Origin of the sequence: Microbacterium sp. NPDC006705, from assembly GCF_044903545.1 — a bacterium.
In the GTDB taxonomy this organism is placed as follows: domain Bacteria; phylum Actinomycetota; class Actinomycetes; order Actinomycetales; family Microbacteriaceae; genus Microbacterium; species Microbacterium plantarum.
Window position 1 is genome coordinate 284,136 of sequence record NZ_JBJDQQ010000001.1, and the last position, 449,321, is coordinate 733,456.

437 protein-coding genes, 18 tRNA genes and 2 other RNA genes (2 of these 457 cut by a window edge) are annotated in these 449,321 nt (G+C 69.2%); 161 read left to right on the plus strand and 296 right to left on the minus strand.

What is annotated here, in order from left to right:
• A protein-coding gene (locus ACI2K6_RS01255; protein ID WP_112614794.1) for an RNA polymerase-binding protein RbpA crosses the window boundary here: on the plus strand, nt 1-236 show its 3' portion. 127 nt of this gene lie to the left of the window's left edge; only the last 236 of its 363 coding nucleotides appear in the window; its start codon lies off the left edge, out of view; its stop codon occupies nt 234-236.
• Between the two features lie 50 nt (nt 237-286).
• Here the strand turns inward: ACI2K6_RS01255 and lnt are convergent, their stop codons facing one another.
• From lnt to ACI2K6_RS01300, 9 genes are all read right to left on the minus strand, one after another.
• Nucleotides 287-1,897, minus strand: a complete 1,611-nt coding sequence (lnt, locus tag ACI2K6_RS01260) for an apolipoprotein N-acyltransferase (protein WP_404568562.1) — start codon at nt 1,895-1,897, stop codon at nt 287-289.
• Nucleotides 1,857-4,331, minus strand: coding sequence for a DEAD/DEAH box helicase (locus ACI2K6_RS01265; protein ID WP_404567806.1), 2,475 nt, complete (start codon nt 4,329-4,331; stop codon nt 1,857-1,859). The genes lnt and ACI2K6_RS01265 overlap by 41 nt, the downstream gene beginning before the upstream one ends.
• Nucleotides 4,328-5,107, minus strand: a complete 780-nt coding sequence (tatC, locus tag ACI2K6_RS01270) for a twin-arginine translocase subunit TatC (protein ID WP_112615165.1) — start codon at nt 5,105-5,107, stop codon at nt 4,328-4,330. Before tatC ends, ACI2K6_RS01265 begins: the two co-directional genes overlap by 4 nt.
• A 66-nt stretch (nt 5,108-5,173) precedes the next feature.
• Nucleotides 5,174-5,422: a twin-arginine translocase TatA/TatE family subunit gene (locus tag ACI2K6_RS01275; RefSeq protein ID WP_181574133.1), complete on the minus strand. Its 249-nt coding sequence runs from the start codon at nt 5,420-5,422 to the stop codon at nt 5,174-5,176.
• Between the two features lie 60 nt (nt 5,423-5,482).
• A complete protein-coding gene (locus ACI2K6_RS01280; RefSeq protein WP_112614792.1) occupies nt 5,483-6,442 on the minus strand; it encodes a YafY family protein in 960 nt (319 codons plus the stop codon).
• Nucleotides 6,439-7,377 carry a helix-turn-helix transcriptional regulator gene (locus tag ACI2K6_RS01285; protein WP_404568563.1) on the minus strand — a complete coding sequence of 313 codons (939 nt, stop codon included), beginning with the start codon at nt 7,375-7,377 and terminating at the stop codon, nt 6,439-6,441. The genes ACI2K6_RS01280 and ACI2K6_RS01285 overlap by 4 nt, the downstream gene beginning before the upstream one ends.
• Nucleotides 7,378-7,475: 98 nt before the next feature.
• Nucleotides 7,476-8,438, minus strand: coding sequence for an FKBP-type peptidyl-prolyl cis-trans isomerase (locus tag ACI2K6_RS01290; protein ID WP_112614790.1), 963 nt, complete (start codon nt 8,436-8,438; stop codon nt 7,476-7,478).
• A 9-nt stretch (nt 8,439-8,447) separates the two neighbouring features.
• Nucleotides 8,448-9,458, minus strand: coding sequence for a tRNA (adenine-N1)-methyltransferase (locus tag ACI2K6_RS01295; protein ID WP_112614788.1), 1,011 nt, complete (start codon nt 9,456-9,458; stop codon nt 8,448-8,450).
• Nucleotides 9,455-10,135, minus strand: coding sequence for an HAD family phosphatase (locus ACI2K6_RS01300; RefSeq protein ID WP_274177894.1), 681 nt, complete (start codon nt 10,133-10,135; stop codon nt 9,455-9,457). The genes ACI2K6_RS01295 and ACI2K6_RS01300 overlap by 4 nt, the downstream gene beginning before the upstream one ends.
• A 122-nt stretch (nt 10,136-10,257) precedes the next feature.
• On the opposite strand from ACI2K6_RS01300, the gene ACI2K6_RS01305 reads away from it, so the two are divergent.
• Complete coding sequence (locus ACI2K6_RS01305) at nt 10,258-11,124, plus strand: PAC2 family protein (RefSeq protein ID WP_274177893.1); 867 nt, start codon at nt 10,258-10,260, stop codon at nt 11,122-11,124.
• A gap of 27 nt (nt 11,125-11,151) precedes the next feature.
• Here the strand turns inward: ACI2K6_RS01305 and ACI2K6_RS01310 are convergent, their stop codons facing one another.
• The 4 genes from ACI2K6_RS01310 to ACI2K6_RS01325 all read right to left on the minus strand — a co-directional run bounded on the left by ACI2K6_RS01310 (nt 11,152) and on the right by ACI2K6_RS01325 (nt 15,392).
• The gene (locus ACI2K6_RS01310) at nt 11,152-11,985 is read right to left on the minus strand and encodes an undecaprenyl-diphosphate phosphatase (RefSeq protein ID WP_112614784.1); all 834 of its coding nucleotides are present in this window, start codon (nt 11,983-11,985) and stop codon (nt 11,152-11,154) included.
• Nucleotides 11,986-11,995: 10 nt separating this feature from the next.
• Complete coding sequence (locus ACI2K6_RS01315) at nt 11,996-13,294, minus strand: M20/M25/M40 family metallo-hydrolase (RefSeq protein WP_282500974.1); 1,299 nt, start codon at nt 13,292-13,294, stop codon at nt 11,996-11,998.
• A 72-nt stretch (nt 13,295-13,366) separates the two neighbouring features.
• Nucleotides 13,367-13,451: transfer RNA gene (locus ACI2K6_RS01320), tRNA-Leu, on the minus strand.
• Nucleotides 13,452-13,547: 96 nt separating this feature from the next.
• Nucleotides 13,548-15,392 (minus strand): DEAD/DEAH box helicase, encoded by a 1,845-nt coding sequence (locus ACI2K6_RS01325; protein ID WP_404568564.1) that lies wholly within the window; start codon nt 15,390-15,392, stop codon nt 13,548-13,550.
• 78 nt (nt 15,393-15,470) lie between these two features.
• On the opposite strand from ACI2K6_RS01325, the gene ACI2K6_RS01330 reads away from it, so the two are divergent.
• Nucleotides 15,471-16,316 (plus strand): SGNH/GDSL hydrolase family protein, encoded by an 846-nt coding sequence (locus ACI2K6_RS01330; protein WP_404567808.1) that lies wholly within the window; start codon nt 15,471-15,473, stop codon nt 16,314-16,316.
• Here ACI2K6_RS01330 and ACI2K6_RS01335 read toward each other — a convergent pair whose 3' ends face one another.
• Nucleotides 16,317-17,108: a TrmH family RNA methyltransferase gene (locus ACI2K6_RS01335; protein WP_404567809.1), complete on the minus strand. Its 792-nt coding sequence runs from the start codon at nt 17,106-17,108 to the stop codon at nt 16,317-16,319.
• A 55-nt stretch (nt 17,109-17,163) separates the two neighbouring features.
• Between ACI2K6_RS01335 and ACI2K6_RS01340 the strand changes: the two genes are divergently transcribed.
• From ACI2K6_RS01340 to ACI2K6_RS01350, 3 genes are all read left to right on the plus strand, one after another.
• The gene (locus ACI2K6_RS01340) at nt 17,164-18,012 is read left to right on the plus strand and encodes a Sir2 family NAD-dependent protein deacetylase (protein WP_404567810.1); all 849 of its coding nucleotides are present in this window, start codon (nt 17,164-17,166) and stop codon (nt 18,010-18,012) included.
• Nucleotides 18,013-18,049: 37 nt separating this feature from the next.
• On the plus strand, nt 18,050-18,652 hold the full coding sequence (locus tag ACI2K6_RS01345; RefSeq protein WP_114589498.1) for a histidine phosphatase family protein: 603 nt from the start codon (nt 18,050-18,052) through the stop codon (nt 18,650-18,652).
• A 77-nt stretch (nt 18,653-18,729) separates the two neighbouring features.
• On the plus strand, nt 18,730-19,200 hold the full coding sequence (locus ACI2K6_RS01350) for an Lrp/AsnC family transcriptional regulator (RefSeq protein WP_274177888.1): 471 nt from the start codon (nt 18,730-18,732) through the stop codon (nt 19,198-19,200).
• On the opposite strand, the gene ACI2K6_RS01355 is transcribed toward ACI2K6_RS01350, so the two are convergent.
• Complete coding sequence (locus ACI2K6_RS01355; protein WP_274177887.1) at nt 19,166-20,173, minus strand: DMT family transporter; 1,008 nt, start codon at nt 20,171-20,173, stop codon at nt 19,166-19,168. The genes ACI2K6_RS01350 and ACI2K6_RS01355 overlap by 35 nt on opposite strands.
• 74 nt (nt 20,174-20,247) lie before the next feature.
• Between ACI2K6_RS01355 and ACI2K6_RS01360 the strand changes: the two genes are divergently transcribed.
• The gene (locus tag ACI2K6_RS01360) at nt 20,248-20,808 is read left to right on the plus strand and encodes a CGNR zinc finger domain-containing protein (protein ID WP_274177886.1); all 561 of its coding nucleotides are present in this window, start codon (nt 20,248-20,250) and stop codon (nt 20,806-20,808) included.
• Here the strand turns inward: ACI2K6_RS01360 and ACI2K6_RS01365 are convergent.
• The gene (locus ACI2K6_RS01365; RefSeq protein ID WP_404567813.1) at nt 20,768-21,667 is read right to left on the minus strand and encodes an alpha/beta fold hydrolase; all 900 of its coding nucleotides are present in this window, start codon (nt 21,665-21,667) and stop codon (nt 20,768-20,770) included. The genes ACI2K6_RS01360 and ACI2K6_RS01365 overlap by 41 nt on opposite strands.
• A gap of 111 nt (nt 21,668-21,778) precedes the next feature.
• Between ACI2K6_RS01365 and ACI2K6_RS01370 the strand changes: the two genes are divergently transcribed.
• Nucleotides 21,779-22,480 carry an exonuclease domain-containing protein gene (locus tag ACI2K6_RS01370; RefSeq protein ID WP_404568565.1) on the plus strand — a complete coding sequence of 234 codons (702 nt, stop codon included), beginning with the start codon at nt 21,779-21,781 and terminating at the stop codon, nt 22,478-22,480.
• Nucleotides 22,481-22,580: 100 nt separating this feature from the next.
• Here ACI2K6_RS01370 and leuA read toward each other — a convergent pair whose 3' ends face one another.
• Nucleotides 22,581-24,341 carry a 2-isopropylmalate synthase gene (gene leuA / locus ACI2K6_RS01375; RefSeq protein ID WP_269266218.1) on the minus strand — a complete coding sequence of 587 codons (1,761 nt, stop codon included), beginning with the start codon at nt 24,339-24,341 and terminating at the stop codon, nt 22,581-22,583.
• A 206-nt stretch (nt 24,342-24,547) separates the two neighbouring features.
• Between leuA and ACI2K6_RS01380 the strand changes: the two genes are divergently transcribed.
• Complete coding sequence (locus ACI2K6_RS01380) at nt 24,548-25,150, plus strand: hypothetical protein (protein WP_404567815.1); 603 nt, start codon at nt 24,548-24,550, stop codon at nt 25,148-25,150.
• Here ACI2K6_RS01380 and era read toward each other — a convergent pair.
• From era to lepA, 11 genes are all read right to left on the minus strand, one after another.
• The gene (gene era, locus ACI2K6_RS01385) at nt 25,147-26,046 is read right to left on the minus strand and encodes a GTPase Era (protein WP_404567816.1); all 900 of its coding nucleotides are present in this window, start codon (nt 26,044-26,046) and stop codon (nt 25,147-25,149) included. The genes ACI2K6_RS01380 and era overlap by 4 nt on opposite strands.
• Nucleotides 26,043-27,371, minus strand: a complete 1,329-nt coding sequence (locus ACI2K6_RS01390) for a hemolysin family protein (RefSeq protein WP_274177883.1) — start codon at nt 27,369-27,371, stop codon at nt 26,043-26,045. The genes era and ACI2K6_RS01390 overlap by 4 nt, the downstream gene beginning before the upstream one ends.
• Entirely contained in the window at nt 27,368-27,832 is a 465-nt protein-coding gene (gene ybeY, locus ACI2K6_RS01395; protein ID WP_404567818.1) for an rRNA maturation RNase YbeY, read from the minus strand. Before ybeY ends, ACI2K6_RS01390 begins: the two co-directional genes overlap by 4 nt.
• Nucleotides 27,829-28,866, minus strand: coding sequence for a PhoH family protein (locus ACI2K6_RS01400; RefSeq protein ID WP_112615153.1), 1,038 nt, complete (start codon nt 28,864-28,866; stop codon nt 27,829-27,831). The genes ybeY and ACI2K6_RS01400 overlap by 4 nt, the downstream gene beginning before the upstream one ends.
• Before the next feature lie 46 nt (nt 28,867-28,912).
• Complete coding sequence (locus tag ACI2K6_RS01405; protein ID WP_274177882.1) at nt 28,913-29,260, minus strand: HIT domain-containing protein; 348 nt, start codon at nt 29,258-29,260, stop codon at nt 28,913-28,915.
• Nucleotides 29,261-29,303: 43 nt separating this feature from the next.
• Nucleotides 29,304-30,032, minus strand: coding sequence for a 16S rRNA (uracil(1498)-N(3))-methyltransferase (locus ACI2K6_RS01410; protein ID WP_282500970.1), 729 nt, complete (start codon nt 30,030-30,032; stop codon nt 29,304-29,306).
• Between the two features lie 4 nt (nt 30,033-30,036).
• Nucleotides 30,037-31,158, minus strand: coding sequence for a molecular chaperone DnaJ (gene dnaJ / locus ACI2K6_RS01415; RefSeq protein ID WP_112614750.1), 1,122 nt, complete (start codon nt 31,156-31,158; stop codon nt 30,037-30,039).
• Nucleotides 31,159-31,197: 39 nt separating this feature from the next.
• Nucleotides 31,198-32,235, minus strand: coding sequence for a heat-inducible transcriptional repressor HrcA (gene hrcA / locus ACI2K6_RS01420; RefSeq protein ID WP_112614748.1), 1,038 nt, complete (start codon nt 32,233-32,235; stop codon nt 31,198-31,200).
• 79 nt (nt 32,236-32,314) lie between these two features.
• Nucleotides 32,315-33,532, minus strand: coding sequence for a radical SAM family heme chaperone HemW (hemW, locus tag ACI2K6_RS01425; RefSeq protein ID WP_323987682.1), 1,218 nt, complete (start codon nt 33,530-33,532; stop codon nt 32,315-32,317).
• Nucleotides 33,532-34,191 (minus strand): DUF1990 family protein, encoded by a 660-nt coding sequence (locus ACI2K6_RS01430; protein WP_112614744.1) that lies wholly within the window; start codon nt 34,189-34,191, stop codon nt 33,532-33,534. Before ACI2K6_RS01430 ends, hemW begins: the two co-directional genes overlap by 1 nt.
• Nucleotides 34,192-34,217: 26 nt before the next feature.
• The gene (gene lepA / locus ACI2K6_RS01435) at nt 34,218-36,068 is read right to left on the minus strand and encodes a translation elongation factor 4 (protein ID WP_023950748.1); all 1,851 of its coding nucleotides are present in this window, start codon (nt 36,066-36,068) and stop codon (nt 34,218-34,220) included.
• A 272-nt stretch (nt 36,069-36,340) separates the two neighbouring features.
• On the opposite strand from lepA, the gene ACI2K6_RS01440 reads away from it, so the two are divergent.
• The 3 genes from ACI2K6_RS01440 to rpsT all read left to right on the plus strand — a co-directional run bounded on the left by ACI2K6_RS01440 (nt 36,341) and on the right by rpsT (nt 42,458).
• Nucleotides 36,341-41,227: an ExeM/NucH family extracellular endonuclease gene (locus tag ACI2K6_RS01440; RefSeq protein ID WP_404567821.1), complete on the plus strand. Its 4,887-nt coding sequence runs from the start codon at nt 36,341-36,343 to the stop codon at nt 41,225-41,227.
• 116 nt (nt 41,228-41,343) lie between these two features.
• Nucleotides 41,344-42,081, plus strand: a complete 738-nt coding sequence (locus tag ACI2K6_RS01445) for an alpha/beta fold hydrolase (protein ID WP_404567823.1) — start codon at nt 41,344-41,346, stop codon at nt 42,079-42,081.
• Nucleotides 42,082-42,197: 116 nt separating this feature from the next.
• Entirely contained in the window at nt 42,198-42,458 is a 261-nt protein-coding gene (gene rpsT / locus ACI2K6_RS01450; protein WP_112614742.1) for a 30S ribosomal protein S20, read from the plus strand.
• A 61-nt stretch (nt 42,459-42,519) separates the two neighbouring features.
• On the opposite strand, the gene holA is transcribed toward rpsT, so the two are convergent.
• Together holA and ACI2K6_RS01460 are read right to left on the minus strand one after the other, a co-directional pair.
• Nucleotides 42,520-43,560 carry a DNA polymerase III subunit delta gene (gene holA / locus ACI2K6_RS01455; protein WP_378718627.1) on the minus strand — a complete coding sequence of 347 codons (1,041 nt, stop codon included), beginning with the start codon at nt 43,558-43,560 and terminating at the stop codon, nt 42,520-42,522.
• A 41-nt stretch (nt 43,561-43,601) separates the two neighbouring features.
• A complete protein-coding gene (locus tag ACI2K6_RS01460; protein WP_404567825.1) occupies nt 43,602-44,717 on the minus strand; it encodes a zinc-binding alcohol dehydrogenase family protein in 1,116 nt (371 codons plus the stop codon).
• A gap of 92 nt (nt 44,718-44,809) precedes the next feature.
• Here ACI2K6_RS01460 and ACI2K6_RS01465 point away from each other — a divergent pair, with 92 nt between their 5' ends.
• Nucleotides 44,810-45,409: a TetR/AcrR family transcriptional regulator gene (locus tag ACI2K6_RS01465; protein WP_404567827.1), complete on the plus strand. Its 600-nt coding sequence runs from the start codon at nt 44,810-44,812 to the stop codon at nt 45,407-45,409.
• A 9-nt stretch (nt 45,410-45,418) separates the two neighbouring features.
• Here the strand turns inward: ACI2K6_RS01465 and ACI2K6_RS01470 are convergent, their stop codons facing one another.
• The 6 genes from ACI2K6_RS01470 to ACI2K6_RS01495 form a co-directional block, all read right to left on the minus strand.
• Entirely contained in the window at nt 45,419-47,749 is a 2,331-nt protein-coding gene (locus ACI2K6_RS01470) for a ComEC/Rec2 family competence protein (RefSeq protein ID WP_404567829.1), read from the minus strand.
• Nucleotides 47,746-48,360, minus strand: coding sequence for a ComEA family DNA-binding protein (locus tag ACI2K6_RS01475; protein ID WP_404567831.1), 615 nt, complete (start codon nt 48,358-48,360; stop codon nt 47,746-47,748). Before ACI2K6_RS01475 ends, ACI2K6_RS01470 begins: the two co-directional genes overlap by 4 nt.
• 68 nt (nt 48,361-48,428) lie before the next feature.
• Nucleotides 48,429-48,743: a hypothetical protein gene (locus tag ACI2K6_RS01480; RefSeq protein WP_404567833.1), complete on the minus strand. Its 315-nt coding sequence runs from the start codon at nt 48,741-48,743 to the stop codon at nt 48,429-48,431.
• A 51-nt stretch (nt 48,744-48,794) separates the two neighbouring features.
• Nucleotides 48,795-49,223, minus strand: coding sequence for a thioredoxin family protein (locus ACI2K6_RS01485; RefSeq protein WP_269266230.1), 429 nt, complete (start codon nt 49,221-49,223; stop codon nt 48,795-48,797).
• 71 nt (nt 49,224-49,294) lie between these two features.
• Nucleotides 49,295-51,877, minus strand: a complete 2,583-nt coding sequence (gene leuS, locus ACI2K6_RS01490) for a leucine--tRNA ligase (RefSeq protein ID WP_404567835.1) — start codon at nt 51,875-51,877, stop codon at nt 49,295-49,297.
• 51 nt (nt 51,878-51,928) lie between these two features.
• Nucleotides 51,929-53,257, minus strand: coding sequence for an anthranilate synthase component I family protein (locus ACI2K6_RS01495; protein ID WP_404567837.1), 1,329 nt, complete (start codon nt 53,255-53,257; stop codon nt 51,929-51,931).
• Between the two features lie 42 nt (nt 53,258-53,299).
• Between ACI2K6_RS01495 and ACI2K6_RS01500 the strand changes: the two genes are divergently transcribed.
• The 4 genes from ACI2K6_RS01500 to ACI2K6_RS01515 are packed head-to-tail and all read left to right on the plus strand — an operon-like array spanning nt 53,300 to nt 56,697.
• Nucleotides 53,300-53,980, plus strand: coding sequence for a DedA family protein (locus ACI2K6_RS01500; RefSeq protein WP_274177872.1), 681 nt, complete (start codon nt 53,300-53,302; stop codon nt 53,978-53,980).
• A 4-nt stretch (nt 53,981-53,984) separates the two neighbouring features.
• Nucleotides 53,985-55,019, plus strand: a complete 1,035-nt coding sequence (locus ACI2K6_RS01505; RefSeq protein ID WP_112614726.1) for an App1 family protein — start codon at nt 53,985-53,987, stop codon at nt 55,017-55,019.
• Between the two features lie 45 nt (nt 55,020-55,064).
• Nucleotides 55,065-55,772 (plus strand): SOS response-associated peptidase, encoded by a 708-nt coding sequence (locus ACI2K6_RS01510; protein WP_404567840.1) that lies wholly within the window; start codon nt 55,065-55,067, stop codon nt 55,770-55,772.
• 37 nt (nt 55,773-55,809) lie between these two features.
• On the plus strand, nt 55,810-56,697 hold the full coding sequence (locus ACI2K6_RS01515; protein WP_404567841.1) for a 3-methyladenine DNA glycosylase: 888 nt from the start codon (nt 55,810-55,812) through the stop codon (nt 56,695-56,697).
• A 101-nt stretch (nt 56,698-56,798) separates the two neighbouring features.
• Here ACI2K6_RS01515 and ACI2K6_RS01520 read toward each other — a convergent pair.
• The 10 genes from ACI2K6_RS01520 to rplU form a co-directional block, all read right to left on the minus strand.
• Nucleotides 56,799-56,874 (minus strand) — tRNA-Ala (locus ACI2K6_RS01520).
• A gap of 27 nt (nt 56,875-56,901) precedes the next feature.
• On the minus strand, nt 56,902-57,291 hold the full coding sequence (gene rsfS / locus ACI2K6_RS01525; RefSeq protein ID WP_112614722.1) for a ribosome silencing factor: 390 nt from the start codon (nt 57,289-57,291) through the stop codon (nt 56,902-56,904).
• Complete coding sequence (locus ACI2K6_RS01530) at nt 57,288-58,493, minus strand: hypothetical protein (protein ID WP_404567843.1); 1,206 nt, start codon at nt 58,491-58,493, stop codon at nt 57,288-57,290. The genes rsfS and ACI2K6_RS01530 overlap by 4 nt, the downstream gene beginning before the upstream one ends.
• Nucleotides 58,490-59,086, minus strand: a complete 597-nt coding sequence (gene nadD / locus ACI2K6_RS01535) for a nicotinate-nucleotide adenylyltransferase (RefSeq protein WP_094261568.1) — start codon at nt 59,084-59,086, stop codon at nt 58,490-58,492. The genes ACI2K6_RS01530 and nadD overlap by 4 nt, the downstream gene beginning before the upstream one ends.
• A gap of 10 nt (nt 59,087-59,096) precedes the next feature.
• Nucleotides 59,097-59,324 carry a hypothetical protein gene (locus ACI2K6_RS01540; RefSeq protein WP_112614718.1) on the minus strand — a complete coding sequence of 76 codons (228 nt, stop codon included), beginning with the start codon at nt 59,322-59,324 and terminating at the stop codon, nt 59,097-59,099.
• A gap of 47 nt (nt 59,325-59,371) precedes the next feature.
• Nucleotides 59,372-60,634, minus strand: a complete 1,263-nt coding sequence (locus ACI2K6_RS01545; RefSeq protein ID WP_404567845.1) for a glutamate-5-semialdehyde dehydrogenase — start codon at nt 60,632-60,634, stop codon at nt 59,372-59,374.
• A 24-nt stretch (nt 60,635-60,658) separates the two neighbouring features.
• Complete coding sequence (gene proB / locus ACI2K6_RS01550; RefSeq protein WP_404567847.1) at nt 60,659-61,489, minus strand: glutamate 5-kinase; 831 nt, start codon at nt 61,487-61,489, stop codon at nt 60,659-60,661.
• A complete protein-coding gene (gene obgE / locus ACI2K6_RS01555) occupies nt 61,486-62,997 on the minus strand; it encodes a GTPase ObgE (protein WP_404567849.1) in 1,512 nt (503 codons plus the stop codon). The genes proB and obgE overlap by 4 nt, the downstream gene beginning before the upstream one ends.
• A 73-nt stretch (nt 62,998-63,070) precedes the next feature.
• Nucleotides 63,071-63,328, minus strand: coding sequence for a 50S ribosomal protein L27 (gene rpmA / locus ACI2K6_RS01560; RefSeq protein ID WP_023950785.1), 258 nt, complete (start codon nt 63,326-63,328; stop codon nt 63,071-63,073).
• Nucleotides 63,329-63,345: 17 nt separating this feature from the next.
• Nucleotides 63,346-63,654, minus strand: a complete 309-nt coding sequence (gene rplU, locus ACI2K6_RS01565) for a 50S ribosomal protein L21 (protein WP_023950787.1) — start codon at nt 63,652-63,654, stop codon at nt 63,346-63,348.
• Between the two features lie 231 nt (nt 63,655-63,885).
• Between rplU and ACI2K6_RS01570 the strand changes: the two genes are divergently transcribed.
• Nucleotides 63,886-64,158: a DUF4031 domain-containing protein gene (locus ACI2K6_RS01570; RefSeq protein ID WP_323987667.1), complete on the plus strand. Its 273-nt coding sequence runs from the start codon at nt 63,886-63,888 to the stop codon at nt 64,156-64,158.
• A gap of 34 nt (nt 64,159-64,192) precedes the next feature.
• Here ACI2K6_RS01570 and ACI2K6_RS01575 read toward each other — a convergent pair whose 3' ends face one another.
• On the minus strand, nt 64,193-66,607 hold the full coding sequence (locus tag ACI2K6_RS01575) for an Rne/Rng family ribonuclease (protein WP_404567852.1): 2,415 nt from the start codon (nt 66,605-66,607) through the stop codon (nt 64,193-64,195).
• A 277-nt stretch (nt 66,608-66,884) separates the two neighbouring features.
• Here ACI2K6_RS01575 and ACI2K6_RS01580 point away from each other — a divergent pair, with 277 nt between their 5' ends.
• Nucleotides 66,885-67,484, plus strand: coding sequence for a vitamin K epoxide reductase family protein (locus ACI2K6_RS01580; RefSeq protein WP_114589475.1), 600 nt, complete (start codon nt 66,885-66,887; stop codon nt 67,482-67,484).
• A 63-nt stretch (nt 67,485-67,547) separates the two neighbouring features.
• Here the strand turns inward: ACI2K6_RS01580 and ndk are convergent, their stop codons facing one another.
• The 4 genes from ndk to ileS are packed head-to-tail and all read right to left on the minus strand — an operon-like array spanning nt 67,548 to nt 73,081.
• The gene (gene ndk, locus ACI2K6_RS01585) at nt 67,548-67,964 is read right to left on the minus strand and encodes a nucleoside-diphosphate kinase (RefSeq protein WP_114589474.1); all 417 of its coding nucleotides are present in this window, start codon (nt 67,962-67,964) and stop codon (nt 67,548-67,550) included.
• Nucleotide 67,965: 1 nt separating this feature from the next.
• The gene (locus ACI2K6_RS01590) at nt 67,966-68,367 is read right to left on the minus strand and encodes a DUF4233 domain-containing protein (protein WP_404567853.1); all 402 of its coding nucleotides are present in this window, start codon (nt 68,365-68,367) and stop codon (nt 67,966-67,968) included.
• Nucleotides 68,355-69,707 carry a bifunctional folylpolyglutamate synthase/dihydrofolate synthase gene (locus tag ACI2K6_RS01595; RefSeq protein WP_404567855.1) on the minus strand — a complete coding sequence of 451 codons (1,353 nt, stop codon included), beginning with the start codon at nt 69,705-69,707 and terminating at the stop codon, nt 68,355-68,357. Before ACI2K6_RS01595 ends, ACI2K6_RS01590 begins: the two co-directional genes overlap by 13 nt.
• Nucleotides 69,704-73,081 carry an isoleucine--tRNA ligase gene (gene ileS, locus ACI2K6_RS01600; protein WP_404567857.1) on the minus strand — a complete coding sequence of 1,126 codons (3,378 nt, stop codon included), beginning with the start codon at nt 73,079-73,081 and terminating at the stop codon, nt 69,704-69,706. The genes ACI2K6_RS01595 and ileS overlap by 4 nt, the downstream gene beginning before the upstream one ends.
• Nucleotides 73,082-73,329: 248 nt before the next feature.
• Between ileS and ACI2K6_RS01605 the strand changes: the two genes are divergently transcribed.
• The gene (locus ACI2K6_RS01605) at nt 73,330-73,977 is read left to right on the plus strand and encodes a hypothetical protein (protein WP_404567858.1); all 648 of its coding nucleotides are present in this window, start codon (nt 73,330-73,332) and stop codon (nt 73,975-73,977) included.
• On the plus strand, nt 73,974-74,480 hold the full coding sequence (locus ACI2K6_RS01610) for a GNAT family N-acetyltransferase (RefSeq protein WP_404567860.1): 507 nt from the start codon (nt 73,974-73,976) through the stop codon (nt 74,478-74,480). Before ACI2K6_RS01605 ends, ACI2K6_RS01610 begins: the two co-directional genes overlap by 4 nt.
• A gap of 10 nt (nt 74,481-74,490) precedes the next feature.
• On the opposite strand, the gene ACI2K6_RS01615 is transcribed toward ACI2K6_RS01610, so the two are convergent.
• Nucleotides 74,491-74,907, minus strand: coding sequence for an OsmC family protein (locus ACI2K6_RS01615; protein WP_404567861.1), 417 nt, complete (start codon nt 74,905-74,907; stop codon nt 74,491-74,493).
• Nucleotides 74,908-74,952: 45 nt separating this feature from the next.
• Here ACI2K6_RS01615 and ACI2K6_RS01620 point away from each other — a divergent pair, with 45 nt between their 5' ends.
• The 5 genes from ACI2K6_RS01620 to ACI2K6_RS01640 all read left to right on the plus strand — a co-directional run bounded on the left by ACI2K6_RS01620 (nt 74,953) and on the right by ACI2K6_RS01640 (nt 80,123).
• Nucleotides 74,953-75,714 (plus strand): ATP-binding cassette domain-containing protein, encoded by a 762-nt coding sequence (locus tag ACI2K6_RS01620; RefSeq protein WP_404567863.1) that lies wholly within the window; start codon nt 74,953-74,955, stop codon nt 75,712-75,714.
• Nucleotides 75,711-76,382 (plus strand): ABC transporter permease subunit, encoded by a 672-nt coding sequence (locus tag ACI2K6_RS01625; RefSeq protein ID WP_323987662.1) that lies wholly within the window; start codon nt 75,711-75,713, stop codon nt 76,380-76,382. Before ACI2K6_RS01620 ends, ACI2K6_RS01625 begins: the two co-directional genes overlap by 4 nt.
• A gap of 32 nt (nt 76,383-76,414) precedes the next feature.
• Nucleotides 76,415-77,236: a MetQ/NlpA family ABC transporter substrate-binding protein gene (locus ACI2K6_RS01630; RefSeq protein WP_404567865.1), complete on the plus strand. Its 822-nt coding sequence runs from the start codon at nt 76,415-76,417 to the stop codon at nt 77,234-77,236.
• Between the two features lie 72 nt (nt 77,237-77,308).
• Complete coding sequence (valS, locus tag ACI2K6_RS01635; protein WP_404567867.1) at nt 77,309-79,888, plus strand: valine--tRNA ligase; 2,580 nt, start codon at nt 77,309-77,311, stop codon at nt 79,886-79,888.
• A 1-nt stretch (nt 79,889) separates the two neighbouring features.
• A complete protein-coding gene (locus ACI2K6_RS01640; RefSeq protein WP_112614684.1) occupies nt 79,890-80,123 on the plus strand; it encodes a hypothetical protein in 234 nt (77 codons plus the stop codon).
• A gap of 19 nt (nt 80,124-80,142) precedes the next feature.
• Here ACI2K6_RS01640 and ACI2K6_RS01645 read toward each other — a convergent pair whose 3' ends face one another.
• Both ACI2K6_RS01645 and ACI2K6_RS01650 read right to left on the minus strand, forming a co-directional pair.
• Entirely contained in the window at nt 80,143-81,462 is a 1,320-nt protein-coding gene (locus ACI2K6_RS01645; protein ID WP_404567869.1) for an MFS transporter, read from the minus strand.
• 2 nt (nt 81,463-81,464) lie between these two features.
• On the minus strand, nt 81,465-82,088 hold the full coding sequence (locus ACI2K6_RS01650; protein WP_378718582.1) for a helix-turn-helix domain-containing protein: 624 nt from the start codon (nt 82,086-82,088) through the stop codon (nt 81,465-81,467).
• A gap of 69 nt (nt 82,089-82,157) precedes the next feature.
• Between ACI2K6_RS01650 and ACI2K6_RS01655 the strand changes: the two genes are divergently transcribed.
• Nucleotides 82,158-84,200: a M3 family metallopeptidase gene (locus ACI2K6_RS01655; RefSeq protein ID WP_404567872.1), complete on the plus strand. Its 2,043-nt coding sequence runs from the start codon at nt 82,158-82,160 to the stop codon at nt 84,198-84,200.
• On the opposite strand, the gene ACI2K6_RS01660 is transcribed toward ACI2K6_RS01655, so the two are convergent.
• The 6 genes from ACI2K6_RS01660 to ACI2K6_RS01685 form a co-directional block, all read right to left on the minus strand.
• Nucleotides 84,197-84,811 carry a dihydrofolate reductase family protein gene (locus ACI2K6_RS01660; protein WP_404567874.1) on the minus strand — a complete coding sequence of 205 codons (615 nt, stop codon included), beginning with the start codon at nt 84,809-84,811 and terminating at the stop codon, nt 84,197-84,199. The two genes, ACI2K6_RS01655 and ACI2K6_RS01660, sit on opposite strands and share 4 nt — an antisense overlap.
• A gap of 54 nt (nt 84,812-84,865) precedes the next feature.
• Nucleotides 84,866-86,134 carry an ATP-dependent Clp protease ATP-binding subunit ClpX gene (clpX, locus tag ACI2K6_RS01665; protein WP_269266251.1) on the minus strand — a complete coding sequence of 423 codons (1,269 nt, stop codon included), beginning with the start codon at nt 86,132-86,134 and terminating at the stop codon, nt 84,866-84,868.
• A gap of 171 nt (nt 86,135-86,305) precedes the next feature.
• The gene (locus tag ACI2K6_RS01670; RefSeq protein ID WP_023950830.1) at nt 86,306-86,971 is read right to left on the minus strand and encodes an ATP-dependent Clp protease proteolytic subunit; all 666 of its coding nucleotides are present in this window, start codon (nt 86,969-86,971) and stop codon (nt 86,306-86,308) included.
• Between the two features lie 23 nt (nt 86,972-86,994).
• Nucleotides 86,995-87,579, minus strand: a complete 585-nt coding sequence (locus ACI2K6_RS01675; RefSeq protein ID WP_023950833.1) for an ATP-dependent Clp protease proteolytic subunit — start codon at nt 87,577-87,579, stop codon at nt 86,995-86,997.
• Nucleotides 87,580-87,773: 194 nt separating this feature from the next.
• Nucleotides 87,774-89,297, minus strand: coding sequence for a trigger factor (gene tig, locus ACI2K6_RS01680; RefSeq protein WP_404567876.1), 1,524 nt, complete (start codon nt 89,295-89,297; stop codon nt 87,774-87,776).
• A gap of 71 nt (nt 89,298-89,368) precedes the next feature.
• Nucleotides 89,369-89,442 (minus strand) — tRNA-Pro (locus ACI2K6_RS01685).
• 134 nt (nt 89,443-89,576) lie between these two features.
• Here ACI2K6_RS01685 and ACI2K6_RS01690 point away from each other — a divergent pair.
• Nucleotides 89,577-89,647 (plus strand) — tRNA-Gly (locus tag ACI2K6_RS01690).
• 38 nt (nt 89,648-89,685) lie between these two features.
• Here the strand turns inward: ACI2K6_RS01690 and ACI2K6_RS01695 are convergent.
• Nucleotides 89,686-90,222, minus strand: a complete 537-nt coding sequence (locus tag ACI2K6_RS01695; protein ID WP_404567878.1) for a gamma carbonic anhydrase family protein — start codon at nt 90,220-90,222, stop codon at nt 89,686-89,688.
• Between the two features lie 109 nt (nt 90,223-90,331).
• Here ACI2K6_RS01695 and ACI2K6_RS01700 point away from each other — a divergent pair, with 109 nt between their 5' ends.
• The gene (locus ACI2K6_RS01700; protein WP_112614668.1) at nt 90,332-90,817 is read left to right on the plus strand and encodes a Dps family protein; all 486 of its coding nucleotides are present in this window, start codon (nt 90,332-90,334) and stop codon (nt 90,815-90,817) included.
• Nucleotides 90,818-90,924: 107 nt separating this feature from the next.
• On the opposite strand, the gene ACI2K6_RS01705 is transcribed toward ACI2K6_RS01700, so the two are convergent.
• From ACI2K6_RS01705 to ACI2K6_RS01720, 4 genes are read right to left on the minus strand one after another with little or no spacing between them, the layout of a single operon-like run.
• A complete protein-coding gene (locus ACI2K6_RS01705) occupies nt 90,925-92,427 on the minus strand; it encodes an amidohydrolase (protein ID WP_404567880.1) in 1,503 nt (500 codons plus the stop codon).
• Nucleotides 92,424-93,077: an FMN-binding negative transcriptional regulator gene (locus ACI2K6_RS01710; protein ID WP_404567882.1), complete on the minus strand. Its 654-nt coding sequence runs from the start codon at nt 93,075-93,077 to the stop codon at nt 92,424-92,426. The genes ACI2K6_RS01705 and ACI2K6_RS01710 overlap by 4 nt, the downstream gene beginning before the upstream one ends.
• Nucleotides 93,078-93,081: 4 nt before the next feature.
• Complete coding sequence (locus ACI2K6_RS01715; RefSeq protein WP_404567884.1) at nt 93,082-94,089, minus strand: Fpg/Nei family DNA glycosylase; 1,008 nt, start codon at nt 94,087-94,089, stop codon at nt 93,082-93,084.
• Nucleotides 94,089-94,634 carry a ribose-5-phosphate isomerase gene (locus tag ACI2K6_RS01720; protein ID WP_112614660.1) on the minus strand — a complete coding sequence of 182 codons (546 nt, stop codon included), beginning with the start codon at nt 94,632-94,634 and terminating at the stop codon, nt 94,089-94,091. Before ACI2K6_RS01720 ends, ACI2K6_RS01715 begins: the two co-directional genes overlap by 1 nt.
• A gap of 112 nt (nt 94,635-94,746) precedes the next feature.
• On the opposite strand from ACI2K6_RS01720, the gene pepN (ACI2K6_RS01725) reads away from it, so the two are divergent.
• The 7 genes from pepN (ACI2K6_RS01725) (at nt 94,747) to ACI2K6_RS01755 (ending at nt 102,700) form a co-directional block, all read left to right on the plus strand.
• Nucleotides 94,747-97,293: an aminopeptidase N gene (gene pepN / locus ACI2K6_RS01725; RefSeq protein WP_404567886.1), complete on the plus strand. Its 2,547-nt coding sequence runs from the start codon at nt 94,747-94,749 to the stop codon at nt 97,291-97,293.
• Between the two features lie 108 nt (nt 97,294-97,401).
• Nucleotides 97,402-98,316 (plus strand): ABC transporter ATP-binding protein, encoded by a 915-nt coding sequence (locus ACI2K6_RS01730; protein WP_274177847.1) that lies wholly within the window; start codon nt 97,402-97,404, stop codon nt 98,314-98,316.
• Nucleotides 98,313-99,125 (plus strand): ABC transporter permease, encoded by an 813-nt coding sequence (locus ACI2K6_RS01735; protein WP_274177846.1) that lies wholly within the window; start codon nt 98,313-98,315, stop codon nt 99,123-99,125. The genes ACI2K6_RS01730 and ACI2K6_RS01735 overlap by 4 nt, the downstream gene beginning before the upstream one ends.
• 10 nt (nt 99,126-99,135) lie before the next feature.
• On the plus strand, nt 99,136-100,398 hold the full coding sequence (locus tag ACI2K6_RS01740) for a sensor histidine kinase (protein ID WP_274177845.1): 1,263 nt from the start codon (nt 99,136-99,138) through the stop codon (nt 100,396-100,398).
• Nucleotides 100,388-101,062, plus strand: a complete 675-nt coding sequence (locus tag ACI2K6_RS01745) for a response regulator transcription factor (protein WP_205289308.1) — start codon at nt 100,388-100,390, stop codon at nt 101,060-101,062. Before ACI2K6_RS01740 ends, ACI2K6_RS01745 begins: the two co-directional genes overlap by 11 nt.
• Nucleotides 101,063-101,108: 46 nt before the next feature.
• A complete protein-coding gene (locus ACI2K6_RS01750; protein WP_269266261.1) occupies nt 101,109-102,233 on the plus strand; it encodes a mechanosensitive ion channel family protein in 1,125 nt (374 codons plus the stop codon).
• Nucleotides 102,230-102,700 (plus strand): globin, encoded by a 471-nt coding sequence (locus tag ACI2K6_RS01755; RefSeq protein WP_114589451.1) that lies wholly within the window; start codon nt 102,230-102,232, stop codon nt 102,698-102,700. Before ACI2K6_RS01750 ends, ACI2K6_RS01755 begins: the two co-directional genes overlap by 4 nt.
• Before the next feature lies 1 nt (nt 102,701).
• Here the strand turns inward: ACI2K6_RS01755 and ACI2K6_RS01760 are convergent, their stop codons facing one another.
• Nucleotides 102,702-103,376: a hypothetical protein gene (locus ACI2K6_RS01760; RefSeq protein ID WP_404567891.1), complete on the minus strand. Its 675-nt coding sequence runs from the start codon at nt 103,374-103,376 to the stop codon at nt 102,702-102,704.
• A 44-nt stretch (nt 103,377-103,420) separates the two neighbouring features.
• On the opposite strand from ACI2K6_RS01760, the gene ACI2K6_RS01765 reads away from it, so the two are divergent.
• Entirely contained in the window at nt 103,421-104,344 is a 924-nt protein-coding gene (locus tag ACI2K6_RS01765; RefSeq protein WP_274178031.1) for an acyl-CoA thioesterase II, read from the plus strand.
• Here ACI2K6_RS01765 and ACI2K6_RS01770 read toward each other — a convergent pair.
• The 5 genes from ACI2K6_RS01770 to msrA form a co-directional block, all read right to left on the minus strand.
• The gene (locus ACI2K6_RS01770; RefSeq protein WP_323987648.1) at nt 104,322-104,849 is read right to left on the minus strand and encodes a thioesterase family protein; all 528 of its coding nucleotides are present in this window, start codon (nt 104,847-104,849) and stop codon (nt 104,322-104,324) included. The two genes, ACI2K6_RS01765 and ACI2K6_RS01770, sit on opposite strands and share 23 nt — an antisense overlap.
• On the minus strand, nt 104,842-106,521 hold the full coding sequence (gene ettA, locus ACI2K6_RS01775) for an energy-dependent translational throttle protein EttA (protein ID WP_114589449.1): 1,680 nt from the start codon (nt 106,519-106,521) through the stop codon (nt 104,842-104,844). The genes ACI2K6_RS01770 and ettA overlap by 8 nt, the downstream gene beginning before the upstream one ends.
• Before the next feature lie 56 nt (nt 106,522-106,577).
• On the minus strand, nt 106,578-107,069 hold the full coding sequence (locus ACI2K6_RS01780; protein WP_282502535.1) for a DUF6993 domain-containing protein: 492 nt from the start codon (nt 107,067-107,069) through the stop codon (nt 106,578-106,580).
• A 39-nt stretch (nt 107,070-107,108) separates the two neighbouring features.
• Nucleotides 107,109-107,615: a single-stranded DNA-binding protein gene (gene ssb, locus ACI2K6_RS01785; RefSeq protein WP_354450667.1), complete on the minus strand. Its 507-nt coding sequence runs from the start codon at nt 107,613-107,615 to the stop codon at nt 107,109-107,111.
• A gap of 155 nt (nt 107,616-107,770) precedes the next feature.
• Nucleotides 107,771-108,298, minus strand: a complete 528-nt coding sequence (gene msrA / locus ACI2K6_RS01790) for a peptide-methionine (S)-S-oxide reductase MsrA (protein WP_112614640.1) — start codon at nt 108,296-108,298, stop codon at nt 107,771-107,773.
• Nucleotides 108,299-108,414: 116 nt separating this feature from the next.
• On the opposite strand from msrA, the gene ACI2K6_RS01795 reads away from it, so the two are divergent.
• Nucleotides 108,415-108,669, plus strand: coding sequence for a hypothetical protein (locus ACI2K6_RS01795; RefSeq protein ID WP_282502533.1), 255 nt, complete (start codon nt 108,415-108,417; stop codon nt 108,667-108,669).
• 30 nt (nt 108,670-108,699) lie between these two features.
• Here ACI2K6_RS01795 and ACI2K6_RS01800 read toward each other — a convergent pair whose 3' ends face one another.
• A complete protein-coding gene (locus ACI2K6_RS01800; protein WP_404567893.1) occupies nt 108,700-110,109 on the minus strand; it encodes a PLP-dependent aminotransferase family protein in 1,410 nt (469 codons plus the stop codon).
• 61 nt (nt 110,110-110,170) lie between these two features.
• On the opposite strand from ACI2K6_RS01800, the gene ACI2K6_RS01805 reads away from it, so the two are divergent.
• Nucleotides 110,171-110,806, plus strand: a complete 636-nt coding sequence (locus tag ACI2K6_RS01805; protein WP_112614634.1) for a YitT family protein — start codon at nt 110,171-110,173, stop codon at nt 110,804-110,806.
• On the opposite strand, the gene ACI2K6_RS01810 is transcribed toward ACI2K6_RS01805, so the two are convergent.
• Nucleotides 110,787-110,999 carry a methyltransferase gene (locus ACI2K6_RS01810; protein WP_146752001.1) on the minus strand — a complete coding sequence of 71 codons (213 nt, stop codon included), beginning with the start codon at nt 110,997-110,999 and terminating at the stop codon, nt 110,787-110,789. The genes ACI2K6_RS01805 and ACI2K6_RS01810 overlap by 20 nt on opposite strands.
• A 111-nt stretch (nt 111,000-111,110) precedes the next feature.
• Between ACI2K6_RS01810 and ACI2K6_RS01815 the strand changes: the two genes are divergently transcribed.
• Nucleotides 111,111-111,183, plus strand: a tRNA-Arg gene (locus tag ACI2K6_RS01815).
• A 13-nt stretch (nt 111,184-111,196) separates the two neighbouring features.
• Here ACI2K6_RS01815 and ACI2K6_RS01820 read toward each other — a convergent pair.
• The 7 genes from ACI2K6_RS01820 to ACI2K6_RS01850 form a co-directional block, all read right to left on the minus strand.
• A complete protein-coding gene (locus ACI2K6_RS01820) occupies nt 111,197-111,901 on the minus strand; it encodes a hypothetical protein (protein ID WP_404567895.1) in 705 nt (234 codons plus the stop codon).
• 66 nt (nt 111,902-111,967) lie between these two features.
• On the minus strand, nt 111,968-113,635 hold the full coding sequence (locus tag ACI2K6_RS01825; protein WP_282502528.1) for an extracellular solute-binding protein: 1,668 nt from the start codon (nt 113,633-113,635) through the stop codon (nt 111,968-111,970).
• A 44-nt stretch (nt 113,636-113,679) separates the two neighbouring features.
• Nucleotides 113,680-114,567, minus strand: a complete 888-nt coding sequence (locus tag ACI2K6_RS01830) for a carbohydrate ABC transporter permease (RefSeq protein ID WP_269266274.1) — start codon at nt 114,565-114,567, stop codon at nt 113,680-113,682.
• Between the two features lie 35 nt (nt 114,568-114,602).
• The gene (locus ACI2K6_RS01835) at nt 114,603-115,631 is read right to left on the minus strand and encodes a sugar ABC transporter permease (protein ID WP_114589445.1); all 1,029 of its coding nucleotides are present in this window, start codon (nt 115,629-115,631) and stop codon (nt 114,603-114,605) included.
• 42 nt (nt 115,632-115,673) lie between these two features.
• Complete coding sequence (locus tag ACI2K6_RS01840; protein ID WP_323987646.1) at nt 115,674-116,762, minus strand: Gfo/Idh/MocA family oxidoreductase; 1,089 nt, start codon at nt 116,760-116,762, stop codon at nt 115,674-115,676.
• Nucleotides 116,759-117,487, minus strand: a complete 729-nt coding sequence (locus ACI2K6_RS01845) for a cupin domain-containing protein (RefSeq protein WP_274177835.1) — start codon at nt 117,485-117,487, stop codon at nt 116,759-116,761. The genes ACI2K6_RS01840 and ACI2K6_RS01845 overlap by 4 nt, the downstream gene beginning before the upstream one ends.
• Nucleotides 117,484-118,614, minus strand: coding sequence for a Gfo/Idh/MocA family protein (locus ACI2K6_RS01850; protein ID WP_274177834.1), 1,131 nt, complete (start codon nt 118,612-118,614; stop codon nt 117,484-117,486). Before ACI2K6_RS01850 ends, ACI2K6_RS01845 begins: the two co-directional genes overlap by 4 nt.
• A gap of 121 nt (nt 118,615-118,735) precedes the next feature.
• Between ACI2K6_RS01850 and orn the strand changes: the two genes are divergently transcribed.
• The 5 genes from orn (at nt 118,736) to ACI2K6_RS01875 (ending at nt 120,608) form a co-directional block, all read left to right on the plus strand.
• Complete coding sequence (gene orn / locus ACI2K6_RS01855) at nt 118,736-119,359, plus strand: oligoribonuclease (RefSeq protein ID WP_112614618.1); 624 nt, start codon at nt 118,736-118,738, stop codon at nt 119,357-119,359.
• Nucleotides 119,360-119,397: 38 nt separating this feature from the next.
• Nucleotides 119,398-119,473, plus strand: a tRNA-His gene (locus tag ACI2K6_RS01860).
• Between the two features lie 27 nt (nt 119,474-119,500).
• The gene (locus ACI2K6_RS01865) at nt 119,501-119,851 is read left to right on the plus strand and encodes a metallopeptidase family protein (RefSeq protein ID WP_274177833.1); all 351 of its coding nucleotides are present in this window, start codon (nt 119,501-119,503) and stop codon (nt 119,849-119,851) included.
• On the plus strand, nt 119,842-120,141 hold the full coding sequence (clpS, locus tag ACI2K6_RS01870) for an ATP-dependent Clp protease adapter ClpS (RefSeq protein ID WP_112614614.1): 300 nt from the start codon (nt 119,842-119,844) through the stop codon (nt 120,139-120,141). The genes ACI2K6_RS01865 and clpS overlap by 10 nt, the downstream gene beginning before the upstream one ends.
• Complete coding sequence (locus ACI2K6_RS01875) at nt 120,138-120,608, plus strand: DUF2017 family protein (protein WP_274177832.1); 471 nt, start codon at nt 120,138-120,140, stop codon at nt 120,606-120,608. The genes clpS and ACI2K6_RS01875 overlap by 4 nt, the downstream gene beginning before the upstream one ends.
• Here the strand turns inward: ACI2K6_RS01875 and ACI2K6_RS01880 are convergent, their stop codons facing one another.
• From ACI2K6_RS01880 to gatC, 6 genes are all read right to left on the minus strand, one after another.
• Complete coding sequence (locus ACI2K6_RS01880; RefSeq protein WP_274177831.1) at nt 120,609-121,187, minus strand: hypothetical protein; 579 nt, start codon at nt 121,185-121,187, stop codon at nt 120,609-120,611.
• Nucleotides 121,162-121,482: a hypothetical protein gene (locus ACI2K6_RS01885; RefSeq protein WP_112614608.1), complete on the minus strand. Its 321-nt coding sequence runs from the start codon at nt 121,480-121,482 to the stop codon at nt 121,162-121,164. The genes ACI2K6_RS01880 and ACI2K6_RS01885 overlap by 26 nt, the downstream gene beginning before the upstream one ends.
• A gap of 40 nt (nt 121,483-121,522) precedes the next feature.
• Complete coding sequence (dinB, locus tag ACI2K6_RS01890) at nt 121,523-122,782, minus strand: DNA polymerase IV (RefSeq protein ID WP_404567900.1); 1,260 nt, start codon at nt 122,780-122,782, stop codon at nt 121,523-121,525.
• A gap of 72 nt (nt 122,783-122,854) precedes the next feature.
• Entirely contained in the window at nt 122,855-124,372 is a 1,518-nt protein-coding gene (gene gatB / locus ACI2K6_RS01895) for an Asp-tRNA(Asn)/Glu-tRNA(Gln) amidotransferase subunit GatB (RefSeq protein WP_269266387.1), read from the minus strand.
• Nucleotides 124,372-125,883 (minus strand): Asp-tRNA(Asn)/Glu-tRNA(Gln) amidotransferase subunit GatA, encoded by a 1,512-nt coding sequence (gene gatA, locus ACI2K6_RS01900; RefSeq protein ID WP_112614602.1) that lies wholly within the window; start codon nt 125,881-125,883, stop codon nt 124,372-124,374. The genes gatB and gatA overlap by 1 nt, the downstream gene beginning before the upstream one ends.
• The gene (gene gatC, locus ACI2K6_RS01905; RefSeq protein ID WP_112614600.1) at nt 125,880-126,179 is read right to left on the minus strand and encodes an Asp-tRNA(Asn)/Glu-tRNA(Gln) amidotransferase subunit GatC; all 300 of its coding nucleotides are present in this window, start codon (nt 126,177-126,179) and stop codon (nt 125,880-125,882) included. Before gatC ends, gatA begins: the two co-directional genes overlap by 4 nt.
• Before the next feature lie 52 nt (nt 126,180-126,231).
• On the opposite strand from gatC, the gene ACI2K6_RS01910 reads away from it, so the two are divergent.
• Complete coding sequence (locus tag ACI2K6_RS01910; protein WP_404567903.1) at nt 126,232-127,929, plus strand: long-chain-fatty-acid--CoA ligase; 1,698 nt, start codon at nt 126,232-126,234, stop codon at nt 127,927-127,929.
• Nucleotides 127,930-127,943: 14 nt separating this feature from the next.
• Here the strand turns inward: ACI2K6_RS01910 and ACI2K6_RS01915 are convergent, their stop codons facing one another.
• The 3 genes from ACI2K6_RS01915 to ACI2K6_RS01925 all read right to left on the minus strand — a co-directional run bounded on the left by ACI2K6_RS01915 (nt 127,944) and on the right by ACI2K6_RS01925 (nt 131,421).
• Complete coding sequence (locus ACI2K6_RS01915; RefSeq protein WP_269266391.1) at nt 127,944-128,435, minus strand: DUF4262 domain-containing protein; 492 nt, start codon at nt 128,433-128,435, stop codon at nt 127,944-127,946.
• 67 nt (nt 128,436-128,502) lie between these two features.
• Entirely contained in the window at nt 128,503-130,815 is a 2,313-nt protein-coding gene (gene ligA, locus ACI2K6_RS01920) for an NAD-dependent DNA ligase LigA (protein WP_354450690.1), read from the minus strand.
• A gap of 9 nt (nt 130,816-130,824) precedes the next feature.
• Nucleotides 130,825-131,421 carry a DUF4166 domain-containing protein gene (locus tag ACI2K6_RS01925; protein WP_274177825.1) on the minus strand — a complete coding sequence of 199 codons (597 nt, stop codon included), beginning with the start codon at nt 131,419-131,421 and terminating at the stop codon, nt 130,825-130,827.
• 100 nt (nt 131,422-131,521) lie between these two features.
• On the opposite strand from ACI2K6_RS01925, the gene ACI2K6_RS01930 reads away from it, so the two are divergent.
• Entirely contained in the window at nt 131,522-132,538 is a 1,017-nt protein-coding gene (locus ACI2K6_RS01930) for a DUF1731 domain-containing protein (RefSeq protein ID WP_354450692.1), read from the plus strand.
• On the opposite strand, the gene mnmA is transcribed toward ACI2K6_RS01930, so the two are convergent.
• Together mnmA and ACI2K6_RS01940 are read right to left on the minus strand one after the other, a co-directional pair.
• Nucleotides 132,495-133,592: a tRNA 2-thiouridine(34) synthase MnmA gene (mnmA, locus tag ACI2K6_RS01935; protein ID WP_323987634.1), complete on the minus strand. Its 1,098-nt coding sequence runs from the start codon at nt 133,590-133,592 to the stop codon at nt 132,495-132,497. The two genes, ACI2K6_RS01930 and mnmA, sit on opposite strands and share 44 nt — an antisense overlap.
• A gap of 9 nt (nt 133,593-133,601) precedes the next feature.
• Nucleotides 133,602-134,801, minus strand: coding sequence for a cysteine desulfurase family protein (locus tag ACI2K6_RS01940; protein ID WP_323987737.1), 1,200 nt, complete (start codon nt 134,799-134,801; stop codon nt 133,602-133,604).
• Between the two features lie 44 nt (nt 134,802-134,845).
• Between ACI2K6_RS01940 and glgX the strand changes: the two genes are divergently transcribed.
• From glgX to glgB, 3 genes are read left to right on the plus strand one after another with little or no spacing between them, the layout of a single operon-like run.
• Nucleotides 134,846-136,915, plus strand: a complete 2,070-nt coding sequence (gene glgX, locus ACI2K6_RS01945) for a glycogen debranching protein GlgX (RefSeq protein WP_404567907.1) — start codon at nt 134,846-134,848, stop codon at nt 136,913-136,915.
• A gap of 47 nt (nt 136,916-136,962) precedes the next feature.
• Nucleotides 136,963-139,047 (plus strand): alpha-1,4-glucan--maltose-1-phosphate maltosyltransferase, encoded by a 2,085-nt coding sequence (locus ACI2K6_RS01950; protein WP_404567909.1) that lies wholly within the window; start codon nt 136,963-136,965, stop codon nt 139,045-139,047.
• Nucleotides 139,044-141,203, plus strand: coding sequence for a 1,4-alpha-glucan branching protein GlgB (gene glgB / locus ACI2K6_RS01955; RefSeq protein WP_404567910.1), 2,160 nt, complete (start codon nt 139,044-139,046; stop codon nt 141,201-141,203). The genes ACI2K6_RS01950 and glgB overlap by 4 nt, the downstream gene beginning before the upstream one ends.
• A 62-nt stretch (nt 141,204-141,265) precedes the next feature.
• Here the strand turns inward: glgB and ACI2K6_RS01960 are convergent, their stop codons facing one another.
• Together ACI2K6_RS01960 and ACI2K6_RS01965 are read right to left on the minus strand one after the other, a co-directional pair.
• Nucleotides 141,266-142,207, minus strand: coding sequence for a tetratricopeptide repeat protein (locus ACI2K6_RS01960; RefSeq protein WP_404567911.1), 942 nt, complete (start codon nt 142,205-142,207; stop codon nt 141,266-141,268).
• The gene (locus tag ACI2K6_RS01965; protein ID WP_404567913.1) at nt 142,208-143,992 is read right to left on the minus strand and encodes a glycosyl transferase; all 1,785 of its coding nucleotides are present in this window, start codon (nt 143,990-143,992) and stop codon (nt 142,208-142,210) included.
• Nucleotides 143,993-144,147: 155 nt separating this feature from the next.
• Between ACI2K6_RS01965 and ACI2K6_RS01970 the strand changes: the two genes are divergently transcribed.
• Complete coding sequence (locus ACI2K6_RS01970; RefSeq protein WP_114589351.1) at nt 144,148-145,218, plus strand: AI-2E family transporter; 1,071 nt, start codon at nt 144,148-144,150, stop codon at nt 145,216-145,218.
• A gap of 3 nt (nt 145,219-145,221) precedes the next feature.
• Here ACI2K6_RS01970 and ACI2K6_RS01975 read toward each other — a convergent pair whose 3' ends face one another.
• The 9 genes from ACI2K6_RS01975 to rpsB all read right to left on the minus strand — a co-directional run bounded on the left by ACI2K6_RS01975 (nt 145,222) and on the right by rpsB (nt 151,805).
• Nucleotides 145,222-145,962, minus strand: a complete 741-nt coding sequence (locus tag ACI2K6_RS01975; RefSeq protein WP_274177818.1) for an alpha/beta hydrolase — start codon at nt 145,960-145,962, stop codon at nt 145,222-145,224.
• Nucleotides 145,959-146,240 (minus strand): hypothetical protein, encoded by a 282-nt coding sequence (locus tag ACI2K6_RS01980; protein ID WP_114589594.1) that lies wholly within the window; start codon nt 146,238-146,240, stop codon nt 145,959-145,961. The genes ACI2K6_RS01975 and ACI2K6_RS01980 overlap by 4 nt, the downstream gene beginning before the upstream one ends.
• An 11-nt stretch (nt 146,241-146,251) precedes the next feature.
• A complete protein-coding gene (locus ACI2K6_RS01985) occupies nt 146,252-146,836 on the minus strand; it encodes a transglycosylase SLT domain-containing protein (protein ID WP_323987626.1) in 585 nt (194 codons plus the stop codon).
• Nucleotides 146,837-146,977: 141 nt separating this feature from the next.
• Complete coding sequence (locus ACI2K6_RS01990; protein WP_112614572.1) at nt 146,978-147,547, minus strand: DivIVA domain-containing protein; 570 nt, start codon at nt 147,545-147,547, stop codon at nt 146,978-146,980.
• Nucleotides 147,544-148,464, minus strand: a complete 921-nt coding sequence (locus tag ACI2K6_RS01995; protein WP_240309839.1) for a phosphatidate cytidylyltransferase — start codon at nt 148,462-148,464, stop codon at nt 147,544-147,546. Before ACI2K6_RS01995 ends, ACI2K6_RS01990 begins: the two co-directional genes overlap by 4 nt.
• Nucleotides 148,465-148,559: 95 nt before the next feature.
• Nucleotides 148,560-149,114, minus strand: a complete 555-nt coding sequence (gene frr, locus ACI2K6_RS02000) for a ribosome recycling factor (protein WP_112614568.1) — start codon at nt 149,112-149,114, stop codon at nt 148,560-148,562.
• Nucleotides 149,115-149,168: 54 nt separating this feature from the next.
• Nucleotides 149,169-149,888: a UMP kinase gene (pyrH, locus tag ACI2K6_RS02005; RefSeq protein ID WP_114589348.1), complete on the minus strand. Its 720-nt coding sequence runs from the start codon at nt 149,886-149,888 to the stop codon at nt 149,169-149,171.
• 87 nt (nt 149,889-149,975) lie between these two features.
• Entirely contained in the window at nt 149,976-150,803 is an 828-nt protein-coding gene (tsf, locus tag ACI2K6_RS02010; protein ID WP_023950948.1) for a translation elongation factor Ts, read from the minus strand.
• 105 nt (nt 150,804-150,908) lie between these two features.
• Nucleotides 150,909-151,805, minus strand: coding sequence for a 30S ribosomal protein S2 (gene rpsB / locus ACI2K6_RS02015; protein WP_274177814.1), 897 nt, complete (start codon nt 151,803-151,805; stop codon nt 150,909-150,911).
• A gap of 277 nt (nt 151,806-152,082) precedes the next feature.
• Between rpsB and ACI2K6_RS02020 the strand changes: the two genes are divergently transcribed.
• Nucleotides 152,083-152,586, plus strand: coding sequence for a murein hydrolase activator EnvC family protein (locus tag ACI2K6_RS02020; RefSeq protein WP_404567918.1), 504 nt, complete (start codon nt 152,083-152,085; stop codon nt 152,584-152,586).
• 3 nt (nt 152,587-152,589) lie between these two features.
• Here ACI2K6_RS02020 and ACI2K6_RS02025 read toward each other — a convergent pair whose 3' ends face one another.
• The 10 genes from ACI2K6_RS02025 to ACI2K6_RS02070 all read right to left on the minus strand — a co-directional run bounded on the left by ACI2K6_RS02025 (nt 152,590) and on the right by ACI2K6_RS02070 (nt 160,307).
• A complete protein-coding gene (locus tag ACI2K6_RS02025) occupies nt 152,590-153,168 on the minus strand; it encodes a DUF3060 domain-containing protein (protein WP_404567920.1) in 579 nt (192 codons plus the stop codon).
• Nucleotides 153,169-153,236: 68 nt separating this feature from the next.
• Nucleotides 153,237-154,148 carry a tyrosine recombinase XerC gene (locus tag ACI2K6_RS02030; RefSeq protein WP_274177811.1) on the minus strand — a complete coding sequence of 304 codons (912 nt, stop codon included), beginning with the start codon at nt 154,146-154,148 and terminating at the stop codon, nt 153,237-153,239.
• A 58-nt stretch (nt 154,149-154,206) separates the two neighbouring features.
• Entirely contained in the window at nt 154,207-155,388 is a 1,182-nt protein-coding gene (gene dprA / locus ACI2K6_RS02035; RefSeq protein WP_274177810.1) for a DNA-processing protein DprA, read from the minus strand.
• Complete coding sequence (locus ACI2K6_RS02040; protein WP_274177809.1) at nt 155,385-156,932, minus strand: YifB family Mg chelatase-like AAA ATPase; 1,548 nt, start codon at nt 156,930-156,932, stop codon at nt 155,385-155,387. The genes dprA and ACI2K6_RS02040 overlap by 4 nt, the downstream gene beginning before the upstream one ends.
• Nucleotides 156,929-157,291, minus strand: coding sequence for a YraN family protein (locus ACI2K6_RS02045; RefSeq protein ID WP_269266407.1), 363 nt, complete (start codon nt 157,289-157,291; stop codon nt 156,929-156,931). The genes ACI2K6_RS02040 and ACI2K6_RS02045 overlap by 4 nt, the downstream gene beginning before the upstream one ends.
• Nucleotides 157,292-157,381: 90 nt before the next feature.
• A complete protein-coding gene (locus ACI2K6_RS02050) occupies nt 157,382-157,705 on the minus strand; it encodes a DUF2469 family protein (RefSeq protein ID WP_023950963.1) in 324 nt (107 codons plus the stop codon).
• Nucleotides 157,706-157,768: 63 nt separating this feature from the next.
• Nucleotides 157,769-158,428 carry a ribonuclease HII gene (locus ACI2K6_RS02055; protein WP_112614496.1) on the minus strand — a complete coding sequence of 220 codons (660 nt, stop codon included), beginning with the start codon at nt 158,426-158,428 and terminating at the stop codon, nt 157,769-157,771.
• Complete coding sequence (gene lepB, locus ACI2K6_RS02060) at nt 158,425-159,168, minus strand: signal peptidase I (RefSeq protein ID WP_114589341.1); 744 nt, start codon at nt 159,166-159,168, stop codon at nt 158,425-158,427. The genes ACI2K6_RS02055 and lepB overlap by 4 nt, the downstream gene beginning before the upstream one ends.
• Nucleotides 159,169-159,309: 141 nt before the next feature.
• Nucleotides 159,310-159,657: a 50S ribosomal protein L19 gene (gene rplS / locus ACI2K6_RS02065; protein ID WP_023950969.1), complete on the minus strand. Its 348-nt coding sequence runs from the start codon at nt 159,655-159,657 to the stop codon at nt 159,310-159,312.
• A 155-nt stretch (nt 159,658-159,812) separates the two neighbouring features.
• Nucleotides 159,813-160,307 carry an MFS transporter permease gene (locus tag ACI2K6_RS02070; protein WP_114589340.1) on the minus strand — a complete coding sequence of 165 codons (495 nt, stop codon included), beginning with the start codon at nt 160,305-160,307 and terminating at the stop codon, nt 159,813-159,815.
• Nucleotides 160,308-160,359: 52 nt separating this feature from the next.
• Between ACI2K6_RS02070 and map the strand changes: the two genes are divergently transcribed.
• Nucleotides 160,360-161,142: a type I methionyl aminopeptidase gene (gene map / locus ACI2K6_RS02075; RefSeq protein ID WP_112614490.1), complete on the plus strand. Its 783-nt coding sequence runs from the start codon at nt 160,360-160,362 to the stop codon at nt 161,140-161,142.
• Between the two features lie 38 nt (nt 161,143-161,180).
• Here map and trmD read toward each other — a convergent pair whose 3' ends face one another.
• The 4 genes from trmD to rpsP are packed head-to-tail and all read right to left on the minus strand — an operon-like array spanning nt 161,181 to nt 163,163.
• Nucleotides 161,181-161,882 carry a tRNA (guanosine(37)-N1)-methyltransferase TrmD gene (gene trmD, locus ACI2K6_RS02080; RefSeq protein ID WP_274177808.1) on the minus strand — a complete coding sequence of 234 codons (702 nt, stop codon included), beginning with the start codon at nt 161,880-161,882 and terminating at the stop codon, nt 161,181-161,183.
• A 1-nt stretch (nt 161,883) separates the two neighbouring features.
• Nucleotides 161,884-162,501, minus strand: coding sequence for a ribosome maturation factor RimM (rimM, locus tag ACI2K6_RS02085; protein ID WP_274177807.1), 618 nt, complete (start codon nt 162,499-162,501; stop codon nt 161,884-161,886).
• 1 nt (nt 162,502) lies between these two features.
• Nucleotides 162,503-162,733 (minus strand): RNA-binding protein, encoded by a 231-nt coding sequence (locus ACI2K6_RS02090; protein WP_023950977.1) that lies wholly within the window; start codon nt 162,731-162,733, stop codon nt 162,503-162,505.
• A gap of 4 nt (nt 162,734-162,737) precedes the next feature.
• Nucleotides 162,738-163,163 (minus strand): 30S ribosomal protein S16, encoded by a 426-nt coding sequence (gene rpsP / locus ACI2K6_RS02095; protein WP_269266413.1) that lies wholly within the window; start codon nt 163,161-163,163, stop codon nt 162,738-162,740.
• 183 nt (nt 163,164-163,346) lie between these two features.
• Here rpsP and ACI2K6_RS02100 point away from each other — a divergent pair, with 183 nt between their 5' ends.
• A complete protein-coding gene (locus ACI2K6_RS02100; protein WP_404567926.1) occupies nt 163,347-164,516 on the plus strand; it encodes a glutamate--cysteine ligase in 1,170 nt (389 codons plus the stop codon).
• A 29-nt stretch (nt 164,517-164,545) separates the two neighbouring features.
• Here the strand turns inward: ACI2K6_RS02100 and ffh are convergent, their stop codons facing one another.
• Together ffh and ACI2K6_RS02110 are read right to left on the minus strand one after the other, a co-directional pair.
• The gene (ffh, locus tag ACI2K6_RS02105) at nt 164,546-166,099 is read right to left on the minus strand and encodes a signal recognition particle protein (RefSeq protein ID WP_094261654.1); all 1,554 of its coding nucleotides are present in this window, start codon (nt 166,097-166,099) and stop codon (nt 164,546-164,548) included.
• A gap of 33 nt (nt 166,100-166,132) precedes the next feature.
• Nucleotides 166,133-166,699 carry a TetR/AcrR family transcriptional regulator gene (locus tag ACI2K6_RS02110; protein WP_404567927.1) on the minus strand — a complete coding sequence of 189 codons (567 nt, stop codon included), beginning with the start codon at nt 166,697-166,699 and terminating at the stop codon, nt 166,133-166,135.
• Between the two features lie 57 nt (nt 166,700-166,756).
• On the opposite strand from ACI2K6_RS02110, the gene lipB reads away from it, so the two are divergent.
• Together lipB and lipA are read left to right on the plus strand one after the other, a co-directional pair.
• Nucleotides 166,757-167,395: a lipoyl(octanoyl) transferase LipB gene (lipB, locus tag ACI2K6_RS02115; RefSeq protein ID WP_114589334.1), complete on the plus strand. Its 639-nt coding sequence runs from the start codon at nt 166,757-166,759 to the stop codon at nt 167,393-167,395.
• Entirely contained in the window at nt 167,392-168,414 is a 1,023-nt protein-coding gene (gene lipA / locus ACI2K6_RS02120; RefSeq protein WP_404567930.1) for a lipoyl synthase, read from the plus strand. Before lipB ends, lipA begins: the two co-directional genes overlap by 4 nt.
• A 26-nt stretch (nt 168,415-168,440) precedes the next feature.
• On the opposite strand, the gene ACI2K6_RS02125 is transcribed toward lipA, so the two are convergent.
• From ACI2K6_RS02125 to smc, 4 genes are read right to left on the minus strand one after another with little or no spacing between them, the layout of a single operon-like run.
• The gene (locus ACI2K6_RS02125) at nt 168,441-168,884 is read right to left on the minus strand and encodes an MSMEG_6728 family protein (RefSeq protein ID WP_112614476.1); all 444 of its coding nucleotides are present in this window, start codon (nt 168,882-168,884) and stop codon (nt 168,441-168,443) included.
• A 1-nt stretch (nt 168,885) separates the two neighbouring features.
• Nucleotides 168,886-169,386, minus strand: coding sequence for a DUF2004 domain-containing protein (locus ACI2K6_RS02130; RefSeq protein WP_023950989.1), 501 nt, complete (start codon nt 169,384-169,386; stop codon nt 168,886-168,888).
• 60 nt (nt 169,387-169,446) lie between these two features.
• Entirely contained in the window at nt 169,447-170,319 is an 873-nt protein-coding gene (ftsY, locus tag ACI2K6_RS02135; protein WP_404567932.1) for a signal recognition particle-docking protein FtsY, read from the minus strand.
• 4 nt (nt 170,320-170,323) lie between these two features.
• Nucleotides 170,324-173,830 carry a chromosome segregation protein SMC gene (gene smc, locus ACI2K6_RS02140; protein WP_404567934.1) on the minus strand — a complete coding sequence of 1,169 codons (3,507 nt, stop codon included), beginning with the start codon at nt 173,828-173,830 and terminating at the stop codon, nt 170,324-170,326.
• Between the two features lie 368 nt (nt 173,831-174,198).
• Here smc and ACI2K6_RS02145 point away from each other — a divergent pair, with 368 nt between their 5' ends.
• Together ACI2K6_RS02145 and ACI2K6_RS02150 are read left to right on the plus strand one after the other, a co-directional pair.
• Nucleotides 174,199-174,450, plus strand: coding sequence for a hypothetical protein (locus ACI2K6_RS02145; protein WP_112614470.1), 252 nt, complete (start codon nt 174,199-174,201; stop codon nt 174,448-174,450).
• A 48-nt stretch (nt 174,451-174,498) separates the two neighbouring features.
• On the plus strand, nt 174,499-175,626 hold the full coding sequence (locus ACI2K6_RS02150) for a GNAT family N-acetyltransferase (protein ID WP_274177801.1): 1,128 nt from the start codon (nt 174,499-174,501) through the stop codon (nt 175,624-175,626).
• On the opposite strand, the gene mutM is transcribed toward ACI2K6_RS02150, so the two are convergent.
• From mutM to ACI2K6_RS02180, 6 genes are all read right to left on the minus strand, one after another.
• Nucleotides 175,574-176,470, minus strand: a complete 897-nt coding sequence (mutM, locus tag ACI2K6_RS02155; protein ID WP_274177800.1) for a bifunctional DNA-formamidopyrimidine glycosylase/DNA-(apurinic or apyrimidinic site) lyase — start codon at nt 176,468-176,470, stop codon at nt 175,574-175,576. The two genes, ACI2K6_RS02150 and mutM, sit on opposite strands and share 53 nt — an antisense overlap.
• Entirely contained in the window at nt 176,463-177,155 is a 693-nt protein-coding gene (gene rnc / locus ACI2K6_RS02160; protein WP_404567937.1) for a ribonuclease III, read from the minus strand. The genes mutM and rnc overlap by 8 nt, the downstream gene beginning before the upstream one ends.
• An 11-nt stretch (nt 177,156-177,166) precedes the next feature.
• Complete coding sequence (gene rpmF, locus ACI2K6_RS02165; RefSeq protein ID WP_019179169.1) at nt 177,167-177,376, minus strand: 50S ribosomal protein L32; 210 nt, start codon at nt 177,374-177,376, stop codon at nt 177,167-177,169.
• Nucleotides 177,377-177,378: 2 nt separating this feature from the next.
• Complete coding sequence (locus tag ACI2K6_RS02170) at nt 177,379-177,876, minus strand: DUF177 domain-containing protein (RefSeq protein WP_112615121.1); 498 nt, start codon at nt 177,874-177,876, stop codon at nt 177,379-177,381.
• 105 nt (nt 177,877-177,981) lie between these two features.
• Nucleotides 177,982-178,479 carry a pantetheine-phosphate adenylyltransferase gene (coaD, locus tag ACI2K6_RS02175; RefSeq protein ID WP_112614462.1) on the minus strand — a complete coding sequence of 166 codons (498 nt, stop codon included), beginning with the start codon at nt 178,477-178,479 and terminating at the stop codon, nt 177,982-177,984.
• Nucleotides 178,480-178,488: 9 nt separating this feature from the next.
• Nucleotides 178,489-180,648 carry an ATP-dependent DNA helicase RecG gene (locus ACI2K6_RS02180; protein WP_378718435.1) on the minus strand — a complete coding sequence of 720 codons (2,160 nt, stop codon included), beginning with the start codon at nt 180,646-180,648 and terminating at the stop codon, nt 178,489-178,491.
• Nucleotides 180,649-180,705: 57 nt separating this feature from the next.
• Between ACI2K6_RS02180 and ACI2K6_RS02185 the strand changes: the two genes are divergently transcribed.
• Complete coding sequence (locus ACI2K6_RS02185; protein WP_404567940.1) at nt 180,706-181,320, plus strand: 1-acyl-sn-glycerol-3-phosphate acyltransferase; 615 nt, start codon at nt 180,706-180,708, stop codon at nt 181,318-181,320.
• Nucleotides 181,317-181,913 (plus strand): 16S rRNA (guanine(966)-N(2))-methyltransferase RsmD, encoded by a 597-nt coding sequence (gene rsmD / locus ACI2K6_RS02190; protein ID WP_404567942.1) that lies wholly within the window; start codon nt 181,317-181,319, stop codon nt 181,911-181,913. Before ACI2K6_RS02185 ends, rsmD begins: the two co-directional genes overlap by 4 nt.
• Here rsmD and thiL read toward each other — a convergent pair.
• Nucleotides 181,883-182,881, minus strand: a complete 999-nt coding sequence (gene thiL, locus ACI2K6_RS02195) for a thiamine-phosphate kinase (RefSeq protein WP_404567944.1) — start codon at nt 182,879-182,881, stop codon at nt 181,883-181,885. The genes rsmD and thiL overlap by 31 nt on opposite strands.
• 54 nt (nt 182,882-182,935) lie before the next feature.
• Here thiL and ACI2K6_RS02200 point away from each other — a divergent pair, with 54 nt between their 5' ends.
• Nucleotides 182,936-183,448, plus strand: coding sequence for a DUF3515 family protein (locus tag ACI2K6_RS02200; protein WP_112614452.1), 513 nt, complete (start codon nt 182,936-182,938; stop codon nt 183,446-183,448).
• On the opposite strand, the gene ACI2K6_RS02205 is transcribed toward ACI2K6_RS02200, so the two are convergent.
• From ACI2K6_RS02205 to ACI2K6_RS02235, 7 genes are all read right to left on the minus strand, one after another.
• Complete coding sequence (locus ACI2K6_RS02205; RefSeq protein WP_269266427.1) at nt 183,438-184,547, minus strand: D-alanine--D-alanine ligase family protein; 1,110 nt, start codon at nt 184,545-184,547, stop codon at nt 183,438-183,440. The genes ACI2K6_RS02200 and ACI2K6_RS02205 overlap by 11 nt on opposite strands.
• Nucleotides 184,447-185,583 carry an NAD(P)H-dependent glycerol-3-phosphate dehydrogenase gene (locus ACI2K6_RS02210; RefSeq protein WP_404567947.1) on the minus strand — a complete coding sequence of 379 codons (1,137 nt, stop codon included), beginning with the start codon at nt 185,581-185,583 and terminating at the stop codon, nt 184,447-184,449. Before ACI2K6_RS02210 ends, ACI2K6_RS02205 begins: the two co-directional genes overlap by 101 nt.
• Nucleotides 185,573-186,337: a 1-acyl-sn-glycerol-3-phosphate acyltransferase gene (locus ACI2K6_RS02215; protein ID WP_112614448.1), complete on the minus strand. Its 765-nt coding sequence runs from the start codon at nt 186,335-186,337 to the stop codon at nt 185,573-185,575. Before ACI2K6_RS02215 ends, ACI2K6_RS02210 begins: the two co-directional genes overlap by 11 nt.
• A 3-nt stretch (nt 186,338-186,340) precedes the next feature.
• Nucleotides 186,341-187,708 (minus strand): UDP-N-acetylglucosamine 1-carboxyvinyltransferase, encoded by a 1,368-nt coding sequence (murA, locus tag ACI2K6_RS02220; protein ID WP_282502508.1) that lies wholly within the window; start codon nt 187,706-187,708, stop codon nt 186,341-186,343.
• A gap of 71 nt (nt 187,709-187,779) precedes the next feature.
• On the minus strand, nt 187,780-188,376 hold the full coding sequence (gene leuD, locus ACI2K6_RS02225; RefSeq protein ID WP_404567949.1) for a 3-isopropylmalate dehydratase small subunit: 597 nt from the start codon (nt 188,374-188,376) through the stop codon (nt 187,780-187,782).
• A 2-nt stretch (nt 188,377-188,378) separates the two neighbouring features.
• Nucleotides 188,379-189,827, minus strand: a complete 1,449-nt coding sequence (leuC, locus tag ACI2K6_RS02230) for a 3-isopropylmalate dehydratase large subunit (protein ID WP_404567950.1) — start codon at nt 189,825-189,827, stop codon at nt 188,379-188,381.
• Nucleotides 189,828-189,978: 151 nt separating this feature from the next.
• Nucleotides 189,979-191,052 (minus strand): TerC family protein, encoded by a 1,074-nt coding sequence (locus tag ACI2K6_RS02235; protein ID WP_112614442.1) that lies wholly within the window; start codon nt 191,050-191,052, stop codon nt 189,979-189,981.
• Nucleotides 191,053-191,168: 116 nt separating this feature from the next.
• On the opposite strand from ACI2K6_RS02235, the gene ACI2K6_RS02240 reads away from it, so the two are divergent.
• Both ACI2K6_RS02240 and ACI2K6_RS02245 read left to right on the plus strand, forming a co-directional pair.
• Complete coding sequence (locus ACI2K6_RS02240; protein ID WP_404567952.1) at nt 191,169-191,729, plus strand: RNA polymerase sigma factor; 561 nt, start codon at nt 191,169-191,171, stop codon at nt 191,727-191,729.
• A complete protein-coding gene (locus tag ACI2K6_RS02245; RefSeq protein ID WP_404567954.1) occupies nt 191,726-192,844 on the plus strand; it encodes a DUF4349 domain-containing protein in 1,119 nt (372 codons plus the stop codon). The genes ACI2K6_RS02240 and ACI2K6_RS02245 overlap by 4 nt, the downstream gene beginning before the upstream one ends.
• A gap of 69 nt (nt 192,845-192,913) precedes the next feature.
• Here the strand turns inward: ACI2K6_RS02245 and ACI2K6_RS02250 are convergent.
• Nucleotides 192,914-192,989: transfer RNA gene (locus tag ACI2K6_RS02250), tRNA-Glu, on the minus strand.
• Between the two features lie 121 nt (nt 192,990-193,110).
• Here ACI2K6_RS02250 and ACI2K6_RS02255 point away from each other — a divergent pair.
• Entirely contained in the window at nt 193,111-193,749 is a 639-nt protein-coding gene (locus tag ACI2K6_RS02255) for an MBL fold metallo-hydrolase (RefSeq protein ID WP_404567956.1), read from the plus strand.
• Between the two features lie 64 nt (nt 193,750-193,813).
• Here the strand turns inward: ACI2K6_RS02255 and ACI2K6_RS02260 are convergent, their stop codons facing one another.
• From ACI2K6_RS02260 to ACI2K6_RS02280, 5 genes are all read right to left on the minus strand, one after another.
• The gene (locus ACI2K6_RS02260) at nt 193,814-194,083 is read right to left on the minus strand and encodes an HPr family phosphocarrier protein (protein WP_023951028.1); all 270 of its coding nucleotides are present in this window, start codon (nt 194,081-194,083) and stop codon (nt 193,814-193,816) included.
• A 12-nt stretch (nt 194,084-194,095) separates the two neighbouring features.
• Nucleotides 194,096-196,168, minus strand: a complete 2,073-nt coding sequence (locus ACI2K6_RS02265) for a fructose-specific PTS transporter subunit EIIC (protein ID WP_404567958.1) — start codon at nt 196,166-196,168, stop codon at nt 194,096-194,098.
• Nucleotides 196,169-196,205: 37 nt separating this feature from the next.
• Nucleotides 196,206-197,156, minus strand: a complete 951-nt coding sequence (locus tag ACI2K6_RS02270; protein WP_282502498.1) for a 1-phosphofructokinase family hexose kinase — start codon at nt 197,154-197,156, stop codon at nt 196,206-196,208.
• Nucleotides 197,153-197,929, minus strand: a complete 777-nt coding sequence (locus tag ACI2K6_RS02275; protein WP_404567960.1) for a DeoR/GlpR family DNA-binding transcription regulator — start codon at nt 197,927-197,929, stop codon at nt 197,153-197,155. Before ACI2K6_RS02275 ends, ACI2K6_RS02270 begins: the two co-directional genes overlap by 4 nt.
• A 145-nt stretch (nt 197,930-198,074) precedes the next feature.
• Entirely contained in the window at nt 198,075-198,848 is a 774-nt protein-coding gene (locus ACI2K6_RS02280) for a hypothetical protein (protein WP_023951035.1), read from the minus strand.
• Between the two features lie 126 nt (nt 198,849-198,974).
• Here ACI2K6_RS02280 and ACI2K6_RS02285 point away from each other — a divergent pair, with 126 nt between their 5' ends.
• The 3 genes from ACI2K6_RS02285 (at nt 198,975) to ACI2K6_RS02295 (ending at nt 202,886) form a co-directional block, all read left to right on the plus strand.
• Nucleotides 198,975-200,987 (plus strand): DUF262 domain-containing protein, encoded by a 2,013-nt coding sequence (locus tag ACI2K6_RS02285; protein WP_323987610.1) that lies wholly within the window; start codon nt 198,975-198,977, stop codon nt 200,985-200,987.
• A gap of 211 nt (nt 200,988-201,198) precedes the next feature.
• Nucleotides 201,199-202,680 carry an SDR family NAD(P)-dependent oxidoreductase gene (locus tag ACI2K6_RS02290; protein ID WP_094261688.1) on the plus strand — a complete coding sequence of 494 codons (1,482 nt, stop codon included), beginning with the start codon at nt 201,199-201,201 and terminating at the stop codon, nt 202,678-202,680.
• The gene (locus tag ACI2K6_RS02295) at nt 202,674-202,886 is read left to right on the plus strand and encodes a hypothetical protein (protein WP_274177788.1); all 213 of its coding nucleotides are present in this window, start codon (nt 202,674-202,676) and stop codon (nt 202,884-202,886) included. The genes ACI2K6_RS02290 and ACI2K6_RS02295 overlap by 7 nt, the downstream gene beginning before the upstream one ends.
• A gap of 83 nt (nt 202,887-202,969) precedes the next feature.
• Here the strand turns inward: ACI2K6_RS02295 and ACI2K6_RS02300 are convergent, their stop codons facing one another.
• Genes ACI2K6_RS02300 through ACI2K6_RS02310 form a run of 3 tightly spaced genes read right to left on the minus strand, consistent with a single transcriptional unit; the run spans nt 202,970 to nt 204,883 of the window.
• The gene (locus ACI2K6_RS02300; RefSeq protein ID WP_269266439.1) at nt 202,970-204,022 is read right to left on the minus strand and encodes a 2,3-butanediol dehydrogenase; all 1,053 of its coding nucleotides are present in this window, start codon (nt 204,020-204,022) and stop codon (nt 202,970-202,972) included.
• A gap of 25 nt (nt 204,023-204,047) precedes the next feature.
• A complete protein-coding gene (locus tag ACI2K6_RS02305) occupies nt 204,048-204,596 on the minus strand; it encodes a TetR/AcrR family transcriptional regulator (RefSeq protein WP_114589313.1) in 549 nt (182 codons plus the stop codon).
• 23 nt (nt 204,597-204,619) lie between these two features.
• On the minus strand, nt 204,620-204,883 hold the full coding sequence (locus ACI2K6_RS02310) for a hypothetical protein (RefSeq protein WP_404567964.1): 264 nt from the start codon (nt 204,881-204,883) through the stop codon (nt 204,620-204,622).
• Between the two features lie 146 nt (nt 204,884-205,029).
• Here ACI2K6_RS02310 and ACI2K6_RS02315 point away from each other — a divergent pair, with 146 nt between their 5' ends.
• Complete coding sequence (locus tag ACI2K6_RS02315) at nt 205,030-206,277, plus strand: MFS transporter (RefSeq protein WP_404567966.1); 1,248 nt, start codon at nt 205,030-205,032, stop codon at nt 206,275-206,277.
• Between the two features lie 59 nt (nt 206,278-206,336).
• Here ACI2K6_RS02315 and ACI2K6_RS02320 read toward each other — a convergent pair.
• The 3 genes from ACI2K6_RS02320 to ACI2K6_RS02330 all read right to left on the minus strand — a co-directional run bounded on the left by ACI2K6_RS02320 (nt 206,337) and on the right by ACI2K6_RS02330 (nt 208,973).
• A tRNA-Gln gene (locus ACI2K6_RS02320) sits at nt 206,337-206,408 on the minus strand.
• Nucleotides 206,409-206,491: 83 nt separating this feature from the next.
• Entirely contained in the window at nt 206,492-208,006 is a 1,515-nt protein-coding gene (gene gltX, locus ACI2K6_RS02325; RefSeq protein ID WP_282502491.1) for a glutamate--tRNA ligase, read from the minus strand.
• Nucleotides 208,007-208,016: 10 nt separating this feature from the next.
• The gene (locus ACI2K6_RS02330) at nt 208,017-208,973 is read right to left on the minus strand and encodes a LysR family transcriptional regulator (RefSeq protein ID WP_404567967.1); all 957 of its coding nucleotides are present in this window, start codon (nt 208,971-208,973) and stop codon (nt 208,017-208,019) included.
• A gap of 80 nt (nt 208,974-209,053) precedes the next feature.
• Between ACI2K6_RS02330 and ACI2K6_RS02335 the strand changes: the two genes are divergently transcribed.
• The gene (locus tag ACI2K6_RS02335; RefSeq protein ID WP_323987604.1) at nt 209,054-210,103 is read left to right on the plus strand and encodes an aminotransferase class V-fold PLP-dependent enzyme; all 1,050 of its coding nucleotides are present in this window, start codon (nt 209,054-209,056) and stop codon (nt 210,101-210,103) included.
• Between the two features lie 26 nt (nt 210,104-210,129).
• Here ACI2K6_RS02335 and ACI2K6_RS02340 read toward each other — a convergent pair whose 3' ends face one another.
• The 6 genes from ACI2K6_RS02340 to ACI2K6_RS02365 form a co-directional block, all read right to left on the minus strand.
• Nucleotides 210,130-210,306, minus strand: coding sequence for a hypothetical protein (locus ACI2K6_RS02340; protein WP_269266446.1), 177 nt, complete (start codon nt 210,304-210,306; stop codon nt 210,130-210,132).
• 61 nt (nt 210,307-210,367) lie between these two features.
• Nucleotides 210,368-211,657 (minus strand): MFS transporter, encoded by a 1,290-nt coding sequence (locus tag ACI2K6_RS02345; RefSeq protein ID WP_282502486.1) that lies wholly within the window; start codon nt 211,655-211,657, stop codon nt 210,368-210,370.
• On the minus strand, nt 211,650-212,414 hold the full coding sequence (locus ACI2K6_RS02350; protein ID WP_404567968.1) for a fumarylacetoacetate hydrolase family protein: 765 nt from the start codon (nt 212,412-212,414) through the stop codon (nt 211,650-211,652). Before ACI2K6_RS02350 ends, ACI2K6_RS02345 begins: the two co-directional genes overlap by 8 nt.
• 1 nt (nt 212,415) lies before the next feature.
• Complete coding sequence (locus ACI2K6_RS02355; RefSeq protein WP_112614406.1) at nt 212,416-213,522, minus strand: branched-chain amino acid aminotransferase; 1,107 nt, start codon at nt 213,520-213,522, stop codon at nt 212,416-212,418.
• 41 nt (nt 213,523-213,563) lie between these two features.
• On the minus strand, nt 213,564-214,616 hold the full coding sequence (locus tag ACI2K6_RS02360) for a 3-isopropylmalate dehydrogenase (RefSeq protein ID WP_274177778.1): 1,053 nt from the start codon (nt 214,614-214,616) through the stop codon (nt 213,564-213,566).
• A 38-nt stretch (nt 214,617-214,654) separates the two neighbouring features.
• Complete coding sequence (locus tag ACI2K6_RS02365; protein WP_404567969.1) at nt 214,655-216,202, minus strand: MFS transporter; 1,548 nt, start codon at nt 216,200-216,202, stop codon at nt 214,655-214,657.
• Between the two features lie 63 nt (nt 216,203-216,265).
• Here ACI2K6_RS02365 and ACI2K6_RS02370 point away from each other — a divergent pair, with 63 nt between their 5' ends.
• Nucleotides 216,266-216,811, plus strand: coding sequence for a TetR/AcrR family transcriptional regulator (locus ACI2K6_RS02370; RefSeq protein WP_181574124.1), 546 nt, complete (start codon nt 216,266-216,268; stop codon nt 216,809-216,811).
• 43 nt (nt 216,812-216,854) lie between these two features.
• Here the strand turns inward: ACI2K6_RS02370 and serA are convergent, their stop codons facing one another.
• The 10 genes from serA to ACI2K6_RS02420 all read right to left on the minus strand — a co-directional run bounded on the left by serA (nt 216,855) and on the right by ACI2K6_RS02420 (nt 227,734).
• The gene (serA, locus tag ACI2K6_RS02375; RefSeq protein ID WP_269266450.1) at nt 216,855-218,459 is read right to left on the minus strand and encodes a phosphoglycerate dehydrogenase; all 1,605 of its coding nucleotides are present in this window, start codon (nt 218,457-218,459) and stop codon (nt 216,855-216,857) included.
• Between the two features lie 130 nt (nt 218,460-218,589).
• Nucleotides 218,590-218,919 (minus strand): hypothetical protein, encoded by a 330-nt coding sequence (locus ACI2K6_RS02380; RefSeq protein WP_378718388.1) that lies wholly within the window; start codon nt 218,917-218,919, stop codon nt 218,590-218,592.
• Complete coding sequence (locus ACI2K6_RS02385; protein WP_404567971.1) at nt 218,919-219,386, minus strand: hypothetical protein; 468 nt, start codon at nt 219,384-219,386, stop codon at nt 218,919-218,921. Before ACI2K6_RS02385 ends, ACI2K6_RS02380 begins: the two co-directional genes overlap by 1 nt.
• Before the next feature lie 57 nt (nt 219,387-219,443).
• On the minus strand, nt 219,444-220,166 hold the full coding sequence (locus ACI2K6_RS02390; protein ID WP_404567973.1) for a hypothetical protein: 723 nt from the start codon (nt 220,164-220,166) through the stop codon (nt 219,444-219,446).
• Between the two features lie 140 nt (nt 220,167-220,306).
• Complete coding sequence (ilvC, locus tag ACI2K6_RS02395) at nt 220,307-221,332, minus strand: ketol-acid reductoisomerase (protein ID WP_023951072.1); 1,026 nt, start codon at nt 221,330-221,332, stop codon at nt 220,307-220,309.
• A gap of 36 nt (nt 221,333-221,368) precedes the next feature.
• Nucleotides 221,369-221,878, minus strand: a complete 510-nt coding sequence (gene ilvN / locus ACI2K6_RS02400) for an acetolactate synthase small subunit (protein WP_071918201.1) — start codon at nt 221,876-221,878, stop codon at nt 221,369-221,371.
• Between the two features lies 1 nt (nt 221,879).
• Nucleotides 221,880-223,682, minus strand: a complete 1,803-nt coding sequence (locus ACI2K6_RS02405) for an acetolactate synthase large subunit (RefSeq protein WP_404567975.1) — start codon at nt 223,680-223,682, stop codon at nt 221,880-221,882.
• 46 nt (nt 223,683-223,728) lie between these two features.
• Nucleotides 223,729-225,435 (minus strand): dihydroxy-acid dehydratase, encoded by a 1,707-nt coding sequence (ilvD, locus tag ACI2K6_RS02410; RefSeq protein WP_112614394.1) that lies wholly within the window; start codon nt 225,433-225,435, stop codon nt 223,729-223,731.
• A gap of 29 nt (nt 225,436-225,464) precedes the next feature.
• Nucleotides 225,465-226,256, minus strand: coding sequence for a trehalose-phosphatase (gene otsB / locus ACI2K6_RS02415; protein WP_404567977.1), 792 nt, complete (start codon nt 226,254-226,256; stop codon nt 225,465-225,467).
• Complete coding sequence (locus ACI2K6_RS02420; RefSeq protein WP_274177769.1) at nt 226,253-227,734, minus strand: trehalose-6-phosphate synthase; 1,482 nt, start codon at nt 227,732-227,734, stop codon at nt 226,253-226,255. The genes otsB and ACI2K6_RS02420 overlap by 4 nt, the downstream gene beginning before the upstream one ends.
• 81 nt (nt 227,735-227,815) lie before the next feature.
• Between ACI2K6_RS02420 and ACI2K6_RS02425 the strand changes: the two genes are divergently transcribed.
• A complete protein-coding gene (locus ACI2K6_RS02425; RefSeq protein WP_112614388.1) occupies nt 227,816-228,073 on the plus strand; it encodes a hypothetical protein in 258 nt (85 codons plus the stop codon).
• A gap of 18 nt (nt 228,074-228,091) precedes the next feature.
• On the opposite strand, the gene ACI2K6_RS02430 is transcribed toward ACI2K6_RS02425, so the two are convergent.
• On the minus strand, nt 228,092-229,276 hold the full coding sequence (locus tag ACI2K6_RS02430; protein ID WP_404567979.1) for an acetyl-CoA C-acyltransferase: 1,185 nt from the start codon (nt 229,274-229,276) through the stop codon (nt 228,092-228,094).
• A 123-nt stretch (nt 229,277-229,399) separates the two neighbouring features.
• Here ACI2K6_RS02430 and ACI2K6_RS02435 point away from each other — a divergent pair, with 123 nt between their 5' ends.
• Nucleotides 229,400-230,914 carry a DUF222 domain-containing protein gene (locus ACI2K6_RS02435; RefSeq protein ID WP_404567981.1) on the plus strand — a complete coding sequence of 505 codons (1,515 nt, stop codon included), beginning with the start codon at nt 229,400-229,402 and terminating at the stop codon, nt 230,912-230,914.
• 71 nt (nt 230,915-230,985) lie between these two features.
• Here the strand turns inward: ACI2K6_RS02435 and ACI2K6_RS02440 are convergent.
• Nucleotides 230,986-231,061: transfer RNA gene (locus tag ACI2K6_RS02440), tRNA-Lys, on the minus strand.
• Between the two features lie 94 nt (nt 231,062-231,155).
• Between ACI2K6_RS02440 and ACI2K6_RS02445 the strand changes: the two genes are divergently transcribed.
• The 4 genes from ACI2K6_RS02445 to ACI2K6_RS02460 all read left to right on the plus strand — a co-directional run bounded on the left by ACI2K6_RS02445 (nt 231,156) and on the right by ACI2K6_RS02460 (nt 233,174).
• On the plus strand, nt 231,156-231,992 hold the full coding sequence (locus tag ACI2K6_RS02445) for an inositol monophosphatase family protein (RefSeq protein WP_282502472.1): 837 nt from the start codon (nt 231,156-231,158) through the stop codon (nt 231,990-231,992).
• Nucleotides 231,989-232,549 carry a hypothetical protein gene (locus tag ACI2K6_RS02450; RefSeq protein ID WP_112614380.1) on the plus strand — a complete coding sequence of 187 codons (561 nt, stop codon included), beginning with the start codon at nt 231,989-231,991 and terminating at the stop codon, nt 232,547-232,549. The genes ACI2K6_RS02445 and ACI2K6_RS02450 overlap by 4 nt, the downstream gene beginning before the upstream one ends.
• Nucleotides 232,549-232,941, plus strand: coding sequence for a DUF4440 domain-containing protein (locus ACI2K6_RS02455; RefSeq protein ID WP_282502471.1), 393 nt, complete (start codon nt 232,549-232,551; stop codon nt 232,939-232,941). The genes ACI2K6_RS02450 and ACI2K6_RS02455 overlap by 1 nt, the downstream gene beginning before the upstream one ends.
• Nucleotides 232,942-233,015: 74 nt before the next feature.
• A complete protein-coding gene (locus ACI2K6_RS02460; RefSeq protein ID WP_269266462.1) occupies nt 233,016-233,174 on the plus strand; it encodes a hypothetical protein in 159 nt (52 codons plus the stop codon).
• A gap of 69 nt (nt 233,175-233,243) precedes the next feature.
• Here ACI2K6_RS02460 and ACI2K6_RS02465 read toward each other — a convergent pair whose 3' ends face one another.
• Together ACI2K6_RS02465 and ssrA are read right to left on the minus strand one after the other, a co-directional pair.
• On the minus strand, nt 233,244-233,495 hold the full coding sequence (locus tag ACI2K6_RS02465; protein WP_282502470.1) for a hypothetical protein: 252 nt from the start codon (nt 233,493-233,495) through the stop codon (nt 233,244-233,246).
• Nucleotides 233,496-233,595: 100 nt separating this feature from the next.
• Nucleotides 233,596-233,965, minus strand: a transfer-messenger RNA (tmRNA) gene (ssrA, locus tag ACI2K6_RS02470).
• A 132-nt stretch (nt 233,966-234,097) separates the two neighbouring features.
• Between ssrA and ACI2K6_RS02475 the strand changes: the two genes are divergently transcribed.
• Nucleotides 234,098-234,760: an SIMPL domain-containing protein gene (locus tag ACI2K6_RS02475; RefSeq protein WP_404567985.1), complete on the plus strand. Its 663-nt coding sequence runs from the start codon at nt 234,098-234,100 to the stop codon at nt 234,758-234,760.
• A 26-nt stretch (nt 234,761-234,786) separates the two neighbouring features.
• Here ACI2K6_RS02475 and smpB read toward each other — a convergent pair whose 3' ends face one another.
• From smpB to prfB, 4 genes are all read right to left on the minus strand, one after another.
• Complete coding sequence (gene smpB, locus ACI2K6_RS02480; RefSeq protein WP_112614374.1) at nt 234,787-235,263, minus strand: SsrA-binding protein SmpB; 477 nt, start codon at nt 235,261-235,263, stop codon at nt 234,787-234,789.
• 83 nt (nt 235,264-235,346) lie between these two features.
• Entirely contained in the window at nt 235,347-236,261 is a 915-nt protein-coding gene (gene ftsX, locus ACI2K6_RS02485; RefSeq protein ID WP_112614372.1) for a permease-like cell division protein FtsX, read from the minus strand.
• Nucleotides 236,258-237,238: a cell division ATP-binding protein FtsE gene (gene ftsE / locus ACI2K6_RS02490; protein ID WP_404567988.1), complete on the minus strand. Its 981-nt coding sequence runs from the start codon at nt 237,236-237,238 to the stop codon at nt 236,258-236,260. Before ftsE ends, ftsX begins: the two co-directional genes overlap by 4 nt.
• Nucleotides 237,239-237,319: 81 nt before the next feature.
• Nucleotides 237,320-238,432, minus strand: coding sequence for a peptide chain release factor 2 (prfB, locus tag ACI2K6_RS02495; RefSeq protein WP_023951108.1), 1,113 nt, complete (start codon nt 238,430-238,432; stop codon nt 237,320-237,322).
• 25 nt (nt 238,433-238,457) lie between these two features.
• On the opposite strand from prfB, the gene ACI2K6_RS02500 reads away from it, so the two are divergent.
• The 6 genes from ACI2K6_RS02500 to opgC all read left to right on the plus strand — a co-directional run bounded on the left by ACI2K6_RS02500 (nt 238,458) and on the right by opgC (nt 245,980).
• The gene (locus ACI2K6_RS02500; RefSeq protein ID WP_404568566.1) at nt 238,458-239,789 is read left to right on the plus strand and encodes an MFS transporter; all 1,332 of its coding nucleotides are present in this window, start codon (nt 238,458-238,460) and stop codon (nt 239,787-239,789) included.
• Nucleotide 239,790: 1 nt separating this feature from the next.
• The gene (locus ACI2K6_RS02505) at nt 239,791-240,645 is read left to right on the plus strand and encodes an endo alpha-1,4 polygalactosaminidase (protein WP_404568567.1); all 855 of its coding nucleotides are present in this window, start codon (nt 239,791-239,793) and stop codon (nt 240,643-240,645) included.
• A 91-nt stretch (nt 240,646-240,736) separates the two neighbouring features.
• Nucleotides 240,737-242,743, plus strand: coding sequence for a glycosyltransferase family 2 protein (locus ACI2K6_RS02510; RefSeq protein ID WP_274177759.1), 2,007 nt, complete (start codon nt 240,737-240,739; stop codon nt 242,741-242,743).
• 3 nt (nt 242,744-242,746) lie between these two features.
• Nucleotides 242,747-243,082 carry an STAS domain-containing protein gene (locus ACI2K6_RS02515; RefSeq protein WP_064956687.1) on the plus strand — a complete coding sequence of 112 codons (336 nt, stop codon included), beginning with the start codon at nt 242,747-242,749 and terminating at the stop codon, nt 243,080-243,082.
• The gene (locus ACI2K6_RS02520; protein ID WP_323987585.1) at nt 243,075-243,494 is read left to right on the plus strand and encodes an ATP-binding protein; all 420 of its coding nucleotides are present in this window, start codon (nt 243,075-243,077) and stop codon (nt 243,492-243,494) included. The genes ACI2K6_RS02515 and ACI2K6_RS02520 overlap by 8 nt, the downstream gene beginning before the upstream one ends.
• Nucleotides 243,491-245,980 (plus strand): OpgC domain-containing protein, encoded by a 2,490-nt coding sequence (gene opgC / locus ACI2K6_RS02525; protein ID WP_404567991.1) that lies wholly within the window; start codon nt 243,491-243,493, stop codon nt 245,978-245,980. The genes ACI2K6_RS02520 and opgC overlap by 4 nt, the downstream gene beginning before the upstream one ends.
• Nucleotides 245,981-246,010: 30 nt before the next feature.
• Here the strand turns inward: opgC and ACI2K6_RS02530 are convergent, their stop codons facing one another.
• The 9 genes from ACI2K6_RS02530 to ACI2K6_RS02570 form a co-directional block, all read right to left on the minus strand.
• A complete protein-coding gene (locus tag ACI2K6_RS02530; RefSeq protein WP_404567993.1) occupies nt 246,011-247,183 on the minus strand; it encodes a SpoIIE family protein phosphatase in 1,173 nt (390 codons plus the stop codon).
• A 95-nt stretch (nt 247,184-247,278) separates the two neighbouring features.
• Nucleotides 247,279-247,695, minus strand: coding sequence for a pilus assembly protein TadG-related protein (locus tag ACI2K6_RS02535; protein WP_282502463.1), 417 nt, complete (start codon nt 247,693-247,695; stop codon nt 247,279-247,281).
• Nucleotides 247,692-248,153 (minus strand): TadE family protein, encoded by a 462-nt coding sequence (locus tag ACI2K6_RS02540; protein WP_404567996.1) that lies wholly within the window; start codon nt 248,151-248,153, stop codon nt 247,692-247,694. Before ACI2K6_RS02540 ends, ACI2K6_RS02535 begins: the two co-directional genes overlap by 4 nt.
• Entirely contained in the window at nt 248,128-248,514 is a 387-nt protein-coding gene (locus tag ACI2K6_RS02545) for a TadE/TadG family type IV pilus assembly protein (RefSeq protein WP_282502461.1), read from the minus strand. Before ACI2K6_RS02545 ends, ACI2K6_RS02540 begins: the two co-directional genes overlap by 26 nt.
• A 1-nt stretch (nt 248,515) precedes the next feature.
• A complete protein-coding gene (locus tag ACI2K6_RS02550) occupies nt 248,516-248,704 on the minus strand; it encodes a hypothetical protein (RefSeq protein WP_404567998.1) in 189 nt (62 codons plus the stop codon).
• A gap of 30 nt (nt 248,705-248,734) precedes the next feature.
• Nucleotides 248,735-249,652, minus strand: coding sequence for a type II secretion system F family protein (locus ACI2K6_RS02555; RefSeq protein ID WP_404568000.1), 918 nt, complete (start codon nt 249,650-249,652; stop codon nt 248,735-248,737).
• Complete coding sequence (locus tag ACI2K6_RS02560) at nt 249,649-250,512, minus strand: type II secretion system F family protein (protein ID WP_274177750.1); 864 nt, start codon at nt 250,510-250,512, stop codon at nt 249,649-249,651. The genes ACI2K6_RS02555 and ACI2K6_RS02560 overlap by 4 nt, the downstream gene beginning before the upstream one ends.
• A complete protein-coding gene (locus tag ACI2K6_RS02565; protein ID WP_404568002.1) occupies nt 250,509-251,684 on the minus strand; it encodes a CpaF family protein in 1,176 nt (391 codons plus the stop codon). Before ACI2K6_RS02565 ends, ACI2K6_RS02560 begins: the two co-directional genes overlap by 4 nt.
• Nucleotides 251,685-251,774: 90 nt before the next feature.
• Complete coding sequence (locus ACI2K6_RS02570) at nt 251,775-252,401, minus strand: TetR family transcriptional regulator (protein WP_323987574.1); 627 nt, start codon at nt 252,399-252,401, stop codon at nt 251,775-251,777.
• 86 nt (nt 252,402-252,487) lie between these two features.
• Here ACI2K6_RS02570 and ACI2K6_RS02575 point away from each other — a divergent pair, with 86 nt between their 5' ends.
• Together ACI2K6_RS02575 and ACI2K6_RS02580 are read left to right on the plus strand one after the other, a co-directional pair.
• A complete protein-coding gene (locus ACI2K6_RS02575; protein WP_404568005.1) occupies nt 252,488-253,426 on the plus strand; it encodes an ABC transporter ATP-binding protein in 939 nt (312 codons plus the stop codon).
• Nucleotides 253,416-254,195 (plus strand): ABC transporter permease, encoded by a 780-nt coding sequence (locus ACI2K6_RS02580; RefSeq protein WP_404568006.1) that lies wholly within the window; start codon nt 253,416-253,418, stop codon nt 254,193-254,195. Before ACI2K6_RS02575 ends, ACI2K6_RS02580 begins: the two co-directional genes overlap by 11 nt.
• A 470-nt stretch (nt 254,196-254,665) precedes the next feature.
• Here the strand turns inward: ACI2K6_RS02580 and ACI2K6_RS02585 are convergent, their stop codons facing one another.
• Nucleotides 254,666-255,607 (minus strand): LysR family transcriptional regulator, encoded by a 942-nt coding sequence (locus ACI2K6_RS02585; RefSeq protein WP_354450771.1) that lies wholly within the window; start codon nt 255,605-255,607, stop codon nt 254,666-254,668.
• Nucleotides 255,608-255,725: 118 nt separating this feature from the next.
• On the opposite strand from ACI2K6_RS02585, the gene ACI2K6_RS02590 reads away from it, so the two are divergent.
• The 5 genes from ACI2K6_RS02590 (at nt 255,726) to ACI2K6_RS02610 (ending at nt 259,810) form a co-directional block, all read left to right on the plus strand.
• Nucleotides 255,726-256,769, plus strand: coding sequence for a putative oxygenase MesX (locus tag ACI2K6_RS02590; protein ID WP_404568008.1), 1,044 nt, complete (start codon nt 255,726-255,728; stop codon nt 256,767-256,769).
• Between the two features lie 15 nt (nt 256,770-256,784).
• The gene (locus tag ACI2K6_RS02595; protein ID WP_404568010.1) at nt 256,785-257,837 is read left to right on the plus strand and encodes a methionine synthase; all 1,053 of its coding nucleotides are present in this window, start codon (nt 256,785-256,787) and stop codon (nt 257,835-257,837) included.
• A gap of 78 nt (nt 257,838-257,915) precedes the next feature.
• Nucleotides 257,916-258,749: a formate/nitrite transporter family protein gene (locus ACI2K6_RS02600; RefSeq protein WP_404568012.1), complete on the plus strand. Its 834-nt coding sequence runs from the start codon at nt 257,916-257,918 to the stop codon at nt 258,747-258,749.
• A 106-nt stretch (nt 258,750-258,855) separates the two neighbouring features.
• Nucleotides 258,856-258,937, plus strand: a tRNA-Leu gene (locus ACI2K6_RS02605).
• A gap of 51 nt (nt 258,938-258,988) precedes the next feature.
• Nucleotides 258,989-259,810, plus strand: a complete 822-nt coding sequence (locus ACI2K6_RS02610) for a VTT domain-containing protein (protein ID WP_323987569.1) — start codon at nt 258,989-258,991, stop codon at nt 259,808-259,810.
• On the opposite strand, the gene ACI2K6_RS02615 is transcribed toward ACI2K6_RS02610, so the two are convergent.
• Nucleotides 259,811-260,788, minus strand: a complete 978-nt coding sequence (locus tag ACI2K6_RS02615) for a Ku protein (RefSeq protein WP_323987567.1) — start codon at nt 260,786-260,788, stop codon at nt 259,811-259,813.
• A 61-nt stretch (nt 260,789-260,849) separates the two neighbouring features.
• On the opposite strand from ACI2K6_RS02615, the gene ACI2K6_RS02620 reads away from it, so the two are divergent.
• Nucleotides 260,850-263,276: an ATP-dependent DNA ligase gene (locus ACI2K6_RS02620; RefSeq protein WP_404568015.1), complete on the plus strand. Its 2,427-nt coding sequence runs from the start codon at nt 260,850-260,852 to the stop codon at nt 263,274-263,276.
• On the opposite strand, the gene rdgB is transcribed toward ACI2K6_RS02620, so the two are convergent.
• Genes rdgB through murI form a run of 3 tightly spaced genes read right to left on the minus strand, consistent with a single transcriptional unit; the run spans nt 263,273 to nt 265,462 of the window.
• Nucleotides 263,273-263,866, minus strand: coding sequence for an RdgB/HAM1 family non-canonical purine NTP pyrophosphatase (gene rdgB / locus ACI2K6_RS02625; RefSeq protein WP_323987564.1), 594 nt, complete (start codon nt 263,864-263,866; stop codon nt 263,273-263,275). The genes ACI2K6_RS02620 and rdgB overlap by 4 nt on opposite strands.
• The gene (gene rph, locus ACI2K6_RS02630; RefSeq protein WP_112614334.1) at nt 263,863-264,594 is read right to left on the minus strand and encodes a ribonuclease PH; all 732 of its coding nucleotides are present in this window, start codon (nt 264,592-264,594) and stop codon (nt 263,863-263,865) included. The genes rdgB and rph overlap by 4 nt, the downstream gene beginning before the upstream one ends.
• A 31-nt stretch (nt 264,595-264,625) precedes the next feature.
• The gene (murI, locus tag ACI2K6_RS02635) at nt 264,626-265,462 is read right to left on the minus strand and encodes a glutamate racemase (protein WP_114587995.1); all 837 of its coding nucleotides are present in this window, start codon (nt 265,460-265,462) and stop codon (nt 264,626-264,628) included.
• A gap of 79 nt (nt 265,463-265,541) precedes the next feature.
• Here murI and ACI2K6_RS02640 point away from each other — a divergent pair, with 79 nt between their 5' ends.
• The gene (locus ACI2K6_RS02640) at nt 265,542-266,864 is read left to right on the plus strand and encodes a nicotinate phosphoribosyltransferase (RefSeq protein ID WP_274177733.1); all 1,323 of its coding nucleotides are present in this window, start codon (nt 265,542-265,544) and stop codon (nt 266,862-266,864) included.
• Nucleotides 266,865-266,921: 57 nt separating this feature from the next.
• On the opposite strand, the gene ACI2K6_RS02645 is transcribed toward ACI2K6_RS02640, so the two are convergent.
• From ACI2K6_RS02645 to ACI2K6_RS02655, 3 genes are read right to left on the minus strand one after another with little or no spacing between them, the layout of a single operon-like run.
• Nucleotides 266,922-267,188, minus strand: coding sequence for a DUF3039 domain-containing protein (locus ACI2K6_RS02645; protein WP_023951164.1), 267 nt, complete (start codon nt 267,186-267,188; stop codon nt 266,922-266,924).
• A 23-nt stretch (nt 267,189-267,211) separates the two neighbouring features.
• Entirely contained in the window at nt 267,212-268,747 is a 1,536-nt protein-coding gene (locus ACI2K6_RS02650; protein ID WP_274177732.1) for a hypothetical protein, read from the minus strand.
• Nucleotides 268,723-270,273: an ATP-binding cassette domain-containing protein gene (locus tag ACI2K6_RS02655; protein WP_404568017.1), complete on the minus strand. Its 1,551-nt coding sequence runs from the start codon at nt 270,271-270,273 to the stop codon at nt 268,723-268,725. The genes ACI2K6_RS02650 and ACI2K6_RS02655 overlap by 25 nt, the downstream gene beginning before the upstream one ends.
• Before the next feature lie 204 nt (nt 270,274-270,477).
• Between ACI2K6_RS02655 and ACI2K6_RS02660 the strand changes: the two genes are divergently transcribed.
• From ACI2K6_RS02660 to ACI2K6_RS02670, 3 genes are read left to right on the plus strand one after another with little or no spacing between them, the layout of a single operon-like run.
• Entirely contained in the window at nt 270,478-271,170 is a 693-nt protein-coding gene (locus ACI2K6_RS02660) for an NTP transferase domain-containing protein (RefSeq protein ID WP_114587798.1), read from the plus strand.
• A gap of 35 nt (nt 271,171-271,205) precedes the next feature.
• Nucleotides 271,206-272,141 (plus strand): hypothetical protein, encoded by a 936-nt coding sequence (locus ACI2K6_RS02665; RefSeq protein ID WP_404568019.1) that lies wholly within the window; start codon nt 271,206-271,208, stop codon nt 272,139-272,141.
• The gene (locus ACI2K6_RS02670; RefSeq protein ID WP_114587800.1) at nt 272,138-272,359 is read left to right on the plus strand and encodes an SCO4848 family membrane protein; all 222 of its coding nucleotides are present in this window, start codon (nt 272,138-272,140) and stop codon (nt 272,357-272,359) included. Before ACI2K6_RS02665 ends, ACI2K6_RS02670 begins: the two co-directional genes overlap by 4 nt.
• A gap of 18 nt (nt 272,360-272,377) precedes the next feature.
• On the opposite strand, the gene ACI2K6_RS02675 is transcribed toward ACI2K6_RS02670, so the two are convergent.
• Entirely contained in the window at nt 272,378-273,646 is a 1,269-nt protein-coding gene (locus ACI2K6_RS02675) for a CDP-glycerol glycerophosphotransferase family protein (protein WP_274177730.1), read from the minus strand.
• A gap of 70 nt (nt 273,647-273,716) precedes the next feature.
• Between ACI2K6_RS02675 and ACI2K6_RS02680 the strand changes: the two genes are divergently transcribed.
• On the plus strand, nt 273,717-274,808 hold the full coding sequence (locus tag ACI2K6_RS02680; protein ID WP_282502446.1) for a glycosyltransferase family 2 protein: 1,092 nt from the start codon (nt 273,717-273,719) through the stop codon (nt 274,806-274,808).
• Nucleotide 274,809: 1 nt separating this feature from the next.
• Here ACI2K6_RS02680 and ACI2K6_RS02685 read toward each other — a convergent pair whose 3' ends face one another.
• The 3 genes from ACI2K6_RS02685 to ACI2K6_RS02695 are packed head-to-tail and all read right to left on the minus strand — an operon-like array spanning nt 274,810 to nt 279,036.
• Complete coding sequence (locus ACI2K6_RS02685) at nt 274,810-276,261, minus strand: CDP-glycerol glycerophosphotransferase family protein (RefSeq protein WP_404568568.1); 1,452 nt, start codon at nt 276,259-276,261, stop codon at nt 274,810-274,812.
• Complete coding sequence (locus ACI2K6_RS02690) at nt 276,261-277,508, minus strand: CDP-glycerol glycerophosphotransferase family protein (RefSeq protein WP_282502445.1); 1,248 nt, start codon at nt 277,506-277,508, stop codon at nt 276,261-276,263. The genes ACI2K6_RS02685 and ACI2K6_RS02690 overlap by 1 nt, the downstream gene beginning before the upstream one ends.
• Nucleotides 277,509-277,551: 43 nt before the next feature.
• On the minus strand, nt 277,552-279,036 hold the full coding sequence (locus ACI2K6_RS02695; RefSeq protein WP_282502444.1) for a S1C family serine protease: 1,485 nt from the start codon (nt 279,034-279,036) through the stop codon (nt 277,552-277,554).
• A 100-nt stretch (nt 279,037-279,136) separates the two neighbouring features.
• Between ACI2K6_RS02695 and ACI2K6_RS02700 the strand changes: the two genes are divergently transcribed.
• Nucleotides 279,137-280,336, plus strand: a complete 1,200-nt coding sequence (locus tag ACI2K6_RS02700; RefSeq protein ID WP_269266493.1) for an aminotransferase class I/II-fold pyridoxal phosphate-dependent enzyme — start codon at nt 279,137-279,139, stop codon at nt 280,334-280,336.
• Here the strand turns inward: ACI2K6_RS02700 and ACI2K6_RS02705 are convergent.
• Entirely contained in the window at nt 280,310-281,128 is an 819-nt protein-coding gene (locus ACI2K6_RS02705) for a carbon-nitrogen hydrolase family protein (RefSeq protein WP_323987562.1), read from the minus strand. The genes ACI2K6_RS02700 and ACI2K6_RS02705 overlap by 27 nt on opposite strands.
• On the minus strand, nt 281,125-281,640 hold the full coding sequence (locus tag ACI2K6_RS02710; RefSeq protein ID WP_112614310.1) for a DUF6328 family protein: 516 nt from the start codon (nt 281,638-281,640) through the stop codon (nt 281,125-281,127). The genes ACI2K6_RS02705 and ACI2K6_RS02710 overlap by 4 nt, the downstream gene beginning before the upstream one ends.
• 134 nt (nt 281,641-281,774) lie before the next feature.
• Here ACI2K6_RS02710 and ACI2K6_RS02715 point away from each other — a divergent pair.
• Nucleotides 281,775-281,848, plus strand: a tRNA-Met gene (locus tag ACI2K6_RS02715).
• Nucleotides 281,849-281,941: 93 nt separating this feature from the next.
• Here the strand turns inward: ACI2K6_RS02715 and ACI2K6_RS02720 are convergent.
• Nucleotides 281,942-282,409 (minus strand): MarR family transcriptional regulator, encoded by a 468-nt coding sequence (locus tag ACI2K6_RS02720; protein ID WP_274177724.1) that lies wholly within the window; start codon nt 282,407-282,409, stop codon nt 281,942-281,944.
• A 94-nt stretch (nt 282,410-282,503) separates the two neighbouring features.
• Between ACI2K6_RS02720 and ACI2K6_RS02725 the strand changes: the two genes are divergently transcribed.
• Genes ACI2K6_RS02725 through ACI2K6_RS02750 form a run of 6 tightly spaced genes read left to right on the plus strand, consistent with a single transcriptional unit; the run spans nt 282,504 to nt 287,545 of the window.
• The gene (locus ACI2K6_RS02725; RefSeq protein WP_112615099.1) at nt 282,504-283,559 is read left to right on the plus strand and encodes a polyprenyl synthetase family protein; all 1,056 of its coding nucleotides are present in this window, start codon (nt 282,504-282,506) and stop codon (nt 283,557-283,559) included.
• Nucleotides 283,556-284,431: a squalene/phytoene synthase family protein gene (locus ACI2K6_RS02730; RefSeq protein WP_282502442.1), complete on the plus strand. Its 876-nt coding sequence runs from the start codon at nt 283,556-283,558 to the stop codon at nt 284,429-284,431. The genes ACI2K6_RS02725 and ACI2K6_RS02730 overlap by 4 nt, the downstream gene beginning before the upstream one ends.
• Complete coding sequence (gene crtI, locus ACI2K6_RS02735; RefSeq protein WP_404568025.1) at nt 284,428-286,023, plus strand: phytoene desaturase family protein; 1,596 nt, start codon at nt 284,428-284,430, stop codon at nt 286,021-286,023. Before ACI2K6_RS02730 ends, crtI begins: the two co-directional genes overlap by 4 nt.
• A 3-nt stretch (nt 286,024-286,026) precedes the next feature.
• The gene (locus ACI2K6_RS02740; RefSeq protein ID WP_114587808.1) at nt 286,027-286,374 is read left to right on the plus strand and encodes a lycopene cyclase domain-containing protein; all 348 of its coding nucleotides are present in this window, start codon (nt 286,027-286,029) and stop codon (nt 286,372-286,374) included.
• On the plus strand, nt 286,371-286,673 hold the full coding sequence (locus ACI2K6_RS02745) for a lycopene cyclase domain-containing protein (RefSeq protein ID WP_112614300.1): 303 nt from the start codon (nt 286,371-286,373) through the stop codon (nt 286,671-286,673). The genes ACI2K6_RS02740 and ACI2K6_RS02745 overlap by 4 nt, the downstream gene beginning before the upstream one ends.
• Entirely contained in the window at nt 286,670-287,545 is an 876-nt protein-coding gene (locus ACI2K6_RS02750) for a prenyltransferase (RefSeq protein ID WP_282502440.1), read from the plus strand. Before ACI2K6_RS02745 ends, ACI2K6_RS02750 begins: the two co-directional genes overlap by 4 nt.
• Nucleotides 287,546-287,575: 30 nt before the next feature.
• On the opposite strand, the gene ACI2K6_RS02755 is transcribed toward ACI2K6_RS02750, so the two are convergent.
• The 16 genes from ACI2K6_RS02755 to ACI2K6_RS02830 form a co-directional block, all read right to left on the minus strand.
• Nucleotides 287,576-289,144: a Rieske 2Fe-2S domain-containing protein gene (locus ACI2K6_RS02755; protein WP_404568027.1), complete on the minus strand. Its 1,569-nt coding sequence runs from the start codon at nt 289,142-289,144 to the stop codon at nt 287,576-287,578.
• Between the two features lie 104 nt (nt 289,145-289,248).
• Nucleotides 289,249-292,176, minus strand: coding sequence for a DEAD/DEAH box helicase (locus ACI2K6_RS02760; RefSeq protein WP_404568569.1), 2,928 nt, complete (start codon nt 292,174-292,176; stop codon nt 289,249-289,251).
• A gap of 49 nt (nt 292,177-292,225) precedes the next feature.
• Entirely contained in the window at nt 292,226-292,636 is a 411-nt protein-coding gene (gene nusB, locus ACI2K6_RS02765) for a transcription antitermination factor NusB (RefSeq protein ID WP_023951206.1), read from the minus strand.
• Nucleotides 292,637-292,652: 16 nt separating this feature from the next.
• A complete protein-coding gene (gene efp, locus ACI2K6_RS02770) occupies nt 292,653-293,213 on the minus strand; it encodes an elongation factor P (RefSeq protein WP_112614292.1) in 561 nt (186 codons plus the stop codon).
• Between the two features lie 53 nt (nt 293,214-293,266).
• Entirely contained in the window at nt 293,267-293,710 is a 444-nt protein-coding gene (gene aroQ / locus ACI2K6_RS02775) for a type II 3-dehydroquinate dehydratase (protein ID WP_404568029.1), read from the minus strand.
• 31 nt (nt 293,711-293,741) lie between these two features.
• Nucleotides 293,742-294,818: a 3-dehydroquinate synthase gene (gene aroB / locus ACI2K6_RS02780; RefSeq protein WP_274177719.1), complete on the minus strand. Its 1,077-nt coding sequence runs from the start codon at nt 294,816-294,818 to the stop codon at nt 293,742-293,744.
• Nucleotides 294,815-295,324, minus strand: a complete 510-nt coding sequence (locus ACI2K6_RS02785; protein WP_282502438.1) for a shikimate kinase — start codon at nt 295,322-295,324, stop codon at nt 294,815-294,817. Before ACI2K6_RS02785 ends, aroB begins: the two co-directional genes overlap by 4 nt.
• Nucleotides 295,321-296,532, minus strand: a complete 1,212-nt coding sequence (gene aroC, locus ACI2K6_RS02790) for a chorismate synthase (RefSeq protein WP_404568031.1) — start codon at nt 296,530-296,532, stop codon at nt 295,321-295,323. The genes ACI2K6_RS02785 and aroC overlap by 4 nt, the downstream gene beginning before the upstream one ends.
• Before the next feature lie 4 nt (nt 296,533-296,536).
• Nucleotides 296,537-297,397, minus strand: a complete 861-nt coding sequence (locus ACI2K6_RS02795; protein ID WP_404568033.1) for a shikimate dehydrogenase family protein — start codon at nt 297,395-297,397, stop codon at nt 296,537-296,539.
• Nucleotides 297,378-298,790, minus strand: a complete 1,413-nt coding sequence (mltG, locus tag ACI2K6_RS02800) for an endolytic transglycosylase MltG (protein WP_404568035.1) — start codon at nt 298,788-298,790, stop codon at nt 297,378-297,380. The genes ACI2K6_RS02795 and mltG overlap by 20 nt, the downstream gene beginning before the upstream one ends.
• A 1-nt stretch (nt 298,791) precedes the next feature.
• The gene (ruvX, locus tag ACI2K6_RS02805) at nt 298,792-299,262 is read right to left on the minus strand and encodes a Holliday junction resolvase RuvX (protein ID WP_404568037.1); all 471 of its coding nucleotides are present in this window, start codon (nt 299,260-299,262) and stop codon (nt 298,792-298,794) included.
• Nucleotides 299,259-301,922, minus strand: a complete 2,664-nt coding sequence (gene alaS / locus ACI2K6_RS02810; RefSeq protein WP_282502435.1) for an alanine--tRNA ligase — start codon at nt 301,920-301,922, stop codon at nt 299,259-299,261. Before alaS ends, ruvX begins: the two co-directional genes overlap by 4 nt.
• A 67-nt stretch (nt 301,923-301,989) precedes the next feature.
• Nucleotides 301,990-302,292, minus strand: a complete 303-nt coding sequence (locus ACI2K6_RS02815; RefSeq protein ID WP_114587817.1) for an ATPase — start codon at nt 302,290-302,292, stop codon at nt 301,990-301,992.
• An 88-nt stretch (nt 302,293-302,380) separates the two neighbouring features.
• A complete protein-coding gene (rpsD, locus tag ACI2K6_RS02820; RefSeq protein ID WP_023951228.1) occupies nt 302,381-303,010 on the minus strand; it encodes a 30S ribosomal protein S4 in 630 nt (209 codons plus the stop codon).
• 156 nt (nt 303,011-303,166) lie between these two features.
• Entirely contained in the window at nt 303,167-304,684 is a 1,518-nt protein-coding gene (locus tag ACI2K6_RS02825; RefSeq protein ID WP_404568039.1) for a tetratricopeptide repeat protein, read from the minus strand.
• Nucleotides 304,685-304,687: 3 nt separating this feature from the next.
• Complete coding sequence (locus ACI2K6_RS02830) at nt 304,688-306,013, minus strand: replication-associated recombination protein A (RefSeq protein ID WP_274177714.1); 1,326 nt, start codon at nt 306,011-306,013, stop codon at nt 304,688-304,690.
• A gap of 99 nt (nt 306,014-306,112) precedes the next feature.
• Here ACI2K6_RS02830 and ACI2K6_RS02835 point away from each other — a divergent pair, with 99 nt between their 5' ends.
• The 3 genes from ACI2K6_RS02835 (at nt 306,113) to ACI2K6_RS02845 (ending at nt 308,406) form a co-directional block, all read left to right on the plus strand.
• Nucleotides 306,113-306,427, plus strand: a complete 315-nt coding sequence (locus ACI2K6_RS02835; RefSeq protein ID WP_404568042.1) for a dioxygenase — start codon at nt 306,113-306,115, stop codon at nt 306,425-306,427.
• Nucleotides 306,428-306,495: 68 nt separating this feature from the next.
• Nucleotides 306,496-307,758: a DUF349 domain-containing protein gene (locus ACI2K6_RS02840; protein ID WP_282502432.1), complete on the plus strand. Its 1,263-nt coding sequence runs from the start codon at nt 306,496-306,498 to the stop codon at nt 307,756-307,758.
• Nucleotides 307,759-307,851: 93 nt separating this feature from the next.
• Nucleotides 307,852-308,406: an SAM-dependent methyltransferase gene (locus ACI2K6_RS02845; protein ID WP_282502431.1), complete on the plus strand. Its 555-nt coding sequence runs from the start codon at nt 307,852-307,854 to the stop codon at nt 308,404-308,406.
• Here the strand turns inward: ACI2K6_RS02845 and ACI2K6_RS02850 are convergent.
• The 10 genes from ACI2K6_RS02850 to pdxS form a co-directional block, all read right to left on the minus strand.
• Nucleotides 308,393-310,645: a bifunctional (p)ppGpp synthetase/guanosine-3',5'-bis(diphosphate) 3'-pyrophosphohydrolase gene (locus ACI2K6_RS02850; protein WP_112614264.1), complete on the minus strand. Its 2,253-nt coding sequence runs from the start codon at nt 310,643-310,645 to the stop codon at nt 308,393-308,395. The two genes, ACI2K6_RS02845 and ACI2K6_RS02850, sit on opposite strands and share 14 nt — an antisense overlap.
• A gap of 49 nt (nt 310,646-310,694) precedes the next feature.
• Nucleotides 310,695-311,684 carry a protein translocase subunit SecF gene (gene secF, locus ACI2K6_RS02855; protein WP_112614262.1) on the minus strand — a complete coding sequence of 330 codons (990 nt, stop codon included), beginning with the start codon at nt 311,682-311,684 and terminating at the stop codon, nt 310,695-310,697.
• On the minus strand, nt 311,684-313,399 hold the full coding sequence (secD, locus tag ACI2K6_RS02860) for a protein translocase subunit SecD (protein WP_404568044.1): 1,716 nt from the start codon (nt 313,397-313,399) through the stop codon (nt 311,684-311,686). Before secD ends, secF begins: the two co-directional genes overlap by 1 nt.
• 44 nt (nt 313,400-313,443) lie before the next feature.
• Nucleotides 313,444-313,947, minus strand: a complete 504-nt coding sequence (gene yajC / locus ACI2K6_RS02865; RefSeq protein ID WP_404568045.1) for a preprotein translocase subunit YajC — start codon at nt 313,945-313,947, stop codon at nt 313,444-313,446.
• A 79-nt stretch (nt 313,948-314,026) separates the two neighbouring features.
• Entirely contained in the window at nt 314,027-315,052 is a 1,026-nt protein-coding gene (gene ruvB, locus ACI2K6_RS02870) for a Holliday junction branch migration DNA helicase RuvB (RefSeq protein ID WP_404568046.1), read from the minus strand.
• The gene (gene ruvA, locus ACI2K6_RS02875; RefSeq protein ID WP_404568048.1) at nt 315,045-315,662 is read right to left on the minus strand and encodes a Holliday junction branch migration protein RuvA; all 618 of its coding nucleotides are present in this window, start codon (nt 315,660-315,662) and stop codon (nt 315,045-315,047) included. The genes ruvB and ruvA overlap by 8 nt, the downstream gene beginning before the upstream one ends.
• A gap of 70 nt (nt 315,663-315,732) precedes the next feature.
• Entirely contained in the window at nt 315,733-316,302 is a 570-nt protein-coding gene (gene ruvC / locus ACI2K6_RS02880; RefSeq protein ID WP_404568050.1) for a crossover junction endodeoxyribonuclease RuvC, read from the minus strand.
• Between the two features lie 124 nt (nt 316,303-316,426).
• Nucleotides 316,427-317,188, minus strand: a complete 762-nt coding sequence (locus ACI2K6_RS02885; protein ID WP_112614218.1) for a YebC/PmpR family DNA-binding transcriptional regulator — start codon at nt 317,186-317,188, stop codon at nt 316,427-316,429.
• A gap of 10 nt (nt 317,189-317,198) precedes the next feature.
• Nucleotides 317,199-317,798 (minus strand): pyridoxal 5'-phosphate synthase glutaminase subunit PdxT, encoded by a 600-nt coding sequence (gene pdxT, locus ACI2K6_RS02890; RefSeq protein ID WP_274177708.1) that lies wholly within the window; start codon nt 317,796-317,798, stop codon nt 317,199-317,201.
• 16 nt (nt 317,799-317,814) lie between these two features.
• Nucleotides 317,815-318,711 carry a pyridoxal 5'-phosphate synthase lyase subunit PdxS gene (gene pdxS, locus ACI2K6_RS02895; RefSeq protein WP_404568052.1) on the minus strand — a complete coding sequence of 299 codons (897 nt, stop codon included), beginning with the start codon at nt 318,709-318,711 and terminating at the stop codon, nt 317,815-317,817.
• Between the two features lie 86 nt (nt 318,712-318,797).
• Here pdxS and ACI2K6_RS02900 point away from each other — a divergent pair, with 86 nt between their 5' ends.
• Together ACI2K6_RS02900 and pdxY are read left to right on the plus strand one after the other, a co-directional pair.
• Nucleotides 318,798-320,126 carry an aminotransferase class I/II-fold pyridoxal phosphate-dependent enzyme gene (locus ACI2K6_RS02900; RefSeq protein ID WP_404568054.1) on the plus strand — a complete coding sequence of 443 codons (1,329 nt, stop codon included), beginning with the start codon at nt 318,798-318,800 and terminating at the stop codon, nt 320,124-320,126.
• 4 nt (nt 320,127-320,130) lie between these two features.
• Nucleotides 320,131-320,982: a pyridoxal kinase PdxY gene (gene pdxY, locus ACI2K6_RS02905; protein ID WP_269266518.1), complete on the plus strand. Its 852-nt coding sequence runs from the start codon at nt 320,131-320,133 to the stop codon at nt 320,980-320,982.
• 9 nt (nt 320,983-320,991) lie between these two features.
• On the opposite strand, the gene ACI2K6_RS02910 is transcribed toward pdxY, so the two are convergent.
• The 3 genes from ACI2K6_RS02910 to thrS form a co-directional block, all read right to left on the minus strand.
• The gene (locus ACI2K6_RS02910) at nt 320,992-321,561 is read right to left on the minus strand and encodes a hypothetical protein (RefSeq protein ID WP_274177706.1); all 570 of its coding nucleotides are present in this window, start codon (nt 321,559-321,561) and stop codon (nt 320,992-320,994) included.
• An 89-nt stretch (nt 321,562-321,650) separates the two neighbouring features.
• Nucleotides 321,651-322,208 (minus strand): HIT domain-containing protein, encoded by a 558-nt coding sequence (locus tag ACI2K6_RS02915; RefSeq protein WP_274177705.1) that lies wholly within the window; start codon nt 322,206-322,208, stop codon nt 321,651-321,653.
• The gene (thrS, locus tag ACI2K6_RS02920) at nt 322,205-324,241 is read right to left on the minus strand and encodes a threonine--tRNA ligase (RefSeq protein WP_274177704.1); all 2,037 of its coding nucleotides are present in this window, start codon (nt 324,239-324,241) and stop codon (nt 322,205-322,207) included. Before thrS ends, ACI2K6_RS02915 begins: the two co-directional genes overlap by 4 nt.
• A gap of 198 nt (nt 324,242-324,439) precedes the next feature.
• Between thrS and ACI2K6_RS02925 the strand changes: the two genes are divergently transcribed.
• Entirely contained in the window at nt 324,440-325,600 is a 1,161-nt protein-coding gene (locus ACI2K6_RS02925; RefSeq protein WP_404568570.1) for an SLC13 family permease, read from the plus strand.
• A gap of 39 nt (nt 325,601-325,639) precedes the next feature.
• Here the strand turns inward: ACI2K6_RS02925 and ACI2K6_RS02930 are convergent, their stop codons facing one another.
• The 4 genes from ACI2K6_RS02930 to ACI2K6_RS02945 form a co-directional block, all read right to left on the minus strand.
• Nucleotides 325,640-326,146, minus strand: coding sequence for a glycine cleavage system protein R (locus tag ACI2K6_RS02930; RefSeq protein ID WP_274177702.1), 507 nt, complete (start codon nt 326,144-326,146; stop codon nt 325,640-325,642).
• 98 nt (nt 326,147-326,244) lie between these two features.
• A tRNA-Val gene (locus ACI2K6_RS02935) sits at nt 326,245-326,316 on the minus strand.
• 27 nt (nt 326,317-326,343) lie between these two features.
• Nucleotides 326,344-326,414, minus strand: a tRNA-Cys gene (locus ACI2K6_RS02940).
• A gap of 55 nt (nt 326,415-326,469) precedes the next feature.
• Nucleotides 326,470-326,541: transfer RNA gene (locus ACI2K6_RS02945), tRNA-Gly, on the minus strand.
• A 151-nt stretch (nt 326,542-326,692) separates the two neighbouring features.
• Here ACI2K6_RS02945 and ACI2K6_RS02950 point away from each other — a divergent pair.
• A tRNA-Val gene (locus ACI2K6_RS02950) sits at nt 326,693-326,769 on the plus strand.
• A gap of 156 nt (nt 326,770-326,925) precedes the next feature.
• On the opposite strand, the gene ACI2K6_RS02955 is transcribed toward ACI2K6_RS02950, so the two are convergent.
• The 4 genes from ACI2K6_RS02955 to zapE form a co-directional block, all read right to left on the minus strand.
• Nucleotides 326,926-327,660 (minus strand): VIT family protein, encoded by a 735-nt coding sequence (locus ACI2K6_RS02955; protein WP_274177701.1) that lies wholly within the window; start codon nt 327,658-327,660, stop codon nt 326,926-326,928.
• A 136-nt stretch (nt 327,661-327,796) separates the two neighbouring features.
• Entirely contained in the window at nt 327,797-328,360 is a 564-nt protein-coding gene (locus tag ACI2K6_RS02960; RefSeq protein WP_404568055.1) for a type II toxin-antitoxin system PemK/MazF family toxin, read from the minus strand.
• A 184-nt stretch (nt 328,361-328,544) separates the two neighbouring features.
• Entirely contained in the window at nt 328,545-329,813 is a 1,269-nt protein-coding gene (locus ACI2K6_RS02965; RefSeq protein WP_112614198.1) for an ammonium transporter, read from the minus strand.
• A gap of 165 nt (nt 329,814-329,978) precedes the next feature.
• Entirely contained in the window at nt 329,979-331,007 is a 1,029-nt protein-coding gene (zapE, locus tag ACI2K6_RS02970) for a cell division protein ZapE (protein WP_404568056.1), read from the minus strand.
• A gap of 33 nt (nt 331,008-331,040) precedes the next feature.
• Between zapE and ACI2K6_RS02975 the strand changes: the two genes are divergently transcribed.
• On the plus strand, nt 331,041-331,748 hold the full coding sequence (locus ACI2K6_RS02975) for a dihydrofolate reductase family protein (RefSeq protein ID WP_404568057.1): 708 nt from the start codon (nt 331,041-331,043) through the stop codon (nt 331,746-331,748).
• On the opposite strand, the gene ACI2K6_RS02980 is transcribed toward ACI2K6_RS02975, so the two are convergent.
• Entirely contained in the window at nt 331,702-332,922 is a 1,221-nt protein-coding gene (locus ACI2K6_RS02980) for a S9 family peptidase (protein ID WP_274177697.1), read from the minus strand. The genes ACI2K6_RS02975 and ACI2K6_RS02980 overlap by 47 nt on opposite strands.
• 25 nt (nt 332,923-332,947) lie before the next feature.
• On the opposite strand from ACI2K6_RS02980, the gene ACI2K6_RS02985 reads away from it, so the two are divergent.
• From ACI2K6_RS02985 to ACI2K6_RS03000, 4 genes are all read left to right on the plus strand, one after another.
• Complete coding sequence (locus tag ACI2K6_RS02985) at nt 332,948-333,538, plus strand: DUF3000 domain-containing protein (RefSeq protein WP_404568058.1); 591 nt, start codon at nt 332,948-332,950, stop codon at nt 333,536-333,538.
• Nucleotides 333,531-334,727 (plus strand): ribonuclease D, encoded by a 1,197-nt coding sequence (locus ACI2K6_RS02990; RefSeq protein WP_404568059.1) that lies wholly within the window; start codon nt 333,531-333,533, stop codon nt 334,725-334,727. Before ACI2K6_RS02985 ends, ACI2K6_RS02990 begins: the two co-directional genes overlap by 8 nt.
• Before the next feature lie 72 nt (nt 334,728-334,799).
• Nucleotides 334,800-336,017: a thiolase family protein gene (locus tag ACI2K6_RS02995; RefSeq protein ID WP_112614188.1), complete on the plus strand. Its 1,218-nt coding sequence runs from the start codon at nt 334,800-334,802 to the stop codon at nt 336,015-336,017.
• 11 nt (nt 336,018-336,028) lie between these two features.
• Nucleotides 336,029-338,173: a 3-hydroxyacyl-CoA dehydrogenase NAD-binding domain-containing protein gene (locus ACI2K6_RS03000; protein ID WP_404568060.1), complete on the plus strand. Its 2,145-nt coding sequence runs from the start codon at nt 336,029-336,031 to the stop codon at nt 338,171-338,173.
• 61 nt (nt 338,174-338,234) lie between these two features.
• On the opposite strand, the gene pepN (ACI2K6_RS03005) is transcribed toward ACI2K6_RS03000, so the two are convergent.
• Entirely contained in the window at nt 338,235-340,736 is a 2,502-nt protein-coding gene (gene pepN, locus ACI2K6_RS03005; RefSeq protein ID WP_404568061.1) for an aminopeptidase N, read from the minus strand.
• A gap of 65 nt (nt 340,737-340,801) precedes the next feature.
• Between pepN (ACI2K6_RS03005) and ACI2K6_RS03010 the strand changes: the two genes are divergently transcribed.
• Together ACI2K6_RS03010 and ACI2K6_RS03015 are read left to right on the plus strand one after the other, a co-directional pair.
• Entirely contained in the window at nt 340,802-341,479 is a 678-nt protein-coding gene (locus ACI2K6_RS03010; protein ID WP_112614182.1) for a TetR/AcrR family transcriptional regulator, read from the plus strand.
• Nucleotides 341,476-342,078 (plus strand): hypothetical protein, encoded by a 603-nt coding sequence (locus ACI2K6_RS03015; protein WP_274177693.1) that lies wholly within the window; start codon nt 341,476-341,478, stop codon nt 342,076-342,078. The genes ACI2K6_RS03010 and ACI2K6_RS03015 overlap by 4 nt, the downstream gene beginning before the upstream one ends.
• Here the strand turns inward: ACI2K6_RS03015 and dxs are convergent.
• The 5 genes from dxs to dut all read right to left on the minus strand — a co-directional run bounded on the left by dxs (nt 342,060) and on the right by dut (nt 348,939).
• Nucleotides 342,060-344,048, minus strand: coding sequence for a 1-deoxy-D-xylulose-5-phosphate synthase (dxs, locus tag ACI2K6_RS03020; RefSeq protein WP_323987548.1), 1,989 nt, complete (start codon nt 344,046-344,048; stop codon nt 342,060-342,062). The genes ACI2K6_RS03015 and dxs overlap by 19 nt on opposite strands.
• Nucleotides 344,049-344,152: 104 nt before the next feature.
• A complete protein-coding gene (acnA, locus tag ACI2K6_RS03025; RefSeq protein ID WP_274177691.1) occupies nt 344,153-347,011 on the minus strand; it encodes an aconitate hydratase AcnA in 2,859 nt (952 codons plus the stop codon).
• Nucleotides 347,012-347,144: 133 nt separating this feature from the next.
• A complete protein-coding gene (locus ACI2K6_RS03030) occupies nt 347,145-347,912 on the minus strand; it encodes a DUF3159 domain-containing protein (protein WP_274177690.1) in 768 nt (255 codons plus the stop codon).
• On the minus strand, nt 347,909-348,487 hold the full coding sequence (locus ACI2K6_RS03035) for a DUF3710 domain-containing protein (protein ID WP_112614172.1): 579 nt from the start codon (nt 348,485-348,487) through the stop codon (nt 347,909-347,911). The genes ACI2K6_RS03030 and ACI2K6_RS03035 overlap by 4 nt, the downstream gene beginning before the upstream one ends.
• On the minus strand, nt 348,484-348,939 hold the full coding sequence (dut, locus tag ACI2K6_RS03040) for a dUTP diphosphatase (protein ID WP_181574120.1): 456 nt from the start codon (nt 348,937-348,939) through the stop codon (nt 348,484-348,486). Before dut ends, ACI2K6_RS03035 begins: the two co-directional genes overlap by 4 nt.
• 63 nt (nt 348,940-349,002) lie before the next feature.
• Here dut and ACI2K6_RS03045 point away from each other — a divergent pair, with 63 nt between their 5' ends.
• A complete protein-coding gene (locus ACI2K6_RS03045) occupies nt 349,003-349,449 on the plus strand; it encodes a DUF3093 domain-containing protein (RefSeq protein ID WP_404568062.1) in 447 nt (148 codons plus the stop codon).
• A 64-nt stretch (nt 349,450-349,513) separates the two neighbouring features.
• Here ACI2K6_RS03045 and ACI2K6_RS03050 read toward each other — a convergent pair whose 3' ends face one another.
• A complete protein-coding gene (locus tag ACI2K6_RS03050) occupies nt 349,514-349,807 on the minus strand; it encodes a DUF4193 domain-containing protein (protein WP_023951316.1) in 294 nt (97 codons plus the stop codon).
• A gap of 228 nt (nt 349,808-350,035) precedes the next feature.
• On the opposite strand from ACI2K6_RS03050, the gene sepH reads away from it, so the two are divergent.
• Nucleotides 350,036-351,079 carry a septation protein SepH gene (gene sepH, locus ACI2K6_RS03055; RefSeq protein ID WP_274177688.1) on the plus strand — a complete coding sequence of 348 codons (1,044 nt, stop codon included), beginning with the start codon at nt 350,036-350,038 and terminating at the stop codon, nt 351,077-351,079.
• 4 nt (nt 351,080-351,083) lie between these two features.
• On the opposite strand, the gene ACI2K6_RS03060 is transcribed toward sepH, so the two are convergent.
• Complete coding sequence (locus tag ACI2K6_RS03060) at nt 351,084-352,211, minus strand: alkaline phosphatase family protein (protein ID WP_282502416.1); 1,128 nt, start codon at nt 352,209-352,211, stop codon at nt 351,084-351,086.
• Between the two features lie 63 nt (nt 352,212-352,274).
• Here ACI2K6_RS03060 and ACI2K6_RS03065 point away from each other — a divergent pair, with 63 nt between their 5' ends.
• Nucleotides 352,275-354,734, plus strand: coding sequence for a DNA topoisomerase (ATP-hydrolyzing) subunit A (locus ACI2K6_RS03065; protein ID WP_404568063.1), 2,460 nt, complete (start codon nt 352,275-352,277; stop codon nt 354,732-354,734).
• A gap of 110 nt (nt 354,735-354,844) precedes the next feature.
• On the opposite strand, the gene ACI2K6_RS03070 is transcribed toward ACI2K6_RS03065, so the two are convergent.
• A complete protein-coding gene (locus ACI2K6_RS03070; RefSeq protein ID WP_404568064.1) occupies nt 354,845-356,914 on the minus strand; it encodes a type IIA DNA topoisomerase subunit B in 2,070 nt (689 codons plus the stop codon).
• 194 nt (nt 356,915-357,108) lie between these two features.
• Here ACI2K6_RS03070 and ACI2K6_RS03075 point away from each other — a divergent pair, with 194 nt between their 5' ends.
• Nucleotides 357,109-357,327 (plus strand): hypothetical protein, encoded by a 219-nt coding sequence (locus ACI2K6_RS03075; RefSeq protein ID WP_112614164.1) that lies wholly within the window; start codon nt 357,109-357,111, stop codon nt 357,325-357,327.
• An 84-nt stretch (nt 357,328-357,411) separates the two neighbouring features.
• Here the strand turns inward: ACI2K6_RS03075 and ACI2K6_RS03080 are convergent, their stop codons facing one another.
• The 5 genes from ACI2K6_RS03080 to ACI2K6_RS03100 all read right to left on the minus strand — a co-directional run bounded on the left by ACI2K6_RS03080 (nt 357,412) and on the right by ACI2K6_RS03100 (nt 362,668).
• Nucleotides 357,412-358,419, minus strand: a complete 1,008-nt coding sequence (locus ACI2K6_RS03080; protein WP_404568065.1) for a sugar-transfer associated ATP-grasp domain-containing protein — start codon at nt 358,417-358,419, stop codon at nt 357,412-357,414.
• 51 nt (nt 358,420-358,470) lie between these two features.
• A complete protein-coding gene (locus ACI2K6_RS03085; protein ID WP_240309657.1) occupies nt 358,471-359,484 on the minus strand; it encodes a sugar-transfer associated ATP-grasp domain-containing protein in 1,014 nt (337 codons plus the stop codon).
• A 10-nt stretch (nt 359,485-359,494) separates the two neighbouring features.
• Nucleotides 359,495-360,193, minus strand: a complete 699-nt coding sequence (locus ACI2K6_RS03090; protein WP_114587847.1) for a coenzyme F420-0:L-glutamate ligase — start codon at nt 360,191-360,193, stop codon at nt 359,495-359,497.
• Nucleotides 360,190-361,512, minus strand: a complete 1,323-nt coding sequence (locus ACI2K6_RS03095; protein WP_112614156.1) for an RNA polymerase sigma factor — start codon at nt 361,510-361,512, stop codon at nt 360,190-360,192. The genes ACI2K6_RS03090 and ACI2K6_RS03095 overlap by 4 nt, the downstream gene beginning before the upstream one ends.
• Nucleotides 361,513-361,741: 229 nt before the next feature.
• A complete protein-coding gene (locus ACI2K6_RS03100) occupies nt 361,742-362,668 on the minus strand; it encodes a proteasome assembly chaperone family protein (RefSeq protein WP_112614154.1) in 927 nt (308 codons plus the stop codon).
• 92 nt (nt 362,669-362,760) lie between these two features.
• On the opposite strand from ACI2K6_RS03100, the gene ACI2K6_RS03105 reads away from it, so the two are divergent.
• The 3 genes from ACI2K6_RS03105 (at nt 362,761) to sucB (ending at nt 367,404) form a co-directional block, all read left to right on the plus strand.
• Nucleotides 362,761-364,227 (plus strand): leucyl aminopeptidase, encoded by a 1,467-nt coding sequence (locus tag ACI2K6_RS03105; RefSeq protein WP_274177684.1) that lies wholly within the window; start codon nt 362,761-362,763, stop codon nt 364,225-364,227.
• Nucleotides 364,224-365,594 (plus strand): dihydrolipoyl dehydrogenase, encoded by a 1,371-nt coding sequence (gene lpdA / locus ACI2K6_RS03110; protein ID WP_404568066.1) that lies wholly within the window; start codon nt 364,224-364,226, stop codon nt 365,592-365,594. Before ACI2K6_RS03105 ends, lpdA begins: the two co-directional genes overlap by 4 nt.
• Before the next feature lie 64 nt (nt 365,595-365,658).
• Nucleotides 365,659-367,404 carry a 2-oxoglutarate dehydrogenase, E2 component, dihydrolipoamide succinyltransferase gene (sucB, locus tag ACI2K6_RS03115; protein ID WP_404568067.1) on the plus strand — a complete coding sequence of 582 codons (1,746 nt, stop codon included), beginning with the start codon at nt 365,659-365,661 and terminating at the stop codon, nt 367,402-367,404.
• Nucleotides 367,405-367,421: 17 nt separating this feature from the next.
• Here sucB and ACI2K6_RS03120 read toward each other — a convergent pair whose 3' ends face one another.
• Complete coding sequence (locus ACI2K6_RS03120) at nt 367,422-368,780, minus strand: hypothetical protein (RefSeq protein WP_282502409.1); 1,359 nt, start codon at nt 368,778-368,780, stop codon at nt 367,422-367,424.
• Between the two features lie 120 nt (nt 368,781-368,900).
• Here ACI2K6_RS03120 and ACI2K6_RS03125 point away from each other — a divergent pair, with 120 nt between their 5' ends.
• Entirely contained in the window at nt 368,901-369,611 is a 711-nt protein-coding gene (locus ACI2K6_RS03125; RefSeq protein ID WP_112614144.1) for a DUF4191 domain-containing protein, read from the plus strand.
• Nucleotides 369,612-369,638: 27 nt separating this feature from the next.
• On the opposite strand, the gene ACI2K6_RS03130 is transcribed toward ACI2K6_RS03125, so the two are convergent.
• On the minus strand, nt 369,639-370,073 hold the full coding sequence (locus ACI2K6_RS03130) for an RDD family protein (protein ID WP_240309658.1): 435 nt from the start codon (nt 370,071-370,073) through the stop codon (nt 369,639-369,641).
• A gap of 134 nt (nt 370,074-370,207) precedes the next feature.
• Between ACI2K6_RS03130 and glnA (ACI2K6_RS03135) the strand changes: the two genes are divergently transcribed.
• Nucleotides 370,208-371,632, plus strand: coding sequence for a type I glutamate--ammonia ligase (glnA, locus tag ACI2K6_RS03135; protein WP_023951345.1), 1,425 nt, complete (start codon nt 370,208-370,210; stop codon nt 371,630-371,632).
• A 200-nt stretch (nt 371,633-371,832) separates the two neighbouring features.
• On the opposite strand, the gene ACI2K6_RS03140 is transcribed toward glnA (ACI2K6_RS03135), so the two are convergent.
• Nucleotides 371,833-372,489, minus strand: a complete 657-nt coding sequence (locus ACI2K6_RS03140) for an esterase/lipase family protein (protein WP_404568068.1) — start codon at nt 372,487-372,489, stop codon at nt 371,833-371,835.
• 11 nt (nt 372,490-372,500) lie between these two features.
• Nucleotides 372,501-373,298, minus strand: a complete 798-nt coding sequence (locus tag ACI2K6_RS03145) for an alpha/beta fold hydrolase (protein WP_404568069.1) — start codon at nt 373,296-373,298, stop codon at nt 372,501-372,503.
• Between the two features lie 98 nt (nt 373,299-373,396).
• Between ACI2K6_RS03145 and ACI2K6_RS03150 the strand changes: the two genes are divergently transcribed.
• Nucleotides 373,397-373,549 carry a hypothetical protein gene (locus ACI2K6_RS03150; RefSeq protein ID WP_269266545.1) on the plus strand — a complete coding sequence of 51 codons (153 nt, stop codon included), beginning with the start codon at nt 373,397-373,399 and terminating at the stop codon, nt 373,547-373,549.
• Between the two features lie 3 nt (nt 373,550-373,552).
• On the opposite strand, the gene ACI2K6_RS03155 is transcribed toward ACI2K6_RS03150, so the two are convergent.
• Genes ACI2K6_RS03155 through ACI2K6_RS03170 form a run of 4 tightly spaced genes read right to left on the minus strand, consistent with a single transcriptional unit; the run spans nt 373,553 to nt 379,051 of the window.
• Nucleotides 373,553-374,455, minus strand: coding sequence for a DUF808 domain-containing protein (locus ACI2K6_RS03155; protein WP_269266546.1), 903 nt, complete (start codon nt 374,453-374,455; stop codon nt 373,553-373,555).
• An 8-nt stretch (nt 374,456-374,463) separates the two neighbouring features.
• A complete protein-coding gene (locus ACI2K6_RS03160; protein ID WP_404568070.1) occupies nt 374,464-377,454 on the minus strand; it encodes a bifunctional [glutamine synthetase] adenylyltransferase/[glutamine synthetase]-adenylyl-L-tyrosine phosphorylase in 2,991 nt (996 codons plus the stop codon).
• Between the two features lie 4 nt (nt 377,455-377,458).
• The gene (gene glnA, locus ACI2K6_RS03165) at nt 377,459-378,796 is read right to left on the minus strand and encodes a type I glutamate--ammonia ligase (RefSeq protein ID WP_064956796.1); all 1,338 of its coding nucleotides are present in this window, start codon (nt 378,794-378,796) and stop codon (nt 377,459-377,461) included.
• A gap of 33 nt (nt 378,797-378,829) precedes the next feature.
• Nucleotides 378,830-379,051 (minus strand): SPOR domain-containing protein, encoded by a 222-nt coding sequence (locus ACI2K6_RS03170; protein WP_404568071.1) that lies wholly within the window; start codon nt 379,049-379,051, stop codon nt 378,830-378,832.
• A gap of 78 nt (nt 379,052-379,129) precedes the next feature.
• On the opposite strand from ACI2K6_RS03170, the gene ppgK reads away from it, so the two are divergent.
• Nucleotides 379,130-379,954 carry a polyphosphate--glucose phosphotransferase gene (gene ppgK, locus ACI2K6_RS03175; RefSeq protein ID WP_114587857.1) on the plus strand — a complete coding sequence of 275 codons (825 nt, stop codon included), beginning with the start codon at nt 379,130-379,132 and terminating at the stop codon, nt 379,952-379,954.
• Nucleotides 379,955-380,258: 304 nt separating this feature from the next.
• On the opposite strand, the gene ACI2K6_RS03180 is transcribed toward ppgK, so the two are convergent.
• The 5 genes from ACI2K6_RS03180 to ACI2K6_RS03200 all read right to left on the minus strand — a co-directional run bounded on the left by ACI2K6_RS03180 (nt 380,259) and on the right by ACI2K6_RS03200 (nt 384,395).
• Nucleotides 380,259-381,299, minus strand: a complete 1,041-nt coding sequence (locus ACI2K6_RS03180; RefSeq protein ID WP_274177677.1) for an HNH endonuclease — start codon at nt 381,297-381,299, stop codon at nt 380,259-380,261.
• Nucleotides 381,300-381,491: 192 nt separating this feature from the next.
• Nucleotides 381,492-381,850: RNase P RNA component class A (gene rnpB / locus ACI2K6_RS03185), an RNA gene on the minus strand.
• 42 nt (nt 381,851-381,892) lie between these two features.
• Nucleotides 381,893-383,581: a bifunctional 3'-5' exonuclease/DNA polymerase gene (locus ACI2K6_RS03190; RefSeq protein ID WP_404568072.1), complete on the minus strand. Its 1,689-nt coding sequence runs from the start codon at nt 383,579-383,581 to the stop codon at nt 381,893-381,895.
• 7 nt (nt 383,582-383,588) lie between these two features.
• Entirely contained in the window at nt 383,589-384,320 is a 732-nt protein-coding gene (locus ACI2K6_RS03195) for a zinc ribbon domain-containing protein (RefSeq protein WP_112614118.1), read from the minus strand.
• Nucleotide 384,321: 1 nt separating this feature from the next.
• Nucleotides 384,322-384,395 (minus strand) — tRNA-Val (locus ACI2K6_RS03200).
• Between the two features lie 137 nt (nt 384,396-384,532).
• Between ACI2K6_RS03200 and aceE the strand changes: the two genes are divergently transcribed.
• The 6 genes from aceE (at nt 384,533) to ACI2K6_RS03230 (ending at nt 392,126) form a co-directional block, all read left to right on the plus strand.
• Entirely contained in the window at nt 384,533-387,262 is a 2,730-nt protein-coding gene (gene aceE / locus ACI2K6_RS03205) for a pyruvate dehydrogenase (acetyl-transferring), homodimeric type (RefSeq protein WP_114587859.1), read from the plus strand.
• Between the two features lie 7 nt (nt 387,263-387,269).
• Nucleotides 387,270-388,472, plus strand: coding sequence for a CdaR family transcriptional regulator (locus tag ACI2K6_RS03210; RefSeq protein ID WP_112614114.1), 1,203 nt, complete (start codon nt 387,270-387,272; stop codon nt 388,470-388,472).
• Nucleotides 388,473-388,596: 124 nt separating this feature from the next.
• Nucleotides 388,597-389,514, plus strand: a complete 918-nt coding sequence (locus tag ACI2K6_RS03215; protein ID WP_404568073.1) for an ACP S-malonyltransferase — start codon at nt 388,597-388,599, stop codon at nt 389,512-389,514.
• A complete protein-coding gene (locus ACI2K6_RS03220; RefSeq protein ID WP_404568074.1) occupies nt 389,511-390,512 on the plus strand; it encodes a beta-ketoacyl-ACP synthase III in 1,002 nt (333 codons plus the stop codon). Before ACI2K6_RS03215 ends, ACI2K6_RS03220 begins: the two co-directional genes overlap by 4 nt.
• Before the next feature lie 75 nt (nt 390,513-390,587).
• The gene (locus ACI2K6_RS03225) at nt 390,588-390,836 is read left to right on the plus strand and encodes an acyl carrier protein (protein WP_023951379.1); all 249 of its coding nucleotides are present in this window, start codon (nt 390,588-390,590) and stop codon (nt 390,834-390,836) included.
• A 51-nt stretch (nt 390,837-390,887) separates the two neighbouring features.
• A complete protein-coding gene (locus ACI2K6_RS03230; protein ID WP_114587862.1) occupies nt 390,888-392,126 on the plus strand; it encodes a beta-ketoacyl synthase in 1,239 nt (412 codons plus the stop codon).
• A gap of 158 nt (nt 392,127-392,284) precedes the next feature.
• On the opposite strand, the gene ACI2K6_RS03235 is transcribed toward ACI2K6_RS03230, so the two are convergent.
• Nucleotides 392,285-392,788, minus strand: a complete 504-nt coding sequence (locus ACI2K6_RS03235) for a DUF3145 domain-containing protein (RefSeq protein WP_112614106.1) — start codon at nt 392,786-392,788, stop codon at nt 392,285-392,287.
• Between the two features lie 206 nt (nt 392,789-392,994).
• Here ACI2K6_RS03235 and ACI2K6_RS03240 point away from each other — a divergent pair, with 206 nt between their 5' ends.
• Nucleotides 392,995-393,186 carry a hypothetical protein gene (locus ACI2K6_RS03240; RefSeq protein WP_269266554.1) on the plus strand — a complete coding sequence of 64 codons (192 nt, stop codon included), beginning with the start codon at nt 392,995-392,997 and terminating at the stop codon, nt 393,184-393,186.
• A gap of 53 nt (nt 393,187-393,239) precedes the next feature.
• On the opposite strand, the gene ACI2K6_RS03245 is transcribed toward ACI2K6_RS03240, so the two are convergent.
• Nucleotides 393,240-393,313, minus strand: a tRNA-Ile gene (locus ACI2K6_RS03245).
• A gap of 47 nt (nt 393,314-393,360) precedes the next feature.
• Complete coding sequence (locus ACI2K6_RS03250) at nt 393,361-394,350, minus strand: DMT family transporter (protein ID WP_112614102.1); 990 nt, start codon at nt 394,348-394,350, stop codon at nt 393,361-393,363.
• A 43-nt stretch (nt 394,351-394,393) separates the two neighbouring features.
• Here ACI2K6_RS03250 and def point away from each other — a divergent pair, with 43 nt between their 5' ends.
• Together def and glsA are read left to right on the plus strand one after the other, a co-directional pair.
• Nucleotides 394,394-394,960 (plus strand): peptide deformylase, encoded by a 567-nt coding sequence (gene def, locus ACI2K6_RS03255; RefSeq protein ID WP_404568075.1) that lies wholly within the window; start codon nt 394,394-394,396, stop codon nt 394,958-394,960.
• Between the two features lie 4 nt (nt 394,961-394,964).
• Nucleotides 394,965-395,891, plus strand: coding sequence for a glutaminase A (gene glsA / locus ACI2K6_RS03260; RefSeq protein WP_404568076.1), 927 nt, complete (start codon nt 394,965-394,967; stop codon nt 395,889-395,891).
• A 159-nt stretch (nt 395,892-396,050) separates the two neighbouring features.
• On the opposite strand, the gene ACI2K6_RS03265 is transcribed toward glsA, so the two are convergent.
• From ACI2K6_RS03265 to dusB, 5 genes are all read right to left on the minus strand, one after another.
• Nucleotides 396,051-396,123, minus strand: a tRNA-Asn gene (locus ACI2K6_RS03265).
• 94 nt (nt 396,124-396,217) lie between these two features.
• Entirely contained in the window at nt 396,218-396,985 is a 768-nt protein-coding gene (locus ACI2K6_RS03270) for an ATP-binding cassette domain-containing protein (RefSeq protein WP_112615079.1), read from the minus strand.
• Nucleotides 396,986-397,038: 53 nt separating this feature from the next.
• Entirely contained in the window at nt 397,039-398,934 is a 1,896-nt protein-coding gene (dnaG, locus tag ACI2K6_RS03275; RefSeq protein ID WP_274177671.1) for a DNA primase, read from the minus strand.
• Nucleotides 398,934-400,307: a deoxyguanosinetriphosphate triphosphohydrolase gene (locus ACI2K6_RS03280; RefSeq protein ID WP_404568077.1), complete on the minus strand. Its 1,374-nt coding sequence runs from the start codon at nt 400,305-400,307 to the stop codon at nt 398,934-398,936. The genes dnaG and ACI2K6_RS03280 overlap by 1 nt, the downstream gene beginning before the upstream one ends.
• Nucleotides 400,297-401,460 (minus strand): tRNA dihydrouridine synthase DusB, encoded by a 1,164-nt coding sequence (dusB, locus tag ACI2K6_RS03285; RefSeq protein WP_274177670.1) that lies wholly within the window; start codon nt 401,458-401,460, stop codon nt 400,297-400,299. The genes ACI2K6_RS03280 and dusB overlap by 11 nt, the downstream gene beginning before the upstream one ends.
• 57 nt (nt 401,461-401,517) lie before the next feature.
• On the opposite strand from dusB, the gene ACI2K6_RS03290 reads away from it, so the two are divergent.
• Nucleotides 401,518-402,018: a glutathione peroxidase gene (locus ACI2K6_RS03290; protein ID WP_114587865.1), complete on the plus strand. Its 501-nt coding sequence runs from the start codon at nt 401,518-401,520 to the stop codon at nt 402,016-402,018.
• Nucleotides 402,019-402,043: 25 nt separating this feature from the next.
• Here ACI2K6_RS03290 and ACI2K6_RS03295 read toward each other — a convergent pair whose 3' ends face one another.
• Genes ACI2K6_RS03295 through recO form a run of 3 tightly spaced genes read right to left on the minus strand, consistent with a single transcriptional unit; the run spans nt 402,044 to nt 404,342 of the window.
• Entirely contained in the window at nt 402,044-402,721 is a 678-nt protein-coding gene (locus ACI2K6_RS03295; RefSeq protein WP_112614088.1) for a DsbA family protein, read from the minus strand.
• A 46-nt stretch (nt 402,722-402,767) separates the two neighbouring features.
• The gene (locus tag ACI2K6_RS03300) at nt 402,768-403,571 is read right to left on the minus strand and encodes an isoprenyl transferase (protein ID WP_112614086.1); all 804 of its coding nucleotides are present in this window, start codon (nt 403,569-403,571) and stop codon (nt 402,768-402,770) included.
• 42 nt (nt 403,572-403,613) lie between these two features.
• Nucleotides 403,614-404,342: a DNA repair protein RecO gene (gene recO / locus ACI2K6_RS03305; RefSeq protein WP_112614084.1), complete on the minus strand. Its 729-nt coding sequence runs from the start codon at nt 404,340-404,342 to the stop codon at nt 403,614-403,616.
• Nucleotides 404,343-404,378: 36 nt separating this feature from the next.
• Here recO and ACI2K6_RS03310 point away from each other — a divergent pair, with 36 nt between their 5' ends.
• A complete protein-coding gene (locus ACI2K6_RS03310) occupies nt 404,379-405,065 on the plus strand; it encodes a trimeric intracellular cation channel family protein (protein WP_112614082.1) in 687 nt (228 codons plus the stop codon).
• A gap of 75 nt (nt 405,066-405,140) precedes the next feature.
• Here the strand turns inward: ACI2K6_RS03310 and ACI2K6_RS03315 are convergent, their stop codons facing one another.
• The 3 genes from ACI2K6_RS03315 to glgA all read right to left on the minus strand — a co-directional run bounded on the left by ACI2K6_RS03315 (nt 405,141) and on the right by glgA (nt 407,465).
• Nucleotides 405,141-405,392 carry a type B 50S ribosomal protein L31 gene (locus ACI2K6_RS03315; protein ID WP_018186539.1) on the minus strand — a complete coding sequence of 84 codons (252 nt, stop codon included), beginning with the start codon at nt 405,390-405,392 and terminating at the stop codon, nt 405,141-405,143.
• An 84-nt stretch (nt 405,393-405,476) separates the two neighbouring features.
• Nucleotides 405,477-406,262 carry an ABC transporter ATP-binding protein gene (locus ACI2K6_RS03320; RefSeq protein WP_404568078.1) on the minus strand — a complete coding sequence of 262 codons (786 nt, stop codon included), beginning with the start codon at nt 406,260-406,262 and terminating at the stop codon, nt 405,477-405,479.
• 9 nt (nt 406,263-406,271) lie between these two features.
• Entirely contained in the window at nt 406,272-407,465 is a 1,194-nt protein-coding gene (gene glgA, locus ACI2K6_RS03325) for a glycogen synthase (RefSeq protein WP_404568079.1), read from the minus strand.
• Nucleotides 407,466-407,512: 47 nt separating this feature from the next.
• Here glgA and glgC point away from each other — a divergent pair, with 47 nt between their 5' ends.
• The 3 genes from glgC to ACI2K6_RS03340 are packed head-to-tail and all read left to right on the plus strand — an operon-like array spanning nt 407,513 to nt 410,152.
• Nucleotides 407,513-408,757 (plus strand): glucose-1-phosphate adenylyltransferase, encoded by a 1,245-nt coding sequence (gene glgC, locus ACI2K6_RS03330; protein ID WP_112614076.1) that lies wholly within the window; start codon nt 407,513-407,515, stop codon nt 408,755-408,757.
• 26 nt (nt 408,758-408,783) lie between these two features.
• Nucleotides 408,784-409,419: a phosphoserine phosphatase SerB gene (gene serB, locus ACI2K6_RS03335; RefSeq protein WP_404568080.1), complete on the plus strand. Its 636-nt coding sequence runs from the start codon at nt 408,784-408,786 to the stop codon at nt 409,417-409,419.
• Nucleotides 409,420-409,462: 43 nt separating this feature from the next.
• Nucleotides 409,463-410,152 (plus strand): alpha/beta fold hydrolase, encoded by a 690-nt coding sequence (locus tag ACI2K6_RS03340; RefSeq protein WP_274177666.1) that lies wholly within the window; start codon nt 409,463-409,465, stop codon nt 410,150-410,152.
• A 14-nt stretch (nt 410,153-410,166) separates the two neighbouring features.
• Here the strand turns inward: ACI2K6_RS03340 and fabG are convergent, their stop codons facing one another.
• Complete coding sequence (gene fabG, locus ACI2K6_RS03345) at nt 410,167-410,877, minus strand: 3-oxoacyl-ACP reductase FabG (protein ID WP_404568081.1); 711 nt, start codon at nt 410,875-410,877, stop codon at nt 410,167-410,169.
• 103 nt (nt 410,878-410,980) lie between these two features.
• Between fabG and ACI2K6_RS03350 the strand changes: the two genes are divergently transcribed.
• Genes ACI2K6_RS03350 through ACI2K6_RS03365 form a run of 4 tightly spaced genes read left to right on the plus strand, consistent with a single transcriptional unit; the run spans nt 410,981 to nt 412,958 of the window.
• On the plus strand, nt 410,981-411,430 hold the full coding sequence (locus ACI2K6_RS03350; protein ID WP_240309659.1) for a DUF4190 domain-containing protein: 450 nt from the start codon (nt 410,981-410,983) through the stop codon (nt 411,428-411,430).
• Nucleotides 411,431-411,472: 42 nt separating this feature from the next.
• On the plus strand, nt 411,473-411,823 hold the full coding sequence (locus ACI2K6_RS03355; protein ID WP_114587870.1) for a DUF3099 domain-containing protein: 351 nt from the start codon (nt 411,473-411,475) through the stop codon (nt 411,821-411,823).
• Entirely contained in the window at nt 411,820-412,035 is a 216-nt protein-coding gene (locus ACI2K6_RS03360; protein WP_112614068.1) for a hypothetical protein, read from the plus strand. The genes ACI2K6_RS03355 and ACI2K6_RS03360 overlap by 4 nt, the downstream gene beginning before the upstream one ends.
• Nucleotides 412,032-412,958: an SURF1 family protein gene (locus tag ACI2K6_RS03365; protein ID WP_274177665.1), complete on the plus strand. Its 927-nt coding sequence runs from the start codon at nt 412,032-412,034 to the stop codon at nt 412,956-412,958. The genes ACI2K6_RS03360 and ACI2K6_RS03365 overlap by 4 nt, the downstream gene beginning before the upstream one ends.
• A 53-nt stretch (nt 412,959-413,011) precedes the next feature.
• On the opposite strand, the gene abc-f is transcribed toward ACI2K6_RS03365, so the two are convergent.
• Nucleotides 413,012-414,610: a ribosomal protection-like ABC-F family protein gene (gene abc-f, locus ACI2K6_RS03370; protein WP_112614064.1), complete on the minus strand. Its 1,599-nt coding sequence runs from the start codon at nt 414,608-414,610 to the stop codon at nt 413,012-413,014.
• 184 nt (nt 414,611-414,794) lie between these two features.
• On the opposite strand from abc-f, the gene ACI2K6_RS03375 reads away from it, so the two are divergent.
• Genes ACI2K6_RS03375 through ACI2K6_RS03395 form a run of 5 tightly spaced genes read left to right on the plus strand, consistent with a single transcriptional unit; the run spans nt 414,795 to nt 419,676 of the window.
• The gene (locus ACI2K6_RS03375; protein ID WP_404568082.1) at nt 414,795-415,835 is read left to right on the plus strand and encodes an iron-siderophore ABC transporter substrate-binding protein; all 1,041 of its coding nucleotides are present in this window, start codon (nt 414,795-414,797) and stop codon (nt 415,833-415,835) included.
• A 25-nt stretch (nt 415,836-415,860) separates the two neighbouring features.
• Complete coding sequence (locus ACI2K6_RS03380) at nt 415,861-416,913, plus strand: iron ABC transporter permease (protein ID WP_274177664.1); 1,053 nt, start codon at nt 415,861-415,863, stop codon at nt 416,911-416,913.
• Nucleotides 416,910-417,956, plus strand: a complete 1,047-nt coding sequence (locus ACI2K6_RS03385; RefSeq protein WP_269266565.1) for an iron chelate uptake ABC transporter family permease subunit — start codon at nt 416,910-416,912, stop codon at nt 417,954-417,956. The genes ACI2K6_RS03380 and ACI2K6_RS03385 overlap by 4 nt, the downstream gene beginning before the upstream one ends.
• Nucleotides 417,953-418,774: an ABC transporter ATP-binding protein gene (locus ACI2K6_RS03390; RefSeq protein WP_274177663.1), complete on the plus strand. Its 822-nt coding sequence runs from the start codon at nt 417,953-417,955 to the stop codon at nt 418,772-418,774. Before ACI2K6_RS03385 ends, ACI2K6_RS03390 begins: the two co-directional genes overlap by 4 nt.
• Nucleotides 418,771-419,676, plus strand: coding sequence for a siderophore-interacting protein (locus ACI2K6_RS03395; RefSeq protein WP_274177662.1), 906 nt, complete (start codon nt 418,771-418,773; stop codon nt 419,674-419,676). The genes ACI2K6_RS03390 and ACI2K6_RS03395 overlap by 4 nt, the downstream gene beginning before the upstream one ends.
• 24 nt (nt 419,677-419,700) lie before the next feature.
• Here the strand turns inward: ACI2K6_RS03395 and ACI2K6_RS03400 are convergent, their stop codons facing one another.
• The 6 genes from ACI2K6_RS03400 to sufB form a co-directional block, all read right to left on the minus strand.
• Entirely contained in the window at nt 419,701-420,879 is a 1,179-nt protein-coding gene (locus tag ACI2K6_RS03400) for a MalY/PatB family protein (RefSeq protein ID WP_274177661.1), read from the minus strand.
• 109 nt (nt 420,880-420,988) lie between these two features.
• Complete coding sequence (locus tag ACI2K6_RS03405; RefSeq protein ID WP_023951434.1) at nt 420,989-421,318, minus strand: metal-sulfur cluster assembly factor; 330 nt, start codon at nt 421,316-421,318, stop codon at nt 420,989-420,991.
• Between the two features lie 9 nt (nt 421,319-421,327).
• Nucleotides 421,328-422,098, minus strand: coding sequence for a Fe-S cluster assembly ATPase SufC (gene sufC, locus ACI2K6_RS03410; protein ID WP_112614050.1), 771 nt, complete (start codon nt 422,096-422,098; stop codon nt 421,328-421,330).
• A 15-nt stretch (nt 422,099-422,113) separates the two neighbouring features.
• Entirely contained in the window at nt 422,114-422,443 is a 330-nt protein-coding gene (locus ACI2K6_RS03415; protein WP_112614048.1) for a non-heme iron oxygenase ferredoxin subunit, read from the minus strand.
• Entirely contained in the window at nt 422,440-423,624 is a 1,185-nt protein-coding gene (gene sufD / locus ACI2K6_RS03420; RefSeq protein WP_274177660.1) for a Fe-S cluster assembly protein SufD, read from the minus strand. Before sufD ends, ACI2K6_RS03415 begins: the two co-directional genes overlap by 4 nt.
• A gap of 1 nt (nt 423,625) precedes the next feature.
• A complete protein-coding gene (sufB, locus tag ACI2K6_RS03425) occupies nt 423,626-425,044 on the minus strand; it encodes a Fe-S cluster assembly protein SufB (RefSeq protein WP_023951442.1) in 1,419 nt (472 codons plus the stop codon).
• A 245-nt stretch (nt 425,045-425,289) separates the two neighbouring features.
• Between sufB and ACI2K6_RS03430 the strand changes: the two genes are divergently transcribed.
• Together ACI2K6_RS03430 and ACI2K6_RS03435 are read left to right on the plus strand one after the other, a co-directional pair.
• The gene (locus tag ACI2K6_RS03430; RefSeq protein ID WP_404568083.1) at nt 425,290-426,258 is read left to right on the plus strand and encodes a heme A synthase; all 969 of its coding nucleotides are present in this window, start codon (nt 425,290-425,292) and stop codon (nt 426,256-426,258) included.
• 79 nt (nt 426,259-426,337) lie between these two features.
• Nucleotides 426,338-426,814: a dinucleotide-utilizing enzyme gene (locus ACI2K6_RS03435; RefSeq protein WP_112614042.1), complete on the plus strand. Its 477-nt coding sequence runs from the start codon at nt 426,338-426,340 to the stop codon at nt 426,812-426,814.
• 280 nt (nt 426,815-427,094) lie between these two features.
• On the opposite strand, the gene ACI2K6_RS03440 is transcribed toward ACI2K6_RS03435, so the two are convergent.
• Nucleotides 427,095-428,027 carry a heme o synthase gene (locus ACI2K6_RS03440; RefSeq protein ID WP_112615075.1) on the minus strand — a complete coding sequence of 311 codons (933 nt, stop codon included), beginning with the start codon at nt 428,025-428,027 and terminating at the stop codon, nt 427,095-427,097.
• 222 nt (nt 428,028-428,249) lie between these two features.
• Here ACI2K6_RS03440 and tkt point away from each other — a divergent pair, with 222 nt between their 5' ends.
• The 6 genes from tkt to pgl are packed head-to-tail and all read left to right on the plus strand — an operon-like array spanning nt 428,250 to nt 436,321.
• Complete coding sequence (gene tkt, locus ACI2K6_RS03445) at nt 428,250-430,328, plus strand: transketolase (protein ID WP_112614040.1); 2,079 nt, start codon at nt 428,250-428,252, stop codon at nt 430,326-430,328.
• Nucleotides 430,325-431,431 carry a transaldolase gene (gene tal, locus ACI2K6_RS03450; protein ID WP_282502394.1) on the plus strand — a complete coding sequence of 369 codons (1,107 nt, stop codon included), beginning with the start codon at nt 430,325-430,327 and terminating at the stop codon, nt 431,429-431,431. Before tkt ends, tal begins: the two co-directional genes overlap by 4 nt.
• Nucleotides 431,428-433,047 (plus strand): glucose-6-phosphate isomerase, encoded by a 1,620-nt coding sequence (locus ACI2K6_RS03455; protein ID WP_404568571.1) that lies wholly within the window; start codon nt 431,428-431,430, stop codon nt 433,045-433,047. Before tal ends, ACI2K6_RS03455 begins: the two co-directional genes overlap by 4 nt.
• Nucleotides 433,048-433,060: 13 nt before the next feature.
• The gene (gene zwf / locus ACI2K6_RS03460) at nt 433,061-434,608 is read left to right on the plus strand and encodes a glucose-6-phosphate dehydrogenase (RefSeq protein ID WP_269266572.1); all 1,548 of its coding nucleotides are present in this window, start codon (nt 433,061-433,063) and stop codon (nt 434,606-434,608) included.
• Entirely contained in the window at nt 434,605-435,546 is a 942-nt protein-coding gene (locus ACI2K6_RS03465; protein WP_112614032.1) for a glucose-6-phosphate dehydrogenase assembly protein OpcA, read from the plus strand. Before zwf ends, ACI2K6_RS03465 begins: the two co-directional genes overlap by 4 nt.
• Nucleotide 435,547: 1 nt before the next feature.
• Nucleotides 435,548-436,321 carry a 6-phosphogluconolactonase gene (gene pgl / locus ACI2K6_RS03470; protein WP_112614030.1) on the plus strand — a complete coding sequence of 258 codons (774 nt, stop codon included), beginning with the start codon at nt 435,548-435,550 and terminating at the stop codon, nt 436,319-436,321.
• A gap of 71 nt (nt 436,322-436,392) precedes the next feature.
• Here the strand turns inward: pgl and ACI2K6_RS03475 are convergent, their stop codons facing one another.
• The 11 genes from ACI2K6_RS03475 to ACI2K6_RS03525 form a co-directional block, all read right to left on the minus strand.
• Nucleotides 436,393-436,749, minus strand: a complete 357-nt coding sequence (locus ACI2K6_RS03475) for an RNA polymerase-binding protein RbpA (RefSeq protein ID WP_112614028.1) — start codon at nt 436,747-436,749, stop codon at nt 436,393-436,395.
• Entirely contained in the window at nt 436,749-436,997 is a 249-nt protein-coding gene (secG, locus tag ACI2K6_RS03480; RefSeq protein WP_036304945.1) for a preprotein translocase subunit SecG, read from the minus strand. The genes ACI2K6_RS03475 and secG overlap by 1 nt, the downstream gene beginning before the upstream one ends.
• Nucleotides 436,998-437,111: 114 nt before the next feature.
• Nucleotides 437,112-437,900: a triose-phosphate isomerase gene (gene tpiA, locus ACI2K6_RS03485; RefSeq protein WP_404568084.1), complete on the minus strand. Its 789-nt coding sequence runs from the start codon at nt 437,898-437,900 to the stop codon at nt 437,112-437,114.
• Nucleotides 437,891-439,105, minus strand: coding sequence for a phosphoglycerate kinase (locus ACI2K6_RS03490; RefSeq protein WP_404568085.1), 1,215 nt, complete (start codon nt 439,103-439,105; stop codon nt 437,891-437,893). Before ACI2K6_RS03490 ends, tpiA begins: the two co-directional genes overlap by 10 nt.
• 5 nt (nt 439,106-439,110) lie before the next feature.
• Complete coding sequence (gene gap / locus ACI2K6_RS03495) at nt 439,111-440,115, minus strand: type I glyceraldehyde-3-phosphate dehydrogenase (RefSeq protein ID WP_094261864.1); 1,005 nt, start codon at nt 440,113-440,115, stop codon at nt 439,111-439,113.
• 137 nt (nt 440,116-440,252) lie between these two features.
• Nucleotides 440,253-440,873, minus strand: coding sequence for a superoxide dismutase (locus tag ACI2K6_RS03500; protein ID WP_023951473.1), 621 nt, complete (start codon nt 440,871-440,873; stop codon nt 440,253-440,255).
• 156 nt (nt 440,874-441,029) lie between these two features.
• On the minus strand, nt 441,030-442,007 hold the full coding sequence (gene whiA, locus ACI2K6_RS03505; RefSeq protein WP_023951475.1) for a DNA-binding protein WhiA: 978 nt from the start codon (nt 442,005-442,007) through the stop codon (nt 441,030-441,032).
• Nucleotides 442,008-442,048: 41 nt separating this feature from the next.
• On the minus strand, nt 442,049-442,924 hold the full coding sequence (gene rapZ / locus ACI2K6_RS03510; RefSeq protein ID WP_274178020.1) for an RNase adapter RapZ: 876 nt from the start codon (nt 442,922-442,924) through the stop codon (nt 442,049-442,051).
• Nucleotides 442,925-442,957: 33 nt separating this feature from the next.
• Nucleotides 442,958-444,856, minus strand: a complete 1,899-nt coding sequence (uvrC, locus tag ACI2K6_RS03515; RefSeq protein WP_404568086.1) for an excinuclease ABC subunit UvrC — start codon at nt 444,854-444,856, stop codon at nt 442,958-442,960.
• A gap of 1 nt (nt 444,857) precedes the next feature.
• Nucleotides 444,858-447,743, minus strand: a complete 2,886-nt coding sequence (gene uvrA, locus ACI2K6_RS03520) for an excinuclease ABC subunit UvrA (RefSeq protein WP_112614020.1) — start codon at nt 447,741-447,743, stop codon at nt 444,858-444,860.
• Nucleotides 447,744-447,806: 63 nt separating this feature from the next.
• Complete coding sequence (locus ACI2K6_RS03525; RefSeq protein ID WP_404568572.1) at nt 447,807-448,241, minus strand: MarR family winged helix-turn-helix transcriptional regulator; 435 nt, start codon at nt 448,239-448,241, stop codon at nt 447,807-447,809.
• 54 nt (nt 448,242-448,295) lie between these two features.
• On the opposite strand from ACI2K6_RS03525, the gene ACI2K6_RS03530 reads away from it, so the two are divergent.
• Entirely contained in the window at nt 448,296-448,538 is a 243-nt protein-coding gene (locus ACI2K6_RS03530; RefSeq protein WP_404568087.1) for a hypothetical protein, read from the plus strand.
• A gap of 29 nt (nt 448,539-448,567) precedes the next feature.
• On the opposite strand, the gene uvrB is transcribed toward ACI2K6_RS03530, so the two are convergent.
• Nucleotides 448,568-449,321 carry the end of an excinuclease ABC subunit UvrB gene (uvrB, locus tag ACI2K6_RS03535; RefSeq protein ID WP_112614014.1) on the minus strand. It continues 1,328 nt past the right edge of the window, so only the last 754 of its 2,082 coding nucleotides appear in the window; its start codon lies beyond the right edge, outside the window — the gene reads right to left on this strand; it ends in the stop codon at nt 448,568-448,570.

A 449,321-nucleotide genomic window follows, 5' to 3' on the forward strand; every position in this document is an offset into this window, starting at 1 on the left:
TGACGTTCGCCGCCGACGCGGAGGCGCCCGAGACCTGGGAGTGCCGCGCGTGCGGCGCCGAGGCTCTCCTGCGCGTAGGCGAGGGCGTCGTCGAGGTCGATCACTCGGGCGACAAGGCCGCCCGAACCCACTGGGACATGCTGCTCGAACGCCGCACGATCCCCGAGCTCGAGGAACTGCTCGAGGAGCGTCTGGCCATGCTCCGCGAGCGCCGCGGCTCCCGCTTGAGCGCCTGAGCCTCCAGCTCCGCGCGAATGCCGTCGGTCCTTCGGGACCGACGGCATTCTCATGTCGCGGACGTGCTGCGTGAGCGTCGTCGCGCGACCGCGACGGCGACGCCGCAAGCGAGGAGAGCCAGGAGGCTTCCCCAGCCGAGGATGACCTGCACAGCGCCGCCGACGATGACGGCGGGCGTGAGTCCGGTGCGCAGCGGCACCTCGGTGATCATCGCACCGGCCTCCGCCGCCGGCAGGCCGTCGATCTCCGTGCCGTCGGGCGCGATGACCTGGCTCGTGCCGACCGTCGAGATGTTCACGACCGCTCGGCCGGTCTCGATGGCGCGCATGCGCGCGAACGCGAGCTGCTGGAGATTCTCGTCCGTGTCGCGGAAATCGGCGTTGTTGGTCTGGAAGACATAGAGCTGCGCACCGTCACGTGCACCCGTCCAGATCACGTCGTCGTAGAGCACGTCGAAGCAGATCGCGAGCCCGACGCCGATGCCGGAGACGTCCATGAAGGGCGGGTTCGTTCCCGGTGTGTACTCGCGCTGGATGAGACCGATGAGGTCTGGGACGATCAGCTCGAAGAACCACCGGTCGGGGACGTACTCGCCCATGGGAACCGGGCGTGACTTGTCGTGGATCGCGACGGGATTGTCGGCGCCAGCCCGCCAGAGCATCGACGTGTTGTAGATGTCGTCACCGCGCTGCGTGGCTGCGTTGACCAGCAACGGCGCCTCGATGCGCGCCGACAGCCGATCGAGCGTGTCGACGACGGACGCATTCGACAGCGGGTCCGCATCGATGCCGCCCTCCGGCCAGACGAGAAGGTCCATGGGCTCGTCGATGATCGGCTGTGTGGCCGCGAGCTGCGAGCGCAGGACGTCGTAGGGCTCGCGAGAATCGAAGTATCCCGTGGGGCCGTCGCCCTGGACGGAACCGACGCGGTACGTCCCGGCATCCGTCGTCGGGAAAGCGGGCAGCGCCACGAGCGCGACGGCGACGACGGCCGCCGGGAGCGCCGTGCGGAGGTCGCGCAGCCTGCCCAGGCGCAGCCACTCGATGACCGCCGCTGGGACGAACACCATGAGGAATGTCAGGCCCGCCACCCCGGTCCAGGACGCGACGTGCGCGAGCGGGCTCTCGGACTGACTCATGCCGACGCGGCCCCAGGGGAAGCCGGTGTAGGGCCATGACCCCATGAAGAGCTCGCGCGCAGTCCACAGTCCCGCGACCAGGGCGGGGAGGGCGATCAGTCGTGCTCCCTGGCTTGGCAGCAGACGCGGGACCCAGCGGTACGCAAGAGCGATGGGGATCGAGCCGACCGCGAAGAAGAGCGTCTCGATGCCGGCGAGTCCGAACCACGGGATGGGCCCGAGATAACGGGTGATCCACGAGATGTGGATGAAGTAGAAGGACGCTCCGAAGACGGCCCCGACCGCGAGCGCACCCCACGCCGAGCGCCCGATCAGACCGGCGAGAGCGAACGCGACACCGGCGAACGCCAGCGGCCACCACCCGATGTCGGGGAATGCGGCGTCCAGAACCGCACCGCCGACGACGGCGCCGACCAGTGCCAGCCACAGCGGTATCAGAGGCCGCACCGCGGCCGGAGACGAGTCGGGCACGTGTTCGAGCCTAGACGCCGGAGTATGCGACGATGCCGCGCCGGACGGCATCCAGCGCGGCACGCGCTGTCCGCGCCAGATCGGCGTCGGCGACGAGCGAGAGCTGATCGAGGAGATCGATCGTCTGCTTCGCCCAGCGCACGAAGTCGCCGGCGGCCATGTCGGCCTCGAGCAGGACGCGATCGAGCATCATGCCGCGTGCCCACGAATGCATGGCCTTCGCGAGGCCCGTGGCCACCGGCTCGGTGCCGGGCAGGCGGTGGTCCTGTTCGAGGTCGTCGAGGACCGCCCACAGCTCTTGCGTCTCGGCCAGTGCCGTTCGGAAGACGCCTCGCGGAAGCCCGTACTCGCCCGGACCGTCGCTCTCGCGGCGCGGCTCGTAGACAAGACTGCACGCGAGGGCCGCCAGACCGGCGGGATCGAGCTCGCGCCACAGGCCCCGGCGGAGCGCCTCGGCCACGAGGAGGTCGCGTTCACCGTAGATCCGACGCATCGTGGCGCCCGCCTCGGTCAGCGCGGTGGTGCCGTCGCTGTCGACCGAGACGTAGTCGAGGGCGGTCAGGACGTCGACGACTCGATCGAACACCCGCGCCACGGTGCCGGTGCGCGTGTCGATCTGCTGCCGCAGCTTCTGCACGTCGCGGCGCAGCCGCCAGTAGCGCTCGGCCCACCGGGCATGGTGCTCCCGGTCCGGGCAGTCGTGGCAGGGGTGCCGCTGCATCCGCTTGCGAAGGCCGGCCAGCTCGTCCTGACGGCGCTGACGGATGCGTGCCGGTGCGGTGCGGTCGTTGCGATTGAGTTTCTCGAGGTCGCTCAGCTCGCGACGGATGCCGGAGTACTCCGCGAAATCCCCCCGCTCGCACGTCATGGAGCGGGCGTAGCCGTCGAGCGTCTGCTCCTTCTCCTTGACCTGGCGCGCGAGGCCGACGACGGACCGGTCGGCCTGGAACTGGGCGAACGACGACTCGAGGATCTCACGTGCGCGGTCGCGACCGAAGCGGTCGATGAGGTTCACGGCCATGTTGTACGTGGGGCGGAAGCTGGAGTTCAGCGGGTACGTGCGCCGCGACGCCAGCGCGGCGACCGACTGCGGGTCGAGACCGTCGCTCCATTGGATGACCGCGTGCCCTTCGACATCGATGCCCCGGCGACCGGCGCGCCCGGTCAGCTGGGTGTACTCCCCCGAAGTGATCGCCACGCGTGCTTCGCCGTTGAACTTCTCGAGCTTCTCGAGGACGACGGTGCGTGCGGGCATGTTGATGCCCAGCGCCAGCGTCTCCGTCGCGAAGACCGCCTTGACGAGCTTGCGCTGGAAGAGCTCCTCGACGACCTCCTTGAACGCCGGCAGCAGTCCGGCGTGGTGGGCCGCGACGCCGCGCTCGAGGTTGTCGCGCCACTCCCAGAACCCCAGCACTGCCAGGTCTTCCTGCGCGAGCGCGCGGGTGCGGCGATCCACGATGGCGCGGATCTCATCCCGTTCCTCGGGTGTCGTGAGCCGGATACCCGACCTGCGCACCTGTTGGACCGCTCCGTCGCACCCTGCGCGGCTGAAGATGAAGAAGATCGCGGGCAGCAGATTGGCCCGGCCCAGGAGTTCGACGACAGCCGGTCGGTCGAGGCGTTCGAGGCGCTGCGCGGCCGCGGGGCGTCCCGACCCCTGTCCGCCACGGTGCTTGCGATGAGCCTCGCGGCCCCCCGCACCCCGGTAGCCGTGCGACCGCCGGTTGCTGTCGTATCGCTGGCCCTGGGGCGAGCGCAGGCGGGTCAGCTCCTGGTTGACCTGCGCAGTCGCCACACCCGCCCGGTCGTCGAACAGCGGCAGCAGATCGCCGCGGACCAGAACGTGCTGTTCGAGAGGAACGGGACGGATCTCGGAGACCACGACGGCGGTATCGCCTCGCACGGTGTCGAGCCAGTCGCCGAACTCCTCCGCGTTCGAGACCGTCGCCGAGAGCGCCACCATCCGCACCGAGCGGTGGAGATGGATGATGACCTCCTCCCACACGGCGCCTCGGAACCGATCGGCCAGGTAGTGGACCTCGTCCATCACGACGTAGCGGAGGCCACGCAAGGCCGGCGAGTCGGCGTAGAGCATGTTCCGCAGCACCTCGGTGGTCATGACCACGATGCGTGCGTTGCCGTTGATGTTCGTGTCGCCGGTGAGCAGGCCGACCTCATCCTCGCCGTACACGTCGACCAGCTCGCGGAACTTCTGGTTCGACAGGGCCTTCATGGGCGTCGTGTAGAACGCCTTCGTGTCGGGCTCGAGCATGGCCAGGTGCATCGCGAACTCGCCCACGATCGTCTTGCCGGCTCCCGTGGGCGCGGCGACGAGGACGCTCCGCCCGTCCTCGAGGGCGTGACATCCGGCGATTTGGAACGGGTCGAGATCGAATCGCTGCATGTCGGCGAACGCCGCGGTCAGCGGGTGGGCCCGGGCCGACTGCGCGGCGAGGAACCGCTCCGCGGGGCTGGACGCGCTCACGGGAGCGGATCAGTCATCGGGGGCGGGCCGGGGACAGTGAGCTCGGGCGCGCGACGCGACCGGCGCAGGTCGAGGAGGAGTGAGAGCGCCGCGGCCGCGAAATAGAGCACCGTCAGGATCGCCGCCAGCATCAGCATGCTCACGATGTCGGCGGCGGGGGTTGCCAGGCCCGAGAAGACGACGGCGATGAGGATGGCGACGCGCCATCCCTTGAGGATCGCCTTCCCGCTCATGATGCCGGCGAAGTTCAGCGCGACGAGGAACACGGGAATGATGAACGCGACCCCGACGACGAGCAGGAGCTTGAAGACGAAGTCGTAGTAGTACTTGCCCTCGTAGAAGTTCGCCGACGCCTCCGGCGAGAACGTCGCCATGATCTCGACGATGTGCGGCATGACGAGCCAGCCGGTGTAGACACCGGCGAAGAAGAGGGGAACCGCGGCCGAGACGAATCCGACCGTGTACCGGATCTCTTTCCGGGTCAGTCCGGGCATGAGGAATGCCCAGATCTGCCAGAGCCAGATGGGAGCAGAGAGGATGATGCCGACCGAGAACGAGATGCGCAGGCGCATGTCGAACGGTCCGGTGATCGTCGAGTACATGAGCTTCACCGCTTCGGTGTCGCCTCGCTGCTCCGCGACGACGCGGATCGGCTCGGTCATCGCCCAGATGATCCAGTCGGTGAGGAAGAACGACACCACCATCGAGACCACCAGGGCGAGCGCCGAGATGATGAGGCGTCGCCGCAGCTCGACGAGGTGCTGCCCGAGGGACATGCGCTTGTCGCGCCGGGGCGCACCGTCCGCCCCTGAGCGCGTGCGCTCAGCCGTCACCACGCGGCGCTACGGTGTGGGAGCTGCGGGACCGCTCTTCGGGTCCGCAGGCTTCTCGACGGGCGCGACGTCAGCGGTCGTCGAGGCGGCGGTGCCGGCCGTGGCATCGTCTTCCTTCATGGCCTTCATCTCGCCCTTGAAGATGCGGGCGGACTGTCCCATGCTCTTCGCCAGCGCCGGCAGCTTCGCAGCGCCGAAAAGCAGCAGAATGACGATGAGTAGGATCCACAGGTGCGGGCCTGCGAACAGATTGCTCATTGAGTCTCCCCATCGATCGTTTCGCACAGTCTAACCCGCGCACCCGGCGGGAAGCCCGTCTCAGGCGTACTGATCGAGACCGGCTCGGGCCCAATCGCGGGCGGCACGCCGGGCCTCGGCCGGTGCGAGGACCTCGATGCTCCCCCCGCTGCGGGCGACCAGTCGTTTGAGCGAACGGGGGTCGGCGACGCGGATCATCGCCGTCTGCGATCCGCCCTCGTCGCGCACCTCTGCGTTCGTCAGGAATTCGCCCACGATCGTCGCCGCATGATGCGGGTAGCGGATCTCGGCGAGGATCTCGTCGTCGCCCGGCTCGAACAGCTCGGGCACCGGCTCCGTCGAGTGAAGGGCCGGGATCTCGGTGAGCGCCGGGTCGGTCACGCGATCGAGGTGGAAAGTGCGCATCGCGCGACGTGTGTGGCACCATCCCTGCAGGTACCAGCGGCCGGCGGAGATCGTCACCTTCACCGGGTCGACGGTGCGCGTCGTCGGCGCGCCGTCCGGTGCTGTGTAGGTGAACGCCAGGGCGACGCGCTCGCGCAGCGCTCGCGCCACCGTCTCGCGAACGTCATCGACCGGCGCCGGGGCGACGATGACGTCGGCGGGAGTCTGGCCCGCCCCGCGCGCGAGCTTGGCGAGGAGCCCCTGGACGATACCGCTGTCGCCGACACCCGGGACGGATGCCGCCAGCTGCAGACCGGCGAGCAGCGCTGCGGCCTCGCGCGCGGTGAGCCGCGGCGATCGCTGCAACCCCACGGTGTTGGTGATGACGATGCGGTCCTCGCGGTCGAGGAGGTCCCAGTCGATGTCGAAGAGGTCGTTGGCCATCTGCCAGAAGCCGCCCTCGCCGGGAAGCCCGATCACGGTGAGCTTCTCGACCATCGAGCGCATCTGCTGCGGCTCGACGTCGAAATCGCGCGCTGCGTCGGCCACCGTCACCTCTCCTTGGGCGATGAGGTACGGAACGAGCTGCATGATCAGGGCCGCGCGGTCGGTTGCGACGATGGGCTGGGCACTCACGACGTCACCGCCGATCGGTCAAGGGCACCGCGGAGGCGCTGCACGACCGCGTCGCGCAGATCGGCCGGCGCGTGCACCATCGCCTCCGGTCCGTAGGAGGCGAGCTCGTCGGCGAACACCTCGAGATCCACAAAGGGGATGCGCAGCCGTCGTCCGCTCGAGGCCTCGGCGAGAGAGCGTCGGCGCAGCCGCAGCTCAGCCTCCGTGCCGGGGACGACGGTGACGTCGGCGCTCTGACGGTGGGCGACGTCGCGCAGTCCCGACAAGGCGCGTTCTCCGGCGCCGGCACGAAGCGCGGCGTCGAAATTCTGCCGAGTCACGACGACGTCCGCGACGATGCGCGACAGCAGGAACGTCCGCTCGGCATCGACACCGGCATCCCACCCGAACAGGTGCCAGCGTGCCTCGAACTCGACGAGCGCGAGAGGCCGCACACGTCGTCGTCGCGGCCGATCGGACCCCGGGCGCAGATAGTCGAACTCCACCTCGCGAGCCTGCTCGATGGCGCGCTGCAACGGCAGGAAAGACGAGTCGTGAAGATCGAGTCGCGGGGCGAAGCCGATGATCGGCTCATCGACCTCGATCCCGAGGGAGCGGATCTTCCGCAGTCCCGACCGAGCGCCCGCCGAGAGCGTCTGCTCGCCCCACACTCCCCCGGCCAGCGTCAGCACAGCGAGCTCGGCTGGGGTGAAGCCGATGTCTGCGGGCAGCTCGTACTCCGTCGGCGGGATCCGGTAGCGCGCTTCGCGTAGGTCGTCGGGGTCGGCATAGTCGCCGATCGTCTCGATCGGGACGCCCAAACCGCGCAGGTTCTCCTTGTCGCGTTCGAACATCTTCTCGAGCGCTTCGCGTCGGGCGCCCGCTTCTGCCTGCTCTCGATAACCGGAGACCGAACCCAGGATGGTGTCTTTCGTCACGCCCTGCTCGGTCGCCATGAGGGCGACGACGAGATTGACCAGGCGTTCCTCGGGCGGAACGCGAGTGGGCGAGACGGACACGCCTTCGATTCTAGGCGTGGCCGTCGTCCCCCGACTCAGGACGCGGCGTCGAGGCCGAGGATGTCGACGACGAACACGAGCGTCGAATCGGCGGGGATGCCGCCCTGGGCCGTGTCGCCGTAACCCTGGTCGGGCGGGATCACCACGAGGATCTGCGAGCCGACGGTCTGGCCTCGGAGCGCTTCGGCGAACCCGGGGATCGTCTTGTCGAGCTCCATCGGCTGCGCGCCCTGACCCCACGTGCTGTCGAAGACCTTCTTGTCGGCCCACGTCACGCCGGTGTAGTGCACGCGCACCGGCACATCGCCGGTGACCTCTTCACCGTCGCCCTTCTTCAGCACCTCGATCGCGAGGTCGCTGGGCGGGTCGTTGTCGGGGATGACGATGCCGGGGCGTCCGTCAGGAGCGACCACGACCGAGGGCATGCCGGCCCGATCGTTGAACTGCTCGGCACCGTCAGCGGCGGCGAGATACACCTTCTGCAGATCGAGGACGACGACCGTCGTGGCGTCTTCCGCCATGCCGAACCGTGCACGAGTGTCGGCCGTCACCTCGTCCGGGCCGAGCGCCATCACGACGCGCGAGCCTTCGGTCGCGCAGTGCAGGGCGTCGACGAGGCCCGGGAATGTGGCATCCCAGCTGTCGAGCGGGTAAACCTCCGACAGCTCGCCGGTGTATCCCGATGCCGCGATCGGCGCACCCGATGACCCGTCGAGGACCGTGAGGTCGAAGACGACGTCTTGTGCGTCGCTCGTCACCGCACGACCGTCTCCCGTCACGGTGTCGCGTGCTGCGAGACCGTCGACGTGGACCGGCGCCGAGAGGGCGACGGTGGGCTTCGTGCCGACGGGGCTGTCGCTGACGTCGACGAGATCGAGGGCCGAGGACTCGGACACGTCCCGCGTGCACGACGCTGAGCCCGAGGACGGCGTGGCACAGGCCGTCAGGGCGAGCACGGTCAGAGAGAGAGCGCCGGCGGCGGCGATGATCCTACGCACCGCAGCAGTCTACGCGGAGTCGTCGTCGTGCCCGTCCGGAACGGAGAGCGAGCTCCGCGCGGCCCGCTGCGCTTCGCGGACGCGCTTGCGGAGGTTCTTGTCCGTGATCTCGCGGTCGCCGACGGCTCCCGGCGTCCAGATCTCGACGTCCGCATCGTCGTACGACGGCTTCTTCAGCGCGCGCTTCCGGACATCGGGCGGGATGGCCCCCGGAGCGAGGCGGCGGGCGGTGATGAGGAATCCGGTGTGAGCCACCATCCGGTGGTCCGGGCGCACGGCCAGACCCTCGACGTGCCAGCCGCGGATCATCGTCTCGGACGCGTCGGGATCGGTGAACAGGCCCGTGCCGCGGAGATACTCGGCGACACGGCTGAGCTGGGTAGCAGTGGCGACGTAGCAGAGCACGACGCCCCCGGGGGCGAGCGCGTCGGCGACGGCGTCGATGCACTCCCACGGCGCGAGCATGTCGAGGACCACCCGGTCGACCGTCCCCGGCTCGACGGCGTCGGGCAGGCTCTCGACGAGATCGCCGACGATGACCGACCAGTTCGCGGGGGTACCGCCTGTGAACGTGGCGACGTTCGCCTCGGCGACCTCTGCGAACTCGGCGCGTCGCTCGAATGACACGAGCCGTCCGTGGTCGCCGATCGCCCGAAGCAGCCAGAGCGACAGCGCGCCCGAGCCGACACCGGCCTCGACGACGGTGGCGCCGGGAAAGATGTCGGCCGCGGCCAGAATCTGAGCCGCATCCTTCGGGTACACGATCGCGGCACCACGGGGCATCGACATCACGAAGTCGCGCAGCAGGGGGCGGAGTGCCAGGTACTCGTGCCCACCGCTGTTGGTCGCCACCGACCCGTCGGGCTGGCCGACGAGGACCTCGTGGCGCAGCACGCCGTGGTGGGTGTGCAACTCGCCGCCCTCTCGGAGGGTGATCGTGTGCATCCGTCCCTTGGGGCCGGTCAGCTGGACGCGGTCGCCGTAACGGAAGGGGCCGCGGGGCTGGAGGTCGTCGGTCATGCGGAAGCTCCGAGTCGGTGGCGGGTGAAGAGATCGGCCAGGTCTGCCACCGAGCGCCCCGCGAGGGAGTCCCAGAGAGCGTGAGCACCGAGGCCGTGCAGTGGGACCATCAGCGGTACTCCGAGTGCGACGGCGCCGGAGGCGACCGCCGAACGCAGGCCGTTGGGTGAGTCCTCGATGGCGACGGTGTCGGCGACATCGACCCCGAGCGCTGCGCACGCCTGGAGGTAGGGGTCGGGGAACGGCTTGGGGCGTGCCGCCTCGTCGCCGGCGATGACGACGTCGAACGCCTCGAACGGGATAGACGACACGACTGTGTCGGCCATGCTGCGCATCGACATGGTCACGAGCGCCGTCTTGATCCCGGCTTCGCGGAGCCCGGAGAGCATCTCGCGCGCACCCGGGCGGAACGGAGTGCCGCCGCGGCGCAACTGACCCGAGACCGTCTCGGTGAGGTGGTCGATGATCTCGCGCGTCTGCATCCGGACACCGGCATTCTGCAGGATGCGCGCGGAGTCCTCGAGCCCGAGTCCGACGAGGCTGAGCGCCTGCTCGGGCGTCCACACTCCCCCGAAGCTCTCGACGAGCGGACCCTCGGCCGCCATCCAGTACGGTTCGGTGTCGACGAGCGTGCCGTCCATGTCCCAGAGGACCGCGGCAGGGGAACGAGAAGTCATCCGCACCATGTTACCGATGCAGGGGTGAGACGCCGCGTGGCCCGACCCGCATGCGCTGGCCTCGGCGTATCGTGGAGCAGACCCGCTCGCGCAGAGCGAGCCGGCTCGGAACGGAGGACGGGTTGAACAGTCTGGGACGCCGCGTCCTCGTGGTCGCGTTCGACGGGTGGAACGATGCCGGCGAAGCCGCGACCGCCGCCGCGACACAGCTTCGCGAATCCCGTCCCTATGACGCCGTCTACTCGGTCGATCCCGAACTGTACTTCGACTACATGTACACGCGGCCGCACGTCCAGGCCGACGCTGACGGCCGCCGCTCGCTGAAATGGCCGGATGCGACGATCTGGCGACCGCGCGCGACGGCACGCGGCACGCGTCTATGGGTCCTCAGCGGCGCCGAACCAGCGCGTGCCTGGAAGTCGTTCGCGGCCGAGCTGGTGGATGCGGCGCTGAGCGAGGACATCACCGGTGTGGTCGCGCTCGGCTCGATGATGAGCGACGTTCCCCACACTCGTCCCATCACCGTCTTCAGCGGAAGCGACAACGAAGAGCTGCGCACGGCGCTCGGTCTCGAGCGCTCGACCTACGAAGGCCCCGTCGGCATCCTGTCGGTCATCGCCGCTGCGGCGGAGGAGGCCGGGATCCCTACGGCGGCACTGTGGGCGAGCGTGCCGCACTACGTCGCGGGCCACTCGCCGTCGCCGAAAGCGACCCTGGCGCTTCTCGACAAGCTCGAGGGCATCACGGGCGCCAAGGTCGCCCGCGGCTCGCTGCCGGGTGATGCGCTCGCCTGGGAGGCGACCATCGACGCCGCGGCGGCTGACGACGAGGAGATGACGGAGTACATCCGTCAGCTGGAGCAGACCCGCGACACGTGGGACTCCCCCGAAGCTTCGGGGGACGCCATCGCGCAGGAGTTCGAGAGGTACCTCCGGCACCGGGGCGACGGCGGCGACGGCCGTGGCCTCGGTCGCGGCCCGCATCGCTGAGACGCGCGCCGCGACCGTCCGGCCGGCTCAGTACGCCTGCAGGACTCCGAGCGAGAGCAGAACGATCAGCACCGCTCCGAGCCCGACACGATAGAGCACGAACGGCAGGAAGCTGCCGCGCTTGAGGTACTGCATCAGGAAGGCGATCACGGCGAGTCCCACGCCGAAGGCGACGACGGTGGCCACGGCGGTGTCGACGAGCGAGAACACCGACGCTCCCGGCTCACGGATCGCCTGCAGCAGCTCGTAGAGACCGCTGCCGAACACGGCCGGCACGGCGAGGAGGAACGCGACCTCTGCGGCCGCGGGCCGGGTGTACCCCAGCGCGAGCCCCATCGTCGTGGTGGCGCCCGAGCGCGATACGCCCGGGATGAGCGCGAGCGCCTGCGCGAACCCGAGGGCCAGACCGTGACCGTACGTCAGGTCCTTCTCGGTCCGGACGCGTCGCCCGAGCGCGTCGGCCGCCCCGAGGATGAGGCCGAAGACGATGAGCACGATCGCGACGAGCCAGAGATTGCGGAAGGTGTCGCGGATGACGTCCTGGAACAGGAACCCGAGAACGCCGATCGGCAGGGTACCGATGATGACGATCCAGCCGAGACGAACGTCGGCATCGTCACGCGGGACCGAACCGTTGAACGAGCGGAACCAGCGACCGATGATGCGGGTGATCTTCTTCCAGAAGTACACCAGCACGGCCAGTTCGGTCCCGATCTGAGTGATCGCGGTGAAGGTGGCGCCGGGGTCCTGCGCGGACGGCAGGAACTCCCCCACGATGCGCAGGTGGGCGCTCGAGGAGATCGGCAGGAACTCGGTCAGACCCTGGACGATGCCCAGGATGATGGCCTCGAGGAGCTGCATGGGCGGCCTTTCAGTACGTGCGGATGAGATCGATGAGCACGCGCTGCCCGAAGACGAGCGCGTCGATCGGGACGCGTTCGTCGACACCGTGGAACATACCCGTGAAGTCCATGTCGGCCGGGAGGCGCAACGGCGCGAAGCCGAATCCTGCGATGCCGAGCTCGGACAGCGCCTTGTTGTCGGTGCCGCCGCCCATGAGGTACGGCAGCACGGGCACGCCGGGATCGTGTCGGCCGAGCGCGCCGACCATGGTGTCGACGAGCGACCCCGCGAAGGGGACCTCGAGGCCGATGTCGCGATGCACGATCTCGATACGGATGTCGTCGCCGACGATTCGCTGGATCTCCGCCAGCACCGCATCCTCCTGTCCCGGGAGCGTGCGCACGTCGATCGCAGCGGACGCGGCATCGGGGATGACGTTGTGCTTGTACCCCGCGGTCAGACCCGTCGGATTCGTCGTGGTCCGGAAGGTCGACGCGAGGAACGCGGACGTCGGCCCGGTCGCGTCGGCGACGGCATCCGGATCCGACGCGTCCCGGCCACTGAGCGCCGCGAGGTCGTCGACGAGTCGTCGGGTCGTGCGCGTGAGCTCGATCGGCCAGTGCGCGCGACCGAGCTTCGCGACGGCCTCGGACAGACGCGTGATGGCGTTCTCCGGATGCAGCCGGCTGCCGTGGCCCGCTCGTCCGGTGGCGTGGAGCCGCAGCCAGACGAGGGCCTTCTCGCCGACCTGCAGCAGGTATGCCCGGTGCCCGTCGACGCCGATCGAGTATCCGCCGACCTCGCTGATGGCCTCGGTCGCACCGGCGAACCACTCGGGCCGATCGCGCACGACGAGCTGCGATCCCTCGACCCCGCCGTTCTCCTCGTCGGCGAAGAACGTGACGACGAGATCGCGCTCGGGCTGCTCCCCCGCGCGCAGGAGCTCGGCCACGGACGTGAGGATCATCGCGTCCATGTCCTTCATGTCCACGGCGCCGCGACCCCACAGCATCCCGTCGCGGACGACGCCCGCGAACGGGTCGACGCTCCAGTCTTCCGCCACGGCCGGCACGACGTCGAGGTGGCCGTGCAGGACGAGAGCCGGCTTCGCGCTGTCGCGACCCGGTATGCGCACAGAGACGTTCGTGCGCCGCGGGATCGGCTCGTAGTACTCGGGTCGAAGTCCGAGCGCCTCGAGATAGGCCCCCACGTACTCGGCCGCTTCGCGTTCGCCGCGCGAGCGCCCCTCGCCGAAGTTGGTCGTGTCGAAGCGGATCAGATCCCGCGCGACGCGGGCGACCTCGGGCAGATCGTCGTACTCGGACATGCTCTCCACGGTAGTCGTGAACCGTTCCGGGAAATGACGAAGGGCTCCGTTTCCGGAGCCCTTCTCTCACTGTGCGCGAGGGGGGACTTGAACCCCCACGCCCTATACGGGCACTAGCACCTCAAGCTAGCGCGTCTACCTATTCCGCCACCCGCGCAGTGTTTTTCAGTTGTTCCCAACCGAGGAACAACACTAACACGTCACCGGCGGGGCGGAGAATCGTCGGCACGCCGGGCGTGGCGCGCCGACGACGTCACGATCTCACGCGTGATCGCAGGACCGCGATGCGCGCCTGGAGCTGGGCCACGGTCGCATGCGACACAGCCGGTCCGCCGCACACGCGACGAAGCTCGGCGTGGATCTGGCCGTGCGGCTCACCGCTCTGGCGGGCGTACAGGCCGACGAGGCTGTTCAGGAGCTGTCGCTGCTCCTTCAGCGACCGGTGCAACGGCTCGGGCAGTGTCGACTCGGCGCTGGGAGCATCCCCGCCGGATGCGGCACCCGCTGCGCTCTCGCGTGCCTCGCGGCTGTGCCGGTGCTTGGTCTGCCGCGACTGGCGCTGCATGAGCAGCTCGTGCACGTGCTCGGGCTCGAGAAGTCCGGGGATGCCCAGGAACTCCTCCTCCTCGGGCGTGCCGGGCACCGCGAGCTGGCCGAACTCGGCGCCGTCGAAGAGGACGCGGTCGAAGTGGGCGACGGAGCCGAGCGCCTGGTAGCTGAACTCCTGGGTGAGCTCGTCGGAGGCCTTGTCCTCGCTCTCCGCCTCGGCGAGGAGGGTGTCTTCGAGGCCGTCGTCGTCGCCTGCCTCTCGGTCGAGCGCGTGGTCGCGCTGACGCTCCATCTCAGCGGCGAGGTTGAGCAGGACGGGCACGTTTGGGAGGAAGACGCTCGCCGTCTCGCCGCGACGACGAGCCCGGACGAAACGCCCGATCGCCTGCGCGAAGAACAGCGGGGTCGAGGAGGACGTGGCGTAGACGCCCACCGCGAGCCGCGGAACGTCGACGCCCTCGGACACCATGCGCACCGCGACCATCCACCGGGTGGTCGACTGCGCGAAGATCTCGATGTTGCCCGACGCGGACTTGTCGTCCGACAGCACGACGGTCGGCGCCTCGCCGGTGATCTGATGCAGGATCTCCGCATACGCCCGCGCCGCCGTCTGGTCCGTCGCGATGACGAGGCCGCCGGCGTCGGGCACGTCCTGGCGCACCTCGCTCAGGCGACGGTCTGCAGACCTCAGCACGGCGGGGATCCAGTCGCCCTCGGGGTTCAGCGCGGTGCGCCACGCCTGCGAGGTGATGTCCTTCGTGTTGTCCTGGCCGAGGTGGGCCTCGAATTCGTCGCCGGTCTTCGTCCGCCACTTCATGTGGCCGGCGTAGACGAGGAACAGCACAGGGCGCACGACACCGTCGGCGAGGGCGCGTCCGTAGCCGTAGTTGAAGTCCGTCTTGGAGAGGCGGATGCCCTTCTCGTTCGGGTGATACTCCACGAACGGAATCGGAGCGGTGTCGCTTCGGAACGGTGTTCCCGAGAGAAGCAGACGTCGCGTCGCCCTGCCGTAGGCCTCGCGCAGCGCATCGCCCCAGCTCAGCGCGTCGCCGCCGTGATGGACCTCGTCGAGGATGACCAGCGTGCGGGCATCCATCGTCAGCCGCTGGTGGACGGATGCCTTCACCGCGACCTGCGCGTAGGTCACCGCGACGCCGTGGTACTGCCGCGACGGCATCCCGTGGCGGTTGCTGAAACGCGGATCGAGACGGATGCCGACTCGGCCCGCGGCATCCGCCCACTGCGTCTTGAGGTGCTCGGTGGGGGCGACCACGATGATGCGATCGACAACGTCACGGCGCAGCAGCTCCGACGCCAGGCGGAGAGCGAACGTCGTCTTACCGGCGCCGGGGGTCGCAGCGGCGAGGAAGTCGCGCGGTCCGCGTCCGACACCCTCCGGGCCGTCGGCGCCGAAGTACTGGTCCAGCGCCTCTGCCTGCCACGCACGCAGGCGCTGAGCGGTACCCCACGGCGCACGCTGCGGGAACGAGGGTGACAGGTGTTCTGCGGCGAAGCTTCCGAAATGCTCCTGGGGGTCCTCTGTCACGATGGACCACCTTAAACGACCCCACCCACACGATCGCCCGGCACGAGATAGCGTGGCAGGTACGGAGCTTCGAGGAGGGTCATGAGAAACAACGAGCCATCCGAGGACACGCGGCGCACACCCTATGTGCCGAACGAGACCGCTCACCCGTGGCGTCGCATGGTCGCGATCGGCGACTCGTTCACCGAGGGAATCGGCGACCCCGAGCCCGGCAGCCCCGGCGGGCACCGCGGCTGGGCCGACCGCGTGGCCGAGGTGCTCAGCTCACAGGTGCCCGACTTCGCGTACGCGAATCTCGCCGTCCGGGGCAAGCTCATCGGCCAGATCGTGGCGGATCAGATCGAGCCCGCACTCGCGCTCAAGCCCGACCTGGTCACCTTCTCGGCGGGCGGCAACGACGTCATCCGACCGGGGTCCGACCCCGACGCCGTTGCGCAGCAGTTCGAAGATGCCGTCGTACGCCTGTCGTCGACGGGCGCGACGCTCGTGCTCTTCACCGGCATCGACACCAACTTCACCCCGGTCTTCCGCGGCATCCGCGGCCGGGTGGCGATCTACAACGAGAACATCCGGGCGATCGCCGACCGTTACGACGCGATCGTCGCCGATCAGTGGGCGCTGAAAGAGGTGCAGGACATGCGCTTCTTCGACGACGACCGGCTGCACTACAACTCGCTTGGCCACCACGAGGTTGCGCGCATGGTGCTGCGGGCGCTCAACGTGCCCAACGACCTGCAACCGATGCAGCCCGACACGACACCGGTGCTGACCTGGCGGGCGGCCCGCGCGAACGACCTCGTCTGGGCTCGCGAGTACCTCATGCCGTGGGTGCTGCGCCGGCTCCGGCATCAGTCCTCGGGCGACCACATCACCGCCAAGCGGCCCGAGCCGCTGCCCGTCCTGCGGCGCGCCGACGACCCCGACTGATCAGCGCAGGGCCCAGAGCGACACCGCGGCGGCCGCGGCGACGTTGAGGGAGTCCACTCCGCCGGCCATCGGGATGGTGACGACGGTGTCGGCGACCGCGAGGGCGCGCCGGCTGAGCCCGTCGCCCTCGGTCCCCATGAGCAGTGCCACCCGATCGGGCCGCGCTGCGGCGAACTCATCGAGCGGGACGCCGCCGTCCGCGAGGGCGAGGGCGGCGAGGTGGAGACCGGCCTCGTGGAGCAGCGGCGCCGCCTCCGGCCAGGCCGGCAGACGCGTCCACGGCACCTGGAAGACCGTGCCCATGCTGACGCGGACGCTGCGGCGGTAGAGGGGGTCGGCGCAGCGCTCGCTCACGAGCACCGCATCGGCCCCCAGACCGGCGGCAGCTCGGAAGGCGGCGCCGACGTTCGTGTGGTCGACAATGTCCTCGAGCACCAGCACGAGCCGGGCGTCCGCGACGATCTCACTGACCGGTGCCGTGACGGGCCGGTGCATGGCGGCGAGGGCTCCGCGGTGCACGGCGTAACCGGTCACCTGCTCGGCGACCTCGTCCGAGACGACGAAGACCGTCGCGTCGCCTGCGAGGTCGGCCACATCCGGAAGCCATTTCTCCTGCACGAGGAACGAGCGCGCGCGGTGCCCTGCTGCGTGAGCGCGAGAGATGACCTTCGCCGACTCGGCGATGTAGAGGCCGCCTGCGGGCTCGAGCACCCGGCGCAGCGCGACATCGGTCAGGTCGCGGTAGTCCGAGAGGCGGGGGTCGGTGGCGTCGTCGATGCGGATCACGGGCACTGTCTCAGCCTGTCACGTCGCCCGGGCGATGCGCTGACGCTCGTAGAGTGGGACTGTGACGAACCCCGACCTCGAGACGCCCGCGGGCGACGAGATCGACAACGCCCTGCAGGTACTCGCGGGCCGTCGCATCGCGGTGCTCACTGGAGCCGGCGTGTCGACCGACTCGGGCATCCCGGACTACCGCGGCGCCGGAGCGCCGGTGCGCACGCCCATGACGGCGCAGCAGTTCCTCGCGAGCGCTGACGCGCGTCGGCGGTACTGGGTCGGCAGCCATCTCGGCTGGCAGGCTTTCGCGGCGGCGCGACCGAACGACGGGCATGCGGCGCTGGCGGATCTCGAGCGCTCCGGCGTCGTCACGGGCGTCATCACGCAGAACGTCGACGGTCTGCATCTGCGGGCCGGAAGCAGCCGGGTGGTCGAGCTGCACGGAACGATGCGACGCGTGTTCTGCCTGCACTGCGGTCAGGTCTTCGACCGGCGCGATCTCGCCGAGCGCGTGGAACGGGACAATCCGTGGATCACGGTCCCCGAGAACGTCGAGCTGGGCCCCGACGGCGACGTCCTGCCCGCGACGAGCGACGGCTTCATCGTGCCCACGTGCACGGTCTGCGGTGGCATGCTGAAACCGGATGTCGTCTTCTTCGGCGAGTTCGTGCCGCGTGAGAAGTTCGCGGAGGCCGAGCAGCTGGTGCGCACGAGCGGCGCGCTCATCGTCGCCGGGTCGTCGCTGGTGGTCAACTCGGGCGTCCGGCTCGTCGAGCGCGCACGCCGCCGCAAGCTCCCGGTGGTCATCATCAACCGAGGCGCGACGCGCTCCGACCCGAAGGCAACCGTCAAGATCGATGACGGCACGAGTCATGTCCTGCGTGTGTTGGCCGACGCGCTGCCGTCCCGGCGGTGAGGTCGAGGTCGGACGACCGTCAGCGTAGGGTCGAGAGGTGACCATCCTGACCCTCGTGCGCCATGGTGAGACCGACTGGAATCGTGAACGGCGGATCCAGGGCTCCACCGACATCCCCCTCAACGACACCGGACGTGAGCAGGCTCGCGCTGTCGCCGCCGCCCTGCGGGAGTCGCTCGACGGGGATGCGGTCGTTGCCTCCAGCGACCTCTCGCGCGCAGCCGAGACGGCTCGGATCATCGCAGACGGGCTGGGGGCCGCTGCGCCGCGCACCTATCCGGAGCTGCGGGAGCGCGGCTACGGGGATGCCGAGGGCGTCGGGGTCGAGGAGTTCCACGCTCGCTGGGGCGAATGGGCCGTGGCCGACGTGCCGAACGCGGAGCCGTGGCCGGTGGTCCGCGAGCGGGCGCTGCGCGGGCTCGAGCGGGCCGTCCGCGATGCGCGTGCCACCACGGCACCGATCGCGGTGCCGCTGATCGTCGTCGCGCACGGCGCCCTCATCCGTGAGGTCATCCGGCATGCGACCGCAGAGGAGTTCCCGTTGCAGGGAGTCCGCCTCGCCAACGGATCGGCCCACACCTTCGTCATGGAGCGCGAGCGTCTGCGCCTCATCGACTCCCCCGCGCTCGCGACGATCTGACCCTGCCGCCGCCCCGTCGCTCGCCGCGAGAGGCGATGCTCCGAGGTGGGGCTCCGAGCGGTGTATCGTCCAGCATCATGACCATGCACGACCGCGTCGACCTCGCGTTGCTCGAAGCTCTCGCCGATGACCCCCGCGCGACGGTGGTCGCGCTCGCCGAGCGCCTGCGCATGTCACGCAACACGGTCCAGGGGAGGATGGCACGGCTGGAGCAGTCGGGTGTCTTCCTCTCGTACGAGCGGTCGATCTCGATGCGTGCTCTCGGCTTCCCGATCGAGGCGCTCATCAGCGTCGTGCTCCGTCAGCCCGACCTGCCCCGTATCGCGCAGGAGCTCGCAACCATCCCCGAGGTGCTGCAGGCTCAGGGGCTGAGCGGTCAGGTCGACCTGATGGTCCGCGTGGTCGCGCGCGACACGCAGCACCTTTTCGCCGTTGACGCGCGCATCCTCGCCATCGATGGGGTCGAACGCACGGAGACCTCGCTCATCATGGACGACGTGATCCCGCACCGGGTCAAGCCGCTGCTCGCTGAGGGGCGCGCGGGCTGACGGCTGCCGGTGCGCGTTCGGCGTCGAGCCGCACGAGGACCACACCGACGAGGATGAGCGCCCCGCCGACGAACTGGACCGGCGCGGGCGCCTCGGCCAGGAGCAGCCACGCGAAGCCGAGTGCGAACAGAACCTCCGAGAGACCGATGAACGATGCCAGACGCGACCCCGTGCGCGGAACCGCGGAGACTCCCAGGGCGTAGGCGGTCCCGGTCGCGGCGCCCACCCAGAGCAGGACGACGATGGGCGGCAGCTGCATCCCGACGACGTCTGCGAGCACGGTGCTCGTCGCGAAGGGCAGGAAGCCCGTGAGAAGGAGGGTGCCGATGATCGCGCTCGCGATGACCATGCCTCCGGCGGCCAGGACGAGGGGCGGCAGCGTGTCGCCGGTGCGCTCGGCCATGACGAAGTACACGCACGTGCAGAGGGCGGCACCGAGGGCGAGGAGAGTGCCCCAGAAGTCGAAACGGGCTCCGGCGATGTCGACGACCAGCACCAGACCCGCCATGGCGACGACGGAACCGGCGATCACCGTCGGTGACGGTCGGCGGCGGGTGGTGAGCCATACCCAGATCACCAGGAGGACGGGCGCCAGATACTGGATGAGGAGGGCGACGGCGACCGGCATCCGCTGCATCGCTGAGAAGTAGAACAACTGGCAACCGACGACGGGCATCGCACCGAAAGCGATCAACGCGAGTCCGTGCCGGCGCAGGAAGTGCCGTTCCCGAGCGATCGCGCGAATCAGGAACGGCGACAGCACGAGGGCTGCGACGCCGATCCGGATGAACAGCGCGGCGCCGAGCGACCAGCCGTTCTCGAGGAGCGGCTTCACGAGCGGACCACTCGACGAGAACGCCAGCGCGGAGGCGATGGCCATGGCCATGCCCGCGGTTCGCCTGCCCGGGACGCCAGTGGGCGGTGTCTCCGGTGCGCCTGCGATGATGGGCAGGGGCGCGGTCGGGTTCGTCATCGGCAGCCTCGGTGGTCAGGGGTGAAAGTTATCTACACTCGTGACAGTAACGCTCGCGATCGTCAGGAGTCAACGTGGTCTTCATCCATGACACGGAATTGTCGCTGCGCGCGACGGCTGCGCTGGTCAACACGCTCCCGCTCACGAGCGCGGACGCCGCCGACACGCTCGTCGACGGGGACGACCTGGATGCCTTTCTCACCGAGTTCGCCTTCACCGGCGCGATCGTGCGCGACGAGGCGGAGCTGCAGGCGATGCGCGGCATCCGGCCGCGCCTCCATGAGCTCTGGGAGCTCGACCGGGACTCCGCCGTGCCCCACGTGAACGCGATGCTGCGCGACGGTCGCGCGCAGCCTCAGCTGGTGATCCACGACGGATACGACTGGCATATCCACGCGACTCCCGACGACGCGCCCCTGGCGACGCGCGTGCTCGTGGAGGCCGGTATGGCGTTCGTCGACGTCATCCGCGCCGACGCGTACGACCGCGTGCGGATCTGCGCCGCCGACGACTGCGCGGCGGTCTACGTCGATTTCTCCAAGAACGGTTCGAAGCGCTACTGCGACACCGGCAACTGCGGCAACCGCATGAACGTCAACGCGTACCGTCGTCGGAAAGCGCGAGAAACCGCCTGATCGCGGCGGCGGCCTCGCGGGGCTTCTCGTAATGGATGAGGTGCCCCACGCCGTCGATCTCAACCAGCTCGGCCACGGGGAACAGCTCGCGCAGCCGGCGTTCGGCCTCGATCGGGGTGATGTCGTCCTGAACGGCGGCGACGAGCAGGGTCGGCTGAGAGATGCGCGGAGCGAACGCGCGGACGTCGTTCGAGACGGACGTCACGAACGCGTCGCGGAGCACGTCGCGATCGGCGAAGCTCGAGAAGTACGTGTCGTGCTGCTCATGGACGAACCGGCGCAGGGTCCGATCTCGCGTCTTGACCATCGCGAGGCTCATCACCCGGACGATGAGGCGATTGCGCAGCAACGCTTCGCCCACTCGCCGCGGGAGGCGCGCCCCGACGTGGTAATACCAGACAGCGAGGCGCGTGAAGACCCCACGGGGTCCCTCGAGGGCGGGCGCGCCGATGGGGTTGATGAGGATCATTCGGGGGGCAGGAAGCCCGCCCGCCACCGCAGCGGCGGAGACGATGGAGCCGAACGAGTGGCCGACCACCACTGCCCCGGGAGCGACGGCGGCCGCGAAGGCGGTGAGCCAGTCGGCGTATGTCTGCAGGTCGTGTTCGCGGCCCGGTATCGCTGGGGTCTCGCCGAAACCCGGCAGGTCGGGCATGATGACGCGCACGTCGCCGAGGTGCGCGACGACGGGCTCGAGACCGTGATGCTCTCCCCGGAACCCGTGGACCGCCAGGAGCGTCAGAGGTGCCTCGTCGCGCCCGTAGACCCAGTACGCGGTCGTTCCGCCGAGGACCTCGGTCTCGAGGCGGCGCACCGGGATGCGCGCGAGCAGGGAGTCGTACGGAGAGACGGTCGGCACCCGTCGAGTCTACGGAGGCGGCGCGTCGGATCCGGCGTGTCCGACCCGAGCCGTAGCCTCGATTGCGTGGAGCCGGATCGCCCTCTCGTCGTCGCCACGCCCGAACTCGACCTGTGGCCCTGCTCGGCACCCGAATGGTGCCAGGTGGTCGGGGTCTTCGATCTGGAGACAACGGGCGTCGACGTCACCGTGGATCGCATCGTGACGGCGCACGTCGGCGTCCTCGACGCCGACGGAACACCGGTGCGGGCCGACAGCTGGCTGGCCGACCCGGGAATCGATATCCCCGATGGCGCGGCGGCGATCCACGGCATCACGACCGAGCATGCCCGTCGGCACGGACGGCCCGCGGCCGACGTGGTCGCGGAAGTCGTCGCCGCCCTGCGGGGCCTGTTCGACGCCGGCATCCCGGTCGTGGCGTACAACGCGCCGTTCGATTTCTCGATGCTCAAGTACGAAGCGCTCCGGCACAGGATCGATGCGATCCACTCGCCCTCCCCCGTCATCGATCCGCTCGTCATCGACAAACGGTACGACCGCTACCGCCGCGGGAAGCGCACGCTGTCGGTCGTCGCCGAGCACTACGCCGTCACGCTCACCGGGGCGCACGAGGCATCCGCAGATGCGATCGCAGCGGGGCGCGTCGCGCAGATTCTCGCCGAGCGGTTTGCCGATGGGCTGCCGTCGACCGCCGCCGAGCTTCACACCCGCCAGGTCGGCTGGGCGCGGGCCCAGGCGGAGAGTCTCACCGAATACTTCGTGAGCATCGGACGGATCGACGCCGACGTCGACGGGTCGTGGCCCATCCGCTGATCGGTCGGCGTCCGGAGGCCCGCCGGGCGGAAGGCTGACGACGGAGCGGGGGCGGCCCCGACCGACCAGCGAGGCCGCCCTCGCGGCGGTGCGACGATCCTCAGACCGCGGTCAGCTCCGACGAGCGCTCGCGGGTGCGGATCGCGCGGTTGACGCACGATACGACGGCTTTGAGGCTCGCCGTCGAGATGTCGCCGTCGATGCCGACACCCCAGAGTCGCTGGTCATCGACCTGCAGCTCGACGTAGGCCGCCGCCTGAGCGTCGCCACCCGAGCTCAGCGTGTGCTCGACGTAGTCGTAGAGCGAGATGTCGAAGCCGCGGTCGCGCAGCACCGCGAGGAACGCCGCGATCGGGCCGTTGCCGACACCGGACACATCGTCGTGCTCGTCACCGTCGCGCAGTGTGACGTCGAGCCGGACATCACCCGACATGTCGCTCTGCGTGCGGGTGCCGAGCAGCTCGAACCGGCCCCACTTGTCGTCGTCGGCCGGTGCGGGCAGGTACTCGTCGGTGAAGATCGACCAGATCTGCTCGCTCGTGACCTCGCCGCCCTCGGCATCCGTCTTCTCCTGCACGACTCCCGAGAACTCGATCTGCAGCTTGCGCGGCAGATCCAGGGCGTGGTCGGTCTTCAGCAGGTAGGCGACGCCGCCCTTGCCCGACTGCGAGTTGACCCGGATCACGGCTTCGTACGAACGACCGAGGTCCTTAGGGTCGACGGGCAGGTAGGGCACCGCCCACTCGATCTCGTCGATCGAGACGCCGTCGGCAGCCGCACGTGCGGACATCGCCTCGAAGCCCTTCTTGATGGCGTCCTGGTGCGAGCCGCTGAACGCGGTGAACACGAGGTCTCCGGCCCACGGGCTCCGCTCGGGCACGGGCAGCTGGTTGCAGTACTCGACCGTGCGCTTGATGCCGTCGACGTCGCTGAAGTCGATCTGCGGGTCGATGCCCTGCGTGAACAGGTTGATGCCGAGCGCGACGAGGTCGACGTTGCCGGTGCGCTCCCCGTTTCCGAACAGGCAGCCCTCGATGCGGTCGGCGCCGGCCATGTAGCCGAGCTCCGCGGCAGCGATCGCGGTGCCACGGTCGTTGTGGGGATGCAGCGACAGCACGACGTTCTCGCGATGCGCGAGGTGACGGCTCATCCACTCGATCGAGTCGGCGTACACGTTCGGCGTGGCCATCTCGACGGTTGCCGGCAGGTTGATGATGACCTTGCGGTCGGGCGTCGGCTCGAAGATCTCGATGACCTGGTTGCAGACGTCGACGGCGAACTCGAGCTCGGTGCCGGTGTAGCTTTCGGGCGAGTACTCGTAGTAGACGGCCGTCTCGGGGATGGTCTGCTCGTACTGGCGGCACAGGCGCGCGCCCTCGAGTGCGATGTCGATGATGCCCTGGCGGTCGGTGCGGAAGACCACCTCACGCTGCAGGATGCTCGTCGAGTTGTACAGGTGGACGATCGCCTGCTTCGCGCCAGCGATCGCTTCGTACGTGCGCTTGATGAGGTGCTCGCGAGCCTGCGTCAGCACCTGGATCGTCACGTCGTCGGGGATCAAGCCGTCCTCGATCAGCTGGCGCACGAAGTCGAAGTCGGTCTGGCTCGCGCTCGGGAACCCGACCTCGATCTCCTTGTACCCCATCTTCACGAGCAGCTCGAACATCACGCGCTTGCGCTCGGGACTCATCGGATCGATGAGCGCCTGGTTGCCGTCCCGCAGATCGACAGCGCACCAGCGGGGCGCCGTCTCGATGCGCTTCGCCGGCCAGGTGCGGTCGGGCAGATCGACACGGATCTGCTCGTGGAACGGCCGATACTTGTGGATCGGCATGCCCGAAGGCTTCTGGTTGTTCTCCATGGTCGTCTCGCTCTTCCTCATCGGGTGTGACGGGCCAACGCGAAGCTCCGCGACGAGAGAGGCCCTAGAACGAGGACTCGTCGCGGCGACTAAGGAGAAGCAGTCGGCCGAAGCGCATGCGCCCAGGCTACACCCCGCTCACCGCCGAGGCGCACACGGGCGTGCCTCACCTGAGACGAAGGCGTCGTGCGCGACACTGTGGGGATATGAGAACTGCGCGCGCGGGCTCGTCCGCCCTCCTGATGTGTGCGATCGCCCTGACGGCGGGCTGCGCCTCGACGCCCGCGGCCGGCCCGACTTCCCTCGACCCGGCGCCCCCGAGCGGCGATGTCGTGGCGCAGGGGACGGTCCTCGACGACGGCTCCGGTGCCGAGCTCTGTCTCGGCGCTGTTGCGGAGTCGGCGCCGCCCCAGTGCGACGGCATCCCGTTGAAGGAGTGGGACTGGTCCTCGCTTTCCGATGCGTCCACGATGTCGGGCTCGACGTGGGGTACCTATGCCGTCCAGGGACGGTACGACGGCTCTGCCCTGACGGTCACCGCGCCCGCCGTCCCGCTGGCGCTTTACGACCCGATGCCGATTCCCGACCCGACGGGCGGCGTGCCCGGCACAGCGGACGACGCGACGCTGCGAGACGTCGAACAACGGGTGCATGACACCCTCGGCGACACCGTGCTCGCCTCCGGTGCGTACGACGGCCGCCTCTGGGTCACGGTCGTCTGGGACGACGGGACGCTTCAGGATGCCGCCGACGCCGAGTTCGGCGCGGATGTCGTCGTCGTCCAGTCGGCGATGCGCGAGGTCGGCTAGAACCCGAGGCGTCCCAGCTGCTTGGGGTCGCGCTGCCATTCCTTCGCGACCCGGACCCGCAGCGAGAGGAACACCCGGGTCCCGACAAGCGGCTCGATCTGAGCGCGGGCACGAGCACCGACATCGGCGAGCCGTGAGCCTTTGCGGCCGATGATGATGGCCTTCTGGCTGTCGCGTTCGACGACGATGTTGGCGTACACGTCCGTGAGATCGGAGTCCTCGCGCGGCGCGACGTCCTCCACCGTGACGGCGATCGAGTGGGGCAGTTCGTCGCGCACGCCCTCGAGGGCCGCTTCTCGGATGATCTCGGCGATCCGGTCCTCGGTCGACTCGTCCGTCACCACGTCGTCCGGGTACAGCGCCGGCCCTTCGGGTATCAGCGCGAGCAGCTCGTCGGCCAGCACGTCGAGCTGGTCCTCGGTGACGGCGGACAACGGGATCACAGCCGCCCAATCCTCGCGAAGGCTGTCGACCTCCATGAGGCGCTCCATGATCTCGTCGCGGGTCGCCAGGTCGGTCTTGGTCACGATGGCGACCTTCTTCGCGCGGGTGTAGCCGTCGAGCGACGCGGCGATGCGGCGGTCACCGGGCCCGACCTTGTCCACGGCGGGCACGAGGAAGCCAATGACGTCGACGTCACCCAGCACCTGTTCGACGAGGTCGTTCAGGCGCTGGCCGAGCAGGGTGCGCGGCTTATGGATGCCGGGCGTGTCGACGATGACCAGCTGTCCGCCGGGCCGATTCAGGATGCCGCGGATCGCGCGCCGCGTCGTCTGCGGCTTGTCGCTCGTGATCGCGACCTTCTCCCCCACCAGGGCGTTCGTCAGCGTGGATTTCCCGACGTTGGGACGTCCGACGAAGGTCACGAACCCCGATCGGCTCTCTGCTGCGGTCATCTGCTGTCTTCTCCTCTTCGTGCCACGCGGACCTCTCCGGTCCGCGGGTGCGTCGTGTCGTCCGTCTCGTCGGTGGGGGCGCGTTCGACGAAGACGGTCGCGAGTCCCCGCCCGCGGCCACGAGAGACGCCGCCGGTGATCGTGATCCCGTCGACGGTCACGGTCGCCCCCGGCATCGGGACCCGGCCGAGCGTCTTGCCGAGCAGCCCGCCGATGGAGTCGACGTCGTCATCGTCCAGCTCGATGCCGAACAGCTCGCCGACCTCATCGAGGCCGAGCCGGGCACTCACGCGGTAACGGCCGGGTTCGAGCTCGACGACCTCCGCCGCGCCGCGGTCGTACTCGTCGGCGATCTCACCGACGAGCTCCTCGATGAGGTCCTCGAGGGTGATCAGGCCGGCGACCCCGCCGTACTCGTCGACGACGAGGCACACGTGGACGGCATCCCGTTTCATCTGCTGCAGCAGCGATTCGGCGCGCATCGACTCCGGGACGAACACGGCCGGGCGCGCCACGCGGCCCACGGGTACGTCTCGCCACCCCTTCGCCTCGCCGTACGAGAACTGCACGAGGTCCTTGAGGTATACGACGCCGACGATGTCGTCGCGCTCGTCGTCCGTGACCGGCACCCGCGACACACCGCGCTCGAGGAACAGCGCGAGCGCTTCGTGCGTCGTGGCCGTCTGCGGCACCGTGACCATGTCGGTCCGGGGCACCATCACCGCACGGACGAGCGTGTCGGTGAAATCGAAGACCGAATGGATGAGGTCGCGATCGTCGGCTTCGATGAGGTCCTGCGAAACCGCCTCGTCGACCATGCTCAGGAGTTGCTCTTCGGAGGCGAAGGAGGTGCCGCGCGAGACGCCCGGCGTGACGCGATTGCCCACGATCACCAGGAGGTGGGCGAGAGGTCCCAGCACGATGCGGGCACCGCGCACGATCGGAGCACACGCGATGAGCAGGCCACGGGCGTGCTGGCGCCCGACCGATCGCGGGCTCGCGCCGACCAGAACGAAGGACACCGCCGTCATGAGCAGGGCGGCGACGAGGATCGCCCACCACAGATTCTCGAGCGCGAGGGTCAGCGCCGCCGTGACGAACACCGCAGCCGTCGACTCCGCGAGGATGCGGATGAAGACGACGGCGTTCGCGTGGGCCGTCGTGTCATCGGCGATGCGGCGGAGCGCCTGCTGGCGCCGACTGGACTCCGCCCAGTCGGCGAGGTCAGCGCGCGATGTGACACCGAGAGCGGCATCGAGAGCGGCCATCAGACCCCCGAGCGCGACGAGGAACACCGCGCCGAGGACGAGGAGGAAGACGGTCACGCGCGGCGGCGCTCGCTTGCGTGGAAAGCCGAGATCAACTCGCGCTGGAGGCCGAACATCTCGCGCTCCTCCTCCGGCTCGGCGTGATCGAACCCGAGCAGGTGCAGCAGCCCGTGCGTCGTGAGGAGGATGAGCTCGTCGAGCGTCGTGTGGCGCGCGGCCTGCGTCTGTGCCTCGGCCACCTGCGGGCACAGCACGATATCGCCGAGAAGTCCCGGCGGGGTCGGGGCGTCCTCGGTGCCCGGGCGGAGCTCGTCCATCGGGAAGCTGAGCACGTCGGTGGGGCCGGGCTCGTCCATCCACTGCACGTGGAGAGACTCCATGGCGCCCTCGTCGACGAGGAGGATGGCGAGGTCGGCGTCCGGGCTCACGTTCAGCTGCGCGAGGTTGTGCTCGGTCAGGCGCAACAGCACGGTCTCGTCGACGGACACGCCGGATTCGTTGGTGATCTCGATGGTCATGAACGTCCTCGTTTCGGGAGTCGGTCGCGCGGACCGACGGGCCGTGTCGCGGTGCGCCGCTCGGCCCGGTTGGCGAACTCGCTGGCCTCGTCGCGCTCACGACGCGCGGCCAGCCGCTGCTCGTCGTACTCGCTGTACGCGTCGACGATCCGGCCGACGAGAGTGTGCCGCACGACGTCCTCGCTGGTGAGGGTGGCGAAATGAATGTCGTCGATGCTCTTCAGAACGCGTGTCACGGTGCGCAGGCCGGACGTCCCCTGGGGAAGGTCGACCTGTGTGATGTCGCCGGTGACGACCATGCGCGTACCGAATCCGAGACGCGTGAGGAACATCTTCATCTGCTCGGGCGTGGTGTTCTGCGCCTCGTCGAGCACGACGAACGAATCGTTCAGGGTGCGTCCGCGCATGTACGCCAGCGGCGCGACCTCGATCGTGCCGGTGGCCATGAGCTTGGGGACGAGCTCGGGGTCGAGCATCTCGTTGAGAGCGTCGTACAGCGGCCGGAGGTACGGGTCGATCTTGTCGGTGAGGGTGCCGGGCAGGAAGCCGAGGCGCTCTCCCGCTTCCACGGCGGGGCGCGTCAGGATGATGCGATTGACTTCCTTGCGCTGCAAGGCCTGCACCGCCTTCGCCATCGCGAGGTAGGTCTTGCCGGTTCCCGCGGGGCCGATGCCGAAGACGATCGTGTTCTCGTCGATCGCGTCGACGTAGGCCTTCTGCCCCAGCGTCTTCGGCCGGATCACCTTGCCGCGCGAGGAGAGGATCGCCTCCCCCAGCACCTCGGACGGGCGCGGGCCTTCATCGCCCTTTCGCCGCTGCAGGATGCGACTGGACGTCGACACGTCGCTCGGATCGAGGCCTTGCCCGGCCCGTGCCATGGCGATCAGCTCGTCGACGAGCGACTTCGCGGCGGCGACGTCATCGTTCGAGCCCGTCAGGGTGATTTCGTTGCCGCGGACGAGGACGTCGACGTCGGGGTGCTCCCGCTCGACGACGCGCAGGAGGCGGTCTTGGGGCCCGAGCAGCTGGACCATGGCGACGCCGTCGGCGAGGATCGTCGCGACGGCGGGTTCGGAAGCATCAGCCACCGAGGCTCCCTTCGGAGAGGCCACCGGCGAGGACGTGCGCGTGAACGTGGAACACGGTCTGTCCTGCGCCGGGGCCGGTGTTGAAGATCAAACGGAAGTCGCCGTCCGAATGCTCGGCAGCGACGGAGTTCGCGAGCCCGACGAGCTCGCTGAGGAGAGCGGGGTCGCCCGCGGCGAGCTCAACCACGGTGCGGTAGCGCTCGGTCTTGGGGATCACGAGGACATGCACCGGAGCCTGCGGAGCGATGTCGCGGATCGCGAACGCATTCTCGGTCTCCGCGATGATCTCGGAGGGGATCTCGCCGCGGAGGATGCGCGTGAAGACAGACGGTTCGCTCATACGTTCAGTCTATCGACGGGGTGCGGTGGCGGGACGGGCGGCGTTACCAGCGACCGAGGGCGACGTTGACAACGCCGAGCGCAGCGGGGCCGGCCGTCGACGTCCGCAGGACCGTGTCCCCCAGACGCACGGCGACCGCGCCGGCCGCGACGAGCGCGTCCAGCTCCTCGGCTGCGATCCCGCCCTCGGGACCGACCACGAGCGACACGTCGCCCTCGCCCAGTTCGACCTCGCTCAGTCGCCGCGTCGCCGTCGGCTCGAGCACCAGCACTCGCTCGGAGCCGCATCGCGCCGCGAGCTCCGTCGTCGACACGGGCGCGTCGACGGCGGGCAGCCACGCGCGATGCGCCTGCTTCGCCGCTTCGCGCGCGATGGTCGCCCACCGCTGCACACCGCGCTCGACCTTCGGTCCGCTCCACCGCGAGACGCTTCGCGCAGCCTGCCAGGGCACGATCGCATCGACGCCGAGCTCGGTGCAGGCCTGCACCGCGAGCTCGTCGCGATCGCCCTTCGCGAGCGCTTGGATCAGCGTCACGCGCCGTGCGGGCGCGGAATGCTCGACTCGCGAGAGCGCCTCGATGCGGACGAGCTTCGGATCGGCTGCGGTGACGGTGCCCTCGAGCCACGCCCCCGCGCCGTCGCCCACCGTCACCGTCTCACCGACACGCACGCGACGGACGCCGGCCGCGTGATGAGCCTCGGCGCCGGTGAGGTCGACGAACTCGCCCGGCCGAGTGATGAGCGGCGGGTCGACGAGGAAGTGCAGGGCCATGCGCTCAGCTGTTCCGGAACCGATCGCGGAGCTTGGCGAAAAGGCCCTGGTGGAACTCCGCGAGCTGTGGTGCGGGCGACTTCGTGCGCTTCTTCAGCTCCTCGATGAGGGCCCGCTCCTTGGCATCCAGACGCGTCGGGGTGACGACGTGAACGCCGACACGCAGGTCGCCGCGCGTCGAGCCGCGAAGCGGCGTGATGCCGCGACCCTTGACGGTGAGGACGTCGCCGGACTGGACGCCGGGGCGCAGCTCGAGCTCGACCGGACCGTCGAGCGACTCGATCGTGGTGCTGGTGCCGAGGACGGCGTCGGGCATCGACACCTCGAGCGTGGCGAGCAGATCGTCGCCCTCGCGGCTGAACACGTCGTGCGGAGCGACCGTGACCTCGAGGTACAGATCGCCGTTGGGGCCGCCGGCGGGACCGACCTCGCCGGATCCGGGGAGCTGCAGGCGCAACCCGGTCTCGACACCTGCGGGGATGTCGAGCGAGACGGTGCGGCGAGCCCGGACGCGTCCCTGCCCCTGGCAGGTCGTGCACGGGTACGGGATCGTCGTGCCGTAACCCTGGCAGACGTTGCAGGGCTGCGACGTCACGACGTTGCCCAGCAGGCTGCGGACGGTGCGCTGCACGTTGCCCGCGCCGTGGCAGACGTCGCAGGTGACCGGCTGCGTTCCCGGCTGGCAGCACGAGCCCTGGCAGGTGTCGCAGAGCACCGCGGTGTCGACCTCGATGTCGCGATGCACGCCGAAGACGACGTCGCCGAGCTCGAGGGTGACCCGGACGAGCGCATCCTGTCCGCGTTCGCGCCGGGAGCGCGGACGCCCGGCGCGACCGCCGCCTCCGGCGCCGCCGCCGAAGAAGGTCTCGAAGATGTCGCTGAATCCGCCGAAGCCCGCGGCGCCGCCGAAGCCGCCGGCGGAGTCACCGCCCATGTCGTAGCGCTGACGCTGCTCCGGATCGCTGAGGACGTCGTAAGCATGCGTGACGAGCTTGAATCGCTCGGACGCATCCTCTCCCGGGTTGACGTCGGGGTGCAGTTCTCGTGCCAGGCGTCGGTACGCCTTCTTGATCTCGTCGGGCGACGCGTCGCGCGCAACGCCCAGGACCTCGTAGTGGTCAGCCACGGATCGCCTTTCCGCCCGTTCGGGCGTGGGTGGGGTGGGTCAGCGGGACTTCTCGTCTTCGTCGAGAAGCCGGCTGAGGTAGTGCGCGACGGCGCGGACCGTCGCGAGGTTCGTCGGGTAGTCCATGCGCGTCGGTCCCATGAGGCCGACGCGTGCATGCGAGCCCGGGACGTCGTAGTCGCTCGTGACGACCGAAGCTTCGGAGAGCCCGTACGCCTCGTTCTCGCGGCCGATTCGCGCTGCGACGCCGCGGTCGTCGGCGACCATCTCGCCCATGAGCCGAAGCAGCGTCACCTGCTCCTCGATGGCTTCGAGCAGCGGATAGATACTGCCGCGGAAATCCGCCTCTCGCCGCGCGAGCGTGGCGGTGCCGGCCATGACTAGGCGGTCCTGCCGGAACGTCTCGAGCTCTTCGACCAGGATGCGGGCGATCTCGCGCACCGCATCGCCGATCGGGTCGCCGACCGACTCGCTCTCCGCGAGCGCCGACACCGCGGTGACGGCGTCTCGCACGGCGACGCCGGTGACAGCGGCGCGCAGCGTCGCCTTGGCTACGGCGAATTGCGCTTCGTCGAGGAGGGTGCGTACCACGCCCACCCGCTGGGAGACACGGCCGGTGTCGGTGACGACGATGACGACGAGTCGTCCGCCGCCGAGGTCGACCAATTCGAGGTGCGAGACCTGCGCGCGCGCGAAGGAGGGGTACTGCACCATTGCGACCTGGCCCGTCAGCTGGGTGAGCGCACGAACCGTCCGCACGAGCAGGTCGTCGAGGTCGGTAGGGCCGTCGAGGAAGGTCGTGATGGCCGAGCGCTGGGCGGCGCTCAGGGGGCGAAGGCCTGCCAGATGGTCGACGAAGACGCGGTAGCCCTTATCGGTCGGCACGCGTCCGGATGACGTGTGGGGCGCGGCGATGAGCTCCTCGTCCTCGAGGAGCGCCATGTCGTTGCGGATCGTGGCAGCCGAGACGCCGAAGGCGTGGCGCTCGACGATCGACTTGCTTCCCACGGGCTCGCGGGTGTCGACATAGTCCTGCACGATCGCCCGCAGCACCTGCAGTCCGCGCTCTGAGACCATGTCCGTCACCTCCTGTTTGGCACTCGATGTCTGCGAGTGCCAATTCTACCGCGTGGGCGAGGCGGGTCGCCGCCCGGGATCACTCGGTGAGCGCCCGTACGACCGCATCGGCCATGAGGCGTCCGCGGCGAGTCAGGACGACCCGACCGCGGACGGCGTCGGCGCCTTCGATGAGCCCGTCGGCGATGAGCGATGCGACGGCACGGCGCGAGTCGTTCGCGAGCTCATCGACGGCGAGCCCATCCACGATGCGTGATCGCAGCAGGACGGACTCGAGCCGTCGGGCCTCGGCATCCGGGCGCTCGCGGCCTGCGGCGGGAGACTCGCCCGCGGAGAGCCGCTGAGCATATGCCGCCGGGTGTTTCACGTTCCACCAGCGGAGGCCCGCGATGTGACTGTGCGCGCCCGGCCCGTAACCCCACCAGTCGGTTCCGCGCCAGTAGGCGAGATTGTGGCGCGAGCGCTGGTCGGTCGACCGGGCCCAGTTCGAGACCTCGTACCAGGAGAAGCCGGCGGCGGCGAGACGGTCATCGGCCAGTTCGTACATGTCGGCCTGGAGATCGTCGTCGGGCGCGGCCACCTCACCGCGGCGGATCTGACGCTCGAGACGGGTGCCCTCCTCGATGATCAGCGCATAGGCGGACACATGGTCGGGTTCGAGCGCCACCGCGGTGTCGACCGAGCGCCGCCAGTCGTCGAGGCTCTCCCCCGGCGCTCCGTAGATCAGGTCGACCGAGACGTCGAGTCCAGCCCCGCGCGCGGCAGCCACGGCGGTGGCGACGTTGGCGGGATCGTGCGTTCGGTCGAGCGCTGCGAGCACGTGCGGAACCGCGGACTGCATGCCGATCGACAGGCGCGTCACGCCCGCCGCCGCCAGCTCGTCGGCGACCCGAGGGTTCATCGTGTCGGGGTTCGCCTCGACGGTGACCTCCGCGCCGGCGGCGATGCCGAACGTGTCCCGCACTCCGCTCAGCATCCGAGCGAGGTCCCCGGCCGGAAGCAACGTGGGAGTGCCGCCGCCGAAGAACACCGTCTGCGCCGGACGCCGGGGGCCGCGCTCGTCCATCACATCGGCCGAGAGGGCGATCTCGCGCAGCACCTCGTCGGCGTAGGCATCTTGCCGCGCGCCACGCAGCTCTGTGGCGGTGTAGGTGTTGAAGTCGCAGTAGCCGCACCGCACCCGGCAGAACGGAACGTGCAGGTACACCCCGAACGGGACGTCGGGGTCGATGACGAGGTCGTCCGGCAGCGTCCCGCCGACCGGCACCGGATCACCGATCGGCAGTGCCGCGCCCATCAGGCCTCAGGCGTCGCGTACAGCGGCGAGATCGCGCGGAGGTAGCCCTGGAACAGCATCCGGCGGCGGCGGCGGACGAGACTCTTGAGCATGCGGTAAGCCAATGCCGTCGGCCGATCGAACGCCCGCACGACGAACCAGACCTCATCGTTATCGCGCCATTCGAGGAGGAAGGACTCCTCGCCGCTCACGACGGAACCGCCGACGGTCCCGAGAGCGAACGCGACCCGGCGGGGCTCCTCGTCGACGAAGATCACGCGGAGCTCCGCATCCGCATTCAGCCCCGACACACGCCCGTGCACCTGAAGCGTGGTGCCGGCTCCGACGTAGGGGGTGCCGTCCGCCGCGAAGCGCTGCTCGTGTTCCATGCTGCTGGGCGCGACGGCGTTTCCCTGGTCGTCGAACGCGACGCCGGTGTACATCGGTCCCGATGCGGGCCGAACATCCGCGACGCGCAAACCCGCCCCACGGAGCGCTGCCCACGACATGAGGAGGTCGGCGGCGGTGTCGAAGCGAGCCTGCCCGCTGCCGATCCGCCATGCGTCCTCCGCGGGGATGCTGTGTTCGGGCGGATACGCCATGAGGTCGTGCGCGCGTGTCGCGCCGACCGCCGCGTAGTCGACGGTCTCGTCCCGGAAGGTCCCGCGTCGCTGATGCATGGGTCTCCTCGTTGCTCCCCGTGGGGCTACTTCTTGTCCTTGCCTTCGACGTCGCCCGACAGCGCGGCGATGAACGCCTCCTGCGGCACCTCGACGCGACCCACCATCTTCATGCGCTTCTTGCCCTCCTTCTGCTTCTCGAGGAGCTTGCGCTTACGCGTGATGTCACCGCCGTAGCACTTGGCGAGGACGTCCTTGCGAATCGCGCGGATGTTCTCGCGGGCGATGATACGTGCGCCGATGGCGGCCTGGATCGGCACTTCGAACTGCTGGCGCGGGATGAGCTTGCGCAGGCGCTCGGTCATCATCGTGCCGTAGGCGTAGGCCTTCTCGCGGTGGACGATCGAGCTGAACGCGTCGACCTTCTCACCCTGCAGGAGGATGTCGACCTTCACCAGGTCGGCGGTCTGCGACCCGGCGGGCTCGTAGTCAAGGCTCGCGTATCCCTGCGTGCGCGACTTGAGGTGGTCGAAGAAGTCGAAGACGATCTCGCCGAGCGGCATGTTGTAGCGCAGCTCGACGCGGTCCTCGCTCAGGTAGTCCATGCCGAGGAGAGTGCCGCGGCGCGACTGGCAGAGCTCCATGACCGTGCCCACGTAGTCCTTCGGGGCGAGGATGCCGACCTTCACGACCGGCTCGGACACCTCGGCGACGCGGCCGTCGGGGTACTCGCTGGGGTTGGTCACCACGACGGTCTCGCCCGTGTCGGTCGCGACCTCGTAGGTCACCGACGGTGCCGTCGTGATGAGGTCGAGGCCGAACTCGCGCGACAGGCGCTCGGTGATGATCTCGAGGTGGAGCAGCCCGAGGAAGCCGCAGCGGAATCCGAATCCGAGCGCGACCGAGGTCTCCGGCTCGTACTGGAGCGACGCGTCCGACAGCTTGAGCTTGTCGAGAGCCTCGCGCAGGTCGCCGTAGTCGCTGCCGTCGATCGGGTAGATGCCGGAGAACACCATCGGCTTGGGGTCGGTGTATCCGGGCAGCGCCTCGGACGCCGGCTTGCGGTGGTTGGTGATCGTGTCGCCCACCTTGGACTGGCGGACGTCCTTCACACCCGTGATCAGGTAGCCGACCTCGCCGACGCCGAGTCCCTTCGTGGGGATCGGCTCGGGGCTCGACACGCCGATCTCGAGCAGCTCGTGCGTCGCGCGCGTCGACATCATCTGGATGCGCTCGCGCGGTTCGAGCTTGCCGTCGACCATACGGACGTAGGTGACGACGCCGCGGTAGGCATCGTAGACGGAGTCGAAGATCATCGCGCGCGCCGGTGCCTCGGGGTCGCCGACGGGGGCAGGGATGCGGTCGACGATGCGATCCAGCAGATCTTCGACCCCCATACCGGTCTTGCCGCTGACGCGCAGGACGTCTTCGGGGTCACCGCCGATGAGGTTCGCGAGCTCGGCCGCGTACTTCTCGGGGTCTGCCGCCGGCAGGTCGATCTTGTTGAGCACCGGGATGATCTGCAGGTCGTTCTCGAGCGCGAGGTAGAGGTTCGCGAGCGTCTGCGCCTCGATGCCCTGCGCGGCGTCGACGAGCAGGATGGCTCCTTCGCACGCGGCGAGAGAGCGGCTGACCTCGTACGTGAAGTCGACGTGACCGGGCGTGTCGATCATGTTCAGCGCGAACGTGCCGGAGTCTTTCGACCACGGCATCCGGACCGCCTGGCTCTTGATCGTGATGCCGCGCTCGCGCTCGATGTCCATGCGGTCCAGGTACTGGGCGCGCATGTCGCGGTCGGCGACGACGCCGGTGATCTGCAGCATCCGGTCGGCCAGCGTCGACTTGCCGTGGTCGATGTGGGCGATGATGCAGAAGTTGCGGATGAGCTCGGGCGGCGTTGCGGCAGGCGCGAGCGGCTGGAGTGCGCGCGGAGACATGTCCCGGAGAGTCTACCCGGGGCCGCGCAACGGCACTGCCGCGAACCCTCGCGCGCGGGATGGTACGAGGCCGAAGGCCGGACACGCCAGCACTCAGCTGGGTGATAAACAATTAACCATTCCGCTACTTGCCGAACACGTCGATGACGTCGAATGCTCAGTGCGGCGGCCGGTGGTTGCGCGATATCCCCCGCGCCCGGTCCGCCCCCCGGGAGAGCACCGTGATCACAGCAGACCCTGTCGCGCCCGCGCGACGCCCCTGGTACAGATGGGTGGCCTCCAGCGCCGCCGTCGCGATCGTGGCGGGAGGTGTGGGGTGGGCCGCGATGCCCGCGCGTGCCGCGGTCGGCGCTGACGCGCCCGTCGTGATCAACGAGATCTACGGCGGCGGTGGAAACAACGGCGCGCCCCTGAACCGCGACTTCATCGAGCTTCGCAACACCTCGGATGCCGCCGTCTCGCTCGACGGCTGGAGCGTCCAGTACGCGTCGAGCACGGGAGCCGACTGGCAGGTGACTGCTCTCGCGGGTGCCACCATCGAACCCGGCGGGCACCTGCTGATCGGTCAGGCCATCGGCGGTAACGCCGCGCTGCCCGGCTTCACGGCCGACATCGAGGGCTCCATCCCGATGAGCGGCACGCAGGGCAAGGTCGCGCTCGTGAACTCGACGGCCGCGCTCAGCGGTGGATCGGGCCTCGCGCAGAACGACGCTGTCGTCGACTACGTCGGGTGGGGCAACGCGACCGACTTCGCAGGCTCCGGCGCGGCACCGGCGACGTCCAACGCGACGAGCATCGCCCGCGACGACGTCGCCGGAAACACCGCCGACAACCGGGCCGACTTCGCTGCCGGAGCGCCGACGCCCCAGGGCAAGGCCGGCACGACCCCGGAGCAGCCTGGTGAGCCAGAGCAGCCTGGTGAGCCGGAGCAGCCCGGTGAGCCGGAGCAGCCCGGTGAGCCCGTGACGGCGACGATCGCCGAGATCCAGGGCACGGGCGGCCGTTCGCCCCTGGCAGGTCAGACCGTCACGACGGAAGGCGTCGTCACGGCGCACTATCCCACGGGCGGGTACAACGGCTACGTCATCCAGACAGGCGGCACCGGCGGTGCGATCGATTTCGCGACGCATCGGGCCTCCGACGCGATCTTCGTCTACTCCCCCGCTGCGGTCGGAGAGGTCACGCCCGGTAGCACGGTGCGCGTTACCGGTGTCGTGGGCGACTACTTCGGGCTGACGCAGCTCACCGTCGGCCCGGGAGGTGCGACGGCGATCGCCGACGCGGCCCCGGTGGTGCCGGCGACGGTGGCGTGGCCGACCGACGACGCGCACCGCCAAGCGCTCGAGTCGATGCTGGTTCAGCCGCAGGGCGACTTCGTCGTCGCCGACAACTACAACCTCAACCGATTCGGCGAGCTCGTGCTCGCCACGGGTGCCGAGCCGCTGCGCCAGCCCACGGATGTCGCTCGTCCCGGTTCCGCGGAAGCGGCGGCCGTCGCGGCGGACAACGCCGCACGCCGCGTGGTGCTCGACGACGGCTCGTCGACTAACCTCGCGGCAGCCGGTGCGACACCGCCCTACATCTCGACCAGCGAGCCCGTTCGCGTCGGCGCTCGGGTGACGTTCGACGCGCCGGTCGTCTTCGATTACCGCAACGACGCTTGGAAGCTGAGCCCCGTGCGGCACATCGTCGCCAGTGAGAACCGTGACGACGACATCACCGTCGAGAACACGCGCACCGCCGTTCCGGCGGAGGTCGGCGGGGACGTCTCGGTGGCGTCGTTCAATGTCCTGAACTACTTCACGACCCTCGGTGTCGAAGACAGCGCCTGCCAGGCCTACACCGATCGTGAGGGCAAGGGGACCAACGTCCGCGGGGGCTGCGATCAGCGCGGGGCGTGGGACGCGGCATCCTTCGAACGCCAGCAGGAGAAGATCCTCGCCGCGATCAACGCGCTCGATGCCTCCGTCGTCGGACTCATGGAGATCGAGGACTCGGCGCGGCTCGGTGAGCAGCCTGACGAGGCGACCGCTTCGCTCGTCGCCGCCCTGAACGCGGCGGCCGGCTCGGAGCGCTGGGCGTTCGTGCCGTCGTCGGACGAGCTGCCGGATGCCGCGGGGCGCGACGTCATCACGAACGCGATCATCTACCAGCCGAGCGCCGTCGAACGCGTCGGCGACGCTCGGGCTCTCGGAACCGAGTCCGACGCGGGCGAGGCCTTCCAGAACGCACGGGCTCCGATCGCGCAGGCCTTCGCCCCGGTCGACGGCGGCGAGCCGTTCCTCTTCGTCGTCAACCACTTCAAGTCGAAGGGCTCGGCGGGTCCCTGGGCGGGTGACGCCGACACGGGAGACGGCCAGGGAGCCTCGAACGAGTCGCGCGTGCGACAGGCGCGCTCGCTCGACGCGTGGGTCGATCGGATCCAGGGCGACGTGGACTCCGTCCTGCTGGCGGGAGACTTCAACTCCTACTCGCAGGAGGACCCGATGCAGGTGTTCTACGAGTCGGGATATGTCGACGCGGGGATCACGTTCGATCCGACGGACACCAGCTACGTGTTCCAGGAGCTTTCCGGCTCGCTCGACCACATCCTCATGAACGAGGCCGCGTACGAGCGCGCCACGGGCGCCGACGTGTGGAACATCAATGCGGGCGAGTCCATCTTCCTGGAGTACAGCCGGTACAACTACTTCCCGGTGAACTTCCACGACGACGGCCCCTACCGTTCCTCCGACCACGACCCGGTCAAGGTCGGCCTCTCGGCGGAGGCCACGGCCCCGGTCGAGCCCATCGATCTGACGCTGCTCGGGATCAACGACTTCCACGGCCGCATCACCGGGGTCACGCCCGCCAAGCCCGCCGAGGGCAAGGTGGAGGCCCAGCCCGAGGTTCCGGGGACCGTCGGGTTCGCCGGAACCATCGAGGAGCTGCGCGCCGCTGCACCCGACGCTGTGCTGCTGTCGGCCGGTGACAACATCGGGGCTTCGCTCCCGGCGTCGTCACTCGCTCAGGACGAGCCGACGATCGACGTGCTGAACGCCCTTGATCTGCGGGCGAGCGCGGTGGGCAACCACGAGTTCGACCGCGGCTTCGCCGACCTGCGCGACCGCGTCATCCCGCGTGCGGACTTCTCGCACCTCGGGGCGAACGTCTACGCCGCCGGCACGACCGATCCCCAGTTCGACGAGTACGAGCTCATCGAGTCTCAGGGCCTCACGATCGGCGTCATCGGCGTCGTGACGGAGGAGACCGCGTCGCTGGTGAGCGGCGCGGGCATCGCCGGTCTCGAGTTCGGCGACCCCGTCGAAGCGGTCAACCGCGTCGCAGCCGACCTCACCGACGGCTCCGGCGACCAGGCCGATGTCATCGTCGCGCTCTACCACGAGGGTGCGGCCGACAGCGCCTCGGACGCGAGCCTCGACGAGGCCGTCGCCGACAGTGCGGTCTTCGCCCGCATCGTCAAGGAGACCTCCCCCGAGGTCGACGCCATCTACACCGGTCACACGCACAAGCTGTACGCGTGGTCGGCGCCGATCCCGGGAACGGACCGGACGCGACCGATCGTCCAGACCGGCTCGTACGGCGAGTTCGTCGGCAAGGTCGTGCTCTCGGTCGATCCCACGAGCGGTGAGGTCGTCTCGCACTCACAGGAGAACGTCGGCCAGACCACGACGCCCGCCGCCGACCTGATCGCGACCTACCCGCGCGTCGCCGAGGTCGACGAGATCGTCCGGCAGGCGCTCGCGGACTTCGCTGAGATCGGCAACACGCCGGTCGCGACGATCTCCGCCGATATCACCAGCGCGTACTCGGGCGGCTCGTATGTCGACGGCGCCTATGCCGGCGGCAAGCGCGACGACCGGGCGTCGGAGTCCTCGCTCGGAAACCTCGTCGCGGAGTCGATCCGCTCCAACCTCGCGAACTTGCCGAACGGCGCGCAGATCGGCGTGACGAACTCCGGCGGCCTTCGGGCCGACCTGTTCGACACGCAGGCCGAGTTCGGGGCCAACGCGGTCGCGGGCGTGCCGGACGGCACGGTCACCTGGGGTCAGGCGTACGCCGTGCTGCCGTTCAACAACACGATGGCCCTCGTGACCCTCACGGGCGCCGACTTCGTGCGCGTCCTCGAGCAGCAGTGGCAGCGCGATAAGGACGGCAACGTGCCGTCGCGTCCGTACCTGCAGCTGGGCCTGTCCGACAATGTGACCTACACGTTCGACGACACCCGCCCGGAGGGCAGCCGGATCACCTCGGTCACGGTCGACGGGCAGCCGCTCGACCTCGACGCCGAGTACCGCATCGGCACGCTCTCGTTCCTCGCATCCGGTTCGGGAGACAACTTCCGCGCCTTCGCCGCGGGCACCGACTACGTCGACACCGGCTTCCTCGACCACGAGGCCTGGATCGAGTACCTCGGCGCGCAGCAGCCCGTCGCGCCCTCGTTCACGAAGCACGCTGTCCGCGTCCAGGGCGTGCCCGAGACCGCGGCCGCGGGCTCGACGCTCGAGCTGACCGTGTCGAACCTCGACATGACGAGCCTCGGAGCACCCCAGAACGGTGCTGTGGATGTCTCGTTCGGCGGCGAGGTCATCGCGTCCGCACCGGTCGCGGGCGGAAGCACGGTCGTGTCGGTGCCGCTTCCGGCCGACCTCCCGGACGGCGCCGCCGAGCTCGTCCTGACGACGGATGCCACGGAGACGACGGTCACGATCCCGGTCCGGATCGGCGAGCCGAGCACCGAGGCGGGAACCGACCCGGGCACGTCGGCGTGGGCGCAGGTCGAGCTCTCCACCACCCGGGTCGAGCAGGGCGGGTTCATCGATGTGCGTGTGTCGGGCCTCGAGCCCGGCCAGCGGATCGGCGCGACTCTGTTCAGCGAGCCGATCGAGGTGCGCGGCATCCCGGCCGCCGACGGCTCCGGCGTCACCACGTTCCGGGTGGCGATTCCCGCGGACTTCGCGGTGGGAGCGCACACGCTGCGGATCTCGACGGCCGGCGAGGAGCCGCTGGAGTTCGCGATCACCGTCGTGCGCTCGGGGCAGCTCGCGGTGACCGGCGCGGAGACGCCGCTGGGCGTTCTGCTCGCGGGAGCGATGCTCCTCGTCGCGGGCGGCGTCATCGCGGTGACGCGGCGACGAGGTGCCGTCTCGGAGCGATGATTTCGCGGGCACGCTGATGCGACGTGAGGGCGGCCGGGATCACCGGTCGCCCTCACGCGTTCATGTGCTCGCCGAGCTGCTCCCCCGCCCAGGGTTCGGGTCCGTAGGGTGGAAGCATGACCGCGCAGGTGGTGCTCGTGCACGGGATCCGGACCTCGGCCACGATGTGGCGCGCTCAGGTGGCCCACCTCCAGGATCGCGGCATCCCCGTCACGGCGCTCGACCTGCCCGGCCACGGCACTCGCATGGCCGAGACCTTCACTCTCGACGGTGCGTTCGCGACGATCGACGATGCGGTTCGGGATGCCGCTGAGCGCGGCCCCGTATTGCTGGTGGGCCACTCGATGGGCGGACTGCTGAGCACCGCTTACGTCGGCCGCGAGGAACGCCCGCCGGTGTCGGCGTTCATCGCCGCGTCCTGCACCGCGATCCCCCGTGGCTTCGGCCTCGCGGTGTACCGAGCGCTCGCCCTCGGGTTCGACCGCTTGCCCGGCCGTGGCCAGCGGATCACCGACTGGGTCCTCGACCGCACGCTTCCCGTCGAGACCCGGCCGGACTTCGGCGCCGGCGGATACGCCTACGACGCGCAGGACGTTGCGCTCGCGAGCCTGTCGGTGCTCGACCTGCTCGCGGCGATCCGACGGATCGATGTGCCGACCTGGTTCGTGAACGGTCAGTACGACCAGCTGCGCGTCAATGAACGGCTGTTCGCGAAGCTCGCGCCCGAGGCGGAGTTGATCGTCGTCCCCCGCACCAGCCACCTCGTCACGGCCATGCGTCCGCGCGTGTTCAACGCGGTCATGGATCTCGCCCTCGCGACCCTCGCGAATACCGGCTCTCGCGACGCGACCTGATAGACTCTGAAGTCGGCTTGCCGTGTGGGTTCCTCCCTCACACGACCGCCGTGCGGCATCCCTCTACTGTCGCCCGGCACATCCACCGAAAACTCCGAACGAAAGATACGTCGAACGTGGCGAACATCAAGTCGCAGATCAAGCGCAACAAGACCAACGAGAAGGCGCGCGAGCGCAACAAGGCCGTCAAGAGCGCGCTGAAGACCGAGGTGCGTCGCACCCGCGAGGCCATCGCCGCCGGCGACAAGGCCGCTGCCGAGAAGGCGCTGGCCAAGGCCACGAAGAAGCTCGACAAGGCCGTGAGCAAGGGCGTCATCCACGAGAACCAGGCTGCGAACCGCAAGTCGGCTATCGCGAAGCAGGTCGCCGCTCTCTGAGCCGCCGCTGTCGAAGGCCCGTCCCCGCGTGGGGCGGGCCTTTCGCTTTGCCGCTGAGCGATCAGGACCCGTAGGGTGACCGCGTCGCGATGACGGTGACAAGCCGCTCGACCGCGAAGACGGGGTCGCGCGAGGCGCCCTTCACCTCGGCATCCGCGCGGGCGGCCGCCTGGATCGCGGTCGCGAGGGCGGATTCCGTCCAGCCGACGAGATCGCGCTTGGCTCGGTCGACCTGCCAGTCCTTCATGCCGAGCCGGGCAGCGAGCGCGGCGGACGGCTCGCGCGTACCGACGACGCGGGCCATGGTGCGCAGCTTCGAGGCGATCGCAGCGACGAGCGGCACGGGATCGGCCCCACTGGCCAGAGCGTGCCGCAGCGTGATGAGGGCCTCGCCGTAGCGGCCGGCGATCGCGGTGTCGGCGACGGCGAAGGCGGTCGTCTCGACCCGACCCCCGTAGTATCGCTCGACGACCTGGTCGCCGATGTCACCGGGCACGTCCGAGATGAGCTGCTGACAGGCGGCCGCGAGCTCGGTCAGGTCGTCGGCGAAAGCGGAGACGAGGCTGCGCAGCGCCGACGGAGCGATCCGCTTGCCCGCAGCCTTGAACTCCCCCGCCGCGAAGTCGAAACGGTCGGAGTCGCGCTTGATCGCGGGAACTGAGATCTCGACCCCGCCCCCGATGCCCGAACGGATGGCCTCGAGCAGCTTCTTGCCCCGGACACTCGCACCCGTGTGCCGCAGGACGATCGTGGCGCCCTCCTGCGGATTCTCGAGATACGCGAGGGCCTCTGCGAGGAAGGCGTCGGAGCACTTCTCGACGCCCGCTACTCGCACGAGCCGAGGTTCGCCGAAGAGTGAGGGCGACGCCATCCCGAGAAGGGTGCCCGCGGCGTAGTCGTCGGCGCGGATGTCGGAGACCTCGAGGCTCGGGTCCTCGGCCTTCAGATAGTCGCGGAGTCCGGCGATGGCGCGCTCGGCGCACACCTCTTCGGGGCCTGCGACGAGCACGATGGGCGCCGGTTCCGGCGTACGCCACGACAGCTGCCGGATAGCCGACTTCGCGGCACCGCGGGCGGCAGGACGTCGGGGACTCGGCGGCATGCTCCCAGCCTAATCGCGACCACCGACCCCGATCGGTGGCGCTACAGGCGGACGACGAGCTTTCGGGCGGAGACGCCTGTGTGAAGCAGGTTCAGCGCGTGTTGAATGCTCTCCAGACCTTCCCCGACGATTTCGGGCTCGGGGGCACAGACATGCCGACCCTCGGCGAGAGCCCCGGGCAAGTACTGCTCCCACAGCATGGGTCCGACGCTGTTGGTCATGAGAGAGCTCCCCCAGACGAACCGGGCCGCGATGCCGTGGCGGCGAGCCCGAGCCTGCGTCGCGAGCTGAGCCAGCCCGATCGTCGTCATCGTGCGCAGGAACGCGATGCTCGGGCCACTGCGGCGCGGAAGCGTCGTGAAGGCGACCGGCGGGCTCAGCAGAGCGACGCGACGCGCGCCGGCCGCGGCGGCGATCCTCACCGCGGCATCGCCCGAGCCCGCCCCGATCGCGACCACACCGGCGAGGGGGCTGCCTTCGACGCCCGAGACGATGGCGGCGACGGCTGCGGGGTCGCGGTAGTTGACGACGAGCTCCGCGCCGAGCTCGCGCATTCGCGCCTCGTTGTGCGGTGACGCGGTGGTGATGACGCGATAGCCCGCCGCCACCGCCAGCTGGATCGCGTTGCGCCCCACACTCGTCGAGCCGCCCCACACGACCACGGTCTCCCCCGTCGGTGGTTCGTCGGCGCTCGGGCTGCGGAGTGCGAGCTGATCATCCTGGAAGAGAGCCGTGGCCGCCGTCGAGACGGCGAGCAGCAGCACCGCGGCCTGCTCGTACGGAAGACCGTCGGGCAACGGGGTCGCGAGGTCTTCTCGTACGACGACGTAGAGCTGGAACGCGCCTTCCGCCTCATGGCGTCGGCCGCGCTCCATCCCGACGGCGTACGCGGCAACGCGGTCGCCCACCGCGAAGCGCGTCACCCCCGGTCCGACGGCGGCGACCTCGCCGGCGACATCCTCCCCGAGCACCGCGGGATAGCCCAGCCAGCGGTACATCAGGTCGCCTGTCCATTGCTTGACGTCATCGAGCGGGTTCACCGCGACCGCCCGGCTGCGGACGAGGATCTCCCCCGGGCCAGGCTCATGCATCGCAGCGGGCCCGACGACGAGATCGGCGCGCGCGGACGGGAGCCAAGCGGCGGCGTTCGATGACATGGGTGGGCTCCGTTTCGAAGGGCGATGACACGATCTGTCATCACTGCGTCGTGCCCATGATGTCACATGATGTCATCAGGTAGGCTCGCCCCATGCCACGTTGGGCTCCCGATGCCGCACTGCGCCTGGAACAAGCAGCCGTCGAGCTGTTCCGGTCGCAGGGGTATGCGGCTACCACGGTGCCGCAGATCGCCGAGCGGGCGGGTCTGACGACGCGGACGTTCTTCCGTCACTTCCCCGACAAGCGCGACGTGCTCTTCCTGCGAGAGCGCGAGTTTCCGGATGTCGTCGCCAACCTGCTCGCCGCCGCGCCCGATGGGCTCGACCCGATGGCACTGGCCATGCACGGCTTGCTCGCCGTCACGCCCGAGCTGGAGGCCTGGCGCGACGCGATCCGCGAGCGCCGATCGATCATCGCCATCGACCCACATCTCATCGAGCGCGAGCGATCGAAGTCAGCGGTGCTGGCGCAAGCGATCCGCGACGGGCTCCGGCGACGCGGCGCCGATCACATCGACGCTCTGCTCGTCTCCCAGACAGTCGTGGGGCTCTTCGACACCGCGCTCGAGCTGTGGACCGCTGAGGACTCCGACGCGACACTGGCCTCGATCATCACCGACTCCTATGCGCGGCTGGCCGAACACGTCTCCCACCCGGAGCAACCGGCTCACGGCCCGGAGAACGCGGACTGAACCTCGGGTTCATCCCGACGCCGTGAGGCGCTCGCGCCACACCCGGATGCCGTCATCCGTCATGGTGAGCGCTGCCGCCCCGGTCTCGTCGGTGCGGACGATCTCGCGACCGAGCGACCGCAGGAGGGCGAGGGTTTCTTCGCGGGGATGGCCGTAGGAGTTCTCCCCCACCCCGATCAGCGCAACGCGCGCGCCGAGTCGGCGGTACAGCGACGCGGCTTGGTCGGCGCTGCCGTGGTGCGACACCTTCACGACGTCGTATGTCGACCGCAGCGCGGCGCCGAGGGCCAGCTGGGGCGTCTCCGAGAGATCGCCGAGGAGCAGCACGGCGGGAATCCCGCCTCCGCGGACATCGATCACCACGCTCGAATCGTTTCCGGGCGCGAACCCGCTCGCGCGACTGCGCGGCCACAGGACCTCCCACTCGGCGGCGCCCAGCACCCCCGCCAGCCCGGCGGAAGCTGCGCGAACCTCTGCCCCGGCAGCGGCGAGCCGCGCGAGCAGCTGCTCCTCCTGCGGCTCCGCGACCGGACCGTGAAGAACCGCACCGACGCGCCCCATGACCGCATCGCTGCCGCCGACATGGTCGAGGTCGAAGTGGGTGAGTACGAGGAGATCGATACGGCTGACCTCGAACCGGTCCAGGCACGCCGCGAGGGCCTCGGGATCGGGACCGGTGTCGACGAGAGCGACGGCGTCATTCGAGCGCACGAGGACCGCGTCGCCCTGGCCCACGTCACACAGCGCGATCGCCCAGTCCTCGGGTGTTCGCGCCCGGTCGAGCGGCCCCGTTACGAGGCCCGCGCCGACCGCCCCGCCCACTGCGAGGGCGACGAGCCCCGTCGAAATGCGACGAACCCGGCGAGGGGTGCCGGGCAGCACAGCCAGCAGCAGCGCGGTGCAGAGGACCGTCGCCAGCATGACGCCCGGCGCACCCGGGATCCATGCGATCGAGTTACCCGGGACGGCGTCGACCGCTTCCGCCGTGGCGGCGATCCAGGCACAGGGCACCCAGGCGATCGCGGCGAGACCGCTCGCCAACAGCGGCACCCCGGCGCTCAGGCATGCCGCGAGGCCGGCGATGGTCGCCAGCGGTGCCGCGGGCGCGGTCAGCGCGTTGGCGAGCACGGCGTACACGGGCAGTCGCGGATCGATCATCACCAGGATCGGGGTGCACGCGAGCTGGGCAGCGGCCGGTACGGCGATAGCGAGCGCCAGCGGGCGCGGCATGAAGCGCCGAAGCGAGTCGCTCACAGGTCCGGCGAACAGGATCAGGGCTCCGGTCGCCGCCGACGACAGAGCGAACCCGATGCTGCCGGCGAGCCAGGGGTCGGCGATCAGACACGCGACGATCGCCAGGCACAGAACGGATGTTCCCGCACCCGCGCGCCCGAGCAGCGCTGCGAGCATCGCGATCCCGGCCATGGCAGCCGCGCGCACGACGCTCGGCTCGGGTGAGACGAGGATCACGAAGCCCGAGAGCGCCGCGAGCCCGATCGTGACGCGCCACGGGCGGCGCAGCCCCAGCATCCCGGCGCCGACGAACGCGATGCCGACGACGAGCGCGCAGTTCGCCCCGGAGACCGCGGTGAGATGCGAGAGCGAAGCGGTCTTCATCTGCGCATCGAGCTCGACAGTGACCGCGGATGTGTCGCCGACTGCGAGCCCTGCGACCAGGCCTGCGCCCGGCTGCGGCAGCGAAGCGGCCTGCGCGAGCAGCGCTGTGCGGAGGCTTGAAGCCAGGGCGAGGGGACCCCGCGGCCGGGACACCACCTCCGGCGGGCCGGCCGCCGTGATGACGAGGACCGGCCGCTCCCCCGGCCGGGCGGGCGCGGCGGAGCCGGTGAGCGAGACGGTGGCACCGAGGTCGAGCCCGACGGGACGCTCGGCCGTACGGACGACGACAGGCACCCGGGTCGCGGTGACGTCGCCGCCGATCCGCACACGGGTGGCGACAGCGTCGAAACGCCAGCCCGTCGCAGAGCTCAGGATCTTTCCCGTGACATCGGCTTCGATCGCCACCACCCGCCCGCCGGATAGGGGCAATGCGAGGACCCGATCGCGGTCCGGCGCGCTCATCGCGATGTGTGAGACGGCCGCGGCGGCGAAAGCGAGAGTGACGGCGAAGATCGTGATCGGCGAACGTCGCGGGCGTGCGGCGCCGCGGGACCTGCGAAGGGAGATCGCCACGGCCACCAGCAATGCCGTCGCGACCGTCCACAGGACCGCCGCCACGATGACCGCGACCTCGGGATGGTGCGTCGCCACGAGTGCGACGACCCAGACACCGATCGCGACGGGGAGCAAGCGGAGGTCGCGAGGGCGCATGCGGGCGCTCACACGCGGACCCGTTCCCGCAGTGCCTCCAGCATCTTCTCGCCGATCCCGGACACCGCCAGGAGGTCTTCGACGCTCGTGAAACGCCCGTTCTCCTCGCGCCAGGCGATGATCCGCTCGGCCAGCGCAGGACCGACGCGCGGAAGAGTGTCGAGCGCAGCGGCATCCGCGGTGTTCAGATCGACGAGGCCGTCCGTACCCGCCCCGCCGGACGCTCCACCGCCTGCCGATTCGGGCGGCGCTTGACCGGGCTCGGGGACGAAAAGCTGCTCGCCGTCGGTGACGGTGCGCGCGAGGTTCACTCCCGCCGGATCGGCCGTGTCGCTGAACCCGCCGGCCGCGGCCACGGCGTCGACCACGCGCGCGTCGGCGTCCAGGCGATACAGGCCGGGACTCACGACGGCGCCATGGACGTGGACGTACACGGCGGCGGCGCCGGTGTCGCTGTCAGGCCCCGCCGTCGGCGTCACGACGGGGGTCACCACCGACACCGGCGCCGCGAGCGATCGGATCATGCCGATCGCGACGGTGACCGCCGCTGCGGCGAGAACGAGGACGACTAGTGCCCCGACACCCAGGCGGCGCCGGGCCGGAGCGGGGTCGGGAGCAGTCACGCCGTCAGGCTAGGCGGGACGCTCCCGACCGCTCGGCCGTGGGTCGTCGCTTCGGGAGATCGAGGGCATCACCCTGTCTGGGGAGGGCCCGACGCGGCATCCGGCCGTCGTCGAGTAGCCGGCGCTGATCCCGGATCCGCACCTGCGGGTGGATCCGCCTCATGGGTGACCGGGACGCTCTTGTCCTCTGCGGTGCGCATGTCCCACGACGGCTTGCGCACGGCGTAGAAGATCAGCGGCGGTGCACCGAGGACGATGATCACCAGCCCGACGATCCAGGGATACAAGGCGGGTGAGAACGCGGTGAACCCCGACGGCGGGATGAACGAGAACACGAACGCGGCAAGGCTCGCGAGGAACCCGACACCCGCGACCAGCCCCATGGCCGGGACGCGGTAGGTCCGGAAGAGCACACCCCAGGGCGCGCTCCGCGGTCAGACCTCCCGCAGCAGACGGCTGATCTCGGTCGCGAGCGCGGACCGATCCGGAAGACCACCGGTGCGCTGACGAACCCTCCCGGTACCGTCGAGCACGAGAACCGTGGGTGTCTGCATCACTTCGAACCGACGAGTCAGGTCCGGGCGATGCGTGAGGTCCACCTCGACGTGGCGGACGCCGTCATGCTCCGCGGCGAGCGACGAGAGAACGCGTCGCGCCGCGGGGCACCGAGAGCACAGCTCGGTGCTGAACTGCAGCAGCGTAGCGGAGCCACCGAAGGCGCTCGCGCCAATCATCGCGGGCGTCACGAGCTCGCCGTCTGCGACATCGCGGGAGCGACCCCGCGAACGCCGGGAGACCAGACCGACCGCCGCGACGAACGCGACGAGCACGACGGTGAGGATGACGGCGGGAAGCGGCTGCACGATCGCCACCGTAGACCGCCGGCGACAGCGGCGGGGAAGTGTGTCATCGCGTGACGACTCCCCCGCCGTCATCAGCGAGCGGTGGTGAAGCTGACCACCTTCGGCGCCCGCACCACGGCGCGGGCGATCTCACGACCGTTGAGCGCGCGGACGATCTTGTCGTCGCTGCGGGCGAGCGATTCGAGCTCGTCGGAGGAGATCTTCGCCGACACGCTGAGCGTGCCGCGGACCTTCCCGTCGATCTGGACGACCGCGGTGACGGACTCCTCGACGAGAAGGGTCGGGTCGGGCTGACGCCAGACGGTAAGGCCCACGAACGGCCGGTGGCCCAGCGTCTCCCACATCTCCTCGGCGGTGTGCGGGGCGAACAGGTCGAGGATGACGGCGATCGCTTCCGCTGCCTCGCGAACCGCCGGGTCGGCGGCGCCGGCGCCGCTGTCGATGACCTTGCGGGTGGCGTTCACGAGCTCCATGAGTCGAGCGACGACGACGTTGAACTTCGTCTGCTCGACGAGCCCCGGAGCGTCGGCCCAGAGGCGGTGGGTGACGCGACGGAGCGCGGCATCCCCCTCGGCCCAGACGACGTCGATCTCGCTGTCGACGTCCGCAGCCACGCGCAGCGCACGGGCGAGGAACTTCGCCGCTCCCGTCGTCGAGACGTCTGCCCAGTCCTTGTCGTCCTCGACGGGTCCGGCGAAGGCCAGTGCCACACGCAGGACGTCGGCGCCGTGCTGCTCGAGCTCCTCCTGGAAGAGCACGAGGTTGCCCTTGCTCTTCGACATCTTCGCGCCGTCGAGGATGACCATGCCCTGGTTGATGAGGCTCGAGAACGGCTCGGTGAACTCCACCTGCCCCATGTCGAAGAGAGCCTTGGTGATGAACCGTGCGTAGAGCAGGTGCAGGATCGCGTGCTCGACCCCGCCGATGTAGAAGTCGACCGGGCCCCACTTGTCGGCCTCGCGAGGCGCGAAGGGCTGGCCTGCGTCGTTCGGCGACAGGAAGCGCAGGAAGTACCACGAGCTGTCGACGAAGGTGTCCATCGTGTCGGGGTCGCGAAGGGCCGGCTCCCCCGTCTCGGGATCGGTCGTGGTGACCCAATCGGTCGCCGCCCCGAGCGGCGAGGAGCCCTTCGGCGTGAGGTCGAGCCCCTCCACGGACGGGAGGCGGACCGGAAGCTCCTCGGAGGGCACCGGGACGATACGGCCGTCGTCGGTGTGGATCATCGGGATCGGCGTTCCCCAGAAGCGCTGACGCGAGATCAGCCAGTCCCGCAAGCGGTAGGTCTTGGCTGCGCGCCCGTTTCCGCTCGCGGTCAGCTGCTCGATGGCACGGGCGATGGCGTTGCGCTTGCTGAGCCCGTCCAGCGCACCCGAGTTGATCATCCGGCCGTCGCCCGTGAGGGCAACACCCGTGCGGGCGGGGTCGATGTCGTCGATCGCGGGCGTCGGGTCGATCGGCACGCCCTCGTCGTCGAGCTCGATGACCGGCATCGCCCCGGTCACCGGCGCGGTGGTGTCGACGACGACGCGCACCGGCAGGTCGAATGCGCGTGCGAAGTCGAGGTCGCGCTGGTCATGCGCCGGAACAGCCATCACCGCACCGTGGCCGTAGTCGGCCAGGACGTAGTCCGCCGCCCAGATCGGCAGTCGCTCGCCATTGATGGGGTTGATCGCGAAACGGTCGAGGAAGACGCCGGTCTTCGGTCGATCGGCGGTCTGACGGTCGATCTCGCTCGTCTTCTGGACCGTCTGCAGGTACTCACGGAAACGCTGCTGCACCTCCTCGGACGACCCCGCCGCCAGCTCGGCGGCAAGGTCGGAGTCGGGCGCGACGACCATGAAAGTCGCACCGTGCAGCGTGTCCGGTCGGGTCGAGAAGACCCTGATCTTCTCGTCACGGCCCTCGATCTCGAAGTCGATGTCGGCGCCGACCGACCGGCCGATCCAGTTGCGCTGCATCTGGATGACCTTCTGCGGCCAGAAGCCCTCGAGCTGATTCAGATCGTCGAGCAGGCGGTCGGCGTACTCGGTGATCTTGAAGTACCACTGCGTGAGCTTCTTCTTGACCACCTCGGCGCCGCAGCGCTCGCAATGCCCGTCGACGACCTGCTCGTTGGCGAGCACCGTCTGGTCGTTCGGGCACCAGTTGACCGGACTCTCCTTGCGGTAAGCCAGCCCCTTCTCGTACAGCTTCTGGAACAGCCACTGGTTCCAGGTGTAGTACTCGGGGTCGCTCGTATGGAGCACGCGGCTCCAGTCGAACGAGACGCCGTACTCGTGCAGGCTCTGCTTCTGCTGGGCGATGTTGTCGTACGTCCATGCGCGGGGGTCGGCACCGCGCTTGATGGCGGCGTTCTCAGCGGGCAGGCCGAAGCTGTCCCAGCCGATCGGGTGCAGCACGTTGTAACCGCGGTGCCGCCAGAAGCGGGCCACGATGTCGGAGTAGAGGTAGTTCTCGGCGTGCCCCATGTGAAGGTCGCCCGAGGGGTACGGGAACATCGCGAGGACGTACTTGCGGGGACGCTTGTCGTCATCGCCGCCGGCCCGGAAGGGATCGGCGTCTGCCCAGGCGCGCTGCCACTTCGCCTGCACGGCGTGGGCGTCGTAAGCGGCGGAATCGGGCGTGTTGGCGCGATCAGTGGAGCTGTCGGTCACGGGTGAACCAATCTGGGAATGCGAAAAGGGCGCGAGAGCACCGCTCCCAGGCTACCGGACCCGTTCCCGCCACCGGGGCGGCAGGTCCGCTCCGAGCGCGGCCAGCGGCGCCCGCGCCTTCAACGCGACCTCGTCGACCTCGGCTTCCGGCTCGGATCCCCACGTGATGCCCCCGCCCGCGCCGACGTAGGCCTGCTCGCCGTTCACGACGATCGATCGGATGATCATCGCGAGATCGGCGTCGCCGTCGCGGCCGACCCAGCCGAAACAGCCCGCGTACGTCCCCCGCGGAGCGCCCTCGAGGTCGTGCAGGATCGTCATCGCCGAGAGCTTCGGTGCACCCGTCATGCTGCCGGCCGGAAACGCGGCGGCGAGCACTTCCGACAGCCGCGTACCGGGCCGGATCGATCCCGACACGCTGCTGACGAGCTGGTGCACCGCGGGGTAGGTCTCGACCTCCAGCAGACGCTCGACCACGACGGAACCCGGCGCACTGACGCGCTGGAGGTCGTTGCGCATGAGATCGACGATCATGACGTTCTCCGCGCGTTCCTTCGGGCTCGTCACGAGGTCCCGCACCAACTGATCGTCGGATGCCGCGTCATCGCCGCGCCGCCGCGTGCCCTTGATCGGACTGGTCAGCACGGTTCCGCCGGTGAGCCCGAGGAAGCGCTCGGGGCTCGCGCTGATCAGCGCCCGCTCCCCCGATCGGATCAGCCCGCCGTGATGCGACGACGACGCGGCACGCAGCCTCCGGAACACCGCGAGCGCGTCGAACGGGTGATCATCGCGAACGGTGAAACGCGTCGTGAGGCACAGCTGGTACGCGTCACCCCGGCGGATCGCGCTCCGGCAGTCCCCGACGAGCGCGGCGTACTGGTCAGGGTCGACGCGGGCCTGAGCGACGAGATCACCCGTCGCCGCGTCCCCCCGCGCGCGCGCGGAAGCCCCTGTGCGCCAGGTGTCGACCTGCGCCGCGAAGTCGTCGACGGCGTCGGCCGGCGCCGCCACCCATACGCGCCGCGCGGCATGGTCGAACGCGACGAACCTCTCCACTCGGAGCCAAAGAGCCTCGGGGTCCGGCACATCCCGCTTCGACGGCGCGCCTGCTCGGGATGCCGCCGCGTCGTACCCCGCCCAACCGACCCAGCCGCCGACGAAGGGGCCCGTGCGTGCCTCGCGGCCCATCCTCTGCCGGGAGGATCCGTCGACGACCGGGTCCGGCGGATCGCCGGGCTCGCCCGAGCCGATCCAGCTCCAGCCCGAGGCGGCGTCGACGCCGGCGTCGAGCCAGAAGACATGCTCGCCGGGCACCTCGCCGATGAGGTTCGCGGGATCGGTCCAGCCGTCGAGGCAGCGGAAGCTCGTCGTCTCGGGCACGATCACAGGTTATGTCTTAGGTCACGCCCCTAGGCTCGGAGCGTGAACGAGATCCTCGACTGGATTCTGAACACCGTGCAGAGCATCGACCCGGTGTTGCGCACGGTCGTGGCGGGTATCGCGATCATGCTCGAGACCAGTGTGCTCATCGGGCTCGTGGTGCCGGGGGACACCGTGGTGATCGTGGCCGCGACCGCGGTCGGGAGCGTCGGCGAAGGCTTCATCCTGGGTGCTGCGGTCGTCGCCGGCTCGCTCGCGGGAGAGTCGATCGGGTTCGCGCTCGGGCGCTGGCTCGGCCCTCGCATCCGCTTCTCTCGTCTCGGGCGCCGCATCGGCGAGGACAACTGGGTGCGTTCGGAGCTCTATCTGAGACGCCGCGGCGGCCCCGCGATCTTCCTCTCGCGATTCCTGCCCGTCCTGCATTCGCTCGTGCCTTTGACGGTCGGCATGAGCGGCTTCTCGTATCGGCGCTTCATCGCGTGGACGGCGCCGGCCTGCGTCATCTGGACCTCTCTCTACGTCGGAGTGGTCGCGGCCGCGGCGAAGACCTATCGCGAGGTCTCCGACAACATCCAGTACGCGGGATACCTCTTCGTCGGCGTCATCGTGGTCTTCCTGCTCCTCGCCTACCTCGTGAAGCGACTGATCAGCCGCCGCGAGGCACGTCATCTCCGGCTCGAAGAGGAGAAGATCCGACGCGCGGACGGGGACGTGAAAGACTGAGGTGATGGCTTCCTCACCCGCACCACGGAAGAAGATCCTGTGGTTGGCGCGCCTCGAGCGCCGCTTCCACTCGTGGCGCGAACGACGCGCCCGCGCGCGCGGTCAACGACCGACCGTCGCCGCATACCCCGGCTATGGCGGCGACGGCTGGGTCCGTGTCCTCGGACGCGTGCTGATCGCACCGAAGAAGCGGCCCGCGAAGGGTGGCGAGTACGCCTCGGTCCGTGGGTGGCGCAGCTTCGCGTCGGTCCCGGTGGCGTTCGCGCAGGTGAGGGTCACCGTCGCGGGCACGACGCATGAGATCGTGGCCGATCGCGGCGGCGTCATCGACGTCGAGCTGCCCGGAGCCCTCGAGCCGGGCTGGCAGACGATTTCGATGACCGTCGAAGGCAGCGAGGTCATCGAGACCCGCGTCTTCGTGATCTCCGGCGACACCGACTTCGGAATCATCTCCGACATCGACGACACGGTCATGGTGACCGCTCTGCCGCGTCCCTTCGTGGCGGCATGGAACTCGTTCGTCCTCGACGAGCACGCGCGCCAACCGGTGCCCGGGATGGCCGTCATGCTCGAGCGGCTGACGCGCGACCGTCCGGGCAGCCCGGTGATCTATCTGTCGACCGGCGCGTGGAACGTCGCGCCGACCCTCATCCGATTCCTGCGACGCCATGTCTTCCCCTCGGGACCGATGCTTCTCACCGACTGGGGGCCGACCCACGACCGCTGGTTCCGCAGCGGACGCGATCACAAGGCCGAGAACCTGCGCCGCCTCGCGAAGGAGTTCCCGCATGTCCGCTGGCTCCTGGTCGGCGACGACGGCCAGCACGACGACGCCCTCTACACGGCGTTCGCCAGTGAGTACCCAGATCGGGTGCGTGCTGTTGCGATCCGTCGACTGTCACCGGCGGAGGCGGTTCTCGCCGGTGGCCGCACCGCGGTGAACGATCACTCCGCGGCGCAGGTGCCGTGGGTCTCCGGCTCGGATGGAGCGGCGCTGCTCGACCGGCTCGCCGATGTCGGCGTGATCGCGCGCGACTGAGGTCGGCATCGCCCGGATGTCGCACGGGCGCCCTACGCTGAAGACATGTGCGGTCGTTTCGTCGTAGCCCGCGTCGGTTCCGAGCTCGCGAGCGTTCTGCACGCCGAAGTCGTCCCCGACGATCTGCCCCGTCCGTCGTTCAACATCGCGCCGACAGCGCAGGCGACGATCGTGCTCGACTCGGTCAAGACCGAGCCTCCGACGCGTCGCCTCGCCTCTGCCCGCTGGGGCCTCGTGCCCGGCTGGGCCAAAGATCCGTCGGTCGGATCGCGGGCGTTCAACGCCCGGTCCGAAGAAGCGGCGGAGAAGCCGACGTTCCGCGATGCGCTGGTCTCGCGCCGGGCCGTCATCCCGGCATCGGGCTATTACGAGTGGCGAGATCACGGCGGTGCGAAGACGCCTCACTTCGTCCGGCCCGAGAACGGTGAGCCGCTCTTCTTCGCTGGGCTCTACGAATGGTGGAAAGACCCATCGCGCCCCGTCGACGACCCGGGCCGGTGGCTGCTGAGCTTCACCATCCTGACGCGCTCAGCGGTCGGCGGTCTGGCGGAGATCCACGACCGCATGCCGCTGATGATCGACGCCGAGTATGCCGATGTCTGGCTCGATCCCACCACCGAGTACCCGGCCGACCTGCTCGACGCGGTGTCCGAGGCGGCTCCGGCCGTCGTCGACACGCTCACCTGGTTCGCCGTCGGCGCCACTGTGGGAAACGTGCGCAACGACGATCCGTCGCTCATCGAGCCGGCGTGACGCGGTTTCCCGGCGCACGGGTGTCTATCCTCGAGAGGTGACGCTCCGCCTCTCCGCCCCCGTGCAGTTGGCGCCTGAGACATGGCATCAGCTCGCCGACGCGCACGCGGAGCGGGCTGATGCGCTCACTGAGGCGCACCGACGGCGCGCTTCGCGCGCTGAGAAGCACCCGGTCGAGGACTTCCTGTTCACGTATTACTCCTACAAGCCGGCCATTCTCCGGCGCTGGCATCCAGGCCCTGGTGTCGTCCTGAACGGCGGCGCGGACCAGCGCGGCGGGTGGCGTTGGTATGAGATCGTCGGCGGCCGCAACGTGCGTGTCGCAGACGAGCAGTTCCGCCAGGAGCGCGCGTCGCTGTACCGCGGCGTGACCGGACTCCTCCGCGCCACGCGCGACCGCGCGGGGGTCTTCGGCTGCTTCGGCCTCCATGAGTGGGCGATGGTCTACCGGACCGATGCCACGCGCCACGAGATCCCGCTCCGGCTGGGCGCGGCGGGAACGGATGCCGTCGTCGAGGCCCACGACCTGCGCTGCACGCACTTCGACGCGTTCCGGTTCTTCACGCCCGAGGCCGTGCCGCTCAATCGCGAACCGCTCGACCGAGAAGGGGCCGTCGCACGCGAGCAGCCGGGTTGCCTGCACGCCGGCATGGACGTCTACAAATGGATGCTGAAGCTCGGGCCCCTCGTTCCCGGACATCTGCTCCTGGACGCCTTCGTTCTGGCTCGCGACATCCGCGAACTCGATATGCGCGCCTCGCCCTACGATCTGCGTGACTGGGGCTACTCCCCCGTTGCGATCGAGACCGCCGAGGGCAAGGCCGAATATGTGCGCCAGCAGCGGCTGCTGAGCGCCCGCGGTCAAGCGTTGCGCGCCGCGGTGCTCGACGTGGTCGACGTGGTCGACGCCGCAGCGGCCGTCTGAGCATTCGAGTCACGCCGGGCGTGTCACCCGAGCCGCAGCACTCCGCGACTCGGGCGACACCACCGCCGTAAAAACACGAAATCCCCGCCGAAGCGGGGACTTGGTGGACCTGAGGGGACTCGAACCCCTGACCCCCTGCATGCCATGCAGGTGCGCTACCAGCTGCGCCACAGGCCCGTGGTTTCCGCTCTCGCGGCAACTCATTTAGCTTACAACATCTCCAGGGGTGCTCGTGACCACGGCGGCCTCGATCGGGATGACCGGGCAGTCCTTCCACAGGCGCTCGAGCCCGTAGTAGACGCGCTCCTGCTCGTGGAACACGTGAACGACGAGGTCGCCGAAGTCGAGCAGCACCCAGCGCGACTCGGTGCGGCCCTCCCGGCGCAGACGCTTGTGGCCGGCCTCGAGCATGCTCTCCTCGACCGCATCGGCGATCGCGGCGACATTGCGCTCACTGTTCCCACTGACGAGCAGGAACGCATCCACGAGCGGGAGGGGCTGCGACACGTCGAGGGCGACGAGGTCTTCGCCGCCCTTCGACTCTGCGGCCGTCGCGGCGACGGCGACCATGTCGATGACTGCTTGTGAACTCATCCGAAGACTCCTGTGAAAAGCGAGACGAGCAGAACGCCCGCCAGGGCGAGGGCGAGGGCCCCCGCGGTGATGGCGAGGGCGACCGTCCAGCGGCTGCCCTTCTCCGGCGCCGGCGGACGAATGACGTCCTCGGCGCTCTTGATGGTCGAGATGGCCGCGCTCGCGGCGATGGGAGTGGGCGAGGACGACGCCGGCAGCTCGCCGTCCACGAGAACCGCATCGACCTCCTTGCCGTCCGCAACGCCCGGGACGACACCGGTCGAACCGAAGTTCTCGGGCAGCGTGAACGTCCCGGTGATCAGAACCTCGCCGGTCGCGGTCACGGGTGCGACCAGCGGGCCGCCGTCGGGGTTCTCGGCGAGGATCAGTGCGTTCGGCGTCGTGAACGCGCCCGTCGCCGCGGCACTGCGCGACAGCAGCTGATCGAACGATGCGGGCACGTCGCTGGCGGCGGACTCCCCCGCGAGCAGATCGGCGCCGAGGTCGTTCGAGACGACGTGGCGCTCGGGCTCCGCTTCGCCCGCGGTCTCGTCGATCGCGCGCTCGTCGTCAGCGACAACATCGTCCTCGGCGATTTCGTGCGCGGCGATGTCGTGCTCGGCGCCGGTCTCTTCGGGGACGGCCTCCTCCGCCTCGACAGCCTCGGAACCCGCTGCCTCAGACTCAGACTCGGTCTCGACCACAGCGTCAGTGACGTCCGGGGAGGCGGCTTCCGTTTCGGCATCCGCACCATCGGCCGCCTCGGCCTCACCGTCAGCGCGGGGGGCGTCGAGCTCGGCGCCGTCCTGGGCATCCTCGTCGGCGGCATCCGATTCGACTGTCCGAGCCGCGTCATCGGCCGCGCGTGGACCGGACACGTCGGAGTCGTCGGATTCGGCCGCCACGGTCGGGTGCTCGCCGGTCGCTGTCACGACAGGGATGGATGCCGTGCGGATCTTCTCCTGCAGGCGAGCCTGGCGACGGGTCAGCGCGGGCGAGCCGAGATCGACAGACGTCTGCGGGACGGGCGCCGGGGGAACCTCGACCGGCTCCGCAGCACGCGGCAGCGGCGCTGGGGCGGGCGTCGGCTCCGCTCCGGTCGCCGACGCGTCGTCGGTGGCGTCAGGGTCGACGATGATCGGATTGGAAGCCGTGTTGCGCAGCTCACGCAGTTGTCGGCGCGTCAGCTGCGGAGTCGGTGGCTGTTGCTCGTTGTCGCTCATGCCTTGCTCCGATAGAGATGATGCTTCGCAATGTATTGGACGACCCCGTCTGGAACGAGGTACCACACCGGATGTCCGCGTCCGACTCGTGCCCGGCAGTCGGTCGACGAGATGGCCAGCGCGGGGATCTCGAGCAGGCTCACGTCATCGCTGGGCAGTCCGGCACTGGAAAGCGTGTGGCCGGGACGCGAGACGGCGACGAAATGCGCGAGCTCCCACAGTTCATCATGGTTCCTCCAGCTGAGAATCTGCGCGATGGCGTCAGCTCCGGTGATGAAGAAGAAGTCGGCGTCGGGACGTTGTGCCTTCAGATCGCGCAGTGTGTCGATCGTGTACGTCGGACCGTCGCGGTCGATGTCGACGCGACTCACCGTGAACATCGGGTTCGAGGCCGTCGCGATGACCGTCATGAGGTACCGATGCTCCCCCGGCGACACGAACGACTTCTGCCACGGCGTTCCCGTCGGCACGAAGATGACTTCGTCCAGATCGAACGACTGCGCGACCTCGCTCGCGGCCACCAGGTGCCCATGATGAATCGGGTCGAACGTGCCGCCCATCACGCCGATACGCGGCGCACGCGTTCCCGTCATCGGTGCGGCCTCAGTGGTGGCCGTTCTCCGACTGCGTCAGTTGCTTGCCGTGAGCGGCGGCGTAGGCCTCGGCCTTGCCGTCGTGGCGGTTGGCGACGTTGCGGTACGACAGCGTCACGAGACCGAGAGCGAGGAAGATGACCAGGGCGATGACGCCGAAGATCATCGTCTCCGCCTGCACATTGCCGTGGTGCTCGGTCTGCTCGGCGGCGAATGCGGTGATCGTGGCGAGGGTCATCGTGGCTCCGTTCGTTTCGCGCGGCGGCGCGTATCAAGTTTAGGTGGTCAGGCGCGCGTCTGCCCGGCGCCGCGCGCGAGCCACTTCGTGCTGGTCAGCTCAGGAAGTCCCATCGGGCCGCGGGCATGCAGCTTCTGAGTCGAGATGCCGACCTCGGCACCGAAGCCGAACTCGCCCCCGTCGGTGAACCGCGTCGACGCGTTCGCCATGACGACAGCGGCGTCCACTTCAGCGAGGAAGCGCTCGGCATTCGCATCGTCGGCGGTCACGATGGCCTCGGTGTGCATCGTCGAGTAGCGACGGATATGGTCGAGAGCCTCGTCGAGATCGTCGACCACGCGCATGGCGAGGTCGAGGCTCATGTGCTCGGTCGCCCAGTCGTCGTCCGTTGCGGGAACGGCGGCGGGCACGAGGCGGCGCACGTCATCGTCGCCGTGGATCGTGACTCCTGCGCCGATGAGCGCCGCGGACACGGGCGGAACCAGACGGTCGGCCGCCGACCGCACGACGAGCACGGTCTCGACCGCATTGCAGACGCTCGGCCGCTGCGCTTTCGCGTTCACGACGATCTCGCGCGCCCACTCGAGCGGAGCGGACTCGTCGAGGACGATGTGGACGACCCCGGCTCCGGTCTCGATGACCGGCACCGTCGACTCGGTAACGACGGTCTCGATGAGCTGGGCACTGCCGCGAGGAACCAGGACGTCGACGAGGCCCCGGGCCCGCATGAGCGCCCGCGCGCCGTCGCGGCCGAAGTCATCGACGGTCTGGATGCCGTCGGGGTCGACCCCGGCTCGCTGCAGCGCACCCCGCATCGCCTCGATCAGCGCGGCGTTGGTCGACTGCGCTGCGGAGCCGCCGCGCAGGACGACGGCGTTTCCTGAGCGCAGCGCGAGCGCCGTGATGTCCACCGTGACGTTCGGCCGGGCTTCGTAGATGGAGGCGACGACGCCGAAGGGCACGGACACCTTCTGGAGTCGCACGCCGCCCGGCAGCTCGCGCTCATCGAGCACACGCCCGACAGGATCCGGGAGGCGTGCCACATCGCGCACAGCACGCGCGAGGGACGCGACGCGTGCCTCGTCGAGCATGAGGCGGTCGCGCAGACCGGCAGAGATCCCGTCCGCCTCGCCGCGCTCCAGGTCATCGCGGTTCGCCGTGACGATGCGGGCGGTGTCGGCGATCAACGCGTCGGCGATGCCGTCGAGGAGCAGGGTCTTGGCGGCATCGTCCAGAAGGCCGATCGAGCGGCTCGCCCGTTTCGCGGCGCCCAGGCGCTCGGCGACGTCGGATGCGACGGCTGTGGTCATCACGCCAGTCTAGCGACGGCGGCCTCAGCCCTGACCGACGCCGATCGCCCCGGTACCGGTGATCAGCGCGGGCGCGGGATTCGCCTCGAACCACGTGCCGACATCCGCACCCGCGAGGGCTTCGCTGGCGAGGTCGATGCTCGTCACGAGCGCCGCGACCCCGCCCTCGGCGGCCAGCCGCGCGGCCGAAGCCTTCGTTGCGGCACCGCCGGTGCCGACGCTGTTGACCACCGTCGCGCCGAATTCGTACCCGCTGAGGTCGTCATCGAAGGAGACGGTCTCGATGGAGCGCGCGCCCGGCTCGCTCGGCGGCCGGGTGTAGAGGCAGGCGATATCGCTGAGCAGCACGAGGGCGTCCGCCCCGACGAGGCGCGAGACGAGAGCCGCGAGCCGGTCGTTGTCACCGAAACGGATCTCGTGTGTCGCGACGGTGTCGTTCTCGTTGACGATGGGAAGGATGCGGAGCCCCAGCAACCGCTCCATCGCGCGGCGTGCGTTCGATCGGTGCGTCGGGTCGTCGAAGTCCCCCGCGGTCAGCAGCACCTGGCCCGCGACGATGCCGTACTGTCGCAGGGCGTCCAGGTAGCGATAGACCAGGACGTTCTGCCCGACGGCCGCTGCTGCCTGCTGGGTGGCGAGGTCGGTGGGGCGCTCGTCGAGACGAAGGTACGGCATGCCGGTCGCGATCGCGCCCGACGAGACGAGCACGACCTCGGTGCCGCGGGCGTGTGCCTCTGCCAGCGCGTCGACGAGGGAGTCGATCTTGCCCGCGTTGTCCCCGCTGATCGAGGAGGAGCCGACCTTCACGACCACGCGTCGGGCACCGTTGAGCTCCCGGCGCGCGAGCAGGCTCACGCGTCGTCCTCTGCGACACCTCGCGACTTCTCAGCGCGGCGCTCTGCCTCGAGTTCCGCCCGAGCCTCGGCCTTGGCATCCATCCGCTCGCGGTACCGCTCGCGACGCTCATTCGACGTCCGGCGCGGATTGAGGTCGAGACGCGGATCGGTGCCGCGCGGAGCGGTCATGAGCTCAGCGGCCGACGACAGCGACGGATGCCAGTCGAAGACGATGCCGTCGCCCTCGCCTATCACGACCGTCGAGCCCGGGGTCGCACCGAGCCGGAACAGCTCGTCCTCGATGCCGAGCTTGTCGAGACGATCGGCGAGGAAGCCCACCGCTTCCTCGTTCTGGAAGTCGGTCTGCTGCACCCAGCGCACCGGCTTGGCTCCGAGGATGCGGTAGACGTTGCCGTAGGTGCCGCCTTCGACACGGATCGTGAAGTCGCGTTCGGCGCCCTTGGGGCGGATGACGATCCGTTCTGCGGGAACCTCGGCAGCGGCGGCGACACGGTGTTCGGCGACGAGGTCGGCCATGGCGAACGAGAGCTCGCGCAGACCCTGACGGCTCACGGTCGAGATCTCGAACACGCGGTAGCCGCGGGCTTCGAGGTCGGGACGCACGAGGTCAGCGAGATCGCGAGCCTCGGGGACGTCGGTCTTGTTGAGAGCGATGAGCTGCGGGCGCTCCAGCAGCGGCACCTGACCCTCGGGAACCGGATACGCGCCGAGCTCGGCGAGGATGACGTCGAGGTCGGTGAGGGGATCGCGTCCCGGCTCCAGCGTCGCGCAATCGAGCACGTGCACCAGGGCCGAGCAGCGCTCCACATGGCGCAGGAACTCGAGACCGAGTCCGCGTCCCTCGCTCGCGCCCTCGATGAGGCCCGGCACGTCTGCGATCGTGTAGCGGATGTCGCCGGCCTGGACGACGCCGAGGTTGGGATGCAGCGTCGTGAACGGGTAATCTGCGATTTTCGGGCGGGCGGCGGACATCGCCGCAATGAGGCTCGACTTGCCCGCGGAGGGGAACCCGACCAGTGCGATGTCGGCGACCGTCTTCAGCTCGAGCTGGACATCGCCTTCCCAGCCCGGGGTTCCCAGCAGCGCGAAGCCGGGAGCCTTTCGCTTGGGAGACGCCAGTGCCGCGTTGCCGAGGCCGCCCTGTCCACCCGGAGCCACGACGAAACGCATGCCCGGGGTCACCATGTCGACGAGTGTCTCGCCCTCGGGAGACTTGACGACCGTGCCGACAGGGACGGGGAGCTCGAGGTGCTCCCCCGCCGCGCCCGAGCGGTTGTCGCCCATGCCGAAGCCGCCGTTGCCGCCCGACCGGTGGGGCGAGTGGTGATACGACAGAAGCGTCGTCACCTGGGGATCAGCGACGAGGACGACGTCGCCGCCGTCACCGCCGTTGCCTCCGTCGGGGCCGGCGAGCGGCTTGAACTTCTCGCGGCGCACCGACACGCAGCCGTTGCCGCCCTTGCCGGCACGCAGATGCAGCGTGACCCGGTCGACGAACGTCACCATGCGGTGCCTCCTGGAAAACAGGGCGAGGGGCGAGCCGAAGCCCGCCCCTCGCCGCGAAGTGGTCTGGTCCGAATTACTCGGCAGCCGCCACGATGTTGACGACCTTGCGGCCACCCTTCGTGCCGAACTCGACGGCACCGGCCGCGAGTGCGAACAGGGTGTCGTCGCCGCCACGGCCGACGTTGGCGCCGGGGTGGAAGTGGGTACCGCGCTGGCGAACGAGGATCTCGCCGGCGTTGACGGCCTGGCCGCCGAAGCGCTTCACGCCGAGGCGCTGTGCGTTGGAGTCACGACCGTTACGGGTGGAGCTTGCGCCCTTTTTGTGTGCCATCTCTGCGTCTCCCTGGCTTACTTGATGCCGGTGATCTTGACGCGCGTGAGGTCCTGACGGTGGCCCTGGCGCTTCTTGTAGCCGGTCTTGTTCTTGAACTTCTGGATCACGATCTTCGGGCCGCGCTCCTCACCGAGAACCTCGGCGGTGACCGTGACCTTCGCGAGCTTGTCAGCGTCGGTGGTCACGGCGTCGCCGTCGACGAGGAGAACGGCGGGAAGCTCGAGCTTGTCACCGATCTGAGCCGCCTGACGATCGAGGACGACGATCGTGCCGACCTCGACCTTCTCCTGACGGCCGCCGGCGCGCACAACTGCGTAAACCACTTCACACCTGTTTCTTCTGTGGAGCGCACGGCTCCGATTGTCTTTGCGAGACTGGAAAGTCTTGGTGCGCGTGCCCCAGAGGATCCTGTGGCTGAGCCGCAATCGTGACGGGACGTCGACGGACTCGCTGCACCAAGGGTCCACTTTACCGGATGCCGGGAGATCCGGCAAAAGGACGGCCGGGTGTGTCGCTTCGGAGCCGCCGAGCGAGGCGCTCCCTAGGATCGGAGGATGGTGATCCTCATCGACGATCCGCGCTGGCCGGCCCACGGCCGCCTGTGGTCGCACCTGGTCAGCGACACGGACCTCGATGAGCTCCATGCCTTCGCGCGACGCCATGATCTGCCCGCGCGGGCATTCGACCTCGACCACTACGACGTCCCCGATTCGGCATTCGAGCGCCTCATCGCCGGCGGCGCCCAGCACGTCTCTGGCCACGAGCTCGTACGCCGGCTCATCGCCTCCGGGCTGAGGGTCACAGCGCGCGAACGCCGCGGGATCTGAAGCGATCCCGCGGCGTTCGTCTCGACGATGGGCGTCAGTCGTCCGAAGCCGGCGCAGCCGACACCGGGGTGCCGCTGAGAGCGGCCGTGGTCACGCGACGACGTCCTCGTCCCTGACCGGGCGCCTTGGGCTCGGGAAGCGCGTTGAGGACCGAGTCGAGGAGAAGATCCTTCTCGGTCCGCGGCGCCTTGGGCTCGGCCTTCTTGCGACGGGGCTTCTTCGGGCGCTCGACGGGCGCAGGCTCGGCCTCGACGGGAGCCGCGATGATCTCGGCATCCTCATCGGCCGCGGTCGCCTGGATCGTCGAGGCAGCGATCTGCGCCAGGGCCGACTTCGCGCCCTCGGTGATGACGTGGGTGCCACCGTTCGCGGGAGCCGGTGCCGCGTTGCCGGAGCCGCGACCGCGCCGCGCCGAGCCGTTGCCGTTGCCGTTGCCGCCCTGAGCTCCGCCACCGCGGTGCTTGACGACCGGGTCGTGGTGAACGATGACCCCGCGGCCAGCACATACGTCGCACGCCTCGCTGAATGTCTCCAGCAACCCGAGGCCCAGCTTCTTGCGCGTCATCTGGACGAGACCGAGAGAGGTGACCTCCGCGACCTGATGCTTGGTGCGGTCGCGGCTCAGGCATTCGATGAGGCGCCGCAGGACGAGATCGCGGTTCGATTCGAGCACCATGTCGATGAAGTCGACGACGATGATGCCGCCGATGTCGCGCAGACGAAGCTGGCGGACGATCTCTTCCGCAGCCTCGAGGTTGTTCTTGGTGACGGTCTCTTCGAGGTTGCCCCCGGAACCGACGAACTTGCCGGTGTTGACATCGACCACGGTCATCGCTTCGGTGCGGTCGATCACGAGCGAACCTCCGGAAGGCAGCCACACCTTGCGGTCGAGGGCCTTCTCGATCTGTTCGGTCACGCGGAACGCGTCGAACGGGTCCTGCTCGTCCTCGTACTTCTCGACGCGCTCGAGGAGATCGGGAGCGACGCCGGTGAGGTAGGAGGTGATCGTCGAGTACGCCTCGTCGCCCTGGATGAGCATTCGCGAGAAGTCCTCGTTGAAGACGTCGCGCACGATCTTGACCAGCAGATCGGGCTCGGAGTGCAGGAGCGCCGGCGCCTGGATCTTCTCGAGCTGCGAGCTGATGTGCTCCCACTGCGAGGTGAGGCGCTGAACGTCGCGCGTCAGCTGATCCTCGGTCGCGCCCTCGGCGGCGGTCCGCACGATCACACCCGAGGACTCCGGGAGCACCTCTTTGAGGATGCGCTTGAGACGCGCCCGCTCGGTGTCGGGCAGCTTGCGAGAGATGCCGTTCATCGCACCGCCGGGGACATACACCAGGTAGCGGCCGGGCAACGAGATCTGGCTGGTGAGGCGCGCACCCTTGTGGCCGACGGGGTCCTTCGTGACCTGCACGAGGACGCGGTCGCCCGACTTCAGGGCGAGCTCGATGCGACGGGGCTGGTTGCCCGTCTCGACGGCATCCCAGTCGACCTCGCCCGAGTAGAGCACGGCGTTGCGGCCACGCCCGATGTCGACGAACGCGGCTTCCATGCTCGGCAGGACGTTCTGCACGCGGCCGAGGTAGACGTTGCCGATGAGGGAAGCGTCCTGGTTGCGCGCGACGTAGTGCTCGACGAGCACGTTGTCCTCGAGCACGGCGATCTGGATGCGGCCGCTCTTCGAGCGCACGACCATGACGCGGTCGACCGCTTCGCGCCGCGCGAGGAACTCCGCCTCGGTGACGACGGTGCGTCGACGACCGGCTTCCCGTCCGTCGCGGCGACGCTGCTTCTTCGCCTCCAGGCGAGTGGAGCCCTTGATGCGCTGGGGCTCGGTGATCAGCTCGACGGCGCGCTGGCGCGGAGCGGGCTCATTGCCCTCGTCGCCGTTCGACCCGCCGCGGCGACGGCCACGGCGGCGCGAGCTGCTCGAGCTCGACGAGGATCCGTTGTCGTCGTCATCGGTGTCGTCCGGCAGCGCGGGAAGAGGCGCGATATCGGGCGCGTAGAAGTGCAGCGCGGTGGACACCGCCGACACGAACTCCGCCGGCAACAGGCCGAGCGAGACCGCGGTGGGCGGGCCGGAATCGGCCGGCTCCTCCGAGGGCGCCTGCTCGTCCGTCGGCGCCGGCTCCTCAGCGGGGGCCGTCTCCTCAGCTTCTTCGGCCGGCGCCGGCTCGCCAGTGGGGACGACGGGTTCCTCCGAGGGGGCGGCCTCCTCGACGGGCGCGGACTCGGGCGCGGGTGCGGCAGGCGTCCCCCCGGTGCCGGTCTCCGCGGTCATTCCGGAACCGGGTTCCGGCGCGCCATCCTCGGCGGCGCGCCCGCTGTCGATGTGCTCCTCGGTGGCGTCGATCGACGTCACCGCGTCAGCGAGCTCCGCTGCGGCGGGGTCTACCGCGTTCGCGGGCTCATCGGGGGTCGGGCTGTCGTTGCGATCATCGGCCATCACTGGCGTACTCCTCTTCGGGCGGCACCGCGCGCCACCCGGTACATCTCTGGCGGCGTCGCTCCCGGAAGGACGAGCCGCGAACTCACTCGGTGTGCAGCCGGCTCTCGGCGCGGCCTGCGTGGGCAGCCATTGCCCGAAGTCTCTCGTGATGTCCTGTCGCAGCGCGGCTGCAGACGAGCATCGGCATCCATTATCGCACTACGCGCGTCGCTTCGTGGGACACGGGGCCGATGCTCACGGCGGGGTCATCGATGCCGATGGGATAATCGCGGTCATGTCCGCACCCCGTAGCCACGCCCGCCCTGTCGCACTTGCCGTCTGGCTGATGATCGCGGGCGTCATCGGATGGATCGCCGCGTTCGCGCTGACGACCGAGCGGCTCCACCTGCTCGAAGACGCCACGGCCACGGCATCCTGTGACTTCAACCTCGTCGTGCAGTGCGGGGCGAACCTGACCTCTGCCCAGGGTTCGGTCTTCGGTTTCCCCAACCCGCTCCTCGGGCTCACCGGCTGGGTCGCGCCCATCGTCGTGGGCGCGGCGATCCTCGCCGGCGCACGCTTCGCCCGGTGGTTCTGGCTGCTCTTCTGGGCCGGCATGGCGTTCGCGTTCGGCTTCGTGGTGTGGCTGATCTCGCAGAGCATCTTCGTGCTCGGAACGCTCTGCCCCTGGTGCATGGTCACCTGGTTCGTGACCATCCCGAGCTTCTACGCCGTCACCCTGCACCTGCTCAGGTCGGGCGTCGTGCCGCTGCCGCGTCGAGGCCGAGCGATCGCCGCCACTCTGACCGGCTGGGTGCCGCTTCTCGCCGTGCTCAGCTACGTCGCCATCGCCGTGATCGCGCAGATCCGGCTCGACTGGATCGGCTTCCTCTGAGACGACGACGCCCGCCGCTCGACGTCGTGACGTCGGGCGGCGGGCGTGGTGTCGCGGATGCGGTCAGCCGAACCAGATCTCGAGCTCGCGCGCGGCGGACTCGGGGCTGTCGGAGCCGTGGACGAGGTTCTGCTGAACGGCCAGGCCCCAGTCGCGTCCGAAGTCGCCCCGGATCGTACCGGGTGCGGCCGTCGTGGGGTCGGTGGTTCCGGCGAGCGAGCGGAAGCCCTCGATGACGCGATTGCCGGCCAAGCGGATGGCGACCGAGGGGCCGCTCTGCATGAACTCGAGCAGCGGTTCGTAGAACGGCTTGCCGGCGTGCTCCTCGTAATGCTTCTCGAGCACCTCCCGGTCGGGTTCGACGAGCCGGATGTCGACGAGCGCGTAGCCCTTCGCCTCGATGCGGGCGAGGATCGCGCCAGTGAGGCCGCGGGCCACACCGTCGGGCTTGACGAGGACGAGGGTCTCTTCGGTGGGCATGTCAGTCTCCGTTCGATTCGTCGGCTGCGAGGGCGGCGTTCCGCCGGTCGAGAGCAGCCCCCTTGATGGTCGCATACGCGTACATGCCGCCGAAAACCAGCGCGACGATCCCGAGCGCCGGCACGAGGAACACCCCGAGCGCCAGAACCACCTGCAACAGCCAGCCCAGGAGGATGCCCCACCGGTGCCGCAGCAGCCCCGAGATGACGATCATCGCAACGGCGAGGACCGCCCCGGCGACCACTCCCCACCAGTCGGCGACGCCCTCCGGCAGCGCACCGAGTCCGTAGACGGTCAGTCCGCCGAGGAAGACCACGATGGATTCGAAACCGAGGACGACCGATCCGAGCGACTCCGCGGCACCGCGACGTCGGCGCTCGCGAGGCCGGCTCACGCCTGCCATCCCGACTTCCAGTCCTCCGCAGCGGCGAGGGCGATCGCTTCGGCCGCGAGCACGACCGAACCGGCGATGATCACCGCGCGCCGTTCCGCAGCCGCGGCCCACTCGCGCGCGGCCTCGGCCGCTTCGACGAGGTCGCGGTGCTCGGTGACCCCGAGTCCGCGCTCCTCGGCAAGATCGGCGACGAGGGTCGGCTCCGATGCGCGCTCCGAGTCCGGGGAGGTCGCGAAGACGTGGGCGGCGACCGGTGCGAGGGCCTCGACGATCCCCGCGGCGTCCTTGTCTCCCAGAACACCGAGCACGACGCCCCATTCATCGAAGTCGAACGACTCGCGAAGCGCCGCCCCGAGTGCCGCTGCCCCATGGGGGTTGTGCGCGCTGTCGACGAGCACGGTCGGGCTGACCCCGAGCAGCTGCAGGCGGCCGGGAGAGGTGACCGCGCCCAGTCCGTCCGCGACGACCTCCGCGTGGAGCGCCTGGTCCTCGGCGCCGATGAGAGCTTCGACCGCGGCGACCGCGAGGGCGGCGTTCTCGGCTTGGTGAGAGCCGTAAAGCGGCAGGTAGAGCTCGGGGTACTCCCCCGCGCGCCCCCGAACACTGATCTGCTGTCCGCCGACGGCGAGGCTGTGCGCGGTCAGACCGAACTCCTCACCGGCGAACCCGACGGTAGCGGCCGCCTCCGCGGCGCGCGCTCGGATCTGCTCGGCCGCCTCGGGTGCCTGCACGGCCGAGACGACCGCCGCGCCGGGCTTGATGATGCCTGCCTTGACCGCGGCGATCTCGGCCATGGTCTCGCCAAGGCGGTCGGCGTGGTCGAGCGCGACGGGGCCGATGACGGCGACGTCCCCGTCGGCGGTGTTGGTCGAGTCCCACGATCCGCCCATGCCCACCTCGATGACCGCGACATCGACGGGCGCGTCGGAGAACGCGACGAAAGCGAGGACGGTGAGCAGCTCGAAGAACGTCAGAGGAGCGTCACCCGCCGCATCCAGCTCAGCGTCCACGAGGTCGACGAAGGGAGCGATCTCGTCCCACGCGTCGGCGACAGCGGCATCGGCGATCGGCTCGCCGTCGATCAGGATGCGCTCGGTGAAGCGCTCGAGGTGCGGGCTCGTGAAGAGCCCGGTGCGCAGCCCGTGCGCGCGGACGAGGCTCTCGATCATCCGGCTCGTCGACGTCTTGCCGTTCGTTCCCGTCACGTGCACGACGCGGTAGGTGCGCTGCGGGTCATCCAGCAGTTCGAGTACGCGTCGAGTCCGCTCGATGCGGGGCTGCACCCACTGCTCCCCCTGACGTTGCAGCAGCGCCGTGTACACGGCGTCGGCGCGGGCCTGATCGGTCATGCGGTCTCTCCTGTCAGCCGGGTGACGCTCACAGCGAGGTCTCCCCTGTTGGCGTAGGTCTTGGCGGCGACCACGGCCTCGAAGTCGGGCTCGGTCGCCGCGACGGACTCCGCAGACTCGGCAACGGTCGAGGTGCGTGAGCGCACCGCCCATTCGCGGGCCAGTGTCTCGCCCGCCACATCGGCGGCGTCGAACGCCGATGCGACAGCAGCGGCATCCTCATCGGAATCGAACGTCAGCATCAGCCGGATGCGGTCGCTGACCTCGAAGCCGGCGGCCTTCCGGGTGTCCTGCACCGCGCGGATCACGTCGCGCGCCAGGCCCTCGGCCTCGAGTTCCGCGGTCGTTGTGGTGTCGAGCAGCACGAATCCACCGCCCGACAGCAGTGCGATCGCGGTGCCTTCCGCCACCCCTCCCGCTTCGAGGGTCAGGTCGTACTCGCCGGGCTCGAGTGCCACGCCGTCCACGGTCACGGCACCGTCCTGCTCGCTCCACAGGCCTGCCCGGGCACCCGCGATGACGTGCTGCACCTGCTTGCCCAGTCGCGGACCGGCCGCGCGCGCATTGACCGAGAGGCGCTGGCTGATGCCGTACGAGGCCGCGAGGTCGTCCGAGAGCTCCGCCACAGCGACATCCTTCACGTTGAGCTCGTCGCGGAGGATGTCGGCGAACTGCTCCAGCGACGCCGCGTCGCTCGTCGCAACCGTGAGCTGAGGCAGGGGCAGGCGCACGCGCTTGCCCTCCTTCTTGCGCAGAGCGTTGGCCACCGATGAGACCTCGCGGACGGCGTCCATAGCCGAACGGATGTCGGCTGCCGGCGCGAACTCGTCTGCGTCCGGCCAGTCCTCCAGGTGGACGCTCCGGCCGCCGGTGAGGCCCTGCCAGACGCGCTCGCTCACGAGGGGCAGAAGCGGTGCCGCGACCCGGGTCAGCGTCTCGAGCACCGTGTAGAGGGTGTCGAACGCCTCGGTCGACGCATCGTCGCCCGGCACGACGCCCACCCAGAAGCGATCGCGGGAGCGGCGGATGTACCAGTTCGTGAGCGCTTCGGCGAAGTCGCGCAGCTTGGCCGCGGCCATCGTGGAGTCGAGGGCCTCCAGGTCGGCGGCGACATCGCGCACCAGGTCGCCGGTCAGCGCCAGGATGTAGCGGTCGAGCACGTTCGTGGAGTCGGTCCGCCGCCGCGCCTCGTACCCGGCCCCGCCCTCACCGCCGGCCGCGTTGGCATAGGTGGCGAAGAAGTACCAGGTGTTCCACAGCGGAAGCAGGAACTCCCGCACGCCCGCCCGGATGCCCTCTTCGGTGACGACGAGGTTGCCGCCGCGGAGCACCGACGAGCCCATCAGGAACCACCGCATCGCGTCGGAACCGTCGCGATCGAAGACCTCGGACACGTCCGGGTAGTTCCGCAGCGACTTCGACATCTTCTGACCGTCGCTGCCCAGCACGATGCCGTGGCAGGCGACGCCCGAGAACGCCGGCCGGTCGAACAGCGCACCCGAGAGCACGTGCATGACGTAGAACCAGCCGCGGGTCTGTCCGATGTACTCCACGATGAAGTCGGCCGGCGCGTGCTCGTCGAACCACTCCCGGTTCTCGAAGGGGTAGTGCACCTGCGCGTACGGCATCGACCCGGAGTCGAACCATACGTCGAAGACGTCCTCGATGCGGCGCATCGTCGAGCGGCCCGTGGGGTCGTCGGGGTTCGGACGCGTGAGGTCGTCGATGAACGGCCGGTGCAGGTCGACCTCGCCCGCCTCGTTGCGCGGTAGGCGACCGAAGTCGCGTTCGATGTCGGCGAGCGAGCCGTACACGTCGGTTCGCGGGTACTCGGGATCGTCGCTCTTCCAGACCGGGATCGGCGAGCCCCAGAAGCGGTTGCGGCTGATGGACCAGTCGCGCGCGCCCTCGAGCCACTTGCCGAACTGCCCGTGCTTGACGTTCTCGGGTGCCCACGTGATCTGCTCGTTGAGTTCGAGCAGGCGGTCCTTGATCGCCGTGACGCGCACGAACCAGCTCGACACCGCCTTGTAGATGAGCGGATTGCGGCAGCGCCAGCAGTGCGGGTAGGAGTGCTCGTAGCTCGCCTCGCGAAGGAGACGGCCCTCGGCCTTGAGGAGGCGGATGAGCGGGCGGTTGGCGTCCATCCACAACTCCCCCGCGACGTCGGTGACCTGCGGGAGGAAGCGCCCGCCGTCGTCGAGGCTCATGATGAGCGGGATGCCGGCTGCGCCGGTCACGCGCTGGTCGTCCTCACCGTAGGCCGGGGCCTGGTGGACGATGCCGGTGCCGTCGGTGGTGGTGACGTAGTCGTCGACGAGCACCCGCCACGCGGAACCCGTTCCCCAGGTGTCGGTGTCCGCGTAGTAGTCGAAGAGCCGGTCGTACTGCACGTCCGAGAGCTCGCTGCCGAGAACGGTCCGCTCGATCGCGGCGCGCGCCTCGTCGACGTCGCCGTACCCGAGGTCCTTCGCGTAGCCCGCGAGGAGGTCTTCGGCGAGGAGGTAGCGGTGGGCGTCGGCCTCGACACGGTCCTCATGAACGTCGGCGGCGCCGGCCGGCCCGCCGGGCAGCACGACATAGCGGATGTCGGGGCCGACGGCGAGAGCGAGGTTCGTGGGCAGCGTCCACGGGGTCGTCGTCCACGCGAGAGCGCGCACACCGGTGAGGCCGAGGGACTCGGCCTTCGCCCCGACGAACGGGAAGGTGACGGTCACCGACGGATCCTGGCGCATCTTGTAGACGTCGTCGTCCATGCGCAGCTCGTGGTTCGACAGGGGCGTCTCGTCGCGCCAGCAGTAGGGCAGCACGCGATGCCCCTCGTAGGCGAGGTCCTTGTCCCACAGTTCCTTGAACGCCCAGAGCACCGACTCCATGAAGCCCGTGTCGAGCGTCTTGTAGCCGCGTTCGAAGTCGACCCACCGCGCCTGCCGGGTGACGTAGTCCTCCCACTCGCGCGTGTACTCGAGGACGGATGAGCGCGCCTTGTCGTTGAAGGCGGCGATGCCCATCGCCTCGATCTCGCTCTTCTCGGTGATCCCGAGCTGCTTCATCGCTTCGAGTTCAGCGGGCAGCCCGTGGGTGTCCCAGCCGAAGACGCGGTCGACCTTCTTGCCGCGCATGGTCTGGAAGCGAGGGAAGACATCCTTCGCGTACCCGGTGAGCAGATGGCCGTAATGCGGGAGCCCGTTCGCGAACGGAGGGCCGTCGTAGAAGACCCACTCGGGCGCCCCCTCGCGCCGCGCGATGGAGCTGCGGAAGGTGTCGTCGCGCTCCCAGAACGCGAGCACGTCGCGCTCGACGTCGGGGAAGCGGGGGCTCGGCACGACGCTGTCGGCGGCGGGGCCGAAAGCGGAGGACTTCGGATAGGTCATGGCTTCTCTCGCAGGGTCGGACTTCCTGCGAGGACGATCGTGCGACCGCGGTACCACCCCGCTTGCCCCGGAGGGCCACTCTCCCAGCGGCTGTGACGGGCCTGCCCCGCTCGGTTCTACTGGGCGGATGACCGCCGTTCTTCCGAGAGCTCCCCGGTGATGGCCGGATCGGTGCTGATGAGCCCATCATACCGTCGGCATACGCTGAACGTATGGCCCGCCCTCGTACCCGTCCCACGCCCCCTCGCGTGAGCGAACCCGACCTGCCGCGTCACTTCGAGCCCGGCGTCCTCACCCGACACGGCGATCTCGTCGAGACGTCGATCGCACTCGGCGGCGGGGCGGTCGACGGCGCCCACGCACGGCTGAGCGAGAGCGTCGTCGAAGCCGGGTCCCCCGACCGGCTCGACCTCACCGGCGCGGTGCTCGCCGACGTGGCCATCCGCGACCTCGCGACGGCCGAGTTCCGCTCGGGCGACGGCAGCTGGCGCACCGTGGCCCTCAGCGGCGGGCGGATCGGCACCCTCGACGCCCAGCGTGCTCGCTGGGACGGCGTCATCCTCCGCGGCATCCGGATCGACTACCTCTCGGTGCCCGCCGCGACGTTGCGCGACGTGCTCATCCTCGACTGCCGCATCGGAACGCTCGACGCCCCGGGCGCGATGCTCGAGCGGGTCCGTTTCGTCGACACGACGGTCGACGAGTTCGACTCCCGTGCGCTCTCGAGCACGGATCTCGACCTCCGCGGCCTGGAAGCACTCGCCTTCACGGACATCCGGGCGCTGACCGGCGCCACTGCATCGCGTCGGCAGATCGAAGCGCATGCCCCCGCGTTCGCCGCTGCGCTCGGATGGGACGTGCGCGATGACGCATCCGCCGAGGAGCCGAGCCGATGATCGCCCGCACCGAACGTCTGGTCCTCCGGCTGATGACCGAGGACGATCTGGGCCCGCTCCGCAAGATACTGACCGACCCCATCGCGATGACCGCCTACGAGGGGGCCTTCGACGACGACGAGAGCGCGCAGTGGCTCGCGCGCAATCTCCGTCGCTACGAGGAGGACGGGTTCGGCCTCTGGGCCGTCGACCTCCCTGGGGCCGGCATGATCGGGCAGTGCGGCATCACGCGGCAGTTCGTCGGCGACGAAGAGGTGCTCGAGGTCGGCTACCTCTTCCAGCGGGCGCACTGGCACCGCGGTTACGCGACCGAGGCCGCCGCCGCCGCGCGAGACTGGGGATTCCGCGAGCTCGGTGCTCCGGCCATCTGGGCCAAGGTCCGCGACACCAACATCGCATCCATGAACGTCGCCATCCGCCTCGGCATGACCGTTCGCCGCCGGTTCATGGTGCACTACCGAGGCGTGGACATGCCCCACCTCGGATTCGCCGTCGATCGCTGACGGCCCTTCGTCAGGACGCCGACCAGGCCTCGCCGCGTACCTCGGCGAGCGGCGATTCCCGCAACAGGCGCGAGATCGGGCAGCGATCGTGCGCTGCGGCGGCGAGTTCCGCCGCCTCGGAGGCATCCAGCCCCTCGCCGGAGATGAAGGCCGTCACGAGGAACTCGTACCCCGTGCGCCCCTCGGCGTCGCGCAGCTCGACCTCGACCCGCGCCATCGTGCGGTGGCGGCCCGCCACGATCGCCTGCGCCGTCGCGTTCAGGCACGTCGACCAGGCCAGCGCGAGGAGCTGCTCGGGATTGCTCGCGGCGGTGTCATGGCCCGGCTGCAGTGGATTCGACACGGCGACCTTCAGGCCGTCCGGAACGCGGCTGACCCCCGTGCCGCCGTCGTCGTTGAAAGCAGAGGTGCGGTACCGGGTGACCATGCTTCGACTATAGTTGAACGTCGTCCAACTATTAGGGGATGCCCTGTGCCACCGACCGACGCGCCGATCGCCCTCAGCGGCGTGAGCGTCACCTACCCCGGCGGAACCCGCGCTCTCACCGACGTCGATCTCGCTGTATCTCCGCGCGAGATCTTCGGAGTCATCGGCGAGAGCGGCGCCGGCAAGAGCACTCTCCTGGCTCTGCTCACCGGCGAGATCAGCGCGACCGCAGGAACCGTGAAGGTACTCGACCAGGACCCGACCGGTCTCAGCCGCACAGCGCTCCGGGATCTGCGCCGGCGGATCGGCGTCGTCTTCCAGGGCGTGCACCTGCTGGCGAATCGCACCGTCCGCCAGAACGTCCTGCTCGCCCTGGATCTGCGCGACCGCCGGGACCGCCTCAGTGTGAACGAGCGACGCGCCGCGGCGGACGAGACGCTGCGTTTCGTCGGTCTCGGTGGTCGCGAGGATGCGTACCCGTCTGAGCTCAGCGGCGGTCAGCGTCAGCGCGTGGGGATCGCCCGCGCGCTCGTGGGCCGGCCCGAGGTCCTGCTCTGCGACGAGCCGACCTCCTCGCTCGACGCCACCACGACCGACGGCGTCCTCGCGCTCCTCCGCGAGGCCCGAGACCGGTTCGGAACGACAGTGGTCGTCGTGACGCACGATCTCGCCGTCGTGCGGCGCATCTGCGACCGCGTCGCGCTGTTCGAGGACGGGCGTCTGCGCGACATCCTGCACGTCGAGCCCGCATCGGATCTGGGCCGGGAGAGCTACCTCGACCGCGCCCGGCGGGAGCTGGGCGCATGACCGGCCTGGTCGAATCACTCGAGCGCCGCGGCGGAGACCTGCTCGAGGCGCTCGGCGAGACCGGATACATGCTCCTCGTCTCACTGGCCGCAGCGGTGGTCCTCGGACTCCCCCTCGGGATGCTCGTGTACCTGACGCGGCGGGGCGGCGCCGCGCCGAACCGGTTCGTGTGGTGGATCGGAAACCTCTTCATCAACGTCGTGCGCTCCTTCCCGTTTCTCCTCCTGGTCGTGTTCCTCGTGCCGGTGACACGTCTCGTCTACGGGACGACATTCGGCACTCCTGCGGCGACGTTCTCGCTCTGCTTCGTCGCGGTCGCGATCTACGCACGACTCGTCGAGCAGATTCTGCGCGAGATCAGCCCGGGCATCCCCCGGGTCGCGCGCACGATGGGAGCGACCCTGCCTCAGACGATCCGGCGCTTCCTGCTTCCCGAGGCCGTTCCCGGCCTCGCCTATGCGCTGACCTCGGCGACGATCAGTCTGCTGTCGTATTCCACCGTGCTCGGTGTGGTCGGCGGTGGCGGCATCGGCGACTTCGCGCTGCGCTACGGCTACCAGGAGTACGACTATCCGCTGATGTACTTCACGATCGCCGTCATCCTCGTCGTGGTGCTGGTCATCCAGTCGGCCGGTCACCGCCTGTCGATCCGACTCGACCACCGTTGACCCTCGTCCACCCGCTCTCACAAGGAGAACCCATGCCCGTTCGCACCCTTCGCACCCGCATCGCCTCGGCGGCCATCGCCACCTTCGCGGTCGCCGGACTCCTCGCCGGCTGCGCCGGCTCGCCCGGAGACACGGATTCCGGGGCCACGACGCTCCGCGTGGGCGCGGTGACCGCCCCCGCGACGGACATCGTCGAGGCTGCCGGAGCCGCGATCGCCGACGGGTACGAGATCGAGCTCGTTCCGGTGTCGGACTACGTCACGATCAACAACATGCTCGCTGCCGGCGACATCGACGCGAACTTCTCGCAGCACGAGCCGTATATGACGGAGTTCAACGAGAAGAACGGGGCATCGCTCGAGGCGGTCCAACCCGTCTACAACTTCGTCATCGCCTTCTACTCGAAGACGCTGACCGACATCGGCCAGCTCCCCGACGGTGCCACGGTCGCCATCCCGAACGACTCGTCGAACACCGCGCGTGCGCTCAAGCTGCTGGCCGACGCCGACATCATCGACCTCGCCCCCGGCATCGACCCGTACACAGCGACCCTCGACGACGTCGCGGAGAACCCGAAGAACCTCCAGTTCCTGTCGCTGGAGATCAACCAGTTGAACACGGCGTACGACGAGGCCGACCTGGTCTTCCAGTGGCCGTCGCACATCGCCGCGCTCGGCCTCACGCCGCAGGACGACGGCCTGCTCACCGAACTCGACGACCGCTTCGCGCTGCAGCTCGTGGTCCCCTCGGCTGAGGCGGATTCCCCTGCCACGAAAGCACTCATCGACGCGTTCACGAGCGACGAGGTGCGAAAGGTCATCGACGGCAACGAGACCATCGAAGCCGCCTTCTGACCCCCGGTAGACTCGGACGACGCACACTCAGGCACGCTCACACAGTGCCGCACATATCGTCGAGGAGTTCCCATGACAGCGCACATTCCCGAGAAGCCCGCTCTGGAAGGCCTCGAGCAGAAGTGGGGCGCCGCGTGGGCCGAGCAGGGCACCTACCTGTTCGACCGCGCGCGTGCCGCGAAGACCGGCCGCGGCGGCGTCTTCTCCGTCGACACGCCTCCCCCGACGGCATCCGGGTCGCTGCACATCGGCCACGTCTTCTCGTTCACCCACACCGACCTCAAGGTGCGATTCGAGCGCATGCGCGGGAAGAGCGTCTTCTACCCGATGGGCTGGGACGACAACGGCCTGCCCACCGAGCGCCGCGTCCAGAACTACTACGGCGTGCGCTGCGACCCGACTCTCCCCTACGACGAGTCGTTCGTCCCGCCGTTCGAGGGCGGCGACAACAAGTCGAGCCGTGCCGCCGACCAGGTGCCCATCAGCCGTCGCAATTTCATCGAGCTGTGCGAGAAGCTGACGATCGAGGACGAGAAGCAGTTCGAGTCGCTCTTCCGTCAGCTCGGGCTCTCCGTCGACTGGACCCAGACGTACCGGACGATCTCGGACGAGACCATCCGCACCAGCCAGCTCGCGTTCCTGCGCAACCTCGAGCGCGGCGAGGCCTACCAGGCGCTGGCCCCCACGCTGTGGGACATCGACTTCCGCTCCGCTATCGCGCAGGCCGAGCTCGAGGATCGCGAGCAGCAGGCGTCGTATCACCGCATCGCGTTCCACAAGACCGACGGCAGCGGCGACATCCACATCGAGACGACGCGGCCCGAACTGCTTCCGGCGTGTGTCGCCCTCGTGGCGAACCCCGATGACGAGCGCTACCAGCCCTACTTCGGCAAGACCGTCCGCACGCCGCTCTTCGACGTCGAGGTGCCCGTCCTCGCCCATCACCTCGCTCAGCCCGACAAGGGCTCGGGAATCGCGATGATCTGCACGTTCGGCGACGTCACCGACATCATCTGGTGGCGCGAGCTCGACCTGCCCAACCGCACGATCCTCGGCCACGACGGTCGCATCGTGGCCGAGGCGCCTGACGTCATCGTCACGGATGGCGCACGCGCGGCCTACGCCGAGCTGGCGGGCAAGACCGTCTTCAGCGCCAAGAAGCGCGTGGTGGAGTTGCTGCAGGAATCGGGCGAGCTGCTCGAGGTGTCGAAGCCCTTCAGCCACCCGGTGAAGTTCTTCGAGAAGGGCGATCGCCCGCTCGAGATCGTCTCGACCCGTCAGTGGTACCTGCGCAACGGTGCCCGCGACGAAGAGCTCCGGGCGCGCCTCATCTCGCTCGGTCAGGAGATGTCGTGGCACCCCGACTTCATGCGGGTGCGCTACGAGAACTGGACCAACGGTCTCACCGGTGACTGGCTCGTCTCCCGTCAGCGCTTCTTCGGCGTACCGATCCCGATCTGGTACGGCCTCGATGAGAACGGCGAACGCGATTACGAGCGCGTCATCACCCCCGATGCCGCCCAGCTCCCGATCGACCCGACCACCGATGTCCCTCCGGGATACACCGCCGAGCAGCGCGGCGTGCCCGGCGGATTCGACGCCGAGCGCGACATCTTCGACACCTGGGCGACGTCGTCGCTGACCCCGCAGCTCGCGGGCGGATGGCAGCGCGACGAGGAGCTGTGGCAGATCGTCGCGCCGTTTGATCTGCGGCCGCAGGGGCAGGACATCATCCGCACCTGGCTGTTCTCCACGATGCTCCGCAGCGCTCTCGAAGACGGCCGCGCACCGTGGTCGGATGCCGCGATCTCCGGCTTCATCGTCGACCCCGACCGCAAGAAGATGTCGAAGTCGAAGGGAAACGTCGTCACCCCCGCCGACATCCTCGCCCAGCACGGCACGGATGCGGTCCGCTACTGGGCCGCGTCGAGTCGCCTCGGTTCCGACGCCGCGTTCGATCCGCAGAACCCCACGCAGGTGAAGATCGGCCGCCGTCTCGCCATCAAGGTGCTGAACGCCGCGAAGTTCGTGCTGTCCTTCCCCGTGCCCGAGGGCGCGGCGGTGACCCACGACCTCGACGCCGCCATGCTCGCAACGCTCGACGGTGTGATCGTCGATGCCACGCGGGCGTTCGAGGCCTACGACCACGCTCGCGCGCTCGAGATCACGGAATCGTTCTTCTGGACCTTCTGCGACGACTACCTCGAGCTCGTCAAGGAGCGCGCGTACGACCGCTCCGACGCCGGTCAGGCGTCGGCGGCGCTGGCACTGCGACTCGCGCTGTCGTCGCTGCTGCGTCTGCTCGCCCCGGTGCTCGCCTTCGCCGCAGAGGAGGCATGGTCGTGGTTTGAGGAGGGCTCCGTGCACACCGCGCCGTGGCCGGAAGCGAGCGGCATCGACGGCGACCCGGCCGTTCTCACCGCGGCCAGCGCCGCGCTCATCGGCATCCGCCGGGCGAAGACGGAAGCCAAGGCCTCGCAGAAGACCCCCGTCTCGGTACTGACGCTGCGCGCGGATGCCGCGATGATCGAGCGGCTGCGCCGCGCGGAGGGCGACCTGAAGGCGGTCGGACGCATCGCCGAGCTCGAGCTCCTCGACAGTGACGGCGACCTGGTCGTGGAGCGCGTCGAGCTCGCGCCTCAGGAGGCGTGAGATGCGTTTGGGAACGCGGTGGACCAGCGGCGATGAGCCGCCCGTCTCGCTGCCGGCCGCCTTCCGCGACCGGGTTCGCGCGGTCGACGGCGGGCTCGACGCAGATCCGCGTCCGAAGTGGACTCTGACCTGGCTCGAGGGACGCCCTGTGGCCGAGCTCGAGACCGGTGTCGTGGTCTCTCTCGACGCCGCCGGTGAACCGGTCGTCGGTCAGATCGACGACGACGAGTTCTGACGCCCCGGTCTCCCGCCGCTCACTCCGACGCGGCGGGAGAGCTTTGCGCGGACGCGGAGCGGATGAGGCGCGTGCACAGGGCCGTCGCGGTGAGGCAGACAGCACCCGCAGCGATGAACGGCAGCCGCAGGTCGATCGACGCGACCAGGCCGCCCAGGATCGTCGCCCCGGGGAAGAGTCCCCAGGTGAGCGTCCGGATGATGCCCAGAGTGCGCCCGAACAGCGCCGGCGGGATGATCTGCTGCCGCAGCGCACCCCACGGGACATTCCACACCGACACCGCGAACGCCATGCCCGCGTAGGCGATGACCGCAACGACGATTCCGGGGGCGAACCCGACGGCGACCATGCACGCTGCGGCGGCGAGGTTCGCGCCCCACATGACGTTGCCTCGGCCCCAGCGGGCGACCATGCGCGCAGCGAGGAGTGAGCCCGCGAGCGCACCGACCCCGACGCCCGCCGTGACGAACCCTATGGCGAACTCGGGTACCCCGTGGACATCGAGGAAGTAGAGCAGCGTCGGAGCCTGCGCGAAAGCGAAGGCGCAGCCGACGACCGACGTGAACACGACCAGGGCACGCAGGAACCGATGGCGCCAGAGGTAACGCATCGCTTCCCCGGCGGGAACGGCGACGTCCGGTGCTGCCGGCAGGGGCTCGGGGACGGCGCCGGCGACGACGTCGCCCTGATCCGCGCCGATGACGTCCGAAGCCCGTGAACGCGCCGCGGCCAGCGGGAGAAGGAGCGCCAGCGCGATCGGCACCAGGTAACCCGCGGCGCCGAGCCACAGCGGTAGTGCGAGCGAGACGGCGAAGAGAACGCCGGCGACGGGCTGCGCCACGAAGCTGTCGATGGTGATCTGCGCGGCCTGGATGCGCCCGTTGGCCCGATCGAGCTGATCCCGCTCGACGACGCTCGGAATGATCGCGTTGGTCGCGTTGTCGAACAGGGTCTCGCCGAAGCCGAAGACGAGCGTGCCCACGAGCAGCCACACGATGTCGAGACTGCCCGTGACCGTGAGCACGGCCAGACCGACCGCGGCCGCGCCGCGCACGCTGTTCGCCAACGCCATGACACGGCGCCGGTCGAACCGATCGACGATGACGCCGGCAGGCACCCCGAAAACGAGCCACGGGAGGAAGGCGGCCGCACCGAGCAACGAGATCAGCAGCGGGTCGCGCGTGAGTGTCGTGGCGATCAGGGGCACCGCCGTGCGGCCCAGGCCGTCCGCGAGGTTGCTGAACGCGGCGGCGGTCCACAGTCGCGAGAAATTGCGCCCGAGCGGACGGGGGCGCCCGGACTCGGGTGGGCGGGTCCGGGAGACGGTCACGCTGGTCATCGTCAGTCGCTCTCTGTCGTGATCGGAAACGCCTCGGCGCGCAGCGAGACGATCCGGCGTTCGGAGGACGAACCCGGGCCGGGGTCCGGGTCGTCGCGGTACTCGTCGACGACGTCGTCGATGACTCTTTGGATACGCGCGTTGACCTCGCGGAGCTGCTCGACCGTCAGCGAGACGGTGGCCGAGGTGATGAGCGCGTTCTCGGCCCATGGGTCGAGTTCGTCGCGCAACGTGCTCTCCACGAAGCGCATGAGTTGCTCGTGTCGACGATCGAGGAACTCGCCCATGACGACCTGGGTCGCGGCGCGGCCCGCCGGCGTCCGCATCGTGTCCGCACCCGGGAACGACACGCCGCCGGTGGGCCGTTCCCACCATCGCTCGCGCGCCGTGCCCCGATCGGGGATCTCGCGAATGAGGTCGTGCTTCGCGAGAGCTCGCAGGTGGTAGCTCGTCGAACCGGACGACTCCCCCGTCATCGCCGCGAGCGAGCTGGCCGTCTGAGGGCCTTGCTGACTCAGGATGTCGTAGAGACGCACGCGCACGGGGTGAGCGAGGGCACGGAGCGCGCCCGAGTCGAGCGTGCGGATGTCGCGAGGCGTCCGCTTCTCGGCGTTGTCTTCGGTCATGGGTCCAAAGATATCTTTGCAAGCACCTCTTTGCAACATGATCTTTGGAACACATCGTAGGCTTGTGCCATGCCGGCATCCTCGAATTCCCTTCTCACCGCCTCGTCACTCGCGTGGGGCCTCCCCGACTACCGAGAGATCGACGTCGATGACTACCTGCCCGCCTTCCGCGAGGCCTTCGCTCAGCAGCGGCGCGAGATCGACGCGATCGCCGGCAGCACCGAGCCTCCGACGTTCGAGAACACGGTCGTGGCATGGGAAGAGAGCGGCCGGCTTCTGGGCGACGTAGCGCGCGTCTTTTACACGGTCAGCTCTGCGGACGCCACTCCCGCGGTGCAGGCCGTCGACGAGGAGCTCGCCCCGCTGATGTCTGCGCACTCCGACGCGATCCTCCTCGATCCCCGCCTGTACGACCGGATCGAGCGCCTACACGCGAGCCGCGATGATCTCGGACTCACGGCCGAGCAGCGCTACCTGCTGGAGCGGCGGTTCGTCCAGATGACCCACGCCGGCGCCGGGCTCGACAGCAGCGCTAAGCAGCGACTGACCGAGCTCAACGGCCGGCTGTCCGTTCTCACGACGACCTTCGAGAAGAACCTCCTCGCCGATACGAACGATCTGGCCGTGGTGTTCGAGTCGCGGGAGGAGCTCGACGGGCTGAGCGAGGGTGAGATCTCCGCCGCCGCGCGCGCGGCTGCCGATCGCGGGCGACCGGAGGCCTACGTCATAACCCTGACACTGTTCACGGGCCACCCGGCGCTCGCCTCGCTCACGAACCCGCGGTCCCGCCACCGCATCCTCGAGGCCTCGCGCGCTCGCGGCTCCCGGCCCGGCCGCCACGACAACCGCCCCGTGCTGCTTGAAATCGTCCGCCTCCGTGCCGAGCGCGCGGAACTGCTCGGCTTCCCCTCGCACGCGGCCTACGTCACCTCCGACCAGACGGCGGGCTCCCCGGAAGCGGTGTCCGCGCTGCTGCGCCGGCTCGCCGCTCCTGCTGCACGCAACGCACAGCGCGAGAAGCTGGCCCTGCAGGAGGTCCTGGACGGCGCCGAGGTCGGGCCGGAGGATTGGGCATTCGCAACGGAGCGCGTGCGCGCGAGCACGCTCGACATCGACACGGCCGCGCTGCGCCCATGGTTCGAGGCCGAACGAGTGCTGCGCGACGGCGTCTTCTTCGCCGCGACACGTCTCTACGGGATCACGTTCCGTGAGCGCGATGACCTGCCTGCCTACCACGAGGAGGCGCGTGTCTTCGAGGTCTCGAACGAGGACGGCTCCCACCTCGGACTGTTCGTGCTCGACCTCTACACGCGCGACACCAAGCGCGGTGGTGCATGGATGAACTCCATCGCCTCTCAGTCGGCGCTACGAGGGACGACTCCGATCGTCGTCAACAACCTGAATGTCCCGAAGCCCTCCCCCGGCACCCCGACGTTGCTGACGCTCGACGAGGTGACGACGCTCTTCCACGAGTTCGGGCACGCGCTGCACGGCTTGTTCGCCACGGTCACCTACCCGACCTTCGCCGGAACCAGCGTTTTCCGCGACTTCGTCGAGTTTCCCAGCCAGGTCAACGAGATGTGGATCTACCGACCCGAGGTGCTGGCGAACTACGCCCGACACGTCGACACCGGTGAGCCGCTCGCCTCGGACGTCGTCGAGCGCCTCGAAGCCTCGGGGACCTTCAACCAGGGATTCGCCACGAGCGAGTATCTCGCCGCCGCATGGCTGGACCTCGCATGGCACTCGCTCAGCGCGGAGGATGCAGCAGCTGTCACCGACGTGGCAGCCTTCGAAGCCGCGGCCCTCGCCGACATCGGACTCGATGACTCCGCTGTGCCGACACGCTACTCGTCCGCTTACTTCGCGCACATCTTCTCAGGTGGCTACAGCGCCGGGTACTACTCCTACATCTGGAGCGAGGTTCTCGACGCTGACACCGTTGAATGGTTCGAGGAGAACGCTGGGCTGACCCGCTCGAACGGGGATCGCTTCCGTCAGCGCCTCCTCGGCGTCGGCGGTTCGAAGGATCCGCTCGAGGCATACCGTGACTTCCGGGGCCGTGACGCCCGCATCGAGCCGTTGCTCGCACGCCGCGGGCTGAGCGCCTAGGCCGCGTCTGCGGCGACGAGCCCGTCGGTGGGAGCGCTTCGAGCGTCGCGCCCACCGACGGGGATCACGTCGTAGACCAGGCGCGCGAACGCTCCCACCCGCTCTGCTGAGCGCAACAAGAGCCGGTCCGACTCGATGCGGCGCGGAAGCAGGGGCGCTCCCCCACCCAACGTCACGGGCGCAATGGAGACCGCGATCTGGTCGAGCGCACCGGCGTCGAGGAACTGACCGGCCAGGTCGCCACCGCCGACGACCCACACATCGTGCCCCGCAGCGGCCTCTCGGATACGCGCGAGCATGTCGGACACAGGCCCGGACACGAACCTGACGTCCGCGCCCGCCGGACGCGGAAGCTCGCGGGTCGTGAACACGAAGGTCGGCCGATCGCCGTGGAACTCCTGCCATCGCTCGGGGTGCGCGAGGATGTCCGACTCGGCGAGTACCCACTCGTAGGTCGTGGACCCCTCGACGATCACGCCCGCGTTCTCCGGGAGCAGACTCGCGTCGGGCTCGTCGCCGCCGTCGACCGCGAACAGCCAGGAGAGCGAGTTCGCGCCGTCGGCGATGAAGCCATCGAGTGAGCTCGCCGTGTCGAAGATGATGCGTCCCATATCGGCAGATTAACCGGGACCTCCGACACCGAAGCAGGCGATGCGACTCCGTCGTCAGGCGCTCTTGCGCTTCTGGCGCAGGACGAGCGTGGGCGGAGCACCGTCATCGACGGCAGCCCGCGTCACGATCACCTTGTCGACATCGTCGGCCGACGGGATCTCGAACATGATCGGGCCGAGAACGTCTTCGAGGATGGCGCGCAGGCCGCGGGCACCGGTCTTGCGCGCCACGGCGAGATCGGCGATCGCGCGCAGCGCCTCGTCTTCGAACTCGAGCTCGACGCCGTCGAGTTCGAACATGCGCTGGTACTGCTTGACGAAGGCGTTCTTCGGACCGGTGAGGATCTCGATGAGCGCCTTCTGGTCGAGCGGCGCGACAGACGTGACGACGGGGAGACGGCCGATGAACTCGGGGATGAGACCGAACTTGTGCAGGTCTTCCGGCTCGACCTCGCGGAAGAGGTCGAGTTCCTTGTCCTTCTCCTGCAACGGGGCGCCGAAGCCCACGCCGTGCTTGCCGACACGGGACGAGATGATCTCCTCGAGGCCGGCGAACGCGCCCGCGACGATGAACAGCACGTTGGTCGTGTCGATCTGGATGAACTCCTGGTGCGGGTGCTTGCGTCCGCCCTGCGGCGGAACCGACGCCACCGTCCCCTCCAGGATCTTCAGCAGAGCCTGCTGCACACCCTCGCCCGACACGTCGCGCGTGATCGAGGGGTTCTCCGCCTTGCGTGCGATCTTGTCGACCTCGTCGATGTAAATGATGCCGGTCTCCGCACGCTTGACGTCGAAGTCCGCCGCCTGCAGAAGCTTGAGCAGGATGTTCTCGACATCCTCACCGACATAGCCCGCCTCGGTGAGCGCGGTCGCATCGGCGACGGCGAAAGGCACGTTGAGGCGTTTCGCGAGCGTCTGCGCCAGATACGTCTTGCCACAGCCGGTGGGACCGAGCAGCAGGATGTTGCTCTTGGCGATCTCGACGTCGTCGGCGCGCTGTTCGGCGGGCTGGAGGGTCGAGTGCGCCCGCACGCGCTTGTAGTGGTTGTAGACCGCGACCGAGAGCGCACGCTTCGCCGGGTCCTGCCCGACGACGTACTCCTCGAGGAAGGAGAAGATCTCGCGCGGCTTGGGGAGGTCGAACTCGGCGACCGACTCGTCGCCCGACTCGGCCATGCGCTCTTCGATGATCTCGTTGCACAGCTCGACGCACTCGTCGCAGATGTAGACGCCGGGTCCTGCGATCAGCTGCTGGACCTGCTTCTGACTCTTTCCGCAGAACGAGCACTTGAACAGGTCGGCACTCTCACCGATGCGAGCCATGTACCCCTCCTGGATGCCGGAAACCATCGCTCACCTGAGAACGTGGTGCTCCGAGCCTAACCTCTCCCGCAGACATCCCCGCGGATTTGCGAGCCCTTCGAGTCGAACCGCCCCCGCGACGCGTATGGCCCCGGCTCGTCGCCGGGGCCATACGCTGTGAACTCGCCTCGCTCAGGAGGTGATCGCTGCGGGGGTCCGTTTACGCGACGTCAGCACCTGGTCGACGATGCCGTACTCCATCGCCTCGTGTGCCGAGAGGATCTTGTCGCGGTCGATGTCCTTGTTGACCTGCTCCTGCGTGCGGTTGGTGTGGCGCGCCATGGTCTCCTCGAGCCACGTGCGCATGCGCAGGATCTCGGCCGCCTGGATCTCGATGTCCGACGCCTGACCGTGACCGGCCTCGCCGACGGCGGGCTGGTGGATCAGGATGCGGGCGTTCGGAAGCGCGAGACGCTTGCCCGGGGCGCCGGCGGCGAGCAGGACGGATGCCGCCGAGGCCGCCTGACCGAGCACGACCGTCTGGATCTGGGGCGACACGTACTGCATGGTGTCGTAGATCGCGGTCATGGCGGTGAACGATCCACCGGGCGAGTTGATGTACATGATGATGTCGCGGTCGGGATCCTGCGACTCGAGCACGAGCAGCTGGGCCATCACGTCATCAGCCGATGCGTCGTCGACCTGGACGCCGAGGAAGATCACGCGGTCCTCGAACAGCTTGTTGTACGGGTCCTGGCGCTTGTAGCCGTAGGCGGTGCGCTCCTCGAACTGCGGCAGGATGTACCGGCTCGAGGGCATCGCCGCACCGTGGGGAAGGCCGAAGGCGGGTGTGTTCATCGTTGTCTTTCTCCTTCGGTCGATCAGTTCTCGGTGCCGCCGCCGCCGACGACGTCTGTGGCCGACTCGCGGATGTGGTCCACGAAGCCGTACTCGAGCGCCTCCTGAGCGGTGAACCACCGGTCACGGTCGCCATCGGCGTTGATCTGCTCGACGGACTTGCCGGTCTGAGCCGCGGTGATCTCGGCGAGACGACGCTTCATGTCGAGGATCAGCTGCGCCTGCGTCTGGATGTCGCTGGCCGTTCCGCCGAACCCGCCGTGCGGCTGGTGCAGCAGAACCCGGGCGTTGGGCGTGATGTAGCGCTTGCCCTTCGTGCCGGCGGTCAGGAGCAGCTGCCCCATCGACGCGGCCATGCCGATGCCGACGGTGACGATGTCGTTCGGAACGAACTGCATCGTGTCGTAGATCGCCATACCGGCGGTGATCGAGCCGCCCGGCGAGTTGATGTAGAGGTAGATGTCCTTCTCGGAGTCCTCGGCCGCGAGGAGGAGGATCTTCGCGCAGATCTCGTTCGCGTTCTCGTCGCGCACCTCCGACCCGAGCCAGATGATGCGGTCCTTGAGCAGTCTGTCGAAGACGCTTGTTGCGATGAGGGGGTCAGCCATGTGTGCTCCTGATCCGAAGTTTCGTGACGTGTCGAATCTACCGACGCCGCCGCACGCCCCTGACCGTGTTCGCCGTGGGCATAGCCCGTGTCACCGCCGTCCCTGATGCGGAGCATCTGTCGGGCAGAGCAGAAGGGGCGGATGCCGCAGCATCCGCCCCTTCTGCCGGTCGGGCGACCGTCGCGATCAGGAGATCACTCGGCGGCAGCCTCGTCGGCGGCCTTCTTCTTCGCGGGGGCCTTCTTGGCCGGCGCCTTCTTGGCGGGAGCCTTCTCGTCGGCGGCGGGAGCGTCGTCGGCGGCATCCGCCTTCTTCTTAGCGGGCGCCTTCTTGGCCGGCGTCTTCTTGGCCGGCTTCTCCTCCGCCTCGGCGGCGTCGCCATCGGCGTCGGCGGCCTCGTCGGCGATCTCCTGCGCCTCGTCGGCGGCGGACTCCTCGCCCTCGACGGTGATGAAGCCGGTCAGGTCGACCGACTTCCCGTCGGTGTCGACGACCGTGACCTTGCCCAGGGCGATCGCGAGGGCCTTGTTACGGGCGACCTCGCCGACCATCACCGGAAGCTGGCCGTTCTGCTGGAGCGCGTTGACGAAGTCCTGCGGGGCCATGCCGTACTGCGCAGAGGCCTGGATCAGGTACTGGGTCAGCTCGTCCTGCGAGACCTGGACCTCGTGCGTCTCGGCGATCTTGTCGAGCACCATCTGCGTGCGGAACTGCTTCTCGCTCGCCTCGGTGACCTCGGCACGGTGCGCGTCGTCCTCCAGACGACCCTCGCCCTCGAGGTGCGCGTGAACCTCGTCCTCGACCAGTCCGGCCGGAACCGGGATCTCGACCTTCTCGAGGAGCGCGTCGACGAGCTTCTCGCGCGCGGCAGCGCCCTGCGTGAACAGGCTCTGCTGCGAGACGCGCTCGACAAGGCTCTCGCGCAGCTCGGCGATGGTGTCGAACTCGCTCGCCATCTGCGCGAAGTCGTCGTCGGCCTCGGGGAGCTCGCGCTCCTTGACAGCCTTGACCGTGACGGCGACCTCGGCCTCTTCGCCGGCGTGGTCGCCGCCGACGAGCTTGGAACGGAACGTGGTGTCCTCACCAGCGGTGAGCGACTCGATGGCCTCGTCGATGCCCTCGAGGAGCTCGCCCGAGCCCACCTCGTACGACACGCCCTCGGCGCGGTCGATCTCGTTGCCGTCGATCGTCGCGACGAGGTCCAGCTCGACGAAGTCGCCCTTCGCGGCAGGACGGTCGACGGTGACGAGCGTGCCGAAACGGCCGCGCAGGCGGTCGAGCTCCTCGTCGATGGCGGCGTCGTCGGTGGCGACTGGCTCGACCTCGATGGTGATGTCCTCGTAGGCGGGAAGCTCGAACTCGGGACGCACGTCGACCTCGACCTCGACCTTCAGGTCGCCCGAGAAGTCCTTGTCGCTGGGCCAATCGACGACCTCGGCCGACGGACGCCCGAGGACGCGCAGCTCGTTCGCGGTGACGGCTTCGCGGTAGAAGCCGTCGAGGCCCTCGCTGACCGCGTGCTCGATGACCGCACCGCGGCCGACACGCTGGTCGATGATGGGAGCGGGCACCTTGCCCTTGCGGAAGCCGGGAATCTGCACGTCCTGAGCGATGTGCTCGTACGCGTGGGTGATGCTCGGCTTCAGCTCGTCCGGGCTGACCGTGATGTGGAGCTTCACCCGCGTGGGGCTGAGCGTCTCGACGGTGCTGGTGACCATGCCTGTCGTTCTCCTTTATCCGGCCGCGCACATGCGCGTCCGTTCGGTGGTCTGGGTTCGTGGGGCCGTTGTCGGGGCGACAGGATTTGAACCTGCGGCCTCCCGCTCCCAAAGCGGGCGCTCTACCAAGCTGAGCTACGCCCCGGGCGCGCAGCACACGTGCGTCGGAAAACGGCCGTGGTCAGTCTAGCCGACGGAGTCCGCTAGACTGTTCGAGTTGCCAGCGCTGGACATGGTTCTCAGCGTGACGGCGATCCACATCCGATCCAGGTCGGATGCGGGGCTGTAGCTTAGTGGTAAAGCCTCTGTCTTCCAAACAGATGATGCGAGTTCGATTCTCGTCAGCCCCTCCGATGCTCCTCCTCGTCTTCGTACGCGGAGGAGCTTTTCATTCAGCGCAACGGGCACCGTGATCGGTGGCCAGCTGCAGGTATGTCGCGGCGTTCCCGTGAAGCCCGCCCCGTTCGTCCTCCGTGAGCGCCCGGCGGACCTTCGCCGGCACCCCGGCGACGAGGGAACCGGTGGGGATCACGGTTCCCTCGAGCACGACCGCTCCCCCGGCGACGAGAGATCCGGCCCCGATCACCGCACCGCTGAGGATCGTGCTGTTCATCCCGATGAGGCAGCCGTCCTCCACCGTGCACCCGTGGACGACGGCGTTGTGGCCGATCGAGACGTCGTCGCCGATCTTCGCGGGCGACCCCGCGTCGACGTGGATCACGACGCCGTCCTGGACGTTGCTGCGATCTCCGATCACGATGCGCGACCGATCACCGCGGATCACCGCGTTGTACCAGACGCTCGACATCTCGCCGATGACCACGTCACCGACCAGACGCGCCCCGTCCGCGACGAACACCGTCGGATGCAGGCGGGGCCGAGACTCTCCGAGAGACACGAGGGAAGCGGACGAGGCGACGGGCATGGCCTCACGTTACCCCTGGTGAGCCCAGCCTTCTCTTGCTTGCGGAATGTTCCGGCGTGAGTAGCGTTTGGACAGATGCAGGCCACGACCTGCCAGAAGGAGCGCAGACATGACCGACACCAACATCACCACTCCCGCCCTCACCGCCGACCCCGAGGTCGCCGCCGCTGCCGCGCAGTTCCTCACCCCGGTCGTGCACAAGATGCAGGCGCTCGTCGTCAACGGCAAGCAGGCGCACTGGAACGTCCGCGGCTCGAATTTCATCGCGATCCACGAGTTGCTCGACACGGTGGTCGCCCACGCCCAGGACTACGCCGACACCGCCGCTGAGCGCATCGTCGCCCTCGGCCTGCCCGTCGACTCGCGCGTCTCGACGATGGCCGAGAAGACCAGCACCGCCGTGCCCGCCGGGTTCGCGCAGTGGCAGGACGAGATCAAGGCCATCGTCTCCGACATCGACGGGGCGCTCGTCGACCTTCAGAACGCCATCGACGGTCTCGACGAGGTCGACCTCACCAGCCAGGACGTCGCGATCGAGATCAAGCGCGGCGTCGACAAGGATCGCTGGTTCCTCCTCGCACACCTCGCCGAGTAACCCTCGGCGCCGAACGGGGCGGTGATCGGGACGAGGGCAGCAGGACGCTTCCCACCGATCATCGTCCCGTTTCGCCTTCCCGGGACGTGTGCCCCGGAAGACGCGATTCAACCGATGTGCGTGATCCGGCCGCCGAGGAGGGTCGCCGTCACGCCGGTTCCGCGCAGAGCGCCGGGTGTGTCGGCGGCGAGAGGGTCACGGTCGACGATGGCCAGATCCGCGATGTCCCCCGGCGCGATCGCCGAGCCGGTCTGCGACCCACCCGCCGTTGAGGCTGCGAGGGCGACTGCAGCCGCGATTCGCTGATGCGGACGCCAGGGATCGCGCTCGTCACGCGTACGGAACACCGCGTCCGACATCGTGGTCCAGGGATCGAGACGGGCCACCGGCGCGTCCGAACCGAGCAGCAGGTTGGCTCCGGCATCGACGAGCTCCCGCATCGGGTAGCCGACGGCCGTCTGCCCCGCCCAGAACTCCTCCGCCATGTCGCGATCATCGACGGCATGCGAGGGCTGCACACTCGCGCCGATGCCGAGGCGGGCGAACCGCGGGATGTCGGCGTGAGCGACGAGCTGAGCGTGCTCGATGGTCCCGGTGGCTCCCGTCATCGCGAAGGCGTCGAGGGCGTGCGAGTTCGCGACGTCGCCGATCGCGTGCACCGCGCAGGAGATGCCGGCCCCCGTCGCGCGCCGCATCAGCTCGACGAGCTCGGCAGGCGGCACGGTCATGACTCCGAAGTCGTCCTCGGCGTTCGGATAGTGGTGCGAGCACGCCGCCGTCCGGGTGCCGAGTGAGCCGTCGGTGATGACCTTGAATGGCCCCATCCGCACGAGCCCCGCCGGATCTATCGCGTCGCCGGTCTGCAGTCCCGCTGAGATCGCTCGATCCAGCATGCTGGCGTAGACACCGAACGACACGCGCACCGCGTCGTATCCGCGAGCCAGCCTGCGATCCCAGGCCTCCGCGTTCCATGCCATGTCCAGGTCGACGATGCCGACCACGCCGCGGGCGGATGCCGCAGACATCGCCTCGATCACCGCGGCATCCGCGACCGCCGTGTCGAGGGCGTTCAGGCGGCGGGAGATCTCGAACGCGGGCTCCTCGCGCAGCACCCCGTCGGCCGCCGACATCCCCTCACGCCGGAGCGCGGCGCTGTTGAGCCAGACGCTGTGGACATCGGAGTTGATCAGATAGGTGGGCGCGTCGCCCGTGGTCGCGTCGAGCAGTGCGAGCGAGGGCCGATCAGGCCAGAGCGCGTCGCGGAAACCCGAGCCGACGCGGCGACCGTCGAGATCCAGTCCCGCTCGACCCATGACCGCCGCCGCCTCGGCAGCGCTCACGATGCCCTCGAGGTCGACGCGGCGCGCCGCCAGGGCCCACTGCACGGTGTGAACGTGGTGGTCCCAGAGTCCGGGGATCAGCGAGCCCCCACCACCGTCGAGAACGACCCCGCGTCGCGGGAGGGCGCCCGCAGGCGCGATGTCGACCACGACATCACCCGCGACGTGCACGTCGACCAGATCGGCACCGAACGGATCCGTGCGCCCCGGGCCGGTCAGTCGGACGTCCGCGATGATGTCCACTGCCTCGCCCGGCGCTGCAGGATTCACGACCGGTCCTCGCGGGCGGCGCGCATCGCCTCGTGAGCCCGGCGCATCTCCGTCGCCAGCCGGGGGTCGGCATACGGTGTGGCGGTCTGCTCGAGCTCGGCGATGATGGTGTCGACCACGGCATCCGGCCGATTCTGGCTGAGCTTGCGTTTAGCCTCGACTCGGGCCGGTGAGAGACGGAATCCGACGGTCCCCCGCTCGAGACGCCGGACGAAGTCCTCATCGTTCGGCGCGGCCCACATGCCCCGTGGCGCACCCAGGCCCGACTCGAACCGGTCGACGAGGCGCTCGAGCACACGCAGGTTCTCTTCCGGCGCGAGGATCTCGGGCACGCCGGAGAGATGAACCGAGACGTAGTTCCAGGTGGGGACGGCAGGCACGTCGCCGTACCACTGAGGCGACACGTACCCGTGCGGCCCCTGGACCACGACGAGCATCTCGCCGCCACCGAGGCCGTGGATCACGTCGTCCGGGCGCCCGACGTGCCCCACGATCGTGAGGTCGTCGCGTTCGTCGTCGAGGAGCACGGCGTAGTGCGACGCGACGAGTCCGTCGGCGACCGCACTGACGATCGTGACCCACGGGTTCTCGTCGATCACACGGCGCAGCTCGACGACATCCGTCATCGCGAAGCTGGGATTCTGTCTCATGCGCTCACCTCTGGCAGTTCGGGCACCAGTACAACTTGCGTGACGCCATCTCCTCGAGGACGATCGACGTTCCGCACACGCGGCAGGGCAGGCCCGCCCGGTGATACACCCAGTGCCGGTCGTCACGATGGGCCATCGCCCGGCGCCATGCCTCGGGATCGAGATCGTCCATCGTCATCATCTGCCCCGTCTCGACGCCGATCGCGAGCAGCCGTACCCAGTCGCGCCAGAGCTCTCGGACGGTCTCCTCCGGCACGTCGAGGCCCGGCGTGTGCGGGTTCAGGCGTGCGCGGAACAGCATCTCCGCGCGATAGACGTTGCCGATTCCGCTGACCACGCTCTGGTCCATGAGAAGCAGACCGATCGCCGTCGGCTTGCGGCGGACGGTCGCGGCGAATCGCTCCTCGCCCTCCGTCACGTCATCCACGAGCGGATCGGGCCCGAGCTTCGCGATCGTCGCCTGAACCTCTTCCGGTGTCTGCAGCTGACAGGCCGTCGGTCCGCGAAGGTCGGCACAGGTCACGTCGGTGAGCAGGCGCAGGCGCACCTGACCGACGACGGGCGGCGGCCATCCCCCGTCCTCGGCAGCACCGTCGTCACCGAGCCCCGTGGTCTGTTCGCTCATGCGGACTCGTCCGCGGGCTCGTCGCGGCGCACCGATCGAGCTGAGGGAGTTCTCTCCGGCCGCGTCGTAGATCGGCGCGATCTCTGTGCCGCGCTGATTCGTATGTCCCATCCGTCCGTTCGCGGACGCGATCGTGGGGTCGACGACGATCTCGCCGGCGAAATCCCACGCGCCATACATCCCCAGGTGGACGCGCAACCAGACGTCGTCCTCGAACGCGAGGAACATCTGCTTGCCGACCGCCCGCGCCTCGATCGCCTCGCGACCGTCGAGCACCGCCGCGCCCTCGACGAACCGCCCTTGCGGGCTCGACGCGGCGACGACGCGGCCGACGACGTTGCGCTCGAACTGGCGGGCGATCCGGTGGACGGAATGGCCCTCGGGCATCAGCCCGCTTCCGGATCGAACGAGTCGGTGGCGGGCAGCGGCGACGTGGTGCCGCCGTCGACCGCGCGCGGGTCGGGCAGCAGGCTGCCGTCGGCTTCGTAGGCGGCGAGCTGGGCGATACGTCGCGCGTGGCGCTCCTCCCCGCTGAAGGGCGTCGCGATGAAGCGGTCGATGAAGGTGACCGCCTCGTCGAACGTGTGCTGGCGCGCGCCGATGGCGATGACATTGGCGTCGTTGTGCTCCCGCGCGAGCTCGGCCGTCGGGATGTTCCAGACGAGTGCTGCGCGTGCACCATGCACCTTGTTCGCCGCCATCTGCTCGCCGTTGCCGGACCCGCCGAAGACGACGCCGAGCGCCTCGACGCCCGCCTGCTGATCCCGGACGACGGCCTCCGCCGCACGGATGCAGAAGGCGGGGTAGTCGTCTACCGGGTCGTACTCGATCGGGCCGTGGTCGACGACATCGTGACCCGCTTCGGCGAGGTGGTGCTGGAGCTGAGTGGAGAACTCGAGACCGGCGTGGTCGGTCGCGATATGGATGCGCATGGCACCATCCTATGAACGTGCGAGCCCCGAAAGCGTAGGCTGGCACGGTTGCCGTCGGCGCCAGCAGCGCGCGGCCCCGAATCCTCACCCCGACCCTGGGAGCAGAACGCACGTGCCTGGAGAGAACCTCACCCGCATCGAGGCGCAGGAGCGCCGCGCGATCGTCGACACGCAGAGCTACGACATCGCCCTCGATCTGACCGTCGGCGCGGAGATCTTCCGCTCGCGCACGGTCATCCGTTTCGCCGCCGCCGAGGGCGCCTCGACCTTCGTCGATCTGATCGCCCGCGATGTCCGGGAGATCACCCTCAACGGCCGGGCGATCGACCCCTCGGCATTCAGCGATTCCCGCATCGCACTCGACGGTCTCGCGGCGCAGAACGAGCTCATCGTCGATGCGGACTGCCTCTACACGAACACCGGCGAAGGCCTGCACCGCTTCGTCGACCCCGTCGACGGCGAGGTCTACCTGTACTCGCAGTTCGAGGTTCCCGATTCGCGTCGTGTCTTCGCGGTGTTCGAGCAGCCCGACCTCAAGGCAGAGTTCCGCTTCACGATCACGGCCCCCGTCGAGTGGAAGGTCGTCTCCAACTCCCCCACACCCGAGCCCGTGCCCGGCGACGGCGGGACGGCCACGTGGGCCTTCGAGCCGACTCCCCGGATCTCCTCGTACATCACCGCTCTCGTCGCGGGCCCGTATGAGCAGGTCTTCTCCGAGCTCACGAGCGCCGACGGGCGCGTGATCCCCCTCGGCGTCTACGCGCGCAAGAGCCTGTGGCAGTACCTCGACGCCGACTACGTCTTCGAGAAGACACGTCAGGGCTTCGCCTACTTCGAGGAGAAGTTCGGCGTCCCCTACCCCTTCGCGAAGTACGACCAGCTCTTCGTGCCGGAGTTCAACGCCGGCGCCATGGAGAACGCGGGCGCCGTGACCTTCACCGAGACCTACGTCTTCCGTTCCAAGGTCACCGATGCGGTGAAGGAACGCCGTGTCGTGACCATTCTTCACGAGCTCGCCCACATGTGGTTCGGCGACCTCGTCACGATGAAGTGGTGGAACGACCTCTGGCTCAACGAGTCGTTCGCCGAATGGGCGTCGACGATCGCGACGGCCGAGGCGACCGAGTGGACCGAGGCCTGGACGACCTTCAACGCAATGGAGAAGACCTGGGCCTACCGCCAGGATCAGCTTCCGTCGACGCACCCGGTCGTCGCCCGCATCAACGACCTCGAGGATGTCCAGGTCAACTTCGACGGCATCACGTACGCCAAGGGCGGCTCGGTTCTCAAGCAGCTCGCCGCGTGGGTCGGCGTCGAAGCCTTCTTCGCCGGTGTCTCGGCGTACTTCCAGAAGCACGCGTGGGGCAACACGGAGCTCTCCGATCTTCTCGTCGAACTCGAGGCCACGAGCGGTCGCGAGCTCGAGACCTGGTCGAAGAAGTGGCTCGAGACGGCCGGCGTGAACACGCTCGAACCGGAGATCGTCACGGATGCCGACGGGATCATCACCCGTTTCGCCATCGTGCAGACGGCACCCGCCGACTACCCGACGATCCGTCCGCACCGCCTCGGCGTCGGCTTCTACTCCCTCCAGGGCGGCACGCTCGTGCGCACGCACCACGTCGAGCTCGACGTGGACGGCGATCTGACCGAGGTGCCGGAGCTGAAGGGTCGCGCGCAGCCCGACCTGGTCCTCCTGAACGACGAGGACCTCGCGTACGCCAAGATTCGCCTCGACGAGCGCTCGCTCCGTACGGCGGTCGAGCACCTCGCGAAGATCAGCGACCCGCTCGCGCGCTCCCTCGTCTGGGGCGCTGCGTGGGACCAGACCCGAGACGCGGAGGCATCCGCGACCGAGTACATCGACCTGGTTCTCCGCAACATCGGCACCGAGACGGAGTCGACCACGGTCCGTACCACGCTCGGTCAGCTGCAGCTCGCCGCGAACTCCTACGTCGATCCCCAGAGCCGGGATGCCGCGCGCGCCCGCGTCGCCGATGGACTGTGGGCGCTCGCGCAGCAGGCCGAGGCCGGGAGCGACAGCCAGCTTCAATTCGTGACCGCGTTCGCGTCTGCGGCGTCGACGGCTGCGCACGCGGACGTCGTCCGTGCGCTGCGCTCGGGTGAGACGGTGCTGCCGGGGCTGGAGATCGACGCCGACCTCTCGTGGGCGCTCCTGGTATCGCTCGCCGCGTCCGGTGCCGTCGCGGCGTCCGACATCGACGCTGCACTCGCAGCCGACAACACCGCGAAGGGCGGGGAGTTCGCGGCGCAGGCGCGGGCGGCACTGCCGACGGCCGAGGCGAAGCGCGCCGCATGGGCGTCCCTCATCGAGAGCGACGACCTGCCTAACACCGTCGTGCGATCGGCGGCCGCCGGCTTCACCCACCCGGCGGGCGTGACGCACCTCACGCCGTACGTGGTGGAGTACTTCCGGATGCTGCTGCCCATTTGGGAATCCCGCAGCTACCAGATCGCGCAGTACCTCATCGTCGGCCTGTACCCGGCGGCCCTCGCCAACGCCGAGCTGCGCGACGCGACCCGCTCGTGGCTCTCGGAGAACGCAGAGGCCCCGGCTGCGCTCCGCCGACTTGTCGCCGAGAACCTCGCGGGCGTCGAGCGGGCGCTCGCTGTGCAGGAGCGCGACGCGCAGGACTGACGTCATCCGCAATGCTGATGGGCGTCGTACTCCGGTACGACGCCCATCAGCATTCTCGGCACTCCCGGCGGACGACAGCGGGATGCGCCCGTCGATAGCGTGGGGCGCATGATCGTTGCAGAAGGCCTCACGAAGAGGTACGGAGACAAGACGGCCGTCGACGGGGTGAGCTTCACCGTGCAGTCGGGCAAGGTGACCGGCTTCCTGGGGCCCAACGGCGCCGGCAAATCCACCACGATGCGGATGATCGTCGGCCTCGACCGGCCGTCGTCCGGGCGCGTCACCATCGACGGCCGCGACTACCGCTCGCTGCGGTCACCGCTCACCGAGGTCGGCATCCTCCTCGACGCGAAGGCCGTCCACACCGGCCGCAGCGCGCGCAACCACCTGCGCGCGATGGCGGCGACCCACGGCATCCCCCGCTCCCGCGTCGATGAGGTGATCGAGATCACCGGCCTCGGCTCGGTAGCGGGCAAGCGCGCCGGCAAGTTCTCGCTCGGCATGGGGCAGCGCCTGGGCATCGCAGCCGCGCTCCTCGGCGATCCGCAGACCCTGATCCTCGATGAGCCGGTGAACGGTCTCGACCCCGAGGGCGTTCGCTGGGTCCGGCAGTTCGTCCGCGGTCAGGCGGCGCAAGGGCGGACGGTACTGCTCTCGAGCCACCTCATGAGCGAGATGGCCCTCACCGCCGACCACGTGATCGTGCTCGGCCGAGGCCGCGTGCTGGCTGATGCCGGCATCGACGATCTGGTCCGCTCGTGGACGAGCAACACTGTCGTCGTCCGCACCCCGCGGGCCGACGAACTCACCCGCCTCATCGCCGGCCCCGACGTCGCGGTGACCACGGGCGAGCCGGGACTCCTGCAGGTCGCCGGCCTGAGCGCGGCCGCGATCGGCGACACCGCAGCCGCGCACGGCATCCCGCTTCACGAGCTCACACCGCGCGTGGGATCGCTCGAAGACGCCTACCTCGCCCTCACCGAGGGGTCGGTCGAATACCAGACGAAGGGAGCGGCGCGATGACCGCCACCACCACCGTGCAGACCCCCGCGCCGGCGCGCGCCACGCCGCCGAACGCGCGACTGTCGTTCGGTCGCCTTGTCCGCAGCGAGACCATCAAGCTGCTCTCGTTGCGCTCCACCTGGTGGTCGCTGGGAGTCACGGCCGTCCTCGCGATCGGCATCTCGCTGCTCATGGCGTGGGCTTCGCAGGATTTCGGTGGCGACTTCAACCCGGTCAGCGCGATCGTCGCTCCGATGCAGTTCACGATGCTGGTGGCGGGCATCCTCGGTGCCATGGCGATCACCGGCGAATACTCGACCGGCATGATCCGATCGACCCTGACCGCCGAGCCACGACGCGGTGCCGTGCTCGTCGCGAAGGCGGTCGTGGTCGCACTGCTGCTCGCCGCCACGACGGTCGTCACCACGATCGTGTCGGTCGTCGCCTCCGCGCCGATCTTCGGCGACCGTGCCATCGACTGGGCGGACGCGGAATCGTCGGTGCTCCCCCTCGTACTCGGTGTTCTGGCGATGGCCACGTTCGCCCTGCTCGGACTCGGATGGGGCTTCATCATTCGCAACGGCGCCGGCGCGATCGCCGCCACGGTCGGCATCCTGTTCGTCATGCCGATCGTCCTGAGCCTGTTCGCCTTCGGCGGGGAATCGTGGGCGTGGATCGTCGACCTGGGCAAGTACCTGCCCGCGAGCGCAGCGCAGACGGTGACCTCGCCCGGTTCCGACGACTTCGTCACGGGCCTCATCACACTGCTCGCGTGGCCGACCGCGACGCTGCTCGGCGGCTGGGCTATCCTCCGCTCGACCGACGCGTAGGGTACGAGGAGTGTCTCCCGGAAGCCGTGGCTCATCGTCGCCCGACGATGAGCTGCGGCTTCCGCGTCCGCCCGGATTCCTCCGGCGGTTCTGGGGGCGGCACCCGGTCTTCGCCGACATCCTCACCGCGCTCATCTGCCTGGCCTTCTCGCTCGTCCCGGCGACGAGCTTCACGGATCGCATCGACGACGCGATCGGTGTCGGCCGGCTCTGGGCCACCACGGCTCCTATCGTCATGGTCGTGGTCGTGCTCGGGTGCGCCTCGCTCCTCGTGCGCAGGCGCTACCCGACGCTCGTGTTCGTCGGAGCCGTGGCGGTCGCGCTGGCTTACCTTCTTGCCCCTGCGCCGACCGGTGGGCCGATGCTCGGCATCGCGGCGTACACCCTCGCCGTCCATCGGAGTGCTCGGGCCTGCCTGATCGGTGTGGCCGTCGCGTTCGGCACCATCGCCGCGTTGGTGGCCGGCCTCGCGTTCACGGGAATGATCGGCCCGATGATCGCCTGGAACGCGCTGGTCGGCGAGGGCCTGAGCGCGCTCATCGGGGCCCTCATCGGCACGAATGTCGGCAACCGGCACCGTTACGTCGCCGCTCTCATCGACCGGTCGCGCCAGCTCGTCGTCGAACGCGATCAGCAGGCGCGCCTCGCCGCGGCATCGGAACGCGACCGGATCGCCCGGGAGCTGCACGACATCGTCGCTCACTCGCTGACGGTGATGGTGGCCCTGGCCGAGGGCGTCGCCGCATCGAGCGACATCGACCGCGCCCGTCCCGGCGCCACCGCCATCGCATCGACGGGGCGCGAAGCCCTCAGCGACATGCGCGCGACCCTCGGCATCCTCCGCGAGGACGACGCCGCTCCGCTCGCCCCGCTGGCACGCGACACGACCGCGGACACGGTCGATTCCGCGCGCGCCGCCGGGTTCGACGCGACTCTGACCATCTCGGGCGACAGACCGGAGCTCAGCAGCGCGGTGCAACTCGCGATCTCGCGCATCGTGCAGGAAGGCGTCACGAACGCGATGCGCCACGCACGCGGTGCCGAACGGATCGACGTGCGGGTGGGTTACCGTCCTCACGCAGTCGAGGTCGATATCGTCGACGACGGCGAGCCGGTCGCTTCCTCGACGACGTCGTCATCGGGGTACGGCCTGCGTGGCCTCCGAGAGCGCGTGGTCCTGGCGGGCGGAGCGGTGACCGCGGGACCGGGATCGGGCCGTGGGTGGCGCGTGCACGCCGTCATCCCCCTCGAACAGGAGAATCATGACCGCTGATCCCGCTTCGCCGATCCGCGTGCTGATCGTCGACGACCAGCAGCTCATCCGCCTCGGCTTCCGGATGGTGCTGGACGCCGCTGACGGCATCGAGGTGGTCGGTGAGGCAGCCGATGGCGCGGCCGCCCTCCGCGCCGTCTCCGAGTCGTCGCCCGACGTCGTATTGATGGATGTGCGCATGCCGGTGGTCGACGGCATCGAAGCCACCGCTCGCATTCGGGGCGAGCATCCGACCGTCGCCGTGCTGGTGCTCACGACGTTCGACCTCGACGAGTATGCGTTCGGGGCGCTCCGCGCCGGCGCCGGCGGCTTTCTCCTGAAAGATGCGCGACGCGATGAGCTCGTCGCTGCCGTCCGCGCTGTCGCCGCAGGCGAGGCGACGCTCGCTCCGCGGATCACCCGTCGCATGATCGAGCTCGTGACCGCGACCGGGCTGCCCGCTCCGCAGCCCGTCACCCCGGCCGTTCTGACGGCGCGGGAGGCGGATGTGCTGGCTGCCATGGCGCGAGGACTGACGAATCTGGAGATCGCCGGTGAGCTCTTCCTCAGCGAGTCCACGGTCAAGACGCACGTCGGCCGCATCCTGACGAAGCTGCCCGCGCGAGATCGCGTGCACGCCGTGCTGATCGCGCACGGGCTCGCCGAACCCGGCCTCGATGCCTGATGGCTCTCTCGGAAATGTCGCGGTGCCGCTCGGTAAAATCGGATCGATGACCACCGTGACCACTGCCGTCCCGCTCGCCTGGGAGTTCCCCGCCGAGGAGTTCTGGAAGTTCCTCACCGACGCGGGATGGAACATCGTCGCGGTCGCGGGCATCATCCTCGGCGCCTTCGCGCTCTCCTGGTTGATGCGCCGCCTGATCGCCCGCATCGTCGACCGCATCGTGCGCGGTGCGAAGACGCGGGCCGAGGCCGAAGACACGCGAGCGATCGACATGTCGCCGCTCGCGCAGGTGCGTATCGTCCAGCGGACCCGCACACTCGGGTCGATCCTGACCAACATCGTCAACGTGACGATCGTCATCGTTGCCCTGCTGATGATCGTGGGCGTTCTCAGCCCCGACATCCTCGGGTCGTTCACCCTGCTGTCGGCCGCGATCGGCGCCGGTCTCGGTTTCGGTGCTCAGAACATCGTCAAAGACGTCCTGAACGGGATGTTCATCGTGGCCGAGGACCAGATCGGCATCGGCGACGTCGTCGACCTCGGACTCGCCACGGGCATCGTCGAGTACGTCAGCGTCCGTGTCACGCATGTCCGAGACGTCAACGGGACGCTGTGGTTCGTTCGCAACGGTGAGATCACTCGCATCGGGAACATGTCGCAGGGCTGGTCGCGCGTGATCATCGATCTCGGCGTGCCGACCGACGCCGACGTCGATGTCGTCGAGAAGACCGTGATCGACGCCGCGAAGGATCTCGCGCGCGAACCGAAGTGGCGCAGCCGCATCATCGAGAAGCCCGAACTGTGGGGGCTCGAATCGATCAGCGGCGACGCGTTGGTGATCCGTCTCGTCGTCAAGACGCGGCCCAACGCCAAGGACGATGTCGCGCGAGCCCTCCGCGCGCGACTCAAGGACGCCGTGGACGAGCTCGGCGTCGCGCTCCCCCAGCTCAACTCCACCGTCCTCACCGGTTTCGAGGGTGCCCAGAGCATCCGAGGCGCGAACCCGCCGCGGACCAAGCCCCAGCCGGTGGCACCGCCGCAGGTGAAGGCGCGCCCCCAGTGGCGGCCGAAGCGCAGCAAGGGGGCCTCGGCGTCGACGCAATCGCCCGACGCCCAGGAGGCGCCCGCCGGTGACGGCGACGCAACGGATCAGCAGAAAGACACCCCGTGAGCGACCAGGTCAGCTTCTACGACGAGGTCGGCGGTCACGAGACCTTCGTCCGCCTCGTCGATGTCTTCTACCGAGAGGTCGCCGCCGACGAGGTGCTGCGGCCGATGTATCCCGAGGCCGACCTGGGGCCGGCGGCGCACCGGCTCACGATGTTCCTCGAGCAGTACTGGGGTGGCCCGACCACCTACGGTGAGGAGCGCGGTCATCCTCGGCTGCGAATGCGCCACCGCCCGTTCCACGTAGATCCCGACGCTCGCGACCGGTGGCTGCGCCACATGCGCACGGCACTCGACGAGCTCGCGCTGCCCCCGCTCCATGACGCGACCCTGTGGGACTACCTCGAGCGCGCTGCGTACGCCATGGTCAACACGTTCGAGCCGGCCGGCATCGGTCCACAGGGCTCGGCACGGCGGCCGATGCTGGGCGTGCACCCCGCATCCGCCGCCGACGCCCCGGCGTCGGACTGAATCAGCGCGGCGTTCCCGTGGCGCGAACGGGAGTGAGACCCATCGCGACCGGCCCCCGTGTCAGGACGTGGCCCCGTGCGAACGACACCCGCGTCCAGACGTCGGTACGGCGGATGGTCGGGTGCTCGGCGCCCGCGATGAACCCCAGGCCGACCGCGGCGAACGCGACTCCCAGAGGAAGGCCGCCCAGATCCTCGTCGGGTGCTCCCCAGATCGACGAGCGGACGAGATGGACGACGTCATCGCCGGCGCCGGCGGGGAGTTGACGAGCGACCGCCGCGATCCCCCACTGCGCCCGGAGCGACACCTGAGCGGAGTCGAGGCTGCCGGCCTCGCGCCATCCCGAGCGCGGAGGCGACACGCCGGCCCAGGAAGCAGCGACCCCGCTGTCGGGAAGTCGCACGGCACGGTCGTCATCGCCATCGGGTGCGAGCGCAGCCGCGTCGACCGTCAGGTCGCATTCCAGCTCGGGGTCGACGCGAGCCGTCCGGAGCGCAAGCACGAACGGAGTCGCGTCGGTCAGTGAACGCGGTGCCAGGGGCGCGCACGAGAGCGCTAGGACGCCGGCACGAGCGCGGAGCCGAAGGATGCCGTCGCCGTGGCGGGCTGCACGGCCCGCGAATGTCAGGACGTCACGGGCCACCTCGGGCTGCGGGAACAGGAGGCGCTCGGACATCCGTCCTAGACTACCGACCGATGCCCGCACACAGCTCAGAGCCCATGCCCGACAGCCTCACGGAAGAGACGGATCCCGTCGCCGCGATGCTCAGCGTGCTCGATCTCTCCTCCAGCGAGGCGCGGACCATGGAGGACATCTTCACCGGCAGGTCGCAGGTGATGCCCCAGGGTCGGGTCTTCGGCGGCCAGGTGCTCGCACAGGCGACGATGGCGGCGATGCGGACGGTGCCGCGCGAACGCGTGCCGCACTCGATGCACGGCTACTTCCTGCGCCCCGGCGACTCGTCGAGGAACATCACTTTCTCCGTCGATCGCATCCACGACGGGCGGTCGTTCTCGACACGGCGGACCCAGGCTTTCCAGAACGGGCTGCCGATCTTCTCGATGATCGCTTCGTTCGAGGATGAGGATCCCGGCGTCGAGCACGCGGAGCCCATGCCCGACGGTCTGCCGCAGCCCGAAGACCTCCCCGCTCTGGAGGAACAGCTGAGCGGTATGCACCCGCTCAGCCGGCGGATCTTCTCCGCCAGCCCCATCGAGCTGCGCCACGTCACGGCGCCGATCTACCTGCAGCCCGACGACGACGCGACGCCTCGGCAGGCGGTGTGGGCTCGCACCCGCTCAGCCCTGCCCGACGACCCCGCGGTGCACCGGGCAGCCCTCGCGTTCCTCAGCGACCTCACGATCCAGGAGCCTGTGCTGCGAGCGCATGGGCTGGCGTGGGCGACGCCCGGCCTCAAGGTGGCGAGCCTCGACCACGCCATGTGGTGGCACCGCTTCGCGCGGGTCGATGACTGGCTGCTTTACGTGCAGGAATCGCCCAGCGCACGCGGCGGGCGCGGGCTGTCGACCGGGCGGATCTACGATCGGGCGGGCACACTCGTCGCCAGCGTCGCCCAGGAGATCATGGTCCGCGTTCCCGCGACCACGGATGCTGGTGACCCTAACGCCGATGAGCGTAGGTGATCGGCTCCCCGAGGATGGGCGCCCATGCGCGGTGCATCTCATCCGTCAGGCGGACGGGCCGACCGGTCTCGGTCGACACCATCACCACGACGGCAGTCGAGCGGGCGTAACAGGTCTGCGGGTCGTCCTCATGGGGACTGTAGACCTCGTAGCAGACGTCGATGCTCGAACCGCCGATACGGCCGATCCAGAGCTGGACGTCGAGCGGGCGCTGGCCGTACGGCACCGGAGCGAGGTACTCGATCTCCTGCCGCGCGATCAGCGTCATCGTCTCCGCCGACAGGCTCAGCGCGTCGAGGATGGCCGTGGTCGGGCCCGACATCCCTGCCTCGGGCTTCCAGAAGGCGCGCAGGCGCGCTTCTTCCAGCAGCTTGAGCATCGAGGTGTTGTTGACGTGCCCCAGAGCGTCGAGGTCGCCCCAGCGGAGATGGATGGGGATACGGACACGGGTGGCCCCGGCAGTTGTCACCACCGAGGCCACCGTGTGCGGCGTGTGCTCAGTCACGCGTCAGCTTGCGGTAGGTCGACTTGGCGGGGTTCGCGGCATCCGCGCCCAACCGCTCGATCTTGTTCGCCTCGTACGCCTCGAAGTTGCCCTCGAACCAGTACCACTGCGACGGGTTCTCCTCGGTGCCCTCGTACGCGAGGATGTGCGTCGCGATGCGGTCGAGGAACCACCGGTCGTGGGTGATGACGACCGCGCAGCCGGGGAACTCCAGCAGCGCGTTCTCGAGCGAACTGAGGGTCTCGACGTCGAGGTCGTTGGTCGGCTCGTCGAGGAGGAGGAGGTTGCCGCCCTCCTTCAGGGTGAGGGCGAGGTTCAGACGGTTCCGCTCACCACCGGAGAGCACGCCCGCCTTCTTCTGCTGGTCGGGTCCCTTGAATCCGAACTTCGACACGTAGGCCCGCGAGGGGATCTCGGTCTTGCCCACCGTGATGATGTCCAGTCCGTCGGAGACGACCTCCCAGAGGGTCTTCTCCGGATCGATGTTGCCGCGTGACTGGTCGACGTAGCTGATCTTGACGGTCTCGCCGATCTTCAGCTCTCCGCCGTCGAGCGGCTCGAGACCCACGATGGTCTTGAACAGCGTGGTCTTTCCGACGCCGTTGGGGCCGATGACACCGACGATGCCGTTGGGCGGGAGGTTGAAGCTCAGGCCGTCGATCAGCACGCGATCGCCGAACGCCTTGTGAAGCTTCTTCGCGTCGATGACGACGCTGCCCAGACGCGGGCCCGCGGGGATCTGGATCTCTTCGAAGTCGAGCTTGCGCGTGCGCTCGGCCTCTGCCGCCATCTCCTCGTAGCGGGCCAGACGGGCCTTCGACTTGGTCTGACGCCCCTTGGCAGAGCTCCGCACCCACTCGAGCTCGTCCTTCAGACGCTTCGCGAGCTTCGCGTCCTTCTTGCCCTGGATGTCGAGGCGCTCGGCCTTCTTCTGGAGGTACGTCGAATAGTTGCCCTCATAGCCGATGAGGCGACCGCGGTCGACCTCAGCGATCCACTCGGCGACGTTGTCGAGGAAGTATCGATCGTGGGTGATGGCGATGACAGCACCCTTGTAAGCCTGAAGGTGCTGCTCGAGCCAGAGCACGCTCTCGGCGTCCAGGTGGTTCGTGGGCTCGTCGAGGAGGAGCAGGTCGGGCTTCTGCAGGAGCAGACGCGCGAGGGCCACGCGGCGGCGCTCCCCACCCGACAGCGGCGCCACCGAGGCGTCGGCCGGCGGCGTGCGAAGTGCTTCCATCGCCTGGTGGAGCTGAGAGTCGAGGTCCCACCCGTCGGCCGCGTCGATCTCTTCCTGCAGCGTGCCCATCTCGGCCAGGAGCGAGTCGAAGTCGGCGTCGGGGTCGGCCATGAGCGCGGAGATCTCATTGAAGCGGTCGAGCTTCGGCTTGATCGCGACCCCGGCCTCGATGTTCTCGAGCACGGTCTTCGTGTCGTCGAGCTCCGGTTCCTGCATCAGGATGCCCACCGAGAAGCCCGGCGCGAGCCTCGCCTCACCGTTGGATGGCTGATCGAGCCCCGCCATGATCTTCAGGATCGTCGACTTACCGGCACCGTTGGGGCCGACCATTCCGATCTTGGCACCGGGAAGGAATGCCATCGTGACGTCGTCGAGGATGAGCTTCTCGCCGACGGCCTTGCGGGCGCGGACCATGGAGTAGATGTATTCGGCCATAACGTCTCGAGTCTAGTCCGGGAGGGCGCCGCGTTCGCCCGCCCGGACCCCGCGATTCACCAGTCGATGGGGCGCGTCTGGCCGATCAGGCAGCCACCGCTCGGCAGTTCGGGCAACACCGTCGCCGTGGGGGCGGGAGTCGATGGACCCACCTGTCCGACCAGGCACTCCCCCGCCCACAGGACCGAGAACTGCAAGCTGTCGACCGGGTCGTCGACGGAGGTGCGGTCGGCCGTCACCTGCATCGTCGACTTGTCGAAACCGGCTGCCACGAGCGCATCGATGTACGCCCGCCCCGCGACGCTGTCGGGCGACGCCGCCACCTGGTTCATCACCTCGGAGAACAGCGGCAGGTTGTCAGTCGCGGTGCTCTCGGGCGACAGGGGCGCCGGACCTTCCGTGGTGGTCGGTGCCGGCGTGGGCGCTGTGGATGTCGCCGGGGGCTCCTCGGGGAAGAGCATCGAGCACCCGGCGAGGGATGCGGCGAGGACGAGAGCGCCGGCCGTTCCCACGAGCGAGCGAGTGAACCGGGGACGAGGCGAGCGCATGTCTGAATTCTAGGCGGCCCCGGTCCCCGACTCGCGGCGTCAGAACGGCGTCGGCTCGACGGGGTCCCTCTCGGGCACCGGAGCGACGGCCCACTCGCCGTCGGTGGTCACGGGGTGGGCCGCGTTCTCGCCGGCGGCCTCGGTGCCATCGGCCGCCCCGCCGGGACGTGCGGGACCGGCCGCATCCGTGCGGGGGGTCCGTTGGAACGACGCGGTCCCCCACTTGAGGTCGGGACCGATCGCGTCGGCGTCGATCTCGATCTCGATGCCGCGCTTCTCGCCGGCTTCCCACTCCTTCAGCCGCAGCCGCCCGTCGACGATGACCCGCTGCCCCTTCCGCAGGGACGCGAACGCATTCTCTCCGAGCCCACGGAACACGCTGATCCGGTACCAGTTGGTGGTGCCGTCGATCCACTCGCCGGACTGGGCGTCCCGGTAGCGCTGGCTGCTCGCGAGACGGAAGCTCGTGACCGGGATGCCGGTACCCGTCCGTCGCTGCTCGGGCTCGGTGGCGATGTTGCCGATGACGGTGATGCGATCTGACATGTCTGCTCCTCAGCAGGGCACGGAAGGTGGGACGCTCCGACACCCGAGTGCCCGTCGGGTGCCGGAGCGCTTCCAGCCTCGGCCCCGGCGCCGGAACACCGAGGGCGGTTCCGCACATCGGTGCAGAACCGCCCTCGAATCGCGCTGGGGAGGAGTCAGCTGCGGGCGTACTCCGCGAAGCGCGCGCGCACCTTGTTCACCTTGGGAACGGCCACCGCGAGGCAGTATCCCTGCCCCGGGTTCTTCGCGAAGAAGTCCTGGTGGTAGTCCTCGGCCGGGTAGAACGTGTCGGCGGGTTCCATCGTCGTCACGACCCCGCCACCCCACATCTCGTCGGCGCGGTCGCGGGCCGCCGCGAAGAGCTCGCGCTGGTCTTCGTCGAGCGGGAACATGGCCGAGCGGTACTGAGTGCCGACATCGGCACCCTGGCGATTGAGCTGACGCGGGTCGTGCATCGTGAAGAACGCATCGAGGATGACGTCGGCCGGGATGACATCGGGGTCGAACGTCACCGACACCGCCTCGGCATGACCGGTCGTGCCGGTGCACACCGCCTCGTAGCTCGGGTGCGGAACGTGCCCGCCGATGTAGCCCGACACGACCTCGGACACACCGTCGAGCGCACGATAAGCGGCATCGAGGCACCAGAAGCAGCCGCCGGCGAGGATGAAGGTGGTGGTCATGGAAAGCTCCGTTCTCCCGCTTGCGCGAGGTCTCACCCTAGCCAACCACGGGCGCCGTCCGCGTGTTCCCGCGGATGTCCGAGGCCCGTTCTAGCCTCGTTCGCGAGGAGGAGATCATGACGTTGGTGCAGGCCCACACCCCACAGGCCCGGGAACAGCGGCCGGGCGGCGAGCTCATCGCTATCGGGACCGACCGCTGGCGAGTCGTCGAGGGCGATGGACACGTCAGGGGCCTCGTCGCGCGCGTCCAGACGCCCACCGGAGACCGCTTCCGCGCGCTCCGGTTCCACCCGCCGTCACGTTCCTTCCGGGCGATCGGCGAATTCTGGCGCATCAATGAGGCGTCCGACACCCTCCGACTCTCTCGCTGACCTTCGCCCCCTCTGCCCGGCTCGCACAGCTCAGACCAGGGCGTCGAGAGGCGTGGGGCCGGCCGTCCGAGCTCCGCTCGCCAGGCGCGGCCACACCGAGGCCAGCACTTCGACGGCGCGCTCCAGTTCTGCAGGCGACGCGGTGAACGGGATCCGCAGACGGTTCTCGTGCCCGCCGTCGACCGCGAAGCGCTGTCCGCCGCTGAGATACACGTGCTCGGCACGGGCACCCAGAACGAGCGGTCCGCTGAGCGGCGCCGGAAGACCGACCCAGAGCGCCACGCCACCGCAGACCTCGGGGACGTCCCAGTCCGGCAGCCTGTCGCGCAGCGCGGCTCGGACCGCGCGGTATCCCGTGGCGAGCAACTCGGCGCGTTGCGGCAGGATCTCCGGCATCCGCGGAATCACCCTCGCCGCCACCTCCTGCTCGAACTCGGGCGTGCCGAGGTCGCGCGCCGGCCGCGCCGCATGCAGCCGCCGGATGACCTCCGGCTGGGCGCGAACCCATCCGACGCGCAGGCCGCCCCACACCGTCTTGCCGAGCGAACCGATCCGCACGACGTCGTCGTCCGGAAGGGCTGCGGGTGCCGGTGCGCCGAACGACAGTTCGGCCGTCGTCTCGTCGACGACGAGGGTGCACCCCCGCTGAGCCACCTCGCGCAGTGCATTCTGCTCCGTCGCCGTCATGGAGCGGCCGGTCGGGTTCTGCAGCGTGGGCATCAGGTAGGCGAGCGTCGGTCGCGTCCGTCGCGCGGCTTCGTCCAGGCGGTCGAGGTCCCAGCCGTGCGCGGTCGTCACGGGTACGGCTACGAGCCGCGCTCCCGCGGCCCTGAGCGCCTCCGCCGCATGCGGATAGGTCGGCGTCTCGACGAGCACGCGATCGCCCCGCGCCACGAGCACCTCGGCGATGAGGTGGATGGCGCTCTGCGCGCCCGCGGTCACGAGAATCTGATCGCGCGCCGTGGGAATGCCACGCGCGGTGTAGCGTTCGGCGATGGCGTCTCGCAGGCCGGTCGACCCGAGGGTGTCGTATCCGGTCCGCGAGACGAGTCGGGCCGCATCCGACGCCATCTCCGCCATCACGCCGGCCAAGCCCGGCCAGGCGCTCGGGCTCGCCTGCTGCAGGTCGATCGACCCCGGTTCGGCGAACACCGTCCCACCCCCGCGCAACGGCTGAGCAGTGGTGACGCTGCCCGAGCCCCGCACGCTCTTGATGTGCCCGCTCGCGCGCAGGCTCGCATAGGCGCTCGCCACCGTCGTGCGGCTCAGCCCCAGCGTCTGCGCCAGGGCGCGCTCGGCGGGGAGCAGGGTGCGCGCCGCGATGCGGTTGTCCAGACACAGCAGTCGGACGCCGTCCGCGAGCGCTTCATAGGCCGGCTCGCGGGTACGCCATCCTCCGAGCGACGCTTCGAGCGACCTGGCGGAGATCCGGGAGTGCATACGGCCACGATACGGGAATTGGCATCTTTCGCTACGGCCAATCCTGCAGTGCAATAGACGAGTGATACTCCGCTTCTCGCAGCTCATCGTCGGCCTCATCCTGTTCGGAGCGGGGTGCGCGGTGATGGTCGACGCGGGAATCGGTCTCGACCCCTGGACCGTCCTGGCCGAAGGAATCAGCAAGAACACCGGCATCGGGATCGGCTGGGTCGTCAGCATCACCGGGTTCCTGGTCCTGCTCCTGTGGATCCCACTCCGTCAGAAGCCCGGTGTCGGCACCGTCGCGAACATCCTCGTGGTCGGCGCCGCGATGCAGTTCACCCTCCCGCTCGTGAGCACGCCCGATCACTGGATCGCGCGGGTGGCGATGTTCATCGCGGGCACGGCGCTCGTCGGTGTCGCCTCGGGCATCTACATCGGGGCGCGATTGGGTCCCGGCCCCCGCGACGGCTTGATGACCGGAATCCATCAGCGGTGGGGCTGGCCCATCTGGGCGGGGCGGCTCGGGGTCGAGGCGACCGTGCTCGTCACGGGCTGGCTCCTGGGCGGCACGGTTGGCCTGGGCACAGTGCTCTTCGCTGTGCTCATCGGGCCCATGGTGCACGTGAGCCTGCCGGTCTTCGACGGCCGGGCACGCCGCCGACGTCACACAACACCAGCCGCGGCGGTGGGCGGCCTCAGTGCTCCCGGAACGTAGGCCAGTCCGCTCCCGGCGCCATGTGCGCATGCAGCGCGTTCTTGGCGATCTCCATCGTGGGGTACGCGCCGAGTTCGGCGTCCGCACCCGCCATCGTCACGATGTACTCGTCGCCGCGGTGGCGGATCATTCCCGCGACTCCCCCGGCGCCGTAGGCCACCCACAGTGCGGTCGATCGTGTCTGCGCGTTCATCATCGAACCCCTTCCGACACCCGCAGGGTACGCCCCCGACCGCCCCGGAACCAGTGTTCCGCGGCATCCGGCCCGAAACCGGCGTCTCCGCGCGATAGCGTAGAAGCATCCGCCTCCGTAGCTCAGTGGATAGAGCAGCGGCCTTCTAATCCGTTGGTCACAGGTTCGAATCCTGTCGGGGGCACTCCAGGCGCCGCTCAGGCCTGCGGCGTGAATCTCCGCGCGGTGTCCGCCAGCAGCGGTCGAGCCATGAGCGCGAGCAGACCCGCGAACGCCCACAGGAGGAGCAGCACGACGGTCTCGCTCACCACGATCACGGTAAACACCGTCACGATCAGCAGGGACAGCACCCCCAGCGAGAACCGCCACTGGGAAGCGAGCTGCGCCGCCGCGACACGCGCTGCATCGCGCGCGCGACAGTGGAACCCGGCCGTCAGGACGACCATGTGCCCGGCCCAGACGAGGATCAGCAGCCCGAGGACGCTGTAGAGCGGGCGCAGCGTCGCCCCGCCGTCGACGCCGTCCAGGTGGATGAGGTTGAAGGCGAGCAGAGCGAGAGCCACCGCCGCCGGGGCCGCCCAGCGGAGGGTCGGCACGAGCTCGCGGCCATACGCACGGAAGAAGTGCCGACCCGGCGACAGGTCGGTGCGCGGAACCATCGCCGCCGCCACCCCCGCCACGAGGGCGGGGGCGACGGGCAGCAGCGCGAGGACGAAGAGGGGGACGTTCGACGGGTCCCGGTCCAGCAGCAGCACCGCTACGACGGAGGGCAGCGACGCGAGCAGCAGCTGCGCCTCCAGGACCATCTGCCGGTAGATGAAGGCGGCACCGCGTGAGAGGGGGCCGCGGCCGACCTCATCTGCCGGGTCGCCGCGACGAATCGTGGTGGTTTCCGCATCCATTTCCTCGGCTCCTTCACTCGACGAGACGAGGCGGCCCGCCCCGGTCAGAAAGCCGGCCGCTCTCGGTCATCCCTGATTCTGCGTGCGCTCGAGCGCCGTGTTGAACGTGTCGATGAGCTGGCGCGACCCCAAGCCCTCGAGCTCGGCCACGTAAGCGTCCCAGTCGTCCTCGATGGAGCGCTGGCCCGTGATGAACGACGCGGTCGCCGCGTGGACGGCATCCGTCAGCTGCGTCTGCAGCAGAGAGGTCTGCTCGAGCTCGATCTCGTTGAGCAACGGAGCCGGGGCGGTGGGCAGCTGTTCCTTCTTCTCGAGCTGCTCAGCGGTCCACTCGGCGATCTCGTCGGTCATCATCGAGAGCACCAGCTCCTGGGACGAGCCGTTCGCGAGAAGGAAGACCCCGTTGCTGTAGCCGTAGTCGGCGTTGAGAAGCTGTGGGGCGCCGGCGTTGATCGAACTCCACGCGATATCGTCCATCAGCTTGCGAGTACCGTCGGCCTCGCGGGTGAACGTCTCGCCCTCGACACCCCACTGAGCGAACTCGAGGCCCTCGTCTGAGTAGTACAGCCAGTCGACGAATTGCAGCAGTGCCTTGAAGTACGGCTTCTCGGCCGCATCGCTCGAGATGAGGATGCCCGAGGTGAAGCGGCCACTCGGAAGCTTGTCGCCCGCCGGCCCGCCCGGGAGCGAGATCAGGCGGATCGGGACGTCGCCCTGCCCCGAGTCGGCGAACTTCTGCCGGTATTCCGCGATCGTCTGGGTGTTCCCGGAGATCGCGGCCGACTTGCCCGAGATGAACTTCTGCACAGCCTGGTCATCGCTCTGGGTGATCTCCGGGTCCAGGACGCCTGCCTCGACGAGAGCAGCAGCATCGGACACGACCTGCTTGTATCCGTCCGATGCTCCCGTGAACACGTACTCGCCGGCATCCTGGTCGTACCACGTGTTCGCGTAGCCCCAGCCCGCGGCCGTGGGGTAGTTCGGCGCCATGATGCTGAGCAGGGAGCCGAGCGGTGTCGCATCCGTCCAGCGATCCGACATCGCGTAGTCCAGCTCGGGATTCGCCTGCTTCACCCTCTCGAGCTGCTCGAGGTACTCGTCCCAGGTCGCCGGGTCCTCGGTGATGCCGGCCTTCTTCCACAGATCCTCGCGGATGGCCACCGAGTACTGGACATCGGGCACCTCGCGCAAGCCGGGAAGGTGGTAGATCTTCCCGTCCTCCTGGCGACGATTCCGGAGATCGTCCTCGAGGTCCCAATCAGCGATCTTCTGCTGGAAGTTCGGCATGTAGTCGAAGTAGTCCGAGACCGGCAGAATCGCACCGCCCGAGACGAACTGCGTCTCAGATCCCGCGTACGTCGACGAGATGATGTCGGTGGCCTCGCCGCTGCCGATGAGAAGAGACTTCTTCTGATCGAAATCGGCCATCGGGATGTCCGTACGGGAGAACGTGACGTTGTGGTCCTTCTCGAGATGCTCGAAGAACGACCAGTCGTCCTTCACCGGATAGTTGGGGTGGTCCCGATACATGATCGAGAACTGGACCGGCTCGGTCGCGGCGAAGGAGACCCCGGCCTCGAAGTCCTCCATTGCGCCGACGGACTGGGCCTCTCCGATCGTGGCACCGCCGTCGCGGGCGGCATCCTCGGTCGCGGGCCCGGAGCAGGCGGACAGCGCGACCGCGACCGCAGCCAGGCCCGCGGCACCGGCGAGGGTGTGGCGAGTGATTCTCATGGTGTTTCTCCTCTGTGTGAACGTCGTCGTTCGACGTAGGGGATTCAGCCCTTCACCGACCCGAGCATCACGCCCGAGACGAAGTAGCGCTGGATGAAGGGGTACAGGCAGATGATGGGGAGCACGGTGAGCAGCATCGTGACGGCCTGGATGTTCGAAGCGACCTGAGCGGACTCGCCGCCGATCGCTTCCTGGACCCCCGTCGCCGCCGCGATGAGGTTCCGTAGGTAGACGGTCACCGGGAACAGTGACTTGTCGTCCAGGAACAGGAAGGCGTTGAACCACGAGTTCCAGATGCTCACGGCGTAGAACAGCGTCATCGTCGCGAGCACGGCCTTCGACAGCGGCAGCACGATCCGGAAGAAGATGCCGTAGGTCGTGAGCCCGTCGATCGCTGCGGCTTCTTCGAGTTCCTCCGGGAAGTTCTCGAAGAAGGACTTCATGACGAGCAGGTTGAAGACGCTCAGCGCTCCGGGTACCACGACGGCCCAGATGCTGTTGCGCCAGCCGAGGTAGTTGGCGATGAGGATGTAGTTGGGGATGAGCCCGCCGCCGAAGAACATCGTGAACACCGCGATGCCGACGAAGAAGGTCCGTCCCTTCAGATACGGCTTGCTGAGCGCGTAGGCGTACGTCGTGGTGATCGCCATCGCGATGACGGTTCCGACGATCGTGTACAGGAACGTGTTCCCGTAGTTCGTCCAGAACGTGCCGTCGTTCATGACAACGCGGAACGTGTCGATGTTGAAGCCGCGCGGGATCAGGTTCACTTCGCCGGCGGCGATGTACCCCTCCGACGAGAACGCCTTGGCGACGAGGTTGATGAACGGATAGAGCGTCACGACGCAGACGAGCACGAGCGCGACGGCGTTCACCACACGGAAGGTGCGGTAACCCGCTGACTCCTTGATGATGCCGGTCTCCCGGCGCACGCGGGCACTGTCTGGCTTCGGGGGAAGGGCTTCAGTCACCACAGCGAGGTACCAACCAATCGACGGGAGAGGGCGTTCGCGCCGAGGACGAGCACGAGGCCGATGACGGCCTCGAACAGACCGATGGCCGTTCCGTACGAGAACTGGGCCGACTGGATGCCGACGCGGTAGAGATACGTAGAGATGACGTCCGCCGTCGAGTAGATGAGTGGATTCTGCAACAGCAGGACCTTCTCGAACCCGACGGCCATGAAGGAGCCGATGTTCAGGATGAGGAGGACCATCATCGTCGGGCGGATCCCCGGCAGTGTGATGTGCCAGGTCTGCTGCCAGCGATTGGCCCCGTCGATGCGGGCGGCCTCGTAGAGCTGATCGTCGATGGTGGTGAGCGCGGCGAGGTACAGAATCGTTCCCCAGCCGACCGTCTGCCACACCTCGGACGACACGTAGATGGAGCGGAACCACTCGGGGCGCTGCATGAACGGCACGGGGTCGCCCCCCATCGCCTCGACGACCTGGTTGACCGTCCCGTTCAGAGCGGTCAGCTGCAGCACCAGGCCGGCGACGATGACGACCGACATGAAGTGCGGAAGATACGAGATCGTCTGCACGATGCGCTTGAAGCGACGCGAGCGCAGCTCGTTGAGCATGAGCGCCAGGATGATCGGCAGCGGGAACGTGATCAGCAGGGTGAGGCCTCCGAGCACCACCGTGTTCCAGAACACCGTCCAGAACTGCTGGTTCGAGATGAACGCCTCGAAGTAGTAGAAGCCCACCCACTCGTCGCCGAAGATCGATCCCCCGGGGCGAAACCGCCGGAAGGCGATGACGTTTCCGAGCATCGGGATGTACCGGAACACGAGCAGGAAGACGACCGGCACGAGAAGGAAGGTGTACAGCCGCCAGTCGCGGACGAGGGCACGACGCCAGGTCTGCTTGGCTCGCGGGGTGCGATCACGGCGGAACAGTCGCCGCTTCGCGGGCGCCGTGGTGATCGCGCGCGTGGCGGTGCCCGGCCTCGGGCCCTCCCCGAGCCGAACCGGCGCGTGAACGGATTGCGTCATTCGGAACTCCACATCCTCGTGGTCTTCGTGACCGGGTCCCCGTCAGGGTGTCAGGACGGGCGCCGGCGACGGAGAGCCGATCACCGTCGCGCCCATCTGCGCGTGCAGGCTGAGCTCCGCCGCCATCAAGGCGTGGTCCTGGCTCATCGCGGTTTCGGTGCCATCGATGCAGTCGCGGATGAGCTGCCCGAAATACGGGAACCCCGTCATGCCGTTCGCGTTGAACCGGTGCTGCGCCTCCTGATTCACGAGGAGCACCTGGCCACCACCGTTGTCGGTCGTGATGTCGATGTACTTGCGCAGCTCGATGTACCCGTCGGTGCCCAGCAGAAGCGTGCGCCCGTCACCGAAAACTCCCAAGCCGTCGGGGGTGAACCAGTCGACGCGGACGTATCCCGTCGCACCGTTGTCGAGGACCACGTGCGCGTCGCCGAAGTCCTGCAGGCCGGGAGTCTCCGGATGCGCGTAGTTCGCGATGGTCGAGGTCGACACCCGACCGGTCGTCGCACCCGTGTAATGGAGGATCTGGTCGAAGTTGTGGCTGCCGATGTCACAGAGGATGCCGCCGTACTGCGCCGGGTCGTAGAACCAATCGGGGCGTCCCCCGCCGATGCGATGCGGACCGAAGCACACGACCTGCACGACCCTGCCGATCGCGCCCCGCTGGACGAGCTGATCTGCGAGGATCGCCGCCTCCGAGTGCACGCGCTCGCCGTAGTACACCGCATAGAGCAGACCCGTCCGTGCGGTCGCCTCCCGGACGGCATCCAGTTGCGCGAAGGTCGTCAGGGGCGCCTTGTCGACGAAAGCGTGCTTCCCTGCGTCGATCGCCCGCAGTCCGATGGGCGCACGCTGCGACGGAATCGCGGCGGTCGCGACCAGCCGAACCGCGGGGTCGTTCAGGACCTCCTGCTCGCTCGAGGCGATGCGTGCCGTCGGATACTGCTTCGCGAACGCGGCGGCGCGTGCGTGATCCTCGTCGAACACCCAGGTCACCGTCGCCCCGGCGCCGATCAGTCCATCGGTCATGCCGAAGATGTGGCCGTGGTCGAGACCGACCGCCGCGAAAGCGAACTCGCCCGGAGCGACGACGGGGCGCGGGAGGGGGTCGAAAGTGTATGAATCGGTCATCGGGTGTTCTCCTGGTCTGTCAGGTCGTAGGCACGGATCCGTCCGCACATGCCGAAGGCGCGTTCCCCGGGGGGCGCGGGAGCGACACGGGCTCGGGCATCGCGCAGATGGGCGACGTCGCCGCGCGCGGTGGCCTCGGTGAGCGTCAGCGAGGTCTGCGCCTGAGCGAGCGCACCGGCGCGGACGAGCTCGCTCCAGGCGGCCGCCCGGTCGCGGACGAGCGCGCCGGCGCTTGCGTAGAAGTCGTCGAGCGGAGCCCGATCGCCGGCGGCGACCGCATCGCGCAAGGCCTGGAACCCCGTCACGGCCAGGTCCCGACGGCGAGCGGCGCGCGCGGCCCGCTCCTCCCCCTCGCCCAGTGCTGCCGCCTCGGCGTACGCCGCCGGGTCGCCGACGATATGCGGGGGGAAGGTCATGACGGCATCGCCGGCCTCCGGCAGTCCCGCGTTGCTCATCAGCACCAGCACCTTCAGCCCGCCGCGGTTGACCGCACGGTGGATCGTGCCCGGCGTGAACCAGACGACCGATCCGGCATTCAGCTCGGTCTCCCGGACCCCCTCGCCGTCGATCGTCTGAAGGGCGCCACGACCCTCGACGACGAGGTAAGCCTCCGTCGAGACGAGGTGGATGTGCGGACTGCCGCCGCAGATGCCATCGGGGGCGGCGTCGTGGTAGATGTCGAGGTGCGACAGCGAGGTGCCGCCGGGGAACGAGAGGCCGGTCACGATGCCGCCTCGATGAGTGAGTGCTGCTTCTCGTAGAAGCGGGGTGCGCGCTCGACGAGCTGGCCGGCGCGGTAGTAGGGGTCGTCGGCGGGGATCGGGAGGTCGACGAAGGTGCGCTCGATGCCCGCCTTGTAGATGGCCGAGACGACCTCGATCGCGTTGCGGCCGTCCCGCCCGTCCGCGACCGGAGCGCGCCCCTCCCGGATGGCGGCGAGCAGGTCTCCGATCTGCCCCGCGTGCCCGGTGTGCGCGAGAGGTTCCCGGGCAGTGACGACAGCCTCGATCGCTGCCACCAGCTCGGGATCACCGCCCTGCGCGGGGAATCCGCCACCATCGGCGCGCTCGGCGATCACCCGCCACGGCTGCGACACCCGGGCGTTCGCCCCCTGGATGACGATCTCCTGCTCTTCCCCGTGATGGACCACGGAGCTGGTGAGCTGGGCGAGCCCGCGTTCGTAGCGGAGGACCGCGACGGAGAGATCCTCGACCTCGCTGTTGTCGTGCTGCGCGTTGGCGAGCATCGCGGTCACCTCCATCGGGCGGCCGAGGAGCCACAGCAGCAGGTCGATGTGGTGAATCGCGTGGTTGAGGGTGCAACCGCCGCCCTCCTTCTCCCAGGTGCCACGCCACCAGAGGTCGTAGTAGGGCAGCCCGCGCCACCACGCCGAATCCACCCGCACGGAGGAGATCGGACCGAGAAGCCCCGAGTCGACGACGGTTTTGAGCGTCGCCAGGTCGTCGCGGAACCGGTTCTGTGCGACGACCGAGAGCACCTTGCCTGAGCGCTCCTGGGCGGCCAGCATCGCGTCGCACTCTTCGAGGGACGGCGCCATCGGCTTCTCGACCAGCACATTCACACCGCCGTCCAACGCCGCGATCGAGAGGGCCGCGTGCGTCGACGGCGGAGTCGCGATGCTGACGAGGTCCAGATCGGCCTCCGCGATCATCCGGAGCGGGTCGTCGTAGCCGGCGGCATCCCTCAGGCCGAACTCCTCGGCCTTCTGCGCCGCCTTTCCCGGCATGACGTCGGCAAGGGCGACGATCTCGCACTCCCCAGGGAACGCGAGGTACCCGCCGATGTGGGCACTCGCTATGCCGCCCGTGCCGATGATGCCGATTCTGAACATGCTTCCTCGCACTTCTACTACGTATTACTACGACGTAGTAGTCATGATGGTCGCATATGCCGCGCGCGGTCAACAGTTTTCTAAAACGACCGTGTCGCGACCGGTCACTAGGATGGGCGACATGGTGGGAACAGCCGAGAACGACCGTCTCGTATGGATCGATTGCGAGATGACGGGGCTGGATCTCAGCGTCGACGAGCTCGTCGAGGTGGCGGTCATCGTCACCGACTACGAGCTGCGGCAGCTCGACCCGGGCTTCCAGCTCGTCATCCGTCCGAGCGAGGCGGCGCGAGCGAACATGGGCGACTTCGTGACCGCGATGCACGAGACGTCGGGCCTGCTTTCCGAGCTCGACTCGGGCGTCCCCCTCGTCGACGCTGAAGCGGCGGTGCTCGAGTACATCCAGCGCTTCGTGCCCGAAGGCAAGGCAGCCCTGGCCGGCAACACGATCGGCACCGACCGGATGTTCCTCGCGAAGTACATGCCCCGGGTCGACTCCTGGCTGCATTACCGCAACGTCGACGTCTCGAGCATCAAGGAGCTCTCGCGGCGCTGGTTCCCCCGCGCCTACTTCCAGGCACCGGCCAAGGACGGCGGACACAGGGCGCTGGCCGACATCCGAGAGTCGATCCGCGAGCTCGCCTACTACCGTTCCGCCGTGTTCGTGCCGGCGCCCGGACCCACGAGCGACGAGGCTCGGGCAGCCGCTGAGGCCGCCGTGTCGTCGTATGCCCCATCCGTGTAATACAATCGTCTGGTTGCCCGGTTTCACCGGGAGACATGGTGGCTATAGCTCAGTTGGTAGAGCACCGCGTTGTGGTCGCGGGGGTCGCGGGTTCAAGTCCCGTTAGCCACCCCACGTAAACACCCCGGTCCGGGAGTGCAGATGATCGAGATGGATGTCGAGGAGTTCGAGCTCCTCGTCACCGACGAGCTGGATCGCCTCCCCGACGACATGGTCGACGGACTCGACAACGTCATCTTCGTCGTCGAAGACCGCCCGGAAGACGGCAGCCTCGACCTGCTCGGCCTCTACGACGGCTACGCCCTCACAGAGCGCGAGCGCTACGGGCAGGGTGAGCTCCCCGACCGCATCATCGTCTACCGCGAACCGCATCTTCACGCGTGCGCCGACGTCGCCGGCCTTCGCGACGAGGTCCACACCACGCTGGTCCACGAGATCGCCCACTTCTACGGCATCGACGACGACCGCTTGCACGAGCTCGGATGGGCCTGATGAGCACCGCTCTCCCCGACCTCGACATCGAGACCGACCTCCGTGCTGCGCCCGACGAACCATGGCAGACCGTCGTGTGGAACGACCCGGTGAACCTCATGTCGTATGTGGTCCACGTCTTCCGGACCTACTTCGGGTACTCGCGCGACCGCGCGACGCAGCTCATGCTCTCCGTCCATCACGAGGGGCACGCGATCGTCGCCGAGGGTCCGCGCGAAGCGATGGAGGCGCACACGCGCGCGATGCACGAATTCGGCCTCTGGGCGACGGTCAGACGGGCGAACGAATGACCACGACCATCGTTTTCGCGCTGCCCGCGGCCGAGGCGGACTATCTCCGCGAACTCGTCGATCAGTACCTCGAGCTCGTCGAAACCCCCGACGATCCTCGGGATCCGGCAGCCCGCCGGCTCTCCCCCGACGCATACCCGGACGACCCGGCTGCCGCGACGGAGTTCCGCGCCCTCACACGAGACGATGTCGCTGCGACACGCGCCGCGGATGCGCGCCTGGTGCTGGCCACCCTCGCGAGAGGCTCCCGCGATCGCTCCACCCATACGGCGTCCGGCGAGGGACTCACGCTCGATCCGCAAGAGCAGACCGCGTGGCTGAGGACGCTCGCTGGGCTCCGTCTGGTGCTTGCGGAGCGCATCGGCATCACCGACGAGAGCATCATGCCGATGGGGGATCCCCGCTTCGACGTCTACGAGTGGCTCGGGTACCGGCAGGAGATGCTGCTGCAAGCACTCGACGGGTGATCAGACCAGTTCGACGACGTGCGTCGCGAGGCGGCGGGGATCGTTCCGAGCGATGTGGTCCTGCTCCTGCGCCGCCCAGCGCTCCCAGTGCGGCCGATAGGTGTCACCGTCGCGGTCCAGGGCACGCCGCTTGCGCACATCGCTCGGCGCGTCCAACCAGATCCGTACGGTCGCGAAGGCTGCGGCCGCAGCAGTCAGCGCACCGCTGCCCTCCAGGATGATCGACTCGTCGCCCTTCAGCGCGCGATCCTGGCCATAGCGGTCCGCCGCCCAATCCCACTGCTGCCAGCGCGCGGGCGCGCCTGTGCGACGCGGGGCGAGCACGCGCGCGACGGCGTACTCGGCACCCGCAGCGAGGCCATCCCATCCGGGATACAGCTCATCGAGCGCGACCAACTGCGGCGGCTGCGCGCCGTCCCACTGTCGCTGGAGCTCGCGCGCCAGCGTGGACTTTCCCGCGCCGCTGCGCCCATCGATGATCACGACGTCGCCCGGCGAGACCTCGTCGAGGACGGTGCGGACGAGCGCCGCCGAGGTCAGGCGCGCGACGGCCCTACTTCTTGAGGGCGCGGATGACACGGCTGAGAGCGCGGCCCACGACCCAGACGAAGGGAATGCCGACGGCGACCAGCGACACGAGGTTCGGCTCGAAACGCAGATCATCGCCCTTGCGCACGTACGCCCCGACGGGGATGGCGTAGCCGCCGCCCCCACCGCCGCTGTTTCCCTCATTGTCCTCGCCGGCCCCGAAGCCGCTCCACGTCAGCGCGACCGGAATGAGCGTGATGCCGTCGACATCCTGCTGTTCGCCGTAGACGCTGGTGACGCCGAGATTCGCGGTCTGCTTGCCGAGTTCGAGTGCGAGGTTGGGCATGGACCCACCGTACCCTCCCCCGGGTGCCGCGGTACAGGTGTCAATGTTCGTGGTCGGGGCGCGGGTTGGTCGGCATGGCGCCGACGTCGCGACGAGGTCCGAGCACGCTCGCCCGCGTGACCGCACCCCGGCCGAAGCGGGCGCGGGCCCCGTCGAGGGCGTCGTCGACGCGGCGCCATTCCTCATCGTCGTCCCAGAGCGTGAGGCCGCCCGTGCCGTCCGGACGCAGCTTCTCGGCTCGGACGCCGATGAGTCGCACCGGTTGCGAGAGCTCCACCGACGAAAGCAACTCGATCGCCGCTGACCCGATGCGCTGCCCGACGTTCGTCGCCAGGGGCAGAGTCTGCGAGCGGGAGTACGTCGAGAAGTCGCTCAGTCGCACCTTGATCGACACCGTGCCAGCCTCCCAGCCGCCAGCGCGCAGTCGCGCGCCCACCCGGTCGGCCAGACGCCTGAGCTCGGAACGGAGCACCGTGAGGTCGGTGACGTCGTGGGAGAACGTCTCCTCGTGCGAGATGCTCTTCTCGGCCCGCTCGGTCTGCACCTGACGAGCGTCGTGACCGCGCGAGAGATGCCACACGCGCTCGCCCATCGCCGGACCGAGCGCACGGTCGAGGACGGAGCGCGGGGTGTCCCACACGTCGGCCACCGTCCGGATGCCGCGCGCGAGGAGGGCCTCGGCGGCTTTGGGCCCTACGCCCCACAGGGCACCGACCGGGCGACCTGTGAGGAAGCGGAGCGTCTGATGCTCGGCGACGACGAGGAGCCCGTCAGGCTTGGAGATCGTCGACGCCATCTTGGCGACGTGCTTCGTCGCCGCGACCCCCACGCTGCAGGTGAGGCCGGTCTCGCTCAGCACGCGCCGTCGAATGAGCTGCGCGATCTCGCGCGGGCTCCCCCAGAGCCGACGGGCGCCGCTCACGTCGAGGAACGCCTCGTCGATCGAGAGCGGCTCAACTAGTGGCGTGATCGACCGGAAGATCTCCATCACGCGTCGAGAGAGCTCCGTGTAGCGCTCGAACGTCGTCGGGACCACGATGGCCTGCGGGCACAGCTGCAGGGCGCGCGCGACCGGCATCGCCGACCGGACGCCGAAGCGCCGCGCTTCGTACGAGGCGCTCGAGACGACGCCGCGGCGCTCCACGCCGCCGACGATGATGGGCTTGCCCGCGAGGGACGGGTCGTCCAGCACCGCGACGGCCGCGTAGAAGGCGTCCATGTCGACGTGGAGGATGCGGGTGCCGGTGTCGTCCGCATCCGGCGGCGACACGATGCGTCCCGTGCCGTCGCCGCGTCCCATGCTTCTATTGTCGCGGGTACCGCCGACAACGGCCGCGCCGTCGGACGACGCGGCCGTGCGACGAAGCTGCGCCTACTGGGCCGCGCGCTCGAGGATCAGCTCGCGCACGCGCGCGGCGTCGGCCTGACCCTTCATAGCCTTCATGACCGCGCCGATCACCGCTCCCGCAGCCTGCACCTTGCCGTCCTTGATCTTCGCCAGGACGTCCGGCTGAGCGGCGAGGGCGTCGTCGATCGCGGCGATCAGAGCGCCGTCGTCCGACACCACAGCCAAGCCGCGCGAATCCACGACCTCCTGGGGCGAGCCTTCGCCGTCGATCACGCCCTCGAGCACCTGGCGCGCCAGCTTGTCGGTCAGGGTTCCGGCATCCACCAGCTTCTGCAGCGCCGCCACGTCAGCCGGCGAGACGAGCGCCTGCGGCTCGGCCCCACGCGCGTTCGCGACGCGCGTGATCTCGCCGGTCCACCACTTGCGGGCCGAAGCGGGCGACGCCCCCGCCGCGACCGTCGCGTCGACCTCGGCGAGCAGGCCGCCGTTGACGACGTCCTGGAACTCGAGGTCGGTGAAGCCCCATTCGCCCTGCAGCCGGCGGCGTCGGGCAGCCGGCGGCTCGGGAAGGGCCGCGCGGAGCTCGTCGATCAGCTGCGGCGACGGTGCGACCGGCAGCAGATCGGGCTCCGGGAAGTACCGGTAGTCGTCGGCATCCGACTTCGGGCGCCCCGGCGAGGTCGTGCCGGTGTCCTCATGCCAGTGCCGAGTCTCCTGCGTGATGGTGCCGCCCTCGGCGAGGATGGCGGCCTGACGCTGGATCTCGTAGCGCACCGCACGCTCGACGGAGCGCATCGAGTTGACGTTCTTCGTCTCGGTACGCGTGCCGAGCTTCTCCTGGCCCCGGGGACGCAGCGACACGTTCGCGTCGCACCGCAGGTTCCCCCGCTCGAGGCGCGCCTCCGAGATACCCAGGCCGATGACGATGTCGCGGATCGTGCGGACATAGGCCTTCGCGATCTCCGGCGCGCGGTGCTCGGCACCGAAGATCGGCTTGGTCACGATCTCGACGAGCGGCACTCCGGCTCGGTTGTAGTCGACGAGCGAGAACTCGGCGCCCTGGATACGACCCGCGGCGCCGCCCATGTGCGTGAGCTTGCCCGCATCCTCCTCCATGTGGGCCCGCTCGATGTCGACGGTGACGGTGGTGCCGTCGGACAGCTCCACCTCGACCGCGCCCTCGAACGCGATCGGCTCGTCGTACTGCGAGATCTGGTAGTTCTTGCCGAGGTCCGGGTAGAAGTAGTTCTTCCGCGCGAAGCGGCTCGAGGGTGCGATCGAGCAGCCGAGCGCGAGACCCAGGCTGATCGACGACCGGATCGCCGTCTCGTTCACGACAGGGAGCGCCCCGGGCAGACCCATGTCGACGGGCGCGACGAGGGTGTTCGGAGCTGCGCCGTGGTTGTCGGGGTGAGCCGGGTTCGCAGCCGGCGAGAACATCTTCGTGCGCGTGTTCAGCTCGACGTGCACCTCGAAGCCGAGCACGGGCTCGAACAGCTCCAGCGCCTTGTCGAAGTCCATCAGTGCGACCTTGGCAGCCATCAGCGTGCCCCTCCCAGGATCGGTGCGCGGTCGAGCAGCGGGCCGCCCCAGCTGTCGACGAGCAGAGACTCGAGCGCGGCGCCCACCCGATACAGCTGTGCGTCCTGGCGCGCCGGAGCGATGAACTGGATACCGACCGGCAGACCATCGTCATCCGACAGCCCCGACGGAATGGAGATCCCCGGAACGCCGGCGAGATTGACCGGGATGGTCGTCACGTCGTTCAGGTACATCTGCAGCGGATCGTCGATCTGCTCGCCGAGACGGAACGCGGTCGTGGGTGCGGACGGAGTCGCGATGACATCGACCTGCGCGAAAGCTTCGTCGAAATCGCGCTGGATGAGCGTCCGCACCTTCTGAGCGCTGCCGTAGTAGGCGTCGTAGTAGCCGGCCGACAGGGCGTAGGTGCCCAGGATGATGCGGCGCTTGACCTCGTCGCCGAAGCCGGCTTCGCGGGTCGCCGACATGACGTCCTCGACGGTGCCGCCGGGCACGTCGACGCGAAGTCCGAACCGCACCGAGTCGAACTTCGCGAGGTTGCTCGACGCCTCGGCCGGGAGGATCAGGTAGTACGCGGCGACCCCGTACTCGAAGTGGGGTGCACTGATTTCGACGATCTCCGCGCCTTGCGCCTCCATCGCCGCCAAAGATGCGCGGAACGACGCGCTGACGCCGGGCTGGAAGCCGACATCGGCGAGCTCGCGGATGACGCCGACCTTGAGTCCGCGCAGCACATCGCCCCGGGCACCCTCGCGCGCTGCCGCGGCGAAGGACGGCCACTGGTCCGCCAGCGACGTCGAGTCGTGCGGGTCGTGGCCGCCGATGACGTCGTGCAGCAGAGCCGAGTCGAGAACGGTGCGCGAGACGGGACCGACCTGGTCGAGACTCGAGGCGAGCGCGATGGAGCCGTAGCGGCTGACGCCACCGTACGTCGGCTTCACTCCGACCGTGCCCGTGACGTGCGCGGGCTGACGGATCGAGCCGCCGGTGTCGGATCCGAGGGCGAGCGGCGCCTCGAACGCGGCGACGGCGGCGGCGGAACCGCCCCCGGAGCCGCCGGGGATGCGGTCGAGGTCCCACGGATTGCGGGTCGGCCCGTACGCGGAGTGCTCCGTCGAGGAGCCCATCGCGAACTCGTCCATGTTCGTCTTGCCGAGCGGGACGAGTCCCGCAGCACGAGCGCGCGCCACGACCGTCGCGTCGTACGGCGACATGAAGCCCTCGAGGATCTTCGACCCACTCGTCGACGGCATGTCCGTGGTGACGAGCACGTCCTTGATCGCGAGGGGCACACCCGCCAGCTCGCCGAGCTCCTCACCCGCGGCGCGGCGCGCGTCGATCTCGCCCGCCACCTCGAGGGCGTGCTCGGAGACGTGCAGGAACGCGTGCACGTCACCATCGACGGCGGCGATGCGGTCGAGGTGAGCCTGAGTCACCTCGACGCTGCTGATGCTGCGGTCGGCCAGACGGGCGGCGAGCTCGGCGGCGCTCGACCGGATGATGTCGCTCACTGCTCCTCCCCCAGGATCGCGGTCACGCGGAAACGGTCGTCCGCTCGTTCGGGTGCGTTCTGGAGAACCTGGTCGAGCGTGAGCATGTCGCCGGGGACGTCCTCGCGGAAGACGTTCTCGAGGGCGATCGGGTGGCTCGTCGCCGGAACATCCGGCGTCGCCACCTCCGACACCTTCGCGATGTTGTCGACGATCGCGTCGAGCTGTCCCGTGAGACGCTCGACCTCCTCGTCGTTCAGCTGGATCCGGGCGAGCACGCCGAGGTGGCGCACGAGATCGGGGGTGATTTCAGACACCCGACGATTCTAGTTGGGGCCCGATCGCCCGCGAGACCCGTAGGGTGTCAGCGTGACGACCTACGACCCGCCACGTCCCTGGATCGCCAGCTACGCCGACGGGGTGCCGGAGGACCTCCCGCCCATCACAGGCTCACTCGTCGACATCGTCGCGACCTCCGCGCGCGAGCATCCGGACGCCCCGGCGCTGGAGTTCTTCGGCCGCACGGTCTCGTACCAGCAGCTGCAGGACCGGATCGAACGAGCCGCCGCGTACCTGCGGGATGCCGGTGTGCGCCGCGGCGACCGGGTGGCTATCGTGCTGCCCAACTGCCCGCAGCACATCGTGGCCTTCTACGCCGTTCTGCGCCTGGGGGCCGTCGTCATCGAGCACAACCCGCTCTATACCCCGCGCGAGATGCGCAAGCAGTTCGAAGATCACGGCGCGAAGGTCGCCATCGTCTGGAGCAAGCTCGTCTCGGTGCTGCTCGACTTCCCCGACGATCTGGCCCTCAACGCCGTGATCGCCGTCGACATCACCACGGCCATGCCGTTCCACATGCGGGCGGCGCTCCGCCTGCCCATCGCCAAGGCGCGCGAGTCGCGTGAAGCACTCACCTCTCCCGTGGCCCGCAATCGCGTGCACGGGTTCTGGTCGGATGCCGAACGCCACGATCCCCTGCCGGCGAGCCACGTGGGTCCGACCACGGGCGATCTCGCTCTGATTCAGTACACCAGCGGCACGACGGGCAACCCCAAGGGCGCGGCGCTCACGCATCGCAACCTCCTGGCGAACGCGGCCCAGGCGCAGGCGTGGACCCCGACGATCGAGCGCGGCGCGGGCTGCGTCGTCTACGCGGTGCTGCCGATGTTCCACGCGTACGGCCTGACCCTCTGCCTCACCTTCGCGATGTCGATGGGTGCGCGGCTCGTCCTCTTCCCGAAGTTCGATCCGGCCCTGGTGCTCGCGGTCCACAAGCGTCACCCGGCCACTCTCCTGCCCCTGGTTCCGCCGATCGCCGAGCGCCTGCTGGCGGCAGCCGATGCCGGGGGGGTGTCGCTCGCGGGCACGCAGGTCGCGATCTCCGGCGCGATGGCGCTCCCCCACGAGCTCGTCGTGCCGTTCGAGGCATCGACGGGCGGATACCTCGTCGAGGGATACGGGCTGTCGGAATGCTCCCCCGTCCTGATGGCCAATCCCGTGGCCGGGAACCGTGTCCCCGGCACCGTCGGTCTACCGCTTCCCGGCACCGAGTGCCGCGTCGTGGACCCGGACGAACCGACACGGGACGTCGAGCCCGGCGGGCGGGGCGAGCTACTGGTCCGCGGCCCCCAGGTGTTCACCGGCTACTACGGCAAGCCCGAGGAGACCGAGAAGGTCTTCGTCGACGGCTGGTTCCGCACGGGCGACATCGTGACGATCGACGAGGCGGGATTCGTGCGGATCGTCGACCGGATCAAGGAACTCATCATCACCGGCGGCTTCAACGTCGCACCGACCGAGGTCGAGATCGCGCTGCGTCAGCACCCGCAGATCGCCGACGCCGCCGTCGTCGGGCTGCCCAGCGAGCATTCCGGCGAGGATGTCGTGGCCGCCGTGGTCGCCGCCCCCGGGGCGACAATCGACGAGGCCGACGTGCGGGACTTCTGCCGCGGCATCCTGACGCCCTACAAGGTGCCGCGTCGGGTGGTCGTCGTCGACGAGCTGCCGAAGTCGATGATCGGCAAGGTCTTGCGTCGCCAAGTCCGCGATCGGCTCCTCGCGGGCTGATCCCCGCCCTTCGCTCACGCGCGGAAGGCGCCCGGCTCCGGCTGCAGCCAGCGCGGCCTGCTGTACCCCTCATCCCAGGGGAAGCGACCCTCGATATCGTCGTAGATCAGCTGGAGGGCCGGGACCGAGGCGAACGGCGGCCGGTCGTAGTACGAGTTGGCCGAGAACAGCACCTCGCCGGGGTTCGGGACCTCCGCCACGCTCACGCGATGCGCCCAGCCGGGGAATGACAGCACCTCGCCGACCGTGAGATCCGACCCGGCCCGCACACGCGCCGCAACGTCGTTGATGAGAGCACCCGCGTTCGCGTCATTCAATCCGAAGACGAGGACCTCGGGATGACCGAGGCCGAACAAGCCGATCGAGTATGCGAAGCTCGGCTGGCGGCGCGGCGGGTCGCCGATGACATACTCGGCCGCCACACCGTAACGCCGTATGGTCTCGGTGACGCGGCGGTGCTCCTGATCGAGCCAGGCGATCTCCTGCGGAGTGAGCGGATCTGACATGCGGCCTCCTTGTGATCGTCGTCACTCTAGGTCGAGCCGCAGACACCGGTCTCGCGTCATCCCCTGTTCAGGAATCGAGGGCCGCTGGCCCCTGCTCGACGAGGAGGCGGAACTGCGCGGCATCGATGATCCGCACACCGAGCTGTTCTGCCTTGGCCAGCTTGGATCCTGCGCCCGGCCCCGCCGCGACGAAGTCGGTCTTCTTCGAGACGGACGAGCCGGCCTTTCCACCGGCGGCGAGGATCGCCTCCTGGGCGCCTTCGCGGGTGTAGCCCTCGAGCGATCCCGTCGCCACGACGGTGATGCCCTCGAGAACTCCGCCCTCGACCACGGCTGCGCCCGGTCCGGGGTGACCCGGTACCTCGAGCCGCGCCCCGGCGGCTTCCCATCGCTCGACGATCTCGCTGTGCCAGTCGACCTCGAACCAGTCGATCAGAGAATCCGCGATGATGCCGCCCACGCCCTCGACGGCCGCCAGTTCGTCCCGCGTCGCCGCACGGATCGCGGCGATCGAGCCGAACCACTGCGCGAGGGCACGCGCCGCGACCGGACCGACGTGGCGGATGCTGAGCGCGACGAGGAACCGCCACAGCTCCTTCGTCTTCGCCTTCTCGAGCTCGTCGAGCAGCTTCAGTGCCTGCGCCGACGGTTGCGGTCCGGTCAGCCCATCCTTCTTCTCCGCAGCCGAGGGGTTGCGCCGGAAGGGAGCACGCCGCACGGGTTCGCCCGTCTTCTCGTCCACACGGGGCTCGCCCGTCTCGGAGTCGCGGACGATGACCTCGATCGGCACGAGCTGATCGAGGGTGAGCTCGAAGAGAGCGGCCTCGGTCACCAGCGGCGGGGTGGCGTCGCCCAGCGGCTGCGTGAGGGCGGCTGCCGTGACCTCTCCGAGCGCCTCGATGTCGAGGGCGCCGCGGGACCCGACGTGCTCGACGCGACCACGCACCTGCGCCGGGCAGGAGCGCGCATTGGGGCAGCGGAGGTCGATGTCGCCCTCCTTGGCGGGGCGCAACGGCGACCCGCACTCGGGGCAGTTCGTGGGCATGACGAACGCGCGTTCCGTGCCGTCGCGCAACTCGACCACGGGTCCCAGTACTTCGGGGATGACGTCCCCCGCCTTCCGCAGCACCACGGTGTCGCCGATGAGGACGCCCTTGGCGCGGACGACGTCCTGGTTGTGCAGCGTCGCCTGCCGCACGACGCTGCCCGCGACGCGGGCGGGCGCCATCACGGCGAAGGGCGTGGCCCGGCCGGTGCGACCGACCGACACGACGATGTCGAGCAGCTTGGTATTGACCTGTTCCGGCGGGTACTTGTAGGCGATCGCCCAGCGAGGTGCGCGACTGGTCGCGCCCAGCTCGTCGTGCAGCGCCAGCTCGTCGATCTTCACGACCACACCGTCGAGCTCGTGCTCGACGCTGTGACGGTTCTCGCCGAAGTGCGCGACGTAGCCGAGCACGCCGTCGATGCTCTCGTGGGTCTGCGAGTGCGGGCTGATGGGCAGACCCCATTCAGCCAAGAGCGCATAGATCTCGCTCTGCGACGACACCGGCGGATTCTGCCAGGCTCCGATCCCGTGCACGTAGAGCCGGAGTGAGCGGACGCGGGCCTCGGAGGCTTCGAGCTCGAGACCCGACTTCTTGTCGAGCTGCTGGCGCAGCCCCCCGCTCGCGGCGTTGCGAGGGTTCGCGAAGGCCGGGAATCGGCGCTCGGCGCTGATGCGCGCGCGTTCCTCGTCGAACGCGCGGGAACGGGACCGCGCATCTTCGACCACACGATCGCGCATCTCGGCCTGGAGCGCGTTGAGCTGAGCGAACTCAGCGACGGGGATGAAGATCTCGCCGCGCACCTCGACGACCGCCGGGTGCCCGTCTCCCGCGAGGCGCTCGGGGATGCCGCTGACGCGCAGGGCGTTCACGGTGACGTCCTCACCGACGCGGCCGTCGCCGCGTGTCGCGGCAGATGTCAGGACGCCGTTCTCGTAGCGCAGGCTGATCGCGAGTCCGTCGATCTTGAGTTCGGAGAGCCAACGGACAGGACGGCCGGCGGACGCCGCTGCCTTGACGCACCAATCGGTCAGCTCTTCGGGCGAGAAGACGTTGTCGAGGCTCAGCATCCGTTCGGCGTGCGTGACCGGCGCGAACAGCGTCGACTCGGCGGCGCCGACCGTCTGCGTGGGCGAGTCCTGCGACTGCAGCTCGGGATGCACTCGCTCGAGCTCGTCGAGGCGACGCATCCACCCGTCGTACGTCGCATCGTCGACGACCTCGGCATCGCGACCGTAGTACGCGTCGCGCGCCGCGGTGATCCGGTCGATCAGGTCACGGGATTCTGCGCGCGCCTCGTCGAGGGTGATCTCGGGGAGTTCTCCGTCTGCCACCTCGTCAGTCTAGGCAGGGGGTACGACGCCGCGGACGGGGTTCCCGTCGGCCGGCTGGATGCGGTACGTGAACGAACCGTGATAGCGGAAGAGCTCCCCGATCAGCCACGCCCGCACGCTCACCTCGACGCGCTGCGCCACGGCATCCGCGTGGTCCGCAGTCTCGGTCACGGCCACTCCCGCCACCGGAGGAAGCGGCAGCCGCGCCGCACCCAATCGGACGGCGAGTCCCACGGACCGCATCCGCATCCCGCGGAGGTCGGCTTCGGCGCGAAGGCGCACTTCCAGCCCGCCCCGACGACCGAGACGGTCGACGATCTCGCCGGTTCGAGCGCAGCTCATCGCGTCGACCATGCGCCGCGGGGCACCGGCGAAGAGGAAGTCGCGCTCCGCGTGGAGAGAATCGTCCCGCCGGGGCGTGTTCACGACCACGAACGGTACGTCGGTACCCCGTTCGGGGAACATCACCCCGCGCCCCGCGAACAAGCGGACGATGGGCCGCAGCCAGCGGGGGCCGCAGTAGCCCGCCTCGTCGTAGATGCCCTCTCCGACCCCGACGCACCCCGCGGGTATCGAGCCGAAGTAGACGCGGAGCACGGGCGGCATGCGCGAGAGGTCCCCCCCGAGCGCGCGTTCGTATATCGACCGATCGTGCGGACCGTTTCCTCCGGTACTGAACATGTTCAGAAACTACTACGATGACCGTATGAGCAACACCCGCCCCCGCGCCGTCGTGGCCGGCGCCTCCGGATTCATCGGCACCGCAATCGTCGACGCGCTCACGACCGACGGTTATACCGTCGACACGATCGGGCGCGCGTCCGGCAGGACGTGGGACGATGCGGCCGCCGTGGCCCGCCTCATCGACGGCGCGGATCTCCTCGTCAACCTGGCAGGCAAATCGGTGGACTGCCGCTACACCGATCGCAACCGCGACGAGATCCTGCGCTCGCGGGTGGCGACGACGCGCGACCTCTCTGCTGCCGTCCGCCGGGCCGCACAACCGCCGCGACTCTGGGTCAACGCGTCGACCGCCACGATCTACCGTCACGCGACCGACCGGCCGAACTCCGAATCAGACGGCGAGCTCGGGAGCGGCTTCTCCGTCGACGTGGCACGCGCATGGGAGGCGGCGTTCTTCAACGGCGAGCTTCCGCGGACGCGCCGCGTCGCCCTGCGGATGGCCATCGTCCTGGGCCCGGGGCCCGCCACCGCCATGCTGCTGACGCTGGCCCGCGTCGGCCTCGGCGGCCCGCAGATCGATGGTCCGATCATGCCGCACCGCCGCTATCGCGGCATCGGCGATCACCCGACCGGGAGCACCGCACCCTGGTATCGCACGCGCGGGCGGCAGCGGTTCAGCTGGGTGCACATCGACGACGTCGTGGGCACGCTGCGCTGGGTCGATGCGCACGAGGACATGGCGGGAATCGTCAACGTCGTGAGTCCGCACGCATCGGATAACCGCACCCTCATGCGAGAGCTGCGCTCCACCGTCGGGATGCCGTTCGGCGTTCCCTCCTGGCGGTGGATGCTCGAACCCGCGATGTGGCTCCTGCGCACCGAACCGGAACTCGTGCTGAAGAGCCGTTGGGTCGTCCCCGAGCGCCTCCTCGAAGCGGGGTACCGGTTCCGCTACACGGAGCTGGCCGACGCGCTGCGCGCCGCCGCCGGCTCGATCAGGCGTCGACCGGGACGGCCGAGACGGTCCGGTCGATCGTGAACTGTCCGAGAACGCGCGAGCCGTCGTAGATCACGGCCGTCTGACCCGGAGCCACGCCGTCGAAGGCAGTGTCAGGGGTCACGACGATCTCGTTCTCGGTGATCTCGGCTCGGGCCGGGACAGGATCGGCGTGCGCCCGGATCTGCGCTTCGCAGGCGAAGACGCGCTCGGACGGCGCCCGCCCGGCCCACGTGAAGCGGCCCCCCGCGATCTCAGCGGTCGCCAGCGCCTCCTTCGGACCCACCACGACACGGTTGTCCACCGGGCGCACCTCGAGCACGAAGCGAGGCTTGCCGTCCGGCGCTGGAACGCCCAGCTGGAGGCCTCGGCGCTGACCCACGGTGAACGCGTGCGCCCCCTCGTGACGTCCGACCACCGCTCCCGTGCGGTCGACGATCTCGCCCGCCTCGGCGCCGACCTTCTCGGCGAGCCACCCTCGGGTGTCGCCGTCGGGGATGAAGCAGATGTCGTGACTGTCGGGCTTCTGCGCGACCGTCAGACCACGCTCGGCCGCCTCCGCGCGCACCTCGCCCTTCGAGGGCGTCGACCCGAGCGGGAAGTAGGTGTGGGCGAGCTGCTCCGCCGTGAGCACGCCGAGGACGTACGACTGGTCCTTCGCGGCATCCGACGCGCGGTGCAGCTCGCGTCCCTCGGGGCCGTCGACCAGGAGGGCGTAGTGACCGGTGCACACAGCATCGAATCCGAGTTCGATGGCGCGCTCGAGGAGCGCCGCGAACTTGATCTTCTCGTTGCACCGCATGCACGGGTTCGGTGTCCGGCCGGCGCGGTACTCCGCGACGAAGTCGTCGATGACGTCATCGCGGAAGCGCTCGGAGAAGTCCCAGACGTAGAAGGGGATGCCGAGGAGGTCGGCGGCGCGGCGCGCGTCCATCGCATCCTCGATCGTGCAGCAGCCGCGGCTGCCGGCCCGCAGCGTGCCGCCCGCGCGGGAGAGCGCGAGGTGTACGCCGACGACGTCGTGCCCGGCGTCGACGGCTCGGGCCGCGGCGACCGCCGAGTCGACGCCGCCGCTCATCGCAGCCAGTACTCGCATCGCCCCAGTCTACGTGCGGGCTGCACGCCCGGCGCGGGCGGCGACCGCACGCCGGTGCACCTCGGGAAGGGCCGCGAGGAACGCGTCGACGTCGGCGTCGGTGCTCGTGCGCCCGAGGGTCAGACGCAGCACCGCACGGGCGTCGTCGGCGTCACGTCCCAGGGCGAGCACGACGTGCGAGGGCTCCGTGACCCCGGCCTGGCAAGCCGAACCGGTCGACACCGCGATCCCGACCGTGTCGAAGAGGAACAGGAGAGTCTCGCCGATCGTGCCCGGGAAGAGCACATGGACGTTGCCGGGCAGCCGGTCGCGAAGATCGCCCAGGATGACCGCCGACGGCACGAGCGATCGGATGCCCTCGATCAGGCGACCGCGAAGGCGCTCGACCCGGACCGCCTCGTGGGCGCGCTCGGCCTCGGCGATGTCGAGCGCCGCCGCGAACGCCGCCGCCCCGGCGACATCCTGGGTACCCGCGCGAAGCCCCCGCTGCTGGCCACCGCCGTGCGCGAGGGGTGTCAGCTGCGCGTGGCGCGACACGACGAGCGCGCCCGTGCCCACTGGGGCGCCGACCTTGTGGCCGGAGACGGACATGGCCACGAGGCCGTCGGGCGTCGCGCCCCCGTCCCGCCACGCCGCGAAGTCGAGGGCGACGGTGCCGAGCGCCGCGACCGCGTCGAGGTGCAGCGGCACCCCCGCGTCGCGCGCCGCCCGGGCGAGCGCCGCCGCATCGTTGCGCGTTCCGACCTCGTTGTTGGCGACGAGCGCGGTCGCGAGAGCAGCGCCGGGCAGCGCGTCGGCGAACAGAGCGGGATCGATCCGGCCGACGGAGTCGAGACCGACGGGGCGCACGGCGGCACCCCAGCGCGACGCGAGCCACGCGACCGCATCGATCGTGGCGTGGTGTTCGCCGTCAGGCAGCACGATCGGCCCGATCGCGGAGGACTCGGCGCCGGCGTCGGCGGCGAGCCAGAGCCCCTTGACGGCCAGGTTGATCGCCTCGGTCCCCCCGGACGTGAAGATCACCTCGATGGGCTCGCAGCCGAGCGCCGACGCGACCGCATCGCGCGCATCCTCGAGGAGCCGGCGCGCCGCCTGTCCCGCGCCGTGCACCGACGAGGCGTTGCCGAGCGTCTCGTGGGCCGACAGCCACGCATCGCGCGCTTCCGGGCGGAGCGCGGTCGTCGCAGCATGATCGAGATAGACGACCATCCGACCTCCCCGGGCGTTCACCGACGCTCATTACTGTAGATCGCATGCCCGACAGCACCAGCCCAGCCGGACTGCACGATCCCCGGTTCACCGACCTCGGCGTCACGCTCCGCGAGAACGGCGGCACCCTTCGGGTCTGGTCCGAGCGGGCGACATCGATCGACGTGGTGCTGTTCGATGACGACGACCTCGACTGGGCCGTCGACGAGCGACCGCTCGAGCCCGTCGGCGACGGGATCTGGGCAGCCGACATCGAGACGCTGCGGCCGGGAGTCCGGTACGCGCTGCGCGTGGATGGACCGCACGGGGCGGGCAACGTCTTCAACCCCCAGACCCTTCTGCTCGACCCGTACGCTCGCGGCGTCGTCTCGGGCGCCCCGGGCGATCACCGCTCGGTCGTGATCGACTCGGGCTTCGACTGGGGCGGCATCCGTAAACCGCGGGTCCCCCGGGACCGCACGGTCATCTACGAAGCGCACGTCAAAGGCCTCACCAAGCGGCATCCCGACATCCCCCCGGCGTTGCACGGCACATACGCCGGACTCGGTCACCCGGCGATGATCGACCATCTCCGCTCGCTCGGCGTCACGAGCGTCGAGCTTCTGCCGATCCACGCCTTCGAGAGCGAGCCGCGGCTGCTCGCTCTGGGGCTGGCCAACTACTGGGGCTACAACACGCTCGGGTTCTTCGCGCCCCACGCGGCCTACGCCACGCAGGACGCGCGCCGCAGCGGCCCCACCGCCGTCCTGAAAGAGCTCAAACGCACAGTGCGCGCTCTTCACGCCGCCGGCATCGAGGTCATCCTGGACGTCGTCTACAACCACACCGCCGAACTCGAGCTGGGCGGACCGCGGTCGAGCTTCCGAGGCATCGACAACCGCGGCTACTACCGCCAGCAGGACGACGGCGCCTACATCGACGTGACCGGCTGCGGCAACTCCGTCGACACGTCGACCCACGCCGCCGCACGACTGATCCTCGACTCTCTGCGCTATTGGAGCGAGGAGGTGCAGATCGACGGGTTCCGCTTCGACCTGGCTGTGACCCTCGGTCGTGACGCCGAGCACGTGTTCGATCCGGACCACCCGTTGCTGCGGGCGATCGCCGACGACCCCATCCTGCGCGACGACAAGATCATCGCGGAGCCGTGGGACGTCGGGCTGGGCGGCTGGCACACCGGCGGGTTCGGCGACGGATGGCAGGAGTGGAACGATCGCTACCGCGACGGGGTCCGCAACTTCTGGCTCAGCGACATCGACTACCTGCGCCGAGCCGGAACCTCACCGGCCGGCGTCGGCGGACTCGCCACGCACCTCGCGGGCTCTGCGCCGCTGTTCGGCGCGAAGCGCGGTCCGCTGGCGGGGGTGAACTTCATCACCGCGCACGACGGCTTCACCCTGCGCGACCTGGTCTCTTACGACGTCAAGCACAACGACGCCAACGGCGAGCAGGGCCGCGACGGCGCAGACACGAACCGGTCCTTCAACCACGGCGCCGAGGGCGACACTGCGCTCGAGCACATCCTGTCCGCGCGGCATCGCGCGATCCGAAACCTGGTCGGGACCCTCCTGCTGTCTGCCGGAGTGCCGATGCTGACCGCCGGAGACGAGATGGGCCGCACACAATTCGGTAACAACAACGCCTACTGTCACGACAGCGCCCTGACCTGGGTCGATTGGCAGCTCGCGGACTGGCAGGTCGACCTGCTCGCGCACGTGCGGGAACTCACGCGGCTGCGCGCCGAGAACCCGGCCCTGCGCCCCGTGCGGTACGCCGCCCCGGACGACGAGGTGCCCGAGGCATCCGTCATCCAGTGGTTCGACGCGCAGGGCCAGCCCATGACGCAGGCGACATGGACCGATCCGGAGCAGCGCACCCTCCAATACGTCGCGACGTCGACGCCGGCGCACGAACCCGCCAACTGCGTGCTCCTCATCATCCACGGCCGCGAGGACGACGCAGAGGTCGTGCTGCCACCCGTCGGCGCGGCGTCATCTCTGGTGTCCCTCTGGTCGAGCGCCGACGAGCGTCCCCGAGAGAACGGCGCGCGATTCGCCCCGGGCGACCGCCTCCCCCTCTCGGGGCCGACGTTGCATTTGCTCAGAGCGGAGTGAGGCGCAAGCCCGTTTTTCGAACTCGTCCACCGCGATAGGTTCGAGCCGTGGCATCAACGACGCGCACGACCTCACCCGCCCCGTTCCGCAGCACCGCCGAGATCCCCGGCCGCCCCGCCGTGCCGCTTCCGTCGGCCGGCGACGCGGTCACGGGACGCATCCCGCTCCAGCGCCCCGCCCCCTCGGTTCCGGGTGGCCCGTTCCGTCCCTCCGCCTTCGCCGGCGAAGCCGTGCCGTTCCGAGTCACGGCGTTCCGCGAAGGGCACGACGCGATCGGTGTGCATCTGCGGCTGTTCTCGCCCGATGGACGTGAGTCGTTGCACCGGCTGACGCCCCTCAACGACGGATTCGACCGATGGTCCGTCCTCGTCGCCCCGCTCGCCGAGGGCGTGTGGCGCTTCCGCTACGAGGCTTTCGGTGACGACTTCGCCACCTGGCAGCACGCCGCCGCGATCAAGATCGCCGCCGGAGTCGACGTTCCTCTGATGCGCGAGGCTGGCGCCCTCCTGCTCGTGCGCGCTGCCGCAGAGAAGTCCCGCCCCGCTGCCGAGCGCAAGATCCTCGAGAAGGCCGCCGCGAGACTTCGGGATGCCGCGGTCGACGCGGTCGATGCGCTCGCGGTCGTCCGCGACGCCGATCTCGCGCGCGTCTTCGCCGATCGCCCGCTCCAGTCGCTCGTGACGGTCGGCGACGAGCACGAGCTGCTCGTCGAACGCGAGCGCGCGGGCGTCGGCGCCTGGTACGAGTTCTTCCCCCGCTCCGAGGGCGCCGAACGTCTCTCCGACGGCTCCGTCCGCAGCGGCACGTTCGTCACCGCGCGAGACCGCCTGCCCGCCGTCGCCGCCATGGGGTTCGACGTCCTCTACCTGCCACCCATCCACCCGATCGGGCGCACTCACCGCAAGGGGCCGAACAACACCCTGACCGCCGGCCCGGATGATCCGGGCTCGCCCTGGGCGATCGGCGGCCCCGAGGGCGGTCACGACGCGGTGCACCCCGACCTCGGGACGCTCGAGGACTTCCGCGGCTTTCTCGCCGCGGCCTCCGGCGCGGGCCTCGAGGTCGCGCTCGACCTCGCGCTGCAGGCATCCCCCGACCACCCCTGGGTCACGGAGCATCCCGAGTGGTTCACCACGCTGCCCGACGGCTCGATCGCGTACGCCGAGAACCCGCCGAAGAAGTACCAGGACATCTACCCGGTCAATTTCGACAACGACCCCGCGGGCATCCGCGCCGAGGTGCTGCGGGTCGTGCGCCACTGGATCGCGCAGGGCGTGCGGATCTTCCGCGTCGACAACCCGCACACCAAGCCTCTGCAGTTCTGGGAGTGGCTGATCGCGACCGTTGCCGACGAGACGCCCGGCGTCGTCTTCCTGGCGGAGGCGTTCACCCGCCCCGCCCCGATGCAGGGCCTCGCGATGGCCGGGTTCCAGCAGAGCTACTCGTACTTCACGTGGCGGAACACCAAGGAGGAGCTCGAGGAGTTCCTGACCTCGGTCGCCCACGACACGGCCGACTTCATGCGTCCGAACCTCTTCGTGAACACCCCCGACATCCTCACCGAGTACCTGCAATACGGCGGCCGCCCCGCCTACAAGATCCGCGCCGGGATCGCCGCCACCGCCGGGGCGTCCTACGGCGTGTACGCGGGGTACGAGCTCATCGAGAACGTCGCGCGCCCGGGGTCGGAAGAGAACATCGACAACGAGAAGTACGAGTACAAGTTCCGCGATTGGGCGGGCGCCGAGGCACGCGGCGAGTCGCTCGCTCCCTACCTCACGCGCCTCAACGAGATCCGGCGCACCCACCCCGCGCTCCGTCAGCTCCGGAACCTCTCGTTCCACTGGTCCGACGACGAGGCGATCGTGGTCTTCTCCAAGCATCTCCCCGGCGCACTGACGGCCGACGGCAGGGACGACACGATCCTCGTCGTCGTCAACGTCGACCCGCATTCGGCACGCGAGACGACGGTCCACCTCGACACGTCGGTCTGGGGCGTCGCCCCCGGCGACGAGTACGAGGTCGAGGATCTGCTCACCGGCGCCGTCTGGACCTGGAACGACCACAACTATGTGCGGCTCGACGCTTTCGCCGAGCCCATGCACATCCTGCACGTGAAGGAACGCCGATGAACGCCCCCGCAGACCACGTCCTCGACTCGGTCGCCACCGGCTCGTACCACGCCCCGCACGACGTGCTCGGCTCGCACCAGACCGAGGACGGCTGGGTGATCCGCGTGCGCCGCCCGCTGGCTCGCACGGTCACCGCCGTTTTCGCGAACCAGCCCGAGGCTTCGTTCCGCCACCTCCGCGCCGGCGTGTGGGAAGCGGCTCTCGACGAACGCCCTGAGGCCTACCGAGTCGTGGCCACATACGATGAAGCGCCAGCCTGGGTGTCCGATGACCCGTACCGTCACCTTCCGACGATCGGCGAGCTCGACCTGCACCTCATCCGCGAAGGTCGCCATGAAGAGCTCTGGCGCGTCCTCGGCGCTCATGTCCGCCTGCACAACGGCGTCCCGGGGGTGTCGTTCACCGTCTGGGCGCCCAACGCGCGCGCGGTCCGGGTGATCGGTGATTTCAACGGCTGGGACGGCCAGGGCCACGCGCTGCGTTCGATGGGCGACTCCGGGGTCTGGGAGCTCTTCGTTCCGGGGCTGAACGCCGGCGCTGTCTACAAGTTCCAGATCCTCACGGGCGACGGTGCATGGATCGATAAGGCCGACCCGATGGCCCGCCAGTCGGAGGTGCCGCCCGCGACCGCGTCGATCGTCGCCGCGAGCTCCTACGAGTGGGAGGATGCCGCGTGGCTCGATCGGCGCAGCACGTCGACGCCCGTCTCCCAGCCGATGTCGGTCTATGAGGTGCACCTCGGGTCGTGGCGTTCCGGACTCGGTTACCGAGACGCCGCCGACCAGCTCATCGACTACGTTCGCGAACAGGGCTTCACCCATGTCGAGTTCCTGCCGCTGGCCGAGCACCCGTTCGGCGGCTCGTGGGGTTACCAGGTGTCGGGGTACTACTCCCCGACCAGCCGCTTCGGCTCACCCGATGATCTGCGCTACCTCATCGACCGGCTTCACCAGGCGGACATCGGCGTCATCATGGACTGGGTCCCCGGGCATTTCCCGAAGGACTCGTTCGCGCTGGCGCGATTCGACGGGCAGCCGCTGTACGAGCACCCGGACCCCCGCCGCGGCGAGCACCGCGACTGGGGAACGCTGATCTTCGACTACGGACGCAACGAGGTGCGCAACTTCCTCGTCGCGAACGCCCTGTACTGGTTCGAGGAGTTCCACGTCGACGGCCTCCGGGTCGATGCTGTCGCCTCCATGCTCTACCTCGACTACTCCCGCGAGGAGGGGCAGTGGGAGCCCAACGTGCACGGCGGGCGTGAGAACCTCGAGGCCGTCTCGTTCCTCCAGGAGGTCAACGCGACCTCGTACAAGCGCTACCCCGGCATCGCCATGATCGCGGAGGAATCCACGAGCTTCCCGGGCGTGACCGCACCGACGGAGTGGGGCGGCCTCGGCTTCGGGTTCAAGTGGAACATGGGGTGGATGAACGACTCGCTGCAGTACATCAAGCGAGACCCGATGTACCGGGGCCACCACGAGGGTGAGCTGTCGTTCTCATTCGTCTACGCGTTCAGCGAGAACTTCGTCCTGCCCATCAGCCACGACGAGGTCGTGCACGGCAAGGGAAGCCTGTTCACCCGGATGCCCGGCGACCACTGGCAGAAGCTCGCCAACATGCGCGCCTACCTCGCGTACATGTGGGGACATCCGGGCAAGCAGCTGCTGTTCATGGGGCAGGAGTTCGGGCAGATGTCGGAATGGTCCGAATCACGCGAGCTCGACTGGTGGATGCTCGACCAGCCGGCGCACCGTGGGCTGCACGCGTTCGTTGCGGACATGAATCGCACGTACCGAGACCAGTCCGCCCTCTGGTCCCGCGATTCGGACGGCGAGGCCTTCAGCCGTCTCGGCGCCCCCAACTGGAACCCGAACGTCATGGCGTTCGCGCGCCGCGACAACCACGGGAACACCGTCGCGGTGATCTGCAACTTCTCGGGAGTACCGCTGCACGACTACACGCTCGAACTGCCGGCGGACGGCGCGTGGCGCGAGGTCCTCAACAGCGACGCCGAGGCATACGGGGGTTCCGGTGTGGGAAACTTCGGCACCGTGCACGCGACGGACGGACGAGCGACCATGGTGATCCCTCCGCTCGGCGTGTTGTGGCTGCACCACGCTCCCGACGCCAAACCTGGGGTCTCGGAAGACTGAACGAACGCCGCGGGCCCGGGGTATGTCACCAACGGTGACACCCCGGGCCCGCGGCGTTCGCCTCAGAACATCAGAGAGGTGAGCCGCCGGCGCGCGCTGACGACTCGCGGGTCGGCGTCTCCCACGAGGCCGAACAGCTCGAGGAGCCTGTCGCGCACCGTCGATCGAGCATCTCCGTCGACCTCGGCGAACAGATCCAGGAGTCGGCCGAACGCGTCGTCGACGTGACCACCGGCGACATCGAGGTCGGCGACGCGCAGCTGCGCATCGACATCGTGCGGCGCGGCTGCGGCTGCGGCGCGGGCCTCACCGAGGTCGACGCCCTGCACGCGGTCGAGGAGCTTGACCTGTCCGAGACCCGCCTGAGCGTCGGCGTCGCGCGGGTTCTCCGCGAGCGCCCGCTCGTAAGCGCTGATCGCACGCGGGTAGTCGCCCGCTTCGATCGCAGCGAAGGCTTCCGCATGCAACGGGGGCAGCGGCGGCTCGGCGGCCTCTTCCGGTGCGTCCGTCTCCCCTTCCAGGGGAACGGTGCCGGTGACACCGTGCTGAGACGCGAGTTGAAGCAGCTGCGCGAAGACCTCGCGCACCTGCTGCTCGGGCACCGCTCCGGTGAACAGCGGCACGGGCTGCCCTGCCACCAGCGCGACCACCATCGGGATCGACTGCGCGCGGAACCCTTGCGCGAGCTGCGGGTTGGCGTCGACATCGACCTTCGCGAGGACGACGCGACCGGCCAGCTCGATGACGACCTTCTCGAGCACGGGGCTCAGCTGCTTGCACGGGCCGCACCATTCCGCCCAGAGATCCACGACGACCGGTACCGTTCGCGAGAGCTCGAGGACCTCGCCGAAAGTCTGATCGGTTACGTCGAAGATCAGGCGCGATGCGCTCTCGGACGGCTGCCCGGCGGGTGACGACGCGGGCGCCGAAGCCGTGGGGCGGTTACGCAGCGACGACAGATCGAGCGCGCCACGGAGCACGGCGTTGGAGGAAGGATCACTCATTCATACGACCTTTGCTGAGAGGACATTGGAACGGTAGCCGAGGAACTGGATCGGCTCGGATGAACCGGCCCCGGGCACGAAGAAGAACAGCTGGTCCGCGTACGTGGTGGTGAAGCCGGTGGACGACTGCGACACTCCTGTCAGCGCGCTCGCGACCGGGTTGGTGTCGGGCACGTTGATCACGGCATCCGGATTGCTCGGTTTGAACGTGTGGTCCTCTGTGATGGTCACCGCCACGACGGCGCCGCTCTCGAGCGTCTGGAGGGCGATCGGCGGCTGCGTCCCGGCCTGGGTCGTGAACGAGACCGTGCCCGTCTCCGCACCCGTCTGGTTGAAGTCGTTGACGATCTGCTCGCGGTTGGAGGTGACGCCGGCACGGAAGGCGTCGCCGTCCGCTTCGAACAAGCCCGCATAAGGACTCGCGTCGCCGTTGGTCAGCAGGTCGGCGTATGCAGCCGCGAGGTCCTTCGGCGGCAGGACGAGGAACGGCGAGTCCGGCGCCACCTGCGCGGCACCCAGGTATGCCGGTGCGAGTTCCGGGAACGAATCGGTCGCCAGCTCGGCGATGTAGCCGAGCTTGTAGTTGGACCAGGGATCCTGCTGACTGACCGTCATGATCGTGTCAGCTGCGCCCTCGCCACCTTCGACGACCGCGAGGAAGGTACGCGGCCACTTCTCGAACGTCTCCGGCAGGAGGATCTCGAGGGGTTCCGCCGGGATGGGCGGCAGCGGGGCACGATCGGTGATCTTGGACCGGAGGGTGTAGTTGGTCTCGCGCTCCGCGAGCGCCGGTCCCGCGAGCCGCGTGCCGGCGAGGGCGGCGTCAGCGCTCGCGTCGGCGGTCGAGACGTCTTCCGCGATACGCGTGAGGATGCGCTCGGCCTGCTGCTGGGTCACCGCCGGCGGCGCCTGATCGGGGTCGGCGACGACCGTCGTCGTCGGCGAGGGAGTCGGGCTCGGGGCCAACTGGGGCCAGGCGTCCGCCGAGCACCCCGTCAGCGCCACGAGGGAGACCAGCGGGAGCGCGAGGAGAGCCTGACGCCCGCGTGTCAGGCGGCGGCGCGGCGGCGTGGACGAGATGACGCCCTTCGCTTCCGCGTCCGTCGCGAGATCGATGGGCTGAGTGGCGCTCATCGGAAGCCCCTTCCGTCGCGGACCGCGCGAGCGACGCAGATGACGCCATCCGAGCGCGTACATGACGATTCCGAACGCGAGGAGGATCCCACCGGCCACGATCAGCGGGCCGGCCCAGGGCGTGTTCGACTCGATCGGCCACGTCACCTGGATGTCGGCTGGCGCGGGCGCGGTGCCGTCCGATGCGATCAGGACGCTCATGTCCTGCGGCAGCTGCAGGGATGTGGTCAGCGCGTCATCGCGCTGGAACTCTTCGAGCCAGAGATCCGACCCGACCGGTGACGGCATCGCCGGGATGTTGCCGTCGGCATCCGGCGTCGGCGCGGACGCGGCCGCGACCTCGGAAGTCGTGATCGCCCCCTCGGCGTCGACGCCGAGGCGGGTGTAGTCGGTGCGCGCGAGCCACGCGGTCACGTCGGACGTGCGGCCGTATGCGGCGAAGACGGTCCCGGTCCCCTGGACGCTCAATGCCTGCGCGCCGGGGCGCGAGGTGAGCACGGCGCCGTCGATGAGGGTGAAGGGGGCGTCTCCCGTCACCGTCACCGACTCGGTGACGGTCTCGGGCCCACGCAGGATCGTGCGCTGCGCGATACCCGCCCCGATCATGACGGTGGCCAGGACGAAGGCGACGACAGCCCACACGAAACGCACGAAGAAACACCTCTCCACATTCGGAACGGGACCACCGAACGCTTGATCGACGTTCCAGAGTATCCAAAACGACCTGAAAGGGTCGTGAAAGGGGCGCCTCCCAACGAAAGTTCGCGCGGCTCGTAAAGTGAAGTGATTCGACCCCGGAGGCGTTCGTGAAGATCCAGAACCCGTTTCGCACTGCGCTGATCGCCACGCTCGGCGTCGGCGTCGGCATCGTGATCATCGGGGGCATCCAGACCCTCTCGACCATCCTTCTCTATGTCGGCACCGCGCTCTTCCTCGCTCTCGGGCTCGACCCGGTGGTCTCGTGGCTCGAGCGGCGACGCCTACCACGATGGGCAGCTCTCCTGATCACCTTCGCAGCGCTGCTCGCGGCCTTCGCCGGCATCATCCTCATGGTCGTGCCGATCATCGTCTCGCAGATCTCGCAGCTCGTGGCCGCCATCCAGGACCTCGTCACCAACGGCGACTGGGACCCGGTCAACGCCGTCAAGGACTGGCTGACCGTCACCTTCCCGCAGCTGAACGTCGACGAGCTGTTCCAGTACCTCTCCGACTGGTACAACTCGCTCGACATCGGGGCGATCGGCGGGTCGATCACGGGCTCGATCATCCTGATCGGCGGTGGCATCATCAGCGGGTTCACCGGCGCGGTCATCGTGCTCATCCTGACGATCTACTTCACGGCGTCGACCCCGAACCTGAAGGCTGCGGTCTATCAGCTCGTGCCGGCTTCGCGACGGCCGCGCTTCATCGACCTGGCCGAGCAGATCACGGCATCCGTCGGCTTCTACGTCATGGGCCAGGTGTCCCTGGGCGTCATCAACGGTGTGCTCAGTGCCATCTTCCTGAGCGTGATCGGAGCCCCCTTCCCCGCGGTGCTCGCGGTCATCGCCTTCTTCTTCTCGCTCATCCCCCTGGTGGGAACCCTCACCGGGTCGGCGATCATCGTGCTCACCTGCCTGATACCCGGACTCGCAGAACCCCAGACGGCACTGTGGGCGGCGATCTGGTACCTCGTGTACATGCAGGTCGAGGCCTACCTCATCTCGCCGCGCATCATGAACCGTGCCGTATCGATCCCCGGCGCGGTGGTGGTCATCGCAGCCCTCGCCGGAGCCGCGCTGGGGCAGCTCCTCGGAGCGCTCGTGGCGATCCCGGTGGCAGCCAGCATCCTGATCATCTACCGCCAGGTCGTGATCCCGCGGCAGAACGAGCGCTGACGCTCAGGACGCGTCGTCCGCCGCGTGATCGTCGTCCCACTCTTCGGCGAGCGGCAGCGCGTCGGGGTTGACGGCCGCGACGATCTCGGTGAGCACCCGACGGGTCTGGTTCTCCCCCACCCACAGGTGTTTGCCGCCCTCGACGGCGATGAGCGTCGCATGCGGGATCGAGGCGAAGCGCTGACGCGCCTCGTCCGGGCGGAGGTAGTCGTCGAACTCGGGCACCACGATGACGACTCGTCGATCGTCGCCTGCCCAGGCAGCGACCTCGTCGGCTGTGGCCCGGTGCAACGGCGGCGAGAGGAGAACGACGCCCTCGATGTCGTGGTCGCGCCCGTATTTGAGGGCGAGCTCGGTTCCGAAGGACCAACCGACCAGCCAAGGACGCGGCAGGCCCCGATCGCGCACGAACGCCATCGCCGCCGCGACGTCGAACACCTCGCCGACACCGCCCTCGAACGTCCCCTCGCTGGTCCCCCGAGGCGATGTCGTTCCTCGGGTGTTGAAACGCAGCACGGCGAGGTCGGCGAGGGCGGGGAGGCGCCCGGCCGCCTTGCGCAGGATGTGCGAGTCCATGAATCCGCCCGCCGTCGGAAGCGGATGCAGGGTGACGAGCGTCGCGACCGGTTCGCGATCCTGTGGCAGCGCGAGCTCGCCGACCAGGGTCAGCTCGTCGAGCGTGCGGAGCTCGATGTCCTCACGACGTGCGGGGAGCTGAACGGGTCCGCGGATTTCGAAGCTCATGCGATCCTCCAACAAGCCGAATGCCAATGCCGACGCGCGGCGAGGTCCGCGGCGTCGCCCAGGACACCGTCCGCCCGCCACGCGACCACATGCGCCGTGGCGGGCGCGATGTCACGCCCGCAGCCCGGGCAGGTATAGGTCTTCTGCGCTTGCGCGGCCGACACCGGCTGCACGGTCCATTCGACGCCACGTCGCGTCTCGGAGCGCTTCCAGCCGCTCAGCAGCCGCTCGAGCGAGTCGTCGCGCGGTTCCGGCCGTCGCCTGTTGGAACGGGGCATGACGCGCGCAGTCACCACCAGTGGTTGCTGGACCAGAAGGCATACGCCTCGCTCCAGCTGCCGTAACGTCCGACGGCGTAGCCGTTCGCCCACGTGAGGTTGTCGACGGGGTCGTACCCACTGCCCGGCACCTTGCTGCAGGGATAGGCCTGAACGAGACCGCAGGCCCCCGACGAAGCGTTCGTCGCGTTCGGGTTCCAGCTGCTCTCGCGCGACACGATGTAGTCGACGTAGCCCCAGTCGCTCTCCGGGATGCCGGCGGCGCTCAGCCAGTCGGCGGAAGATCCCCCGCCGGAGTACAGGACCGGCGCTGCGCGCGACGTCCCGGTGCTCTCGCCTTCCACCGGGGTGGGGGTCGGGGTGGGGGTCGGCGTCGGCTTGGGAGCGACGTACACGGTGAAGCCGCTGCGATCGAGCTGAGCGGGCGTCGTCGCCGTTCCGTCACCGGACAGCGCCTGCGCGTCGCCGCGCGACTCGGCCCACAGCGAGACGACTTCGACGGGCTTCTCCTGGGCGACCGCGAGTGCGGCGCCGAGCGGTGCCAGAGCGCCGCCCGCCATACCGAGCGCAGCGACCGCGGCGAAGACGGAGGACACACCGCGACGTCGCGACCAGCGCGCGGAGACCGGCGTGCTCCGGCGACGAGCCGGGACGCGCGTCGTGCGCCGGGAGACAGTCGAGCGGGAAGTCACAATGCCCTCGAGTTTAGCGAGGCGTGCAGCTTCTCTCCATCAGACTCACCCGATGGCGAGAATCACCGACACCACGCCGTCGAGAACCGCATCGACCTGCGCTTCGCGGTAGCCTCCGCGCTGCATGCGGAACGCGACCGATCGCACCTGCTCGACGGTGAGCGGTTCACCTGACTCGAGGTAGCGGGCGATGCGGTCCGCCACGAGGTCGACCTCGTCCATGCGGTAGCCGTACGACAGCACACCCACACGATCGAACCTCCGCCGCTCGGGACGCGACAGCCGGTCGAGGATCTCCTGGGCGAGATTGCGTGAGCGGCCGACCCAGGCGCGGGCGCCCGCACGTGACAGGGCACGTTCCCGCTCGCGCGCCGCGAATGCGTCCTCGATCCGTCCGATCGCGGCGTCGACGGGGGCGACGGCATACCCGCCGCGCACGAGCGGGAAGGCGGTCGCGCGAATCGCGGCGGAGTCGAGGTCGTCCTCCTCGGACGCCTCGAACGCCTCGCGAGCGCGCCGCAGGAAGGCATCCACAGCGGCTCGGTCGTATCCCTTGGCTCGTCCCTGCACCTCGGGGAACGGGCTCGTGGAAAGGGAGGTATCGGTCGAGGTCATGACATCACCAGAGGGGACAGAGCGTGGAAGAGGACGAGCGCCACGACGGTGGACGGCAGGATCGAGTCGAGTCGGTCGAGCACTCCCCCGTGGCCCGGCAGCCACGAGCTCATGTCTTTGATGCCGAGATCACGCTTGATCATCGACTCAGCCAGATCGCCGACCGTGGCGGAACCGAGGATGACGATACCGATGATGACGCCGGTCCACGCCGGGAGTCCGAGAAGCAGCCAGGCGAACCCGACAGCGACGAGCATCGCCACCACGCCCGCGCCTGCGAAACCCTCCCAGGTCTTCTTCGGGCTGATTCGCGGGGCCATCGGATGCTTGCCGAAGGCGAGCCCAGCGGCATAGGCGCCGGTGTCCGCGCCCACCACGACGGCGATCATCGCGAGGACCCAGAACTCTCCGCCGTCCTCGCGCAGGAGGATGAGCAGCAGGCTTCCGAGGAACGGGACGTAGAGCTGAACGAACCCGCTGATGAGCACGTCGCTGAGCACCTGGCCGTAGCGACGGCTCTCGCCGCTCACCATCTGCGCCATCAACCGCCAGACGATCACCGTGACCACGGCGGCGAAGACAACGACCCAGTGCGTGCCGGCATCGAGGAGGAAGCCCGCCGCCAGCACCGCGGCGCCGGCGACCAGCTGTGGTGCGACGTCCACGCGTCGTCCCGCGGCCTGCAGGGCTCGGACGAACTCGAAGACGCCGAGCAGCGCGACGGGGATCGCGAAGAGGACGAACACCCACTTCACGAAGATGAGCGACCCGATCACGACGACGCCGATGGCGACCCCGATCAGGATCGCGACGAAGAGATTGCGTCCGGTCCGCGCGTTGATGCGCTCGTTCGCCTGCTCGAAGTCGGCCCGAGCTCGGCCGATGTGCTGTTCGAACTCCGTTCGCGCGGCACGCACCTGATTCTGAAACGCCGAATCACCGTGCTCGCGCGAACGGGACCGCTCCCGCTCGGATCGAGACGGGGCGTCGTCGCCGGGTGCGCTCATCGGTCTCAGACCTCGAGAAGCTCGGCCTCTTTGCGCTTGAGCGCGTCGTCGATGAGGTCGACGTGTGCACGCGTGAGACCGTCGAGTTCCTTCTCCGCACGCACCAGCTCGTCCTCGCCGACCTCGCTCTTGAGACCATCGAGCTCGTCCTTGGACTTCCGCCGGATGCCGCGCAGGTGGACCTTGTGGTCCTCGCCCTTCGAACGGACGAGCTTGACGTACTCCTTGCGGCGCTCCTCCGTGAGCTCGGGCATGGTGACGCGCACGATGTTGCCGTCGTTCGTCGGGTTCACGCCGAGGTTGGGGGTGTCGCGGATCGCCTGCTCGATCGCCTTGAGCGCCGACTTGTCGTACGGCGTGACGATGATCGTGCGGGCCTCGGGGTTGTTGAGCGACGCGAGCTGCGCGAGCGGAGTCGGCGACCCGTAGTAGTCGACGAGGATCTTCTGGAACAGCGCCGTGTTGGCGCGCCCCGTGCGCACGGTGGAGAAGTCCTCCTTGGCCGCCTCGACGGCGCGTTCCATGCGGGCTTTCGTGTCAGCGAGGATCTCGGGGATCACGTCACTCCATTCGTCGGTACGTCCGGTCAAGTCTAGTCTGCAGGCGGGCGGGGCTCAGACGGTGACGAGCGTGCCGATGCGCTCGCCCAGCAGTGCGCGCGTGACGTTCCCCGCCGGCTCCATGCCGAAGACGCGCATGTCGATGCCATTGTCCATGCACAGGCTGAATGCGGTGGAGTCCACGACCTTGAGCCCCTGTTGCAGCGCCTCGCCGTAGGTGATCTGCTCGATCCTCTCCGCCGTGGGGTCCTTCTTCGGGTCGGCCGTGTAGACCGCGTCGACACCGTTCTTGGCCACCAGGACCTCATCGGCCTTGATCTCGAGGGCGCGCTGCGCCGCCACCGTGTCGGTGGAGAAGTAGGGCAGACCGGCGCCGGCGCCGAAGATGACGACGCGACCCTTCTCCATGTGGCGCTCCGCGCGACGGGGAATGTACGGCTCAGCGACCTGCGTCATCGAGATGGCCGACTGCACGCGCGTTGCGGCGCCGGCCTGCTCAAGGAAGTCCTGCAATGCGAGGGCGTTCATCACGGTGCCGAGCATGCCCATGTAGTCGGCGCGACCGCGGTCCATCCCGCGCTGGCTCAGCTCTGCGCCTCGGAAGAAGTTCCCGCCGCCGACGACGATGGCGACCTCCACCCGGTCGGCGGCCTCAGCGATCTCGCGGGCGATCTGCCCGACGACATCCGGGTTCACGCCCAGCTGGCCGCCACCGAATGCCTCGCCCGACAGCTTCAGCAGGACGCGACGGCGCCCGGTCTTCTCATCGTTCATCGTGTCCCTCTCATCGCTGTGTTGCAGAGTATCGCCCGGATGGGCATGGAAAAGGCCCGCATCCGAAGATGCGGGCCTTTAGGGCTGTTACGCGCCGACCTTGAACCGAGCGAAGTCGGTGATGGTGATGCCGGCGTCCTTCGCGACCTGCGCGACGGACAGCTTGTTGTCCTTCGCGTAGTCCTGGTCGAGGAGGGCGACCTGCTTGAAGAACGCACCCACGCGGCCCTCGACGATCTTGGGAAGGGCGGCCTCGGGCTTGCCCTCGTTGCGGGAGATCTCGGTGACGATCTCGCGCTCCTTCTCGACGTCGGCCTCGGGAACGTCCTCGCGCGACAGGTAGCTGGGGTTCGCGAACGAGATGTGCTGCGCGATCGAGCGGGCGGTCTCCGCGTCCGAGCCCGAGTACGCCACGACGACGCCGATCTGCGGGGGCAGGTCCTTGCTCGTCTTGTGCAGGTAGATCTCGAACGCGTCGCCGGTCAGCGTGCGCACGCGACGCAGCTCGACCTTCTCGCCGATGATGGCGGCCTCATCGTTGATGAGCTGCTCGATCGTCTGGCCCGACGCGTCTGCGGCGAGGGCGGCCTCGACCGAGTCGGCGGATGCCGCGGCGGCCGCGTCTGCGACCTTGTCGGCCAGAGCGATGAAACGGTCGTTCTTCGCGACGAAGTCGGTCTCGCATGCGAGCTCGACGAGGGTGACCTTCCCGTCCTGCTCACGCGCGACGACGAGGCCCTCGCTCGTGGAGCGGTCGGCACGCTTCGCGTTGCCCTTCGCCCCCTTGAGACGGAGGATCTCGACGGCCTTCTCGACGTCGCCGTCGGCCTCTTCGAGGGCCTTCTTGGTGTCGACCATTCCGGTGCCGAGCTGCTCGCGCAGAGCCTTGATGTCGGCGATGGTGAAGTTTGCCATGAGTGGCGGCTCCTTCTGTCTGTGTGAAATCTCGTGGATGCCGATCGGCGCGGCCGGGCTCAGCCGCGGCCGCGCCGATCGTAGCGGGTCAGGAAGACGCGCTGATTACTTCTCGGTGGCCTCGGTGGCGACGGCCTCGGCCTGCGCCTCGGCACCGGCCTCGTCGGCGGGCGTCTCCGTCGCGGCGACCTCAGCGTCAGCGCCCTCGACCGGGGCGTTCTCGGCGGCAGCGGTCTCTGCAGGAGCGCTCTCGAGCAGCTCGCGCTCCCAGTCGGCGAGGGGCTCGGCCTCGGCCGACTCGTCGGACGGCTGGTGGCGCTGGATGAGGCCCTCGGCAGCAGCGTCGGCGACGATGCGCGTGAGCAGGCTCACCGAACGGATCGCGTCGTCGTTACCGGGGATCGGGTACTGGAACTCGTCGGGGTCGGCGTTCGTGTCGAGGATGCCGATCACGGGGATGCCGAGCTTCTTGGCCTCATCGATCGCGAGGTGCTCGCGCTTGGCGTCGACGACCCAGATGGCCGACGGGGTCTTCTGCAGGTTGCGGATACCGCCGAGCGACTTGTGCAGCTTGTCGAGCTCGCGTTTCTTGAGCAGCAGCTCCTTCTTCGTGAAGCCGCTGGCCGCGGGGTTCTCGAAGTCGAGCTCCTCGAGCTCCTTCATGCGGGCGAGGCGCTTCGAGACCGTCTGGAAGTTGGTCAGCAGACCACCGAGCCAGCGCTGGTTCACGTAGGGCTGACCCACGCGGGTCGCCTGCTCGGCGATGACCTCCTGCGCCTGCTTCTTGGTGCCGACGAAGAGGATGGTGCCGCCGTGCGCAACCGTCTCCTTGACGTACTCGTAGGCACGGTCGATGTACGACAGCGACTGCTGCAGGTCGATGATGTGGATGCCCGAGCGCTCGGTGAGGATGAAGCGCTTGACTTTCGGGTTCCAGCGGCGGGTCTGGTGCCCGAAGTGGACGCCGCTGTCGAGCAGCTGGCGAATGGTGACGACGGCCATGGCCGTTCTCCTTCTGTTTCGGTTGATTCGCCGGGCCGACGGCCCGGTACTCCTGGCGCCCGACACACTTCCGCTCGCCGCCGGAGCGGGAGACCTGGGGAAGATGCGCCACGATCGGGAACCGATCGCTCAGGGCACGCGTAGTCACCTCGACGAGCGAGGTGCGGTGATCAGTGTAGCAGTGAGCCGCTCCTCCCCGACGCTGCGTGCGAACGGGTTGCTCACGTGTCGCGGCCGACGTCGCTGCGGCGAACGAACAGGTCTCGAGACTCGACTCGTGACCCGTTCCCCGGCCGCCCTGCTCGCAGCAGCGCTCCTCATAGTGAGCACGTTTCTTCCCGACGCCGTCGCGCCAGGTGATGAGCCGCGTCCTTCACCCGGCTGGACCATGCCGCTGCGCGGAGCCGCCGTCGCGCGAGCCTTCGAAGCTCCGGCACATGAGTACGCTCCCGGGCATCGAGGGGTTGACCTCGCCAACGGGGGCGAGGGCGAGGTCGTCGCGCCGGCGAACGGTGTCATCGCGTTCGCGGGGCCCGTCGCCGGCCGCCCCGTCGTGACGATCGACCACGGCGACGGGGTGGTGACCAGTCTCGAGCCGGTCGACACGGGCCTGCAGACGGGGACGGCGGTCGGCCGAGGGGAGCCGGTGGGAACCGTGGCGCCCGGCGGCCATACCGGCGACGGCACGATCCACTTCGGAGTGCGGCGCAACGGTGAGTACATCAACCCGCTCCTGATGATGGGTGGCCTCACCAGGCCGATCCTGTTGCCGTGCTGCTGAGCGTCAGTCGTTCCCGATCGTGTTGCGGTCACCGCTCTGGGTGACCGCTCCCAGGCGATCCGCGTCGACGTGGTTGTCGTTGCCCGATACCGATACGGTGCCGACCTCGTCGGCGTCGACGGAGTTGCGGTCTCCTGCGATGGTGAGGGCGCCGACCCTGACGGCATCCACATCGGCGGATTGCCCCGTGATCTCGAGCGAGTCGACCGAGCCGAGGTCGATCTCGATGCGATCACCACTCGCGAGGACGTTTCCGACGCGCGCTCGCTCGAGGTCGACGTCGAGCGAAGCACCCTCGATGCGGACCACGTCGCACTCGCCGGCGAAAACGAGGTCGAGGTCGGTCCCGCGGATCGCGACGACGCCGTCGATGCACGCGGGGTCGTTCGGCCCCGGCACCGCCGGAACCGTCGCGTCGGATGATGCTTCCGGCGTCGCGGCGGGCGAGACCGAGGGAGCCGCCGAGGTCTGCGGCGCCGTAGGCCGGACGATCCGGTCGGGCTCGTTCGACGCCACCGGCGCGCATGAAGCGAGCATCCCGACGAGCACGGTCGCGCCGATCGCTGCAGCAACTCTTCTCATGCGTGCCCCCTCTTCGTGCTCCTCCGTGCGCTCTCCCAACGCTACGACGGCGGAGGGCCAGCGCACCATCATGCGCGCGGATGCGCTTGTCGATAGGCGGCGGCGAGCCGTTCCCCCGAGACGTGCGTGTAGATCTGCGTCGTGCCGAGGCTCGCGTGCCCGAGGATCTCCTGAACGGCCCGCAGGTCGGCACCGCCATCCAGCAGATGGGTCGCGGCGGAATGCCGCAGAGTGTGCGGCCCGACGGCATCCACCCCGAGTGCGGGGCCGAGCTTCTCCGAGACCGTCGCGTATACGGCGCGCGCCGTCAGCCGACCACCGCGCGACCCGAGGAACACTGCACGCGCGGCTTCTGCTCGGCCTGCGGCGCGCGCCGCGAGCACCGGACGCCCGCGGACCAGGTAAGCCTGCACGGCGTCGAATGCCGGACCGCCTACGGGAACGACCCGGTCCTTATCGCCCTTGCCCATGACACGTGCCGTGCGGCGTTCGCTGTCGATGTCGTCGAGGTCCAGTCCGCATAGTTCGGACACGCGGATGCCGGTCGCGTACAGCGCTTCGAGGATCGCGTGGTCGCGGAGGAGAACCGGATCTCCGTCGGCCGCCCGCGCCCGCAGATCGTCGAGGACGGATGCCACCGTCTGAGCGGTCGCGACTTTGGGCAGGGTCCGCGCCCGCTTCGGTGACGCCAGGCGGAGGGCGGGGTCGCTGGCGATCGCGCCGCGCTCGGTCGCCCACGCGAAGAAGCCCCGGGCGGTCGCGGTACGGCGAGCGAGGGTGGACCGCGCCTCGCCCCGCTCACTCGCGCGCCAGACCCAATCGCGGAGCACCTCGATGTCCACCTCTTCGAGCTCGATGTCGCCCGACGCCGCAGCCAGATCGGCGAGGTCATTGCGGTAGGCGCGGACGGTGTTCTCAGAGAGCCTGCGGACGCGCAGCAGGTGGTCTGCGTACGCGTCCGCCGCCTCCGAGATGAGCATGCAGCCAGCATGACCGATCCGCAGGCACCGCCGGGCCAGGCTCGCGGGACGCCAGCCGTCAACTGCCCGCTCGACGCCACCCGCGTTCGTCGGACACGACTCGACCATCGAGCTCCAGGAGTCCCAGCCAGGCGCTCACTTCCTCGCCGGCCACGCCGGAGCGCCGAGCGATCTCTGCGACATCCCGGGGCGCTCGTGTGCTCAGCGCGTCGAGCACCCTCGTCGCATCGTCCGTACGGCCGTCGCTGTCGAGAGCCGCGGGAGGCCCGGGCTCCTTCGACCACCCGAGCAACTCCCGGACGTCGTCCGCGCTCGTGATGCACCGACCGTCGTACTCGCGGAGGATCCGGTGGCATCCTGCCGACGCCGCAGAGGTGACCGGCCCCGGTACCGCACCGAGGGCCCGCCCGAGCGCCGCTGCGTGGCCCGCGGTGTTCAACGAACCCGACCGCCACCCCGCCTCGACCACCACGGTGGCATCGGAGAGCGCGGCGATGACCCGATTGCGCTGCAGAAAACGCCACTTTGTCGGCGCCGTGCCGCACGGCACCTCGCTCACGACCACACCACGGCGCGACACCTCCGTCAGCAGGCCGGCATGGCCCGACGGGTACGCCTTATCGACGCCCCCCGCGAGCACGGCGATCGTGCTGCCGCCGACCGCGAGGCAGGCTCGATGCGCCGCAGCGTCGATCCCGACGGCGGCCCCGGACACGATCGTCACCCCCGCGACGCCCAGTTCTCCCGCGATCTCCCCCGCGACCTGCACACCGTACGCGGTCGCCGCGCGCGCTCCGACGAGCGCAACCGCCGCAGCTGGCGCCGCGAGAGCGTCTGCCCGTCCTCTGGCCCACAGCGCGACCGGGGCATGGATGCCGAGTTCCTCGACCCTCTCCGGCCAGGCGGGATCACCCGGCACGATGAGCCGTACCCCGACCCGCTTCGCCCGCTCGATCGCGTAGGAGTGGTCGTCCTGCCGCGGACGCCACCGGGCACAGGCGCGGCGCCAGTCCCGCACCTCGAGGCCGAGCTCCGCCGGGGGTGTGTCGTCTCGCAGCGCGCACTCGAGGGCGCGGAACGCCCCCAGCCGCTGTATTGCGAGCCCGGCGATGCCGTCTCCGGGCTCGGCCAGCACCGACCATCGGGCTCGCCCCCAGCGCTCGCGACCGCTCTCGGGATCCACGAGGCCGTCCGCGGGCACGAGCCCCGCCAACGCACTGCGCACCTCGTCGTCGCTCACTGCTGGAGCCCCTTCTTCAGGAACAGCGCGCGCCCGACGTCACCCGCGGTCAGCCGCTCGCGACCCGCGAGGTCGGCCACCGACCATGCCACCCGCAACACCCGGTCGTAGCCACGCAGGGTGAGCGCTCCGCGCTGGAGAGCCGCGTCGAGCGGAGCACGAACGCGCGGTTCGGGAGCGAGCGGTCCATCCCGCAGCCACGCGCCCGAGACAGCGGCGTTCGATCGCCACGGGGTCTCCGCCAATCGCAGAGCGGCACGCGACCGCGCGGCCGCGACCTGCTCGCGCGCGGTCGCCGTCGTCGTCTGCGCAGGACCGCGCGCCGTCAGGTCGGCGAGCGACACCCGCGAAAGCGAGAGCTCGATGTCGATGCGGTCCAGCAGCGGGCCCGAGAGCCGGCCGAGATAGCGGCGGATCGCGAGGGATGGGCACGAGCAATTGCCGCCACGGACGCCGTATTGTCCGCACGGGCAGGGGTTCGTGGCCAGCACCAGCTGGAACCTCGCCGGCAGAGTTGCCCGGAATCCCGCCCGGTGGATGTCGATCGACCCCGCCTCGAGTGGCTGACGAAGAGAGTCCAGCGCGTGGGCGCTGTACTCACCGGCCTCGTCGAGAAACAGGACGCCCCCGCTCGCCCGAGCGATCGCCCCCGGTCGCAGCGACCTGCTGCCACCGCCCACCAGCGCCGCGACGCTCACGCTGTGATGCGGCGCCTCGAACGGAGGAACTCTGCTCAGGCTGTCGACGACGGTGCCCGACAGCGAGCGAATCGATGCGACTTGCAGCGCGGTCTCGTCGTCGAGCGGGGGCAGGATCCCCGGCAGGCGACGTGCAAGCATGGTCTTCCCGGCACCGGGCGGACCGCTCATGAGCAGATGGTGGCCGCCGGCCGCCGCGACGACGAGCGCATCGATCGCCTCCTCCTGCCCTCGGATGTCCGAGAGATCGTCGACAGGCAGCCCGTCGCCGTCATGCTCTCCATCATCGGCGGGAACCGGCACCTCGGGTACCGCCTCGTCATCACTGTCGATCTCGAGCCCGTGCCAGCGCGCGACGCCCGCGAGGGTGCGGCATCCGACGACGCGGACCCCGTCGACGAGAGCGGCTTCTGCTCGGCAGGCCTCGGGGACGATGACCGTCCGCTTCCCCGCGCGCGCTGCGGCGATGACTGCGGGGAGAACTCCCGGTACCGGCCGCAGCCGCCCGTCGAGGCCCAGCTCGCCGATGTGGACGGTGTCGGCGAGCGACGTCGGGTCCATCGGGAGCTCCGTCGCGAGCGCCGCGACGGCGATGGCGACATCGAAGCCAGCTCCCTGCTTCGGAAGGCTCGCCGGTGAGAGATTGACCGTCACACGACGTCGTGACAGCGGCAGCCCGCTGTTCTGACAGGCGTTGTGCACCCGCTGCTGTGCCTCGGCGAGGGCTCGGTCGGCGAGTCCGACGATGCGGAACGCGGGCGTCTGGTTCGACAGGTCGGCCTCGACTTCCACGAGGTCACCGGCGAGCCCGGTGAGTGAGACCGCCCAGGTACGCCCGAGGCTCACCGCAGGTCCTCGACGTGCTCGAGCACCGCCGTATCGACGTCGTCGCCCGTGATACCGATGACGTCGAGACGGATCCGGCGACCGCGCACCTCCCCCGGGTGCGCGGCGATCCAGGCGCAGGCGAGCCGCCACAACCGGTCCTTCTTGCGTTCGTCCACCGCCTCGAACGGATGCCCGTACGCCGCGGTCCGCCGGGTCTTGACCTCGACGATGACGAGTTCGTCGCGCGATACGGCGACGATGTCGATCTCGCCCTGCCGATCGCGCCAGTTTCGATCCAGGATGTCGTACCCGAGGCGGGTCAGGTGCCGCGCGGCCCGCTCTTCACCGGCGCGGCCCCGGTCGTCTTTCGCTGCCATATGAGCACTCTCGCGCGGCGGCCGACGGCCCCGGGGTCACGGCTGCGCGGCCGTGCAGAACCGGCTCGACGACGGTCCTGGGGAGGAGCGTCAGCTGTCGAGCGAGAGCTCGTCGGGGAGCTCGAAGTCGCGGCGCTGGAGCTCCTCGACGTTGACGTCCTTGAACGTCAGTACACGCACGGACTTCACGAAACGGTCGGCGCGATAGATGTCCCAGACCCACACGTCGTTCATCGTCAGCTCGAAGTAGAAGTCGTGCTCGGTGTCGCGCCGAACGACGTTGACGTCGTTCGCGAGGTAGAAGCGACGCTCGGTCTCGATCACGTACTGGAACTGCGACACGACGTCGCGGTACTCCTTGTAGAGCGCCAACTCCAGCTCGCGGTCATAGTCTTCGAAGACTTCGTCATCCATGGTGCTTCCATCCTAGGCGGCGGCAGCACGGCGTTCTCGTCCCCGCGACCCCGCCCACCGAAGTCAGAACAGCGTCGGCGCGTCGGCGATCGCCCAGGACGCCCGGTGATGCCGTGACAGCCCGTGCTCCCGGATCGCGGCCCGGTGGAGCGCGCTGGCGTAACCCTTGTTCCGTGCCCACTCGTACATCGGCGTCTCGTCGTGCAGCTCGGTCATGTGGGCATCGCGCGCCACCTTCGCGATGACCGACGCCGCCGCGGCACTGGCGCAGTCACGGTCCGCCTTGATGATCGTCCGCACCGTCATGCCCGGTCCGGCCATCGGACTGACATAGTCGTGATTGCCGTCCAGGATGACGACGGTCTCAGCAGCGAAGGGATCCGCGACGCCGAGACCCTGGATCGCGCGAACAGCGGCCAGGCCGAGCGCCCGCATGATCCCCATCTCGTCGATCTCACCCGGCGTGGCCGACCCCACCGCCGAGGCCACGACCCAGTCGGCTGCTCGCAGCGCCAGCTCTGGTCGGCGAAGCTCGGTCACGAGCTTCGAGTCACGAAGCCCCTCGGGAACGCGACGACGCGCGCAGCGTGCGTCGAGCACGGCGGCACCGACCGACACCGGGCCCGCCAACGCGCCCCGCCCGACCTCGTCGAGAGCGATGACGAACTCGTACTCGCGCAGCAGCCGCCGTTCGACGGTCAGCCGGGGCGCGACGACGGTCATCGTCCTTCGGGCGCGGGGACCCCCGCGAAGACGTCGTGGTGGAAGTCGATGAGGCCGAAGCGGTCGAGGGGCCAGGTGATGAGGAAAGCTCGTCCCACGACGTTGTCGAGCGGGACGAAGCCCTGCGAGGGCTGGTCGCGGTTGTAGCGCGAGTCCCGCGAGTGATCACGGTTGTCGCCGAGCACCCAGAGCGAGTTCTCGGGCACCGTCACGTCGAACGGAACCTCTTGCGGGGCCGACTGGCCGTCCGCGAGCGAGACGTACGAGGATTCGTCGATGGGAACGTCGTTCACCGTGATCTGGCCGACGGCGTTGCAGCACACGACATGGTCACCCGGCATCCCGATGATCCGCTTGATGAGGTGGTCCTTGCTGTCGGGAGCCGACAGTCCGACGACGGAGAGCACCCAGTCCATGCCCTCGACGAGCGGCGGACGGGCCTGCTCGACGGTGGGAGGCAGCCACCCTCCGGGATCGCGGAAGACGACGACGTCACCCCGCGCGTAGCCGCCGAACCGGGGCGTGAGCTGGTCGACGAGGATCCGGTCGTCCTTCAGCAGCGTCCGTTCCATGGATCCGGATGGGATGTAGAACGAACGGACGAGGAAAGTCTTGACCAGAAACGACACCGCGAGAGCGATGGCGACGATCACGAGGATGTCGCGAAGAAGCAGGCCGAGGCGACGTGATCGTGAACGCGCGGGCTTCGGCGCCTGCGCGGCAAGGTCATCGGTGGTCATTCATCGCCTCTCATCCGACTCGCCCGCCGGGGAGCCCTACCCAGGGTCGCACATTCCGCGACCATCGCCGGTCACCGCGCAGCGGAGACGACGGATGCCCCGAGCCTGAGCCCGGGGCATCCAGAGAATGCGTCGCTGCGATCAGCGGTCGCGCTTCTCCTTGATCTTCGCCTTCTTGCCGCGCAGGTTGCGCAGGTAGTACAGCTTCGCGCGACGGACGTCACCGCGCGTGACGACCTCGATGTGGTCGATCACGGGGCTGTGGACGGGGAACGTACGCTCGACGCCGACCTGGAAGCTGATCTTCCGGACGGTGAAGGTCTCGCGCACGCCGTCGCCCGAGCGGCCGATGACGACGCCCTGGAAGACCTGGATACGCGAGCGGTTGCCCTCGGTGATGTTGACGTGCACCTTGACGGTGTCGCCGGGGGCGAATGCGGGGATGTCGCTGCGCAGCGATGCTGCGTCGACGGAGTCGAGGATCTGCATGATCTGTTCTTCCTGCGACCGCCTCAGGTCGACCACGAGAGAGTTGAATAAGGATGCGGTGCCCCGGGCGCCCGCCGGGCGCCGCTCCCCTGAGGCAGAGATCTATCAGGGCACAAGCGTTCATTCTGCCATGCCGGGCCCTGCTGACCAAAACGTCAGCCGTCGCTGCGCCGGACCTCTTCGATGATCACGACCTTCTCGTCGGCACGTCGTTCGGACGTCGGTCGCATCGCTTCACGCAGGTACGCCGGATCCGTGGCGACGGAGAACAGCGAGACGGGCCGCGCTTCCCGGAAGAGCTGCCAGAGCGACACCCAGAAGACGGCGAGGAACGCCGCGACCGCGGCGAAGAGCAGCGGCCAGAAGGCGCCCTCGGGGTAGAACCCGATGACGATGATGAGCGCGTGCCACACCGTGAACACGAGGACGTCCCACCACGACAGCATCCGCGAGTGCCGAACGGTGCCGCGTGCCCGCACCAGCAGTGTCGTCACGAGCTGACCGATCAGCACCGCCGGGACCGCGATGAACAGGACCCAAAGGAACACCCAGCCGCTCGCACCCGAGATCGCCCAGCCCACGACGAGCCACAGCGGCAGCGCCAGGGCCGCGGGAAGGAGCCAATGGAAGAGCGCGCGTCGCAGCCACATGCTCCCGATGCTACGCCGGTCCGGCAGGATAGAAGCTGAAGAGAGGATCACGATGATCGAGCTGCGCACCCCTGCCGAGATCGAAGCGATGCGTCCCGCGGGACGCTTCGTGGCCGAGACGCTGGCGACCCTTCGAGACGAGACGAAGGTCGGCACGAACCTCCTCGCGATCGATCGGCGCGCGCACGAGCTCATCCGCCGCGCCGGCGCTGAATCCTGCTACATCGACTACCACCCGTCGTTCGGAGCCAGCCCGTTCGGCAAAGTGATCTGCACGTCGATCAACGACGCGGTCCTGCACGGGCTCCCCCACGACTACGCCTTGCGCGACGGCGATCTCGTCACGCTCGACTTCGCGGTCTCGGTCGACGGCTGGGTGGCCGACTCGGCCGTGTCGTTCGTCGTGGGAACGCCGCGAGACGAAGATCTCGCCCTCATCGACACCACCGAGCGCGCTCTCGATGCAGCAATCGGAGCCGCCGTGGTCGGCAACAAGATCGGCGACATCTCGCACGCCGTCGCGACGGTCGCCCGGGCCGACGGGCTGTCGATCAACACCGACTTCGGCGGCCACGGCGTCGGCCGGGAGATGCACGGCGACCCGCACGTCCCCAACGACGGCAAGCCCGGCCGCGGCTACCCGCTGCGCGCCGGCCTCGTGGTCGCGCTCGAGCCCTGGTTCCTGCAGAGCACCGACAAGCTGGTCACGGATGCCGACGGATGGACCCTCCGCAGCGCCGACGGGTCCCGCGGTGCGCACTCCGAGCACACCGTGGCCATCACTGCGGACGGTCCGGTCATCCTCACCGACCGGTCGTTCCTCGGCGTCGACTGACGTGTGCCCTGGGCCGGTCCGTCGTCGCGGCGGCCGGCTCAGGCCTCGAGGTCTCGGGGCAACAGGTCCGGACGGCGCTCGCGCGTCCGCTCGACCCGCTGAGCGTGCCGCCACTCCGCGACGCGGCCGTGGTGCCCGCTGAGCAGGACGGCCGGCACCTCGTGGCCACGCCAGGATGCGGGCTTGGTGTAGGAGGGGTACTCGAGCAGCCCGTCTTCGTGCGACTCCTCGACGAGGCTCTCGGGGTTGCCGACCACACCGGGAATGAGGCGGCCGATCGCTTCGATCATCGCCATCGAGGCGACCTCTCCCCCGTTGAGGACGTAGTCGCCGAGGCTCATGAGCCGGACGTCGCCGAGCGTCGCCGCGTATGCGAAGACGCGCTCGTCGATCCCCTCGTAGCGGCCACAGCCGAAGACGAGGTGCGACGCTTCGCTCAGCTCGCGAGCGGTGCCCTGCGAGAACCGCTCGCCGGCAGGCGAAGGAAAGATGAACGTCGGCCGGTCGCCCGCGTCCGCGACGATCGCATCCAGCGCGAGCCCCCACGGCTCGGGCTTCATCACCATGCCGGCACCGCCGCCGTACGGGGTGTCGTCGACGGTGCGGTGCCGATCGGTGGTGTAGTCCCGCAGATCGTGGACGCGGACATCGAGGAGGCCGGCGCCTCGCGCCTTGCCGAGAAGCGAGACCTCGAGGACGTCGAAGAACGCGGGGAAGATCGTGACGACGTCGACGCGCACGTCAGTCCTCGGAGGAGGCGCTGTCGCCGTCTTCCACGGAACCAGCTTCCGCGGGGTCGTCGGACTCATCAGCGGGCAGGTCTTCGAACAGTCCCGCCGGCGGAGTCACGATGACACGACCCCCTGCGACATCCACCTCGGGCACGATCGCCTTGACGAACGGCACGAGGATCTCGGTGTCGTCGCCGTCGCGCTGGACGATGAGGAGGTCCTGCGCGGGGAGATGATCGACTCGTGCGATGCGTCCGACCCGCTCGCCGTCACGCACGACGTCGAGGCCGACGAGCTGGTGATCGAACCAGGCGTCGTCCTCGGCCGTGGCGTCGCCGTCCTGGTCGACCCAGAGGATGGCCTTGACGAGGCTCTCGGCGGCATCGCGGTCGTTGACGTCCTCGAGGAAGAGGACGGGGTGCGAGTTCATCCACCGGAACTCGCGGACGGTCACGGACTTGCCGTGCCAGGGAGACGCCTCGGGGACCTGCAACGTGAACGTCGCGCCCGGCACGAAGCGGCCGTCGGGATCATCGGTGTAGAGCTCGAGCTTGAGTGCGCCCTTGAGGCCGTGCGCCTTGACGAGGCGCCCGACGCGCAGCTGAGTGCGAGCGGGGTCGGCGGCCATGTCAGTCGTCCGCGACGTCGACGCGAACGCGCGTGCCGTCGGCAAGCGCGGAGATCAGCGCGCGCAGCGCCTTGGCGGTGCGTCCGCCGCGCCCGATCACCCGTCCCCGGTCGTCGGGGTGCACGCGCACCTCGAGGACCTCGCCGCGGGGCGACGAGGAGGAACGGATGACGACGTCGTCGGGGTGATCGACGATCCCCTTGACGACGTGCTCGAGCGCGGCGGACAGCAACGGATTACTCCGCGTCGGTCGCGTCGGCGGCGGGAGCCTCGTCGGCGGGAGCCTCAGCGGCGGGCTCCTCGGCCTTCTTGGCGGCCTGCGGCTTGATGACCGACTTCTTCGACGCGTCTGCGACGAACTCGCCCTTGGCCTCGGCCGTGCGAACGGTCGAGACGGCGTTCTTGTCGCCCTTGAACTTGCCCCAGTCGCCCGTGAGCTTCAGCAGCGCGGTGACCTGCTCGGTCGGCTGAGCGCCGACCGACAGCCAGTACTGGGCGCGCTCGGAGTCGACCTTGATGATCGAGGGCTCCTCGGTCGGGTGGTACTGACCGATCTCCTCGATCACGCGGCCGTCCCGCTTGGTGCGCGAGTCGGCGACGACGATGCGGTAGTAGGGCGCGCGGATCTTACCGAGGCGCTTGAGACGGATCTTGACAGCCACAATTCTCCTGAGTGGTGTGATGTGAAGTGAACGTCGCCTGGAGCGTGGGGTGCACACCCGGCGGGAGCTCTGAGGGTGGACCTTCCCGCCGGATAGAGGGTCGAGCGAGCGGTCCAACCGTCTATTTTGCCAGATGATGACGGTCGTCGCGAACCGCACCGCACCGCGTGTCAGACTGAGCCCATGACGGTCCCCTTCGCCACGTCTGCCCGCTCCTCCGTGGGGCTCGAGTGGGAGTTGATGCTCGCCGACCGCGACACCGGGGATCTCGCGCCCCGAGCGCCGGAGGTACTCGCCGAAGTCGAGGAATCCTCCGCGCTCGAGCGCTACACGATCACGGGCGAGCTGCTGACGAACACCATCGAGGTCACCAGCGGTGTCGGCGACACCGTCGCCGCGGCGGTCGACGACATCGACGACGCGATCCAGCGGGTGCGCGAGTTCGCCGCACCGCGCGGTCTCGAGATGCTCTGCGCCGGCAGCCACCCCTTCGCCCGGTGGTACGAGCAGCAGATCACCGACAAGACCCGCTATCACAAGCTCATCGAACGCACCCAGTGGTGGGGCAGGAACATGATGATCTGGGGCATCCACATCCATGTGGGTGTCGAGGACGTGAACAAGGTGTTCCCGCTCATCAACGCGCTGTCGCTCTACCTCCCCCACCTGCAAGCCCTGTCGGCGTCGAGCCCGTTCTGGGCCGGCGACCGCACCGGGTACGCATCCAATCGCGCCCTCGTCTTCCAGCAGCTGCCCACCGCCGGCCTGCCCTGGAGTTTCACGCAGTGGAGCGACTTCGAGCACTACCTCGACGGCATGGTCCGCACGGGCGTCATGGAGGACGCGTCGGAGGTGCGCTGGGACATCCGCCCCGCGCCGAAGTGGGGAACGATCGAGATCCGCGCCTGCGACGGGATGTCGACGCTTCCCGAGCTCGCGGCCGTGGCATCCCTCGTCCAGGTGCTCACCGAGCACCTCTCGCGACAGCTCGACGAGGGGCGCGAGCTCCCGACGATCCCCCCGTGGTTCGTGCGGGAGAACAAGTGGCGCGCCGCCCGGTACGGGCTGGACGCGCGTCTGATCGTCGACGCCGATGGCACGCAGCGACACGTCGCCGATCACCTCCGCGACACGATGGCCGAGCTCGAGCCGATCGCCGAGGAGCTGCACTGCGCACGCGAGTTCCGCGGGCTGAACACGATCCTCGATCAAGGGGCGAGCTACCTCCGGCAGACACGCGTCGCGGATGCGGCCGACGGCGACCTGCGCGAGGTCGTCCAGCACCTGATCCGCGAGTTCCGCGACGGCCCCACGCTGCGCCAGCACCTGGCGCAGCCGGACGTCGGCCGCTGATTCAGGGCGGCTGACCCAGGGCGGCTGACTCAGCCCTTGCCGAAGAGCTTCTGGATCTCGGCGAGGTCGGCCTCGCTCGGCTGAGCCTGACCGCCGGCTCCGAGACCGAAGCCCGAACCGGTCGGCGCCGTCGCGGTCGCGAGGCCGGCGTTCTCTGCGGCCCGCTTCGCCGGGTTGCCCGAACGCGAACCGCCCTTGTTCTTGGCCTGCTTGCCGCGCTTGCTCGAGGCGCCGGGCTTGCCGCCCATCGGCCCCATGCCGGGGATGTTGGGAACGCCACCGCGAGCGACCGTCTTCATCATCTTCGCCGCCTGCTCGAAGCGCTGCACGAGCTGGTTGACATCGGTCACCGTCATCCCCGAACCGCGGGCGATGCGCAGGCGGCGCGAGCCGTTGAGGACCTTCGGGTTGCGACGCTCGGCCGGCGTCATCGACCGGATGATCGCCTCGGTGCGGTCGATCTCGCGCTCGTCGAACTGCTCGAGCTGCTGCTTCATCTGCCCCATGCCCGGCAGCATGCCGAGCATCTTCTTCATCGAGCCCATCTTCTTCATCTGCTGAAGCTGGTCGAGGAAGTCCTCGAGCGTGAACTGCTCCTTCGCGAGCTTCTCGGCGACCGCGAGGGCCTCCTGCTCGTCGAACGCCTGCTGTGCCTGCTCGATCAGAGTGAGGATGTCGCCGAGGTCGAGGATGCGGCTGGCCATGCGGTCCGGGTGGAAGGGCTCGAGGTCGTCGAGGCCCTCACCCGTGGACGCGAAGATGATCGGCCGCTGGGTGACCGAGGCGACCGAGAGCGCAGCACCACCGCGTGCGTCGCCGTCGAGCTTGGAGAGGACGACACCGGTGAAGTCGACGCCTTCCTGGAACGCCTTCGCGGTGTTGACCGCGTCCTGACCGATCATCGCATCGATGACGAAGAGCACCTCGTCGGGATCGGTGGCCTTGCGGATCGAGGCGGCCTGCTTCATGAGCTCCGCATCGACGCCGAGGCGTCCCGCGGTGTCGATGATGACGACATCGTGCTGCTGGCGGCGTGCGTGCTCGACACCGTCACGCGCGACTCGCACGGGGTCGCCGACTCCGTTGCCGGGCTCGGGCGCGTAGATGGCGGCGCCGGCACGCTCGGCCACGACCTGGAGCTGGTTCACGGCGTTCGGCCGCTGGAGGTCGCACGCGACGAGAAGGGGGGTGTGGCCGTCCTTCTCGAGCTGCTTCGCAAGCTTGCCGGCGAACGTGGTCTTACCCGAGCCCTGGAGGCCCGCGAGCATGATGACGGTGGGCGGGTTCTTCGCGAACTGCAGTCGCCGCTGCTCGCCGCCGAGGATGCCCACGAGCTCCTCGTTGACGATCTGAACCACCTGCTGCGCAGGGTTCAGCGCACGGTTCACCTCATCGCCGAGCGCGCGCTCACGCACCTTGGCGGTGAACTCCTTGACCACCGCGAGGGCGACGTCGGCGTCGAGAAGCGCGCGGCGGATCTCACGGACGGTCTGGTCGACGTCAGCCGCCGAGAGCTTTCCCTTGGTGCGGAGATTCCGGAAGGTCTCGGTAAGACGGTCGGAGAGCGTGCCGAAAGTTGCCATGATCCCTCGATTCTATGCGAGCAGCTGACCCGGTCAGCGCCCCCGGACGATCGCGATCGCTCGGACCATCTCGTGCGCCAGATCCGTCCGACCCGCTCCCCCGCGCGCCCAGGAGCGGACGGCTCCGAGCACAGCACCGCCCCAGGCGGCACCGAGGATGTCGGCTTCGAGCCGTTCCGTCCCCGACCCGTGCAGGGCCGCGGCGACGGCTCTAGCGATGCGAGCGGCCCGCAGTGCGGCATCTCGCGCGAGCTCGTCGGACAGCCCCATCGCGACATCGTTCACGATCGCGAGCGCCAACGCATCGGGGGCGAAGCCGCGGGCGAGCTCCGCCACCGCGGACGCGACGTCGTCGACGCCGCCGGCGCGCCGCAGACCGAGCTCGAGCACGCTGATCCGCTCGTCGAGTCCGGCCCACAGGACGGCCGACTTCGACGAGAAGTAGTTGAAGAAGCTCGAACGGCTGACACCGGCGCGTCGGGTGATGTCGGCGACCGTCGTCGCCTCATAACCGCGCTCGAGGAAGAGCTCGCAGGCGGCCTCCGCGAGGGTCTCGCGGGACGATACGCGAGGCCGGCCGGCGCGGGTGGAGGACGTCACCAGGACAGCCTAGGCGTGTCGTATTGTTGGACGCGGTCCAGTAATCGAGGAGGAACCGTGCTCGATGTCCGCGTCGTGGGGCTCGCCCCCGCCGTCGTCCCCTACGCAGAAGGCTGGGAGCTGCAGCGCCGTGTCCACGACGCGGTCGTCGCCGGTGGCCCCGACACGCTGCTCCTGCTCGAGCACGAGCCGGTGTTCACCGCGGGAGCGCGAACCGAGCCCGGCGAGCGACCGACAGACGGCACCGCCGTCGTCGACGTCGACCGCGGTGGGAAGATCACCTGGCACGGGCCGGGCCAGCTGGTGGGGTATCCGATTCTGGCTCTGCCGGAGCCGGTGGACGTGGTCTCGCACGTGCGGCGGCTCGAGCGGATGCTCATCGACGTCGTCGCCGACCTAGGCGTCGCGGCCCGTCAGGTGACGGGCCGAAGCGGCGTCTGGGTGAGTCAGGACGGCCGAGACGCGAAGATCGCGGCCATCGGTGTGCGGGTTCAGCGCGGCGTGACGATGCACGGCTTCGCCCTCAACTGCGACAACGACCTCGCCCCGTTCGAGCAGATCATCCCGTGCGGCATCGCCGATGCCGGCGTCGCTTCCCTCTCGACGGTGCTGGGCAGAAGCGTCTCCCCCGCGGATGTGGTGGACACCGTCGCGTGTCGGTTCCGCGCCGAGTTCGAGACGGCGGCCGCAGCATGAGCGGCGGCTGCGCCGTGCCCGCCGCTCCCGCCGCGGGTGGTCCGGAAGGGCGCAAGCTCCTGCGCTTGGAAGTGCGCAACGCGCAGACACCGATCGAGCGCAAGCCGGAGTGGATCAAGACGAAGGCGCGGATGGGCGAGGAGTATCGCGCTCTGCATGATCTGGTCAAAGGAGAGGGACTCCACACGGTCTGCCAGGAAGCGGGATGCCCGAACATCTACGAATGCTGGGAGGACCGGGAGGCGACCTTCCTCATCGGCGGCTCGCAGTGCACACGTCGGTGCGACTTCTGCCAGATCGACACGGGCAAGCCGGCCGAATACGACACCGACGAGCCGCGCCGCGTCGCCGAGAGCGTCAGCCGGATGCAGCTGCGCTACGCGACGGTCACCGGGGTGGCGCGCGACGACCTCGCCGATGGCGGAGCCTGGCTCCACGCGGAGACGGTGCGACGGATCCACGCGGAGAACCCGGGCACGGGCGTGGAGATTCTCGCGACGGACTTCAACGGCGACGCGGCGCAGCTCGACGAGGTGTTCGCGTCACGACCCGAGGTCTTCGCACACAACGTGGAGACGGTCCCCCGCATCTTCAAGCGGATCCGGCCAGCCTTCCGTTACGAGCGCTCCTTGGGCGTGATCACGCGCGCCCGTGACGCGGGACTCATCACCAAGTCGAACCTCATCCTCGGGATGGGCGAGACGCCCGAGGAGGTCGCCCAGGCCCTCCAGGACCTCCATGACGCGGGCACCGACATCATCACGATCACGCAGTACCTGCGTCCCACGCCTCGTCACCTGCCGGTCGACCGCTGGGTCAAGCCGGAGGAGTTCGTCGGCTTCCGTGAGGAAGCGGAACGCATCGGCTTCCTCGGCGTGCTCGCCGGACCGCTCGTGCGGTCGTCCTATCGGGCCGGGCGCCTGTGGGCGCAGTCCATGACTGCCAAGGGCCGGGAGATCCCGCCCCATCTCGCGCACCTCGCCGACTCGGCCCAGTCCGGATTCGCGCAGGCCGTCTGACGGCGTGCCGGCCCGGCCGCGAGGTCTCAGGACGCGGTCGGGTCCGGCGGCCAGACATACGGCAGGTCGTCGGGAACGTCACCGAAGCGCGGCCGGTAGAACGCGGCATCCTTGCGCACGAGGTTCGAGCGGTGAGACAGGTGGAACGCCTCATCGCCCAGCCACGGCGGCATCTCGAGTTCGCTCTCGGGCATCCCGTCGACATCGGGCGCGAACTGCAACAGCTGCGGCCGGACCGTGTCCGGGCGACCGGCGGCGATCCACGCGTCCGTCATCGCGAGGCCGTACGCCGTGAGAGCGGGCAGATAGCCGCGCCACATCTTGGCGGCCGGATGGTTCCGCCATCCGTATCCCGGGACCGTGTTGGCCCGGAGCAGCTGCAGCGTCTCCACGCGCTGCTTGCCGAGCCGCGCCGTGTCGAGGGCCGCCGCCGACTGGGCGAACGAGGGATACGGCAGAAAGGTCTGCACGTCAGTCGGCGCTGGTGACCGACTGGATGCTGCCGTCGCTCGTGAGATTCACCAGGAGCACCTCTTCGGTGGAATCGGGGTCGAGCGCGTACTCGAGCACCGCGAATGGGTCCGATCCCCCGTGCTCATCGGCCAGGATCGTCATGCTGATCAGCTGCAGCGACCGGATGACGTCCATGTGGACGTCGCCCGAGATGTCCACGAGGTACGACTCGATGTCCTCTCCGAGCTCCTCCTGCTGCTGGAGGATGAACTCCGTCACCTCGCTGGTGCGGTCGTTCAGCTCGGAGACCATCGCGTTGCGAGCGGAGAGATCGATCGATTCGATCGCCGAGATCATGGCGGCGGCGACATCCAGCGCGGCAGCCGAGACGTCGTCCTGATCCGGAGCCGTCAGATCGACGGTGACCGTCTGATCGCCGATCTCGACGTGATCCGACCAGAAGATCGATCCGTCCGGCCCCGACTCGAGGAGTCCGAAGTAGTCGTGCTCGATCGCCATGTGTTTATGAAACCAGCCGTGAGGGTGCGGGGGAAGTGGTGATGCGGCGCGGCGCGCGACTCAGTCGACGAGCGCCGACGCGAAGACGTGCGGGGTGAAGCCCGTGAGGTCGTTGATTCCCTCGCCCTGGCCGAGAAGTTTCACGGGGATGCCGGTGCGCTCCTGCACGGCGAGGACGAATCCGCCACGTGCGGAGCCGTCGAGCTTCGTCAGGACCAGGCCGGTCACTCCCGCGTGCTCGAGGAACGCCTCGGCCTGCATCACGCCGTTCTGCCCGGTCGTCGCGTCGAGAACGAGCAGCACCTCGCTGATCGGCGCCTGCTTCTCTATGACGCGCCGGATCTTGGTGAGCTCGTCCATCAGCCCACCCTTGGTGTGCAGGCGGCCGGCCGTGTCGACGAGCACGATCTCCGTGCCGGTCCGCTTGGCGTAGTCGATCGTCTGGAACGCAACCGAGGCCGGGTCCTGGCCTTCCTGTTGCGGACGGACGATCTGCGCGCCTCCGCGCTCGGCCCACGTCGCGAGCTGGTCGACCGCGGCCGCACGGAAGGTGTCGGCGGCTCCGACGACGACCGACCGGCCGTAACGGTGAAGGAACTTCGCGAACTTGCCGATCGTCGTGGTCTTCCCCACGCCGTTCACCCCGACGACCAGGACGACGGCGGGACGCTCCGTCAGACGCAGGGTCGAGTCGAACGCGGCGAACCGCTCCTCCAGGGTCTCCTTGAGCATGCGCTGGAGGTCGCGGGGGTCGGTCGTGCGGTACCGCTCCACCTTGTCGCGCAGGTCATCGACGAGACGCTCCGTGATGTCGGGCCCGAAGTCGGCGGTCAGCAGCGCCGTCTCGAGATCGTCCCACGTGTTCTCGTCGATGGTCGGCTTGACGAAGAGCCCGCGCAGCGCGCGCGAGAGCGACCAGGGATTGTCGGCCATACCCTCAGCCTACGGCGCCCGCGCGCTCCCGAACGCGCTGACCGACGACCGCCGACACTCCGTCCTGGCGCATCGAGACGCCGTAGAGCGCGTCCGCGATCTCCATCGTGCGCTTCTGGTGCGTGATGACGATGAGCTGGCTCGATTCGCGGAGCTGTTCGAACACGCCGAGCAGGCGTCCGAGATTCGCGTCGTCGAGCGCTGCCTCCACCTCGTCGAGGATGTAGAACGGGCTCGGCCGCGCCTTGAAGATGGCCGTCAGAAGAGCGACAGCGGCGAGAGAACGCTCGCCGCCCGAGAGGAGCGACAACCTCTCGATCTTCTTGCCCACAGGGCGCACCGCGACCTCGATGCCGGTCGTGAGCGGGTTGTCGGGATCGGTCAGCGAGATGCTCCCGGTGCCCCCGGGGAACAGGATCGGGAATACCTCGCCGAATGCGACCTTCGTGTCCTCGAAGGCGGCCAGGAAGATCGTCTGCATCCGCTCGTCCAGCTCGCCGATGATCGTCAGCAGGTCCGAGCGGGTCTGCGTCAAGTCCGCGAGCTGTTCCGTGAGGAACGCGTGCCGCTGCTCGAGCGCGGCGTACTCTTCCAGCGCCAGAGGGTTCACGCGCCCGAGCTGCGCGAGCTTCCGCTCCGCCTCCGCGAGGCGACGGCGCTGAGCGGCGCGATCGAAGGGCACCGGCTCGCCGGAATCGTCGAGGGCGGGGTGGTCCGGCCCATATTCCGAAACGAGAATGTCCTCGCCGAAGCCCAGTTCCGACCCGACGCGTTCGAGCAGACTCGTCACGTGCAGCTTCTTCTCGTGCATCTGCATCTCGAGTCCGTGCACCGACTCGGTGAGGGCCGAGAGCCGGCTGCGCGCCGACTGATCCTGGCGGCGCAGCTCGGTGAGCTCGCTCGTGATCTCGCTCCGCGCCTGCTCAGCCCTCCCCAGTTCCACGCGGGCGGCGGCGACGGACCTGTCGATCGATTCGAGCAGCGGCGGCAGTTGTGCGGCGACGGCATCCGCGATCGCACGCTGCTGCCGCCGGATGACGGCGCGTCGGGCGGCCTCGGCGGCGGCGGCGCGCTCTCGCTCGCGCTGGCGTTCGAGCTGAACCACGCGGGCCTCGCCGGCTCGCACGCGCTCTCGCAGGGTCTCGACGTCGAGGCGTGCGCGCATCTCGCGTTCGCGAGCCTGTTCGAGGGCTTCGAGAAGACCGTCACGCGCCGATGCGTCGAGGATCGGGCGCGGCGCCGCAGCCGCCGCCGCGAGCGCTTCCTCGGCATCGCGGGCCGCGGACTCGGCCTCGGTCGCGGCGGAGACGGCCGGCGCGATGCCTGCCTCGAGCCGGTCGCATTCTGCGATGGCCGCCTCGTACCGCACGGTGGCTCGGTTGAGCTTCTCCGCGTCGGCCGCGAGCGCCGCATCGTGAGCACGCAGCGTCTCGAGCGCTGTCCTCGTCCGGGCGCGAGCCTCGGTCCAGGCTGCCTGCGCATCGGTCAGCGACTCCCGGAGCGCGTCGGCGACGACGGTCATCTCGCTCAGCCGGTCAGCCGCCGCGTCTCGCTCCGCGGCGAGTTCGAGACGTGACCGGCCCTCGCCGGATCCGGCTCGGACCGTGCGCCACGAGACCAGCTCGCCCTGCTTGGTCACGACGACGGCGCGTCCGCGTTCGCTCGCCGACCATGCATCGCGGATACGGACTGCTGTCTCGAGGTCATCAGCGACGAGCACGTGCTCGAGCTGGCCGACGACGCCGTCGGGCCCGCTGACGACGTCGATCGCACGCACAGCGCCCGGCACGGCGTTGACAGCCTCTCCCCGGTCGGCATGCGCGAGGACGATGTCGACGACACCGAGGTCGTCCTCGGCAGCGGTGGCTGCCGCCCGCAGCGCTGCGGGCACATCGGCGGCGAGCACGCCCTCGGCCAGCGCCCCCAGCGCCGCAGCGACAGGCGCTTCGTATCCCGGTTCCACCTTCAGGGCGTCGGCGACGAGTGACCGCAGCCCATCGTCGCCGCGCGACAGCAGATCGGCGGCCGCGTTGCGGACCTCGAGCGCCCGCCCGAGCGCAGCCGTCTGCGCCGTCAGCGACTCGACCTCGCGCTCGGCCGCGTGCAGCCGCTCACGGATGCCCGCGAGCGTCGTCTCCGCCTCCGTCGCCTCGCGCTGAGCGCGCTCGTACGCAGCCGTGTGCTCGGCGGAGCTCGCCTCGGGAGCCGCTTCGGACTCAACCTGCTCGAGGGCCGCCTCAGCCTCCGCGCGCCGCGTCCGTGCGGCGTCCAGCCCCCGCTGCTGCCGTTCGACCGTCGCGCGCAGAGCTTCCAGGCGCGACGCGGCGGCGTCTGCTCGGCCGCGGAGCTTGGTCAGCCGCATGTCGTGCTCGGAGACGAGAGCGCTCTGCGCGGCGATGTCGGAGTCGAGAGCATCCAACTCGGCACGCGCTCGAATCACATCCCGGGATGCCGCGGCGGCGGCATCCTGCGCGTCGCCGACGCCCGAAGCGATCTCGTCGACCTCCTGGCGGGCCTCGTCGATCGCCCCCTGTCCGACCGTGGCGACCTCGATCGAGAGCTGGCCGTCGTCCTCGAGAAGAGCGCGGCGCTGCGCCGCGAGCGTGTGCAGTCCGCGCACCCGCTCCTGGACCTGCTCGAGCGCGAACGCGGTGGCGCGTGCCCTGTCGACGGCCTCGGATCGCTGCTCGGCCTCGAGCTCGTCGATGCGTCGTTTGACGCCGTCGAGCCGGTCCTGCAGCACGAGGCGTTCGGCGTGCCGCTCGTGCTCGTCGCGTGCATGGTCGGCGAGCTGGGAGCGCAGCGCGACGAGGTCGTCGGCGTACAGCCTCGCCTTCGCGTCGCGGACGACGGCGGCGATCGTCGCGGCTTCACGTGCGATCTCGGCCTGCTTGCCGAGGGGCTTCAGCTGCCGCCGCAGTTCGCCCGCCAGGTCGCTCAACCGCGTGAGATTGGCCTCCATCGCCTCGAGCTTGCGAACCGTCTTCTCTTTGCGGCGGCGGTGCTTCAGAATGCCCGCCGCTTCCTCGATGAAACCGCGCCGGTCCTCCGCGCTCGCCTGCAGCACGGTGTCGAGCCGGCCCTGCCCGACGATCACGTGCATTTCGCGACCGAGACCGGAGTCGCTCAGGAGCTCCTGCACGTCGAGCAGTCGGCACGTCTCGCCGTTGATCGCGTACTCGCTCGATCCGTTGCGGAACAGCGTGCGGCTGATCGTCACCTCGGCGTACTCGATCGGAAGCACGCCGTCGTGGTTGTCGATCGTCAGCTGGACCTCGGCGCGACCGAGCGGACCGCGCGTGGCAGTGCCGGCGAAGATGACGTCTTCCATCTTCCCGCCGCGGAGGGTCTTGGCTCCCTGCTCGCCCATGACCCAGGCGAGCGCGTCGACGACGTTCGACTTGCCCGAGCCGTTGGGCCCGACGATGCAGGTGACGCCCGGCTCGAGCACGAAAGTGGTCGGTTGGGCGAACGACTTGAAGCCCTTGAGCGTGACGCTCTTCAGGTGCATGTCGGGCCCTCCCGGCGCTCGGTGGATGCCCACACGCTACCGGAGGATGACGAGCCGGACTTGACGCCGCACCGGGCGGACCGCTAGCGTCACTTCCCGCATCCCTGACGAAAGGAGGTTCCCCGATGTTGATTTCTGTCACCGCGTTTAACGCAGTTGCTGTTCGTTCCGAGCACCGCGACCGTTTCTCCTGCGTGATCGGTGGAGCCGCCGTCATGGGTGCTCCGCTGAACGTCTGAGTCCGCGAGTCCCTCGCCCCGTTCCGCCTCTCCGCCCGCGCGACACCTCGCGCCGGGCCGCAGCCGACGGCTGCACCTGCGACGCACATCGTCGCCATCGCACGTCCGCCCTCTTCGAACGAGGACACCATGAACACCGTCGTACAACGACGTCCCGAGGTCGCGCCTGCGCGGCCCGCCATTTCCGAGCAGACGGCTCTCGGCCGTCCGACCCTCGCCCAGCGCCTTGCGCTGCGCATCGCACTGCGCCTCATCGTGTGGAGCGCGAACCGCGGCGCCAGCTCTGCGCCCGAGGTCGCGTACCGCCGCGAACAGCTCGCCGCCCGCGAGGCGCGCGAGCGGCACTGGGAACGCGCGTACCTGCTCACTCCCTACCGTTGATCCGCGTGGGGTCTCGGTGACGAGACCCCACGCCGCCGAAAGAGAATCATGAACGACATCACTGCGCGGCTCGAGCTGCGCCCCCTCCGCATCCCCGAGAGGATCGATGCACCGGACGCCGCGGATTTCTGCGAGATGGTGCGCGTGCGCAATCTCGTGTATCGCGAGATCACCGGCGGCGATGACGATACCGCCCGCCCCGACGAGCTGCTCCCCCACTATCGCCCGAGCCCGGACGAGACGAGATTCAGCTGGCTCGCGGTATGGGACGGCAGAGTCGTCGGGCGCGTGGGGCTCGACATCCCCCACGAAGCCGGATCCGACAGCGCGTACTGGCTCATCGAACTCCTGCGCGAGGTGCGCGGACTCGGCATCGGTTCGCAGGCCCACGCGCTCGTCGAGCGGACCGCCCGCGACCATGGCCGCCACGTTCTGCAGACGTACGCCGAGCATCCCGATGAGCCGGGCGACAGGCTGGCCGCACCGACGGGGTACGGCGACATTCCGCGCGACCATGCCGCGCGCTTCCTGCTGCGTCACGGCTACACGCTCGAGCAGATCAATCGGAAGAGCGTGCTCGATCTGACCGACTCCGCCACCGTCGTCGATGATCACCTGGCGAAAGCCACGGTGGCGGCCGCCGGCTACCGCGTGGTGCGATGGACCGCGCCGACGCCGCCGGAGTTCGTCGAAGGGTACGCCTGGCTCAAGTCGCGCATGTCGACCGACGCCCCCGCCGCCGGCCTCGAGGTGGACGAGGAAGAGTGGGATGCCGCGCGCCTGGCCCGCCACGATGCGCGCTACGTCGAAGCGGACCAGACACTGCTCGTGACCGCGGCGCAGCACATCGAGACCGGCGAGCTCGCGGCCTTCAACGAACTCATGATCGGCTCCGACCGCACCGGCGCGACCCATCAGCACGACACGCTCGTGTCGGCGAGCCACCGGGGCCACCGGCTGGGAATGCTCGTGAAGTGCGCGGGCCTCGTCGCGTGGCGCGACATCGCCCCCGAATCACCCCGCGTCATCACCTACAACGCCGAAGAGAATCGCCCGATGCTCGACATCAACGAGGCCCTCGGGTTCCGCCCGCTGTCATACGAGGGCGCTTGGAAGAAGCGGCTCAGTGGCGACGACGCTGGCAGCGCGGGCAGTAGTGCGATGAGCGATTCGTGAACGCGACCCGGACGATGGCCGAGCCGCACCGCGAGCACTCCGCTCCGGTGCGGCCATAGGCCTCGAGCGAGTGCGCGAAGTAGCCGGCCTGGCCGTTGACGTTGACGTACTGGGCGTCGAAGCTCGTGCCGCCTTCGGCGAGAGCCTTCGTCATCACCGCGACGACGGCCTCGAGGAGGCGCTCACGCGCGGGCCGCGAGAGGAGGGATGCAACGGTCTCCGGATGGACGCGGGCAGCCCACAGCGCCTCATCGGCGTAAATGTTGCCAATGCCGCTGACCACGCCCTGGTCGAGGAGGACGCGCTTGATGCCGGACGACCGCCGGGCGAGTTCCCGATGGAACCGCGGAGCGTCGAACGCGGGGTCGAGGGGGTCGCGGGCGATGTGCCGCACCTGCCCCGGGATCAGTGCCGCATCCGTTCCGCGCCCGGCTGGTGCGCCGTCCACCGTGGGTTCGAGGTCGTCCACCGCGAGAGAGCCGAAGGTCCGCTGGTCGACGAACAGAACGGAGAGCTCGCCGTGCTCCGGGTGCACGATGTCCCAGCGGATGCGTTCGTGGCGCTCGGTCGGCGCACCGGGCTCGCGCAGCAGCATCTGCCCGCTCATTCCGAGGTGGGCGATGACCGCACGCTGAGTGCCCTCTACGGGAAACCAGAGGAATTTGCCGCGTCGCGCGGCGGCGGTGAGGGAGCGGCCGGTCAACTCCTGCTCGAACGACGCCGGCGTTCCGACGTGGCGCGTTAGCGCGCGAGCGTCGAGCACCGTGCACGCCTCGATCCGTGCGCCGACGACGGCCGGCTCGAGACCGGCGCGCACGACCTCGACTTCGGGCAGCTCAGGCACGGGCAGACAGCACATGCCACACAGCGAGGGCGGCCGCCATCTCGGCCTGCTTCTTGCTGCTTCCCACGCCCTCGCGTGACACGTCCCCGACGGTGACGGTCGCGGTGAAGACCCGGTGGTGGTCGGGTCCCGAGGCCTCGATGCCGTAGACCGGCGGCGCAACGCCCAGGTGAGCGGCGAGCTCTTGCAGGGAGGTCTTCGGGTCCATCGCCGCGCCGTAACGCGCGGGGTCCGCCAGAAGTGGCGCGACGAGACGGAGGACGAGTTCCTGCGCCCGCTCGGGACCGGCCGAGAGGAAGGCCGCTCCGATCACGGCCTCCATGGCGTCGGCGAGGATCGAGTCTTTATCGCGCCCGCCGGTCTGCGTCTCGCCGCGGCCCAGCTTGATGTGGTCGCCGAGCCCGATCGTCCGAGCGACCTCGGCCAGGGCGATCGTCGACACGACGCTCGCGCGACGCTTGGCCAGCGCACCCTCGTCGAGATTGGGATGCGTGCGGAAAAGATGCACGGTCACGGCTTGGCCCAGGATCGAGTCGCCGAGGAACTCGAGACGCTCGTTGTGAGGCGTCCCGCCGTTCTCGTACGCGTACGAACGGTGGGTGAGGGCAAGCGACAGAAGCTCGGGGTCGATGTCGACCCCGAGCTTGTCGGTGAGCGCGGAGCGCTCGGTGGTGTTCTCAGTCACGCCGCGCGTCGTCAGACGTCAGCGACCTTGCGACCCTTGTACTCGAGGAACAGCTCGGTGCCCTGCGAGTCGGTGACGACCTTCGCCTGGTGGGGGCGGCTGTAGACGACCTTGCCGTTCTCGATGGTCTTGACGAGCGTCGGAGCCTCGGCCTTCCACTGCGCGCGACGCGAACGCGTGTTGGAGCGGGAGACCTTCCGCTTCGGGGGGTTACCTGCCATGGCTAGCTCTTCTCTGTGTCGGGCGCGACGCGGTGGTCTGCGTCGTCGTGGTCTGGGGTGTAGGCCGTCAGCGCGGCCCAGCGCGGGTCGATCTGCACCTGCTCCGCAGGTTCCGCTCCCGGCGTCAGCTTCTCACCCGTGACCGGGTCGAGCCCGGGGCAATCCGGCTGACACACCGGTTGGAACGGAAGCGCCAGGACGATCGAATCCCTGACCGGAGTTTCAAGATCCACGTGGTCGTCTTGAACCTCGAAGTCGGACGCTTCGTCCCCAGAATACCCGAAGAGCTCCTGAAACTCGATTCGGAGGGGGCGTGTCAGTTCCGTCAGGCACCGACCGCAGACGCCGTCATACACGGTGTCGGCCTCAGCGGTGGCCAGGATGCCCTCGTGCACCGACTCGAGGCGCACCTCGAGATCGATCGGCCGGCCCGCGGCGACCGAGACGAGACCCTCGCCCCACTTGTCGGGCGCGGGCACGCTGAACGCGAACTCCCGCATCTCCCCCGGCTGGCGCACGATGTCGCGCACGGGGATGACGAATGGTCCGGTGACGTGCTTTCTACCCACGATCGACCATGCTAGTCGCCGTGGCGTCGAGCGGACTCAGATGCCGCGGGATCCCGTGTCGAGGAACCGCGCGACGGGGCCCGGCACGAAGGGCGACACGTCGCCGCCGAGCGAGGCGACCTGCCGCACGAGCGAGCTCGACACCAGCGCGTGCGCGGGGTCGGGAAGCAGGAACACGGTCTCGATCTGAGCGAGGTGCCGGTTGACGATCGCCATCGGCGTCTCGTAGGCGACGTCGACCTGCGACCGGATCCCCTTGACGAGGATCCCGGCACCGACGTCGGTCGCGTAGTCGACGAGCAGTCCCATGCTCCACGCCGCAACGACGATCTCACCCTCGATCCCGGCCTCGTCGATCGACTGCTCGAGAAGCGCCTGACGCTGCGCGATGGGGAGCATCGCTTCTTTGCCGGGGTTGTGGACGACCAGGACGTGGAGCTGGTCGTACAAGGCAGCGGCCCGACGGATGACGTCGAGATGGCCGAGGGTCGGCGGATCGAAGGAGCCGGGCACGACCGCGATCCGGTTGCTCATGGTCTGAGCCTAGTTCCTGTGGAGCGCGCCGCGCTCGTCCTCGCCCAGGCGCCGCGCAATGGCTGCGGCGAGCCCGGGATGCTCCGACAGATCGGGGTCGTTCTGCAGCACGGATGCGGCTTCGTCGCGCGCCTGCGCGATCAGGTCGGCATCCGCGACGACTCGCAGCAGACGAAGCGATGACCGCGCACCTGACTGAGCATCGCCGAGGACGTCTCCCTCGCCCCGCAGCTCGAGGTCGACCTCTGCGAGGGAGAAGCCGTCGGTCGTGGCCGCGACGGCCTCGACCCGTGACCGCGCCGCCGTATCGGGGTCTGCCTCGGTGACCAGCAGACACAGCCCGGGCACGCTGCCCCGGCCGACGCGGCCGCGCAGCTGATGAAGCTGCGACACTCCGAATCGTTCAGCCTCGAGGATCACCATGGTCGAGGCGTTCGGCACGTCGACGCCGACCTCGACGACTGTCGTGGCCACGAGCACGTCGATCTCACCGCGGGCGAACGCCTGCATGACGGCATCCTTCTCGTCTGCGGGCATCTTGCCGTGCAGCGTCGCGACGGTGAGGTCGGCGAACGACGGATGCTGTGCGAGCATCGCGGTGGCCTGAACGACTCCCCAGCGAGTCCGCGTCCGCGTGCCGTCTTCGAGCATGCCAGCGTCGTCGGTGTCGTCGACCACGGCCTTCTCGGCGTCGATCGCCGCACACACGACGAAGGCCTGTCGTCCCTGAGCGACCTCTTCGGCCACGCGCTCCCACACCCGGCCGAACCAGCCCGGCTTCTCGGCCAGAGGCGCGACGAAGGTGGAGATGCCCGCGCGCCCGGTCGGCATCGTGCGGATCGTCGACACGTCGAGGTCTCCGAAAACGGTCATCGCCACGGTGCGCGGGATCGGCGTCGCCGTCAGCACGAGCACGTGGGGCGAGGTGCCCTTCGCGCGGAGCGCCTCGCGCTGCTCGACGCCGAATCGGTGCTGCTCGTCGACGACGACCAGGCCGAGGTCGGCGAACGTCGTCGACGCACTCAGCAGCGCGTGGGTGCCCACCACGATCCGTGCCTGGCCGGATGCTGCCCGCAGGGCAGCCTTGCGCCGCTCAGCGGCCGGCTGCGCCCCCGTGAGCAGAGTGGGCATCAGCTCGGGGGCGAGCCGCGGCCCCAGCATCTTCGCGATGGATCGCACGTGCTGCGCCGCGAGGACCTCCGTCGGAGCGATGAGTGCCGCCTGCCCGCCGGACTGCGCAACCTGCAGCATGGCGCGAAGAGCCACGAGCGTTTTACCCGAACCCACCTCGCCCTGCACCAGCCGGTTCATCGGCCACTCGTTCACGAGATCGTCGGCGATCACGTCGCCGACGGCGATCTGATCGGGGGTGCGCTCGAAGGGCAGAGCGGCGTCGAACTGCTCGAGAAGGTCTCCCGCCGGTCGGGCAGTGGCGGCGAGTCGCCGCACCTGGATGCGGTGCTGCAGGAGCGCTGCCTGAAGGACGAAGGCCTCGTGCATGCGGAGGGTCTCGAACCCCGGCCGCACGTGCTCGGGGACGGTCGGGGTGTGCACCTGAACGAGCGCCGTCCGGGCATCGAGGAGCTGACGCCGTTCACGCAGCTCGTCGGGCAGCGGATCGGCCACGTCACCGAGCCGCGCGATGACGTCGGCGATGATCTTGCGCAGCTGCCAGCTCGTGATGGTGCTGGTGGCGGAGTAGATGGGGATCGGTTCGAGGCTTCGCGCGACCGCCGTCACGCGCGCCTCGACCTCGTCGTCGAAGAGCTCGTAGTCGGGGTGGGCGAACTGCTGCTTTCCCTTGAACACCCCGACCTTGCCCGAGAAGATGCCCTGTCGCCCGACTCGGAGCTCTTGGAGACGCCACTTCTGTCCGAAGAACGTCAGCGTCGCTTCGCCGACGCCATCGCTGATCACGACCTCGATGAGCGACCCTCGGCGCTGACGCATCGGACGCTCCGAAACCGATTTCACCTCGGCGACGATCGTCGCCATCTCCCCCACGGGCAGCGACGAGATCGGGGTCAGCTCGCCGCGGCGGGCGTAGCGACGCGGGTAGTGCGCGAGGAGGTCACCGACCGTCGACATCGCGAACGCACGCGAGAGCGTCGCGGCGACCTTCTCGCCCACGGCCTGCGGCAGCGGGGTATCCAGGTCGACCTGCGGCATGGAGTCGAGTCTAGGCAGGAGGTCGGACACGCTGCCGCCAGGCTTTACGGTAAGAGCATGCTCCGACGCGCGATCGCCCGCATCTTCTGGACGTTCAGCCGCTGGCGCCTCGTCAGCACGCCCGCACCCACACGACCCACCATCCTCATCGGTGCGCCGCACACCTCCAACTGGGATTTCGTGCTCATGCTCGCGATCGCGTGGCGTCTGCAGATCCCGGTCCGGTGGCTGGGCAAGAAGAGTCTGTTCCGCGGCTGGCGGAGCGGTCCGATGCGTCGCCTCGGCGGCATCCCCGTCGACCGGGACGACCCCTCGCGCGTCGTCGGAGATGTCCTCGCGCAGATCGCGGCGGGCGAGGTGTTCGGTCTGGTCATCACCCCGGACGGGACCCGCACCTCCCGTACCGGCTGGAAGTCGGGGTTCTACCGCATCGCCCGCGCCTCGGGCCTGCCGGTGACGCTCGGGTACGTCGACCGCACCACCATGACCACCGGCCTCGGGCCGACCATCGAGCTCACGGGCGACGTCGCCGCCGACATGGCCGTCATCCGCGAGTTCTACGCCGACAAGTCGGGGTTCCGCCCCGAGCTGCGTAGCGAGCCGCGCCTCCGCGACGAGAACGGCGGCAGCGCCGGCGACGAGGCCGCGGAACATACGGCGGGCCCGTCATGACACGCATCATCGCCGGCGCCGCCGGATCGCTCGTGCTGCGGGTTCCCGACCGCGGCACCCGACCGACGAGCGACCGGGTCCGCGAGTCGCTCTTCGGGGGGCTCGATGCCTCGGGCGTCCTCGACGGCGCGCGCGTGCTCGACCTTTACGCCGGTTCGGGTGCCCTCGGTCTCGAGGCCGTCAGTCGGGGCGCGGCGTCCGTCGACCTCGTCGAGAAGTCGGCGTCGGCGGCCGCGGTGACCGACCGCAACGCGCGAACCGTCGCTCGGGCCGTCGGCTCGTCGGCGGTCCGGGTCCATCGCAGCAGCGCCGACGCGTTCCTGCAGTCGGCATCCGGGCCCTTCGACCTCGTGTTCATCGACCCGCCTTACGACCTCGATGACGAGGCCCTCGCGATCACTCTCGCACTGCTGGCCGACGTCACCGCGCCAGGGGCGGTCGTCATCGTGGAACGCGCGAGCCGCTCCCCCGAGCCGCGCGTTCCGGCGCAGCTCGAACCGCTGCGCAGCAAGCGTTACGGCGATACCGCACTGTGGTGGTACGAACGCGCGGACAACGGTGGTCAGCCGCCCGCGCCGTCCCAGTCGCGGTAAGGGTCCCATCCGCCGGCCGAACGTTCCGGCCTACCGTCCACGGTGAGCGGGTCGAGGCCGGCCTGCTTCACCGAGCCGATGCGACGGAAGCCCGCGGGAAGCACCGTCCCGTCGGCGAAGGTCGCGAGGAGCGCATGATCCTCGCCGCCGCGAAGCGCGCGATCGCCGTCCGGGCCGAGCGTGCTCCGCTCGAGATCGATCGTCACGCTCGAGGCCTGGCCGAGACGACGAGCATCACGCACCAGGCCGTCGGACACGTCCATCATCGCGGTCGCGCCTGCTCGCGCCGCAGCTGTGCCGGACCCGATCGGTGGACGCGGGCGGAGCTGCCCCCGCACCGCGACGCGCTCGGACGGGCTCAGCGCAGCGTCATCGACGGCGATCGCCGCACCCCGCTCATCCCGGAACCGATCGAACAGGATGTCGAGACCCGCGGCAGCGAGACCGACATCGCCGCAGATCGCCACGATGTCACCGGGGCGTGCCCCGGAGCGCAGCACCGGAGCCCGGCCCGGGTCGAGCTCGCCGACCGCGGTGACGGCGATCGTGAGCGTATCGGAGCTCGTGAGATCGCCTCCCTCGACCCGGCATCCCGGGGCGAGCTCGTCGCACGCCTCTCGAAGCCCGGAGGCGAGTTCGCCGACGAACCCGATGCTCGTCTCGGGCGGCATGGCGAGAGCGACGAACAGGGCGACGGGTCGGGCACCCATCGCGGCGACGTCCGCGAGGTTGACGGCCGCAGCCTTCGCGCCGAGGTCTCGCCCGGACGACCAGGCCAGCCGGAAGTCCGGACCGTGGATCAACGTGTCGGTGGTCACCACGACGCGTGCATCGGCGAGCCGCAGCACCGCGGCATCGTCGCCCGGCCCGACGAGCGCCTGGCCCGGGCCTAAGCGCTGGAGGATGTGCGCGAGCACAGCCTCTTCCGACAGGGAGCCGACGGGGGTGGCGGGATCGACGTCGGGCATGGTCCCACGCTACCCCGGCGGTCGTGGCCCCTCACGGCCCAGTACCCTGGAGGGATGCCGCTCCGCCGTACGATTCCCGCACTCGTCCTGGCCTCGGTGACTCTCGCCCTCGCCGGCTGCGCCGGGACCGTCAACGTCCCCGCGGCCCCGGAGGCGAATGCTCCCGAATGCGCAGACCTGATGGTTCGGCTTCCGCAGCAGGTCGCCGGCGCAGAGCGCCGCTGGACGGACAGCCAGGCAACGGCCGCGTGGGGCGATCCGGCGACCATCATCTTCTCGTGCGGTGTCGCCTCTCCCGGGCCCACGACGCTTCGCTGCGAATCGGTCGCCGGCGTCGACTGGGTCATCGACGAATCGGAAGCGCCGCGCTTCCGTGTCGTCACGTACGGGCGAAAGCCTGCGGTCGAGCTCTACTTCAACACCGAGACCTCGGCCGAGGTGCAGGGCGTATCGAGTCGAGAGGTCCTCGACGAACTGTCACGGGTCGTGTCGCGGCTGCCCAGCGACGGGGGTGCATGCGTCGACCGTGCGGAGGCGACCCCCGTCCCCTCGCCCGTCAGTCCCTGACGGCGCGCCCGACGGGCCGGGAGAGCGCGACCTCGATCAGCTCGGCGATGAGGTCGCTGTAGCTGAGGCCGGAGGCGATCCAGCACTTCGGGAACATCGAGATCGGCGTGAAGCCCGGCATCGTGTTGAGCTCGTTGACATACAGGCCATCGGCCGTCTGGAAGAAGTCGACGCGCGCGAGCCCGCGGCCGTCGACGGCGGTGAATGCGGCGACCGCCATGTTCTGGAGCGCCTCGATCTCGTCAGCCGTCACATCGGCCGGACAGACGACCTCCGCGCCGTCACCGCCGAGGTACTTGCCCTCGAAGTCGTAGAACTCGCGCGTTGTGAGCACGATCTCCCCCGGCAGTGACGCTCGGGCGGAGTCTTCGCCGCGCCCCTCCAGAACCGCGACCTCGACCTCGCGGCCGACGATCGCCGGCTCGATCAGCACCTTGCCGTCTTCCGCGAACGCCAGCTCGAGGGCCGCGTCGAGCTCGGCCGCCTCGTGGACCTTCGACACCCCGACGCTCGATCCGGCGCGCGCCGGCTTGACGAAGCTCGGAAAGCCGAGGCCTGCGGCATCCACACGAACACCGTCGGGGTCTCGACGCCACCGGGTCTCTTCGACGGTGACCCAGGGAGCGACGGGGATGCCGGCAGCCTGCAGCACGATCTTCATGAAGTGCTTGTCCATGCACAGGGCGGAGTCGAAGACCCCGCCGCCGGCGTAGGGCAGCTGCAGCGTGTCGAAGAACCCCTGGATCGTGCCGTCCTCGCCGTGCGGACCATGCAGGATCGGCAGCACGACGTCGATCTCGCCGAGCGCCTCGACGGAGCCGTCGTCGCGGCGCACCCGGAGCTCTCGCCGGCCGCCGGGCTCGGGCCACAGGATGCGCGTGCCGTTGTCGACGACCTCCGGCATACGTTCCGGGTTCAGCGCGAACTTATCGGCGTCGTCGTCCTCCAGGACGAACGCACCCTCGCGCGTGATCCCGACGGGGATCACGCGGTAGCGCTCACGATCGATCGCGCGCAGGACCCCGGCCGCCGTTGCGGAACTGATCGAGTGCTCGCTGGAACGCCCGCCGAAGAGCACCGCTACTGTTGTCGTCGCCATGGGGGGTCCTCTCGCCGGTCGGCTTGTCGTCGTCGGTGGTCAGGTGGGGCGCGATGTCGCGCGGGTTCATGGTGCCGTCGAGGACCATCTTGACCTGCTCGACGATCGGCATCTGCACTCCCGCCGCGCGCGCCAGTGTCAGGACGGGCGCGACCGAGGCCAGGCCTTCGGCGGTCTGGTCCATCTGCTTCACGACGTCCTGGAATGAGTAGCCCTGCCCCAGCAGACGCCCGGCCGTGTTGTTGCGGCTCAGGGGCGACTGGCACGTCGCGATGAGGTCGCCGAGGCCCGCGAGTCCCTGAAGGGTTTCGGGGTGAGCCCCCTGCGCCACGGCGAAGTCCGTCATCTCGACGAGACCGCGCGTGATGATGGACGCCTTCGTGTTCTCGCCGTACCCGACGCCGTCGACGATGCCGATCGCGACGGCGATCAGGTTCTTCAGCACACCGCCGAACTCGGTGCCGATCACGTCGGTGTTCACGAACGTGCGGAAGTAGGAATTGCGTGCGCGCAGCGCGACCGCCTCAGCCGTCTCCTGGCTCGCAGACGCGATGACGGCGGCCGTCGGCTGTTCGCGTGCGATCTCGAGGGCGAGATTCGGTCCGGATGCGACCGCGATGCGGTTCGGGTCGCAGTCAAGCCCCTGCTCGATCACCTGGCTCATTCGCAGGCCTGTGCGCTTCTCGACGCCCTTCATGAGGGAGACGACGGGCATCGTTCCGCCGGCGATGAGGGGCCGGATGGCCGTGAGGTTCTCACGCAGCGCCTGACTCGATACGGCGAGGTACACCTGCTCGGCGCCCTGCAGCGCCTCCGAGAGATGGTGGGTGGCCGTCATGGAACGCGGGAGGTTGATGCCCGGCAGATACCGGCTGTTGCGCTTGCCTTCGCGGATCTCATGCGCGAGCTCGGCACGGCGCGCCCACATCGTGACCTGGGCGCCGCCGTCGGCGAGCACCTTGCCGAACGTGGTTCCCCAGCTACCCGAACCGATGACGGTGACCCGGGGTCCGGAGGTCTCGGGCTTACGGCTCAAGGCGACCCGTCTCCTTCTGGCCGTGCTGTCCCGGGTTCCAGCGCTCGGCGGGCGGGGTCTCGCCGCGAAGCTCGCCGAGCAGCCCCGAGATGCGGGCCATCACGGCGTCCGTTCCCGCCACCAGCTGCGTCGGCGACGGAGTCACGCCCGGTTCGAAAGGAAGCTCGACGCGCGGACCGAAGCGCACGCGGATGCGCTTGCGCAGCGGCCAGGCGCTGAACTTCCCGTAACGCGGGAGGATCGACTGAACGCCCCACGTGGCGACCGGGATGATCGGGATGTCGCCGGCCGCCGCGACCCGGACGGCACCCGACTTCCCTCGCATCGGCCACAGATCGGGCTCGCGCGTCAGCGAACCCTCGGGATACACGATCACGCCGCGACCGTCGGCCACGAGCTCGGCGGCCTGCGAGATCGCCTGGCCCGCCGCCGAGGCCGACGTCGTCCGCGAGACGGGGATCATGCCGAGGCCCTTCAGCACCGCACCCACGACGGGCACGCGGAAGAGGCTCTCCTTCGCCATGAATCGCGGTGCCCGGCCCAGGCGCCAGGTCGCCACTGCGATGACGATCGGGTCGAACTCGCTGTAGTGATTGGGCGCGAGGACGTACGGGCCCTCCTCCGGAAGATGCTCCCCGCCCTCGATCTCGATCCGGGCCAGCAGACCGACCGCGGGCACGACGAGGGCCGCGGCCAACCAGAACGGGGTCGGCTTCGTCTTCTCCGCGGACGCGCGACGGCGGTTGTGCGACACGCGTCAGCCGATGATGTCGAAGTCGGCGCCGAGCGCCTCGAGCTTGTCGAAGAACTTCTCGTAGCCCCGGCGGATGATCCCGACGTTGCGGACGACCGACGTTCCCTCGGCCGCGAGAGCCGCGATGACGTAGCTGTATCCGCCGCGCAGGTCGGGCACGACGACATCCGCACCGTGCAGCGGCGTCGGGCCCGTGATGACCGCGGCCTGCTCGAGGGCGCGACGCGGGACGCGACGGTCCGGGCTCGCGATGCCCTCGGGGTGCACCACGATCTGCGCGCCCATCTTGTTCAGCGCCTGAGTGAAGCCGAGACGGTTCTCGTAGACCGTCTCATGCACGGTCGAGACGCCTTCGGCCTGAGTCAGGGCGACGATGAGCGGCTGCTGCCAGTCGGTCATGAATCCGGGGTGGACATCCGTCTCGACCGAGACGGGACGCAGCGCGCCGTCGCGACGGAAGCGGATGCCGTCCTCCTGGATGTCGAAGTCGCCTCCGGCCTTGCGGAAGACGTTGAGGAAGGTGAGCATCTCCTGCTGCTTCGCACCGCCGACGAAGATGTCGCCGTCGGTCGCCAGGGCGGCGCACGCCCATGAGGCTGCTTCGTTGCGATCGAAGATCGACCGGTGGTCGTACCCGCGGAGCTTGTCGACGCCCTCGATGAAGATCACGCGATTCGGCTCGTAGGAGATGATCGCGCCCATCTTCTGCAGCACGGCGATCAGGTCCATGATCTCGGGTTCGATGGCGGCGTTGCGCAGCTCCGTCGTGCCCTTGGCTCGCACCGCAGTCAGCAGCACCTGCTCGGTGGCGCCGACGCTCGGGTAGGGCAGGTCGATGTCCGCACCGTGAAGTCCCTCGGGCGCCGAAAGACGGATGCCGTTGGGCTGCTTGTCGACGATCGCGCCGAACTTGCGGAGCGCGTCGAGATGGAAGTCGATGGGGCGGTCCCCGATTCGGCATCCGCCGAGGTCGGGGATGAACGCCTGGCCGAGCAGGTGCAGGAGCGGCCCGCAGAAGAGGATCGGGATGCGCGAGGCGCCGGCGTGCGCGTCGATCTCCTCGAAGCCGGCCGATTCGGCCCCGCTCGGGTCGAGCCGGTACGTGCCCTCGCCGTCGTCGGCGACCGTCACGCCGTGCACCTCGAGAAGGGACCGGACCACGGCCACATCGCTGATGTCAGGAACGTCGCGCAGGACGCTCTCGGTCTCGCCGAGCAGCGAGGCAACCATGGCCTTCGTCGCGAAGTTCTTCGCTCCCTTGACGTCGACACGTCCGACGAGGGGCCGCCCGCCCCGGATCTCGAGGATCTCGCCGTCTTCGCGACGGTTGCCGTTCTCCGATGCGGACGGCTCACTCGGCGGAGTGCTCATGCAGGACTTCCTCACTTGGTGATCGAGGGCGGGGCGGATCTTCGCCCCACGGTTCAGGGCGTGATCCGGGGCTACGCGACGGGGAGTGTCCGGGGTCGCCACGCCTCGCGGCGCGCCTCGAACTGCGCGATCGCCTCTTCATTGCGCAGCGTGAGCCCGATGTCGTCGAGTCCTTCGAGGAGCCTCCAACGAGTGTAATCGTCGATCTCGAACGGGACTCGGAGGTCGCCGAGAGCAGCGACGCGTGCCTCGAGATCGACCGTCATCCGCACCCCCGGCTGCGCATCCACGGCAGCCCAGATCGCCTCGCGATCCGACTCCGAGACGACACCGGCGAGGAGGCCCTGCTTGCCCGCGTTGCCGCGGAAGATGTCGGCGAACTTGGGTGCCAGCACGACGCGGAATCCGAAGTCGCGCAGCGCCCACACCGCATGCTCACGGCTCGATCCGGTACCGAAGTCGGGCCCGGCGACGAGGATCGACGCCCCCGCGAAAGCGGGCTGGTTCAGCACGAACTCGGGGTCCTGACGCCAGTTGGCGAAGAGCGCGTCCTCGAAGCCGGTCTTGGTGACGCGCTTCAGGTAGACGGCCGGGATGATCTGGTCGGTGTCGACGGCGGAGCGCTTGAGCGGTGCGACGACACCGGTGTGGGTCTCGAACTTCTCCATGGTCAGGCCTCGACCTTCTCGCGTGCGGGCAGATCGCTCGGCGATGCGAGGCGCCCGAGCACAGCGGTGGCGGCGGCCACGAGCGGCGACACCAGGTGCGTACGGCCGCCCTTGCCCTGGCGTCCCTCGAAGTTGCGGTTGCTGGTCGACGCGCAGCGCTCGCCCGGAGCGAGCTGGTCGGGATTCATGCCCAGGCACATCGAGCAGCCGGCGAAGCGCCACTCGGCGCCGAATTCCGTGAAGACCCGGTCGAGCCCCTCGGCCTCCGCCTCGAGCCGAACGCGGGCGGAGCCCGGAACGACCATCACGCGAATTCCGTCAGCCTTCGTGCGCCCCTCGATGATCGACGCGAACGCGCGCAGGTCTTCGATGCGGCTGTTGGTGCACGAACCCATGAAGACGGCGTCGACCGGGATCTCCTTGAGCGGAGTACCCGGCTGCAGGTCCATGTACTCGAGCGCGCGTTCAGCCGCCGCCTTCTCGTTCGGGTCGCTGAAGTCGTCGGGCGAGGGAACCGTCGCACTGAGCGAGACGCCCTGGCCGGGGTTGGTTCCCCACGTGACGAACGGCTCGAGCTCGGCCGCATCGATGAAGATCTCGGCGTCGTAGACGGCGCCCTCGTCGCTGGGGAGCGTGCGCCAGTAAGCGACGGCGTCATCCCAGTCCTGCCCGGTCGGCGCGTGCGGGCGACCCTTCACGTATTCGAAGGTGATCTCGTCTGGGGCCACCATGCCCGCGCGGGCACCCGCCTCGATCGACATGTTGCACATGGTCATGCGCCCCTCCATGGAGAGGGCGCGGATGGCGCTGCCGCGGTACTCGAGCACGTAGCCCTGGCCGCCGTTGGTGCCGATCTTCGCGATCACGGCGAGGATGATGTCCTTCGCCGTCACGCCTTCCTTCAGCTCGCCCTCGACGGTGATCGCCATCGTCTTGAACGGCTTCAGCGGCAGGGTCTGCGTCGCCATGACGTGCTCGACCTCGCTCGTGCCGATGCCGAACGCCATCGCGCCGAACGCACCGTGCGTCGAGGTGTGGCTGTCGCCGCACACGACCGTGATGCCCGGCATCGTGAGGCCGAGCTGGGGTCCGACGACATGGACGATGCCCTGCTCCGCGTCGCCGAGCGAGTGGAGGCGGACGCCGAACTCCTCGGCGTTGCGCCGAAGGGTCTCGATCTGCGTTCGGCTCGTGAGGTCCGCGATCGGCTTGTCGATGTCGAGCGTCGGGGTGTTGTGGTCCTCGGTCGCGATCGTCAGGTCGAGGCGCCGCAGCGGACGCCCCTCGGCACGCAGACCGTCGAAGGCCTGCGGGCTCGTGACCTCGTGCACGAGGTGCAAGTCGATGTAGATCAGGTCGGGCTGACCGTCTTCACCCTTGACGACGAGGTGGTCGTCCCAGACCTTTTCGGCGAGGGTGCGCGGGCGCTCGGGAGGGGTGGGAATGCTCATGGGTTTCGTTCTCCTTGCGAACCGGGATCAAGCCCACGACGGACTCCGCGGCGAGGAGGGGCTCAGAACGAGACCTCGCCGCGGCCGCTAAGGAGAAGGCGAGCGATCCGCATGCGGTCAGAATACCACCGGGCGCCGCGGCGGCGTCCGGTCACGAGCGCTCGTCGTCGCGCGGGTGCGGCTGCTCGACCGTGGGGGGCGTGCCCTGCTCGTCGGCGACGGCGGCCGCAGCCTGGGTCGGGCCGGCCGCGTCGCGGTCGTGCCGCGCGGCGATCAGACTGGCGACGGTCGCGACGAGCATGGCGCCGATGATGACGCCGAGCGACACCCACGTCGAGATCTCCGGCGCCCAGGCGATCCCGTCGCCGCCGTTGATGAACGCGAGCTCGTTCTCGTGCATCGCGTGGAGAATCAGCTTCACGCCGATGAACGCGAGGATGAACGCGATGCCGTAGTGCAGGTACTTGAGCCGGTCGAGCAGATCGCCCAGCAGGAAGTAGAGCTGGCGCAGCCCCATCAGCGCGAAGATGTTCGCGGTGAACACCAGGAACGGGTCCTGCGTGATGCCGAAGATCGCTGGGATCGAGTCGAGGGCGAACAGCAGATCGGTGACGCCGATCGCCACGAAGACGATGATCATCGGGGTGAACATCCGCTTGCCGTTCACGACGGTCCGGACCTTGGGGCCGTCGTACTCGTCGGAGATGTCCACCGTGCGACGGATGATGCGGACGAGGAAGTTCTCCTTCTTCACGTCGTCGTCGTGGTCGCCCTCGGGCAGCGCCTGCTTGATCGCCGTGTAGATGAGGAAGGCACCGAAGATGTAGAACACCCAGCTGAACTGCTCGATGATCGCCGCCCCCGCGAGGATGAAGAGACCTCGAAGCACCAGCGCGATGATGATGCCCACCATCAGCACCTTCTGCTGATACCGGCGCGGAACCGAGAACTGGCTCATGATCAGGACGAACACGAAGAGGTTGTCGATGGAGAGGCTGTATTCGGTCAGCCATCCGGCGACGAACTGTCCGGCGTGCTCGACGTCTGCGACGGCCCAGAGGATGCCGGCGAACACCAGCGCCAGGGAGACGTAGAACAGCACCCACAGCGTCGATTCCTTCGGCGACGGGATGTGGGGCCGCTTGACGATGATGAGCAGATCGGCGACGAGCACGAGCACCAGAACGACGAGCGCGACGATCTGGAACGGCACGGGGAGGTCCATGCGAGCCTTTCGGGGAGGAAGCCTCCCGAGACTACACCCCGGCTCCCCCGCGGCCCGGGTGTGAGACGGTTCGCGACGACGCGACACTGATGGGATGAGGGAAGGAACTCAGACGCATGGTCGACACGATCACACGCGGTGATGCCGAGCTCGTCGAAGCTGCGGCGTCCGGAAGTGAGCACGCCTTCCGTACGCTCTATCGCGCCTACGTGCGACCGGTGTACTGGCTCGCGCATGGCCTGCTGGGCGATCGCGTCGAGGCCGAGGACGTCACGCAGGAGACGTTCCTGGTGGCGTGGCGCAAACTGCCCGAGCTCGAGCTGGCGGGCGAGTCGCTGCTGCCGTGGCTCGTAACCATCTGCCGGTTCCAGTGCGCGAACCGCATCCGCCGACGGCAACGGGAACGACGCCACACGACGGATGAGGACGCCGCCGAGGTCGCCGACACGGTGGACGTCGAGCGGCAGGTCGTGCGGAGCGATCTCGTCGAACGCATCCTCGCGGCCGTCGGCTCGCTGAGCCCCCTCGACCAGGACATCTTCCGGCTCTGCGCCGCGGAGGGGTTCGCGTATCAAGCAGCAGCCGACCAGCTCGGCGTCAGCCACGGGACGGTCCGGAACCGGCTCTCCCGCATCCGCACATTCGTCCGCTCGAGCGTTGAACCGGAGCAGTCATGAACGATCTACCCGCCCTGGATGACAGCCGTATCGATGCGATCGAAGAGGCTCTGTTCGCGGACATCTCGCGCGAGCGGGCCGAACGCCGCGCCTCGGCTGAGCGGACCGCGGCGCAGCGGACACGACGGCGGCGGGCCTGGTGGGGCGTGTCCGGCGCCGCAGCAGCCGTGATCGTCGTGGCCGCGGCCATCGCGCCGCAGCTGACGAGCAGCAGCGGCGGGGTATCCTCCGTCGCGCCCGCCACAGCCCCGGAGGGGTTCTTCGGCACGATGGAGAACGGCGAAGTGTCGCGAGACGCCGGCGACTCGGCGGCGCAGCCCGAGCCGTTCGCGTTGGACGGCTCGACCGATGAGGGGTCGGCCTCCGGCGCCGTGTCCGACTCCCCCGCCGGGCGCGACGTCATCGCCACAGCGTCCGCCACAGTGATCGCCGACGATCCCCGTGACGCGGCGGAATCGATCGCCGAGGCCGCCGTCGCCGCGGGCGGCTATGTCGAGTCGATGAGTCTCGGGGGCACGGCGGCGGGCGCGCTGCCGTACGCGGATGACCGCGCGGTCTGGCCTGCCTCCGCCGGCTCGGCCTGGGTGTCCGTCCGGGTTCCCGCAGCGAGCCTCGAGGAGGCCATCGCTGCGCTCGCGGACGTCGGCGAAGTCGAGAGCTCGCAGGTCTCACGCGACGACGTGACAACGCAGACGACCGACCTCCGCGCCCGGGTGGCCGCCGGGCAGGCATCGGTCGAACGGCTGACGGAGCTCATGGGCGAAGCCGGGTCGGTCGCCGACCTCATCGCGGCGGAGTCTGCTCTCGCGGACCGGCAGGCCGAGCTCGACTCGCTGCGGCAGCAGCTCACCGCGCTCGAGTCGCAGGTCACCCTGTCGTCGCTCACGGTGCAGCTGCAGACCCCGGCCGAGAAGGTGGACGCCGATCCCGCGGGCTTCGGCGACGGACTCGCGACGGGGTGGAACGGGCTCATCGCCACCTTCAACGGGATCGTCGTGGCGCTCGGGTTCCTGCTGCCCTGGCTCGTCGTGATCGGTCTCACCGCCGCGCTGATCTGGCTCGTCGTCTCGACGACGCGCCGGCGCCGAGCGCGACGGAGCTCCACCGGCGACTGACCTCGCGGGGCCGGAGGCCGGTTCCCGAGAAACGCGAAACGCCCATCCGATCGGATGGGCGTTTCGCAGTGGTGACCCCAGCGGGATTCGAACCCGCGTTACCGCCGTGAGAGGGCGGCGTACTAGGCCGCTATACGATGGGGCCGTACTTTTTTGTCTTCCCCGGGGCTCCGGAGGCAACCGTTAAAGTATGCCACGGGCTCGCGCATCCGGCAAAATCGAGGCCCCCATTGCCCTCTCGGGCGTGTCGGGCGTTGACTGAGGGCATGCATGTCACCAAGCACGAACACGCCTGCCTGCGCCTCGAGCGCGACGGCAAGACCCTGATCATCGACCCCGGCACGTTCACCTCGCCGCTCGAGGATCTGCATGACGTCGTGGCTGTCGTCGTCACGCACGAGCACCCCGACCACTGGACGTCGCAGCACCTGTCGACGATCCTCGAGCAGTTCCCGAACATTCCCGTCTACGGCCCGGAGGGTGTCGTGCGTGCGGCCGCGGGGTTCGACATCCGCGAGGTCTCCCCCGGCGACAAGCTCGAAGCGGGTCCGTTCAGCCTCGAGTTCTTCGGCGGACGCCACGCGGTCATCCACGAGTCGATCCCGGTGATCGACAACGTCGGCGTCCTCGTCGACGACGCGTTCTACTACCCCGGTGACTCGTACGCCGTGCCCAAGGGAGCGAAAGTGGAGCTTCTGGCGGCGCCCGTCGGCGCCCCCTGGCTGAAGATCGGCGACGCGATGGACTTCGTGCTCGAGGTCAAGCCGCAGCGGGTCTTCGCGACCCACGACATGACTCTCTCACCGGCGGGCCTCGCGATGGGGCGCGAGCGGCTGACGTGGGCGGCCCAGCAGAACGGCGGCGGCTTCGTCGCCCTGGACCCGGGCGACTCCACCGACATCTGAGCCGCGCGGAAACGACGGATGCCGTGGACCCGAAGGTCCACGGCATCCGTGTGTTCCGAGCGGATCAGGCCGCGTCGTGGTCGATCTCGAGGAAGGCGACGAGTTCGTCGAGAGCCTTCTCGGCACCCTCACCCTCGGCCTTGAGCGTCACGACCGACCCCTGCGAGGCGCCCAGGCCCATGATGCTCAGGATACTGCCGGCGTTCAGGTCGGGGCCGCCCTCGACGGCGATCGTGACGGGAACGCCCTTCGACTGCACCTCCTGCACGAAGAGCTTCGCGGGGCGGGCGTGCAGTCCGGAGCTGCTCGCGATGGTGGCGGTGCGTTCTGCCATGGTGGTGTCTCCTCAGACGGTCGCGGTCGCCGCGGCCGGGGCCGGGGCGGTGGAGCTCTTGCGGACGTACTTCTTGAGTACGACGAGCAACAGCGCAGAAACGACGGTACCCGCCAGAAGCGCGACGAAGAAACCCCACACCGGGGAGATGGCGAACAGCACGAACACGCCGCCGTGCGGAGCGAAGCTCTGGACGCCGAACCACATGCTCAGCGCACCGGTAATCGCCCCGCCGACGAGGGAGGCCGGGATGACGCGCAGCGGGTCGGCCGCCGCGAACGGGATCGCACCCTCACTGATGAACGAGGCGCCCAGCAGCCATGCCGCCTTGCCGTTCTCGCGCTCGACCGGCGTGAAGAGCGGACGCGCGAGTACGGTCGATGCGAGTGCCAGGGCCAGCGGCGGCACCATGCCGGCAGTCATGACGGCAGCCATGATGAGGTACGGCGCGGTGTTCTCGGTGGAGGCGGCCGCGAGTCCGGTCGTCGCGAAGACGTAGGCGACCTTGTTGATCGGACCGCCGAGGTCGAAGCACATCATCAGGCCCAGGATCACGCCGACGACGATGAGGCCCGCACCGCTCTGGGTGAGGTTCGTGAGCCCGTCGGTCAGGAGCGCCATGAGCGCGGCGATCGGCCGGCCGAGGAACAGGATCATGAGACCCGAGGCGACGATCGAACCGAGCAGCGGGATGATGACCACGGGCATCAGACCGCGCAGCCAGCGCGGGGCGGCGAGGCGCCCGAGCCACCAGGCCACGAAGCCGGCGAGGAAACCGCCGATGATGCCGCCGATGAAGCCGGCGCTCATCGTGACGGCGATCGCACCGGCGACGAATCCGGGCGCGATGCCCGGACGGTCGGCGATCGCGTAGGCGATGTAGCCCGCGAGGGCGGCCACCAGGAAGCCCATGGACGTCGAGCCGATCATGAACGCCACCGACCCGAGGTACTGGCCGAGCGGCCCGAACGGTGAAGTGATGTCGGTCGTGGGCAGGTTCCACAGCGCGTTGTCGATGATGACGTTCTTCGCGTTCTCGGTGACCTCGTAGCCGCCGAGGGCGAAACCGAGGGCGATCAGCAGACCGCCGCCGGCGACGAAGGGGATCATGTAGCTGACGCCCGTGAGCAGGATGCGCTGGATCTTCGCGCCCCACGACAGATTCTGCGACGCGGTGCCCGCACCGGAACCCGCATCCGCTGCCGCACCGCTGACGCGGGCGGCGTTCGGGTTGGACGCGGCGGCGACGGCCTCACGGATCATCTGCGCGGGCTGCTCGATGCCGCGCTTGACGCCCGAACGGATCACCGGCTTGCCGGCGAACCGTGAGATCTCACGGACGTCGACGTCGGTGGCGAAGATGACCGCGTCGGCGTTGTCGATGACGGATGCCGGCAGCGCCTGGTAGCCGCTGGAGCCCTGGGGTTCGACCACGAGGTCGATCCCGGCTTCCTTACCTGCGGCAGCCAGCGCGTCGGCAGCCATGAAGGTGTGGGCGATGCCCGTCGCGCAGGAGGTCACGGCGACGATGCGGGCGGGACGGCCGTCGATCGTCAGGTCGCCGGCGGTGGCCTCAGCCGGCGCGGCCGAGGTGGCCGTCGGCGCGGCGGCAGCGGGTGCTGGGGCGGCATCGCCCTCGCCGATCGCCGCGCGAACCGTACGCACGACGTCGTCGGCGGATGCCGCGGCGCGGAGGTCGCTCGTGAACGAGTCCTGCATCAGGCTGCGGGCGAGACGCGACAGCACCGCGAGGTGCTCTTCAGCGGCGTTCTCGGGCGCGGCGATGAGGAAGACGAGGTCGGCCGGGCCGTCGGGGGCTCCGAATGCCACGCCCGGCTTCAGTCGAGCGAACGCGAGCGAGGCCTGGGTCACCGCAGCGCTCTTCGCGTGCGGGATCGCGATGCCGCCGGGAAGCCCGGTCTCGTCCTTCTCTTCGCGCGCGATGGCGTCTTTCGCGAGGGCGTCGGCGTCCGTGGCGCGGCCCTGCGCTGCGACGAGGCGAGCGAGGGCGCGGATGACGTCTTTCTTGTCGGTCCCGAGGGGCGCGTCGAGGCTGACGAGCTCCGGGGTGATGGTGTCGGACACGGTGTCCTCCTGGTTCGAGTGTTGCGGGTCGTTCGGATCAGTGATGGAGCGCGCGGACGGGGATGTCCGCGGTGGGGAGATCGGTCGGCGTCGGGGCTTGCGTTCCCTCGAGCGCCGCGGCCGCCGAGCCGTACCGGATGGCGGAGACGAGCGCGGCTGCGGGGTCCGCGCCGCGCGAGTCGGCGAGGAGGAAGCCCGCGAGCGAGCTGTCACCGGCACCGACCGTGCTGCGGACGCGGGTGGGGGGCGGAGTCGCTGCCCACGCGCCGCGGTCGGAGACGAAGACCGCACCGTCGCCACCGAGGGTGACCAGCGCCGCGCCGACCGCCGCGGGGACCAGCTCGCGAGACGCGAGGTGGACGGCGTCGGCGAGGGTGTCGGCCGCCGGCAGCGGCGCGCCCAAGAGATCGGCGAGCTCCTCGTCGTTGGGCTTGATGAGGTCGGGACGTCCGTCCGCGACGACGGCGCGCAGCGCGGCTCCCGACGTGTCGACAGCGATCCGTGGGGCTTCCTCCCCCAACCGGTCGCGAACCGCGCGGATGACGCGGACGTAGGCGTCATCCGGCAGGCCGGGCGCGAGCGAGCCGGCGAGCACGAGCCACTGGGCACCGCGCGCGCACTGCGCGACGACGTCGATCACGTCGTCGAGGTCGGCCGCGCTCAGAGCCACACCGGGGAGATTGATCTTCGTCGTCTCGCCGGTCGGGTCTGTGACCGCGATGTTCGCGCGAGTGCGGCCGTGCACCGCGACCGTGCGCACGTCGACATCCCCGTCCGCCAGCACCGCAGCGAACGGGTCGGCGGGGTCCAGGGGAAGCACGGCGAGACTGTCGACCCCCGACGCGTGCAGCACGCGCGCGACGTTGATGCCCTTGCCGCCGGCATCCTCGCGGACGGCGGACGCCGTCTGCACCTCGCCGACGCGCAACGACGCATCGATCGAGATGGTCCGGTCGAGCGACGGGTGCACCGTCAGGGTCACGATCATGCGATCCATACCTCCACGTCGGCCTCGCGCAGGGCGCGGGCGAGCTCCGAATCCGGCTCCCGGTCGGTCACGACGACGTCGAGGTCCGAGAGGTCGGCGAACGACACGAGCAGTTCGGCGTCGAACTTGTCGGCATCGACGAGGAGGATCACGCGTCGGGCTCCGGCGACGATGGCGCGCTTCACGGCGGCCTCGTCGGGGTCGGGCGTCGTGAGTCCGGCATCTTGGGCGATGCCGTTCGTGCCGAGGAAGGCGACGTCGGGCCGCAGCCGCGTGATGGCGCCGACGGTATCCGATCCGACGGCCGCCGCGGTGAGGCCCCGAACGCGTCCGCCGATCGCCGTCAGGCCGATACCGGCCGCTCCGGCGAGCGAATGGGCGATCGTCATCGAATGGGTGACGACCTCGAGCCCGGTCGGCGCACTGCGCTCGATGAGTGCGTCCGCGAAGGCGCCGGTGGTCGTGCCGGCATCCACGTAGATCGATCCGGTGCCGGACGGGAGCGCTGCCAGAGCACGCCGGGCGATCCGTTCCTTGGCCGCCGAGTGGCGCTGGGAGCGTTCCGCGACGGATGGCTCGGCGGTGCTGACGCGCTCCGCCGACACCGCGCCGCCGTGAACCCGGCGGAGAACGCCGGTCTCCTCCAGGGCCGCGAGGTCGCGCCGGACCGTCTCGGTCGTGACATCGAAACGCGAAGCGAGGTCGACGACGGCCACGCGACCGTGGGCGGCGAGCATTCGTTCGATGAGCTGCTGGCGCTCCATTGCGTACACGACATCCTCCTTCGGATGCCCACACGTTACAACGCATTCACACGCAAAGCAACAGAAAGCAACACGGTATTTGGTCCCACCGCGAAGGACGAAGAAGGGAGGTGCCGGCCGCAGCCGACACCTCCCCTTCAGGCGAGTCCGAGGCTCAGGCCTCGCTCATCGCGATGACCTCCTGCTGACCGCGTGCTGCGAGCGCGGCGGCACGAGCGGCGATGCGGCGCTCCTGCTCGATCTGGCCGGCGTCGAGGGTCTCCTGGTCGACCGGGTAGCTCTCCACCTTGTTCACGCCGTTGTACTTGGCGATGTACGCATCGAGCTCGGGACCCGACTCCCACGAGGTGATGAGGCAGTAGCGCGGCTCGTCACCGTAGTGAGCTGCCGCGTGCCACAGGCGCTGGGTGTCGACGATGAGCTGCGCACCGGCGGGCAGCGCGATGCGGGTCTCCTCGCTGGGGTCGGTGCGGTTCTCACGGAGCACGAAGTAGCTCGTCTTGTCATCCGTCAGGTTGAAGAAGCCGCGAACGACCCAGCCCGTGCCGTCGGGGTTGAGGCGGTTGTTGTCGTCCTGGTGCAGGTTGTAGAGGCAGTCGGCGTACGTGTTCGGCTGCAGCTCGATGATGCGGCAGCGGCCGACGTTGGCGCCGGGCTCCTGCGCACGCGCGGTCAGCGTCGGAGCGATCGCGGTCTGCGAGTCGATCCACACGCCGTCCTTGTCGGTGCGCGGCGGCTTGTGGTTCCAGAAACCGTTGCACTCGATCTCACCCTTGGCCGAGGCCAGCGGAGCGAAACGGGTGTCGCCGGAGGACTTCCAGTCGACGTACTCGACGTCGAGCCACTCCTTCGGATCGATCTCCTTGTTGTAGCGGTCGAGGACGACGTAGCCGGTCTCCTCGAGGGCAGCGGACTTGATGTAACCCATGACGGATCATGACCTTTCTGTCGGACAAGCGAAGTTTTTACAGGCCCGACTTAGGTCAGCCTACCTAGGGGTTCCGGGCACGCCGGTAGACTCGTCCGGGGTTTTCGAGGAGCGATTTCGGAGAACATGAGCACTGCCACGAATGTCGAAGCGACCGCCGTCAACACGATCGGCTGGCTCTCGGCATCCGAGACCACCATCGTCGTCCCGGTCTATCAGCGGCAGTACCGCTGGGACATCGGCGGGTGCGAGCAGCTGCTCGGCGACATCCGGTCGGTGTCGGCCTCCGACGACACTCATACCCACTTCATCGGATCGATCCTCTCCACCGCGAGCACCTCGTCCGACGACGACGCGCAGCTCGTGCTCATCGATGGTCAGCAGCGGATCACGACCCTGATGCTGCTCGTCGCGGCACTCCACCACACGCTGCGCGACGACGATCCCGACCTCGCGCGGGAGCTCGAGGCGGTGCTCGTCCGCGCCGACGACCCGACGCGCACCAAGCTCCGTCCCCACCGAGCCTGGGCCGACGTCTTCGAGAGCGTCGTCCTCGACCGGCGCTCCCCCGAAGACGAGCAGCGCGCCTCGCGCTTCGACGACAACTACGCGTTCTTCCGCAGCCAGATCCGGCCCGGCGAGGCCGCCGCGCTGTGGCGCGGCCTGCAGAAGCTCGAGCACGTCGCCATCACTCTGGGGGCGCAGGCCAACGCTCAGCAGATCTTCGAGAGCCTGAACTCCACGGGCGAGCCGCTGCGCGACCACGAGCTCATTCACAACTACGTGCTGATGGGGCTCACGCACGGCGAGCAGAACGAGATCGAGCAGGAGTACTGGCTCCCGATCGAGCAGAACACCGGCGACGCGATCGGGTCATTCTGGAACCACTACCTCGTCATGCTCACGGGGCGCGAGGTGCTCATCACCGGAGGACGCGGCGTCTACGACGTCTTCCGGCAGCAGTTCCCCCGGCTCGACATCGGCAGCCTGCGGGAGCACGCGACGAGCTGGCGGACGTTCTCGGAGATCTACCGCGAGCTCCTCGACCCGGCCACGAGCGACGACCCCGAGGTCGGCCGGCAGCTCGGCTACCTCGCGGTGCTGGGACGTCAGATGTTCCCGCTCGCGATGCGGCTCGTTCACGACCAGCGCGCCGGCATCCTGCCCCGCGACGAGCTGATCGCCCGTCTCGAAGACATCCAGTCGCTCCTGCTGCGCCGTGTCGTCGTCGGCATCGCGACGGAGCGGCTCGTCGCACGGCTGTGCCGTGCGTACGCCGAGGGGCCGGACGCGCTGACCCGCGCCATCGCGCGAATAACGCCCTCGGACGAGCGCGTGCGCGTCGGACTCAAGTACAGCGACCTCCCCCACCCGCGCTACGTTCTCGGCCGCCTCGCCGACGTGGATCCCGCAGACCTCCTCGACGTTTCGCCGGTCTTCCCTGCCGGTGCCGGCGACGACTGGTCGGGAGACGGCACGCGACGCTTCGCCGATTACAGCGAAGACGAGCAGAACAGCCACCGCGCCCTGGCGCACACGATCGGCAACCTCACGCTGCTCGAACAGGATCGCGCGGAGCGCGCGCTAGACGCGACCTTCCCGCAGCTGCGTCCTCTCCTCGCGGGCAGCTCGGTGCAGATGTCGCGCGACGTGGCCGAGCGCCCGAGCTGGGACACCGCAGCCATCGGGGCGCGTACCGAGGAGCTCGCGGCGCGCTTCGTCGAGGTCTGGCGCCGTCCCGCGCTGACAGGGATCGACGACGACAACCTCACGCCGATCCTGGATGCCAAGCTGCGACGGGGCTGGCCGCGCGGCTGGCAGCGCGAGTTCGACTACGTCGAGTTCCGCGGTGAGCACTGGGAGGTGCCTGACGTCCGGTACCTGTTCAACCGCGTCTTCAAGCGCCTCTGGGTGGACTCCCGTCAGAGCGTCGTCGACTTCAGTGCTCGTCGCGGCGGCCCGGTGTACCCGGCGATGGCATGGAACGGCCAGTGGGACGAGCTCGGTGAGGGCAGCTACCTCTACATGGGTTGGGACTCCCGTTACATGCTCACGGCGGTCCAGGGCGTTCTCGAAGAGGCCGGCTGGGCGTCGGAGGTCTTCCTGAAGTACTCGTACATCGGCGAGGCGATGCGCTGATCGCCTAGCAGAGTCGGAAGCGCGGCGTCAACGACCCCGACGCCCCGCCTGCGACCGCGTAGTTTCACTGTTGTACGTGAGCGGCTCGGTAGAGACGGTGTTCGGGTCACTTTCTCCCAGGGCTCACTGACGGCCCCGCCGTGAGATCTCATCTCCGGCGGGGTCGTCCCCTTCTCCGGAGTCGTTCAGACCGGGTGTCGTAGAATTCCGTGTGCTTCCCGACACGATCTCCCCCGCTTCCGTAGCGCCCAGCGGCATCGATCCGGCCGACCTCGCCGCGACGCTCCGCGTTCTGGAGCAGCTCGCCGATATCGACCACGCCCACCCGGACTACGTCACGGTGCGTCGCGCGACAGCGGCGATGTTCAAGGCGGCGAAGAAGGTGCGGCGCCGTGAGATCCGGGATGCCGTTGCCTCCGCCGACCGCGCCGTGGTGCACGCCACCGCGACCGGCGCCCCCGACCGCATCGACGACGAGACCCGCGGCATCCCGATCTCGTCGTCGACGACCGCTCCGATCGCCGGCACCCTCATCAAGGCGCGCGCCTGCTACATCTGCAAGCAGCCGTACACGATCGTGGACGCCTTCTACCACCAGCTGTGCCCGGACTGCGCCGCTCTCAGCCACGCGAAGCGCGACGCCCGCACCGATCTCACGGGACGCCGGGCGCTGCTCACCGGCGGGCGCGCCAAGATCGGGATGTACATCGCACTGCGGCTGCTGCGCGACGGCGCGCACACCACCATCACGACGCGCTTCCCCCGCGACGCGGTCCGCCGGTTCACGAGCCTTCCCGACTCGGCGGAATGGATCGACCGGCTCAAGGTCGTGGGCATCGATCTGCGCGACCCCGCTCAGGTCGTCGGGCTCGCGGATGACGTCGCCGCGGCCGGTCCGCTCGACATCCTGATCAATAACGCCACCCAAACGGTGCGACGCTCCCCCGGCGCCTACCAGCCCCTCGTCGACGCCGAGCTCTCGCCGCTGCCGGACGGGCCGCTGCCCGAGCTCGTCACCTTCGGCCACACCAACGACATGCACCCCCAAGCTCTCGAGCGCTCGGTGAACGCTCACCCGATCCTCGCCGCCGCAGCCTCGCGCGCAGACGAGCTAACCGAGCAGGCGATGGCCGCGGGCTCGAGCTCGCTCGAACGGCTCGCCGCCGGTACGGCGATCGACGCGGGCGGACTCATCCCCGACCTCGACAGCGTCAACTCGTGGACGCAGCGCGTCGGCGACGTCGACCCGCTCGAGATGCTCGAGGTCCAGCTCGCCAACACCACGGCCCCCTTCCTCCTGGTCTCGAAGCTGCGCGCCTCGCTCGCCGCGAGCCCGGCCCGCCGCACCTACGTCGTCAACGTCAGCGCGATGGAGGGCGTCTTCAACCGCGGCTACAAGGGCCCCGGTCACCCGCACACGAACATGGCCAAGGCCGCCGTCAACATGCTCACGCGCACGAGCGCGCGGGAGATGTTCGAGACCGACGGCATCCTGATGACGAGCGTCGACACCGGATGGATCACCGACGAGCGTCCTCACCCGACTAAGGTCCGTCTGGCCGAGGAAGGCTTCCACGCCCCGCTCGACCTCGTCGACGGCGCCGCGCGCGTCTACGACCCGATCGTTCGCGGCGAGGCCGGCGAAGATCTGTTCGGGGTCTTCCTCAAGGACTACTCCCCCGGCGCATGGTGAGGCTGCCCGCTCCCGGCGCCCGCGTCGTCGTGCGCTACCTGCTGCCGACGGGACAGGCGACGGATGCCCTCGGCGAGCTGCTGAGCGCGGACGACGAGCTGGTCGTGGTGGACGGCAAGCGCGGGGTCGAACGTATCCGTCGCTCGGACATCGTCGCGGCCAAACCCGTCCCGCCGCGGCCGGCGCCGCGGCCGCGCCGCACCTGACCTCCGCTCCTGCTCAGCAAGAACACGAAAGCCCGCGAACCGATGACTCGGACTCGCGGGCTTTCGCTTCGAGGCGTCAGGCGTCAGGCGTCGGAACGCACGAGGATCTTCGCCCCGGCCCCACCACGGAGCTTCTCGATGGCGCCGACGACACCGTCGATCGGGACCTCCTCGACCCATCCCGTCGTGTCGTAGACGCCGCGCGACATCGCGTCGATGACGGCGTCGAAGTCGGCCGGCAGGTACGCCAGCGCCCCGGCGATCTCGGTCTCCGCCATCACGAGCTGCGTGGGCGAGAACTCCATCGCGCGCTCGTGGATCGCCACGACGACGAGGCGGCCGCCGGGCACCAGGCTCGCGAGTCCCGACGTGATGGCGGGGCCGGCGCCTGCGGCGTCGAACGCGACGTCGGCACCGCGTCCGTCGGTCAGCTCGGCCACCGCGGCGGCGAGGTCGCCCGAGACGGGGTCGACGACCGTGGCACCGAGCGCGGCGATCGTCTCACGCCGCGAGGCGCTCGGCTCTGAGACGAGGACCTTCTCGACACCGCGAGCCTTGAGAGCGAACCAGACGCCGATGCCGATGGGACCGGCACCCGCGACGATCGCGGTCTGCCCCGCCTTCACGAAGGAGCGCTCGACCGCGTGCCACGCGACGGCCATGGGCTCGACGAGGGCGCCCATCCGCAGATCGACGTTCTCGGGGAGCTTGTGGAGCATCGACGCCGGAACCGTCGTGTATTCCGCCATGCCGCCGCCGTGAGAGCTGAGGCCGTGGAACCCGATCTTCTGGCAGGCGTTGAACATGCCCTTCTGGCACGCGGGGCACTCGCCGCAGTAGTAGACGGGCCAGACGGCGGCACGGTCGCCGACCGCGACCCCCTCGACCCCGTCGCCGACCTCGACGACGGTTCCCGCGAACTCGTGACCGAGGATCTGCGGAAGCTGCGCGCCCGTCACGGGGTGCGGCTCGTCGAGCGTGAGGCCCGCGGCTTCCGGGGCGTAGTAGACGTGCAGATCCGACCCGCAGATACCCGCGAAAGCGTTCTTCAGCTTCACCTGGCCCGCGTTCACCGTCGGTTCGTCGACGTTCTCCACACGGAGGTCTTCCTTCGCGTGGAACACTGCTGCCTTCATCGTGATCTCCTCTCGTTCGGCCGCGTTACCGCAGCCACCATTCCGGTGATGCGGCGAGGATCGCCCTCGTCGCCCACGCCACGTCGTCCGCGCCGGAGCGCAGCCAGACCTCGATCGCCGCGACCGTCCCGCCCGCCGCGTACGCGACGGCGATCTCTCGCGTCGGCTGGTCGTCCATCGCGGGCGGCTCGATCTCGGGATGCCGCGCGAGCCATTCCTCGAGGCCGCCGGCGACGACCCGCTCGAGCACGCCACGAATAGGTGCGGCGAGCGAAGGATGCAGCGCCCCGCGGTACACGTCGGCTCGCTTCTTGACGTGCGAGAGCAGCAGGGCCTCGGCTGTCGAGAGCGAGTCGAGCTCGCCGACGTCGGAGAGAGCCTCCGCCAACTCGACGCTCAGCGCGTCGGCGACGAGCGCGACGGGCGAATCCGCGTGACGGTAGAACGTATCGCGTGTCACGCCGGCCGTGCGGCAGATCTCGGAGACCGACAGATCCGCAAGCGGACGAACAGCGGCCAGATCGAGCGCGGCCCGGCGCAGTGCCTCTCGGCTGCGCATCGACCGCGGGTCCATGTGATCAGCCTATCCGACACCTGTCAGACAGTGGGCGGCTCGCTGCGCGATTCCGGCTCGCCGTCGGCGTCGGCGTCGGCGTCGGCGTTTTCAGCCTCCCTCGCGGTCGGAACCGCCAGCGGAATCGAGATCGACGCGATACCGCCCCCGCCGAGCAGGTCGCCCGCAGGGTCGGCGGCCGGCGGCTCGTCGGGCAGCAGCTCGGCGTTCGACTTCCGACGAACGGGCTCGGAGGGCAGACCCGCCCATTCGCTCGGTTCCTCGGGTCGCTGCGTGAAGAGTCCCATACGCCCATTGTCACTCGGCGGCACGCCGTTCGCGGCCGCATGGCCGTCGTCTTGCGATGATCGTCTGGGTGCTTTGCACGACCCGCCCCTCCGCTGCACCCGACGGCGCCCCCGGACGGCATATTCGAAGCTCAAAAGAAACCAACGTGCAGATTCCCTCTCCCGCTGCCGCAGCACCGCGTTCCGCACCCACCCCGGCGCTGCTCACGACGCAGTTCCTGTTCAACACGGGCTTCTACGCCGTCGTGCCCTTCCTCGCGCTCGTCCTCACCGAGGACTTCGGCGTCGCGGCCACCAGGGTCGGACTGATACTCGGGGTCCGCACGTTCGCCCAGCAGGGCATGTTCCTCGTCGGCGGGGTGCTCGCCGACAGAATCGGCGCGCGCCGCGTCATTCTCCTCGGCTGCGCCGTTCGCGTGGCCGGGTTCACGACGCTCGCGGCATCCCTACTGCTGGCACCGCCCCAGCTCGCTCTCTTCGTCGCCGGGACCGTCCTCACGGGCCTCGGCGGAGCGTTGTTCTCACCGGGGCTCAACGTGCTCCTCGCGGACGCCGAGGGCCGGCGACCGGCCGCGGGAACCGGACCACGTGCCTCGCTTTTCGCCTGGCTCAGCATCACCGGCGAGCTGGGAGCTGTGACCGGCCCCGTCATCGGTGCCGCTCTCCTCGGCTGGGGCTTCGAAACGGTCGCCCTCTGCGGGGCCGGCTTCTTCGTTCTGATCGGACTGTTCCTCGCATTCTCGCTGCCCGCCGCGAGCCGCGAACACACGTCGAAGGTCGCGGCGGGCCCGACAAGACGCTGGTGGTCGTTGCGTGACCGGCGCTTCGTCGGCTTCTCGGCCGCGCACGCCGCCGATCTGCTGGCGTACAACCAGCTCTACCTCGCGTTGCCGTTGCAGCTCGCCACCACGGACCACCCGGCCACCGCGACCGCCGGGATGTTCGCGTGGGTGTCGGTCCTGACGCTGACGCTGCAGATCCCCGTCGCCCGCTGGTCGGCGCGCGTCGGCGCGCCGGTCGCCCTTCGCACCGGCTACCTGCTGTCCGCCGCCGGCTTCGCCGTCGTCGCGGTCGGCGCGCTGACGCCGGTGGCGGATGCCGCACGCGTCACGATCGTCGTCGTCGCGGCATCCCTCGTCGTGGCGGGCCACATGACGACCAACCCGACAGCCCTGTCGCTGGCGCCCCGCTTCGCGGAGGATCGTCCGACAGGGTCGTTCTTCGGCCTGCTCGCCACCTGCGGGGGCATCGCGGTGCTCATCGGCAACCTCATCGTCGGCGTCCTGCTCGCGATGCCCGGGGCATCGGCTGCCGCCTGGCTCTTCTTGGCCGCACCGCTGATCGTGGCGGCGGTCGTGGCACCGCGGATGGCACCGTCTTCCCGGCCTCACTGACCGCCGCCGCATCGAACACGAAACGGAAAAGCCCCGCCGAAGCGGGGCCTTTCTCGAAGCTGGGGTACCTGGACTCGAACCAAGAACAACTGAACCAGAATCAGCCGTGTTGCCAATTACACCATACCCCATGGTCGGTTTGACCTCAGTCGCACCGAGGATCAACTATACCCGACGGATGCGGTGGGGCCTAACCGAGCGCCGCCCGGGCGCGTCAGCCGACGCGCTGGACGAGTGCGTCGAGCCGCCTGATCGTCTCGGCCTTGCCGAGCAGCTCCATCGACTCGAACAGCGGCGGCGACACGCGACGTCCGCTGAGGGCGACGCGCAGCGGGCCGTAGGCGACACGCGGCTTGAGCCCGAGCCCCTCGATGACGGCGGGCGCGAGGGCATCCTGCACCGCGGCTGCGGTGAAGCCCTGCTCGGGAACGAGCTCGAGGGCGCCGACCGACGCGACGAGCACCTCCCCCGCGTTCGCCGGAAGACCCGAGAGCGCATCGTCGTCGTACGCGACCTCGGAGCGGAACAGGAAACCGAGCAGACCCGGTGCATCTCCGAGCAGCTGCATCCGCTCCTGGACGAGGGGCGCCGCGGCCTCGAGGATCTCGCGCTGCGCCGCGGTGGGAGGGTTCTCGATCAGCCCGGCGCCGGCGAGGTAGGGCACGAGGCGCTCGGCGAAGTCGTCGGGGGCGAGCATGCGCACGTGGTCGCCGTTGATCGACTCGGCCTTCTTCTGGTCGAAGCGGGCCGGGTTCGGGTTCACGTCCGCGATGTCGAACGCGGCGATCAGCTCATCGCGCGTGAACACGTCGCGGTCGGGAGCGATAGACCAGCCGAGGAGCGACAGGTAGTTCAAGAGCCCCTCGTGGATGAAGCCCTTCTCGCGCTGCAGGAAGAGATCGGCCTTCGGGTCGCGCTTCGACAGCTTCTTGTTGCCGGTCTCGCCGAGGACGAGGGGCATGTGGCCGAAGCGGGGGACGAAATCCGTGACGCCCGCCTCGATGAGAGCCGCGTACAGCGCGAGCTGACGTGCGGTCGACGGCATGAGGTCCTCGCCGCGCAGGACGTGCGTGATGCCCATCAGCGCGTCGTCGACGGGGTTCACGAACGTGTAGAGCGGAACGCCGCCGGCGCGAACGATGACGAAGTCGGGGAACGACCCGGCGGGGAAGGTCACCTCGCCGCGGATGAGATCGACGAAGGTGAGGTCGTGGTCGGGCACGCGCAGGCGCCATGCGGGCTCGCGACCCTCGGCACGGAAGGCGGCCTTCTGCTCGTCGGTGAGGTCACGGTCGAAGTTGTCGTAGCCGAGCTGCTTCGCGCGGCCGTTCGCCTCGTTGCGGGCGTCGATCTCCTCGGCGGTCGAGTACGACTCGTAGACGACCCCGGCGGCGATGAGCTTGTCGAGCACCTGGCGGTAGATCTCGTGGCGCTGCGACTGGCGGTACGGCGCGTGAGGGCCGCCCTTCTCGACGCCCTCATCCCAGTCGATCTCGAGCCACCGCAGCGCTTCGAGCAGCTGCTGGTAGCTCTCCTCGCTGTCGCGCGCGGCGTCGGTGTCTTCGATGCGGAAGACCATCTTGCCGCCGTTGTGGCGCGCGTAGGCCCAGTTGAACAGGGCCGTGCGGATGAGGCCGACGTGCGGCAGACCGGTCGGCGACGGGCAGAACCGCACGCGGACATCGGTTCCGGCGGCGGTCGTGGTGGCGGGGTGCGGTGCGGTGGACATCCCCTCCAGCTTAGTTCTCGTGAGCGTCGCCGCCGGTGAGCTCCGCGACGACGGCCCGCAGGTGGCCGAGGACCGATGCCACCGCGGGAACCCGGCCCGCTCCGCCCGCGGAGACCGCGTGGATGGCGCGGCGTTCGCTCGCGGGAAGCGGTCGCGTCACCACACCGGGGAGGAGAGGGAATGACGCGACCGCGAGCCCGGGAAGAGTGGCGACACCGATCCCCTGGGCCACGAGCTGCTCGACCGCGACGAAATTGTCGGTCTCGAAGCGGATCGCGGGCTCGAACCCGGCTCGGCCGCACACCTCGAGCAGATGACCACGGCAGCGGGGGCATCCGGCGATCCAGGCCTCGTGCGCAAGTGGCGCGATCTCGATGGCCCCCGACCCGCGGGCGGCAGGGTGGTCGGCCGGCAGCACCGCCAGCAGGTCGTCGTACCCGATGGCCTCGGTGTCGAGTCCTCGGACGTTCTCACCGTGCGGGTCGCTCCGATCACCCGGGTAACCGAACGTCAGAGCGATGTCGGCCCGGTCTGCGCGCACATCGGCGATCGCCTCGGGCGGCTCCGCCTCGACGTATGTCAGGGTCAGCCCCGGCTCCGCCGGGGCGAGCCGGTCCATCAGCCGCGGCAGCACCGTCGGCGAAGCGGAGGGGAAGCCGACCATGCGCACGGTCCCCGACCGCAATCCGGCGAGCTCGGCCAGTTCACCGGAGGCCGCCTCGATGACCGTCGCGACCGCCGCCGCGTGCCGGGCGATCACGCGGCCTGCTTCGGTGAGCCGCATCCGTCGCCCGACCCGCTCGACGACCGGCACGCCGAGGCGCTGTTCCAGCCGCTTGATCTGCTGGCTCACGGCCGGCTGACTGTAGCCCAGGGCCGTCGCTGCCGCCGTGATGGAGCCACCGTCGGCGACGGCGCGCACGACGCGCAACTCGGTGACGTCGAGACGATAGTCCGGGGTATCCATCCGGATAGATAACTAGGCGTGATGCTTTGTATGCAAATCCTGCCGTAGACCAATAGGTCACGATCGCGCAGCATGGATGCATGCAGACGACGACTCTCACACCGGAGGAGCTTCACGCCGCGTTCCCGGGGGCTCGGGGCTATCTCGCCGCCTGCAGCACGGGCCTGCCGACGGTCGCGACGCGGGCGGCGGTCGTCGCCGACCTCGATGCCCGGCCCGATCTCGTTCATTACGCGGACGTGGCCGAGCGTTGCCGCGCCCACTTCGCCCGATTGGTGTCGACCGACCCCGAGCACGTGGCCATCGGGTCGCAGACGTCGGTCCTGGTCGGCATGATCGCGGCTTCGCTCCCCGATGGCGCAACCGTGCTGTGCCCCGAGGGCGAGTTCTCCTCGCTCGTTCTCCCGTTCGCGCACGCCGGGCGCGGCATCCGAGTCCGCGCCGTCCCGCTCGCCGACCTCGCCGACGCGATCACTCCGGATGTCGACCTGGTCGCATTCTCGATCGTGCAGTCGGCCACGGGAGAGGTCGCCGACGCGGCCGCGATCGCCGAGGCCGCGCAGCGTGCCCGAGCACGCACCCTCTGCGACGCGACGCAGGCGGCGGGCTGGCTCCCCCTCGACGCCGGGCAGTTCGACGCCCTCGTCTGCCACACGTACAAGTGGCTGTGCGCGCCTCGCGGCGTGGCGTTCCTCGTGCTCGCCGACGACTTCGCAGCGACGCTCACACCCCTCCACGCCGGATGGTACGCCGGCGAGGACCCGTGGGCCGCGTGCTACGGCGTCGACGCGTCACTCGCGCGCTCGGCGCGGCGCTTCGATGTGTCGCCAGCGTGGCAGGCGATGGTGGGCGCCGAACCAGCACTGGCGATGTTCGCGGATGCCGACCCTGCGGCCCTGCACGCGCGGGTGACCGGTCTCGCCTCAGCCTTTCGCGAGCGGCTCGGACTTCCCGAGCCTCTGCGGGCGACCCCGATCGTCACGTGGCCCGACCCCGCCGGTACGGATCTCGCACGGCTGACGTCCGCCGGGGTGGCGGCATCCGGCCGTCGCGGCAATGCGCGCATCGCGTTCCACGTCTTCAACGACGAGGCCGACGTCGAGCTGGCCGCGACCGCCCTCCTCGGCTGATCAGCGGAGCACGGCGGTGGGCGGCGTCACGCTGTCAGTGCCCACCCGGTCGACGCGAGCGCATCGGCGATGTGGGAATCACCCGCGAAGTCGATGCCATCGGTGAAGAAGCTGATGATCACCAGCGCGAACATCAGCGCGATCGAGAGGAAGAGGATCGCGCTCGAGACGAGGGCGATGATCAACTGTGCGCGGTGGCTCATGACTCCACGGTGCCAGCCTTCCGCCCCGGAGCAAAATGCTTGCCGCTGAGCGGCCCAGGGTCTAGGTGCCGACGGGGTGGTTCGAACGGTCGGGCGAACGCATAGACCGGCCAGCCAGAAGTCCGCCGATCACGACGACAGCGACGACAGCGAGAGCGCACACCGCTAGACCCGCGTAGCCGAGGACGCCCAACACTCCCCCGGCCGCGGCGGCGCCCGCGGCCCCGACGACGTTCATGATGGCGTCGCTGCGTCCCTGACGCGCGGTCCGGCGCTCCGGCGACGACGCCTCGGTGAGCAGCGCCGATCCCGCCACGGTGGCTCCGCTCCAGCCGAGCCCGAGCAGAATCAGTGAGGCAGTGACAGCGAGGGCCGAGTCGGCTCCCATCGCGGCGACGACGAGCGAGGCGGCGAGCAGAGCCTGACCGAGCAGGACCGTCGCCACGCGCCCGAGACGGTCGGCGAGGATGCCGAAGAGAGGTGACAGCGCATACATGCCGGCGATGTGCAGGCTGATGGTGAGCCCGACGACCGAGAGTTCCGCACCGTGGTGGACGAGATGCAGAGGCGTCATCGCCATGACCGACACCATGACCCCGTGCGATCCGGCGATCGCGAGCACGGCGTATCGGGCGGCACCGGGTCGGTCGGCCTGCGCCCGGCGCGTCGCCGGCGCCTGGGGTGCCTCGGCGCTCGCCGTGCGCGCGAGCAACAGCGGGTCGGGCCGCAGAGCGACGAGGTATAAGGCGATGGCCAGCAGCTGCGCGACCGCCGTGAAGAGGTACGGCCCGGTCAGGGGAGGCATCCCCACCACGTCGCCGAGCGCCTCACCGGCGCCGATCAGGTTCGGACCGAGCACAGCGCCGATGGTGGTCGCCCACACGACGATCGAGAGGTCGCGCCCGCGCGTGCGATCGGTCGCGAGATCGGTCGCGGCGAACCGGGACTGCAGATTCGCGGCCTGGCCGGCGCCGATCAACGCGAAGGCGACGAGCAGAACCGGGAACAGCGCTGCCGCCGTCCCCACGACCACGAGCGCGACGCCGACGAGCGCCAGCAGCATCCCGAGGGCGAGCGCCGGGCGTCGCCCCGACCGCGACGCGAACGAGGCCAACGGCACCGCCAGCAGAGCAGCCCCCAGCGTCACCGCAGCAGTCGGGAGACCCGCCAGAGCCTCGTCGCCCGTGAGCCGCTCGGTGATGACCGCTCCGAGCGAGATGGTCGACCCGAAACCGATGCCGCCGAGCACCTGGCCGAGCGAGAGCACGACCAGCGCGCGGCGCCGCACGACCTCCCGTGGGACGCCGGCGGACGCCGCGCTCGGAGCAGGAGTTCCGATCGTGTCAGGCATCCCGGACGATGTTGCGCAGGATGCCGAGACCATCGATCTCGACCTCCACGACATCGCCCGCGACGAGCGGACCGACGCCGGCAGGCGTTCCCGTCAGGATGACGTCGCCCGGCAGCAGCGTGAACGCCGCAGAGGCGTAGGCGATGAGGTCGGCGACACCGTGGACCATGTCCGTCAGCGGTGCACGCTGCTTCTCGTCCCCGTTGACGCGCGCCACGAGCTCGGCCTGCGACGGGTCGAACTCGGTCTCGATCGCCGGCCCGAGCGGGCAGAACGTGTCGAAGCCCTTCGCCCGCGTCCACTGGCCGTCGCTGCGCTGCAGGTCGCGTGCCGTGACATCGTTCGCGATCGAGTAGCCGAACACATGGCTTAGCGCGTCGTCGGCGGAGACGTTGCGGGTGACCTTGCCGATGACGACGGCGAGCTCGCCCTCGAAGTCCACCTGCTGCGACTGGGTCGGGCGGATGATGGCGTCGCCGGGACCGATCACCGAGGTGTTCGGCTTGAAGAACAGCAAGGGTTCCGCGGGCACCTCATTGCCGAACTCCGCGGCGTGCTCGCGGTAGTTCCGGCCGACGGCGATGATCTTGGATCGCGGGATGACGGGAGCCAGCAGCACGGCGTCGCTGAGCGCAACGCGCTCGCCCGTCGTGTCGTAGCCCGCGTACATCGGGTCGCCTGCCAGGGTCACCAGGTCGGTGCCGTCGAGGATGCCGTAGCGGATGGCCTCGTTGTGGGAGAACCGTACGATCTTCATCTCAGCCGTCCAATCGCACGAGCCAGCCGTGCTTGTCTTCGCGTCGTCCGTACTGGATGTCGGTGAGCTCTTCGCGCAGCGACAGGGCGAGCTCGCCGACCGGCTGCTCGTCGAAGAAGTCGTGGCCCTTGAGAATCCCGATCGGCGTCACGACGGCAGCGGTACCGCAGGCGAAGACCTCGACGATGTCACCGGATGCCACGCCCTGGCGCCACTCGTCGAGCGAGACGGCGCGTCCCTCGACCTTGTGCCCACGGTCGCGCGCGAGCTGCAGGATCGAGTCGCGGGTGATCCCTTCGAGGATCGAGTCGGACTGCGGCGTGACGATCGTGCCGTCCTTGTAGACGAACACGACGTTCATGCCGCCGAGCTCCTCCACGTTGCGGTCCTGATCGAGGAAGACGACCTGGTCGCATTCGTTCTCGTACGCCTCGGCCTGCGGGAGCAGGCTCGACGCGTAGTTGCCGCCGGTCTTGGCGGCGCCCGTGCCGCCCTTGCCTGCGCGGGCGTAGTCCTCGCTGAGCCAGATCGAGACGGGCTTCACTCCCCCGGTGAAGTAAGCACCCGCCGGGCTCGCGATCAGGTAGTACGCGACCTTGTTCGCGGGGCGCACGCCGAGGAACGCCTCCTTCGCGAACATGAACGGCCGCAGATAGAGCGACTGATCAGCGCCGGAGGGCACCCAATCCCCATCGACGGCGATGAGCTCGCGGAGCGACTGGATGAACCATTCGACCGGCAGCTCGGGCAGCGCGAGGCGGCGCGCGGAGCGCTGGAGCCGCCGACCGTTCTGGTCGGGTCGGAAGGTATGGACCGAGCCGTCGGCGTGACGATAGGCCTTGATGCCCTCGAAGATCTCCTGGCCGTAGTGCAGCACCGCCGCAGCCGGATCGAGGGTGATCGGACCGTACGGCTGGACGCGCGGGCGGTGCCAGCCGCCCCGGACCGACCAGCAGATGTCCACCATGTGGTCGGTGAAGTGGGTGCCGAACCCGGGATTCGCGAGGATCTCCTCGCGACGGGCAGCCGAGGCTGCGGTGAGGTTTCGCGTGACGGCGAACTCGAGGGCTTCGAGTCCGGCGTCGGGGTCGTTTTCGAGGAGCGTCATCTGTCTTCCCAGAGAATGTCGGGCGGCGGGCGGCTTCCAGGCTACGCCTGGAGTCGAGCCGTGATCGCGTCGCCGATCTGTGTCGTGGTGCGCGGGTCCGAGCTGCGGTCCGCGATGTCAGCCTCGACCGCGCGTGTCACGCGTCGAGCGGCCTCCGTGAGCCCGAGGTGATCGAGCAGCAACGAGACGGAGAGGATCGCGGCCGTGGGGTCGGCCTTCTGCTGGCCCGCGATGTCGGGCGCCGATCCGTGAACGGGCTCGAACATCGAGGGGAACGCGCCGTCGGGGTTGATGTTCCCCGAAGCGGCGAGGCCGATGCCTCCGGTGACGGCGCCGGCCAAGTCGGTCAGGATGTCACCGAAGAGGTTGTCGGTGACGATCACATCGAAGCGGCCCGGGTTCGTGACCAGGAAGATCGTCGCCGCGTCGACGTGGAGATAGTCTACGGCGACGTCGGGGTGCTCAGCCGCCACCTCGTCCACGATGCGCTTCCAGATCCCGCCCGCGTGCACGAGGACGTTCGTCTTGTGCACCAGCGTCAGCTTCTGCCGCCGGCGCTCGGCCAGATCGAACGCGTAGCGCACGACACGCTCGACACCGAAAGCGGTGTTCACCGAGGTCTCGTTCGCGACCTCGTGCGGGGTGCCGCGGCGGATGCTGCCGCCGTTGCCGACGTACGGCCCCTCGGTGCCCTCGCGGACCACGACGAAGTCGATCTCCCCGGGGTCGGCGAGCGGACCCGGAACGCTCGGATACAGCTTCGACGGCCGGAGGTTGACGTAGTGGTCGAGCTCGAAGCGAAGCTTGAGCAGGAGTCCCCGCTCGATGTTCGCGTCGCGCAGCCGCGGGTCGCCGGGCACTCCCCCGACCGCGCCGAGGAGGATCGCGTCGTGCCCCGCGATGGCCGCGAGGTCGTCGTCCGTGAGCGTGTCACCGGTCTCGAGGTAGCGCGCCGCACCGAGCGCGAACCGCGTCCTGTCGATGACCACATCCGTCCCCGCCACGGCCGCGTCGAGCACCTTCTCGGCCTCGGCGACGACCTCGGGACCGATTCCGTCGCCCGGAATCACGGCCAGCTTCACGACGCGCGACATCGCTCTCCTCGTTCTCGGTGAAGCGGCGCGCCGAGCGCTCAGTGCTCGGCGGGCCGCGAGTGGGATCCCTTCAGCGTAGTGGCCGCGATGATGCCTGCGCAGACGACGAGCACAGCGCCGATGGCGGCGGTCACGCCGACGCCGGAGTCGAACGCGTGCGCGGCTGCATCCATCAGCTGACGTCCGATCGGCTCGGGCAGACCCTGCGCGACGTTGACGGCTCCCGCGAGAGTCTCGCGCGCTGCATCAGCGGCCTCGGCTGGCACCCCTTCGGGGACCGCCATGCCGACGCGATACATCGCGGTGAGGATGCCGCCGAGCACCGCTGTTCCCAGCACGGCGCCCACCTCGTACGCAGTCTCGGACACTGCACTGGCCGCTCCGGCCTTCGCCGGCGGGGCGCTCGCGAGCACGAGTTCGTTCGACACCGTCTCCGCCGCGCCGATGCCCATACCCAGCAGGGCGAACGCGAGCACGAGCTCGATCATGCTCTCGGCGTCGGTCAGGAGTGCGATCATGACGTACCCGGCGGCTGACAGCGTCAGTGCCGCGGGCACGACGATGCGAGGCGACACCCGGCGCGAGATGGGCACGACTCCCAGGCCCGCGACGATCATCATGGCCAGACCGGGCACGAGCGCGAGCCCGGCCTGCAGCGGCGAGAGACCGACGATCAGCTGCAGATGCTGCGTCACGAAGTACAGAAACCCGACGAGGGCCACGACGCTCAGGAGGTTGACCAGCAGCGCACCACTGAAGGTGCCCCGTGAGAACAGTCGCATGTCGAGCATCGGTTCGTTCACGCGAAGCTGGCGCCGCACGAAGAGCCAGCCGAACACCAGTCCGAGCGCGAACAGCAGCGGCGGGGTGATGCCCCACCCCTTCACCGCGAAGTCCTTGATGGCGTAGACGATCGGCACCATCGTCAGCATCGACAGGGCGATGCCGATCGGATCGATGCGCCCCGGCCGCGGATCGCGGCTCTCGGGAACGAGGAAGGGCGCGAGCACGAGCAGCGGCACGAGTACCGGCACCGCCATGAGGAACACCGACCCCCAGCTGAAATGCTCGAGCAGCACGCCGCCGACGATCGGACCGAGCGCGGCGCCCGCCGAGAACATCGAGGCCCAGACCGCGATGGCGAGCCGGCGCTGGTCCCGGTCGGTGAAGATGCTTCGCAGCAGCGACAGCGTCGACGGCATCAGCATGGCGCCGAACACGCCCATCGCCGCCCTCGCCGCGATGAGCATCTCGGCGTTGGGCGCGAAAGCCGCCAGGGCGGAGACCGTTGCGAACCCGGTCGCGCCGACCAGCAGCATCCGGCGCCGACCGAAGCGATCGCCGAGCGACCCCATCGTCACGAGGAGTCCCGCGAGGATGAGCGGATACACGTCGATGATCCAGAGCTGTTGCGCGCTGGTGGGACTCAGGGCTCGTGCGATCTCGGGCAGCGCAAAGCTCAGCACCGTGTTGTCCACCGATACGAGCAGCACCGGCAGCATCAGCACGCCGAGCGCGGCCCACCCCCGCCAGCCGACCCGCCGGCCCTGGCCGTCTGCGATTGCGATCTCTTCTGTCAACGTCATTAGTTCACCGTCCAGCCGGTATAGTAACAGGACCGAACGCCGAGACGCGAGAGGATTGAGGACATGAGTCGTCCCCCACGCGCACGCGAGAGCGTGCTCGACGCATACGAGAATCTCCTGATCTCCGACGGAGCCCGCGGCGCCACGATGGACGCTGTCGCCGCCGCAGCCGGGGTCTCGAAGGGAGGGCTGCTGTACCACTACGCCTCGAAGGAGGCGCTCGAGACGGCCCTCCTGGAGCGGATGATGGAGCTCGCGCGTCTCGACGTCGACGACATGGCGCAGCATCCCGAGGGGATCGTCGCGGCCTATCTCCGCACGTCGGTGATGGAGGACAGCGCGCTCGATCGCGCGCTCTTGGCCGGTTCCCGTCTGGCTCAGAGCGGTCACCCCGCCGCGAGCGCCGCGCTGCGCGACGTCCGCACCCTGTGGGAAGAGGCGCTCCGCGAGCACACGCGCGACGAGACGGCGCTGCAGCTCGTGCTTCTGGTCGGCGACGGCCTCTACTTCAACAACGCGCTGGGGGCGGGCGCTGTCGTGGGTCCACTCCCCCAGGGCGAAGACTTCGACGCACTCATCCGGCTGGTGCTCAGCGTCGCCCGACCATGACCGATGCCCGGGACGAATCCGCCCCGGGCATCGAATAGAGCACTCAGACCTCGGTCAGCTCGATCTGGCGGAACAGGTCTGCGGCCACGGCCTCGCGCATCTCGTCGAGAAGGTGGTCGGGCACCGGCGAATCGACCGTGAGCACCGAGAGCGCGCGGCCCGAGGCGTCCGGCCGCGCGACCTGCAGACCGGCGATGTTGATGCCCGCCTCCCCCAGCTTCTGGCCGTAGATCGCGACGATGCCGGGCCGGTCGGCGTAGCGCATGACGACGTGGTGACGCTCGATCGGCACCTCGACCTCGTAACCGTTGATACCGACCACCTTCGGAACCATCCGCGTTCCGGCGAGAGTGCCCTCGACCGTCAGGACCGACCCGTCGGAGAGGGTGCCCCGGAGAATGGTGATGTTGCGGTAGAGCGGGCTGTCGGCCTCGACGATGAGACGAGTCTCGATGCCGCGCTGCTCGGCGAAGAGCGGTGCGTTCACGTACGAGACGTTCTCGCTGACGATATTGGTGAAGATGCCCTTCAGCGCGGCGAGACGGTACACGCTCACGTCGTAGGCGGCCAGCTCGCCGCGGACCTCGATGTCGAGGCTCGTCAGTGCGCTGGGCGCAAGACCCGTGAAGATCTGGCCGAGCTGCTCGACGAGCGCGATGCCGGGGCGGACGAAGGGGTCGATGACACCCCCGGCGACGTTGACGGCATCGGGCACGAGGTCGCCCTCGAGAGCGAGCTTGACCGACTTCGCGACCGAGACGCCCGCCTTCTCCTGAGCCTCATCGGTCGACGCGCCGAGGTGCGGCGTGACGACGACGTTCGGCAGAGAGAGCAGCGGGTACGCCGTGCCGTCCTCCTTCGGCGGCTCGCTCGTGAACACGTCGAGCCCCGCCCCGGCGATCTCGCCGGTCGTGAGAGCGGCGTAGAGGGCCTCCTCGTCGATCAGGCCGCCGCGAGCGACGTTGACGACGTAGGCGGACTTCTTCATGCGCGCGAACTGCTCGGCGCCGATCATGCCGGTCGTCTCAGGCGTCTTGGGCATGTGGATCGTGACGAAATCGCTCTGCGCGAGCAGGTCGTCGAGGCTCAACAGCGTCACGCCGAGCTGCTGTGCACGGGTGGGAGTGACGTAGGGGTCGTATGCCACGACGTTGACGCCGAATGCCTGCAGTCGCGCAGCGATCAGCGCACCGATACGGCCGAGGCCGATGATGCCCACGGTCTTCTCGAACAGCTCGGTTCCGGTGAAGGACGAGCGCTTCCACGCACCGGTCGCGAGCGACGCGTGAGCCGCGGGAATGTGGCGCGCAAGGCTGAGGATGTGGCCGACGGTGAGCTCGGCCGCGGAGATGATGTTGGATGTCGGAGCGTTGACCACCATCACACCGGCAGCAGTTGCGGCCTTGATGTCGACGTTGTCGAGTCCGACGCCCGCGCGAGCGATGACCTTCAGCGAGGGCGCGGCAGCGATCGCCTCGGCATCCATCTTGGTCGCCGATCGGATCAGCACAGCATGCGCGTCGGCGAGAGCCGGCAGCAGCGCGGCACGGTCGGCGCCGTCGACGGATCGGATCTCGAAATCAGGACCGAGGGCATCGATCGTGGCGGGCGAGAGTTCTTCGGCGATGAGCACGACGGGCTGGGGCACGGACGATCCTCTGGAGCATGCGCAGAAGCGCGGAACGGGTGGTCGCCACGACAGCCGACGGCGGTGCGGCGGGTCGTCTCAGCCTAGCGCGGCGTCGGCGACACCCATGACCGTGTGACGTTCCGCCGCGTCAGACCGCACCGGAGGTGAGCGCGAACGAGATGACGTTGAGGAAGAACACGGATGCAAGCCCGAGGCCGCCCAGCAGAATGAGCGCGAACGCCCAGGACGGCCGGCGCCAACCGAGCGCGAAGCCCCCGGCGAAGATCACGATCGGCATCACGACCGCGGCGACCACGGCCACCCACCCGACAGCGGTGCGTGCCGGAGAGGGCGCGAAGAGGAGCGGGACCGCCGCCCAGACCGCATACGCGTAGAACAGACCGAACGCGCCCGCGACAGTCGCCACCCGCCATACCGGGGGCGCCTTCCGTGACGGCTGCGCTTCGTTCGACACCATCAGCTCACCGCCCCGAGCGTCGCGAAGGGCCACGGAACGAGAAGCAGCGCTCCCGCGACGAGCCAGGCGAATCGTATCCACACGCGCGAGCTCCGGGTGAGGATGTAGGCGGCCGTGAACCAGATCGCCGGCGCGGCGACGGCGAGCACGAGCACCGGGATGGTGACGGCCGTCTCGATCCCGAGCAGTCCGCTCAGGTTGTGGACGCGCATGCCGCCGACGAACCAGCCGATCGAGTACAGCAGATAGATCCCGCCGAGGACACCGAGCGAGATGAGAGCAGCACTGCTCAGGCCCTCGGACGAGGGGTGCTCCGCCGACTCGGCAGGCAGGTCGGACGCCGTCTCCGTGGAATCGTTCTCCCTAGGGCCGGATACCGCCGGCGTGGGCTGACCCGTGGCCGCGGACACGAGTGTCGGATCGTCGTCCCCCGCCCAGCTCAGGGCGTCGTCATCGCGGCTCGTCACCTGCTCAGAGTACCGCGCGACCACGGCCGGCACGGGCGCGGCGCCGTGCCGCGCCGATCAGCGACCGATCTGACGACCGCCGCGCAGCACCAGAATCGCGACACCGGCGCCGGCCAGAGCGAGCGCTCCGGCCCACGGCGCCCAGACGACGGGTCGCGTGAGTTCCTCGCCCGACCCGTCGTACAACGATCCGACTCGGACCGCGTCGGTCCGCCCCGTCGGGTCTTCAGCGGGGACGGAAGCGCCGAGCTGCGCCGACCCGCCCACGTCAGGACCGCCGTCGATGTGGACCGCGTCGCTCGGTTCGGGGGTGGGCGTTGCCATGTCGGTACCACGCGGCGCGAGCCGCAGCAAGGCGCCGAGTCGGATAGCAGTGGAAGCGCGCAGCTCGACCTGGGCGTCGGTCTCGATGCGCGGCGGCGTCGGCGCGGGCGGCTGCTCGACGGGTACCGTCGGCGAGGGGTCCACCGGAGAGGACGGGCTCGGTGCCGGACTCGTGGTCGGCGCCGGAGTCGGCTCGCCATCCGTCGGCGACGGTTCGCTGGTCGGCGCGGGCGACGGCGTCTCGGTCTCACCCGGCGCGGGCGTCGGGACGCCCTCGTCCGATTCCTCATCCGGGATCACGGGCGCAACCGGGGCGTCCGATCGCGGGACGACCTCGATCTCATCGGCGGTGACCGACCAGGCGGACGGTGCGGTGATCGCCCCCGCGATCACAGAAGCTGCGACGCACACCGCCCCCAGGCGCGCGCGAGCGAACTGCTTCTTACGGACGGGCATGCATCCATCGTAAAAGGTCACGACTGTGGGGGCACGCCGAAAGCCCGGCCCCTGATGGGGACCGGGCTTCCGTGGCACGAGGCCGGGCTCGACGGGGTGCCGCCGAGGGTCGCGGAGCGGACGGTGCCGCTCGTGACGGGTCAGCGCGCGGCGCTGCCCTCGATGTAGTCGCTGTCCTGCTGCTTCCAGGCGAAGAGGCCGCGCAGCTCCTTGCCGGTCGCCTCGATGGGGTGACCCTGCTCCTTCTCGCGGAGGCCGAGGAACTCGGTGGCGCCGTTGTCCTGGTCGGCGATGAAGCGCTGCGCGAACGCGCCCGACTGGATATCGGCGAGCACGGCCTTCATGTTCTCCTTGACCTCCGGCGAGATCACGCGCGGGCCGGAGACGTAGTCGCCGTACTCGGCGGTGTCGGAGATCGACCAGCGCTGCTTGGCGATGCCGCCCTCCCACATGAGGTCGACGATCAGCTTGAGCTCGTGCAGCACCTCGAAGTACGCGATCTGGGGCTGGTAGCCGGCCTCGATCAGCGTCTCGAAGCCGTACTGGACGAGGTGGCTCATGCCACCGCAGAGCACGGCCTGCTCGCCGAAGAGATCGGTCTCGGTCTCCTCCGTGAAGGTGGTCTTGATGACACCCGCGCGGGTGCCGCCGATGGCCTTCGCGTACGAAAGCGCGGTGTCCCAGGCCGAGCCGGACGCGTCGCGCTCGACGGCGATGATGTCGGGGATGCCGCGACCCGCGACGAACTCGCGGCGCACCGTGTGGCCCGGGGCCTTCGGGGCGACGAGGATGACGTCGACGCCCTCGGGAGCGTCGATGTAGCCGAAGCGGATGTTGAAGCCGTGCGCGAACGCGAGGGTCTTGCCCGCCGTGAGCTTGTCCTTGATGGAGTCGGCGTAGATCGAGCGCTGGTGCTGATCGGGAGCCAGGATCATGATGAGGTCGGCCCACTCTGCGGCATCCGCGACGTTCTTGACCTCGAAGCCCTCGTCCTGCGCCTTCGCGGCTGACTTCGAGCCGTCCTTGAGCGCGATGACGACCTCGACACCGGAGTCGCGGAGGTTCTGGGCGTGGGCGTGTCCCTGCGAGCCGTAGCCGACGATCGCGACCTTCTTGCCCTGGATGATGGACAGGTCGGCGTGGTCGTCGTAGAAGATCTCGGCCATGTTCGTGTGTTTCTCCTTGATTCGTGGTTCGGAAGGTCAGCCGCGCAGAACGCGCTCGGTGATGCTCTTGCCGCCGCGCCCGATGGCGAGCAGGCCGGACTGGGCCAGCTCCTTGATGCCGAAGGGCTCGAAGGCGCGGAGGATCGCGTCGATCTTGCCGCGGTCTCCGGTCACCTCGACCACCAGCGCGTCGGGGGCGTAGTCGACGATCGCGGCGCGGAACAGGTTCGCGACCTCGATCACGTTCGAGCGGGTCTGGTTGTCGGCCCGCACCTTGATGAGGATGTGCTCGCGCTGCACCGACGACGAGAAGTCGAGCTCGACGATCTTGATGACGTTCACGAGCTTGTTCAGCTGCTTGGTCACCTGCTCGAGCGGCAACTCCTCGACATCGACGACGACCGTGATGCGCGAGAGCCCCGGCACCTCGGTGACGCCGACGGCGAGCGACTCGATGTTGAAGCCGCGTCGGGCGAACAGCCCGGCGACACGGGTCAGCAGACCCGGCTTGTCCTCCACCAGGAGGCTCAGCACGTGGCGCGACATCTCAGGCCTCCTCGTCGAATGCGGGCGCGTGCTCGCGGGCGTACTGGATGTAGCTGTTGCTCACACCCTGCGGGACCATCGGCCACACCATCGCGTCGGCGCTCACGACGAAATCGATCACGACGGGGCGATCGTTCGTCTCGAGGGCGAGCTTGATGGCGTCGTCGATCTGGTCCTCGGTCTCGACCCGGATGGCGAGGCAGCCGTACGCTTCGCCGAGCTTGACGAAATCGGGGACGCGCGCCGTTCCGTGGCCGGTGTTCAGGTCGGTGTTCGAGTGACGGCCATCGAAGAACAGCGTCTGCCACTGCCGCACCATGCCCAGCGACGAGTTGTTGATGATCGCGACCTTGATCGGGATCTGGTTGATGACGCAGGTCGCGAGCTCCTGGTTCGTCATCTGGAAGCAGCCGTCGCCGTCGATCGCCCAGACGACGCGCTCCGGCTGAGCGACCTTCGCACCCATGGCAGCGGGCACCGCGTAGCCCATCGTGCCGGCGCCGCCGGAGTTGAGCCATGAGTTGGGGCGCTCGTACTTGATGAACTGTGCGGCCCACATCTGGTGCTGGCCGACGCCCGAGGCGTAGACGCCCTCGGGGCCCGTGAGCTCGCCGATCCGCTGGATCACGTGCTGCGGCGACAGCAGCCCGTCGGTCGTCGGGGCGTAACCGAGCGGGAACTCCTCGCGCAGCCCGTCGAGGTAGGCCCACCACTCGGTCGTGTCGGGCTTGCCGTCGCCGATGACGCCGCGGAAGGCCGACTCGAGGTCGACCAGCACGTCGCGCACATCGCCCACGATCGGGACGTCGGCGAAGCGGATCTTCGAGATCTCGGCCGGATCGATGTCGACGTGCACGACCTTGGCGTGCGGCGCGAACAACGACGCTTTGCCGGTCACACGGTCGTCGAAGCGCGCACCGAGGGCGACGATCAGATCGGACTCCTGCAGCGCGAGCACCGCGGGCACCGTGCCGTGCATGCCCGGCATGCCGAGGTGCTGCGGGTGCGAGTCGGGGAAGGCGCCGCGCGCCATGAGCGTCGTGACCACGGGTGCGCCGGTCGCCTCCGCGAGCGTCAGCAGCTCGTCGGATGCGCCGCCGCGGATGACACCGCCGCCCACGTACAGCACGGGCTTGTGCGACTCGGCGAGAAGCTGCGCAGCCGCCTGGATCTGCTTGCCGTGCGCCTTGGTCACCGGACGATATCCCGGCAGGTCGATCTTCGGCGGCCACACGAACGGCGCGCTGTTCTGCTGAGCGTCCTTCGTGATGTCCACGAGAACCGGGCCGGGGCGGCCGGTGCCGGCGATCTCGAACGCCGCGGCGATCGCGCCGGGGATCTCCTCGGCGGTCTTCACGAGGAACGAGTGCTTCGTGATCGGCATCGTGATGCCGACGATGTCGGCTTCCTGGAAGGCATCCGTGCCCATGAGGGTCGAGAACACCTGCCCGGTGATGCAGACGAGCGGGACGGAGTCCATGTACGCGTCGGCGATCGCCGTCACGAGGTTGGTCGCGCCCGGGCCCGAGGTGGCGATCGTGACGCCGACCCGGCCGGATGCCGCGGCGTAGCCCTCGGCCGCGTGCCCTGCACCCTGCTCGTGACGGACGAGGATGTGACGCACCGCCTCGTCGTCCATGAGCGGGTCGTAGACGGGCATGATCGCGCCGCCCGGGAGCCCGAAGACCTCGGTGACGCCGAGGTTGTCGAGCGATCGGACAACGGCTTCTGCTCCCGTGATCACGGGTGCCGAGGGTGTGCGGGACGGCGGCCGGGGAATGGCCGCGGAGATGTCGGTGGACATGGTGATGAACCTCGCTGGAGAAGAGGAGACGATGTCGGAGCCGAAGTCAGCCGGTGGTCGCGCCCTCCGCGGCGGAGCGCACGAGCTTGGAGTACTTGGCCAGAACGCCACGGGTATAGCGCGGGGGAAGAGGGGCCCAGCCGTCGCGGCGGGCGTTCAGCTCAGCCTCGTCGACGAGTAGGTCGAGGGAGCGAGCCGCGATATCGACCCGTATCAGATCACCATCGCGCACGAATGCGATGGGACCTGCGTCCACCGCTTCGGGTGCTATGTGGCCGATGCACAGGCCGGTTGTGCCGCCTGAGAATCGTCCGTCCGTCAAGAGTAGTACATCTTTTCCGAGCCCGGCGCCCTTGATGGCGGCGGTGATGGCGAGCATCTCGCGCATGCCCGGTCCACCCTTCGGGCCTTCGTAGCGGATGACGATGACCGAGCCCGGCTCGATCTCACCGTTCGCCACGGCATCCATCGCCGCGCGCTCGCGCTCGAACACACGCGCGGGCCCCTCGAACACCGCGGCGTCGAAGCCTGCGGTCTTGACGACGGCGCCCTCGGGGGCGAGCGACCCGTGCAGGATCGTGATGCCGCCGCTGGCGTGGATCGGGTTGTCGAACGTGTGGATGACCTTGCCGTCGATCGGCTCCGGGTCGAGGTCGCGGAGGTTCTCGGCGAGAGTCTTTCCGGTCACGGTCAGAGCGTCGCCGTGCAGCAGCCCCTCGTCGAGCATGGCCTTCATGACGACGGGGATGCCGCCGTGCCGGTCGACGTCGTTCATGACGTACTGGCCGAAGGGCTTCATGTCCGCGACGTGCGGCGTCTTGTCGCCGATGCGGTTGAAGTCGTGCAGGCTCAGGTCGACCTCCGCCTCGCGGGCGATCGCGAGGAGGTGGAGGACGGCGTTCGTCGAGCCACCGAGGGCCATGACGAGGGCGATCGCGTTCTCGAACGCCTCCTTCGTCAGGATGTCCTTCGTCGTGATGCCCTGACGCAGGAGGTTGACGACGGCCTCGCCCGAGCGATGGGCGTAGTAGTCGCGACGGCGGTCGGCCGACGGCGGCGCGGCGGAGCCCGGCAGGCTGAGGCCGAGGGCCTCGCCGACGGAGGCCATCGTGTTGGCGGTGTACATCCCGCCGCAGGCACCCTCCCCCGGGACGATCGCGCACTCGATGCGCTTGAGGTCCGCCTCGCTCATCTTTCCGGCACGGCACGCGCCGACACCCTCGAACGAGTCGATGATCGTGACGTCCTTCTCGGTGCCGTCGCTCAGCTTGACCCAGCCCGGCATCGTCGAGCCGGCGTACAGGAAGACGCTCGACAGGCCGAGGCGCGCGCTCGCCATCATCATGCCGGGGATCGACTTGTCGCAGCCGGCGAGCAGGACCGTGCCGTCGAGGCGTTCGGCCATGATGACGGCCTCGACCGAGTCGGCGATGACCTCGCGCGACACGAGGGAGAAGTGCATGCCCTCGTGGCCCATCGAGATGCCGTCCGAGACGGAGATGGTGCCGAACTGCAGCGGGTAGCCGCCGCCCGAGTGGACGCCCTCCTTGGCACCCTGCGCGAGCCGGTCGAGGCTCAGGTTGCAGGGGGTGATCTCGTTCCAGCTCGAGGCGATGCCGATCTGGGGCTTGTCCCAGTCCTCGTCGCCCATTCCGACGGCACGGAGCATGCCTCGGGAGGTCGTGGCTTCGATGCCGTCGGTGACGGCACGACTGCGGGGCTTGATGTCGATGGTCTCGGAGCTGTCGGACATTCTCGAATTCTATGCCCGTGCGGCAGGGCTCATTCTCCCGCCCGGGCCTCGGCGAGCCGTCCCAGCAGGACCGCGAGGGCGGCGGCATCCGCCACCCGGTATTGAGCGACCGTCTCTCCCCCACCCACGCGGATCCCCACGTCGCCCGGGTCGAGCGAGGCGAGCGCGTCCTCGTCGGTCACGTCGTCGCCGGCGAAGAGGACGACGTCGGCCCCGACCCGATCACGGAGGCTGCGGACGGCCGAGTCCTTGCCCTCGTGCCGCGAGGCGAACTCGAGGATGTCCTGGCCGGTGCGGCGGCGCCACGCGGGCGCCTCGGTCCGGACGAGATCATCGATCCGGGTGGCTGCCTCGGCGGCCTGCTCCCGATCGGCCAACCGCGTGTGGAGGGCGAACCCGAACCGCTTGTGCTCGATCCATGCGCCGTCGAGGCCTCCGATCATCTGCTCCGCGCGCGCCGTGAGCTCGTCGCGGAGTGAGACGTCGCTGTCGCTGTCATGGGCGGAGTCCGCGCCCGGATGCCAGAACTCGGCGCCGTGCGAGCCGGCGAGATGTATCCGCGAATCCGGCTCGCGCTCGGAGATCTCGGCCAGGTGTTCGAGCGTACGACCCGACACGAGCGCGACCGTCGTCGCGGGTGCGTGAGCGAGCCGCGCGAGCGCGTCGCGCGCGGCGGGCAGCATTCTGGCCGACATCGGCTCATCGACGAGCGGGGCGAGCGTGCCGTCGAAGTCGAGCGCGATGAGGAGGTGCCGTGCGCTCGCTGCGCGCGCGACGGCTTCTGCGAGACCGTCGGGCGATGTGTACGCGACGGCGCTCATGCGCTGTGCTCCGCTTCGGTGGCGGCGGTCGAGACGGCGCGCGCGGTGGCAGCCGACTCAGCCGGGCTATTGGACTGAGCGGCGGTCGCGAGCGCGTCCAGGAACGATCGCGACCAGTCGTCGACGTCGTGTTCGCGGACGCGCTTGCGGAGAGCCCGCATGCGCCTCCCCTGCTCGGCTGCGGGCATCTCGATCGCCCGCACGATGGCATCCTTCATTCCGTCGATGTCGTGCGGGTTGATGCGCACGGCGCTCGCGAGTTCGTCGGCAGCACCGGCGAACTCGCTCAGGACGAGTACCCCGCGGTTGTCGATGCGACTGGCGACGTACTCCTTCGCGACGAGGTTCATGCCGTCACGGAGCGCGGTGACGAGCATGATGTCGGCGGCGAGGAAGAGGGCCACCATCTCTTCGCGCGGGAACGCCTGGTGCATGTAGCGGATCGCGCTGTGACCCCAGGTGTCGTGGTCGCCGTTGATGCGCGCGACGGTCAGCTCGATCTCGTCGCGCAGCTGCACGTACGACTCGACGCGCTCCCGGCTGGGGCTGGCGACCTGCACGAGAGTGGCGTCCTCGACGGAGACCCGTCCATCCTCGATGAGCTCGCCGAAGGCCTTGAGGCGGTGCCGGATGCCCTTCGTGTAGTCCAGCCGGTCGACGCCGAGCAGGACCGTCTTGGGGTTGCCGAGATCCTCGCGGATCTCCGCGGCCCGCGCCTGGATGTCAGGACGCTGTGCGAGCTCGATGTAGTCGTCGGTCGAGATCGAGATCGGGAACGCCTTGGCGAGTGCCGTGCGGTGCCCTCCGCCCGGGGCGGGGACGCGGATGCCGCTGGCCTTGGTTTCGTACCGCAGTTGACGCCGCACAGCGCGCGCGAAATTGCCGGCGTCGGCCACGCGCTGGAAACCGATCACGTCAGCGCCCAGGAGGCCCTCCAGCACCTGCTTCCGCCACGGGAGCTGCGAGTACAGCCCGTAAGCGGGGAACGGGATGTGGTGGAAGTACCCGATCGTGAGGTCGGGACGCATGTCGCGCAGCATCTTCGGCACGAGCTGCAGCTGGTAGTCCTGCACCCACACGGTTCCGCCGTCCGCTGCCACCGCAGCCGCAGCCTCGGCGAAGCGCCGGTTCACGCGCTGGTATGCCTCCCACCAGTTGCGCCGGTATCGCGGGGCGGCGATGACGTCGTGGTAGAGAGGCCAGATCGTGTCGTTGGAGAAGCCCTCGTAGTAGTCCTCGACGTCGGCGGCGCTGAGGGCGACGGGTACGAGGTGCATGCCGTCGAAGTCGAACGGATCGAACTCGAGGTCGGGCTTTCCGGGCCAGCCGACCCACGCGCCCTCGGTGCGGCGCATGACGGGCTCGAGGGCGGTGACGAGCCCTCCCGGCGAACGGCGCCATTCTCCGTCCCCACCACCGTCCGTGTTCCGGTCAACCGGAAGCCGGTTGGCGACGACGACGAAATCAGCGGTGCTCATGCATGCCTCCAGGCTGCGATCGGCGGTGATCCCAGCCTACCCGCGCGCCCAGCGCCCCCTGCGGGCGGCTACGTTTGTGGTATGCGCAAGTACCTTTTCGGCACCGGCCTCCTCTCCGCGATCACCGGTGGCGTGACGCTCCTCCGCTCGGCCCGCAGCGACGAGCCGTTCACGTGGCGCACCGCCCTGGCATGGCTCAGCTGGGGCATCACGATGGCGCTGGCGATCGGCGCCGTCGTCGACAGCTACCGCGGTGCTCGTGGGCGGCTCGTGGCGGACGACTCGAACGTCGACCGCGACAAGCTCTTCGCGGAGCGGGTCAAGCGCGGCCGGCGCTGACCCCGGGTCGAGGCGGGCTCAGCGCGTCAGGATGAGCGCTTCGCCCTGACCGCCGCCGCCGCACAGACCCGCGGCCGCTGCTCCGGCTCCGCGGCGCGCGAGCTCATGGGCGAGGTGGACGACGAGCCGTGCTCCGGAAGCGCCGATGGGGTGCCCGAGCGCGATGCCGCCGCCGTCGATGTTGACGATGTCAGCAGAGACACCGAGCCGGCGCACCGAGGCTGCCACGACGGCGCCGAACGCCTCGTTGATCTCGACGAGATGGAGCTCCGAGACCGTCATACCCTGCTTCGCCAGGGCCCGCTCGATCGCGGCGGCCGGCTGCTCGTGGAGCGAGTTGTCGGGACCGGCGACCTGGCCATTGGCACCGACGACGACCATCACCGACCATCCCTCCCGCTCGGCGCGCTCGCGCGTCGTCAACACGACCGCCGCTGCGCCATCTGAGATCTGAGAGGCATTGCCGGCGGTGATCGAGCCGTCCTTCGCGAAGGCGGGACGCAGCCCACCGAGGGTGTCGACGGTCGTATCGGCACGGATGCCCTCGTCGGTATCGACGATGAGTGGCTCGCCCCGACGCTGCGGCACCGCCACCGGAGCGATCTCAGCCGCGAAGCGGCCTGCGTCGCGGGCTGCCGCAGCACGCTGATGAGAGCGCGCGGCAGCGGCATCCTGGTCCTGCCTGGACACAGCGAACCGAGGGTTGAGGCGCTCGGTCGAGGCGCCCATGCTCTCGCGGTCGTACGCATCGGTGAGCCCGTCGAAGGCGGTGTGGTCGAGCACCTCGATCGATCCATAGGACCAGCCCGAACGCGAGCCCGGGAGGAGGTGGGGCGCCCGGCTCATCGATTCCATGCCGCCGGCTACCACGACCTCGGCGTCGCCGAGCGCGATCATGCGCGCGGCGTCGATGATCGCCGTGAGGCCGGAGAGGCAGACCTTGTTGACGCTCGAGGCCGGGACGTCCCAGCCGATGCCGCCCGCGAGCGCGGCCTGCCGAGCCGGATTCTGTCCATTGCCCGCGGGGAGGACCTGCCCCATGATGACGGCGTCGACCGCAGTGGCGGCGACGCCTGATGCTGCGAGAGCACCGGCGATGGCGGCGCCACCGAGCTCGGGGGCCGAAACGGACGACAGACTCCCCTGCAAGCGCCCCTGCGGCGTACGGGCGGCGGCGACGATGACGATCTCGGGCGTGGTCATGTTCTCAAGCCTACGAGCGTCCCCGACGTCGATGGCCCATGCAGGTCCCCGCCGCGGGGACGAGATTCCGGCCCCTGTGGAGAGTGTTGGGCCGATGTCGGGGGTCCGTGACAGTATTCGAACATGCATTCGAATGACGAACTCGGCGGCCGGCCCGGCAGCGGGATAGGCAGCGACGGTGACGTCGATGCCGTGGCGGTGCTGGTCGCGGATGCCGAGGGCGCGGCGGATGCTGCGCGGTTGGCGCAGATTCGTGAGGTTCGGGTGCTCGCTGCGGCGGGGGTTCTCGCGGAGAAGCAGGCCGTGGGCGCGTCGGAGAAGGTCAAGGCGCGCGAGATGGCGTTGCGCGGGATCGCCGCGGAGCTGGCCGGGGTGTTCATCGCGACCGACCGGACACTGCAGCGTCGGATCGACGAGGCGCGCGATCTGGTCGACAACTTCCCGCTGACGATGGCCGCGTGGGAGGACGGGCGCATCGTGCGTGGGCATGTGCGGGTGATTCAGGAGGTCGGATGCCTCGTGCCCGTGGAGGGCCGGGCGGAGTTCGAACGCGTCGCGATCGAGCGGTGCGAGGGCGAGACACCCAACCGGGTGCGGGACGCGTTGCGGACGATCGCGGAGCGGATTCACCCGCGGACGTTCACCGAACGGCACGAAGAAGCCGCCGCAGGACGGGGCGTGCGGGTGCAGACCGGGCCGGACGGAATGTCCGACCTGATCGCGACCCTGCCGACCGTGATCGCCGACGGAATCGTGGACCGGCTGACGCGTCAGGCCCGGGAGATCATCAACGCGCGGGCCCAGGCTGACGCGGCGGGTGGCGGCGCTGACGCCGACGCTGACGCTGACGCGCGAGCCGAGGCGCCTGGCGTTCGAGCCGACGCGAACGGCGGCTCACCCGGCGCCGACACGACAATTCGCGACGGGTCGTCGTTCGTCGACGATGCGCGATCGATCGATCAGGTCCGCGCCGACGTGTTCTCCGACCTGCTCCTCGCGGGGACGCCGGCGCTCGACCCGACTGGCACCGGTGACGAGAACGGAACGCTCGGGGCGATCCGCGCGCACGTGCAGGTCGCGGTGTCGGCACTGACATTGATGGGACAGGACGACGGGCCAGCCGACCTAGCCGGCCGCTCCCCCATCGACGCGAACACCGCACGCGAACTCGCAGGCAACGCGACCTCCTGGGACCGGCTTCTCACCCACCCGGTCACCGGGACGGTCCTCGAGTGCGACAGCTACCGGCCCACCGCGGCCATGGTGCGGCTACTGCGAGCCCGAGACCGGCACTGCCGGTTCCCCGGATGCCGGCAACCCGCCATCCGCTGCGAGATCGACCACACCATCGCCGCATCCGACGGCGGGGCGACACATGTCCGCAATCTCGCGAACCTCTGCAAGAGACACCACGACGTCAAACACCACACCCGGTGGCGAGTCCGACAACTCGCGGGCGGAAGGCTGATCTGGACCTCACCGACCGGGCGGGTCTACCGCGAAGACGTACCACCACCACTCGTCGCCTTCACCGTCACGGAACCGCCCGGCGGTGACGGATGGCACTCCGTCCTGCACGCAGCACCGACCGGGTCGGTCGCTGTCGCGCGGCCCGCTCGCAGCGCTCCGCCGTTCTGAGGCGCTCGACCGCGCCCTGACGGCAACACACGAAGGCCCCGCAACTGGCGAGAGTTGCAGGGCCTTCGTGCTGGTGCACCCCCTGGGACTCGAACCCAGAACCCACTGATTAAGAGTCAGTTGCTCTGCCGATTGAGCTAGAGGTGCAGGCTGTTCGCAGTGAAGCGAACCGAGGAGAAACGTTACCCCACTTCGCGTCGTCGCGCCAATCGAGGCCCCCGGCGCGTCGTATCCTGGAGCCGTGACCCCCACCACACCGGATCTGACAGCGCCTTCTGCAGACGCCCTGGCCGACGACCTGGCATTCGCACTCCGGTTGGCAGACGCCGCCGACGCGGTGAGCATGGCCCGTTTCGACGCGGCCGACCTCGACGTGCGCCTGAAAGCGGACGCGTCGCACGTCACCGAGGCAGACCTCGCCACAGAACGCGCCATCCGCGACATGCTGGCCGCCGAGCGCCCGGACGACGGCGTGCTGGGCGAGGAGTATGGCGCCACCGGCGACGCACGACGCCAGTGGATCATCGACCCGATCGACGGCACCGCGAACTACCTCAAGGGCATCCCGATGTGGGCGACCCTGATCGCGCTGTCCGTGGTCGGCACGCCTCGCGTCGGCGTCGTCAGTCAGCCGGCCATCGGTCGTCGCTGGTGGGCCGCGACAGGGCACGGGGCGTGGACGAACGTCCCGGGCGAGACGACGCCGCGGTCACTCTCGGTCTCGTCGATCGACGACCTCGCGCAGGCGAGCATCAGCTTCCAGAGCATCCACCAGTGGGATGAAGTCGGCCGGGGCGAACAGCTCCTCGCACTCTCGCGCCGAGTCTGGCGCGATCGTGGCTACGGCGACGCGTGGCCCTACATGCTCCTCGCCGAAGGACGGCTCGAGTTCGTCGCCGAGTTCGGTGTCAAGGAGTACGACCTGGCCGCCCACGTGCCCATCGTCACCGAGGCAGGGGGACGCTTCACCGACATCGACGGCGCTGAGACCCTGTCGACGCGCTCATCGCTCGCGACCAACGGCATCCTGCACGACACCTTCCTCGAGATGCTCGCTCACGAGGGCGGTCGCGCATGACCCGGCGGCACGCATCCCTCGTCCTGGCGACCGGCTCGGCCCTGGCTCTGACGTTCCTGACCGGCTGCTCCGCACCCGAACCGACGGAGACCGCGCCGCCGGAAGCCGTCCCCTCCTCTCCCGTCGCGACGCCAGAGGCCACCGCCTCGGAGCCGGCGCTCCCGGACCCGACCTGCGAGAACATCATCCGAGAGGCCAGCCTCGAAGAGCTGCAGTCGCAGGGCTGGGAGTACCAGCAGGGCCCGTTCATGATCGGCGAGATGCAGATCGACGCGGGCGTCTCCTGCACCTGGACGAACGCGGCCGAACCCGGCGGGAACATCCTCCAGTTCGGCTGGGCACCGCTGACAGCCGCCGAGACCTCGGACGCCGAGCGCGCCCTTGTTTCGGAAGGCTGGATCCGCGAAGAGGGCGACGGCGGGGTCTACATCACCGAAGATCCGGCGTTCGCGCTGAACATCGACGGCGACGGATACGGCGTCACATACTTCTTCGGCGAAGGCTATGCCCAGGTCGCCGATGTGAAGCAGGGCCTCGTCGTCATCGAGCGACGTTGATGGGAGAGCTTCACGCCGTCGGTGTCGCCGACGATCTGGCGGGCCGTATCCGCGACGCCGAACGCGACCTGCTCACCAGTGCCGTCCGGCAGGACGCGCGCCGCCTCCGCGAGCTCATCCACCCGGACTTCACCGAGATCGGCCGGTCCGGCCGCCTATGGACGCGCTCCGACCTTCTCGTCGAGCTCCTGGAGGAGGCGACCCGCGACACTCCGCATACGGACGAGTGGGTCATCCAGCGCCTCGACGTGGACACGGTGCTCGTGACATACCGGCTCATCGCCGGTACCCGGGTCAGCCGGCATTCGTCGGTCTGGGCCACCTCGGGTGACGTCCTCGCGCTGCGTTTCCACCAGGGCACCGAACAGTCGGCTGCCGACGCACGTCCGTAGCCTCGCGCATAGAGTCTGCGGCCCGCGAGGTCAAGCACCTGCGGTGAGGCGGCACCCACGTGCACAATCGAGGCATGCCTGCACTTGCGATCATCCTCATCATCATCGGCATCGCGTTGCTGTTCACGGGAATCTTCGTCGAAGCGGTGAAGTTCCTGCTCTTCATCGGCATCGCGCTGATCATCATCGCGGTCATCGCCTGGCTCATGCGTTCGATTCGCAACAAGACCTGAGACCGCACGTATCAGCGAAAGCCCCTGCGCCTCAACCGAGGTCGGGGGCTTTCGCTTGCGCCGACAGCATCACTCGGGACCCTCGTCGTGTGCGGCAGCGCCGTCACGACGGGCCCTGATGGCGCCGATCAGTGTCGCGACCCAGAACACCAGCAGCACGCCGAACAGCACCGCGAGCACCATCGTGAATGCACCGCCGTCACCGCGCGCGACGGACCAGACGTTCATGGCGAGCAGGCCGGCGGCCACCACGATCTGGACGATCAACAGCCACAGCCGCGATCCCGACCACGTCTTCACGTTGTCCCGCCAATACGCCATGCCCCGAACGTAGCGCACGACGGTGTCGGCTCGACATAGCAGAAGCCCCCGATCCCACTGTTTCCAGGGGATCGGGGGCTTTGCAGCGTGACAGCGGCAGTGGTGGAGATGGGGGGAATCGAACCCCCGTCCATCGCTGAGATACGGCGTCTTCTCCGGGCGCAGTCTGTAGAGGCGTTCTGCTCGGCCCCGACTTTCAGTACAGACACATAAGTCGACGGGCCCAGTCCGGGAAGAGTCCCGCGTGACGTCCGGACGCCGTCACGCAGCAAGATCCCTAGATGACGCCAGGGTCCGTGGCGGGATCACACACGGTCTGACGGACTATCGGGCTCGCTTACGCAGCGAGGGCGAAGTCAGTGCGCTTGGATTCGGCACTTATAGTTTTGCAGAGATCGTTAACGAGATAACCCTGCATCCTCGGCCCGCTTCTCGCCGACACACAGGCGATGTCGAAACCGATCATCCCCATGAGCCTTCGGTCGAAGGGCCGCTGTCACACTGTGGACTTACCAAACCGGATGCCGCAGCACCCGAGCACTACAGACTACAACCGATCGGCGCCCCACGCCATTCCCACCCTTCGCGCCTAGAGTCGGAGCATGGCAGACATCCTCATCTCCGTCCGCGGCGAGGCCGAGCGACGCGTCTCGCCCGAGGTCGCGATCGTCTCCGCCGCCGCCTCCGCCGACGGTCCTGAACGGACCGCCGTCGTCTCCCGGGCGACCGCGACGATCGCACCCCTGCGCACGCGCCTCGAGGAGCTCACACGAACGGGCGTCGTCTCGAGCTGGTCGAGCGGGTCCGTCTCGACCTGGTCCGACCGGCCGTGGAACCCCGAGGGGAACCAGCTCGCGCCCGTGCACCACGCGACGATCGACCTCGTGGCCACATTCGACGACTTCGTCGCGCTCGCGGAATGGGTGTCTCTGCTCTCCGACGACGAAGGGATGCGCGTCTCGAACGTCGAGTGGCGGCTCTCCCCCGCGACACGGGCGACGATCGAACGCGAGGTCGCGACCTCCGCCGTCGGCGTCGCTGTGGCACGCGCCTCGGCGTACGCGACCGCGCTCGGTCACGGCACGGTCGAGCCTGTCGAGATCGCCGATGTCGGGCTCCTCAGCGGCGCCGAGGCTCCGCCTGCCGCGCCGATGTTCGCGCGAGCGGCGACGATGTCAGCCGACGCGTCGTCCGGGGGCATCGAGCTCCGGCCCGCTGAGATCGTCGTGACCGCCGCGGTCGAGGCGCGCTTCCGCGCCCGTTGACGACCGGACGGCGAAGCGGGATACCGCTATTCGCCGAGTCGGTTGCGGGTGCGCATCGCCCGCTCCGCCTCGCGCTTGTCCTCGCGCTCGCGGATGGTCTGTCGCTTCTCGAACTCGCGCTTACCCTTCGCGACCGCGATCTCGACCTTCGCCCGGCCGTCCGAGAAGTACAGCCGTAGCGGTACGAGGGTGTACCCCCCGGCGCTGACCGCGTGCGAGAGCTTGATGATCTCCTCCTTGTGGAGCAGCAGCTTTCGCGTGCGCTTGGTCGCGTGATTCGTCCAGTGACCCTGCGAGTACTCCGGAATGTGCACGGCATCGAGGTAGGCCTGACCGTTGTCGATGTAGGCGTAGCCGTCGGTGAGGTTCGCGCGGCCCTGCCGCAGCGACTTCACCTCGGTGCCGGTGAGCACGAGACCCGCCTCGTACGTCTTCTCGATCGCGTAGTCGTGTCGGGCGCGCTTATTGCTCGCCACGAGCTTCTCGCCCTGTTCCTTCGGCATGACGCGCCTCCTTCCTGGTGCACTGGCGCAGCCCTACAGTCTAGGGGTACGGCGACGCGCGGGCGACGCGGCGGGGTTCGGCCTCAGGCGCGCAGCCACCGTCTGATCGCGAACCCGGCCGAGACGGCGGCCAGCACGACGCCGATCACGATGACAGCCGGAACCACCAGCGCGACGTCGCCCAGGTTCACCCAGGTCGTCACGAAGTCGATCTGCGACGACAGGTAGTCGCCGACTCCGACCTGCACCATCGCGATGATCGCGACGCTCGCGAGAGCCGATCCGATCAGCGCCGCGAACACCCCCTCGAGGATGAAGGGCGTCTGGATGAACCGGTTGGAGGCTCCCACGAGCCGCATGATGCCGAGCTCCCGCCGCCGCGCATAAGCCGACAGCCGGATGGTCGTCGCGATGAGGAGCACCGCAGCGATCAGCATCAGACCGGCGATGCCGACCGCGATGTATGTGGCGACGGTGAGCGCCGAGAACAAGGGGTCGAGATACTGCAGCTGGTTCGCGACCTCCTCGACTCCGTCGAAGTCTTTGAACGCCTCGCTGATGACGTCGCTCTGCGACGGGTCGGCGAGGTTGACCCAGTAGGTGTTGTTCAGCTGCTCGGGGCTGACGAACTCGGCGTAGTCCTCCCCCATGAGCGAGAGGACGTTGTCGTACGCCTCCTGACTCGTCTCGAACCGCACATCGCGCACGACGCTCTGCAACGCGGGCGAGGCCAGCCTCTCGGCGACCGCCGCGATCTGCTCGTCGGTCGCGGGACCGTCGGCGCAGTTCTGCACCGTCGCTTCCTCACGGCACATGTAGACGGCGACCTGCGCACGCTCGGACCAGTAGTCCTTCGTCTTGCTGATCTGCATCTGCATGAGCATCGCCGCACCCACGAAGGTGAGCGAGACGAAGGTCACGAGGACGACGGAGATCACCATCGACGCGTTGCGGCGCAGGCCCGTCAGAGCCTCGCCGAGGATCAGGCCGACTCTCATGACGTGGGCCCCACTTCGTCGCTGCGATCGTCGCGATCGCCGAGTCCGAGCTTCTTCGCGACGTCGGGCAGTCCGAGGCCGGCAAGATCGATGTCGGGGGCGATGATCGGGATGGCCCGCGTCTCCCCGACCGGCGGCGGCGGCTCCGCCGGCGCCTCGGGCTCGTCGGGCACCGGGACGTGCGCGGTGGGCGGGGTCTCGGCGATCTCACGCTGCAGCTCCAGAACCGCCGTGAGAGCAGCGACCGCGGCAGCGCCGCGCACCGGCTCGGGGGCCAGGCTCGGGAGTGCCGAGGTGTCGCCGTACCCGCCGCCGACCTCGTCGCGGACCATGACGCCACCGCTCAGCTCGATCACGCGGCGCTGCATCTGGTCGACGAAGCCGGCCTCGTGCGTGGCCATCACGACCGTCGTGCCGTTGGCGTTGATCCGGGCGAGCAGCTGCATGATGTCGACGGATGTCGCGGGGTCGAGGTTTCCGGTGGGCTCGTCGGCCAGGAGCACCTGCGGCCGGTTGACGATCGCGCGCGCGATGGCGACGCGCTGCTGCTCTCCGCCCGAGAGCTCGTGCGGCAGCCGCTTCTCCTTGCCCGCGAGGCCGACGAGCGCGAGCGCCTCCGGAACGGCCTGCGAGATGAAAGCGCGAGACGAGCCGATCACCTGGAGGGTGAAGGCCACGTTCTGGAAGACGGTCTTGTTGGGCAGCAGCCGGAAGTCTTGGAAGACCGCGCCGATGTGGCGACGGAAGTAGGGCACCTTGCGCGTCGACAGGCCGCGCAGGTCGCGGCCCAGCACGACCACGCGCCCCTCGGAGGCGACATCCTCGCGCAGGATCATCCGCAGGCACGACGACTTGCCGGATCCGGAAGCGCCGACGAGGAAGACGAACTCGCCGCGCTGGATCTCGAAGTCGACGTCGCTGAGCGCGGGCTTCGAGGTGCCGCGATACCGCTTGCTGACGTGTTCGAACCGGATCATGACTCGATGAGCCTAAGCGGCTCCCCCGCACAACCACGCCGCGACACCCGCGCGCCGCGGCATCCGCGCCTCAGCACTCGATCAGGCGTCGTCGTCCTTGCGCTTGCGCCACCGGATGCCCGCGGCGATGAACCCGTCGAGGTCGCCATCGAAGACGGTCGACGGGTTGCCGACCTCGTGGCCGGTGCGCAGGTCCTTCACGAGCTGCTGGCCGTAGAGGAAGTAGGAGCGCATCTGGTCGCCCCAGCTCGCGGTGATGGTGCCCGCGAGCTCCTTCTTCTTCGCCGCCTCTTCTTCACGCTGCAGCAGCATGAGTCGGGTCTGCAGAACACGCATGGCCGCTGCGCGGTTCTGGATCTGCGACTTCTCGTTCTGCATCGACACGACGATGCCGGTGGGGATGTGGGTGATGCGCACGGCCGAGTCGGTGGTGTTGACCGACTGCCCACCGGGACCGGACGAGCGGAAGACGTCGACGCGGATGTCGTTCTCGGGGACGTCGACCTCGACGGCCTCCTCCATCACCGGGATGACCTCGACGGCGGCGAAGCTCGTCTGGCGCTTGTCCGCCGACCCGAATGGGCTGATGCGCGCGAGACGGTGCGTACCGGCTTCGACCGACAGCGTGCCGTACGCGTAGGGCGCGTCGACCTCGAACGTGGCCGACTTGATCCCCGCACCCTCGGCGTACGAGGTGTCCATGACCTTCACGGGGTACTTGTGGCGCTCGGCCCAGCGCAGGTACATGCGCAGCAGCATGTCGGCGAAATCAGTGGCGTCGTCGCCTCCCGCGCCCGAACGGATCGTCACGACCGCCGCACGGTCGTCGTACTCGCCGTCGAGCAGGGTCTGCACCTCGAGCTGGCCGATGACCTCTTCGAGCTGCTTGAGCTCCTTGCGCGCCTCCTCAGCCGATTCCTCATCGTCCATCTCGATCGCGAGCTCGACGAGGACATCGAGGTCGTCGAGTCGGCGCTCGACCTCGGTGACGCGCTTGAGCTCGGCCTGGCGGTGGCTGAGGGCGCTGGTGACCTTCTGAGCCTTCTCGACGTCATCCCAGAGATCGGGCGCGCCGGCCTCCTCGGAGAGGCGGGCGATCTCGGCCCGGAGAGCCTCGACGTCGACCACCGCCTGGATGTCGGCGAACGTGGAGCGCAGGGCCTGGATGTCGGCGGAGATATCGAATTCGAGCATGGCACTCCAGAGTATCGTGGAAGCAATGGGAGCCAGCGACGAGAACGAACCGATCCGCCGCGTTTTCTGGCGCCTCGCCCCGATGATCTACGGCCCGACGACCCTGTTCGGTCTCGGCGAGGGCGCCGTCATACCCCTCATCCCGGTCATCGCCGCCGAGCTGGGCGCCGACGTCGCCACCTCGGCGCTCGTCGCCGCCGCACTCGTGGTGGGACAGCTGTGCGGCAATCTGCCCGCTGGGTGGGCCGTCGCCCGCATCGGCGAGCGGGCCACCATGATCATCGCCGGGCTGCTCGCCCTCGTCGGTGTCGGGGCTATGGCCTTCGCCCCGGTGCTGGGGGTGTTCGCGGCATCCGTCTTCCTCATCGGCATCTGCGCGGCCGCCTTCGGAGTCGCCCGTCACGCGTTCATGACCACCCGCGTGCCGCTCACATTCCGCGCTCGGGCCCTGTCGCTGCTCGGCGGCAGCTTCCGCCTCGGCATGTTCGTCGGACCCTTCATCGCCGCTGCGCTGCTGTGGGCGTTCGGCGACGAGCACGCCACGATCTGGTTCTTCGGCGTCTGCCTCGTCGCGATGATCGCGCTGGTCGCCTTCGGGCCCGAACCCGAGAAGCGGCTGGGACCGCCGCCCGCCATCGCACGGACCGTCGAGGGCGAAGCGATCACGACGGCGCCCGTCCGGACGCGCCGCGTCCCCGGCACCGGTGTCGTCCGCACCGCTTGGCGCAATCGCGACGTGCTCGCGCGGCTCGGCGTCGCCGCCGCGTCGCTGTCAGCGTTGCGATCGACGCGCCAGGTGCTGCTGCCGCTGTGGGGCGTCGCGATCGGACTGGATGGCTCGACGATCGCACTCGTCGTGGGCGTCTCGGGAGCCATCGACTTCGCGCTCTTCTACGCCAGCGGTCAGGTCATGGACCGCTTCGGCCGCCTGTGGGCGGCCCTCCCCGCCATGCTGCTCATGAGCGCGGGCCTCATCGCGCTGGCACTCACGTCGGCCAGCGCGCAGCCCGAGCTCTGGTTCGCGCTCTTCACCGCCGTGCTCGGTGTCGGCAACGGACTTTCGAGCGGCATCCTCCTCACGCTCGGAGCGGATGTCGCGCCGACGGCGAACCCGGCCCCGTTCCTCGGCTCCTGGCGCACGCTCACCGACGCGGGCGGTGCCGCCGCCCCGCTGCTGGTCTCCGGGATCACGGCTGTCGCCTCGCTGCCGGTGGCAGCCGGTGTCATGGGCGTATTCGGTCTCGTCGGCGCGTTGGGGTTCATCCGGTGGGTTCCCCGTTTCGTCCCGCGCACCCGGATCAGCCGTGATCCCGAGGGCCCGGACGGCGGCCCCGACGACCGTGACGACCCCGCGTAGCATGCTCGTCGTGCGCAGATTCGCGGAGGCCGGCTCGGCCATCCTGATCGCCGCCCTTCTCTCCGGCTGCGCTGTCGGCATCCCCGGGCAGGGGGATGCGAAGAGGGATGTCGCCGAGTCCGCCCACGCCGTGGACGTCACGCTGCCGCCGGTCGGCGGAAAGCCGGACTACCAGCTGGGCGGAGCGTACCCGCCCGGCGAGGCCGTGGAGATCGTCGGCCGCGACCGCACAGCAGAGCCCGCGCCGGACCGTTACTCGATCTGCTACGTGAACGGGTTCCAGACGCAGCCGGCAGAACGCGACCTGTGGGATGACGATCTGCTCGTGACGGTCGACGGCGAGCCCCTCATCGATCCGGACTGGCCCGACGAGGTGCTGATCGATTCATCGACGGCCGACAAACGCGAGCGCATCCTCGCCCTGGTCGCCCCCTGGATCCGCGGCTGTGCCGAGTCCGGGTTCGACGCGGTCGAGTTCGACAACCTCGATTCGTTCACGCGCTCCGAGGGCATGCTCGACATCGACGGCAATCTCGCTCTCGCCGCCGCCTACGTCGACATCGCTCACGATGCGGGTCTCGCCGCAGGCCAGAAGAACGCCGCGGACTTCGCTCACCAGCTCCGCGACGAGGCAGGCTTCGACTTCGCCGTCGTCGAGGAATGCGCCGCGTATCTCGAGTGCTCCCGCTACACCGAGGTCTATGGCGAGGCCGTCGTCGACATCGAGTACACCGACAATCTTCCGCGCACCTGGGACGAGATGTGCGCCGATCCGGAGACCCCGCTTTCCGTCGTGCTGCGCGATCGGGGCCTGACGGTGGAAGGCTACCCTGAGCATGTAGCGACGCATTGCTGAGGCGAATCTTGGTCTGAACGTCGTTCCTGGCGCAACCCGTTTCAGGTTGCGACCGGGGGCTGACAGCGTTGCTCTCGACCGAGGGAGATCGATGGTCTTCGAGACGACGTTGGGCCGCGAGGGGACGCGGCGGGATGCGGCGCGCCAGTCGAAGAAGTCGTCGAGACGTCTCGCACTGATCCGCCTGGTGGTTCTGCTCGCAGCGATCTCCGGTGTGAACTACATCGTCTGGCGCTGGCTCGCCTCGGTGAACTGGGAGGCGTGGTGGATCGCCGTGCCCCTCGTGCTCGCCGAGACGTACAGCCTGATCGATTCGCTCATCTTCGCCGTCGGCGCCTGGCGGCTGCGCGAACGCCACGATGCGCCGCCGCTGACACGCGAGGTCACGGTCGACGTCCTCGTCACCACGTACAACGAGCCGCTCGACCTCGTCATGCGCACGGCGCGCGCCGCGCAGGCGATCAGCTACCCGCACGAGACCTGGATCCTCGACGACGGCGACCGGCCCGAGCTTCGCCGTCTCGCCGAGGCGGAGGGCATCGGCGTCGTCACCCGGTCGCAGGCATGGCGTGACCGGCCGCGCCACGCGAAGGCCGGGAACATCAACAACGCCCTCATGGTCACGGAGGGCGAGTTCCTGCTCATCCTCGACGCCGACCAGGTGCCCTCGCCGAAGATCCTCGATCGCACGCTCGGCTGGTTCATGGACGACAAAGTCGCCCTCGTCCAGACGCCGCAGTGGTTCGTCAACGTTCCACCCAGTGACCCGCTCGGCAGCCAGGCGCCGTTGTTCTACGGCCCGATCCAGCAGTCGAAGGACGGGTGGAACGCGGCGTTCTTCTGCGGATCGAACGCGATCCTCCGCCGCGAGGCACTGATGCAGCTCGGGGTCTCACGCTACGTCGACGAAGTCACGCTCGCCGTCAACCGCGGCGTGCGATCCTCCCGTCGCGTTCTCGCACGCGCCCGCCGGGATCACGGATCGGACCCGCGCATCGCGGCCGCCCTCGACACCGTCGCGGACGCCCTCGATCAGGTGAAGGTCGAGATCGCGCGCGGCGATGCCCTCGCGGATGTGACCTACGCGTTCCAGAGCCGCATCGACCGGGTGCGTCGCGAGCTGAGCGATCAGGACGTCTCCGACGTCCGCGAGGAGTTGCGCGCTCTCGCCGAGCTCACCGCCGACACCGAGGCCCTCGCCGTCATCGATGAGGTCACTCTCGACGCTCTGGGCGATCGGAGCCTCTCTCCGCTGGCTGCGCTCGAGTCGATCAGCATGCTCGTCTCGGCGTTCGATGTCGGGCGCGACGAAGAGGCCCAGGCGATCATGCCCCTCGCGACCATCTCGGTCACGGAGGACATGGCGACCTCGATGCGGCTGCACGGCCTGGGCTGGAAGTCGGTGTACCACGACGAGGTGCTCGCCGAGGGTCTCGCCCCCGAGGATCTGCCGACGATGCTGACGCAGCGGCTGCGATGGGCTCAGGGCACCATGCAGGTGATGTTCCGCGAGAACCCCCTCGTGCAGCGCAGCCTCAGCTGGGGCCAGCGGATCATGTACTTCGGCACGATGTGGAGCTACTTGGCCGGCTTCGCCGGCATCGTCTACATCGCCGCGCCGGTGCTGTATCTGACGTTCGGCGTCATGCCCGTGCAGGCGTGGAGCGTCGACTTCTTCGCGCGCTTCATCCCCTTCTTCCTCCTGAATCAGCTGCTCTTCCTCGTCGTCGCCAACGGGCGCCCGACCTGGCGCGGTGCGCAGTATTCGCTCGCGCTCTTCCCCGTCTGGATCCGCTCCGTGACGACGGCGTTCGCGAACGTCTACCGCGGTCGAGCCTTGGGGTTCGCCGTCACCCCGAAGACGCGCGCCGCCGAGGACAGCCCGCGATGGGACCTCGTGAAACCGCAGCTGATCGCGATGGCTGCGCTCGTCCTGTCGCTCGTCGCCGTCGCCATCCGGTACGCCGTCGGGCAGGCGCAGGGCATCGCGCCCCTCATCAACATCGTCTGGGTGCTGTACGACCTCATGGTCTTCAGCATCATCATCCGCGCCGTGCTGTACCGACCACCGGCACACCTGGAACTGAAGGAGACCTGACCCATGCTGGACCTCGATATCGACGTACGCGAGAACGGTCGGGTCGTCCGCCCCCACGGGCGGCTCACCATGGTCTCGGCCCGTCCTTTCCGCGAGCGGGTGACCGAAGAGATCGCCGCAGCGGGCGAATCGCCCGTGATCGTGGATCTGTCGGATGTCGCCTTCATCGACTCGTCGGGCCTCGGCGCCCTCGTCGCGTGCCTCAAGACCGCACGTCAAGGCGGCGGCGACCTGCGGCTCGCCGCGCCGAGCGAACAGGTGACGATGGTGCTCGGTCTGACGAACCTCGACCGCGTGCTCCGGCCGCGCGCCACCGTGCAGGACGCCCTCGATGGCTGAGGTCGTCCACCGGTCGCTCGTCGCCGATGTCTCGCTCGAGAGCGTCGAGGCCGTCCATGATCTGCTCGCATCGTGGTGGGAGGAAGCCGGCGACGTCGAGCCCCGTACGCGCTTCGCATTCGAGATCGCCGTCGTCGAGATCGCGGGCAACATCGTCGAGCACTCCGTAGCCGCGCACGGCGCCGAAGGACGGCACTTCACCCTCGACCTGCAGGCCACACCCGAGGCATTGACGGCGACCTTCGAGGACGACGCTCAGCCCGCCGAACTCGACCTCAGTGCTGTGACCATGGCCGACGCCGACTCCGAGGACGGCCGCGGCCTCGCCCTCGCCCTCGCGAGCGTCGACTCCGTCGAGCACCGCTACGAGAACGGGCGCAACGTCTGGACTCTCGAGTGCCGCCGCGAGTGACGCGGCACCTGCGGCGGGCGCTGGCGGCCCTGGCTTTAGCGACGGCCACCGCTCTTCTGACGGCGCCCGCGGCGATCGCTGATACCGGCGAGCCTGCCCCCGTCGCGCAGGACGGACTCTGGTTCGGCCCGGAGCTCGACTGGGGCTCGGACGGCCCCGACGGATACGCCGACCGGCTCGGCGAGACGCCCGCGACCTACGCCATCCGCTTGTCGTACCCACTCGATGACAGAGCCCGCCAGGACTGGTCTCGCGCAGCCACGGCGGCCTCCGCCCAGGGCGCCGTCCTCGTCCTGAGCATGGAACCGCGGGTTCCTCTCGCGGACCTGACGCGCGACGATGCCGCGGCGTTCAACGCGATGCTCGAGAAGATGCAGGGCGACTACGACACGCACCATCTCGTGCGTTTCGCCCCCGAGATGAACGGTTCGTGGACCTCGTGGGGGCAGCAGCCGCGCGAGTTCGTGCGCGCGTTCGAGGCCGTGTCCAACGTCGTCCACGACGGCGGATCGGGAGCCGAGATGGTCTGGGCCCCGTCATACGGCGCGGGGTACCCCTTCGAGCGCGCCGACGGGCGCCTCGACGACCTCTCCCCCGCGGACCTTCGAGCTCTCGACACCGACGCGGACGGACTGCTGACCGAGGCCGACGACCCGTACGGCCCCTACTTCCCCGACGCGGATGCCGTCGACCGGGTAGGCCTGACGATGTTCTACTTCGGCAAGGGCGAGTCGGGAGCTGCCGCGGGTCGCGACGTGCCGCTCGTGTCGAACAGCGCTCCTGACGAGGGTGAGGTGGCCGCGCGCCTCGACGAGCAGTGGGGCTACACCGTGCCGCAGGCGGAGACCTTCTACGACAGGTTCGCGGCGGGCGAGAGCCGGGACCTTCTGCTCGACACCGGCGCGCTCTACGACTTCTCACTCGACGGAGACACCGAGATCGCCGTCAAGCAGGGCTGGTGGCGCCAGGTGCTCGCCGAGCTGCCCGACCACCCGCGGATCACCGCGGTCACCTGGCTCGAGGCCGTGCGCGAGGAAGCCGAGGCCGGCGCCCAGGAAGTCGACTGGCGTCTGACCGCCTCGGGTGAGCTGGCGAGCGCGTTCCGCGCCGACCTCGCGGCATCCGGGCATGTGCAGTGGAGTCCGATCACCGACGTGATCACCCCCGAGCAGGCCTCGGCCAGCACCGTGCAGGTGCGCGAGGGCAACGACGAGATGAACTGGATCACCGGCGCCGCCGCCGTGCTCGCCATCGCGTTCCTCGTCTCGGGGATCGTGGGACGGACGCTGCCGTCGTGGCGCTACCCCGACGATTCCGCGACTCGCGACCTGCGCATCGACATGATGCGGGGCTTCGTCATCATCGTGGTCGTCGTGACGCACATCGAGGTGCTGAGCCCCTACTCGTTCGCGTCTCTGAACATCATCGGCGCCATCACGGGCGCCGAGCTCTTCGTCCTGCTGAGCGGCGTCGTCCTCGGCATGGTCTTCCCCGCCGCAGTGAAACGCGGCGGGGAATGGGGCGCAGCTCTCGCTGCGTGGGCGCGAGCGCGGAAGCAGTACCTGGTCGCTCTCGCCGTCATCCTGCTGATCTTCATCGTCAGCTTCGTGCCGTTCATAGACGCGTCGGCGATCATGACGTTCACCGACCGCGGCACCGGCGAGGACGGTCAGGCAACCTCCGGCCGCGTCTACGACCTCTATCCGAACGCCGACCGGCTGCTCGACTACCCGCCGCCCTGGTACGCGGTGAGACAGTTCCTCCTGCTCGAGATGGGGCCGTGGCCCTTCAACATCATGGGGCTGTTCGTCGTGCTGAGCCTGGCCTACCCCGCGCTCATGTGGCTCATCCGCCGGCGCCTGTGGTGGCTCGTGCTGGCGGGCAGCTGGGGCCTGTACGCCCTCCACATCACGATGCCGGAGCTGTCACCGCTGCCGTCGCAGTTCAACGCGGTCTTCCCCCTGCTTGCCTGGCAGGTGCTCTTCACGCACGGACTCGTCATCGGGTACTACCGGCGCCAGATCATCCGGGCGCTCACCTCCACACCGGGGAAGATCCTCGTCGGGCTCTTCGTCGTCGGCTACGCCGGGTTCCTCGTCTATCTCTGGGCGGGCGACAGCTTCGGGTTCGAGCCGGCCCCGTTCCCTGCCGGCCTCTACGGGATGCTCTACGACTCGGGCTACCCGCGGATCGATCTGCACTGGGGGCGCCTGCTCGACCTCGTTCTCGTGATCACCTGCAGCTACGCCGTGCTCACGGTGGCCTGGAGGCCGATCAACGCGGTCATGGGGTGGCTCTGGATCCCGCTCGGGCAGGCGAGCCTCTACGTGTTCATCGTGCACGTGTTCTTCGTGCTCGCCGTCGCGAACATCCCCGGCCTCGACCGGCAGAGCTTCTGGCAGGGAACGCTGATCCATACCGCGGTCATCGCGCTCATCTACCTGATGGTGCGGCGGCGGTTCCTCTTCTCGGTGATCCCCCGCTGACGCGCGGTCAGAGCGCGCCCGCGCCGTGCGTCAGCGCACCGAGATGACCACCGCCGTCACGTCATCGTCGACGACGTGCTCGGAGACGCGGATGGACAGCTCGTCGAAGAAGGCATCCGGTTCGCTGGCGCGGCGGAGGTCTTCGCCGATGAGACGCAGGCTGTCGAGCGTGGAGTCATAGGCGTCGAGGGCCCCGTCCGAGACGGAGACGATCAGGTCGCCGTGACCGACCACGGTCTCGCCCGCCTCCCACTCGGCGTCGGAGGGGCGCAGGCCGAGCGGGAGGTTGCGGGAGCTCAGGCGCTCGCTCGTGCCGTCGGCGCGGAGAAGCAATGTGAGCCCGTGCCCCGCATCGACGTAGGCCACCCGGCCGCTCCGGGTCTCGATAACCGCGTGGAACAGGGTGGCGAAGGTCTCGCGATGGCGCTTGTCGTGCCGGGCATAGTCCTCGACCGAGAGCATCGCCTCGACGGGGTCGAGGTGGGCGCGCTGCTGGAGTGCGCCGATCAGCTCCTCGGCGAACCCGCCGGCCTCTTCACCCTTGCCCATGACGTCGGCGAGAGTGACGATGATGCGGTCTCCGACCTGTTGCCAGCTGCTCCGGTCCCCGCTGACCTGCCCATACGGGATCGCCAGGGCGGCCAGGCGAACCTCCCCCGCCGCCAGACGGTCATCACGCACGGCCGGGGCGACCGACGCGGCGGGCACGGGCCCGGCACCGGAGACACCGGGATCGTCCATGCGCATCTCGGCCTGCGCCCATAAGCCGAAGCGCTCGAACGCGTCGCGGTCGGCGTCGCTGAGATCACGAGGCGAGGTGTCGAGCAGGCAGAGTGTGCCGACGGTCTCTCCCGCATCGGTGTGGATCGGAAAGCCCGCGTAGAAGCGGATGCCGTGCTCGGCGACGATCGCGCGGTCGGCGAACCGCGGGTCGGCGCGGCCGTCGGGAACCTCGAGGACGGCGGGCTGCTTGACGGCCTCGCCGCAGAACGAGTCCTCGATCGGGGTGTGCCGGAAGTCCGACTCCGCCGGCTGCGACTTCGTGAACACCGTCTCGGAGTTCACGACGTTGACGACGGCGTAATCGACGTCGAACATCTCGCGTGCGAGCCGCGTGATGCGGTCGAAGCGCTCCTCCGGGGCGGTGTCCATCAGACCGAGTCGCGTCACCGCGTCGTCGTTGACATCGAGTTGCTGGGTCATGAGTGGGCTCCCATCCACGCATTGCCGGTCCTCCGACCCTAGTCAGCGCGAATTCCTCCGGTAAGGAGGTTGCATTATCGCTGCGCGTCCGGGACTCAACGCAGCACGGTCCGGCTCGTCGCGGTCGCCTCGACCCTCACGCCGTCGGGCACGAACACCGATGACACCGGAGGGTGCCACACCGTCGCCACGGTGACTCGCGCGGACACCCCATCGGGCGTGCCGGCTTCGACCAGCGTCACGTCACCGGTTGCCGCGATGACCTCGGCGGCCAGGTCACGGACGTCGGCCGGGTCGAGCACAGTGCGCGGTGAGCCTTCGTCGACGACCAGCGCAAACCCGTCGGATGCCGCCAGGGCCGCGGCATCCGCGACGGCGTCCGCCCGCTTGTGGGCGAGATACAGGCTCATCGCGTCCGCGCCGACGAGGACGAGCACGATGGCGAGCAGGGCGTATCCGAGTGTGAGGGGCAGCACGCTCCCCTCGTCCCCCAGCCGGTGATGACGCCTCATGGCGCGCCCCACAGGCGCGGCATCCGTTGCACCGCGGTCGCCTCGATCGGAACACGGGCGAGCCGGTCGAGGCCGAGCACGGGAGGCACGAGCGGAAGCGTCGCCTCGGTCTCCGCGGTGACGCGGAACATCTCGCCCGGTCGCGGGCACGGACCAGCCCCGTCGCACGAGACGGCGAGCGCGAGATCGTCCGCCGCCATGCCGTACTCGGCGGCGATAGCGCGCGTGATCGCTTCAGCGCGCGTGTCGGCCTGGGCTACATCAGTGGCTGTCGCAACCGCGCGGGCGATGTGTCGTGCTGCCGCCTGAGCCGCGAACGTGTGCGACTGAACGATGCCGAGGGAGACGATCAGGTGTACGACGGGGACGAGCAGGATGAGTCCTGCAGTCAGGAACTCGAGCGACGCCGACCCGTCGTCAGCACGGTGCCGCTTACTCCCCGTCGTCCGCAGGCGCATGCGCGGTCACCTCCCACGCTGCCGGGATGCCCATCAATCCGACGAGCGGCAGGGTCAGCCGCATCGTCACCTGCACCATGGTCGCGTCGTCGACCGCAGTGCGCTGTGCCCGAACGCCCTGCACGAACCCCGCCCCGAGCGTCCGGTCGACGATCTCCCGGGCGCGCGCGGCTCCCTCTCCGTCGGTCACGTCGGCGAGCGCGGCGTCGTAAGCGCCTTCGACAGCCGCGTCGTGAGCGACCCCTCGAACGTAGACGGCGAGAGCGAGCTGCATGACCCCCAGGGTCAGCAGGGTCAGCAGCGCTCCGACCATCACGAACTCCGCCGGACTCGACCCGCGGTCGTCGAGAGCGAACGCCATGTCAGAGTCCGGACACTCGCGCGATGGCCTGTTCGAACAGATTCGACAGCGCGGACCCGGCGAGCGCCCAGATGACGACGACGAGCCCAGCCGTCATCAGGGTGACGAGCACCCAGCCGGGAACATCGCCTCGCTCGTCATGCCGGAGGTCTCGTGCGGCGCCGCGGGCCATCGCGACCGTTCGTCTCATGGTGTTTCCTTTCTTCGTCTTGGCCATGGCTCACAGTCCCAGGCGCAGCATCACGATGCCGGGGAACACCGCGAACAGAACCGAGAGAGGCAGCACGAGGAAGACCAGCGGAAGCAGCATGAGGATCTCCTTGCGCCCGGCCTGCTCGATCAGAACCCGCTTCGCGTCCTCGCGCGCATCGGCAGCCTGGGTCTGCAGGACCTGCGCCAACGGGGCGCCACGTTCGATGGCTCCCACGAGCTGGTCGACCGCGCGATCGATACTCCCCACGTCGAGGGAGCGCGCCATGTCGCGCAGGGCATCGATCAGGGTCGACCCGGTCCCGGCGGCCAAGACGGCGGCGCGCAGATGTGCGGTCAGTTCGCCGGCGCCCACCTCGCTGACGCGGCGCAACGCATCGTTGAGGCTCTCGCCCGCAGAGAGGCAGAGCGCGAGGAACTCCAGCACCGTGGGCACCTCTTCTCGCACCTGCCGCATCCGCTTCTCCGCGGCCTGGGCCAGCACCATGTGGAGACCGAGCATTCCGGCGGCAGTGAGAACGACCGGAAGCAGCAGCGTGGCGCCGTTCGCATCGCCGCGCATCACGACGGCGACGGTCAGCGCGGTGCCGAGCGTGAGTCCCCCGACCCCCGCGAGCAGCTGCCGGAGACGGAACCTCTCGGGCGTCAGCGCCCAGCCGGCCCGCAGGAGCCGTCGGCGGAGTGCTACCGAGCCGCCCAGCTTCGCGCCCATCCGCGTGGCACGTTCCCGCCAGCCTGCGAGCCACGACGAGCCCGCATGGAGCGGGGTCAGGCCGATCGGATCGGCGATGTCGCGCAGATAGGGCGCAATCCTGCGCTCAAGAGGTGGCGCGACCCATCGCGGCATTCCGGAGATCGTGAGAAGCACACCGGCAGCAAGCGCTGTGCCCAGCACGACGGCAATGGCGAGCTCCGACACCCCGGTCACCGCACCCACCGCCGCGGTTCGGGAAGCCTGCCGATCCGCAGCATGACCCGGTATGCGAGGAACGACACCGCCGCGCCCACGATGATGAGGATCGCTCCCTCCGCCGAGGCATACGCGCGGGCCCCTTCAGGTCGAAGTGCCAGGAGCGTGAGCACCACCCAGGGAGCGATCAATCCGAGCACGGCTGCGCCTCGGATCCACGACTGGCGCGCCTCCACCTCGGCGCGGAGAGCCGCATCGGCGCGGACGGACGTCGACAGCGCCCTGAGCACCGGGACCAGCTCAGTCCCTCCCACCTGCCGGGCCATCCGGAGGGTCTCGACGATGCGGTCGGCCACGGGATCTGCGAGCACCGCCTGCAGACGCGCGGCACTGGTGTCGAAATGACCGGACGCGGCGAGATCTCGCGCGAAGCCCCGGAAGGCGAGTCGCAGGGCGGGCGGCCCGGTCTCGGCGATCGACGAGACCGCGTCACCGAGCGGCATCCCGGCCCGAACCGATGCGACGAGCAGATCGCAGACGTCGGGCCAGAGCCCCCGGCGCACTTTCCGAAGTCGGCGGGCGCGCGAGCGCAGCCAGGCCGTCGGCAGCAGCGCTCCTGCCCCGGCAGCGACGGCGGCGACGACGGGGAGGGAGGTCACCAGCCAGGCAGCGGCGGCGGCGAGCGCTGCTGACCCGACCGATATGGCGCCGAGCCCGCTCACCGGCGCATGTGCGAACCCGGCGGATTCGAGGAGGCCGCGGCCGAATCCGCGAGCGCGACCGGATGTGGCTGGTGTCATCGCCTCACGAGGCGACAGCCACGGCGCGACGATGAGCACGAGCCCGGCGCCGAGGGTCGCGCCCCAGAAAAGGGTCACCCGTGGCTCCGATACACCGACCGGGTCGCGATCACACCGTCGGTCACGGCGCCGGTGGGCGACACGATCTCGGCGACGCGTCGGCGCCCCGAGTCCAGGAGCTCGCAGTGCACCACGATGTCGACGGATGCCGCGAGGGCATCACGCACGAACTCGACGTCGATGTTCCGCCCGGCCAGAAGCGGGAGGGCCGAGAGCTTCCGCAGCGCGTCCGCGGCGGAGTTCGCGTGCACCGTTGCGGCGGCGGGCACGCCGGTGTTGAGAGCAAGGAGCAGATCGAGAGCTTCGGCATCGCGCACCTCCCCCACGACGAGGCGGTCGGGTCGCATACGGAGCGCCTCCTTCACGAGGCGCCGCAGCGTCACCTCTCCCCCGCCCTCAAGGCTTGGCTGCCGGGCCTGCAGGGCGACGACGTCGGGCAGATCGACGAATAGCTCGAACGTCTCCTCCACCGTGACGACGCGCTGCTCGGCGGGGCTTGCTGCAACCAACGCGCTGAGCATGGTCGTCTTACCCGCGTGGGTGGCCCCGGACACGATGATGTTCCGTCCGCTCGCGATCGCGGTGCGCAGGATGTCCGCCGCCTCCACGGTCACCGACCCGACCGCCACCAGGTCGTCGAGCGTGCGGAACGTGCGGAGGAACTTGCGGACGTTGACGGCCCAGTGCCGCGTGATGTCGGGGATGACGACGTGGAGCCGGGAACCGTCGGGAAGCGACGCGTCGGCGAAGGGTTGACTCAAGTCGACGCGGCGACCGCTGGCGTGCAGCATCCGCTCGACCAGGTCGCGCACCTGCTCCTCGGTCAGGGCCAAAGCGACCCTCTCGCTCCGTCCGCCTCGCGCGACGAAGACGCGGTCGGGAGCGTTGATCCACAGCTCCTCGACACTCGGATCATCGAGCAGCGCCTGCAAGGGGCCGTAACCGGCCACGGATGCCAGCACGCGGCGCACCGCAGCGGACTCGTCGTCGACCGCTTCGAGCCCGCGTGCCAGAGCGAAATCGTTGTGTCGCTGCACCTCCGCGACCGCGACGCGCTCGACCTCGTCCGGGCGCTCGGCAGGATCGATGCCCTCCGACCGCAGCCGATCGCGCAGACGGCACGCGATCCGCGTCTCGGGAGGCAGATCAGGCGGCTCGGACCCGGATGCGGAAGAGAGGGAGATGCTCACCCGCAGCATCGTGGTCGTTACCTCGTCAGCCCGTGGCGACTTTCCACAGGGCTAGCTCCAGCGCTCAGGCCGGCGCCGGCGATCGAGGCGCTACCCTGCCTGATCCCGGGCCTCGTGAAGCGTTCGCGCGAGCGACAGCACTGCCGTCTTGTACAGCTCGGGTCTCACATTCTCCGGGTCGAAAAGGGCCAGCGCAGACAATCCCAAGTCGAGGGCCGTCAGGATGCGGAACTGATCGGCGGGAGGCATTTGCGCGAACCTGCTGTCGGCCGGGATCGGGGACGCGTCGGCCGGGATGTCGTCGGGCGGCGATATGAACCCGAGGAACTCAGCCGTTAGTCGGTCATCCCGCAGCGCGTAAGGAATGAAGTCGAAGACCAACCGCGCGTAGCTGGCGCGATCGCCGCTTCTCGCAGTGCGGATCCAGATGTCGCACCACGCTTCGAGTCGTTCATCGTCATTCGTCGCCCTCTCGAGGGTGGCACGAAAGTCCTGTGCCTCCGGCGAGAGCGCCTGACGGTATCGGATGACCTCCAGGATCAGTTGACCTTTGTCGCGGAAGTTGGAGTAGACCGCCCCCTTCGTCAGTCCGGCTTCCAGCGCCACGTCGTCGAGAGAGGCGCCTGCAACGCCGTGCGCGGCGAAGATCCGCTCTGCCGCTTCGAGCAACAGCGTCCTGTTCCGCTGCCGCTGTTCATCGCGGGTCGTCCGTGTCATGGGTCGAATCCTAGAACAGCGCGACCAGCCGCCTTCGACACCGTCGAGGCGTTGATCCGGGTTTCGAATACTGTCAGTATCTGGATATGGAACGCGTGGCAGCTGGCACCGACGCCCTATCGCTGGAGCAGATCACCAAGATCTACAAGCGAGGGGGTACTGCGGCGAATCGGGCGGTCAGCCTGACCTTCCGCCCGGGTGAGCTCGTCGCGTTGGTCGGCCACAACGGGGCGGGGAAGACCACACTCCTCAATCAGATCATCGGAGTGGTGAAGCCTACCTCCGGGGACATCCGTTACGGAGCAGCCTCGCTCGTTTCGTCACCGGATCTCGCGCGCCGGGTCGCGTCGATGATGCCGCAGATGCACGCTCCGCTGACGGGCGTGACGCCGTGGCAGGCGATAACGTCGATCGCCCGATTGAGGGGCCTCTCTGGATCAGATGCCAAGACCGCCGCGCTCGGCTTGATCGATTCGCTCGACATCGAGCCCTGGAAGAACACCGGCGGCGAGAAGCTCTCGGGCGGCCTGCGTCGATTGACGTCGTTCGGGATGGCTGTGATCGCGCCCCCACCGGTGCTGTTGATTGATGAGCCCACAAACGACGTCGACCCGATCCGGCGGCCCCTGATCTGGCGACATCTGCGCCGGCTCGCCGATGACGGACATACCGTCGTGGTGGTCACGCACAACCTGGTCGAAGTCCAGCGCGCCGCCGACCGGTACGTGTTGCTCCAGAACGGCACGGTCCTCGTCGACAGCACGCCGAGCCAACTGCGTCAACAGGCGCGCACCGCCACCCTCACCGTTTCTCTCCATCCCGGTTGCGAGGTCACGACAACTCCCCCGGTCGTAGCGCACATGGTCGACGACGATGGGCAGCTCACACTCGACCTGGAACCGGCGCAGATCCCCGCCGCGATCGAATGGGTGCTCCACCTGGTCGATACCGGCACCGCTGACACCTATGCGCTCGCGCCGGCATCGCTCGAAACCCTGTACGAAGGGATCACCCATGGCCGTTGACGTTCTCACGACCCCGACGATCAGCGTGCCACGCCGGCGCGCGTGGCTCGGCAGCTGGTGGGGTCTTGTCCGGTGGAGCCTGACTCGGCACAAATACCTCTTGCCGGCGTTCACCGTGGTGCAAGCCCTGTTCGCCATCGCGATCGTTTACGGCCTCGCGCTGATGATCCCGAACATCGGCGCCGAGGCGGCCCGCTATCTCTCCTCAGGCGCCTGGACGCTGGGAATCATTGCCGTCGGGTGCGTGCTCGCCCCGCAGATCATGAGCACCTCGAAGCAGGAGGGCCTGCTCGACTATCAGAGAACCCTTCCGGTTCCGCGCTCCGCGATCCTCCTCGCTGACGCCGTCGTCTGGAGCTTCGCCGCGTTGCCCGGGATCGCGGTCGGAATGCTCGCCGCGTTCCTGCGCTTCGAGCTCGACATCCACATCGACCTGCTCGCCGTGGCCGCGATTCTCGCTGCGCAATTCACCGCGGTGAGCATCGGCTACGCGATCGCGCTCTGGCTGCCGATGGGTGCGACGTCTCTCGTCACGCAGGTCATCATGATCGGAGGCTTGCTGTTCTCACCGATCACCTACCCCCCCGAACGCCTCCCGGAGTGGGCCGTCACGCTCCACCAGTTCCTTCCGTTCGCGCCGATGGCAGACATCATCCGCGAAGCGACTTTTCGGACCGGCGAGAGCCAGGTGGTGAACATCATCGTCGTGGCCGCGTGGGCGACGGCGGCATACTCGACGGCTTATCTCGCGCTGCGCAAGAGGCGATGATCTCGCCATCAGCCGTTCCGTGCGCGTCTACCGCGCAGGCGAGCCCCTGTCATACGCCATGCCCGCGGCATTTATGACGGAGATGTCTGCTTCCAGTTTGGGCGGACTTTCCATGCGACGAAGGCGCTTGCTGCGAAGATCGCTCCGAGCACGGCAGGGATCCAACTCTGCACGGTGGCGTCATCGCCGAGCGCCGCTGGTAGCAACCAGATCAGGCTCGCTCCCGCCGCCGCTGCGATGATGAAGAAGAGCAGAAAGTGGCCTCTCGAACGCTTCATAACTCACCTCCGGTGAAGCAGCCCATGACGGCTCCGATAGACGCCCCGCCAACGGCCGCGATGCCGCCGATGCATGCTGCACAGATGGTAGCAGTGGGGGCGTAACGGGCACCTGGCATCGTGGCCGCTACCCCGTGAAGCGGTGGCGACCTTCCACAGGGCCGGTCGGCTCACCACCTCGCCACCCCAGCCTCACCCGAGCAATTCGATGCCGAACCCCGCGACGACGGCCCGCACCTCGTCGAGATACCGCTGCGCCTGCTCCGTGAGCGGAACAGCCGTGCGGCCGATCCAGCCGATCTCGATGCGCTCGTCGACGTCGAGGGGCACGGCGACGATCTCGGGGTCGAGGTCGTCGCTGATGATGCCCGTCGAGATCGTGTAGCCGTCGAGGCCGATCATGAGGTTGAAGATCGTCGCACGGTCCGACACCCGGATCTCCTGCTTGCTCGAGAGCGTCGAGAGGATCTCCTCGGCGAAGTAGAACGAGTTGTTCGCACCCTGGTCGAACGTCAGGCGGGGCAGGTCGGCGAGGTCGTCGAGCGTCGCGCGGGCCCGCGAGGCGAGCGGGTTCCGGCGCGCGACGAAGATGTGCGGCTGGGCGACGAACAGCGGGTGGAACGCGAGCCCGGAATCGCGCAGCAGCTTGTCGATGACATTCCGGTTGAAGTCGTTGCGGAACAGGATGCCGAGCTCGCTGCGCAGCGTCCGGACGTCTTCGATGATGTCCCACGTCCGGGTCTCGCGCAGCGAGAACTCGTACTCCGGCGCCCCGGTGCTCCTGACCATCCGAACGAACGCGTCGACGGCGAACGAGTAGTGCTGTGTCGAGACACCGAGCAGCCGGCGCGACGGCGGCCGCCCGAGGTAGCGCTGCTCGAGCAGCTCGGCCTGCTCGACGACCTGGCGGGCGTAGCCGAGGAACTCGACGCCGTCGGTGGTGAGAGTCACGCCTCGGGCCGACCGCACCAGCAGATCGCGGCCGACCCGCGCCTCGAGGTCCTTCATCGCCGCCGACATCGTGGGCTGTGCGACGTAGAGCAGATCGGATGCCGCCGAGATCGAGCCCTCGGCGGCGACCTCGATGAAGTACTGCAGCTGCTGAAGGGTGATCCCGCTTCGACGACCGGACATAGAGCCAGCCTATGGCAAAGGATAGTGACAGCGGATTACCCGATGGCTCCCCTCTGCCCACACCATGGAGCCAACATCTTCCGCATGGCTCTTCGGAGCTCCGCTTGATTGGCTGCTCATGGCGAACGAATTCGCGTTCCGCATCTCGACGACACGCTTCGACGAGGACTACTCCCCCTCCGACTCATCGCGGATCACGACCAACTTCGCCAACCTCGCCCGCGGCGAGCGCCGCCGTGAGAACCTCCGCGGAGCGCTCGCGATGATCGACGCTCGCCTGAATGACCTCGCCCGCACCGACAACCCGGAGGGCGACCGCTACACCGCCGAGCTCGACATCGTCTCGGTGAACCTGCGGTTCGAGGATGACGCCGAGGATGCGGCGACGCATGCTGCCGACGACCGCGAGTTCCCGTTGCTCGAGGTGCTCGACATCCACATCCTCGACCGGCAGACCGGCGAGCGCCACCACGGCATCGTCGGCAACAACTTCTCGTCGTACCTGCGCGACTACGACTTCAGCATCCTGTTGCCGTCCGCGCAGCAGACGCCCGGTGCGTTCACGGTGCCGGATGGGTTCGGCGACCTCCACGGGAAGCTCTTCCAGCACTTCCTCGAGTCCGAGGCCTACCGCGAGCGGTTCCCGCAGTCGCCCGTCGTCTGCATCAGCGTGTCGACGAGCCGCACCTACCGGCGTAACGGCAACCGGCATCCGGTTCTCGGTGTCGAGTACGAGCAGGACTCCTTCTCGCTCACGGACGAGTACTTCGCCAAGATGGGGCTGCAGGTGCGGTACTTCATGCCTCGCGGCAGCGTCGCCCCGCTGGCGTTCTACCACCGCGGCGACCTGCTCGCTGAGTACACCGACCTGCAGCTGGCCGGCACCATCGGCACCATGGAGACGTTCCAGAAGATCTACCGGCCCGAGATCTACAACGCGACCGAGCCGGCGGGCGAGGTCTACCGGCCCACCCTCGAGAGTGACGACTTCGTGCGAACGGACATCACCTACGACCGGGTCGAGCGCAGCCAGCTCGCCACGACGCAGGGCAAATACGCCGAGGAGCACTTCGTGACCCCACACCGGCAGGTGCTCAGCCGCTGGGCCGCCGACTACGCCGCCCCGACCGCCGAGGCCGTGCCGGCCGCGCTGACCCGCTGACCCGAAGGACGATCCGTGTCGCATTCCCTCCTTTCCACCTCGACCGTCGGCAGCCTGCCCAAGCCGTCCTGGCTCGCCAAACCCGAAGTTCTGTGGTCGCCGTGGGAGCTGACCGGCGATGTGCTCGTCGAGGGAAAGCGCGATGCTCTCCGCGCTGCCGTTCACGAGCAGGAGCGCCGCGGACTCGACATCATCAGTGACGGCGAGCAGACGCGCCAGCACTTCGTCACGACCTTCATCGAGCACCTCGACGGTGTCGACTTCGAACGGCGCGAGACCGTCCGCATCCGCGACCGCTACGACGCGAGCGTCCCCACCGTCGTCGGCGCCGTCAGCCGCCGGCGGCCCGTCTTCGTCGATGACGCGGCCTTCCTCCGGCAGCAGACCGACCGCCCCATCAAGTGGGCGCTCCCGGGCCCCATGACCATGATCGACACGCTGGCCGATCGTCACTATCGGAGCCGCGAGAAGCTCGCGTGGGAGTTCGCGACGATCCTCAACCAGGAGGCCCGAGAGCTCGAGGCCGCCGGCGTCGACATCATCCAGTTCGACGAGCCCGCGTTCAACGTGTTCTTCGACGAGATGAAGGACTGGGGTATCGCCGCACTCGAACGAGCCGCCGAGGGCCTGCGCGCCGAGACGGTGGTGCACATCTGCTACGGCTACGGCATCGCGGCGAACAACGAGTGGAAGGCGACGCTCGGTCCGGAGTGGCGGCAGTACGAGGAGTCGTTCCCGCTTCTCCAGCGCTCGAGCATCGACGTCATCTCGCTCGAGAGCCACCACTCGCACGTTCCGGTGGAGCTGATCGAGCTCATCCGAGGCAAGAAGGTGATGCTCGGCGCCATCGACGTCGCCAGCCACGAGGTCGAGACGCCGGACGAGGTCGCCGAGACCCTCCGCCGTGCCCTCGAGTTCGTCGACGCCGACAAGCTGATCCCGAGCACCAACTGCGGCATGGCACCGCTGCCCCGCGCCGTGGCGAACGACAAGATCAGCGCCCTGGTGGCCGGGGCCGCCATTGTCCGAGCCGAGGTCTCCGAGCCGAGCGCGCTCGCCGTGCGCTGATCGGGGTTATCCCCGGCCCGCCGCCCCCTTTCGGCCCGCGCATCGAGCGCACACTGGCGGCGGAAGGACGGTGATCCCGTGCTCACGATCCCCGAGGCGCTCGCCGCACAAGCCGAGAACGGCCGCCACAAGACGGACGGGCTGCGCTCGCCCGCTCGCTTCACGGTGTCGGGCATGCTCGCCGGCGCTTACATCGGCGTCGGGGTCGTGCTCATGGTCACGGCAGCCGGGCCCCTCTTCGCGGCGGGCTCGGGCTGGGGCAAGCTCGTGTCGGGACTGGTGTTCGGGGTCGCCCTGACGATCGTCGTCATCGCGGGCGGCGAGCTCGTGACCTCCTCGATGATGACGGTCCCCCAGGCGACGCTCATGAGGGCCGTGCCGGCGGGGCGCGCCGCCGGGACGGTCCTGTGGACGTTCGGCGCCAACCTCGTCGGATCGGCCGTGTTCGGAGCGCTGATCGTCGCGTCGGGGGTGCTGCACAGCAACGCCGCGGCCGGCACGATGATCTCCGACATGCTCGCCGCGAAGGCACACGAGTCGCCGGTCGAGCTGTTCGTCCGCGGCATCCTGTGCAATGTGCTCGTCTGCATCGCGATCTGGATGACGGTGCGGCTGCGCAGCGAGACCGCCCGCATCCTGGTCGTCTTTGCGGCGATCCTCGCGTTCATCACATCCGGCTTCGAGCACGTCGTGGCGAACATGACCACGTTCACGATCGGTCTGCTCTCCGGCGACCCGTCGGCGACCGTGGGCGGCTTCGCCCTCAACCTGCTGCTCGTCGGCGCCGGGAACCTCGTCGGCGGCGGGCTCGTCGTCGGCGCCGGATACTGGTTCGTCGGCGGCTCCCCGCGACTCGCTGACGCCCCGGCGAACGTCCCGAACTCCGGACTCAGGAGCTCCATCGCGCGATAGGTGGGCCCGAGCGGCCATGCGCGCCGCGACCGCCCCATCGTCTCGGCGAATTCGGGGGTTATCCGGACGGATTCGCTTATCGCTGACGCCTAGACTGAACCCGTCCGCGGGAGTGGTGGAATTGGCAGACACGCAGGATTTAGGTTCCTGTGCCTCACGGCGTGTGGGTTCAAGTCCCACCTTCCGCACGGATCGGGCGTTCGCCCGCCCTCGCGTCATCCTCTCCCGACGGGAAACTCGTGCATCAGATCGCCCTCATCCCCTGGCTCGACCCCGCCACCATCATCAGCGCGGCGGGTCCGTGGGCTCTGCTCGTGGTGTGCTTCATCATCTTCGCCGAGACGGGACTGCTCGTCGGCTTCCTGCTCCCCGGCGACACGCTGCTGATCATGGCCGGCCTGCTGTCGAACCCGGTCACGCACGCCCCCCACGGAGTCTTCGGGATCAACGTCTGGATCGTCGGTCTCCTGATCGGATTCTCGGCATTCCTCGGCGGTGAGGTGGGCTACGTGATCGGTCGCAAGGGCGGTCCCGCCGTCTTCGAGCGCAAGGAATCGGGCCTGTTCAGTCGCCGCAACGTCGAGCGCACGAACGCGTTCTTCGAGCGATACGGCGGCGTCACCGTCATCCTCGCCCGATTCGTGCCCATCGTCCGCACGTTCGCGCCCGTCGCCGCCGGTGTCGGCAAGATGCCGTGGCATCGGTACTCGCTCTACAACCTCATCGGGGCCGTCATCTGGGGCTTCGGCCTGACCGTGATCGGCTACCTCGTGAGCCTCATTCCCGGCGTCGGCGAGTTCGTCGCGAAGTACATCGACGTCATCCTGCTCGCGGCCGTCGTCGGCACCGTCTTCTTCATCGTGTGGCACTACTTCGCCGAGAAGCGCAAGGCGAAGAAGGAGATGGCTGCGGGGCCCGACGAATACACCGACGCCGACGAGGCGCGCGAGCTCGTGCTCGACCCGGAGGTCTTCCGCGAGCACGGCCACAGCGCTCCGCACGCGCACCGCCCCGACGCGTCCACGACCGACACCGACCGGCGCACCGACCCGCGGAGCTGATCAGGAGGCTTTCGCGCTCTTCTTCGCCGGAGCCTTCTTCTCGGCCGGCTTCTTCGCGGGAGCCTTCTTCGCGGGAGCCTTCTCGTCCGTGTCCTTCTTCGCGGCGCTCTTCGCGGTGCTCTTCTTCGCGTCCGTCTTCGTGCCGGAGCGCCCCGCGTCGCCGCCGTCCGACGTCTTCGAGCCCCCGCCACGCGCCGCACGGCTGCGCTCGACACTCGCCCGCAGCGCCTCCATCAGATCGATGACCTCGCCGCCCTCCTTCTCGGCCTTCTCACCGAAGGTCTCCGAGGTGTCGAGGGCGTCGCCCTTCTCGAGCTTGGCGTCGATGAGCGTCCGCAGCTCCTCCTGGTACTCGTCCGTGAACGCCTCGGGATCGAAGTCGCTCGAGAAGCTCTCGACGAGGGATGCCGACATCTCGAGCTCCTTCGCCGAAATGCGCACCGACTCGTCGAGGGCGGGGAACGCCGCCTCCCGAACCTCGTCCGCCCACAGCAGCGTCTGCAGCACGAGCACATCACCCCGCACGCGAAGCGCGGCGAGCCGCGTCTTCTGCCGCAGGGAGAACCGCACGATCGCGGTCCGGTCGGTCTGCTCGAGCGTCTTGCGGAGCAGGACGTACGACTTCGGCGAGGAGGAGTCGGGCTCGAGGTAATACGCCTTGTCGAGCGTGAGCAGGTCGATCTGATCGCTCGGCACGAACTCGACGACGTCGATCTCGCGGCTCCGCTCGGAGGGCAACGACGCCAGGTCCTCCTTCGTCAGGACCACGGTCTGCTCGCCGTCGTCGTAGGCGCGATCGATGTCGGCGTAGGGCACGACCTCACCGTCGATCTCGCAGATGCGCTGGTAGCGGATGCGCCCGCCGTCGGCGTTGTGCACCTGGTGCAGCGGCACGTCGTGGTCCTCGGTCGCCGAGTAGACCTTCACCGGCACATTGACGAGCCCGAAGGTGAGGGCGCCTTTCCAGATCGATCTCATGCACGAAGTACACACCGCAACCCCTCACCGACGCCAGCGGGTGGCGCAATAGCCTGTCGGCATGGCAGGAGAGCAGACGGTCCAGGTCGACGGCCGCCGGCTGCGCCTGTCGAACCTCGACAAGGTGCTGTACCCGAGAACGGGCACCACGAAGGGCGAGGTGATCGACTACTTCTCGCGCATCGCGCCGCTGATGCTGCCGCATCTCGACCGGCGCCCGGTGACACGCAAACGCTGGCCCGAGGGCGTCGAGCAGCCGGACTTCTTCGCCAAGGCCCTCGAGCCCGGAGCCCCGTCGTGGCTCCCCCGCCTGCCGATCGACCATTCCAGCGGCTCGAAGGACTATCCCCTCGTCGAGGAGGTCGCCTCGCTCGTCTACCTCGCACAGGTCGCGAGCCTCGAGCTGCACGTCCCGCAGTGGCGCTTCACCGACGCCGGCGAGCGCGGCGCCCCCGACCGGCTCGTCCTCGACCTCGATCCCGGCCCCGGCGTCGGCCTGGCCGAGTGCGCCGAGGTGGCGCGGTGGGTGCGCAGCATCCTGTCGGACATGGGCATGGAGTTGTTCCCCGTCACGAGCGGCAGCAAGGGCCTCCATCTGTACGCTCCGCTCGCCGGCGCGCAGACGAGCGATCAGGCCTCCACGTTCGCCAAGGAGCTCGCCCGGGCGCTCGAGGCCGACCACCCCGACCTCGTCATCAGCCAGATGACCCGCAGCGCCCGGGCGGGCAAGATCTTCCTCGACTGGAGCCAGAACAACGGCTCGAAGACCACCATCGCTCCCTACTCACTGCGTGGCCGCGACGAGCCGACAGTGGCCGCACCACGGACGTGGGACGAGCTGGACGACCCCGACCTGCGCCATCTGCGCTTCGACGAGATGCTCGAGCGCGCCCGTGACCTCGGCGACCTGCTGACGCCCCTCGCGCCCCGGCGGACGGCACCGCTCGCGCCGTACCTCGCCAAGCGCTCCGCGGACCGGACTCCCGAGCCGATGCCCGAGGCGGTGTCGGTGAGTGCGTCGGGGGTTCCGGGTACCGGCTCCGCCGGCAAACCCCGGTTCGTCATCCAGGAGCATCATGCTCGCCGCCTCCACTACGACCTGCGACTGGAGCGGGATGGCGTACTCGTCAGCTGGGCCGTGCCGCGCGGCATCCCCGAGACACCGGACCGCAACCATCTCGCCGTGATGACCGAGCCGCACCCGATGGAGTACCTGACCTTCCACGGCGAGATCCCGGCCGGTGAGTACGGCGCGGGAACGATGACCATCTGGGACACCGGTCTCTACGACCTCGAGAAGTGGCGAGACGACGAGATCATCTTCACGCTCCGAAGCACGAACGGCGGAGGGGCAGCCGATGCGCGCCTCGTGCTCATCCGCACCGGCGGGTCGGGTGAGAAGTCGCAGTGGTTGCTGCACCGGATGAGAAGCGACGTCACGGATGCGGCAGGCGCGGCGAGCCCCGGTTCTTCAGCATCCGAGACAGCCGCGTCGTCGCTGGGCGCGGCGGGTCCGGTGCCGCCCATGCTGGCCGTCCCCTCGTCGCCCGGGCCCGCCCGCGCGGCCGCGGAACGGTGGGGTCCCTGGGTCGAGTTCAAGTGGGACGGAGTCCGAGCGATCGCCTTCTGGGACGGCAAGCGGATGCGGTTGTACGCGCGAAGCGGTACCGACATCACCGCACGCTACCCCGAGCTCACCGACGCAGATGCCGATCTCGGCCTGGGCGACATTCCCCTCGTGCTCGACGGTGAGATCGTCGCGCTCGACGAGGCGGGCCGGCCGAGCTTCCCGCTCCTGCAGAACCGGATGCACCTCACCAAGGCCCGCGAGATCACCCGAGAACGGGCTCGGACTCCGGCCGACTTCTTCGTCTTCGACCTGCTGCGGCACGGCGACCGTGATGTCACTGATCTTCCGCTGCGGGAACGTCGTCGCCTGCTCGAGTCCGCGTCGGCGCGAGCACGGCCTCCGCTGGCCGTGCCGCCGGTGACGGATGACCTCGACGCGGCGCTCACCGCGGCCCGCCAGCTCGATCTCGAGGGCGCGGTCGTCAAAGACCCCTCGTCCCGCTATCGCATCGGCGTCCGTTCCGAAGAGTGGCTCAAGGTCAAGCTGACGCGAACGCAGGACGTCGTCGTCGGTGCCATCCGGCCGGGCAAGGGCGCCCGACGGGGCGGCATCGGGTCGCTGCTGCTGGGCATCCCCGACGACGACGGGGCGCTCCGGTACGCCGGCCGCGTGGGGTCGGGGTTCTCGGATGCCGAGCTGACACGGCTCACCGCGGCCCTCGACCCGCTCCGCACCGATCGGAATCCGTTCGTGGGTGTCCCGGCGGCCGACGCATCCGATGCGCTGTGGGTGCGACCCGAGCTCGTCGGCGAGGTCGAGTTCGCCGAGTTCACCCCCGGCGGCATCCTGCGCCATGCCCGGTGGCGCGGCCTGCGGCCGGATCGAGCGCCCGGCGACGTCCGCCGCGACGACGGCTAGAGCGAGCGCAGCACCTCGGTGAGCGCTACGAAGGCTCGCGCCCGGTGCGACGCGGCGTTCTTCTCCGCGGCGGACCACTCCGCGACGGTGCGAGCGGGCCCGGACTGCCCGTCCGGAACGAAGACGGGGTCGTATCCGAAACCGCCCTCGCCAGCCGCCTCGGTCGCCAGCCGGCCCGGCCAGACGCCCTCGACGACGTGCTCGGTGTCACCGTCGACGAGGGCGATGACCGACACGAACTGTGCGGTGCGGCGCGGGTCGGCGATGTCCGAGAGCTGATCGAGCAGCAGAGCCGTGTTGGCGGCGGCATCCTTCTTGTGGCCGGCCCAGTAGGCCGAGAAGGCACCCGGGGCTCCCCCGAGGGCGTCGACGCAGATCCCCGAGTCGTCGGCGAGCGCCGGCAATCCCGTGTGCGCCGCTGCGGCCCGGGCCTTGATCAGCGCGTTCTCCGTGAAGGTGACGCCGTCCTCGACCGGCTCCGGACCGTCGTAGCCGATGACTTCCAGATCGGGGCGGACCGCCGCGACGATCGCGTGGAACTCCTCGACCTTGTGCGGGTTGTGGGTCGCCAGGACGATGCGGCCGGTCATGCCAGCGTCGCCGCCTGGATGTCACGCAGCTGCGCGCATCCGTTCACACCGAGCTCGAGCAGCGCGTCGAGCTCGCGCTTGTCGAAGGGCGCGCCTTCGGCGGTGCCCTGCACCTCGACGAAGAGTCCGCGGCCGGTGACGACCACGTTCATGTCGGTCTCGGCCCGCACGTCCTCGACGTAGGCGAGGTCGAGCATCGGCGTTCCGTCGATGATCCCGACCGACACCGCCGACACCGAGTCGACCAGCGGCGCGGAGCGCTGTGCGATGAACTTCTGCGACCGGCCCCACTCGATCGCGTCGGCCAGGGCCACGTAGGCTCCGGTGATCGCGGCGGTGCGGGTGCCGCCGTCGGCCTGCAGCACGTCGCAGTCGATGACGATCGTGTTCTCGCCCAGCGCCTTCGTGTCGACGACGGCGCGCAGGGCACGACCGATGAGACGCGAGATCTCGTGCGTCCGCCCGCCGACCTTGCCCTTGATCGACTCGCGGTCGTTCCGGCTGTTCGTCGCGCGCGGCAGCATGGCGTACTCGGCCGTGACCCAGCCCTTGCCCTTGCCCGTCAGCCAGCGCGGGACGCCGTTGGTGAACGACGCCGTGCAGAGCACCTTCGTACCGCCGAAGCTCACGAGAGCCGATCCTTCGGCATGGGCGCTCCAGCCGCGCTCGATCGTCACGGTGCGGAGCTGGTCGGCGGTGCGCCCGTCGGCGCGCAGGGAATCGGTCATGAGGGGTCTCCGATCGGACGGCGGATGAGGGTCAGGATGCGGGTGGGGCGAGCTTCGGCAGCACGATCGCTCCGGTCTGGACCATGCGGACCGACGGCACGCCACGGCCCATGAGCCGGTCGGCCAGGTTCAGGAAGTCGTCGCCGGAGTCGCCCGTGGCCTCGTAGACGTGACGGGGAACCGCGTCATCGTTCGCGAGCAGGCCGCGGGAGACCAGCTGTCGGTACACGTCCTTCGCCGTCTCGGAGTCGCTCGACACGAGCGCGACGTCGGGGCCCATGACGTAGCTGATCGCGCCTTCGAGGAAGGGATAGTGGGTGCAGCCCAGGACGAGCGTGTCGACCCCGGCGTCCCGGAGCGGCGCCAGGTACTCCTCGGCCACGGCGAGCACTTCGGGAGACTGCGTGATGCCCGCCTCGACGAACTCGACGAACCGCGGGCAGGATGCCGCGAACACCTCGAGGCGCTCGTTGACCTCGAGCATGTCCTGATACGCGCGAGATGCGATCGTGCCGATCGTGCCGATGACGCCGATGCGGCCGTTCCGGGTGGTGGAGATCGCCGCGCGCACGGCAGGGTTGATGACCTCGACGACCGGGACGTCGTAGCGCTCCCGCGCGTCGCGCAACAGGGCCGATGAGGCGGTGTTGCACGCGATCACGAGCATCTTCACGCCCTCGTCGACCAGAGTGTCGAGGACCTCGAGCCCGTAGCGCCGGACGTCAGCGATGGGCTTCGGGCCGTAGGGCGAATGAGCCGTGTCGCCGATATAGAGCAACGACTCTCGCGGCAGCAGCTGCGAGATCGCCCGCGCCACCGTGAGCCCGCCCACGCCCGAGTCGAAGATTCCGATGGGCGCGTCATTCACGATCATCGAGCCTACCTGGCGTCGCACCCTCACATCCCGAGGCGCTGCAGCGGGATGCGGCGTCGCTACAGTGGCACACATGGCCTCCAGCGCTCTGCTCACCGACCGTTACGAGATCACGATGCTGCAGGCTGCGCTGCGCGACGGCACCGCCGATCGGCACTGCGTGTTCGAGGTCTTCGCGCGTCGGCTCCCGGGCGGGCGGCGATTCGGCGTCGTCGCAGGCACCGGGCGACTGCTCGAGGAGGTCGAGAACTTCCGCTTCGGCGACGAGGAGCTGGAGTTCCTGCGCGAGCACGGGGCGCTCGACGAGCAGACTCTCGCGTGGCTCGCCGACTACCGCTTCACGGGCACGATCACCGGATACCGCGAGGGCGAGCTCTACTTCCCCGGCTCGCCGGTCCTGACGGTCGAGGGCACCTTCGCCGAGGCGGTCGTGCTCGAGACCCTCGTGCTCAGCATCCTCAACTACGACTCCGCCGTCGCCACGGCGGCGGCGCGTATGGCGATCGCCGCCGGTGACCGCCCGCTCGCCGAGATGGGCTCGCGTCGTGCGCACGAGCGCAGCGCGGTGGCTGCGGCCCGGGCCGCGCACATCGCGGGCTTCGGCGCGACCAGCAACCTCGAGGCGGGCCGCACGTGGGGCATCCCGACCATGGGCACCGCCGCACACGCCTGGACGCTGCTCCACGACACCGAGGAAGCGGCCTTCCGCAGCCAGATCGACGCTCTCGGCGTCGACACCACGCTGCTGATCGACACCTACGACATCACCGAGGGCGTCGCGACGGCGATCCGAGTCGCCGGTACCGGCCTCGGCGGCGTTCGGATCGACTCGGGCGACCTCCCGACCGTCGCAGCCGACGTCCGCGCGCAGCTCGATGCACTCGGGGCGCGCGACACACGCATCACGGTCACGAGCGATCTCGACGAGTACGCGATCGCGGCCCTGGCGGCATCCCCCGTCGACGCATACGGCGTGGGGACGTCACTCGTCACCGGCTCGGGCACCCCTACAGCGGGCATGGTGTACAAGCTCGTCGCGCGGCAGAACGACGACGGATCGTGGCTCTCGGTCGCGAAGGCGTCAGCGGACAAGGCCTCCCACGGGGGTCGCAAGACGGCGTTCCGTGCGCTCGACGGCGGTACGGCCAAAGAGGAGGTCGTCGTCGTCTCCGACGGCTTCGAGCCGCTCGACACCCCTGCCGAGCACCCCGACGCGCGCGCACTGCAGACGACGCTCTTCTCGGATGGGCGTGCTGTGACCGAATGGATCGGGGCCGCGGGGGTTCGCGCCGCCCGCGCCCACCACGCCAGCGTGATCGAGGAGATGCCGGTGCGCGCTCTGGCGCTCAGCCGATCCGAGCCCGCGATCCCCACGGTTTACCGCGACGCCGATTGAGGTCGCCGCGTCGACTGGGCCCACAACGCCGAAAACGCCGGGTCCAGCGACGACGCGTCAGCGCGTCATCGACTCGTAGATCTCCTTGCATGTCGGGCAGACGGGGAACTTCTCCGGATCACGACCCGGCGTCCACTTCTTGCCGCACAATGCGCGCACCGGCTTGCCGGTGATCGCCGACTCGAGGATCTTGTCCTTCTTGACGTAGTGCGAGAACCGCTCATGGTCGCCCGGCTCGATCGTCTCCTCGCGGATCAGCTCTTCGAGCTCGCGGTCGAGGGTCGCGAGACCGCCCTGGTCGGGAGAATCGAGAGGAGTGCTCATGCGGGAATTCTATCGGCGAACGATCAGGTCGTCTCGGCGAATGCCATCAGCCGGTCCCCGCGGCGGTCGAACAGCAGACCCCCGATGAGGATGCCGACTGCGAGCACAAGCAGCCCGACCCCGAGTCCGGTTCCGAGAGCCCACCACTGCGCGTGCGCCTCCCCCTGCAGGAACCGCCAGGACCACCACAACGCCGGCGATGCGGCGAGAAGCGCGCCGACCAGCACCGCGCCCTGAGCGACCCCGCCGCCCGTGCGCTGGGGCTGCTGGAACGGACTGTCTCCGTGCCGGGCGACGGCGTAGGGAGCGAGGACGGACGACACCGACGAGAGGCCGAGGCCACCGAAGAGCAGCGCGGAGCACACCCCGACCATCACCGGCAGAACGTTCCAGTCACCGTGGATGCCGATTCCCACCGGGATCGCGATTGCGAGCAGCGGCAGTGCGACCAGGAGCAGCGGCACGAGTCGCCCGATGCGGTCAGACGCACCGCGCACAGCGCTCGAGATGTGCAGCCACACCGCCGAACCGTCGTACGCGAGGTCATTGTGGACGACCCAACCGAGCAGGAGGGCGATGAGCGGAGCGGGGATCAGCGCCGCGATCTCATGCGGCACGCCGACGATGATGAGAGGCACGACCGCGACGACGGCCGCGACCGGGATGATCGCGATGTCGACGAGGTACCGCGGATCACGCAGCCAATACACGAGAGAGCGCGCCGCCACCGCGCCTCCGGGCGTGCCCGGGGTGACGGTGAACCAGCCGAGTCCCCGGCGCTCACGGACGGATACGGGTCGCTCGGTGTGGGTGAGCATCCGTCGCACGATCAGGATCCATGCTGCGGCCAACGCCGCGACGGACAGAACCGCGACGATCACGACGGCCGGACGCGGATCGAGCGGCAGAACCCATGCCGCCCCGACGGGGGTGACCGCGAGGGTCCTCACCGCAGCGAGTAGGGGGCCCGGAACGCCGTCGTCCCAGTTCAGCGATGCGAGGAAGACCGCGACCGGGATCGCGACCACCGCGATGCCGAGCAGCAGCAGCGTCGTCAGCTCGCGCGACCGGCGGTCGGCGAGCACGAGAGCGGCGACCCCGAGGGCTACTCGCGCGAGCAGGAGCTGGGTGACGACGATCAGCGCGGCGCCGAAACCCGCCGCTACCGGGTCGACGCCATGGGCGATCCAGGTCAGGGCGACGGCCACCGCGACCACGATCACGGCCGCCGAAGGCAGACTCAGCGGACTGGCCGCGGCGGTCGCGGCCGCGACGAGCCGCCAGTCACGGCCGGTCACGATGAAGGCGCGCGGATCGAGAGGGTCGCGAACGGGAGTGACCAACGGCACCACCGCGAAGCAGGCCGACACGGCCGCCCCACCGACCGCGAGCACCACCAGTGCGCTCGCGAGGGGCGCGTCCTGCAGGCGCAGGAGCGCGAGGACGATCGCACCGACCAGCACGACGGCCGCGGCCAGCGCTGTCAGAGCGCGGGCACGGTGGAATCGCAGCGCCCCGACCAGGACGTCGAACCTCAGTCGGAGAACGTGTGCAACCATTCGAGGCCCTCCACCGCGCTGGTCCCGCCGGCAAGTTCGAGGAACCGCTGTTCCAGCGTGCGCCCGTCCCGCACCTCGTCGACCGTCCCGGCTGCCAGGATGCGGCCGCCGACGAGAACGGCGACGCCGGAGCAGGCGCGCTGGACGAGTTCCATGCCGTGACTCGACAGGATGACGGTGCCGCCGTGGGCGACGTACTTCTGCAGGATGTCGAGGATGGCGGCGCTCGATACGGGATCCACCGACTCGAAGGGCTCGTCGAGCACGAGAAGGCGAGGCGCGTGGATCATGGCACCCGCGAGCATGACCTTCTTCGTCATGCCGGCCGAGTAATCCGAGACGCTGCGTCCGAGCGCGTCGGTCAGATCGAAGGCCGCAGCGAGGTCGTTGATGCGATTCTCGACGACCGCGGGCTTCAGTCCCCGCAGGACGCCGTAGTAGTACAGGAGCTGACGGCCGGACAGCCGGTCGAAGGTCCGCAGGCGGTCGGGCAGGACGCCCATCTGCCGCTTCGCCCTGGCCGGGTCTCGACGGATGTCGATGCCCGCGATCTCGACAGCCCCCTCGTCGGGACGGAGGAGTCCGGCGATCATCGACAGCGTGGTCGTCTTGCCGGCACCGTTCGGACCCACCAGCCCGTAGAACGACCCCGCGGGGATCTCGAGGTCGATGCGGTCGACTGCACGCGCCTCGCCGTAGGCCTTGGTGACGCCGCTCAGACGCAGCGCCGGGGGCGCGGCTTCCGTCTCCACATCGGCCACAGCATCGGCCGCCGGCGCGGTGACGACGGGCTCCGGCTCAGGTTCCGGCTCCGGCTCCGGCTCAGGTTCCGGCAGGGGCTCGGGCTCAGGTTCCGGTTCCGGCTGCGGTTCTGGCTGCGGCTCAGGCTCAGGCTGCGGCTCCGGCGAGGGCTCCGACTCCGGCTCCGGCTCCGGCGCCGGCAGGGGCTCTGGCTCAGGTTCCGGCAGGGGCTCGGGCTCGGGCTCAGGTTCCGCTTCCGGCTGCGGTTCTGGCTCCGGCTCAGGCTCGGTCGCCGGGGCGCTCTCCGGTTCAGCCGCGTCCGTCGCTGCCTCGTCGTGCAGCTCAGCGGGCGCGGATGCCGCGTCGCCCACGATCGCATCGCTCGATGCCATGCCACTCGATGCCATGCCATCCGACTCCGCGCTCTCACGCGCGGCGTCCTCCGCCGGTGCCACGAACGCGGCCGCAGCGACGGCTGCGGGAATCTCAGGCTTGGGCGGCGTCGTACCCGCCGCGGTCGAAGCGCTCGCGGACCGCGGCTTCCGCGGGGACTTCTTCGCCGCGGGTGCCCCCGACGCGCGCGGCTTCCGCGGCTTCGCCGTCTTCACGGGGGACTTCTTGCGGTCCGTCGACGCTTCTTCGGGCGAGGCGGCAGCCGACGTCGCGGCGACCGCGAGTCCGGCCGCAGCGACCTCGGCGGGGATGTCCGGCAGAGGTGGCACAGAGGTATCGACAGGCGACTCGACACGCTTCTCGATCTGGGGGGCGGAGGTGTCGTCTGTCACCCCCCAAACCTATCAAGCGGGTGGTCAGCGCCACGGCTCGTCGTCATCAAAACACCGAGAATCGCGCTACCAGGAAGGTCACGAAAGCGCAACGGCTCCGAGTGTTCCGGCGAGCTCCCAGAAGCGGTCGGTACCATGAAAAACGCTCTGCCGGGGTTTCACCTCGGTGAATACTGATCTAACTCGTAACTTCAGGAGATGCTCGTGGGCCTTCAGATCGTGATCCTCGCCGCAGGGATGGGTTCCCGTCTGGGCCGTTCCCTCCCCAAGCCGCTGACCGAGCTGAACGACGGCCGGAGCATCATGCAGCAGCAGCATGACAACATCCGCGCCGCTTTCGGCGACGACGCGCGCATCACGACCGTCGTCGGCTACCGCGCCGAGACGATCGTCGACGCGTTCCCGGATGTCGACTACGTGTACAACGCCCGCTACGACGAGACGAACACCTCGCAGAGCCTGCTGCGCGCACTCAAGGCCTCGGGCCGCGGCGGCGTGCTCTGGATGAACGGCGACGTGGTGTTCGACCCCCGCGTGCTCGGACGCGCCGTCTCGCTCATCGAGCGGGACCAGTCGTTCGTCACTGTCAACACCGCGAAGGTGAGCGACGAAGAGGTCAAGTACACCGTCAGCGGCGAGGGCTTCATCAAGGAGCTCTCCAAGACCGTCCGGGGCGGCATCGGCGAAGCGGTCGGCATCAACTACATCTCCGGGCGCGACAAGAAGGCTCTCATCGCGCAGCTCGCTCGTGTCGACGACCAGGACTACTTCGAGCGCGGACTCGAGCTCGCGATCGCCGAGAACGGCCTGCTGCTCGAGCCGATGGACATCTCCGACCTCTACGCCGTCGAGGTCGACTTCGCGGAAGATCTCGAACGCGCGAACCTCTACGTCTGAGCCCGCCGCGCCCGCGGCGCGAGAGGATGGGTGTCATGGCCCGAAAGGTGCATCGCATCGACTCTCTTCCCGACGACGCCCCGCGCCGCGACGCGGGCGACCCTGAGGGAGCGCAGCATCCGCTGACCGTCCGCACGCTCGACCGGCTCCTCGCCGTGCAGCGTCCGGTCGTCCTGGCACATCTGCGCGGCATCCGGCAGCGGCACCCCGGTGCCACGACCGCCCAGGTCGTGCAGATGCTCGAACGTCGATACCTCACGGCGGTCACCACGGGCGGCGCGGCGGTCGGAGCCACGGCGGTGATCCCCGGGATCGGCACGGCCACGACGCTCGCCCTCAGCGGCGTCGAGACGGCGGGATTCCTCGAAGCGACCGCTCTGTTCGCGCAATCTCTTGCAGAACTGCACGGCATCCCGGTCGACAACCCCGATCGCGCTCGAGCCCTGGTCCTCGCGCTCATGCTGGGCCGCGAGGGCGCGGATCTGGTCGGTCAGTTCGCACGACAGGCCAGCGGCAAGGGCGCAGCGCGCAGCTCCTACTGGGGCGAGCTCGTGACGTCATCCCTCCCCCGTACGGCCGTCGGTCCTGTCCTCGACCGGTTGAAGCACGCTTTTCTGCGCCGCTTCGCCGCGGCGGGAGGCGCGTCGGTCGTCGGCAAGGCGCTTCCGTTCGGCATCGGCGCAGCGATCGGCGGCACGGGCAACCACATCCTCGGGCGCCGCGTCATCTCGGGCGCACGCCGGGCCTTCGGCGTTGTCCCGAGCGCGTTCCCGGCGACGCTGGATCCCGGAGAGGAAAATCAACCGAACGGACGAGGTCCGGCGCTCGTGGCGCGTCGGATCAGCGGCACGTTCGCCGAGGGCGGCCGTCAGCTCGGCTCGCTCGCCTCTCGACCGTTCCGGCGTGTCGAGCGGCGCAGCGCACGAGAGAAGGGCGCGAACGACGCTTCCGCCGATCGGAGAGAATCATGATCGCTTTCGTCGTGACGATCCTCCTCGTGGGCGCCGTCTTCAACATCGTCACGTGGCCGACCTTCCTGCGACGTGTCTCCCGTGACCCGCGCGCGAGGGATGCCGACGGGCGGCGTACCCGGTTCTTCACCGTGCATCTGGTGCTCGTCGTGATCGCCGTCGCGCTCGCGGCACTCTTCCTCGCCGGCGCGGCGATGATCGGGTTCGCCGGCTTCTGAAGCCGGCAAGGGCCCCCGTCAGGCGTCGTCGAACTCCGCCTCGTCGCGTTCGTCGGCGACGGTGACCGTGCGTGCGTCCCACTCCGCCCATCGCTGCATGAGCAGCTCGATCGCGGCGTGGAAGCGCGCTGTTGCGGCCCCCGGCGATGTGTCGCCGAAGTAGTGACGCGACCACCCGCGCAGGCGCCCGGATGCGTCGGGGTCATCGGCGATGCGGTCTGCGATCTCGACGATCGACGCCGCCGAGGCCGCGTCGAGCCAGGCGGCATCCGCGAGGTAGCCGCCCGTATCGACGAGCGCTGCCGGATCCGCGGGCCGGGTGACGAGCAGCGGCTTCGCGACCGCCAGCCGGTCGTAGATCATCGCGGAGATGTCGACGACGGCGAGATCGGCGGCGGCGAGCTGCCACCCCAGCTCGGGACCATCGTCGTACACGTGATGAGCGAGCGGGTCAGCGCTGTTGGCGGCGGCGATCGCCGCGACGATGCGCCGATGCGCGTCACCGTACGCCGCGTCGACGACCCCGGACCTCGGATGCGGCCGATAGATCAACCGGTGCTGCGGTGACGCGAGGACCGCGGCCGCCAGAGCCTCGCCGTGCGAGGCGATCGAGCCATAGTGCGCGGCGGGGCGGTCGCCCTCCCAGGTGGGCGCATAGAGGATGACGCGGCGCCCGTCCTCGGGGTACGGGAGCGATCCCGAGAAGTGATCCGCCTGCGGCCGACCGATCGCGATCGTGCGCGCGTCGAGGTCGTAGTCCCAGAGAACGCGACCGAGACGCTCTCGAGCCGCATCACCTGCGATCAGGGCATAGTCGTACGCCTTGAACTGGTTCGTGGTCATGTACATCTTGTCGGACTCGCCGTGGTTGATGAACACATGCCATCGGTGCCCGTAGCGGAACATCTGGAAGTTACGGGTGTTCTGATTGACGTACAGGACGACCCGGATGTCCTGCGCGGCGACCACCGATTCGAGGGCCCGGACGGTCGGGGCGAACAGGACGGGCAGCGCACCATCGGCGAGGATCGCCTGCGCGCCGGTGGCGCTGCGGCTGATGACGACGACCGGCCAGGTCTTCGCGAGGAGTTGGAGCGGCTTGTACCACTGCCGTATCTGGTACATGTTCACGTCACCGTCGGCGAAGTACACCGCGATGCGGAAGTGACCGGCGGGTGGCTGCGGCGCCCTGGTGAGGGAGCGTCGCACGTCGACGTACGCGGCCCGGTTCGAGACGGCACGCCGCACCAGGGCGACGGCTTTTCGGACGTCCGAGATGATTCCCACCCTTCCAGGGTACCGAGCGGGTCAGCCGGAGCGTATCAGCGGGAGCGGGCGCGCGTGACATGATCGACGGATGCATGACGACGCGCACGGATGGCGTCCGGCGCCCGTACCGGACCGAGGCGCGGGCGTGTCCTTCGTCATCCCCGTGCTCAATGAGCGCGACTACCTCGAACACGCCGTGCGCAGCGTGCTCGCTCAGGACCTCGACGCGCCCATCGAGGTGATCCTCGCGCTCGGCCCGTCCTCCGATGGAACGGACGCGGTGGCCCGCCGGCTCGCCGACGAGGAACCGAGGATCCGTCTCGTCCGAAACCCCGCGGCTCACATCCCCGTCGGCTTGAACATCGCGATCCGGGCGGCTCGCTACCCGACGATCGTGCGGGTGGACGCGCATTCGGAGCTCGAGCCCGGGTACGCGCGCGCCGCACTCGACACGCTCGCTCGGGTGCAGGCGGCGAACGTCGGCGGTGTGATGCGCGCCGAAGGCCGAAGCGCTTTCCAGCGAGCGGTGGCCCGCGCCTACAACTCGCGCATCGGGCTCGGCGGCGGCGCATACCACGGCGGTACCACCGAGGGCCCCGCCGAATCCGCCTACCTGGGCGTGATGCGGCGCAGCGTCCTCGACGAGGTCGGGTTGTTCGACGAAGGAATCCGCCGCGGCGAGGATTGGGAGCTCAACCTCCGCATCCGGCGAGCCGGGTATCGGGTGTGGTTCGACCCCGACCTGCACGTCACCTATTGGCCTCGCGACAGCTGGTCCCGCCTCGTACGGCAGTTCCGGGCGACCGGCTCATGGCGGGGCGAGCTCGTACGACGTTTCGGCAGACGGAACGGTCTGCGCTTCTTCGCTCCTCCGGCACTCGTCGTGGCGACCGCCGCATCGCTCGTCGTCGGCGCGGCCCAGCTCCTCGGAGCGGCGCCGGGACGCGCCGGCATCCTGCTGTCGATCGCCCATGCGCCTGTCGCGGCCTACGCGGCCCTCATCGCCGTCGTCGCGGCCGGGCGCGGCGGCGGTCGCGGACTGCGAGACCGCCTCTGGACCCTCGCGGTCCTGCCGTCGATGCATCTGTCATGGGGCGTCGGCTTTCTGCAGGGCGCCGCGCGCGGGGCGCGGGGCACCGTCGACACATCGCGCCTCGAGCGGAACACGCCGCTTCCCTAGGTCAATCGCGCGAGACCAATCTCTGGTCGAGGATCCGCGCGACCACGCGCTCTGCGGCCCGACCGTCATCACGAGCGTTGAACCGGGCGCGCCAGCGGGCGTACCGCTCGGGGTCGCCCCCCTCGCCGGAGGTGATGGCGCGAACCAGTTCCTTCTGCGTCCGCACGACCGGACCGGGGGCCGCATCCGTCAGATCGAAGTAGAACCCGCGCAGCTCACCGCGGTAGTGCTCGAGGTCGGGAACGAAGAAGTACATCGGCCGCCCGGTGACGGAGTAGTCGAACATGACGGACGAGTAGTCGGTGATGAGTGCGTCCGAGGCGAGCTGAAGCGCAGCCAGGTCGGGGTACGACGTCACATCGATCACGCGGGCCCCGCGCTCGTCGGCGCCGGGCGCCAGCGTCCGCGAGTGCCCGCGGACCAGCACCACCGCACCTGTCGCCTCGGCGAGCGCTGGCAGATCGAGGAAGTCGACGATCGTCTGACGGTCGTCGCGCCACGTGGGCGCGTACAGCAGCACCTGCGCTCCGGCATCGATCCCGAGGGACGCGCGCACGGCTTCCCGATCGCCGGTGTGCAGTTCATCCGTCCGCGGATACCCTTCGACCCACACCGGCTTGCGCCGGAACGCGTACGCCGCCCGGAGCATACGTGCGCTGTAGGGGTTCTGGGCGAGGAGGATGTCCCAGCGCCTGCTCTCACGGAACACGGCGAGGGCCCGTCGCGGGTCGAAGCCCGGCCGGTGGAGAGCGAGTCGTTTGAGAGGCGTACCGTGCCAGGTCTGGAGGACGACCTGACCCGGTTTCCGGACGAACTGCCGGCGCAGCCAGTCGTTGACCACAAGCAGTCGGGCGGCGCCCCGGGCTCGCCACCATTCGGGGCTTCCGTCGACCACGGCGATCGCTCCCTCGGGCACCGCGACCGAAAGATCGACAACGCTCCAATAGCGGGTGACTGCGGGAGCCACGCGCGCCAGTTCGCGGTCGATCGCGAGCGGATTGTCGCTCGCGCTCCGGCCGTAGAAGCTCTCGAAGAAGACGGCGTTCTCGAGGGGTCCGCGGTGAGCGGCATAGCGCTGTTCGAGGGCCCGACTCCCCTCTCCCGACGCGAGCGCCGGATCGACGGGCGGCCCGATGCGCAGCAGTGCTCCGTCCCAGCTCGCGCGAAGCGTGCGCCCGTGGAAGGGCGCCGGCATCTCGGTGTCCTGGCCGCCGTCGCCCTGCATTCGGACGCCGTCGATGACGAGGTCGTAGCTTCCCCCGGGCAGCGGGAGGGAGGCGCCGCCCCAGCGGGACGCGTGCAGAGGGACACGCGCCGTCCAGCCGCCGGCCACAGTCGTCACCTCGGCGCGAGATCGCGCCCGCGGGCCGACGACCTGAACCTCGCCGGGCGTGGGGCCGGCACCGCTCACGGTGAGGACGGGTGAGCCCTCGACATCGAACCCGATGATCATCACGACCGCTCCCCTGCAGCTTCCGGCACCGCAGCGACGATCGCCTCGTGTACTCGACGCGCGTTCCCGCCGTCTCGCCACGCGTGCATGCGCAGGCTCAGCTCAGCCGATCGGCGGCGACGACGATCCGTTTCCGGTCCTCCCGCGAGGAGCTCGTCGAGCTGCGAGCACAGCTCGGGCCACGATCGGGCGGCGTCGTCGCCCGCGACCTCCCCGTAGGTGCCGTAGAAGCCGCGAGTGCGGGCGTAGCGCTCGACATCGGGGGCCAGGAAGAGCGTCGGCAGCGGCACGAGCCCGGCGTCGTAGACGAGAGAGGAGTAATCCGTGACGAGCGCGTCCATGGCCGGGAGCAGGGGCGTCACGTCCGGGACGAGGTCGCTCCCGAGTATGCGGACGCGCGGCGTCGGCGACGGTGGGGTGTAGTCGCCCCCGCCCAGGGGGTGAGAGCGGACCAGGAGAACGGCGTCGTGCGCCTCGAGAACGGTAAGGATGCGCTGCCAGTCGGCAGCGTCGGGCGTCGCCGGATCGGGGTCTCCGTCGCGCCAGGTCGGCGCGTACAGCACGGCATGAGCATCTGCGAGGCCGGGGACCGCGGTCTCGAGGCGCCGACGCGCGTCCTGTCGCCCCTGTCGGCGGTCCGCGGGCGAGAGCACGTCGACCCGCGGCTCACCGAGCACGGGCACATGGCTGTCGTCGAGCCCGAAGGCGCTCTCCAGGCGGCCGCGCACGCGGTGGGACGCTGCCGGCAGGAGGTCGATCTGAGCCTGCGTGCGCCGATACGCCAGAGCCAAGAGACGCCGGATGCCGGGAACACCGCCCAGCCGACCGGGGTCCGTCGTGACCGGCGCGTCGAGGCCGATCCGCTTCAGCGGGATGCCGTGCCACAGCTGCACGAGGAACGCACCGCCGACGCCGTAGCGATTGACGTCGCCCAGACCATGCGTGACCACGACGACCCCCGCCCGGGCCGTATGCCAGAAGCCCGCAAGCGAGTCCCGCTGCACGGTCGGGATGCCGAGGCGCTTCGCATCGTCGGCCTGCCGCTGCGACGACACCAGCCACACGGCCCGGCGACGGGGCGCCGCCTGCCAGAGGGCGAGCGCCCCATCGGCGATGCCGACGGCGCACCCGAACACCCAAGCGGATCGATCACGCGGGATCACGAGGGTGGCGAGCCGTCCCGCGAGATAGGCGGGGATGCGCAGGACCTTGCGCACATTGCCCGCGCCGAACGAGAAGGACGCCACCCCGCGAGCCTATCGCGGGGTGGCGTCCGGGCCGGTACGGCGCTTACTGCTGCAACTGGCCGAGGGTCACGGTCGCGGTCTGCTCACGGCCGTCACGCACATACGTGAGCTTGGCTTCGCTGCCTGCGGCCAGTGCGCGCACCTGTGCGGTCAAGTCGACCTGGTCGGTGATGGCGATCCCGTTGAACTCCGTCACGATGTCGCCGTTGCGCAGGCCCGCCGACGCGGCGGCCCCACCCGAGCTCACCTCATTGATGAGAGCGCCGGCACGCGTCGCGCCGGGTGCCGCAGCGGCATCTCCGACCGTCGCGCCGAGGAGGCCGTGGGTAGCCGAGCCGTTGTCGATGATCTCGTTCGCGACGCGTTCGGCGACCGTCGAGGGGATGGCGAACCCGACACCGATGGAGCCGGCCTCGGTGGACGCCCCGCCCGCGCTCGCGATCGCGACGTTGATGCCGATCAGTCGACCCTTGCCATCGACGAGGGCGCCGCCGGAGTTGCCCGGGTTGATGGCGGCGTCGGTCTGGATGACCGAGATCGCGATCGACGACTTCGGCTGGGACGGCGTCTGCTGACCCTGGCCGAAATCGAACTCGAACGGCGTGCGCCCGCCCGGGGTCTCCTGCTGCGATCCGCCTTCCGATTCGGGCGCCGCCGACGACGCGATCTGGATCGAGCGGTTCAGCGCGCTCACGATGCCCGTCGTCACGGTGTTGGACAGCCCCAGAGGCGCGCCCACGGCGACCGTCTGGTCGCCGACGTTGAGCTTGCTCGAGTCGGCGAACTCGATGGGGGTGAGGCCTGAGGCGTCGGTCAGCTTGATGACCGCGAGGTCGTACGTCGGGTCAGTGCCCACGATCGTGGCCGCGTACACCCGGCCGTCCGAGGTGGTGACCGAGAGCTTCGGGTCGCCGGTGGCTCCGTCGAGCGTGACCACGTGCGTGTTCGTCAGTACGTAGCCGTCTTCGCTGAGGATCACGCCGGAGCCCGTCCCGCCGGAGGTGCCGGACGAGGCGGAGATGGTCACGACACTCGGCAGCACCTTCGTCGCGATGGCCGTGGTCGCGTTGACCGAGTCGGGGTTGTTGACGGTGATCGACGACGGGCCCGAGCTCTGGGAAGCGGGAGCCGCGACGAACGACGATCCCACCGCCGCCGCGCCACCGACACCGGCCGCACCACCGACGAGGGCCGCCGCAACGAGGATCGCCGCGATCTTCCCGCCTCCGACCTTGCTTCGGTCGTGAGACTCGGGGGCCGCGGTCGTCGCGAAGGGCTGACCGAAGGCCGGAGCGCCACTGTGCGGTGCGGGCTGGCCGTAGGGCTGAGTCGGCTGGGTGTGGAAGGCCGGGCCGGGGTCCGCCGGCGCGCCGGGCAGCGGCGGGCGGGGCGGGATGGACGCGTCGGCGCGCGGCGTCGCTGCCGCGTCAGGTGCCGACACGGGCGAGGTACGGGCGTGGTCGGCAGGCTGCTCGGCGTCGCTGCGCGCGTCGGGAGTCCGGTCGTCGGGGAAGTTCTGATCGCTCATCGAGGTTGCTCCTTTGTCCAAGCAAGAACAGGTTGCCGCCCCATGCTGTGGTTTGCCTATGCCGAGGATGGGACACGCCTATGCGTGTAGCCTGAGCCGGATGCACGAGGTTCCCGGCGCGTGGCGCCGCGCCGCACGAGGCGCCGGTCTCCTGACCGATGACGGTCTGCCCGTCCCCACCATCTTCGCCGAGATGACCGCGCTCGCCGCTCGAACGGGCGCGATCAACCTGGGTCAGGGCTTCCCCGACGAGGACGGGCCGCAAGAGGTCCTCGAGGCCGCGCGCGCGGCCATCGCCGGCGGCCGTAACCAGTACCCGCCCGGTCGCGGAGAGCCGGAACTGCTGGCCGCGATCGCCGAGCACCAGTCGCGTTGGTACGGCATCGAGCTCGACGCCGACACGCAGGTGCTGGTGACCGCCGGCGCTACCGAGGCTCTCGCCGCGACGGTGCTCGCGCTGGTCGACGGCCCGGATGACGAAGTCGTCGTCTTCGAGCCCTACTACGACGCGTATGCGGCCCTGGTCGCGCTGTCCGGTGCCCGCCTCGTGGGCGTTCCGCTCCGGTGGCCCGACTTCCAGCCCGACCTCGACGAGCTCGCCGCAGCCGTCACCGATCGCACCCGCATCATCCTGGTCAACGACCCGCACAATCCGACCGGGACGGTCTTCTCACGCGAGACGATCGACGAGATCGTCCGCTTGGCGCATCGGCACGACGCCGTGATCGTCACGGACGAGGTGTACGAACACCTGACCTTCGACGCGCCCCACGTCCCGATCGCGACCCTGCCCGGCGCCGCTGGGCGGACGCTGTCGATCTCGTCCGCAGGCAAGACGTTCTCGGTGACGGGCTGGAAGGTCGGGTGGGTCACGGGCCCCGCCGAGCTCGTCCGCGCAGTCCTCGCGGTCAAGCAATGGCTCACGTACGTCAACGCCGGCCCGTTCCAGCTTGCCGTCGCCGCCGGACTGCGGCTTCCCGACGGCGTCTTCTCGGGTATCGCCGATCGTCTGCGCGCGGGTCGGGATCTCCTCGGCGCCGGGCTGCGCGAGGCCGGCTTCGCCGTGTCGACCCCAGCCGGTTCGTACTTCACCGTCGCGGATGCCGCGCCCCTCGGGGCTTCCGACGGCGACGCGTTCTGCCGGGAGCTGCCGGACCGTGCGGGTGTCGTGGCGATCCCGCTGACGGCCTTCGCGTCGCCCGCGCACCGGACCGAGTACGCCACGCTGGTGAGGTTCGCCGCCTGCAAGCGCCCGGACGTCCTGGCCGAGGCGTCAGCTCGACTCGCGCGGGCCTTCTGACCGGGGCACGACCTCGAAGCGGCGCAGCCGAAGCGCGGGGTTGACCCGTCGGACGCGCTCGACCGCATGGACGTCGATGTGGGCGACGGCGACGTCGCTCGACGTTCCCACCGCGGCGATCTCCACACCCTGCGGATCGAACACCCCGGAGTTGCCGACCCCCAGCGGCGGCGGATGGTCCGCGGCCGCGACGAAGAAGGTGTTCTCGATAGCGCGAGCCCGCAGCAGCGTGTTCCACTGCAATTCCTTGAGCGGGCCGCGCACCCACTGTGCGGGAACGAGGACGACGTGCGCGCCGGTGTCGGCGAGTACGCGGCCGATCTCCGGGAACCGCAGGTCGTAACAGGTCATCAGCGCGAAGCGCACGCCGTCGATCTCGAAGGTCTCGGGCGGCGCGATCGCACCGGGCTCGACCCAGTCGGACTCGCGCTGCCCGAAGGCATCGTAGAGGTGCAGTTTGCGGTACGACGCGACGAGCCCGTCGGGTCCCACGGCCACGACCGTGTTGCGCACGCGCTCGGCGTCCGAAGCCCGCTCCAGAAGGCCCGCGACGATGTGCACGCCGTGATGACGTGCGAGGTCGCCGAGCCCCTCGACGAACGGACCCTGGAGGTCCTGGGCGTTCTCGCGGAGCGTCTCGTCGAACGGGTCGACGAAGTAGCTCGAGTACTCCGGGAAAAGGACGATCTGGGCTCCGCGCGACCGAGCGCGTTCGACGAACCCGGCGATCGCGCGGAGGTTGTCGTCGACGTCGGCCGCGGGCGCGAACTGGGCCACGGCGAGAGCTGTCATCGGTCCTCCGAACGGCGGTGGCGGTAGATGAGCGGTGAGACCACCCAGAGCAGAGCTATGAGGAACGCCAGCGCGCCCCCCGCTACCCAGGATGCCGCAGTGCTGACCACGACGTCGAAGACGAAGACGACCACGCCCACCAGCAGGACCGATACCGTCACCAGCGCGAACAGCAGAGCCGTGTGACCGAACGCGACGACGGCGGGCTTGGCCCGGCGGCGGAACAATCCGCGATGGAGGGCCACCGGCGACAGGGCGACGATCGCGCTGAGTGCTGCCAGCACGACGAGGGTCAGATAGAACACCCGCTGCGGCCCGCTCAGGTCGCGGAACGCCGGTTGGAAGGCGAGAGCCAGCAGAAAACCGGTCAGGATCTGGGTGCCCGTCTGCAGGACGCGCAACTCCTGGAGCAGCTCGTTCCAGTTGCGGTCGGCACGCTCGTCCGCCGACTCGGCACGACCGTCGTCTGCGACGTCATCGCCTCGGTCGGCGACCGGGGTGGCGGGACTCATGTCGCTATCTTCCTCGCCCCGGACCGAGGACGCCAACACCCGAATGCCGGTCGCGTCACGACACGCCCGGGACGCTCCGGATGCCACCCCGATTGGACGCCCCTCGGACCCCGTGCTAGTGTTATCTCTTGTGCCGCGGGGTGGAGCAGCTCGGTAGCTCGCTGGGCTCATAACCCAGAGGTCGCAGGTTCAAATCCTGTCCCCGCAACAAGAACACGAAGGCCCCGTCGTAAGACGGGGCCTTCGTTGCATGTAGCCACGCCCGCCGAAAGCCAGCGGAGCAAGTCTCAGCGGCTCTTCGTCAGTCGGCCAGCATCGCTTCGCTCATGCCGTCGAGGAAGCGTGTGACCGTCGCGAGCTCCTCGGGACTGAACGGGTCCATCGCCTCTCGCATGCGGCGCAGGCGCGCGGCGAAATGCCGGCCGAAGTCCTGCCGGGACGATTCGGTGAGCGTGATGACCAGTGCACGTCGGTCGTTCGGGTGCGGCGCGCGCTCGATGAACCCCTCCTTCGCCAGTCGATCGAGCATCTTCGTCGTGGAAGCGCTCGATATACCCAGATGGCGCGCGAGGTCGTGCGGCTTCACCAGCTCACCGCGCTGCTCGCGAATGCTGAGCATGCGCAGCGCCGAGAGGTCGGTGGCGTTCATGTCCATGTCCGAGCGGAGCCCGGTATGCATGCGATCCATCGCGTCGCTGAACGCTCGCACGGCTTCGAGAGCCGAGCGCTCTACACGACTTCTCGCCACCTCGGCATTCGGGTCAGCCATGTGGACACCACCTCTCGAGCCTGGTTATCATCGGCTCAAACGCTAGTTAAGCTAGCAAAAACGCCTCGCGAATGGCATATCCAGGACGGTGAACGTGATCTCCTTGCCCGATGACAGCAGAGCCGCTGTCGATCGCGCGCTCGAGGAGGTCCTCACCAGGCTCACACAGCGGGCCATCCCTCGGGGCTCATCGGCTCTTGCCCTCATCCGCGCCGCCTCGGCGGCGACATCCGGCGGCAAGCGCTTCCGCCCGGCTCTGGTGGTGGCGTCGTTCGACGCGTTCGGCGGCGACCGCCTGGCCACGCCCGGCCTGTGGGACGTGGCAGCCGCGTTCGAACTGCTCCACAGCGCGTTCGTGATCCACGACGATCTGATCGACCGCGACATCGAGCGGCGCGGTGTTCCCAACGTCGGCGGGACCTTCCGATCGCACGCCCGGTCCCTGGGCGTCAGCGCAGACGACGCCGAGCGGGTGGGCGATGCCGCCGCCGTCCTTGCCGGCGACATCCTTCTCTACGAGGCGGCGCGTCTCGTGGCCACGGCCGACGTCGCGTCGGATCAGCGGGTACCCCTGTTCGATCTGCTCGACGATGCCGTGCTGGTTTCGGCCATCGGAGAGCTCGCCGACGTCGAGCAGGCCGTCGTCCCTGCCGAGCCGGAGACCGCGCAACTGCTCAGCACGGCTCACGACAAGACGGCGGTCTACTCCTTCTGCGCACCGCTCGCGGCGGGTGCCGTGCTCGCCGGGGCGGACGACGGTGATCGCGGCGTGCTGATGTCGGTCGGAGCGGACCTCGGCCTCGCCTTCCAGCTGGTGGACGATCTGATCGGCACCTTCGGCGACGAGGCGCAGGCCGGCCGGGGCGCCGGCGCGGACCTCCGCGAGGCCAAGCGCACGCCTCTCATCTCCTTCGCCCGCGACTCGGCATCCTGGCCACAGGTGTCGTCCGCGCTGGCGATGGCGCCGACGGGTCCGATCGCCGTCCAGGCGGCACAGCGCGAGCTCGACGCCAGCGGCGCCCGCGAGCAGCTGGTGACCCTCATCGGCCAGACGCTCTCCTCGGTGCGGCGTCGAGCGGCCGAACTGCCACCCGCCGCGCGTGCGCTCATCGAGCAGCTCGCCGACGGCATCGAAGGACGGATCCCGTGACCCCCGACGACTCCGCGATCGCCCTGTACGACCGAACCGCGCGCGACGCCGCAGCCGTCGTGATCTCGGCCTACTCGACCTCGTTCGGGCTCGCTGCGCGGCTCCTGGGGCCGCGCGTGCGTCCGCACGTGCGGAACATCTACGCCTTGGTTCGCGTGGCCGACGAGATCGTCGACGGATCCGCCGAGCAGGCCGGGATGCCCCTGACGGCACAACGACGCGTCCTCGACGCGCTCGAGGAGGAGACGCTCCTGGCGGTCGAGGAGGGCTTCAGCGCGAACCTCATCGTCCACGCGTTCGCGTCGACGGCGCGGGAGTGCGGTATCGGCGCAGACCTCGTGCGACCCTTCTTCTCCTCGATGCGGACCGATCTCGAGGTGTCGTCCCACGACGCGGGCTCGCACGCCTCCTACGTCTATGGTTCGGCCGAAGTCGTCGGACTGATGTGCCTCCAGACCTTCGTCAACGCCGGCGGCTCGCACCCGCGCCCCGCCGACCCCGATCTCGTCGACGGCGCACGTCGCCTCGGCGCCGCATTCCAGGACGTGAACTTCTTGCGTGATCTCCCCCACGACGTCGGATCCCTCGGCCGCGACTACCTCGGTGTCGACGGCGCCGACGGCACCGCCTCGCGCGTGGAAGTGCTCGACCGTATCGACGCCGACCTCGACGCGGCCGGCGCCATCATCCCGCGCCTGCCGGCGGACTGCCGACGCGCCGTCACTGCAGCGCACGATCTGTTCACGGCGCTCTCCCGCCGCCTACGACGGGCCGGTGACACCGACCAGCGAGTCCGCGTGCCGAACACCGTGAAGCTCGGCCTGGCCGCTCGCGCGACGGTCGGCGCCGCTCCCCTGCGAGCCGGCGCATGACCCGGGCACGATCGCAGCGCCCCGCGCCCGGCTCGCGCGTCGTCGTGATCGGCGGCGGCATCGCCGGTCTCGCCACGGCTGCGCTGCTGGCCGATGAGGGTCACGCCGTGACGGTTATCGAGGCGCGGGAGGAGACGGGCGGACGGGCCGGCACATGGGAGCGCGACGGCTTCCGGTTCGACACCGGGCCGAGCTGGTACCTCATGCCCGAGGTCTTCGAGCACTTCTTCGCCCTGCTCGGGACGACGGCGGCGGCTGAACTCGACCTGGTCCCCCTGGTCCCGGCCTATCGCGTCTACGCGGAGCCCGAGGGCGACGGCATCGGAGATCACATCGACGTCGTGTCGGGGCGAGCCGAGGCGACAGCGCTGTTCGAGAGCCGTGAGCCCGGTGCCGGCGCACGACTGGACGAATACCTCGATTCCGCTGCCGACGCCTACGACCTCGCGGTATCGAAGTTCCTGTACGACACGTACGCCTCGTCCGAGGGGCTCCGCGACCCCGACATCCTGCGGCGCATCCCGACGCTCGCTCCGCTGCTCACCCGCTCGCTGAACCGGTTCGTCGACAGCCGGTTCCAGGACCCGATGCTGCGTCAGGTCCTCGGCTACCCCGCGGTCTTCCTCGGCTCGTCGCCGTATGACGTGCCGAGCCTCTACCACCTCATGAGCCACCTCGACCTCGACGACGCGGTGCTGTACCCGCGCGGCGGCTTCACCGAGATCATCGCGGCGATCGAGCGCTTGGCGCGCGAACGCGGCGTCGAGGTGCGCACCGGCACCGCCGTCGCGCAGATCCTCACCGCCGCGGACGGCAGCGCCCGCGGGGTCCGTCTGGCCGACACGAGCGAGGTCGCCGCCGACATCGTGGTGTCCGCAGCCGATCTGCACCACACCGAGACGGTCCTGCTCCCTCCCGAGCGGCAGACGTACCCCGAGCGCTGGTGGCGCAAGCGCACGCCGAGCTTCGGCGCGCTGCTGATCCTCCTCGGCGTCGAGGGCGAACTGCCCGAGCTGTCGCACCACACCCTGCTCTTCACCCGCGGTTGGCGCGAGAACTTCGATGCGATCTCGGGACGGGACACCCACATCCCCGATCCCGCGTCGCTGTACGTGTGCCGTCCCAGCGCGACCGACGACACCGTCGCTCCAGCCGGATCGGAGAACCTGTTCGTCCTAGTTCCCATTCCGGCCGACCCCGAACTCGGCCGCGGAGGTGTCGACGGGGCCGGTGATGCCGCGATCGAAGCCGCCGCCGACCGGGCGATCGAGCAGATCGCGCAGTGGACCGGGGTGGACGATCTCGCTTCTCGCGTACGCGTCCGCCGCACGATCGCACCCGCGGACTTCGCGCGCGACCTCGGGGCGTGGCGCGGAAACTCCCTGGGACTGGCGCACACGCTGGGACAGAGCGCGTTGTTCCGCCCGGGGAACGCCTCCAAGAAGGTTCCCGGTCTCTACTACGCCGGCGCTTCCGTGCTCCCGGGCATCGGGCTGCCGATGTGCCTGATCTCGGCAGAGCTCGTCGTCAAGCGCCTGCGCGGAGACACGACCGCCGGCCCGCTGCCCGAGCCGGCCGCCCCCATCGGGTGAGCGGTGCCGGGCCTGTACCTGCTCGCCTTGCTCGTATCGCTCTGCGGTGTCGGGCTGCTCGATCGTCGGTTCCGCCTGGCGTTCTGGCGCGACCGTCGACGCACGGTGATCGCCTCTGTGCTCGGCACGGCATTCTTCCTGCTGTGGGACGCTGTCGGCATCGCAACGGGCGTGTTCGTCAAGGGCGACAGCCCCGCGCTGCTCGGTGTCGATCTCGCCCCGCACCTGCCGCTCGAAGAGCCGGTCTTCCTCCTCTTCCTCAGCTACCTCGCGCTGGTCGCCTACGGCGGCGCGCGGCGCAGGCACGAGGGACGGCCGCACGAGCCCCGCCGGAGGGATGTCGCGCCATGACCTATCCCCTCATCGTCATCCCCTTCGTCCTCGTGACCGTCGTCGTGACAGCGATGTCCGCTCGGCGCCCGCGCTTCGCCGCCCGCATGGCCTGGTCCTCGGTCGCCGCGGTCGTGCTCCTCCTGCTGACGGCGGTATTCGATAACGTGATGATCGCCGCCGGGCTCTTCACCTATCCGGAAGAGCACCTGAGCGGCATCCGAATCGGACTCGCGCCGCTCGAAGACTTCGCCTACCCGCTGTGCGCGGCCTTCCTGGTGCCTGCCGTCGCGACCCTCTTGGAGAAGCCGAAACGATGACCGCCCCCGCGCTCGCGCGCCAGCTCCTCGTCGCCTCCCGCCCGGTGAGCTGGATCAACACCGCCTACCCGTTCGCGGCGGCGTACCTCCTCACCACTCGCCAGATCGACGCGACGCTGCTCATCGGCACCCTGTTCTTCCTCGTCCCGTACAACCTCGCGATGTACGGCATCAACGACGTCTTCGACTACGAGTCCGACCTGCGGAACCCGCGGAAGGGCGGCGCGCACGGCGCCATCCTCGACCGGCGGGTGCACCGGGCGACGCTCTGGGCTGCCGCCCTGTCGTGCTTGCCGTTCGTGGCCTATCTCGTCGCGGTCGGCTCCCCGCTGTCCTGGCTCGTCCTCGCCGCGAGCCTCTTCTTCGTCGTGTTCTACAGCGCTCCCCCGCTTCGGCTGAAAGAGCGGCCGTTCGCCGACTCGATCACGAGCAGCATCCACTTCTTCTCCCCCGCCGTATACGGGCTGGTCCTCACCGGCGCGACCTGGACGTGGCAGCTCGTCCTCATCCTGCTGGGCTTCGCCGCATGGGGCGTCGCCTCGCACGCGTTCGGGGCCGTACAGGACGTCCAGGCCGACCGCGAGGCGGGGATCGCGTCCATCGCGACCGTGCGCGGCGCGCGCTGGACCGTGAGGTTCGCGCTGGGCTGCTACGCCCTCGCCGGCGTTCTCATGCTCGCGACCAGCTGGCCGGGCCCGCTTGCGGCTCTCGTGGCGGTCCCGTACCTCATCACGCTGTGGCCGTTCCGAAACATCACCGACGAGACGTGCGAACGGGCCACCGCGGGCTGGGACCGCTTTCTCTGGCTCAACCAGCTCGGCGGCTTCCTCGTCACCCTGCTGCTCGTCTGGTGGTGGCTGATCACGTCGTGATCGGCCACCACCCGTTCGGCGCTGACGAGATCAGGCGGCGGGGTTGGTCGCGTTCGCGGTCTCGATGATGCGGCTCGCGCGAATCGGGTGTCCCTGGGTGGTCAGGCATCGCCCGGTCGCGAGGTCCCACTTCCAGTCGTGCAGCGAGCAGGTGAGCACACCGTCCTCGATCTTGCCCGTCTTCGTGAGGTCTGCTCGCAGGTGCGGGCACCGGCGCTGCACGGTCCAGTCGCCCAGTTCGGCATCCTCGGTCTGATCCGACTGCTCGGCGTACCAGTTCTCGACGTACTCGATGCGATCACGGGACAGGCACTTCAAGAACGTCGTGAGGAACTCGTTGAACTTGCCGCTGCGGCCGACCTCGAACTGCATCGACAGGAAGATCGAGTTCGACCAGTCGATCTCGTGGTCGCGGATGTTCGTCGACACCAGGTCGGCGGGGATCGTGTACCAGTAGATGCACTCCTGACCGGCGTACTCGCGGACCTTCGCCTTCGGGAAGTCGACCACCATGTCGAGCTCGCCGATGCGGAAGCGCACCATCCCGCCCACACCGTTGCGGATCGTCCGCGCGCGGCGCAGAAGCGGCTCCCACCACTGCTTGATCGCAGCCAGCATCTCGTCGGGCGGCAGGATCGGGGCGCGACGCTCGATCTCGGCGCGGACCTCGGCCTGACGACTGTCGCGCTGCCCGGCGAGGTAGGCCCACTTGTCCGAGAAGATGCGCTCGATCTCGGCATCCGTGTACAGCGTCTGGGTGACCTCCAGCACGCCGTCGTTGAGATCGACCTGCGTTCCCGGAACGAACAGGTAGCCCTTCTGATCGGGACGCTCTTCGGCCATATGCGCCAGGAACTGCGCCTGATCGGTGAAGATCGAGTCGTTCTGCTCGCCCCAGCCGTTGTAACGGAAGAGCTCTTCGCGCAGGAACATCGGCGGTCCGGCCATCGGGAAGACGTGAGGCGCGTCGACCTTGTCGATGTAGTACATCGCGCGCTTGTTCTGCGCATCGCGCTTGAGCTGAGCGAAGTTCTGCTTCGCGTCCTGCGGCAGGTCGTAGACCATCGGCCACCAGATCGCGCCGGACACCTGGGTGAAGTAGGCCTCGGGCTTGCCGAACGACATCAGCTTCTCGAGATCCAGCGGGTGGGAGTCGTTCTGGTTCAGCACCGAGGCGGTGCCGTCGTCGACCGACAGGGACGAGTCGCCGATCGGGCCGTCGCTCGGGGCGCGCAGGGGCGTGACCATGACCTTGAGGTCGCCGAACTCCAGGGGCACACCCGCCTGCGTGTAGATGATGTTGTCGTACCCGAGATCGCGGAGATCGCGTTCGAGATCGTCGGTCGGGTAGTCCGGCAGAAGCACGCGGATGTCGGTGGGGACGTGCGCGCGCAGCAGCGCGGGGTCGAAGTGATCGCGGTGCCGGTGCGAGATGTACAGGAAGTCGGCGCGCCCGAAGCGCTCCCAGTCGAGGCCCCGGTTGTCGGGGAACGGGAACCACGAGCCGAAGAAGCTCGGTCCGACGACCGGGTCGCAGAGGATGCTGCCCCCTGCCGTCTCGATGAACATTCCGGCGTGTCCCAGGCCTGTGATGCGCATGACGATGACCTCCTGTTGCGACTGGTCGAGTCTACGTGAGGCGTCGGCGACCCCTGCCCGCCGTGGGCCGTGTCAGTTCACCCGACGTCGATGCGAGGGGAAGCTCACGCCAGCAGGAGGCGGATGTCGTCGGCGGTCAGGGCGTTCGAGAACGCGCCGTCGGCGTCGAGGACCGCACCGACGAGTCGTGCCTTGCGCCGCTGCAGCTCCACCACCTTCTCCTCGATCGTGCCCGCCGCGATCAGGCGGTACACGCTCACTGGCCGGTCTTGGCCGATGCGGTGCGTGCGATCGATCGCCTGCTGCTCGGCCGCCGGATTCCACCAGGGATCGAGCAGGAAGACGTAGTCGGCCTCCGTGAGGGTCAGCCCCACGCCGCCCGCTTTGAGGCTGATGAGGAACACCGGGTCATCGCCCTTCCGAAACGCTTCCACCACCGCCGCCCGGTTGCTCGTCGAACCGTCGAGGCGGACCACTCCGGTGCCGCGCGCCCGGAGGTCGGCTTCGACGATGTCGAGGAACGAGGTGAACTGACTGAACACGAGCGCTCGGTGCCCCTCGGCGATCACCTCGTCCAAGCGCCCGCGGAGCGCCTCGAGCTTGCTCGGGACGAGACCCGGCCCACCGGCGTCCACGAGAGCGGGCGCGAGCGCCAGCATGCGCAGAAGAGTCAGGGATCGGAAGACGATGAACCGCTGGCTGTCGAGATCGTCCAGCAGCCCGAGCACCTTCCGGCGCTCCCGCTGCAGCACGCGCTCGTAGACGGCACGGTGACCGCTCGAGAGCTCGACGCGCACGTCCTGCTCCTGCCGAGGCGGCAACTCGGGAGCCACGACATCCTTCGTGCGTCGGAGCAGGAACGGCCGGATGCGCCGCCGCAGCCGCGCAAGCCGGCGTTCGCGCGCGCGGCCCCCTTCGAGGTTCTCGTCGACACGGCCACGCTCGATCGGCTGTACATACTCCTCCCGGAAGCGTCGGGCCGAGGGGAAGAGGCCGGGGCTCGTCAGCGACAGGATCGCCCAGAGGTCGGTCAGACTGTTCTCGAGCGGTGTGCCGGTGGCAGCGAAGACGACATCGGCACGCAGGCCGAGCACGGCGCGGTGCACGCGCGTCCGCGGGTTCTTGACGTACTGCGCCTCATCGAGCACGACCGTCGACCACTCGCGCTCGGCGTACGCGGCGGCATCGAGGCGGAGCAGCGCATAGGAGGTCAGGACGAGATCCGCCTCGATCCGCTCGGGCGCGGCCCCCACACCGTCGACCACGACAGTGCGCAGGCCCGGGGCATGACGCGCAGCCTCGTCGCGCCATGCCGACACGACCGAGGTCGGCGCGACGACGAGCGCGGGCCGACTCGAACCGCGCTCGCGCTCGCGCTCGAGCAGCGCGAGGAGCTGCAGAGTCTTGCCGAGCCCCATGTCATCGGCCAGGATGCCCCCCAGGCGCGCGTCGCGCAGTGCCGCGAGCCACGCGTACCCCTCATGCTGGTAGGGCCGCAGGGGGGTGACGATGCCGACCGGCGTCTCCGCGGCGGCCGCAGGCACGCCCTCGGCTGCCGCATCGCGGAAGTCGTCGACGGCCGCACGCCACCGTACGGCCGGCTCCGCCTCGTCGGCGACGTCCTCGAACGCCGTCCAGAGCTCCACCTGATAGCGGCTGACGCGGGCGCTGCCGGTCTCCCATTCGACCAGGTCGCGCGAATCCTCGATGAGCTCGCGCAGACGGTCGAGTGCCGGATGCGAAAGGGAGAAGTGCGCACCATCGGACAGCAGCATCTTCTTCCGACGCTGCGCGAGGGCGGTGAACAGCGGGCGGAACGGAACGCGGCGTCCCTCGACCTCGACGTGCACGCCGAGGTCGAACCAGTCCGCGTCGGTGGTCTCGACCGTCTTCACGGTGATGCGCGGGTCGCCCGAAAGCTCCCGATACGACCGCGTCACGCCCGACACCTCGACGCGGACCCCGTCGAGCGCCTGCAGCACCGGCAGCACCTCGGTCGTGAACTCCGCCGCCTCGACGCCGCTGCGGGTTCCTTCGGGCACGAACGGGTCGTCCGTAGCGCTCGCCCACGCCGCCTCGAGGGCCACTCGGAGCTCAGGATCGGCGGACGCCGATCCCGCGGCAGCGTCCCACGCGACGCGGCCTGCGCCGGGCACCTGCCAGGCGAACGCGTACGCGAGCTCGTCGCGCGGGCCGTGATCGACCGTGACGACGAGCGTCGTGCGTTCGGGCGGGGGCAATCGGACTCCCGGGGCGGGCACGACGACCGTCTCGCGGGCCAATCTGGGGTATGCCTCGCGGAGGAACTCTTCGCGATCCGCCGCGGGAACGCGGATCGAGTCGCCGGCCGCCAGGAGAGATCGGACACCCGGGCCGAAGCCCACCGGCGCGAAGACCACCCGCAGGCCATCCGCGACCTGGCTGGCGCCGTAGACGCCGACATGTCCGAGCGGACGCGCATGCGCAGCGGTTTCCTCAGCGCCGGCGAACCGAACGACGGGCGTGAGCTGCAGGTCACCGTCGACGCTGTCCACCCGCACCTCGATCGACGCGCCGTCGGCCAGGAGCACCTGCTGATCGGGCCGGGTCGGCACGATCGGGATGCCGAGACCGGCCGCGGCGCGAAGGTGGGGCCAGAGGAGCTCGGAGTCGGCGCCGTCGAGCGTCAACCACTCCGAGTCGCCGTAGCCGCCGAGCAGCCGAGCGTCATGCGCGATGCCGTACAGCGTCGAGAACCAGCGAGCGCGCACCGGATCGACCCGCCACGCACCGCGTCGCAGCGATTCCCAGCTCTCGTCGCCCTGCACCCATCGGCCACTGGTTCCGCTGCGAGAGAGCGGACGCACCGCGAGCCGGAGCTCGCCGTCGGAGGTGGCGACGCTCCGCGGGGTCGCCGGAAGCACCCGACGCGGCCCCCAATGAGCGTCGGCGGCGCTTTCTCGCTGGCGCAGCTGCACGCCCAGGGCGACCGCGTTCTCACCCGACGCCGCCGGCGCCAGGACGGCGCGCCACGACGGCGCTGCCCTCTCCATCACGGGTTCGACCTCATACGAGGATTCTCGAGGGTGCCTCCGACGTCGGTCAGCCCAGTCGGGCGACCCGACCGAGGACGCCGTGGACGAACGCGCTCGACCCGTCGGTCGAGAACTCCTTCGCGAGCTCGACGGCCTCGTCGATGGCGACTGCGGCGGGAACCGCGTCGTTGTACACGATCTCCCAGACGCCGAGTCGGAGGATCGCCCGGTCGACGGCGGGCATCCGCGCGAGCGACCAGTCCTTCGCGAACGTCGTGATCTGCTCGTCGATGTCGTCGCGGTTGTCGATGATGCCGTCGATGATCTCGCGCGCGTACAGCCACGACGCCTCGCGGGCGGGCTCGAGAGCCGCGCGCTTCGCCTCGGCGGCGAGGGTCACCCCGAGGTCGTCGCCGCGGATGTCGGACTGGTAGAGGATGTCGAGGGCGCGCTTGCGCGCCTTGGAGCGAGCGCTCATCGGGCGGGGACCGACGTCAGTTCACGCGGCCGAGGTAGTCACCCGTGCGGGTGTCGACCTTGACCTTCGTGCCCTGCTCGACGAACAGCGGAACCTGGATCTCGTAGCCGGTCTCGACCGTCGCGGACTTCGTGCCCGCCGACGAGCGGTCGCCCTGCAGGCCGGGCTCGGTGTACGTGATCTCGAGGACGACCGAAGCGGGCAGCTCGATGTAGAGCGGGTTGCCGTTGTTCAGCGCGATCTGCACCTGCTGGTTCTCGAGCAGGTAGTTCTTGGCGTCGCCGACGGTGGCGGCGGGGACCGTGATCTGGTCGTAGTCGTCGACGTCCATGAAGACGAAGTTGTCGCCGTCGTTGTACAGGTAGGTGAAGTCGCGGCGGTCGACGTTCTCGATCTCGATCTTCGCGCCGGCGTTGTAGGTGCGGTCGACGGTCTTGCCCGACACGACGTTCTTCAGCTTCGTGCGCACGAACGCGCCACCCTTGCCGGGCTTGACGTGCTGGAACTCGATGACGTTCCAAAGCTGACCGTCGATGCTGAGGACGACGCCGTTCTTGATGTCTGCGGTCGATGCCATGAGTGTGGAGTTCCGTTCGTGTGGTCGGGCGGCCGACGGGCCGAGGATCGATTCTACGCGAGGATGTCGAGCAGCTGTCGCGTCGCGCGCGCGTATCCGCCGACGCCTTCGCCGATGACATGGACCGAGGCCACGTCGGCGATGTAGGAGTGGTGACGGAAGCTCTCGCGCTCGTAGACGTTCGAGATGTGGACCTCGGCCACCGGCAGCGACACCCCCGCGAGCGCATCGCGGAGGACGACGGAGGTGTGCGTGAGCCCGCCGGGGTTGATGACGATGCCGACGCAGTCCGCACGAGCCTCGTGGATGGCGTCGATGAGGACGCCCTCGTGGTTGCTCTGTACACAGCGCACTTCGGCGCCGCGTTCCGCCGCCGCCGCGGTGACGAGGGCCTCGACGTCGGCGAGGGTCTCGCGTCCGTAGATCTCGGGCTCGCGGGTGCCGAGCAGATTGAGGTTCGGCCCGTTGACCAGCAGCAGGCGTCGAGGGGTGCTCACGCGCCCACCCTACCGATGACGACGCGCCGGCTCAGGCTCCGACCTCCTGATAGGCGGCAAAGAGCAGCGACTCATCGGGGGCCTGCAGGACCGTCGGCTTGGCGATGTCGTCGAGCACGATGAACCGCAGCATCGCGCCGCGGGTCTTCTTGTCGCGCTGCATCGTCGCCAGCAGCTGGCGCCACGCACCCGCACGGTACGAGGTGGGCAGGCCGAGCGTCTCGAGGATGTCGCGGTGACGCTGGGCTGCGGCATCCGGGAGTCGTCCCGCCAGACGCGACAGCTCGGCCGCGAACATCATCCCCACCGAGATCGCGGCGCCGTGGCGCCACTGGTACCGCTCGGCGTGCTCGATGGCGTGCCCGAGCGTGTGCCCGTAGTTGAGGACCTCGCGAAGCCCCGCTTCGCGCAGGTCCTCCCCCACGACCTTCGCCTTCATGTCGATCGCGAGCTCGATGCTCCGCCGGAACGCGTCGCTGTGCGGGTCGACGGCCGCCTCGGGATCCGCTTCGATCAGGTCGAGGATCTCGGGGTGCCAGATGAAACCGGCCTTCACGACCTCCGCGAAGCCGGCGACGCGCTCGTTGCGCGACAGCCCGTCGAGCAGGTCGAGGTCGCAGACCACGGCGACCGGGGGCCAGAAGGCACCCACGAGGTTCTTTCCCTCCGCGGTGTTGATGCCCGTCTTCCCGCCGACGGCGGCATCCACCATGCCGAGCACCGTCGTGGGGACCTGCACGACCGCGATGCCGCGCAGCCACGTCGCGGCGACGAAGCCGGCGAGGTCGGTCACGGCGCCGCCGCCGAACCCGACGACGGCATCCGTGCGCGTGAAGTCCGCCTGGCCCATGACCTGCCAGCAGAACGCCGCGACCTCGACGCGCTTGCCCTGCTCGGCGTCGGGGATCTCCGCCAGCAGCACCTGGCGGTCCGACCCCAGGATCTCGCGGAGACGCTCGGCCTGAGCGGACAGCGTCGGGGGGTGCACGATGAGCACCTTGCGCGCGGCCTCGGGCAGCGCCGAGCCGACGAGCGGAAGAATGCCGCGCCCGATGGTCACGTCGTAGGGCGCGGTGCCCCCGACGGTGATGACGGTGGTGTCTGTCATGACGTCTCCTCCTGAGCCCACGCCGCGATGGCGTCGACGATGTCCTGGATCCGGCCGGTGGATGTGTCGAACCGCGCGTCGGCGAGCCGCTCGTAGAGCTCGCGTCGACCCTCGGCGACCTCGCGCCAGCGACCCACCGGGTCGTCACCCTGGAGCAGGGGGCGCGTGGTGCCGGCGAGGCGTGAGGCGATCGTCTGCTCAGACACGGTGAGCAGCACCACGCGGTGCGCGGCGATGTCGCTCCGCGTATCGGGATGCAGCACCGCGCCGCCACCGAGGGCGACGACGCCGCCGCGCCCGAGAGCCTCGGCGACCGCGAGCCTCTCGAGCTCACGGAAGCGCTCCTCGCCATGCTCCGCGAAGAGCCGTTCGATCGGGCCGTGGTCGCGGACGACGAGGCCGTCACTGTCGGTGAACGTCGTGCCGAGAACGCGCGCCAGCTTCTTGCCGATGCTCGACTTGCCCGCGCCCATCGGTCCGATCAGGACGATCGCGGGGGCGGTCATCCGATCGCGTCGTCGCTCAGCGCCGCCGAGCGCAGCGTCTCGGGGATCGCCGCGAGGTACCCCTCGAGGTTGCGGCGGGTCTCGGCGACGTTGTCGCCCCCGAACTTCTCGAGCACGGACTCCGCGAGCACGATCGCGACCATCGCTTCGGCGACGACGCCGGCTGCCGGCACCGCGCACACGTCGGACCGCTGGTGGTGAGCCGTCGCCGCGTCGCCCGACGCGACGTCGACCGTGCGCAGCGCCTTCGGCACCGTCGCGATCGGCTTCATGCCCGCTCGGACCCGCAGGACTGTGCCCGTCGACATCCCGCCCTCGGTGCCACCCGCCTTGTCGCTCGAGCGCGCGATGCCCGCGTCGGTCGCGAAAAGCTCGTCGTGTGCCGCGGAGCCGCGACGACGCGTGGTCTCAAAGCCGTCGCCGACCTCGACGCCCTTGATCGCCTGGATACCCATGAGCGCCTGCGCGAGCTTCGCGTCGAGACGGCGGTCCCACTGCACGTGGGATCCGAGCCCGGGCGGGAGCCCGTACGCGAGGACCTCGACGATGCCGCCCAGCGTGTCGCCGTCCTTCTTCGCAGCGTCCACCTCGGCGACCATCGCGGCAGAGGTCTCGGCGTGGAAGCACCGCAGCGGATCGGCATCCAGCACGTCGACATCGTCGGGCGTCGGCAGCGCCGAGCCGCCGGGCACCCGCACGGGGCCGATCGAGAGCGTGTGGCTGACGAGCCGGATGCCGAGCTCGTTCAGGAACGACCGGGCCACCGCGCCGAGAGCCACGCGCGCGGCCGTCTCACGGGCGCTCGCGCGCTCGAGGATCGGCCGGGCCTCGTCGAATCCGTACTTCTGCATGCCGACGAGGTCGGCGTGGCCGGGCCGAGGCCGAGTCAGGGCGGCACCGCGTCCGCGGGAGCGCTCGGTGAGCTCGATCGGCTCGGGGCTCATCACCTCGACCCACTTCGGCCACTCGGTGTTGCCGATGCGCAGAGCGATGGGGCTGCCGAGGCTGAAGCCGTGTCGGACGCCCGTCGAGATGGTGAGTTCGTCCTCCTCGAACTTCATGCGCGAGCCGCGGCCGTAGCCCAGCTTGCGCCGAGCGAGGTCGGCCTGGATCGCGGCACGTGAGACCGGCACGCCGGCGGGGAGGCCCTCCATGAGGGCGACGAGTTCGGGGCCGTGAGATTCGCCGGCCGTGAGCACGCGGAGCATTCGTCTATCCTCCCATGAGCGCCCGGCGCATGACGGCGACGACGTCCTCCTCGCCGGGCAGCGGGTCGTCGGGCGAACCGGTCGCGAAGATGCGGATCTGGAGCACCGCCTGATGCAGCAGCATGGTCGCGCCCGGGTGGGCCGGCTGTCCTGCGGCGAGCCAGGCGTGTCCGAGCGCTGTCGGCCACGTGCCGTAGACGACGTCGTAGAGCGTGCCCCCGCTCGCGGCGAGACCCGCAGAGACGGCGTCAGCGACCGGCGCGTCGCCCGGCAGGGTCGACACGGTCAGCTCGACCTCCCCCGCCGGCGCGTCGAGGGGCGACACCGTCGCCGCGATGCCTCGGCTCGCCGCGAGCGTCCGCAACGGCTCGGCTGCGGCGGGCCGTCGTGCCGCGATGTCGATCCGGCCGACGCCGATGCGCTCGAGCGCGAGGAGCGCCGACGTCGCCGTCGCGCCTGCCCCGACGATGCGGGCACGAGGCGCAGCCGCGGACCCGATCTCCGCGAGCGCAGCCGCGAGCCCGCCGACGTCGGTGTTGAACGCCGCCCACCCATCGCCCGTCCGGAGGAGCGTGTTCGCTGCGCCGGTTGCGTTCGCCGCGGCATCCCGTATCCGAGCCGCGTCGTGCGCGAGTGTCTTGAGCGGCATGGTGAGCGACAGCCCGTGGAACTCCGGCCCGAGGGCTGCCAGCTCGCTCGCGAACGACGCCTCGTCGACGTGCCGCCGCCCGTACCGCCACGGCAGACCGAGCCGGTAGTACGCCGCGGTGTGGAGGACCGGTGACAGGCTGTGGCCGATCGGCGAGCCCCACACTTCGAAGCGGCGCGGGTCTCCCGCAGACAGGTCAGCAGCCGCGGTTGTCATTCGCGTCGCACCACGCGTGCCACTGCTCGATGCCGGCCTGGTGCTCCTCGTAGGTCGCGGAGAAGATCGTCTCGCCGGTGTCCATGTTCCAGGTGACGAAGTACAGCCACGGCCCGTCTGCGGGATTCATCGCCGCGTCGATCGCCTCATCGCCGGGATTCGCGATCGGCCCCGCCGGCAGCCCCGCTCGGACGTAGGTGTTCCAGGGATTGTCGTCCTCGAGCGCCTCTGCCGACGAGCTGACCGTACCGTCGTGCATCTCGTTGTACCCGTACTGGGCCGTCGAGTCCATCTGCAGGGGCATGCCGTCTGCGAGGCGGTTGGCGATGACGCGAGAGACCTTGTAGAAGTCGTCGGACAGACGCGCCTCGCGCTGAATGATCGATGCCGTCGTGAGGATCTCCTCGTGGCGCTCCTGCGGAACGCCCGCGGCGTCGAGCGACTCGAGCGTGCGGTCGACCATCGTGCGCACGATGTCCGTGGCCGAGAGCCCGGGGTCGAACTGATAGGTCGCCGGGAACAGCCAGCCCTCCAGCGTGTCGGCCGCGACGCCGTACGCGGATGGGTCGGCGACAGCGGCGGTGAAGTCCTCGACCGGCATACCCGTGCCCTGCGCGAGCACCTCGACGGTCTGGTCGACGGTCAAGCCTTCTCGCAGCTGGGCGGCGTTCTGTCGCTTGCTCGCGGGATCGAGGATGAGCGTCAGGGCCGCCTCGGACGTCATGCGTTGCTGCAACGCGTACACCCCCGGCTGGAACGTCGGGTCCTGTGCCGTCGCGATGAGGTGATCGTAGAACGCAGTGGGCGTCTTCGTGACGCCCTGATCGAAGAGCGTCTGAGAGATCGTCGACCCGGTGTCGCCGCTCACGACGGTCACCAGCACCTCGCCGGTCGCCTCGCCGGGCTCGAAGTCCTTCGGCTCCTCCCACCCCATCGCGGAGCGGATCTGAGGCTCGTACGTGTTCCACACCCATGCGCCCGCGGCCACGATGCTGCCGAGGATCGCCAGGATCACGATGAGGACGACCCATTTCGCGATCCGGCTCTTCTTGCGGTCGCGATCATGCCGGCTGGGAACGGCGCCCACCTCGTGCGTGCTCACGTCGCCCGTGAAGAGGGCGTCGAGTGTGCCGACAGCAGGCGCAGCGGCCCGCGGCGTCTGCCCGTACGACGCCTGTTCGCCCAGATCCTGCTCGCGGGACGCCGGTGCGTCCACCGATCCGCGGTGCTCCGCGGCCGGAGTCGGGGTGTGCTCCGCACGCGAGGAGTCGTCGGGACGCGCTGCGCCTCCCGGCGTGGATGCCGGACCCTGGGACGCCGGACTCTGGGATGCCGCACGCGCGGCGCGTCGGCTCGTCGGGACGCTATTGTCGTGCGGCGGGCGGTCAGTCATGTCAGGGGTGCTCCTGCAAGGGTGCGACGGGAACACCGGGCGGGTTACCGGTGCTCTTCTCGACGTCGAGTGCCTGCTGGAGGAGCACTACGGCGGCGACCTGGTCAACAATGCTACGAGACGATCGCTGTGATCGGCCCGAGCCGCGCAACGCACTGTGGGCGCTCACGGTGCTCAGCCGCTCGTCGACGAGACGGACACGGAGTCCGGCGGCCGCGAGAGCCTCGGCGAAACCGCGTGCGTCTGCCGTCGACGCGGTCTCCCGCCCGCTGAGCGCGACCGGCAGGCCCACAACGAGCTCGACGGCGTCGTATTCCTCGGCCAGAGCGCCGATGCGTGCGAGATCTCCCTCTGCGCGCGGCACGGTCTCGACCGGAACCGCGAGCAGGCCGTCGCGGTCGCATCGGGCGACGCCGATGCGGGCCGTACCCACATCGACGCCGAGCCGCACGCCCGGCCGGAATCCGCTCACAGGCCGCTCGCCGCGTCGCGCACCGCGCGGAGGGCCACGGGAAGCGCTGCGGCGTCCGTACCGCCGCCCTGCGCCACGTCGTCGCGCCCGCCGCCACCGCCGCCGAGAGCGGATGCCGCGGCCTTCGCGAGCACACCGGCCTTGGCTCCTGCCGCGCGGGCGGCATCGTTGGTGGCGACGACCACGACGGGGCGGTCCCCCACGACGGCCCCGAGGGCGACGATCGCTGCGGCGTCGGCTCCGAGACGGTCGCGCACCTGCAGTGCCAGGGTGCGGACATCGTCCGCCGATCCCGCCGAGCCGAGCGATTCGGCGACGATCTGGAACGGGCCGGCGGCCGCCGCAGCGCCCACCAGCTGCGGCAGCCGGTCGGCGAGGGCGCGAGCCTCGAACTGGGCGATCCGCTTCTCGGCGGCCTTCAGGCTCGCGGCGAGCTCGGCCACGCGAGCGGCGAGCTGGTCGCGCGGCGTCTTCAGCGAGGTCGTCAGCTGCGACACGATGGCACGCTCGGCGGCGAGCTCACGGAAGGCGTCCTGCCCGACGAGCGCCTCCACGCGCCGGTTCGACGCGCCCACCGACGATTCGCCGATGAGGTTGATGAGTCCGACCTCGGCGCTCGACGACACGTGGGTCCCCGCGCAGAGCTCGCGCGACCAGGGGCCGCCGATGTCGACCATGCGGACGGTCTCGCCGTACTTCTCACCGAACAGGGCCATCGCGCCGGCGGCTTTCGCCTCGTCGAGCGACATGATCCGGGTCGTGACCTCGAGGTTGTCGCGGACGGCGTTGTTGGCGATCTCCTCGATCTCGGTACGAGTCTCGGGCGAGAGCGCCTGACCCCAGGAGAAGTCGAAGCGCAGGTAGCCGGCGCGGTTGAGCGAGCCGGCCTGGGTCGCGCTCTTGCCCAGCGTGTCGCGCAGTGCCGCGTGGACGAGGTGCGTCGCGGAGTGGGCCTGCTGCGCAGCGCGGCGGTTCGCGGCATCCACCACCGTCGTGGCGGCCTCGCCCACGGCCACTTCACCCGTCGTCACCTCGACGGTGTGGCTGACGAGACCGGGCACCGGCTTCTGCACGTCGAGGACCTCGAGCTCGTAGCCCGGGCCGACGATGACGCCCTTGTCGGCGACCTGGCCACCCGACTCGGCGTACAGCGCCGTCTCGGCAAGGATCACCTCGGCGATCTGACCTTGGCTGGCGCGGTCGACGGAGACGCCGCCGACCAGAAGGCCGAGTACCCGCGAGCCCGTCTCGAGCTCGGTGTAGCCCGTGAACACCGTCTCGCCCTGAGCGCGGAAGTCACGGTAGACGCTCGTGTCGGCGAGCTGCCCCTTGCGGGACCGCGCGTCGGCCTTGGCGCGCTCGCGCTGCTCCTGCATGAGCGAATCGAAGGCGCCGCGGTCGACGCTGAGCCCCGCCTCCTCGACGATCTCGAGAGTCAGGTCGATGGGGAACCCGTACGTGTCGTGCAGAAGGAACGCCTGCGCGCCGCTCAGCTTGCCCTCCCCCGCCTTCTTGGCCTGCTCGACCGACTCGTCGAGCAGCTCGGATCCCGCGGCCAGGGTGCGCAGGAAGGTCGCCTCCTCGGCCAGAGCGTACTGCGAGAGCCGCGCGTAGTCGGTCTCGACGATCGGGTACGCCTCCTTCATCGCGTCGCGCGACGCTGCGAACAGCTCCGCGAAGCTCGGTCCGTCGACGCCCAGCAGGCGCATCGAGCGGATGGCGCGACGCATCAGACGGCGCAGGATGTAGCCGCGCCCGTCGTTCGACGGCGTCACGCCGTCGGAGAGCAGCATCAGCGACGACCGAATGTGATCTGCGATGACACGGAACCGCACGTCGTCTTCGTGGTTCGCGCCGTAGGTCTTGCCCGAGAGCTCGACGGCCTTGTCGAGCACGGGACGCACCTGGTCGGTCTCGTACATGTTGTCGACGCCCTGCTTGATGAAGGCGACGCGCTCGAGCCCCATGCCCGTGTCGATGTTCTTGTTCGGCAGCTCGCCGACGATCGTGAAGTCGTACTTCGAGCGCACGTCCGCGATCTCGTACTGCATGAACACGAGGTTCCAGATCTCGACGTACCGGTCGTCGTCGGTCGCCGGTCCGCCGTCGATGCCGTACGCGGGACCGCGGTCGAAGAAGATCTCCGAGCACGGGCCGGCAGGACCCGGGAGGCCGGTGCTCCAGTAGTTGGTGTCCTTGCCGAGACGCTGGATGCGCTCGTCGGGCAGCGTCGAGTGCTTCAGCCACAGCTGGCGCGCCTCGTCGTCCTCTTCGTAGACCGTGACCCAGAGATCCTTCGGGTCGAACCCGAGGCCGCCCTCCGATTCGGGGCTGGTCAGCAGTTCCCATGCGAACGAGATGGCGCCCTCTTTGAAGTAGTCGCCGAAGGACCAGTTGCCGAGCATCTGGAAGAAGGTGCCGTGGCGCGGCGTCTTGCCCACCTCTTCGATGTCGTTGGTGCGGATGCACTTCTGGACATCGGCCGCTCGCGCGTACGGGGCAGGGACGTCGCCCGAGAGGTAGGGGATGAAGGGGACCATGCCCGCGACGGTGAACAGCAGCGCGGGGTCGTCGGTGACGAGCGATGCGGAGGGCACGATCGTGTGCCCCTTCTTCTCGAAGTAGTCCAGGTAGCGCTGGGCGATCTCGGCGGTCTTCATCGGGTTCCTTCGGCAGGCAGGCATCGGCGTCGCGCCCGGAGGCACGACGTCAAGATCAGGTCGGGTGTCAGTGTGAGGAGTCGGCGGCGTTCTTGGCCTTCGCGACCGCGTCGCGCGCTGCGTCCGCGGCGTCGGAGGCGGCGTCCGCGGCCGAGTCGAGGGCGTCGGAGGCCACGCCCTTCACGTCGGCTGCGAGACCCTCGATGCGGGCTTCCTGCTCGCGGTAGGCATCGCCGATCCGATCGGCGAATTCGGAGATTCGCGCGTCGACCTCGGCGAGCATCTCGTGACCGCGCGGATCCTTGTTGACCACGTGCGCGGCGACGAAACCGCCGGCGACGCCCAAAACGAACCACAGCGCGTTCTTCATGGCATCCATGTTAGGTGCAAAGCATGAAGGGCGCCGGGAGAACCCGACGCCCTTCATGGCAGTGCTGAGACTCAGCGAGCCGTACGACTCAGCGCGCGGCGTAGTACTCGACGACGAGCTGCACGTCACACGTGACGGGCACCTCGGCGCGCTTCGGGCGGCGCACGAGGCGCGCCTGCAGCTTGTCGAGCTCGACCTCGAGGTAGCCCGGGACCGGGGGCAGGACGTCGGCGTGACCGCCGGCGGCTGCGACCTGGAAGGGCTCGAGCGACTCGCTCTTCTCCTTGACGTGGATGAGCTGACCCGGCTTCACGCGGAACGACGGGCGGTCGACGAGCTGGCCGTCGACGAGGATGTGACGGTGCACGACCAGCTGGCGGGCCTGTGCGGTCGTGCGGGCGAAACCGGCACGAACGACGAGCGCGTCCAGACGCATCTCGAGCTGCTCGACCAGGTTCTCACCGGTCAGACCGTCCTTGCGGCGGGCCTCGTTGAACTGGATGCGCAGCTGCTTCTCGCGGATGCCGTACTGCTCGCGCAGACGCTGCTTCTCGCGCAGACGGACGGCGTAGTCGCTGTCGGCCTTGCGCTTGGTGCGGCCGTGCTCACCCGGAGCGTAGGGACGCTTCTCGAGGTAGCGGGCGGCCTTCGGGGTCAGCGCGACGCCGAGGGCGCGCGACAGACGGACCTTGCGGCGGTCCTGAGACTTCGTGGTCACGAAGCTCTCCTTCCGATGACGTGGTCGCGACGTTCACGACTCACGGACGTATCTCCGTCTCCTCGCCCGTCTCGGACTGCACGCCGGGGCACGCCGAGAGGTCTTGATCAGAAGAGAGGGATGCCCGAAAACTGGGCTTCGAGCCGGTCGAGTCTATCAGACGGCGTCCGCGTCGGCCGCGGCGGCGAGGTCGAGGACGCCGGCCGGGTAGAACGGGGTCGCATCCCGTCGCAGGTCGTCGATGCGATACCAGCCGACGGAGGTGTCTCCGTCGAGCACAGGGAGCCGTTCCCCGAGGGGCAGCGCCTCGAGCGTGGCGCTGCGGACGGCGAAGACATGCGCGATCTCGTGCCCGCTCTTGCGACCGTCGTCGAAGATGTTCTCGCTCACGGTGAGCAGCGTGAGTTCGTCGACGCCGGCGGCGAGCTCCTCGCGCAGCTCGCGCCGCATGGCGGCCGCCGCGGTCTCGCCGAACTCCACGCCGCCGCCGGGTGCTCGCAGGAACCGCCCCGCGCCCGGCCCGCCGGGGTACTCCTCGGCGAGGACGTACCCGTCGGCGACGATGACGGCCACCGAGATGACCCGGATACGGCGAGGCGAGGTGAGGTCGGCCGCGTACCCCTCCACCGAACGGCGGTAGGCCGGGAGGTGGGGCGCGAGCGCCTGCAGCGCCGTCCGGAGTGCGGGCGCGGGCTTCTGATCGCTGAACAGCGCCAGCGCCTCGAACGCCCGGGCGGCGTCGACGAGCGGATCGGTGTCGGGAAAGCGGTGCAGCAGTGCGAGAGCGCCCGAGGGATCGCCGACGTCGCGCAGCGAGCTCGCCAATTGGATGATGCACGCCGAGCGCCGCTTTCCGGCCAGGCCCTCATCGAGCGCCGACCGGTACAGCGGGATCGCCTCCGCCTCCTCGCCGAGGAAGTCGTGCAGCGAGGCGCGCTCGTAGCTGCGCACCGCCTCGGCCGAGTCCGCGGCGAGCGGGTCGAGCTCGGCCCACAGGGCGGCGGCGTTCTTCCCGTCGGCGGCATCCCAGAACGCGTCGAACGGATCGGCACCGGCCGTCGTGTCGTCGTCGGCGGGGAACGTCGCGAGAAGCTCCCGCACGCGAGACTGCAGACCGCGGAGTGCGGGGTCGACGCCCCGACTCGCCGCGAATCGGATGAGCCCCCGCAGGGCGGGCCCGCCGTCGCTGGTCTCGCCGGCAGTCAGGTGATCGATGAGGTCGGATGCCGCGATCGTCCGTACCCGGCCCGTCTCGTGCTCGCCCCACTCCGGCGCGGCGACGCGCAGACAGTCGGCGGCGATGACCACGTGCCGTCGTCGCCGGGCGTTCGCGGCGGCCCACTCGCCGCCGGCGTCGAAGACGGCGCCGGCACGATACCCGGTCTCCTCCAGCAGCTCTCGCACGCCCGCCGCGACAGCGTCCTCACCGGGATCGATCAGCCCGCCGGGCAGCTCGCTCAGCACGCGCTGGGGGCCGACGCGGTACTGATCGAACAGCACGACGGTGTCGTGGGGCGTGACCGCGACCACCGTGACGGTGTCGCCGACCTCGACGACATCCCAGTCGCTCTCACTGCCGTCGGGCAGCAGGTAGCGGTCGCGGCGCACGCGCACGTAGCCGTCGAAGGCGGGCGACGAGCCCAGCAGCGTCCACGCGGGTACAGGATCGTCCACGGCTCAGTCCCCCAGGATCTTCCGCAGCTTCTCGACCCGCGCGCCGATCTCGCGCTCGACACCGCGATTCGTCGGCTCGTAGTACCGCTTGCCACGCAATTCGTCGGGGAGGTACTGCTGCGTCGCGACGCCGACCTCGAGGTCGTGCGGATAGACGTACCCCTTGCCGTGCCCCAGCCGCTTCGCGCCGGCATAGTGAGCATCGCGCAGATGTTTGGGCACGCGACCGAACCCGCCGGCGCGGACATCGGAGATGGCCGCGTTGATCGCGTTGTAGGCGGCGTTCGACTTGGCGGTGGTCGCGAGATACGCCGTGGCCTCGGCGAGCGGGATGCGGCCTTCCGGCATCCCGATGAAAGCGACCGCGTCGGCGGCGGCAACGGCGATCGTGAGAGCCTGCGGATCGGCGAGGCCGATGTCCTCAGAGGCTGAGATGACCAGGCGCCGCGCGATGAACCGAGGATCTTCGCCCGCCTCGATCATCCGAGCCAGGTAGTGCATGGCGGCATCGACATCCGATCCGCGGATCGACTTGATGAACGCGCTGATGACGTCGTAGTGCTCGTCGCCCTGCCTGTCGTACCGGAGCAATGCACGGTCGACCGCCTGAGCCACGTGGTCAGCGGTGATGACCGGCGCCTCGTCGTCATCGCCGGGCTCGGCCATCGTCGCGGCGGCTTCGAGCGACGTCAGCGCGCGTCGGGCATCGCCGGAGGCCAGCCGGATCAGCGCCGTCCGCGCATCGTCGGCCAGGACGACCGAGCCGGCGAGTCCGCGGGCGTCCGCGACGGCGCGGTCGATGAGCCCGCCGAGGTCGTCGTCGCTGAGCGGCTGGAGGGTGAGCAGCAGCGAGCGGGACAGCAGGGGCGCGACGACGGAGAACGACGGGTTCTCGGTCGTCGCGGCGATGAGCAGGACCCAGCCGTTCTCGACGCCCGGCAGCAGAGCATCCTGCTGCGCCTTCGTGAAGCGGTGGATCTCGTCGAGGAACAGGATCGTCGAGATGCCGTAGAGGTCGCGCTGCGTCATCGCCTCTTGCATGACCTCGCGCACGTCCTTCACGCCTGCCGTGACCGCCGACAGCTCGACGAAACGGCGGCCCGACGAGCGGGCGATCGCCTGCGCGAGCGTGGTCTTGCCGGTGCCGGGCGGCCCCCACAGGATGACGGATACCGCTCCCGCCCGGTTGCCGTCGGGCGACGCGAGGGCGACCAGGGGCGAGCCGGGCCGCAGCAGATGACCCTGGCCGGCGACCTCGTCGAGCGACGTGGGGCGCATCCGCACCGCGAGCGGCGTCTGCCCGGAGAAGAGCGCGCTCGAATCGGTCATCCTCTCAGGCTACTCGCGCGCGCGGACACCGGGATTTTGTCGCGGCGCAGACCCGCGCCATAGGCTTGAGCGGCCCGCAACGGGCACGAAGGAGGCAACGTGGCAGGTCGCGGCAAGAACCGGGACGATCGCGCGGCGCACGAACGCGCTCGTCTCTATGCGGTCCGGCGCGAGTACCACGACGGCCTCGCACGGCGCCGGTCGCGCGACAACGTCATCGCCGCCGTCGCCGGCGGCGTGCTGATCCTCGCCGCTATCGGCGCTCAGGTCGCATACTTCACCGCAGGTCCCGGAGCGCCCGCGCCCGCCGAGAGTCCGGCGCCCTCTCCCACGGAGACCTTGTCACCCACGCCGACGCCGACACAGACCCCGACACCGGCGGATTCCACTCCGACAACGATCCCGTCGCCCTGACGCCCTCCGTACTAGGCTGTCCCCCGACCTGACCCCCATGCGGCGCGAGCCGCGACGAGGTGCCTTCCGTGACTTCCACCCCTGACTCCACGACCACCCCCGCCGACGACGCCCCGTGGGGTCGCGTCGATGACGACGGCACCGTCTCGGTGCGCGAGGGGGCCGAATGGCGCGTCGTCGGCCAGTACCCCGACGGCACGCCGGAAGAGGCGCTCGCCTACTTCCAGCGCAAGTTCTCCGACCTCGCCGGCGAAGTGACGCTCATCGAGGTCCGTCACCGCCGCGGCGGAGCGTCAGCCTCCGACCTGCGCTCCACCGTGAGCACGCTCCGTTCCCGCATCGCGGGGGCTGCGGCCGTCGGCAACCTGGCCGCGCTGGAGGCGCGCCTGGTCGCGCTGGAGGGCGAGCTAGACGCCGCCTCCGAGTCCGAGGCGGCGGAGGCCAAGCAGGCGCTCGACGCCGCGATCGCCGAGCGTACGGCGCTCGTCGAGGCGATCGAGGCGATCGCCTCGCGCGATCCGAAGTCGATCCAGTGGAAGCAGACCTCCGCAGAGGTCACCGACCTCTTCGACCGCTGGCAGCGCCATCAGGCCGACGGCCCGCGTCTCCCCCGCGGCACCGGCCAGCAGCTCTGGAAGCGATTCCGCGACGCCCGATCGACCATCGACAAGCACCGTCGTGAGTTCTACGCCAGCCTCGACGAGACGCACAAGAGCGCGCGCGACGCGAAGCAGCGCCTCATCGAGCGGGCCGAGGCCCTCGCTCCCCGCGGCGAGGACGGCATCGGCGCCTATCGCGATCTGCTCGAGCAGTGGAAGCAGTCGGGCCGCGCGGGCAAGAAGGCCGACGACGCGCTCTGGGCACGGTTCAAGGCCGCAGGCGACGCGCTCTACGGTGCCCGAGCGGAGCGCGAGCAGGCCGACGCCGAGGCCTCGCAGGAGAAGATCGTCGCGAAGCGCGCTCTGCTCGACGAGGCCGCCGCCGTGACCGCAGAGAAGGACACCGCTGCCGCCCGGGCGCTGCTCACGGGCATTCAGCGTCGTTGGGACGAGATCGGTCGCATCTTCCCCCGCGACAAGGAGCGCGCCCTCGACGACGAGCTCCGCAAGATCGAGCAGTCCGTGCGTGCGCGCGAGGACGCCGACTGGAAGAACAACAACCCCGAGACGAAGGCGCGCCAGGGCGACATGCTGTCGCAGCTGCACGACGCGATCGCGAAGCTCGAAGCCGAAGTCGCCGACGCGGAGGCGTCGGGCGACAAACGCGCCATCGCACAGGCCAAAGAGGCGCTCAGCGCCCGGAAGGCCTGGCTCAGCGCTCTCGGCGGCTGACTCTCTCCCCGCGAACGGTCTGTGGAGGCCATGCTGTCCACAGACCGTTCGGCTCTCTCCGCGCGGTTCGGACGCACCCGCCAGACTGACGGAATGATCTGGCCGTTCGTCTACACCCCGGGTACCCAGCTCTCCCTGGCCGAGCTGGCTGCTGCACGCCTCGACGGTGACGTCGTCGAGGTCGGCGAAGCATTCATGCCTGCGGACGCCGTCGAAGGACCCGAGATCCGGGCCGCATCGCTGCGCCCCCTCGTCGCGCCGGGCCTGGCCCTGACGCACGAATCGGCTGCCTGGGTCCACGGCGCGCTCGCCGACCCCCCGGTGCGGCACAGCGTGCAGCGCTGCACCGAGCGACGCCGGAACCACGTGCTCGATCATCGGCTGCACTACCGCGACCTTCAGCTTCCGGCGCGAGAGACCGTGCATCTGGGCGGGATGCCCGTGTCGAGCCGCGTCCGGACCCTGTGCGACCTGTTGCGCGCCGATGCCGCCGCCAGCGACGCGCCACGCGCGGGCGCCGTCGCGATGATCGCCGCGTTCCCCGGCATCCTCGACGAGGCGCATCGGTCGTTGGCGTCGAGCGGCCCCCTGCCGTTCAAACGGCAGGCCCTGGCCTGGCTGGAGCGCCCGCCGGTCAGGACGACGTGACGCGGTACACGTCGTAGACCGCGTCGATGCGCCGCACCGCGTTCAGCACGCGGTCGAGGTGGACGGTGTCGCCCATCTCGAACACGAACCTGCTGAGTGCGAGCCGATCGTTGTTGGTCTGCACCGACGCGGAGAGGATGTTGACGTGGTGCTCGCTGAGCACGCGCGTGACGTCGCTGAGGAGCCCGGCACGGTCGAGCGCTTCCACCTGGATCTGGACCAGGAAGAGACTCTTCGTCGTCGGCGCCCACGACACCTCGATGAGTCGTTCCGGATCGCGCATGAGCGACTCGACGTTCGTGCAGTCGGAGCGGTGCACCGACACGCCGCTCCCGCGGGTGACGAAGCCGACGATCTCATCACCCGGAACCGGCGTGCAGCACTTCGCGAGCTTCACGAGGATGTCGGGCGCACCGCGGACGAGAACACCCGAGTCGCTGTCGCGCTTCTGACGCGACCGTCCCACAGCCGGCAGCTGGATCGGGCCGGTGGAGGTGTCCTCCTCTGCCCGGACGAGCGCGGTGACCTTCTCGATCACCGACTGCGTCGAGACGTGCCCCTCGCCCACAGCCGCGTAGAGCGCAGTGACGTCCTCGTAGCGCAGCTGGTGCGCCACTTCCGTGAACGCGTCCTGCCCCATGAGGCGCTGGAGCGGCAGGTTCTGACGTCGCATCGCCCGAGCGATCGCGTCCTTGCCCTGCTCGACGGCCTCTTCGCGCCGCTCCTTCGTGAACCAGCCGCGGATCTTGTTGCGGGCCCGCGTGCTCTTGACGAATGTCAGCCAGTCCTGGCTCGGGCCGGCGTCGGGGTTCTTCGAGGTGAACACCTCGACGACATCGCCGCTGGAAAGGGTCGACTCGAGCGGCACGAGACGCCCGTTCACCTTCGCACCCATCGTGCGGTGGCCGATCTCGGTGTGCACGGCGTAGGCGAAGTCGACCGGGGTGGCCCCCGCCGGCAGGCCGATGACCCGCCCCTTCGGGGTGAAGACATAGACCTCCTTCGCGCCGATCTCGAATCGGAGCGAGTCGAGGAACTCCCCCGGGTCGGCCGTCTCGGCCTGCCAGTCGGAGATGTGCGCGAGCCACGCCATGTCGTTGTCGATCGCCTTGGCGTCGGCCTTGCCGCCCGCCATCCGCTCCTTGTACTTCCAGTGCGCCGCGACACCGAACTCGGCCTGCTGGTGCATCTCGTGGGTGCGGATCTGGATCTCGACCGTGCGACCTCCTGGACCGATCACGGTGGTGTGGAGCGACTGGTAGAGGTTGAACTTCGGGGTCGCGATGTAGTCCTTGAATCGCCCGGGCAACGGCGTCCACCGCGCGTGGATCGAGCCGAGCACGGCGTAGCAGTCGCGGACGGTCGTCACCAGAACACGGATGCCGATGAGGTCGTAGATGTCGTCGAACTCGCGCCCGCGCACCACCATCTTCTGGTAGACGGAGTAGAGCTGCTTCGGTCGCCCCATGACGCGACCGCGGATGCGGAGCTCACGGAGATCCGTCTCGACGGCGTCGATCACGGTCTGCAGGTACTGCTCGCGCTGCGGGGTGCGCTGAGTGACGAGGCTGTCGATCTCGGCGTACAGCTTCGGATGAAGGACCGCGAAGGAGAGATCTTCGAGCTCGCTCTTGATGGCCTGGATACCCAGCCGGTGCGCGAGCGGCGCGTAGATCTCGAGGGTCTCGGTCGCCTTCTTCGCCGCTTTCTCCGGCGGCACGAAGCCCCAGGTACGCGCGTTGTGCAGCCGGTCGGCCAGTTTGATCAGCAGGACGCGGATGTCGCGCGACATCGCGACGATCATCTTGCGCACGGTCTCGGCCTGCGCGGCGTCGCCGTACTTGACCTTGTCGAGCTTCGTGACGCCGTCGACGAGCATGGCGACCTCGTCGCCGAACTCCGCCGTCAGCTGGTCCAGACCGTATGAGGTGTCCTCTACGGTGTCGTGGAGCAGCGCGGCTGCAATGGCCCTCGGGCCGAGGCCGAGCTCGGCGAGGATCTGGGCTACGGCGAGCGGATGCGTGATGTACGGCTCGCCGCTCTGACGCTTCTGCTGCGCGTGCGCCCGTGACGCCGTCTGATAGGCGCGATCGATGATCGCGATGTCGCCCTTGGGGTGATGTGCGCGCACCGTCCGGACGAGCTGCTCCAGCCCCTCCCGCGGCGCAGCGCGGGAGAAGATCCGAGGAACGAGGCGCCGGAGCGAGCTCTGGGCAGGGGGCGGGGTGATCTCCGTCATACCCTCACCTCCGCCATGCAGACATCGATTCTACGCGCCCTCGCGGCGCTCAGGCCTCGACCGAAGCACGCTCGCGCGACTCGAGAACCCGGGTGTCGTTCGCCTTGATGGCGGGCTCGTTCTCGCGCAGCAGGGCGAACAGCGGCACCGCGACGAAGAGCGTCGAGTAGGCGGCGACGAGCGTTCCGACGAAGATCGACAGCGAGATGTCGGTGAGAGTCTGAGCACCCAGCCAGAGCGCACCGATGAAGAGGATCGCACCGGTCGGAAGGGCCGCAACGATCGTCGTGTTGATCGAGCGCACGAGCGTCTGGTTGGCCGCAAGGTTGACCGACTCGCCGAACGTCCGCCCCGACTTCTCGCCGTCTTCGAATGTGTTTTCGCGGACCTTATCGAACACGACCGTGGTGTCGTACAGCGAGTAGGACAAGATCGTGAGGAAGCCGATGACCGCCGCGGGAGAGATCTCGAACCCGAAAAGCGAGTAGACGCCCACGGTCACGACGAGCACGTCGACCAGGCCGATGATGGCGGCGACGGACATCTTCCAGGTGCGGAAGTACAGCGCCAGGATCAGGAACGTCAGCGCGAGGAAGATCGCCAGGCCCCACAGCGACTGTCGGGTGACGTCCTGGCCCCAGCTCGGCCCGATGAACGATGAGCTCACCTCGGCGGCCGGGACGTCGTACGCCTCGGCCAGTCGCGCCGTGACGTCGCGGGTCTCGGCGTCGGACATCTGGTCGGTCTGCACGCGCACAGCGTCCTCGCCGATCGTCGTCACCTTCGTCGTCGCGCCGGGCACGACCTCCTGCACCGCGTCGGTCGCGAGCAGCTGATCGGTGTTCGACACGTTCGTGACGGTGAACTGCGATCCGCCCGTGAACTCGATCGAGAACTGCGGCGGCTTGACCACGAGGACGAGCACCGAGCCCAGCACGAGGGCGGCGGCGATGATGAACCACAGCGTGCGACGGGCGACGAAGGGGAACGAGAGCTTCCCCGTGTAGAGGTCGTTGCCGAACCGATTGAAGAAACGCATCAGTGCTTGTCCCCCGTCGCATCGCGCTGGTCGCCTGCGGCCTGTTCAGCACGCTTGCGCTCCGCGATCGTCTGTCGCCGTTCGGCCTCACCACGCGACTTCGCTGCGCGGCGTCCTGCAGAGGTCTTCGCCGCCGCGGCGACCGGCTCGCGGAACTGCGCCCGTCCGCGGTACACGGCGCCCAGAGCGTCCGGGTCGAGACCCGACAGCTTGTGCCCCGACCCGAAGAACCGCGTGCGCACGAGCAGCTGCAGCACGGGATGCGTGAAGAGGATGAAGATCAGGATGTCGATCGCGGTCGTGAGCCCGAGGGTGAACGCGAAGCCCTTCACCGTCGAGTCGGCCAGGATGTACAGCACGACCGCGGCGAGGATGTTGATCGACTTCGAGATGAAGATGGTCCGCTTGGCGCGGGACCAGCCGTCCTCGACCGCGCTCGTGATCGACTTGCCGTCGCGCAGCTCGTCTCTGATGCGTTCGAAGTAGACGATGAAGGAGTCTGCGGTGAACCCGATGGTCACGATGAGGCCCGCGACACCGGCCAGCGAGAGCCGGAAGCCCATGCGCCAGGCGAGGATCGTGAGCGCCGCGTAGGTGAGCACGGCCATGACCACCAGTGACGCGATGATGACGGTTCCGAGCGCCCGGTATACGACGAGCGAGTACACCGCGACGAGCGCGAGGCCGATGAGGCCGGCGATGAGACCGATCTGCAGCTGCTGGGAGCCGAGCGTCGCGGAGATCGTGTTGGTGCTCTGCACCTCGAAGCTCAGCGGCAGAGCACCGAACTTCAGCTGGTCGGCGAGCACCTTCGAGCTGTCCTGGTCGAACGTGCCCGTGATGGACGGCTTGCCGGTGAGGATGACGGCATCCATGGAGGGCGCCGACAGCACAGCGCCGTCGAGCACGAAGGCGAACTGGTTGAGCGGCGACTGCTGCCCGTAGAGTCGCTGGCTGATCTTGCCGAACGTCTCGGTGCCCTGCTGATCGAACGTGATGTTCACGGCCCAGCGACCGGTGCTCTGCTCGAGACCGTTCGTGGCGTTGTCGATGGACGAGCCGTCGAGCTCGACCGGGCCGAGGATGTACTTCGCGGTCCCGGTGCGGTCGCAGGTGACGAGCGGCTGATCGGCCGGTGCGTCCGCGGGGTCGTTCGCCGGATTCGCGCAGTCGTAGGCGAGGAACTGAGCCTGCAGCGCCTCGGTGATCCACGCCGGGTCGCTGCCATTGGACGGCGTCGTCGACGGGGTCGCCGGGAGGTTGGGATCGGGAGTGGGGTACGGCGTCTCGTTGCCGTCGTCGCCGACGAAGCTGGTGGCGGGTGAGCCGGTGTAGAGCATCGCGCGCAACTGCAGCTGGGCCGAGGCGTCGATACGCTCACGGGTCTCGTCATCGACCTCGCCCGGAAGCTGAACGACGATCTGGTTGCCGGCCTGCGTGGCGATGTCGGCCTCGACCAGGCCGGATGCGTCGACGCGCTGTCGGATGATGGACGCCGCCTGCTGCATCTGCTCGCTCGAGGGCGCCGCCCCGTCGGACTGCGCCTCGAGGATGATCTGCGTCCCGCCCTGGAGGTCGAGTGCGAGCTCCGGAGCCCACGAACTCGCCTTGAACACATAGACGCCGAGCGCGTTGATACCGAACAGGAGCGCCGTCAGGACCACGAGTCCGGTCAGCGCGCGCCAGGCACGGCGCACAGGTGTGGAAGTCGCCACGGGGAGGTCAGCTTTCGTCGAGCGAGCGCCGGGTCAGCGGCGGGTCAGGCGCGGGGCTTGTCGTCGCGGTCGGCCGCGCCCTCGGAAGCGGCGTCGGCGCGATCACGCGTGGCGTCGTCGCTGACCGAGGTGATCAGACCCTGCTCGACATCGGCGACGTACTCGTCGTGGTGCTCCTCGGCCTCGATGTACTCGTCCTCGGTGAGCGTTCCCTCTGCGGGGTCGACCACACGCAGGATCGCCTGGCTGTGCACCTCGACCTCGACGCCGGGCGCGAGCTCGACGCGAGCCGACTTCGAGAGGTCCTCGCCGTCGTACTCGACGATCGTGCCGTAGAAGCCGCCCTGCAGCAGCACCTTCGCTCCGGGAAGCAGCTGGCGGGACTTCTCCGCCTGCTCCGCCTTCATCCGCTGCGCGCGACGGCGCTGGCTCCAGAACATGAAGACGATGAGCAGCGCGAGGATGATCAGCAGACCGTACTCGGCGAAGAACTGCACCGCCGGGTTCGCGGGAGGGGCGTCGGCCGGGGTGGTGGCGAAGAAGAGCATGGAGGTGGGAGCACCTTTCACGGGTAGGCACGCGAAGAATGCGCACCCTCGGGATTCGTCGGCGAGAAGCCTTCAGCGATTATAGGTCATCGATCTCGAGCGCCCCGTCGGCGCGGGGAACGCCCAGGTGGCGGTAGGCCGAGGGCATCGCGACGCGGCCGCGCGGCGACCGGCCCACGAACCCGATGCGGACGAGGTACGGCTCGACGACCGACTCGATCGTCTCCGCTTCCTCCCCGACCGTGACCGCGAGGGTGTTGAGCCCGACGGGCCCACCGCCGAATCGGCGCACGAGTGCGTCGAGCACGGCACGGTCGAGCCGATCGAGGCCGATAGCGTCGACGTCGTACAGCTCGAGCGCCGCCGCGACATCCGCCTCCGTCGCACCCGCCGCCGTGTCACCGTGCACCACGACGAAGTCTCGGACGCGGCGCAGCAGGCGGTTCGCGATGCGCGGGGTGCCGCGGGAGCGGCGCGCGATCTCGGCCCGTGCGACGGCCGGGACGTCGACGCCGAGGACGCTCGCGGACCGCTGGATCACGCGTTCGAGCTCCTCCGGCTCGTAGTACTCCATGTGCGCGGTGAACCCGAACCGGTCGCGAAGCGGGTTGGGCAGGAGGCCCGACCGGGTCGTTGCGCCGACCAGGGTGAACGGGGCCAGCTCGAGAGGGATGCTGGTGGCACCGGCACCCTTGCCGACCATGATGTCGATGCGGAAGTCCTCCATCGCGAGGTACAGCATCTCCTCCGCCGAGCGCGCCATACGGTGGATCTCGTCGATGAAGAGCACCTCGCCGGGCACGAGGCTCGACAGCAGCGCCGCGAGATCGCCCGCGTGCTGGATCGCCGGGCCGCTCGACATCCGCAGCGGCCGGCCGCTCTCGTGGGCGACGATCATCGCGAGCGTCGTCTTCCCGAGACCGGGAGGTCCCGACAGCAGGATGTGGTCGGCTGGACGGTCCTGCATCGCGGCCGCCTGCAGAAGCAGCTCGAGCTGCCCGCGCACCTTGTGCTGTCCGACGAACTCCGCGAGCGAGGTCGGCCGTAGTGCCCCCTCGACGGCCAGTTCGGTCTCGTCGGCGGCGAGCTCGTGCGCGTCAGACACCGGTCTGCTCCGGTCGCGCCGGCCCGAGCTGCGCGAGCGCGAGCTTCAGCAGAGCGGGCACGGTCGCGGGGGCCGCAGCATCCGCCGTGACCTGCGCGACGGCATCCGCGGCCACGCGTTCGCTCCACCCCAGAGCCACGAGCGCTGCGACGACCTGACCCACGAGCGTCCCTCCCCCCGAGGGAGCGGACGCCGGCTGAGCAGACGGCACCGCCTGCAGCTTGCCCGCCAGCTGTACCACGATGAGCTTCGCGGTCTTGGGCCCGATGCCCGACACCCGTCGGAACGGGGCGTCGTCTTCGGCGGTGACCGCCTCGGCGATCTGGGCGACGCTCAGTGCCGACAGCACGCCGAGAGCCGACTTCGGTCCGACACCGGTCACGCCGATGAGCAGCAGGAAGACTCCGAGCTGCTCGCGCGTCTCGAAACCGAACAGCGAGAGCGCGTCTTCGCGGACGACGAGGTTCGTGTGCAGCACGATCTCATCGCCGACGTGGAACGAGCGCGGGATGTCGGGGGTCACGGCGACCGAGAACCCGACCCCGCCGACGTCGATGACGACGCTGTCGGACTCGAGGTGCAGCACGATGCCGCGCAGGGAGGAGATCATGATCCGAGCCTAGGCGCCGCTTCGCAGGTATGTTCGAGCGACACGCGTCGCTCACCACCGGGTGGGAGCGTCAGCGCCGGGCCAGGCGCTCGGCGTCCGCCCACGCCAGCTGCGCCGGAGTGAGCGCCGCTGTGCCGGACGACGACGCCGGGCCGCCGACACCGCGTCGCCACGCATGGCAGATCGCGAGGGCCAGCGCATCAGCGGCATCCGCGGGCTGGGGCAGCGAGTCCAGGCGCAGCACGCGGGCGACCATCGTCTGCACCTGCAGCTTCTCCGCCGAGCCGTAGCCGGTGATCGCCGCCTTGACCTCGGAGGGCGTGTGGGTCGCGGCATCGAGGCCGCTCTCCGCGGCGACGAGCAGCGCGATGCCGCTCGCCTGCGCCGTCCCCATGACGGTGCTCCGGTTGTGCTGAGCGAAGACCCGCTCGACGGCGACGACGTGAGGCTGGTGCTCTGCGATCACCGCCCGCAGGCCCGCCGCGATCGTCGCGAGCCGCCGCTCGATCGGCAGCTCGACGTCGGATCGGACGACCCCGACATGCACGAGGGCGGCGGATCGATCGCGGGCGACGTCGACGACGCCGACTCCGCATCGGGTGAGCCCGGGATCGACACCGAGCACGCGCAGAGAGGTCACTCCCCCACGCTACGTCTGCCGCAGCCGAGCGGAGCGGCGACAACCCGCGAAACGCGCAGTTCCCGGCATCCGACGCGAAATGGGCTGCGCGGGATGCCGGGAACTGCGAGCGATGCTCGGACTGTTACTCGTCGTCGCTCTCGAGCTCGGCCTGCACCTCGGGGGTGAGGTCGAAGTTCGTGTAGACGTTCTGCACGTCGTCGCTGTCCTCGAGGGCGTCGATGAGACGGAACACCTTGCGGGCGGTGTCGGCGTCGACCTCCACCTTGAGCGAGGGGACGAACTCGACGTCGGCGGAGTCGTACTCGATGCCGGCGTCCTGCAGGGCGCTGCGCACCGACACGAGGTCGGAGGCCTCGGTGATGACGCCGAAGCCGTCGCCGTGCGGCTCGACCTCTTCCGCCCCCGCTTCGAGGACCGCGAGCATGACGTCGTCTTCGGTCGTGCCCTCGGACGGGACGACGATGACGCCCTTGCGGCTGAAGTTGTAAGCGACGCTGCCCGGGTCGGCCAGCGTTCCGCCGTTACGGCTGAGAGCGGTGCGGACTTCGGCCGCGGCGCGGTTCTTGTTGTCGGTCAGACACTCGATGAGGAACGCGACGCCGTTCGGTCCGTAGCCCTCGTACATGATCGAGGAGTACTCGACGGCCTCGCCGCCGATACCGGCGCCGCGCTTGATCGCGCGGTCGATGTTGTCTTTCGGGACCGAGGTCTTCTTGGCCTTCAGGACGGCGTCGAAGAGCGTGGGGTTGCCCTGCAGATCGGGGCCGCCGAGCTTGGCAGCGACCTCGATGTTCTTGATGAGCTTGGCCCACGACTTGGCACGGCGCGCGTCGACGACGGCTTTCTTGTGCTTGGTCGTGGCCCATTTGGAGTGACCGGACATGCGCTCGATCTTACCGGGCGGATGCGCTCGCCTCGCGGACGTGCACGAGGAACCTCTCGTGGAAGCGGCGCTCGCCCGAGACCTCCGGGTGGAAGGCCGTCGCGAGCAGACGACCCTGCTCGACCGCGACCACCCCGCCATCCGGCAGGGTCGCGAGCGACCGCACCTGCGGCCCGAGCTCGGTGACGAGGGGCGCTCGGATGAACGCCGCGTGGACGGGTGGGTCCCAGCCCGCGACGGCGAGCGCCGTCTCGAACGATTCGGTCTGACCGCCGAAGGCGTTCCGCCGCACGGTCACGTCGAGCCCGCCGAAGGTCTCCTGACCCGCGATGGCCCCGTCGAGGCGGTCGGCGAGCAGGATGAGCCCGGCGCAGGTGCCGTAGACGGGGAGGCCCGCGGCGATCGCGTCGCGGATGGGCTGCTGCATCCCGAACGCGCGTGCCAGCTTGTCGATGACGCTCGACTCACCGCCCGGCAGGACGAGACCGTGTACCGCCGCCAGGTCGCCGGGACGACGGACGAGGGATGCCGTCGCGCCGAGCTCCGTGAGCACGCGCAGGTGTTCGCGGACGTCTCCCTGCAGGGCGAGGACTCCGACGTGCGGCGGCATCCCTTCGTCCACCGACTCACCAGCCGCGGTCGGCGAGACGGTGCGGGGCAGGCAGATCGGAGACGTTGATGCCGACCATCGCCTCGCCGAGTCCGCGCGAGGCCTCGGCGACGACGGCGGCGTCATCGTGGAAGGTGGTCGCCTTCACGATGGCCGCGGCACGGCGAGCGGGGTCGCCCGACTTGAAGATGCCGGAACCCACGAAGACGCCGTCCGCGCCGAGCTGCATCATCATCGCGGCGTCGGCAGGGGTGGCGACACCGCCCGCGGTGAAGAGCACGACCGGCAGGGTGCCGGTGGCTGCGACCTCGGCGACGAGGTCGTACGGCGCCTGGAGCTCCTTCGCCGCGACGTACAGCTCGTCGGGGCTCTTCGCCTGCAGAGCACGGATCTCGGCGGTGATCGTGCGGATGTGGCGCGTCGCCTCCGAGACGTCGCCCGTGCCGGCCTCGCCCTTGGAGCGGATCATCGCGGCCCCCTCCGTGATGCGACGCAGAGCCTCGCCGAGGTTTGTGGCACCGCACACGAACGGGACGGTGAAGCCCCACTTGTCGATGTGGTGCGTGTAGTCGGCCGGCGACAGCACTTCGGACTCGTCGATGTAGTCCACACCGAGCTCCTGGAGCACGCGCGCTTCGACGAAGTGCCCGATGCGCGCCTTCGCCATCACGGGGATCGACACCGACGCGATGATCTCGTCGATCAGGTCGGGGTCGCTCATGCGCGCCACCCCGCCCTGGGCGCGGATGTCGGCGGGGACGCGCTCGAGCGCCATGACGGCCACGGCGCCGGCATCCTCCGCGACCCGTGCCTGATCGGCGGTGACGACGTCCATGATGACGCCGCCCTTCAGCATCTCTGCGAGGCCGCGCTTGACGCGCGATGATCCGGTGACGGTCTGGTCGTTCGACACGATGGGGCTCCGATCCGGCCGTCTTCTCGGGATGCAGTTCGGCCTAGGCCAAAAAGTAGCATGGCATCCGACATAAGATCGTCCCGATGACTTCCCGTGACACGATCACCGGACACACGGCGGGTGAGATCGCCGACAGCGTCCGGATGCTGCTCGAGCGAGGCGCCCTGCGCGCGGACGACGCGCTGCCACCGGTGCGCGCCCTGGCGGAGCAGCTCGGCGTCAACCGGAACACCGTGGTCGCCGCCTACCGGCTCCTCGCGCAGGCCGGCGTCGTCGTGGCCCGCGGCCGCGGCGGAACGCGAATCGCCGAGGTCTCCCCCGTCGCCGCCGAGGGCGTGGCCGCCGACACGGTGCTGCGCGACGTCGGGTCCGGAAATCCGGATCCTGCTCTCATCCCCGATCCGCGCGGCGTGCTCGGCCGAGTCGCCGGACGCCCCGTCCTGTACGGCGAGCCGGTCATCGACGCCGGTCTCGCAGCCTGGGCCAGGAACTGGTTCGCCGCTGACACGGCAGCGGATGCCGACATCCACCTCACCGTCACCGGTGGCGCCGTCGACGCCGTCGAGCGCCTCCTGGCGCAGGCTCTCACCCGCGACGACGCGGTTGCCCTCGAAGACCCGTGCTTCCTCGCGAGCATCCACACGGTGCGCCTCGCCGGCTACCGCGCGATCCCGGTGCCCGTCGACAACGAGGGCATGACGGTCGATGGACTGCGAGCAGCCCTGGATGCGGGCGCCCGCGCCGCCGTCATCACCCCGCGAGCGCAGAATCCCACCGGTGCGAGCCTGTCGGCCGAGCGCGCGGCAGCCCTGCGCGCGGTACTGGCCGATCATCCGTTCGTCCTCGTCATCGAGGACGACCACTTCTCCCTCCTGTCGACCCAGCCGTACCGCTCGGTCATCGGCGACCAGCACGAACGCTGGGCACGGGTGCGCTCGGTGTCGAAGTTCCTCGGACCGGACATGTGCCTCGCGGTCACGGCATCCGACCCCACGACCGCGGAACGCCTGGCCCTGCGCCTCGGCTCGGGCACCACATGGGTCAGCCACCTGCTGCAGCGCCTTACACACGCTCTCGTCTCGGACGACACCGCCGCCGGCACGATCGCCGCCGCTCGGGCTCACTACGCCGACCGCAACAGCGCCTTCGCAGCCGAGCTGACGCGCGCGGGCCTCCCCTGCGCACCCGGTGACGGACTCAGTCTCTGGGTCGAGGTACCCGGCACCGCCCGCTCCGTCGCCGACGCCCTGATGCGCCGGGGCTGGCTCGCGCGCACCGGCGACGAATTCCGGCTGGCCGACGATGCACCCTCGCGCCACCTGCGGCTGACCGTGCACGACCTGAACGACGCCGACGCCGCACTGCTCACGCGCGACCTCGTCGCATCCGCCCTCCCCTCTCGAAAGGCATGACCCCATGAAGGTGCTCTCGATCCAGTCGGCCGTCGCATACGGACACGTCGGCAACTCCGCCGCGGTGTTCCCGCTGCAGCGCATCGGCGTGGAGGTCATGCCGGTCTACACGGTGAACTTCTCCAACCACACCGGGTACGGCGCCTGGGGTGGCCCGATGATCAGCCCGGACGACGTCCGCGCCGTCATCGCGGGCGTCGAGGATCGCGGCGCCTTCCCCCAGATCGATGTCGTCCTGTCGGGCTACCAGGGTGGCGAGGGCATCGCCGACGTCATCCTCGACACCGTCGCGCGCGTCAAGGCCGCGAACCCGGATGCCGTCTACGCGTGCGACCCCGTCATGGGCAACGCGAAGTCCGGGTGCTTCGTGGCGCCGGCGATCCCGATCCTGCTGCGCGAGCGCGTCGTGCCGGCCGCAGACATCATCACGCCGAACCAGTTCGAGCTCGGCTTCCTGACCGAGACCGAGCCGACCGATCTCGACTCGACTCTCGCCTCCGTCGACGCCGCCCGCGCGATGGGTCCGCGCACCGTGCTCGTGACGAGCGTCGAGCGCCCCGACCGACCCGAAGGCACGATCGAGATGCTCGCCGCGGACGACGCCGGGGCTTGGATCGTACGCACGCCCCACATTCCCATGAAGGCGAACGGATCCGGCGATGTGACGGCGGCCCTGTTCACCGCTCACTACCGCAGCACCGGCTCCGCAGCCGAGGCGCTGGCGCGCACGACCTCGAGCGTGTTCGACCTGCTCACGCGTACGCACGAGTCGGGCGAGCGCGAACTCCAGCTCGTCGAGAGCCAGGAGGCGTACGCGCACCCGCGGATGCAGTTCACGGTCGAGCAGGTGCGCTGACCGGCGTCACTACTGTCCGCCGGACTCCGTCCACGCCTGCTCCCACTGCGGAGCGTCGTCCGGGCAGAGGAACCGCGTGCCGAAGACCATGATGCTCACGGCGCCCTCGCGCGACGCGTCATCGACGGCGAGGCTCTGGATGAGCGGCGACGACGTGACGTGCATCTGGAACACGTTCTGGTCGACCTGGTGCCCGTTGAGGATGGAGGTCTCGCACGCGTCCAGGGCAAGGGCGAGCGTCACGGTCTCGGCCTGCTCGGACCACTGTCCGCCGTTCGCCTCGAGGTGCGCGCGCTGTTGGGCGACGAGCTCCTGCTGCGCGGGCGTCTTCGCGGCGAGCGTGGGCTGTCCCACCGGCTGCTGCTGCTCCGCGATGAAGGCGTCGCGCTCGGCGAGAGCGTCGCCCGCGTCGGGGGTCGCAGCCGAGCTCTCCTCCTGCGCGGACGCCGTCGGAGCCGGAGTCGGAGTCCCCTCCGAAGAGCCCGCATCACTCGCGGGCGTGCACCCCGCCAGGGCGACCACGCCCAGGACGGCCAGTGCGGCGAGGGTCGCGGTACGGGGACGGGCGGTGATCGACATGGTGCCTCCTCAGTGAGCGCTCAGGTTATCGTCCCCGCGGCGCCCCGCGGCGGGGCTTGCGCTCGGGGTGGAGCACGAGGAAGGAGTGGTCAGTCGGTCGGCCAGGCGCCCGCGACCGCTTCGCGGACCTCGCCGAGCAGCTGCGGGAGTGCCTTCGTCTTCGCGATGATCGGGAAGAAGTTCGCGTCGGTCGCCCACCGGGGCACGACGTGCTGGTGCAGGTGCCCGTCGACGCCGGCGCCCGCGACCGCGCCCTGATTCATCCCGAGGTTGAAACCGTCGCACCGCGACACCTCCCGCAGCACGCGCATGGCCGTCTGCGTCAGCGCGCCGATCTCGGCCACCTCCTCAGCGGTCGCGAGGTCGTACGTCGGGATGTGCCGGTACGGGCACACCAGCAGGTGACCCGAGTTGTACGGGAAGAGGTTCAGCAGCACGTAGGCGGTGCGCCCCCGCGCGACGATGAGGCCGTCGGCATCCGACTTGCCGGGCGCCGCGCAGAACGGGCACTCGTCGCGCAGCGGCTCGGGGCCGGCCTGGATGTACGCCATCCGGTGCGGTGTCCACAGCCGCTGGAACTCGTCGGGCACCCCGGCCAGGCGCGCGGCGTCCTCAATAGGGCGCGGGGTGTCCGACGAGCCGGTCACGCGAGCTGTCCCGCAGCGTCCAGGTGCTCCGCCGTGTCGACGAGCGTGCGGTTCGCGATGGCCGCCAGGATGCGCTCGACGGCTTCGTCCACGGCGACGCCGTTGGTCTGCGATCCGTCGCGGAAGCGGAACGAGACCGTGCCTCCGGCGCGGTCCTGTTCGCCCGCGATGAGCTGCAGCGGAACCTTCTGCGTGGTGTGGGTGCGGATCTTCTTCTGCATCCGGTCATCCGAGCGGTCGAGCTCGGCACGGACGCCGGCCTTGCGCAGACGCGAGACGATCTCCTGCAGGTACGGCGCGTAGTCGTCGGCGACGGGGATGCCGACGACCTGCACGGGCGCGAGCCAGACCGGGAAGGCACCCGCGTAGTGCTCGAGCAGGATCGCGAAGAAGCGTTCGATCGACCCGAACAGAGCACGGTGGATCATCACCGGGCGGTGCTTCTCGCCGTCAGGGCCGGTGTACTCGAGTTCGAAACGCTCGGGCTGGTTAAAATCGAGCTGGATGGTCGACATCTGCCAGGTGCGGCCGATCGCATCGCGGGCCTGCACCGAGATCTTCGGGCCGTAGAACGCGGCGCCGCCGGGATCCGGAACGAGCTCGAGACCCGACCCCTCGGCGACACGCCGGAGCGTCTCGGTCGCCTGCTGCCAGAGGGAGTCGTCGCCGATGAACTTCGGGTTGCCCTCCTCCTTCGTCGACAGCTCGAGGTAGAAGTCGTTGAGTCCGTAGTCGCGCAGAGTCTGCAGCACGAACTCGAGGCTCCGCACGAGCTCGTCCTCGACCTGGTCGGGGGTGACGTAGATGTGAGTGTCGTCCTGGGTCATGCCGCGCACGCGGGTGAGCCCCGAGAGGGTGCCGCTCTTCTCGTAGCGGTAGACAGACCCGAACTCGCTGAGCCGCAGCGGCAGCTCGCGGTAGCTGCGTCCGCGCGAGCGGAAGATCAGGTTGTGGAACGGGCAGTTCATCGGCTTGAGGTAGTACTCCTGCCCCTGCCGCGTCACGTTGCCCTCGGCGTCGACGGTCTCATCGAGCTTCATGGGCGGGTACATGCCGTCGGCATACCACTGCAGGTGGCCGCTCGTCATGAACAGATCGCCCTTGGTGATGTGCGGCGTGTTCACGACCTCGTAGTCGTTGGCGAGCAGCTGCTCGCGCATGTAGCGCTCGATCTCGTACCGGATGATGCCCCCCTTGGGGTGGAACACCGACAGACCAGGGCCGATCTCATCCGGGAACGAGAACAGGTCGAGTTCGACACCGAGCTTGCGGTGATCGCGACGGGCCGCCTCGGCCAGGCGCTCCTGATAGGCGCGAAGCTCGTCCTTCGACGGCCAGGCGGTGCCGTAGATGCGCTGCAGCTGCGGGTTCTTCTCGCTGCCGCGCCAGTAGGCGGCCGCCACCCGGGTCAGGTCCCAGCCGTTGCCGACCATACGGGTGCCGGGCACGTGCGGTCCGCGGCAGAGATCCTTCCAGGCGGTCTCCCCGTCGCGGGTGACGTTGTCGTAGATCGTCAGCTCACCGGCGCCGATCTCGGCCGACGCCCCCTCTGCCGCGTCAGCGCCCGACCCGGGGCCGCCGGCGAGGTCTACGAGCTCGAGCTTGAAGGGCTCGTCGGCGAGCTCGGCGCGCGCCTCGTCAGCGGTGACGACCCGGCGGACGAACCGCTGGTTCTCGCGGACGATGCGCTCCATCTCCTTCTTGATCGACTTGAGGTCCTCCGGAGTGAAGGGCTCATCGACGCCGAAGTCGTAGTAGAAGCCGTCCTCGATGGGCGGTCCGATTCCGAGGTTCGACTGCGGCCGGATGCGCTGCACGGCCTGGGCCAGCACGTGCGCCGTCGAGTGGCGGAGGATCGCGAGACCGTCGGGGCTCGATACGGTCACCGGCTCGACGGCATCCGTCTCGGCGACGACCGTCGCGAGGTCCTTCAGATCGCCGTTGACGCGCAGAGCGACGACGGAGCGGTCGGGGAAGAGGGCGAAGCCGTCGGCGGGGTACGACACGTCCGACGGGGAAACGACGTCAGTCAAGGGAACATCTCCAGATGGGTGGCTCGGATCAAGGCTACTCAGCTTCGGACGCTCGCCGCGTCCCGCCCGCTCAGGCCGAGAGCGTTCGGCCGGCGGCGACGAAGCGGGTGAGCACACGGGCTCCGATCCGGCGTCGTTCCATGCGTCGATCCTACTCGTGAGCGTCGTCGACTTCAGAGCGGGCCCCGAGGGCCCATGATGGATGCCGTGAAGCTCGCCATCGCCGGAGCCGCACTGCTGCTCGTGGCGGCGGGCGCGGTGGTCTCCGGCGTGCTGCCCCCGGACGATCTCGTCGGGATCGCCGAGCGTGTCGCCCCGATCCTCGCTTTCGTGGTCGCCGTCACGATCGTGGCGGAGCTGGCGGCGAAGGCCGGCGTGTTCGACGTCGCGGCCGGCCGGCTCGCCCGCGCCTCCCGGGGCCGGACCATTGTGCTCTGGCTCCTCGTCGTGGCGCTCGCCGTCCTCGCCACGGCCTTCCTCTCGCTCGACACGACCGCGGTGCTGCTCACCCCGGTCGTCGTCGCCGTCGCACGCGCCAACGGACTGCCGCCGCTGCCCTTCGCCTTCACAACGGTGTGGCTCGCGAACACCGCTTCGCTCGTGCTCCCCGTGTCGAACCTGACCAACCTGCTGGCCCTCAGCCGGCGGCCCGAGGGCGGCCCCCTGGCGTTCCTCGCGCTGATGGGGCCGTCTGCAGCCGTCGCGATCCTCGTGACGGTCGCGCTGCTGTTCGCCGTCCACCGGCGCTCGCTCGTCGGGCGCTTCGAGCCCGCGCCTGTGCCGCGCGTCACCGACCGGATGCAGCTGGTCGTGGCATCCGTCGTCGTCCTCGCACTCATGCCGGCCCTCGTCAGCGGGCTGGAGCCGTGGATCCCGGCGACGGTCGCCGCGATTCTGCTCATCGGACTCTTCGCATGGCGATCGCCCCGCGGGCTCTCCGCGCGCCTCGTCCCGTGGCAGCTGCTCGTGTTCGCGGCGGGACTGTTCACCGCCATGGCGGCGCTCGAGTCCCTCGGCTCCGCAGCGGTGGTGTCGCTGGTCGCCGGAGAGGCCGGCGGGCCGTTCGAGCTGTGGCGCATGGCGGGCACCGCCCTCGTCGCGGCGAACACCGTCGACAACCTGCCCGCGTACCTGCTGCTCGAGTCGGCGGCGGGAACCCCGGAGCGTCTCGGCGCGCTGCTCGTCGGTGTCAATGCGGGACCGCTCATCACCCCGTGGGCGTCGCTCGCGACGCTGCTCTGGCACGAGCGGCTGCACGCGGTGGGTGTCGACGTCCCCTGGCGGCGCTTCATCCTCTGGGGCCTCGTCGCGGCACCGCTCGTCGTCGGCTTGTCGGTCCTGCCGCTCGCGCTGCGCTGAGCCACCTCGCCCGGCCGTAGCCGCCAGAGGTGTCGAGGCTCACGTCAGGGTGAGGTCGACCTGGATCTCACCCGCGAGACGCTCGAGGTCCGCCACGATGTCGGCGGCGTCGAACTCCGCGGGCAGGCGGACCACGAGAGTCGCCTCGAACAGCGTGCCGCCCGCCATCGGAGCGTCGAGGGTGCGGCTGGTCAGCGCGTCGATGCTCAGCGCGTGGGCGCCGATCGCGTCGCTCACCTCGCGCACGATTCCGGGACGGTCGTTGCCGAGCACCGTGAAACGCAGCACCTGCCCGCTCGCGACGACTGGCGTCAACGGCTGGTGGGTCGTGATGCGCAGCAAGCCGTCCAGACGCTCGAGCGCCTCGACGAGGCCGGCCTCGCGATCGGCGGGCACCTCCACCAGCACGATCCCTGCGAAGGCGCCGGCGAGCTCCGCGAGTTCGCTGCGCTCCCAGTTGCCGCCGTGCGCGGCGACGGTGTCGGCGAGCATGCGGACAAGTCCGACCCGGTCGTCTCCAACGACGGTGAGCACGAGCTGAGTCATGGCGCCGAGCCTAACCGGCGGAGAACTCCGGCGCAGCGGAGACCCAGGTCACCGACCCGCAAACGACAAAACCCCCGGCAGAACCGGGGGTTTCTCGGTGCGCGATACTGGGATCGAACCAGTGACCTCTTCCGTGTCAGGGAAGCGCGCTACCGCTGCGCCAATCGCGCCTATACAGGCTGTTCAGTTATGAGGCGAGGTGGCGACGGGATTCGAACCCGTGTAAACGGCTTTGCAGGCCGGTGCCTAGCCGCTCGGCCACGCCACCGTGTGTGGTTCTGACCCACGTGCCGGATCTCCCTGACGGGAGATCCTCGCACTCGAGCGGATGACGAGATTCGAACTCGCGACCCTCACCTTGGCAAGGTGATGCGCTACCACTGCGCTACATCCGCATTTCGTTCCGGATCGCTCCGGCACTTGTTAAACATTAGCCGACGATCGCACGAGTGCAAAACCGGCGTCGCCCCGCGCGTGTCTCGCCGCCGCGTTCGGGAACCGTCGCGGCATCCGGTATGCTCGTGTCTCGGCCCTCACGGGCCAGATGGGCGATTGGCGCAGTTGGTTAGCGCGCTTCCTTCACACGGAAGAGGTCGTGGGTTCGAGTCCCGCATCGCCCACCACCCCGCCCCGGCTCTCACAGCCGGGGCGTTTTTCGTTGGGCGTGCACTCTGCGGACGGCGAGGACGCACCAAGGCCGCGAGCACGCACCGAACACCATGCGTCCTCGCGTCAGCGGTGCGTTCTCTCCGCGCTCGACATCGCACGCGGGAGCCGGGTCAGACGGCACCGGAGACGCCGAGGAGCGAGCCCACCGTGAAGGTCGCGATCAGCGCGAGTGCCCCTCCGACGACGACCCGGATGACGGGGCGAAGCGGCGGACTGTCGCCGAGACGCGCGCTCAGGTAGCCGGTGAGAGCGAGAGCGATGAGGACCGCGACGAAAGTGACGGGAACCCGGATGCCGGCGGGCGGCAGGAGGATCGCGAGGAGCGGCAGCAGCGCGCCGATGGTGAAGGCCAGCGCACTCGCTCCGGCCGCCGACCACGGACTGACGACCTCGTCCTCGGTCAGCCCCAGCTCGGCCTCGAGGTGCGCGGCGACCACATCGTGCTCGGTCAGTTCCTCCGCCACCCGTCGCGCGGTCTCGGGCGAGAGCCCGCGCTGCTCGTAGAGCCCCGCCAGCTCTATGAGCTCCGCCTCGGGGTCCTCGGCGAGCTCGCGGCGCTCCTTGGTGATCATCGCCCGCTGACTGTCGCTCTGACTGCTGACCGAGACGTACTCGCCGAGCGCCATGGAGATCGCGCCGCCCACGAGGCCCGCGACGCCGGCGGCGAAGATCGGTGCGGCACCCGTCGTCGCCCCCGCGACACCGACGACCAGGGCCGCGGTCGACACGATGCCGTCATTCGCGCCCAGGACGCCCGCGCGCAACCAGTTCAGCCGCCCCGACATGGACGACGCGTGCGGCTCCCCCGGGTGCGCCCCCGGGGCCGCCGAGAACGATTCGCTCATGACGCCATGAAACCACCCGTGCGGCGATCACGGCAGGCCCCCATGCGCCGAGGACGCACCGTCTCCGCGAGAGCGCACGCTCCCCGGCACGTCCTCGCCGAGAGGGTGCGCTTTCGAGGCGCCGAGCCGGCGCGGGTCAGCGCGCGGCGCGCCAGCCGTAGCGCTGCGAGAGGGCTTGCGCGACCCGACCGTAGGTCGCGCGGTCGAGGGCGCCGGCCGTGCGGCGGATGCCGCTCGTGGGCACGAGGTAGATCTGGTCGACGTCGAGCCACGATGGTCGCCGCTCGCGGTCCCAGTCCCCCGTCCCGAGCGGGATGTGGTCGCGCTCGCCGTCGTGCGGCTTGCTCGTGAGCTTCATGGCCCAGCTGCGGCCACTGTCGGCGCGTGCGAGGACGAGCAGCGGGCGATCCTTGCCGCGCGCGGCATCCTCCGCATACGGAACCCACGCCCAGACGATCTCGCCGGGATCGGGTTGCCCGTCGGGCGTCGGCTCGTAAGCCAGACGCAGGCTGCGCGCATCGGGCAGCGCCACCTCGACGACGGATGCCGCGCCCGCGACCCCTCCGCCCGACGCGGACGGCATGTTGGGGCGAGCCGGCGTGACGGTCCCCGGCCGCGGACGCGCAGCGGCCGGCCGACCCGAGTCACCCGCCGTCCGACGCGGTCGCAGCAGGTCCCACACACGCGAAAGCACACCCATGCGCCCAAACCTACCCAGCTCGCGAGGCGCGCCACCCCATCTCCCCCTCCGCTTCACCTGGCAGCTCGCGCCGCTTCACCTCTCGCGAAGCGGCGCCGCCTGCCAACCGAGCGCCAACGAGAAACAGGGCGGGACACCGCGGATCACTCCGCGATGCCCCGCCCGGGTCAGAGCCGAGGTCTGATCAGACCTTCGCGTCCGAGAGGGTGTAGCCGACCTCGCCGTGCATGACCGTGTCGATGCCGGCGATCTCGTCCTCGTTCTTCACGCGGAAGCCGATGGTCTTCTCGATCGCGAAGCCGATGATGAAGGCCAGCACGAAGGAGTAGACGAGGACAGCGAGGGCCGCGATCGCCTGGACGATCAGCTGGCTGGCGTCGCCGCCCATGAACAGGCCCGTGCCGTTGGCGAAGAAGCCGAGGTAGAGCGTTCCGATGAGGCCGCCGACGAGGTGGATGCCCACGACGTCGAGCGAGTCGTCGAAGCCGAGCTTGTACTTCAGCTCGATCGCCAGGGCGCAGGCGGCACCGGCGATGAGGCCGAGCACGATCGCCCAGATGGGGTCCACCGAGGCGCACGCCGGGGTGATGGCGACGAGGCCCGCGACAGCGCCCGACGCGGCGCCGACGGAGGTGGGCTTGCCGTCCTTGATCTTCTCGACGAGCAGCCAGGCCAGGAGAGCCGCGGCGGGAGCGGCGATCGTGTTGATGAAGGCGAGCGCGGCGGTGCCGTCGGCAGCGAGCTCGGAGCCCGCGTTGAAGCCGAACCAGCCGAACCACAGCAGGCCGGCGCCGAGGAGCACGAACGGCGGGTTGTGGGGAACGTGGACGCCCTTCTGGAAGCCGACGCGCTTGCCGAGGACCAGGGCGAGGGCGAGAGCCGCAGCACCGGCGTTGATGTGCACCGCGGTACCACCGGCGAAGTCGATCGCCCCGACGCCGAAGACATCCTGCAGGCCCTTGGTGATCCAGCCGCCGTATTCGAACGAGCCGTCATCAGCGAGGCCGAAGTTGAAGACCCAGCTCGCGACGGGGAAGTAGACGATCGTCGCCCAGACGCCGGCGAACAGCATCCACGCACCGAATTTGGCGCGGTCGGCGATGGCGCCCGAGACGAGCGCGACGGTGAGGATCGCGAAGGTCGCCTGGAAGCACACGAAGGCCATCGGCGGGAAGTCGGCGTCGGCGGGCGTCTCGAGCAGGCTGCTCAGACCGATCGCGCTCCAGTCGATCGACCAGGGGGCGACGGTTCCCTCAGCGCCGGGGAAGGCGATGGCGTAGCCGAAGAGCACCCAGAGGACGCCGATGAGCCCGAGGGCGCCGAAGCTCATCATCATCATGCTGATGACGCTCTTGGCCTTGACGAGACCGCCGTAGAAGAACGCGAGTCCTGGCGTCATCAGCAGGACGAATGCGGCCGCGATGAGTATGAATGCGGTGTTGCCTTGATCCATCTCGAAGGGAACCTCTCTGCAGGGACGCAGGTGTAGCGTCGGGTCCCCTCAGTGTCGAGGCGCTCAGTTTCCCCCGACGGCGCAGTCGTGTTTCCGAACGGTTACGCTGCCGCTCCCCCGGTAAACATCAGGTTTCCTCGCGCCGCACGACTCCTGCACAGGCGCTCAGGAGTGGGTGAGAGCCACGAGGCGCGAGATGGCGCGCAGGTACTTCTTGCGGTATCCCCCGCCGAGCATCTCGTCGCCGAACACCTCGTCGAGCGGACGCCCCGTCGCGCGGATCGGGATCTGCGCGTCGTAGGCGCGGTCGACGAACGCGACGAAGCGCAGGGCGGCCGACTGGTCCGTCAACTGCGTCACGTCACGCAGGCCGATCGTGGCGATGTCATCGACGAGACGGATGTAGCGCGAGGGGTGGACGGTCGCGAGGTGCGCGATGACGTCGGCGAACGCGTCGTCCGAGACGAGTCCGGATGCCGCGGCCTCCGCGATCGTCGCCTCGTATTCATCGGGCGCGAGTGCGACGGCGTGCCCGTCGACGGCACGCTGCCGGTAGTCGGTGCCGTCGATCCGGATCGTCTGGAAGCTCGCCGACATCGCGTGGATCTCGCGCAGGAAGTCCTGAGCGGCGAATCGCCCCTCGCCCAGCGCGTTCGGCGGCGTGTTCGAGGTCGCCGCGAGACGCGTGCCCGACGCGACGAGCTCGCCGAGGAGCCGCGTCATCACCATCGTGTCGCCCGGGTCGTCGAGCTCGAACTCGTCGATGCAGAGCAGATCGGCCCCGCGGAGGAGCTGCACGGTGTTCTGGTAGCCGACGGCCCCTACGAGCGCGGTGTACTCGATGAACGACCCGAAGTACTTCCGGCGTGCCTGCATCGCGTGATAGATCGCGGCGAGCAGGTGGGTCTTGCCGACGCCGAAGCCGCCGTCGAGATAGACGCCGGGCTTCGTCTCGGGCACCTTCTTCGCACGGCGGAACAGTCCCCCGCGCGCCGCGGGGGCGCCGCCCCCGGCGAACGCCTCGAGGAGGTCCTTCGCCTCTTGCTGCGACGGGTACTGCGGGTCGGCCCGGTACGAATCGAACGTCGCCGCGTCGAACTGCGGCGGCGGCACCAGGGCGGCGAGCATCTCGGTGCCGCTCACCTCGGGACGGCGGTCGCTGAGGCGCAGGATTCCGGCGGATGTGCTCGTCACGGATCAACCCTAACCGCGTGAAAGGATGACGCCGTGCGTGTGACCGAGATGCTTCCGGAAACCAGCGAAAGCGCCGATTCCGCGACGGATGACGGACGGGCGTGGCTCGAGCGGCGCTACCGGCGAGCGCCGGGCGCGTACGTCCGCCTGAACATGGTGACCACCCTCACCGGGTCGGCTTCCGGCGGTGACGGGACGAGCGACACCATCACGAGCCCGACCGACCGCAGCATCCTCGGCATCATCCGCCGGGATGCCGACGTCGTCGTCGTGGGCGCGGAGAGCGTCCGGGCCGAGGGCTACGTCGTCCCGCGCACCGCTGCCCTCGCGATCGTCTCGCGGTCGGGGCGTCTCGACGGCCACCGCCTGACCGAGGCCGAGGCCGGGCGCGTCGTCCTCGTCGTCCCCGACGGCATCCACCCCGAGGCGCCCGCCGGGGTCACCGTCGTCACCGCTGGCCGCGGTCCCGATCTGTCCCCAGACGACGTGCTGGCCGCCCTGTCGGCCCGCGGCTGGGAGCGCGTCGTCTGCGAGGGAGGACCGACCCTCGCAGCGCAGTTCGTCGCCGCGGGCGTGGTCGACGAGATCTGCCTCACGGTCGCGCCACGGATCGGCCCCGTCCGGCATCCGGTCCTGCCGGTCGCCGACGACGCGCCGACCGCCGTCGCGGGCGCCCTGATGGATGCCGCGGGCTTCAGCTATCTACGGCTGAGCGTCGGCGCTCGAGCCACTCGCGGATGACCGAAGTCCACCGTTCGGGGTCGTAGTTCCACAGCTTCGTGTGCCGGGCGGTCCGGAACACCTCGAGCTCGACGAGGTCGGGACGCGCCTCCGCCAGCTGATACGACGCGTCCGCGGGGACGAAGCCGTCGTCGTCGCTGTGCAGGATGAGGATCGGATGCCGCAGCTCGGCTGCACGCGCGACCACGTCGAGCCGGTCGAACGGTATCGGCGTGTTCAGCCCGACGACCCGCGAGCCCCACTCACTGTCCAGTGCCCGCACGGCCGTGCTCGCGACCGGCCCCGGGATGCGCAGCAGGTGCGCCTGGTAGTCGAGCACGATGCGCCAGTCGATCGCCGGCGATTCGAGCACGACTCCGGCGATGATGTCGCGATGGGCCGAGTTGAGTGCCACCTGGAGGGCGATCGCGCCGCCCATCGACCAGCCCATGAGGAAGATCCGGCGCGCGCCGCGGCGGCGGGCCGCTCCGATCGCGGCATCCACGTCGCGCCATTCGGTCGCGCCGAGCATGTACGTGCCCGAGCGACTGCGCGGCGCCTCGCCGTCGTTGCGATACGACACCAGCAGGGATGAGACACCGGCGGCGTGGAACACCGGCACCGCGCGGAGCGTCTCGGTCCGCGTCGTACCACGTCCGTGGATCTGAATGACCCAGGTGTCGCTCGGCGCTCCGGTTTCGTCCGTGGCCGGGAAGAACCATGCCGGGCAGGGTCCGAGCGGGGACCCGACGAGCTCGGAGTGGTACGGCAGGTGCAGCTCCGCAGGATCGGAGTAGTACCAGCCGCTGAACGCGGCAGCAGCCGACAGCCGGTCGTCGGTTCCGATCTGCGTGAGCAGCTTGCGCTTGACCGAACTCTCGTCCAGAGCCAGCACGGCACCGACCTTGACGTACGACGCGGTGCCCGTCGTGAACAGCCCGTATCGACCGGGGAGCTCGGTGTCTGGGGTGCGCGAGAGGGTGAGCGTCTGCGCGGCAACGTCGACGGCGAGCAGTTCCGTATCGGGCACCCGCCCCGCGGGCGTCACGACTCTGCGAGCTACGCGCATCGACACGGTGCCGAGCGCCGCGAGCGAGATACCGAGGGCTCCGGCGAGCGCCGCGATCGTCGTCTTCGCGGCGGTGGCTGCTGCGGGAGATGCGCCCGCAGCCCCGGCGCGCCTGGAACCCATCATCGAGGCCTCACTCTAGTCTGTCGACGTGGCCGATTCCCGTCCTCCCGCCGACGCGACGGCATTCGTCGTCGCTCGCGATGCGGTGCTGGCGATGACGTTCCGCGACGACCTCGTGGTGCGCGAGATCCCCGCACCGACCGGGCTCGCGCCGGAGGCCCTCGCACTCGCGGGCGATGTGCGGCCCGAGGATCACGCCGTCGACTCCCCCTACGGCGTCGGGCGCATCGTCATCCTCCACGACGACGACGAGCCCGACGCCTGGGGCGGTCCGTGGCGCATCGTCGCTTTCGCTCAGGCGCCGCTCGAACCCGAGATCGGAGTCGATCCGCTTCTCGCCGAGGTCGCCTGGTCATGGCTGATCGACGCTCTCGATCACCGCGACGCCTCGTTCCACTCGGTTTCGGGGACCGCGACGAAGACACTCTCGCGCGGCTTCGGGAGCCTTGCCGAGGAGGGCGACGGTGCGCAGATCGAGCTGCGCGCCTCGTGGACCCCCGTCGGAGACATCACCGCCCACATCGACGCCTGGGCGGAACTGACCTGCATGCTGGCCGGCCTTCCTCCGGGGTCGGAGGGCGTCGCCGTTTTCGGAGCACGCCGGGGGAACCGTGGCTGAATACACCGTCATCGCCGATGACGCCGGACTCGAACGCGCCGCGGAACTGCTCGCGGCCGGTGACGGCCCTGTCGCCGTCGACGTCGAACGGGCGTCGGGCTTCCGATACTCGCAACGCGCCTATCTCATCCAGGTGTTCCGCCGCGGCGCGGGCGTGCACCTGTTCGACCCGCCGGCGATCTCGACCTTCGCGCCCCTCCAGGCAGCGATCGGCGAGATCGAGTGGGTGCTGCATGCCGCGAGCCAAGACCTGCCTTCGCTGCGCGAGGCCGGCCTCGACCCGACATCGATCTTCGACACCGAGCTGGCCGCACGGCTGCTGGGCCACGCCCGCGTCGGGCTCGGCGCCGTGGTCGAGGACACGCTGGGCATCGTCCTCGCGAAAGCGCACTCGGCCGCCGACTGGTCGACGCGCCCGCTGCCGCAATCGTGGCTCGAGTACGCCGCTCTCGACGTCGAGCACCTGATCGACGTCCGCGACGTGCTCGCCCGCGAGCTCGAGGCCCAGGGCAAGGTCGAGTTCGCGGCCCAGGAGTTCCAAGCCGTGCTCGACCGGCCGGTCAAGCCGCCCCGCGAGGATCCGTGGCGCCGACTCAGCGGCCTGCACACCATTCGCGGCCGGCGTGCCCTCGCCGTCGCTCGTGCGCTGTGGACCGCGCGCGAGGAGTACGCCCGCGAGCAGGACATCGCTCCCGGCCGGCTCGTCCCCGACCGTGCGCTCGTCGCGGCGCTCGCCGCCGACCCGAAGACGAAGCAGGACCTGGCGAAGGTCAAGGACTTCACCGGCCGCGCGAGCCGCTCGCAGCTCGACCGCTGGTGGGCGGCCTTCGAGGCGGGCCGGGCCGAGCAGTCGCTGCCGCCGGACCGGCTGCCCGGCGACGGACTTCCGCCGGTGCGGGCCTGGGTCGACCGGAACCCTCCCGCCAACGCCCGCCTGAAGGCGGCGAAGCCACTCGTCGAGCAACGTGCCGAGGAGCTGTCGATGCCCACGGAGAACCTGCTCACGCCCGAGCTCCTGCGCCGCGTGGCGTGGGCGCCGCCGGCCGAGATCTCCGCCGAGACGGTCGGCGCAGCACTCGCCGAGCTCGGCGCACGTCCGTGGCAGATTGAGCAGACCGCACAGGTGATCGCGCAAGCCTTTGTGGATTCCGTGAACGGGGATGCCGCGCCCTCCTCGAGCGGTTCGTAGGTTCGATCCAACCGATTTTCCCGGCCTCCCCGGCTCTCTAGGCTGGAGTCGATCCCATCTTCTGGAGGCAAAGTGGCCGAGATCTCGGACGTCTACTTCATCGACGGCATGCGTACCCCGTTCGGGCGCGCCGGCGAGAAGGGCATGTACTGGAACACCCGAGCGGACGACCTCGTCGTCAAAGCGATCCGGGGCGTGATCGAACGCAACCCCGATGTGCCGCTCGACCGGATCGATGACGTGGCGATCGCCGCGACGACGCAGCAGGGCGATCAGGGCCTGACCCTCGGCCGCACTGCGGCGATCCTCGCCGGCCTTCCGCAGAGCGTGCCGGGCTTCGCCATCGACCGCATGTGCGCAGGCGCGATGACCAGCGTCACCACGATGGCCGGGTCGATCGGCATCGGCATGTACGACCTCGCCCTCGCGGGCGGCGTCGAGCACATGGGCCGCCACCCGCTCGGCGGCGGAGACACCGACCCCAATCCCCGCTTCCTCACCGAGAAGCTCGTCAGCGCAGATGCCCTGAACATGGGCATCACCGCCGAGCGCCTGCACGACCGCTTCCCGGTCCTCACGAAGGAGCGCGCCGACCGGTTCGGCATGCGCAGCCAGCAGAAGGCGCAGGCCGCGTACGACGCCGGCAAGCTGCAGCCCGACCTCGTTCCCGTCGCGGTGAAGTCCGCGGACGGCGCGTGGGGCCTCGCGACCGAGGATGAGGGGCGCCGGCCCGAGACCACCATGGAGGGCCTCGCGCAGCTGAAGACCCCCTTCCGGCCGCACGGCCGCGTCACCGCGGGTACCTCGTCGCCCCTCACCGATGGCGCGACCATCAGCCTTCTCGCCGGCTCGCGCGCGGTCAAGGAGCTGGGGCTCACCCCGAAGATGCGGATGGTCTCGTTCGGCTTCGCCGGCGTCCAGCCCGAGGTGATGGGCATCGGCCCCATCCCCTCGACCGAGAAGGCGCTCGCCAAGGCCGGCCTGACGATCGACGACATCGGGCTCTTCGAGCTCAACGAGGCGTTCGCGGTGCAGGTGCTCTCGCTGCTCGACCACTTCGGCATCGACGACGACGATCCGCGCGTCAACCCGTGGGGCGGCGCGATCGCGGTCGGTCACCCCCTGGCGGCATCCGGTGTGCGTCTGATGATCCAGCTCGCCGCGCAGTTCGCCGAGCGCCCCGACGTCCGCTACGGCCTCACCGCGATGTGCGTGGGCCTTGGCCAGGGCGGATCCGTGATCTGGGAGAACCCCCACTACACCGGCAAGAAGAAGACCGCGAAGAAGTGAGGCGCGCCGACATGACCTACGACGACATCGACTTCTCCCCCCTCGACGCCCTCACCGGTGACGAGGTCGTCACGCATTCGCTGGTGCGCGATGTCCGGCTCGCCTCGGGCCGCACGCTGGCGCTCATCACCCTCGACAACGGACGAGACCACACCCGGCCGAACACGCTCGGTCCGGCGACGCTCGCCGAGCTGGGCGGCGTGCTCGACACGCTCGCCGCCCGTGCGGCGGCCGGGGAGATCGACGCCGTCGGCATCACCGGCAAGCAGTACATCCTCGCTGCGGGCGCCGACCTCTCCGATGTCTCACGGTTGCCCTCGAAGGAAATCGCGAAGCTCGTCGCGCAGCGCGGGCACCAGGTGCTCGGGCGTCTGTCGCAGCTGGGCGTCCCTTCCTTTGCTTTCGTGAACGGCCTCGCCCTCGGCGGCGGTCTCGAGATCGCGCTCAACAGCACCTACCGCACCGTGGACGCCTCCGCCGCGGCGATCGCGCTGCCCGAGGTCTTCCTCGGGCTCATCCCGGGCTGGGGAGGCGCCTACCTGCTGCCGAACCTCATCGGGATCGAGAACGCGCTCGAAGTGGTCATCAGCAATCCGCTCAAGCAGAACCGCGTGCTCAAGCCGCAGCAGGCGTACGACCTGGGCATCATGGACGCGATCTTCCCCGCGGTGAGCTACCTCGAGGACTCGCTCGCCTGGGCCGACCGCGTGCTGTCGGGCGCCGTCTCGGTCACGCGCAAGAACGAGCCCGGCAAGCTCGAGCGCCTGACCAAGTGGCCGATCGCCGTCAAGGTTGCCCGCGGCATGCTCGAGTCGAAGATCGGCACCGTCCCGAAGGCCCCCTACCTGGCCCTCGAGCTGCTTGAGAAGGCCCGCGGCGGCTCACGCGACGAAGGCTTCGCCCGCGAGGACGACGCTCTGGCCGAACTGATCTCGGGTGACCAGTTCGCCGCGTCGATGTACGCCTTCGACCTGGTGCAGAAGCGCGCGAAGCGGCCGGTCGGCGCTCCCGACAAGGCGCTGGCGAAGAAGGTGACGAAGGTCGGCGTCATCGGCGCGGGCCTCATGGCCAGCCAGTTCGCGCTGCTGTTCGTCCGCAAGCTCCAGGTGCCCGTGCTCATCACGGACCTCGATCAGGCGCGCGTCGACAAGGGGCTCGCCTACATCCGCGACGAGATCGGCAAGCTCGAGGCGAAGGGCCGCATCGATTCCGACACGGCGGGCAAGCTCCGCTCGCTCGTGCACGGCACGGTCGACAAGAGCGAGTACGCCGACTGCGACTTCGTCATCGAGGCGGTGTTCGAGGAGGTCGGGGTCAAGCAGCAGGTCTTCGGCGAGATCGAGAAGATCATCGCCGACGACGCGATCCTCGCGACGAACACCTCGTCGCTGTCCGTGGCGGAGATCGGCGCGAAGCTCGCCCACCCCGAGCGTCTCGTCGGCTTCCACTTCTTCAACCCCGTCGCGGTCATGCCGCTGATCGAGGTCGTGAAGACATCGCAGACGACGGATGCTGCCCTGTCAACCGCGTTCGTCGTCGCGAAGGGCCTCGGCAAGAACGCCGTCCTGACAGCCGACGCGCCCGGCTTCGTCGTGAACCGACTGCTGGCGAAAGTCATGGGCGAGGCGGCGCGTGCCGTCTACGAGGGCACGCCGGTCGCCGATGTCGAGAAGGCCTTCGCGCCGCTCGGGCTGCCGATGGGGCCCTTCCAGCTCATCGACCTCGTCGGCTGGAAGGTCGCCGCACACGTGCAGGACACGATGACCTCGGCGTTCCCCGACCGCTTCTATGCGAACGAGAACTTCCACCAGCTCGCGGAACTGCCCGAGGTCGTCGAGAAGGACAAGGGAGGACGGGTCACCGGCTTCACCAAGGCCGCGGAGAAGATCGCGAAGAAGGCGACGGGTTCGTCGCCGGTCGCGGCCGACACGATCCTCCAGCGCGTTCAGGACGGCCTGGCGCAGGAGATCAAGCTCATGCTCGACGAGGGCGTCGTTCCCGAGGTCCAGGACATCGACCTGTGTCTCATCCTGGGCGCCGGCTGGCCGTTCGTCGACGGCGGTGCTTCGCCCTACCTCGATCGGGAGGGCGCATCGGAGCGGGCGTTCGGCGACACGTTCCACCACCCGCCCATCCGCGGGATCGCGAACCGCTGACAGCCAGCGCTGCACCGCCGACGAGGACCCCGTGGCACGAAGCCGCGGGGTCCTCGTCGCGTCACGCCGGTCGGCCCTGCGCGCTCTGCACGCGCAGGTCGCGCTCGCGGACATCGCGCTGCTCGATCACGATGCGACGCAACGCGGCCGGCGCCCCGGGGTTCGAGTCCAGCCACGTCGTCGCCGCCGTCAGGTCATCCGTCGCCGGGAACAGACCGCGCACGAGGCGGCGCGCGATCTCGATGCTCCGGGTCTCCCAGACTCGGCCGATGCGCGAGAAATAGTCGCCGTCGAGGGCCGCGATGAGATCGCGCCGCCCTCCGGCGCGGACACCCGCGATCGTGGCGTCGAGCTCGTCGTTCGACAGGGTCTCGTCTGTCCATGCCGCGACCCACGCGGCCTCGCGCACCGGCGCCTCCGGCAGCGCCGCTCGGGCGGCGCGGTGGGCTCGCCTCCCCTTCGCGGTATCGTCGCGGACCAGCTCGGCGTCGATCTCGGCGGCGCTGGCCTGGCCCGTCGAGGCGAGCGCGAACAGCCAGCTCCATCGCAGGTCCGCATCGAGCACGAGACCCTCGGGGAGCTGCCCTTCGCCGGCGAGCAGCTGGCGCAACGACGCCGCACGCCCCGCATCCACCGCGGCGGCAGCGCCCAGGGCGCGCGCCCAGACAAGCTGGGCGTCCGTCCCGGGGCGGGCTTCGTGCAACGACCGCCAGACGGTCTCCAGCCAGCGCGCGGCGAGCGACTCGCGCTGTGCGGGAGCGGCGTAATGAGCGATCGCGTAGTCGGCATGCGCGACCGCGTCGGTGAGGAGGCCGATGTGCGTCTCGGCCGCGGCGTGCGCTCCGACGATCTCGAGGTAGCGCGCCACTTCGAGGCGACCGTCGCGAACCGCGTTCCAGAGCGCGGCCCACGCCACCGAACGAGCGAGCGGGTCGCCGACCGTCGAGAGCGAGCGCTCGAGGGCTGCCGTCGTGTCACCGTCGAGGCGCACCTTGGCATAGGTGCGGTCGTCGTCGTTCGGGATGATCACGCCCGCGGCATCACCGGGCAGCGGCGTCCGGGCGTCGACGAGATCGAGCTCGACCCCGCCCTCTCGGCGGAGCGCCCCCTCCGACGCCGCGTACCGTCCGATCGTCACGCGGTGGGGTCGGGGATCGGTCTGGACGATCGTGACGCCGTCCGATCCATCGCGCTCGACCGACAGATCCGACATCCCGGTGGTCTCGAGCCAGGCGCGACTCCACGCCCGCAGGTCGCGCCCGGAGGTGTGCTCGAGGGCGTCCAGCAGATCACCGAGCGTGGTGTTCCCGAAGGCGTTGTCGGCGAAGTACTTGCGCGCGCCGGCGAAGAACGCCTCCTCCCCCACGTACGCGACGAGCTGCTTGAGCACGGACGCTCCCTTGGCGTACGTGATCCCGTCGAAGTTGAGCTTGGCCGCCTGCAGGTCGGGAATGTCCGCCACGATCGGATGCGTGGTCGGAAGCTGGTCCTGCTCGTAGGCCCACCCCTTCCGCCGGCTCGCGAAGCTCACCCAGGCATCCAGATAGAGCCCGGTCGCGACAGACGCATGCGAGCCCATGAAGTCCGCGAAGGACTCCTTGAGCCACAGGTCGTCCCACCACCGCATGGTCACGAGGTCGCCGAACCACATGTGCGCCATCTCGTGGAGGATCGTGTTGGCGCGGGCCTCGCGCTGCGCGGCGGTCGCGGCCCCGCGGAAGACGTACGCCTCGGTGAACGTGACGAGACCGGGGTTCTCCATCGCGCCGAGGTTGTACTCGGGCACGAAGATCTGGTCGTACTTGCCCCACGGATAGCCGAGCCCGAACGCCTCACCGAAGTACGCGAGCCCACGGCGGGTGATGTCGATGATCTCCTCGGCGTCGAGGTACGGCGCCAGCGAGGCACGGCACAGGACGCCCAGGTCGACAGGTCCCTCGGGTCCGTCCCAGACCGCGGCGACGCGGTGGTAGGGGCCTGCGGCGACGGCGGTGATGTAACTGGAGATCGGGAGGGTCTCAGCGAAGGTGACCTCGGTACCGCCGTCGAGGTCCCGACGGTCGGTCTCCGCACCGTTGGACAGCACCCGCCAGCCCTCCGGCGCCGCGACCCGCATCCGCCAGCGTGCCTTCAGGTCCGGCTGCTCGAAACACGGGTAGACGCGACGCGCGTCCGCGGGCTCGTACTGCGTGTACAGGTAGACGGCGCCGTCGACCGGGTCGACGAAGCGGTGGAGGCCCTCCCCCGAGCGGCTGTAGACGCCGCGCGCCGCGATCGAGACGGTGTTGCGCTCCGCGAGGTCACGGATGCGGATGCGCGCGCCGTCCCATTCCACGGGCCGGCTCTCGCCGTTCACGATGACCGCATCGACGCTCGAACCGAGGAAGTCGACCCAGGTCTCACCGCCGACGCGCGCATCGAACGACAGGATCGCGCGGGTGCTGAACGTGGTCTCCTCGGCGCGCGGGGCGTCACGGACGTCGAGGGAGACATCGATGGTGTGGAGCCGGACCTCGGCTGCACGATGCTGGGCGTCGGTACGGGTGAGGTTGTCGCCGGTCATCCCTCCATGCTTCCACGGGAGCGGGGAAGCCTGTGGCGGGGCTGCCTGCACGCTAGTATCTGAACATGTTCAGCACCCCGGAGCCGACCGGATCGAAGCGCGACCGCACACGTGCCCTGATCGTCGAGACGGCACTGCGTTCGTTTCGCGAACGCGGCTACGACGCGACCACCATCCGCCGCATCGCGTCGGAGGCCGGCGTGTCGGTCGGGACGACGAACTACCACTTCGCGTCGAAGAACGAGCTCGTGCAGGAGTTCTACCTGCAGGTGCAGCAGGGTCACCGCGCGGCCGCCCTGCCCGGACTCGAGTCGGAGCGCGACCTCAAGGACAGGCTCGCGATCGTCTTCCACACGGGCCTCGATCAACTGACGCCGACGCATGGCCATGCGCCCGAGTTCCTGACGGCCGCCGTCTCGCCGCGATCGTCGATCAACCCGCTGTCGCCCGAGTCGAACGCCTCGCTCGCGATCGTGGAGGATCTGTTCCGTACCGCCGTCGACGGTGCCGACCACAAGCTTCCGAAGGACATCGCCGAGGCGCTGCCCGGCGCGCTCGTTCTCGCGCATCTGCTGCTCGCGATGTACTGGGTCTACGACGAGTCCGATCACCAGGCGAAGACGCGGCGCTTGCTCGACAAGGGCCTGGCACTGCTCGCGATGGCGCTCCCACTGGCGCGCCTCCCGATGCTGCGGCGGCCGGTGCGGGAACTTCTCGACCTCATCGCCGAGGCCCGCTCGTGACGGGCGCCGGCCCGCAACAGCAGCGCGCACCACGTCGAGACTCGCCCCGCACGGATGCCGAACCCCTCGCGTTCACCCGCGCCGAGTTCCTGGCGGGCATCGCCCGCGCGTGGGGCGCGACCACGCTGCTACTCATCGTCGCCTGGGCGGTGCTGACGGGCGGCTTCAGCTTGGTCGTGGGCACCGTGATGATCTTGGTCGTCTCCGTGCCCGCTGTGGTGATCGGCTCCCCCGGCGCATACGCACTCGGCCGCCTCCTGCGACGTTCGCCACGTGTCGGCGCACATCTCATCGCTTTCACGGCCTACGGCGCGCTGGTCGGCTTCGCCACCACGGCCGTCGCCCTTCCCTTGCTCATCGGCGACTCGGGCGACGGGTGGATCGAATCGATCGCCTTCCTCGTCAACGTGCCTCTCAGCGCCCTCGGACTCGCAGGCGCCTGGTTCATCACCATGCGGCGAGCCCTCCGCCTCGACGCCGAGGTGTTCGGCGACGTCGTGCCGACCTCGAACCCGGACGCCGCCACCGAGGATCCCCTCGACGAGAACTACCGCATCATCTCCCCCGACCGGCGACGACGTCAGCGGCCGCGAGGCTGAGGCTCGCCGTCGCTCGCACCCGCGCGGCCCGGCGCGTCGGCGGCATCCGCCCAGTCCGTCGCGGCATCCGCGCTCGGCCGGGCGATCGGGATGCGGGTACCGAGGACCTGCGCGACGACGTCGTGCGCGATCTTCGCGGACGTCAGACCCGCGTCGTCGAGGATCTCGTCGCGCTCCGCGTGATCGATGAACTCGTCGGGCAGTCCGAGCTCGTCGACGGCCGTGTCGATGCCGGCCTCGCGAAGAACCTGGCGGATGCGTGTGCCGATACCACCGACACGGATCCCGTCCTCGATGGTGATGACGAGCCGGTGTCCAGCGGCGAGATCCACGACCGAGCGAGCGACCGGGACCACCCAGCGAGGATCGATGACGGTCGCGCCGATTCCCTGTGCTCGCAGGCGCTCGGCGACCTCGATGCCCAGGCGCGCCATCGGGCCGATGCCGACGATGAGGACATCGTCCGATTCGCCCCGCACCAGCACGTCGGTTCCGTCGTCCAGACGTTCCACAGCGGGCAACTCGTCGCCGACCGATCCCTTCGGATATCGAACGACCGTGGGCGCGTCCTCGATGTCGACGGCCTCACGGAATACCTCGCGGAGACGCTCAGCGTCTCGCGGCGCCGCGATACGGACGCCGGGCACGAGCTGGAGCATCGCGAGGTCCCAGATGCCGTGATGGCTGGGTCCGTCGGGTCCGGTCACGCCGGCCCGGTCGAGGACGAACGTCACACCTGCACGGTGCAGCGCGACATCCATCATCATCTGGTCGAACGCGCGGTTCATGAACGTCGCGTAGATCGCGACGACCGGATGCAGGCCGCCGAAGGCGAGGCCGGCGGATGCCGCGACGGCGTGCTGCTCCGCGATGCCGACGTCCAGGACACGGTCGGGGAACCGCTGCGCGAAGGGCAGCAGCCCGGTCGGACGCAGCATCGCCGCAGTGATCGCGACGACATCGCCGCGGCGCTCCCCCGCAGACACGAGCTCCTCGGCGAACACGTCGGTCCAGGTCGTCTTGCCACCGGAGGAGACCGGCTGGCCCGTCGCAGGGTCGATCTTCCCCACGGCATGGAACTGGTCGGCTTCGTCGAGTCGGGCGGGCGCGTAGCCGCGGCCCTTCTCGGTGATCGCGTGCACGATGACCGGAGCACCGTACGACTTCGCGAGGCGCAGGGTCTCGATCATGGCCTCGAGGTCGTGGCCGTCGACGGGTCCGAGGTACTTGATATCGAGATTCGAGTACAGGGCCTCATTGTTCACGAACCGGGACAAGAATCCGTGAGTCCCACCGCGGAGTCCGCGGTAGACGGCCCGCGCCGCCGGCCCGAGGCGGCCGAAGAGCGACGCTGAGCCTTCGTGCAACGACCGGTAGCCCTCGGTGGTGCGCACCTTGTTCAGGAAACGCGCCATGCCGCCGATCGTCGGCGCGTACGAACGGCCGTTGTCGTTGACGACGATGACCAGGTTGCGATCGTTGTCGTCGGAGATGTTGTTGAGCGCCTCCCACGTCATCCCGCCGGTCAGGGAGCCATCGCCGACCACGGTGACGACATGGCGGTCGGTGCGACCGGTGCGGGCGAAGGCCCGTGAGATGCCGTCGGCCCAGCTGAGCGAGCTCGACGCGTGCGACGACTCGACGACGTCGTGCTCGCTCTCGCTGCGCTGCGGGTAGCCAGCCAAGCCGCCCCGCGAGCGCAGCCGCGAGAAGTCCTGGCGGCCCGTGATCAGCTTGTGCACGTAGGACTGATGCCCGGTGTCGAAGACCACCGGGTCGTTCGGAGAGTCGAAGACCCGATGGATCGCGAGGGTGAGCTCGACGACTCCGAGGTTGGGTCCGAGGTGCCCGCCGCTGCGCGCGACGTTCTCGACGAGGAACGAGCGGATCTCACCGGCGAGCGTCTCGAGCTGAGCGATCGAGAGGGCGTCGAGATCGCGCGGGTGCGAGATCGAGGAGAGCAACGACATCGAGCTCCTCCTTCCATCGGGTGCCGGTAAGTCTAATCAGCGGGATGCACGAGAGGCCGGAGCTGGACGCTCCGGCCTCTCGTGGACTACTGCAGCTCCGTGTCTCAGACGAGCGAGCGCAGCACGTACTGCAGGATGCCGCCGTTGCGGTAGTAGTCGGCCTCACCGGGGGTGTCGATGCGCACGATCGCGTCGAACTCGACCGTCTGCTTGCCCTCGGGCGAGAACTCGCTCGGCTCGGCGACGACCTTCACCGTCTTCGGGGTGACGCCTTCGTTCAGCTGTTCGAGTCCCGTGATCGAGATGATCTCGGTGCCGTCGAGTCCCAGCGACTTCCAGCTCTCACCGGCGGGGAACTGCAGCGGGACGACGCCCATGCCGATCAGGTTCGAGCGGTGGATGCGCTCGAAGCTCTCGGTGATGACCGCCTTCACGCCGAGGAGGTTGGTGCCCTTCGCCGCCCAGTCGCGCGACGAGCCCGAGCCGTACTCCTTGCCGCCGAAGATGACGAGCGGCGTACCCTGCGCCTGGTAGTTCTGGCTCGCGTCGTAGATGAACGACTGCGGGCCGCCCTCCTGAGTGAAGTCGCGCGTGTAGCCGCCCTCGACGACCTTGCCGTCGTTGACCGCTGCCGTGAGCTCGTTCTTCAGACGGATGTTGGCGAAGGTTCCGCGGATCATGACCTCGTGGTTGCCACGGCGCGAGCCGTAGGAGTTGAAGTCCTTCTGCGCGACGCCGTGCTCGGTGAGGTACTGCGCGGCCGGGGTGCCGGCCTTGATGTTTCCGGCCGGGCTGATGTGGTCGGTGGTGACCGAGTCGCCCAGCGTCGCCATGACGCGCGCACCGGTGATGTCGGCGACCGGGGTCAGCTCCATCTGCATGCCGTCGAAGTACGGCGCCTTGCGGACGTAGGTCGAGTCCTCGTCCCACTCGAACACCGGGCCGGTCGGCGTGGGCAGGTTCTTCCAGCGCTCGTCACCGTCGAACACGGTGGCGTACTGCTTGATGAACTGCTCACGCGAGATCGACGAGTCGATGATCTCCTGGACCTCATCGGGAGCGGGCCAGATGTCCTTGAGGAAGACGTCGTTGCCGTCCGAGTCCTTGCCGAGCGCATCGGTCTCGAAGTCGAAGTTCATCGACCCGGCCAGGGCGTACGCGACGACCAGCGGCGGCGAGGCCAGGTAGTTCATCTTGACGTCGGGGCTGATGCGGCCTTCGAAGTTGCGGTTGCCCGAGAGCACCGCGGTGACCGCGAGGTCGTTCTCGTTGATCGCGGCCGAGACCTCTTCGATCAGCGGGCCGGAGTTTCCGATGCAGATCGTGCAGCCGTAGCCGACGGTGTAGAAGCCGAGGTTCTCGAGGTCCTTGTCGAGGCCGGACTTCTCGTAGTAGTCGGTGACGACCTTCGAGCCGGGGCCGAGCGTCGTCTTGACCCACGGCTTGCGCGTGAGGCCGCGCTCCGAGGCCTTGCGGGCCAGCAGACCTGCGGCGATCATGACCGACGGGTTCGACGTGTTGGTGCACGACGTGATGGCCGCGAGCGTCACTGCGCCGTTGTCGAGCATGTAGCTCTCGCCCGACGGCTGCGTGACCTTCACCGGGTTGGATGCCGCATGGCGTGCGCCGCTCGAGAGCAGACCCGCGTGCGCGTGGTCGTGCTGGTGCGAGACGGTGTCGTCGGAGTGGGTCTCGTGCTCGACGCCCGGGGCGTTGCCCGGGTCGGACGCCGGGAAGGTGCCCTCGACCTCGACGGCCTCGTCGGCGGCCGTCGCGTAGTTGAGGATGTCCTTCGCGAACTGCTCCTTCGACTCCGACAGGAGGATGCGGTCCTGCGGGCGCTTCGGGCCGGCGATCGACGGGACGACCGTCGAGAGGTCGAGCTCCATGTACTCGCTGTAGCTCGGCTCGTTCGCGGGGTCGTGCCAGAGCGACTGCTCCTTCGCGTACGCCTCGACGAGGGCGACGGTCTGCTCGTCGCGGCCGGTCAGGCGCAGGTAGTCGAGCGTGACGTCGTCGATGGGGAACATCGCGGCGGTCGACCCGAACTCGGGGCTCATGTTGCCGATCGTGGCGCGGTTCGCGAGCGGGACGGACCCGACGCCGGCGCCGTAGAACTCGACGAACTTGCCGACCACGCCGTGCTTGCGCAGCATGTCGGTGATCGTCAGCACGACGTCGGTCGCGGTGACGCCCGCGGGGATCTCGCCGGTGAGCTTGAAGCCCACGACGCGCGGGATGAGCATCGACACGGGCTGACCCAGCATCGCGGCCTCGGCCTCGATGCCGCCGACACCCCAACCCAGGACACCGAGGCCATTGACCATCGTGGTGTGCGAGTCGGTGCCGACACAGGTGTCGGGGTACGCACGGAGCACACCGTCGACGTTGCGGTCGTAGATGACCTTCGCGAGGTGCTCGATGTTCACCTGGTGGACGATGCCGGTGCCCGGGGGGACGACCTTGAAGTCGTCGAACGCGCCCTGACCCCAACGGAGGAACTGGTAACGCTCGCCGTTGCGCTCGTACTCGATCTCGACGTTGCGCTCGAGGGCGTTCTCGCTGCCGAAGAGATCGGCGATGACCGAGTGGTCGATGACCATCTCGGCGGGCGAGAGCGGGTTGATGCGGTTGGGGTCACCGCCGAGCGCGGTCACCGCCTCGCGCATCGTGGCGAGATCGACGATGCAGGGCACGCCCGTGAAGTCCTGCATCACGACGCGGGCCGGGGTGAACTGGATCTCGGTGTCGGGCTCTGCCGAGGCGTCCCACGAACCCAGCGCGCGGATCTGCTCCTGCGTCACGTTCGCGCCGTCCTCGGTGCGCAGGAGGTTCTCGAGCAGCACCTTGAGGCTGAAGGGAAGACGGTCGTAACCCTCGACCGTGTCGATCCGGAAGATCTCGTAGTCGGTGCTGCCGACCGTCAGGGTGCTCTTGGCTCCGAAGCTGTCAACAGTGGACACGTCTGCTCTCCTTCATCGGCGGGCCGCGCGCTCGCGCGCACTGTCCCATCATCCCCTCGCCGCACCGGTCGATCTAGTGAGGCGACCCTTAGTCGGATCGGGGGAAATTTATCTTGACGTCAAGATAAATGTATCACTCGGCGGGCCGCTTATAGAGCGCCCGCACGGCGAGCCAGGTGACGGCCGCGAGCGGGGCGAACAGCGGCAGGCCCATGACGAGCTTCAGGGTTCCGAGGGCGGCGACTTCGTCGGCGAAGTACAGCGGCAGTTGCACGGCGAGCCTGAGGTAGAAGAGCCCCGCCCAGGCGATCGCGAGCCAGAAGTAGACGCGGCGCTTGCGCTTGTCACGCCTCCAGGCGACGCCCTCGTTCATGAGGAATCCGGCGGCGAGTCCGATGAGCGACCATCCAATGAGGGCCGAGACCAGGAAGGCGGTCCCGTAAGCCGCATTGGTGATCAGACCCGGGATGAAGTTGTCCTGCCCCCGCCCCGTCCACAGCGCCAGCCCCGCGGCCGCAGCGGTAGCGATGAGACCTCCGAATGCGGCTCCTGCCGGGCCGCGCTGGATGAGGCGCAGCAGCGTGAACACCGCGGCGACGCCGACCGACAGCCCGAGCGACAGCCAGAGATTCGCCTCACGGGTCTGCGGGTCCGTCGTGAGCGTGAACACGACGATGAAGACCAAGCCGGGGAGGACGGCCTCGACGATGCCGCGGAAACCGCCCATCGCGCGCCAGACGACGCCCCCGGTCGAAGCCTCGGTGTCGGGATCGAAACCGGCCTTACGCGCAGCCTCGCCGAGCGCGGCTCCGAGAACGCCCGAGGTCGAGGCCACCGGTTCGGGCGGGGTCAGATCGGCGGGGCGCTCGGTCGCGGCCTCGCGCCGTTCGTCAGCGCTCACGCCGAGCCGGGGGTCGCCGGCATCTTGAGCGGGATGAGGTCACGCGGCGGCATCGGCGATCCGCCGCGGACGACCACGAGCGACCGGAAGAGGTCCTCGACCTGCGCAGCCGCGTCGACGTCATTGGTCGCCGCACCGCCGATGACGCCTCGGAGGAACCACCGCGGCCCGTCGACGCCGACGAAACGTGCGAGACGCTTTCCGCTGCCCTCCGCCCCGGCCATCACGGGGACCTCGGCGAGCAGCTCCGGGCCGAGCGGGCCTTCGCGCTCCTCGACGCGACCGCCCTGCTGGCGCACCTGCTGGCGGATCTGCTCGCGCGTCTCCTCCCAGAGCCCCGTCGAACGGGGCGCTGCGAACGGCTGGACCTGAAGCGTCGAACCGGCGTAGTCGAGACCGACCGCGACGATGCGCTTCGTCTGTTCCTCGACCTCGAGACGCAGGTTCAGCCCCTCGCGCGGAAGTACCTTGATGCCGCCCAGATCGATGTACGGACGAACCGGGTTGGCCTCGGACTCGTCGAACGGGCCGGCCGTGGCCCGGTCGGCGGGTGCCGACTTCGCGTCGTCGCTCATGCGGGTACTCCTGTCTGCTGCTGATAGCCGGTCGAGCCGAAACCGCCCTCACCGCGAACGCTCTCGGGCAGGGTGTCGACGGGGATGAAGCGGGCCCGGGTGACGGGCATGACGATCAGTTGGGCGATGCGGTCGCCGGGCGCGATGTCGTACGGCTCGGCGGTGTCGGTGTTCAGGAGCGTGACCTTGATCTCTCCGCGGTACCCGGCGTCGACCGTTCCCGGCGAGTTGACCACGGTGATCCCGTGCTTCGCCGCGAGCCCGCTGCGCGGCACGACGAAGGCGGCGAAGCCGTCCGGCAGGGCGATTCGGACACCGGTCCCCACGAGTGCGCGCTGCCCGGGCTCGAGACGCAGCTGCTCGACGGACACGAGATCTGCTCCGGCATCTCCGGGATGGGCGTAAACGGGAACGTCGGCGGCGATAATGGGGACGTCCACGGATTCGGTCACCCCACGAGGCTAATGCACAGTTCCGCCCCCGCCACCTCGCCCGCCACAAGCTACCGCGAGCGCTTGAGCCCATCCCTGTGGGCTCTGGTGAGCGCCGCCGTCTGCGGGCCGATGGTCGCTCTCGTGCTCGCCCCGCTCGACTCGGTGGTCGGGCTCATCGTCGGCATCGCCGTGGGAGCCCTCGTCGTGGCAGGACTCATCGCCCTCTCACCGGTGATCGAAGTCACCGGCGAGCGGCTCCGAGTCGGGCGCGCGAGCATCGAGCTCACCTACCTCGGCGAGATCGAGACGTTCACCGGCGACGCCGCGCGGCAGGCACGCGGGCCCGGCCTATCGTCGAGTTCCTGGCACCTTCTGCGTGGCGGCATCGACGGAGTCGTACGGATCGCGATCGAAGATGACGACGATCCGGTCACCCACTGGGTGTTCTCCTCGCGGACGCCCGCCCGCGTCGCCGCGGTGATCGAGAGCGCCCGCGCGACCGCCGCCCCGGCCGGCTCCGACGCGTAAACGCCGCCCGGTAAAAGACAGACCCCCGACGCCGGAGCGTCGAGGGTCAGCGAAGGTCGTGCGATCAGGCCGCGCACTCGGTGCAAATGGCGCCGACCTTGGTCTCGTGATCGATCTGGGTGCGGTGCTTCACGAGGAAGCACTCCATGCACGTGAACTCGTCCTCCTGCGGGGGCAGGACGACGACATCGAGTTCGAGGTCCGAGAGGTCGGCCCCGGGTAGCTCGAAGCCCGACGGGTTGTCGGCGTCCTCGTTGTCGATCGAGCCCGACGACTTGTCGGGCACGCGCTCCTTCAGGGCCTCGATCGACTCGCTGTCGTCCTCGGTCTTGCGGGGTGCGTCGTAATCCGTAGCCATGTCGAAAGGCCTCTACTTCCAGGTGTTGCCGGTTGCCGCGCCGAGTGGGGCGGCGATAGTTTGCATGACCGGCGCGATTTTCGCAAAACGTCGCGGAAGATCCTTCCGGGAACGGATGCGCACGACCGGTTCGCCCCCCGAAACCGGCGGCGCGCCCCGGATATTCCCGCGGTGCCCGGATGCCTGTGACACCATGACGGCACACGTATCGCTGGGAGGGTTCTGCGCATGGAACAGCTCAAGGTCATCGGGACCGAGGAGGGCATCCTCGTCCTCGCCACCGAGTCCGGGGAGCGCTTCGCGTTGCCGGTGAACGAGACGCTGCGCGCCCAGCTGCGCCGCGCCCGGCCGACGGACGAACCGCGGGCTCCTCGCCCCAGCCCGCGCGAGATCCAATCGCACATCCGCTCCGGGATGAGCGCCGCTGACGTCGCCACCCTCCTCGGAGTCCGGGTCGAGGACGTCGCGCGTTACGAGCGCCCGATCATCGCCGAACGCGAGCACATCGTCGGGCAAGCGCTCGCCGTGCCCGTCCTCATCGCAGGCGAGCTGGAGCCCGATGCTCAGCCGACCTTCGGAACGGCGGTTCGCACCAAGCTCAGCGAGGCAGGCGCGACCGGCGAGCGGTGGAGCAGCTGGCGCGAACCCGACGGCTGGATCGTGAAGGTCGAGTTCACGGTCGGCGAGGTGGAGCACGACGCACGGTGGTCGTTCGACCCGCGGCGCTCGTCGCTGGCACCGCTGAACTCGGATGCGACGCAGTTGTCGCGCCAGGGGTCGTTGCCGGAGGGACTGATCCCCCGTCTGCGCGCCCTCGACACGCCGCAGGCCAAGGACGAGTCCCGGTTCGACAGCGGCGCCTTCGGGCCGCGGCATCCCGCCGCCGCCGCTGACGCTGACGCGGTCGCGTCGAACTCGCTGCGCAGCACGAACGCGAAGGACGCGGCGATCAAGCGAGCGCCCGAGCCGGTCGTGACCTCGTCGGAGACCGCCGATCTGCTCGAAGCGCTCCGGCGTCGCCGAGGCCAGCGTGAGCCGATGCCCGGCGAGGACCGCGGTGCCGACACGCGTGAACGCACTCCGGTCGCCCTCTTCGATGCCCTGGAGGCCGGTCAGCGCGAGCCAGCCGAGCCTGCGCCGTCCGAACCCGAGACGCCGAAGACCGAGCCCGCGAGCGAGGATTCCGCGCCCGAGACTCGCCGTCGCGGTGGCCGCACGTCGATGCCCTCGTGGGACGAGATCGTCTTCGGCGCTCGCAGCGAGGACGCCTGACCGCTCAGGCGAACGCGCCGAGACGGACGAGCGGAACGATCCGCTCCTGATCCGTCAGAGATCCGTGCTGGCCGACCATGCGCTGCGGTTTCTTGTCGGCGAGACGATCGTCGTAGTAGGCCACCGCTGAGCGCGCGGCGACCAGCACGTCGCCGATCCGCGGTACGACCTCGGGATGCACCGGTCCGAACAGCCCGGCGTCGATCGCCTCCTCGCGCGTCACGACCCAGGAGCGATCCGACTCCGCGTCGCGCCAGCGCGAAGCGACGCGTTCGGCCGCGCCGTCGGACGCATAGAGGTGCAGCATCCGCGGCTCGCCGCCGATGACTTCGACCTCGTCGAGGAGCGGGTCCCCCTCTCGGAGCAGCACATGCCGGTGCGCGGGAACGTCGATCATGCCGTGGTCGGCCGTCAGCACCGCGCCGATCCCGGGTGCCAGTTGACGGTCCCAGCGCCGCAGCTCGGCGTCGAGCGACTCCAGCTCGGCCGACCACCGGTCGCTCTCCCAGCCCTGCGCGTGCCCGATGACGTCGAGCTCGGGAATGTAGACGTAGACGAGGGACCCGTCATGAGTGCCCGCGAGGGCCTCAGCCATCGCGAGACGCTCGCCGATCCCCGAGGCCGCGACGAACTCGGCCCCGCGCACCGTAGCCGTCGTGAACCCCGTGCCGGCGTACTGCGCCCGGCTCACGACGAAACAGCGTCTTCCCCCGGCGACCTCGCGCTCGAAGACCGGCTGCGAGCGCTGCCACGAGAGCGGATCGAGCCCGTCTTGCTCCCACCCCGTCAGCTGATTGGGAGCGGATGCGGTGCCCGGCACGCGGACGCGATAGCCGACGATGCCGTGCTCACCCGGAAGCACGCCGGTGAAGAGGCTGCTCAGGGCGGCGGCGGTCGTCGCCGGGAACACCGTGCGAGCGGCATCCCGCTTGGCCATCCGCTCGGAGAGGAACCGGGCGTAAGCGGCCCGCTGAGCGAGGTTGCCGCGCCCCAGCCCGTCGGCGACGATGACGATCGCCGATCGCGCCGGAGCGAACCAGTCGGATCGACCCGAGACGGAGGCGACCAGCTGCGGCAGCACACCGGTGAGGCTCCGGGCCGCCGGCGGGTCGATCGGTAGGCTGGAGGGCATCGCGGACAGTCTCGCACACCCGGCATCCGCACTCCCATCCCCGATCGAGGTCCGTACAGCTCCATGGCCGCATCCCGCACCGCTTCACCCGTCCCCGACCAGCCGGAGCGCATCGAGGACGTCGACGTCTCGGCGGAGATGCAGGGTTCGTTCCTCGAGTACGCGTATTCGGTCATCTACTCCCGCGCGCTTCCCGACGCGCGTGACGGCCTCAAGCCCGTGCAGCGGCGCATCCTGTTCCAGATGGCCGACATGGGCCTCCGTCCTGACAAGGGGCACGTCAAGAGCGCCCGTGTCGTGGGCGAAGTCATGGGAAAGCTGCACCCGCACGGCGACTCCGCGATCTACGACGCGCTCGTCCGTCTCGCACAGGACTTCGCTCTGCGCGTGCCCCTGGTCGACGGACACGGCAACTTCGGCTCGCTCGACGACGGGCCTGCGGCAGCGCGGTACACCGAGGCCCGGCTGGCGCCCTCCGCGCTGGCCCTGACCGAGAACCTCGACGAGGACGTCGTCGACTTCGTCCCGAACTACGACGGACAGTTCCAGCAGCCGGCCGTCCTTCCCGCCGCGTACCCGAACCTGCTGGTCAACGGAACGACGGGCATCGCCGTCGGCATGGCGACGAACATGGCGCCGCACAACCTCATCGAGGTCGTGGCGGCAGCCGTGCACCTGCTCGAGAACCCCGACGCGACGCTCGACGAGCTCATGGAGTTCGTGCCGGGCCCCGACCTGCCCGGCGGCGGCGTGATCGTCGGACTCGACGGCATCAAGGATGCCTACACGAACGGGCGCGGCACCTTCCGCACCCGCGCGAAGGTGTCGGTCGAGTCGCTCGGGCCACGGCGCACCGGTCTCGTCGTGACCGAGCTGCCGTACATGGTCGGCCCCGAGCGGATCATCGAGAAGATCAAGGACGCCGTCAACGCCAAGAAGCTGACCGGTATCTCGGATGTCCAGGACTTCACCGACCGCAACCACGGGTTGCGCCTCGTCATCACGATCAAGACGGGCTTCGACCCGAACGCGGTGCTCGAGCAGCTCTACCGGCTGACCCCGCTCGAGGACTCGTTCGGCATCAACAACGTCGCGCTGGTGGAGGGACAGCCCCAGACGCTCGGACTCAAAGAGCTGCTGCGCGTCTACCTCGACCACCGCATCGAAGTCGTCACACGGCGCAGCCGGTACCGCTTGGCCAGGAAGCAGGAGCGCCTGCACCTCGTCGAGGGCCTGCTCATCGCGATCCTCGACATCGACGAGGTCATCCAGGTCATCCGCGCGTCCGATGACGGGGAGCAGGCGAGGACGCGACTGATCGACGTCTTCGATCTCTCGCAGCCGCAGGCCGAGTACATCCTCGAACTGCGTCTACGCCGCCTGACGAAGTTCTCCCGCATCGAGCTGGAGACCGAGCGCGACCAGTTGAAGGCCGAGATCGCGCACCTCGAGGAGCTCCTCGCGAGTGACGTGCTGCTCCGAGCCCAGGTGGCCCGCGAGCTCGAGGCGGCCGCCGAGACGTACGGCACGCCGCGTCGCACGCTGCTGCTCAACGGCGGACCCGTGACCGCACGCTCGGGCAAGAAGGCCGGCGTCGACCTGCAGATCGCCGACGCGCCCTGCCGCGTGTTCCTGTCGGCGACCGGCCGCATGGTCCGCGCAGAGCTCGGCGAAGATCTGCTCAGCAGCGGCATCGTCCCGCCTGCGCGGCGGAGCAAGCACGACGCCATCCGATCGGCCGTCGACGCGACGGTCCGGGGCGACCTCGGCGCCGTCACCAGCACGGGGCGCCTCGTCCGCTTCTCGCCCGTCGATCTGCCCTCGGTTCCCGGCAACAGCGTTCAGCTCGCGGCAGGCTCGAAGGCCGACCAGTACCTCGGGCTCGGCCCGAACGAGCACGTCGTGGCCATCGTGCCGTTGACCGGCGAACCGCCGATCGCGCTCGGCACGGCTCAGGGCGTGGTCAAGCGTGTCGCGGCCACCGAGCTCGCGCCGGGGAAGCCCGACGCCGAGATCATCTCGCTCAAGCCCGGTGATCGCGTCGTCGGCGCCGCGCCCGCCCCCGACGGTACCGAGCTGGTCTTCGTCACCTCCGACGCCCAGCTGCTGCGCTTCGACGCGGCTGCGGTGCGGCCGCAGGGTCGAGCCGCCGGCGGCATGGCGGGCGTCCGCGTCGCAGACGGCGAGCGAGTCATCGCGTTCACCGCCGTGACCGCGTCCGAGAACACCGTAGTCGTCACGATCGCTGGGTCGACGCAGTCGCTCGCCGGTGCTGACGCCGGCAGCGGCAAGGTGTCGGCATTCTCCGAGTTCCCGGCGAAGGGCCGCGCGACCGGCGGCGTCCGTGCGCAGCGCTTCCTGCGCGGCGAAGACACGCTGACCCTGGCGTGGGTGGGCGACTCCCCCCGCGCGGTCGGTCCTGACGGTGCGACCCGCGCTCTGCCCGAGGCCGGAGCCAAGCGCGACGCGTCAGGCCAGCCTCTGGATGGCGTGATCGGTGCGGTCGGCACCGTCGTCGCCTGAGCCGCCGGCCCCCGAACCTCGGAGAATGACGTCGACCTCGGACCCCTGGCCGAGATCCCTCCGAAGCTCTCGTCGTCCTCCGAGCTTCGTGCGCGCAGCCGCGGCGTGGGTCAGGCGTCGATGGCCTCGCGCGAGAGACGGTCGCTCGAGGTGACGATGAAGTCGCGGCGCGGCGCGACCTCGTTGCCCATGAGCAGCTCGAAGACGGCGTTGGCCGCATCGGCGTCCTCGACACGGACACGGCGGAGCGTACGGCCGGCGCGATCCATCGTGGTCGTCGCGAGCTGATCGGCATCCATCTCGCCGAGACCCTTGTAGCGCTGCACGGGCTCCTGCCATTTCCGCCCGGACTTGCGGAGCTTCGTGAGCAGCCCGTGGAGTTCGGCCTCGGAGTATGTGTAGATCGTCTCGTTCGGCTTCGACCCCGGGTTGACGACGACCACGCGGTGCAGCGGCGGAACCGCAGCGAACACGCGACCCTCCTCGATGAGCGGTCGCATGTACCGGAAGAAGAGCGTGAGCAGCAGGGTACGGATGTGTGCGCCGTCGACGTCGGCGTCGCTCATCAGGATGACCTTGCCGTAGCGAGCCGCGCTCAGGTCGAACGAGCGTCCCGACCCCGCGCCGATCACCTGGATGATGGCGGCGCATTCGGCGTTGGAGAGCATGTCGCTGACCGACGCCTTCTGCACGTTGAGGATCTTCCCGCGAATGGGGAGCAGCGCCTGATACTCGCTGTTGCGGGCGTGCTTGGCGGTGCCGAGCGCCGAGTCACCCTCGACGATGAACAGCTCGGACTCGGCCACGTCGTTGCTGCGGCAGTCCGCGAGCTTCGCCGGCAGCGACGAGGACTCGAGAGCGGTCTTGCGCCGCTGCGTCTCCTTGTGGGTGCGCGCCGAGATGCGCGCCTTCATCTCGGAAACGACCTTCTCGAGCAGCTGCCCCGTCTGCGCTTTGTCGTCGCGTCTGGTGGATGAGAACAGCGCACCCAGTTCACGGTTGACGACGGATGCCACGATCTGCCGCACCGCCGGTGTTCCGAGGATCTCCTTGGTCTGGCCCTCGAACTGGGGCTCGGGCAGACGGACCGTCAGGACCGCGGTGAGCCCGGCCAGGATGTCGTCCTTCTCCAGCTTGTCGTTGCCGACCTTCAGGCGCCGAGCGTTCTGCTCGACCTGGCTGCGGATGATCTTCATCAGACCCTGCTCGAAGCCCTGCTGGTGGGTTCCGCCCTTCGGAGTCGCGATGATGTTCACGAACGACCGGGTGACGGTCTCGTAGCTCGTGCCCCACCGCAGCGCGATGTCGACCTCGCACGATCGCTCGACCTCGGTCGGGACCATCGCACCGTTGGCCTGGAGCACGGGCACGGTCTCGGTGAAGTTTCCCGAGCCCGTCAGCCGCCAGGTGTCGGTGATCGGGGCATCGGGAGCGAGGAACTCGGCGAACTCGGAGATGCCGCCGTCGAAGCGATAGCTCGTCTCGACCCGCTCCTCGCCGCGCTCGTCGACGATGACGATCTCGAGGCCCGGGACGAGGAAGGCGGTCTGCCGTGCCCGCTGCACGAGCTCTTCGAGATGGAAGGCGGCATCCTTCGTGAAGATCTGACGGTCGGCCCAGTAGCGGATGCGGGTACCGGTCGTACCCCGGGGCGCCTTGCCGACCACACGCAGCTCGGACGAGCGCTCGAACGGGGTGAACTCCGAGTCGGGCGTATCGCCCGCGAAGAGCCCCGGCTCGCCGCGATGGAACGACATCGCGTAGGTCTTGCCCGCGCGGTCGACCTCGACGTCGAGGCGCTCCGACAGGGCGTTGACGACCGATGCGCCGACACCGTGGAGACCGCCCGACGCCGCGTACGAGCCGCCACCGAACTTGCCGCCGGCATGCAGCTTGGTGAAGACGACCTCGACACCGGTCAGGCCGGTGCGGGGCTCGACGTCGACGGGGATGCCGCGGGCGCGGTCACGCACCTCGACGCTGCCGTCGGCATGGAGCACGATGTCGATGCGCGAGCCGTATCCGCCCAGGGCCTCGTCGACGGAGTTGTCGATGATCTCCCAGAGGCAATGCATGAGGCCGCGGGAGTCGGTCGAGCCGATGTACATGCCGGGGCGTTTGCGGACGGCTTCGAGCCCTTCGAGCACCTGGAGGTGGTGGGCGGAATACTCAGCAGTCACGATCTCCAAGCGTATCCGCGGGCGCCGACACGCTGGGGAGGACACACGAGGTCACGGCGGTCCCGGTCCGGTCTGTGCGCGGTGAGCGTACGCGCAGAGCGAAATGCACGTCAAATGGGGCATACCCCCGGCTGGTCGTGGTTGTATCGAAGGCACTCAGTTGCACGACCCGATCGACCGAGGAGGCACCCATCATGACCACGAACACTTCCGAGAGCACCGCCGTCCTCGAACACCGCCTGACTGCGGCAGATCGCTGTGACTCGTGCGGCGCACAGGCTTACATCGCCGCCGAGGTGAACGGCAGCGAGCTCCTCTTCTGCGCCCACCACGGCCGCAAGTACGAAGAGAAGCTCCGCGCCGTCGCCACCAGCTGGCACGACGAGACCTCGCGCCTCGTCGCAGCCGGCTGAGGACGGCCTCACGACGAAAGCCCCGAGCATCGCGCTCGGGGCTTTCGCGTACCGGGAACCGCGGCGCAGTTCCCGGTCGTCAGGTCAGAACCCGACGGCCGCCTGGTACACGGGAAGCAGGCCGGTGCGCACGCCCGAGGCCGACGGCTTGGGCTGGAACACGCTCGAGTTGTGATTGCCCTCGATGACGACCGGACCGTTCGGCGTGACCGCCAGGTCCCATCCGACGTAGGGCGCCTCCGGCGTCCGGCGAGCCAGCTGTTCGGTCAGCGCGAGCACCTGGTCGAACAACGGAACGGTGAAGCCGACGATCGGGGTGCCGGTCACGGGGTGCTCGCGGTAGACGTTCGAGTTCTTGTCCACGCCCGGGTAGAGCGCGACGCCGTGCTCGTCGAGCATCGTGAACATCCCGCCCGAGGCGAAGTTGTCGATGACGTCGCCGTTGCCGATCCGCAGCACACCGGCGAGGAGGCGCACATCGCCCTCCGGGGTGAGGAACGTGATCATCCGTACCGTGTTGACGCTGTCGGGGTAGAGCGAGGCCATCTCGGGATGCTGCACGATGAACTCGTCGACGATCGACTGCCCGGCGGCGGTGGCCTCGGCGCGGAAGGCCGCAGCATCCGTCACGTTCTCGTGCAGGGTGATCCCGCCGCCGCCGTGTCCGTCGAGCGGCTTCGCCAGAACCTTCGGGTGGCGGCCGAGGAACGCACCGAGTTCCGCGTCGTCGACATCGCGCAGGTCGAGCGTCTCGCGGCCGAGCAGGTCGGCGTACTCGCGAGCGAACCGGCGCTTGTCCTCCAGCATCGCGCGCCCCTCGGGCGTGTTGTGCATGCGGGTGATCCGGAACGACTTCGGGTGCGTCATCCAGGTGGCGCGCTCGCGCGCGTTCAGCAGACGGATGTCCCAGACCGCGTAATCGCGGAATCCCATGTCGTACTTGACCGAGCACCAGAGCATGTCGGCGATGATCAGCGGCAGCGGTGCCTTCGACACCTTCTGCACCTGGCGCCCGAACTCGACGAGGTTGCCGACCCGGACGTTGCGGGCACGGTCGAGGAGGTAGCCCAGCCGTACGCGTGATCGACCCATTGCTCGTTCTCTCCGTGTTTCTCGGTGTTCCGGTGGCGGATCCAGCGGACCTCAGAAGCGCATGGCGGCGCGGTAGCGCGGCAGCAGCCCGCGCCGGATGCCCGACACCGACGGCTTCGACTGGAACACACCCGTGTTGTGATTGCCCTCGATGACGACGGGCCGCTCGGGCGTGATCGCGATGTCCCAGCCGATGTACGGCATCTCGGGAACCCGTCGGGCGAGCCGATCGACGAGCTCGAGCACCTGCGGGTAGAGCGGAACCTGGTAGCCCGTGATCGGAACTCCGGTGATCGGGTGCGTCTCGAACGGGCGGCCTTCTTCATCGCTCGCGGCGTGGAGGGCGCGGCCCTCGTCGTCGAGCATCGTGTACATGCCACCGTTGGAGAAGTTGTCGATCACTCCCCCATTGCCCACCTTCAGCACCGAGGCGAGGACGTGAACCACATCGTCGGGGTCTCGATAGGTCACCACGCGGAGCGAGTTGACGCTGCCGGGATAGAGCCGCGCCATCTCCGGATGCTGCACCAGGACCTCTTCGACGAGCGTCTCACCCGACGCCAGAAGCTCCTCGCGAAGCGCGGCGACGTCATCGATCGAGGCGACCTCGCGCATCGTGATGCCGTTGCCGCCGACTCCCCCGGGGTTCTTGGTGATGACGCGGTCGCGACCGTCGAGGAAAGCGGCGAGGGCCGCCGCGTCGGAGGTGGTGACATCGAGCCACGCCCGTCCGAGCTCGTCACCGAACCGCTGGGCGAACTGGAGCTTGTCGTCGAAGACGCCGCGCACTGAGTTGTCGTTGAGACGCCGCGACAGGTGGAACGACTTCGGGTCGGTCATGTATGTCCGGCGCTCACGCGCCTTCAGGATCCGGAAATCCCACTCCGAATAGTTCTCGAAGGTCGTCTCGTAGCGAACGGCGCACCACGCCATGTCGGCGGCGACCCACCACACCGGCGCCTTCGAGAGCGCAGCGGACTGGCGGGCGAACTGGAGCACCCGCTCGCGGTCGAACGATGAGACGCGACGGACGAAGAAACGCGCACGCCGGTAGAGCCGGTTCACCGCTCCCACGTCAGACCTCGCGGATGACGCCGAGCGGCGTCGACTCGTGGCCCTGACCGAGCGGGTTGTCGCGGAGGATCCGCACGAGCCGCTGCTCTCCGGCCTTGTCGAGCGTCGAGCCGAGGATGTTGCCGCCGATGTCGTTGATGTCGACCACCGCGACCTCGGCGACGCCGCCCAGCTGCGACTTGATCCGCGCGGCGACACCCTTCGGGTCGGTAGGCCCGAGGACGACCGCCTTGTTGTAGGGCGGGATGGTTCCGGACGTGGGCCCGTCGATGGCGCGCGCCTTGTCTCCGGCCACGCGGTAGAAGTCGCCCCGGCGGCCGAAGACCTTCGTGACGGCGCTGACGGCGGCGGCGAAGAGGATGCGCGGCGTGCCGCACTCGCGGAGTGCCATCTCCATCGTCTCGGGCATGCCGAGGCCGATGCCGTACGGGGTGCGCGTGACGTACTTCGACAGGAATCGGGCGAGCGGGCGCACCTCGATTTCGTCGAGCGTGTAGGAACGACCCTGCGTGATCGCCACGATCTTCTCGGTGACGAAGAGCAGGTCTCCCGGCTGGACGGTGGACGTGGCGTATTCCGAGATGACGGCCTCGAGATCGTCGCCCGGCATCACCACGCGGGTGCGGATCGGGATCCGCGCGTAGGACGTGCCGTCGACGACGACCTCGAGAGCCTTGCCCTCGTTGGCGGCGCCGGTCACTCGAGGTAGTCCCGCAGCGACTGCGAACGCGACGGGTGGCGCAGCTTCGCCATCGTCTTCGACTCGATCTGACGGATGCGCTCGCGAGTCACGCCGAACGTGTCGCCGATCTGGTCGAGCGTCTTCGGCTGGCCGTCGCCGAGGCCGAAGCGCATGCGGATGACGCCGGCCTCGCGCTCGCTGAGCGAGTCGAGGAGCGACTCGAGCTGACGCTGCAGCATGGTGAAGCCGACCGCGTCGGCCGGGACGACCGCCTCGGTGTCCTCGATGAGGTCACCGAACTCGCTGTCGCCGTCTTCACCGAGGGGTGTGTGCAGCGAGATCGGCTCACGACCGTACTTCTGCACCTCGATGACCTTCTCGGGGGTCATGTCGAGTTCACGGCTCAGCTCTTCGGGCGTGGGCTCGCGTCCGAGGTCCTGCAGCATCTGACGCTGCACGCGGGCGAGCTTGTTGATGACCTCGACCATGTGCACCGGGATGCGGATCGTACGGGCCTGGTCTGCCATGGCGCGCGTGATCGCCTGACGGATCCACCACGTCGCATAGGTCGAGAACTTGAAGCCCTTCGTGTAGTCGAACTTCTCGACGGCACGGATGAGACCGAGGTTGCCCTCCTGGATGAGGTCGAGGAACTGCATCCCGCGGCCGGTGTAGCGCTTGGCGAGCGAGACGACCAGACGCAGGTTAGCGCCCAGAAGGTGGCTCTTGGCGCGCTGACCGTCACGTGCGACCCACTGCAGGTCGAGACCGAGCTGGTTCGACTTCTCGGCCGCCGACATGTGGGAGAGCTTCTCTTCGGCGAAGAGGCCGGCTTCGATGCGCATCGCGAGCTCGACCTCTTCGGCCGCGTTCAGCAGCGGGACCTTGCCGATCTGCTTGAGGTAGTCCTTGACCGGGTCTGCCGTCGCGCCGGTGATCTGCGTCGAGTAGACGGGGACGTCCTCCTCGTCGCTCGACGAGATGACGATGGCGCCGGTCGGCAGCGCCTCGGTGACGACGGGCTTCTTCGACTCGTCGTCGTCCTCGTCGTCGTCGGCCTTGGCCGCATCGCCCGCGGGGGCGGCGTCGTCGGTCACGTCGTCGGTGTCGACCTCGACGTCGTCCTCGACGTCCTCGTCGTCCATCTCTTCGTCGTCGGCCTTGGCCTTCGCCTTGGAAGCCTTCGCGGGGGCGGCCTTCTTCGCGGCGGTCTTCTTCGCAGGCGCCTTCTTCGCGGCGCTCTTGGGCGCAGCCTTCGCTGCGGTAGCGGGCGCGTCCTCGACGAGTTCGGTGTCCTCGCTCGCGCGGGTGCGGGTGGTCTTCGTGCCTGACGTCACGGTTAGCCTCTCACCGGTGCGAACGCACCGGGTTCTCGGACACTAGTAAGACCCTTGTCAAGTCCCCCGCCACTCGAACGACGAGGAGCACAGGATCGACAACGGGTCAGGTCCTTCATTGTCTCATATCTCGTGCGCTGTTCCTGCGCAAGCATTCATTCCTATGAGAACGCCGACGGCCTACGGGGCATTCCCACCATCGGAGATGACCAGGGCCGGAGGGGCAAGCTCAGGAGCGACCGCGCTTGTCGTCGTCCCCTGGCGGGCGCGAAGCGAGGAATCGTTCGAGCTCGGCAGCGAGCTCATCCGCACTCGGAAGATCACCCGTATGGATGATGGGCTGTCCGAGCGCCGACCCCGCCATGTACGAGTCGTAGCGTTCCTCGAGCGTGTGCAGCATGGTCGTCAGCTCTTCGCTGCCGGAAACCTGATCAGCGACCTTCTCGAGGTAGTCGCGGTTCTCGTTGCGCAACGTGTCGCTGTCGAAGACGAGCCCGGTCGCGACGCTCAGGCTGTCGAGGCCGGCGATGGCCGCAGCCGGGTACTCGGTCTCACCGAGGTAATGGGGCACGAGCAGGGCGAAGCCCGCGACGCGCGCGTCGGCCTCGGCGAGACGGAGCTCGAGCAGATGGCCCGCCGTGGCGGGGATCTGCGTTCGGGGCTGCCAGACGGAGTGGGCCGCCGTGAGTTCGGAGCGGGTACCGCTGACCGTCGCGCCGATGGGTCGCGTGTGCGGCACGGGCATGGGAATCGCGTGCACCCACGTGATCGAGGCGACCTGCATCCCCTCGGCCAGACCCACGACGGTTTCGGCGAACGCCTCCCACGCGAAGTCGGGCTCGTAGCCGGCGAGCAGCACGAACGGCTGGCCGAGCGAGTCGTGCGCGAGAGAGAGCTCCAACCGCGGCGCGCGGTAGTCGGTGAGGTGATCCTCGTCGAAGGTGACGATCGGCCGTCGTGCGCGGTAGTCGAACAGGACGTCGTTGTCGAACGCGACGACCGTCGTGGGGTCGAGCTCGCCACGGAAGTACTCGACGATGCGCGAGACCGCACCGCCGGCATCCGTGAACCCGGTCAGCGCGATGACGAGCGGCAGCCCCGCGGGGACGGGCGGAGACCCGGCGGCACGTGCGTAGAGCGGTCCGGACAGCGGCATGGTTCAACTCTACGAGGCCCATCACACCCCCGAGGCGGCTCACCCCCTCGCTGTCAGCGAACGCCCGCGGCGCGCGAACCTAGGATGGGAGGATGCCGTTCCCCGAGATCGCGCACAGCAGCGCGCCCGTCACCGAATCCGACGCCGACGCTCTCGTCCTCGTTCTGCCACCGCTCGATGAGCAGGCCGACGTCGCCGACTGGCCGGGCATCACCGAGATGCTGACCGCCGTCGGGTTCACCGGCGCGCGAGGATCGGTCCATCGCGTCTTCCTGCCGGCCGTGTCGTCGACCCCCGTGGTCGTCGTCGGATCGGGAACCGATCCCGACGCCGCCGCGCTGCGCGACGCCGTCGGCACGGCAGTTCGCGTCACGACAGGTTTCGCCTCGCTCGCCGTGGCCGCGCCGCTCGCGGCGGCGGATGCGTGGGGCGCTCTCGCGGAGGGTGCCGCCATCGGCGGGTACCGCTTCGCCGGGTACAAGGGCGGCACGCCGAAATCGCGCGCGGAACGGGTCACGATCCACTCGTCGGCTGAGCCGTCCGCCGAGGACGTCGCGGCCGTCAACGCTCTGGGTCGGGCGCTCGCGCTGGTGAAGGACCTGGTCAGCACGCCCGCCGAGTGGCTGTCGCCCGCAGACCTCGCGGAGCGCGCGATCGAGGCCGTCGCGGGGCTCCCCGTCGAGGTCGAAGTCCTCGACGAGAGCGAGCTCGAACGTCAGGGCTTCGGTGGGGTGCTCGGCGTCGGGCAGGGCTCCGACCGCCCGCCCCGCGTCGTTCGCATCGACTACTCCCCCGCGGACGCCGCACGTCACGTGGCACTGGTGGGCAAGGGCATCACCTTCGACACGGGAGGCCTCTCGCTCAAGCCCCCGGCGAGTATGGTCGGCATGAAGTACGACATGGCCGGTGCCGCGACGGTGCTGGCGGTCGTCCAGGCGGCCGCGGCGCTCGCCCTTCCGGTGCGCGTCTCGGCATGGCTCTGCGTCGCCGACAACATGCCCTCGGGGCGCGCGACGCGCCCGGGCGACGTGCTCCGCATGCTCGACGGCACGACCGTCGAGGTTCTGAACACCGACGCCGAGGGGCGCCTCGTCCTCGCCGACGGCATCGTCGCTGCCAGCCGAACGCGGCCGGACGCGATCGTCGACGTCGCGACTCTGACCGGGGCGATCATCGTCGCCCTCGGCAACCGGCACACCGGTGTCATGGGAGACGAGGCCGCCGTCGCCGACTATCTGGCGGCGGCCGAGCGGGCGGGCGAGGACGCATGGCACCTGCCGCTCCCCGCTCACATGGAGGACGAGCTCGACTCGCCGATCGCCGACATGCAGAACGCGAAGATCGGCGACCCCTCGGGCGGCTCCCTCTTCGCGGGCCTCTTCCTCCAGCGCTTCGTCGGGCGTACGGGTGACGATGACGACGCTCCTCGGATCCCCTGGATCCACCTCGACATCGCCGGGTCGGGTACGACGAAGGCCGCCTTCGGCGGCACCGACAAGGGCCCGACCGCGGCGACCGTCCGCTCGCTCGTCGAGTACCTCCGGGGTCCGCAGCGATGACCGATCACAGCGTCGATCTGGTGATCCTCGGCGGTGGCAGCGGCGGTTACGCGACCGCACTGCGCGCCGCGGAACTCGGCTCATCAGTCGTGCTCATCGAGAAGGACAAGCTCGGCGGAACGTGCCTGCACCGCGGCTGCATCCCCACCAAGGCGCTCCTGCACTCCGCAGAGGTCGCCGACAGCATCCGCGGCTCGGAGCACGTCGGCGTGCGCGCCACGCTCGAGGGAATCGACATCGCTGGTGTCCACGCATATCGCGAGGGCATCGTGGCCAAGAAGCACAAAGGCCTCGAGGGCCTGATCGCGGCACGGAAGATCACCGTCGTGCACGGCGAGGGCACACTCGAGGCGGACGGCGGCGTGACCGTCGGCGACGACCGTTACCGCGGCACGGATGTCGTGCTGGCCACCGGCTCGTACAGCCGATCGCTGCCCGGACTCGAGCTCGACGATCGGATCATCACGAGCGAGGGCGCCCTGGCACTCGGCACGGTGCCGCGGCATGCCATCATCCTCGGCGGCGGCGTCATCGGAGTCGAGTTCGCCAGCATCTGGCGATCCTTCGGCGCCGAGGTGACGATCATCGAGGCTCTCGACCGGCTGCTGCCCGCTGAGGATGCCGCCATGAGCAAGGCCGTCGAGCGCGCGTTCCGCAAGCGCGGGATCAGCGCTCGCACCGGAGTGCGCTTCGCCGGCGCCGAGAGCCGAGCGGACGGCGTCCGGGTGTCGCTCGAAGACGGCACCGAGCTCGAGGCCGACGTCCTGCTGGTCGCCGTCGGCCGCGGCCCCGCGACGGCCGGTCTCGGTCTCGAAGAGGCCGGAGTCGAGCTCGATCGCGGCTTCGTCCGCGTCGACGAGCGGCTGCGCACGACGCGCGACCGGGTGTGGGCCGTCGGCGACATCGTCCAGGGCCTGCAGCTCGCTCACCGCAGCTTCCAGCAGGGCATCTTCGTGGCCGAGGAGATCGCGGGCCTGCGCCCGACCGTCATCCCCGACAGCCTCGTGCCGCGCGTCACCTACAGCAGCCCGGAGGTCGCATCCGTCGGGCTGACGGAGGAGCAGGCCCGTGCCGAGCACGGTGACGCGATCGTGGTGCGCGAGTACAACCTCGCCGGAAACGGCAAGAGCGAGATCCTGGGGACGGCGGGCCTGGTCAAGGTCGTTCGACGACTCGATGGCCCCATCGTCGGGGTGCACCTCGCCGGCGATCGCGTCGGGGAGCTCATCACCGAGGGCCAGCTCGCGGTGGGCTGGGAAGCCCATCCCGAGGACATCGCACCTTTCATCCACGCCCATCCGACGCAGAGCGAAGCTCTCGGAGAAGCATTCCTGGCGCTGGCGGGCAAACCGCTGCACGCGCTCTGACCGGTCGACCGATGCAGATCAGTAAGCTAGAAGGACATCGGCATTTCTTGAAGGAGACAGATTCATGAGCACTTCCGTGGTCCTCCCCGCGCTCGGAGAGAGCGTCACCGAGGGAACGGTGACCCGCTGGCTCAAGAAGGTCGGTGACACCATCCAGGAAGACGAGGGTCTTCTCGAGATCTCCACCGACAAGGTGGACACCGAGATTCCGTCGCCCGTGAGCGGCGTCATCGAAGAGATCCTCGTGCAGGAGGACGAGACCGTCGAGGTCGGCGCCGTTCTGGCGAAGATCGGTGACGGTTCGGGCGCGCCCGCAAGCGACGCACCGTCCGAACAGGCTCCGGCTGAGGAGGCTCCCGCTCCCGCGGAGGAGGCTCCTGCCGCCGAGGCACCCGCCGCACCCCAGCAGGCCGCTCCCGCTCCGGCAGCATCCGGCGACGCGAAGGATGTCGTGCTCCCCGAGCTCGGCGAGAGCGTGACCGAGGGCACCGTCACCCGTTGGCTCAAGCAGATCGGCGACGACGTCGCGGTCGACGAGCCGCTTCTCGAGATCTCCACCGACAAGGTCGACACCGAGATCCCCGCGCCTTTCGCCGGCACGCTCGTCGAGATCCTCGTCCAGGAGGACGAGACCGTCGAGGTCGGCTCGGCACTCGCGCGCATCGGCTCGGGTGCTCCCGCCCCGGCCGCGGAAGCGCCCGCCGCCCCCGAGCCCGCCGCAGCGCCCGAGCCCGCAGCTGAGAAGCCCGCCGCGCCGGCCGAGGCCCCCGCGCAGGAATCGGCGCCCGCTCCGGCTCAGCAGGCCGCTCCGGCTCAGCAGGCAGCTTCCGCTCCGCAGGCTGCTCCGGCGGCTCCGGCGGCTCCGGCCGCTGAAGCAGCGTCCGCCTCCGACAACGACGGCGTCACCTACGTCACGCCGCTCGTGCGTCGCCTCGCCCAGCAGCAGGGCGTCGATCTGTCGTCGATCAAGGGCAGCGGCGTCGGCGGTCGCATCCGCAAGGAAGACGTCCTCAAGGCCGCGGAAGCAGCATCGGCCCAGCCCGCCGCCGCATCCGCGGAGGCTCCCGCCTCCCCCGCGCAGGTCGAGGTCTCGGAGCTGCGCGGAACGCGCGCGCCGATGTCGCGCTTGCGCAAGGTGCTCGCCAAGCGCGCCGTCGAGTCGATGCAGCAGACCGCTCAGCTGACGACCGTCGTCGAGGTGGACGTCACCAAGCTGTCCGCGTTCCGCGACAAGGTGAAGGTCGACTTCAACGAGAAGACCGGCGCGAAGCTGTCGTTCCTGCCTTTCTTCGCCCTCGCTGCAGCCGAGGCGCTGCAGACCTTCCCGATCGTCAACTCGACGGTCGACGGCGAAGAGATCGTCTACCCCGCCACCGAGAACATCTCGATCGCGGTCGACACCGAGCGCGGGTTGCTCACGCCCGTGCTGCGCGACGCAGGCTCGAAGAACCTGGCCCAGATCGCTCAGGACATCGCAGACCTCGCCGCACGCACGCGTGACAACAAGCTGAAGCCCGATGAGCTCGCAGGCGGAACGTTCACCATCACCAACACCGGATCGCGCGGCGCGCTCTTCGACACCCCGGTGGTGTTCCTGCCGCAGTCGGCGATCCTCGGCACCGGCATCGTCTACAAGCGCCCCGGCGTCGTGACTGTGGACGGCAAGGACGCGATCTCGGTGCGCTCGTACGTATACCTCGCGCTCTCGTACGACCACCGCACCATCGACGGCGCCGACGCAGCTCGATTCCTGAGCGCGATGAAGGCACGCCTCGAGGGCGCCCAGTTCGAGGGGAACCTCGGCTACTGACCAGCTGAGCACCCACCTCACGGCTGGTCCGCGACGTCATACACGTCGCGGACCAGCCGTTTGTCGTCACGCCGAACCAGCACGACGACTTGCGCAGGCAGCGTCCCGGATGGGTCGTCGACGCGAACCACCTCGACTCCGCCCAGATCATCCAGGAGGGCCACCTCTCGGGGGCCGGCGGACGTCGCGACGCCTTCCGGGAGCGCCGCATCCGGACGCTCCAGGATCGCCGCACGGCATTGCTCATCCTCCTCCCGCCAGCATCGCGCGAGTTCGTCGATGGCGCTCCCGACCGGGTCGGCCTCCTCGTCGCCTTCGGGCGCGCCGGAGACCGGCGCAGGAGCCTCCTCGGCGGCGGGGACCGGCGCGGCCGACGTCTCCTGTGCTGCGTCATGCCTCGGCGTCGGGCGCATGATCGAGTCTTCGGGCACGTCTCGGGCCGAGGCGGATCCGTTGTCGCTCTCGCCACCCTCCGGCCACAGCAGACCCACCACGAGCGTCGTGGCGACCGCAGCGAGCGCGACCATCGGGACGCGTCGCCGCCCGGTCGCGGTTCCCCCGCTCTTGTCGTCGGCCTCGGCGCCATGGCCTCGCCGCCGGGCCGGGAGCCGGTCGGACACGCGTCGGACTGCGGCGCGCACCGAGCTGAGAACATCGGTCAGGCGCTCGACGACCTCGCCGTCGACGAGCCCGGCGGCAGCATCCCGTGCCAGCGGAGCCAGGCCCGGCCGGGCGCCGGGATGGCCAGCGGCGTCGTGCTCGCGAACGTTGCGCGCGGACGGAGATGACGCCGACACCGACACCGCGAACGGCTCCGGGGTCGCCATCGCGAAGAGGTCGTCCTCGAGGCCGGGCACCGTGAAAGGCAGCGTGACCCGGTCGCTCAGCGCCTCGTCGAGTCGGTCACGGATCCGCCGGGGCAGCACGGCGTCCGCGATCCGGTCGAGCACCAGCCGCGACGAGAGTTCCCATGCGCGGTCTCCGCTCGGCACGAGCACGGGTCGTCCCTGGGTCGTCGACCACCACTCCCCCTCATGACAGTCCGATTCCGCCGCTTCGGCCGCCCCTCGGAGGACGCTGACCGCAAGTGTCACCGCCTGGCCGGGCGTGAGGTCGAACGGCTGCTCACCACCGCACAGGCGTGTGTCGAGCAGCGGCAGAATCGCCACGGTCGTCCCCGCGATCCGGTCCACGTCCTCGACGGCGAGCAGGTGACCGTCCGGCCGCGCCGCCCACGCCGGACGCGGCACGTCCGCCGCAGAGACTCGGTACACCGCGCCGTCGGACGTCGCCAGGATCTCCCCGGCGAAAGGCACCTCCGGAGGCGCGACGCGGCGTAACGGAGTGGTGACGTCGAGATTGCCCGTTCGGATCATGGCCCCAGTCTCGCGATGGCGCCCGGCGCGCCTGCGACCTTCCGGTGCCGATGTGCACAGTGATCGCGCGACGGTGCCTGTGCAGGCGGAACGGGGCGGCCGAAAAGGTAGGCTGTGAGCATGTCGTCCCGCAGCACCGCACCCGAGAAGCGCCCCGGATTCTTCTCCCAGCTCCGCTCCCTCTTCACCTTCACGAAGGAGTACTACAGCTGGTTGCCGTGGCTGCTCATCGGCATCGTGGTCGTCGGCATCGGTCTCGGCGTCCTCGTGGGCTTCCTCATCCCGCCGGGAGCGATCTGGAGCATCATCCTGTGGGGCGTCACGGGTCTGCTCTTCGGCATCCTCGGCGCCATGATCACCATGACGCGACTGGCGACCCGGGCGATGTACAAGCGCATCGACGGGATGCCGGGAGCGACGGGGCACATCATCTCGACCAACCTCGGCCGAAAGTGGCAGGCTTCGGAGATGCCCGTCGGCGTGAACCCGAAGACTCAGGAAGCGGTCTACCGGGCCGTCGGCCGTGGCGGTGTCGTCATCATCGGCGAGGGTGCCCGCGGACGTCTGACGCGACTGATCAACGACGAGCGCAGCAAGGTCAAGCGCGTGGCCTCGGGTGTGCCGATCCACGTGCTGTACGTCGGCCACGGCGAGGACGAGGTCCCCATCGCCAAGCTCGCCCCCACCATCAAGGCGCTGCCGAAGGCGATCGACCGCACGACGATGGCAGCCGTCATCAAGCGCATCGAGTCCGTCTCGCAGTCGGTCACCTCGCTGCCGATCCCGAAGGGCGTCGACCCGATGAAGGCCCGCGCCCAGCGACCCCGCTGAGCTCCACCCGGCCCGAGGCTGGCGGGATCAGGCCCGGACGAGGATCGTGCCGGCCGCCTTGTCGTGGAGGCCCCGCTGGTCGGGATCGAACACGACGGCGGGGATGACGAGGACGAGGAGCAGCGTCCGGATGATCGGACGCCAGAGGCCCGTCCAGCCGCCGTGCAGGAGCTCGAGGCGCAGGCCCACGATGCGGTGACCCGGGCTGCCCCCGATGAGCGGGATGAAGATGACCTGGAGCGCGGCGAAGACGGTGATCGGCGCGAACTGCGTCACTCCCGCCTCGCCCGGAAGGGCGAACTGGTTGAAACCGAGGAACGCGGTCGCGAGCAGCGTGGCCGCGGCGTAGTCGATCACCAGCGCCGCGAGCCGCCGTCCCAGGCGGCCGACGCTGCCGGGGCCGTACTCGGGACGCCCCAACCGCTCGCCGGGATAGGTGTTCTCGCGCAGGGGTTCGGGCACTCCACCAGCCTAAACGGGGGCCGGCCGCGTAACATCCCGGAAACATCCGAGATACTGCCGGGCAACTGGATGCCGATAGGTTCGAAGAGGTCTGGATGACTCCAGGCTGTTCCTCACCCGATCTTGGAGACTCCATGTTCAAAGATTCTTCCGAGGTGCTCAAGTTCATCCAGGACGAGGACGTCAAGTTCCTCGACATCCGTTTCACGGACCTCCCTGGCGTGCAGCAGCACTTCAACATCCCGGCCTCGACCGTCGACGAGGAGTTCTTCACGGTCGGTCAGCTGTTCGACGGCTCGTCCATTCGCGGCTTCGCGAACATCCACGAGTCGGACATGCAGCTGATCCCGGACGTCTCGACGGCCTACGTCGACCCGTTCCGTGAGGCGAAGACGCTGATCATGATCTTCGACATCTACAACCCGCGCAACGGCGAGATCTACGCGAAAGACCCGCGCCAGGTCGCGAAGAAGGCCGAGAAGTACCTCGCTTCGACCGGTATCGCCGACACCGCGTTCTTCGCCCCCGAGGCGGAGTTCTACATCTTCGACGACGTCCGCTACGAAGTGAAGCAGAACTCGAGCTTCTACTCCGTCGACTCCGAAGAGGGCGCCTGGAACACCGGCCGCGTCGAAGAGGGCGGCAACCTCGCCAACAAGACCGCGTACAAGGGCGGCTACTTCCCCGTCTCGCCCGTCGACAAGACCGCCGACCTGCGCGACGACATCTCGCTCAAGCTCATCGAGTCGGGCCTCGTGCTCGAGCGCGCCCACCACGAGGTCGGCACCGGTGGACAGCAGGAGATCAACTACCGCTTCGACACCATGGTGCACTCGGCGGACGACATCCTGAAGTTCAAGTACATCGTCAAGAACACCGCCGAGATGTGGGGCAAGGTCGCGACCTTCATGCCCAAGCCCCTCTTCGGTGACAACGGCTCGGGCATGCACACCCACCAGTCGCTGTGGCTGAACGGCGAGCCCCTCTTCTACGACGAGAAGGGCTACGGCGGGCTCTCCGACATCGCGCGCTGGTACATCGGCGGCTTGCTCAAGCACGCTCCCGCGGTCCTGGCGTTCACCAACCCGACGCTCAACTCGTACAAGCGTCTCGTCAAGGGCTACGAGGCTCCGGTCAACCTGGTCTACTCGGCCGGCAACCGTTCGGCGGCCGTCCGCATCCCGATCACGGGCACCAACCCCAAGGCCAAGCGCATCGAGTTCCGCGCCCCGGACGCCTCGGGCAACCCGTACCTCGCCTTCGCCGCTCAGATGATGGCCGGCCTCGACGGCATCAAGAACCGCATCGAGCCGCACGAGCCGGTCGACAAGGACCTCTACGAGCTGCCGCCCGAGGAGGCCAAGAACATCCCGCAGGTTCCGAACTCGCTGCTCGACTCCCTCGAGGCGCTGCGCAACGACCACGAGTTCCTGCTGGCCGGCGGCGTCTTCACGCCCGAGCTGATCGAGACCTGGATCGAGTACAAGATCGAGAACGAGATCCAGCCGATCAACGCGCGTCCTCACCCCTACGAGTACGAGCTGTACTTCGGCGTCTGACGCACCAGCCGTGACGAGCCCCGTCGCCCGCTCTCCGAGCCGGGCGGCGGGGCTCAATCATTTCCCGGTACGAAGGCGTCGCTCCGAGCCGGCGACCTGCTCACCCCGGGCTTCCCATCGAACTACCGCCCGGAGCCCACCGACGGAAGCGCATCGATCGGATGGCGGCGGAACACGCCGAGATCATCAACTGACGAGCGTCACTCGGCCAGCCGCACGACCTCGGCGATGACCCGCGGGTGCGCGAGGATGCGGAAATGTCCTCCAGTCTCCAGCCGGACGTTGCGGGCGCCGTCGAGCTCGCTTCCACCCGGAATGTGAGGGTCGAATTCGCCGTAGACCGACACGATGTGCGGGTTGGGTGCGACTTCGCGCGCCAGCGCCAGAATCCCAGGCGCAGTCGGCGAGAACGCACGCAGCGTCGGCACGAGCATGAGCCGGCCGTAGACCGATCCGGCGAACGGACTCGCGACGGCGACCATCCCCCGGACCCGACCGCCGACGGCGGCATCCGCCATGACCTGCTTGCCGACGAGGCCGCCCTTGCTGTGCGCGACGATCACGACGTCGTCGAGATCGTGCTGCTGCAGGTACTCCGCGACGTGGCGCGCGGCACGCGGCACCGGCCAGCGGTTCCGCCCCAACGCGGCGATCACATGAACCGGATGCCCGCGGTCGTGCAGCTCGGTGATCAGGGGCTGCATGAAGCGCCACGTCTCGTAGACGCCGGGCAGCACCACGATGGGCGTGCCATCCCCCGACCCGAAGTCGCCGGGATCCGTCCGCGAGAAGAAGGCGCGAGCCTGCCAGACGACGGCGTAGGCGTAGTCCGCGATCCACCACGCGGCATTCCTCACGGGGCGGAAGATCACGGGCCCTCTCCCGGGTCCCTCGACGCGGCCATCGCGAGGATGCCGCGGGCGACAGGTTCCGCCGCGGTGCGCTCGACGTGGTGGCCCTTACCCGGTACGACGAGGACGCTGCCTCGTGCCGTTCGGGCGGCGAGGCGCTCGACCCACGCGTCCCCCGCGATCGGGTCGCGGCCGCCGCGTACGAGAAGCGTCGGCACATTCAGCTGCGCCACGCGCTCCTCGATGGGATAGGCGAGCATGTGCCGGACCTGCGCGAAGAACCAGCGGGGGCCGGTTCGGAAGTAGTCGAGCGTGACGCGGGCGTTCACCCGGGGCGGCTCGAGCAGTCCATCGCGGGACAGTGCCAGGGCCTGCGCGCCGAGCGTGCGGTGGTGATCATCGACGACCGGGCCGATCAGGGCGAGCCCACTCACCAGATCCGGATGCCGCGACGCCGTCTCCACCGCCCACTGCACCCCCATCGAGTGCCCGACGAGCACAACGGGTCCCGCGAGCACGCGACCCAGCACCTCCGCCAGCGCATCCGACATGGCGGCGACCGGCACATTCCGACGCGGCGCCGGCAGGCCCGCGAAGCCGGGCAGATCAACGCTGTGCACCGATGCGCTCCGCGCGAGCAGCGGGTGCAGCCGGAGGAACGAGCGGTGCGACATCCCCACCCCGTGGAGAAGCACGATGTTCGGAGGCGACGCTTCGGTGGCGGAGCTCCAGACGCGGAACGCGAGCCCGTCGACGGAGATCCGCCGGGGCGACCATCCGACACGCCCCGGGCGAGGCAGCGTCGAGGTCGTCATCACCTCGTCAGGCTATGAGAGCCGGGAACCGAGTGCAGGCGGCTTGACTTCGTGTCAACCACCGTGACCGGATGCCGACGCCGCGGTGGACTGCCGTCATGACCGATGCATCCCGTGACCAGCAGCCCATCGCCGACCCCGCCGCGCAGGACACCGATCGCGACGACACCTCGATCGTGCCCGATCTCGACACCGACCCCGTCGAGGCGGAGCAGAACCGGATTCCGAACGCCGAGCGCGGCGAGCGCTGACGCTCAATGCGTGCCGGCGCCTCCGGCATGCTGCGGTTCGCTGTGCCGGAGGCGCCGGATCACCGTGAGCACACCGACGATCACGAGCCCGACGAGCAGCCCGGCGATTGCCGACACGGCCGTCTCGCCGATCCAGACGACCACACCGCCCGCGGCTTCGAGCAGGTGCTCCACCCCGTGCAGCAGGTCGAGGGTGAAGGCCACTCCCACCTCGCCGAGGTTCGCAAGCACGAGGTGACCGCCCACCCACAGCATCGCGACGGTGCCCACGACGCTGATCACGCGGAACACAGCGGGCATCGACCGGACGATACGCATGCCGGTGTGCCGGACGCGAGATGACGGGTTCTTCGCCATCCGCAGGCCGATGTCGTCGATCTTCACTAGGAGCGCGACCGCTCCGTAGACGATTCCCGTCATGAGCAGGGCGATCACGGCCAGGACAGCGAGGGTCTGCCAGATGCCCATCCCCTCGTCGAGGTTCGAGAGCGAGATGAGCATGATCTCGGCTGAGAGGATGAGGTCGGTGCGGACAGCGCCGAGCACGAGCTTCTTCTCGTCGCGCGGGCCGTCGTCCTCCGCCCCGTGGTGCACCCCGAACCACTCCAGCACCTTCTCGGCTCCCTCGTAGCAGAGGAACATTCCACCGAGGATGAGAAGGAAGGGCAGCACAGCCGGCGCGAACGCGGTCAGCAACAGCGCGACCGGAATGATGATGAGGAACTTGTTCGCGATCGAGCCGAGCGCGATCTTCCCCACGACCGGCAGTTCCCGAGCGGGCGTGATCCCCTGCACGTACTGGGGCGTCACCGCGGCATCGTCGATCACGACACCCGCCGACTTCGCGGAGGCGCGCAGCGCCGCGCTCAGGATGTCGTCGACGACAGCCAGCAGACCAACCGACATGTTTCCCCTTAGCCGTAGAAGAGCTTCTCGAACACGCGGCGGGCTTGACGCGCAGCGCGCATCCAATCCTCCTCCACGATGGTCGCCGATCGCGCCGGATACTCCAGCAAACGACCGATTCCGTCCAGTCGGCCACGATCGGTCGGCAGGACGTCGCTCGTCTGTCCCGACAGCAGGGTGTTCGCCGAGCGCAGCCGACTCGCCAGCCGCCATGCCGCAGCGAGCTTCTCCGCGGCATCCCGCGGGATGAGGTCGGCCTTTACTGCCGCCTCGAGTGCGGCGATCGTCGAGGTCGTGCGCAGGCCCGCTACGCGGTGCGCGTGCTCGAGCTGGATGAGCTGCACGAGCCATTCGACATCGCTCAGGCCCCCCGGACCAAGCTTGAGGTGCCGGGAGCGGTCCTGCCCCTGGGGCAGTCGCTCGCTCTCGACGCGCGCCTTGATACGCCGGATCTCGCGGAGGCCCTGAGGGTCGGGGGCCACCGGATAACGCAGGTAGTCGGCGAGGGTGAGGAAGCGATCGATGAGCGTCACACTGCCCGCGACGCCCCGAGCGCGCAGAAGTGCCTGCGCCTCCCACGACAGCGACCAGCGCCGGTAGTACTCCGCGTACGACTCCAGCGAGCGCACGAGTGGACCGTTGCGGCCTTCGGGGCGCAGGCCCGCGTCGAGCTCGAGCGGCAGACGGTGATCCTCGGAGTATCGGCGCACGCCGTGAACGAGCTGGAGGGCAAGCTCCTGAGCCCGCTGCGCCGGCACCCCGTTCGCGTCGAAGACGTAGATGATGTCGGCGTCCGATCCGAACCCGAGCTCGGCACCGCCGAAACGCCCCATCGCGATGACCGAGAAGTCGAGGCGGTCGTCCTCTGGCGGCACCACCTCGCGCCGCACGGCGCGCAGTGTCGCCTGAATGGTGACCTCCGTAATGGTGGTCAGGCCTTCGGCAAGCTCTTCGATCGACAGCTCGCCGACGACGGCCGCCATCGCCAGGCGCAGCAGCTCACGCCTCCGGAGGGCGCGAACCGCCGACATCGCGTCATCGATCGAGGCGTGTCGGGTCTGGATCGCGCGCGCCTCCTCCTGCAGCACGAATCCGGGTCGCGGCCGGAGCTGATCAGCCGAGTCGAGCCAGGCGATCGACTCGGGGATCCACTCCATCAGTTCGCCCACGTAGCGCGAGCCCGAGAGCAGGCGGGTGAGACGCTCGGCGGCGCCCGCCGAGTCGCGCAGCATCCGAAGGAACCACGGCGTGTTCCCCAGCCGTTCGCTGACGCGGCGGAACGCGAGCAGTCCGTAGTCCGGATCGACGCCATCGGCGAACCAGCGGATCATGACCGGCATGAGGTGTCGCTGGATGACGGCCTTGCGGCTGAGGCCGCTCGTCAGGGCGCCGATGTGCCGCAGCGCGCCCGCGGGATCACGGAACCCGATCGCGGCGAGACGGGCCTTCGCCGCGTCGGGCGAGAGCGTGTGCTCATCGGCGGGCAGCGCCGCGACGGCCGAGAGGAGCGGCCGGTAGAACAGCCGCACGTGGATCTCACGCACCTCGCGCTTGATCTCCTCCCACACCGCGACGACCCGGTCGCCGCCGTCGCCGATGCGCGACGAGCGCGCGAGCGTTCGCAGCGCCGCCCCGTCCTCGGGCATGAGATGGGTCCGGCGCAGCTCGCGCAGCTGCAGCCTGTGCTCCATGACACGCAGACGCCGGTAGTCGAATGCGAAGCGTGACGCGTCCTCGCGTCCGATGTACCCCTCCGACACGAGCGCGTCGAGGGCGTCCAGAGTCGACCGTTCCCGGATGCGGTCATCGGAGGCGCCGTGCACGAGTTGCAGCAGCTGGACGGTGAACTCGACATCGCGGATGCCGCCCGGTCCGAGCTTGAGCTGCCGCGCGACCTCGCCCGGTGGGATGTGGTCGGTCACCCGCTCGCGCATCTTCTGCACGCTCTCGACGAAGTTCTCGCGAGCCGCGCTCGCCCACACCATCGGCTGGACAGCGTCGACGTACTGCTCCCCCAGCTCCGGGTCACCGGCGAGCGGCCGCGCCTTGAGCAGAGCCTGGAACTCCCAGCTCTTCGCCCAGCGGTCGTAGTAGGCGACGTGCGACTCGAGGGTGCGCACGAGTGCCCCCTGCTTCCCCTCGGGCCGCAGGTTCGGGTCGACCTCCCACAGGGGCGGCTCGACCTCCACCTCCGAGATGCCGCGCATCGTCTGAATCGCCAGTCTCGTCGCGATCTCGACGGCCTGCGACTCCGAGACGACGGCTTCGTCGGCTGATCCGCCGACGAAGATGACGTCGACGTCGCTGACGTAGTTCAGCTCACGCGCCCCGGACTTGCCCATCCCGATGATCGCGAGGCGCGTCGCGGCGACGGCGTCGCGCTCGGAACGCGCCGCGCCGGGGACGCCGGCGACGAGCCTGCTGCGCGCGACGGCGAGAGACGCCTCGAGGGCGGCACCGGCAGCGTCGGCGAGGGCCGCAGCGACCGCGTGCAGGATGATCGTCGGGTCGGATGCCGCGAGGTCGAACCGTGCGATGCGCGCCAGCATCCGGCGGTATCGCACCCGCAGCGCGACCCAGGCCTCGTCACCCCAGGAGGCCGCGAAGCCGTCCTCGGCGCCGACGGCATCCAGCATCTGCGCGCTCAGCTCGTCGCGTGTGGGAAGTCCGTCGCCGTCGGAGGCGAGATCGGCGAGCTCCTCGGGATGCCGCAGGTAGAAGTCGGCCAGCCCGAGCGACGCGCCGAGCACCGACCACACCGCCGCAGGCCGCCGTCGCAGCGTGTCGGTGACGATCTCGGCATCCCGGCGGGCGATGCGCAGCAGCGCCGCCACCGCTCCGTCGGGGTCCGCCGCCAGCTCCGCCGATCCGACGAGCTCCTCGCGCTCGATGCCGGTCAGCTCGGCGAGCTCGGCGAGGTCGGCATCCGCGCGCGCGAGGTCATCGAAGCCCGCCCGGGCCAGCCCCGTCAGCCCGGTCGAACGAGGTGACCGGGTCATGGCCTCAGAGCATCTCCAGGTTGCTCTTGAGCTCGAACGGCGTCACCTGGGCGCGGTAGTTCTGCCACTCGCGACGCTTGTTCAACAGCACGTAGTTGAACACCTGCTCGCCGAGCGTCTCGGCGACGAGCTCGGACTCCTCCATGTACTCGAGAGCGTGATCGAGGCTCGCGGGAAGCGGCGCGTAACCGAGGGCCCGACGCTCCGAATCGGTGAGCGACCAGACGTTGTCCTCGGCCTCGGCGGGAAGCTCGTAGCCCTCTTCGATGCCCTTCAGTCCCGCTGCGAGCAGCAGTGCGTAGGCAAGGTACGGGTTGGCAGCCGAGTCGAGCGCACGATACTCCACGCGGGACGACTGGCTCTTGTTCGGCTTGTACATGGGCACGCGCACGAGCGCCGAGCGGTTGTTGTGACCCCACGTGATGAAGCTGGGGGCCTCGTCGCCGCCCCACAGACGCTTGTACGAGTTCACGAACTGGTTGGTGACCGCCGAGATCTCGTTGGCGTGACGGAGGAGACCGGCGATGAACTGTCGACCGGTCTGCGAGAGCTGGTACTGCGCACCCTCTTCGTAGAACGCGTTCACGTCGCCCTCGAAGAGCGACATGTGGGTGTGCATACCGCTGCCCGGGTGGCCGCTGAGGGGCTTCGGCATGAAGGTCGCGTAGACACCCTGCTCGATCGCCACTTCCTTGATGACGGTCCGGAAGGTCATGATGTTGTCGGCCGTCGCGAGGGCGTCGGCGTAGCGCAGGTCGATCTCGTTCTGGCCCGGGCCGCCCTCGTGGTGGCTGTACTCGACCGAGATGCCGAGGTCTTCCAGCATCCGCACCGAGCGCCGGCGGAAGTCATGCGCCGTGCCGCCGGGGACGTTGTCGAAGTAGCCGGCGGAGTCGACCGGCTCGGGACCGTCGGGCCCGTACGACGACGACTTCAGCAGGTAGAACTCGATCTCGGGGTGCGTGTAGAACGTGAACCCGGCGTCCGCGGCCTTCGCGAGGGTCCGCTTGAGCACGTTGCGCGGGTCGGCGACGGCGGGCTGGCCGTCCGGCGTCGTGATGTCGCAGAACATCCGAGCGGTGGGGTCGATCTCGCCGCGCCAGGGCAGGAGCTGGAACGTCGTCGGGTCGGGGTGCGCGAGCAGGTCCGACTCGTAGCTTCGGGTCAGTCCCTCGATGGCCGAGCCATCGAAGCCCAGGCCCTCCGCGAAAGCACCCTCGACCTCTGCCGGGGCGATCGCGACCGACTTCAGGGTGCCGATCACATCGGTGAACCAGAGCCGCACGAATTTGACGCCGCGCTCCTCGATCGTTCGCAGTACGAAGTCCCGCTGCTTGTCCATCGCGTCCTCTCCGAGACAGGGTCGGATCCCAGACTACTGGCGGCGAGCGCCCTCCGACGGCGGCGTGCCCCAGTCGTCCTCCCGAGCCTCATCCTCGCGCCATGCCTGCGCACGTTGCGCGATGATCTGCGGAGCCCGCGCTGCTTCCTCGGCGGAGGCGAAAGGGCCGGCACGATCGGCGCCCGGCGACTGCTTGCCGTGCTCCACCTCGTGCGTCGTGAGGTTGTACCAGTACTCGTCGTGGCTCTCGGGCATGGTCGCTCCAGACTGCGCCTGCGGTGGCGCTCAGCCCGAGCCTAATCCGACCGGCTCGCGCTCGATAGGCTGAGCCGTATGAGTGCGAGTGCGACGCGGGCCGTCGGAGTGGACATCGGCGGAACCGGCATCAAGGGAGCCGTCGTCGACCTGTCGACGGGCGAGCTCCTGACCGATCGGATCAAGGTCGCCACGCCCCACGGGGCAGAGCCCGAAGACGTCCTCGATGCCGTCAAGGTCGTGCTCGACCGACTGGAGGTGACCGACGCGGGCGACGTGCCGCTCGGCGTGGCCTTCCCCGCGATCGTGAAGAACGGCCGCACCCTCTCGGCGGCCAACGTCGCAGACACCTGGATCGATTTCGAAGCCGAGAGCTTCTTCGAGAAGGGCCTCGGCCGTCAGATCCACTTCGCCAATGACGCGGATGTCGCCGGCGTCGCCGAGCTGCGTTACGGCGCCGCGCGCGACCAGGATGGGCTCGTCATCCTGACGACGCTCGGCACCGGCATCGGCTCGGCCATGATCTACAACGGCGTGCTCATCCCGAACTCCGAGCTCGGGCACGTGCACCGGGCGAAACACGGCAAGGATGCCGAGGCCTGGGCCGCGTACTCGGCGATGGAGCGCGACGAGCTCGACTGGCCCGAGTGGGCCGAGCGCCTGCAGTGGTACTACAGCCACATCGAGTTCCTCTTCTCCCCCGATCTCTTCGTCGTGGGCGGTGGAGTGTCCAAGCATGCCGACAAGTTCCTGCCGCTGCTCGACCTGAAGACGCCGATCGTGCCCGCCGTCCACCGCAACAACGCCGGCATCATCGGCGCAGCGGCCCTCGCGCTCGCGGGCGAACGCCCCGGTGTCCTCGACGAGACGACAGAAGACCTCGCCGGCACGACCGCCCACTGACCCCGCACGGCGAGGTCTCGCCGGCAGCTGCGGCTTCGGGCGCACTTCCGCGCATCCCGCGCGCTTCAAGCCGCGCCTGATGCGCGGAAGTGCGCCTGACGTGAAGCGGGGTTAGGCGAATGGGCCGGCCTGTACGCCGGGCTCTGTGGCCGGGCATAACGGCCCTGCGCCCACGCTGTAGCTGAGCGTTCGTCACGCTGTGCGCGTCCCCGGGAGCAGAAATCGGACGATGCGACACCACCGAGCGACGATACGCCGAGCGGAAGAGACCTACGCGCTCAGCCGTGACCGCGGGGGTGCGAGATCAGGAGGCGATGAGCTTGTTTGACTTAGAACGGTTGCAACGCCAACAGAGCGTCTGCAGGTTCTCCTCAACCGTCATCCCGCCGCGCGACACAGGGACGATGTGGTCGACTTCCAGGAGGAGATTCGGTTCGACCCGAACGGACGCGCCACAGCTCTTGCATGCCCATCCGTCGCGATCCTTGATGTAGGCGCGGAGCCTGGCAGTCATCAGCGCCCGCTGCCCCGCGGCAGACTTCCGGAACCTGATCGACTGAGCGAGGAACTCGACCATCGCGTCGATCGCCGGAGTGTCCAACTTCACCGTGGTGCGCTGGGAGCTGTTGCCGCCAGCGCTCACATACTCGAATCGGTACTCCGGGTAGGGAACGGACACAGGCGACAACTTGACGCCGACCTGCGACATGAACTCGTCCGCGAAGTACCTCATGATGAACGGAGGCGGGCTAACTACGCCCACGATCTGCGACTCGCGGGCCCGAAGGTTTGCTACTGCCGCTTCGAGGCTCGCGATACTCTCCCCCAGCGTCTCGACGTCGGCGAGCGTGTCCTCGTCTGCTTTAATGTCAAAGTACTTAGTTACGTACTTGATCGGGTTGCTCGCGGCGTTTCTTACCAACTGCAGCGAGCAGTTGTGCACGTTACTCGCCGCGTACTCCGCGACATTGCGGTCCCGTCGATAGTTGTGGGCGCTGGTGTTCTCAAACGTGGCGAGGTGCGCGTGCCGCCCCGTTCCCGTGGCGCCGACCTCAAAGGACCCGCGATCCCGAATCTCGGCGACGTACTGGGTGACCTCGTTGTGTTCATAAGTGAGCGCCGCTATCTCCGCCTTATGCGCAGCGAAATCCTCACTGGCGAAGTACCTACGCTTGCGCATCTCGCGAACAATGCTCGGCGTTTTCCAAGCAATCACCGCGATGATCGCCGCGGGAATCGCGAGGTACCAGAAGTTCACTAGCAAAGAGATGATCAAGACGATCGCGAAAAATATGATGACGTACTGCACCTTAAGGCTCCCCCCAAGCTCAGGTATTGCGCTCATTTAGCATAGCCGCTAAATCGCGCTGCCTAGCATCGATGATTCCACCCACACTGAGATTCAGGTCCCAGGTTCGCGCTTCTCGATAGCGAGGATAGGACGCACTCAGGAAGCATGGCGCTGCCTCGCGGCATCCGCACTCGCGCCTGATGCGGGGAAGTGCGTCTAACGCGGGCGCGGGTCGAGGCGGTTAGGCGAATGGGCCGGCCTGTACGCCGGGTTCTGTCCGGGGGCGTGAGCCCCGTGGACGGCCATCTCTCTCGGCGACACGTTGCCGTGCCGCTCCAGCGGTCTACCCGGGGACTCGGCGGACCGCGTCAACATCCCCTGTCTGACCTTGCTCCGGACGAGGTTTACCGTGCGAGTCGTGTCACCACGACCCCGGTGGTCTCTTACACCACCCTTTCACCCTTACCGGCGCGGACGCCGGCGGTCTGCTTTCTGTGGCACTGTCTCGCGGATCACTCCGGGTGGGCGTTACCCACCGTCCTGTCCTGTGGAGCCCGGACGTTCCTCGGTGCGGTTGCCCGCCACGCGACCGTCCAGCCGACCCATTCGCCCGTCGAGTCTACCGGCGGGCCCACCCACGCCCGTCGTCAGCTCTTGTCGGCGGATGCCGCGATGCGCACGTCCAGCAGAAAGTCGAGGGGGAACGAGCCGAAGAGCAGTCGTCCTGCCGCGTCTGCGGCCTCGCGGACGGCTGCCGCGGCGGACTCGGCGTGCTCGACGGGGGTGTGCACGATGATCTCGTCGTGGAGGAAGAACGCGAGGTGCGCGCGCCCCGTGACGGGGTGGTCTCCGACGCTCGGAAAAGCCGCGAGGCGCTGCCGGAGGTCGGCGAGCCAGGCGAGCGCCCATTCGGCCGCCGTCCCCTGAACGACGAAGTTTCGGGTGAAGCGGCCGCGCTCGCGCGCCCGTGATCGCGCGAGCGTCTTGATGGCATCGGATGCCTCGGGCTCGGCGGCATCCGCGTGGAGCTCGCGCCACGCCGCGGACGGCGCCGGGCTGGTGCGACCGAGCAGCGTGCGCACCGAGCCGCCCTCCTCTCCCACGCGCGCCGCGTCATCGACGAGGGCCATCGCGCGCGGGTACGCGCGGCGCAACGACGGCACCAGCCGCCCGCTGTCTCCGGTCGTCGCGCCGTACATCGCGCCGAGCAGCGCCATCTTCGCCTCCTGACGCGAGGGCACGGTGCCGCGGGCGACGATGCCCTCGTAGAGGTCGCGCCCCCGCGCGGCATCGGCGAGGGCGAGGTCGCCGGACATCGCCGCGAGGATGCGCGGCTCGAGCTGAGCGACGTCCGCGACCACCAGCTGCCATCCGGGGTCGGCTCGCACCGCGGGGCGCAGCATCCGCGGCAGCTGCAGCGCTCCCCCGCCGGACGACGCCCAGCGGCCCGTGACGACCCCTCCCGGCACGTAGACCGGACGGAACCGGTCGGTCGGGATCCATTCGTCCATCCACGCCCAGCCATTGGCGCTCAACAGCCGCATCGCGCGCTTGTAGGCCAGAAGCGGCTCGATGACCGGGTGCTCGTGACGTCGGAGCTCCCACTTGCTCGTCGACTCGACGAGCACACCCACCCGGTGCAGCGAGCGCAGCAGGCGCGGCTGCGAGTCGAGGCTCGCGGTCGGGTCGCCGAGCGCCTTCCGCACCCGGTCGGCCAAGTCGCGCACGAGGCTCGGAAGCTCACCCGGTCGCGGACGGGGGCCCAGCGCGTCCGCGAGGATCGCGTCGTGCACCTCGCGACTCCACGGGACACCGGCGCCATGCAGTTCGACCGCGACGAGCGCTCCGGCGGACTCCGCGGCCGTCAGCAGCCGCAGACGACCGGGGTCGGTCGCGCTCTCGATCGCCCGGGCCTGACGCGCGAACTCCGCCAGCGTCGCGTCGAGGTCATGCGGAAGGGCGTCGGCAGCCGGCTCGAGCGAGAAGAGGACGTCGCGGTCAGACACCGGGTCTTCGGGCGCGGCGTCCCAGGAGGTCGCGGCCCGCAGCTGTGCCGGTTCCGTGACGAGCGAGCTATCACGGAGGATCGCATGGCACAGGCGCAGGTCGTGACACCGCGCCACCCGGACGCCGGCGGCCAGGATGTCGTGGTACCAGGCCGTGGTGTCGGACCAGATCCACCGCGCATCGGGGTCGGCTGCGATCTCACCCGCCAGCTCGCCGGCGGCGACACGGCCGCGCTCGATCACCGCGCCGGCGGCATCCACCACCGCGATGTCGACGTCTCCGTCATTGCGGCGTCCCACCGCGCGCCACCGGGCGCGCGGTGTGGTCATCGACGGGTCACAGACCGGATTCGTCGGTGCGGACGAGGATGCAGCCGCACTCGGGGCACGTCACGACCTCGTCGGCGGCAGCCTGCCCGATCGCCTTGAGGTCGGTTCCGGAGAGCTCCATGTGGCACCCGCCGCACGTGCGGCGCTGCAGGAGGCCGGCGCCCGGCGTCCGCTCGGCGAGCGACTCGTAGCGTGCCAGGAGATCCGCGGGCACCTTGGCCGCGACCGCCGCGCGGTCACGGGTGGCCGCGTCGAGACGGGCCTGGGCGTCCGCGACGGCGGCCTTACCCTCGGCGCTCAACCGCCCGCCTTCGGCATTGACCTCGGCGATCAGGGCCTGCTGTGCGGAGACCGCGGTTTCCGCGGCCTCGAGGCGCTCCATGGCTTCGAGCTGCGCGTCTTCCAGCTCGCTCTTACGGCGGGCGAGCGAAGCGATCTCGTGCTCGAGGCCCTGGGCGTCCTTCGGGTTCGAGGTCGCCGCGAGTCGATCGGCATCGCGAGCCGCTCGAGCGTCGACGACAGCGACGTCCGATGCGATGCGCTTGAGCTCGGCCTCGATGTCGTCGCGATTGCCGAGCAGGCCGGTCAGCTCGACGGAGAGCTCCTGACGGCGTGCGAGCAGCTCGTTGACACGCGCCGCCTGAGCCGGATTGCGCTTCGCGGCCTCCGCTCCGCGCGCCTGCGCGTCGAGGCGGGCGATGTCCAGCAGCAGCAGCTGATCTGCGGGGGTGGCTTTCATGTGGGCCCAGAGAGACTCGAACTCCCGACTCCCTCGGTGTAAACGAGGTGCTCTAACCAACTGAGCTATAGGCCCCTGCTCTCAGTGTACGAGAGCGCCGACCCCTCCGAGCGTGAGTAGGCTGTCGTGCGGTGCTTGTGCGCGCCCGACAATGCCCGCGCCCTGCCCGTGGTGATTACCTGGCACGATCTGCCATACGAGAAAGGTCGCCCGTGACTGTCAACGATCAAGACCCCTACTCCCAGGACGCCCTGGACAGCGACCCGGAAGAGACCGGTGAATGGCAGGAGTCGCTGCGCCAGCTGGTCGATGCGAAGGGCTCGGGTCGCGGTCGCGAGATCATGCTGAGCCTGCTCCAGGCCTCGCACGAGCTGCAGCTCAACGTCCCGCAGGTGCCGGTGACGGACTACATCAACACCATCGCGCCCGAGAACGAGCCGGAGTTCCCCGGTGATGAAGAGCTCGAGCGTCGCTACCGTCGCTGGATCCGCTGGAACGCCGCGGTCACCGTGCACCGCGCCCAGCGTCCCGGCATCGGTGTGGGCGGACACATCTCCACCTACGCGTCGTCGGCCTCGCTCTACGAAGTCGGCTTCAACCACTTCTTCCGCGGTCCCGACCACCCGTCCGGCGGCGACCAGATCTTCATCCAGGGCCACGCCTCACCCGGCATCTACGCCCGCTCGTACCTCGAGGGACGCCTCAGCGAGAGCCAGCTCGACGGCTTCCGCCAGGAGGCTTCGAAGGCGCCCGACGGCATCCCGTCGTACCCGCACCCCCGTCTGATGCCGGACTACTGGCAGTTCCCGACGGTCTCGATGGGTCTCGGTCCGATCAACGCCATCTACCAGGCGATGAACAACAAGTACCTCACCAACCGCGGCATCAAGGACCTGTCCGACTCGCACGTCTGGGCCTTCCTCGGCGACGGCGAGATGGACGAGGTCGAGAGCCGCGGTCAGCTGCAGGTCGCAGCCAACGAGGGACTCGACAACCTCACGTTCGTCATCAACTGCAACCTCCAGCGTCTCGACGGCCCGGTCCGTGGAAACGGCAAGATCGTCCAGGAGCTCGAGGCGTACTTCCGCGGCGCGGGCTGGAACGTCATCAAGGTCGTCTGGGGACGCGGCTGGGACGAGCTGCTGTCGCAGGATGACGAGGGCGCCCTCGTCCGCCTGATGAACACCACCCCCGACGGCGACTTCCAGACCTACCGCGCCGAGGACGGCGCGTTCATCCGCGAGCACTTCTTCGGGCGCGACGAGCGCACGGCGGCGCTCGTGAAGGACTGGTCGGACGACGACATCTGGGGCAAGCTCCGCCGCGGCGGTCTCGACTACCAGAAGGTCTACGCCGCCTACAAGCAGGCGATGGAGCACAAGGGCCAGCCGACCGTCATCCTCGCGAAGACGATCAAGGGCTATGGTCTCGGTCACCACTTCGAGGGTCGCAACGCGACCCACCAGATGAAGAAGATGACGCTCGAGAACCTCAAGCACTTCCGCGACTCGATGCGCATCCCGATCACCGACGCGCAGCTCGAGGAGAACCCGTACCTCCCGCCGTACTACCACCCGGGCGCCGAGGACGAGACGATCCGCTACATGCTCGAGCGTCGCCGTGAGCTCGGCGGTTTCCTGCCGCAGCGTCGCACGAAGCACGCGCCGCTGACGCTGCCCGGCGACGAGTCGTACGCGCTGCCGAAGAAGGGCTCGGGCACGCAGGAGATCGCCACCACCATGGCGTTCGTCCGACTGCTCAAGGACCTGCTGCGTGCGAAGGACTTCGGCCACCGCATCGTGCCGATCATCCCCGATGAGGCGCGCACGTTCGGCATGGACGCGTACTTCCCGACCGCGAAGATCTACAACCCGCACGGGCAGAACTACACCTCGGTCGACCGCGAGCTGCTGCTCGCGTACAAGGAGAGCCCGCAGGGTCAGATCCTCCACGTCGGCATCAACGAGGCCGGCGCCGTCGCGGCGTTCACCGCGATCGGAACCTCGTACGCCACCCACGGCGAGCCGCTCATCCCCGTCTACGTCTTCTACTCGATGTTCGGATTCCAGCGCACCGGCGACGCGCAGTGGGCCGCGGGCGACCAGATGGCCCGCGGGTTCATCATGGGCGCGACGGCCGGCCGCACGACCCTGACCGGCGAGGGCCTGCAGCACGCTGACGGCCACTCGCACCTGCTCGCTTCGACCAACCCCGCCACTGTGTCGTACGACCCGGCCTACGGGTACGAGATCGCCCACATCGTGCGTTCGGGTCTCGAGCGCATGTACGGCGGGAACCACCCCGACCCGAACGTCATGTACTACATCACGCTCTACAACGAGCCGCTGGTGCAGCCGAAGGAGCCTGAGGATGTCGACGTCGACGGCATCATCCGCGGCATCCACCGCGTGAGCGTCGGCGAGGGCGACGGGCCGCGCGCGCAGCTGCTCGCGTCGGGCGTCGGCGTGCCGTGGGCCTACGAGGCGCAGAAGCTCCTCAAGGACGACTGGGGTGTGATCGCCGACGTCTGGTCGGTCACGAGCTGGACCGAGCTGCGTCGTGACGGTCTCGCCGTCGACGAGCACAACTTCCTGCACCCGACCGACGAGCCCCGCACGGCCTTCGTCACGCAGAAGCTCAACGACTCCGAGGGCCCGGTCGTCGCGGTCAGCGACTTCATGCACGCCGTGCAGGACCAGATCCGGCCGTGGGTGCCGCGTCGCTTCGCGACGCTGGGCGCGGAGGGCTTCGGCTTCTCCGACACCCGCCCGGCCGCTCGACGGTTCTTCAAGATCGACGGGCCGTCGATCGTGGTGCGGACGCTCCAGGCTCTGGCCGAGGACGGCGTCGTGGACCGCGGTCTGTCGGCGCAGGCGATCGAGCGCTACCGTCTGCACGACGTGACGGCGGGCACGAGCGGAAACGCGGGCGGCGAGAGCTGACCCTTCGGTGACCGACGACAGCTCGAAGGCGGAGACACTCGCGTGGCTCCGCCGGATCTCGGGTGATCTGGCCACAGCCACGATCAATCGGCTCGAGGAGACGCTGCCCTGGTACGCCGAGATGCCGCCTGCGCGCCGGTCCTCCGTAGGACTGGTCGCGCAGGCGGGCATCACCTCGTTCATCCAGTGGTACGAGGATCCGACCTCGACCCCGCGCATCGCGGCCGACATCTTCGCCGCGGCTCCGCGCGAGCTGTTGCGCAGCGTCAGCCTGACGCAGACCCTGCAGCTCGTGCGGGTGACCGTCGAAGTCACCGAGGAACGGGTGGCGCACCGCGGCGACGATGTCCGCGAGGCGATCCTGAAGTACTCGCGTGACGTCGCTTTCGCAGCGGCAGACGTGTACGCGCGCGCCGCCGAGGCGCGCGGGTTGTGGGATGCCCGCCTCGAGGCGCTCGTCGTCGATTCCATCCTCACGGGTGAGACCGACGAGGAGCTTCCGAGCCGGATCGCCGCGCTCGGCTGGCACGGGCACGGTGCGGTCGCCGTCCTCGTCGGCACCGCTCCCCCGCAGTTCGACGTCGACCAGCTGCGCCGTGCCGCGCGCAAGATGGGCGTCGACGTCCTCGTCGGCGTTCAGGGCCTTCGCCTGGTGATCGTGATCGGGCGTGCCGACCTACCAGGCCGGGCGGAGCCGGTGCCCGAGCTGACCTTCCTCGAGATAGCGGCGAGACTCGAGCCCGGTTTCGGCCCCGGTCACCTGGTGCTCGGCCCCACCGTGCCCGCCCTGGTCGATGCGAGCCAGAGCGCTCGCGCGGCTCTCGCCGGCTTCGCGGTCGCGAGTGCCTGGCGTCATGCGCCGCGACCCGTCGAGGCCGACGATCTGCTTCCCGAGCGCGCGCTGGCCGGCGATCCCGTCGCCAAGGCAACTCTGGTCGAACGGATCTATCGTCCGCTGCTCGCCCACTCTGCGGACCTCGTCGCTACCCTGTGGAGCTACCTCGACAACGGTCGTTCCCTCGAAGCGACGGCCCGCGAGCTCTTCGTGCATCCGAACACCGTCCGGTACCGGCTGAAGCGCGTGTCGGACGTCATCGGCTGGGACGCGACCGGGCCCCGTGAGGCGCTCATCCTGCAGACTGCGCTCATCCTGGGCTCTATCGGCAATGACCTCACGAGACGACGCGCGCCGCAGTCGCGCCGGAGCTGACGAGGCCGCGCCTCCGTCGGACGCTCCTCATGACCCGTCGACTGTACGGTCGACACAAAGGTTCGCCGCATTGTTGTGCGATCGTCGCCAGCGGTCGACCGACTGAACTTGGAAGGATGTAACAGTGATCATCGCCGTGTTCCCCGGGCAGGGGTCGCAGTCCCCCGGCTTCCTCGCCCCGTGGCTCGAGCTGGAGGGTGCGCGTGAACGCCTCGAGCGCTTCTCCGAGCTCGCCGAGGTCGACCTCGTCGCCGCCGGTACCGAGTGGGATGCGGATCGCATCCGAGACACCGCCGTGGCCCAGCCGCTCATCGTCGCCGCCAGCCTGCTGTCGTACAGCGCGCTCGTCGCCGACGGCGCTCGCCCGGCAGGCGTCGCCGGCCACTCGGTCGGCGAGATCGCGGCACTCGCCGCCGGCGGCGTGCTGAGCGACGATGACGCGATGCGTCTGGTCGGACTCCGCGGGCGCGCCATGGCGGATGCCGCGACCCGCGAGCAGACCGGCATGAGCGCCGTGCTCGGCGGCGACCAGGATGCCGTCGTCGCCCGTCTGGAGGAGCTCGACCTCACCCCGGCCAACTACAACGGTGGAGGACAGATCGTCGCGGCCGGCGCACTCGACGCTCTCGCGAGCCTCGCCGCCGAGCCCGTCGCTGCGACCCGGGTCATTCCCCTCCAGGTCGCCGGCGCGTTCCACACGCGGTACATGGCGCCGGCCGTCGACACGCTCGCCGCGGCGGCATCCGCCACCTCGGTGAACGACCCCGACCTCACGCTGTGGTCGAACCGCGACGGCGCCGTCGTCGCCGAGGGCCGTGACGCTCTCGACCGTCTGGTCGCCCAGGTCGCGTCTCCCGTGCGCTGGGACCTGTGCATGTCCTCGTTCGCCGAGCACGGCGTCACCGGCATCATCGAGTTCGCCCCCGCCGGCACCCTCGTGGGCCTCGCGAAGCGTGCTCTTCGCGGCGTCCCCTCGGTCGCCGTCAAGACCCCCGACGACCTCGTCGCCGCATCCGCTTTCATCTCCGGAGGTGCCGCATGACCGCCGCCATTCGCCAGGCCACCGGCCCCGCTCACACCCGCATCTACGCGTACGGCGCGGCTCGCGGTGAGAACGCCGTACCCAACGACGACCTCGTCGGACCGATCGACTCGAGCGACGAGTGGATCCGTCAGCGCACCGGCATCGTCACTCGCGTGCGCGCGGACAAGGAGACCACCGTCATCGACCTGGCTGCGGATGCCGTGGCCGAGGCGATCGAGCGCAGCGGCGTTCCCGCCGACCAGGTCGACGCCGTCATCGTCTCGACGATCTCGAACCCGAAGCAGACCCCGTCGGTCTCGGCGATCGTCGCCGACCGCGTCGGGGCGAACCCGGCGGCGGCGTACGACGTCAACGCGGCGTGCGCAGGGTTCTCCTACGGAGTGACTCAGGCCGACGCACTCGTTCGCGCGGGTGCGGCCCGCTACGTCGCCGTCGTCGGCGCGGAGAAGCTCAGCGACATCGTCGACCCCACCGACCGCACGATCTCGTTCCTGCTCGGCGACGGCGCGGGCGCGGCGATCATCGGGCCGAGCGACACCCCGGGCATCGGTCCGACGGTGTGGGGCTCGGACGGGTCGAAGGCCGACGCCGTCGGCATGAACCACACACTCGTGGAGTTCCGCGACGGGACTGCGCCGTGGCCGACACTCCGGCAGGAAGGCCCGACGGTGTTCCGCTGGGCGGTCTGGGAGATGGTCAAGGTCGCACGGCGAGCCATCGAGGAGGCCGGCATCCAGGCGGGCGACCTCGTCGCCTTCATCCCGCACCAGGCGAACATGCGCATCATCGACGAGTTCGCCAAGCAGCTCGGGCTGCCCGAGACCGTCGCGATCGGTCGTGACATCGAGACCACCGGCAACACGTCAGCGGCATCCATTCCCCTCGCCACTCACCGCCTGCTCGAGGAGAACCCCGAGTTGAGCGGCGGTCTGGCCCTCCAGATCGGCTTCGGCGCGGGGCTCGTCTTCGGCGCGCAGGTCGTCGTCCTTCCCTGATCGGGCGGGTCCCCGCACCTAGACTGAACAGCGGCCCGCGTCCGGGTCGGTCCAGAGATAACAAGGAGAAACCCCATGGCATTCAGCAACGACGAGGTCCTCGCAGGACTCGCCGAGCTCATCACCGACGAGACCGGCATCTCGGCCGACGAGGTCGCCCTCGAGAAGTCCTTCACCGACGACCTCGACATCGACTCGATCTCGATGATGACGATCGTCGTCAACGCCGAGGAGAAGTTCGGCGTCACCATCCCCGACGAAGAGGTCAAGAACCTCAAGACCGTCGGCGACGCCGTCACCTACATCACGTCCAACCAGGCGTAACCCCCACCGGCGGGGGCACACGCCCCCGCCGGGGTTCCACCGAGGAGATCCATGAGCACCCCGCGTATCGTCGTTACCGGAATCGGAGCGTCGTCGCCCCTGGGCGGCACCGCACCCGAAAGCTGGGAAGGCCTGCTCGCCGGCCATTCCGGCACGCGCACACTCGAGCACGAGTGGGTCGAGAAGTACCAGATTCCGGTTCACTTCGCCGCCGAGGCCATCGTGCGCCCCGACACCGTGCTGGAGCGCCCTGTCTCCAAGCGTCTCGACCCCGCGTCGCAGTTCGCGATGGTCGCCGCGATGGAGGCGTGGGCGGATGCCGGCAGCCCCGAGGTCGACCCCGAGCGTCTCGGTGTCGACTTCGCGACCGGCATCGGCGGGGTGTGGACGCTGCTCGATGCGTGGGACACGCTGCGCGAGAAGGGACCGCGACGCGTTCTGCCCATGACGGTTCCGATGCTCATGCCCAACGCCGCCGCCGGTAACCTCTCGCTGCACTTCCGGGCGCGCGCCTTCGCCCGGACGGTCGCGAGCGCCTGCGCCTCGAGCACGGAGTCGATCGTCAACGCGATCGAGCACCTGCAGGACGGCCTGGCCGACATCGTCATCGCCGGTGGCACCGAGTCGGCGATCCACCCCATCACGATGGCGTCCTTCGCGTCGATGCAGGCACTGTCACGCCGCAATGACGACCCGGCGACGGCCTCGCGCCCGACGAGCATCGATCGCGACGGCTTCGTCATGGGTGAGGGCGCCGGTGTGCTGATCCTCGAGACCGAAGAACACGCCAAGGCTCGCGGCGCGAAGATCTACGCCTACGCGGTGGGCGGCGGCGTCACCGCCGACTCGTACCACATCACGGCCAACGACCCCGAGGGCGCCGGCGCCTCGCGCGCGGTCCGCGCTGCTCTCGAGCAGGCCGATGCCTCCCCCGATGATGTCGCGCACATCAATGCGCACGCGACCTCGACCCCCGTCGGCGACCCCAACGAGTACCAGGCGCTGCGCAGCGTCTTCGGCGACCGCATCGACGAGATCCCGGTCTCGGCCACGAAGGCGTCCACGGGTCACCTGCTGGGTGGTACCGGTGCCCTCGAGGCGATCTTCACGATCCTGGCTCTACGCGAACGGATCGCGCCGCCGACGATCAACATCACCGAGCAGGACCCCGCCGTCCCGTTCCGGGTCTCGGGCGAGACCCAGAGCCTCGGCGACGGTGATCTGCTGGCGATCAGCAACTCGTTCGGCTTCGGCGGACATAACGCCGTCGTCGCGTTCCGATCGGCCTGACCGGTCTCGGAACACGAAACAGACCCCCGCGGACGGCGTTCCGCGGGGGTCTGTTCTTCTTTCGGGTCAGTCGTCCCGTACGTGCTCCCGTTCCCCGGGATCATTCCACCGGGGCTCGGTACGAACGCACGGGCCGACTGGGTCTGTGCGACTCGGAATCAGCCCACCTTGTGCAGCCACACCACGGCAGCATCGTCGCCGGCGTGACGGAAGGGCTCGAGCTCTTCGTCCCAGGCTGCGCCCAACGCGACGTCGAGCTCGCGCTGCAGCTCGCGCACATCGCCCGCCGCGATCTCCATGGCGTAGCGGATGCGGTCCTCACCGATCACGACGTTGCCCGTTGCATCGGTCTGGGCGTAATGGATGCCGAGGCTCGGGGTGTGCATCCACCGGCCCCCGTCGCTGCGCGGCGTCGGATCCTCCGACACCTCGAATCGCAGGTGCTCCCAGCCCCGTATCGCCGTTGCGAGTGCTGCTCCGGTTCCGGCGGGGCCCTCCCAGTAGAACTCCGCGCGACGGCTGCCGTCGAGCACCGGCTGGTCCTCCCAGTCGAAGCTGACCGCGCGTCCGAGCGCGCGCCCCGCCGCCCACTCGAGGTGCGGGCACAACGCGCGTGGCGCGGAGTGGATGAAGATCACTCCACGCGCCTGTGGTGTCGCCATGACTTCTCCGTTTCATCAGGTACGTCTTCCCCTACGACCTGAGCCCGGATGTCGGCGATGTGTTCGGTTATGGCGTCGATTATCGCGCACGAACCTGAAGAATCACAACCGTGTCACGATTTCTCCCGGCATCCGATGTCAAGCGTCTTCCTCCCGACCCATCCGAGCGGCAGGCTGGATCTCACACCCCGAGGAAAGGATGCCGCATGTCCGACAGCACTCCCCACCACCGCGACGCCGATGACGCACACGCCGACAGCGCCGCGCCGACGGATGCCGCCAGCGATGAGGTGAAGGCCGACGCGGCTCGCGCGGGCTCCGACCTCGGCGACACCGATCTCAAGGCGGGCGACGACAACACCGACTTCCCGCAGGATCCCGCGATCACGCACCCCTGACGCTTCACGCCCCTGTGCGTGCGAATGGCCGCCCGCGGGCGGCCATTCGTGCGTAGGGCGGGTGGGACTTGAACCCACGATCGTCGGGTTATGAGCCCGCTGCCTTGACCAGCTTGGCCACCGCCCCGTGCCGTATCGAGCCTAGCGCGAGCCGCCTCGAACCGACGCGACCGCTCAATCGTCGAGGCGCTTGCCCTTGCTCCCGCGCGGAATCGGCAGCTGCTGACTGTCGAGCACGACCTGCGGATGGTTCCGCGCCAGCGACGTCACGCCATAGACCGCGATGGCTCCGGCGACGACGAAGCCGACGAATGCCGGCAACGGCGCCGTTGCGGCCTCACGCAAGATGGCGATGCCGATGATGACGGCGACGATCGGGTCGATGACGGTGAGCCCGGCGATGACGAGATCGGGAGGACCGACGGAGTAAGCGGTCTGAACGAAGTACGCACCGACCGCGGTCGCGGTGATCAGGCCGACGAGGCACAGGAGCGTCAACCACTCGAAGTCGCCGTTCTGGATGCGCGAGATCACGACCTTCGCGAGCGTCGCGACGAAACCGTAGATGATGCCCGAGGCCGCGATGTAGAAGAGCGGCTTCGCGCCCTTGCGCACCAGCATCCACACGGCCCCCGAGATCAGCAGCACCCCCGCGAGCAGAGCGAGGATGGTGATGAGCTGCGCCTGATCGATCGGCTCCTCCGTCGCGACGAGCGCGGCCACCGTGACGAAGGCGAGGATGCCTCCGACGCACAGGATGATCGAGCGAACCGACCGCTTCGTCGGCTTGACGCCGGTGATGCGTGCATTCAGCAGGGTCGTGATCACGAGAGAGATCGCACCGAGCGGCTGAACGAGGATGAGCGGCGCGAAAGTCAGCGCTGCGAGCTGACACACGATCGCGAGCCCGAGCATGATCGTCCCCGCCACCCACGACGGACGCTTCAGCAGACTCAGCAGCTGCGAGCCGTTGAGCCCGGCGCTTCCCGACGAGTTGGTGAGACGCTCGACCTTCTGCACGCCCCGGTGCTGGTAGAGCGCTCCGAAGGACATGAACACGGCGCCGAGCAGCGCGAGCGGGATTCCGATGAGGATTCGGGGTTCGCGGAAGACTCCGATCAGCTGATCGGTGACGTCATCGAGGGACGCGACAAACGGAATCACCTTTCGACCATAACGGCGAAGCGGGCTCGATTAGGCTCGCAACGTGCCCGTTCTTCCGATTCGCATCATGGGCGATCCCGTGCTGCACGCCCCCGCCGAGCCCGTCACCGAGATCACGGACGAGATCCGCCGGCTCGTCGCCGACATGTACGAGACCATGGATGCCGCCCCCGGGGTCGGCCTGGCTGCTCCGCAGGTCGGCGTCGGCCTGCGGATCTACGTCTACACGTACCAGGACGACGACGGCGAGCCCTGGCGCGGCGAGATCATCAATCCCGAGCTCTGGATGCGACCCCTCGAGCCCGGCTCACCCGATCCCGACGACGAGTCGGAGGGGTGCCTCTCCTTCCCCGGTGAGCGGTTCCCGCTGCGGCGCTCCGAGGAGGTGCTCGTGACCGGCACCGACCTCGCCGGCTCCCCCGTCGAGATCCGCGTCGATGGCTGGCGCGCGCGCATCATGCAGCACGAGTTCGATCACCTCGACGGCATCCTCTACGTGGACCGCCTCGACGACTCGGACTGGAAGACGACGCAGAAGATCGCGAAGAAGCGCGGCTGGGGCCGTCCGGGCAACGCCTGGATGCCGGGCGTCGACGATCTCGACGCCTGACGCCATGAGCGACGCCAGCGGTCCGCGTGCATACGATCTCGACGCTCTGCGTGGACGGTTGCTGCCGGCGCGCGACGGTGAACGCTCGACGAGCATTCCGGAGCTCGCCGAGGCCGACCGCGACCTGTGCGCGATCGCACTGGCTCTGCCCGACGGCTCGGTCCGATCGTCGGTGGATGGGGATGTCCCGTTCAGCATCCAGTCGGCCGTCAAGCCGTTCCTGTTCGCTCTCGCACTGGCTGACACCGACGGCGCAGCTCTAGACCGGGTCGGCATCGAGCCGACGGGCGAGGCGTTCGACGCCATCAAGCTCGAGAGCGGCACGGGAAGACCCCCGAACCCGATGGTGAACGCCGGCGCCATCCTGACCTGCGCGCTGGTCGATGGAGACGATCCCGACGAGCGGGCGAGCCGCATCGTGGCCGGGCTGTCGGGATTCGCCGGTCGCCGACTGGAGGTGGACGACGATGTCGCCCACAGCGAGCACCTCCTCGGCGACCGCAATCATGCACTCGCGCATCTGATGCGCGATGAGGGAACGCTCGCCGTCACGGCCGATGACGCTGTCGCGGTCTACGCCCGTGCGTGCGCCGTGCTGGTGGACGCGCAGACCCTGGCCGTCATGGGCGCGACGCTCGCTCTCGGCGGGGTGAATCCCGTGACCGGCGAACGGGCGGTGTCTGCGCGGATCGCGAGAGACGTCGTCGCCGTCATGGCCACGTGCGGCGTCTACGACGGATCGGGTCGCTGGATGCGAGCCGTCGGCGTCCCCGCGAAGTCCAGTGTCTCCGGCGCGATCGTGTTGTCGGCTCCGGGCAAGCTCGGCGCTGCCATCGTGAGCCCGCCTCTCGACGAGCACGGGACGAGCGTGCGCGGTCGCATCGGCGCGGAGGCGCTGAGCGACGACCTCGGACTGCACGTCTTCGGCTGATCGTTCGCGCGATCGCACGTCTCCGGTTGGCACTTCGCGCCGCTTCGAGGCCGAGGAACGGGCATCGAGTGCCAGGCGAACCTCAGACACATGAGTAAAGGCCCGGGGTGGAAGCCCGGGCCTTCGGTGAGAGCCGCGGTAGATAACGCGGGTCTCTCGCTCCCCGGCTTGGACTCGAACCAAGAACCTATCGGTTAACAGCCGATTGCTCTGCCAATTGAGCTACCGAGGATCAGCCGCCCCGCTCGCGCCGGGCAACCCGTCTATATTAGCAAAGCTCCGGGGGTGCTCACGACATCGGCCGACCGCCGGGCGGGTCGCGGCCGTCAGGACGCTCGCGATCGCCCGTCCGGCGTCCAGACCACATCCGATGCGGTCTGCCCGTATCCCACGGGCCGGCCACCGTGCAGGACGAGAGCCGCGGCATCCAGCTCGTCGGCGGTCTCGACGTCGTTCGTCGCGATGACGATCGCCATCCCCGTGTCGTCGCGACGCGAGAGCAAGGCCTCTCGAGCCGCGATACGCACCTCGATGTCGAGGTTCGCGTACGGGTCATCGCCGATGAAGACCTTCGGGTCGAGCACGAGAGCGCGCGCGAGCGCGACGCGCTGGCGCATGCCCGCGCTGAGCTCGTAGGGATACTGCGAGGCCGCCCCCAGCGGAAGGTGCAACTCGTCGAGGAGCGAGGCGACCCGAAGCGACAGAGCGCGCTGACTCACCCGCCGGTCACGCGAGGTGATGGGCTCGGCGATGACTTCGGCCACGGTCAATCGAGCCGGGAGCGAAGCGCCCGCCGCCTGTGGCATGTGCCCGGCGTAATAGGTGAGCATGCGGCGCGAACGGCCACCCTTCCGCACCGAGAGGCCGGCCACCTCCGCAGCACCGCCGACGACCCCGACATCGGCCGGGGCATTGCCGGCCAGGACGGAGAGCAGCGTCGACTTGCCGGATCCGGTCGCGCCCATCACGGCGAGGGCTTCTCCCGCCCGGACCGTGACGCTGACGCCCTCGACGACGCGATCGGAATCGCCCGTCCGCGCTATCGACAGATCGTCGCAGCGCACCGCGATCTCCGCGTCGGGTCGTCGGGACATGCGCATCATCCTGCCGTTTTCATCGCTCGACCGCTACTCGTCGCCGACGGCGGCTACTCCGACTCCATGAGCTGCCGCAGCCGAAGGTCGAGATCGCGGATGGCGACGCCGATGGAACGGAACTCGGGCGAGCCCGGTTCCAGGCGCTGCTGCGCGCTTCGCAGCTCGGCCTTCTCGCGTTCGAGCGCCCGCTGGCGGAGTTTGCGCAGCGACTCCATCGCCGTCGTCTGCGCGATGCGTTCGGTTCCCGCGGGGAAGTCCGCCGTGAGCAGTTCGATCGCGAGCGTGCGATAGGGCTCCCGAGTCGCGTCCACCGCAGCCGAGGTCCATCCGGGCCGGGTGAGATCGGTCTGCATCGAGACGGCCTGACGGACGGCTTCGAGAGCCGGATGCGGCATGGGCAGACCCAGCGCAATGTCGACGGCCTGCTTGTCGAGCAGGTGCCCGTACTGCAGCACGCCCATGAGCGCGCGCTTCTCGAGCTCGAGGGCGGCCGGCAGTGAGGCGAGGGTGACACGGACCGACACGGGCGGCGGTTCGGAGGCCGCGCCGGGCGCGCCGGAGGGTTGCGCTCGGCCTGCGCCCGGTGCCTCGCCGCGAGTGCGCTCCCCTGCGCTCCCGGACGCCGACGCGCGGCGCGCGGCCCGCTCGACCTCGGGCTGCACCTCCGAAAGGTCGAGCCCGAGCTTTCCGGCGAGGACACGCGTGTAGCCCGGTCGAAGCGCGGCATCGCGGATGTCGGCGACGATCGGTGCCGCTGCTCGCAGAGCGCCGATGCGTCCTTCGACGGTGGAGAGGTCGAACGTCGACAGACGCTGATCCATGACGAACTCGAACATCGGCGCCTTCGCCTCGATGAGCGAGCGCACGGCCGCGTCACCGCGGTTCAGACGGAGATCGCACGGGTCCAGCCCCTCGGGGGCGACCGCGACGTACGTCTGCGCCGCGAAGCGCTTCTCGTCGCCAAAAGCGCGCAGCGCGGCCTTCTGGCCGGCGGCATCCGGGTCGAACGTGAAGACGACCTCACCCGAGCTGCCCTCGCTGTCGCCCATGACGCGACGCAGCACCGTGATGTGATCGGTACCGAAGGCCGTGCCGCACGACGCGATGGCTCCGGTGACCCCGGCGAGATGGCACGCCATCACATCGGTGTAGCCCTCGACGACGACGACGCGGTGCTCCCGCGAGATCGACTTCTTCGCGAGGTCGAGGCCGTAGAGGACCTGCGCCTTCTTATAGATCGGCGTCTCAGGCGTGTTGAGGTACTTCGGACCCTGATCGTCGTCGTACAGGCGGCGAGCGCCGAAACCGATCGTCTGACCGGCGACGTCGCGGATGGGCCAGACGACCCGTCCCCGGAACCGGTCGTAGACGCCGCGCTGCCCCTTCGAGACCAGTCCCCCGGTGAGCAGCTCCTCGTCGGTGAATCCCTGCGACCGCAGTGCGTCGCGAAGCGCCGACCAGCCTTGGGGCGCGTATCCGACCCCGAAATGCGCGGCTGCACCGGCGTCGAAGCCTCGTTCGCCGAGGAACTGACGTGCGGCCTGCGCGTCCGGGGCGGACAGCTGCGACCGATAGAACTCGGCCGCGGCGGTGTGGGCGGCGTACAGCCGGGAACGACCGCTCGTCTCGGGAGCCGCAGCGCCGTCCTCGTAGTGCAGTGAGTAACCGATGCGCGCCGCGAGGCGCTCCACGGCCTCGGTGAACGAGAGGTGATCCATCGCCCGCAGGAACGAGTAGACGTCGCCCGACTCACCGCATCCGAAGCAGTGGTAGTACCCCACCTGCGGCCGGACGTGGAAACTGGGGCTGCGTTCGTCATGGAACGGGCAGAGCCCCTTCAGCGAGCCGACGCCGGCGGACTTCAGGGCGACACGCTCGCCGACGATGTCGCCGATGTTCGTGCGCGCCTTGACCTCTTCGATGTCGGTCTGCCGGATCCGTGCCATCAGAGCCCTTCGATGGGCTCGGGCAGCGCGAAGTGGCTCGGCGCCGTCGCGCGCGGATCAGACGACCACAGGCCCAGCTCGCGAAGGTCGACCGGGCCCACCAGGCGGCCGTGCCACTCGATCGCGAAGCGGTCGGTGAGGGTCGCCACCTGGTCGACGATGACGCGGCGGCGGGCGGCATCCGTCACCGCCGCGGCGAAGTCCTCGGCGTGCAGCGCGTCGAGGTGCTCCGGACGCTCCCACAGGGCGTCGGCGAGGCGGCGCAGGACGCGGCGCTGCTCCTTGTAGAGCCCCTTGCGTCCCTCGATCGAGACGACGAAGGCGCCGATGACTCCCTTGAGCACCGCCATCTCGACCTCGATGACGCGCGGAACGATGACCCGACCGCGGAAGCGGGTCAGGACGGGGATGTCGTAGTGCTCGCGGGTCGCCGCCGTGGCGGCGCGCGCGAACCGGCCGATGAGATCGGAAGTGAGGTTCTTGAGACGTGCCATCGCCGCGCGCGAGCCGTCGTACGACTCGAGCCACTCGGGAAGCAGTGTCAGACGGTACAGCGCATCGCCGAGCTCGTCCTTCGTGAAGCCGTAGCCCACCCAGCTCTGGATCGCGGTGAGCAGCGCCTCGCGTTCGCGCGGATCCCCGAGCCGCGCCGGATCGAGGTAGCCGTTCAGGACCGCGTCCTCGAAGTCGTGCACCGAGTACGCGATGTCGTCGGAGAGATCCATGACCTCGGCCTCGATGCAACGCAGGCGACCCGGGGCGCCCTCACGCATCCACTGGAACACCGCCTCGTCCTCGGGGTAGACGCCGAACTTCTGCCGTCCGCCCGGGTCGGGGATGGCGTGCTCGACCGTCCACGGGTACTTGCACGTCGCATCGAGGCTCGCCCGCGTGAGGTTCAGGCCCGCGGTCTGACCGAACGCATCGACGACCTTCGGCTCGAGACGCGAGAGGATGCGCAGCGACTGCGCGTTGCCCTCGAAGCCGCCGATGTCCTCGGCCCAGTCGTTGAGGGCCCGCTCACCGTTGTGGCCGAACGGCGGGTGTCCGAGGTCGTGGCAGAGACAGGCGGTATCGACGACGTCGGGCGAGAGCTCCAAAGCGATGGCCAGCTCGCGCCCGACCTGGGCGACCTCGAGCGAGTGCGTCAGGCGGTTGCGCGCGAAGTCGGCCGGGCTCGCCGGACTCAGCACCTGCGTCTTGGCGGCGAGACGGCGCAGGGCGCCGGAATGCAGCACACGGGCGCGATCGCGGGCGAAGCTGTCGCGGCGCGAGCGGTGCTCCTCGCGGTGGAAGCGGGCGGCGTCGTGGTCGTTGTAGCCGGAGGGGCGTCCCGCCGAGACGCCGACACCGCTCGTGACCTCAGCCCCCACTGTTCTCGACCTCCGCTGCGGCGATGGCCGACGACTCGGCCGCGTCGACGTCGCGGGAATCCAACCAACGATCCGGCAGCGCCGGACGCTTGGGGGTTCCCGCGCGACCACGCTGCCCCTCCGCAGCCGAGCCGGGGTAGGGCGCCGCCCAGTCCAGCGTCGCGAGGATGTCGTCGATCTCGGCGAGGCTCGACGCGGTCGCCAGCCGCGCCCGCGTGTCACCGCCGACCGGGTAGCCCTTGAAGTACCACGCGACGTGCTTGCGGATGTCGCGGCATCCCCGGCCCTCATCCTCGAAGAACTCCACGAGAAGCTCGGCGTGCCGGCGGAAGGCGGTCGCGACGAACCCGAGCGTGGCATCGACCTCGGGCCCAGCTGAGCCGGGTTCGCCCAGCGCTCGCGCGAGGTCTCCGAAGAGCCACGGTCGCCCGAGGCATCCGCGACCGACGACGACGCCGTCGCAGCCGGTCTCCGCCATCATGCGCACGGCGTCGTCGGCGGACCAGATGTCACCGTTGCCGAGAACCGGAACGCTCGTGACGGCTTCTTTCAGCGCGGCGATGGCCGACCAGTCGGCGTGCCCCGAGTAGAACTCCGCCGCGGTGCGTGCGTGGAGCGCGACCGCCGAGACCCCGGCGTCCTCCGCGATGCGACCGGCGTCGAGGTAGGTCAGGTGGTCCGAGTCGATGCCTTTGCGCATCTTGACCGTCAGCGGGACGTCGCCGGCCGCGCGCGCGGCGCGCGTGACGATGTCGCGGAACAGGTCGAGCTTCCACGGCAGGGCGGCTCCCCCGCCCTTGCGCGTCACCTTGGGCACGGGGCATCCGAAGTTCAGGTCGATGTGGTCGGCGCGGTCCTCCTCGACAAGGAGCCGCACCGCGGCCTCGGTCGTGGCGGGGTCGACGCCGTAGAGCTGGATGGAGCGCGGCTTCTCCGACTCGTGATGGGTGATCAGGCGCATGGTGGTGGCGTTGCGCTCGACGAGTGCGCGGGTCGTGATCATCTCGCTGACGTAGAGACCAGCGCCGTACTCGCGGCACAGCCGACGGAAGGCGGTGTTCGTGATCCCGGCCATCGGCGCCAGGACGACGGGTGCATCCAGGGCGATCGGGCCGATCCGCAGGCGCGGGGAAGCGGAAACGACGGTACTCACCAGATCATTCTCCCAGAAGGACGGATGCCGGAAGGCGGCCGGGCGTAGCCTGGGGACGTGACCGAAGCGACCACCGACATCCGTTCGATTCCCTTCTCCGCAGCCGACGGCACCGCCACCACGCTGGAGGAGCTCGGCGACGGTGTGCTGCTCGTCGTCAACGTCGCCTCGAAGTGCGGCCTGACGCCCCAGTACGAGCAGCTCGAGCAGCTTCAGCGCACCTACGGCGAGCGCGGGCTCCAGGTCATCGGATTCCCCTGCAACCAGTTCATGGGTCAGGAGCCGGGCTCGATGGAGGAGATCCTCGATTACTGCGCGATGACCTGGGGAGTGAGCTTCCCCATCATGGACAAGATCCGGGTCAACGGCTCGCACGCCGCTCCCCTGTACAAGGCGCTGAAGAAGATCCGCAACGAGGAGGGTGCGCGAGGCCCGGTGATGTGGAACTTCGAGAAGTTCGTCATCACGCCGAGCGGTGAGGTGCACCGCTTCCGCCCCCAGACGAAGCCCGACGCGCCGGAGATCGTCGCGGTCATCGAGGCGAACCTCCCGCGCTGACCCTGCGCGCGTGTGCGGACCGCGCTCAGCCCGCGGTTTCGACGCCGTTCCGCTCGGCCCACACCTGACGGGCGATCTGCGCGAACGCCTCGGCAGGCTGCGCTCCGGAGACGCCGTACTTGCCGTCGATGACGAAGAACGGGACGCCGTTGATGCCGTACGAACGCGCCTGATCCTGATCGGCGCGAACGGCCGGCAGGTGCTCGCCCGACTCGAGCGCGGCGCGGATCACGTCGCGGTCGAGTCCGACCTCGGCCGCGAGCTCGACGAGATCGTCGATCCGTCCGACGTGGCGGCCCTCGGTGAAGTACGCCGCCATCAGGCGCTCGGCCATCTCGTGCTGACGGCCCTCCGCCTTCGCGGCGTGCAGCAGCTCGTGCGCCTTGACCGTGTTGGTGTGCTTGAGGATGTCGAAGTGGTAGTCGAGGCCCGCGTCCTTCGCGACGCCGGTGACGTTGTCGAGCATCTGCTGCACCTGCTCGCGCGGCATCCCCTTGTGCGTCGAGAGGAAGTCCAGCTCGTCGCCCTCGAAATCGACCGGAGTGTCGGGCGAGAGCTCGAACGAGTGGAAGGTCACCTCGACGCGCGGAGCGTCTTCGTCATCCGCCGTGGCCGCGAGGCCCGACTCGAGGTTGCGCTTGCCGATGTAGCACCACGGGCAGGCGATGTCGCTCCACACGTCGATCTTGATTGCGTCCGTCACACCGGGTGCAACGTCCTGGCGCGCGCGGGCTATTCCCGCTCGCGCCTCACGCGGTGGGAGCGTCGACAGCGCCGCCGAACCGGCGGTCGCGCGAGAGATACAGCTGAATCGCACCCCACAGGTCCGAACGAGAGAAGTCGGGCCAGAGCGTGTCGAGGAACACCATCTCGGCGTAGGCCGCTTCCCACAGGAGGAAGTTCGAGGTCCGCTGCTCTCCGCTCGAACGGATGAACAGGTCGACGTCGGGCATGTCGGGCACATAGAGGTGCCGGCGCAGGGCCTTCTCCGTGATGGCGGAGGGCTTCATCCGCCCCGCGGCGATCTGCTCCCCCATCGCCCGCATCGCATCGATGATCTCGTGCCGGCCGCCGTAGTTGACGCACATCGTGAGCGTGAGGACGTCGTTGTCGCGGGTGAGCTGCTCGGCGTACTGCAACTCGGAGATGACCGAGCCCCACAGGCGCGGCTTGCGCCCGGCCCACCGCACACGCACGCCCCACTCGTTGAGCTGATCACGACGACGGTGGAGGACGTCACGGTTGTAGCCCATGAGGAAGCGCACCTCATCAGGCGACCGCGACCAGTTCTCGGTCGAGAACGCGTAGACGCTCAGGTGCTTGACGCCGGCCTGGACGGCGCCGGCGACGACGTCGAGCAGCACCTCTTCGCCCGCGCGGTGCCCCTCGATGCGGGTGAGTCCGCGGCGGTTGGCCCATCGTCCGTTGCCGTCCATGACGATCGCGACGTGGTTCGGGACACCGCCTCGCGGGAACGCCGGCGGGTACACCCCGGTCCAGTCGAGGGGGCGATAGGGAACCGCGTCGCGGTGCGTGTACGGCTTGGGACTCATCGGTTCGAGCCTAGGCGTTCGAGCTGCCCGCCATCACCGTGGTCAGCGCGCCGCGCCGATGTGTCCGAGTGACCGGATGCCGCGCTCGAGATGCCACTGGGCATACGCGGCGATCAGCCCCGATGCCGCGTTGGCGGTGCCGGGGCTGCCCGCGTCAACGGTTTCCCATTCGCCGGCGATGAGGGCGCGGAGCCGGGCGCCGGTCTCCGGCGCGATGCGGGCCGATCCCGCCGGAGCGCAGGCATCGCAGACCGAGCCCCCGAGGGGCGCGACGAACCCGTCGTGCGGCCCGGTACGACCGCAGCGGGCACAGGCGTCGAGCGAGGGCGCCCACCCCGAGAGCGCCATGGCGCGAAGGAGGTAGGAGTCGAGCACAGCGCGACTGTCGTGCTCGCCACGCGCGAGCGCGCGGAGGCCGCCCACGAGCAGCAGGTACTGCTGCGGAGTCGTCTCGGCCTCGTTCAGACGGTCGGCGGCCTCGACCATCGCCGACGCCGAGGTGTACCGGTCGTAGTCGGTCGCGATGTCGGCCCCGTACGACCCGAGCGACTCGGCCTGCTGCACGATGTCGAGCGACCGTCCCTTGTACATCTGCACGTCGGCGACCATGAACGGCTCGAGGCGCGCCCCGAAGCGCGACGACGTGCGACGTACTCCTTTGGCGACGCCACGGAGCTTGCCGTGCCGACGGCTGAGCATCGTGACGATGCGATCCGCTTCACCCAGCTTGTGGGTGCGGAGGATCACGACCTCGTCGCGGTAGGTGGGCACCCTCCAATTATCGCGCCGACCGACGACAATGGTTCCGTGACGCAGTCTCAGTTCGTGATCCCGCTCTGGGCGGATCTGACCGCTGTCGGCCTCGGCGGGGTGCAGGGCGCTCTGTTCGCCTCGGGGTTCGTGGGCAAGCAGCGGCTCGACCCTCTCGGCGTGGTCATCATCGGGATCCTGATCGGGATGGGCGGCGGCCTCATCCGCGATCTGCTCCTCGGCGTCCAGCCGGTCACACTGCAGAGCAACTGGTACCTCATCACCGCTACCTCGGCAGCCCTCGTGGGAATGCTCCTGTCCAACGTCTTCCGACGGCTCAACGCCGTCATCATCGGCCTCGACGCCGTCGTCATCGGCTTGTTCGGCGCATTCGGAACCAGCAAGGCCCTCGTGCTGGGACTTCCGATCGTCCCGGCGATCTTCATCGGCTCGTGCGCGGCGGTCGGCGGCAGCATGTTGCGCGACGTCATCCTCGGGCTTCCCGTCGCCATCATGCACGTCGGCTCCCTCTACGCCGTCGCGGCAGCGGTGGGGTGTGCGGTGCTCGCCGGCGCATCGGCGCTCGGAGCCCCGATCGTGGCGGCGGCCATCGTCGGCATCGCTGTGACCACCGTCATCCGTCTGCTCGCCGTCGTGTTCGACATCTCCCTGCCCGAGCAGCGCGCCCTGCACCGCCGCAAGGTCGCCGCCGAGACGGCGTCGATCCCGATCGTCAAGCCGTGATCGCGCGAGCGGGCACAGCACACCGCCGAGAACGACGAAGGCCCCGCCGAAGCGGGGCCTTGATCGAAGAACGACTTACTTGGAGCCGAAGTTCTTGAAGCGCTGGTTGAACTTCTCGACGCGACCGGCCGAGTCCATGATGCGCTGCTTGCCCGTGTAGAACGGGTGCGAGGCGGACGAGATCTCGACGTCGATGACGGGGTAGGTCTCACCGTCCAGCTCGATCGTCTTGTCGCTCGAGACCGTCGAACGGGTCAGGAAGGTCTCGCCGGAGCCCAGGTCGCGGAACACGACGGCGCGGTACTCGGGGTGGATGTCAGTCTTCATGGGATTCCTTACGTGGTGCCCTGGATTTTGCCAGGGCGAGGGAAGTCTGCGATGCGTCTGCACCAAAGAGCGATCTTACCAGGTTCAGGATGCCGCCCGAGCCGCGTAGCGACCGCCCTCCTCGGTGAGCGTGATGGAGAGCCCGAACGTCTCGGTGAGGTTGTCCGCGGTGAGCGTCTCGGCCAGCGGACCGGCAGCGACCACGCCACCCTCGCGAAGGAGGAGCACGTGCGTGAACCCGACCGGGATCTCCTCGACGTGGTGAGTCACCATGATCATCGCGGGCGTGGTCGGCGCCTGGGCATAACCGCCCAGGAGAGCGAGCAGCTCCTCGCGCGCGCCGAGGTCGAGGCTCGCCGTCGGCTCGTCCAGAAGCAGGAGCTCGGGGTCGGTCATGACGGCGCGGGCGATCTGGACGCGCTTCTGCTCACCGTCCGAGAGGGTGCCGAAGGTGCGCTCGGCCAGACCGTCGAGCTTCCATTCTGCGAGCACCCGCATGGCGCGCCGCTCATCGATGTCCTCGTAGTCCTCCCGCCAGCGCCCGGTCACCGCGTAGGCGGCGGTGAGGACCACGTCGAGTACGGTCTCCTCAGCCGGGATGCGGCGGGCCATCGCCGACGAGGCGAACCCGATGCGCGGGCGGAGCTCGAACACGTCGGTGCGCCCCAGGCGCTCGCCCAGGATCTCGACGGTCCCCGAGGTGGGGTGGAGCAGGCTCGCCGCCAGCTGGAGCACTGTCGTCTTGCCCGCGCCGTTGGGGCCGAGCACCACCCAGCGCTGATCATCGGAAACCGACCAGTCGACCCGGTCGATGATGTTCCGGGCGTTTCGGCGGACGACGACGTCGGAGAACTCCAGGACCTGCGGCATGGGTTCAGCCTAGCGGCCGAGCCCCGCCACTCTCGCGTACAACGCGGCGGTCTCGTCCGCGATCGCGGCCCAGCTGAACGAGTCGGCGGCACGCTCGCGGCCCGCGGCGCCGTAGCGTCGCGCCGTCTCGGGATCCGAGACGACCTCGGTCAAGGTGGCGGCCAGATCGGCGACGAACCTGTCGGGATCGAGCGGCGTCCCGGTGCCGTCGTCCGACTGCTCGATGGGAACGAGGCGCCCGGTCACGCCGTCGACGACGACCTCCGGGATGCCGCCGGTCGCGGTACCGACGACGGCGGCGCCGCACGCCATCGCCTCGAGGTTGACGATGCCGAGCGGCTCGTAGACCGACGGACAGACGAACGTCGTCGCGGCGCTGAGGATCGCGCAGAGCTCGTCGCGCTGAAGGAACTCCTCGATCCAGACGACACCCGAGCGCTCGGCCTGCAGCTCGCGCACGAGCCCCTGCACCTCGGCCATGATCTCGGCCGTGTCGGGCGCGCCCGCGCAGAGGACGACCTGGACGTCGGCGGGCAGGAGACGAGCCGCGCGCAGGAAGTAGGGCAGCCCCTTCTGCCGCGTGATGCGGCCGACGAAGACCACCGAGGGGCGTGCGGGATCGATGCCGTGGCGCTCGAGGACCGCGGGATCGTGGACGGGGCGCCACGACTCGACGTCGATGCCGTTGTAGATCACCGAGACCTTCTCGGGATCGAGATCCGGATAGCTGCGCAGGATGTCGCGGCGCATGCCGTCGCTCACGGCGATGATCGCGGCCGCGTTCTCGTATGCCGTCTTCTCGATGTAGCTCGACACGGCGTAGCCGCCGCCGAGCTGCTCGGCCTTCCAGGGACGCAGCGGCTCGAGCGAGTGCGCTGTGACGACGTGCGGGATGCCGTGCAGGAGCGAGGCGAGATGACCCGCGAAGTTGGCGTACCAGGTGTGGCTGTGCACGACGTCCGCGCCGGCGACATCCCCCACGATCTCGAGGTCGGTGCCGAGCGTCTGCAGCGCGCCGTTCGCGTCGAGGAGTCCGACCGGTGTGGCATAGGACGTGGTGTCGGGCTCCTCCCGGTCGGCCCCGAAGGCGCGCACCTGCACCTCCATCGACGCGCGCAGGGCGCGGACGAGCTCGGTGACGTGCACCCCCGCTCCCCCATAGATCGCGGGAGGATACTCCTTCGAGACGATGTCTACACGCATGTCTCGAACGCTAGTACAGGAGCGTTCGGCGGGCCTAGTGTGGTGCCATGCCAGCAGCGCCCAAGGTCTTCGGAATCGTTCTCGCCGGCGGCGAGGGAAAGCGCCTGATGCCGTTGACGGCAGACCGCGCCAAGCCCGCCGTCCCGTTCGGCGGCCAGTACCGCCTGATCGATTTCGCGATCTCCAACCTGATCAACTCGGGCCTGCGCCAGGTCGTCGTGCTGACCCAGTACAAGTCGCACAGCCTCGACCGCCACGTGTCGCAGACGTGGCGCATGTCGGCCCTGCTGGACTCCTATGTGGCTTCCGTTCCCGCACAGCAGCGTCTGGGAAAGCGGTGGTTCTCCGGCTCGGCCGACGCGATCCTCCAGTCCCTGAACCTCATCAACGATGAGAAGCCCGACATCGTCGTCGTGATCGGCGCCGACCACGTGTACCGCATGGACTTCCGTCAGATGCTCGACGCGCACATCGCCTCCGGCGCCCGCGCGACAGTCGCCGGCATCCGCCAGCCCATCGGGCTCGCCAACCAGTTCGGGGTCATCGACGTCGACCCCGCTGACGAGACCCGCATCCGGGAGTTCCTCGAGAAGCCGCAGAGCCCCGCCGGGCTGCCCGACTCGCCGCACGAGGTGCTGGCCTCGATGGGCAACTACATCTTCGACACCGACGCCCTCATCGAGGCGGTCGAGGCCGACGGCGAGCTGCCGACGTCGAACCACGACATGGGCGGCGACATCATCCCCTACTTCGTGAACCGAGGCGAGGCGGCCGTCTACGACTTCAAGCGGAACGACGTGCCCGGCTCGACCCCGCGGGATCGCAACTACTGGCGCGACGTCGGCACCATCGAGTCGTTCTTCGACGCCCACATGGACCTCATCTCGACGCTGCCGATCTTCAACCTGTACAACACCGACTGGCAGATCCACTCCCAAGCCGTCAACTCGCCGCCGGCGAAGTTCGTCCGCGACAGCGTGGGACGCATGGGCAATGCGATCGACTCGATCGTCTCGCTCGGCTCCGTGCTGTCGGGGACCCATCTCGAGCGCAGCGTCGTCGGCCCGTGGACACTCTCCGGGGGCGGCGCGACCATAACCGACTCGGTGCTGTTCGACTACGTCAGCGTCGGCGCGGGGGCGCGTGTGCACCGGGCGATCCTCGACAAGAACGTCGTGCTCGAAGACGGTGCCACGGTGGGCGTCGACCGTGAGCGCGATCTCGCCCGCGGTTTCACGGTGACCGACACCGGCATCACCGTCGTCGGCAAGAACGCGCGCGTCGAGCGCTGACGCGCGTTCCCGCTAGCGTGGTGGTCATGCCCCACGCGCGTTTCCTCGTCGTCTTCGATGCCGACTCGACCCTCCTGCGCAACGAGGTCATCGAGCTCATCGCCGACGAAGCAGGACGCGGCGCGGAGGTCGCCGCCGCGACGGAGGCGGCGATGCGCGGGGAGGTCGACTTCGGGTCGAGCCTGCGCTCACGCGTCGCACAGCTCGCGGGAGTGCCGCTCACGGCCTTCGAGCGGGTGCGGTCGCGCGTCGAGCCGACGCCGGGCGCGGCTGAGCTCATCGCCGCCATCCACGAGCGCGGCGGCGCTGCCGCTGTCGTCTCCGGGGGCTTCCACGAGGTGCTCGATCACATCGCTCCCGGGCTGGCGGTCGACCTGTGGCGCGCCAATCGGCTCGGCACCGACGGCGCGACGCTGGACGGCACGGTCGCGGGCACCATCGTCGACGCGGAGGCCAAAGCGGCGTCCTTGCGCGAATGGGCGGACGGCCACGAGGTTCCTCTCACCCGGACGATCGCCATCGGCGACGGGGCGAACGACCTGCGGATGATGGCGGCTGCCGGCCTCGGCGTCGCGTTCAACGCCAAGCCCGCGGTGCGCCGCCAGGCGGACGTCGTGGTCGGCCCGGTCGACCTGCGAGAGGTCATCCCGCTCCTCCCCTGAGACGAGGCTGTCGCGTGTCCGGGCCGAGCGCTACGGTCGGGTCATGCACGTGATCGTCATCCCGGGCCTCTGGCTCGACGCCTCGTCCTGGGACGATGTCGTCCCCGCCCTCCACGATGCCGGACACCACCCGCACGCCCTCACGATGCCCGGTGTCGGTGACACCGCCGGAGCGCCCTCGACGACGCTCCGCGACTGGGTCGACGCGGTGGTCGCCCGTATCGACGACCTCCCCGGCCAGCTCGCTCTCGTGGGGCACAGCGGTGGCGGGAACGTCGCGTGGGCGGCCGCTGACCGGCGCCCCGATCGCATCGCGCGGGTCGTCCTCGTCGACACTCTTCCGCCCGCGCCCGGCGCCGAGATCTCGGCGTTCCCGGTCGTCGACGGCGTCGTGCCGTTCCCCGGTTGGGAGTTCTTCGACGAACCGGATGTCGCCGACCTCGACGACGGCACGCGTGCCCGGTGGGCGGCTCGCACGCACCCGGTTCCGGCCGCGGTGCCGACCGACGCCGTCGAGCTGCGCGACGCCCGCCGACACGGCATCCCGGTGACTGTCCTGTCGGGCTCGGCCGACGAACCGGGAGTCCGCGAGATGCTGACGGCGTGGCCGCCGTTCCTCGAGGAGTTCGACGCTCTCGACGACGTCACGGTCGTCGAGCTCGGTTCAGGTCACTGGCCGCAGTTCTCGCAGCCCGACCGCCTCGGGCGCGAGATCGTCGCCGCGCTCATGTGACGCTCGACGGCGCGTCAGTGTCCCATTCCGAGGCCGCCGTCGACCGGGATGACAGCGCCGGAGATGTACGCCGCGTCATCCGAGGCGAGCCAGGCCACAGCCCCGGCCACGTCGGCAGACGAGCCGTAACGACCCGCCGGAATGCTGCGCTTGTACTCGGCCTGTGTTTCCTCGGGAAGAGCCGCCGTCATGTCGGTCTCGATGAACCCCGGCGCGACGACGTTCGCGGTGATGCCGCGCGCGCCGAGCTCTCGGGTGAGCGAACGGGCGAAGCCGACGAGCGCGGCCTTCGACGAGGAGTAGTTGATCTGCCCCGCCGAACCGAACAGCCCGACGACGCTCGAGATGAGGATGACGCGGCCCCACTTCGCCCGCAGCATGCCCTTCGAGGCGCGCTTGACGACACGGAAGGCGCCACCGAGGTTCGTCGCGACGACGGAGTCGAAGTCGTCCTCCGTCATACGCAGCAGAAGCGTGTCCTTCGTGATCCCGGCGTTCGCGACCACGACCTCCACGGGACCGAGTTCACTCTCCACCTGGGTGAACGCTGCGTCGATGGATGCCGCATCCGTCACGTCGGCACGAACCGTCAGCGCACCCTCGGGGCCTTCGCCCGACCGTGCCGTCACAGCGACGCGGTGACCGTCGGCGATGAAACGCTCCGCGATCGCGCGGCCGATGCCGCGGTTTCCTCCGGTGACGAGAACGACTCGGGACGTGGACATGCGACTCTCCTGTGTCTGCGGCGGGAACCCCGCAAGCCTAGCGGGAGCGTGCGCGAGGCTGACGACCGATAAGCTGGCGGCCCGACGTCGACGAGGAGCAGATGTGAGCGACCAGCCCCAGCCGCAGCAGCCGTACCCCGCGCCCGGACAGCCCGCCTCCGGCGCGCCGGTCCCGCCCCCGGCGCCGCCGTACGCCACCCCGCCCCAGCAGCAGGCGTACCAGCCGGCGGGGTATCCGCCCCCGGCGTACGGCCACGGCGGTTACCAGCCGCAGAAGACGAACACGCTCGCGATCGTGTCGATGATCGCCTCGATCGTGGGCTTCATCTGGCTGCTCCCGGTCATCGGGTCGGTCGCCGGTGTGATCATGGGCCACATCTCGCTGTCGCAGATCAAGCGGACCAACGAGAACGGGCGAGGAATGGCGTTGGCCGGCCTCATCGTCGGCTATGCGGGCCTCGCTCTCGCGATCGTCGGCATCATCATCGTCGCGTCGTTCATCGGCTGGGCCATCGAGCAGGACAGCTACACCAGTTACTCGTCGAGCTTCTGAGCCCGGCCGCACCACTCACCGCGGGCGTATCCTTGATGCACCGTGAAGCATCAGACCGCCACACCGTCGGCGACCTCGCTCCCGCGAGCCCCGCACGACGACTCGAACCGTCGCATGACGAAGTACTTCATCATGATGGCGGTGCGCGTGGTGTGCTTCGTCCTCATGGTCGTCATCGCCCCCTACGGCTGGCACACGGCCGCCCTCGCGGTCGGTGCGATCTTCCTCCCCTACTTCGCGGTGGTCATCGCGAACGTCGGCGACGACGTGCGCGAACCCGCGGCCGTCTCACCCCTCGCGGCGCTGCCCGAGCGCCCGGAGGAGTCGCCGAGCAAGCCGCAGGAACCCGCGAAGCCGACCGTGATCGAGATCCGGGAGTCGCGGCCGGAGTGAACGACATCGAGTGCTCCCGCGCCGGATGCCGCGCGTCGGCACGGTGGCGGGTCATCTGGCGCAATCCCCGCATCCATACCGCCGACCGGCGGAAGATCTGGGTGGCCTGCGACGACCACGTCGCATACCTGAGAGAGTTCGTCGCCGCACGCGACTTCCCCGTGAGCGTGGAGCGTCTCGTCGTCGACAACAGCGAAGCAGGTGGGTCGTGAGAGGCAAGACCGCTGTGCGCTGGACGGGCTATGTCGCCGTCGCCGTGGCTTTCGCGATCGCCTGCGCCTACCTGTCGAACTGGCAGTTCACGCGCAACGAAGAGCGCAGCGCTCAGCTCGAGCTCGTCGAGCGGAACTACGACGCCGACCCCGCGCCGCTGTCCGACATCCTGCCGTCAGGCGCGGAGCTCGACCCGGCGGACGAGTGGCACCCCGTGGAGCTGATCGGCCAGTACCGCGCCGACGATCAGGTGCTCGTTCGCAACCGCCCGCACGGGGGCACATCGGCCTTCGAGGTCCTCGTGCCGTTCGAGACGACGGACGGTCGCATCTTCGTCGTCGATCGCGGCTGGGTTCCACCGGCGTCCGACAGCCCCGTGCCGGCCGCGATAGCCGCACCGCCCTCGGGCACGGTGACGGTGGTGGCCCGGCTGAAGCCCGCCGAAGCCGCCCCCACCTCGGGGCGCTCGGCGCCCGACGGCCAGGTCCCGACGATCAACGTCGACCTCGTCGCCGGAGAAGCGGGCCTCGCCGGCGATGTCGTGACGTCGGCGTACGGGCTCCTCGTCTCCGAGGACCCCGCCCCCGCCGACAGCCTCGGAGCCATGCCGAGCCCGTCCGAGGATCCGGGACCGCACCTGTCGTATGCGATCCAGTGGATCCTGTTCGCGATCATGGGCTTCGTCTTCATCTGGTACATGATCCGCACCGAGCGCCGTCACCGGCGTGAAGACGAAGAGGATGCCGCAGCCGCCGCCGCGCTCACCGCCCCGGTCTCCGAGGAATCACCGGCGCCTGCCGGCACGGCATCCGGTCCGCACGAGTCGTCGGTCGTCCCGCCCAGCCTGCGTCGCCGTCGCGACACCAAGCGCGACCGCGACATGGAGGACGAGGACGCGATCCTCGACTCGTCGCGCAGCTGATCGCGCGGCCCGGTCGGCTCAGGCCCGGCCAGGCCAGGTCAGGTCAGGTCAGGTCAGGCCAGGGTGATGAGCTCGAGGTAGTCGCGTCCCCAGATGTCCTCGACGCCGTCGGGCAGGATCAGCACTCGCTCGGGGTTGAGGGCCTCCACCGCGCCCTCGTCATGCGACACCAGCACGACAGCGCCCTCGTAGTGCGCGAGCGCTCCGAGGATCTCGTCGCGTGAGGCGGGGTCGAGGTTGTTCGTCGGCTCGTCGAGCAACAGCATGTTCGCCGACGAGACGACGAGGGTCGCGAGCGAGAGCCGTGTCTTCTCTCCGCCGGAGAGCACACCCGCGGGCTTGAGCACGTCGTCTCCGGTGAACAGGAACGACCCGAGCACCTTGCGCGCCTCGGTCTCGGTGATGTCCGGCGCCGCGGACATCATGTTCTGCAGCACGGACCGCGCCACATCGAGGTTCTCGTGCTCCTGCGCGTAGTAGCCGATACGAAGCCCATGCCCCGGCTCCAGCACTCCGGTATCGGGCTGATCGACGCCCGCGAGGATGCGCAGCAGCGTCGTCTTGCCGGCACCGTTCAGCCCCAGCACGACCACCTTCGAGCCGCGGTCGATCGCGAGATCGACGTCGGTGAAGATCTCGAGCGACCCGTAGGACTTGGACAGCCCTGACGCCATCAGCGGCGTCTTGCCGCACGGGGCGGGCTTGGGGAAGCGCAGCTTCGCGACGCGGTCCTCCTGGCGCACCTCGTCGAGACCGGAGAGCAGCTTCTCAGCGCGTGCCACCATCTGGTGCGCCGCGGCGGCCTTGCTCGCCTTCGCACCGAACCGGGCCGCCTGCTGCTGCAGTGCGGTGGCCTTCTTCTCGGCGTTCGCACGCTCCTTCTTGCGGCGCTCCTCGTCGGCGACCCGCTGGCGCAGGTAGTTCTTCCAGTTCATGTTGTAGACGTCGATGACCTGGCGCATGGCGTCGAGGTAGAAGACGCGGTTGACGGTCTCGCCGACCAGCTCCACATCGTGGCTGATGACGATCAGTCCGCCCTTGTATCCCTTGAGGAACTCGCGCAGCCAGACCACGCTGTCTGCGTCGAGGTGGTTCGTGGGCTCGTCGAGGATCATCGTCTGCGCGTCCGAGAACAGGATGCGGGCGAGTTCGATGCGTCGCCGCTGCCCACCGGACAGGGTCTTCAGCGGCTGGTCGAGGATCCGATCCGGCAGCGACAGGTTGTGGGCGATGGATGCCGCTTCGGCCTCGGCTGCATAGCCGCCGAGCGCCTCGAAACGCTCCATGAGGTTGCCGTAACGGCGCATGGCTTTTCCCGCCACGGCTTCGTCTTCGGAACCCATCTCGAGCGACGCGCTCTGCATCTCCACCGCGATCGTGCCGAGGCCGCGCGCGTCGAGGATGCGCGTGCGTGCGAGCATCTCCGGGTCACCCGATCGGGGGTCCTGCGGGAGGTAGCCGAGCTCGCCCGAACGTTCGACCTTGCCGTCACTCGGCAAGAGGTCACCGGCGAGCACCTTGGTGAGAGTGGTCTTGCCCGCGCCGTTGCGCCCGACGAGTCCGATCTTGTCGCCGTCGGAGACGCGGAAGGACACGTCCGCCATCAGCGTGCGCGCGCCCACGCGGATTTCGAGGTCGTGCACGGCGAGCACAGCGAACGTCCAATCGTCAGGAACAGGGAGGTCGGCCGAACGGCCAGCCTCTCATCCTACTCGGTGTCAGCGCTCCGCTCCGCGGGTCCCCTGACCTTCAGGGCGACTGCAGCGGATTGGCGGGATCGGCATGGCGGACGTAAAGTAAGCCTGCCCTTACTCACCTCTCCTCTTGGAGGCCCCTGTGCCCCGCATCCGCACAGCCGCCGCAGCCCTGATCGCAGCCACGCTGCTCCTCGCCGGCTGCGGTTCGACCGCCGCTCCCGACTCGGCACCCGCCGCCTCCGGTGACGCATCGTCCGACGCCTTCCCCGTCACGATCGACCACGCGTTCGGTCAGACCACGATCGAGAGCAAGCCGACGCGCGTTGCGACCGTCTCATGGGGAAACCAGGAGGCCGCGCTCGCCCTGGGCGTCGTCCCGGTCGGCATGCCCGCCGTCACCTGGGGCGACGATGACGGCGACGGGATCCTCCCCTGGGTGGAGGACAAGCTCGACGAGCTCGGCGGCGAGACTCCCGTGCTCTTCGACGAGGCCGAGGGCATCGACTTCGAAGCCGTCGCGGACACGCAGCCCGACGTCATCCTCGCGGCCTACTCGGGTCTGACGCAGGACGACTACGACACCCTGACCAAGATCGCGCCGGTCGTCGCGTACCCCGACATCGCGTGGGGCACCAGCTGGCAGGAGCTCACCGTCATGAACGGTACGGCGCTCGGCCTCAAGGACGAGGCGGAGGCGCTCGTCGACGAGCTCACGGCGCACCTGGACGAGCTGACGGGCGCCTACCCCGACATCGCCGGCAAGACGACGCTCTTCAGCTCCTTCGACGCGACCGACCTCAGCCAGATCGGCTTCTACTCGACCGCCGACCCGCGGCCCCTCTTCCTCGAAGACCTGGGGCTCACGCCGGCCGCGACCGTTACTGAGCAGTCCCAGGGCACCGACCAGTTCTGGATCACCAACAGCACGGAGGAGATCGAGCGGTTCTCCGACCTCCAGGTGCTCGTGACCTACGGCGACGATTCCACGCTGGCCGCCATGCAGGCCGATCCGCTGCTGTCGCGGATCCCCGCCGTCGCCTCGGGAGCCGTGGTCGTGCTGCCCGCGGCGAACGACCCGCTCGCCGCGGCGGCCAACCCCAGCCCCCTCTCGATCACCGGCCCACTGACGTCGACGTACGTCGACATGATCGGCGCGGCGGCCGCGAAGGCGACCTCGTGACCGCAGTCGATCCTCGTCGGATGCCGTGAGCGTCACGACCGTGACGACGGCCCCCGCCGCCGTGAGCGCGCCCCCGCGGCGCCGCTCCCGGCGGCGGCGGGTCGTCTGGCTCATCGTTCTCGCTCTGCTCGTCCTCGCGGCCGGCATCGTCTCGGTGACCTTCGGAACGCGAGCGGTCAGTTTCGACGACATCGTCGCCGGGCTCAGCGGAAGCATCGAGAGCACCTCCGCGGCCGCGGTCGCCAAGCGCGTTCCGCGCACCGTGCTCGCTCTCGTCGTCGGAGCCGCCCTCGCCGTATCGGGCGCCGTGATGCAGGGAGTCACGCGCAACCCCCTCGCCGACCCGCAGATTCTCGGCATCAACGGCGGTGCGTCGCTCGCGGTCGTCATCGGGCTCGCGTTCTTCGGCGTCACCGGCGCGTTCGGCTACATCTGGCTCGCGATGCTCGGCGCGGCGATCGCGGCGGTCTTCGTCTACACGATCGGCTCGCTGGGCCGGGGCGGCGCGAGCCCCCTCAAGCTCGCCCTCGCCGGAGCCGCCACAGCAGTCGCCTTCAGCTCCCTGATCAGCGCCATCCTCCTCCCCCGCATCGACGTCATGAGTGTCTTCCGGTTCTGGCAGATCGGCGGCGTCGGCGGTGCCACCGTCGAGAAGATCCTGCTCGTGCTCCCCTTCCTCGCCGTCGGCATGGTGATCTGTCTCGCGGCCAGTGCCGCGCTCAACTCCCTCGCGCTCGGCGACGAGCTCGCCGCGGGCCTGGGCGAGCGTGTGCGCACCGTACGTCTGATCGCCGCGCTCGGCGCCGTCATCCTGTGCGGCGCGGCGACCGCCGTCGCCGGCCCCATCGGCTTCGTCGGGCTGATCGTGCCCCACATCTGCCGCCTGCTCGTCGGTCCGGACCATCGGTGGCTCCTGCCCGTCTCAGCTCTCGTCGGCGGGGGCCTTCTGATCGTCGCCGACGTCGTCGGCCGTGTGATCGCCCGGCCTCAGGAAGTCGAGGTCGGGATCGTGACCGCGCTCATCGGCGCTCCTTTCTTCATCGCGATCGTCCGCCGACAGAAGATGCGCGCGCTGTGACCGCCGCCGCTCCCCGCACGACAGTCGACATCGTCGTCTCCGGCCGCGCCCGCCGCGCCTGGCGCCGACGCATCGTCCTCGGCTCCCTGCTGACGGCCGTCGTGGTCATGTACGCGGTCTCGCTCATGGTCGGTCAGACCTTCTACACTCCCGCCGAGGTGTGGGGCGTCATCACCGGCCAGACCGTCCCCGGCGCTTCGTTCACCGTCGGCGAGCTGCGACTGCCCCGAGCCACCGTCGCTCTCCTCACCGGCCTGTGCTTCGGCATGGGCGGCGCGGTGTTCCAGACGATGCTGCGCAATCCGCTCGCCAGCCCCGACATCATCGGCGTCAACGCGGGTGCGAGCGCGGCCGCCGTGGTCGGCATCGTCTTCCTCTCGCTCAGCGAGACCGGCATCTCCCTGCTCGCCACCGTCGCCGCCCTCGTGACGGCGCTGATGATCTACCTGCTCGCTTTCAAGGACGGCGGGGCCGGGGCTCGCTTCATCCTCATCGGAATCGGCGTCGCGGCGATCTTCAACAGCGTCGTGTCCTACGTGCTCTCGCGCGCGGCGGAGTGGGACCTGCAGGCGGCGATGCGGTGGATCACGGGCAACCTCAACGGCGCCTCCTGGGACCAGGCCATCCCCCTGGCCCTCACGATGATCGTGGTCGTCCCGGCCCTGCTCTGGCTGACCCGCGATCTCGAACTCATGCGACTCGGCGACGACACCGCGGCAGCACTCGGCGTTCCCGTCGAACGCCGTCGCGTCCTGCTGATCATCGCCGCGGTTGCGCTCCTCGCCTTCGCGACCGCCGCCGCCGGCCCGATCTCGTTCGTCGCATTCCTCTCCGGCCCGATCGCCGCACGGATGCTCGGGCCCGTCGGCTCCCCCGTCTTGGCCGCCGGACTCTTCGGGTCGCTGCTCGTCCTCGTCGCCGATCTCACGGCGCAGTACCTGCTCGGAATCCGTCTGCCCGTCGGAGTCGTCACCGGGGTGCTGGGCGCCCCCTATCTCATCTTCCTGCTCATCCGCAGCAGCCGCTCAGGAGGCTCACTATGACCGCGGACCGCTCACTCGAAGCACGCGGCGTGCGCCTCGGCTACGGCGACCGCATCATCGTCGACGAGCTCGACCTCGTCGTACCCGGGGGCCGCGTCACCGCGATCGTCGGCGCCAACGCGTGCGGCAAGTCGACGCTGCTGAAGTCGATGGCACGCCTGCTCACCCCCCGCACCGGCAGTGTGCTGCTCGACGGCAAAGACATCCACCGGCTGCCCACGAAACAGGTGGCCCGCGATCTGGGTCTGCTGCCGCAGTCGCCGATCGCGCCGGAAGGCATCTCGGTCTCCGACCTCGTGAGCCGCGGACGAACCCCGCACCACGGGCCCCTGGCGCGGTGGACGCGCACGGACGACGAGGCAGTGGCCCGGGCCCTCGACGCCACCGACACCGCCGCCATCGCCGATCGCTCCGTCGACGAGCTGTCGGGCGGCCAGCGTCAGCGCGTCTGGATAGCGATGGCCCTGGCGCAGCAGACCGATGTGCTCCTGCTCGACGAGCCCACGACGTTCCTCGATGTGAGCCACCAGATCGACGTCCTGGACCTTCTCACCGACCTCAACCGCAGCCGCGGGACGACGATCGTGATGGTCCTGCACGACCTGAACCTCGCGGCGCGGTACGCCGACCACCTCGTCGCCATGGCCGGTGGACGCCTCTACGGTGCCGGAGATCCCACCGAGGTCTTGACGGCCGAGACCGTGCGCGCGGTCTTCGGGCTCGACAGTCGCGTCATCCCCGACCCGCTCACGGGGCGGCCGCTCGTGCTGCCGATCGGCCGTCACCACGTGCCTGCAGAGCTGATTGGAAAACCATGACTCGTCCCGCACTCGACTTCTTCCGCGTATCCGTCGCGGCGATCACCGACCTGACCCCCAGCTTCCGCCGGTTCACCTTCCGCGGCGAAGACCTGGCCGAGTACGGTGATCCGGGCTTCGACCAGCGGGTGAAGATCCTCTTCCCCACAGACACCGCGTCGATCGACACGATGCCCACGGGCCCCGACTGGTACGAGGGGTGGCGCGCCCTCTCCCCCGACGCCCGCCCCGTGATGCGGACGTACACGACGCGCGCCGTCCGCCCCACCGTGCAAGAAGTCGACATCGACATGGTCGCCCACGACGTCCTCGGGCCGGCGTCGGCATGGATCGCGAACGCACGCGTCGGCGACGAAGTGCTCATCCTGGCGCCGACGACCACGCACGTCGGAGTGAGCTACGGGATCGATTTCGTTCCGCCGGCGGATACCGACGCGATCCTGCTCGCCGGCGACGAGACAGCAGCGCCTGCGATCGCGACGATCCTGGAGCAGTTGCCGCTCGACGCTCGCGGCACCGTGGTGCTCGAGGTCCCCACGGTGGCTGATATCGACTACCTCCCCCACCACCCCGGGTTCGAGCGTCGCATCGCCGCGCGCAGTGATGACGGCGAACGTCACGCGCATCTGATCCCGGCGGTGGAAGACACCGCTGCGCGCCTCGCCCCCGCGGGCATCGGCGCCGAAGTGGAGGAGATCGACATCGACGCCGACATCCTGTGGGAGGTGCCGCGTACGGCGAAGGGCGGCGCCGCCCTGAAACGCGCGCCGCTGTACGCCTGGCTCGCGGGAGAGGCATCCGCGATCAAGACGCTGCGACGCCACCTGGTCGGCACCGTCGGGGTCGACCGCCGAGCCGTCGCCTTCATGGGCTACTGGCGTCTCGGGCGCTCCGAGAACTGACGACGCGCGTGCGGCGCCACCGATTCAGCCGCGGGTGAGCACCGTCTGACGCGCGAACGCACCGACACGGCTGACGGCGTCTCGCAGTACGTCGGGCCCACAGCCGAAGTTCAGGCGCACGTGCCCGATGCCCTCCGTACCGAAGAACGGGCCGTGGTGGAGGGCGACACGGGAACCTTCTCGGATCGGGTCGGCTGGATCATCGCCCCAGCCGTACGCCGACACGTCGATCCACGCGAGGAATCCCGCGTCGGGGATGCGAAAGCGCGCCAGCGGAAGGTGCTCGGTCAGCAGCTCGCCCAACAGCCGCCGGTTGACATCGAGGCGCGCGAGCAGGCCGTCGAGCCAGGCATCGGATTCCGGCGAGAAGGCGGCGATCGCTGCGAGCGCGCCGAAGAGACCCGTGCGCCACTCCACCTCCCAGGGCAGTCCCCGAACGACGTCAGCGTTCGTCTCGGATGCCGTCACGAGCACGGCGCATTTCAGCCCAGCGAGGTTGTAGGCCTTCGACGCGCTCGTGACCGCGAAGCCGACGGCGGCGGCTTCCGGCGATGCTGTGAGGAACGGGGTGAAGACGACGTCGGCTGCCGCGAGGGGACCGTGGATCTCGTCGCTGATCACGACGGCGCCGTACCGGTGCGCGAGGGTCGCGAGCGCACGGAGCGATTCCAGCGAGTGCACGGTTCCCGTGGGGTTGTGCGGATTGCAGAGCAGAACGGCCCGCGCGCCCCCGGCGAGGGCTCGCTCGATGCCGTCGAGGTCGAGCTCCCAGGCCGTGCCGGTGTCGACGAGGGGCACCTCTTCGACGATGGCGCCCGCCTCGGCCACCGTGTCGAAGAACGGCGGATACACCGGAGGGTTGACGACGACGCGATCGCCCGGCGAGACCGTGGCGCGCAAGAGCTCGACGACGCCCATCATGACGTCCCCGGTCCAGCGGACCCGGCTCGGGTCGACCGTCCATCCCCATCGCCGCTGGGCGAACCCGACGAACGCCTCCGCGATACCGGGCTGCGGAGGCGTATAACCGGTGTCGCCGATCTCCACCGCGTCGCGCAGAGCCTGCGTGATGGGCTCCGCGAGCGCGAAATCGGTCTCCGCGACGAACATCGGGATGACGTCGTGCGGGTACGATCGCCATTTCGTGCTCGACCGTCGCCGCAGCGTCTCGAGCGGGAGGGCGTCGAGGGGCTGGATGCTCATTCCGCGAGCCTAGTCGCGGGTCCGGGCGCGCCGCCGGCAGGTGTCGCCGCATGACGAAAGCCCCCGTCTCCGCCGTCCGGCGGCCACGGGGGCTTGTCTGCGGAAGTCGTCAAATCGCGAAACCGAGGGCGCGCATCATGTCGCGGCCATCGTCCGTGATGCGCTCGGGGCCCCACGGCGGCATCCACACCCAGTTGATGCGGAAACGGTCCACGACGTTGTCGAGAGCCTGAGCCGTCTGCTCCTCCAGCACGTCCGTCAGCGGGCAGCCCGCCGAGGTCAGCGTCATGTGGATGATGAGAGCGTCGTTCTCGTCGTCCCACGCGAGGTCGTAGATGAGGCCCAGGTCGACGACATTGATCCCCAGCTCGGGATCCATGACGTCCTTGAGAGCCTCGGTGACCTCGTCGTACTTCTCGGGCGCGAGTGTTGCGGTCATGTAACGATCTTACGCGTCGACGGGGGTGTCGGCGTCGAGGAAGCGGTCGTAGCCCTCTTCCTCGAGTCGGTCGGCGAGCTCGGGGCCGCCCTCCTCGACGATACGTCCCTTGACCATGACGTGGACGAACTGCGGCTGGATGTAGCGCAGGATGCGGGTGTAGTGCGTGATCAGCAGCACGCCCAGGTCGGTGTCGGCCTTCGCACGGTTCACACCTTCCGAGACGATCTTGAGCGCGTCGACGTCGAGGCCGGAGTCGGTCTCATCGAGCACCGCGATCTTCGGCTTGAGCAGCTCGAGCTGGAGGATCTCGTGGCGCTTCTTCTCGCCGCCCGAGAACCCTTCGTTGACGTTGCGCTGCGCGAACTTCGGGTCCATGCGCAGGTTGGCCATCGCCTGCTTGACATCCTTGGTCCACGAGCGGATCGCCGGAGCCTCGCCCGCGACGGCCGTCTTGGCCGTGCGGAGGAAGTTGGTGACCGTGATGCCGGGCACCTCGACCGGGTACTGCATCGCGAGGAAGAGGCCCGCGCGGGCGCGCTCGTCGACGGACATCTCGAGGACGTCCTCGCCGTCGAGCGAGATCGAGCCGCCGGTCACGGTGTACTTGGGGTGTCCGGCGATCGCGTAGGCGAGCGTCGACTTTCCGGAGCCGTTGGGCCCCATGATCGCGTGGGTCTCGCCCGTGCGCACCGTGAGGGTGACACCGTTGAGGATCGGGGTGGCCCCCGCCTCGGTCTCGACCGTCACGTGCAGGTCGCGGATCTCGAGAACAGACATGTCGGGTTCCTTACTTCACTTCACATCGCGGGTCACGGCGGGGTCGATGAGGATGTCATCCCCGTCGATCGTGACCTCGTAAACGGGGACCGGCTCGTAGGCCGGAAGATTCAGGGGCTGGCCGGTGCGCAGCGAGAATGCCGAGCCGTGCGCCCAGCACTCCAGCGTGTCGCCCTCCACGAAGCCCTCGGCGAGCGAGATGTCGCCGTGGGTGCAGGTGTCGCCGATCGCGTGCACCTCGCCGTTGGCGTCGAGGACGACGGCCATGGGGACCTTGTCGATGACGACGCGCACCGCCGTGTCCTGCTCCAGCTCGCTGAGCTTCAGGACCTTCTGCGCGGTCACGCGCCGGCTCCGGCTGCGAGCTCGGCCTCGATGGCCCGCAGCAGCTCGTCCGCAAGCTCGTCCACGCCCATCTTCTGGACGATCTCGGCGAGGAATCCGAGCACGACCAGGCGGCGCGCCTCGGCCTCGGGGATGCCGCGCGCCTGCAGGTAGAACAGCTGCTGGTCATCGAACCGGCCGGTCGCGCTCGCGTGACCCGCGCCCTGGATGTCGCCGGTCTCGATCTCGAGGTTCGGGATCGAGTCGGCACGCGCGCCATCGGTGAGGACGAGGTTGCGGTTCGCCTCGTAGGAGTCGGTGCCCACGGCGTCGGGGCCGATCAGCACGTCGCCGATCCAGACGCTGTGAGCACTCTCGCCCTGCAGCGCACCCTTGTACAGGACGTCGCCGACGGTCTGGGGGCCCTTGTGGTGGAGGTACACCTGGCTCTCGAGGTGCTGGCCGGAGTCGGCGAACGACAGACCGTACATCCGCCCCTCGGCCCCGGAACCGGCGAGTTCGAGCGACGGGTTCACGCGGACCACCGCGCCACCGAGGCTCACCACGACGTGGGTGAGCGAGGCGTCCCGGTCGACGCGGGCCTGGTGCGCCGCGGCGTGGACAGCGTCGTCGTCCCAGCGCTGCAGCGACACGACCGTGAGGGCCGAGCCGTCGCGAGCGATGATCTCGACGTTCTGCGCGTGGGCGGCGGTCCCCTCGTGGCGGAGGATGACGGTGCCCCGCGCGTTCGGCATGGCTTCGATCACGACGTGCGCGTGGGCCAGGCCGCCGTTGCCGCGGAGGCTGACCACGACCGGCTCATTCAGCTCGACGCCTGCGGGGATCCGCAGCAGCGGCGCCTCGGCCTCTTGCGACCACGCGATGGCACTCGGCAGGTCCTCGGGACGGAAGACCTCGCCGCGGGGCGCGTCGCCGACGCGGAGCCGGGCCTGCTCGACCTCGGCGGGCGCGCTCACCTCGACCGAGACGACGCCGGTCGGGCCGGCCTCGTCGACCAGCAGCGGGGCCAACCGGTCGACGGGGGTGTGCTTCCAGTTGACCTCGCGGCCCGTCGGGGCGCCGAAATCGGCCGGGTCGTACGACGACGGCCGCTCGGAACGCGTCTGGACGGGCACGAATGCCGCTGCAGGGTCGATGTGGCCCTTCTCGCCGGTGGCGGGGGCCTGGGTGACGCTGGTCATATCAGCCGACGCTGCCTTCCATGCCCATCTCGATGAGCTTGTTGAGTTCGAGGGCGTATTCCATCGGGAGCTCGCGCGCGATCGGCTCGATGAAGCCGCGCACGATCATGGCCATCGCCTCGTCCTCGGGCATACCGCGGCTCATGAGGTAGAACAGCTGCTCCTCGGACACCTTCGACACGGTGGCCTCGTGCCCGAGCTGGACGTCGTCGACGCGGATGTCGATCGCGGGGTACGTGTCGGACCGCGAGATGGTGTCGACGAGCAGGGCGTCGCAGCGCACGGTGTTGGCCGAGTGATGCGCGTTCGCGTCGACCCGGACCTCTCCGCGGTAGCCGGCTCGGCCGCCGCCGCGCGCGATCGACTTCGAGACGATCGACGACTGGGTGTAGGGCGCCATGTGGATCATCTTGGCGCCGGCGTCCTGATGCTGACCGGGACCGGCGAAGGCGACCGACAGGGTCTCGCCCTTCGCGTGCTCGCCCATGAGGTAGATCGACGGGTACTTCATCGTCACCTTGGAGCCGATGTTGCCGTCGACCCACTCCATCGTCGCGCCTTCGTGGGCGACGGCGCGCTTGGTGACGAGGTTGTACACGTTGTTCGACCAGTTCTGGATCGTCGTGTAGCGAACGCGAGCGTTCTTCTTCACGATGATCTCCACGACCGCCGAATGCAGCGAGTCGCTCTTGTAGATCGGCGCGGTGCATCCCTCGATGTAGTGGACGTAGCTGTCCTCATCGGCGATGATCAGCGTCCGCTCGAACTGCCCCATGTTCTCGGTGTTGATCCGGAAGTAGGCCTGCAGCGGGATCTCGACGTGGACGCCCTTGGGGACGTAGACGAACGAGCCGCCCGACCACACGGCGGTGTTCAGGGCAGCGAACTTGTTGTCGCCTGCGGGGATGACGGTGCCGAAGTACTCCTCGAAGAACTCCGGGTGCTCCCGCAGGGCCGTGTCGGTGTCCATGAAGATGACGCCCTGCGCCTCGAGGTCCTCGCGGATCTGGTGGTAGACGACCTCGGACTCGTACTGGGCGGCGACGCCGGCGACGAGACGCTGCCGCTCGGCCTCGGGGATGCCGAGCTTCTCGTACGTCTCGCGGATCTCCTCGGGGAGGTCCTCCCACGACTGCGCCTGCTTCTCGGTCGAGCGCACGAAGTACTTGATGTTGTCGAAGTCGATGTCGCTGAGGTCAGCACCCCACGTGGGCATCGGCTTGCGGCCGAACAGCTGATAGCCCTTCAGACGCGTCTTCAGCATCCACTCCGGCTCGTTCTTGAGGGCCGAGATCCCGCGGACCACGTCCTCGTTGATGCCGCGTTGCGCGACAGCGCCCGCGGCATCCGTGTCGTGCCAGCCGAACTCGTACACCCCCAGGCCTTCGAGTTCCGGTCGGTCGATCAGCACATCCGACATGACTTTCCTCCTCTTCGCACCGCAACGGTCTCATCCGTCCCGGCATTCCCGACTCCGACGGGAGTCACGTGGACGGGGATGCCGATTCGCGGGCCTGATGGACGCGGATGCCGCGCCTAGACTATGAGGGACGACGTGCACACGCGCCGCCATCCCGAACACACCCGATTCTACAGGCAACGCCCCCATCCGCGGGCCTGCCCGGAACGTACGAGGCGCGAATCGAGCGCCCCCGGAGGAGTCCGATGTCACTGGTCCGAACCCGCCCCGGACTCGTCGCGACGATCATGCCGACCGCCATCACGCGATGGACGCGCATCATGGGATGGCTGCTCGTCATCACGAACATCGGCATCGTCGGCACCGGCGGCCTCGTCCGGCTCACCGGATCGGGCATGGGGTGCGAGACCTGGCCGTACTGCACGGAGGGATCGCTCACCCCGACGCCCGAGATGGGCATCCACGGTCTCATCGAGTTCGGCAACCGCACCCTCACCGGCGTGCTCGTCATCGTCGCGCTGCTCGCTTTCCTCTCCGTCATCCGCCTTCGCGCGACGCGACGCGAGCTGCCCGTCCTGAGCTTCCTGGTCGGCCTCGGGATCATCGTGCAGGCCGTCGTGGGCGGCATCACGGTCTGGCTTCACCTCCACCCGAGCATCGTCGGGCTCCACTACCTCATCTCGGCGGCGCTTGTCGGGCTGGCGTCGGCGTTCCTCGTGCGCGTCTATGCGACGCCCGGCCCGCGCGCGCGGATCGTGCCGCGGGCGTACGCCATCACCACGCACGTGACGACGCTCGCGGTGACCGTGACGGTCGTCGTCGGCATCCTCCTCACCGGAGCGGGGCCCCACGCCGGTGACGACGCCGCCGCCCGCAACGGCCTCGACCCGATCTTCTGGCAGCACGTGCACAGCTGGCCCGCATACATCACCCTCGTGCTGACGCTCGTCCTCGTGTCGGGCGCCATCCGGCTCCCCCGCACGACCGGCTTGCAGCGCTGGACGGGCCTCTTGCTCGGCATCGAGCTGCTGCAGATCGCGGTCGGCCTGTGGCAGGCGCGCACGGGCCTGCCGATCGCGCTCGTGAACATCCACATGGTGCTCGCCGTGGCCCTCGTAGCCGCGATGGTCGCCGTCGTGATGTCGCTGAAGGCTCCGCTGTCGAGTGTGGCGCCCGCGACCGAACGAGAGGTCGCGCACACAGAAGCCTCATAGGCTTCGGAAGGGGCACGCAGAGGTCGATCCCCCAGAGTGTTCGAGGCCGCCGACAGCGGTCGCGACACGAAGGAGCACCATGAGCGTTCACCCCCGCATTGTCCGCAGCATCCCGTTCTGGATCCTCGTTGCCGGATCGGTTGCCGCGATCGGCGGTGGCACCTACGTCCTGGTCGAGAAGCTCAGCCACATGGAGGCGACCATTCTCGACAACACCGCCACGGGTGTCGACGTCTACGTCGGCCAGATCTGGGGCGTGTTCGGCGGCATCCTCCTCGGCGCCGGCGTCGTCGGTCTGGCTCTGGCCCTCGCCACCGCGGCGCTGAGCTCGGTCTTCCCGCGGGAGCCGCGCCGCACCGCCGGAGAGCAGGATCGGCATGCAGCTGTGCCCGCCTCGGAGCATGTCATCTCGGAGCCCGTGGTCTCGGAGCGCGCGGCCTCGGAGCCGGCGGTCTCGACCGAGACGACCGCGGTTTCGGCCGCAGACACGACGGCGCCCGACCCGGCCACGACCTCGACCCTGGAGTCGCCGTCCAACGACCCGCAGCAGCGCTGACCCGCGCCGCCACACCCTCAGAACGGCCGTCCTCCGCGGCACTCGGGCTTCCCGGGTGAGGAGGGCGGCCGTTCTGCGCGCGCCAGCACTCGGGTCGACCCCGACCGGGTTCACCTGGCAGCTCGCGCCCCCACCCATGCGCTGAGGGGGCGCCCCTGCCAAGTGAGCCCAGCGACCCCGGGCCTGCAGATCCAGGTGGCAGCTCGCGCCCCCTACCCACGCGCCGAAGGGGCCCCACCTGTCAAGTGAGCCCAGTGAGCCCAGCCGCGCGGGCGCGGCCTCAGAAGGGCAGCAGCGGGTCGACCGCGATGGCCACGAAGACCAGCGTCAGGTAGGTGATCGAGGCGTGGAACACGCGCATGGGGCGAGCCTGCTCGCCGCGGACGGCGCGGTTGTACAGACGGTGCGACTCGTAGAGGAACCACCCGCCGAAGACGATCGCCGAGACGGTGTACACGAGCCCCATCGGCGCCACCGGGATGAGCAGCAGCGAGCACGCGACGGTCGCCCACGCGTAGAGGATGACCTGAAGGCCGACCTGCGACCCGTTGCGGGTTGCGCCCAGCATGGGCACGTCGACCTCGTCGTAGTCGTTCTTGTACTTCATCGACAGCGGCCAGTAGTGCGGCGGCGTCCAGAGGAAGACGAGAACGAACAGGATGAGCGCCGCCCACGAGAGCGAGCCGGTCACGGCCGACCATCCGATCACGACCGGGAAACAACCCGCGATGCCGCCCCAGACGATGTTCTGCTCCGTGCGGCGCTTCAGGATCATCGTGTAGATCACGACGTAGAAGAAGATGGCGAAGACGCTGAGGGATGCCGCGACCCAGTTCGTCGTCACGGCGAGCCACACCGTGGATGCCACCGCGAGCGTCCACGCGAAGATCAACGCGCCGCGGGCCGAGACCTCGCCCGTCACGATGGGTCGGTTCTCGGTGCGCTTCATGTGCGCGTCGATGTCGCGGTCCAGGTACATGTTGAACGCGGCGGCGGACCCGGCGCTCATCGCGCCTCCGACGACCGTCGCGAGCACGAGCCAGAGATTCGGAAGACCTCCGGCCGCGAGGATCATGACCGGCACCGTCGTGACCAGCAGCAGCTCGAGCACGCGGGGCTTCGTGAGCGCGACATACGCGCGGACGGTCGCACCGAACGACGTGCCACGAGAGGTGTCGACGGAGGCCGAACCGGCAGTCGTCGTGATGTCCATCGCTCCCCGCATCTCACCGCTGTGAACCTGTCCAGTCTAGGGCATCCGCCGAGGAGGGCCTCCGCGGGGCCGCCCTACCACGACTGTCACATGACGACGTGCGCGCCCCGGCCGTCTGGCGTCCTCGCTATGCTGAGGTCATACGCGCGCCGGCGCCGAACCCCTCCCTTCCTGACTGCGGAGCGGCATGCGCAGGCGCTGCCTCTCGAGAAAGGCGACCGAGTGTCGGAACTTCGTTGGGACGAGATCGATCGGCGCGCGGTGGACACCGCCCGCGTCCTGGCCGCGGATGCGGTGGAGAAGGTGGGCAACGGCCACCCGGGTACGGCCATGAGCCTCGCCCCCGCCGCCTACCTCCTGTATCAGCGCGTGCTGCGGCACGACCCCACGGACACCGACTGGCTCGGGCGCGACCGCTTCATCCTGTCGGCGGGTCACTCCTCCCTCACGCAGTACGTGCAGCTCTACCTCGGCGGCTTCGGTCTCGAGCTCGATGATCTGAAGGCGTTGCGCACCTGGGGCTCACTGACCCCGGGACACCCCGAGTACGGCCACACCAAGGGTGTCGAGATCACGACCGGCCCGCTCGGCCAGGGCCTCGCCACCTCCGTCGGCTTCGCCTACGCAGCTCGCTACGAGCGCGGTCTGTTCGACCCCGAGGCGCCGGCCGGCACCTCGCCGTTCGACCACTTCATCTACGTCATCGCGAGCGACGGCGACATCCAGGAGGGCATCACGGCCGAGGCCGGATCGCTTGCCGGACACCAGCAGCTCGGCAACCTGATCGCGATCTACGACGCGAACCAGATCTCGATCGAGGACGACACGAACGTCGCCTTCACCGAGGATGTCGCAGCGCGCTACGAGGCCTACGGCTGGCACGTGCAGACGGTCGACTGGAAGAGCACGGGCGAATACGTCGAAGACGTCGCCGCCCTCTACTCCGCGATCGAGGCGGCGAAGGGCGAGACCGACAAGCCCTCCCTCATCGTCCTCAAGACGATCATCGGCTGGCCGGCTCCCGGCAAGCAGAACACCGGCAAGATCCACGGCTCCGCGCTCGGCGCCGACGAGCTCGCCGCCACGAAGAAGGTGCTCGGGTTCGACCCCGAGAAGAGCTTCGAGGTCGCCGACGACGTCATCAGCCACACCCGTTCCCTCGCCGAGCGCGCCGCAGCCGAGCGCGCCGAATGGCAGAAGTCGTTCGACGCCTGGGCCGAGGCCAACCCCGAGCGCAAGGCGCTGCTCGATCGCCTCGAGTCCGGCGAGCTGCCGGCCGACGTGTCGGTCCCCGCGTTCGAGGCGGGCAAGGCCGTGTCGACCCGCGCCGCGAGCGGTCAGGTCATCAACGCGCTCGCCGACCAGCTCCCCGAGCTCTGGGGCGGATCCGCCGACCTCGCCGAGTCGAACCTGACGACGATCAAGTCGGGCAAGAGCTTCATCCCCACCGAGTGGTCCACGCACGAGTGGTCGGGCGACCCGTACGGCCGCGTCCTGCACTTCGGCATCCGCGAGCACGCGATGGGCGCGATCGTCAACGGCATCGTCCTGCACGGCAAGACGCGCGCCTTCGGCGGCACCTTCCTCATCTTCAGCGACTACATGCGCCCTGCGGTGCGCCTGGCCGCCCTGATGAACATCCCGTCGATCTACGTGTGGACGCATGACTCCATCGCCCTCGGCGAGGACGGCCCGACGCACCAGCCGATCGAGCAGATCTCGTCGCTGCGACTCATCCCCAACTTCACGGTCGTCCGTCCGGCCGACGCCAACGAGACCGCGGCCGCGTGGCACGAGCTGCTGCGCCGCCAGGCCGGCCCCGCGGGCATCGCCCTGACGCGACAGAACATCCCGGTGTTCCCGCGCGGTGAGGACGGCTTCGCAACCACGGACGGCGTGGCGAAGGGCGCGTACGTGCTCATCGATGCCGAGGGCGGCCAGCCGGACGTCATCATCATCGCCACCGGTTCCGAGGTGCAGCTGGCTGTCGAAGCCCGCGAGGCTCTCGCCGCAGACGGCATCCAGGCCCGCGTCGTCTCGGCCCCCGCGCTCGAATGGTTCGCCGAGCAGGACGAGGCGTACCGCGAGTCGGTGCTGCCCGCAGCCGTCCGTGCGCGCGTCTCCGTCGAGGCCGGTGCCACCCCGCTGTGGCGCTCCATCGTCGGCGACACCGGACGCTCGGTCGGCATCGACCACTTCGGCGCTTCGGCCGACTACCAGACCCTGTTCGAGAAGTTCGGAATCACCACCGAGGCCGTCGTCGCGGCCGCCCGCGCAACCGTTGAGGAGAACAACGCATGAGCACGCCCACCCAGGACCTCTCCGACGCCGGCGTCAGCATCTGGCTCGACGACCTGTCGCGTCAGCGCATCACGACCGGCAACCTGCAGGAGCTCATCGACACCCGCAACGTCGTCGGCGTGACGACGAACCCCTCGATCTTCCAGGCCGCCATCAGCGCGGGCGTCGGCTACGAGGAGGCCATCGAGGCGCAGGCCAAGGCCGGAGCCTCCACCGACGACACGATCTTCGAGCTGACGACGACGGACGTGCGCAACGCGTCCGACATCTTCCGCCCGATCTTCGACCAGACGGGCGGCGTCGACGGTCGCGTGTCGATCGAGGTCTCCCCCGACCTCGCGCACGACACCGACGCCACCATCGCCGAGGCCAAGAAGCTTGCCGCCGCGGTCGACCGCCCGAACGTCCTGATCAAGATCCCCGCGACCAAGGCCGGCCTGCCCGCGATCACCGAGGTCATCGCCGCCGGCATCAGCGTCAACGTCACGCTGATCTTCTCGCTCGAGCGCTACAGCGAGGTCATCGACGCCTACCTCGCCGGCCTGGAACGCGCCCGCGAGGCGGGCATCGACCTCGGTGGCATCCACTCGGTCGCGTCGTTCTTCGTCTCGCGTGTGGACACCGAGGTCGACAAGCGCCTCACGGCGATCGGATCGGATGCCGCGAACGAGCTGAAGTCGCTCGCCGGTGTCGCCAACGCGCGCCTGGCTTACGAGCTCTTCGAGAAGAAGTTCGCCGAGCAGCGCGCCCAGGACCTCGTCGCCGCCGGCGCGAACCTGCAGCGTCCGCTGTGGGCCTCGACCGGTGTCAAGGACCCCGCGCTGCCGGACACCCTCTACGTCACCGAGCTCGTCGCCCCCGGCACCGTCAACACGATGCCCGAGAAGACCCTCGAGGCGACCTTCGACCACGGTGTGATCTCCGGCGACACCGTCACCGGAGCCTACGAGGCCGCGCACAAGGTCTTCGCCGACCTCGCCGAGGTGGGAATCGACCTCGAAGACGTCACCCAGTTGCTGGAGGACGAGGGCGTCGACAAGTTCATCGCGTCGTGGCACGACCTGCAGGGCACGGTGACGGAGGCTCTGGAGAGCGCCCGTTGAGCTTCGAGATCCACGTCTCGGGGCATGTCTCCGACGTCGTCGAGAAGACCGTGCCCCGGCTCGTGGCCGATCTGGTGGCGAGCGGCATCACCGCCGGTGACGCCGACCTGTGGGGTCCTGATGCGGCCGCCGAGGCGTCCCACCGACTCGGCTGGGTGCAGGCCGTCACCGTGTCGCGTCCGCTCGTCGCCGAGATCGAGGCGCTGCGCTCCGAGCTCCTCGGCCGGGGTATCACGCGCGTCGTGCTGTCCGGGATGGGTGGCTCGTCGCTCGCTCCCGAGGTCATCGCCCGCACGCACGGTGTGCCGCTGACGATCCTCGACTCCACCGCCCCCGGGCAGGTCCTGGCGGCCATCGACGGCGACCCGGAGACAGGCGGTCTCGCCGAAACCGTCCTCGTCGTCTCGTCGAAGTCGGGTTCGACGGTCGAGACCGATTCGGCGCGTCGCGCCTTCGCTGCGGCGTGGAGCGATCTCGGTATCGATCCGGCCGATCGCATCGTCGTCGTCACCGACCCGGGCTCTCCGCTCGAGCACGAGGCGCGCGAAGCGGGACACCGGGTGTTCACCGCCGACCCGACGGTCGGAGGGCGCTATTCGGCGCTCACGGCCTTCGGCCTCGTGCCGGCGGGATTGGCGGGGGCCGACATCGGGCAGCTGCTCGACGAAGCCGACGCGACCCTGCTCGAAGTGGCCGTGGACGACCCGCGCAACCCCGCTCTCGTGCTCGCCGCGGCGATCGCGGGCGGCGAACCGCGCCGCGACAAGCTGGCCCTCATCAGCGACGGGACCCACATCGTGGGACTCCCCGATTGGATCGAGCAGCTGGTCGCCGAATCGACCGGGAAGGCCGGCACCGGCATCCTGCCCGTCGTCGCCACCCCGCTCTCCCCCGAGCTCGACCTCCTTCCCGATGACCTGCAGGTCGTGCGACTCGTCGGCGACGCGGTCCACTTCCAGATCCTCGAGCAGCACCCCGGCGAGGTGCTCGTCAGCGGTTCCCTGGGCGCTCAGTTCCTGGTGTGGGAGTACGCCACAGCGATCGCCGGTCGCCTGCTCGGGATCAACCCCTTCGACCAGCCCGACGTCGAGGCGGCGAAGACCGCCGCGCGTGGCCTGCTCGATGCGCAGCCCGCGTCGACTGCACCGCTGTTCGTCGAGGACGGCGTCGAAGTGCGGGTGTCCGATCCCGCCCTCGCGGCGGATCGCACGCTCGCGGGGGTCCTCGCGAATCTGTGGCGGGTCGTCCCGGCCGACGGATACGTCGCCGTCCAGGCCTATGTCGATCGCACCGCCGTGCCGCAGCTGGCCGGCGTGCGCGAACTGATCGCCGCCGACTCCGGCCGCCCCACCACGTTCGGGTGGGGACCGCGGTTCCTGCACTCGACCGGTCAGTACCACAAGGGCGGCCCCGCGAACGGCGTGTTCGTCCAGATCACCGAGCGCACGGACGTCGACCTCGAGATTCCGGGTCGTCCCTTCACGTTCGGCCGTCTGATCGAAGCGCAGGCCTCCGGCGACGCCGCGGTCCTCGCCGAGCGCGGCCGCCCCGTCGTGACGCTCACCCTGACGGACCCCGCGACCGAGGTCCTCACCCTTTTCGAAGCCGCCCAGTAGGAAGACCCCTCCCATGACCGTGGAGATCTCGCGCGCCCACAACCCCCTGCGCGATCCCGACGACCGCCGCTTGAACCGCATCGCAGGGCCCAGCGCTCTCGTGATCTTCGGCGTCACCGGCGACCTGTCGCGCAAGAAACTCATGCCCGCCGTCTACGACCTCGCCAACCGCGGGTTGCTGCCCCCCGGGTTCGCCCTCGTGGGCTTCGCCCGACGCGATTGGGAGGACCAGGACTTCGCGGAGGTCGTGCACTCGGCGGTGAAACAGTACGCGCGCACGCCGTTCCGCGAAGAGACCTGGAAGCAGCTCCTCCAGGGCATCCGCTTCGTCTCCGGCGAGTTCGGCGACGCCGATGCTTTCCGTCGGCTCCGCGAGACGGTCGAGAAGCTCGATGTCGACCGCGGGACGATGGGGAACCACGCGTTCTACCTGTCGATCCCGCCCAAGGACTTCCCGATCGTCGCGAAGCAGCTCAAGGACTCGGGCCTGGTCGACGAGCACGCGGATGCCGACACCTGGCGCCGCGTGGTCATCGAGAAGCCGTTCGGCAGCGACCTGAAGACGGCCCGCGAACTCAACGAGGCGCTCGAGGTGGCCTTCCCGGCCGACTCGATCTTCCGGATCGACCACTACCTCGGCAAGGAGACGGTGCAGAACATCCTCGCACTGCGCTTCGCGAACGAGCTGTTCGAGCCGATCTGGAACGCGAACTACGTCGACCACGTGCAGATCACGATGGCCGAAGACATCGGCGTCGGCGGGCGTGCGGGATACTACGACGGCATCGGCGCAGCCCGCGACGTCATCCAGAACCACCTTCTCCAGCTCCTCGCCCTCACCGCGATGGAAGAGCCCATCTCGATGGAGGCGGGCCACCTGCGGGCCGAGAAGGAGAAGGTGCTCGCCGCTGTCCAGCTGCCGGCCGATCTCTCGACCGCGACCGCCCGCGGACAGTACGCCGGCGGGTGGCAGGGCGGCGAAGAGGTCACCGGCTTCCTCGACGAGGACGGGATGAATCCCGAGTCGACGACCGAGACCTACGCCGCCATCAAGGTCGACATCGCCACGCGCCGCTGGGCAGGTGTGCCGTTCTACCTCCGGACGGGCAAGCGCCTGGGCCGCCGCGTGACCGAGATCGCGGTCGTGTTCAAGCGGGCCCCGCAGCATCTGTTCCTGCGCAATCAGACGACGGAGCTCGGCCAGAACGCCCTGGTGATTCGCGTCCAACCCGACGAGGGCGTCACGATCCGATTCGGCTCCAAGGTGCCGGGGGCCGCCACCGAGGTCCGCGACGTCACGATGGACTTCGGCTACGGCCACGCCTTCACCGAATCCAGCCCCGAGGCATACGAGCGGCTCATCCTCGATGTCCTCCTGGGCGATCCGCCGCTCTTCCCGCGGCACGAAGAGGTCGAGCTCTCGTGGCGCATCCTCGACCCCGTCGAGGAGTTCTGGGCGAAGCAGGGCGGTCCGCTCGAGCAGTACGCGCCCGGCTCCTGGGGCCCCACTTCCGCAGATGAACTGCTGGCCCGCGACGGCCGCGTCTGGAGGCGTCCATGATCGTCGATCTGCCCGACACGACCGTGTCGAAGATCGCCCGCGAACTCGTCAACGTGCGCGAGGAGGGCGGTGCCGTCGCCCTCGGACGCGTCCTGACACTCGTCATCGCGACGTCGCACGGGCTCGAAGAAGACGCGATCGAGGCGGCCAACGACGCCTCGCGCGAGCACCCGATGCGCGTGATCGTGCTGATCACCGACGCGAAGGGCGAATCGAAGCTCGACGCGCAGATCCGGGTCGGCGGCGACGCCGGTGCAAGCGAGGTCGTGGTCCTGCGCGCCAGCGGTGGCGCAGCGAGCAACGACGAGGCTCTCATCACCGGCCTCCTGCTGCCCGACGCTCCTGTTGTGGCCTGGTGGCCCGACCACCCGCCCGCAGACCCGTCGCAGTCGCCCATCGGCCGCATCGCGCAGCGGCGGATCACCGACGCCGCAACGCTGCCCTACGACAGTGGACGGCTCGCCGCGCTGGGCGACGGCTACGCGCCCGGAGACACCGATCTGGCGTGGACACGCCTGACGCACTGGCGCGAGCAGCTCGCGGCCGTCCTCGACCAGCCTCCCTACGAGCCGGTGACCGAGGTCGAGGTCGTCGGCAGCGGCAGCTCGCCGTCGACAGGACTGCTCGCCGCCTGGCTGTGCTTGATGCTCGATGTACCGGTGAACTGGCAGTACGCTCCCCGCGACGAGTGGGAGCACGGCATCCGCAGTGTCCGCCTCAAGCGGCCGAGCGGTGACGTCCTGCTCGAGCGCACGACGACCGTAGACGCGACGCTGACCCAGCCGGGCCAGCCGTCGCACGATCTCGTCCTTCCCCGTCGGACGCTCCGCGAATGCCTCGCGGAAGAGCTCCGACGCCTCGGGCCCGACGTCCTGTACGGCCGGGTCATCACGGACGGCTGGGCGCGGCTCCACCGCTCGCCTGCCGGAGACGCCTGAGATGCCGACCGCTGAGAAGCGCGTCGTCATCAGCCCCGACGTCGACACCCTCACCGGCTCGATCGCGGCACGTTTCCTCGATCGCGTGGCGAAGTGGGGAACGGACGGAAGAACCGTCAACGTCGGTCTCGCGGGCGGCGGCATCATGACGGATGTGCTCGAGCGGCTCGGGTCCCACCCCGAGCGCGACACTGTCGACTGGTCGCGCGTGCACTTCTGGTGGGTCGACGAGCGCTTCGTCGCCCGCGACAGCGAGGATCGGAACGAGGCGGTCGCACGTCGCGCCTTCCTCGACGCGATCGAGCTGCCGACATCGAACGTGCATCCCATCGCTGCGTCAGACGAGGCACCGGATGCCGAAGCCGCCGCCAGCGCGTACGCTGCCGAGCTCGCTACGGCGGGCATCGACGGCGCGGCCTGGCCCGTCTTCGACATCTGCTTCCTGGGCGTCGGCCCCGACGGCCACATCGCCTCGTTGTTCCCGGACCGCGGCGAGATCCGCATCACCGACAGCGCGGTCTCAGCCGTCCACGACTCCCCGAAGCCCCCGGCCGAGCGCGTGACGCTCACTCGGCCGGTGATCAACGCGTCGAAGCGGGTATGGATGGTGCTCGCCGGTCCGGACAAGTCAGCCGCGCTCGGGCTCGCGCTTGCGGGTGCCAGCTACCACAGCGTGCCGGCAGCCGGTGCGAAGGGCACCCGTCGCACCATTCTGTTCACGGATGAAGCGACCGCCGCGCAGGTTCCGCCGGAGCTCATCGACGACGAGTACTGACTCGCGCGCACATACGAAGAGAGCGGATGCCGTGGCATCCGCTCTCTTCGTATGTTGCGACGTGTGCCGCGTCAGTTCAGTCCGCGGCGTTCGCGAAGCTGCTGCAGCGCTTCGTCGAGAAGCTGCTCGGCCTCTTCGTCGGAGCGGCGCTCCTTCACGTAGGCGAGGTGCGTCTTGTACGGCTCGGTCTTGGCGACGGCAGGCGGATTAGCCTTGTCGCGACCGGCCGGCAGCCCCGAGTGGGGCGAGTCGATGGTCTCGGGGATCTCTTCATCCGCGATGCCGGCGGCGAAGTAGCGCACCGTCTCGTTGCCGAGAGCGTCCCAGTACGAGATCGCCACGCGATCAGCGTGGTGTCCGTGGTCCTGCTCGCCCATGGGGCCCGCACCCACGCGGGTGCCGCGAATGGCGTTTCCTCCGGTGGCCATCAGAGCACCGTGAACTTCGTGATGAGGCCGAGGGCGACGATGGAGAGGAACCATGCCAGCGCGAGCACGATCGTGAAGCGGTTGAGGTTGCGCTCCGCGAGGCCCGATGAGCCCATGGCGGAACTCATCCCGCCGCCGAACATGTCGGACAGGCCGCCGCCGCGCCCCTTGTGGAGCAGGATCAGCAACGTCAGGAGCAGGCTGGTGATGCCCAGAAGCACCTGCAGCACGAACTCGAGGATCTGCACGGTGGTCGTCACCTTTCCGGCGATCGTTCCGATCGCACGAGGGTCAAGTATATCCAGCAGCCGCACGGATACGCGTACGGCCCGGCGACCGGTGGGTCGCCGGGCCGTACGACGTCACACGCCGACGTGCTTCTGGTAGCGGATGATCGCGGCGAACTCGTCTGCGACGAGGCTCGCGCCTCCGACGAGAGCGCCGTCGACATCGGGCTCGCGCATGAAGCCCGCGATGTTGGCCGACTTCACCGATCCCCCGTAGAGGATGCGGGTGCGCGCCGCCGCGTCGGCGCCGAGCACGGAGCCGACGACCTCACGGAGCTTCGCGCACACGTCCTGCGCCTGCTGCGGGGTCGCAGCCTGGCCCGACCCGATGGCCCACACCGGCTCGTAAGCCACGACGATGTCGGCATCCGCCGCCACGCCCGCGAGGGCCGCCTCGAGCTGCGCCACCGGGACAGCCGAAGCGCCGTGCTTCTCGAGGTCTTCCGCCGTCTCGCCCACGCAGATGACCGGCGACAGACCGTGACGGAGGGCTGCCTGGACCTTGGCCGCGACGATCTCATCGGTCTCAGCGTGGTACTCGCGACGCTCCGAGTGCCCGATGATCACGTACCGGCAGTCGAGCTGCTTAAGGAACGCTCCCGAGATCTCACCGGTGTATGCACCGGAGTCCTTCGTCGAGAGGTCCTGAGCGCCGAGCGCGAACGCGATCTTGTCGGCGTCGAGCAGCGTCTGCACCGTACGTAGATCGGTGAACGGCGGAAAGACGGCCACCTCGACCGAGTCGTCCTCGTGCTTGGCATCCTTCAGCGTCCAGTGCAGCTTCTGCACGAATGCGACCGCCTGCAGGTGGTCGAGGTTCATCTTCCAGTTGCCCGCGATGAGCGGCATACGGTTCATGCCCATCCGAGCACCTCCAGACCGGGCAGCTTCTTGCCCTCCAGGAATTCCAGCGACGCACCGCCGCCGGTCGAAATGTGACCGAACGCCGAGTCGGCGAACCCGAGCTGCCGTACCGCGGCCGCCGAGTCTCCGCCGCCGACGACGGACAGCCCGTCCACCTCGGTGAGCGCCTGAGCCACAGCGCGCGTGCCTGCCGCGAACGCGGGCATCTCGAACACGCCCATCGGGCCGTTCCAGAACACGGTGCGCGAGCTGCGGATCGCCTCGGCGAACAGCTCTGCGCTCTTCGGGCCGATGTCGAGGCCCATGCTGTCGGCACCGAACGGGGTGTCCTCCAGAGCATCGGCCGCCGCGACCACGTGATCGGCGTCCGCCGCGAAGCCGGAAGCCATGACCGCGTCGACGGGGAGCACGAGTTCGACGCCGCGCTCCTTCGCCGTGGCGATGTAGCCCTTCACCGTCTCGAGCTGGTCGCTCTCGAGCAGGCTCTTGCCGACCTTGTGTCCGAGCGCGGCGAGGAAGGTGAACAGCATCCCCCCTCCGACGAGGATCTTGTCGGCGCGCGGAAGCAGGTGCTCGATGACACCCAGCTTGTCGCTCACCTTCGACCCGCCGAGCACCACGGCGTACGGACGCTCGGGGTTCTCGGTGAGGCGGTCGAGGACGTCGACCTCCTTCTCGATGAGGAAGCCGGCCGCCGACGGCAGGATCTCCGCGAGGTCGTAGACCGAGGCCTGCTTGCGGTGCACGACACCGAAGCCGTCGGAAACGAGCACATCGCCGAGCGCGGCGAGCTGCTCGGCGAACGCGCGACGCTCGGTCTCGTCCTTCGCCGTCTCGCCCGCGTTGAAGCGGAGGTTCTCGATCACTGCGACGTCACCGTCGCCGAGCGACGAGACGACCTGCTGCGCCGACTCGCCCACCGTGTCGCCGGCGAAGGCGACGGGCTTGCCGAGCAGCTCCGACAGACGCTGTGCGACGGGTTCGAGCGAGTACTTGGGGTCGGGGGAACCGTCGGGACGTCCCAGGTGCGAGCACGCGATGACGCGAGCTCCCTGGCCGATGAGGTGGTCGATGGTGGGCAGTGCCGCACGCACACGGCCATCGTCCGTGATGACTCCGTCCTTCAGGGGGACGTTGAAGTCAACACGGACGATGACGCGCTTTCCTGCGAGCGGGCCCAGCGAATCGAGGGTTCGCAGAGCCATGGTCGTCAGAGCTTGCTGGCGACGAGCTCGGTGAGGTCGACGAGGCGGTTGGAGTAACCCCACTCGTTGTCGTACCAGCCGACGACCTTGACCTGGTTGCCGATGACGCGGGTCAGGCCGGCGTCGAAGATGCAGGAGTGGTCGTCGGTGACGATGTCGCTCGAGACGATCTCGTCCTCGGTGTACTTCAGGATGCCCTTGAGCGGACCCTCGGCAGCAGCCTTGTACGCAGCCTTGATCTCCTCGACCGTGACCTCGCGCTCGAGCTCGACCGTGAGGTCGGTCGCCGAACCGGTGGGAACGGGCACGCGAAGAGCGAAGCCGTCGAGCTTGCCCTTCAGCTCGGGGAGGACGAGGCCGATGGCCTTGGCCGCGCCCGTCGAGGTGGGGACGATGTTGAGGGCGGCGGCGCGGGCACGGCGGAGGTCGCTGTGCGGGCCGTCCTGCAGGTTCTGGTCGGCCGTGTAGGCGTGGACCGTCGTCATGAGGCCCTTGACGATGCCGAACTCGTCGTTCAGGACCTTCGCCAGCGGCGCGAGGCAGTTCGTGGTGCACGACGCGTTCGAGATGACGTTGTGGTTCTCGGGGTCGTACAGGTCCTCGTTCGCGCCGATGACGAACGTGCCGTCCTCGCCCTTCGCGGGAGCCGAGATGAGAACCTTCTTGGCGCCGCCCGCGATGTGCTTCTTGGCGTCTTCGGCGTTGGTGAAACGACCGGTCGACTCGATGACGATGTCGACGCCCAGCTCGCCCCAGGGGAGGTTGGCGGGGTCGCGCTCTTCGAAGACCTTGATGGTCTTGCCGCCGACCGTGATCGAGTCCTCCGAGTACGTGACCTCGGCGTCCAGGCGACCCAGGATCGAGTCGTACTTGAGCAGGTGGGCGAGAGTCTTGTTGTCGGTGAGGTCGTTCACCGCCACGATCTCGAGGTCCGCGCCCTGAGCGAGGGCGGCGCGGAGGTAGTTGCGTCCGATGCGGCCGAAGCCGTTGATGCCGATCTTGACAGACACGATGTCTCCCGTTTCTTGTCGCGCCGGAAAAGCCCGTGCTGGCTGACCGAAACGCGATCTGATGAAAAAGAAGAGGATGCCGGGTTCGGCTCCCGTTGCCGGGAGGAGCCCGGCATCCTCACCTGTTTATGACCCTACTACGCGAGCAGGCCGGCCGTCTTCTCCCGAGCCGTCACAAAGCGCTCGGCGACGTTCTGCCAGTTCGCGATGTTCCACGCCGCCTTGACGTAGTCCGCCTTGACGTTGAGGTAGTCGAGGTAGAAGGCGTGCTCCCACATGTCGAGCTGGAAGATGGGGATGGTTCCCTGGGCGGTGTTCGACTGCTGGTCGAACAGCTGCTGGATGATCAGCTGTGCGCCGATCGGGTCCCAGCTGAGCACGGCCCAGCCGGAGCCCTGGATGCCGGTGGCGGCAGCCGTGAAGTGCGCCTGGAACTTGTCGAATCCGCCGAAGAACTCGTCGATCGCCGCGCGGAGCTCGCCCTCGGGCTCGCCGCCGCCCTCGGGCGAGAGGTTCGTCCAGAAGATGGAGTGGTTGACGTGTCCGCCGAGGTTGAACGCGAGGTCCTTCTCGAGCTTGTTGACGTTCGCGAGGTTGCCGGTCTCACGGGCCTCCGCGAGCTGCTCGAGAGCGGTGTTGGCGCCGTTCACGTAAGTCTGGTGGTGCTTGGAGTGATGAAGCTCCATGATCTTGCCGCTGATGTGCGGCTCGAGTGCCGCGTAATCGTATGGGAGCTCGGGAAGGGTGTACTTCGTCATTCTCTATCTCCTGTCAGCACCGCGCAGCGCGCGGCTCGTGCTGTCGAAGGCGCGCGACCGCACGCCTCGTGGACGTTTCTCATCCTATTGAGGGGCAACGCGTCGCACACCCCGTTGCTTCCCGCTCGGAACGCGGTGTAACGCGGGCGTGGTCGCTCAGTCGGAGAGTCCCGCGGGAACCGCCGACTCGGTGTCGGGCAGTCCTTCAGCGGCGGCCTTCTTGTCGGCCATCGCGAGAAGGCGGCGGATGCGGCCCGCGACAGCGTCCTTCGTCAGCGGCGGGTCGGCGTGATGACCGAGCTCATCGAGGCTCGCGTCGCGGTGTGCCAGACGGAGATCGCCGGCCTGCTTGAGGTGGTCGGGCACCTCGTCCCCCAGGATCTCGAGGGCTCGCTCGACGCGCGCGCAGGCCGCGACGGCCGCCTGGGCCGAACGACGCAGGTTCGCGTCGTCGAAGTTCACGAGGCGGTTCACGCCCGCGCGCACCTCGCGGCGCTGCCGCATCTGGTCCCACGTGTCGGCCGTGCGGGTGGCGCCCATCTCGGCGAGGGTCTGCCGAATCGCCTCGCCGTCGCGGACGACCACACGCGGGATGCCGCGGACCTCGCGCGCCTTGGCCGCGATGCCCAGACGGTGAGCCGCGCCGACGAGGGCCATGGCGGCCTCGGGAGAGGGGCAGGAGATCTCGAGAGCGGCCGAACGTCCCGGGTCGGACAGTGAACCGGCAGCGAGGAAAGCACCGCGCCACAGGGCGGCCAGGTCGGGACGCGATCCGGTCGTGAGCCTGTTGGGAAGGCCGCGCACCGGGCGGCGCCGCTGGTCGAGAAGGCCGGTCTGACGTGCGAGGGTCTCGCCTCCCTCGCGAACGCGGACGGCGAACGTCGCGCCGTCGCGGCCGCCGGACGCCTGGATGCGGGCGAGCTCGGGCCGCACGCCGTAGATCTCGACGAGTTCGCGCGCCACGCGGCGGGCGAGGATCTCCGAGTCGACCTCGGCCTCGACGGCCACTCGGCCCGCGATCGAGTGCAGACCGCCCGCGAAGCGCAGGATCGCGGTCACCTCGGCCACACGGGCGGCGGGTCGAGGGTCGCGCATCGCAGCCAACTCGGTCTTGACGTCAGCGGTCAGCGGCACGGCGCTCCTTCGGGAGGGGGTTCGGGGGACGAAGGGATAGCCTACTCGCGACCGAGGTCGCGGTGCTTGAGTCGCACCGCCACGCCGGGCAGCCCCGACAGCCGCTGCGCGAGTTCTCGAGCCGTGACGACGGAGCGGTGCTTGCCTCCCGTGCATCCGACGGCGACCACGGAATGGCGCTTGTTCTCGTCCTGGTAACCGCGCAGCACGGGGGCCAGCGCCGCAGCGTAGGCGTCGATGAATTCGCGTGCGTTGTCGTGCGAAAGGACCTCTTCGCGGACGGCGTCGTCTTCGCCGGTGAGCGCCTTGAGGTCGGGGTTCCAGAACGGGTTCGGCAGGAATCGCATGTCGGCCACGAGGTCGGCGTCCGGCGGCAAGCCGTATTTGAAGCCGAAGCTCATGACGGTCACGGTGTGCCGAGCAGCACCGTCGTCGGCGAACAGATCCCCGATGTAGGTCGCCAGCTGATGAATGTTGTCGCGAGAGGTGTCGACGATCACGTCGGCGCTCTCGCGAATCGGGGCGAGGCGTTCGCGCTCGCGGCGGATGCCGTCGACGAGCGTGCCGTCGCCCTGGAGAGGGTGCGGGCGACGCACGGACTCGAACCGGCGCACGAGCACCTCGTCGGCGGCATCCAGGAACAGGATCCGGAGGGCCCGCCCGTGCCGAAGCGCGCGCGTGATCTCGGGCAGCGCGGCGAACAGCTCACCACCGCGGACGTCGACGACTGCCGCGACTCGCGGCAACGCATTGCCGGCCAGCTCGCTGAGCTCGAGCAGCGGACGGAGCATCTGCGGCGGCAGATTGTCGACGACGTACCACCCCAGGTCTTCCAGGGCGTTCGCCGCCGTGGTGCGACCGGCACCGGACATGCCCGTGACGATGAGAATCTCGCCCGCGGGTACCTCGTCGGTCACCGTCACCACCCCTGTCTCTCGCCGACGTCCAGCCTATCCGTCCGCGAGATGGCGATGGATCGCCTCCGCGAGACGAGGACCGATACCCGGCAGCTCCTGGATCTCGTCCGGAGTGGCCTGCTTGAGCTTGGAGACCGAGCCGAAGTGCCGGAGCAGAGCCTTGATCCGGGCCGCGCCCAGTCCCGGCACCTCGGCGAGGACCGAGGTGATGTCGCGCTTTCGCCGCTTGCGCTGGTGGACGATCGCGAATCGATGGGCTTCGTCTCGCAGCCGCTGAAGGAGATACAGCGACTCGGACGTGCGCGGGAGGATGACGGGGTACTCCTCCCCCGGCAGCCAGATCTCCTCGAGCCGTTTGGCGATGCCGCAGAGAGCGATCTCGCTGTGTCCGGCGTCGGCGAGGGCTCGCGCTGCCGCTTCGACCTGAGGCTTGCCGCCGTCGACGACGAGCAGCTGCGGACGATAGGCGAAACGCGGGCGCTTGCGTGCCGTCACGACCTCGCCGTCGGCGGTTGCGTCGGGAACCGGCTCATCGTCCTCGTCGGGTCGGTCGAGGTAGGCGAGGCGGCGCGTCAGCACCTGGTACATCGAGTCCGTGTCGTCCGTCGTCTCGTTGACGCCGAAGATCCGGTACTGGTCCTTGCGGGGAAGCCCATCCTCGAAGACCACGAGAGACGCGACGACATTGGTGCCCGACAGGTGCGAGACGTCGTAGCACTCGATCCGCAACGGAGCCTCCTCGAGGCCGAGGGCCTCCTGGAGGTCGGTCAACGCCTGGCTGCGCGTGACGTAGTCGCTCGTGCGACGGGTCTTGTGAAGCATGAGCGCCTGCTGCGCGTTGATGTTGGCGGTCTTCATCAGATCCGCCTTGCGTCCGCGCTGCGCGACCTGCACGGTGACGCGCTTGCCGCGGCGAGTCTGCAGCCATTGCTTCAGCTCGCCGGCATCGCCGGGCAGCGTCGGAACGAACACATGCCGAGGGATGTCACCTGGCGCGGCATCCCCGTACGTCCGCTGGAGCACCTGATCGACCAGATCGGCCCCGGAGATGTCGATCTCCTTCTCGATCGTCGTCGCCCGCACACCGCGAATGCGACCGCCGCGCACGACGAAGTGCTGGACGGCAGCGGCGAGCTCGTCCTCGGCGATGCCGAAGAGGTCGGCATCCATATCGTCCTCGAGCACGAGGGCGCTCTTGTTGAGGACGGCGTCGATCGCCTGCAGCTTGTCGCGGTAGACAGCCGCCGACTCGTAGTCCATCGCCGCGGCCGACTCGCGCATGCGCGTCGTCAGCTCTCGGGCGAACCGCTGATCACCGCCCGACATGAAGGCGACGAAGTCATCGACCATCGCGCGGTGCTCTTCGATCGTGACCTTCATCGAGCACGGCCCGCCGCAGCGGCCGATCTGACCGGGGAAGCACGGACGCCCCGAGGCCATCGCCTTCTTGTACGACGAGTCGCTGCACGTGCGGATCGGGAAGACCTTGATCATCAGATCGATGGTCTCGTGCACCGCCCAGACCTTGGGATACGGCCCGAAGTACTTCGCACCGGGAATCCGCCGGTTGCGCGTCACGATCACCCGCGGCGCCTCATCGGCGAGAGTGATGGCCATGAACGGGTAGGACTTGTCGTCGCGGTAGCGGACGTTGAAGGGCGGATCGAACTCCTTGATCCACATGTACTCCAGCTGCAGCGAGTCGACGTCGGTCGCCACGACGGTCCATTCGACCGAGGCCGCGGTGGTGACCATGCGGCGGGTGCGCTCGTGGAGGGTGTGGAGCGGAGCGAAGTAGTTCGACAGCCGGGCCCGGAGGTTCTTCGCCTTGCCGACGTACAGGACCCGCCCTTCCGCGTCGCGGAAGCGGTAGACCCCGGGGTCTGTGGGGATCTCGCCGGCTTTCGGCCGGTACGGAAGGACGTTCGCCACGTCAGCCCGCCTTGCGCGCCGCCGGGGCCCCCAGGATCTCGGCGAGGAACTGACCGGTGTGGCTCTCGGCAACGCCCGCGACCTGCTCGGGCGTACCCGTGGCCACGATCGTGCCGCCGCCGGCACCGCCCTCGGGACCGAGGTCGATGATCCAGTCGGAGGCCTTGATCACGTCGAGGTTGTGCTCGATCGTGATCACGGTGTTGCCCTTGTCGACGAGACCGTTGAGCACCTCGAGCAGCTTGCGGACGTCTTCGAAGTGCAGGCCCGTCGTGGGCTCGTCGAGCACGTAGATGCTGCGGCCGTTCGAGCGGCGCTGCAGCTCCGTGGCGAGCTTGACGCGCTGCGCCTCGCCGCCCGAAAGCGTCGTGGCGGACTGACCGAGCCGGACGTACCCGAGCCCGACGTCCACCAGCGTCTTCAGGTAGCGGTGGATCGCCTGGATCGGCTCGAAGAACTCCGCGGCCTCCGAGATGGGCATCTCGAGGACCTCGGCGATGTTCTTGCCCTTGTAGTGCACAGCGAGCGTGTCGCGGTTGTACCGCTTGCCGTGGCACACCTCGCAGTCGACGTACACGTCGGGCAGGAAGTTCATCTCGATCTTCAGTGTGCCGTCGCCGGAGCACGCCTCGCAGCGACCACCCTTGACGTTGAACGAGAACCGACCCGGCAGGTATCCGCGGACCTTCGCCTCGGGCGTCTCGCTGAACAGGGTGCGGATGCGGTCGAAGACGCCGGTGTAGGTGGCGGGGTTCGATCGCGGGGTGCGGCCGATCGGCGCCTGGTCGACGTGAACCACCTTGTCCAGGTTGTCGAGGCCGGTGACGCGCGTGTGCTTGCCCGCGACGCGGCGTGCACCGTTCAGGCGGGTCGCCAGCACTTCGTACAGGATGCCGTTGACGAGCGTGGACTTGCCCGAGCCGCTGACTCCGGTCACCGAGGTGAGCACACCGAGCGGGAACTCGGCGGTCACGTTCTTGAGGTTGTTGGCCCGGGCGCCGACGACCGTCAGCATTCGCTTCTTGTCGATCTTGCGACGCTTCGTCGGCGTCTCGAGCGACCGGCGTCCCGACAGGTAATCGCCGGTCATGGAGTTCTCGTCGGCCAGCAGAGCGTCGTACGGGCCGGAGTGGACGACGTTTCCGCCTTCGACGCCGGCACGCGGGCCGATGTCGACCACCCAGTCGGCGGCGGCGATCGTCTCTTCGTCGTGCTCGACGACGATGAGCGTGTTGCCGAGGCTCTTCAGCTTCACCAGCGTGTCGATCAGCCGGCGGTTGTCGCGCTGGTGCAGTCCGATCGACGGCTCGTCGAGGACGTAGAGGACCCCGGTGAGGCCCGAACCGATCTGTGTCGCGAGCCGGATGCGCTGTGCCTCGCCACCCGAGAGCGATCCGGCGGCGCGCCCCAGGCTGAGGTAGTTCAGTCCGACCTCGATGAGGAAGTCGAGTCGGGCGCGGATCTCGCGCAGCACCGCTGCCGCGATCTTGGCCTCGCGCTCGGTGAGCTCGAGCTGGTTGAAGTAGGTCTGCGCCTCGGCGAGGCTCAGCCGCGCGACGTCGGCGATGGAATGCTCGTGGACGAGGACCGCGAGCACCTCCGGCTTGAGCCGGTCGCCGTCGCACGCGGGGCACGGGACCTCGCGCAGGTACTCCGCCCAACGCTGACGCTGCGTGTCCGTCTCGGCCTGGAGATACTGACGTTCGATGTACGGGATGACGCCTTCGAAGCCCGATGCGTAGCGCATCTCGCGCCCGTAACGGTTCTTCCACTTGACCGTCACCTTGTAGTTCTCGCCGCGCAGCACCGCGTCCTGCACCTCCGCCGGCAGCTTGCGCCACGGGGTCTTGAGCGAGAACTTCAAGTCGGATGCGAGCCCTTCGAGCAGCCGCTCGTAGTACTGGAAGAGTCCCTTGCCCTGCGTTGTCCAGGGCAGGAGGACGCCCTCGGCGATCGAGAGCTCCTCGTCGCCCAGCATGAGCTCGGCGTCGACCGACATCCGGGTGCCGAGACCCGAGCACGTCGGGCATGCGCCGAAGGGTGCATTGAACGAGAAGGTGCGCGGCTCGATCTCGGTGAGCTGCAACGCGTGGCCGTTCGGGCAGGCGAGCTTCTCGCTGAAGCTCTGCCACGCCGCGTCGCCCTCTTCGTCGACGAAGTTGATCTTGATGACGCCGCCGGCGAGTGCCAGGGCGGTCTCGACCGAGTCGGTCACGCGCCCGAGCAGATCGGGGCCGGCGACGAGGCGGTCGACGACCACCGCGATGTCGTGCTTGTAGCTCTTCTTGAGCGTCGGCGGCTCGGCCAGCGAGATCACGTCGCCGTCGACGACCGCCCGGGCGTAGCCCTTCGCGCTCAGCTCCTTGAAGAGGTCGACGAACTCGCCCTTCTTCTGCGTCACGACCGGCGCGACCACCTGATAGCGCGTGCGGTCGGGCAGCTCCATGAGCTGGTCGGCGATCTGCTGGACGGTCTGACGCTGGATCCGCTCGCCGCACTCGGGACAGTGCGGCACGCCGATCCGCGCCCACAAGAGGCGCATGTAGTCGTGGATCTCGGTGATCGTGCCGACCGTCGACCGCGGGTTGCGGTTCGTCGATTTCTGATCGATCGAGACGGCGGGGCTCAGGCCCTCGATGAAGTCGACGTCGGGACGATCCACCTGACCGAGGAACTGTCGCGCGTACGCGCTCAGCGACTCGACGTAGCGGCGCTGCCCCTCGGCGAAGATCGTGTCGAAGGCGAGACTCGACTTTCCCGAGCCGGAGAGGCCGGTGAAGACGACGAGACTGTCGCGCGGGATGTCGAGATCCACGTCCTTGAGGTTGTGGACGCGGGCTCCGCGGACGCTGAGTTTCGATGAGGAAGCGACGGGGACGATGGGCACCGCACAAGTCTAGGTCGGGCCTCCGACACCGGCTCCGCGGTTCGCCCTGGGCTCACTCTTGCGCTACAGCGGCTGCTCCCGAGGGACCCGCCGCCCGGCGAACGGCTCGAGTCCGTCGCGCAGAGCGGTCACCTCGTCGACCGTCATTCCGACCGCCGCCATGACCTGTTCGGGGACACGCACCGCGTCCGCGCGCAGCGCTCGGCCCGCAGCGGTCAGTCCGATCTCGAGCACGCGTTCGTCGCCTCGCCGCCGCGCGCGCGTGACCAGCCCCTGGGCCTCGAGACGTTTGACGAGCGGAGACAGCGTCGCCGGCTCCATCGCAAGGTCGGCCGCCAGCTCCCCCAGCGCCTGCGGTGACGATTCCCAGAGGGCGAGCATGACGAGGTACTGCGGGTGGGTCAGGCCGAGCGGCTCGAGAATCGGCCGGTAGATGGCCACGACGTTCCGGGCCGCGGTGACCAACGCGAAGCAGAGCTGGTTGTCGAGCTTCAACATGTCGTCGGCGGGGTCCACCCTCGCATCCTATACGCCCTAATCGTTAGTACACTGATGATCATGACCGAGTACGACCGCCGCCTACCCCTTCGCACGCGCGTCCGCGAGGCGGGCGGCTGGTACGCCTATCTGAACTCGCGGCTCATCCGTGCCGCCGGGCCGGCGTCCGTCGGCCCGTACGAGAGCGAGCCCGAGCCCGAGCGCACCGGCCGCGCGTGTCCGTTGTGCGGCCACCCGATGACCGAGCACGACGTGGACCGAGCCGGGCCGAAGCCCCTGCTCCACTGCCCCCGTTGACCCGGCGCCGCCGCTGACACCTCTCGCGGTCAGGCGTGCCCGGCTCGCTCCATCGCACGCAGCTCCTTCTTGAGGTCCTGCACCTCGTCACGGAGGCGCCCTGCCAGCTCGAACTTGAGTTCCGCTGCCGCGGCGAGCATCTGCTGCGAGAGGTCTTCGATCGTCGCCTCGAGCTGCTGAGCCCCTTCTGCGGCGATCCCCTCACGGCGCAGCTGCGGGGTCGGGCTCTTGCCCTTGCCCGACTTGTTGCGAGCCGTCGCCTTGCCGTTCAGCAGGTCGCGGGTATCGGATGCCTCGCGCGCGAGGGCATCCGTGATGTCGGCGATCTTCTTCCGCAGCGGCTGCGGATCGATGCCGTGCTCGAGGTTGTAGGCGATCTGCTTCTCACGGCGACGCTCGGTCTCCTCGATGGCTGCGGCCATCGAGTCGGTGATCTTGTCGGCGTACATGTGCACCTGGCCCGAGACGTTTCGCGCCGCGCGCCCGATCGTCTGGATGAGTGAGGTTCCCGAACGCAGGAACCCCTCCTTGTCGGCGTCGAGGATCGCGACCAACGACACCTCGGGCAGGTCGAGTCCCTCGCGGAGCAGGTTGATGCCGACGAGCACGTCGTACGCGCCCTGGCGCAACTCCGTGAGGAGCTCCACACGGCGGAGCGTGTCGACGTCGGAGTGCAGGTAGCGCACCCGCACGCCGTGCTCGCCGAGGAAGTCGGTGAGCTCTTCGGCCATCTTCTTGGTGAGTGTCGTCACCAGGACGCGCTCGTCGCGCTCCACGCGCAGC

Bases quoted from the DNA above. Each gene is read 5' to 3' on its own strand.
- lnt (WP_404568562.1), bottom strand. From the start codon at position 1,897: ATGCCGTCCGGCGCGGCATCGTCGCATACTCCGGCGTCTAGGCTCGAA.
- tatC (WP_112615165.1), bottom strand. From the start codon at position 5,107: ATGTCCCTCGGGCAGCACCTCGTCGAGCTGCGGCGACGCCTCATCATC.
- ACI2K6_RS01275 (WP_181574133.1), bottom strand. From the start codon at position 5,422: ATGAGCAATCTGTTCGCAGGCCCGCACCTGTGGATCCTACTCATCGTC.
- ACI2K6_RS01285 (WP_404568563.1), bottom strand. From the start codon at position 7,377: ATGGCGACCGAGCAGGGCGTGACGAAAGACACCATCCTGGGTTCGGTC.
- ACI2K6_RS01295 (WP_112614788.1), bottom strand. From the start codon at position 9,458: ATGACCGACGACCTCCAGCCCCGCGGCCCCTTCCGTTACGGCGACCGC.
- ACI2K6_RS01300 (WP_274177894.1), bottom strand. From the start codon at position 10,135: ATGACTTCTCGTTCCCCTGCCGCGGTCCTCTGGGACATGGACGGCACG.
- ACI2K6_RS01310 (WP_112614784.1), bottom strand. From the start codon at position 11,985: ATGCAGCTCCTCGAGGCCATCATCCTGGGCATCGTCCAGGGTCTGACC.
- ACI2K6_RS01315 (WP_282500974.1), bottom strand. From the start codon at position 13,294: ATGTCCGAGTACGACGATCTGCCCGAGGTCGCCCGCGTCGCGCGGGAT.
- ACI2K6_RS01330 (WP_404567808.1), top strand. From the start codon at position 15,471: ATGAGAAACAACGAGCCATCCGAGGACACGCGGCGCACACCCTATGTG.
- ACI2K6_RS01350 (WP_274177888.1), top strand. From the start codon at position 18,730: ATGACCATGCACGACCGCGTCGACCTCGCGTTGCTCGAAGCTCTCGCC.
- ACI2K6_RS01355 (WP_274177887.1), bottom strand. From the start codon at position 20,173: ATGACGAACCCGACCGCGCCCCTGCCCATCATCGCAGGCGCACCGGAG.
- leuA (WP_269266218.1), bottom strand. From the start codon at position 24,341: ATGGAGAACAACCAGAAGCCTTCGGGCATGCCGATCCACAAGTATCGG.
- ACI2K6_RS01380 (WP_404567815.1), top strand. From the start codon at position 24,548: ATGAGAACTGCGCGCGCGGGCTCGTCCGCCCTCCTGATGTGTGCGATC.
- era (WP_404567816.1), bottom strand. From the start codon at position 26,046: ATGACCGCAGCAGAGAGCCGATCGGGGTTCGTGACCTTCGTCGGACGT.
- ybeY (WP_404567818.1), bottom strand. From the start codon at position 27,832: ATGACCATCGAGATCACCAACGAATCCGGCGTGTCCGTCGACGAGACC.
- ACI2K6_RS01400 (WP_112615153.1), bottom strand. From the start codon at position 28,866: ATGGTCCAGCTGCTCGGGCCCCAAGACCGCCTCCTGCGCGTCGTCGAG.
- ACI2K6_RS01405 (WP_274177882.1), bottom strand. From the start codon at position 29,260: ATGAGCGAACCGTCTGTCTTCACGCGCATCCTCCGCGGCGAGATCCCC.
- ACI2K6_RS01410 (WP_282500970.1), bottom strand. From the start codon at position 30,032: ATGGCCCTGCACTTCCTCGTCGACCCGCCGCTCATCACTCGGCCGGGC.
- hrcA (WP_112614748.1), bottom strand. From the start codon at position 32,235: ATGGTCTCAGAGCGCGGACTGCAGGTGCTGCGGGCGATCGTGCAGGAC.
- hemW (WP_323987682.1), bottom strand. From the start codon at position 33,532: ATGGGCGCGGCACTGCCGATCGGTGATCCGGTGCCGGTCGGCGGGACG.
- ACI2K6_RS01430 (WP_112614744.1), bottom strand. From the start codon at position 34,191: ATGCATCAGCGACGCGGGACCTTCCGGGACGAGACCGTCGACTACGCG.
- lepA (WP_023950748.1), bottom strand. From the start codon at position 36,068: ATGTCTCCGCGCGCACTCCAGCCGCTCGCGCCTGCCGCAACGCCGCCC.
- ACI2K6_RS01445 (WP_404567823.1), top strand. From the start codon at position 41,344: ATGACCGCGCAGGTGGTGCTCGTGCACGGGATCCGGACCTCGGCCACG.
- holA (WP_378718627.1), bottom strand. From the start codon at position 43,560: ATGCCGCCGAGTCCCCGACGTCCTGCCGCCCGCGGTGCCGCGAAGTCG.
- ACI2K6_RS01460 (WP_404567825.1), bottom strand. From the start codon at position 44,717: ATGTCATCGAACGCCGCCGCTTGGCTCCCGTCCGCGCGCGCCGATCTC.
- ACI2K6_RS01465 (WP_404567827.1), top strand. From the start codon at position 44,810: ATGCCACGTTGGGCTCCCGATGCCGCACTGCGCCTGGAACAAGCAGCC.
- ACI2K6_RS01480 (WP_404567833.1), bottom strand. From the start codon at position 48,743: ATGGGGCTGGTCGCGGGTGTCGGGTTCCTCGCGAGCCTTGCCGCGTTC.
- ACI2K6_RS01505 (WP_112614726.1), top strand. From the start codon at position 53,985: ATGGCTTCCTCACCCGCACCACGGAAGAAGATCCTGTGGTTGGCGCGC.
- ACI2K6_RS01510 (WP_404567840.1), top strand. From the start codon at position 55,065: ATGTGCGGTCGTTTCGTCGTAGCCCGCGTCGGTTCCGAGCTCGCGAGC.
- rsfS (WP_112614722.1), bottom strand. From the start codon at position 57,291: ATGAGTTCACAAGCAGTCATCGACATGGTCGCCGTCGCCGCGACGGCC.
- ACI2K6_RS01530 (WP_404567843.1), bottom strand. From the start codon at position 58,493: ATGAGCGACAACGAGCAACAGCCACCGACTCCGCAGCTGACGCGCCGA.
- nadD (WP_094261568.1), bottom strand. From the start codon at position 59,086: ATGACGGGAACGCGTGCGCCGCGTATCGGCGTGATGGGCGGCACGTTC.
- ACI2K6_RS01540 (WP_112614718.1), bottom strand. From the start codon at position 59,324: ATGACCCTCGCCACGATCACCGCATTCGCCGCCGAGCAGACCGAGCAC.
- ACI2K6_RS01545 (WP_404567845.1), bottom strand. From the start codon at position 60,634: ATGACCACAGCCGTCGCATCCGACGTCGCCGAGCGCCTGGGCGCCGCG.
- obgE (WP_404567849.1), bottom strand. From the start codon at position 62,997: ATGGTGACGTTCGTCGACCGGGTCACGCTGCATCTGCGTGCCGGCAAG.
- rpmA (WP_023950785.1), bottom strand. From the start codon at position 63,328: ATGGCACACAAAAAGGGCGCAAGCTCCACCCGTAACGGTCGTGACTCC.
- ACI2K6_RS01570 (WP_323987667.1), top strand. From the start codon at position 63,886: ATGGTGATCCTCATCGACGATCCGCGCTGGCCGGCCCACGGCCGCCTG.
- ACI2K6_RS01575 (WP_404567852.1), bottom strand. From the start codon at position 66,607: ATGGCCGATGATCGCAACGACAGCCCGACCCCCGATGAGCCCGCGAAC.
- ACI2K6_RS01580 (WP_114589475.1), top strand. From the start codon at position 66,885: ATGTCCGCACCCCGTAGCCACGCCCGCCCTGTCGCACTTGCCGTCTGG.
- ndk (WP_114589474.1), bottom strand. From the start codon at position 67,964: ATGCCCACCGAAGAGACCCTCGTCCTCGTCAAGCCCGACGGTGTGGCC.
- ACI2K6_RS01590 (WP_404567853.1), bottom strand. From the start codon at position 68,367: ATGGCAGGCGTGAGCCGGCCTCGCGAGCGCCGACGTCGCGGTGCCGCG.
- ACI2K6_RS01595 (WP_404567855.1), bottom strand. From the start codon at position 69,707: ATGACCGATCAGGCCCGCGCCGACGCCGTGTACACGGCGCTGCTGCAA.
- ileS (WP_404567857.1), bottom strand. From the start codon at position 73,081: ATGACCTATCCGAAGTCCTCCGCTTTCGGCCCCGCCGCCGACAGCGTC.
- ACI2K6_RS01610 (WP_404567860.1), top strand. From the start codon at position 73,974: ATGATCGCCCGCACCGAACGTCTGGTCCTCCGGCTGATGACCGAGGAC.
- ACI2K6_RS01615 (WP_404567861.1), bottom strand. From the start codon at position 74,907: ATGGTCACCCGGTACCGCACCTCTGCTTTCAACGACGACGGCGGCACG.
- ACI2K6_RS01625 (WP_323987662.1), top strand. From the start codon at position 75,711: ATGACCGGCCTGGTCGAATCACTCGAGCGCCGCGGCGGAGACCTGCTC.
- ACI2K6_RS01630 (WP_404567865.1), top strand. From the start codon at position 76,415: ATGCCCGTTCGCACCCTTCGCACCCGCATCGCCTCGGCGGCCATCGCC.
- valS (WP_404567867.1), top strand. From the start codon at position 77,309: ATGACAGCGCACATTCCCGAGAAGCCCGCTCTGGAAGGCCTCGAGCAG.
- ACI2K6_RS01640 (WP_112614684.1), top strand. From the start codon at position 79,890: ATGCGTTTGGGAACGCGGTGGACCAGCGGCGATGAGCCGCCCGTCTCG.
- ACI2K6_RS01645 (WP_404567869.1), bottom strand. From the start codon at position 81,462: ATGACCAGCGTGACCGTCTCCCGGACCCGCCCACCCGAGTCCGGGCGC.
- ACI2K6_RS01650 (WP_378718582.1), bottom strand. From the start codon at position 82,088: ATGACCGAAGACAACGCCGAGAAGCGGACGCCTCGCGACATCCGCACG.
- ACI2K6_RS01655 (WP_404567872.1), top strand. From the start codon at position 82,158: ATGCCGGCATCCTCGAATTCCCTTCTCACCGCCTCGTCACTCGCGTGG.
- ACI2K6_RS01660 (WP_404567874.1), bottom strand. From the start codon at position 84,811: ATGGGACGCATCATCTTCGACACGGCGAGCTCACTCGATGGCTTCATC.
- clpX (WP_269266251.1), bottom strand. From the start codon at position 86,134: ATGGCTCGCATCGGTGAGAGTGCCGACCTGTTCAAGTGCTCGTTCTGC.
- ACI2K6_RS01670 (WP_023950830.1), bottom strand. From the start codon at position 86,971: ATGAACACACCCGCCTTCGGCCTTCCCCACGGTGCGGCGATGCCCTCG.
- ACI2K6_RS01675 (WP_023950833.1), bottom strand. From the start codon at position 87,579: ATGGCTGACCCCCTCATCGCAACAAGCGTCTTCGACAGACTGCTCAAG.
- tig (WP_404567876.1), bottom strand. From the start codon at position 89,297: ATGGTCACCAGCACCGTCGAGACGCTCAGCCCCACGCGGGTGAAGCTC.
- ACI2K6_RS01695 (WP_404567878.1), bottom strand. From the start codon at position 90,222: ATGCCCGTCGCCTCGTCCGCTTCCCTCGTGTCTCTCGGAGAGTCTCGG.
- ACI2K6_RS01700 (WP_112614668.1), top strand. From the start codon at position 90,332: ATGACCGACACCAACATCACCACTCCCGCCCTCACCGCCGACCCCGAG.
- ACI2K6_RS01710 (WP_404567882.1), bottom strand. From the start codon at position 93,077: ATGAGACAGAATCCCAGCTTCGCGATGACGGATGTCGTCGAGCTGCGC.
- ACI2K6_RS01715 (WP_404567884.1), bottom strand. From the start codon at position 94,089: ATGCCCGAGGGCCATTCCGTCCACCGGATCGCCCGCCAGTTCGAGCGC.
- ACI2K6_RS01720 (WP_112614660.1), bottom strand. From the start codon at position 94,634: ATGCGCATCCATATCGCGACCGACCACGCCGGTCTCGAGTTCTCCACT.
- ACI2K6_RS01730 (WP_274177847.1), top strand. From the start codon at position 97,402: ATGATCGTTGCAGAAGGCCTCACGAAGAGGTACGGAGACAAGACGGCC.
- ACI2K6_RS01735 (WP_274177846.1), top strand. From the start codon at position 98,313: ATGACCGCCACCACCACCGTGCAGACCCCCGCGCCGGCGCGCGCCACG.
- ACI2K6_RS01745 (WP_205289308.1), top strand. From the start codon at position 100,388: ATGACCGCTGATCCCGCTTCGCCGATCCGCGTGCTGATCGTCGACGAC.
- ACI2K6_RS01750 (WP_269266261.1), top strand. From the start codon at position 101,109: ATGACCACCGTGACCACTGCCGTCCCGCTCGCCTGGGAGTTCCCCGCC.
- ACI2K6_RS01760 (WP_404567891.1), bottom strand. From the start codon at position 103,376: ATGTCCGAGCGCCTCCTGTTCCCGCAGCCCGAGGTGGCCCGTGACGTC.
- ACI2K6_RS01765 (WP_274178031.1), top strand. From the start codon at position 103,421: ATGCCCGACAGCCTCACGGAAGAGACGGATCCCGTCGCCGCGATGCTC.
- ettA (WP_114589449.1), bottom strand. From the start codon at position 106,521: ATGGCCGAATACATCTACTCCATGGTCCGCGCCCGCAAGGCCGTCGGC.
- ACI2K6_RS01780 (WP_282502535.1), bottom strand. From the start codon at position 107,069: ATGCGCTCGCCTCGTCCCCGGTTCACTCGCTCGCTCGTGGGAACGGCC.
- ssb (WP_354450667.1), bottom strand. From the start codon at position 107,615: ATGTCAGATCGCATCACCGTCATCGGCAACATCGCCACCGAGCCCGAG.
- msrA (WP_112614640.1), bottom strand. From the start codon at position 108,298: ATGACCACCACCTTCATCCTCGCCGGCGGCTGCTTCTGGTGCCTCGAT.
- ACI2K6_RS01795 (WP_282502533.1), top strand. From the start codon at position 108,415: ATGACGTTGGTGCAGGCCCACACCCCACAGGCCCGGGAACAGCGGCCG.
- ACI2K6_RS01800 (WP_404567893.1), bottom strand. From the start codon at position 110,109: ATGCACTCCCGGATCTCCGCCAGGTCGCTCGAAGCGTCGCTCGGAGGA.
- ACI2K6_RS01810 (WP_146752001.1), bottom strand. From the start codon at position 110,999: ATGAACGCGCAGACACGATCGACCGCACTGTGGGTGGCCTACGGCGCC.
- ACI2K6_RS01820 (WP_404567895.1), bottom strand. From the start codon at position 111,901: ATGGATGCGGAAACCACCACGATTCGTCGCGGCGACCCGGCAGATGAG.
- ACI2K6_RS01825 (WP_282502528.1), bottom strand. From the start codon at position 113,635: ATGAGAATCACTCGCCACACCCTCGCCGGTGCCGCGGGCCTGGCTGCG.
- ACI2K6_RS01835 (WP_114589445.1), bottom strand. From the start codon at position 115,631: ATGACGCAATCCGTTCACGCGCCGGTTCGGCTCGGGGAGGGCCCGAGG.
- ACI2K6_RS01840 (WP_323987646.1), bottom strand. From the start codon at position 116,762: ATGACCGATTCATACACTTTCGACCCCCTCCCGCGCCCCGTCGTCGCT.
- ACI2K6_RS01850 (WP_274177834.1), bottom strand. From the start codon at position 118,614: ATGTTCAGAATCGGCATCATCGGCACGGGCGGCATAGCGAGTGCCCAC.
- orn (WP_112614618.1), top strand. From the start codon at position 118,736: ATGGTGGGAACAGCCGAGAACGACCGTCTCGTATGGATCGATTGCGAG.
- ACI2K6_RS01865 (WP_274177833.1), top strand. From the start codon at position 119,501: ATGATCGAGATGGATGTCGAGGAGTTCGAGCTCCTCGTCACCGACGAG.
- clpS (WP_112614614.1), top strand. From the start codon at position 119,842: ATGGGCCTGATGAGCACCGCTCTCCCCGACCTCGACATCGAGACCGAC.
- ACI2K6_RS01875 (WP_274177832.1), top strand. From the start codon at position 120,138: ATGACCACGACCATCGTTTTCGCGCTGCCCGCGGCCGAGGCGGACTAT.
- ACI2K6_RS01885 (WP_112614608.1), bottom strand. From the start codon at position 121,482: ATGCCCAACCTCGCACTCGAACTCGGCAAGCAGACCGCGAATCTCGGC.
- dinB (WP_404567900.1), bottom strand. From the start codon at position 122,782: ATGGGACGCGGCGACGGCACGGGACGCATCGTGTCGCCGCCGGATGCG.
- gatB (WP_269266387.1), bottom strand. From the start codon at position 124,372: ATGGCTGCCAAGGTCGCACTGATGGACTTCGACAAGGCGCTGGAGCTG.
- ACI2K6_RS01915 (WP_269266391.1), bottom strand. From the start codon at position 128,435: ATGTCAGATCCGCTCACTCCGCAGGAGATCGCCTGGCTCGATCAGGAG.
- ACI2K6_RS01925 (WP_274177825.1), bottom strand. From the start codon at position 131,421: ATGCCGCCCGTGCTCCGCGTCTACTTCGGCTCGATACCCGCGGGGTGC.
- ACI2K6_RS01930 (WP_354450692.1), top strand. From the start codon at position 131,522: ATGAGCAACACCCGCCCCCGCGCCGTCGTGGCCGGCGCCTCCGGATTC.
- mnmA (WP_323987634.1), bottom strand. From the start codon at position 133,592: ATGCGAGTACTGGCTGCGATGAGCGGCGGCGTCGACTCGGCGGTCGCC.
- ACI2K6_RS01940 (WP_323987737.1), bottom strand. From the start codon at position 134,801: ATGGTCGTCTATCTCGATCATGCTGCGACGACCGCGCTCCGCCCGGAA.
- glgX (WP_404567907.1), top strand. From the start codon at position 134,846: ATGCCCGACAGCACCAGCCCAGCCGGACTGCACGATCCCCGGTTCACC.
- glgB (WP_404567910.1), top strand. From the start codon at position 139,044: ATGAACGCCCCCGCAGACCACGTCCTCGACTCGGTCGCCACCGGCTCG.
- ACI2K6_RS01960 (WP_404567911.1), bottom strand. From the start codon at position 142,207: ATGAGTGATCCTTCCTCCAACGCCGTGCTCCGTGGCGCGCTCGATCTG.
- ACI2K6_RS01975 (WP_274177818.1), bottom strand. From the start codon at position 145,962: ATGAGCTTCGAAATCCGCGGACCCGTTCAGCTCCCCGCACGTCGTGAG.
- ACI2K6_RS01980 (WP_114589594.1), bottom strand. From the start codon at position 146,240: ATGCCCCGTTCCAACAGGCGACGGCCGGAACCGCGCGACGACTCGCTC.
- ACI2K6_RS01990 (WP_112614572.1), bottom strand. From the start codon at position 147,547: ATGACCTCGACCGATACCTCCCTTTCCACGAGCCCGTTCCCCGAGGTG.
- pyrH (WP_114589348.1), bottom strand. From the start codon at position 149,888: ATGAACGATGAGAAGACCGGGCGCCGTCGCGTCCTGCTGAAGCTGTCG.
- tsf (WP_023950948.1), bottom strand. From the start codon at position 150,803: ATGGCAAACTTCACCATCGCCGACATCAAGGCTCTGCGCGAGCAGCTC.
- rpsB (WP_274177814.1), bottom strand. From the start codon at position 151,805: ATGGCCGTCGTCACCATTCGCCAGCTGCTCGACAGCGGCGTCCACTTC.
- ACI2K6_RS02025 (WP_404567920.1), bottom strand. From the start codon at position 153,168: ATGAGAAGAGTTGCTGCAGCGATCGGCGCGACCGTGCTCGTCGGGATG.
- ACI2K6_RS02030 (WP_274177811.1), bottom strand. From the start codon at position 154,148: ATGCTCATCTCGGAGGCGGCGGACGCGTACGCAGACCACCTGCTGCGC.
- ACI2K6_RS02045 (WP_269266407.1), bottom strand. From the start codon at position 157,291: ATGGCAGCGAAAGACGACCGGGGCCGCGCCGGTGAAGAGCGGGCCGCG.
- ACI2K6_RS02050 (WP_023950963.1), bottom strand. From the start codon at position 157,705: ATGGATGACGAAGTCTTCGAAGACTATGACCGCGAGCTGGAGTTGGCG.
- ACI2K6_RS02055 (WP_112614496.1), bottom strand. From the start codon at position 158,428: ATGACCGTCGTCGCGCCCCGGCTGACCGTCGAACGGCGGCTGCTGCGC.
- lepB (WP_114589341.1), bottom strand. From the start codon at position 159,168: ATGACCACCGATGACCTTGCCGCGCAGGCGCCGAAGCCCGCGCGTTCA.
- rplS (WP_023950969.1), bottom strand. From the start codon at position 159,657: ATGCAGATCCTCGACTCCGTCGACGCAGCATCGCTGCGCAGCGACATC.
- ACI2K6_RS02070 (WP_114589340.1), bottom strand. From the start codon at position 160,307: ATGTGGCTGCGACGCGCGCTCTTCCATTGGCTCCTTCCCGCGGCCCTG.
- map (WP_112614490.1), top strand. From the start codon at position 160,360: ATGATCGAGCTGCGCACCCCTGCCGAGATCGAAGCGATGCGTCCCGCG.
- rimM (WP_274177807.1), bottom strand. From the start codon at position 162,501: ATGGCCGCCGACCCCGCTCGCACTCAGCTGCGCGTCGGGCGCCTCGTC.
- ACI2K6_RS02100 (WP_404567926.1), top strand. From the start codon at position 163,347: ATGACGGTCCCCTTCGCCACGTCTGCCCGCTCCTCCGTGGGGCTCGAG.
- ffh (WP_094261654.1), bottom strand. From the start codon at position 166,099: ATGGCAACTTTCGGCACGCTCTCCGACCGTCTTACCGAGACCTTCCGG.
- lipA (WP_404567930.1), top strand. From the start codon at position 167,392: ATGAGCGGCGGCTGCGCCGTGCCCGCCGCTCCCGCCGCGGGTGGTCCG.
- ACI2K6_RS02130 (WP_023950989.1), bottom strand. From the start codon at position 169,386: ATGGCGATCGAGCACGACTACTTCGGACTCCTCGAGTCGGGGCCGGAC.
- ftsY (WP_404567932.1), bottom strand. From the start codon at position 170,319: ATGGCCGACAATCCCTGGTCGCTCTCGCGCGCGCTGCGCGGGCTCTTC.
- smc (WP_404567934.1), bottom strand. From the start codon at position 173,830: ATGCACCTGAAGAGCGTCACGCTCAAGGGCTTCAAGTCGTTCGCCCAA.
- ACI2K6_RS02145 (WP_112614470.1), top strand. From the start codon at position 174,199: ATGAACACCGTCGTACAACGACGTCCCGAGGTCGCGCCTGCGCGGCCC.
- ACI2K6_RS02150 (WP_274177801.1), top strand. From the start codon at position 174,499: ATGAACGACATCACTGCGCGGCTCGAGCTGCGCCCCCTCCGCATCCCC.
- rpmF (WP_019179169.1), bottom strand. From the start codon at position 177,376: ATGGCAGGTAACCCCCCGAAGCGGAAGGTCTCCCGCTCCAACACGCGT.
- ACI2K6_RS02170 (WP_112615121.1), bottom strand. From the start codon at position 177,876: ATGCGGGAGTTCGCGTTCAGCGTGCCCGCGCCCGACAAGTGGGGCGAG.
- coaD (WP_112614462.1), bottom strand. From the start codon at position 178,479: ATGAGCAACCGGATCGCGGTCGTGCCCGGCTCCTTCGATCCGCCGACC.
- ACI2K6_RS02180 (WP_378718435.1), bottom strand. From the start codon at position 180,648: ATGCCGCAGGTCGACCTGGATACCCCGCTGCCGCAGGCCGTGGGCGAG.
- ACI2K6_RS02185 (WP_404567940.1), top strand. From the start codon at position 180,706: ATGCTCCGACGCGCGATCGCCCGCATCTTCTGGACGTTCAGCCGCTGG.
- rsmD (WP_404567942.1), top strand. From the start codon at position 181,317: ATGACACGCATCATCGCCGGCGCCGCCGGATCGCTCGTGCTGCGGGTT.
- thiL (WP_404567944.1), bottom strand. From the start codon at position 182,881: ATGCCCGACGTCGATCCCGCCACCCCCGTCGGCTCCCTGTCGGAAGAG.
- ACI2K6_RS02200 (WP_112614452.1), top strand. From the start codon at position 182,936: ATGCCGCTCCGCCGTACGATTCCCGCACTCGTCCTGGCCTCGGTGACT.
- ACI2K6_RS02205 (WP_269266427.1), bottom strand. From the start codon at position 184,547: ATGGCGACGACAACAGTAGCGGTGCTCTTCGGCGGGCGTTCCAGCGAG.
- murA (WP_282502508.1), bottom strand. From the start codon at position 187,708: ATGAGCACTCCGCCGAGTGAGCCGTCCGCATCGGAGAACGGCAACCGT.
- leuD (WP_404567949.1), bottom strand. From the start codon at position 188,376: ATGGAGAAGTTCGAGACCCACACCGGTGTCGTCGCACCGCTCAAGCGC.
- leuC (WP_404567950.1), bottom strand. From the start codon at position 189,827: ATGAGCATTCCCACCCCTCCCGAGCGCCCGCGCACCCTCGCCGAAAAG.
- ACI2K6_RS02235 (WP_112614442.1), bottom strand. From the start codon at position 191,052: ATGGACCTCCCCGTGCCGTTCCAGATCGTCGCGCTCGTCGTTCTGGTG.
- ACI2K6_RS02240 (WP_404567952.1), top strand. From the start codon at position 191,169: ATGGTCGACACGATCACACGCGGTGATGCCGAGCTCGTCGAAGCTGCG.
- ACI2K6_RS02245 (WP_404567954.1), top strand. From the start codon at position 191,726: ATGAACGATCTACCCGCCCTGGATGACAGCCGTATCGATGCGATCGAA.
- ACI2K6_RS02255 (WP_404567956.1), top strand. From the start codon at position 193,111: ATGCATGTCACCAAGCACGAACACGCCTGCCTGCGCCTCGAGCGCGAC.
- ACI2K6_RS02260 (WP_023951028.1), bottom strand. From the start codon at position 194,083: ATGGCAGAACGCACCGCCACCATCGCGAGCAGCTCCGGACTGCACGCC.
- ACI2K6_RS02270 (WP_282502498.1), bottom strand. From the start codon at position 197,156: ATGATCGTGACCCTGACGGTGCACCCGTCGCTCGACCGGACCATCTCG.
- ACI2K6_RS02280 (WP_023951035.1), bottom strand. From the start codon at position 198,848: ATGGGTTACATCAAGTCCGCTGCCCTCGAGGAGACCGGCTACGTCGTC.
- ACI2K6_RS02285 (WP_323987610.1), top strand. From the start codon at position 198,975: ATGAGCACTGCCACGAATGTCGAAGCGACCGCCGTCAACACGATCGGC.
- ACI2K6_RS02295 (WP_274177788.1), top strand. From the start codon at position 202,674: ATGGTGAGGCTGCCCGCTCCCGGCGCCCGCGTCGTCGTGCGCTACCTG.
- ACI2K6_RS02300 (WP_269266439.1), bottom strand. From the start codon at position 204,022: ATGAAGGCAGCAGTGTTCCACGCGAAGGAAGACCTCCGTGTGGAGAAC.
- ACI2K6_RS02305 (WP_114589313.1), bottom strand. From the start codon at position 204,596: ATGGACCCGCGGTCGATGCGCAGCCGAGAGGCACTGCGCCGGGCCGCG.
- ACI2K6_RS02310 (WP_404567964.1), bottom strand. From the start codon at position 204,883: ATGGGACTCTTCACGCAGCGACCCGAGGAACCGAGCGAATGGGCGGGT.
- gltX (WP_282502491.1), bottom strand. From the start codon at position 208,006: ATGTCCACCGCACCGCACCCCGCCACCACGACCGCCGCCGGAACCGAT.
- ACI2K6_RS02330 (WP_404567967.1), bottom strand. From the start codon at position 208,973: ATGGATACCCCGGACTATCGTCTCGACGTCACCGAGTTGCGCGTCGTG.
- ACI2K6_RS02335 (WP_323987604.1), top strand. From the start codon at position 209,054: ATGCAGACGACGACTCTCACACCGGAGGAGCTTCACGCCGCGTTCCCG.
- ACI2K6_RS02340 (WP_269266446.1), bottom strand. From the start codon at position 210,306: ATGAGCCACCGCGCACAGTTGATCATCGCCCTCGTCTCGAGCGCGATC.
- ACI2K6_RS02345 (WP_282502486.1), bottom strand. From the start codon at position 211,657: ATGCCTGACACGATCGGAACTCCTGCTCCGAGCGCGGCGTCCGCCGGC.
- ACI2K6_RS02350 (WP_404567968.1), bottom strand. From the start codon at position 212,414: ATGAAGATCGTACGGTTCTCCCACAACGAGGCCATCCGCTACGGCATC.
- ACI2K6_RS02355 (WP_112614406.1), bottom strand. From the start codon at position 213,522: ATGACGCTCCTCGAAAACGACCCCGACGCCGGACTCGAAGCCCTCGAG.
- ACI2K6_RS02360 (WP_274177778.1), bottom strand. From the start codon at position 214,616: ATGTCGCGCGTCGTGAAGCTGGCCGTGATTCCGGGCGACGGAATCGGT.
- ACI2K6_RS02365 (WP_404567969.1), bottom strand. From the start codon at position 216,202: ATGACGTTGACAGAAGAGATCGCAATCGCAGACGGCCAGGGCCGGCGG.
- ACI2K6_RS02370 (WP_181574124.1), top strand. From the start codon at position 216,266: ATGAGTCGTCCCCCACGCGCACGCGAGAGCGTGCTCGACGCATACGAG.
- ACI2K6_RS02380 (WP_378718388.1), bottom strand. From the start codon at position 218,919: ATGGTGTCGAACGAAGCGCAGCCGTCACGGAAGGCGCCCCCGGTATGG.
- ACI2K6_RS02390 (WP_404567973.1), bottom strand. From the start codon at position 220,166: ATGCCCGTCCGTAAGAAGCAGTTCGCTCGCGCGCGCCTGGGGGCGGTG.
- ilvC (WP_023951072.1), bottom strand. From the start codon at position 221,332: ATGGCCGAGATCTTCTACGACGACCACGCCGACCTGTCCATCATCCAG.
- ilvN (WP_071918201.1), bottom strand. From the start codon at position 221,878: ATGTCGCGCCACGTGCTGAGCCTCCTGGTGGAGGACAAGCCGGGTCTG.
- ACI2K6_RS02405 (WP_404567975.1), bottom strand. From the start codon at position 223,682: ATGTCCACCGACATCTCCGCGGCCATTCCCCGGCCGCCGTCCCGCACA.
- ilvD (WP_112614394.1), bottom strand. From the start codon at position 225,435: ATGTCCGACAGCTCCGAGACCATCGACATCAAGCCCCGCAGTCGTGCC.
- otsB (WP_404567977.1), bottom strand. From the start codon at position 226,256: ATGAGCGCCGTCGCGTACACATCGCCCGACGGTCTCGCAGAAGCCGTC.
- ACI2K6_RS02420 (WP_274177769.1), bottom strand. From the start codon at position 227,734: ATGAGCACCGCTGATTTCGTCGTCGTCGCCAACCGGCTTCCGGTTGAC.
- ACI2K6_RS02425 (WP_112614388.1), top strand. From the start codon at position 227,816: ATGCGCAAGTACCTTTTCGGCACCGGCCTCCTCTCCGCGATCACCGGT.
- ACI2K6_RS02430 (WP_404567979.1), bottom strand. From the start codon at position 229,276: ATGACCACGCCCGAGATCGTCATCGTCGCCGCCGCCCGTACGCCGCAG.
- ACI2K6_RS02435 (WP_404567981.1), top strand. From the start codon at position 229,400: ATGCATTCGAATGACGAACTCGGCGGCCGGCCCGGCAGCGGGATAGGC.
- ACI2K6_RS02450 (WP_112614380.1), top strand. From the start codon at position 231,989: ATGACCCGGCGGCACGCATCCCTCGTCCTGGCGACCGGCTCGGCCCTG.
- ACI2K6_RS02455 (WP_282502471.1), top strand. From the start codon at position 232,549: ATGGGAGAGCTTCACGCCGTCGGTGTCGCCGACGATCTGGCGGGCCGT.
- ACI2K6_RS02460 (WP_269266462.1), top strand. From the start codon at position 233,016: ATGCCTGCACTTGCGATCATCCTCATCATCATCGGCATCGCGTTGCTG.
- ACI2K6_RS02465 (WP_282502470.1), bottom strand. From the start codon at position 233,495: ATGGCGTATTGGCGGGACAACGTGAAGACGTGGTCGGGATCGCGGCTG.
- ACI2K6_RS02475 (WP_404567985.1), top strand. From the start codon at position 234,098: ATGGCAGACATCCTCATCTCCGTCCGCGGCGAGGCCGAGCGACGCGTC.
- smpB (WP_112614374.1), bottom strand. From the start codon at position 235,263: ATGCCGAAGGAACAGGGCGAGAAGCTCGTGGCGAGCAATAAGCGCGCC.
- ftsX (WP_112614372.1), bottom strand. From the start codon at position 236,261: ATGAGAGTCGGCCTGATCCTCGGCGAGGCTCTGACGGGCCTGCGCCGC.
- ftsE (WP_404567988.1), bottom strand. From the start codon at position 237,238: ATGATCCGGTTCGAACACGTCAGCAAGCGGTATCGCGGCACCTCGAAG.
- prfB (WP_023951108.1), bottom strand. From the start codon at position 238,432: ATGCTCGAATTCGATATCTCCGCCGACATCCAGGCCCTGCGCTCCACG.
- ACI2K6_RS02500 (WP_404568566.1), top strand. From the start codon at position 238,458: ATGGGAGCCAGCGACGAGAACGAACCGATCCGCCGCGTTTTCTGGCGC.
- ACI2K6_RS02505 (WP_404568567.1), top strand. From the start codon at position 239,791: ATGCTCGTCGTGCGCAGATTCGCGGAGGCCGGCTCGGCCATCCTGATC.
- ACI2K6_RS02510 (WP_274177759.1), top strand. From the start codon at position 240,737: ATGGTCTTCGAGACGACGTTGGGCCGCGAGGGGACGCGGCGGGATGCG.
- ACI2K6_RS02515 (WP_064956687.1), top strand. From the start codon at position 242,747: ATGCTGGACCTCGATATCGACGTACGCGAGAACGGTCGGGTCGTCCGC.
- ACI2K6_RS02520 (WP_323987585.1), top strand. From the start codon at position 243,075: ATGGCTGAGGTCGTCCACCGGTCGCTCGTCGCCGATGTCTCGCTCGAG.
- ACI2K6_RS02530 (WP_404567993.1), bottom strand. From the start codon at position 247,183: ATGACCCAGCAACTCGATGTCAACGACGACGCGGTGACGCGACTCGGT.
- ACI2K6_RS02535 (WP_282502463.1), bottom strand. From the start codon at position 247,695: ATGAGGCGTCATCACCGGCTGGGGGACGAGGGGAGCGTGCTGCCCCTC.
- ACI2K6_RS02540 (WP_404567996.1), bottom strand. From the start codon at position 248,153: ATGCGCCTGCGGACGACGGGGAGTAAGCGGCACCGTGCTGACGACGGG.
- ACI2K6_RS02545 (WP_282502461.1), bottom strand. From the start codon at position 248,514: ATGGCGTTCGCTCTCGACGACCGCGGGTCGAGTCCGGCGGAGTTCGTG.
- ACI2K6_RS02550 (WP_404567998.1), bottom strand. From the start codon at position 248,704: ATGAGACGAACGGTCGCGATGGCCCGCGGCGCCGCACGAGACCTCCGG.
- ACI2K6_RS02570 (WP_323987574.1), bottom strand. From the start codon at position 252,401: ATGACACGGACGACCCGCGATGAACAGCGGCAGCGGAACAGGACGCTG.
- ACI2K6_RS02575 (WP_404568005.1), top strand. From the start codon at position 252,488: ATGGAACGCGTGGCAGCTGGCACCGACGCCCTATCGCTGGAGCAGATC.
- ACI2K6_RS02580 (WP_404568006.1), top strand. From the start codon at position 253,416: ATGGCCGTTGACGTTCTCACGACCCCGACGATCAGCGTGCCACGCCGG.
- ACI2K6_RS02585 (WP_354450771.1), bottom strand. From the start codon at position 255,607: ATGTCCGGTCGTCGAAGCGGGATCACCCTTCAGCAGCTGCAGTACTTC.
- ACI2K6_RS02590 (WP_404568008.1), top strand. From the start codon at position 255,726: ATGGCGAACGAATTCGCGTTCCGCATCTCGACGACACGCTTCGACGAG.
- ACI2K6_RS02615 (WP_323987567.1), bottom strand. From the start codon at position 260,788: ATGAGATCGATCTGGAAAGGCGCCCTCACCTTCGGGCTCGTCAATGTG.
- ACI2K6_RS02620 (WP_404568015.1), top strand. From the start codon at position 260,850: ATGGCAGGAGAGCAGACGGTCCAGGTCGACGGCCGCCGGCTGCGCCTG.
- rdgB (WP_323987564.1), bottom strand. From the start codon at position 263,866: ATGACCGGCCGCATCGTCCTGGCGACCCACAACCCGCACAAGGTCGAG.
- rph (WP_112614334.1), bottom strand. From the start codon at position 264,594: ATGACCGATTCCCTGCGCGCCGACGGGCGCACCGCCGACCAGCTCCGC.
- ACI2K6_RS02640 (WP_274177733.1), top strand. From the start codon at position 265,542: ATGGCCTCCAGCGCTCTGCTCACCGACCGTTACGAGATCACGATGCTG.
- ACI2K6_RS02645 (WP_023951164.1), bottom strand. From the start codon at position 267,188: ATGAGCACTCCTCTCGATTCTCCCGACCAGGGCGGTCTCGCGACCCTC.
- ACI2K6_RS02650 (WP_274177732.1), bottom strand. From the start codon at position 268,747: ATGGTTGCACACGTTCTCCGACTGAGGTTCGACGTCCTGGTCGGGGCG.
- ACI2K6_RS02665 (WP_404568019.1), top strand. From the start codon at position 271,206: ATGGCCCGAAAGGTGCATCGCATCGACTCTCTTCCCGACGACGCCCCG.
- ACI2K6_RS02670 (WP_114587800.1), top strand. From the start codon at position 272,138: ATGATCGCTTTCGTCGTGACGATCCTCCTCGTGGGCGCCGTCTTCAAC.
- ACI2K6_RS02680 (WP_282502446.1), top strand. From the start codon at position 273,717: ATGCATGACGACGCGCACGGATGGCGTCCGGCGCCCGTACCGGACCGA.
- ACI2K6_RS02685 (WP_404568568.1), bottom strand. From the start codon at position 276,261: ATGATCATCGGGTTCGATGTCGAGGGCTCACCCGTCCTCACCGTGAGC.
- ACI2K6_RS02695 (WP_282502444.1), bottom strand. From the start codon at position 279,036: ATGAGCGATCAGAACTTCCCCGACGACCGGACTCCCGACGCGCGCAGC.
- ACI2K6_RS02700 (WP_269266493.1), top strand. From the start codon at position 279,137: ATGCACGAGGTTCCCGGCGCGTGGCGCCGCGCCGCACGAGGCGCCGGT.
- ACI2K6_RS02705 (WP_323987562.1), bottom strand. From the start codon at position 281,128: ATGACAGCTCTCGCCGTGGCCCAGTTCGCGCCCGCGGCCGACGTCGAC.
- ACI2K6_RS02710 (WP_112614310.1), bottom strand. From the start codon at position 281,640: ATGAGTCCCGCCACCCCGGTCGCCGACCGAGGCGATGACGTCGCAGAC.
- ACI2K6_RS02720 (WP_274177724.1), bottom strand. From the start codon at position 282,409: ATGGCTGACCCGAATGCCGAGGTGGCGAGAAGTCGTGTAGAGCGCTCG.
- crtI (WP_404568025.1), top strand. From the start codon at position 284,428: ATGACCCGGGCACGATCGCAGCGCCCCGCGCCCGGCTCGCGCGTCGTC.
- ACI2K6_RS02745 (WP_112614300.1), top strand. From the start codon at position 286,371: ATGACCTATCCCCTCATCGTCATCCCCTTCGTCCTCGTGACCGTCGTC.
- ACI2K6_RS02750 (WP_282502440.1), top strand. From the start codon at position 286,670: ATGACCGCCCCCGCGCTCGCGCGCCAGCTCCTCGTCGCCTCCCGCCCG.
- ACI2K6_RS02755 (WP_404568027.1), bottom strand. From the start codon at position 289,144: ATGCGCATCACAGGCCTGGGACACGCCGGAATGTTCATCGAGACGGCA.
- ACI2K6_RS02760 (WP_404568569.1), bottom strand. From the start codon at position 292,176: ATGGAGAGGGCAGCGCCGTCGTGGCGCGCCGTCCTGGCGCCGGCGGCG.
- nusB (WP_023951206.1), bottom strand. From the start codon at position 292,636: ATGAGCGCTCGCTCCAAGGCGCGCAAGCGCGCCCTCGACATCCTCTAC.
- efp (WP_112614292.1), bottom strand. From the start codon at position 293,213: ATGGCATCGACCGCAGACATCAAGAACGGCGTCGTCCTCAGCATCGAC.
- aroB (WP_274177719.1), bottom strand. From the start codon at position 294,818: ATGACAGACACCACCGTCATCACCGTCGGGGGCACCGCGCCCTACGAC.
- ACI2K6_RS02785 (WP_282502438.1), bottom strand. From the start codon at position 295,324: ATGACCGCCCCCGCGATCGTCCTGATCGGACCGATGGGCGCGGGCAAG.
- aroC (WP_404568031.1), bottom strand. From the start codon at position 296,532: ATGCTCCGCGTGCTCACGGCCGGCGAATCTCACGGCCCCGAACTCGTC.
- ACI2K6_RS02795 (WP_404568033.1), bottom strand. From the start codon at position 297,397: ATGACAACCGCGGCTGCTGACCTGTCTGCGGGAGACCCGCGCCGCTTC.
- mltG (WP_404568035.1), bottom strand. From the start codon at position 298,790: ATGACTGACCGCCCGCCGCACGACAATAGCGTCCCGACGAGCCGACGC.
- alaS (WP_282502435.1), bottom strand. From the start codon at position 301,922: ATGAAGACCGCCGAGATCGCCCAGCGCTACCTGGACTACTTCGAGAAG.
- ACI2K6_RS02815 (WP_114587817.1), bottom strand. From the start codon at position 302,292: ATGAAGAACGCGCTGTGGTTCGTTTTGGGCGTCGCCGGCGGTTTCGTC.
- ACI2K6_RS02830 (WP_274177714.1), bottom strand. From the start codon at position 306,013: ATGACCGATTCGAGCGCGCTCTTCTCCGGGCAGACGCCGCTCGCGGTG.
- ACI2K6_RS02845 (WP_282502431.1), top strand. From the start codon at position 307,852: ATGATCTGGCCGTTCGTCTACACCCCGGGTACCCAGCTCTCCCTGGCC.
- ACI2K6_RS02850 (WP_112614264.1), bottom strand. From the start codon at position 310,645: ATGACGGAGATCACCCCGCCCCCTGCCCAGAGCTCGCTCCGGCGCCTC.
- secF (WP_112614262.1), bottom strand. From the start codon at position 311,684: ATGCGTTTCTTCAATCGGTTCGGCAACGACCTCTACACGGGGAAGCTC.
- yajC (WP_404568045.1), bottom strand. From the start codon at position 313,947: ATGCTCTTCTTCGCCACCACCCCGGCCGACGCCCCTCCCGCGAACCCG.
- ruvA (WP_404568048.1), bottom strand. From the start codon at position 315,662: ATGATCTCCTCCCTGCGCGGCATCGTGCTGCACCTCGAGTCCGACAGC.
- ACI2K6_RS02885 (WP_112614218.1), bottom strand. From the start codon at position 317,188: ATGTCCGGTCACTCCAAATGGGCCACGACCAAGCACAAGAAAGCCGTC.
- pdxT (WP_274177708.1), bottom strand. From the start codon at position 317,798: ATGCCGCCGCACGTCGGAGTCCTCGCCCTGCAGGGAGACGTCCGCGAA.
- ACI2K6_RS02900 (WP_404568054.1), top strand. From the start codon at position 318,798: ATGACTTCCCGTGACACGATCACCGGACACACGGCGGGTGAGATCGCC.
- pdxY (WP_269266518.1), top strand. From the start codon at position 320,131: ATGAAGGTGCTCTCGATCCAGTCGGCCGTCGCATACGGACACGTCGGC.
- ACI2K6_RS02910 (WP_274177706.1), bottom strand. From the start codon at position 321,561: ATGTCGATCACCGCCCGTCCCCGTACCGCGACCCTCGCCGCACTGGCC.
- ACI2K6_RS02925 (WP_404568570.1), top strand. From the start codon at position 324,440: ATGGATGCCGTGAAGCTCGCCATCGCCGGAGCCGCACTGCTGCTCGTG.
- ACI2K6_RS02930 (WP_274177702.1), bottom strand. From the start codon at position 326,146: ATGACTCAGCTCGTGCTCACCGTCGTTGGAGACGACCGGGTCGGACTT.
- ACI2K6_RS02955 (WP_274177701.1), bottom strand. From the start codon at position 327,660: ATGAGCGAATCGTTCTCGGCGGCCCCGGGGGCGCACCCGGGGGAGCCG.
- ACI2K6_RS02960 (WP_404568055.1), bottom strand. From the start codon at position 328,360: ATGGGTGTGCTTTCGCGTGTGTGGGACCTGCTGCGACCGCGTCGGACG.
- ACI2K6_RS02965 (WP_112614198.1), bottom strand. From the start codon at position 329,813: ATGGATCAAGGCAACACCGCATTCATACTCATCGCGGCCGCATTCGTC.
- ACI2K6_RS02980 (WP_274177697.1), bottom strand. From the start codon at position 332,922: ATGATGGGTTCCAGGCGCGCCGGGGCTGCGGGCGCATCTCCCGCAGCA.
- ACI2K6_RS03000 (WP_404568060.1), top strand. From the start codon at position 336,029: ATGACCTACGACGACATCGACTTCTCCCCCCTCGACGCCCTCACCGGT.
- pepN (WP_404568061.1), bottom strand. From the start codon at position 340,736: ATGACCGGCGACAACCTCACCCGTACCGACGCCCAGCATCGTGCAGCC.
- ACI2K6_RS03010 (WP_112614182.1), top strand. From the start codon at position 340,802: ATGTTCAGCACCCCGGAGCCGACCGGATCGAAGCGCGACCGCACACGT.
- dxs (WP_323987548.1), bottom strand. From the start codon at position 344,048: ATGTCGTTGCTCTCCTCGATCTCGCACCCGCGCGATCTCGACGCCCTC.
- ACI2K6_RS03035 (WP_112614172.1), bottom strand. From the start codon at position 348,487: ATGAGCGACGACGCGAAGTCGGCACCCGCCGACCGGGCCACGGCCGGC.
- ACI2K6_RS03050 (WP_023951316.1), bottom strand. From the start codon at position 349,807: ATGGCTACGGATTACGACGCACCCCGCAAGACCGAGGACGACAGCGAG.
- sepH (WP_274177688.1), top strand. From the start codon at position 350,036: ATGGAACAGCTCAAGGTCATCGGGACCGAGGAGGGCATCCTCGTCCTC.
- ACI2K6_RS03060 (WP_282502416.1), bottom strand. From the start codon at position 352,211: ATGCCCTCCAGCCTACCGATCGACCCGCCGGCGGCCCGGAGCCTCACC.
- ACI2K6_RS03065 (WP_404568063.1), top strand. From the start codon at position 352,275: ATGGCCGCATCCCGCACCGCTTCACCCGTCCCCGACCAGCCGGAGCGC.
- ACI2K6_RS03075 (WP_112614164.1), top strand. From the start codon at position 357,109: ATGACCACGAACACTTCCGAGAGCACCGCCGTCCTCGAACACCGCCTG.
- ACI2K6_RS03080 (WP_404568065.1), bottom strand. From the start codon at position 358,419: ATGGGTCGATCACGCGTACGGCTGGGCTACCTCCTCGACCGTGCCCGC.
- ACI2K6_RS03100 (WP_112614154.1), bottom strand. From the start codon at position 362,668: ATGCCGCTGTCCGGACCGCTCTACGCACGTGCCGCCGGGTCTCCGCCC.
- ACI2K6_RS03105 (WP_274177684.1), top strand. From the start codon at position 362,761: ATGCCGTTCCCCGAGATCGCGCACAGCAGCGCGCCCGTCACCGAATCC.
- lpdA (WP_404568066.1), top strand. From the start codon at position 364,224: ATGACCGATCACAGCGTCGATCTGGTGATCCTCGGCGGTGGCAGCGGC.
- sucB (WP_404568067.1), top strand. From the start codon at position 365,659: ATGAGCACTTCCGTGGTCCTCCCCGCGCTCGGAGAGAGCGTCACCGAG.
- ACI2K6_RS03120 (WP_282502409.1), bottom strand. From the start codon at position 368,780: ATGATCCGAACGGGCAATCTCGACGTCACCACTCCGTTACGCCGCGTC.
- ACI2K6_RS03125 (WP_112614144.1), top strand. From the start codon at position 368,901: ATGTCGTCCCGCAGCACCGCACCCGAGAAGCGCCCCGGATTCTTCTCC.
- glnA (WP_023951345.1), top strand. From the start codon at position 370,208: ATGTTCAAAGATTCTTCCGAGGTGCTCAAGTTCATCCAGGACGAGGAC.
- ACI2K6_RS03145 (WP_404568069.1), bottom strand. From the start codon at position 373,298: ATGACGACCTCGACGCTGCCTCGCCCGGGGCGTGTCGGATGGTCGCCC.
- ACI2K6_RS03150 (WP_269266545.1), top strand. From the start codon at position 373,397: ATGACCGATGCATCCCGTGACCAGCAGCCCATCGCCGACCCCGCCGCG.
- ACI2K6_RS03155 (WP_269266546.1), bottom strand. From the start codon at position 374,455: ATGTCGGTTGGTCTGCTGGCTGTCGTCGACGACATCCTGAGCGCGGCG.
- ACI2K6_RS03160 (WP_404568070.1), bottom strand. From the start codon at position 377,454: ATGACCCGGTCACCTCGTTCGACCGGGCTGACGGGGCTGGCCCGGGCG.
- glnA (WP_064956796.1), bottom strand. From the start codon at position 378,796: ATGGACAAGCAGCGGGACTTCGTACTGCGAACGATCGAGGAGCGCGGC.
- ACI2K6_RS03170 (WP_404568071.1), bottom strand. From the start codon at position 379,051: ATGCCCGAGAGCCACGACGAGTACTGGTACAACCTCACGACGCACGAG.
- ppgK (WP_114587857.1), top strand. From the start codon at position 379,130: ATGAGTGCGAGTGCGACGCGGGCCGTCGGAGTGGACATCGGCGGAACC.
- ACI2K6_RS03180 (WP_274177677.1), bottom strand. From the start codon at position 381,299: ATGAGCGCAATACCTGAGCTTGGGGGGAGCCTTAAGGTGCAGTACGTC.
- ACI2K6_RS03190 (WP_404568072.1), bottom strand. From the start codon at position 383,581: ATGACCACACCGCGCGCCCGGTGGCGCGCGGTGGGACGCCGCAATGAC.
- ACI2K6_RS03195 (WP_112614118.1), bottom strand. From the start codon at position 384,320: ATGAAAGCCACCCCCGCAGATCAGCTGCTGCTGCTGGACATCGCCCGC.
- ACI2K6_RS03220 (WP_404568074.1), top strand. From the start codon at position 389,511: ATGACCGCCGCCATTCGCCAGGCCACCGGCCCCGCTCACACCCGCATC.
- ACI2K6_RS03225 (WP_023951379.1), top strand. From the start codon at position 390,588: ATGGCATTCAGCAACGACGAGGTCCTCGCAGGACTCGCCGAGCTCATC.
- ACI2K6_RS03230 (WP_114587862.1), top strand. From the start codon at position 390,888: ATGAGCACCCCGCGTATCGTCGTTACCGGAATCGGAGCGTCGTCGCCC.
- ACI2K6_RS03235 (WP_112614106.1), bottom strand. From the start codon at position 392,788: ATGGCGACACCACAGGCGCGTGGAGTGATCTTCATCCACTCCGCGCCA.
- ACI2K6_RS03240 (WP_269266554.1), top strand. From the start codon at position 392,995: ATGTCCGACAGCACTCCCCACCACCGCGACGCCGATGACGCACACGCC.
- glsA (WP_404568076.1), top strand. From the start codon at position 394,965: ATGAGCGACGCCAGCGGTCCGCGTGCATACGATCTCGACGCTCTGCGT.
- ACI2K6_RS03270 (WP_112615079.1), bottom strand. From the start codon at position 396,985: ATGTCCCGACGACCCGACGCGGAGATCGCGGTGCGCTGCGACGATCTG.
- dnaG (WP_274177671.1), bottom strand. From the start codon at position 398,934: ATGGCACGGATCCGGCAGACCGACATCGAAGAGGTCAAGGCGCGCACG.
- ACI2K6_RS03300 (WP_112614086.1), bottom strand. From the start codon at position 403,571: ATGAGTCCCAAGCCGTACACGCACCGCGACGCGGTTCCCTATCGCCCC.
- ACI2K6_RS03315 (WP_018186539.1), bottom strand. From the start codon at position 405,392: ATGAAGACTGACATCCACCCCGAGTACCGCGCCGTCGTGTTCCGCGAC.
- ACI2K6_RS03320 (WP_404568078.1), bottom strand. From the start codon at position 406,262: ATGCCGCAGGTCCTGGAGTTCTCCGACGTCGTCGTCCGCCGAAACGCC.
- glgA (WP_404568079.1), bottom strand. From the start codon at position 407,465: ATGCGTGTAGACATCGTCTCGAAGGAGTATCCTCCCGCGATCTATGGG.
- glgC (WP_112614076.1), top strand. From the start codon at position 407,513: ATGCCAGCAGCGCCCAAGGTCTTCGGAATCGTTCTCGCCGGCGGCGAG.
- serB (WP_404568080.1), top strand. From the start codon at position 408,784: ATGCCCCACGCGCGTTTCCTCGTCGTCTTCGATGCCGACTCGACCCTC.
- ACI2K6_RS03340 (WP_274177666.1), top strand. From the start codon at position 409,463: ATGCACGTGATCGTCATCCCGGGCCTCTGGCTCGACGCCTCGTCCTGG.
- fabG (WP_404568081.1), bottom strand. From the start codon at position 410,877: ATGTCCACGTCCCGAGTCGTTCTCGTCACCGGAGGAAACCGCGGCATC.
- ACI2K6_RS03390 (WP_274177663.1), top strand. From the start codon at position 417,953: ATGACCGCGGACCGCTCACTCGAAGCACGCGGCGTGCGCCTCGGCTAC.
- ACI2K6_RS03395 (WP_274177662.1), top strand. From the start codon at position 418,771: ATGACTCGTCCCGCACTCGACTTCTTCCGCGTATCCGTCGCGGCGATC.
- ACI2K6_RS03400 (WP_274177661.1), bottom strand. From the start codon at position 420,879: ATGAGCATCCAGCCCCTCGACGCCCTCCCGCTCGAGACGCTGCGGCGA.
- ACI2K6_RS03405 (WP_023951434.1), bottom strand. From the start codon at position 421,318: ATGACCGCAACACTCGCGCCCGAGAAGTACGACGAGGTCACCGAGGCT.
- sufC (WP_112614050.1), bottom strand. From the start codon at position 422,098: ATGTCTGTTCTCGAGATCCGCGACCTGCACGTGACGGTCGAGACCGAG.
- sufD (WP_274177660.1), bottom strand. From the start codon at position 423,624: ATGACCAGCGTCACCCAGGCCCCCGCCACCGGCGAGAAGGGCCACATC.
- sufB (WP_023951442.1), bottom strand. From the start codon at position 425,044: ATGTCGGATGTGCTGATCGACCGACCGGAACTCGAAGGCCTGGGGGTG.
- ACI2K6_RS03430 (WP_404568083.1), top strand. From the start codon at position 425,290: ATGTCACTGGTCCGAACCCGCCCCGGACTCGTCGCGACGATCATGCCG.
- ACI2K6_RS03435 (WP_112614042.1), top strand. From the start codon at position 426,338: ATGAGCGTTCACCCCCGCATTGTCCGCAGCATCCCGTTCTGGATCCTC.
- ACI2K6_RS03440 (WP_112615075.1), bottom strand. From the start codon at position 428,027: ATGGACATCACGACGACTGCCGGTTCGGCCTCCGTCGACACCTCTCGT.
- tal (WP_282502394.1), top strand. From the start codon at position 430,325: ATGAGCACGCCCACCCAGGACCTCTCCGACGCCGGCGTCAGCATCTGG.
- zwf (WP_269266572.1), top strand. From the start codon at position 433,061: ATGACCGTGGAGATCTCGCGCGCCCACAACCCCCTGCGCGATCCCGAC.
- ACI2K6_RS03465 (WP_112614032.1), top strand. From the start codon at position 434,605: ATGATCGTCGATCTGCCCGACACGACCGTGTCGAAGATCGCCCGCGAA.
- pgl (WP_112614030.1), top strand. From the start codon at position 435,548: ATGCCGACCGCTGAGAAGCGCGTCGTCATCAGCCCCGACGTCGACACC.
- ACI2K6_RS03475 (WP_112614028.1), bottom strand. From the start codon at position 436,749: ATGGCCACCGGAGGAAACGCCATTCGCGGCACCCGCGTGGGTGCGGGC.
- tpiA (WP_404568084.1), bottom strand. From the start codon at position 437,900: ATGGGCATGAACCGTATGCCGCTCATCGCGGGCAACTGGAAGATGAAC.
- ACI2K6_RS03490 (WP_404568085.1), bottom strand. From the start codon at position 439,105: ATGGCTCTGCGAACCCTCGATTCGCTGGGCCCGCTCGCAGGAAAGCGC.
- ACI2K6_RS03500 (WP_023951473.1), bottom strand. From the start codon at position 440,873: ATGACGAAGTACACCCTTCCCGAGCTCCCATACGATTACGCGGCACTC.
- ACI2K6_RS03525 (WP_404568572.1), bottom strand. From the start codon at position 448,241: ATGTTGAAGCTCGACAACCAGCTCTGCTTCGCGTTGGTCACCGCGGCC.
- ACI2K6_RS03530 (WP_404568087.1), top strand. From the start codon at position 448,296: ATGATCATGACCGAGTACGACCGCCGCCTACCCCTTCGCACGCGCGTC.